General features: G+C 66.5%; 411 protein-coding genes, 4 tRNA genes, 1 pseudogene and 2 riboswitches (1 of these 418 cut by a window edge). Of the genes and pseudogenes, 248 read left to right on the forward strand and 168 right to left on the reverse strand.

The window, feature by feature from the left end; genetic code table 11:
• Positions 1 to 189: 189 nt before the first annotated feature.
• On the reverse strand, positions 190 to 678 hold the full coding sequence (locus AC5P8C_RS05765; protein ID WP_053443681.1) for a hypothetical protein: 489 nt from the start codon (positions 676 to 678) through the stop codon (positions 190 to 192).
• A gap of 159 nt (positions 679 to 837) precedes the next feature.
• Here AC5P8C_RS05765 and AC5P8C_RS05770 point away from each other — a divergent pair, with 159 nt between their 5' ends.
• On the forward strand, positions 838 to 1800 hold the full coding sequence (locus tag AC5P8C_RS05770) for a pyridoxal-phosphate dependent enzyme (protein ID WP_495218428.1): 963 nt from the start codon (positions 838 to 840) through the stop codon (positions 1798 to 1800).
• Positions 1785 to 2429, forward strand: a complete 645-nt coding sequence (locus AC5P8C_RS05775; RefSeq protein WP_026347214.1) for a YdcF family protein — start codon at positions 1785 to 1787, stop codon at positions 2427 to 2429. Before AC5P8C_RS05770 ends, AC5P8C_RS05775 begins: the two co-directional genes overlap by 16 nt.
• A 113-nt stretch (positions 2430 to 2542) precedes the next feature.
• On the opposite strand, the gene bioC is transcribed toward AC5P8C_RS05775, so the two are convergent.
• The 5 genes from bioC to bioB form a co-directional block, all read right to left on the reverse strand.
• On the reverse strand, positions 2543 to 3427 hold the full coding sequence (gene bioC, locus AC5P8C_RS05780; RefSeq protein WP_329846233.1) for a malonyl-ACP O-methyltransferase BioC: 885 nt from the start codon (positions 3425 to 3427) through the stop codon (positions 2543 to 2545).
• Between the two features lie 11 nt (positions 3428 to 3438).
• Positions 3439 to 4218 carry an SDR family oxidoreductase gene (locus AC5P8C_RS05785; protein WP_495218429.1) on the reverse strand — a complete coding sequence of 260 codons (780 nt, stop codon included), beginning with the start codon at positions 4216 to 4218 and terminating at the stop codon, positions 3439 to 3441.
• Positions 4219 to 4247: 29 nt separating this feature from the next.
• Positions 4248 to 5027 carry a pimeloyl-ACP methyl ester esterase BioH gene (gene bioH, locus AC5P8C_RS05790; protein WP_019661643.1) on the reverse strand — a complete coding sequence of 260 codons (780 nt, stop codon included), beginning with the start codon at positions 5025 to 5027 and terminating at the stop codon, positions 4248 to 4250.
• 17 nt (positions 5028 to 5044) lie between these two features.
• Complete coding sequence (gene bioF, locus AC5P8C_RS05795) at positions 5045 to 6268, reverse strand: 8-amino-7-oxononanoate synthase (RefSeq protein ID WP_495218430.1); 1224 nt, start codon at positions 6266 to 6268, stop codon at positions 5045 to 5047.
• Between the two features lie 67 nt (positions 6269 to 6335).
• The gene (gene bioB, locus AC5P8C_RS05800; RefSeq protein ID WP_019661641.1) at positions 6336 to 7379 is read right to left on the reverse strand and encodes a biotin synthase BioB; all 1044 of its coding nucleotides are present in this window, start codon (positions 7377 to 7379) and stop codon (positions 6336 to 6338) included.
• Between the two features lie 160 nt (positions 7380 to 7539).
• Here bioB and AC5P8C_RS05805 point away from each other — a divergent pair, with 160 nt between their 5' ends.
• The 11 genes from AC5P8C_RS05805 to AC5P8C_RS05855 all read left to right on the forward strand — a co-directional run bounded on the left by AC5P8C_RS05805 (position 7540) and on the right by AC5P8C_RS05855 (position 14971).
• Positions 7540 to 7869: a hypothetical protein gene (locus AC5P8C_RS05805; RefSeq protein ID WP_495218431.1), complete on the forward strand. Its 330-nt coding sequence runs from the start codon at positions 7540 to 7542 to the stop codon at positions 7867 to 7869.
• Between the two features lie 168 nt (positions 7870 to 8037).
• Complete coding sequence (locus AC5P8C_RS05810) at positions 8038 to 8412, forward strand: helix-turn-helix domain-containing protein (RefSeq protein ID WP_019661639.1); 375 nt, start codon at positions 8038 to 8040, stop codon at positions 8410 to 8412.
• Between the two features lie 358 nt (positions 8413 to 8770).
• Entirely contained in the window at positions 8771 to 9646 is an 876-nt protein-coding gene (locus AC5P8C_RS05815; protein WP_495218432.1) for a HEAT repeat domain-containing protein, read from the forward strand.
• 15 nt (positions 9647 to 9661) lie between these two features.
• Positions 9662 to 10567, forward strand: a complete 906-nt coding sequence (locus AC5P8C_RS05820; RefSeq protein WP_019661637.1) for a hypothetical protein — start codon at positions 9662 to 9664, stop codon at positions 10565 to 10567.
• Complete coding sequence (locus AC5P8C_RS05825; protein WP_026347213.1) at positions 10564 to 10818, forward strand: hypothetical protein; 255 nt, start codon at positions 10564 to 10566, stop codon at positions 10816 to 10818. Before AC5P8C_RS05820 ends, AC5P8C_RS05825 begins: the two co-directional genes overlap by 4 nt.
• Before the next feature lie 122 nt (positions 10819 to 10940).
• Positions 10941 to 11171 (forward strand): double zinc ribbon domain-containing protein, encoded by a 231-nt coding sequence (locus AC5P8C_RS05830; RefSeq protein ID WP_425423338.1) that lies wholly within the window; start codon positions 10941 to 10943, stop codon positions 11169 to 11171.
• A 132-nt stretch (positions 11172 to 11303) separates the two neighbouring features.
• Positions 11304 to 11621: a hypothetical protein gene (locus tag AC5P8C_RS05835; protein ID WP_019661635.1), complete on the forward strand. Its 318-nt coding sequence runs from the start codon at positions 11304 to 11306 to the stop codon at positions 11619 to 11621.
• Positions 11622 to 11760: 139 nt separating this feature from the next.
• Positions 11761 to 13101, forward strand: coding sequence for a chloride channel protein (locus AC5P8C_RS05840; protein WP_019661634.1), 1341 nt, complete (start codon positions 11761 to 11763; stop codon positions 13099 to 13101).
• A gap of 97 nt (positions 13102 to 13198) precedes the next feature.
• Complete coding sequence (locus AC5P8C_RS05845; protein WP_019661633.1) at positions 13199 to 13894, forward strand: ComF family protein; 696 nt, start codon at positions 13199 to 13201, stop codon at positions 13892 to 13894.
• Between the two features lie 58 nt (positions 13895 to 13952).
• The gene (locus AC5P8C_RS05850) at positions 13953 to 14504 is read left to right on the forward strand and encodes an HdeD family acid-resistance protein (RefSeq protein WP_019661632.1); all 552 of its coding nucleotides are present in this window, start codon (positions 13953 to 13955) and stop codon (positions 14502 to 14504) included.
• On the forward strand, positions 14501 to 14971 hold the full coding sequence (locus AC5P8C_RS05855; protein WP_019661631.1) for a SecDF P1 head subdomain-containing protein: 471 nt from the start codon (positions 14501 to 14503) through the stop codon (positions 14969 to 14971). The genes AC5P8C_RS05850 and AC5P8C_RS05855 overlap by 4 nt, the downstream gene beginning before the upstream one ends.
• A 52-nt stretch (positions 14972 to 15023) precedes the next feature.
• Here the strand turns inward: AC5P8C_RS05855 and AC5P8C_RS05860 are convergent, their stop codons facing one another.
• The 6 genes from AC5P8C_RS05860 to AC5P8C_RS05885 all read right to left on the reverse strand — a co-directional run bounded on the left by AC5P8C_RS05860 (position 15024) and on the right by AC5P8C_RS05885 (position 22440).
• Positions 15024 to 16826, reverse strand: a complete 1803-nt coding sequence (locus AC5P8C_RS05860; protein WP_495218433.1) for an MFS transporter — start codon at positions 16824 to 16826, stop codon at positions 15024 to 15026.
• Positions 16827 to 17068: 242 nt separating this feature from the next.
• Positions 17069 to 18196: an N-acetylglucosamine-6-phosphate deacetylase gene (nagA, locus tag AC5P8C_RS05865; protein WP_495218434.1), complete on the reverse strand. Its 1128-nt coding sequence runs from the start codon at positions 18194 to 18196 to the stop codon at positions 17069 to 17071.
• Positions 18193 to 18969 (reverse strand): DeoR family transcriptional regulator, encoded by a 777-nt coding sequence (locus AC5P8C_RS05870; RefSeq protein ID WP_010482152.1) that lies wholly within the window; start codon positions 18967 to 18969, stop codon positions 18193 to 18195. The genes nagA (AC5P8C_RS05865) and AC5P8C_RS05870 overlap by 4 nt, the downstream gene beginning before the upstream one ends.
• 33 nt (positions 18970 to 19002) lie before the next feature.
• Complete coding sequence (locus AC5P8C_RS05875; RefSeq protein ID WP_019661628.1) at positions 19003 to 20337, reverse strand: D-tagatose-bisphosphate aldolase, class II, non-catalytic subunit; 1335 nt, start codon at positions 20335 to 20337, stop codon at positions 19003 to 19005.
• Between the two features lie 17 nt (positions 20338 to 20354).
• Entirely contained in the window at positions 20355 to 21293 is a 939-nt protein-coding gene (locus AC5P8C_RS05880) for an ROK family protein (protein ID WP_019661627.1), read from the reverse strand.
• Positions 21286 to 22440 (reverse strand): SIS domain-containing protein, encoded by a 1155-nt coding sequence (locus AC5P8C_RS05885; protein WP_019661626.1) that lies wholly within the window; start codon positions 22438 to 22440, stop codon positions 21286 to 21288. The genes AC5P8C_RS05880 and AC5P8C_RS05885 overlap by 8 nt, the downstream gene beginning before the upstream one ends.
• A gap of 322 nt (positions 22441 to 22762) precedes the next feature.
• Here AC5P8C_RS05885 and AC5P8C_RS05890 point away from each other — a divergent pair, with 322 nt between their 5' ends.
• From AC5P8C_RS05890 to AC5P8C_RS05910, 5 genes are all read left to right on the forward strand, one after another.
• Entirely contained in the window at positions 22763 to 26122 is a 3360-nt protein-coding gene (locus AC5P8C_RS05890) for a TIM-barrel domain-containing protein (RefSeq protein ID WP_019661625.1), read from the forward strand.
• Positions 26123 to 26255: 133 nt separating this feature from the next.
• Positions 26256 to 29231 carry a TonB-dependent receptor gene (locus tag AC5P8C_RS05895; RefSeq protein WP_019661624.1) on the forward strand — a complete coding sequence of 992 codons (2976 nt, stop codon included), beginning with the start codon at positions 26256 to 26258 and terminating at the stop codon, positions 29229 to 29231.
• 65 nt (positions 29232 to 29296) lie between these two features.
• Complete coding sequence (locus AC5P8C_RS05900; RefSeq protein ID WP_019661623.1) at positions 29297 to 30652, forward strand: Gfo/Idh/MocA family protein; 1356 nt, start codon at positions 29297 to 29299, stop codon at positions 30650 to 30652.
• A gap of 155 nt (positions 30653 to 30807) precedes the next feature.
• Complete coding sequence (locus AC5P8C_RS05905; RefSeq protein ID WP_495218435.1) at positions 30808 to 31227, forward strand: hypothetical protein; 420 nt, start codon at positions 30808 to 30810, stop codon at positions 31225 to 31227.
• Positions 31224 to 31685, forward strand: a complete 462-nt coding sequence (locus tag AC5P8C_RS05910; RefSeq protein ID WP_019661621.1) for a hypothetical protein — start codon at positions 31224 to 31226, stop codon at positions 31683 to 31685. The genes AC5P8C_RS05905 and AC5P8C_RS05910 overlap by 4 nt, the downstream gene beginning before the upstream one ends.
• Positions 31686 to 31736: 51 nt before the next feature.
• Here AC5P8C_RS05910 and AC5P8C_RS05915 read toward each other — a convergent pair.
• A tRNA-Arg gene (locus AC5P8C_RS05915) sits at positions 31737 to 31813 on the reverse strand.
• Between the two features lie 149 nt (positions 31814 to 31962).
• Between AC5P8C_RS05915 and ubiA the strand changes: the two genes are divergently transcribed.
• From ubiA to AC5P8C_RS05930, 3 genes are all read left to right on the forward strand, one after another.
• On the forward strand, positions 31963 to 32856 hold the full coding sequence (gene ubiA, locus AC5P8C_RS05920; protein ID WP_019336794.1) for a 4-hydroxybenzoate octaprenyltransferase: 894 nt from the start codon (positions 31963 to 31965) through the stop codon (positions 32854 to 32856).
• Positions 32857 to 33042: 186 nt separating this feature from the next.
• Positions 33043 to 34467, forward strand: a complete 1425-nt coding sequence (locus AC5P8C_RS05925; protein WP_495218436.1) for a short-chain fatty acid transporter — start codon at positions 33043 to 33045, stop codon at positions 34465 to 34467.
• A gap of 274 nt (positions 34468 to 34741) precedes the next feature.
• Complete coding sequence (locus tag AC5P8C_RS05930; protein WP_005414774.1) at positions 34742 to 34906, forward strand: hypothetical protein; 165 nt, start codon at positions 34742 to 34744, stop codon at positions 34904 to 34906.
• 55 nt (positions 34907 to 34961) lie between these two features.
• Here AC5P8C_RS05930 and AC5P8C_RS05935 read toward each other — a convergent pair whose 3' ends face one another.
• A complete protein-coding gene (locus AC5P8C_RS05935) occupies positions 34962 to 35588 on the reverse strand; it encodes a YiiX/YebB-like N1pC/P60 family cysteine hydrolase (RefSeq protein WP_019661619.1) in 627 nt (208 codons plus the stop codon).
• Positions 35589 to 35794: 206 nt separating this feature from the next.
• On the opposite strand from AC5P8C_RS05935, the gene AC5P8C_RS05940 reads away from it, so the two are divergent.
• From AC5P8C_RS05940 to AC5P8C_RS05955, 4 genes are all read left to right on the forward strand, one after another.
• On the forward strand, positions 35795 to 36319 hold the full coding sequence (locus tag AC5P8C_RS05940) for a hypothetical protein (RefSeq protein ID WP_495218437.1): 525 nt from the start codon (positions 35795 to 35797) through the stop codon (positions 36317 to 36319).
• Between the two features lie 226 nt (positions 36320 to 36545).
• Entirely contained in the window at positions 36546 to 36947 is a 402-nt protein-coding gene (locus tag AC5P8C_RS05945) for a hypothetical protein (RefSeq protein WP_019661617.1), read from the forward strand.
• A 122-nt stretch (positions 36948 to 37069) separates the two neighbouring features.
• Positions 37070 to 38794, forward strand: a complete 1725-nt coding sequence (locus AC5P8C_RS05950) for a peptidoglycan-binding protein (RefSeq protein ID WP_495218438.1) — start codon at positions 37070 to 37072, stop codon at positions 38792 to 38794.
• Between the two features lie 141 nt (positions 38795 to 38935).
• A complete protein-coding gene (locus AC5P8C_RS05955) occupies positions 38936 to 40348 on the forward strand; it encodes a TPM domain-containing protein (protein ID WP_483017093.1) in 1413 nt (470 codons plus the stop codon).
• A 1-nt stretch (position 40349) separates the two neighbouring features.
• On the opposite strand, the gene AC5P8C_RS05960 is transcribed toward AC5P8C_RS05955, so the two are convergent.
• The 3 genes from AC5P8C_RS05960 to AC5P8C_RS05970 are packed head-to-tail and all read right to left on the reverse strand — an operon-like array spanning position 40350 to position 42996.
• Positions 40350 to 41021 carry a VOC family protein gene (locus AC5P8C_RS05960; RefSeq protein ID WP_495218439.1) on the reverse strand — a complete coding sequence of 224 codons (672 nt, stop codon included), beginning with the start codon at positions 41019 to 41021 and terminating at the stop codon, positions 40350 to 40352.
• Between the two features lie 54 nt (positions 41022 to 41075).
• A complete protein-coding gene (locus AC5P8C_RS05965; protein ID WP_495218622.1) occupies positions 41076 to 42119 on the reverse strand; it encodes an alpha/beta hydrolase family protein in 1044 nt (347 codons plus the stop codon).
• 49 nt (positions 42120 to 42168) lie between these two features.
• Positions 42169 to 42996 carry an AraC family transcriptional regulator gene (locus AC5P8C_RS05970; RefSeq protein ID WP_019661612.1) on the reverse strand — a complete coding sequence of 276 codons (828 nt, stop codon included), beginning with the start codon at positions 42994 to 42996 and terminating at the stop codon, positions 42169 to 42171.
• A 201-nt stretch (positions 42997 to 43197) separates the two neighbouring features.
• On the opposite strand from AC5P8C_RS05970, the gene AC5P8C_RS05975 reads away from it, so the two are divergent.
• Entirely contained in the window at positions 43198 to 45600 is a 2403-nt protein-coding gene (locus AC5P8C_RS05975) for a TonB-dependent receptor plug domain-containing protein (protein WP_495218440.1), read from the forward strand.
• A complete protein-coding gene (locus AC5P8C_RS05980) occupies positions 45600 to 46901 on the forward strand; it encodes an aminotransferase class V-fold PLP-dependent enzyme (protein ID WP_495218441.1) in 1302 nt (433 codons plus the stop codon). Before AC5P8C_RS05975 ends, AC5P8C_RS05980 begins: the two co-directional genes overlap by 1 nt.
• Before the next feature lie 260 nt (positions 46902 to 47161).
• On the opposite strand, the gene AC5P8C_RS05985 is transcribed toward AC5P8C_RS05980, so the two are convergent.
• From AC5P8C_RS05985 to AC5P8C_RS06000, 4 genes are read right to left on the reverse strand one after another with little or no spacing between them, the layout of a single operon-like run.
• On the reverse strand, positions 47162 to 48676 hold the full coding sequence (locus tag AC5P8C_RS05985) for an aminotransferase-like domain-containing protein (protein WP_495218442.1): 1515 nt from the start codon (positions 48674 to 48676) through the stop codon (positions 47162 to 47164).
• 9 nt (positions 48677 to 48685) lie between these two features.
• Complete coding sequence (locus AC5P8C_RS05990; RefSeq protein ID WP_495218443.1) at positions 48686 to 49285, reverse strand: DUF6436 domain-containing protein; 600 nt, start codon at positions 49283 to 49285, stop codon at positions 48686 to 48688.
• Positions 49285 to 49563: a hypothetical protein gene (locus AC5P8C_RS05995; RefSeq protein ID WP_019336318.1), complete on the reverse strand. Its 279-nt coding sequence runs from the start codon at positions 49561 to 49563 to the stop codon at positions 49285 to 49287. The genes AC5P8C_RS05990 and AC5P8C_RS05995 overlap by 1 nt, the downstream gene beginning before the upstream one ends.
• A gap of 55 nt (positions 49564 to 49618) precedes the next feature.
• Positions 49619 to 51034, reverse strand: a complete 1416-nt coding sequence (locus AC5P8C_RS06000; protein WP_019661607.1) for an aminotransferase-like domain-containing protein — start codon at positions 51032 to 51034, stop codon at positions 49619 to 49621.
• Positions 51035 to 51216: 182 nt separating this feature from the next.
• Between AC5P8C_RS06000 and cyoA the strand changes: the two genes are divergently transcribed.
• The 5 genes from cyoA to AC5P8C_RS06025 are packed head-to-tail and all read left to right on the forward strand — an operon-like array spanning position 51217 to position 55762.
• Entirely contained in the window at positions 51217 to 52122 is a 906-nt protein-coding gene (gene cyoA, locus AC5P8C_RS06005) for a ubiquinol oxidase subunit II (RefSeq protein WP_019661606.1), read from the forward strand.
• Between the two features lie 5 nt (positions 52123 to 52127).
• Positions 52128 to 54104 carry a cytochrome o ubiquinol oxidase subunit I gene (cyoB, locus tag AC5P8C_RS06010; protein ID WP_495218444.1) on the forward strand — a complete coding sequence of 659 codons (1977 nt, stop codon included), beginning with the start codon at positions 52128 to 52130 and terminating at the stop codon, positions 54102 to 54104.
• Complete coding sequence (gene cyoC / locus AC5P8C_RS06015; RefSeq protein ID WP_005414759.1) at positions 54101 to 54736, forward strand: cytochrome o ubiquinol oxidase subunit III; 636 nt, start codon at positions 54101 to 54103, stop codon at positions 54734 to 54736. Before cyoB ends, cyoC begins: the two co-directional genes overlap by 4 nt.
• A 1-nt stretch (position 54737) precedes the next feature.
• Positions 54738 to 55070: a cytochrome o ubiquinol oxidase subunit IV gene (gene cyoD / locus AC5P8C_RS06020; RefSeq protein ID WP_019661605.1), complete on the forward strand. Its 333-nt coding sequence runs from the start codon at positions 54738 to 54740 to the stop codon at positions 55068 to 55070.
• Between the two features lie 11 nt (positions 55071 to 55081).
• Positions 55082 to 55762 carry an SCO family protein gene (locus AC5P8C_RS06025; RefSeq protein WP_019661604.1) on the forward strand — a complete coding sequence of 227 codons (681 nt, stop codon included), beginning with the start codon at positions 55082 to 55084 and terminating at the stop codon, positions 55760 to 55762.
• Between the two features lie 106 nt (positions 55763 to 55868).
• On the opposite strand, the gene AC5P8C_RS06030 is transcribed toward AC5P8C_RS06025, so the two are convergent.
• Together AC5P8C_RS06030 and AC5P8C_RS06035 are read right to left on the reverse strand one after the other, a co-directional pair.
• On the reverse strand, positions 55869 to 56447 hold the full coding sequence (locus AC5P8C_RS06030) for a hypothetical protein (protein ID WP_019661603.1): 579 nt from the start codon (positions 56445 to 56447) through the stop codon (positions 55869 to 55871).
• Positions 56447 to 58213, reverse strand: a complete 1767-nt coding sequence (locus AC5P8C_RS06035; protein ID WP_049441989.1) for a S8 family serine peptidase — start codon at positions 58211 to 58213, stop codon at positions 56447 to 56449. Before AC5P8C_RS06035 ends, AC5P8C_RS06030 begins: the two co-directional genes overlap by 1 nt.
• 308 nt (positions 58214 to 58521) lie before the next feature.
• Here AC5P8C_RS06035 and AC5P8C_RS06040 point away from each other — a divergent pair, with 308 nt between their 5' ends.
• Together AC5P8C_RS06040 and AC5P8C_RS06045 are read left to right on the forward strand one after the other, a co-directional pair.
• Complete coding sequence (locus AC5P8C_RS06040; protein WP_019661601.1) at positions 58522 to 58962, forward strand: DUF2231 domain-containing protein; 441 nt, start codon at positions 58522 to 58524, stop codon at positions 58960 to 58962.
• The gene (locus tag AC5P8C_RS06045; RefSeq protein WP_495218445.1) at positions 58955 to 60265 is read left to right on the forward strand and encodes a PQQ-dependent sugar dehydrogenase; all 1311 of its coding nucleotides are present in this window, start codon (positions 58955 to 58957) and stop codon (positions 60263 to 60265) included. The genes AC5P8C_RS06040 and AC5P8C_RS06045 overlap by 8 nt, the downstream gene beginning before the upstream one ends.
• A 90-nt stretch (positions 60266 to 60355) precedes the next feature.
• On the opposite strand, the gene AC5P8C_RS06050 is transcribed toward AC5P8C_RS06045, so the two are convergent.
• Entirely contained in the window at positions 60356 to 61018 is a 663-nt protein-coding gene (locus tag AC5P8C_RS06050) for an exopolysaccharide biosynthesis protein (protein ID WP_053443649.1), read from the reverse strand.
• A gap of 149 nt (positions 61019 to 61167) precedes the next feature.
• Here AC5P8C_RS06050 and yidA point away from each other — a divergent pair, with 149 nt between their 5' ends.
• The 3 genes from yidA to AC5P8C_RS06065 all read left to right on the forward strand — a co-directional run bounded on the left by yidA (position 61168) and on the right by AC5P8C_RS06065 (position 65164).
• Positions 61168 to 62001: a sugar-phosphatase gene (gene yidA, locus AC5P8C_RS06055; protein ID WP_495218446.1), complete on the forward strand. Its 834-nt coding sequence runs from the start codon at positions 61168 to 61170 to the stop codon at positions 61999 to 62001.
• Between the two features lie 362 nt (positions 62002 to 62363).
• Complete coding sequence (locus tag AC5P8C_RS06060; protein ID WP_495218447.1) at positions 62364 to 64682, forward strand: TonB-dependent receptor; 2319 nt, start codon at positions 62364 to 62366, stop codon at positions 64680 to 64682.
• A 95-nt stretch (positions 64683 to 64777) separates the two neighbouring features.
• Positions 64778 to 65164 (forward strand): hypothetical protein, encoded by a 387-nt coding sequence (locus tag AC5P8C_RS06065; protein ID WP_313257094.1) that lies wholly within the window; start codon positions 64778 to 64780, stop codon positions 65162 to 65164.
• A gap of 240 nt (positions 65165 to 65404) precedes the next feature.
• Here the strand turns inward: AC5P8C_RS06065 and AC5P8C_RS06070 are convergent, their stop codons facing one another.
• On the reverse strand, positions 65405 to 66904 hold the full coding sequence (locus AC5P8C_RS06070) for a YifB family Mg chelatase-like AAA ATPase (RefSeq protein WP_495218448.1): 1500 nt from the start codon (positions 66902 to 66904) through the stop codon (positions 65405 to 65407).
• Between the two features lie 445 nt (positions 66905 to 67349).
• Between AC5P8C_RS06070 and AC5P8C_RS06075 the strand changes: the two genes are divergently transcribed.
• Positions 67350 to 68255, forward strand: coding sequence for an Abi family protein (locus tag AC5P8C_RS06075; RefSeq protein WP_495218449.1), 906 nt, complete (start codon positions 67350 to 67352; stop codon positions 68253 to 68255).
• A gap of 61 nt (positions 68256 to 68316) precedes the next feature.
• On the opposite strand, the gene AC5P8C_RS06080 is transcribed toward AC5P8C_RS06075, so the two are convergent.
• Positions 68317 to 68805 (reverse strand): cold-shock protein, encoded by a 489-nt coding sequence (locus AC5P8C_RS06080; protein WP_495218450.1) that lies wholly within the window; start codon positions 68803 to 68805, stop codon positions 68317 to 68319.
• 45 nt (positions 68806 to 68850) lie between these two features.
• A complete protein-coding gene (locus AC5P8C_RS06085; protein WP_021201939.1) occupies positions 68851 to 69207 on the reverse strand; it encodes a hypothetical protein in 357 nt (118 codons plus the stop codon).
• A 649-nt stretch (positions 69208 to 69856) separates the two neighbouring features.
• On the opposite strand from AC5P8C_RS06085, the gene AC5P8C_RS06090 reads away from it, so the two are divergent.
• Together AC5P8C_RS06090 and AC5P8C_RS06095 are read left to right on the forward strand one after the other, a co-directional pair.
• Positions 69857 to 70459 carry a DUF998 domain-containing protein gene (locus AC5P8C_RS06090; protein WP_043401270.1) on the forward strand — a complete coding sequence of 201 codons (603 nt, stop codon included), beginning with the start codon at positions 69857 to 69859 and terminating at the stop codon, positions 70457 to 70459.
• Between the two features lie 55 nt (positions 70460 to 70514).
• Positions 70515 to 70880, forward strand: a complete 366-nt coding sequence (locus tag AC5P8C_RS06095; RefSeq protein WP_049444680.1) for a hypothetical protein — start codon at positions 70515 to 70517, stop codon at positions 70878 to 70880.
• A 151-nt stretch (positions 70881 to 71031) separates the two neighbouring features.
• On the opposite strand, the gene arr is transcribed toward AC5P8C_RS06095, so the two are convergent.
• Both arr and ubiK read right to left on the reverse strand, forming a co-directional pair.
• On the reverse strand, positions 71032 to 71466 hold the full coding sequence (arr, locus tag AC5P8C_RS06100) for an NAD(+)--rifampin ADP-ribosyltransferase (RefSeq protein WP_495218451.1): 435 nt from the start codon (positions 71464 to 71466) through the stop codon (positions 71032 to 71034).
• Positions 71467 to 71590: 124 nt separating this feature from the next.
• Complete coding sequence (ubiK, locus tag AC5P8C_RS06105) at positions 71591 to 71842, reverse strand: ubiquinone biosynthesis accessory factor UbiK (protein WP_012512353.1); 252 nt, start codon at positions 71840 to 71842, stop codon at positions 71591 to 71593.
• Between the two features lie 153 nt (positions 71843 to 71995).
• On the opposite strand from ubiK, the gene AC5P8C_RS06110 reads away from it, so the two are divergent.
• Positions 71996 to 72334, forward strand: a complete 339-nt coding sequence (locus AC5P8C_RS06110) for a P-II family nitrogen regulator (protein WP_005411374.1) — start codon at positions 71996 to 71998, stop codon at positions 72332 to 72334.
• A gap of 125 nt (positions 72335 to 72459) precedes the next feature.
• Here the strand turns inward: AC5P8C_RS06110 and AC5P8C_RS06115 are convergent, their stop codons facing one another.
• A complete protein-coding gene (locus AC5P8C_RS06115) occupies positions 72460 to 73119 on the reverse strand; it encodes an RIO1 family regulatory kinase/ATPase domain-containing protein (protein ID WP_043401280.1) in 660 nt (219 codons plus the stop codon).
• A gap of 435 nt (positions 73120 to 73554) precedes the next feature.
• Between AC5P8C_RS06115 and AC5P8C_RS06120 the strand changes: the two genes are divergently transcribed.
• Positions 73555 to 74460 (forward strand): aspartyl/asparaginyl beta-hydroxylase domain-containing protein, encoded by a 906-nt coding sequence (locus tag AC5P8C_RS06120; RefSeq protein ID WP_049435834.1) that lies wholly within the window; start codon positions 73555 to 73557, stop codon positions 74458 to 74460.
• Between the two features lie 122 nt (positions 74461 to 74582).
• Here the strand turns inward: AC5P8C_RS06120 and speE are convergent, their stop codons facing one another.
• Entirely contained in the window at positions 74583 to 75437 is an 855-nt protein-coding gene (speE, locus tag AC5P8C_RS06125) for a polyamine aminopropyltransferase (RefSeq protein ID WP_010482074.1), read from the reverse strand.
• Positions 75438 to 75628: 191 nt separating this feature from the next.
• Here speE and speA point away from each other — a divergent pair, with 191 nt between their 5' ends.
• Together speA and AC5P8C_RS06135 are read left to right on the forward strand one after the other, a co-directional pair.
• The gene (gene speA / locus AC5P8C_RS06130; RefSeq protein WP_418081633.1) at positions 75629 to 77518 is read left to right on the forward strand and encodes an arginine decarboxylase; all 1890 of its coding nucleotides are present in this window, start codon (positions 75629 to 75631) and stop codon (positions 77516 to 77518) included.
• 36 nt (positions 77519 to 77554) lie between these two features.
• Complete coding sequence (locus AC5P8C_RS06135) at positions 77555 to 77875, forward strand: DUF6122 family protein (protein WP_126560884.1); 321 nt, start codon at positions 77555 to 77557, stop codon at positions 77873 to 77875.
• Between the two features lie 88 nt (positions 77876 to 77963).
• Here the strand turns inward: AC5P8C_RS06135 and AC5P8C_RS06140 are convergent, their stop codons facing one another.
• From AC5P8C_RS06140 to AC5P8C_RS06150, 3 genes are read right to left on the reverse strand one after another with little or no spacing between them, the layout of a single operon-like run.
• Positions 77964 to 79283, reverse strand: coding sequence for a sensor histidine kinase (locus AC5P8C_RS06140; RefSeq protein WP_126560841.1), 1320 nt, complete (start codon positions 79281 to 79283; stop codon positions 77964 to 77966).
• Positions 79280 to 79939, reverse strand: coding sequence for a response regulator transcription factor (locus AC5P8C_RS06145; RefSeq protein ID WP_241872885.1), 660 nt, complete (start codon positions 79937 to 79939; stop codon positions 79280 to 79282). Before AC5P8C_RS06145 ends, AC5P8C_RS06140 begins: the two co-directional genes overlap by 4 nt.
• Positions 79939 to 80229, reverse strand: coding sequence for a PepSY domain-containing protein (locus tag AC5P8C_RS06150; protein WP_010482069.1), 291 nt, complete (start codon positions 80227 to 80229; stop codon positions 79939 to 79941). The genes AC5P8C_RS06145 and AC5P8C_RS06150 overlap by 1 nt, the downstream gene beginning before the upstream one ends.
• Before the next feature lie 151 nt (positions 80230 to 80380).
• On the opposite strand from AC5P8C_RS06150, the gene AC5P8C_RS06155 reads away from it, so the two are divergent.
• A complete protein-coding gene (locus AC5P8C_RS06155) occupies positions 80381 to 80815 on the forward strand; it encodes a PepSY domain-containing protein (protein ID WP_043401290.1) in 435 nt (144 codons plus the stop codon).
• A gap of 83 nt (positions 80816 to 80898) precedes the next feature.
• Here AC5P8C_RS06155 and AC5P8C_RS06160 read toward each other — a convergent pair whose 3' ends face one another.
• The 4 genes from AC5P8C_RS06160 to AC5P8C_RS06175 form a co-directional block, all read right to left on the reverse strand.
• Positions 80899 to 81381 carry a hypothetical protein gene (locus tag AC5P8C_RS06160; protein WP_019661543.1) on the reverse strand — a complete coding sequence of 161 codons (483 nt, stop codon included), beginning with the start codon at positions 81379 to 81381 and terminating at the stop codon, positions 80899 to 80901.
• Positions 81382 to 81507: 126 nt separating this feature from the next.
• A complete protein-coding gene (locus AC5P8C_RS06165) occupies positions 81508 to 82716 on the reverse strand; it encodes an NAD(P)/FAD-dependent oxidoreductase (RefSeq protein WP_019336292.1) in 1209 nt (402 codons plus the stop codon).
• Between the two features lie 3 nt (positions 82717 to 82719).
• Complete coding sequence (locus AC5P8C_RS06170; protein ID WP_019336293.1) at positions 82720 to 83148, reverse strand: SMI1/KNR4 family protein; 429 nt, start codon at positions 83146 to 83148, stop codon at positions 82720 to 82722.
• 121 nt (positions 83149 to 83269) lie between these two features.
• Entirely contained in the window at positions 83270 to 83764 is a 495-nt protein-coding gene (locus AC5P8C_RS06175; protein WP_019336294.1) for a lipocalin family protein, read from the reverse strand.
• Positions 83765 to 83946: 182 nt separating this feature from the next.
• Between AC5P8C_RS06175 and AC5P8C_RS06180 the strand changes: the two genes are divergently transcribed.
• Entirely contained in the window at positions 83947 to 84195 is a 249-nt protein-coding gene (locus tag AC5P8C_RS06180) for a hypothetical protein (protein ID WP_006474562.1), read from the forward strand.
• A gap of 141 nt (positions 84196 to 84336) precedes the next feature.
• On the forward strand, positions 84337 to 86703 hold the full coding sequence (locus AC5P8C_RS06185; protein ID WP_495218452.1) for a DUF3772 domain-containing protein: 2367 nt from the start codon (positions 84337 to 84339) through the stop codon (positions 86701 to 86703).
• 531 nt (positions 86704 to 87234) lie between these two features.
• Here AC5P8C_RS06185 and AC5P8C_RS06190 read toward each other — a convergent pair.
• Both AC5P8C_RS06190 and AC5P8C_RS06195 read right to left on the reverse strand, forming a co-directional pair.
• Positions 87235 to 89340: a phosphoglycerol transferase I gene (locus tag AC5P8C_RS06190; protein ID WP_495218453.1), complete on the reverse strand. Its 2106-nt coding sequence runs from the start codon at positions 89338 to 89340 to the stop codon at positions 87235 to 87237.
• Between the two features lie 244 nt (positions 89341 to 89584).
• Positions 89585 to 91231, reverse strand: a pseudogene (locus AC5P8C_RS06195) (ABC1 kinase family protein); the annotation flags it as partial.
• 207 nt (positions 91232 to 91438) lie between these two features.
• On the opposite strand from AC5P8C_RS06195, the gene AC5P8C_RS06200 reads away from it, so the two are divergent.
• Positions 91439 to 92365 (forward strand): DUF808 domain-containing protein, encoded by a 927-nt coding sequence (locus tag AC5P8C_RS06200; protein WP_126560936.1) that lies wholly within the window; start codon positions 91439 to 91441, stop codon positions 92363 to 92365.
• Positions 92366 to 92460: 95 nt separating this feature from the next.
• On the opposite strand, the gene AC5P8C_RS06205 is transcribed toward AC5P8C_RS06200, so the two are convergent.
• Positions 92461 to 93999: a GGDEF domain-containing protein gene (locus AC5P8C_RS06205; protein ID WP_126560935.1), complete on the reverse strand. Its 1539-nt coding sequence runs from the start codon at positions 93997 to 93999 to the stop codon at positions 92461 to 92463.
• A gap of 107 nt (positions 94000 to 94106) precedes the next feature.
• Between AC5P8C_RS06205 and AC5P8C_RS06210 the strand changes: the two genes are divergently transcribed.
• From AC5P8C_RS06210 to AC5P8C_RS06220, 3 genes are all read left to right on the forward strand, one after another.
• Positions 94107 to 94742, forward strand: coding sequence for a Rossmann-fold NAD(P)-binding domain-containing protein (locus AC5P8C_RS06210; RefSeq protein ID WP_043399430.1), 636 nt, complete (start codon positions 94107 to 94109; stop codon positions 94740 to 94742).
• Complete coding sequence (locus AC5P8C_RS06215; protein ID WP_019661535.1) at positions 94742 to 95449, forward strand: helix-turn-helix transcriptional regulator; 708 nt, start codon at positions 94742 to 94744, stop codon at positions 95447 to 95449. Before AC5P8C_RS06210 ends, AC5P8C_RS06215 begins: the two co-directional genes overlap by 1 nt.
• A gap of 208 nt (positions 95450 to 95657) precedes the next feature.
• Positions 95658 to 96044 (forward strand): VOC family protein, encoded by a 387-nt coding sequence (locus AC5P8C_RS06220; RefSeq protein WP_233653638.1) that lies wholly within the window; start codon positions 95658 to 95660, stop codon positions 96042 to 96044.
• A 136-nt stretch (positions 96045 to 96180) separates the two neighbouring features.
• On the opposite strand, the gene AC5P8C_RS06225 is transcribed toward AC5P8C_RS06220, so the two are convergent.
• The 4 genes from AC5P8C_RS06225 to pdhA are packed head-to-tail and all read right to left on the reverse strand — an operon-like array spanning position 96181 to position 100066.
• Positions 96181 to 97572: a dihydrolipoamide acetyltransferase family protein gene (locus AC5P8C_RS06225; protein WP_019661532.1), complete on the reverse strand. Its 1392-nt coding sequence runs from the start codon at positions 97570 to 97572 to the stop codon at positions 96181 to 96183.
• Positions 97569 to 97922, reverse strand: a complete 354-nt coding sequence (locus AC5P8C_RS06230) for an SH3 domain-containing protein (RefSeq protein WP_005411349.1) — start codon at positions 97920 to 97922, stop codon at positions 97569 to 97571. The genes AC5P8C_RS06225 and AC5P8C_RS06230 overlap by 4 nt, the downstream gene beginning before the upstream one ends.
• Before the next feature lies 1 nt (position 97923).
• Positions 97924 to 98991, reverse strand: a complete 1068-nt coding sequence (locus AC5P8C_RS06235; RefSeq protein WP_495218454.1) for an alpha-ketoacid dehydrogenase subunit beta — start codon at positions 98989 to 98991, stop codon at positions 97924 to 97926.
• Entirely contained in the window at positions 98984 to 100066 is a 1083-nt protein-coding gene (gene pdhA, locus AC5P8C_RS06240) for a pyruvate dehydrogenase (acetyl-transferring) E1 component subunit alpha (RefSeq protein ID WP_019661530.1), read from the reverse strand. Before pdhA ends, AC5P8C_RS06235 begins: the two co-directional genes overlap by 8 nt.
• 335 nt (positions 100067 to 100401) lie before the next feature.
• Between pdhA and AC5P8C_RS06245 the strand changes: the two genes are divergently transcribed.
• The 4 genes from AC5P8C_RS06245 (at position 100402) to AC5P8C_RS06260 (ending at position 105044) form a co-directional block, all read left to right on the forward strand.
• The gene (locus AC5P8C_RS06245; RefSeq protein ID WP_019661529.1) at positions 100402 to 101277 is read left to right on the forward strand and encodes a tryptophan 2,3-dioxygenase; all 876 of its coding nucleotides are present in this window, start codon (positions 100402 to 100404) and stop codon (positions 101275 to 101277) included.
• 181 nt (positions 101278 to 101458) lie between these two features.
• Positions 101459 to 102958: a peptide MFS transporter gene (locus tag AC5P8C_RS06250; RefSeq protein WP_005419890.1), complete on the forward strand. Its 1500-nt coding sequence runs from the start codon at positions 101459 to 101461 to the stop codon at positions 102956 to 102958.
• A 19-nt stretch (positions 102959 to 102977) separates the two neighbouring features.
• Complete coding sequence (locus AC5P8C_RS06255) at positions 102978 to 103583, forward strand: thioredoxin family protein (RefSeq protein WP_019661528.1); 606 nt, start codon at positions 102978 to 102980, stop codon at positions 103581 to 103583.
• A gap of 321 nt (positions 103584 to 103904) precedes the next feature.
• On the forward strand, positions 103905 to 105044 hold the full coding sequence (locus AC5P8C_RS06260) for a hypothetical protein (protein ID WP_495218455.1): 1140 nt from the start codon (positions 103905 to 103907) through the stop codon (positions 105042 to 105044).
• A 95-nt stretch (positions 105045 to 105139) separates the two neighbouring features.
• Here AC5P8C_RS06260 and AC5P8C_RS06265 read toward each other — a convergent pair whose 3' ends face one another.
• Positions 105140 to 105631: a MarR family winged helix-turn-helix transcriptional regulator gene (locus AC5P8C_RS06265; RefSeq protein ID WP_026347199.1), complete on the reverse strand. Its 492-nt coding sequence runs from the start codon at positions 105629 to 105631 to the stop codon at positions 105140 to 105142.
• 129 nt (positions 105632 to 105760) lie between these two features.
• Between AC5P8C_RS06265 and hppD the strand changes: the two genes are divergently transcribed.
• Together hppD and hmgA are read left to right on the forward strand one after the other, a co-directional pair.
• Positions 105761 to 106873 carry a 4-hydroxyphenylpyruvate dioxygenase gene (gene hppD / locus AC5P8C_RS06270; protein ID WP_019661525.1) on the forward strand — a complete coding sequence of 371 codons (1113 nt, stop codon included), beginning with the start codon at positions 105761 to 105763 and terminating at the stop codon, positions 106871 to 106873.
• 85 nt (positions 106874 to 106958) lie between these two features.
• Positions 106959 to 108266 (forward strand): homogentisate 1,2-dioxygenase, encoded by a 1308-nt coding sequence (gene hmgA, locus AC5P8C_RS06275; protein WP_019661524.1) that lies wholly within the window; start codon positions 106959 to 106961, stop codon positions 108264 to 108266.
• A gap of 48 nt (positions 108267 to 108314) precedes the next feature.
• Here hmgA and AC5P8C_RS06280 read toward each other — a convergent pair whose 3' ends face one another.
• Entirely contained in the window at positions 108315 to 108854 is a 540-nt protein-coding gene (locus tag AC5P8C_RS06280; protein WP_019661523.1) for a hypothetical protein, read from the reverse strand.
• A gap of 125 nt (positions 108855 to 108979) precedes the next feature.
• On the opposite strand from AC5P8C_RS06280, the gene AC5P8C_RS06285 reads away from it, so the two are divergent.
• Both AC5P8C_RS06285 and AC5P8C_RS06290 read left to right on the forward strand, forming a co-directional pair.
• Complete coding sequence (locus tag AC5P8C_RS06285) at positions 108980 to 109636, forward strand: hypothetical protein (protein WP_019661522.1); 657 nt, start codon at positions 108980 to 108982, stop codon at positions 109634 to 109636.
• A gap of 72 nt (positions 109637 to 109708) precedes the next feature.
• The gene (locus tag AC5P8C_RS06290; RefSeq protein ID WP_019661521.1) at positions 109709 to 110674 is read left to right on the forward strand and encodes a sodium:calcium antiporter; all 966 of its coding nucleotides are present in this window, start codon (positions 109709 to 109711) and stop codon (positions 110672 to 110674) included.
• Positions 110675 to 110757: 83 nt separating this feature from the next.
• Here AC5P8C_RS06290 and AC5P8C_RS06295 read toward each other — a convergent pair whose 3' ends face one another.
• The 8 genes from AC5P8C_RS06295 to AC5P8C_RS06330 form a co-directional block, all read right to left on the reverse strand.
• Positions 110758 to 111147: a Na+/H+ antiporter subunit G gene (locus AC5P8C_RS06295; protein WP_019661520.1), complete on the reverse strand. Its 390-nt coding sequence runs from the start codon at positions 111145 to 111147 to the stop codon at positions 110758 to 110760.
• Positions 111144 to 111428, reverse strand: coding sequence for a K+/H+ antiporter subunit F (locus tag AC5P8C_RS06300; protein WP_005411334.1), 285 nt, complete (start codon positions 111426 to 111428; stop codon positions 111144 to 111146). Before AC5P8C_RS06300 ends, AC5P8C_RS06295 begins: the two co-directional genes overlap by 4 nt.
• Positions 111425 to 111931 (reverse strand): Na+/H+ antiporter subunit E, encoded by a 507-nt coding sequence (locus AC5P8C_RS06305; protein ID WP_019661519.1) that lies wholly within the window; start codon positions 111929 to 111931, stop codon positions 111425 to 111427. The genes AC5P8C_RS06300 and AC5P8C_RS06305 overlap by 4 nt, the downstream gene beginning before the upstream one ends.
• Positions 111928 to 113463, reverse strand: a complete 1536-nt coding sequence (locus tag AC5P8C_RS06310; RefSeq protein ID WP_233653644.1) for a monovalent cation/H+ antiporter subunit D — start codon at positions 113461 to 113463, stop codon at positions 111928 to 111930. Before AC5P8C_RS06310 ends, AC5P8C_RS06305 begins: the two co-directional genes overlap by 4 nt.
• The gene (locus tag AC5P8C_RS06315; protein WP_019661517.1) at positions 113460 to 113852 is read right to left on the reverse strand and encodes a Na+/H+ antiporter subunit C; all 393 of its coding nucleotides are present in this window, start codon (positions 113850 to 113852) and stop codon (positions 113460 to 113462) included. The genes AC5P8C_RS06310 and AC5P8C_RS06315 overlap by 4 nt, the downstream gene beginning before the upstream one ends.
• On the reverse strand, positions 113852 to 116680 hold the full coding sequence (locus tag AC5P8C_RS06320; RefSeq protein ID WP_495218456.1) for a monovalent cation/H+ antiporter subunit A: 2829 nt from the start codon (positions 116678 to 116680) through the stop codon (positions 113852 to 113854). The genes AC5P8C_RS06315 and AC5P8C_RS06320 overlap by 1 nt, the downstream gene beginning before the upstream one ends.
• Before the next feature lie 333 nt (positions 116681 to 117013).
• The gene (locus AC5P8C_RS06325; RefSeq protein ID WP_010482667.1) at positions 117014 to 117499 is read right to left on the reverse strand and encodes an Mpo1 family 2-hydroxy fatty acid dioxygenase; all 486 of its coding nucleotides are present in this window, start codon (positions 117497 to 117499) and stop codon (positions 117014 to 117016) included.
• A 135-nt stretch (positions 117500 to 117634) separates the two neighbouring features.
• Positions 117635 to 118561: a phosphoribosylaminoimidazolesuccinocarboxamide synthase gene (locus AC5P8C_RS06330; RefSeq protein ID WP_019661515.1), complete on the reverse strand. Its 927-nt coding sequence runs from the start codon at positions 118559 to 118561 to the stop codon at positions 117635 to 117637.
• A 141-nt stretch (positions 118562 to 118702) separates the two neighbouring features.
• Between AC5P8C_RS06330 and AC5P8C_RS06335 the strand changes: the two genes are divergently transcribed.
• The 11 genes from AC5P8C_RS06335 (at position 118703) to AC5P8C_RS06385 (ending at position 129321) form a co-directional block, all read left to right on the forward strand.
• Positions 118703 to 119032: a J domain-containing protein gene (locus AC5P8C_RS06335; RefSeq protein ID WP_008265098.1), complete on the forward strand. Its 330-nt coding sequence runs from the start codon at positions 118703 to 118705 to the stop codon at positions 119030 to 119032.
• 57 nt (positions 119033 to 119089) lie between these two features.
• The gene (gene rpe / locus AC5P8C_RS06340) at positions 119090 to 119767 is read left to right on the forward strand and encodes a ribulose-phosphate 3-epimerase (protein WP_019661514.1); all 678 of its coding nucleotides are present in this window, start codon (positions 119090 to 119092) and stop codon (positions 119765 to 119767) included.
• Between the two features lie 12 nt (positions 119768 to 119779).
• Positions 119780 to 120262, forward strand: a complete 483-nt coding sequence (locus AC5P8C_RS06345) for a GNAT family N-acetyltransferase (protein ID WP_026347198.1) — start codon at positions 119780 to 119782, stop codon at positions 120260 to 120262.
• A gap of 223 nt (positions 120263 to 120485) precedes the next feature.
• Positions 120486 to 121415: a lipid kinase YegS gene (gene yegS / locus AC5P8C_RS06350; RefSeq protein ID WP_019661512.1), complete on the forward strand. Its 930-nt coding sequence runs from the start codon at positions 120486 to 120488 to the stop codon at positions 121413 to 121415.
• Positions 121416 to 121724: 309 nt separating this feature from the next.
• The gene (gene trpE, locus AC5P8C_RS06355; RefSeq protein WP_014648670.1) at positions 121725 to 123200 is read left to right on the forward strand and encodes an anthranilate synthase component I; all 1476 of its coding nucleotides are present in this window, start codon (positions 121725 to 121727) and stop codon (positions 123198 to 123200) included.
• 77 nt (positions 123201 to 123277) lie between these two features.
• Positions 123278 to 125317 carry an acyltransferase family protein gene (locus AC5P8C_RS06360; RefSeq protein ID WP_195670310.1) on the forward strand — a complete coding sequence of 680 codons (2040 nt, stop codon included), beginning with the start codon at positions 123278 to 123280 and terminating at the stop codon, positions 125315 to 125317.
• A 3-nt stretch (positions 125318 to 125320) separates the two neighbouring features.
• Positions 125321 to 126100 carry an SIMPL domain-containing protein gene (locus AC5P8C_RS06365; RefSeq protein ID WP_032955477.1) on the forward strand — a complete coding sequence of 260 codons (780 nt, stop codon included), beginning with the start codon at positions 125321 to 125323 and terminating at the stop codon, positions 126098 to 126100.
• Between the two features lie 2 nt (positions 126101 to 126102).
• Positions 126103 to 126690, forward strand: a complete 588-nt coding sequence (locus AC5P8C_RS06370) for an anthranilate synthase component II (RefSeq protein ID WP_019661509.1) — start codon at positions 126103 to 126105, stop codon at positions 126688 to 126690.
• 16 nt (positions 126691 to 126706) lie between these two features.
• Positions 126707 to 127738 carry an anthranilate phosphoribosyltransferase gene (gene trpD, locus AC5P8C_RS06375; RefSeq protein ID WP_019661508.1) on the forward strand — a complete coding sequence of 344 codons (1032 nt, stop codon included), beginning with the start codon at positions 126707 to 126709 and terminating at the stop codon, positions 127736 to 127738.
• Positions 127739 to 127813: 75 nt separating this feature from the next.
• Complete coding sequence (gene trpC / locus AC5P8C_RS06380) at positions 127814 to 128608, forward strand: indole-3-glycerol phosphate synthase TrpC (protein ID WP_019661507.1); 795 nt, start codon at positions 127814 to 127816, stop codon at positions 128606 to 128608.
• A complete protein-coding gene (locus tag AC5P8C_RS06385; protein WP_419965342.1) occupies positions 128605 to 129321 on the forward strand; it encodes a haloacid dehalogenase-like hydrolase in 717 nt (238 codons plus the stop codon). Before trpC ends, AC5P8C_RS06385 begins: the two co-directional genes overlap by 4 nt.
• A gap of 97 nt (positions 129322 to 129418) precedes the next feature.
• Here AC5P8C_RS06385 and AC5P8C_RS06390 read toward each other — a convergent pair whose 3' ends face one another.
• The gene (locus AC5P8C_RS06390; protein WP_495218457.1) at positions 129419 to 130180 is read right to left on the reverse strand and encodes a sulfite exporter TauE/SafE family protein; all 762 of its coding nucleotides are present in this window, start codon (positions 130178 to 130180) and stop codon (positions 129419 to 129421) included.
• Between the two features lie 62 nt (positions 130181 to 130242).
• Complete coding sequence (crp, locus tag AC5P8C_RS06395) at positions 130243 to 130932, reverse strand: cAMP-activated global transcriptional regulator CRP (RefSeq protein WP_010482649.1); 690 nt, start codon at positions 130930 to 130932, stop codon at positions 130243 to 130245.
• A 149-nt stretch (positions 130933 to 131081) separates the two neighbouring features.
• Here crp and speD point away from each other — a divergent pair, with 149 nt between their 5' ends.
• Positions 131082 to 131876 (forward strand): adenosylmethionine decarboxylase, encoded by a 795-nt coding sequence (gene speD / locus AC5P8C_RS06400; protein WP_019661504.1) that lies wholly within the window; start codon positions 131082 to 131084, stop codon positions 131874 to 131876.
• A gap of 167 nt (positions 131877 to 132043) precedes the next feature.
• Positions 132044 to 132364, forward strand: a complete 321-nt coding sequence (locus tag AC5P8C_RS06405) for a DMT family transporter (RefSeq protein ID WP_005419816.1) — start codon at positions 132044 to 132046, stop codon at positions 132362 to 132364.
• 98 nt (positions 132365 to 132462) lie between these two features.
• Here the strand turns inward: AC5P8C_RS06405 and coq7 are convergent, their stop codons facing one another.
• Positions 132463 to 133107 (reverse strand): 2-polyprenyl-3-methyl-6-methoxy-1,4-benzoquinone monooxygenase, encoded by a 645-nt coding sequence (coq7, locus tag AC5P8C_RS06410; protein WP_233653645.1) that lies wholly within the window; start codon positions 133105 to 133107, stop codon positions 132463 to 132465.
• A gap of 198 nt (positions 133108 to 133305) precedes the next feature.
• Here coq7 and rplM point away from each other — a divergent pair, with 198 nt between their 5' ends.
• Positions 133306 to 133734, forward strand: coding sequence for a 50S ribosomal protein L13 (rplM, locus tag AC5P8C_RS06415; protein WP_005414692.1), 429 nt, complete (start codon positions 133306 to 133308; stop codon positions 133732 to 133734).
• Between the two features lie 2 nt (positions 133735 to 133736).
• Positions 133737 to 134129 (forward strand): 30S ribosomal protein S9, encoded by a 393-nt coding sequence (gene rpsI / locus AC5P8C_RS06420; protein ID WP_019661502.1) that lies wholly within the window; start codon positions 133737 to 133739, stop codon positions 134127 to 134129.
• Positions 134130 to 134411: 282 nt separating this feature from the next.
• Here the strand turns inward: rpsI and AC5P8C_RS06425 are convergent.
• Both AC5P8C_RS06425 and AC5P8C_RS06430 read right to left on the reverse strand, forming a co-directional pair.
• Positions 134412 to 134486 (reverse strand) — tRNA-Gln (locus AC5P8C_RS06425).
• Positions 134487 to 134541: 55 nt separating this feature from the next.
• Positions 134542 to 134618, reverse strand: a tRNA-Met gene (locus AC5P8C_RS06430).
• Between the two features lie 121 nt (positions 134619 to 134739).
• Between AC5P8C_RS06430 and AC5P8C_RS06435 the strand changes: the two genes are divergently transcribed.
• From AC5P8C_RS06435 to bfr, 3 genes are all read left to right on the forward strand, one after another.
• Complete coding sequence (locus AC5P8C_RS06435; RefSeq protein WP_019661501.1) at positions 134740 to 135360, forward strand: RNA pyrophosphohydrolase; 621 nt, start codon at positions 134740 to 134742, stop codon at positions 135358 to 135360.
• A gap of 108 nt (positions 135361 to 135468) precedes the next feature.
• Complete coding sequence (locus AC5P8C_RS06440; protein ID WP_019661500.1) at positions 135469 to 135678, forward strand: (2Fe-2S)-binding protein; 210 nt, start codon at positions 135469 to 135471, stop codon at positions 135676 to 135678.
• Between the two features lie 141 nt (positions 135679 to 135819).
• Complete coding sequence (gene bfr, locus AC5P8C_RS06445) at positions 135820 to 136290, forward strand: bacterioferritin (protein WP_005414691.1); 471 nt, start codon at positions 135820 to 135822, stop codon at positions 136288 to 136290.
• Between the two features lies 1 nt (position 136291).
• On the opposite strand, the gene AC5P8C_RS06450 is transcribed toward bfr, so the two are convergent.
• From AC5P8C_RS06450 to AC5P8C_RS06460, 3 genes are read right to left on the reverse strand one after another with little or no spacing between them, the layout of a single operon-like run.
• Positions 136292 to 138523 carry an ATP-binding protein gene (locus AC5P8C_RS06450; protein ID WP_495218458.1) on the reverse strand — a complete coding sequence of 744 codons (2232 nt, stop codon included), beginning with the start codon at positions 138521 to 138523 and terminating at the stop codon, positions 136292 to 136294.
• A 1-nt stretch (position 138524) separates the two neighbouring features.
• Positions 138525 to 140411 (reverse strand): EAL domain-containing protein, encoded by a 1887-nt coding sequence (locus tag AC5P8C_RS06455; protein ID WP_495218459.1) that lies wholly within the window; start codon positions 140409 to 140411, stop codon positions 138525 to 138527.
• Positions 140412 to 140455: 44 nt separating this feature from the next.
• Positions 140456 to 141073 carry a DUF4126 domain-containing protein gene (locus AC5P8C_RS06460; RefSeq protein ID WP_019661497.1) on the reverse strand — a complete coding sequence of 206 codons (618 nt, stop codon included), beginning with the start codon at positions 141071 to 141073 and terminating at the stop codon, positions 140456 to 140458.
• 179 nt (positions 141074 to 141252) lie between these two features.
• Here AC5P8C_RS06460 and AC5P8C_RS06465 point away from each other — a divergent pair, with 179 nt between their 5' ends.
• From AC5P8C_RS06465 to ampE, 5 genes are all read left to right on the forward strand, one after another.
• Positions 141253 to 141996, forward strand: coding sequence for a DUF6776 family protein (locus AC5P8C_RS06465; RefSeq protein ID WP_019661496.1), 744 nt, complete (start codon positions 141253 to 141255; stop codon positions 141994 to 141996).
• Between the two features lie 4 nt (positions 141997 to 142000).
• The gene (locus AC5P8C_RS06470) at positions 142001 to 142465 is read left to right on the forward strand and encodes a bactofilin family protein (protein WP_006398829.1); all 465 of its coding nucleotides are present in this window, start codon (positions 142001 to 142003) and stop codon (positions 142463 to 142465) included.
• Between the two features lie 31 nt (positions 142466 to 142496).
• Positions 142497 to 142889, forward strand: coding sequence for an iron-sulfur cluster insertion protein ErpA (erpA, locus tag AC5P8C_RS06475; RefSeq protein WP_005419789.1), 393 nt, complete (start codon positions 142497 to 142499; stop codon positions 142887 to 142889).
• A gap of 160 nt (positions 142890 to 143049) precedes the next feature.
• On the forward strand, positions 143050 to 143955 hold the full coding sequence (nudC, locus tag AC5P8C_RS06480) for an NAD(+) diphosphatase (protein WP_019661495.1): 906 nt from the start codon (positions 143050 to 143052) through the stop codon (positions 143953 to 143955).
• Positions 143956 to 144101: 146 nt separating this feature from the next.
• Positions 144102 to 144989 carry a regulatory signaling modulator protein AmpE gene (gene ampE, locus AC5P8C_RS06485; RefSeq protein ID WP_019661494.1) on the forward strand — a complete coding sequence of 296 codons (888 nt, stop codon included), beginning with the start codon at positions 144102 to 144104 and terminating at the stop codon, positions 144987 to 144989.
• 516 nt (positions 144990 to 145505) lie between these two features.
• Here ampE and AC5P8C_RS06490 read toward each other — a convergent pair.
• From AC5P8C_RS06490 to AC5P8C_RS06535, 10 genes are all read right to left on the reverse strand, one after another.
• The gene (locus AC5P8C_RS06490; RefSeq protein WP_019661493.1) at positions 145506 to 145931 is read right to left on the reverse strand and encodes a DUF2752 domain-containing protein; all 426 of its coding nucleotides are present in this window, start codon (positions 145929 to 145931) and stop codon (positions 145506 to 145508) included.
• Between the two features lie 43 nt (positions 145932 to 145974).
• Positions 145975 to 146253 (reverse strand): CD225/dispanin family protein, encoded by a 279-nt coding sequence (locus AC5P8C_RS06495; protein ID WP_019661492.1) that lies wholly within the window; start codon positions 146251 to 146253, stop codon positions 145975 to 145977.
• Between the two features lie 34 nt (positions 146254 to 146287).
• The gene (locus AC5P8C_RS06500; RefSeq protein WP_005419784.1) at positions 146288 to 146575 is read right to left on the reverse strand and encodes a CD225/dispanin family protein; all 288 of its coding nucleotides are present in this window, start codon (positions 146573 to 146575) and stop codon (positions 146288 to 146290) included.
• Between the two features lie 182 nt (positions 146576 to 146757).
• A complete protein-coding gene (locus tag AC5P8C_RS06505) occupies positions 146758 to 148647 on the reverse strand; it encodes an MFS transporter (RefSeq protein WP_495218460.1) in 1890 nt (629 codons plus the stop codon).
• A gap of 97 nt (positions 148648 to 148744) precedes the next feature.
• Positions 148745 to 149539, reverse strand: a complete 795-nt coding sequence (locus AC5P8C_RS06510) for an SDR family NAD(P)-dependent oxidoreductase (protein WP_495218461.1) — start codon at positions 149537 to 149539, stop codon at positions 148745 to 148747.
• Between the two features lie 141 nt (positions 149540 to 149680).
• The gene (gene yccS / locus AC5P8C_RS06515; RefSeq protein WP_021202133.1) at positions 149681 to 151858 is read right to left on the reverse strand and encodes a YccS family putative transporter; all 2178 of its coding nucleotides are present in this window, start codon (positions 151856 to 151858) and stop codon (positions 149681 to 149683) included.
• A gap of 182 nt (positions 151859 to 152040) precedes the next feature.
• A complete protein-coding gene (locus AC5P8C_RS06520; protein WP_495218462.1) occupies positions 152041 to 154098 on the reverse strand; it encodes a TonB-dependent siderophore receptor in 2058 nt (685 codons plus the stop codon).
• 326 nt (positions 154099 to 154424) lie between these two features.
• Positions 154425 to 157547 (reverse strand): efflux RND transporter permease subunit, encoded by a 3123-nt coding sequence (locus AC5P8C_RS06525; RefSeq protein ID WP_495218463.1) that lies wholly within the window; start codon positions 157545 to 157547, stop codon positions 154425 to 154427.
• Between the two features lie 31 nt (positions 157548 to 157578).
• Entirely contained in the window at positions 157579 to 160812 is a 3234-nt protein-coding gene (locus tag AC5P8C_RS06530; protein ID WP_019661486.1) for an efflux RND transporter permease subunit, read from the reverse strand.
• A 74-nt stretch (positions 160813 to 160886) separates the two neighbouring features.
• Positions 160887 to 162131 (reverse strand): efflux RND transporter periplasmic adaptor subunit, encoded by a 1245-nt coding sequence (locus tag AC5P8C_RS06535; RefSeq protein ID WP_233653652.1) that lies wholly within the window; start codon positions 162129 to 162131, stop codon positions 160887 to 160889.
• Between the two features lie 185 nt (positions 162132 to 162316).
• On the opposite strand from AC5P8C_RS06535, the gene AC5P8C_RS06540 reads away from it, so the two are divergent.
• The 11 genes from AC5P8C_RS06540 (at position 162317) to AC5P8C_RS06590 (ending at position 174694) form a co-directional block, all read left to right on the forward strand.
• A complete protein-coding gene (locus tag AC5P8C_RS06540; protein ID WP_495218464.1) occupies positions 162317 to 163636 on the forward strand; it encodes a M20 family metallopeptidase in 1320 nt (439 codons plus the stop codon).
• A 606-nt stretch (positions 163637 to 164242) separates the two neighbouring features.
• Positions 164243 to 165061 carry an NADPH-dependent 7-cyano-7-deazaguanine reductase QueF gene (queF, locus tag AC5P8C_RS06545; protein ID WP_495218465.1) on the forward strand — a complete coding sequence of 273 codons (819 nt, stop codon included), beginning with the start codon at positions 164243 to 164245 and terminating at the stop codon, positions 165059 to 165061.
• A 194-nt stretch (positions 165062 to 165255) separates the two neighbouring features.
• Positions 165256 to 165549, forward strand: coding sequence for a LysM peptidoglycan-binding domain-containing protein (locus AC5P8C_RS06550; RefSeq protein ID WP_005419771.1), 294 nt, complete (start codon positions 165256 to 165258; stop codon positions 165547 to 165549).
• Between the two features lie 43 nt (positions 165550 to 165592).
• Complete coding sequence (locus tag AC5P8C_RS06555; RefSeq protein WP_495218466.1) at positions 165593 to 166105, forward strand: hypothetical protein; 513 nt, start codon at positions 165593 to 165595, stop codon at positions 166103 to 166105.
• A gap of 910 nt (positions 166106 to 167015) precedes the next feature.
• Positions 167016 to 169238 carry an NADP-dependent isocitrate dehydrogenase gene (locus AC5P8C_RS06560; RefSeq protein WP_495218467.1) on the forward strand — a complete coding sequence of 741 codons (2223 nt, stop codon included), beginning with the start codon at positions 167016 to 167018 and terminating at the stop codon, positions 169236 to 169238.
• A gap of 278 nt (positions 169239 to 169516) precedes the next feature.
• Positions 169517 to 170482, forward strand: a complete 966-nt coding sequence (locus AC5P8C_RS06565) for a hypothetical protein (RefSeq protein WP_019660846.1) — start codon at positions 169517 to 169519, stop codon at positions 170480 to 170482.
• Entirely contained in the window at positions 170475 to 171023 is a 549-nt protein-coding gene (locus AC5P8C_RS06570; RefSeq protein WP_019660845.1) for a GTP-binding protein, read from the forward strand. The genes AC5P8C_RS06565 and AC5P8C_RS06570 overlap by 8 nt, the downstream gene beginning before the upstream one ends.
• Positions 171016 to 171432 (forward strand): roadblock/LC7 domain-containing protein, encoded by a 417-nt coding sequence (locus AC5P8C_RS06575; RefSeq protein ID WP_495218468.1) that lies wholly within the window; start codon positions 171016 to 171018, stop codon positions 171430 to 171432. The genes AC5P8C_RS06570 and AC5P8C_RS06575 overlap by 8 nt, the downstream gene beginning before the upstream one ends.
• 53 nt (positions 171433 to 171485) lie before the next feature.
• Positions 171486 to 171845 carry a hypothetical protein gene (locus AC5P8C_RS06580; RefSeq protein ID WP_005419760.1) on the forward strand — a complete coding sequence of 120 codons (360 nt, stop codon included), beginning with the start codon at positions 171486 to 171488 and terminating at the stop codon, positions 171843 to 171845.
• A gap of 166 nt (positions 171846 to 172011) precedes the next feature.
• Positions 172012 to 173742: a bifunctional isocitrate dehydrogenase kinase/phosphatase gene (gene aceK / locus AC5P8C_RS06585; RefSeq protein ID WP_495218469.1), complete on the forward strand. Its 1731-nt coding sequence runs from the start codon at positions 172012 to 172014 to the stop codon at positions 173740 to 173742.
• 61 nt (positions 173743 to 173803) lie between these two features.
• Positions 173804 to 174694, forward strand: coding sequence for an energy transducer TonB (locus AC5P8C_RS06590; RefSeq protein WP_111102232.1), 891 nt, complete (start codon positions 173804 to 173806; stop codon positions 174692 to 174694).
• A 33-nt stretch (positions 174695 to 174727) separates the two neighbouring features.
• Here the strand turns inward: AC5P8C_RS06590 and AC5P8C_RS06595 are convergent, their stop codons facing one another.
• The 3 genes from AC5P8C_RS06595 to trxA all read right to left on the reverse strand — a co-directional run bounded on the left by AC5P8C_RS06595 (position 174728) and on the right by trxA (position 178819).
• On the reverse strand, positions 174728 to 176302 hold the full coding sequence (locus AC5P8C_RS06595; RefSeq protein WP_019660841.1) for a sensor domain-containing diguanylate cyclase: 1575 nt from the start codon (positions 176300 to 176302) through the stop codon (positions 174728 to 174730).
• 207 nt (positions 176303 to 176509) lie between these two features.
• Positions 176510 to 178261 carry a transcription termination factor Rho gene (rho, locus tag AC5P8C_RS06600; protein WP_019660840.1) on the reverse strand — a complete coding sequence of 584 codons (1752 nt, stop codon included), beginning with the start codon at positions 178259 to 178261 and terminating at the stop codon, positions 176510 to 176512.
• Positions 178262 to 178489: 228 nt separating this feature from the next.
• Complete coding sequence (trxA, locus tag AC5P8C_RS06605) at positions 178490 to 178819, reverse strand: thioredoxin (RefSeq protein ID WP_005411275.1); 330 nt, start codon at positions 178817 to 178819, stop codon at positions 178490 to 178492.
• A gap of 509 nt (positions 178820 to 179328) precedes the next feature.
• On the opposite strand from trxA, the gene rhlB reads away from it, so the two are divergent.
• The 8 genes from rhlB (at position 179329) to AC5P8C_RS06645 (ending at position 187359) form a co-directional block, all read left to right on the forward strand.
• Complete coding sequence (gene rhlB / locus AC5P8C_RS06610) at positions 179329 to 181053, forward strand: ATP-dependent RNA helicase RhlB (protein WP_019660839.1); 1725 nt, start codon at positions 179329 to 179331, stop codon at positions 181051 to 181053.
• Between the two features lie 144 nt (positions 181054 to 181197).
• On the forward strand, positions 181198 to 181884 hold the full coding sequence (gene ftsE / locus AC5P8C_RS06615; protein ID WP_005411273.1) for a cell division ATP-binding protein FtsE: 687 nt from the start codon (positions 181198 to 181200) through the stop codon (positions 181882 to 181884).
• 2 nt (positions 181885 to 181886) lie between these two features.
• Positions 181887 to 182834 (forward strand): permease-like cell division protein FtsX, encoded by a 948-nt coding sequence (gene ftsX / locus AC5P8C_RS06620; RefSeq protein ID WP_019660838.1) that lies wholly within the window; start codon positions 181887 to 181889, stop codon positions 182832 to 182834.
• 7 nt (positions 182835 to 182841) lie between these two features.
• Positions 182842 to 183684, forward strand: coding sequence for a response regulator (locus AC5P8C_RS06625; protein WP_019660837.1), 843 nt, complete (start codon positions 182842 to 182844; stop codon positions 183682 to 183684).
• Complete coding sequence (ung, locus tag AC5P8C_RS06630) at positions 183681 to 184394, forward strand: uracil-DNA glycosylase (protein WP_495218470.1); 714 nt, start codon at positions 183681 to 183683, stop codon at positions 184392 to 184394. Before AC5P8C_RS06625 ends, ung begins: the two co-directional genes overlap by 4 nt.
• A 278-nt stretch (positions 184395 to 184672) precedes the next feature.
• Positions 184673 to 185548 (forward strand): RNA polymerase sigma factor RpoH, encoded by an 876-nt coding sequence (gene rpoH / locus AC5P8C_RS06635; RefSeq protein ID WP_099559904.1) that lies wholly within the window; start codon positions 184673 to 184675, stop codon positions 185546 to 185548.
• 348 nt (positions 185549 to 185896) lie between these two features.
• A complete protein-coding gene (locus AC5P8C_RS06640; protein ID WP_239519187.1) occupies positions 185897 to 186868 on the forward strand; it encodes an RHS repeat domain-containing protein in 972 nt (323 codons plus the stop codon).
• 8 nt (positions 186869 to 186876) lie between these two features.
• The gene (locus AC5P8C_RS06645; protein WP_019660834.1) at positions 186877 to 187359 is read left to right on the forward strand and encodes a DUF2247 family protein; all 483 of its coding nucleotides are present in this window, start codon (positions 186877 to 186879) and stop codon (positions 187357 to 187359) included.
• Between the two features lie 149 nt (positions 187360 to 187508).
• Here the strand turns inward: AC5P8C_RS06645 and purD are convergent, their stop codons facing one another.
• Genes purD through purH form a run of 3 tightly spaced genes read right to left on the reverse strand, consistent with a single transcriptional unit; the run spans position 187509 to position 191329 of the window.
• Positions 187509 to 188792 carry a phosphoribosylamine--glycine ligase gene (purD, locus tag AC5P8C_RS06650; protein ID WP_019660833.1) on the reverse strand — a complete coding sequence of 428 codons (1284 nt, stop codon included), beginning with the start codon at positions 188790 to 188792 and terminating at the stop codon, positions 187509 to 187511.
• A gap of 58 nt (positions 188793 to 188850) precedes the next feature.
• Positions 188851 to 189729, reverse strand: coding sequence for a hypothetical protein (locus tag AC5P8C_RS06655; protein WP_010481053.1), 879 nt, complete (start codon positions 189727 to 189729; stop codon positions 188851 to 188853).
• A gap of 16 nt (positions 189730 to 189745) precedes the next feature.
• A complete protein-coding gene (gene purH, locus AC5P8C_RS06660) occupies positions 189746 to 191329 on the reverse strand; it encodes a bifunctional phosphoribosylaminoimidazolecarboxamide formyltransferase/IMP cyclohydrolase (protein ID WP_495218471.1) in 1584 nt (527 codons plus the stop codon).
• A 224-nt stretch (positions 191330 to 191553) separates the two neighbouring features.
• On the opposite strand from purH, the gene AC5P8C_RS06665 reads away from it, so the two are divergent.
• From AC5P8C_RS06665 to AC5P8C_RS06690, 6 genes are read left to right on the forward strand one after another with little or no spacing between them, the layout of a single operon-like run.
• Entirely contained in the window at positions 191554 to 192171 is a 618-nt protein-coding gene (locus tag AC5P8C_RS06665; RefSeq protein ID WP_207049533.1) for a CDP-alcohol phosphatidyltransferase family protein, read from the forward strand.
• Positions 192172 to 192205: 34 nt separating this feature from the next.
• On the forward strand, positions 192206 to 193957 hold the full coding sequence (locus AC5P8C_RS06670) for a bifunctional alpha/beta hydrolase/class I SAM-dependent methyltransferase (protein WP_495218472.1): 1752 nt from the start codon (positions 192206 to 192208) through the stop codon (positions 193955 to 193957).
• The gene (locus AC5P8C_RS06675) at positions 193957 to 195285 is read left to right on the forward strand and encodes a phosphatase PAP2/dual specificity phosphatase family protein (protein ID WP_495218473.1); all 1329 of its coding nucleotides are present in this window, start codon (positions 193957 to 193959) and stop codon (positions 195283 to 195285) included. The genes AC5P8C_RS06670 and AC5P8C_RS06675 overlap by 1 nt, the downstream gene beginning before the upstream one ends.
• Positions 195282 to 195719 carry a hypothetical protein gene (locus AC5P8C_RS06680; protein WP_021203254.1) on the forward strand — a complete coding sequence of 146 codons (438 nt, stop codon included), beginning with the start codon at positions 195282 to 195284 and terminating at the stop codon, positions 195717 to 195719. The genes AC5P8C_RS06675 and AC5P8C_RS06680 overlap by 4 nt, the downstream gene beginning before the upstream one ends.
• Before the next feature lie 13 nt (positions 195720 to 195732).
• Positions 195733 to 196362, forward strand: a complete 630-nt coding sequence (locus AC5P8C_RS06685; RefSeq protein WP_021203255.1) for a lysophospholipid acyltransferase family protein — start codon at positions 195733 to 195735, stop codon at positions 196360 to 196362.
• Positions 196359 to 197354 (forward strand): phosphatidate cytidylyltransferase, encoded by a 996-nt coding sequence (locus tag AC5P8C_RS06690; RefSeq protein WP_021203256.1) that lies wholly within the window; start codon positions 196359 to 196361, stop codon positions 197352 to 197354. Before AC5P8C_RS06685 ends, AC5P8C_RS06690 begins: the two co-directional genes overlap by 4 nt.
• Positions 197355 to 197484: 130 nt before the next feature.
• On the opposite strand, the gene fis is transcribed toward AC5P8C_RS06690, so the two are convergent.
• From fis to prmA, 3 genes are all read right to left on the reverse strand, one after another.
• Entirely contained in the window at positions 197485 to 197760 is a 276-nt protein-coding gene (gene fis / locus AC5P8C_RS06695; RefSeq protein WP_005419706.1) for a DNA-binding transcriptional regulator Fis, read from the reverse strand.
• 114 nt (positions 197761 to 197874) lie between these two features.
• Positions 197875 to 198645, reverse strand: a complete 771-nt coding sequence (locus tag AC5P8C_RS06700; RefSeq protein ID WP_019660828.1) for a DUF3426 domain-containing protein — start codon at positions 198643 to 198645, stop codon at positions 197875 to 197877.
• 42 nt (positions 198646 to 198687) lie between these two features.
• Positions 198688 to 199608, reverse strand: coding sequence for a 50S ribosomal protein L11 methyltransferase (prmA, locus tag AC5P8C_RS06705; protein ID WP_233654082.1), 921 nt, complete (start codon positions 199606 to 199608; stop codon positions 198688 to 198690).
• A gap of 163 nt (positions 199609 to 199771) precedes the next feature.
• On the opposite strand from prmA, the gene AC5P8C_RS06710 reads away from it, so the two are divergent.
• Both AC5P8C_RS06710 and AC5P8C_RS06715 read left to right on the forward strand, forming a co-directional pair.
• Positions 199772 to 200737 (forward strand): hypothetical protein, encoded by a 966-nt coding sequence (locus AC5P8C_RS06710; protein WP_495218625.1) that lies wholly within the window; start codon positions 199772 to 199774, stop codon positions 200735 to 200737.
• The gene (locus tag AC5P8C_RS06715; RefSeq protein WP_010481078.1) at positions 200734 to 201108 is read left to right on the forward strand and encodes a hypothetical protein; all 375 of its coding nucleotides are present in this window, start codon (positions 200734 to 200736) and stop codon (positions 201106 to 201108) included. Before AC5P8C_RS06710 ends, AC5P8C_RS06715 begins: the two co-directional genes overlap by 4 nt.
• A gap of 96 nt (positions 201109 to 201204) precedes the next feature.
• Here AC5P8C_RS06715 and accC read toward each other — a convergent pair whose 3' ends face one another.
• From accC to AC5P8C_RS06735, 4 genes are all read right to left on the reverse strand, one after another.
• Entirely contained in the window at positions 201205 to 202572 is a 1368-nt protein-coding gene (accC, locus tag AC5P8C_RS06720; RefSeq protein ID WP_019660825.1) for an acetyl-CoA carboxylase biotin carboxylase subunit, read from the reverse strand.
• Positions 202573 to 202582: 10 nt separating this feature from the next.
• The gene (gene accB / locus AC5P8C_RS06725; protein ID WP_019660824.1) at positions 202583 to 203062 is read right to left on the reverse strand and encodes an acetyl-CoA carboxylase biotin carboxyl carrier protein; all 480 of its coding nucleotides are present in this window, start codon (positions 203060 to 203062) and stop codon (positions 202583 to 202585) included.
• Between the two features lie 58 nt (positions 203063 to 203120).
• The gene (gene aroQ, locus AC5P8C_RS06730; RefSeq protein WP_019660823.1) at positions 203121 to 203564 is read right to left on the reverse strand and encodes a type II 3-dehydroquinate dehydratase; all 444 of its coding nucleotides are present in this window, start codon (positions 203562 to 203564) and stop codon (positions 203121 to 203123) included.
• Between the two features lie 359 nt (positions 203565 to 203923).
• The gene (locus AC5P8C_RS06735; protein WP_495218474.1) at positions 203924 to 204652 is read right to left on the reverse strand and encodes a DOPA 4,5-dioxygenase family protein; all 729 of its coding nucleotides are present in this window, start codon (positions 204650 to 204652) and stop codon (positions 203924 to 203926) included.
• A 164-nt stretch (positions 204653 to 204816) separates the two neighbouring features.
• On the opposite strand from AC5P8C_RS06735, the gene AC5P8C_RS06740 reads away from it, so the two are divergent.
• Positions 204817 to 205644, forward strand: a complete 828-nt coding sequence (locus AC5P8C_RS06740) for an isocitrate lyase/PEP mutase family protein (RefSeq protein WP_019660821.1) — start codon at positions 204817 to 204819, stop codon at positions 205642 to 205644.
• A 57-nt stretch (positions 205645 to 205701) separates the two neighbouring features.
• Here AC5P8C_RS06740 and AC5P8C_RS06745 read toward each other — a convergent pair whose 3' ends face one another.
• Positions 205702 to 206235, reverse strand: coding sequence for a hypothetical protein (locus tag AC5P8C_RS06745; protein ID WP_049407907.1), 534 nt, complete (start codon positions 206233 to 206235; stop codon positions 205702 to 205704).
• A gap of 125 nt (positions 206236 to 206360) precedes the next feature.
• Between AC5P8C_RS06745 and AC5P8C_RS06750 the strand changes: the two genes are divergently transcribed.
• Both AC5P8C_RS06750 and AC5P8C_RS06755 read left to right on the forward strand, forming a co-directional pair.
• On the forward strand, positions 206361 to 206957 hold the full coding sequence (locus AC5P8C_RS06750; protein WP_019660820.1) for an NAD(P)H-dependent oxidoreductase: 597 nt from the start codon (positions 206361 to 206363) through the stop codon (positions 206955 to 206957).
• A 16-nt stretch (positions 206958 to 206973) separates the two neighbouring features.
• The gene (locus AC5P8C_RS06755) at positions 206974 to 207567 is read left to right on the forward strand and encodes a TetR/AcrR family transcriptional regulator (RefSeq protein ID WP_019660819.1); all 594 of its coding nucleotides are present in this window, start codon (positions 206974 to 206976) and stop codon (positions 207565 to 207567) included.
• Positions 207568 to 207580: 13 nt separating this feature from the next.
• Here AC5P8C_RS06755 and AC5P8C_RS06760 read toward each other — a convergent pair whose 3' ends face one another.
• A complete protein-coding gene (locus AC5P8C_RS06760) occupies positions 207581 to 208363 on the reverse strand; it encodes a D-alanyl-D-alanine carboxypeptidase family protein (protein WP_495218626.1) in 783 nt (260 codons plus the stop codon).
• Positions 208364 to 208492: 129 nt separating this feature from the next.
• Between AC5P8C_RS06760 and AC5P8C_RS06765 the strand changes: the two genes are divergently transcribed.
• Complete coding sequence (locus tag AC5P8C_RS06765; protein ID WP_019660817.1) at positions 208493 to 209059, forward strand: GIY-YIG nuclease family protein; 567 nt, start codon at positions 208493 to 208495, stop codon at positions 209057 to 209059.
• 7 nt (positions 209060 to 209066) lie between these two features.
• On the opposite strand, the gene AC5P8C_RS06770 is transcribed toward AC5P8C_RS06765, so the two are convergent.
• The gene (locus AC5P8C_RS06770; protein WP_495218475.1) at positions 209067 to 209210 is read right to left on the reverse strand and encodes a hypothetical protein; all 144 of its coding nucleotides are present in this window, start codon (positions 209208 to 209210) and stop codon (positions 209067 to 209069) included.
• A gap of 98 nt (positions 209211 to 209308) precedes the next feature.
• Between AC5P8C_RS06770 and AC5P8C_RS06775 the strand changes: the two genes are divergently transcribed.
• Positions 209309 to 210208 carry a LysR substrate-binding domain-containing protein gene (locus tag AC5P8C_RS06775; protein WP_233653670.1) on the forward strand — a complete coding sequence of 300 codons (900 nt, stop codon included), beginning with the start codon at positions 209309 to 209311 and terminating at the stop codon, positions 210206 to 210208.
• A gap of 34 nt (positions 210209 to 210242) precedes the next feature.
• Here the strand turns inward: AC5P8C_RS06775 and AC5P8C_RS06780 are convergent, their stop codons facing one another.
• On the reverse strand, positions 210243 to 210959 hold the full coding sequence (locus AC5P8C_RS06780) for a transporter substrate-binding domain-containing protein (protein WP_233653671.1): 717 nt from the start codon (positions 210957 to 210959) through the stop codon (positions 210243 to 210245).
• Between the two features lie 81 nt (positions 210960 to 211040).
• On the opposite strand from AC5P8C_RS06780, the gene AC5P8C_RS06785 reads away from it, so the two are divergent.
• Complete coding sequence (locus AC5P8C_RS06785) at positions 211041 to 211412, forward strand: VOC family protein (protein ID WP_495218476.1); 372 nt, start codon at positions 211041 to 211043, stop codon at positions 211410 to 211412.
• 65 nt (positions 211413 to 211477) lie between these two features.
• Here AC5P8C_RS06785 and AC5P8C_RS06790 read toward each other — a convergent pair whose 3' ends face one another.
• Positions 211478 to 212317, reverse strand: coding sequence for an arylamine N-acetyltransferase family protein (locus AC5P8C_RS06790; RefSeq protein ID WP_495218477.1), 840 nt, complete (start codon positions 212315 to 212317; stop codon positions 211478 to 211480).
• 203 nt (positions 212318 to 212520) lie between these two features.
• Here AC5P8C_RS06790 and AC5P8C_RS06795 point away from each other — a divergent pair, with 203 nt between their 5' ends.
• Complete coding sequence (locus tag AC5P8C_RS06795; RefSeq protein WP_495218478.1) at positions 212521 to 215058, forward strand: methyl-accepting chemotaxis protein; 2538 nt, start codon at positions 212521 to 212523, stop codon at positions 215056 to 215058.
• A 77-nt stretch (positions 215059 to 215135) separates the two neighbouring features.
• Here AC5P8C_RS06795 and AC5P8C_RS06800 read toward each other — a convergent pair whose 3' ends face one another.
• The 5 genes from AC5P8C_RS06800 to AC5P8C_RS06820 all read right to left on the reverse strand — a co-directional run bounded on the left by AC5P8C_RS06800 (position 215136) and on the right by AC5P8C_RS06820 (position 223425).
• Positions 215136 to 217658 (reverse strand): PepSY domain-containing protein, encoded by a 2523-nt coding sequence (locus tag AC5P8C_RS06800; RefSeq protein WP_495218479.1) that lies wholly within the window; start codon positions 217656 to 217658, stop codon positions 215136 to 215138.
• A 628-nt stretch (positions 217659 to 218286) separates the two neighbouring features.
• On the reverse strand, positions 218287 to 218850 hold the full coding sequence (locus tag AC5P8C_RS06805; RefSeq protein ID WP_019660809.1) for a TlpA family protein disulfide reductase: 564 nt from the start codon (positions 218848 to 218850) through the stop codon (positions 218287 to 218289).
• Entirely contained in the window at positions 218847 to 221231 is a 2385-nt protein-coding gene (locus AC5P8C_RS06810) for a protein-disulfide reductase DsbD family protein (protein ID WP_021203212.1), read from the reverse strand. The genes AC5P8C_RS06805 and AC5P8C_RS06810 overlap by 4 nt, the downstream gene beginning before the upstream one ends.
• The gene (gene cutA / locus AC5P8C_RS06815) at positions 221228 to 221566 is read right to left on the reverse strand and encodes a divalent-cation tolerance protein CutA (RefSeq protein ID WP_495218480.1); all 339 of its coding nucleotides are present in this window, start codon (positions 221564 to 221566) and stop codon (positions 221228 to 221230) included. Before cutA ends, AC5P8C_RS06810 begins: the two co-directional genes overlap by 4 nt.
• A 68-nt stretch (positions 221567 to 221634) precedes the next feature.
• Positions 221635 to 223425, reverse strand: coding sequence for an endonuclease (locus AC5P8C_RS06820; RefSeq protein WP_233653676.1), 1791 nt, complete (start codon positions 223423 to 223425; stop codon positions 221635 to 221637).
• A 312-nt stretch (positions 223426 to 223737) separates the two neighbouring features.
• On the opposite strand from AC5P8C_RS06820, the gene AC5P8C_RS06825 reads away from it, so the two are divergent.
• From AC5P8C_RS06825 to AC5P8C_RS06860, 8 genes are all read left to right on the forward strand, one after another.
• Positions 223738 to 224025 (forward strand): co-chaperone GroES, encoded by a 288-nt coding sequence (locus AC5P8C_RS06825; protein WP_005411227.1) that lies wholly within the window; start codon positions 223738 to 223740, stop codon positions 224023 to 224025.
• A gap of 84 nt (positions 224026 to 224109) precedes the next feature.
• Positions 224110 to 225759, forward strand: a complete 1650-nt coding sequence (groL, locus tag AC5P8C_RS06830; protein WP_005411226.1) for a chaperonin GroEL — start codon at positions 224110 to 224112, stop codon at positions 225757 to 225759.
• 198 nt (positions 225760 to 225957) lie between these two features.
• Positions 225958 to 226458: a MarR family winged helix-turn-helix transcriptional regulator gene (locus AC5P8C_RS06835; protein WP_026347106.1), complete on the forward strand. Its 501-nt coding sequence runs from the start codon at positions 225958 to 225960 to the stop codon at positions 226456 to 226458.
• The gene (locus AC5P8C_RS06840; protein ID WP_233653677.1) at positions 226455 to 227195 is read left to right on the forward strand and encodes a DNA alkylation repair protein; all 741 of its coding nucleotides are present in this window, start codon (positions 226455 to 226457) and stop codon (positions 227193 to 227195) included. Before AC5P8C_RS06835 ends, AC5P8C_RS06840 begins: the two co-directional genes overlap by 4 nt.
• Positions 227196 to 227242: 47 nt before the next feature.
• A complete protein-coding gene (locus AC5P8C_RS06845) occupies positions 227243 to 227581 on the forward strand; it encodes a DUF6616 family protein (protein WP_180877924.1) in 339 nt (112 codons plus the stop codon).
• 105 nt (positions 227582 to 227686) lie between these two features.
• Positions 227687 to 227947, forward strand: coding sequence for a hypothetical protein (locus AC5P8C_RS06850; protein WP_058978775.1), 261 nt, complete (start codon positions 227687 to 227689; stop codon positions 227945 to 227947).
• 258 nt (positions 227948 to 228205) lie between these two features.
• Positions 228206 to 229279 (forward strand): 3-deoxy-7-phosphoheptulonate synthase, encoded by a 1074-nt coding sequence (locus tag AC5P8C_RS06855; protein ID WP_495218481.1) that lies wholly within the window; start codon positions 228206 to 228208, stop codon positions 229277 to 229279.
• Between the two features lie 271 nt (positions 229280 to 229550).
• A complete protein-coding gene (locus AC5P8C_RS06860; protein WP_019660800.1) occupies positions 229551 to 229862 on the forward strand; it encodes a DUF5076 domain-containing protein in 312 nt (103 codons plus the stop codon).
• An 85-nt stretch (positions 229863 to 229947) separates the two neighbouring features.
• On the opposite strand, the gene AC5P8C_RS06865 is transcribed toward AC5P8C_RS06860, so the two are convergent.
• Positions 229948 to 230565, reverse strand: a complete 618-nt coding sequence (locus AC5P8C_RS06865) for a trimeric intracellular cation channel family protein (RefSeq protein ID WP_005411215.1) — start codon at positions 230563 to 230565, stop codon at positions 229948 to 229950.
• A gap of 84 nt (positions 230566 to 230649) precedes the next feature.
• Positions 230650 to 230753: riboswitch (glycine riboswitch) on the reverse strand.
• 13 nt (positions 230754 to 230766) lie between these two features.
• A riboswitch (glycine riboswitch) is annotated at positions 230767 to 230856 on the reverse strand.
• Between the two features lie 40 nt (positions 230857 to 230896).
• On the opposite strand from AC5P8C_RS06865, the gene AC5P8C_RS06870 reads away from it, so the two are divergent.
• Both AC5P8C_RS06870 and AC5P8C_RS06875 read left to right on the forward strand, forming a co-directional pair.
• Positions 230897 to 231172: a GIY-YIG nuclease family protein gene (locus AC5P8C_RS06870; RefSeq protein WP_019660799.1), complete on the forward strand. Its 276-nt coding sequence runs from the start codon at positions 230897 to 230899 to the stop codon at positions 231170 to 231172.
• A 181-nt stretch (positions 231173 to 231353) separates the two neighbouring features.
• Positions 231354 to 231806: a hypothetical protein gene (locus tag AC5P8C_RS06875; protein WP_495218482.1), complete on the forward strand. Its 453-nt coding sequence runs from the start codon at positions 231354 to 231356 to the stop codon at positions 231804 to 231806.
• An 81-nt stretch (positions 231807 to 231887) separates the two neighbouring features.
• On the opposite strand, the gene AC5P8C_RS06880 is transcribed toward AC5P8C_RS06875, so the two are convergent.
• A complete protein-coding gene (locus tag AC5P8C_RS06880) occupies positions 231888 to 233168 on the reverse strand; it encodes an NAD(P)/FAD-dependent oxidoreductase (protein ID WP_233653679.1) in 1281 nt (426 codons plus the stop codon).
• 123 nt (positions 233169 to 233291) lie between these two features.
• On the opposite strand from AC5P8C_RS06880, the gene AC5P8C_RS06885 reads away from it, so the two are divergent.
• Together AC5P8C_RS06885 and AC5P8C_RS06890 are read left to right on the forward strand one after the other, a co-directional pair.
• Positions 233292 to 234071, forward strand: a complete 780-nt coding sequence (locus AC5P8C_RS06885) for an NYN domain-containing protein (protein ID WP_010481148.1) — start codon at positions 233292 to 233294, stop codon at positions 234069 to 234071.
• A gap of 112 nt (positions 234072 to 234183) precedes the next feature.
• Complete coding sequence (locus tag AC5P8C_RS06890; protein WP_019660796.1) at positions 234184 to 234804, forward strand: glutathione S-transferase family protein; 621 nt, start codon at positions 234184 to 234186, stop codon at positions 234802 to 234804.
• Between the two features lie 82 nt (positions 234805 to 234886).
• On the opposite strand, the gene AC5P8C_RS06895 is transcribed toward AC5P8C_RS06890, so the two are convergent.
• Positions 234887 to 237064, reverse strand: coding sequence for a primosomal protein N' (locus AC5P8C_RS06895; protein ID WP_026347105.1), 2178 nt, complete (start codon positions 237062 to 237064; stop codon positions 234887 to 234889).
• Positions 237065 to 237476: 412 nt separating this feature from the next.
• Between AC5P8C_RS06895 and AC5P8C_RS06900 the strand changes: the two genes are divergently transcribed.
• The 4 genes from AC5P8C_RS06900 (at position 237477) to sppA (ending at position 242658) form a co-directional block, all read left to right on the forward strand.
• Positions 237477 to 238481 (forward strand): hypothetical protein, encoded by a 1005-nt coding sequence (locus AC5P8C_RS06900; RefSeq protein ID WP_495218483.1) that lies wholly within the window; start codon positions 237477 to 237479, stop codon positions 238479 to 238481.
• Complete coding sequence (locus tag AC5P8C_RS06905) at positions 238474 to 239049, forward strand: DUF3106 domain-containing protein (RefSeq protein WP_019660793.1); 576 nt, start codon at positions 238474 to 238476, stop codon at positions 239047 to 239049. The genes AC5P8C_RS06900 and AC5P8C_RS06905 overlap by 8 nt, the downstream gene beginning before the upstream one ends.
• Positions 239050 to 239255: 206 nt before the next feature.
• Positions 239256 to 240620, forward strand: coding sequence for an MATE family efflux transporter (locus AC5P8C_RS06910; RefSeq protein ID WP_495218484.1), 1365 nt, complete (start codon positions 239256 to 239258; stop codon positions 240618 to 240620).
• A gap of 115 nt (positions 240621 to 240735) precedes the next feature.
• Entirely contained in the window at positions 240736 to 242658 is a 1923-nt protein-coding gene (gene sppA, locus AC5P8C_RS06915) for a signal peptide peptidase SppA (protein ID WP_134730050.1), read from the forward strand.
• A 112-nt stretch (positions 242659 to 242770) separates the two neighbouring features.
• On the opposite strand, the gene AC5P8C_RS06920 is transcribed toward sppA, so the two are convergent.
• Positions 242771 to 242983: a hypothetical protein gene (locus tag AC5P8C_RS06920; protein WP_058978748.1), complete on the reverse strand. Its 213-nt coding sequence runs from the start codon at positions 242981 to 242983 to the stop codon at positions 242771 to 242773.
• A 111-nt stretch (positions 242984 to 243094) separates the two neighbouring features.
• Here AC5P8C_RS06920 and AC5P8C_RS06925 point away from each other — a divergent pair, with 111 nt between their 5' ends.
• Complete coding sequence (locus AC5P8C_RS06925) at positions 243095 to 243871, forward strand: SDR family oxidoreductase (protein ID WP_019660789.1); 777 nt, start codon at positions 243095 to 243097, stop codon at positions 243869 to 243871.
• A gap of 115 nt (positions 243872 to 243986) precedes the next feature.
• Here AC5P8C_RS06925 and AC5P8C_RS06930 read toward each other — a convergent pair whose 3' ends face one another.
• The 9 genes from AC5P8C_RS06930 to AC5P8C_RS06970 all read right to left on the reverse strand — a co-directional run bounded on the left by AC5P8C_RS06930 (position 243987) and on the right by AC5P8C_RS06970 (position 253572).
• Positions 243987 to 244733 (reverse strand): hypothetical protein, encoded by a 747-nt coding sequence (locus AC5P8C_RS06930; RefSeq protein ID WP_495218485.1) that lies wholly within the window; start codon positions 244731 to 244733, stop codon positions 243987 to 243989.
• 35 nt (positions 244734 to 244768) lie between these two features.
• Positions 244769 to 245446, reverse strand: coding sequence for a DUF4124 domain-containing protein (locus tag AC5P8C_RS06935; protein WP_495218486.1), 678 nt, complete (start codon positions 245444 to 245446; stop codon positions 244769 to 244771).
• A 43-nt stretch (positions 245447 to 245489) separates the two neighbouring features.
• Positions 245490 to 246080, reverse strand: coding sequence for an L-threonylcarbamoyladenylate synthase type 1 TsaC (tsaC, locus tag AC5P8C_RS06940; protein ID WP_019660786.1), 591 nt, complete (start codon positions 246078 to 246080; stop codon positions 245490 to 245492).
• 97 nt (positions 246081 to 246177) lie between these two features.
• Entirely contained in the window at positions 246178 to 248661 is a 2484-nt protein-coding gene (locus tag AC5P8C_RS06945; protein ID WP_495218487.1) for a DNA topoisomerase I, read from the reverse strand.
• Positions 248662 to 248853: 192 nt separating this feature from the next.
• Positions 248854 to 249786, reverse strand: coding sequence for an RDD family protein (locus AC5P8C_RS06950; RefSeq protein WP_495218488.1), 933 nt, complete (start codon positions 249784 to 249786; stop codon positions 248854 to 248856).
• Positions 249787 to 249835: 49 nt separating this feature from the next.
• The gene (locus AC5P8C_RS06955; protein ID WP_021203235.1) at positions 249836 to 250588 is read right to left on the reverse strand and encodes a pilin; all 753 of its coding nucleotides are present in this window, start codon (positions 250586 to 250588) and stop codon (positions 249836 to 249838) included.
• 39 nt (positions 250589 to 250627) lie between these two features.
• A complete protein-coding gene (locus AC5P8C_RS06960; RefSeq protein ID WP_005411195.1) occupies positions 250628 to 251101 on the reverse strand; it encodes a DUF494 family protein in 474 nt (157 codons plus the stop codon).
• A 43-nt stretch (positions 251102 to 251144) separates the two neighbouring features.
• A complete protein-coding gene (gene dprA / locus AC5P8C_RS06965; RefSeq protein ID WP_019660782.1) occupies positions 251145 to 252272 on the reverse strand; it encodes a DNA-processing protein DprA in 1128 nt (375 codons plus the stop codon).
• A 166-nt stretch (positions 252273 to 252438) separates the two neighbouring features.
• Positions 252439 to 253572 (reverse strand): LysM peptidoglycan-binding domain-containing protein, encoded by a 1134-nt coding sequence (locus tag AC5P8C_RS06970; RefSeq protein WP_019660781.1) that lies wholly within the window; start codon positions 253570 to 253572, stop codon positions 252439 to 252441.
• Between the two features lie 126 nt (positions 253573 to 253698).
• On the opposite strand from AC5P8C_RS06970, the gene def reads away from it, so the two are divergent.
• The 5 genes from def to AC5P8C_RS06995 all read left to right on the forward strand — a co-directional run bounded on the left by def (position 253699) and on the right by AC5P8C_RS06995 (position 259732).
• Positions 253699 to 254211, forward strand: a complete 513-nt coding sequence (gene def, locus AC5P8C_RS06975; RefSeq protein ID WP_019660780.1) for a peptide deformylase — start codon at positions 253699 to 253701, stop codon at positions 254209 to 254211.
• A gap of 120 nt (positions 254212 to 254331) precedes the next feature.
• A complete protein-coding gene (gene fmt / locus AC5P8C_RS06980) occupies positions 254332 to 255255 on the forward strand; it encodes a methionyl-tRNA formyltransferase (protein ID WP_495218489.1) in 924 nt (307 codons plus the stop codon).
• 3 nt (positions 255256 to 255258) lie between these two features.
• Positions 255259 to 256590, forward strand: a complete 1332-nt coding sequence (rsmB, locus tag AC5P8C_RS06985) for a 16S rRNA (cytosine(967)-C(5))-methyltransferase RsmB (RefSeq protein WP_019660778.1) — start codon at positions 255259 to 255261, stop codon at positions 256588 to 256590.
• A gap of 23 nt (positions 256591 to 256613) precedes the next feature.
• Positions 256614 to 258323, forward strand: a complete 1710-nt coding sequence (locus AC5P8C_RS06990; protein WP_233653685.1) for an ArnT family glycosyltransferase — start codon at positions 256614 to 256616, stop codon at positions 258321 to 258323.
• Between the two features lie 152 nt (positions 258324 to 258475).
• Positions 258476 to 259732 carry an O-antigen ligase family protein gene (locus AC5P8C_RS06995; protein ID WP_021203240.1) on the forward strand — a complete coding sequence of 419 codons (1257 nt, stop codon included), beginning with the start codon at positions 258476 to 258478 and terminating at the stop codon, positions 259730 to 259732.
• A 30-nt stretch (positions 259733 to 259762) separates the two neighbouring features.
• Here AC5P8C_RS06995 and AC5P8C_RS07000 read toward each other — a convergent pair whose 3' ends face one another.
• Positions 259763 to 260569: a glycosyltransferase family 2 protein gene (locus tag AC5P8C_RS07000; RefSeq protein ID WP_019660775.1), complete on the reverse strand. Its 807-nt coding sequence runs from the start codon at positions 260567 to 260569 to the stop codon at positions 259763 to 259765.
• On the opposite strand from AC5P8C_RS07000, the gene AC5P8C_RS07005 reads away from it, so the two are divergent.
• A complete protein-coding gene (locus tag AC5P8C_RS07005) occupies positions 260568 to 261626 on the forward strand; it encodes a CDP-glycerol glycerophosphotransferase family protein (RefSeq protein ID WP_019660774.1) in 1059 nt (352 codons plus the stop codon). The two genes, AC5P8C_RS07000 and AC5P8C_RS07005, sit on opposite strands and share 2 nt — an antisense overlap.
• 130 nt (positions 261627 to 261756) lie before the next feature.
• Here the strand turns inward: AC5P8C_RS07005 and AC5P8C_RS07010 are convergent, their stop codons facing one another.
• The 4 genes from AC5P8C_RS07010 to AC5P8C_RS07025 form a co-directional block, all read right to left on the reverse strand.
• Positions 261757 to 263295 (reverse strand): PH domain-containing protein, encoded by a 1539-nt coding sequence (locus AC5P8C_RS07010; protein WP_495218490.1) that lies wholly within the window; start codon positions 263293 to 263295, stop codon positions 261757 to 261759.
• On the reverse strand, positions 263292 to 263792 hold the full coding sequence (locus AC5P8C_RS07015) for a PH domain-containing protein (RefSeq protein WP_021203244.1): 501 nt from the start codon (positions 263790 to 263792) through the stop codon (positions 263292 to 263294). Before AC5P8C_RS07015 ends, AC5P8C_RS07010 begins: the two co-directional genes overlap by 4 nt.
• 75 nt (positions 263793 to 263867) lie before the next feature.
• Positions 263868 to 265004, reverse strand: a complete 1137-nt coding sequence (gene ribA / locus AC5P8C_RS07020) for a GTP cyclohydrolase II RibA (RefSeq protein ID WP_019660771.1) — start codon at positions 265002 to 265004, stop codon at positions 263868 to 263870.
• 65 nt (positions 265005 to 265069) lie between these two features.
• On the reverse strand, positions 265070 to 265990 hold the full coding sequence (locus AC5P8C_RS07025) for a lauroyl acyltransferase (RefSeq protein WP_019660770.1): 921 nt from the start codon (positions 265988 to 265990) through the stop codon (positions 265070 to 265072).
• A gap of 60 nt (positions 265991 to 266050) precedes the next feature.
• Between AC5P8C_RS07025 and dtd the strand changes: the two genes are divergently transcribed.
• The 16 genes from dtd (at position 266051) to AC5P8C_RS07105 (ending at position 284008) form a co-directional block, all read left to right on the forward strand.
• Positions 266051 to 266491, forward strand: a complete 441-nt coding sequence (gene dtd / locus AC5P8C_RS07030; protein ID WP_019660769.1) for a D-aminoacyl-tRNA deacylase — start codon at positions 266051 to 266053, stop codon at positions 266489 to 266491.
• A 91-nt stretch (positions 266492 to 266582) separates the two neighbouring features.
• Complete coding sequence (rpoD, locus tag AC5P8C_RS07035; protein WP_019660768.1) at positions 266583 to 268436, forward strand: RNA polymerase sigma factor RpoD; 1854 nt, start codon at positions 266583 to 266585, stop codon at positions 268434 to 268436.
• Between the two features lie 257 nt (positions 268437 to 268693).
• On the forward strand, positions 268694 to 270094 hold the full coding sequence (gene yjjJ, locus AC5P8C_RS07040; protein WP_032955330.1) for a type II toxin-antitoxin system HipA family toxin YjjJ: 1401 nt from the start codon (positions 268694 to 268696) through the stop codon (positions 270092 to 270094).
• Positions 270095 to 270218: 124 nt separating this feature from the next.
• Positions 270219 to 270294: transfer RNA gene (locus tag AC5P8C_RS07045), tRNA-Ile, on the forward strand.
• Positions 270295 to 270471: 177 nt separating this feature from the next.
• Positions 270472 to 271686 carry a tyrosine-type recombinase/integrase gene (locus tag AC5P8C_RS07050; RefSeq protein WP_495218491.1) on the forward strand — a complete coding sequence of 405 codons (1215 nt, stop codon included), beginning with the start codon at positions 270472 to 270474 and terminating at the stop codon, positions 271684 to 271686.
• 843 nt (positions 271687 to 272529) lie between these two features.
• Positions 272530 to 273240, forward strand: coding sequence for a hypothetical protein (locus AC5P8C_RS07055; protein WP_495218492.1), 711 nt, complete (start codon positions 272530 to 272532; stop codon positions 273238 to 273240).
• A 634-nt stretch (positions 273241 to 273874) separates the two neighbouring features.
• Positions 273875 to 274411 carry an HNH endonuclease signature motif containing protein gene (locus tag AC5P8C_RS07060; protein ID WP_495218493.1) on the forward strand — a complete coding sequence of 179 codons (537 nt, stop codon included), beginning with the start codon at positions 273875 to 273877 and terminating at the stop codon, positions 274409 to 274411.
• Between the two features lie 166 nt (positions 274412 to 274577).
• Positions 274578 to 274919 (forward strand): hypothetical protein, encoded by a 342-nt coding sequence (locus AC5P8C_RS07065; RefSeq protein WP_115875266.1) that lies wholly within the window; start codon positions 274578 to 274580, stop codon positions 274917 to 274919.
• A 669-nt stretch (positions 274920 to 275588) separates the two neighbouring features.
• Entirely contained in the window at positions 275589 to 275960 is a 372-nt protein-coding gene (locus tag AC5P8C_RS07070; protein WP_495218494.1) for a hypothetical protein, read from the forward strand.
• Between the two features lie 192 nt (positions 275961 to 276152).
• Positions 276153 to 277868 carry a lytic transglycosylase domain-containing protein gene (locus tag AC5P8C_RS07075; RefSeq protein ID WP_495218495.1) on the forward strand — a complete coding sequence of 572 codons (1716 nt, stop codon included), beginning with the start codon at positions 276153 to 276155 and terminating at the stop codon, positions 277866 to 277868.
• A gap of 3 nt (positions 277869 to 277871) precedes the next feature.
• A complete protein-coding gene (locus AC5P8C_RS07080) occupies positions 277872 to 280247 on the forward strand; it encodes a Sec-independent protein translocase family protein (protein ID WP_495218496.1) in 2376 nt (791 codons plus the stop codon).
• A 255-nt stretch (positions 280248 to 280502) separates the two neighbouring features.
• The gene (locus AC5P8C_RS07085) at positions 280503 to 281186 is read left to right on the forward strand and encodes a hypothetical protein (RefSeq protein WP_495218497.1); all 684 of its coding nucleotides are present in this window, start codon (positions 280503 to 280505) and stop codon (positions 281184 to 281186) included.
• Positions 281187 to 281195: 9 nt separating this feature from the next.
• Positions 281196 to 281411 carry a GAF domain-containing protein gene (locus AC5P8C_RS07090; protein ID WP_207049504.1) on the forward strand — a complete coding sequence of 72 codons (216 nt, stop codon included), beginning with the start codon at positions 281196 to 281198 and terminating at the stop codon, positions 281409 to 281411.
• A gap of 5 nt (positions 281412 to 281416) precedes the next feature.
• Positions 281417 to 281710: a DUF5681 domain-containing protein gene (locus AC5P8C_RS07095; protein ID WP_429621554.1), complete on the forward strand. Its 294-nt coding sequence runs from the start codon at positions 281417 to 281419 to the stop codon at positions 281708 to 281710.
• A 1325-nt stretch (positions 281711 to 283035) separates the two neighbouring features.
• Positions 283036 to 283485: a type II toxin-antitoxin system HicB family antitoxin gene (locus AC5P8C_RS07100; RefSeq protein WP_495218498.1), complete on the forward strand. Its 450-nt coding sequence runs from the start codon at positions 283036 to 283038 to the stop codon at positions 283483 to 283485.
• Positions 283472 to 284008: a hypothetical protein gene (locus tag AC5P8C_RS07105; protein ID WP_495218499.1), complete on the forward strand. Its 537-nt coding sequence runs from the start codon at positions 283472 to 283474 to the stop codon at positions 284006 to 284008. Before AC5P8C_RS07100 ends, AC5P8C_RS07105 begins: the two co-directional genes overlap by 14 nt.
• An 820-nt stretch (positions 284009 to 284828) precedes the next feature.
• On the opposite strand, the gene AC5P8C_RS07110 is transcribed toward AC5P8C_RS07105, so the two are convergent.
• A complete protein-coding gene (locus AC5P8C_RS07110) occupies positions 284829 to 285062 on the reverse strand; it encodes a hypothetical protein (RefSeq protein WP_495218500.1) in 234 nt (77 codons plus the stop codon).
• A 426-nt stretch (positions 285063 to 285488) separates the two neighbouring features.
• Here AC5P8C_RS07110 and AC5P8C_RS07115 point away from each other — a divergent pair, with 426 nt between their 5' ends.
• Positions 285489 to 285992, forward strand: a complete 504-nt coding sequence (locus tag AC5P8C_RS07115; protein ID WP_495218501.1) for a hypothetical protein — start codon at positions 285489 to 285491, stop codon at positions 285990 to 285992.
• Positions 285993 to 286049: 57 nt separating this feature from the next.
• Here the strand turns inward: AC5P8C_RS07115 and AC5P8C_RS07120 are convergent, their stop codons facing one another.
• Complete coding sequence (locus AC5P8C_RS07120) at positions 286050 to 286331, reverse strand: excisionase family DNA-binding protein (RefSeq protein WP_495218628.1); 282 nt, start codon at positions 286329 to 286331, stop codon at positions 286050 to 286052.
• Here AC5P8C_RS07120 and AC5P8C_RS07125 point away from each other — a divergent pair.
• Complete coding sequence (locus AC5P8C_RS07125) at positions 286279 to 286404, forward strand: hypothetical protein (RefSeq protein ID WP_495218633.1); 126 nt, start codon at positions 286279 to 286281, stop codon at positions 286402 to 286404. The two genes, AC5P8C_RS07120 and AC5P8C_RS07125, sit on opposite strands and share 53 nt — an antisense overlap.
• Here AC5P8C_RS07125 and AC5P8C_RS07130 read toward each other — a convergent pair.
• Positions 286401 to 287390, reverse strand: a complete 990-nt coding sequence (locus tag AC5P8C_RS07130; protein WP_495218502.1) for a tyrosine-type recombinase/integrase — start codon at positions 287388 to 287390, stop codon at positions 286401 to 286403. The two genes, AC5P8C_RS07125 and AC5P8C_RS07130, sit on opposite strands and share 4 nt — an antisense overlap.
• A 265-nt stretch (positions 287391 to 287655) precedes the next feature.
• On the opposite strand from AC5P8C_RS07130, the gene AC5P8C_RS07135 reads away from it, so the two are divergent.
• Positions 287656 to 288447 carry a hypothetical protein gene (locus tag AC5P8C_RS07135; RefSeq protein ID WP_495218503.1) on the forward strand — a complete coding sequence of 264 codons (792 nt, stop codon included), beginning with the start codon at positions 287656 to 287658 and terminating at the stop codon, positions 288445 to 288447.
• A gap of 262 nt (positions 288448 to 288709) precedes the next feature.
• On the opposite strand, the gene AC5P8C_RS07140 is transcribed toward AC5P8C_RS07135, so the two are convergent.
• Positions 288710 to 289222, reverse strand: a complete 513-nt coding sequence (locus AC5P8C_RS07140) for a hypothetical protein (RefSeq protein WP_155030172.1) — start codon at positions 289220 to 289222, stop codon at positions 288710 to 288712.
• The gene (locus AC5P8C_RS07145; protein WP_019660765.1) at positions 289219 to 289746 is read right to left on the reverse strand and encodes a hypothetical protein; all 528 of its coding nucleotides are present in this window, start codon (positions 289744 to 289746) and stop codon (positions 289219 to 289221) included. The genes AC5P8C_RS07140 and AC5P8C_RS07145 overlap by 4 nt, the downstream gene beginning before the upstream one ends.
• Positions 289747 to 290487: 741 nt before the next feature.
• Between AC5P8C_RS07145 and AC5P8C_RS07150 the strand changes: the two genes are divergently transcribed.
• On the forward strand, positions 290488 to 292206 hold the full coding sequence (locus tag AC5P8C_RS07150) for a serine hydrolase domain-containing protein (RefSeq protein ID WP_495218504.1): 1719 nt from the start codon (positions 290488 to 290490) through the stop codon (positions 292204 to 292206).
• Positions 292207 to 292224: 18 nt separating this feature from the next.
• On the opposite strand, the gene AC5P8C_RS07155 is transcribed toward AC5P8C_RS07150, so the two are convergent.
• Entirely contained in the window at positions 292225 to 292617 is a 393-nt protein-coding gene (locus AC5P8C_RS07155; protein WP_019660763.1) for a DoxX family protein, read from the reverse strand.
• Between the two features lie 118 nt (positions 292618 to 292735).
• On the opposite strand from AC5P8C_RS07155, the gene AC5P8C_RS07160 reads away from it, so the two are divergent.
• A complete protein-coding gene (locus tag AC5P8C_RS07160) occupies positions 292736 to 293155 on the forward strand; it encodes an H-NS histone family protein (RefSeq protein WP_019660762.1) in 420 nt (139 codons plus the stop codon).
• 49 nt (positions 293156 to 293204) lie between these two features.
• On the forward strand, positions 293205 to 293612 hold the full coding sequence (locus AC5P8C_RS07165) for a hypothetical protein (protein ID WP_019660761.1): 408 nt from the start codon (positions 293205 to 293207) through the stop codon (positions 293610 to 293612).
• A gap of 23 nt (positions 293613 to 293635) precedes the next feature.
• Here the strand turns inward: AC5P8C_RS07165 and AC5P8C_RS07170 are convergent, their stop codons facing one another.
• Positions 293636 to 294277, reverse strand: coding sequence for a glutathione S-transferase family protein (locus tag AC5P8C_RS07170; RefSeq protein WP_233654083.1), 642 nt, complete (start codon positions 294275 to 294277; stop codon positions 293636 to 293638).
• 460 nt (positions 294278 to 294737) lie between these two features.
• Between AC5P8C_RS07170 and AC5P8C_RS07175 the strand changes: the two genes are divergently transcribed.
• Both AC5P8C_RS07175 and cml read left to right on the forward strand, forming a co-directional pair.
• Positions 294738 to 295190: a PA2169 family four-helix-bundle protein gene (locus tag AC5P8C_RS07175; RefSeq protein ID WP_005419568.1), complete on the forward strand. Its 453-nt coding sequence runs from the start codon at positions 294738 to 294740 to the stop codon at positions 295188 to 295190.
• Positions 295191 to 295442: 252 nt separating this feature from the next.
• Complete coding sequence (gene cml, locus AC5P8C_RS07180; RefSeq protein ID WP_233653707.1) at positions 295443 to 296630, forward strand: CmlA/FloR family chloramphenicol efflux MFS transporter; 1188 nt, start codon at positions 295443 to 295445, stop codon at positions 296628 to 296630.
• Positions 296631 to 296692: 62 nt separating this feature from the next.
• Here the strand turns inward: cml and AC5P8C_RS07185 are convergent, their stop codons facing one another.
• A complete protein-coding gene (locus tag AC5P8C_RS07185; protein ID WP_495218505.1) occupies positions 296693 to 300085 on the reverse strand; it encodes an autotransporter domain-containing protein in 3393 nt (1130 codons plus the stop codon).
• Positions 300086 to 300274: 189 nt separating this feature from the next.
• Here AC5P8C_RS07185 and AC5P8C_RS07190 point away from each other — a divergent pair, with 189 nt between their 5' ends.
• Together AC5P8C_RS07190 and AC5P8C_RS07195 are read left to right on the forward strand one after the other, a co-directional pair.
• Positions 300275 to 300475, forward strand: coding sequence for a hypothetical protein (locus tag AC5P8C_RS07190; protein WP_495218506.1), 201 nt, complete (start codon positions 300275 to 300277; stop codon positions 300473 to 300475).
• Positions 300476 to 300579: 104 nt separating this feature from the next.
• Positions 300580 to 300930, forward strand: a complete 351-nt coding sequence (locus tag AC5P8C_RS07195; protein WP_019660756.1) for a VOC family protein — start codon at positions 300580 to 300582, stop codon at positions 300928 to 300930.
• 258 nt (positions 300931 to 301188) lie between these two features.
• Here AC5P8C_RS07195 and AC5P8C_RS07200 read toward each other — a convergent pair whose 3' ends face one another.
• Both AC5P8C_RS07200 and AC5P8C_RS07205 read right to left on the reverse strand, forming a co-directional pair.
• Entirely contained in the window at positions 301189 to 301488 is a 300-nt protein-coding gene (locus tag AC5P8C_RS07200) for a KGG domain-containing protein (RefSeq protein ID WP_134730020.1), read from the reverse strand.
• Positions 301489 to 301684: 196 nt separating this feature from the next.
• The gene (locus AC5P8C_RS07205) at positions 301685 to 302149 is read right to left on the reverse strand and encodes a MarR family winged helix-turn-helix transcriptional regulator (RefSeq protein WP_495218507.1); all 465 of its coding nucleotides are present in this window, start codon (positions 302147 to 302149) and stop codon (positions 301685 to 301687) included.
• A 52-nt stretch (positions 302150 to 302201) separates the two neighbouring features.
• Here AC5P8C_RS07205 and AC5P8C_RS07210 point away from each other — a divergent pair, with 52 nt between their 5' ends.
• The 3 genes from AC5P8C_RS07210 (at position 302202) to AC5P8C_RS07220 (ending at position 306850) form a co-directional block, all read left to right on the forward strand.
• Positions 302202 to 303113 carry a S41 family peptidase gene (locus AC5P8C_RS07210; protein ID WP_495218508.1) on the forward strand — a complete coding sequence of 304 codons (912 nt, stop codon included), beginning with the start codon at positions 302202 to 302204 and terminating at the stop codon, positions 303111 to 303113.
• 98 nt (positions 303114 to 303211) lie between these two features.
• Positions 303212 to 304105: an NAD-dependent epimerase/dehydratase family protein gene (locus AC5P8C_RS07215; protein WP_019660752.1), complete on the forward strand. Its 894-nt coding sequence runs from the start codon at positions 303212 to 303214 to the stop codon at positions 304103 to 304105.
• A gap of 213 nt (positions 304106 to 304318) precedes the next feature.
• The gene (locus tag AC5P8C_RS07220; RefSeq protein WP_495218509.1) at positions 304319 to 306850 is read left to right on the forward strand and encodes a methyl-accepting chemotaxis protein; all 2532 of its coding nucleotides are present in this window, start codon (positions 304319 to 304321) and stop codon (positions 306848 to 306850) included.
• Positions 306851 to 306928: 78 nt separating this feature from the next.
• Here AC5P8C_RS07220 and AC5P8C_RS07225 read toward each other — a convergent pair whose 3' ends face one another.
• Positions 306929 to 307315 (reverse strand): DUF2628 domain-containing protein, encoded by a 387-nt coding sequence (locus AC5P8C_RS07225; protein ID WP_019660750.1) that lies wholly within the window; start codon positions 307313 to 307315, stop codon positions 306929 to 306931.
• Between the two features lie 214 nt (positions 307316 to 307529).
• Between AC5P8C_RS07225 and AC5P8C_RS07230 the strand changes: the two genes are divergently transcribed.
• Positions 307530 to 307700 (forward strand): hypothetical protein, encoded by a 171-nt coding sequence (locus AC5P8C_RS07230; protein WP_021204097.1) that lies wholly within the window; start codon positions 307530 to 307532, stop codon positions 307698 to 307700.
• Positions 307701 to 307757: 57 nt separating this feature from the next.
• On the opposite strand, the gene AC5P8C_RS07235 is transcribed toward AC5P8C_RS07230, so the two are convergent.
• Positions 307758 to 309800, reverse strand: a complete 2043-nt coding sequence (locus AC5P8C_RS07235; protein ID WP_329842486.1) for a TonB-dependent receptor domain-containing protein — start codon at positions 309798 to 309800, stop codon at positions 307758 to 307760.
• Between the two features lie 494 nt (positions 309801 to 310294).
• Between AC5P8C_RS07235 and mdoH the strand changes: the two genes are divergently transcribed.
• The 5 genes from mdoH to hemC all read left to right on the forward strand — a co-directional run bounded on the left by mdoH (position 310295) and on the right by hemC (position 316011).
• Positions 310295 to 312220, forward strand: a complete 1926-nt coding sequence (gene mdoH / locus AC5P8C_RS07240; RefSeq protein WP_019660748.1) for a glucans biosynthesis glucosyltransferase MdoH — start codon at positions 310295 to 310297, stop codon at positions 312218 to 312220.
• A gap of 50 nt (positions 312221 to 312270) precedes the next feature.
• Positions 312271 to 312930, forward strand: a complete 660-nt coding sequence (locus AC5P8C_RS07245; RefSeq protein WP_019660747.1) for an alpha/beta hydrolase — start codon at positions 312271 to 312273, stop codon at positions 312928 to 312930.
• 3 nt (positions 312931 to 312933) lie between these two features.
• Positions 312934 to 313977, forward strand: a complete 1044-nt coding sequence (locus tag AC5P8C_RS07250) for a sensor histidine kinase (RefSeq protein WP_233653711.1) — start codon at positions 312934 to 312936, stop codon at positions 313975 to 313977.
• 10 nt (positions 313978 to 313987) lie between these two features.
• Positions 313988 to 314719, forward strand: a complete 732-nt coding sequence (locus AC5P8C_RS07255) for a LytR/AlgR family response regulator transcription factor (protein WP_019660745.1) — start codon at positions 313988 to 313990, stop codon at positions 314717 to 314719.
• A gap of 380 nt (positions 314720 to 315099) precedes the next feature.
• Positions 315100 to 316011, forward strand: a complete 912-nt coding sequence (gene hemC / locus AC5P8C_RS07260) for a hydroxymethylbilane synthase (RefSeq protein WP_019660744.1) — start codon at positions 315100 to 315102, stop codon at positions 316009 to 316011.
• Positions 316012 to 316139: 128 nt separating this feature from the next.
• On the opposite strand, the gene AC5P8C_RS07265 is transcribed toward hemC, so the two are convergent.
• Both AC5P8C_RS07265 and AC5P8C_RS07270 read right to left on the reverse strand, forming a co-directional pair.
• Positions 316140 to 316916: a DUF481 domain-containing protein gene (locus AC5P8C_RS07265; RefSeq protein WP_019660743.1), complete on the reverse strand. Its 777-nt coding sequence runs from the start codon at positions 316914 to 316916 to the stop codon at positions 316140 to 316142.
• Positions 316917 to 317023: 107 nt separating this feature from the next.
• Positions 317024 to 317626, reverse strand: a complete 603-nt coding sequence (locus AC5P8C_RS07270) for a LolA-like protein (protein ID WP_495218510.1) — start codon at positions 317624 to 317626, stop codon at positions 317024 to 317026.
• Positions 317627 to 317709: 83 nt separating this feature from the next.
• Here AC5P8C_RS07270 and AC5P8C_RS07275 point away from each other — a divergent pair, with 83 nt between their 5' ends.
• A complete protein-coding gene (locus AC5P8C_RS07275) occupies positions 317710 to 318681 on the forward strand; it encodes a helix-turn-helix transcriptional regulator (protein ID WP_019660741.1) in 972 nt (323 codons plus the stop codon).
• 26 nt (positions 318682 to 318707) lie between these two features.
• Positions 318708 to 319502 (forward strand): MetQ/NlpA family ABC transporter substrate-binding protein, encoded by a 795-nt coding sequence (locus AC5P8C_RS07280; protein ID WP_021203869.1) that lies wholly within the window; start codon positions 318708 to 318710, stop codon positions 319500 to 319502.
• 141 nt (positions 319503 to 319643) lie between these two features.
• On the opposite strand, the gene glpK is transcribed toward AC5P8C_RS07280, so the two are convergent.
• The 3 genes from glpK to AC5P8C_RS07295 all read right to left on the reverse strand — a co-directional run bounded on the left by glpK (position 319644) and on the right by AC5P8C_RS07295 (position 323596).
• Entirely contained in the window at positions 319644 to 321143 is a 1500-nt protein-coding gene (gene glpK, locus AC5P8C_RS07285; protein WP_134735038.1) for a glycerol kinase GlpK, read from the reverse strand.
• Positions 321144 to 321246: 103 nt separating this feature from the next.
• On the reverse strand, positions 321247 to 322734 hold the full coding sequence (gene glpD / locus AC5P8C_RS07290) for a glycerol-3-phosphate dehydrogenase (RefSeq protein ID WP_495218511.1): 1488 nt from the start codon (positions 322732 to 322734) through the stop codon (positions 321247 to 321249).
• A 226-nt stretch (positions 322735 to 322960) separates the two neighbouring features.
• Positions 322961 to 323596, reverse strand: a complete 636-nt coding sequence (locus AC5P8C_RS07295) for an OmpW/AlkL family protein (RefSeq protein ID WP_495218512.1) — start codon at positions 323594 to 323596, stop codon at positions 322961 to 322963.
• A gap of 186 nt (positions 323597 to 323782) precedes the next feature.
• Between AC5P8C_RS07295 and AC5P8C_RS07300 the strand changes: the two genes are divergently transcribed.
• The 3 genes from AC5P8C_RS07300 (at position 323783) to lpdA (ending at position 328100) form a co-directional block, all read left to right on the forward strand.
• Positions 323783 to 324298, forward strand: coding sequence for a DNA-deoxyinosine glycosylase (locus AC5P8C_RS07300; RefSeq protein ID WP_495218513.1), 516 nt, complete (start codon positions 323783 to 323785; stop codon positions 324296 to 324298).
• Positions 324299 to 324465: 167 nt separating this feature from the next.
• A complete protein-coding gene (aceF, locus tag AC5P8C_RS07305; protein ID WP_233653713.1) occupies positions 324466 to 326184 on the forward strand; it encodes a dihydrolipoyllysine-residue acetyltransferase in 1719 nt (572 codons plus the stop codon).
• A gap of 107 nt (positions 326185 to 326291) precedes the next feature.
• Positions 326292 to 328100, forward strand: a complete 1809-nt coding sequence (gene lpdA / locus AC5P8C_RS07310; RefSeq protein ID WP_495218514.1) for a dihydrolipoyl dehydrogenase — start codon at positions 326292 to 326294, stop codon at positions 328098 to 328100.
• 456 nt (positions 328101 to 328556) lie between these two features.
• On the opposite strand, the gene AC5P8C_RS07315 is transcribed toward lpdA, so the two are convergent.
• Positions 328557 to 329375, reverse strand: coding sequence for a hypothetical protein (locus tag AC5P8C_RS07315; protein ID WP_495218515.1), 819 nt, complete (start codon positions 329373 to 329375; stop codon positions 328557 to 328559).
• Between the two features lie 458 nt (positions 329376 to 329833).
• Here AC5P8C_RS07315 and AC5P8C_RS07320 point away from each other — a divergent pair, with 458 nt between their 5' ends.
• From AC5P8C_RS07320 to AC5P8C_RS07360, 9 genes are all read left to right on the forward strand, one after another.
• Positions 329834 to 330199: a hypothetical protein gene (locus AC5P8C_RS07320; protein WP_014648497.1), complete on the forward strand. Its 366-nt coding sequence runs from the start codon at positions 329834 to 329836 to the stop codon at positions 330197 to 330199.
• A 31-nt stretch (positions 330200 to 330230) separates the two neighbouring features.
• Complete coding sequence (atpB, locus tag AC5P8C_RS07325) at positions 330231 to 331031, forward strand: F0F1 ATP synthase subunit A (protein WP_005411134.1); 801 nt, start codon at positions 330231 to 330233, stop codon at positions 331029 to 331031.
• A 73-nt stretch (positions 331032 to 331104) separates the two neighbouring features.
• Complete coding sequence (gene atpE / locus AC5P8C_RS07330) at positions 331105 to 331410, forward strand: F0F1 ATP synthase subunit C (protein ID WP_005411133.1); 306 nt, start codon at positions 331105 to 331107, stop codon at positions 331408 to 331410.
• A 106-nt stretch (positions 331411 to 331516) separates the two neighbouring features.
• Positions 331517 to 331987, forward strand: coding sequence for a F0F1 ATP synthase subunit B (locus AC5P8C_RS07335; protein ID WP_005419512.1), 471 nt, complete (start codon positions 331517 to 331519; stop codon positions 331985 to 331987).
• Between the two features lie 2 nt (positions 331988 to 331989).
• The gene (locus tag AC5P8C_RS07340) at positions 331990 to 332517 is read left to right on the forward strand and encodes a F0F1 ATP synthase subunit delta (protein ID WP_019660730.1); all 528 of its coding nucleotides are present in this window, start codon (positions 331990 to 331992) and stop codon (positions 332515 to 332517) included.
• Positions 332518 to 332561: 44 nt separating this feature from the next.
• Positions 332562 to 334109 carry a F0F1 ATP synthase subunit alpha gene (gene atpA / locus AC5P8C_RS07345; protein WP_005419511.1) on the forward strand — a complete coding sequence of 516 codons (1548 nt, stop codon included), beginning with the start codon at positions 332562 to 332564 and terminating at the stop codon, positions 334107 to 334109.
• A gap of 97 nt (positions 334110 to 334206) precedes the next feature.
• Complete coding sequence (gene atpG / locus AC5P8C_RS07350) at positions 334207 to 335070, forward strand: F0F1 ATP synthase subunit gamma (RefSeq protein WP_005411129.1); 864 nt, start codon at positions 334207 to 334209, stop codon at positions 335068 to 335070.
• 37 nt (positions 335071 to 335107) lie between these two features.
• Positions 335108 to 336514, forward strand: a complete 1407-nt coding sequence (gene atpD / locus AC5P8C_RS07355) for a F0F1 ATP synthase subunit beta (protein ID WP_005419510.1) — start codon at positions 335108 to 335110, stop codon at positions 336512 to 336514.
• A gap of 113 nt (positions 336515 to 336627) precedes the next feature.
• Complete coding sequence (locus AC5P8C_RS07360) at positions 336628 to 337050, forward strand: F0F1 ATP synthase subunit epsilon (protein ID WP_005419509.1); 423 nt, start codon at positions 336628 to 336630, stop codon at positions 337048 to 337050.
• Positions 337051 to 337231: 181 nt separating this feature from the next.
• Here AC5P8C_RS07360 and AC5P8C_RS07365 read toward each other — a convergent pair whose 3' ends face one another.
• Positions 337232 to 337615 carry a GtrA family protein gene (locus AC5P8C_RS07365; protein ID WP_495218516.1) on the reverse strand — a complete coding sequence of 128 codons (384 nt, stop codon included), beginning with the start codon at positions 337613 to 337615 and terminating at the stop codon, positions 337232 to 337234.
• 83 nt (positions 337616 to 337698) lie between these two features.
• On the opposite strand from AC5P8C_RS07365, the gene glmU reads away from it, so the two are divergent.
• Entirely contained in the window at positions 337699 to 339066 is a 1368-nt protein-coding gene (glmU, locus tag AC5P8C_RS07370) for a bifunctional UDP-N-acetylglucosamine diphosphorylase/glucosamine-1-phosphate N-acetyltransferase GlmU (protein WP_495218517.1), read from the forward strand.
• Positions 339035 to 339568: a GNAT family N-acetyltransferase gene (locus tag AC5P8C_RS07375; protein ID WP_019660727.1), complete on the forward strand. Its 534-nt coding sequence runs from the start codon at positions 339035 to 339037 to the stop codon at positions 339566 to 339568. Before glmU ends, AC5P8C_RS07375 begins: the two co-directional genes overlap by 32 nt.
• Before the next feature lie 68 nt (positions 339569 to 339636).
• Here the strand turns inward: AC5P8C_RS07375 and AC5P8C_RS07380 are convergent, their stop codons facing one another.
• The 7 genes from AC5P8C_RS07380 to AC5P8C_RS07410 all read right to left on the reverse strand — a co-directional run bounded on the left by AC5P8C_RS07380 (position 339637) and on the right by AC5P8C_RS07410 (position 347426).
• Positions 339637 to 340989 carry a sensor histidine kinase gene (locus tag AC5P8C_RS07380; protein WP_019660726.1) on the reverse strand — a complete coding sequence of 451 codons (1353 nt, stop codon included), beginning with the start codon at positions 340987 to 340989 and terminating at the stop codon, positions 339637 to 339639.
• A complete protein-coding gene (locus AC5P8C_RS07385) occupies positions 340986 to 342332 on the reverse strand; it encodes a sigma-54-dependent transcriptional regulator (RefSeq protein WP_233653717.1) in 1347 nt (448 codons plus the stop codon). The genes AC5P8C_RS07380 and AC5P8C_RS07385 overlap by 4 nt, the downstream gene beginning before the upstream one ends.
• Before the next feature lie 123 nt (positions 342333 to 342455).
• Positions 342456 to 342824, reverse strand: coding sequence for a PDZ domain-containing protein (locus AC5P8C_RS07390; protein ID WP_031270494.1), 369 nt, complete (start codon positions 342822 to 342824; stop codon positions 342456 to 342458).
• 16 nt (positions 342825 to 342840) lie between these two features.
• A complete protein-coding gene (locus tag AC5P8C_RS07395; protein WP_495218518.1) occupies positions 342841 to 344058 on the reverse strand; it encodes an ABC transporter permease in 1218 nt (405 codons plus the stop codon).
• A gap of 20 nt (positions 344059 to 344078) precedes the next feature.
• The gene (locus AC5P8C_RS07400) at positions 344079 to 345377 is read right to left on the reverse strand and encodes an ABC transporter permease (RefSeq protein ID WP_005419489.1); all 1299 of its coding nucleotides are present in this window, start codon (positions 345375 to 345377) and stop codon (positions 344079 to 344081) included.
• 10 nt (positions 345378 to 345387) lie between these two features.
• Positions 345388 to 346113, reverse strand: coding sequence for an ABC transporter ATP-binding protein (locus AC5P8C_RS07405; protein ID WP_014648484.1), 726 nt, complete (start codon positions 346111 to 346113; stop codon positions 345388 to 345390).
• A gap of 35 nt (positions 346114 to 346148) precedes the next feature.
• On the reverse strand, positions 346149 to 347426 hold the full coding sequence (locus AC5P8C_RS07410; protein WP_111102117.1) for an efflux RND transporter periplasmic adaptor subunit: 1278 nt from the start codon (positions 347424 to 347426) through the stop codon (positions 346149 to 346151).
• A 203-nt stretch (positions 347427 to 347629) separates the two neighbouring features.
• Between AC5P8C_RS07410 and glmS the strand changes: the two genes are divergently transcribed.
• Positions 347630 to 349468 (forward strand): glutamine--fructose-6-phosphate transaminase (isomerizing), encoded by a 1839-nt coding sequence (gene glmS, locus AC5P8C_RS07415; RefSeq protein ID WP_019660720.1) that lies wholly within the window; start codon positions 347630 to 347632, stop codon positions 349466 to 349468.
• Between the two features lie 445 nt (positions 349469 to 349913).
• Positions 349914 to 350345, forward strand: coding sequence for a CBS domain-containing protein (locus tag AC5P8C_RS07420; protein WP_014648481.1), 432 nt, complete (start codon positions 349914 to 349916; stop codon positions 350343 to 350345).
• A 67-nt stretch (positions 350346 to 350412) separates the two neighbouring features.
• Here AC5P8C_RS07420 and AC5P8C_RS07425 read toward each other — a convergent pair whose 3' ends face one another.
• The gene (locus AC5P8C_RS07425) at positions 350413 to 350841 is read right to left on the reverse strand and encodes a VOC family protein (RefSeq protein ID WP_019660719.1); all 429 of its coding nucleotides are present in this window, start codon (positions 350839 to 350841) and stop codon (positions 350413 to 350415) included.
• 124 nt (positions 350842 to 350965) lie between these two features.
• A complete protein-coding gene (gene gloA, locus AC5P8C_RS07430) occupies positions 350966 to 351484 on the reverse strand; it encodes a lactoylglutathione lyase (RefSeq protein ID WP_019660718.1) in 519 nt (172 codons plus the stop codon).
• A 126-nt stretch (positions 351485 to 351610) separates the two neighbouring features.
• Between gloA and AC5P8C_RS07435 the strand changes: the two genes are divergently transcribed.
• Positions 351611 to 352723 carry a PLP-dependent cysteine synthase family protein gene (locus tag AC5P8C_RS07435; protein WP_019660717.1) on the forward strand — a complete coding sequence of 371 codons (1113 nt, stop codon included), beginning with the start codon at positions 351611 to 351613 and terminating at the stop codon, positions 352721 to 352723.
• A gap of 47 nt (positions 352724 to 352770) precedes the next feature.
• On the opposite strand, the gene AC5P8C_RS07440 is transcribed toward AC5P8C_RS07435, so the two are convergent.
• Positions 352771 to 353175 (reverse strand): hypothetical protein, encoded by a 405-nt coding sequence (locus AC5P8C_RS07440; protein WP_005419475.1) that lies wholly within the window; start codon positions 353173 to 353175, stop codon positions 352771 to 352773.
• Between the two features lie 165 nt (positions 353176 to 353340).
• On the opposite strand from AC5P8C_RS07440, the gene AC5P8C_RS07445 reads away from it, so the two are divergent.
• On the forward strand, positions 353341 to 355371 hold the full coding sequence (locus tag AC5P8C_RS07445) for a M3 family metallopeptidase (RefSeq protein ID WP_495218519.1): 2031 nt from the start codon (positions 353341 to 353343) through the stop codon (positions 355369 to 355371).
• 102 nt (positions 355372 to 355473) lie between these two features.
• Here AC5P8C_RS07445 and AC5P8C_RS07450 read toward each other — a convergent pair whose 3' ends face one another.
• The 3 genes from AC5P8C_RS07450 to AC5P8C_RS07460 all read right to left on the reverse strand — a co-directional run bounded on the left by AC5P8C_RS07450 (position 355474) and on the right by AC5P8C_RS07460 (position 357423).
• Positions 355474 to 356277 (reverse strand): SDR family oxidoreductase, encoded by an 804-nt coding sequence (locus AC5P8C_RS07450; protein WP_021203886.1) that lies wholly within the window; start codon positions 356275 to 356277, stop codon positions 355474 to 355476.
• On the reverse strand, positions 356274 to 356840 hold the full coding sequence (locus AC5P8C_RS07455) for a DUF1415 domain-containing protein (protein ID WP_026347096.1): 567 nt from the start codon (positions 356838 to 356840) through the stop codon (positions 356274 to 356276). Before AC5P8C_RS07455 ends, AC5P8C_RS07450 begins: the two co-directional genes overlap by 4 nt.
• A 100-nt stretch (positions 356841 to 356940) precedes the next feature.
• Entirely contained in the window at positions 356941 to 357423 is a 483-nt protein-coding gene (locus tag AC5P8C_RS07460) for a YajQ family cyclic di-GMP-binding protein (RefSeq protein WP_019660713.1), read from the reverse strand.
• Between the two features lie 153 nt (positions 357424 to 357576).
• Here AC5P8C_RS07460 and AC5P8C_RS07465 point away from each other — a divergent pair, with 153 nt between their 5' ends.
• The 3 genes from AC5P8C_RS07465 to AC5P8C_RS07475 all read left to right on the forward strand — a co-directional run bounded on the left by AC5P8C_RS07465 (position 357577) and on the right by AC5P8C_RS07475 (position 360366).
• Complete coding sequence (locus tag AC5P8C_RS07465; protein ID WP_019660712.1) at positions 357577 to 358473, forward strand: DMT family transporter; 897 nt, start codon at positions 357577 to 357579, stop codon at positions 358471 to 358473.
• 199 nt (positions 358474 to 358672) lie between these two features.
• A complete protein-coding gene (locus tag AC5P8C_RS07470; RefSeq protein WP_021203891.1) occupies positions 358673 to 359680 on the forward strand; it encodes a methionine ABC transporter ATP-binding protein in 1008 nt (335 codons plus the stop codon).
• Positions 359677 to 360366: a methionine ABC transporter permease gene (locus AC5P8C_RS07475; RefSeq protein WP_021203892.1), complete on the forward strand. Its 690-nt coding sequence runs from the start codon at positions 359677 to 359679 to the stop codon at positions 360364 to 360366. The genes AC5P8C_RS07470 and AC5P8C_RS07475 overlap by 4 nt, the downstream gene beginning before the upstream one ends.
• A gap of 104 nt (positions 360367 to 360470) precedes the next feature.
• Here the strand turns inward: AC5P8C_RS07475 and AC5P8C_RS07480 are convergent, their stop codons facing one another.
• Positions 360471 to 361073, reverse strand: coding sequence for a lipocalin family protein (locus AC5P8C_RS07480; protein ID WP_019660709.1), 603 nt, complete (start codon positions 361071 to 361073; stop codon positions 360471 to 360473).
• A gap of 128 nt (positions 361074 to 361201) precedes the next feature.
• Here AC5P8C_RS07480 and AC5P8C_RS07485 point away from each other — a divergent pair, with 128 nt between their 5' ends.
• Complete coding sequence (locus tag AC5P8C_RS07485; protein WP_233653722.1) at positions 361202 to 361528, forward strand: hypothetical protein; 327 nt, start codon at positions 361202 to 361204, stop codon at positions 361526 to 361528.
• 69 nt (positions 361529 to 361597) lie between these two features.
• Positions 361598 to 363694 (forward strand): prolyl oligopeptidase family serine peptidase, encoded by a 2097-nt coding sequence (locus tag AC5P8C_RS07490; RefSeq protein WP_021203894.1) that lies wholly within the window; start codon positions 361598 to 361600, stop codon positions 363692 to 363694.
• Positions 363695 to 363803: 109 nt separating this feature from the next.
• Here the strand turns inward: AC5P8C_RS07490 and AC5P8C_RS07495 are convergent, their stop codons facing one another.
• Positions 363804 to 364988, reverse strand: a complete 1185-nt coding sequence (locus AC5P8C_RS07495) for a pyridoxal phosphate-dependent aminotransferase (protein ID WP_495218520.1) — start codon at positions 364986 to 364988, stop codon at positions 363804 to 363806.
• A gap of 204 nt (positions 364989 to 365192) precedes the next feature.
• Between AC5P8C_RS07495 and AC5P8C_RS07500 the strand changes: the two genes are divergently transcribed.
• The 8 genes from AC5P8C_RS07500 (at position 365193) to hslU (ending at position 372726) form a co-directional block, all read left to right on the forward strand.
• The gene (locus AC5P8C_RS07500; RefSeq protein ID WP_021203895.1) at positions 365193 to 367304 is read left to right on the forward strand and encodes a S9 family peptidase; all 2112 of its coding nucleotides are present in this window, start codon (positions 365193 to 365195) and stop codon (positions 367302 to 367304) included.
• A gap of 54 nt (positions 367305 to 367358) precedes the next feature.
• On the forward strand, positions 367359 to 367781 hold the full coding sequence (locus tag AC5P8C_RS07505) for a YbaN family protein (RefSeq protein ID WP_021203896.1): 423 nt from the start codon (positions 367359 to 367361) through the stop codon (positions 367779 to 367781).
• Positions 367782 to 367908: 127 nt separating this feature from the next.
• On the forward strand, positions 367909 to 368181 hold the full coding sequence (gene lptM, locus AC5P8C_RS07510; protein WP_031270510.1) for an LPS translocon maturation chaperone LptM: 273 nt from the start codon (positions 367909 to 367911) through the stop codon (positions 368179 to 368181).
• Positions 368174 to 369025 carry a diaminopimelate epimerase gene (dapF, locus tag AC5P8C_RS07515; protein WP_495218521.1) on the forward strand — a complete coding sequence of 284 codons (852 nt, stop codon included), beginning with the start codon at positions 368174 to 368176 and terminating at the stop codon, positions 369023 to 369025. Before lptM ends, dapF begins: the two co-directional genes overlap by 8 nt.
• A complete protein-coding gene (locus tag AC5P8C_RS07520) occupies positions 369022 to 369696 on the forward strand; it encodes a DUF484 family protein (protein WP_019660702.1) in 675 nt (224 codons plus the stop codon). Before dapF ends, AC5P8C_RS07520 begins: the two co-directional genes overlap by 4 nt.
• A gap of 16 nt (positions 369697 to 369712) precedes the next feature.
• Positions 369713 to 370609 carry a tyrosine recombinase XerC gene (xerC, locus tag AC5P8C_RS07525; RefSeq protein ID WP_019660701.1) on the forward strand — a complete coding sequence of 299 codons (897 nt, stop codon included), beginning with the start codon at positions 369713 to 369715 and terminating at the stop codon, positions 370607 to 370609.
• An 85-nt stretch (positions 370610 to 370694) separates the two neighbouring features.
• Positions 370695 to 371246 carry an ATP-dependent protease subunit HslV gene (gene hslV / locus AC5P8C_RS07530; RefSeq protein WP_005411093.1) on the forward strand — a complete coding sequence of 184 codons (552 nt, stop codon included), beginning with the start codon at positions 370695 to 370697 and terminating at the stop codon, positions 371244 to 371246.
• Positions 371247 to 371352: 106 nt separating this feature from the next.
• Complete coding sequence (gene hslU, locus AC5P8C_RS07535; protein ID WP_026347094.1) at positions 371353 to 372726, forward strand: ATP-dependent protease ATPase subunit HslU; 1374 nt, start codon at positions 371353 to 371355, stop codon at positions 372724 to 372726.
• Between the two features lie 96 nt (positions 372727 to 372822).
• Here hslU and AC5P8C_RS07540 read toward each other — a convergent pair whose 3' ends face one another.
• Both AC5P8C_RS07540 and smeT read right to left on the reverse strand, forming a co-directional pair.
• The gene (locus AC5P8C_RS07540) at positions 372823 to 373815 is read right to left on the reverse strand and encodes a Gfo/Idh/MocA family protein (protein ID WP_019660699.1); all 993 of its coding nucleotides are present in this window, start codon (positions 373813 to 373815) and stop codon (positions 372823 to 372825) included.
• 46 nt (positions 373816 to 373861) lie between these two features.
• Complete coding sequence (gene smeT / locus AC5P8C_RS07545) at positions 373862 to 374521, reverse strand: efflux transporter SmeDEF transcriptional repressor SmeT (RefSeq protein ID WP_019660698.1); 660 nt, start codon at positions 374519 to 374521, stop codon at positions 373862 to 373864.
• Positions 374522 to 374728: 207 nt separating this feature from the next.
• Between smeT and smeD the strand changes: the two genes are divergently transcribed.
• The 3 genes from smeD (at position 374729) to smeF (ending at position 380531) form a co-directional block, all read left to right on the forward strand.
• Positions 374729 to 375913: a multidrug efflux RND transporter periplasmic adaptor subunit SmeD gene (gene smeD / locus AC5P8C_RS07550; RefSeq protein ID WP_495218522.1), complete on the forward strand. Its 1185-nt coding sequence runs from the start codon at positions 374729 to 374731 to the stop codon at positions 375911 to 375913.
• 12 nt (positions 375914 to 375925) lie between these two features.
• Positions 375926 to 379048, forward strand: a complete 3123-nt coding sequence (gene smeE / locus AC5P8C_RS07555) for a multidrug efflux RND transporter permease subunit SmeE (RefSeq protein ID WP_495218523.1) — start codon at positions 375926 to 375928, stop codon at positions 379046 to 379048.
• 97 nt (positions 379049 to 379145) lie between these two features.
• Positions 379146 to 380531 (forward strand): multidrug efflux RND transporter outer membrane subunit SmeF, encoded by a 1386-nt coding sequence (gene smeF / locus AC5P8C_RS07560; protein ID WP_026347093.1) that lies wholly within the window; start codon positions 379146 to 379148, stop codon positions 380529 to 380531.
• A gap of 108 nt (positions 380532 to 380639) precedes the next feature.
• Here the strand turns inward: smeF and AC5P8C_RS07565 are convergent, their stop codons facing one another.
• From AC5P8C_RS07565 to AC5P8C_RS07585, 5 genes are all read right to left on the reverse strand, one after another.
• Positions 380640 to 381092, reverse strand: a complete 453-nt coding sequence (locus AC5P8C_RS07565) for an REP-associated tyrosine transposase (RefSeq protein WP_026347092.1) — start codon at positions 381090 to 381092, stop codon at positions 380640 to 380642.
• Between the two features lie 107 nt (positions 381093 to 381199).
• Positions 381200 to 381622, reverse strand: a complete 423-nt coding sequence (locus AC5P8C_RS07570) for a low affinity iron permease family protein (RefSeq protein WP_019660693.1) — start codon at positions 381620 to 381622, stop codon at positions 381200 to 381202.
• A 67-nt stretch (positions 381623 to 381689) separates the two neighbouring features.
• Positions 381690 to 382025 (reverse strand): hypothetical protein, encoded by a 336-nt coding sequence (locus tag AC5P8C_RS07575; protein WP_019660692.1) that lies wholly within the window; start codon positions 382023 to 382025, stop codon positions 381690 to 381692.
• A gap of 75 nt (positions 382026 to 382100) precedes the next feature.
• Positions 382101 to 382361, reverse strand: coding sequence for a hypothetical protein (locus AC5P8C_RS07580; RefSeq protein WP_019660691.1), 261 nt, complete (start codon positions 382359 to 382361; stop codon positions 382101 to 382103).
• Positions 382362 to 382559: 198 nt separating this feature from the next.
• A complete protein-coding gene (locus AC5P8C_RS07585; protein WP_005419409.1) occupies positions 382560 to 383012 on the reverse strand; it encodes a nucleoside deaminase in 453 nt (150 codons plus the stop codon).
• An 80-nt stretch (positions 383013 to 383092) separates the two neighbouring features.
• On the opposite strand from AC5P8C_RS07585, the gene ubiE reads away from it, so the two are divergent.
• From ubiE to AC5P8C_RS07605, 4 genes are all read left to right on the forward strand, one after another.
• Positions 383093 to 383854 carry a bifunctional demethylmenaquinone methyltransferase/2-methoxy-6-polyprenyl-1,4-benzoquinol methylase UbiE gene (gene ubiE / locus AC5P8C_RS07590; RefSeq protein ID WP_019660690.1) on the forward strand — a complete coding sequence of 254 codons (762 nt, stop codon included), beginning with the start codon at positions 383093 to 383095 and terminating at the stop codon, positions 383852 to 383854.
• Between the two features lie 183 nt (positions 383855 to 384037).
• Positions 384038 to 385966 carry a M1 family metallopeptidase gene (locus AC5P8C_RS07595; protein WP_019660689.1) on the forward strand — a complete coding sequence of 643 codons (1929 nt, stop codon included), beginning with the start codon at positions 384038 to 384040 and terminating at the stop codon, positions 385964 to 385966.
• 127 nt (positions 385967 to 386093) lie between these two features.
• Positions 386094 to 386825: a hypothetical protein gene (locus AC5P8C_RS07600; RefSeq protein ID WP_019337678.1), complete on the forward strand. Its 732-nt coding sequence runs from the start codon at positions 386094 to 386096 to the stop codon at positions 386823 to 386825.
• Positions 386813 to 387445, forward strand: a complete 633-nt coding sequence (locus AC5P8C_RS07605) for an HAD family hydrolase (RefSeq protein ID WP_019660688.1) — start codon at positions 386813 to 386815, stop codon at positions 387443 to 387445. The genes AC5P8C_RS07600 and AC5P8C_RS07605 overlap by 13 nt, the downstream gene beginning before the upstream one ends.
• Positions 387446 to 387665: 220 nt before the next feature.
• Here the strand turns inward: AC5P8C_RS07605 and AC5P8C_RS07610 are convergent, their stop codons facing one another.
• Positions 387666 to 388604 carry a carbohydrate kinase family protein gene (locus tag AC5P8C_RS07610; protein ID WP_019660686.1) on the reverse strand — a complete coding sequence of 313 codons (939 nt, stop codon included), beginning with the start codon at positions 388602 to 388604 and terminating at the stop codon, positions 387666 to 387668.
• A 283-nt stretch (positions 388605 to 388887) separates the two neighbouring features.
• Here AC5P8C_RS07610 and AC5P8C_RS07615 point away from each other — a divergent pair, with 283 nt between their 5' ends.
• The 9 genes from AC5P8C_RS07615 to AC5P8C_RS07655 all read left to right on the forward strand — a co-directional run bounded on the left by AC5P8C_RS07615 (position 388888) and on the right by AC5P8C_RS07655 (position 400788).
• On the forward strand, positions 388888 to 389934 hold the full coding sequence (locus AC5P8C_RS07615) for a rod shape-determining protein (protein ID WP_005419402.1): 1047 nt from the start codon (positions 388888 to 388890) through the stop codon (positions 389932 to 389934).
• 121 nt (positions 389935 to 390055) lie between these two features.
• Positions 390056 to 391153, forward strand: coding sequence for a rod shape-determining protein MreC (gene mreC, locus AC5P8C_RS07620; protein WP_049481455.1), 1098 nt, complete (start codon positions 390056 to 390058; stop codon positions 391151 to 391153).
• Positions 391150 to 391635, forward strand: coding sequence for a rod shape-determining protein MreD (mreD, locus tag AC5P8C_RS07625; protein WP_019660684.1), 486 nt, complete (start codon positions 391150 to 391152; stop codon positions 391633 to 391635). Before mreC ends, mreD begins: the two co-directional genes overlap by 4 nt.
• A gap of 3 nt (positions 391636 to 391638) precedes the next feature.
• Positions 391639 to 393711: a penicillin-binding protein 2 gene (gene mrdA, locus AC5P8C_RS07630; RefSeq protein ID WP_021204560.1), complete on the forward strand. Its 2073-nt coding sequence runs from the start codon at positions 391639 to 391641 to the stop codon at positions 393709 to 393711.
• A complete protein-coding gene (rodA, locus tag AC5P8C_RS07635) occupies positions 393708 to 394820 on the forward strand; it encodes a rod shape-determining protein RodA (protein WP_019660682.1) in 1113 nt (370 codons plus the stop codon). The genes mrdA and rodA (AC5P8C_RS07635) overlap by 4 nt, the downstream gene beginning before the upstream one ends.
• A 148-nt stretch (positions 394821 to 394968) precedes the next feature.
• Positions 394969 to 396063 carry a rod shape-determining protein RodA gene (gene rodA / locus AC5P8C_RS07640; protein ID WP_495218524.1) on the forward strand — a complete coding sequence of 365 codons (1095 nt, stop codon included), beginning with the start codon at positions 394969 to 394971 and terminating at the stop codon, positions 396061 to 396063.
• A 990-nt stretch (positions 396064 to 397053) separates the two neighbouring features.
• On the forward strand, positions 397054 to 398199 hold the full coding sequence (gene mltB, locus AC5P8C_RS07645) for a lytic murein transglycosylase B (RefSeq protein ID WP_019660680.1): 1146 nt from the start codon (positions 397054 to 397056) through the stop codon (positions 398197 to 398199).
• Entirely contained in the window at positions 398196 to 399467 is a 1272-nt protein-coding gene (locus AC5P8C_RS07650) for a septal ring lytic transglycosylase RlpA family protein (RefSeq protein WP_019660679.1), read from the forward strand. Before mltB ends, AC5P8C_RS07650 begins: the two co-directional genes overlap by 4 nt.
• 100 nt (positions 399468 to 399567) lie before the next feature.
• Entirely contained in the window at positions 399568 to 400788 is a 1221-nt protein-coding gene (locus tag AC5P8C_RS07655; protein ID WP_019660678.1) for a D-alanyl-D-alanine carboxypeptidase family protein, read from the forward strand.
• A gap of 238 nt (positions 400789 to 401026) precedes the next feature.
• Here AC5P8C_RS07655 and AC5P8C_RS07660 read toward each other — a convergent pair whose 3' ends face one another.
• Entirely contained in the window at positions 401027 to 402100 is a 1074-nt protein-coding gene (locus AC5P8C_RS07660; RefSeq protein ID WP_021203734.1) for a lipid A deacylase LpxR family protein, read from the reverse strand.
• Between the two features lie 263 nt (positions 402101 to 402363).
• Between AC5P8C_RS07660 and AC5P8C_RS07665 the strand changes: the two genes are divergently transcribed.
• The 7 genes from AC5P8C_RS07665 to gnd all read left to right on the forward strand — a co-directional run bounded on the left by AC5P8C_RS07665 (position 402364) and on the right by gnd (position 409752).
• Entirely contained in the window at positions 402364 to 402642 is a 279-nt protein-coding gene (locus AC5P8C_RS07665) for a YbeD family protein (RefSeq protein WP_005411067.1), read from the forward strand.
• Positions 402630 to 403340, forward strand: a complete 711-nt coding sequence (gene lipB / locus AC5P8C_RS07670; RefSeq protein WP_019660675.1) for a lipoyl(octanoyl) transferase LipB — start codon at positions 402630 to 402632, stop codon at positions 403338 to 403340. The genes AC5P8C_RS07665 and lipB overlap by 13 nt, the downstream gene beginning before the upstream one ends.
• 17 nt (positions 403341 to 403357) lie before the next feature.
• Positions 403358 to 404368, forward strand: coding sequence for a lipoyl synthase (gene lipA / locus AC5P8C_RS07675; RefSeq protein WP_019660674.1), 1011 nt, complete (start codon positions 403358 to 403360; stop codon positions 404366 to 404368).
• A gap of 278 nt (positions 404369 to 404646) precedes the next feature.
• Positions 404647 to 406824 carry a carboxy terminal-processing peptidase gene (locus AC5P8C_RS07680; protein WP_495218525.1) on the forward strand — a complete coding sequence of 726 codons (2178 nt, stop codon included), beginning with the start codon at positions 404647 to 404649 and terminating at the stop codon, positions 406822 to 406824.
• Positions 406825 to 406986: 162 nt separating this feature from the next.
• Positions 406987 to 407580, forward strand: a complete 594-nt coding sequence (locus tag AC5P8C_RS07685) for a DUF2242 domain-containing protein (protein WP_495218526.1) — start codon at positions 406987 to 406989, stop codon at positions 407578 to 407580.
• A gap of 17 nt (positions 407581 to 407597) precedes the next feature.
• Entirely contained in the window at positions 407598 to 408836 is a 1239-nt protein-coding gene (locus AC5P8C_RS07690) for a hypothetical protein (protein WP_495218629.1), read from the forward strand.
• Between the two features lie 10 nt (positions 408837 to 408846).
• Positions 408847 to 409752: a phosphogluconate dehydrogenase (NAD(+)-dependent, decarboxylating) gene (gene gnd / locus AC5P8C_RS07695; RefSeq protein WP_111098686.1), complete on the forward strand. Its 906-nt coding sequence runs from the start codon at positions 408847 to 408849 to the stop codon at positions 409750 to 409752.
• A gap of 350 nt (positions 409753 to 410102) precedes the next feature.
• Here the strand turns inward: gnd and AC5P8C_RS07700 are convergent, their stop codons facing one another.
• Positions 410103 to 411146, reverse strand: coding sequence for an oxidoreductase (locus tag AC5P8C_RS07700; RefSeq protein WP_233653731.1), 1044 nt, complete (start codon positions 411144 to 411146; stop codon positions 410103 to 410105).
• Positions 411147 to 411315: 169 nt separating this feature from the next.
• Here AC5P8C_RS07700 and AC5P8C_RS07705 point away from each other — a divergent pair, with 169 nt between their 5' ends.
• The 4 genes from AC5P8C_RS07705 (at position 411316) to AC5P8C_RS07720 (ending at position 415706) form a co-directional block, all read left to right on the forward strand.
• A complete protein-coding gene (locus AC5P8C_RS07705; RefSeq protein ID WP_495218527.1) occupies positions 411316 to 411699 on the forward strand; it encodes a BON domain-containing protein in 384 nt (127 codons plus the stop codon).
• A 236-nt stretch (positions 411700 to 411935) separates the two neighbouring features.
• Positions 411936 to 413753, forward strand: a complete 1818-nt coding sequence (locus tag AC5P8C_RS07710; protein WP_019660667.1) for a sensor histidine kinase — start codon at positions 411936 to 411938, stop codon at positions 413751 to 413753.
• Complete coding sequence (locus AC5P8C_RS07715) at positions 413750 to 414190, forward strand: response regulator (protein ID WP_005411057.1); 441 nt, start codon at positions 413750 to 413752, stop codon at positions 414188 to 414190. The genes AC5P8C_RS07710 and AC5P8C_RS07715 overlap by 4 nt, the downstream gene beginning before the upstream one ends.
• Positions 414191 to 414194: 4 nt before the next feature.
• The gene (locus tag AC5P8C_RS07720) at positions 414195 to 415706 is read left to right on the forward strand and encodes a two-component system sensor histidine kinase NtrB (RefSeq protein WP_495218528.1); all 1512 of its coding nucleotides are present in this window, start codon (positions 414195 to 414197) and stop codon (positions 415704 to 415706) included.
• Between the two features lie 75 nt (positions 415707 to 415781).
• Here the strand turns inward: AC5P8C_RS07720 and AC5P8C_RS07725 are convergent, their stop codons facing one another.
• Positions 415782 to 416525: a proteasome-type protease gene (locus AC5P8C_RS07725; protein ID WP_019660665.1), complete on the reverse strand. Its 744-nt coding sequence runs from the start codon at positions 416523 to 416525 to the stop codon at positions 415782 to 415784.
• An 89-nt stretch (positions 416526 to 416614) separates the two neighbouring features.
• On the opposite strand from AC5P8C_RS07725, the gene folK reads away from it, so the two are divergent.
• Positions 416615 to 417100, forward strand: coding sequence for a 2-amino-4-hydroxy-6-hydroxymethyldihydropteridine diphosphokinase (gene folK / locus AC5P8C_RS07730; protein WP_019660664.1), 486 nt, complete (start codon positions 416615 to 416617; stop codon positions 417098 to 417100).
• 76 nt (positions 417101 to 417176) lie between these two features.
• Here the strand turns inward: folK and AC5P8C_RS07735 are convergent, their stop codons facing one another.
• Positions 417177 to 417914 (reverse strand): pteridine reductase, encoded by a 738-nt coding sequence (locus tag AC5P8C_RS07735; protein ID WP_019660663.1) that lies wholly within the window; start codon positions 417912 to 417914, stop codon positions 417177 to 417179.
• A 58-nt stretch (positions 417915 to 417972) separates the two neighbouring features.
• On the opposite strand from AC5P8C_RS07735, the gene AC5P8C_RS07740 reads away from it, so the two are divergent.
• Together AC5P8C_RS07740 and AC5P8C_RS07745 are read left to right on the forward strand one after the other, a co-directional pair.
• Positions 417973 to 419157 carry a class I SAM-dependent methyltransferase gene (locus tag AC5P8C_RS07740; protein WP_058981625.1) on the forward strand — a complete coding sequence of 395 codons (1185 nt, stop codon included), beginning with the start codon at positions 417973 to 417975 and terminating at the stop codon, positions 419155 to 419157.
• Positions 419154 to 419546, forward strand: a complete 393-nt coding sequence (locus AC5P8C_RS07745) for a VanZ family protein (protein ID WP_495218529.1) — start codon at positions 419154 to 419156, stop codon at positions 419544 to 419546. The genes AC5P8C_RS07740 and AC5P8C_RS07745 overlap by 4 nt, the downstream gene beginning before the upstream one ends.
• A gap of 125 nt (positions 419547 to 419671) precedes the next feature.
• Here AC5P8C_RS07745 and AC5P8C_RS07750 read toward each other — a convergent pair whose 3' ends face one another.
• The 3 genes from AC5P8C_RS07750 to AC5P8C_RS07760 form a co-directional block, all read right to left on the reverse strand.
• Positions 419672 to 422026: a family 20 glycosylhydrolase gene (locus tag AC5P8C_RS07750; RefSeq protein ID WP_495218530.1), complete on the reverse strand. Its 2355-nt coding sequence runs from the start codon at positions 422024 to 422026 to the stop codon at positions 419672 to 419674.
• Between the two features lie 111 nt (positions 422027 to 422137).
• Positions 422138 to 424801 (reverse strand): TonB-dependent receptor, encoded by a 2664-nt coding sequence (locus AC5P8C_RS07755; protein ID WP_134735334.1) that lies wholly within the window; start codon positions 424799 to 424801, stop codon positions 422138 to 422140.
• 143 nt (positions 424802 to 424944) lie between these two features.
• On the reverse strand, positions 424945 to 425961 hold the full coding sequence (locus AC5P8C_RS07760; protein ID WP_111098690.1) for a glucokinase family protein: 1017 nt from the start codon (positions 425959 to 425961) through the stop codon (positions 424945 to 424947).
• A 375-nt stretch (positions 425962 to 426336) separates the two neighbouring features.
• Here AC5P8C_RS07760 and AC5P8C_RS07765 point away from each other — a divergent pair, with 375 nt between their 5' ends.
• The 6 genes from AC5P8C_RS07765 to AC5P8C_RS07790 all read left to right on the forward strand — a co-directional run bounded on the left by AC5P8C_RS07765 (position 426337) and on the right by AC5P8C_RS07790 (position 435240).
• Entirely contained in the window at positions 426337 to 427629 is a 1293-nt protein-coding gene (locus AC5P8C_RS07765; protein WP_495218531.1) for a sugar MFS transporter, read from the forward strand.
• Between the two features lie 39 nt (positions 427630 to 427668).
• Complete coding sequence (locus tag AC5P8C_RS07770) at positions 427669 to 428736, forward strand: LacI family DNA-binding transcriptional regulator (protein ID WP_005411045.1); 1068 nt, start codon at positions 427669 to 427671, stop codon at positions 428734 to 428736.
• Between the two features lie 7 nt (positions 428737 to 428743).
• Entirely contained in the window at positions 428744 to 429772 is a 1029-nt protein-coding gene (locus tag AC5P8C_RS07775; protein ID WP_313412911.1) for an SIS domain-containing protein, read from the forward strand.
• Positions 429772 to 430920 carry an N-acetylglucosamine-6-phosphate deacetylase gene (nagA, locus tag AC5P8C_RS07780; RefSeq protein ID WP_313412910.1) on the forward strand — a complete coding sequence of 383 codons (1149 nt, stop codon included), beginning with the start codon at positions 429772 to 429774 and terminating at the stop codon, positions 430918 to 430920. Before AC5P8C_RS07775 ends, nagA (AC5P8C_RS07780) begins: the two co-directional genes overlap by 1 nt.
• Positions 430920 to 431987, forward strand: a complete 1068-nt coding sequence (locus tag AC5P8C_RS07785; RefSeq protein ID WP_164145073.1) for an acyltransferase family protein — start codon at positions 430920 to 430922, stop codon at positions 431985 to 431987. The genes nagA (AC5P8C_RS07780) and AC5P8C_RS07785 overlap by 1 nt, the downstream gene beginning before the upstream one ends.
• Positions 431988 to 432213: 226 nt before the next feature.
• Positions 432214 to 435240, forward strand: a complete 3027-nt coding sequence (locus tag AC5P8C_RS07790) for an autotransporter family protein (protein ID WP_495218532.1) — start codon at positions 432214 to 432216, stop codon at positions 435238 to 435240.
• Here AC5P8C_RS07790 and AC5P8C_RS07795 read toward each other — a convergent pair.
• Positions 435159 to 435581, reverse strand: a complete 423-nt coding sequence (locus AC5P8C_RS07795) for a hypothetical protein (protein WP_241874793.1) — start codon at positions 435579 to 435581, stop codon at positions 435159 to 435161. The two genes, AC5P8C_RS07790 and AC5P8C_RS07795, sit on opposite strands and share 82 nt — an antisense overlap.
• 31 nt (positions 435582 to 435612) lie before the next feature.
• Complete coding sequence (locus AC5P8C_RS07800; RefSeq protein ID WP_043401720.1) at positions 435613 to 436047, reverse strand: hypothetical protein; 435 nt, start codon at positions 436045 to 436047, stop codon at positions 435613 to 435615.
• 411 nt (positions 436048 to 436458) lie between these two features.
• Between AC5P8C_RS07800 and AC5P8C_RS07805 the strand changes: the two genes are divergently transcribed.
• The 3 genes from AC5P8C_RS07805 to AC5P8C_RS07815 are packed head-to-tail and all read left to right on the forward strand — an operon-like array spanning position 436459 to position 438318.
• Positions 436459 to 437502 carry a S41 family peptidase gene (locus AC5P8C_RS07805; protein ID WP_019660649.1) on the forward strand — a complete coding sequence of 348 codons (1044 nt, stop codon included), beginning with the start codon at positions 436459 to 436461 and terminating at the stop codon, positions 437500 to 437502.
• Complete coding sequence (locus AC5P8C_RS07810; RefSeq protein ID WP_043401685.1) at positions 437499 to 437834, forward strand: hypothetical protein; 336 nt, start codon at positions 437499 to 437501, stop codon at positions 437832 to 437834. The genes AC5P8C_RS07805 and AC5P8C_RS07810 overlap by 4 nt, the downstream gene beginning before the upstream one ends.
• Positions 437835 to 437883: 49 nt before the next feature.
• Positions 437884 to 438318, forward strand: coding sequence for an SseB family protein (locus AC5P8C_RS07815; protein WP_010480925.1), 435 nt, complete (start codon positions 437884 to 437886; stop codon positions 438316 to 438318).
• Positions 438319 to 438660: 342 nt separating this feature from the next.
• Here AC5P8C_RS07815 and AC5P8C_RS07820 read toward each other — a convergent pair whose 3' ends face one another.
• Together AC5P8C_RS07820 and AC5P8C_RS07825 are read right to left on the reverse strand one after the other, a co-directional pair.
• Positions 438661 to 439881 (reverse strand): multifunctional CCA addition/repair protein, encoded by a 1221-nt coding sequence (locus AC5P8C_RS07820; protein ID WP_197618467.1) that lies wholly within the window; start codon positions 439879 to 439881, stop codon positions 438661 to 438663.
• A gap of 93 nt (positions 439882 to 439974) precedes the next feature.
• Positions 439975 to 441960, reverse strand: coding sequence for a transglycosylase SLT domain-containing protein (locus AC5P8C_RS07825; protein ID WP_019660647.1), 1986 nt, complete (start codon positions 441958 to 441960; stop codon positions 439975 to 439977).
• Between the two features lie 151 nt (positions 441961 to 442111).
• Here AC5P8C_RS07825 and AC5P8C_RS07830 point away from each other — a divergent pair, with 151 nt between their 5' ends.
• Positions 442112 to 442519, forward strand: a complete 408-nt coding sequence (locus AC5P8C_RS07830; RefSeq protein ID WP_019660646.1) for an ExbD/TolR family protein — start codon at positions 442112 to 442114, stop codon at positions 442517 to 442519.
• 53 nt (positions 442520 to 442572) lie between these two features.
• On the opposite strand, the gene AC5P8C_RS07835 is transcribed toward AC5P8C_RS07830, so the two are convergent.
• On the reverse strand, positions 442573 to 443460 hold the full coding sequence (locus AC5P8C_RS07835; protein ID WP_152906406.1) for a hypothetical protein: 888 nt from the start codon (positions 443458 to 443460) through the stop codon (positions 442573 to 442575).
• Between the two features lie 259 nt (positions 443461 to 443719).
• On the opposite strand from AC5P8C_RS07835, the gene AC5P8C_RS07840 reads away from it, so the two are divergent.
• A protein-coding gene (locus AC5P8C_RS07840; RefSeq protein ID WP_010480916.1) for a TonB-dependent receptor crosses the window boundary here: on the forward strand, positions 443720 to 445976 show its 5' portion. The gene runs 605 nt beyond the window's last position; only the first 2257 of its 2862 coding nucleotides appear in the window; it begins with the start codon at positions 443720 to 443722; its stop codon lies off the right edge, out of view.

Below are 445976 nucleotides of genomic sequence, written 5' to 3' on the forward strand. Positions count from 1 at the left end.
CATTGCGGGGCCGTCTGCCTTCAGAGGTGCCGACATCCGACAGGGCCGGAACAGGGGGGATCCAGATGTTCCTGTCGGATATCGACGTAGAGCTTTTTGCGGCGGCCCGTGTCGTTTTTGTCACTTTGTGACGCGGGCCGTCACTGTCCGCGTAGAGTGCGGCTTAGACCGTGTGAAATGCAAGACGGTTCAGCGCTCAACTGTGCGCTGCGTCGCACGATCCATGTTGCGCCAGGGGGAACCGTTCATCCTCGGCGCACTCGGTGCCGGGGCCGGGCGGGCCTGCGGCGCGGGCGCCGGCGGCTGTGCGTTCGACTGCGGCGGGCGGCGCATCGAGTCCATGTTCCGCCACGGCGAACCACCGTTGTACGACGGTCGCGACGGCGGCGGCGGACGGTGCTCGCCACCATTGCCCGGGCGCGGCGGCGGGCGATGGTTGTGCGGCGGGCGGTAGATCGGGCGCGAGTAGTACGGGTTGCCATAGCCGCCGTAATAGCCGCCATAGCCACCGTAGTACGGGTAGCCGTAGTTGTAGGGATAGCCGGCCGGGTAGCGGTACTCCACCGACGGCGCACCGTGGTAGTAGCTGCCGCTGCGGCCGCCGCCGACATAGTCGTAGGTGGTGCAGCCGGTCAGGGCCAGCAGCAGGCCACCGGCAAGCATCAGGCGCATTTTCATGGTGGGTCCCCCCAGAGGACGGGTGTGCAGTCAGCTTCGGGCGCCAGCGTTGAATCGGCCCTTAATTCCGCCGGCCAGGATGAATGGAGGCGTAGGGCTGCATGCTGGCATGACCTGTGTCCCGGTCGCCAGCGCGAAGCCATACGTTAATCTTGCGTCATGAGCGATTCACTGTTGCCCCGCGCCGATGACGTCCTGCTTGCTGCGGCGAGGATCGCCCCGCACGCCAGCGTGACGCCGGTGCTGCGCTCGCGCACGCTCGATGCGCTGGCCGGCGCACAGCTGGCGTTCAAGGCCGAGCACCTGCAGCGCGGTGGCGCATTCAAGTTCCGTGGTGCCTGCAATGCGGTGTGGTCGCTTGATGCTGATCGTGCCATCGCTGGCGTGGTGACCCATTCCTCCGGCAACCACGGTGCCGCGCTGGCCCTGGCCGCACGCACCCGGGGCATCCCCTGCCATGTGGTGGTGCCGGAAGGGGCGGTGGCCGCCAAGCTGGCGAACATCGCCCGCCACGGCGCCACGCTCTGGCGCTGTCCGCCGACCATCGCCGACCGCGAGGCCACCTGTGCCAGGGTGCAGGCCGATACCGGCGCGACCCTGGTGCATCCCTATACGGACCCGGCGGTGATGGCCGGGCAGGGCACTGCGGCCCTGGAACTGCTGCACAGCGACGGCCCGTTCGATGTGCTGGTGGTGCCGGTGGGCGGCGGTGGCCTGGCCAGCGGTACTGCGCTGGCGCTGCAGCACGCCAGCCCGCAGACCCGCCTGGTGCTGGCCGAGCCAGCCGGAGCCGACGATACCGCGCGCTCGCTGGCCGCTGGCGAGCGCCAGGGCGCGTTCGCCCCGGACACGATCTGCGATGGACTGCGTACCCTGATCGGCGCGCCGAATTTCGAACTGCTGCGCGCGGCAGGTGCCGAGGTGATCGTGGTTGATGACACCGCGACGATGGCGGCGATGCGCCTGCTGTGGGAGGTGCTCAAGCAGGTGGTCGAGCCGTCGTCGGCCACCGTGCTCGCTGCCGTGCTGGCACAGCCACAGCGCTTCGCCGGCCTGCGCGTGGGCCTGGTGCTGTCTGGTGGCAATGTCGACCTGCCTGCGCTGCGCTGGGGCGCGCCATGAGCCGCGACCGGCACCGGCCCCGCACCGGCCTGCTGGGCTGGCTGTGGCGGCTGTTTGTCCTGCTGGTGATCTGGCTGCTGGGCGTGACCGCCTGGATCGTCTGGGTCGGCGAGCGCGACCAGGCCGCCAAGGCCGATGCCATCATCGTGCTGGGTGCGGCCGCCTATGACGCCAAGCCATCGCCGGTGTTCGAAGAACGTATCCGGCATGGACTAGACCTGTACGAGGCCCAGTACGCGCCGCTGCTGATCTTCACCGGCGGCTATGGCGGCACCGGTGCGCGCTTCTCCGAATCGCAGGTGGCGCGGCGCTATGCGCTGAAGCATGGCGTGCCGGACGATGCGATCCTGATCGAGACCGCGTCGCGCAACACCGTGCAGAACCTGGTGGAAGCCAAGCGACTGATGGACCAGCGCGACCTGCACCGGGTGATCATCGTCAGCGACCCGCTGCACATGGCGCGCGCGCTGCGCCTGAGCAAGGCGCTGGGCATCGATGCGCTGGCCTCGTCCACGCCCAGCACGCGCTTCCGCAGCTTCCACACCAGCTGGCGCTTCCTGGTGCAGGAAATCTACTTCTTCCACCGCGACCTGGTGCGCCCGCCGCTGAGCTCGCCGGCCAATACCTGAGCGGCTGCCGCGCCGCTGCGCTCGCCGGGCATGGCCCGGCGCTACCATTGGTGCACCCGGCGCGGCCCCTATCGCGCGCCCGGTAGCGCCGGGCCATGCCCGGCGGCTTTCGATCAGGTCTGCTTGCGCCGGATTGGAATCGCCGACACCGGCACCGAGGCGACGTCATGCCCGCCTTCGCGGATCGGCGCGCCCGGGTCCGGTGCCCAGGCGTGGGCATAGATCACTTCCCAGCTGCTGGGCAGCTTGCCGTCGGCACGGCGCATCGGCTCGTATGCAGCGGCGGCAGCGGCGAAACGACCACGCCCGGTCAGCGTATGGCGGCGGTCCACCCGCGCATTGGTCGCGCCCATCGCGCGCAGTTCGCGCATCAACGAGGGCAGGTCGTCGTAGGTCAGGGTGAACAGATCGCGGTCCAGCACCGGGTCACGGAAGCCGGCCATCATCAGCGCATCACCGAACTGGGCGATCTGTGCAAAGCGGCTGACGTGCGGGCGGTCATCGGCGGCGGCGAAGGCTTCGTTGAGTTCGATCAGCGTTTCCGGGCCGAAGGTGGAGCACACCAGAAGGCCACCGGGCTTGAGCACACGGCGGAACCCGGCGAACACCGCCGGCAGGTCGTCCACCCACTGCAGGCACAGGTTGCTGAAGATCACGTCCACGCTGTTGTCGGCCAGCGGCAGCGCAGCGGCGTCGCCGCACAGGCGCTGGAACGGCTTCCACCAGCCGGCCTGGCGCTTGGCCTGGTCCAGCATCGGCAGCGCCACGTCCAGCGCGATCACCTGCGCCTTCGGCCAGCGCTTCTTCATCAACGCACTTGCATGGCCGGTGCCGGCGCCGATGTCCAGCACCACCTCGGGCTTGCGTGCCTCAAGGTAGTCCAGCGATTCGATCAGCCGCGACTGCACCTCGCGCTGCAGGGCGGCGGCAGCGTCGTAACTGGTGGCGGCACGCGCGAACGCGCGACGGACATGGTGGGCATCGAAGTGGGACGGCATTGCGAACTCTCTTAGAACGTACCGGGGTAGGCGCCGCCGTCGATCAGCAGATTCTGCCCGGTGAGGTAACCGGCCTGTGCACTGCACAGGAAGGCGCAGGCGGCGCCGAATTCGTCAGGCGTGCCGAAGCGGCCGGCGGGAATCTGCTGGCGGCGGCGTTCGGCGACTTCGCCGGCATCGCCGTCCTTGCCCGCACTGTGGGCGAAGTTGGCGCGCAGGCGGTCGGTGTCGAACTGGCCGGGCAGCAGATTGTTGATGGTGACGTTGTGGGCCACGGTGCGGCGCGCCAGGCCGGCGACGAAACCGGTCAGGCCACTGCGCGCGCCGTTGGACAACGCCAGGATGTCGATCGGGGCTTTCACCGCCGACGAGGTGATGTTGACGATGCGGCCGAAGCCGCGCTCGACCATCGCGTCGACGGTGGCGCGGATCAGCGCGATCGGCGCCAGCATGTTGGCGTCCAGCGCGGCAATCCAGTCGTCGCGTTCGAAATTGCGGAAATCACCGGGCGGCGGACCACCGGCATTGTTGACCAGGATGTCCACCTGCGGGCAGGCGGCCAGCGCCGCAGTGCGGCCGGCCTCGGTGGTGACGTCGGCGGCGACGGCGCGCACCTCAGCGGCACCGGGCAGTGCACGCAGTTCGTCGGCGGCGACCTTCAGTGCAGCCTCGCCACGCGCCACGATCACCACGTTCACGCCCTCGCGTACGAGCGCACGCGCGCAGCCCAGGCCCAGCCCCTTGCTCGCGCCGCAGACCAGTGCCCAGCGGCCGTTGATACCCAGATCCATGCGTCAATCCTGCGGAATTCGGAGGGGGCTCATTGTCCGCCATCGGCCGGCGACAGGCCGGCAACGAAGTGTTGCAGGGCGGCGGCCACTTCGTCGGCATGGCCGAGGAAGGGCGCATGGCCGCCGTGGGCGATGGTCAGCGCCTGCGCACCCGGGGCCAGCGCCGCAGCGGCCTGCATGGCGACCGGTGACACCAGGCGGTCGCGCTGGCCGGCGATCCACAGGCTGGGCTTGCCCAGCGTCGGCAGTGCCCCGCGCAGGTCGGTGCTCTCCAGCAGGCGCAGGCCTTCCAGCAGGGCGCGTTCGGTGGGCGCACCGCGCTCGACCAGGCGCTGCCGCAGGATGCGCAGCTCCTCGCGGGCGTGTGCCGAGCCCATCACGTCCAGCGCGAGGAAGCGTTCCAGGGTGCCGCCGAAGTCGGTGGCCAGCTCGCGCCCGAACTGCTCGAACACCGCCGGTTCCACTGCATGCGGCCAGTCTTCGCCACGCACGAAGCGTGGCGTGGCCGCGATCATCGCCAGCCCGCGCACCTTCGGCAGCGTCGCGGCAGCGTGCAGCGCGAACAGACCGCCCAGCGACCAGCCGCACCACACCGCCGGGGGTGTGGCCGCGGCAATGGCACTGACCACGAACGGCAGGCGCAGCGGCGTGGTGTCGTCGCGGCTGTGGCCATGGCCGGGCAGGTCGACCAGGTGCAGGGTGAACTGGTCTGCCAGGCGCTGCACCAGCGGCGCGAATACACCGCCCTGCAGGGCCCAGCCGTGGATCAGTACCAGGTCCGGCCCACGGCCGGTGACGTCAATATGCATGGGCAATGACACGGAACTCAGGCAAAAGCGGGCAGCGGCGGTGGCGCGGCTTCACGCACGGCCAGGGTCACGCGATCGCGCGCGCTGGCGATGGCCTCCACCAGGCCACGCACCTGTTCCGGCGTATGCAGCGCGGACAGTGTCACGCGCAGGCGTGCCTTGCCTTCCGGCACCGTCGGCGGGCGGATTGCACCGACCAGCCAGCCGGCCTGTTCCAGCGCCGTGGACATCGCCACGGCGGTGCGGTCATCGCCGAACAGCAGCGGCTGGATCGGTGTTTCCGAAGCCATCAGGCCCAGGCCATGGCGACGCGCTTCAGTGCGGAACAGCGCGATCAGGTCGGTCAGCTTTGTGCGACGCCAGTGGTCGCGGCGCGCCAGGCGCACTGCTTCAAGCGCAGCAGCGGCCATCGCCGGTGGCACCGCGGTGGTGTAGATGTACGGGCGCGCGGTTTCGGCCAGATGCTCGATCAGGTCGTCGCGGCCCAGCACCAGCGCACCGGAACCGCCCAGTGCCTTGCCCAGTGTGACCAGCTGCAGCGGTACGTCGTCCACGCCCAGCCCGGCGGCGGCCACGGCACCACGGCCATCACCGACCACGCCGACACCGTGCGCATCATCCACATAGAACAGCGCCTGCTGCAGGCGTGCCACAAGCGACAATGCACGCAGCGGTGCGATGTCGCCATCCATGCTGAAGACACCATCGGTGGCCAGCATGGCCGCGCCATCGGGCGCGTGCTTGAGCTGGCGCATCGCGCCTTCCGCATCCAGGTGCGGGTAGCGGCGCAGGCGCGCACCGGCCAGCCGGGTGGCATCAAGGAGGCTGGCGTGGTTGAGCTTGTCCTGTACGCAGACATCGTTCTCTTCGCTCAGCAGTGCCTGCTGCACCGCCAGATTGGCGGCGAAGCCACTGCCGAACAGCAGCGCACGCGGATAGCCCAGCCACTCGGCCACCTCGCGTTCCAGCGCCTCATGCAGGACATGATGGCCGCAGACCAGGTGCGAGGCACCGGCGCCAGCGCCTTCGCGTGCGGCGGCGTCCTGCAGCGCGTTGACCACGCTGAACTGCTGGGCCAGGCCCAGGTAGTCGTTGCTGCAGAAGCCGGTCAGCCACTGGCCGTCCACTTCCAGGCGCACGCCATCACGTCGGGTGACCGTGCGTCGCGGGCGGCGACGGCCTTGGGCATCGCGCAGGGCGCGCTGGGCGTGGAGGCGGGCGGTCAGGTCGGGGCGGGCCATGGTGGCTGAATGCGTCGACGGGGCGGCTAGGGTAGCGCGTTGCCGCGGCGCCTGCTTGCGGCCCGTCTCAGGCCGCGTGAGCGCAGCCACAGCCGGGCGTATCGGCACTGATATCGGCGTGCACGGTACCGCCGTGGTCGTGGCCTTCGGCATCCACCTGCACCGCCATCGGCTGTAGCCCCAGCCGTGCGAACAGCGCCAGATCGCGCTCGCTTTCCGGGTTGCCGGTGGTCAGCAGCTTGTCGCCGTAGAAGATGGAGTTGGCGCCGGCCAGGAAACACAGCGCCTGCAGTTCGTCACTCATCGCCTCGCGCCCGGCCGACAGCCGCACCATCGAGCGCGGCATGGCGATGCGGGCCACCGCGATCATGCGCACGAACTCGAATGGGTCCAGTTCGGCGCTGCCATGCAGCGGCGTACCCGCCACCTGCACCAGCTTGTTGATCGGCACCGAATCCGGATGCGCCGGCAGCGTGGCCAGCGCCAGCAGCAGGCCGACGCGCTGCGCGCGCGTCTCGCCCATGCCGACGATGCCGCCGCAGCAGGTCTTCAGGCCGGCATCGCGCACGTGTTCCAGCGTATCCAGGCGGTCCTGGTACTGGCGCGTGTGGATGATCGAATCGTAGTAGTCCGGCGCGGTGTCGAGGTTGTGGTTGTAGTAGTCCAGGCCGGCGTCCTTCAGCGCACGCGCCTGTTCGCCGCTGAGCATGCCCAGCGTGGCGCAGGTCTCCAGACCCAGTGCCTTCACCCCGGCGATCATCGCCGCGACCTTCGGAATGTCTCGATCCTTCGGCGAACGCCATGCGGCACCCATGCAGAAGCGCGATGCACCGGCGGCCTTGGCCTGGCGTGCCTTGGCCAGCACCGCGTCGGTCTCCATCAGCTTCTGCGCGTTCACCCCGGTGCTGTAGCGCTGCGCCTGGGGGCAGTACGCGCAGTCTTCCGGGCAGCCGCCGGTCTTCACCGACAGCAGCGTGGAGACCTGCACCTGCGCCGGGTCGAAGTGCTCACGGTGGACCGCCGCGGCGCGGAACAGCAGCTCGGGCAACGGCAGGTCGAACAGGGCCTGCAGTTCGTCGTGTTGCCAGTCGTGGCGGATGGCAGCAGCCATGGCGGGACCTTGGGTACGCGTGGAGCGAGGGCGGCAGTGTGGGTGGCTCGGCGAAGTCTGTCAACCTCAATGTTCTGGCTATGGTTTACATTGATCGATAGCTGGAAGTGTGCGCTGCGGTGTAAGTTCATTGCTGCATACGGACTCGCGAGCACCTGCAATGGACAGCTACCAGCCCCACCCGATCCGCCGCGATGCGGTGCTGTGCAGCCTGGCCGAACTGCCCGACGGCGGCCTGCGCGTGGTGATGGATGATCTGCGCCTGACGGGTGAATCTGGGCATTGGCAGAATCGCTTCTTCGTGACCTTCAAGGACTACGCGGCGGGGCAGCTCGATCCGTCGACGCTGCCGAACGAGGAATTGCAGGCGATCGGTCTGTACGTGCTGGTTCGCCTGCTGGCCATCAATGGCTGCCTGCGCGACACGGAGGAGGAGCCCGACAGCGATGCCCACCTTGCCGAGCAGCGCGACAGAACATCGCCGCGCTGACCGGCAGCGACACCCAGGAATACCCGACGTGCTCTACGCGCAGCGTGTGCCCCTCCTGGTGCAGAACGCGCGGTGCAGGGCGCAATGGCCGACCCGGTGCGGGCACCGCTGTCAGTGCGCGGCGGTTTGACTCGCGCTCCGGGATTGATAGAGTCTCGAAGACCGCGCATGCGGAAGCAGTGGAGAGACTGTTTGGATGGTAAGACGAGTTCCCTGGCAGCGAGGATCCGTGCTGCCAGGATCGGGGTCGGGATGTCCCAGACCGAGCTGGCGCAGAAGCTCGCCGTCAATCGCGCAACAATCGGGCACTGGGAACGCGAGAATGGCTTTGCACCGAGTGTCGACCATCTGCGTGCACTGAGCCAGGTCATGCAGGTGAGCTCAGCCTGGTTGCTGCATGGCGAGGACGTTCCACTGCCGGTGGAGATGGGGGGCGTGCGCGCCGGGTTGGAGGCGAAGCTGCTGTTGCTGTCAAAGCATCTGCCTGTGTCATTCCTTGCCAGTGTCGTCGCCCTTCTTGAAAACGCCGAGACGTACCTGTAGTACACCTTGCATCCACTGCTGTGCGTCGCACAGCAGAACGTTTGCGCCTTGAGTGTGCAAGTAGATGTAATCAGGCCGGGCATGGTTCGCACCGCGACGACGCCCGGTCAATCAACTCTTTACTTCTACTCGCCAAAAGGATGCAGCATGGAACGCAAGTCTGTCGTACTGGAAGATCTGCTGGATGACGTCGCCCCGACCACCAATACGACCACCGAGCTCGGGATCGTGATCACCATCGCAGTCGTCATTCTGTAAGCATGCACCCGCGGGACCCCTCCCCGTTCCGGGGAGGGGTTCTGCGCGGGCACGCGTGGCGTTACGAACGGATGTTGAACGCTTACCCGATGGTGACAAAATGAATGAACACAGACGCTACCTGACCGAGGGGCGCTTCCCCCTGCTCAGTGCCCTGGCCGCCGCCGCCGATGCCTGCGTGGCAGAGGGGAACGCTGCGGACCTGACCGGCCACTGCCGCGAACCATTTGATGGCCTTCTACGGTCGGAGGAGTTGTCGCTGATCGTCGCCGAGACCCTGCATGCCGTTGCCAACGGGGATCTCGTCCACCCTGAGTGGCTGTCCAAGACGGCCGAAGAATGGGTGGTGATGGACACCCGGGACTATTCGCTGCGGCTGGTCGCACGCAAACCCCGCTCGGGGCAACTGCTGCAGAGCCTCAATTTCAACTGCCTGGTCGGCAACATGAGTGGGCCCGAATTCTCGTTGACCCGCTATGGGTTTCCCGCGGGCGCGCAGATGGATGCGTTCAAGGTGGGCCTAAAGGCCGTGGAGCGCGGTACGCTCAGCCTGGGCCGGGGCGAGTCTGCAGAGCTGTTGATGAACCAGGATATTCCGCACGTACAGATGCGTGCGCCGGCATTGACGCTCACGCTGTACCCCAAGGTGTACGCGCCGTTGATCTGGTGCTTCGACAGGCAGTCGCTGCAGTCGGTGATGGCCCTGGCCAGTCATGACAGCCCGGTACGGCGGCAAGCGGGTGCGGCGATGCTGCAGCACATCCACCAGACCGAAGTGCTGCCGGTGGAGGCATCTCTGTCCACGCTGTCAGCGCTCGTTCGCGATGAATCGCATTTTGTCCGCTGGGCGGCGCTCCAGGGGTTGTGCGCGATTGACCTCGAGCATGCCCGTCCCCATCTGCTGGAGGCGGCACGGGATGTCCATCCGGCGGTCGCTGCCGCAGCGCAACGCGCCATCGCGGCGCATCTCAACTGACGCGGAGAAACGTTCATGGCATTCAGCCTGTATCCCGCCGTGCAGGGCACCGCCAGTGTGGAAGACCTTGTTTCCTATTGCCGCAGTCATGTCAGATACGGCGATTACGACAGCATCCTCGGCGCATCGGATCTGCTGGCTGCGCTGGCGAACGACCGCGAACTGCTGGTCAGGGCCATCAACTCGTCGCTGCTGGAGCGTGATGACTACTTCAACGACAACATGGGCGTTTCCAGCCAGTCGATCATTCTGCACTCCGACCCGACGTTCAAGGTGCGCGCCAACGTCTGGAAGAAGCCGGTCGCCCGTGCGGGCAGCATGGACCACGATTCCAATCTCTACTCCTACAACTACGCACACAATCACAACTTCGAGCTGCTGACGGTGGGCTACCTGGGCAGTGGCTACTGGACCGAAATCCATGAGTGCAAGCCTGATCGGATCCAGGGATACATCGGTGAGCCCGTAGCGCTGGACTACCTTGAGAAGACCTCCCTGCCCCGAGGCAAGGTCATTCTTTTCCGTGCCTGCGAGGACGTTCACACCCAGTTGCCGTGCGAAGAGTTGTCGATATCGCTGAACCTTCTGGTCGTACCGCCTTACGAGCAGCTTGCCGACCAGTACAGCTTCGATGTCGCCGCCAAGCGCATTGCCGGGGTCATTACGTCGCCGAATCTGGGGTGCATGTCGCTGCTGACATTCGCTGCGCTGCTTGGCACCACCCAGGCCTACGATTCCATCGAACGGCTGGCCTTCGGCACCGGCCACTGGCGAGTGCGCAATGCTGCCCTGGAAGTGGCAGGGCTGCTTGCGCCCGATGAGCGTGAGCGCCTGTGGCGAAGGGCCGAACAGGATGCCGATCCGGCAATCCGTCGTTCGGCACGGCATTGGCTGGAACAGGGACAGGCAGCGGCCGGATGATGGGCTTCCTCCGCAGCCGCTTCAGCACGCCGTTCGCACGCAAGTGGGGCGCACTCATCGTGTTCGCCACGGTGATCCTGTTCCTGTCGAATCCGGAACTGCTGTCGGTGGTTCTGCTGGTGAACATGATTGGCGTGGACGTGTTCGTCCTGCTCATCGGCATCCAGCTGCGGCAGAACTGGTCGGTCATCAGTACGTTCATCATCATGCCCTGCTATCTCAGGCTCAGGAAGTTGTTCAAGACGCGCTGACGACCGGACACGGGGGCCGGGCGAATCATCCGGCGCCTGTCCGGCAGCCGTGTAGGGGAAACCCCGCCGCCCAACGTCCGCTGCGCCGATGGTGAACGGGGAGGGGTGGCGAAGCTGGACGAATGGGGCTGATATCCACATTCAGGCTGGTACGTTCCGGGCAGGCGCCGCTTCGCCTGCTGCTTCCCTTCCGATGCCTGGTCTGCAACGATCCTGGCCATGACGGCCTGGACCTCTGCCCGGCCTCCCTGGCCGAGTTGCCCTGGTCCGGCCGCGCGTGTCTGCGATCGGGATGTCGCGGCCCTTCGGTGAACGCAGTGTGGAGGTGGCGGGGCGTATGGCCAATCATTTGAGATGGCCTATGGTTTACATTGTTCGCACCTGGAATGAGGCGTCCGTGCCAAGGCTGCCACGAACAAAATGGCGGTGCCGGAGGCGCGCTTGACGTACCTTGAGGCACGCACACCCAGTCGAGCCGCGTTGCGATGATCTATCCGGACAGCTGGCAGCCGATCACCCGGGAAGAATTGGCAATCCTGATCTCGCAGCAACTGCAGGCTTGCTCACCTGTGCAACGAGCCGTCTTCGAGTCCCTGCGTTTGCCATTCCGTGCCGTTCGGCTGCACAGGCTGGGCATGATTGAGTGGGTCTGGGTGGTCGCACAACTGCCCGAGGGGCTGCTTTACTACGAGGACGTTGAGGAAGGATTCGAGGTAGGCACGCCGGGCGAGGATGGTGTCTTGCCGGACCGAGGTTGTTCTCAACTGACGCTGACCCACATTCTCCATCGCATGCTGGTCTGATCAGGTCCCGCAGATCGCCGCATCCGCCCGTGCTCCGGGCGCCCTTCTGGCGGCACCGGTGCATTTCACCGCATCCTGCAAGGGCTGCGGCCAAAGTGGCCGCTGCCCAACGGAAGCGCTGGCGCGCAGACTCTTTCCCATGACCGATCTCCATCGCCTCCGCGGCCGCATCACCGCGCTGGTTCTCAGCGAAGCCTGGCGCCGCCGCGCCGCGCTCTGGGGCGGCGCCGTGGCCGTGGCGCTGGTGGCGATCCTGTTCGCCAAGGCCAGCGACGCGGCGTTCCATCTGTTCCAGCGCATCACGTCGCACTCGCCGTGGTGGGCCCTGCTGCTGACGCCGGGCATCTTCGCGCTGCTGGCCTGGTTGACCGCCGGTGTGCTCAAGCCCACGCGCGGCAGCGGCATTCCGCAGGTCATCGCCGCGTTGGACAAGGCCGATGAGCGGTTCCGGAAGACCAACCTTTCACCCGCGGTTTCGGCCGGCAAGCTGCTGCTGACCTCGCTGTCACTGCTGGGTGGCGCCTCGGTGGGCCGCGAGGGCCCGACTGTGCACGTAGGCGCCAGCTTGATGTACCTGTTCGGCCGCTGGTTCGGTTTCAAGGATCCCCGCGAGCTCTCGCACTTCCTGCTGGCCGGTGGTGCGGCGGGTATCGCGGCGGCGTTCAACACGCCGCTGGCCGGCATCGTCTTCGCCATCGAGGAGCTCAGCGGTCGTTTCGAGCATCGCTTCTCGGGCACCCTGTTGACTGCGGTGATCGTCGGTGGCGTGGTGTCGCTGGGCCTGTTGGGCAACTACACCTATTTCGGCCATGTGAGCGCACGCCTGCCGCTCGGCCAGGGCTGGCTGGCAATCCTGCTGTGCGGCGTGGTGGCGGGCCTGCTGGGCGGCCTGTTCGCGCGTGCGGTGCTGGCCAGTGCGGCGGGCCGCCCGCGCTGGCTCGGGCAACTGCGGCAGCGGCATCCGGTTCTGTTGGCCGCAGGCTGCGGCCTGGTGGTGGTACTGCTCGCCCTGGTCTTCGGTGAAGGCGCGTTCGGCACCGGCTATGAGCAGGCGCGCAGCCTGGTGCAGGGGCAGGCGGTGGTCGGCCACGAGTTCGGGGTGATGAAGCTGCTGGCCAATCTGGCCTCGTACGTGGCGGGCATTCCCGGCGGCCTGTTCTCGCCGGCGTTGGCGGTCGGCGCTGGACTCGGCCACAACCTGGCAGTGCTGATGCCGGGCGTGGACCCGCGCGCGTTCGTGCTGCTGGGCATGTGTGCTTACCTGACCGGCGTTACCCAGGCCCCGCTGACGTCGGCCGTGATCTCGCTGGAGCTGACCGACAGCGGCGACCTGCTGCTGCCGATACTGGCCACGGTGCTGATCGCGCGTGGCGTGTCCGGGCTGGTGTGCAGGGTGCCGATCTATCGCGGGCTGGCGGAGTTGTTGATCGGGCCCGCCGCTACGCCACCGGCGACCGGACAGGGCGAACGCCTTTCCTGACGGGCGGCGGCCCCCGTCGCAGTTGAGGGCAGTTCCGACACTGCAATCGGTGCTTCGCCGATGGCCGCACGCGGCGTGCGCCATCAAGTATTGGGTGATGCGTACTTATCTCCTGCGTTCGGCAACCCGTGTCTCGCGCGCACTGCTTGGTGTGCTGCTACCGCTCCGCTGCCTGGTCTGCGGCGACCCGGGCCACGATGATCTTGATCTGTGCTGGGCTTGCTTGGCCGATCTGCCCTGGGCAGGCCGTGCCTGCCTGCGCTGCGCCTTGCCGTTGCCCGACACCGCGTTGATCGTCTGTGGCACCTGCCGCGAGGAGGTACCGCCACAGGCGGCTACCCACGCCAGCCTGCTGTACCTGCCACCGGTCGACCAGTTGCTGGTCCGCTACAAGTTCCATCAGGATCTCGCCGCTGGACGCCTGCTCGCGCAGCTGATGCAGCGCGCACCGCCGCCGTGGTCGTGCACGCCGCTGGTGCCGGTGCCGCTGCACAGGCGACGCTTGCGCCAGCGCGGCTACAACCAGGCCGGTGAGCTGTGCCGGTTGCTGCCGATGCCGGTCTGGCAGGGGGTGTACCGGCAGCGGCATACCGCACCGCAGTCTGAACGCACGGCCGAACAGCGCAGGGAAAACCTGTTCGATGCATTCGACGTGCGTGGTTCCGTGCCCTCGCGGCTGACCGTGGTCGATGACGTGATGACGACTGGCAGCACGGTGATGGAGGTCGCCGAGACGCTACGCCTGGCCGGAGCAGCGGAGGTGCGCGTGTGGGTCTGTGCGCGGGCGCCGTGATCGCCCTCTTCATCCACAGGGGCTAGGATGAGGCCGGTTCCGGATCGGAGGAGTGGCCATGAATTCCCCCTTGTCTCCCTTGTTGTCGGCGGTTGGGCGCAGCTGGTGGATCCTGCTGCTGTACGGGCTCGTCGCACTGGGCTTCGGCATCATCGCCATCGGTTGGCCGCTGTCCGCAGCGATGGCACTGGCCTGGACACTGGGCGTGATGGCCATCGTTGAAGGCGTCATCAGCCTGTTCGCACTGATCAGCGGCGGCAATGGTGCTCCGCGCGGCTGGCTGGCGCTGTATGCCATCGCCTCGCTGGGCTTCGGCATCCTGGCGGTGATCAATCCGCTGGCCACCGCCAGCGTGCTGGTGCTGTTCCTGGCGGCGTGGCTGCTGGTGGCCGGCATCTATCGCATCGTGTTCGCGATCCGCGTGCGCAAGCAGATCCAGGGCGAGTGGCTGCTGATCCTCAGTGGCGTGCTGGCGGCGGTGCTGGGGCTGCTGTTCGCGGCCAATCCGTATGCAGGCGTGGCGGTGACCACGCTGTGGATCGGCATTGGCAGCCTGCTGTACGGGCTGCTGCAGGTGCTGGTGGCGTTCAAGCTGCGGAAGCTGAAGTGAGGGGCGCGTTTCCGTTCCTGCTGGGCGCAGCGCTGGTGCTGGCCGGATGCATGCCGGGTGCCACGCCCGGTGCGCTGGCAGGCAAGGATCATGCGCCGCGCGCGGGTGTGGATGTACGCCTGAGCGCGGTCGATGCGGACGGCAAGGGCAGGCAGGCGCAGTGGCAGGGCGAAACGCTCGCCCTGCGCGAGCCGCCGATCGCTGGCAGCGCCGACATCGCCGATGTGCGCTACGTGCTGGACGAGGCCAAGCAGCCGGGCCTGCAGATCCGCTATCGGCCCGAAGCGCACCAGCGCATCCACGATGGTACGGAAGCACTGGTGGGCCAGCGCGCGGCGCTCAGCGTGGACGGCCGCGTGCTGATGGTGGCGACGGTGAAAGGCCCGTTCGGTGAATCGATGATGCTGAGCGGGTTGCCCAGCGTTGCCGAGGCGCAGGCGCTGGCCAAGCACATCACGGGCGACTGACGGACGTGCCAACACCCCCACGCTGCGCATGGAGGTCGACCAAGGTCGACCGCTACCGGGCGAACCGCGCTTCGATCTCTTCCAGTGACTTGCCCTTGGTCTCCGGCAGCCAGAACGCGGCCACCAGGAAGAACACGAAAGTGCACGCCGCCCAGAACACGAACATGCTGGCGTAGCCGTAGTGGCCCACCGTGGGCAGGAAGATGGCAGCGATGGTGGTGGACACGAACTGGTTGATCAGCAGCGCGATGCTCATGCCGTTGGAACGGATGCGGTTCGGCATCAGTTCCGACAGTGCCAGCCACACGCAGACGCCGGGGCCGACCGCGAAGAACGCCACGAACACCAGGATGCAGGCGGCCACGGCCCAGCCATGGGCCGGCGGCGGCACCGGGCCGATGCGGGCCTGCTCGATGCGCAATGGCGCCTGGCTGGCACTGGCCGGGTCGGCGAACGGGTTCAGATGCAGCTTGCGGAAGAACGCACCGATCACGCTGTCCGGCTGCACGGTGCCGGCACGCTCGATGCGCAGCTCGCGGTCGGTCAGGTTGTCGCTGCGGAGGGCGCGCACATTGGTGAAGTCGCCGTAGGCATACGACACGGTCAGTTGCAGCGGCCGGCCTTCGCTGTCGATGCCAGCGCCGAGGCGCTGCCACTGCGCATCATCCAGCACCAGCCGCAGGCCGTCGCCGCTGACCGCCGCCTGCAGCTGAGGCTGCACATCGGCGCGTCCGCGCTCGGCCTGGAAGAACAGCGTGGCCGCCGCCAGCAGGGCCACGCAGATGCCACCGCTGCCCAGCATCAGCAGGAACTTGCGGCCCTTGCGGTCGACCAGCAGCAGCGCGACCACGGTCATCACCGCGTTGAGCAGCTTGATCGCCACGTCGGCACCGTTGGCCACCGAACCGGACAGGCCGGCCTGGTTGAGGATGTTGACCGCGTAGGCCAGCACCGAGTTGATGCCGGTGGCCTGGGTGCAGGCCAGCACCACGCACGCGAGCACGAACGGCACCACGTAGCGGCGGCTGAGCAGCGGATCGCGCTTGCCGTCGCTGCTGCTCGATTCCGGCGCCTGGATCTGGGCCAGCGTGGGCTCGACGTCTGCGGCGGGGAGGACGCGCTGAAGGCTGCGGCGGGCTTCATCGATGCGGCCGCGGCGCACCAGCCAGCGTGGTGATTCGGACAGCCAGAAGATACCGGCGCAGAACAGCAGGCCGGGCGCCAGGCAGGTCCAGAAGATGGTGCGCCAGGCGTGGTCCTTCACCGTGAACAGTTCCTGCGCCTGCTGCGCGACCGGCAGCGAGCGCACGGCCTCGGCGGCGGCATCCACGGCATGGGCGTGGTACAGGCCGATCAGGGCTGCCAGCACCAGGCCAACGGTCAGCAGCAGCTGGAACATGGCCGCGCCGCGCCCGCGCCGTTCGGGGCTGAGCACTTCGGCCAGGTACAGCGGAATCACGACGCCGATCAAACCGCCACTGATGCCCTGCAGCAGGCGTCCCAGCAGCAGCGGCGTGTAGCCGGAGGCCAGTGCCATGATCGGAATCGAGGCGGTGAACAGCAGGCCGGCCAGCAGCATCGCGCCGCGGCGGCCAATCAGGTCGGCGATCATGCCGGCGAACAGCGAGGACAGCACGCTGCCCAGCAGTACGGCCGCCACCACGAAGCCGAGCTGCTGGCTGCTGAGCCGCCAGGCGTGACTGGCGGTCGCTTCAAGATAGGGCAGGGCACCGGCGATGATGCCGATGTCGATGCCGTACAGCAGGCCCCCCAGGCCGCCGATGAAGAGCAGGTAGCGTACGGGCCAGCGCGGGGCGGTGGAAGCGGGTACGGCAGGTGCGGCGGCTGCGGTCATCGGCGTATTCCTGGAATAACGGGGATGGTGCGTGGCTGAGGCATTGCGCTTGCGCGCTTTCATGTAGAGCCGAGCCATGCTCGGCTTGCCGCGCGAAGCGCGGCACGGACGTCATCGATGTCTGTACGAAAAGCAGCCGAGCATGGCTATGCCGATCGTCCTGATCGGCACCCTCCGGGCCGTCGCAAGCGACGTTGGCAATGGCTCCTGCCATTGCCTTCGGCTCTACAAAAACGCAGATATCAAGCGTTTGCAGCGTTCAAATCGACGACGCGCCCGCCGATCACCACCTGCTGCAGGCGCAATCCGGCATCCAGTACCACCAGGTCGGCACGGGCGTCGGGCGCAATGCGACCGCGATCATCCAGGCCCAGGTAATCGGCGGGGAAGGTGGACACGCGATGCGAGGCATCGGCCAGTTCCAGTCCCACACGCACCAGGTTGCGCAGCGCCTGGTCCATGGTCAGTGCGCTGCCGGCCAGCGAACCGGTGGCCAGGCGCACGCAGCCGCCGCACTTGTGCACGCGCTGTTCGCCCAGGGCGTACTCGCCATCGGGCATGCCGGTGGCCGCCGTGGCGTCGGTCACCGCGTACAGGCGCGGAATCGCCCGTGTGGCCAGGCGGATCACGCCGGGATGGATGTGCTGCAGGTCGGGAATGATCTCGGCGTACTGCGCATGCGCCAGTGCCGCCGCGGCGATGCCAGGCCGGTAGTGGTCGACGCCGGTCATGCCGTTGAACAGGTGAGTGAAGCCGGAGGCACCCGCCTGCAGGGCAGCAACACCTTCTTCGTAAGTGCCGGCGCTGTGGCCGAGCTGCACGCGAATGCCCATTGCCGCCAGCGCGGGAATCAGCGCGGTGTGCTCGCCGATTTCCGGCGCCAGTGTCATCACCCGGATCGGTGCAAGTGCATGCAGTTGCTGCACCAGCGCCAGCGTCGCCTCGATCGTGCGGTTGGGTTGCGCGCCCAGGCGCTGCGGGCTGATGAACGGCCCTTCCAGATGTACGCCGGCAATGCAGGCGGCGTCGGCATCGGGCGCTGCCATGGTCGCGGCCACGCCGTGCAGCGCGTGCTCGATCTCATCCAGGCCGGCGGTCATGGTGGTCGCCAGCAGTGTGGTGGTACCGAAGCGCAGGTGGGTGCGGGCAATGGTGCGGGCCACGTCGCCGCCCTGCATCAGGTCGACGCCGGCCGCACCATGCACGTGCAGGTCGATGAAGCCGGGCAGGATCACCGGCAGCTGCAGGTCGTCAGCGCCGCTGTGGTCGTCCACCTGCAGCTGGCGGATGTGCGAATCGAAGTGGACGTGGCCACGCCGCCAACCCAGCGGCGTGAGGATGCGGCCATGCAGGGTGCGGGTGTCGGTCATGCAGTGGGCTCGGCGATGATCACCTCGATGCCCAGCCGCTGCAGCCCTTCACGGGTTGCGTCGTCGATGCCGGCGTCGGTGATGATGGCGTGGATCTGATCGAGAAGTGCGATGCGGTGCAGGCTGACGCGGCCGAACTTGGAGGCGTCGGTCAGCACCACGATGCGGCGCGCGCGCTCGACCATGCGGTGGTTGAGGCGGGCTTCGGCTTCATCGTGGGTGGTCAGTCCGAACTGCAGGTCCAGGCCGTCCACGCCCAGGAACAGGGTGTCGAAGCTGTAGGAGTTGAGGCTGGCTTCGGCCTGGCTGCCCTGCAGCGACAACGACTGCTGGCGCAGCAGTCCACCGGTCAGCAGCACGTTGATGCCGGGCGCGTTGGCCAGTTCCCAGGCGATGTTCAACCCATTGGTCATCACCGTCACGTCGCGCTGGGTGCGCAAGTGACGGGCCAGGGTCATCGTGGTCGAGCCGGAGTCGATGATGATGTTGTCACCGGGCCGCACCAGGCGCGCGGCACACGCGCCGATCGATTCCTTCAGCGGCAGGTTCAGTGCGTCCTTTTCGTGGATGTCCTGTTCCTGCGGCGGCGTGCGTACCAGCGTGGCGCCACCGTGGGTACGGTTGGCCAGGCCTTGCGATTCGAAGTGGGTCAGGTCGGCACGGATGGTCACCGCCGACACGCCGAAGCGCTCGACCAGATCGGCCACCTGCACCGAGCCGTGCTCGATCAGCAGCTGCAGGATCTGTTGCCGGCGGGAGCGGGTGTTGCGCATGGCCATTCTCGGTGTCGCGGGGAAAGGTAGAGATTAGCCGTTCGCAGCAACGGCGGCAGCCGCGTCTGCGTGATGCGTGCGGGTTCCGGCCTGGTTGGCGCTGCACGCACGGGCGTACTCGCCCAGGCACAGGCCGACGCGATGCCGTGCCAGCGCGGTAGGCGTATTGGCCAGGGTGCCCTCGCGCACGGCGCGGTACTGCTCCGGCAGGTACTGGCTGAGCAGTACCAGCGGCGGCGCGTGCTGTTCCAGGTTGGCGAACAGGGTCTTCACCGCCTGCACCAGCGCGGGCTCGCCCCAGTAGTAGCGGCAGCGGTCGCTGAAGGAATAGCTGCGCAGCAGGCGCAGCGCTGCCTCATCGCCCTGGTAGTAGGACTGCCAGTACTTCGGCTGCGCCGCCATCACTTCATCCAGCACCTGCGGCAGGCGCGAGCACTGTGCGGCCGGCAGCAGTTCGGCCTCGATCGCGGCCAGCGCGAACAGCGCTTCGCGGTAGGCGAAGGTCGCCGCCGGGCCGACCTTGAGGATGGCGAAGTGGTCGCGCACCAAGGCGTGCAGGCCACTTTCGCGCTGGTAGTCGGTGGAATGCGCTTCGAACACGATGCGCGGCTGCTGTTCGAGGAAGTCGGCCAGCGTGCTGGCGGCGGCTGGGTCGTACTCGTGCACACTGCTGTGGTCGAAGTCCACGCCCGGTTGCACCACCATGGCGATCACGCGCTGCCACGCATCGCGCAGCTGCGGCGTATCGAACGCCTGCTGATGAATCGCCAGGGTCTGCGCGGCAGCAGCGGGCGTGGTCACCTGCAGGCCCTCGGCCAGCGAGGCTTCACCCCCGGGAATCGGCACCTCGGTACCGATCACGTAGACCGGCGGCGGCAGGCCATGTTCGGCGGCGGTGCGCTCGGCGATTTCGGCCAGCTCGGCCGAGCGCGCAGCGACGATGGCATCGGGCAGTGGCACCGGATCATCGGCGCAGGACATGCTGCAATCCAGATGGATCTTGTGGAAACCGGCGGCGACGTAGGCTTCGATCAGCACGCGCGCGTGGGTCATCGCTTCGGCAGCCGGGCGCTTCTGCCAGGCATTCGGGCCGAGGTGGTCGCCACCCAGGATCAGCCGCTCGCGCGGGAAACCCTCTTCATCGGCCAGCGTGCTGACGTAATCGCGGTACTGCGGCGGAGTCATCCCGGTGTAGCCGCCGAACTGGTCGACCTGGTTGGAGGTGGCCTCGATCAGCAGCACGGTGCCGTGCGCCAGCGCCACGTGCATGGCCGCACGCAGCACCTGCTCGTTGCTGCAGCAGACGCTGTACAGGCCGACGTTGGCACCGGCGCGGTGGGAGGCAAGCAGGGTCTGCAACGGGGACATGGTCAGGCTCCGGTCAATCAGGAAAACGAGGGTTGGCAGGCGAGCAGGGCGGCACCACGTGCGCCACCGGCATCGCCGAAGCGCGGCGGCACGATCGGCGGAACCTGCACGCCGTTGAACAGATGCGCGGAAATTGCGGCCGGCAGCTGCTGGTACAGCGGCGCGTACTGCGAGAGGCCACCGCCGAGCACGATCACGTGCGGGTCCAGCGCCAGCACCAGCGCGGCCAGGCTGTGGCCAAGCAGATCGCGGTGGATGTCCAGCGCCTGGCGCGCACGTGCATCGCCGGCTTCGGCCAGGGCGATCACGGCGCTGGCGTCCGCGGCACTGCCACCGAGGTGGCGCTCGATCATTGCCAGCCCGCTGCCGGACACGTAGCGCTCCACGCAGCCCTGCAGGCCACAGGCGCAGTCGATCAGCGGCAGGCCATGGCGCTGCAGCAGGTGGCCGGGCACGCTCCAGTGGCCCCATTCGCCGGCCAGGCCGTTGAAGCCCGACAGCAGCCGGCCGTGCAGGCAGAAGCCGCCGCCGGCACCGGTGCCGAGAATGGCGCCGAACATGCTGGGGTAGCCGTCAGCCGCGCCGCCGTGCGCTTCAGACAGGGCAAAGCACTGCAGATCGTTGCCGAAGTGCAGCGGGCGCTGCAGGCGTGCCTGCAGATCCTGCGCCACGCATTGGCCGGTCAGTGCAGGCACGTTCGCGCTGAGCTGGCGGCCGCTGCGGCGGTCGCGCACGCCGGGCAGGGCGATGCCGATGGCGGCATCACCGCGGCCCAGCGCCGCATCGGCCTCGGCCACCAGCGCCACCACCGCCTTCAGGAAGCCGTCGTAGTCACCCTGTGGGGTGGCCACGCGGCGGCGCCAGGTGACCTGCATCGCCGCATCGCACGCCACCAGCTCGATCTTGGTGCCGCCGATGTCGATGCCGTAGCAGGCGTGGGCGATCAGCTCAGCCATGGTGGATGGTGACGCCCTTGACGACGCGGTTGACGGTGCCGTCCGGGAACGGGTTGTCCGGGGTCAGGCCCAGCGCGGCCGAGCGCTGCAGCGCGAACAGCTGCGCGAAGCCCAGCCACACCGGTGCCAGCCACGGATCGTCCAGTGCCGGCACGGTGAGGGTGTACTCGTCATCGGTGCCGATGTCCGAATGCGGGCCGATCGCCAGTACCTGGCCGGCCACGCCATCGCGGCGCAGTTCTTCCAGCAGGTCCTGTTCGTAGCGGCGCGCCAGCGGCTGCACGCTGCGCAGCACCACCACCAGGGTGTTGCCGTCCAGCGTCGACTTCGGGCCATGGCGGAAGCCCAGCGGTGTGTTGGCCAGCGCCAGCACGCGGCCGGCGGTGAGCTCCAGCACCTTCAGCGCGCACTCGCGCGCCAGCGCTTCCAGCGGGCCGCTGCCGAGGTAGATGATGCGGTTGAACGGGCGGTGCGCCAGCTCCGCCACCGGTGCATCCCACTGCGCCTGGCCTTCGCGGGCCAGCGCGGCGATCTGCTTCAGGCGCGCCACGCGCGCATCCCACGGCGAACGATCGAACACGGTCAGTGCGGCCAGCAGCATGCAGGTCAGGCTGCTGGTCATGGCGAAGGCGCGATCGCAGCTGGCCGACGGCATCAGCAGCGTGCAGGTATCGGCACGGCCGGCACCACGACGGGCGAGTTCGCCATCGGCGTTGCAGGTGATGTCGAGGAAGCGTGCCTCATCCACATCGGCGCGCACGCGGTCCACCGCGGCCACGCTTTCCGGGCTGGAACCGCTGCGGCCGAACGACACCAGCAGGGTGGGGCGGTCGCGCTCCAGGTACAGCGCCGGATGGGTCAGCAGGCTGGTGGTGTGCACCACGCGCACCTCGGCCGGCCACTGCGCATTGATCGCGTCGGCCACCATTTCGGCGATGAAGCCCGAACTGCCCGCGCCGGTGAACAGCACGCGCTGGTTGGGATCGTTGAGGCTGTTGCCAAGAAAGGCCTGCAGGCGGTCGCGGGCATGCGACAGGTCCTGGGCGAGGGCTTCCCACAGCGCTGGCTGCTGGGCGATTTCGGTAGCGGTATCGGCTCCGCCAAGGCGCTGCCAGGCGGACACATCGGAAAGCAGGGTGACGTCCATTCGGAGGTTCCAGTTGGGCCAGCGCACCATCTGCGTTTTCTTTCGAAATGTCAAACATCGAAAGTAAAAAGAAAGAAAATGACGCGATGACTTTTCCCGCTGCCGAGCCCTCGGGAAAACGAAAGAACGGGGCGAATGCCGTATCGCACAATGCTTAACAGGCAGCTGCAATCGGTTACACAAAGTATTGCGACGCAACAACTTTCGTTTCAGTGGAATATATCTTCCTTTTTCCTTTCAATTTGTTGACATCTTTCGAATCGCTGCCCTAGAGTCGGCCCAACCGCTTTCGAAACGCCCGGTAAACGGGTTGGGAGTCCGTGTGGAAATCTGCGTTCGTCGCTCGCCGCTGATGCTGGCCCTGGTGCCGGCCTTGATGCTGGCGTCCATGACGGCCCGCGCCGAGCCGGTCGGCAACCTGCGTTCGGTTGCCGCCAGCGCCAGCCGCGACGGCGTGCAGGGCTGGGACCTGCAGACCGACAAGGGCGCGCGCCTCCGCATCGAACTGCCGGCCACCGACATCGTCCGCGTGCAGGCCGGCCGCAACGGCACGCTGACCGGCGCCGGCGACAAGGCCGCGCCGATCGTACTGCCGCAGCCCAAGGCCAACGTGCAGGCGAAGCTGGAAGAAGACGCGCAGGAAATCCGCGTGCGGACCGAGTCCCTGGTGCTGCATGTACAGCGGCAGCCGCTACGCATGCGCCTGGAACGGCTGGACAACGGCCAGCCCACCGCGCTGTGGCAGGAACTGCAGACGCTGGACCTGGATGCCACGCAGAGCGTGCAGGTGCTGTCCTCGCAGGCCGATGAGGGCTACTTCGGTGGCGGCCAGCAGAACGGCCGCTACCAGTTCAAGGGTCGCGAGCTGGAGGTGTCCTATTCCGGCGGCTGGGAAGAGGGCGACCGCCCCAGCCCTGCACCGATGCTGCTGAGCAGCCGTGGCTGGGGCATGCTGCGCAATACCTGGAGCGATGGCAGCTACGATCTGCGCGAGGCCGACCAGTCCACGCTGCTGCATCGCGAAGACCGCTTCGATGCCTATTACTTCGTCGGCGCCGACCTGCCGAAACTGATCGAGCGCTACACCCAGCTGACTGGCCGCCCGAACATGGTCGCGCGCTGGGCGCTGTCCTACGGCGACGCCGATTGCTACAACGATGGCGACAACAGCAAGAAGCCCGGCACCGTGCCCGAAGGCTGGAGCGACGGCCCGACCGGCACCACCCCCGATGTGATCGACAGCGTGGCCAAGCAGTACCGCGCCCACGACATGCCCGGTGGCTGGATCCTGCCCAACGACGGCTACGGCTGCGGTTACAAGCAGTTGCCGGAAACCGTGAAGGGGCTGGCCGGCTACGGTTTCCGCACCGGACTGTGGACCGAGAACGGCGTCGACAAGATCGCCTGGGAAGTGGGCAAGGCCGGCAGCCGCGTGCAGAAGCTGGACGTGGCCTGGACCGGCAAGGGCTACCAGTTCGCGATGGACGCCAACCGCCAGGCGTTCAACGGCATCCTCGACAATTCCGATTCGCGCCCGTTCCTGTGGACGGTGATGGGCTGGGCCGGCATCCAGCGCTATGCCGTGGCCTGGACCGGCGACCAGAGCAGCAGCTGGGACTACATCCGCTGGCACGTGCCGACCCTGGTCGGTTCCGGCCTGTCCGGCATGGCCTATGCCAGCGGCGACGTCGATGCGATCTTCGGCGGCAGCGCCGAGACCTTCACCCGCGACCTGCAGTGGAAGGCGTTCACGCCGGTACTGATGGGCATGAGCGGCTGGTCGTCGAACGCACGCAAGCATCCGTGGTGGTACGACGAGCCCTACCGCAGCATCAACCGCGATTACCTGAAGTTGAAGATGCGCCTGACCCCGTACATGTACGGCCTGGTGCACGAGGCCGCGCAGACCGGCGCACCACCGGTGCGTGGCCTGATGTGGGACAACCCGCGCGACCCGCACGCGCAGGATGAAACCTACAAGTACCAGTTCCTGCTTGGCCGCGATCTGCTGGTGGCGCCGGTGTACCGCAGCCAGGCGGCCAGCCGTGGCTGGCGCCGCGATATCCACCTGCCGGCCGGCGGCTGGATCGACTACTGGGACGGCCGCCGCGTGCAGGCCGGCGCCGACGGTCGCCAGCTCGACCGCCAGGTGGACCTGGCCACGCTGCCGGTGTTCGTGCGTGCCGGAGCGATCCTGCCGATGTACCCGTCGATGCTGTTCGACGGTGAGAAGCCGCTCGATGAAGTGACCTTCGACCTGTACCCGCAGGGCGAGTCGCACTACACGCTGTACGAAGACGATGGCAACACGCGCCGCTACCAGCAGGGCGAGTCGAGCACGCAGGTGATCCGCGTGCAGGCGCCAGCGCAGGGCAGTGGCCCGGTGCAGGTGCAGATCGATGCGGTGCAGGGCCAGTACAGCGGCCAGCTGCCGCAGCGCCGCTATGGCCTGCGCGTGCTCAGCCGCCAGGCACCGCGTGCGGTGCAGGCCGCTGGCCGCGCGCTGCCGGCGCTGGCTGATGCCGCTGCGTTCAACGCTGCTGCTGAAGGCTGGTACTTCGATGCCGCCGAACGACGCGGCACGCTGCATGTGCGCACCGCCAGCCAGGACATCCGCCAGCCGCTGCAAATACAGCTGGACTTCGCGGTCGCCGCCGCCGCTGCCGACGATGCGTATCCGGCGGCACCGGTACTCGGCCGCGAACTGCCGGCCGACAGCCTGCTGGTGGTCAACCGCCCGGCCGAAGAGCCCGGCCACGCGCTGGAAAACGCCTTCGATGATGACCCGGGTACCTGGTTCCGCAGTGTGCGCAACCAGGCCGTGCGCACCGGTGCGCATGAATGGGTGATCGGGTTCGGCGAGCGCAGGATGATCGATGGCATCGACATCGCGCCGCGCAACGACAAGAACTGGAAGCACGGCCAGGTACGCGACTACGAGGTGTACCTGGGCGACAGCAATGGCGAATGGGGTGAGCCGGTCGCACGTGGCCGCCTGCAGCTGAAGGAAGGCGTGCAGCGCATCGCGTTCCCGGCCCATGCCGGCCGCCTGCTGCGCTTCCGCGTGCTGAGCGTGCAGAACCCGGAAGGCGATGGCGCCAGCAGCACCGATCCGATGGTTACCGCCGCACAGGGCAGTGCCCGCGCCTTCGATGCGCTGCAGCCGCGCGACGTCGGCCCGATCGCACTGTCCACCTTCCACATCCTCGAACACCAGGAACCGGAGCGACCGGCCCGGCAGCGCTATCTCTCCGAGCTGCCGGTGCCGGCCGCGCTGGCCAGCCAGGTGCGCGCCGACCAGTCGTTCCGTGGCGACGCCGGCATGCGCATGAACGGCCTGCAGTTCCGCCGTGGCCTGGGCGTCGGCGCCAACAGCCGCATCGACCTGCGCCTGCAGGGCGGCTGGCACCTGCTGCGTGCCGACCTCGGCATCGACGACGCCTGCCGCAGCGCCGGTGGCCTGCAGTTCCAGGTCTGGGGTGACAACCGCCTGCTGTACGACAGCGGCCTGGTGAAGGCACCCGGCGTGGTCAAGCCGGAGCTGGACATCCGTGGCCTTTCCACCCTGAGCCTGCGCACGCTGGGTGCGCAGGGCAGCCAACCCGCCCAGGTCTGTGCCAACTGGGCCAACGCCGTACTGATCGGCCAGGAGGGCGACTCCGCCAGCATCGTCGCCCCATGACCCCCTCGTAACACCGCTCCTCCCCCCGCCCATTCCGACTACGGCCCTCGTGGCCGTGGCCCGGGAGCGTTTTGCCCGCCGAACGCCCACGCGCTCACTTATTGCGCTGCACCCCTGCCAGGAGAGAACCCCGATGTTGCCCGCCCGCCACCACCGCCCCCCCTGTCGTTCGATCGCTCCGCTGTCGCTGGCCATCGCCGGCGTGCTGCTGTCGGTCGCCGTTCCTGCCTTCGCCCAGGAGAGCAAGGACAAGGCCACCGACCTGGCCCGCATCGAGGTCACCGGCTCCAACATCCGCCGCACCGACGTTGAAACCGCCTCGCCGGTGCAGGTGATCAGCAAGCAGGACATCCAGAACATGGGTGCGCGCACGCTGCTGCAGGTGCTCGACAACCTGCCGGCCGCCCGCCCGGCGCAGCAGGACGCGCGTTCGCTGTTCACCGGTTCCGACGGTGCTTCGCAGGCCAACCTGCGTGGCTTGGGCGCGCAGGGCACCCTGGTGCTGCTGAATGGTCGCCGCCTGTCGTACTACGGTGCCCCGGCCGGCTTCCAGACCCAGTTCGTCAACATCGATGCGATTCCGGCCGCGGCCATCGAGCGCATGGAAGTGCTGACCGACGGCGCGTCGGCCGTGTACGGTACCGACGCGGTGGCCGGCGTGATCAACGTGATCACCAAGCGCAACTTCCAGGGTGCCGAGATCAGCTTCACCAACGACACCTCCTCGCGCATCGATTCCTACGGTGAGCGGCAGGCCAGCATCACCGCCGGCTTCGGTGACCTGGCCGAGAACCGCTTCAATATCTATGGCGCGGTCAACATGTACCGTCGCGACGCGATTCCGCTGAGCGATTTCTACGACAAGCGTCCGGACCAGTACTACGTCAACAACCCGAACTACCTCAACAACCTGCGCCTGGGCGTGGGCAGCAAGCCGGGCGAGTTCAACCCGGGCACCTACTTCGCCTTCGATCCGGTCACCGGCCGCCGCGTGCAGGAAGCCGCGCCGGGCTGCAAGAACGTGCTGACCAGTGAAGCGGCCGGTCCGCGTTGCGTCTGGGAAACCTGGATGAACAACGAGATCGATGCCGGCGCCAAGTCCGAGCGCAATACCGCCTACCTCAACGGCACTTTCCTGGTGGGTGACAGCACCGAGATCTTCGCCGAGGCGACCTACACCGACATCGACCTGCGCGCCAACGGCGGCACGCCGCGCACCTACGGCACCACCACCGGCAACCCGACCAGCTGGTTCTCGCGCAATACCGGCAACACCGTCAACCAGTTCCTGTACCCGTTCCTGGGCCCCAACAACGAATACAACCATGCCAGTCCGCAGTTGAAGGCGATGATGGGCGGGGTGGTCGGCCTGAACTACCTGCTGCAGGATGCCGGCCCGAACTATTTCGGCCAGCGCAATACCGACAAGAGCTACCGCGTGCTGGCCGGTGCGCGTGGCAACCGCGGTGACTGGAACTGGGAGACCGCCTTCGCCAGCGCCGGCACCCACTCCACCACCTACCAGACGATCAACGTCAACACCAAGGGCTTCGAGAAGGCGTTCGGGCCGTACACGATCGATCCGGGTACCGGTCGGGTGATCATCTCCGACCACCCGGCGTACAAGTTCGGCGAGATCAGCGAAGCCAACGCCGCATTGATCCGTGAAGCGTTCCCGACCTTCGACATCCAGTCGTGGACCCGCCTGCATACCCTGGACGGCAAGATCGAAGGACCGCTGTTCCAGCTGCCGGCCGGTGAGATGCGTGCCGCGTTCGGCTTCAACGCCAGCCGCGAGACCTTCTACACCCCGGGTAATGCGGATGCGGCCAACGGCCTGATCACCCAGCAGGGTGGCTCGTGGTTCGATGGCAAGCGCAACACTTACGCGCTGTTCGCCGAGACCGTGGCGCCGATCACCGACAAGCTGGAACTGGATGCGGCGGTGCGCGTGGACAAGTACCCGAACTTCAGTGCCAACGTGGCGCCGAAGATCGGCTTCAAGTACCAGGCCTTCGACCAGCTGATGCTCCGCGGCACCTATTCCACCGGCTTCCGCGCACCGAGCCTGGCCGAGTCCGGCAACGGCGGCGTGTTCGCACAGCTCGGTGGCTTCCGTGACGAGCTGCGCTGCAACGAGACCAACGCCATCGCCAACCTGCTGCTGAAGTCGCAGCGGCCGGGTGACGTCGACCTCGGAAAGAACCTGCTGAACGTCGACTGCAGCCGCACCGTGGCGCGCATGACCCAGCCGAACAAGGACCTGAAGCCGGAAAAGGCCAAGATCGCCACCCTCGGCTTCGTATACGAGCCAGCAACCTGGCTGTCGGTGTCGGCCGACTACTGGTTCATCTACCGTGACAATGAAATCGTCGCGCCGGACTACCGCCGCATGGAAGACATCATCTCGATGTCGCGCTCGCCGATCACCGACAGCGACCGTGCCAATCTTGCCCAGTTGGCGGCGATGTGCGCCGACCCGGCCAGCGGCGTGAGCTGCCCGGCCACCCTGCCGGGCTACTCCGCCGGCAACGTGGCCAGCGTGGTCGGCCAGTACAAGAACCGCGGCAAGACGCTGATCGACGGATTCGACATCGACGCGCGCAGCCGCTTCTCGCTGGGCGACTGGGGCAACCTGAACATCGGCCTGGCCGCCACCATCGCCAACCGCAACCGCTTCTACATGGACGCGGAGAACGGCTGGTACTACGGCGACGTGGTGGGCTACTACAACAACCCGCGCCTGCGTGCCACGCTCAATGCAGACTGGACCTACAAGCAGGTCACCACCAGCATGTTCGTCAACTACGTGGGTGGCACCAAGTGGGCCACCGACCAGATCGACGAAGTGAGCAACAACAAGGAAACCTGCACCGGCGGCTACCTGGCCCTGCAGAAGAGCAAGTGCGATGGTGCACCGTCGTGGTGGACCGCCAACATGAGCGTCACCTGGCGCCCGGATGACGCGTGGAACCTGAGCTTCACCGTCAAGAACCTGTTCAACCGCCTGCCGTTCTACGATCCGAACAGCTTCCTGGGTGACTCCAGTGACTACGCCACCATTTTCGGTCGTGGTTACAGTGTGACCATCGGCTACCGTTTCAAGTAATTCCGTTTGCGTGACCCGGCGGGCCGGCTACGGCCGGCTCGCTGCCAAGAGGAGAGATGTCTGCCATGAAGCGTAGGGAATTCATCGCGGCCAGTGCCGCTGTCGCCGCCAGCAGCCTGCTGCCGCAGACCCCGGCATGGGCACGCGGGCGCAAGGTGCGCCTGGCCATGATCGGCACCGGGATGCGTGGGCTGGTGCTGCTGAAGGAGCTGGTGCGCCGCGACGATGTCGAGGTGGTCGCGTTGTGCGACATCGAGCCGATCATGCTCGGCCGCGCCATGGACATGGTGGTCAAGGCCGGCAAGCCGGCCCCGAAGACCTACGGCCAGGATCGCGACACCAATGCCTGGAAGCGCCTGTTGGATCAGAAGGGCATCGATGGCGTGATCATCGCCACGCCGTGGGAGTACCACGCGCCGATGGCGATTGCCGCGATGCAGGCCGGCGTGGCCGTGGGCTGCGAAGTAGTGGCCGGCATCACCCTGCAGGACCACTGGGACGTGTTGAAGACCCAGCTGAGCACCGGTACCCCGTACATGCTGCTGGAGAACGTCTGCTACCGCCGCGACGTGATGGCGGCGTTGCAGATGGTGCGCCAGGGCCTGTTCGGCGAGCTGGTGCATCTGCAGGCCGGCTACCAGCACGACCTGCGCGGCGTGAAGTTCAATTCCGGCGACCCCAACCAGCCCTACGACAGCGGCGTGGAGTTCGGGCCCAAGGGCTGGAGCGAAGCCCGCTGGCGCACCGAGCATTCGGTGGAGCGCAACGGCGAGCTGTACCCCAGCCACGGCATCGGCCCGTGCGCGATGTACACCGGCATCAACCGTGGCAACCGCTTCACCCACATCAACGCCTTCGCGACCAAGGCACGCGGCCTGCACGAATACACCGTGGCCAAGAGTGGCGGCACCACCCACCCCAGCACCAAGGTGAAGTTCAAGCTCGGCGACATCGTGACCACCACGCTGGCCTGCGAGAACGGCGAGACCATCCTGCTGCAGCACGACACCTCGCTGCCGCGCCCGTACTCGATGGGCTTCCGCGTGCAGGGCACCAAGGGTCTGTGGATGGACGTGAACCATTCGATCCACATCGAAGGCCGCAGCCCGCCGCACCAGTGGGAGGAGTTCAAGAAGTACCAGGACGAGTACGAGCACCCGCTGTGGAAGCAGAATGCCGATACCGCCGCCAGCGCCGGCCACGGTGGCATGGACTGGTTCGTCATCCACGCGTTTGTCGAGGCGCTGAAGGCCAAGGCACCGATGCCGATCGACATCTACGATGCGGTGACCTGGAGTGCGATCACGCCGCTGAGCGAGCAGTCGATCGCCAATAGTTTCCAGACGCTGGAGTTCCCGGACTTCACTGCAGGTGCGTGGAAGCAGCGCAAGCCGATCTTCGCGTTCGATGGCAGGTACTGATCTGCTCTGTGTAGAGTCGAGCCATGCTCGACTGCTTTGAACATAACGCCGGGCATAGCCCGGCGTTGTTGTTTGTGGCGTCCCCCTACCAAGCCCATGCTAGGCTCGGCCTCGTGCCGGACAGTTGATGTCAAACGACAGAGAGGAGCTGCCTGATGCGCCTGCTGACCTTCACCTGTCCACTTTGCGGCGCCGCGGGGCAGCGGTTTCCACTGCTTTCCGCATCGAGACGGCAGGCGAAGACGGCATGCAGGGGATGTGGCGTGGTGCTGCGCTCGGATCCTCGCTTGGGCCTGTATACGCTCTACCTGTTGTATACGCAGATCATCGTAATGCTGGCTGCATTACCCATGATCTGGGCCTATGCCTCGGGCCGATGGTTCTGGCTGGCTGCGATCTGGGCCGTGGTGTTGATGTTGTCCTGGATCCCCGGCGCGATCAGGCACGCACGAAGTCCGATCGTGCGCGCCTGGCGCGATCCCGATTACAGCTATGCGCGCAGGCCGGGCGCTACCACTACGCGCGCCGCTGCAAACCCCGGGCAGGGTAGCGATGTGCCAGGTGCCAGCCAATGATCCGGCCGATCATTCTGCTCCTGACCGCAAGCATGGCCGCGTGTGCATCGCACCCGGCCGATGCCGTGCAGTGTCCCGAGGCCACGATCACCTACATCGGCAGTGAAACTGTGGATACCGTGGTCCTTGGCAGGTTCCAGATCGCTACGGAGGGATCGCAGGCACTACGGCTGCCACTGGCCAGCATGGATCGGCAGGCGCATGCACACGCCGTATCGACCGATATCCGCGACGAACACGGTCTGGCCTGGCGTCCCTTCAGTGTTGTTCTGGAAGAGCTCAAGCCGCCGGCTGCGGACCTGGTGGTTGCACGTGGTGAGATTGAAACCTTCCTGTACGACGGCAAGGGCGCCTTCCTGCCCGGTGCCGTGCAGAAAGGGCAGGCGCTTTCCATCGTCGTGCGCGATCTTCAAGGTTGCACACATCGCTCGATGCCGTTCGCTCCTGAGCCACGTTGACGTGGAAGCGCAAGCGAGAGGCCCGGGGTGACGGGAACGAGCAGGGGAAGATGGCGCGCCCGGAGGGATTCGAACCCCCGACCAATGGCTTCGGAAGCCACTACTCTATCCGGCTGAGCTACGGGCGCGTTGTAGAACCGCCGCGCCACCGGCCAGTGCCGGGGCGGGCATCGCAGCGCCATGAGGCGGTGCGGGACCGGCATTCTATCCAGTTTCGCCGAACAAATCTCCCCCCACGGGCAAAGCCCTGCCAGAGGGGCAGGAGTATCCTATCGCCATGGCTGATACCCCCCTCACTTCGCCGCAGTCGCCGGCGACGCCGCGTTGGCGGCATTACTGGAGTCTGATGCGCGCTGATCGCCCGATCGGCACGCTGCTGCTGCTGTGGCCCACCTGGTGGGCGTTGTGGCTGGCCGCGGGCGGCCTGCCGCCGCTGTGGACGCTGTTCGTGTTCACCGCCGGCGTGTGGCTGACCCGCTCGGCCGGTTGCGTCATCAACGACTACGCCGACCGCTGGCTGGACCCGCACGTGGAGCGCACCAAGGCGCGTCCGCTGGCCACCGGTGCGATCAGCGGCCGCGCCGCGCTGGCGCTGTTTGCGGTGCTGATGCTGGTTGCGTTCGGCCTGGTGCTGACGATGAACGGGCTGACCATCGGCCTGAGCTTCATCGGCGTGTTCCTGGCCGCCAGCTACCCCTACCTGAAGCGCTACACCCATCTGCCGCAGGTCTACCTGGGCATGTCGTTCGGCTGGGGCATCCCGATGGCCTTCGCCGCCGTGCAGGGCGAGGTGCCGATGCTGGGCTGGCTGCTGTATGCCGGCAACATCCTGTGGTCCACCGCCTACGACACCTGGTACGCCATGGTCGACCGCGAGGACGACCTGAAGATGGGCTCGCACTCCACCGCAATCCTGTTCGGTGATCTCGATCTGGTCATCCAGGGCGTGCTCTACGCGCTGTTCCTGGCCACCATGGCGCTGGTTGGCGTGCGTGGCGGGCTGGGTGGGTACTACCTGGCCGGTGTGGCCGTGGCCACGGTGCTGGTGGTGTACGAGTTCTGGATCTGCCGCAACCGCGAACGCGGTCCGTGCTTCAAGGCGTTCCTGCACAACAACTGGGTGGGTGCCGCGCTGTTTGCCGGCATCGCCGTGGACCTGGCGCTGCGCTGAGACGCGCAGCCGAGCATGGGCTCGGCTCTACAGGTGGCCCCCCGAAACCGGATATCCGTAGCGCCCGAGCCCATGCTCGGGCGGCGGCGCACAGCGCCGGGCCTTCCGCCGCCTACGACCAATAGGTGGCTGACAGCCTGCACCCCACCGCCCAGAATCGATCCATCGAACCTGGGAGGGTAGGCGATGGCCTCGACGGCAGCAGTACAGGATGGCTGGATGGCGCGCGCAGCGCTGCGCTCGGCCGCCTGGGCGGAAAAGTGGTTCCCCGACGCGTACGTGTTCGCGGTGCTGGGCGTGGTCATCGTCGCACTGGCCGCGATGGGCTTCGGCTCGACCCCGCAGGCCACCGCCAGCGCCTTCGGTGACGGTTTCTGGAGCCTGATCCCCTTCACCATGCAGATGGCCTTCGTGGTCATCGGTGGCTACGCCGTGGCGACCGCGCCGGTGGTCGCTCGCTTCATCGATTTACTGGCCCGGGTGCCGCGCACCGGCCGTGGCGCGGTGGTGTACGTGGGCCTGGTCAGCATGCTCGCCTCGCTGCTCAGCTGGGGCTTCTCGCTGGTGTTCGGTGGCCTGCTGGTCCGCGCGCTGGCCCGTCGCACCGAACTGCGCATGGACTACCGCGCCGCCGGTGCGTCGGCCTATCTCGGCCTGGGCGCGGTGTGGGCCATGGGGTTGAGTTCCTCGGCCGCACAGCTGCAGGCCAATCCGGCCAGCATGCCGCCGGGCCTGGTCGAGATCACCGGCGTCCTGCCGTTCACCGAAACCATCTTCCTGTGGCAGTCGATCGCGCTGACCGCAGTGCTGATCCTGGTCTCGCTGCTGATCGCTTGGCTGACCGCGCCTGCGGCCGGCAGTGCGCGTACCGCCGAGGATTTCCCGGGCGCCGCGCAGGCCGAGCCGGAGCCGCTGCAGCGGCGCACGCGCCCGGGCGAGTGGCTGGAATACAGCCCGCTGCTGACCGTGCTGCTCTCGTTGCTGGCGTTCGGCTGGCTGTTCAACGAGTTCGCCAACAAACCGGTGGTCACCGCCATCGCCAACCTCAACACCTACAACTTCCTGTTCATTTCGCTGGGCCTGCTGCTGCACTGGCGCCCGCGCAGCTTCCTCAACGCGGTGGCCAAGGCGGTGCCGAGCACCACCGGCGTACTGATCCAGTTCCCGCTGTACGGCGGTATCGCGATGATCCTCACCCACGCCGCCGGCGGTGACGGGCAGACCTTGGCGCACCGGCTGTCGAGCCTGTTCGTGCACGTGGCCAGCACCGATTCGTTCGCGCTGGTGATGGGCGTCTATTCGGCGGTGCTGGGCTTCTTCGTGCCGTCTGGTGGCGGCAAGTGGATCATCGAGGCGCCCTACGTGATGCAGGCCGCCAACGAACTGAAGGCGCACCTGGGCTGGGCCGTGCAGGTCTACAACGCGGCCGAAGCGCTGCCGAACCTGATCAACCCGTTCTGGATGCTGCCGCTGCTGGGCGTGCTGGGCCTGAAGGCACGCGACATCGTGGGCTTCACCTTCATCCAGCTGCTGGTGCATATCCCGCTGGTGCTGGGCCTGCTGTGGCTGCTGGGGATGACGCTGGCGTACGTGCCGCCGGTGATGCCATGAATGCAGCGTTGGCTTCGCTGTGTGAGCCGGGAAAGCCAGCCTCGTTCAGCGCGTGTCTCCGGCTGCGAGCGCCATGAATGCGTGCAACGCCGATGACGGCATGAGCACATGCCGAACCCGCATGAATCCTTCAGGCGCTTGTGCCGCAAGAGGTTCCGCGCGTTCATTCACAGGCGTACACACGAATGTAGCCGGCCACCCACGTGTGATTAACCAATCGCTGCAGACGATGGTCCCGTCCACCGCATTCCGCGCGTGGCTTTGGAGATCGGACATGGCACAGCAGAACCAGAACCCGAACCAGAAGCAGCAGGGCCAGCAGAACCAGCAGGATCAGCAGCAGGGGCGCGGCCGCGACCAGCAGCAGCAACAGCAGCAGGAACAGCAGCAGCGCAACCAGCGCAACCAGCAGCAGGGTGGACAGGACGAGGAAGAGTGACTTCGATGCCCCAGCCTGGGCAACCCGCGAAGCCCCGCCCTGTGCGGGGCTTCGCTTATTCCAGCACGCCGATGCGCTGCAGCACCGGCGCCGCCGACATGTCATTGGGATTGGTGCCGGGTTGGTCCTGCGGCACGTCCATGCCCATGCCGCGGTACAGATCCACCCAGTGCCGGGCGATCTGCCCGGTCTGCGGGTTGCGGAAGTTCATCGGCTGCAACGCGAACACATGGTGCGCACGGAATGCGCGCTCGATGAAGTCCGAGCAGTAGTAGCTGTCCTCGTTCAACACGTATGACGTGTTGTACGGTTTGCCCAGCATCGTGCGTGCGGTCGCGATCGCATCCTTGATGGCGGCCTGCTGCGGTGCCTGCAGGCGATAGACCACGATCTGCCGCTGCCTGGCGCGGGCGTCCTGGCGGAACTCGACCAGGGATTGCCGGCGCGATCCCTTCTCGTCGGCGTGCAGTACCTCCCACCCCTGCGACGCCAAGGCGACAAGGGCCACGTGGTCGAAGCTGGGGCCGTGCTGCTTGCCGGTGGCATCGTCGATGGCCGCGCTGAGGCCGCTGCGGCCGGCGGTGACGAACAGCAGGTCGCCTTCCCGGACCTCCAGTGCGGCCACAACACCAGGCCACAGCGTTGGCGCCAGCAGGGAGAGGGCAAGCAGGAATGCGCGCATGGGGGCCAGGGTCGAAGCGTGTGCGGCGTAGTCTAACGGCTGCTGCGATGACGTTGATTTCAGCCCAAGTGTGATATGAGTCTCAATTCAGCATGTCGGGATATTCCTGACAGCGGATGTTGAAACTGAATCGACAGAGGCATGGCTATCCTTGCCTCCCTACCGCGCCGGAACCGCGCGCGACCGCCCGGAATCAGGAGGATCCCTTGAACCAGCTCCGCCCCGTTGCCCTGCTTGCGCTTGCCCTGGGGCTTGCGCTGTCGGGCTGCAAGCCTGCGCCCCAGGCTGCCATCACTGACGCCGCCGCACCGGCTCCGAGCAGCACGGCCGCCACCACGACGCCGGCCACGCCGGTTGCCGCGGCCCCGGCAGACGCGTCTGCCAGCTGCCCCCATCCGGTCTTCGACGACTTCCTCAAGCATTTCGGCAACGAGATCGCGCTGCAGGAAACGTCCACTGCCGATCCGCTGCTGGACAGCCACATCGATGGCGACGCCGAGCCGGAGCCACGCAAGGTGGAGGAGAAGGTGCCGCTTGCCAAGGTCGAATGGCCGGTGATGCCGGACCCGGCCACGCTGCAACGCCAGGGCCGCGAGATGCAGGTCACCCGCCTGCCCGACGGCCAGGTACAGGTGCAGATGCGCACCCCCGATACCAGCGACCAGCAGATCTACACCTTTGCCCAGAAGCCGTGTTGGCAACTGGTCAAGCGTGAGGACGAATCGATCTGACCCCTGAGCGACCGCCTTCGGGCGGTCGTGTGATTCACCCAAGGAGCACCGCATGCGTCTGTCTCCCGTTGCCCCCTTGCTGGCCCTGATGCTTGCTGCCTGCAGCGGCCCTGAGGCGGCTGCACCGGCGGCGGCCCCCGCTTCTACTGACCCGGCAGCGACGCCGGCCGCACCAGCGGCTGTCGTTGCGGACCTTCCCACCTCTCTTACGCGCGACGAGACCGGCATGCATATCGATTGCCAAGGCACCCGCCTGCACCTGGCGGCCCAGCCCACCCAAGACACGGACGCTTCCCGGCTGACCACGCTGGAAATCGAAAAGGACGGCGCACGCCAGGCCATTGCTGCGCCCAAGGAGATGGACGGCTATACCGCCGTTGGCCTGGCCTGCGTGCAGGACCGCAGCGGTACGCCGTACTTCGTCGTGCAGTACGGTGAACTGCCGTTCGGCTGCAGCTTCTGCGAGTGGTACTACCTGTACGACGCCAGTGGCCGCCAGTTGACCCACAGCACACCCCCGCTGCGCGGCGCGGAAGGTGAGGAGCAGGAGCCCAACAACGACGAGTACGAGACGTTGATCGACTCGCTCGGCATCAAGCACCCGGAGGTGAACTACATCGAAGACTGAGCGCAGCGGCAGGACGTCGCACGCGCGCTGTGAACGCAGCACCGCAGTACCGCAGTACCAGAAGTACCAGGAGCAGTACCCCTTAAGGAAATCCCCTTTTTCATAGAATGGATAGCACAGACATGGCAGACATCTACCAGGACATGGTCCAGCCCCGCGGGGCGGCCTACAGCAGTGACCGCATCAAACCGTGGAGCCACTACCGGGAGCCGATCGACCAGAGCGACGGCCGCCTGCATGGCAATTCCCGCCGGTGGGGCGATGCGACCCCGGAAGTACAGTCACGGGTGATCGACACGATCATCGAGTCGGCGCGCGAGAAGGGCCTGACCCCGCGCGAAACCGCGCACGTGCTGGCCATCGCCCGCGTTGAATCGGGCTTCAACCCCGATGCCGCCGCTGGCACCACCTCGGCCTCGGGCCTGGGCCAGTTCATCGACAAGACCGGCAACCACTACCACCTCAACAGCCGCAACCGCTTCGACGTCGGCGCACAGTCCGACGCACTGGTTGACCATTACATCGATAACCGCACGCTGGCGCACAAGCGCGGCCAGGGTGAGGAGTACATCTACAAGTACCACCACGACGGCCCGACCCGCGATTACGGCGGCCTCACCCTGTCTGAAAAGAAGGTGATGCCGTACGTGGACAAGTACGAGCGGTTCGTGGAGCAGCGCCTGGGCCTGACCCACGGCCAGTCCCATGGCAGCCACGCGGCCCCCTCCGCAGCTGCGGCCACCCACGCGCAGGCCAAGCCGGCAGCGGCGCACGCCGAAGGCCAGACCCGCACTTTCGAGCAGACGATGCAGGTGATGCTGCCCCCGCAGAACGGGGTCAAGCCGCACGTTACCGGTGAGTTCGGCGAACACCGCGCGCACAAGCCGCACGGTGGCACCGACTTCAACTATGTCGGCGGCCAGCACGGTCGTAATCTGCAGCACCCGACCGTCAACGCGCCGATCTCCGGAACGGTGACGTTCGTCGGTGGCGACTACGGCACGGTGAAGATCAGGGATGCACAGGGCAACTCGCACGAGATCCTGCACCTGCACTCGACCCAGGTGAAGGAAGGCCAGCCGATCAAGGCGGGCGAGCCGATCGGCACCATGGGCGGGCGTGGCCCGGGCGGTGCGGGGCAGTATGCCCAGCACGTGCATTACCAGTTGAAGGATCCGCACGGCAAGCTGCTCAGCCCGCAGGACTTCTGGGACCACGGCAAGCTGAAGGAAACCGGCAAGGGTGGCCATTCGCATGACGCCGACCACAACGGTGTGCTGCGCCAGGGGGCCAAGGGCGAGGAAGTGACTGCGCTGCAGAAGGAACTCAACCGCCTGGGCGTGCGCGACGGCCAAGGCAATCCGCTGAGCGAGGATGGCAAGTTCGGTGCCAATACCAGGGACGCACTGATCGCCTACCAGAAGCAGCACGGGCTCACCGCCGATGGCGTGGCGGGTCCGGCGACGCTGGGCAAGCTGGCCGAAGGCCGCAGCCATGCCGAGGCGGCGCCGAAGGGGCCGCAACTGGGCGACAAGGCGCATCCGGATACGCCGCTGCACAATGCGATCCGTGGCCACATGCCGGGCATGATCTGCAACGAGATGAGCGCGCATGTGACCGCCCAGGCCAAGGCCGCCGGCATCGATTCACCGGAGAAGCTGCAGGGCGTCACCGTGCAGGATGGCAAGGCCTTCGTCATCGGCGCCGTTCCCGGCTTCCGTACTGCGGTGGACATGACCCAGACGGCACCGAGCCTGCAGGAGACCAGCGCTGCAATGCTGGCCAAGCATGAGCCTTCGCAGCAACACGTGCAGGACGATCAGCAGCGCGTGGCCATGGGCCGTTGACCGCTGCGTGTGAAGAGGTGTGTGGTAAAGGAGGCCGGCCGGGGTAATCCGGCCGGCTTTTCCGTTCATGGGGCAAGGACATACACGGATGCCGTTTCGCATGATGCACAGCACGCCGCCATTGCAAAGCATGGCGTCCACATGAGCCGGGTGCTGCGGTGGCGCAACGCATGGCAGCGGGTAGGGCTGGCACTGCTGCTCTGCCTGTTGCCGCTGCCAGTGCTGGCGGCGGCCGCGATCCCGGCACTGGATGACCCGGTGGTGGACACCGCCAACGCGCTGTCCGCCAGCACCCGCGCCACGCTGCGCGAGCAGGCATTGCAGCTGCAGGCACGCAAAGGCGCGCAACTGCAGGTGCTGGTGGTGCCCAGTGTTGGCGATGACGGCATCGAAGCCTATGCACAGCGCGTCTTCGAACAGTGGCAGCTGGGCCGCGCCGGTGTCGATGACGGGGTGTTGCTGCTGGTGGCAGTGCAGGACAGGCGCGTACGCATCCAGACCGGCTATGGCCTGGAAGGCACCATTCCCGATGCCTATGCCGCGCGCATCATCGACAAGGCGATCGTGCCGCGCCTGCGTGAGGGAGACCTGGACCAGGGCCTGCTGGACGGCAGCAAGGTGCTGGTGGCGTTGATCGATGGCGAGCCGCTGCCGCCCCAGGAAGATTCATCCGCACGCAACCTGTTGCCAGCGGATTGGCGCACAGGGGATTCGGTCGTTGCCCTGACGTTGCTGGTGGGGTTCCTGGCCGGTCTGTGGCGATCACCGCCGCGCCTGCTGGCCACCAGGACCGAGGCCGAGTTCAGCTTTAAACGCCGTGAGCGGCGGCGCAAGGCATTGGCAGCCAATGCGGCAATGCCCAGGCCGAATTGGCCGACATTGCCTGCCTGGGGTAGACCGCTGCTGGTAACGGCAGTGATGGCCGCTGGGTTGGTTTCGGCGACGCTGCTGCTGCCGCGGCATGTGCTGCCTGCGCTGTTCTTTGTGCTGTTACCTGCTGTACCGGTGGCGGCGCTGCTGGGGTGGTGCTGGCGTCGCAGCCGTGGTGTGCGCATCGTGCTGTGCGGCATGTTGGCCGTCAGTATCGGTTTCTTCGCGGTGATGCTGGTCCGTGGCCAGTTGCCGCCCAGCCTTGCCCTGCACACGTTGCTGAACCTGGCGGTCGCCCTTGCCGCCATGCTGGTGTTCTTCCTGGTGCAGGCCGGCCGCGCGCGCTGGCGCAAGAACCGCAACAGCTTCGCCGTGCGGCTGGTGGTACTGGTGCTGTTGACCGGCGCCTATGCGCTGGGCGCGCTGCTGGCCATCGACCGGGCCAGCGACGAGAACGCACGCGTGTTGGCGATGATCGTGTCCAGCGTAGGCACGCTGTTCCTGTACTTCATCTGGCTGTTCACCCTGCTGCCCGGCGAAAAAGCACGCAGCGGACGAAGGTCGTCCCAAGGCTACCGTTCCTCGTCCAGCACCTCGTCGTCGAGTTCGTCCTCGAGCAGTTCCGGCGGCTGGTCCGGTGGTGGTGGTCGCAGCGGCGGCGGCGGCGCTTCGGGCAGCTGGTAGCTCAGGCCGCCCACACCCGCCAGCCCAGCGCGGCATCGCGCAGTTCGCCGCTACCGTTCACATCACCCACCTGCAGCTGCACGCCCTGCGCATTGGGCAGGTCCGTCTGCTCGGGGAACCAACGACGGTCGGCGGCGACGATGATCAGCAGGCCTTCGTCGTCGCCCATCGGCGCGAACTGCGGCGACGGCGGGCTGATCGGCTGCAGGCCGAAGCGCTGGCTGGACTGTTCGCGCACCGCGTCGACATCATGGCTGGGCAGGCCAACCTCGCTCAGGCAGGTCAGCTCGCTGCCATGGAAGGCGCCTGCGCGCGTGCTGACTGGCAGACGGCGCCGGCCGATCAACTCGAGGATCAGGCCATCAGGACCGGTGAAGTACACCGACTGCGACTGCCAGCTGCTCTCCAGCGCAAAGTAATCCAGGCCCTCAGGATTACGTTGCAGCGGGGCCCGTTCGCGCAACCAGGCCATCGCCTCGCCGAAGCGGTTGTCCGGTACGTTGAAGGCCAGGTGCACGCCACCGACGGGGTAATCACCCGCCGGCTGCAGTTCGATGGTGCTCCAGCCGATGTGCACATGGTTGCCGACCACGCGCTGCTGCAGCACATCATGGAAATACGCGGCCACGGAAGCGACGTCGGATACCGGCAGGGTGAGGTGCAGCAGGCGCATGATCGATTCTCCGTGGACGCGCCCACTGTAGCGCCGGGCCACGCCCGGCGGTCACTAGCGCAGTGAATGGTCGAAGAACCGCACTGCTGCGTCCACTGTCTGCGCGTGGGTCTTTGCCTTTGGCACTGACGTGCTGCAGAGGTCCTGCAGCCGCTGCTGCCCGGTCGGGGTGCATGCGGCGAGGAAATCGTAATGGCCGACACCTGGCAGCAGCTGCAGTGCAGCGCCCGCAATCACTGCACGCGCGGCCGCGCCATTGGTCTGTGGCGGCGCAACCGTGTCAGCCTCGCCAAGCACAATCGACACGGGCAGCCGCAACGAGGACAGCTGCTCGGGCGCGAAGGCCTGGATGATCGCCGGTGCCATCAGGAACACCGCGCGCACGCCGGGAATGGCGCGTGCGTCGTTGGCGTGGGACATCCACGGCGACAGCTCGGCCGAAGCCGCAGCGGCAACACGCGCCTCCATCGTGTGTGTCGCCGCTTCCTGTTGAGGCCGGCAGACGCCGTCATCCGGATGCGCCGTGCAGAACGCCAGCAGTCGCTGCAGGTCCGGCTGCGCCCCAGCCGCCAACAGCGCGGTGTAGCCACCGGCCGAGAAACCGGCAACACCCAGGCGTTCAGGATCGACGTGCGGGCCCAGCACTGGATCGGCCTGCACGGCCGCCAGTGCCGCGCGCAGATCATCCGCGCGCAGCCAGGTCAACATGCTGCCATGGAGGGTCATCTGGTCGGCACCATTGTTGCCGGGATGATCGACCGCGATCACCAGATAACCTTTCCGTGCCAGCGCGGTGCCCAGCCAGCCCATCATGCGCGCGCTGCCGCCGTTGCCATGCGACAGCAGCAGTGTCGGCAGGCGAGCGCCTGCGGGCGGCGCATCCATCGCCGAGCGACCAACATCGAACAGGGGCGTGCCAGGCGGCCCGATGGTCACCTCGACTTCGCTGCTATCGGCCGGTGCCGGATACCACACCGTGTAGCGCAGGGTGTTGCGGTGCTGCGCATCGCGCACGGCGGCACTGGCCACCGTCGTGGTGCCATGGCGCTCGCCGGCTTTCCAGGTGTCGCCTGCGCGGGCGGAGAGCGCCGCTGCCATCAGCAGCAGCCCGACAATTGTGATGTTCACGCGCATCTTCAGCTCCATGTCAGCAGGGACGTTCGTCTACCGGCAGCCAGATCTCCACGCCGCCGTTGCCAGTGTGCTCGTTGAACCGGGCGTCGTAGCGCTCCAGGTCCGGCGCGTCGGCCAGGCTGAGGCCGGCGCTGGGCAGGTAGTGATCCAGCAACCAGAACCAGGTCGAGCGGATGGCCGAGATGTGCCCGCCGTGCCAGGCCACCAAGTAGCGTCGTGCGGGCACATCCACGCGCTGCCAGTGCGCGGGTACAGGGCCAAGTGAACCAATCGGCAGCGCGGCGATATAGTCGAAGCCGCCGTCGTCGTCGTTGTTGCAGCACACCCCAAAACTGACCGGGGCCGGCGCCGGCCATTCCCGGTTGAGCTGGGCCCACTGCCCGGGAATGGCACCGCCGCTGTTGCGGGTATGGCGCATGCCGATGCCGGCCAGCTGGAAGGCCGGGGTGTCGAGCAGCTGTGGCGCCTCAGCGCAGGCAGCCGGCGCCTCGTCCACGCGGATCGCCTGCACCAGCGCCAGCCCATCGGTGCCCTGTTGGCGTACCCGTTCCGGTGTCTGCCCGAACTGTTCGCTGAAGGCACGGGTAAACGCGGCATGAGTGGTGTAGCCCGCGCCAATCGCCACCTGCAGGATGTCGCATGCGCCGTTGGCCAGCCGCTGCGCGGCCGTTGTCAAGCGGCGCCCACGCAGGTAACGGACCACCGACGTGCCGGTGCGGGCCTGGAACAGGCGCGACAGATGGAATGGCGACAGTCCCACCGCAGCGGCGATATCGGCCAAGGCCAGCGGCTGCTCCGCATGGGTTTCGATGTACCACACCGCCTTGCCTGCCGCACTCATCCTGTCGTTCCATGAATCCGATGCTGGACACAGTAGCGGATCGGCAGGCGTGGCGTTTAGCAGTTCTTGCGCCTGCGCGGACTCAAGCTGTCGCACTGACGTCATGCCTCCTTCACAGATCGCGCCGAGACTGCGCGCCTTGTCCAGGCCTGGGATATCCCTGCAGGTGCTGGCCCTGTCGCGTCCTCCCGGAGTCCTGCCGTGCATCGTTCGAAGCTTTCGCGTTCCATCCTCCTCGCCCTTTCCATGGCCAGCGCAGGAGGCGCGATCGCAGCGGAGGCCGATGCGGTCGATGCCGCAGGCGGCAGCCGCGCCGCGCCCACCCAGCTTGATGCAATGCTGGTCACCGGTACCCGTGCCTCCAACCGCACCCAGTTCGAAACACTGGCGCCGGTGGACGTGTTCAGCAAGGAAGACATCAGCTCCGTTGAATCCACCGATCTGAAGGACGTGCTTGCCCAGCTGGTGCCATCATTCGTGGTGCAGCGCCTGCCGATGGCGGACGGCCAGGTGTTCGTGCGTCCGGCTACGCTGCGTGGCTTGTCGCCGGACCAGACCCTGGTGCTGGTCAACGGGCGTCGCTTCCACCGCAGCGCGCTGCTCGGCAACCGTGGTGCACAGGCGGCCGACCTTGCACAGATTCCGACCAGCGCGATCAAGCGCATCGAAGTGCTGCGCGACGGCGCATCGGCGCAGTACGGCTCGGACGCCATCGCCGGTGTCATCAACATCATTCTTGAGGACGGCCCCGGCACCGGGATCACCGCCGGCTATTCGCAGTACGCGCAGGGCGACGGTGCCTCGCGCGACTTCAGTGCGCGCACCGGCTGGTCGCTGGGCGACTATGGCAGCCTGGTGCTGTTCGCCGAGTCGTCCAATTCAGACGCCACCTCGCGTACCCGCCAGCGCCCGGATGCGATCGCCTTCCAGGCTGTACATCCGGAGCTGGAGGTGCCCAACCCGGTGCAGCGCTGGGGCCAGCCGGAACTGGAAAGCCGCCGCGTCGGCTTCAACGTGAAGGCCAACGCCAGCGACGCGCTGGAGCTGTATGCGTTCGGTCTTTACAGCCACAGCGATGGCGTCAGTGATTTCAACTGGCGCAATCCGGACACCACCACCGGCGCCTACCGCACCACCGTCATCTTCCCGGGCTGGAACCTGCGCTCGATCTACCCGGTGGGTTTCAGCCCGCAGTACGGCAACGTCCAGAACGACCTGCAGCTGGTCGGCGGCCTGCGCGGCGAGATCACACCGAAGCTGCGCTGGGACGTGAGCGCCTCGTATGGCCGCAACGCCATCGACTACAGCCTGAAGAACTCGATCAATGCCTCGCTCGGCCCGGCCAGCCCGACCGACTTCGATCTCGGCCGCCTGACCCAGACCGAGAAGAACGCCAACGCCGACTTCAACTATGAGTGGGACGTGGCCGCGCTGACCAGGCCGATCAACGTCGCCTTCGGTGGCGAGTTCCGCCAGGACACCTACCAGGTGCGCGCCGGTGACCCGGCGTCATACGCGGTGGGTCCGGGCGCGGCTGCAGGCCTGGAGGCCAATTCCAATGGTGCGCCCGGTTTCTCGGCCAGCCAGGCCGGGCAGTGGAGCCAGCGCAGCAAGGCCGCCTATGTGGACATGGAAGTGCCGCTGGGCGAGCGTTGGAGCATCGGTGCGGCCAGCCGCTACGAGGACTTCTCCAGCTTCGGCAGCACGCTGGACGGCAAGCTCTCGGCGCGCTTCGCGATCACGCCGGATGTAGCCCTGCGCGGTACCGTGTCCACCGGCTTCCGTGCGCCGACGCCGGCGCAGCTCAACACCACCAGTACCACCCAGGGCCTGGACACGCGCACGCTGCAGATCTTCACCAGCGGCCGCTTGTCGCCGAACGATCCGCTGGCGCAGCTGCTCGGTGCCAGGCCGTTGAAGCCGGAAGAATCACGCACCGCCTCGCTCGGCCTGACCTGGCGCACCGACCTGGGCCTGTCCGGTTCGGTGGATGTCTACCAGATCAAGCTCACCGACCGCTTCAGCCAGTCGGCCAGTTTCGTCATTCCGGCCGGTACGCCCAATCCGCTGGGCTATACCTCGGTGAACTATTTCACCAACGACTTCGATACCACCACCACCGGCGTGGACGTGGTCGGCAACTACCTGCGCGACCTCGGCGCGGGCCGCATGACGCTGACCCTGGCCTACAACTACAACCGCACCCGCGTGGACAACGGCAGCACCTCGGTGGCAACCAATGAGACCCAGCGCGTGCTGTTCGAAGACCGCCTGCCCGAGCACAAGGGCAGCCTGACCGGCAGCTGGGACATCGGCGCCTGGTCGCTGATGGCACGCATGCGCTACTACGGCGCCTGGACCGATTCCAGCGGCAATGCAGTGGGCGATATCTACCAGCGCTTCGGCGCGATGAGCTTCCTCGACCTGGCTGTCGGCTATCGCATCAACGAACATCACAGCCTGCGCGTGGGTGCCGACAACGTGTTCGACCGCTATCCGGACGAAGCCACTTTCCAGGCCAGTCGCGGCCTGGTCTACTCGCGCAACGCGCCGTACGACACCGACGGCGCCAACCTGTACGCGCAGTACCGGCTGAGCTTCTGATGGACCCGACCCGCCGCTTCCTGTTGCGTGCCGGCTCCTTGCTGCCGGCCGCAGCCGCACTTTCTTCACTGCCCGCCATGGCTGCCACGCGTTACGCTGCGTCCATGCAGATTCCCGCAACGACCGTGGCGCCGGACGTGCTGGCCCGCGATGAGAGCTACTGGGCCGCCGTGGCCAGCCACTTCGACATCACCGACGAAGTGAACCACCTGGAGAATGGCTACTGGGGCGCGATGGGCCGCGAAACGCTGGCCAGTTACCAGCGCCATACCGCTGAAGTGAACCGTGGCAACGCCTGGTATGGCCGTCATGCGTTCCCGGCGCAGTACATGGCGGTGCAGCGGCAGGTGGCCGAACTGCTGGGCGTGGGCGTGGATGAGATCGCACTGACCCGAGGCGCCACCGAGGCGATGCTGGCGCTGATCGGTGGCTACAACCGCCTGCGGCCCGGCGACCAGGTGCTGTACGCCGACATCGACTACGACAGCATGATCGGTGCGATGCGTTGGCTGCAGCAGCGCCGTGGCGTGCAGGTCGAGCGCATCGCGCTGCCGGTGGTGCCCGACCATGTGCAGATCCTGCAGGCCTACGAGGCCGCGTTCGCGCGGCTGCCACGCCTGAAGCTGGTGCTGCTGACCCAGGTCAGCCATCGCCATGGGCTGGTGCTGCCGGTGGCCGAAATCGCCGAACGTGCGCGGGCACGCGGCATCGACGTGATCGTTGATGCGGCGCACGGGTTCGGCCAGATCGACTACGCGGTGCCGCAGCTCAAGGCCGACTTCGTCGGCATCAACCTGCACAAGTGGATCGGTGCGCCGGTCGGCGTCGGCGCGATGTATGTGCGCAAGGGCCGCGTTGCGGACCTCGACCCGTACATGGGCGAGACCGACGATGGCCGCGTGGGCAGCCGTGTGCACACCGGCACGGTCAACTTCGCCGCTTACCTGGCGCTGCCAGAAGCGATCGCGCTGCACCAGCGTATCGGCGCGGCCAACAAGCAGGCGCGCCTGCGCTACCTGCGCGAGCGCTGGACGGTGCCGGCGCGGCAGATGGCGCACATCGAAGTGCTGTCTTCACCGGACCCGGCGTTGGCGAGTGCATTGGCCAGTTTCCGCCTGCGCGGGCGCACCAGCGTGGCTGACAACATCGCGCTGCAGAAGCGCCTGTTGGACGAACACCGCGTGTTCACCACGCATCGTGACGGGTTGGACTCCGGCGCCTGCGTGCGGGTGACGCCGTCGGTGTTCACCCGACCGGAGCAGTTGGATGCGCTGGTGCAGGCGCTCGCGGCCCTGGCCTGATCATGAACGGTAGCGCCGGCCGCTGGCCGGCAACCTCATGATCGTCGCCCACGAGCAGCTGCCGGCCAGCGGCCGGCACTACCGATCGGGTGGGTGCCGACCGTTGGCCGGCACATCCCATCGACGATCTACCTCTGATCTGGTGGGTGCCAACCTTGGTTGGCACATTCCGACCGTGCTGGGGAATCTTCTGCCGGCCAGCGGCCGGTACTACCGATCGGGTGGGTGCCGACCGTTGGTCGGCACATCCCATTCCACGCCTACCGCTCGATCGCCGGCAACGCATCGGACAACAACAACCGGTCAATCCGCCGCAACGCACTCTCCAGCTGCCGTCGGTCCGCCGCCAGCCCCAGCGACAACCGCACGCCGTACTGGAGCGAGACCCCCGGCGGACAGAACGCCGATGACGGCGCAATCGCCAGCCCCTGCAGCTGTGCGGTACGCACCAGCGTGGCGTCGGTCCAGGGTGCCGGTATCCGGCACCAGGCATGCAGGCCCTCCGCGCGCTGCAGCAGCGACGGCGCGAGCAGGTAACGTGCCATGCGCATGCGCTCGCGTGCCTCGGCGCGTACCTGGGCCAGCAGTGACTGCGCCGAACCATCCAGCAGCAGTTGGCTGGCCAATGCCGACACCAGCGGATGCCCCATCAGTCGCGTCGCCCGCAACGCCGCCGTCATCGCCTCGGCGTGCACAGCGCTCGGGCATTGCACGAATGCGGTGCGCAGGCCGGGGCTGATCACCTTCGACAGCGTCGCTACATAGAACACATGGCGCGGTGCCAATGCTGCCAGGGGTATCGGTGCCTCTTCGGCGAGGTGCCAGTACGGATCATCTTCAATCGCCAGCAGGCCTTCGCCTTCCAGCACACGTGCCAGCGCCTCGCGCCGCTGCAGCGGCAGGGTCAGCGCGGTCGGGTTCTGGCAGGTGGGGTTGAGATAGACCAGGCGCGCGCCCCTTTCGCGCGCCTGCCGCAGCAGCGCTTCAGGGCACATGCCGTGTTCGTCGCTGTCCACCGGCATCAGCCGACGCCCCAGCGCCGCTGCGGCCTGCAACAGGCCCGGATAGACCAGCGCATCGCACAGGATCGTATCGCCATCGCGGCCCTGGCTGACCAGGATCGCGGCCAATGCCACCTGCGCGCCTTCGGTCAGCAGCAGGCAGTCGTCATCCACGGCGCCCAGCATCGGCTGCAGCCAACGCGCCGCAGCATGGCGATCAGTGGGGTTGCCGCCACCCAGGTGATACGTCATCAGGTTCGGCGCGTTGCTGCGTGCAAGCACGGCGGCGGCACCGCGGCGCAGTGTCTCGGCCAGCGCATCGGCGTCGGGCACCGGCGGCACGTTCATGCTCAGGTCCACTGCCTGGTCGAAGCCGGCTTTGGGCGGTGCGATGAAACTGCCCTGTGGTCCGCGTGCTTCGATCAGGCCGCGCTTGCGTGCTTCATCGAACGCGCGGGTGACCGTGGTCAGGTCGATGCCGAGCTGCTGTGCCAACGCGCGCTGCGAGGGCAGGCGCTGTCCGGGTGCGAGGCCGCCACGGCGCACCGTGCGTTCCAGCGAATTGACGATGCGCAGGTAGATCGGCCCGCTGTGCGCGAGCACGTCCTGCACCCACTCGCGCGCTGCGACATCCGGTCGCGGCATGTACGGAGCATGTCGGGGCGTATCGTTGCTTCCAACGGCGGGAGCCTGTCCATAACCATCGGTCGGTTCGGACAGGTGACCGCCGTTGTTGTTTGCGGCGGTCGCGCCACCTAGAGCCAGTGATGTCATTGCGCGTCCTCAGCGCTTGGCCTGCCACGGGCAGTAGCAGCCCACGGCAAGCAGTCCCTTGGGGCGCACGGTTTCGCCGCGCACCAGTCTGTCCAGCAGCGGTTCGACGAAACTGTTGGCCGAGTTGCAGACCATGCCGATGCTGTACGGGCCGGCGTAGGCCAGATGGCCCTGCCGGTCCCAGATCGCCACCGCAGGGCTGGCCGGGATGTGCTCGATGCCGTCGATGGTCGGCAGGTTGATCACCTTGCTGCGCAGCGGCTCGGGCAGCGCGCCCTGCGTGCCAGGGCGGCGGATCGCGTAGAAGTCGATGCCGGCACGGCGGTACATGCTGATCAGGTAGCTCAGGTGCGCACCGGTCTCGCGGTTGCACACGCCGCAGGCCGGGTCCCAGAAATGCACCACGCGGATGCGGCCAGTGTCGCCGGCCAGATCGGCCGGCAGACGCAGTTGCGAGTCGTCGAAGACGATGGCCTGTTCGGTGAACGTGGACTGCGCGCTGTAGCCGAAGTACTGCCACAGCGCAGCCGCGACGCCGGCCATGAACAGGCAGGCGAGGGCGATCATCGTCGGCAGCAGCAAGCGGCGGCGCGGCGCGGCTGCGCCCATCAGGAGTCTTCCCGGCCGAACTTGTGCACGTACTGCTTGCGCATCTCGCGGCAGGAATCGGCCTGCGCGCGACGCTGGATCTCGCTACGCGACGGATCCTCGCTGCGCTGCAGGCACTGCTCGATGGCATGGCGTTCGGCGGCCTGTACGTCCACGGTCTGTGGCTGCAGGCAGACCCAGGCCAGCGCGGCCAGCATCAGCACCACAAAGCCACCGCACCCGGCCATCACCAGGTGGAACTTCAGTTTCTCGGCGCGCATCGATGCACGTCCCTTCATCCATACATTGCATACAAAATATCATTTTGTATGGATTGGGCGCCATGCGTTCGGTTCAGACAATGGCGTTGTGCCGGGCCTCGGGAACTTCGGACAGGATCTCGTTCAGCTTGGCCAGCGCCCCGGCCAAAGCGCCCTGGTCGACCGCGCCGCCCAGCGACAGGCGGATTGCGTTGCCCGGCGGCGGCTCTTCCACGCTGAAGGCGTCGGAACTGGCGATGCCCAGGCCCTGTTCCTGCGCGGCCTGGATCAGCCGGTACTGGTCAAGCCGAGGCGGCAGCGGCAGCCACACATGCAGGCCGGCCGGATGGGCCTGGGCGCGGGTGGGCAGATACCGGGCGGCAATGGCCTGGCGCTCGCGCAGCTCCTGCTGGAAGCGCTGCACCATGTCCTGGGCCTGGCCACTGCGGATCCACTGCGAGGCCACCGCCACCATCGACTGGGTCGGCATCAGTGCGATCGCGCGCAGGGCGTCCAGCACTGGCTCCATCGGCTCGCCGGCCGGCACCACCAGGTAAGCGGTGCGCAGGCCCGGGGCCAGGCACTTGGACAGGGTGGAGATGTAGTAGACCGGGCAGCCGGCGTCGCGATGGGCGGCCAACGGCGGCGCGGCATCACCAGCCAGCAACCAGTAGGGATCGTCTTCGATCACGGTCAGATCGTGGCGCTTGGCAACCGCCAGCAGGGCCTGCCGGCGCTGCGCCGACATCGTCGCCGTGGTCGGGTTCTGGATGGTCGGCACCAGGTACAGCAGGCGCGGGCGGCGCATCTGGCAGGCTTCTTCCAGTGCCTCGGGCAGCATGCCTTCGGCGTCCATCGCCACCGGCACTACGCCCCGCTGCAGCACGCGCGCGGCGGCCAGCAGGCCCGGGTAGGTCAGCTGCTCGGCGGCGATCAGCTCGCCTGGCTGGGTGCGGGCCAGGATCAGCGCGCACAGCGCGGTCTGCGCACCGGGGCAGATCACTACCTGGTCGGTGCCGACCGTCCCCAGCATCGGTGCCAGCCACTGTACGGCGGCGGCGCGGTCCTCGTGGGTACCGGCGCCGACGTGGTAGCTCATCAGTTCACCCTGGCCCAGCTGCTGGCCCACGTGCTGGAAGCCGGCTTCCATGCCCTGCGCGAACGGCGCGCTGCCCAGCAGCGGCGGGATGTTCATGCTCAGGTCGACCGAGGTGCTGCGGTTGCCGGCCGACAGCGCGATGAAGGTGCCGCCCGCGCCCTGCGCGTCGAGCAGGCCGGCCTGGCGCAGTTCGGCAAAGGCGCGGGTGACCGTGGTCAGGTCCACGCCCACCTGCTGGGCCAGGTCGCGCTGCGGCGGCAGGCGGTCGCCCGGGCGCAGCACGCCGTCATCCACCGCCTCGCGCACCTGCTGGGCAATCTGCAGGTACAGCGGGCCGGCGCCCTCGCGGAAGGGGCGGACCCAGGTGCGATTGGGGTGTTTCAGGCGGCGGCCGGCAGCAGGTGGCGTCATCGGTCAGATTTTCCATACGTGCAGATGCACAAGTCCATACAATGCTGTATCTTGTATGGGCTTGATTGGAGTGGCTCGCCTGCTTGTAGGCGACCTCGTACCCACAGTGTAGCCGCTCCACGCCCGGGCGCTGCGCGCAGGCGAGCCGGTCAAGCGCGCTTCTTCAACAGGGTTGACCTCCAATGAATATCTGCTGGAACCGCATCCGCCTGGCGCTGGTCGCCCTGGCCTGCGTCGGCCTGTCGGGCTGTGACTGGGTGCTGCTGGATTCGAAGGGCATGGTCGGGCTCGCCCAGCGCGACCTGATCCTGATCTGCATCGGCCTGATGCTGATCGTGGTGATACCGGCCATCGTGCTGACCTTCGTGTTCGCGTGGCGCTACCGCGCCGGCAACACCAAAGCGAAATACACGCCGGACTGGTCGCACTCCACCAAGGTGGAGATCGTGGTCTGGGGCGTGCCGCTGATCATCATCGCGGTGCTGGCGGTGATCGTGTGGAAGTCCACCCACGAGCTGGACCCCTACAAGCCGCTGGACGTGGCTGGCGAACCGCTGCAGGTGGACGTGATCGCCACCGACTGGAAGTGGGTGTTCGTGTACCCGGACCTGGGCATCGCCACGGTCAACCAGCTCAACTTCCCGGCCAATCGTCCGCTGGCATTCAACATCACCTCCAACTCGACGATGAATACCTTCTTCATCCCGCAGCTGGGTGGGCAGATCTACGCGATGGCCGGCATGCGCACGCAGCTGCACCTGATCGCCAACGAACCCGGCCAGTTCCGTGGCATGTCCGGCAACTACAGCGGGCATGGCTTCTCGAACATGAAGTTCATCGCCACTGCCAGCAGCAACGAAGACTTCGAGCGCTGGGTGGCCGAAGTGCGCAGCGCGCCCGACGCGCTCAGCTTCACGCAGTTCAAGGCGCTGGCCGCGCCGTCGAAGAACGCACCGGTGCAGCACTTCTCCAGTGTTGAACCGCTGCTGTTCAAGAAGGTCATCGACCAGTTCATCGGCGTCGGTGAGAACACCGCTGCTGCTACCCCGGCGGGCGCTGCCGGCGGTGCTCAGGTTTCCCAGGAGTAACGAACATGTTGGGTAAATTGACGTGGGAGGCCGTGCCGCTGCACGAGCCGATCGTCGTGGTCACATTGGCGGCCATGGTGCTGGGTGGCCTCGCGCTGCTTGGCGCAGTGACGTACTTCAAGCTGTGGGGCCCGCTGTGGCGCGACTGGTTCACCACCGTGGACCACAAGAAGATCGGCATCATGTACGTGGTGGTGGCGCTGGTCATGCTGGTGCGCGGCTTCGCCGACGCGCTGATGATGCGCGCACAGCTGGCCGCGGCCGGGCCAGGCAGTGACGGCTTCCTGCCGCCCGAGCACTACGACCAGATCTTCACCGCGCACGGCGTGATCATGATCTTCTTCGTGGCCACCCCGTTCGTGGTCGGCCTGATGAACATCATCGTGCCGCTGCAGATTGGTGCGCGCGACATGGCGTTCCCGTTCCTCAACGCCTTCAGCTTCTGGATCTTCGTGGTCGGCGCGGCGCTGATGATGATCTCGCTGGGCGTTGGCGAATTCGCCATGACCGGCTGGGTCGCCTATCCGCCGCTGTCGGGCATCGAGTTCAGTCCAGGCGTAGGTGTCGACTACTACATCTGGGCCCTGCAGGCGTCCGGCATCGGTACGTTGCTGACCGGCGTCAACCTGTTCATCACCATCCTGCGCATGCGTGCGCCGGGCATGACCCTGATGAAGATGCCGGTGTTCACCTGGACCGTGCTGGTCACCAGCGTGATCATCATCGCCGCCTTCCCGATCCTGACCGTGGCGCTGGGCGCGCTCACCCTGGATCGCTACCTGGACTTCAACTTCTACACCAACACATTGGGTGGCAACCCGATGATGTACGTGAACCTGGTGTGGGCCTGGGGCCATCCGGAGGTGTACATCCTGGTGCTGCCGGCGTTCGGCATCTTCTCCGAAGTCACTGCCACGTTCGCGCGCAAGAAGCTGTTCGGTTACAAGTCGATGGTGGGCGCCACGCTGGCGATCGGCATCCTGTCGTTCATCGTCTGGCTGCACCACTTCTTCACCATGGGTTCCGGTGCCAGCGTCAATGCCTTCTTCGGCATCATGACGATGATCATCGCCATTCCCACCGGCGTGAAGATCTTCACCTGGCTGTTCACCATGTACGGTGGCCGCGTCGAGTTCAGCGTGCCGATGCTGTGGACCGTCGCCTTCCTGGTCACCTTCACCATCGGTGGCATGACCGGCGTGCTGCTGGCCATCCCGGGCGCGGACTTCCTGCTGCACAACAGCCTGTTCCTGGTCGCGCACTTCCATAACACCATCATCGGCGGCGCGCTGTTCGGCTACCTGGCCGGCTTCGCCTACTGGTTCCCGAAGGTGTTCGGCTTCACCCTCAACGAGCGCCTGGGCAAGTGGTCGTTCGCCTGCTGGGTGATCGGCTTCTACCTGGCCTTCATGCCGCTGTACATGCTCGGCTTCATGGGCATGACCCGCCGCATGAACCAGTACGACAACCCGGCGTGGACGCCGTACCTGATCGCCGCCTTCATCGGTGCGCTGTTCGTGTTCGCGGGCATCATCCTGATGCTGGTGCAGATCTACGTGAGCGTGCGCGACCGCAAGCGCAACCTGGACCTGACCGGCGACCCGTGGAACGCACGCACGCTGGAATGGGCCACGCCGTCGCCGCCGCCGTTCTACAACTTCGCCGTGGTGCCCAAGGCCGATGAGCTGGACGCCTTCCACGAAGCGAAGAAGCGCGGCCTGCCGCCGCCGCCGAAGAAGTACGCACCGATCCACATGCCGAAGAACACCGGCGTGCCGCTGATCCTCAACATCTGGATCCTGGTGCTGTGCTTCGCCCTGGTCTGGCACATCTGGTGGATGGCCGCGGCCAGCTTCATCGCGATGATCGTGACCCTGATCGTGCGGTCCTACGACGAGGACGTGGACTACTACGTCAGTTCCGAAGAGGTGGCGCGCACCGAAGCGGCCAGCCTGGCCAAGTTGAAGGAGGTACGCGCATGAACCTGTTGACCCGCCCCGAGCTGGCCAGCGACACGCAGGCTCATGAGGACCACCACGAGCACGACCACGGCCACGAACAGGGCGGCATGAAGGTGTTCGGCATGTGGGTCTACCTCATGTCCGACCTGGTGCTGTTCGGTTCGCTGTTCGCCTCGTACGCGGTGCTCAGCACCGCCTACGCCGGCGGCCCCACCGGCAAGGAGCTGTTCTCGCTGCCGTTCGTGATGGCCGAGACCTTCCTGCTGCTGGTCTCCAGCATCACCTACGGCCAGGCCGTACTGGCGATGCATCGCCACGACACCTCGGCGGTGCTGCGCTGGCTGGGCGTGACCTTCGTGCTCGGTGCCTCGTTCATCGGCATGGAGATCTACGAGTTCTCGCACCTGATCCACGAAGGCGCGGGCCCCAGCACCAGTGCCTACCTGTCGGCGTTCTTCGCGCTGGTCGCCACCCACGGCCTGCACGTGGCCAGCGGCCTGATCTGGATGGCGGTGGTCATGCACCAGGTCTACCGCCGTGGCCTGACCCCGACCAACATCACCCGTGTTTCGTGCCTGAGCCTGTTCTGGCACTTCCTGGACCTGGTGTGGATCTGCGTCTTCACCTTCGTCTACCTGATCGGAGCCTTCTGACATGGCCCACGTCGAAACCTCGCGCGCCGGCAATGCGCACGGCTCCACCAAGTCCTACCTGATCGGCTTCGTGCTGTGCGCGCTGCTGACCGTGGTGCCGTTCGCACTGGTGATGAACCCGGTGCTGTCGCGGCCGCTCACGCTGTTCCTGCTGGTCGGCTTCGCGGTGGCGCAGATCCTGGTACAGCTGGTCTATTTCCTGCACATGGACCGCAATTCCGAAGGTGGCTGGAACCTGGCCAGCTTCGTGTTCACCCTGGTGATCCTGTTCATCGTCGTCGCGTTGTCGGTCTGGATCATCTGGAGCATGCACTACCACATGATGATCAACTGAGCTGGCGAACCGTGAAAGGCATTGCGTTCTCCCATCGTGGCCTACGCCTGGCCGCAGGCCTGCTGCTCGGCCTGCTGGCCGGCTGCAGCGCGCAGTCGCGCATGGACTTCTATGCGAAGGACATCGCCTGCGAAGAACTTGGCCAGCAGTGGTCGATGCCCGACAGCCACGGCACCGTGCGTGGCCCCAAGGACCTGCAGGGGCAGGTGACCTATCTGTTCTTCGGCTTCACCAGCTGCCCGGACGTATGCCCGACCACGATGGTCGAGCTGAGCCAGGTCAAGCACCTGATGGGCAAGGATGCCGACCAGCTGCAGGTGGTGTTCGTCAGCGTCGACCCGGCCCGCGACACGCCCGAGGTCGCGCGCACCTATGTCGAAGCGTTCGACCCCAAGGCAATCGCGCTGGTCGGCAACGAAGCACAGCTGGCGGCGATGGCCAGCGACTTCAAGGCGTTCTACGAGAAAGAGCCCGGCGAGGTACCGGATACCTACACCATGAGCCACATTGCCGGCGGCTACGTGTTCGACCGCCAGGGTCGACTGCGCCTGTTCGCGCCCTATGGCATGCCGGTGGACAAGCTGTTTTCCGACGTGCAGCGCCTGCTGCTGGAGCCCGCTCATCCCGCCGCCGGCAACGACGCACTGGCCAGCTGCAGTCTCAAGCAAAGCGACACACTCGCCGCGCGCTGACGTCACCTCCACCGCGGTGGGTGCCGACCGTTGGTCGGCACTTCCCCACACACCCATCCCCCGGCCGGCCAGGAGAGCCAACCGGCCAGGGGCACCACTCAACGCCTTACTTGGTCTCTTCCCACTGCACCACGTCCGGCTCGGTCGCGCGGATACCGGCGGTGGACAGCAGCTTGGTGCTCGCATCCAGCGCCGCGTTCACCGACGGGTACTCCACGATGGCCTGGCCTGAAGCCTTGGAGACCTTCACCACGGTACCGCCAGTGGCGGCGGCTGCGCGCTGGGCCGAGGCTTCATCGGCGAAGAACACCTTGACCCGCGAGGTCGCCACCACCGGCGCGCCGTCACGGGACACCGCCGCCGCGAACTTGCCGGCGCCGGCATCAACAGGCGCGGCCGCGGCGCCATCCAGCGAACGCTTGGTACGCGCGCTGGTGGTCGCCGCCGCCTGCGGGGTGATCGTGAACTGGCCGCCGCTGGCCTGCTTTACCGTTGCCGAGGGCGACAGCTGGAAACGCGTGCCGCCCACGTCGAATGTGCGGCCGGTAGCGGATGCCTTCAGTTCCTGCGCATCCACGGTCGACAGGGTCCTGGCCGGAGGGGTCTGCCCCGAGCTCTGTGCCCAGGCAGGGGAGGTCATCACCGCGAAGGTGAGCGTGCTCAACAGAATGGTCGTCTTCATCATCAGTGCCCCAGAACGCGGATCTTGAAGAATTCGAGGTTGCCACGCGATGCAGCGGTCGCGGCCTGCCCCATGTCGGTCACTTCCAGCGTCCAGGTGCCCGTGGCGTTCTCATCCAGGAAGGCATTGCTGGACAGCAGGTCCCAGCTGGTGAAGTTGCTCTGCGCGCCACCCGTGCCCGAACCGATCGCGGTGAACGCCGGCTGCACCACGCTGCGGGTGCCGCTGGGCGACACCAGCACGAACTGCAGCTGGCGCGTGTTGCGGTGGTTGACCCGGAAGCCCAGCTGCACGCTCTCGATGTTGCGCGCGCCGTTGGCCAGCTGGAAGGTCAGGCGTGCGGCGGCGGCCGAGGTGTTGCCGATGGCCACGGTACGCGTGGTGTTGCGCCAGCCGCTATCGACCAGCGCACCGAGCGACTGGAAGTTCTCGGCCACCTGCACCGCGCGTGCAGCGTTGACCACGCCGAAGCCATACCAGTTGCTGTAGGCACGGCCGGCAGCATTCACCGTCCAGCCCGGCACCAGCGTGCGGCCGTCGGCCAGCGTCACCGCCGGCTGGTTCGGGTGGTTGCGGGTGGCGGTGGTGGCCAGGATGTACTTCACATCGCGATAGGACAGGTTCGGGTTGGCTTCCAGCACCAGCGCCGCCACGCCCGAGACCATCGGCGCCGACGCCGAGGTGCCGTTCATCTTGGCGGTGTAGTTGCAGGTGCTGTCGATGGCCGACAGGTTGCTGTCCAGGGTGTTCTGGCGGTTGGTGTTCTTGTTGCTGCCCTGCGCGCACCCGGTCACGTCGGTGGTGACGATGGCCGGGTCGTACGCGCGTGCCACCAGGCCGGGGGCGTACTGGGCCTGCAGGCCGTACTCACCGCCAAAGGCCGAGACCCACAGCGCCGAGCCGGTGGAGGAGTAGGACGAGCGCACGCCATCGGCACGCACCGCGCCTACGGTGATCACGTTGAACAGGTTGTTGCGCGGATCGCGTCCGGCCGGCACGCAGCCGGTGTTGCGGTTCTTGGTGTCGGTGGTGCAGACATCCTGGGTCTGGCTGATCGAGGCATTGTTGAAGTTGTTGCCGGCCGACTTCACGTAGATGCCGCCACGGCCACCGCGGGTGCCCGACAGCGCCTGCTCGTACGAACGGATCGTGTTTTCGCTGTACGCCAGCGGCAGGTTCGGATTGCCCGGGCCGGCACCCCAGCTGTTGTTGAACACCTGCACGTCGGCCGACTCCGCGCCGTCCCACCAGGCGTACTCGATGTTGCTCTGCTGGTTGCCCAGGGCCGAGCGCGAAATCGGGTTGAAGCCCTTCAGCGTCGCCGCCGGCGCCACACCGCGCACGCCCAGGTTGTTGGCGCCCACCGCGCCCGCAATGCCGCCGACCATGGTGCCGTGGTTGTCGACATCCGGGTTGGTCGGGGTGGGGTTGTTCGAGCCATTGGTGAAGTTCTTGCCGGCCACCGCCGCCACGTTGGCGGCCAGGTCCGGGTGCGCGATCTGCAGGCCGTCATCGACGATGGCGATGGTGACGCCCTGGCCACGGATGCCATTGCGGAACAGGCCATCCACGTTCAGGTCGTTGCCGGCCACCGGCAGTGTGTCAGCCGGGACAGTCTGCCCGGTGTTGAGCAGGTGCCACTGTATCCCCGCCAGTGGATCGGCCTGTTGGGCCTGGGCGGTGACGGCCAGGCTGCCCAGCACCAGGGCAGTGGCGAGGGCCAGGCGCGCAGAGCGCGGTGGCGCGGAGCGTTGCGTGTGTCGCTTCATACACGAATCCTTCTGTTGTGAATCGGCATGGCAGGACGGCGGGGCGGATCTGCCCCATCGCAACGAGCCAAACGCGACACAACGAAGACCCCCTACCTCTTCACACACCCAATCTGCAGATGTGCCGATTGCGTCACAAACGCTTATGCCGCGGGGTAATGACGACTGCCGAGCCCCGCATCTGGTGGACGCCAACCTTGGTTGGCCCGCATATCCACGCATGGCGTGGATCTACCATGTGTCATCGCGCGCCCTCACATCGCGCTGTGCTACTACAGCCCGTGCACCCTTCCGCACGGAGCACGATGATGGTCAATCCGCTCGCCCAGGCCCATCGCGGCCTCGGCACCACACTGTTCAGCCTGTTGAACCCGATACCCTTCGGTTTCTTCGTCGGCGCACTGATCTTCGACGCGATCTACCTCAACAGCGCCGAGGTGATGTGGGGCAAGGCAGCCGCCTGGCTGATCACCTTCGGCCTGCTGATCGCCATCGTGCCGCGCCTGATCAACCTGTTCGCGGTCTGGCGCCGCAACGGCACGGCCACCCGCATCGACCGCATCGACTTCTTCCTCAACCTGGTCGCGGTGGTGCTGGCCATCTGGAACGCGTTCGTGCACAGCCGCGATGCGTATGCCGCTGCCGTGCCGGGTACGATCCTGTCGGCGCTGACCGTGGCCCTGATCGCCCTGGGCCTGATCCTGCTGTCACTGCAGCCGCCGGTGCTGCAGGGAGGTCGTCATGGCTAAGCACATCCTGCCCACCGTGGCCGCGCTGGCACTGGCCGTCACCCTGTCGGCCTGCGCGGGCAAGGCCGAATACCACCCCGCTGACCAGTCCGGCGCACAGCCGCCGTTGCCGGCACCGAAGAACTTCCTGATGCCGCCGATGCAGGTGCCCAAGGGCGTCGGCTGGGCCGACGGCCAGTCGCCCTCGGTGGCAGAGGGCCTGAAGATCGAGCGCATCGCCGCCAACCTGCTGCATCCGCGGCGGCTGTTGACCCTGCCCAACGGCGATGTGCTGGTGGTGGAAGGCAACGGCCCCGGCGAAGAACCGGTCACCACGCCCAAGCAGTGGATTGCCGGCAAGGTGAAGGCGCGCTCGGGCAAGGCCGGCAAGGGCGGCAACCGGGTCACCCTGCTGCGCCGCTCGCCGGGAACGAACACCTGGACCCAGCACGTCTACATCGAAGGCCTCCACTCGCCGTTCGGCATCCAGCTGATCGGTGACACGCTGTACGTGGCCAACACCGGCAACATCATGCAGTACCACTACGTGCCCGGCGAAACCCGCATGTCCGACAAGGGCCGCGAGTTCACCGACCTGCCCAGCACCATCAACCACCACTGGACCAAGGAACTGCTGGCCAGCCGCGACGGCCGCAAGCTGTACGTGGGCGTCGGCTCCAACAGCAACATCACCGAAAATGGCCTGGCCGTCGAATACCGCCGCGCGGTGGTGCTGGAAGTGGACGTGGCCACCCGTGGCAGCCGCATCTTCGCCTCGGGCATCCGCAACCCGACCGGCCTGGACTGGGAGCCGAGCACCGGAAAGTTGTGGGCTGTTGCGAACGAACGCGACGAGATCGGTGCCGACTTGGTGCCGGATTACCTGACCTCGGTGAAAGAAGATGGTTTCTACGGTTGGCCCTACAGCTACTACGGCCAGCACGTGGACGAGCGCGTGCAGCCGCAGCGGCCGGACCTGGTGGCCAAGGCGATCACACCGGACTACGCGATCGGCTCGCACGTGGCGCCGCTGGGGTTGCTGTTCTACACCGGCCAGGCACTGCCGGCGCAGTACCACGGCGGTGCCTTCATCGGCGAACACGGCAGCTGGGACCGTTCACCGCTGAGCGGCTACGAAGTGGTGTACGTACCATTCAAGGATGGCAAGCCGACCGGGCGGCCGCAGACCGTGGTCAGCGGCTTCACCTCGAAGGACGAGAAGACGCTGATGGGTGCACCGGTGGGCATGGCGATGGACGCCGAAGGCGCGCTGCTGGTGGCCGACGACGTGGGCGACGTGGTGTGGCGGGTGTCGGCCAAGTAGTTCTGTAGAGCCGAGCCCATGCTCGGCTGCTCTTCGTTCGGTGCACGGAAACCCGCGCGGTGCGCGCGTAAGCCGAGCATGGGCTCGGCTCTACAGTTCCGCAGTACTGCTGCGGAACCCGCTGAACACCGACTCGGCGGCAAACCCCACGCCGCCGAGCAGCACGCCGAAATACACCACCGTTGCCACCACGAAACCATAACCGGCCGCCACCGCCGCGCCATCGCGCTGGATGAAGCCAATCGCAAACGACATCAGCGCCAGTGCCGGCAGCGTGTTGCTGAAAGGAATCGGCCCGGCCGGCGCCATCAGCAGCAGGGTCGCGAACACCAGCATCAGGTTGTTCAGGCGCATCATCTTCTTCGAGCGCACCATCACCGCCAGCCGCATCGGCCGCGACAGCCGCTCCATGCGGTGCACCCACTTCAGCGCACGGCCCAGGTTGGCCTTCAGCTTGTCGGTGGCGATCTCGCGGCGCGCCAGCTTCTGCGGCACCCACAGCGGGCGGTCGCGCACACGGCTCAGGCCGATCAACAGGATCGAGGCGCCAAACACGGTGCTCAGCCCTGGAATCGACACCGGGATGATGAAGATGGCCGAGAGCAGGATCACGATCAGCAGCAGGCCCTCATCGCCCAGCGCGCTGAGCAGGGTGCCGACGCTGACCTGCTCGCCGGGCAGCTCGTCGATCATCTGCTCGATCTGCTGGGCCAGAGGCGCACTGTCGTTGGTTTCGGGGGCACGGTAGGTCATGCGTCGCAAGGTTCTCCAGGGAAGGGCGGTCAGCGGGCCGTCCTGCGGTGGGGGACGCACAGGCTCCCGCAGTATCCCGGCCAACGTGGGCAAAGAGGTGAACCGGGCATGAGGGGGTAAACTGGCGTGCCCCGCACGAGTTGAACGCAATGGACATGGGCCGCCGGCAATCGACCATCGAACTGGTCGCCATCGACATGGATGGCACGCTGCTGGACACGTCGCACCAGCTCACCGCACGCGCTCGGCAGGCCATCGCGCAGGCGCGCGCACTGGGCGTGCACATCGTGCTGACCAGTGGCCGCCCGGTCCCCGGCCTGGCGCCGTACCTGCACGAGCTCGGCATCAACGGCAACGACGACTACTGCATCGCCTGCAATGGCGGCCTGGTGCAGCGCATCGGCACGCGCGAAACCGTGGTCGAGTATCCGCTCAGCTTCGACGACTTCCTGTTCTGCGAGCAGGTCGCCCGCGACCTGGGCGTGCACTTCCAGGCGCTGGACAGCCGGCGCATGTACACGCCCAACCAGGACATCAGCTACTACACCGTGGCCGACTCGCATCTCTCGCGGATGCCGCTGTCGTACCGCCGCGTCGAAGACATGGACCCATCGATGTCCTTCATCAAGCTGATGATGATCGACGCGCCGGACGTGCTGGATGCCGCCATCGCGCGCCTGCCCAGCGAACTGACCGAGCGCTTCGCGGTATTGAAGAGCGCGCCGTACTTCCTGGAAGTGTTCGACCAACGCGCAGGCAAGGGCCCGAGCCTGCAGAAGCTGGCCGAGCATCTGGGCATCGATCGCGCCAACGTGATGGCCATCGGCGACCAGGAAAACGACCTGACCATGCTGCAGTACGCCGGTACCAGCGTGGCGATGGGTAACGCCATTGATGCAGTGAAGGCGGTTGCGCGGTTTGAAACCACCAGCAATGCCGATGACGGCGTGGCGCGGGCGATCGAGCGCTTCGTCCTGCAGTAACCGCGCGGTCAGCTGTCGAGGTAGCTGCCAACCTTGGTTGGCACACGCAGACGGCAAGCGCCGGCCAAGGTCGGCCCCGACCACGCCGGGGCTATACCCACGTATAACCCACCCATCCCTATCGCCATTCGCGCTGTACCACCGCGCAATGGCGAATGCGGCAGCGCGATGCAAGAATTTCGCACGTCGAAATCACGCCATCGAATCCTGCGGCAGAGGATCGTCTTCCTCTGCCACTGACCGGCGCGCACTGCGCCGTCACCCCCAACGCAATCGCATCGCCAGCCAGGGCGCCGACACCGGTGCTGCAACGCGCTGGCCGTGCACGTGCGCCGCTCTCTCCCTACATCCTGGATCTGCCCATGAACACCCCACCCACGACGCGCCTCGCCCTGGCCATCATCGCGGCCACCACCGCACCTGCGTACGCCGCGGAAACGCACGATGCCGCGCACGACACGCCCACTACACTCAACGCCCTGCAGGTCATCGCCACACCGCGCGGTGCGGCCGTGGCACCGACCCAGGTGATCGGCCCCAACCGCTACATCATCAAGGCCGAAGACCTCGACGCGATGGTCACCGGCAACAACGGCCTGGCCATGCTCAAGCAGGTGCCCGGTGCCAGCTACACCGCCACCGATGGGCTGGGCCTGGATATCTCGGCCACCAGCCTGTTCGTGCGCGGCTTCCGCATGAATGAAATGGGCATCACCTTCGAGGGCGTGCCGCTGAACGACAACGGCTTCCTCTCGCTCACCGGCACCAGCGTGGTGAACGTGGGCGTGCCCGATGGCATCGGCGCGATCACGGTCAGCCCTGGCGGCGCACCGGTCAGCGTGTTCTCCAGCAGCGTCAACGGCGGCAGCCTGGAATACCGCCTGCGCGAGCTGCAGGACACGCCCAGCCTGCGCGTGAAGCAGGGCGTGGGCAGCAACAACACGCTGGTCACCACCGTGTCCGGGCAGAGCGGCCAGCTCGGTGAGCATGGCCCGAAAGTGCTGGTCGACCTGCAGCGCGTGTCCGCCGACAAGTACCAGGGCGAGGGCACGCAGAAATTCCTGCGCGGCGACCTGAAGCTGCAGCAGGACGTCGCCTGGGGCGATGTCACCGTGTTCCTGTCCGACAGCAAGGCCAAGGTCTGGGGCTACAACAACATCTCCTTCGACATGATCCGCAAGCTGGGCTGGAAGGCCGACATCTTCTATCCGGATTATGCGTGGGCCTGGTACGTGGCCTCGCCGGAAAACGCGGACAAATCCTGCGGCGCCTACACCTGCGGTGAGCTGTCCGAACTGATTCCGTACGACACCGGCCAGACCACCCGCGACCGCGTGTCATCGATCAACCATCGCTTCCAGATCACCCCGGCGCTGAGTGGCAACGTGCAGCTGTACAACGCCAACAGCCACACCCAGGCCACGCTGACCGACCCGACCGTACCGTCGCCCAACGGCGCACCGTTCTCCGAACAGGTACAGACGCCGCGCCTCAACCGCCTGGGCGGCATGGTCAACCTGCAGTTCGAGACCGGCGCGCACACCTTCACTGCCGGTTTCTGGCAGGAGAAGAGCAAGGCCGCGGCCAAGACCGAGTGGTACCAGCAGCCACTGCTGGGCGAGGGCCCGCCGCTGAAGGCCACCGGCCCGTTCGACGTGTACGGCCCCGCGTTCAAGACCGACAACGCATCGAGCTGGGTGACCCGCTCGCGCCAGTTCTACCTGCAGGACGACATCGTGCTGAACGACACGCTGAAGCTGGGTGTCGGCTTCAAGGCCGTGGACTTCCGCACCCGCGGTGGCGGCCTGGGTGATGCCAAGGACCGGCCGGTGAACGGCACGCTGCGCGCGAAGAGCAACTTCCTGCCGCACGTCTCGCTGTTCTGGAGCCCGACCGAATCCACCGACGCCTTCATCGACCTGGCCAACACCATGAACGGCTACCGCGTGGCCCAGCGCGGCAACATCGGCTACACCGCCTCCGCATGGACCATCACCGACCAGGAAGAGTTCGACCGCGTGGCCGGCACGCTGCGCCCGGAGAGGAACTGGAACCTCACCGTAGGCGCGTCGCATCGCTTCGACCGGCTGACGATCACCGGCGACGTGTTCTACAACGACATCCGCAACCGCCTGCTGTCGGCCGCCATCGGTACCCAGTTCGCGCAGATCAACACCGTGCGGCTGATGCCGAAGATGCACGTGATCGGTGTCGACCTCGGCATCACCGCCGACCTGACCGACCACCTGCAGTTCTATCAGGGCGTGGCCGTGGCCCGTTCGTACTACGACAGCGATTTCGTGGTGGGCGACACGGTGTACCCGATCAAGGGCAATGCCCAGCCGGGCTACCCGCAGATCTCGCTGGTCAGCGACCTGTCCGCGCACTTCGGTGACTGGCGCTTTGGTGCAACCAGCACCTCGTACCTGCGCCAGCCTTTCACCTACGAGAACGACATCCGCGTGCCGACCTTCTGGCAGGTCAACACCTATGCCGCCTACCGCTTCGGTGCAGACAGCGCAGTGCCCGGCCTGGAGCTGCGGCTGGACGTGAGCAACCTGTTCAACCGCCACAACATCGGCACCGCCACCATTGCCGGCTCGTCGTTCTCGGGGGACTACCAGACCCTGCAGCGCAGCGCGCCACGGCAGCTGATGTTCAGTACCTCGATGACCTTCTGAGTAGATCCACGCCATGCGTGGATAGCTGACCCCTGCCAGAGGCACGCCTTGCGCAATCAACAGGGATTTTCTGGCGGCGACGCAAGGTTCCCACAATGTTGCTGGGTCATCCTGTCGGCATGGCTCAGTACAACCCGCGATCACCGTTGTTCGACATCCAAAGCCCGGGACGGCCCAGGCAGGCGCCGTCCGTGACGCCTGTGATCGACCTGCAGGCCGAGTACCAGTTCTGGCACGTCTACGAGCGCGTGGTCCGTCCGTTGCCCGGTGGGGGGCTGCGGCTGGCCTGGCTGGTGTGCCAGAAGGTGTACCGGGACCGGTGGCAGCACCCGGACGACAGCGACGAGGCGGCGTTGTCACGGGTGCTGTTTGGCGGGAACATGACGGCTGACCGCGCGTCGGAGCTGGCGGAGCTGCACGCGCTGGTCAGCCGTCGGGTGGCGTTGCTGGCGAAGCGGGGACGGTTGCATTCGGCAGCCTGATGCCTGCCCTTGGTGGGGTCGACTGTTAGTCGACCGCTCTTCGCACCCAACTGTAGGTAGAAGGCCGTGCGTGGTAGATGCATCTTCCGCATCCACTGCGGCTGATTGCAATGCTTGTCTCCCGTGCGGTAGCGTGGTCAGGTACACCCCGGTACCGTCTCTGTCCTTCTGGGCACGCGGCCGGGGTATTTTTTTGATTGTTGCTGCTCCCGTGCGGACGAGGGCTCCCGGCAATCAGGCTCATGCATTTCCCCGGTCCAGCTGCCGATAGCCAATCGCCTCAGCCAGATGCGCCGTCCGGATCACCTCGCAACCCGCCAGATCCGCAATCGTGCGCGCCACGCGCAGAATCCGGTGCATCGCCCGTGCGGAAAGCTGCAGACGTTCAATCGCCTGCTCAAGTAGATCCTGATCGGCCTCGCTCAGCTTCGTGCACGCCCGCAGCGCCGCCGGCGGCAGATGTGCATTGAGCCCGCCACGTGCCTGCTGCCGGGCATGGGCGGCTTCCACCCGTGCACGTACCGCAGCACTGGGCTCACCCAGTGGCGTGCTCTCCCGCAGCTCCACCGCGTCCATTCGTGTTACGCCGATATGCAGATCGATGCGGTCCAGCAACGGACCGGACACCCGCGCACGGTAGCGGTTGATCCGCTCGTCGCTGCACAGGCAACGGTTGCTGCGGTCACCGGCCCAGCCGCACGGGCAGGGATTCATCGCAGCCACCAGTTGGAACCGCGCGGGGTACTGCACGCTGCGCGCCGCGCGGGCGATGCGGATGTGGCCGGATTCCAGTGGCTCGCGCAGGGTTTCCAGCGCGCTGCGGTTCCATTCTGGGAGCTCATCAAGGAAAAGGACCCCATGGTGGGCCAGTGATATTTCACCGGGGCAGGGCGGGTTGCCCCCACCCACCAGCGCCGCCGCGCTCGCGCTGTGATGGGGCGCTCTAAAGGGCCGCTGCCGCCATCGCCTTGGGTCCAGCCCTTCGCCACTCACCGACGCAATCGCGGCAAGCTGCAGCGCCTCAGTCTCTTCGGTATCCGGCAACAGGCTGGGCAGGCGCGAGGCCAACAGTGTCTTGCCGCAGCCAGGACTACCGATCAACAACAGATGGTGCCCACCGGCAGCGGCCACTTCCAACGCGCGCCGTGCATGCGCCTGCCCGCGCACGTCAGCCAGATCCGGCAGCGGCAACGGCGTCGTGTCCACGCGCTCCACGGGCGGCAACAGGCGCGGGTTGCCCAACCCGGTGCAGCATTCCAGCAGCGTGCGCGCCACACGCACATCCGCGTGCTCGGCCAACGCAGCCTCTGCGGCATTCCCTGGCGGCACCACCAGGATGCGCCCGGCTTCAGCGGCCGCGATCGCAGCCGGTAGTGCACCGGCCACCGGCCGCAGTTCGCCGGTCAGGCCCAGCTCGCCCAGGAACTCGTACTGCAGCAGCGACTGTGGATCGACCTGGCCGCTGGCCGCCAGAATGCCCAGCGCAATGGCCAGGTCGTAGCGGCCCCCCTCCTTGGGCAGGTCGGCGGGCGCGAGATTCAATGTAATGCGCCGTTGCGGGAAGTCGAAACGTGCGCAGAGTAGGGCGGCACGCACGCGCTCGCGTGATTCGCGCACGCTGGTCTCGGCGAGGCCAACGATCTGGGTGACAGGCAGGCCGCCAGAGAGGTGCACTTCCACCCGCACCAGCGGGGCATCGACCCCGGCGCGGGCACGGCTGTGGACCAGCGCCAGGCTCATGTGTGGATTCCTGCAGAAAGACGCTTGATGGTGCGGCAGGTGCTCTGCAGGGACTATCGGGAATTGCCGGTGAAGCGGCTAGGGGGATTCCTGCAGACCGTTGGAGTGCGCCTGCGCGCTTCGTAGCGGCCGGTGTTCGCGATCGAGTGTCGGAACTCAACCGGTATGACGTGGAACAACGCCGGGGAATAGGCCGTTGCCGCTCGCCCGGGCCGGCCTTTCACCTCACTGGATCTGCGCCCGCGAGACTGCGGAAATCCAAGAAAATTCCCTATGAAGTGCTTTTCGTACAGGCATTTACATTTCACCGGAACTACACACATTTACTTGAAGGTGAGCAAAAGGGGCGCTAAAATTCACCCAACACACCCGCCAAGCCTCTGACGCGCTAGTTCGCGACATGCTCAAATTGGCGGGTTTTTTTTGCCTGCTGATTGGAGTCAGGATGACTCACTACCGCAAACCACCCCTGTCGATTCAGGAGCAGTTGGATCTCCTCCAGCAGCGCGGGCTGGCCATCGGCGACGCCGCCAATGCCAAACGCTATCTGCAGCGTGTTGGCTACTACCGCCTCATGGGCTATCTCTACACACAGCGTGTGCCCGGTAGCGACCGCTTCCGAGCTCAAGCGACATTCGAAGAAGCGGTCAGTCTCTATGAATTCGATAGGGCCCTTCGAGACCTGGTAATGGAGGCCGTTGGCCATATCGAGGTCGCAACGCGGACCGTGCTCACGTACCACTTTGCCCATGCCTATGGCGCCTTCGGCCACTTGGAGCCGCGCAATCTGGCATTCACCGGGCAGGAGTATGCGGATTGGCTCGGCGGCGTCGAAAGCGAAGTGACGCGCTCCAGGGAGGCGTTTATTCGGCACTACAAGGACAAGTACGCCTCACCCGCATTCCCCAGAGTACCGATCTGGATGGCGACAGAAGTCATGTCGCTCGGCTCGCTTTCTCGCTTCTACAAAGCGCTGCACTCCAGAGAACAGAAGGCTGTTGCGGGTGAGATGCTGCTGGCCGCGCCGGTCTTCGCAAACTGGCTGCATGTCACCAGCGTGGCGCGAAACGTCGTTGCACACCACAGTAGGTTATGGAACAAGGAGCTCGGTGTTTCGGCAGTTCGTCCACGGTCGGCAGGATGGTCTGAGCGCGAGGCGCCATACGCACCGAATCGTTGCTTCTTTCTGTTGCTCCTGCTTCGCAGACTTCTGGAAGCGACGACCGCTGATTTCAGGGATTGGCGTGAACGTGTCGATACCCACCTCTCGGCTGGCCTGACGACCGAAGTCCGAACGAGAAGCATCGGGGCTGCGACTGGATGGCAGGACCATCGCCTTTGGCGCGGGTAAGTCCCAGGAGGCGCCGCTTCCTCCAGACATTTGTTGCGAATGGGCCGGTTAGGGGGGGCGGTCAATGGCGGCCCAGCACCCCAAACAGACACCGCTGCTCATCCAGCACCAGCCCATTGAAGCGCCCAAACCGCGTCTCAACCCACGAAGGCCCAGCGCTTTCCACCAGCAATCGCCCTTGGCTCTGGTGCAGATCCAGCCAGCGCTCGAAGCTGATGCGCAGACGCTTGATGTCCGGCGCCCGCCAGCGGGCATCGGCGGGCATGCGGATCAGCACGCGCGAGGGCGCGTTCTCCACGTCCATCACCACAACGCCCTTGCACCGGATCTCGAAGGACGTTGCTCTGGCATAGCGTGTATGCAGTTCAAAGCCTTCGTGGGCCTTCGCGCTCACGAAGCCGAGTGCATCACTGTGCAGCAGGCGGTAATCGGCCGGCTGCAGCTTCTGGTAGGCCCACACCTGATCGCCCGCGGGCTCGGGCCACTCCACCCACAAGGCGCCGATCACCGCGATGCACACCACCGCAGCGGCCAAGCCGTGCATCTTCATTCGTCACCCCGCACACAGGCAGAAAACTCCGCGCCGTAAGCGCGCTCAGTCCTTGGGTCGCATCCGCTCGTGGATGAAGGCGGTCAGCGCGAGATCGGCCATCACCAGCCCCTCCATCACCCGGTCGCCCACGTACTGTTCGGGCTCGCCGTTCTGGCGCGTGCGCTCGGCCGCCAGCAGGATTTCCTGCACGATGCGCTGGCCGGTGAGCGCGCAGTCGGCGTCGGACAACGCCATCTGCCGGCTGCGCAGGTGGTGCCGCTCGGGCCAGGGCTGGCCGTCGGCCGCAGCGCCCGCACCGATGGCGTGCAGGATGGCGATGAGGCTGTTGGGGTCCAGCGCGGGCGCGGGTGACGGCGCTTCCTGGATCGGGCGCGGGGGCGGGGAGTGCGGTGTGGTCATGGCGGGCTCCGTGCATGCAGGCGGACGCCGCCACCGATAAAGGTGGCGGGCAGAGCGTGGCTCGAAAACCGGGCTATTAGGAAGAAACCGGCGGGCACAAGGCCCCCACGCCCCGCCCGCCATAGCTGGCAGACGGAATGCCAGCCGACACCACGCAAGGTGATGCCGGCTGGCAAGTGCAAACAACATCCTAATAGCTCGGGTTTTCGAGGCCCGGCCACCCGTTTTCGGTGGCGATACCAGAGTTGCCTGACGTAGTTGGGAATGCCAAGGGGGAGGGGGCAATGCCGCCAAAACCCGAGACGCTTTTGGCATTGTCGCATAGCGAGGAAAGCGGCGAGAGCCTTGGCGTGCTTGGCGCAGCGGCGCTTCTGGAACGGAGTCGTCAGAACCTTCTGCCAGAGATGTAAGGCGCGGCAAATGCGACAGCACTCGCCCATCGGGCATGTGTGATCGCTCATGCAACCGAACCGCTGCGACACCGGCTGGATGGTTTAAATGACTTCCTGCCTATTGAACCTACCGAGTGCCGCGCGCAATCTGACTACCGCTGTAGTCACCCGGAGCTGTCCTGCCCGAAGCAGGAAGGTTCTGCGGCGTTTGAACGGATTCCACCCACTGGTGCAGGCCAAAACAAGGATCACTGTACGTGTTACGCCGCAATCGACTTCTTCTGTCTGCGGGTCTGGTCCCGCTTCCGTGGTTTCTGTTCTGGACCAGCGTTGCCGCCCTGTTCGCGCCGGGCTACAACCCGCTTGCACAGCACGCCAGCGAACTGCTGCAGGCGCCAACGCTTGCAAGCATCTGCGGCAGAATCGCCGCCATCGGCTCCGGTATGGGCTTCGTGGCGTTCTCCATCGGGGTGTGGCGAGAGTCCGGCCGCCGCATTGCCGTGGGCGCGATCTGCTGGATGATCTTTGGCATCTCCATGCTGACCAACGGTCTCTGGCCCATGGGCCATCCGATGCACGGCTTCTATACCATCGGCATCGCAAACATCATTGCACCGGCGATGTCGCACATCGAACTGAGTGCGTGGTCTGCCAACCGAAGGGCGTACGCCGTGACCGCTATGGTGAGCATCGCGAGCATCGTCTATCTCTGGTTGAACGTGGTGGGAGCGGATCCGGATGGGTTCAGGGGGCTGACACAGCGCCTGTTCTCGTCGATCAACTCGCTGTGGCCATTCCTGGTTGCGCTGTATCTGCTGCGAAGGGGTTCAAGCGTGCTGAAGGCGGAGCCGACGTATTGATGGGCGGGCGTGCAGGCACATGGACGACCATTGAGTGTGTGGGGCTGAGAAGGGGATGAGGATTTTTCGCCGTCAGCTGATCTACGTTCGAGTGCACCAGGACCACTTCATTGCGCGCGTGGTGGGTGGAGACAGGACCATCCGTCGTCAGTGTCATGCCCTTGGCAATCGCGCGGGCCCGATCAAGGACTTTTCGAGTATCCGGCCCCTGCTCAAGGCGATCTTCTCGGAACTCCTGCCTGGGTTCTCTCTCGTCAAGCCGTGGGGGATTCTGCACTTTGATCCGGTTGAGTACCCGGTCACTAAGGAAGAACTGGCCGGGTTTCAGAAGGCTGCCATGCGAAGTGGTGTGAGCTTCTGTTTTCTCTCCACGTGGGAGCAGCGGCATGAAGACAAGGATCTGTTGGAGATGTTCAAGTAGTGCCGGCCCGATACTTCGTTCCAGGCCAGGCAAATTCGTGGTTGGGTCTGTTCAAGGTACTGCGAGAGTCCGCTCTTGGCCGGGAGCGGACATCGTTCGACGACCTGCTGCGTTGATCCTCCGTCGGCCAAAGCACGTGTCTCTCCTTCCCTCAATTGATGATCTCCCCACTCCCCGAAGCAACAAACGCCTTCAACTGCCGGACGAACTCCGCGTCATACAGCTCCCACTCCACAATCTCCCCCACAATCCGCAACGGCTGCGCACTCCGATACGACCGCGTCGGGTTCCCGGGAAACTTCTTGTTGGTCACGTTCGGGTTGTCCTCAAACGGCCCGGTCGGCTCCACCACATACACGCGTGGCCGCCCCTCACCTCTAGCCATCTCCGCAGCCAGCCCGGCGCCCTTGGCAATCGTGGTGAAGTAGATGTGGTTCATTATTACACTGTCGCGATAGTTGGAGCGGAAGCCCGCACTCAGCAACTCGCCCACCGCCAGATCGGCGCGGGTGCCGTGATAGAACGGCCCGGCGACCTGGTCGCAGGTGTCATGCGAAACGGGTGTCCATTCGGTGTCCTGCGCCATCGCTGCTGCCCCTCTCTGTGCTGCCGGATCGACAGGCCGGCGAGTCTAGGGCGCCCGGTGGGCCTTGCTGCAAGGCCCCATCCGGGAAATACTCTGTAGTGGGAGGCGCACTGCGCCTCTTTTTTCATTCTGCGGTGCCGCGCCCTTCCAGCTCACGCACGGCGGTTTCCAGCGCATCCAGCTTTTCGCGGGTCTTCAGCAGCACGGCGCGCTGCACTTCGAACTCCTCGCGGGTGACCAGGTCCAGCTTGGCCAGACCCGCCTGCAACGCGCTCTTGAAGGTAGCCTGCAGTTCCTCGCGCGATTCGCGCAGGCCCGGCGGCACCAGGTCGCTGAGGCGACGGGCGAGGTCATCGATTTGGTTCAGGTCGATCATGGGGTGCTCCGTGGGGGGGGCCGTGCATCCGGCGCGGGCAGGCCGTTCGGGCACAAGGATACTGCTGGCAACCACTGCCCGGACAGGCGGCAGCGGCTTCGCACGGGCCGCGTTCAGGCGCTATCCTCCACGCCGGAAGACAGGAGATAGACGATGAAGATGGTCATGGCGGTGATCAAGCCGTTCAAGCTCGACGACGTGCGCGAAGCGCTGGCCGAGCGTGGGGTCACCGGCATCACGGTGACGGAAGTGAAGGGCTTTGGTCGCCAGAAGGGCCATACCGAGCTGTACCGTGGTGCGGAGTATGTGGTCGATTTCCTGCCGAAGGTGAAGCTGGAAGTGGCGGTGACCGATGACCAGGTTGAGGCCGTGGTTGAGGCCATCGTGAAGGCGGCGGGCACCGGCAAGATTGGCGACGGCAAGGTGTTCGTGTACGACCTGGGCAGTGTGGTGCGTATTCGTACCGGTGAGCTGGACGCGGACGCGTTGTAACCCGTTCGGCGGGATGTTGTAGAGCCGAGCCTATGCTCGGCTGCATTTCGCGCGATGCAGGAACAGCAGCCGAGCGCGGGCTCGGCTCTACAAAGAGCGGTAAAGCGGTCGAGCGAGCTCGACCCCTACCGGCGCTTGGCCCACTTGTAGAACCGCTTCCAGCCCTGGCGCACGGCAGCGACCCAGCCGGGGTCGGCCACCAGTGCGGCCTGCGCGGCACTCGGGGCCTGGCCGGTCATGCGCTGGCGGATCTTCAGCAGGTTCTTCATGTCGCTGCGGCGCATCTGCCGGCTGAGCGGGTTGCGGCGCAGCCAGCGCGGGGCGCGCCAGGCGGAGGTGAAGTCCAGCAGCACCGGCACGCCGCCGCTGACCACCACGTTGGTGCCATGCAGGTCGTTGTGGGTGATGCCGGCGGCATGCAAACGGCTGAGCGCGTGCTGCAGCTGCTCGAACACTTCATTGCCCACGGCCTGCGCGGTGCTCAGGGTCTGGCCGGGAATGAACTCCATGCCCAGTGCCAGGCCACCCAGGGTGCCAAGCAGCGCGGGGGCATGCTTCCAGCCGCCCAGGCGCTGCAGCATGCGGGCCTCACGGCGCACCATCAGCCGCGCGATCAGTGAAACGGGGGTGCCGCGGTAGCGGGAGTAGTCCTTGATGACCGCCTCGCGCCCGTCCAGGCAGGTGCGATAGACGTCGGGGGCCAGGAAGCGTTCGCCGCGCTTGAGCAGCAGCGGGGTGGCGGCGTCTTCGCCGCAGGAGGAGGGGGGCAGGGCAGGGAGATGCATGTGGGGTCTCGGTCGACCCGGTGGGTGGCGCAAAGCGTCAAGCGAACCGGTGTTACAGGGAGTTACTAAGTTTTCGTTAATTTTAGTACTCGCCAGTTCGCTATTCCACGATTTGTCGGAGAAATGTCGGGGTCGTGGCTGGAACAGTTCGTCGCACCCGATCGGACAATTCCGTCTCACTTCGTCTTTGGTTCTTTAAAAATCAATAGGTTGGGCGTCGCGTCGCTTCGTTCATCCGCGGCCCGCTGAACGTCACGCACGTCCGGCTTGACCCCGACGCACGGCCTGCCGACCATAAGCTGTTAATTCGCGACATCGGCGGCCGCCCCTTCCTGGCACGTCCCCGTTCCCTGCCGCGGTCCCCACCGGTGCTGGCCGCTTGGCCGTGCATCGCCCTGTTTCCCGTTCCGGCTGCGGCTGGAGGAAAGTGTTTTGATCATCAAAATCGTCATTGCAGCGCTGTTCGTCGCCTGCGTGCTGTACATCCACTTCCGTGGCAAGGTTCGCGCGCGCTGGTCGCGCCAGCTGCTGGACCACTCCAGTTTCATGGCCCCGATCAACGTGGTCATGTACATGTTCTCGAAGGTGCCGACTACGCCGTTCCTGGACCCGGCCAAGGAGTTCCCGCAGCTGGAGCCGCTGCGCCAGAACTGGCAGATGATCCGCGACGAGGCGCTGGCGCTGCGCGATGCACAGAAGATCGCGGCCTCCAGCACGTTCAACGATGCCGGCTTCAATTCGTTCTTCCGCCGTGGCTGGAAGCGCTTCTACCTGAAGTGGTATGGCCCGTCGCACCCGTCGGCGAAGGCGATGTGCCCGAAGACCACGGCGTTGCTGGAGTCGCTGCCGGACGTGCGCGCGGCGATGTTCGCGCAGCTGCCGTCGGGCAGCGAACTGCGTCCGCACCGCGATCCGTTCGCCGGTTCGCTGCGCCTGCACCTGGGCCTGGCCACGCCGAACAACGACGGCTGCTACATCGAAGTGGACGGCATCAAGAAGAGCTGGCGCGATGGCGAGTGGATGATGTTCGACGAGACCTACATCCACCACGCGCACAACGAGACGCCCGATGACCGCGTGATCCTGTTCTGCGACATCGCCCGCCCGCTGCGCTTCGGCCTGCCGAGCCTGTTCAATCGTGCGGTGGCGGCCACGCTGCTGGCCGGCGGTGCCTCGCCGAACCTGCCGGGTGACCCGACCGGTGGCGTCAACAAGGCGTTCGGCAGCGTCTACAAGGTGCGCCTGAAGGCCAAGGCACTGCGCGAGCGCAGTGTGGTGGCCTACCAGGTGATCAAGTGGGGCCTGGTGGTGGCGGTGATTGCGGGTATCTGGGCGCTGTGACTGTAGAGCCGAGCCTATGCTCGGCTTGATTTATCGCAACCTGTCCGAAGAGCAGCCGAGCATGGCTCGGCTCTACAGAAAGCAAAAACCCGCGCTGTCGCCAGCGCGGGTTTTTGTTTGGATCAACCTTTCAGTGCCGCCTGCACGAACGGCGGGGTCACCAGCACGCCGGTGTGCAGCGCGGCGGTGTAGTACAGGGTGTTGAAGGTCTTGGCGGCCGAGTCGGCCTGGCGGAAGTCGAAGCTGCTGTCGCCCTTGCGCGCCATGGTCACGCTCCACCAGCCGGTGGGGTAGCACGGCTGCGGGAACGGCAGGGTCTTGAACGAGCCGAAGCCGGCCTTGCCCATCTCGGTGCGCATTTCGTTGATCAGCTCCAGCTGCATCAGCGGCGACTCGGACTGCTGCACCAGAATGCCGTCGTCCTTCAGGGCCTTGAAGCAGCTCTCGTAGAAGGCCTTGTTGAACAGGCCTTCGCCCGGGCCGACCGGGTCGGTCGAGTCCACGATCACCACGTCCACGCTGCCGGCCGGGCAGTTGGCCATGTAGGCCACGCCGTCGTCGAACAGCAGCTCGGCGCGGGCGTCGTCGTTGGAGTCGCACAGTTCCGGGAAGTGCTTGCGCGCCATCACGGTGACCTGCTCGTCGATATCGCACTGGGTCACGCTCTCCACGCCGGTGTGCTTGAGCACTTCGCGCAGGGTGCCGCAGTCGCCGCCACCGATGATCACCACGCGCTTGGGCGCGGCGTGGGTGAACAGCACCGGGTGGCTGATCATCTCGTGGTAGAAGAAGTTGTCCTTGCTGGTCAGCATGATGGCCCCGTCGATGGTCATCAGGTTGCCCCAGTCGGTGGTCTGGAAGATCTCGATCTTCTGGAACGGCGACTGCACCTCGTCCAGCTTGCCGGTGATGCGGTAGCCGATGGCCGAGCCGGTGCGCTCGAAGTGTTCGATGTACCAGTTGTTGCTGTCAGTCATTGGAAAACAGTCCTGTTCGGAGGGGTGGAGCCGGGCTGGCGGGCGGGGCCGCGTGGCACAGATGCCACATCCGGACGGATCGGCCCGTTCAGGTTGGAACCTGTCACGGGCGCGGGCGCGCATGATAACGAACCTGTGGGCACATAGGCGTTATCATGCCCCCCCTTTTATTGCCAACAAGGCCGACTGAAATGACCGATTGGTCCCTCGACCAAGCCCGCAAGACCTACTCGATCCCGCATTGGGCGGACGGTTACTTCGACGTGGATCAGGCCGGGCACATGGTGGTGAGACCAACCGGGGCGGACGGCCCGGTGGTGTCGCTGCCCAAGGTGGTCGATGCTGCGCGCGCGGCGGGCGCCAAGCTGCCGCTGCTGGTGCGCTTCCCGGACATCCTCGGCCAGCGCTTGGGCAAGCTGCAGGCGGCCTTCGCCCAGGCCCAGCAGGACTGGGAGTACAGCGGCGGCTATACCGCCGTGTACCCGATCAAGGTCAACCAGACCCGCGGCGTGGCCGGCACCCTGGCCAGCCACCACGGCGAGGGCTTCGGCCTGGAAGCGGGCAGCAAGCCCGAGCTGATGGCCGTGCTGGCGCTGTCGCGCCCGGGCGGGCTGATCGTCTGCAACGGCTACAAGGACCGCGAGTACATCCGCCTGGCCCTGATCGGCCGCAAGCTGGGCCTGCAGACCTTCATCGTCATCGAGAAGCCGTCCGAGCTGAAGCTGGTGCTGGAAGAGTCCAAGGCGCTGGACGTGAAGCCGGGCCTGGGCGTGCGCATGCGCCTGGCCTCGCTGGGCGCCGGCAAGTGGCAGAACAGCGGTGGCGACAAGGCCAAGTTCGGCCTGTCGCCACGCCAGTTGCTGGACCTGTGGAAGTCGCTGCGTGACACCGAGTACGCCGACTGCCTGAACCTGCTGCACTTCCACATGGGCTCGCAGATCTCCAACGTGCGCGACATCGCCAACGGCATGCGCGAAGCCACCCGCTACTTCGTGGAGCTGTCGCGCCTGGGCGCGAAGATCACCCACGTCGACGTGGGCGGTGGCCTGGGCGTGGATTATGAAGGCACCCGTTCGCGCAGCTTCTGCTCGATCAACTACGGCCTGCATTCCTACGCCAGCAACATCGTGCAGCCGCTGGCCAATGCCTGCGAAGAGTTCGGCCTGACCCCGCCGCGCATCGTCACCGAGTGCGGCCGTGCGATGACCGCGCACCACGCGGTGCTGATCGCCAACGTCTCGGAAGTGGAAGAAGCGCAGGAAGGCCGCGTGCCGGACCAGCACGACGACGAACCGGCGGCGATCCGCCACCTGCGCGAAATCCACGACGAGCTGGACGTGCGCCCGGCGGTGGAACTGTTCCAGGAAGCGCAGCATTTCCACGCTGAAGGCCTGGCCAGCTACGCGCTGGGTCAGATCGATCTGCCGCAGCGTGCGCGCATCGACGACCTGTTCTACGCCATCGCCCACGGCGTGCGCGCGCGCCTGAGCTACGACGAGAAGAGCCATCGCCCGGTGCTGGACGAACTGAACGAGCGCCTGGTCGACAAGTACTTCGTCAACTTCAGCGTGTTCGAATCGATCCCGGACGTGTGGGCGATCGACCAGGTGTTCCCGATCGTGCCGATCGAGCGCCTGGACGAGGTTCCCGACCGCCGCGGCATCATCGCCGACATGACCTGCGACTCCGACGGCATGGTGGAGACCTATGTCGAGAACGAGAGCCTGGACAGTTCGCTGCCGCTGCACAGGATGAATCCGGGCGAGAGTTACCGCATCGGCTTCTTCATGGTCGGCGCCTACCAGGAAATCCTGGGCGACATCCACAACCTGTTCGGCGATACCGACGCGGTGGAAGTGCTGGCCGACGCCGATGGCTACGCCATCACCCAGCAGCGCCGCGGCGACACCACCGACGTGATGCTGGACTACGTGGGCTACCGCCTGGATGAGCTGCGCGCGACCTACGCGCAGCGCGTGGCGGAGGCCCAGCTGTCGCCGGAACGCGCGCAGGAGCTGTCGGAGGCACTGGAAGCCGGCCTGACCGGTTACACCTACCTGTCCGACGAACCTCTGGTCTGATGGACAGCGCCGGGCTTGCCCGGCGCTACCGTTGCGATGAGCGCGCGCGCGATCTTCCACCTGTTCCTGCATGCCGCCGTGCCAGCCCTGCTGGCATGGCTGTTCTGGCGCAAGCGCTTCGCCTCGGCGTGGTTGCTGATGCTGCTGGGCTGGATCATCGACCTGGACCACCTGCTGGCCGACCCGATCTACGCGCCCAACCGCTGCAGTATCGGTTTTCACCCGCTGCATACGGCCCCGGCCATCGCCGTCTACGCGGGGCTGTGCGTGCCGAAGAAGACCAGGTTGTTCGGCATCGGTTTGATCATCCACATCGTGCTGGACGCGATTGATTGCTGGTGGATGCACCACTGTTGATGCTTGATGCGTGTCGACCAAGGTCGACACCTACCGGGTGCGGGTGAACCGGTAGCGCCGGGCGGCGCCCGGCGAGCGCAGCGGTGCGTCACGCCACGGGCAACCACAACGTCGCGCGCAGGCCCGGCTGCACATTCTCCAGCGCCACGCGCCCGCCATAACTGGCGGCGATATCGCCCACGATTGCCAGGCCCAGCCCGCTGCTGCCCTCGCGCTCATCCAGCCGCACACCGCGCTGGGTGACCTGTGACAGTGACTCCGCGGCCAAGCCCGGGCCGTCGTCGCGTACTTCGATGCGTAGCTGTCCGTCGCTGATGTCCGCAGTGATGTCTACCTGCTGTCGCGCCCACCGCCCGGCGTTGTCCAGCAGGTTGCCCAGCATCTCTTCCAGATCCGCACTGGCACCGGCGAACTGCAACGCTGGATCGATACCTGCGGCCGTGAACGCAATGCCGCGTTCGCCATGCACGCGTGCCATCAACCGGCATAGCGCCTGCGCGACAGTCGCAACGTCGCTGCGCTGGCGATGGTCTGCGGCCAACCCTGCCGCCAGGTAACGGTCAACACTGGCCTGCATGCGGGCGCTCTGCTCGCGCACGGTGGTACGCCAATGCGTGCCGTCGCTGTCAGCCTCGGTGGCCAATACGCTCAGTGGGGTCTTCAGCGCATGCGCCAGATCCTGTGCGCTGGTCCGCGCGCGCGCGACCATGCGTTGCTGGTGGTCCAGCAGCGCATTGAGTTCTTCACCCAGCGGTGCGACTTCGGCGCCCAGTTCCTGCGTCTCGATGCGCTGCGCGTCGCCGCGGCGCACCCGTTCCAGCTGTGCACCGAGGCGATGTAGCGGACGCAATCCGAAGTGCACCTGGCTGGCCAGTACCGCCAGCCACGCCGCGACCAGCACGCCCAGGGCGATGGCGGTGCGCTTTCGGAACGCGGCAACATCGGCATCCAGCGCGCTGCGGTCGGTGGCAACCACCGCCACGAACGGTTCACTGGCGCGCGGCAGGCGCACCTGCTGGACGCGTGCGCGCAGCGATTGCTGCAACGGACCGGTCAGGTTGCGCGTGGCCGGACCGGTGACCGCAGCGGGAAGCGTTTCATCCCACAGCGAACGCGACTGCAGCAGCACGCGGCCATCGGCACCGGCGATCTGCCAGTACGCACCGGAGAACACGCGCTGGAAGCGCGCATCGTTCGGTTCCTGGCGCAGCTGCAGCTGGTGGTCGGGGGTGACTTCCATCTGCGCGACCAGGGTCAGCATGTCCTGCTGCAGTTCGTGGTCCAGCCGATCACGCGCGCTGCGCTTGAACAGTTCGCCCAGCAATGCACTGGCCAGCAGCGAGACCAGCAGCAGGCCAACGCCGCCGGCCAGCAGCAGCCGCCGCCGCAGCGAGGGCTGGCGCGTCACGGTGCTGCCAGCCGCCAACCCTGGCCGCGCACGGTCTGGATCAGATCGATGCCGAGCTTGCGGCGCACGCGCCCCAGCAGCACATCCAGCGCGTTGGAGTCGGGATCCAACCCGCCCTCGAACACCTGTTCGCCCAAGCGGTCGCGGCCGATCACCTGGCCGCTGTGGTGGATGAAGTAACTGAGCAGGCGGAACTCCTGCGGGCTTAGCGCCAGCGGCTGTCCGTCCAGTTCGAAGCGGCCGGCGTTGACGTCCAGCTGCAGCGGCCCGCAGTGCAGGCGCGGGCTGGCATGGCCATGGCTGCGGCGGATCAGGGCGCGCATGCGCAGCACCAGTTCGTCGGCCTGGAACGGTTTGGTCAGGTAGTCGTCGGCACCGGCATCAAAGCCGGCCAGCTTGTCGTGCCAGCGCCCGCGTGCGGTCAGCACCAGCACCGGAAAGCCGCGGCCATTGCCGCGCCAGCGCTCGATCACGCTCAATCCGTCCAGGCCGGGCAGGCCGAGGTCAACGATGGCCGCCTGCAGGTCCTCGATCTGGCCGATCTCCTCGGCCTGACGGCCATCGGCGACCACGTGCACCACGTAGCCGGCCTGTTCCAGCAGGGGCACCAGGCGCTGTGCCAGTGCGGCATCATCTTCGGCCAACAGGATGCGCATCAGTCGTCGAGCTCCGTCTTCAGCAGCTTTCCGCTGCGCGCATCATAGTCCAGCTCCACCACCACGCCGTCGCCGCGCAGGATCTCCACTTCGTAGACACCATCGTCCAGCTCCACTTCCAGCAGCTGCCCCGGAAAGCGCTTGAGTGCATCGCGCACCACGCTTTCCAATGGCACGTAGCGGCCCTGCTGCACGGCACGGCGCGCGACCTGCTGCGCCGGGTCCTGGACGGGCGCGGCGGCGGTAGGAGCGTTGGCCAGGGCCAGCAGCAGGGGCAGGGTGGAGAGCATCGGGGCGCAGGGAGGGCTGTAGGAACAGGCGTGAGTGTGCCGGGGGTGACTAACAGCTGGCTAACAGTGCCGGCTAAGGCGCTGTTAACCACGGGGTGCATTGTGGCGTTGCCGGGATGGTCCGGCCACGAACACGAACAGGAGAACCCCCATGTTGAAGTCGCTCACCCTCGCCACTGTTGCCCTGCTGACCGTCGCGCCGGCCGTACAGGCCGCGCCGCTGGGCATGGCCCAGGTTGAACAGACCCTGCGCAAGGCCGGCTACACCCAGATCCACGAGATCGAGCGCGATGATGGCCTGTGGGAGGCCGACGTGAGCCGCGCCGATGGCCGCTTCAGCGAGGTCTACGTGGACCCGAAGACCGGCGAGATCTTCGACGAGCACAGCGGCCGCGCGCTGCTGACCACCGAGCAGGTGCTGGCACGGGCACAGGCGCATGGCCTGCGCGAGATCCATTCGCTGGAACGCGATGGTGCGACCTGGTCGCTGGAGGCCCGCAATGCACGCAACCAGAAGGTGGACGTGCGCCTGAGCGGTTATGACGGCCGCATCCTGCACAGCGAGCGCGATGGCTGGCTGGATTGACGTTTGCCCATGTAGAGCCGAGCCCATGCTCGGCTTTGCGGCCAACCGTAGCCGAGCATGGGCTCGGCTCTACAGGAGCTGGCTTACCAGCCGTACGGCGGCGGGTAGTCCCAATAGCCCGGGCCGCGGCCGTAATAGCCGCCATACGGACCGAAGAAGCCCGGTCCCTTGCCTTCGCTCACGTGGATGTTGACGTTGACCCCGTGGGTCTTGCCTTCATCGGTGGTGTAGTTCTTGCTCAGGTTCAGCGTGGCGGCGTTGTAGTGGCTGTTGCCACCGTTCTTGGAATAGCCGATGCCGGTGGTGAAGCTGCCGGACACCTTGACCTTGTCGTCGGTGACGTCGGCGATCTTCGCGTCGTCGTGCACGCGCGGGCCGCTCTTGTCGCCGTAGTACGTGCCCGGCGGGTCCTGCTGCAGGGCTGGGTCGTTGAGGTAGCGCATCGGCGCCTGAGGCAGCGTCAGGTCCAGGCCGGCCGCCTGCGGCGCGGTGGCACCTGCGGCGGACTGGGCCAGCACGGTTCCCGGCAGGGCCAGGCACAGCAGCAGGGTCAGGGGGCGGATCATGACGGCGCTCCAGCGGACAGGTGGCCACGCAACACGCGGCGGTACAGGCCGACGCTAGCAGGGGTTGCTTGAATGATGCCTGTCGGCGCCCGCTTACGGTAGAGCCAGGCCATGCCTGGCTGCAGGCTACAACCGGCCGAACCCGAACAGCCCCTCCAGCGCATGCGTGCGCCGCTCGATCCGGGCGCGCAGCAGCTGCGCGCCGATCATCGAATAGGTGATGCCGTTGCCACCGTAGGCCATGGCGAAGTGCACCCGCGGGCCCCATTGTTCGTGCGGGCCGAAGAACGGCAGGCCATCAGCGGTCTCGGCGAAGGTGCCGCCCCAGGAGAACGCCGGCACCGGGTCCAGCCGTGGGAACCAGCGCAGCAGCTGCTTCATCAGCTGGTCGGCCTTGCTCTGAACGCGCCGGTCGCGGCGGGCGGGGATGTCGATGGCGTCGTCCAGCCCGCCGACCAGCAGGCGACAGTCGCCGGTGGCGCGCAGGTACAGGTAGGGGCGGGCGCTCTCCCAGACCATCGTGGTGCGCAGCCGGCCGAGCACGTCCGCATCGATGGGATCGGTGATGAAGGCGTAGCTGCTGCGGTTGCGTGCGACCCGTTGCTTGAGCCAGCGTTGGTTGGCATAGCCCATGGCCAGCACCACGTGGCGTGCGCGGATGGTGGCACCGGCTTCGGTACGGGCGGCCACCCCGCGCGCGGTAGCATCGAGGCTGTGCAGTACGGTGCGGTCATGCACATGGCCGCCGCGCCGACGCAGGCGCTGCAGTAGCGCATAGGTCAGCCGATACGGATCAACCCGGGCCGCCTGCCGGGTCAGCAGGGCGCCGCCGGCCTCAACGTCGAAACGTTCCCGCAGTGCCTCCGGGCCCAGCCAGCGGGCATCCAGGCCGATGCCGCGACGGGCATCGCCCTCGGCCATCAGGCGCGGCACGTCGCGATGGCGGCTGGCCAGGTACAGGCTGTCCATGCGCTGGAAATCCACATCCTTCAACCCGCGCGCCACGTCGCCCAGGGCCGGAATGGCCTCGGCACACGCACGGTAGGCAAGCGCGGCGGCGTCCTGGCCGTAGCGCTGGGCCAGTTCCAGCAGATGGGTATCGATCTCGTACTGCAGCAGCGCGGTGCTCGCGGCCGTGCTGCCCCAGCCGATGTCGCGCTGCTCGATCACCGCCACGTCGTGGCCATGCCGGGACAGTTCGTCGGCAATCAGCGCGCCGGTGATGCCGCCGCCGACCACCAGCACGTCGCAGCGCAGGTCCTGCTGCAGCGGCGGGAAGGCGTGGATCAGGCCATTGCGAACCGCCCACCACGGGTAGCCACTCTTCAGGTCCATGGGTCAGCCTGCCGGATTGATTTCATGCTCGTCCTCAGGCTGATCTGCAAGCAGTCGAGCAAACAGGTCGGGGAGGTCGCGCGCTACCGGGAGGGCGTACTGACGTTCCATGCCAATGAATGGAATCCGCACTACCGGCATTGCTGCGTCCAGTGTGTCGAATCCAAATCCCTCCCCGCCGCCGTCCGACGCGAACAGGAATATGCCCGGCGCGTATGATTCAACTTCATACTCACGATTGAAGTCGACCACCTCTTCCGCTTTCCAGAAGACAATGTAGTTGTCGCCAATAAATCCTTCGCCACCGTTGTGCGCCCTAAGGAATTCAAGGTAACTCTCGGGAAGTGCCACTCCCACGCGGGCTGACAGATCAGCAATGGCCGACATTTCAGCCGGGCCATTGAGCTGTCCCTCTGTCAGGTGATATTCCATGACTGCTCTTCCATGTCTCTCGGGGACTGGTTAAACCAGAAGTTTGCCTGCTGCTGATGAATGTCGCGATGGGGGATAACGTCATGGGCGGAGTCGGTTGGCGTCCACCATTGCCCGTAGATCAGGCCGTGGGCTGGCCGGTATGCGGGGTCTGGATCAGTTCGGACAGATCGAAGCCCTGCAGGCGCGCGGACGCCAGATAATGGTCCTGCACGGTGGCGTCCAGCTGCGGCTCGCGGGCCAGCAGCCACAGGTACTTGCGGTCCGGGCTGCCGACCAGCGCGACGCTGTAGTCCGGGGCGACCTGGATCACCCAGTAGTCGCCCTTGGCGAACGGCAGCCAGCGCAGGCCCTTGGGCAGGAAACTGACCTCCAGGCGCGCGCTGTCGTTGTCGATCGCGCAGGCCTCGCCGGTGGCCTCTTCGATCTCGCCGTCCATGCGGCAGCGGTTGGTGACACCGACGTTGCCGTTGTCGAGCAGGGTGTAGTGCGCCGACACGTCGGTGCAGCCTTCCGGTTCATGGCGCATTGGCAGGCGTGCGATCTCGTACCAGGTGCCCAGGTAGCGGGGCAGCTTGAGGTCGGCAACGGTCTTCAGCGGCGGGTGCTCGGTCATCGGCGGTCGTGGCAGGGGGGGGCCTCCACGATGCCGATGGCCTTGCCATGGGCGGGTGAAGCCGGGGCGATGGCCGTGTCCAGAACGTTCCGTCGCTGCTGCGGCGTGCCCGTTGTCACCGGTGCGGCGGTATGCTGCCGCCAGCGCCGTGTTTTCCTGATCCAACCGAAGTGGAGGTGCCGATGTACCAGGTGATCCTGTTGAAGAGTGAATCCGCGTTCGCACGCGAACAGTGGCCGCAGGTCGATGATCTGGTCGACTACGAAGGCGTGTCCTACAGCCTGCGTGCCGGGCCGCGCCAGCCGCTGCCGACCGACCACGACTGGCATCCGGTGGCGGTGTACGCGCCCGATGAGATCACCGAGGAAGAGTTCCAGGACTGGTACGCGCTGCAGCAGCCGACCGTGGAAGAGCTGCGCCTGAAGTACTGATATTGCTGCGCGTCGCCCATCCGCCCTTTACCGCCTGTGCCGTATAGTCGCGCGCAGGCGCGGTGGTCCGCGCGAACCGGTGTGGCTGGCGTGTCTTCTTTCCTGCGATCGATCCGTGCACGGGGCCCCTGGTGGGTCCTGATGCTGTGCACCGCCCTCCTGCTGTCCGCGCCGGTGCTGGCACAGGATGAAGACCCCACGCCGAAGCAGCAGCTGGCGGATATCGATGCGAAGCTGAAGGAAGTCGACCGCAAGCGTGGTGATGCCGCGGCCATCGAAACATTGGCCATGCTGTCCGAGGACGCTTCGAAGGCCCGGCGTGACGCCGAGGCGCTGGAGAAGTCGCTGCAGCCGCAGCTGGACCGTCTCGACGAACAGCTAGCGCAGCTGGGCACGCCTGCCGAGGGCACCACCGAGCCGCCCGAACTGGCGGCGCAACGGCGCACGATCAACAAGCAGCGCGACGGCCTGGCCGCATCGGTGGCGCAGGCCAAGACCAGTGCCGTGCGTGCCCAGCAGCTGGCAGCCGACATCGACCAGCAGCGCACTGCGCAGCGCGCCGAAGACATGGGGAAGAAGGTCGCCTCGCCGTTGTCTCCGGCACTGTGGAGCAAGGTGGCCGAGCGCCTGCCCATCGATATCGCACGCGTCGCGCCGTTGGCCGAGCAGGGGCGCGATACGTTCGTTGCCGGCGTCCGGGCCAATGGCTGGGGCACGCCGTTGCTGGGCCTGATCGCCGCGCTGGTGATGATGTTCCCGCTGCGGCTGTGGCTGCGCCGCTTGGGGCGGCAGTTCGCCGCGTCCGATCGTGCGCCTGATGGACGCCTGCGCCGTTCCGGCCTGGCCATGTGGTTGTTGCTGGTCGGCACGTTGCTGCCCGGCTATGCCGTGGTGGTGCTGATGGCGGCGCTGGACGCCATCGATGCCATCGCGCCGCGCCTGCAGGTGGTGGCCGACGGCCTGGAGACGGCCACCTTCCGCGCCGCCTTCATCGCTGCACTCAGCGCCTGCATGCTGGTGCCCAAGCGCCCGTCATGGCGGCTGTTGAACCTGGACGACACCGCCGCGCTGAAGCTGCGCAAGTACGCGTGGGGCGCGGCGGCGCTGGCCTGGCTGAGCACGGTGCTGATGGCCCTCGACCAGGCCACGCGCACCAGCGATGTCACCACGGTGGCGCTGGATGGCCTGATTGCCCTGACCTACCTGGGCCTGATCATGGCCATGCTGGTGACCCTGGCACGCCTGCATCGCCGGCAGACCGCCGAGGCCGAGGCCAAGCTGGAGGCACAGGCCGATGGCGTGGGCGCGGCCACGCCGGTGCGCCGCAGCAGCTGGCTGGTATTGGCACGCGTGGCGGGCAACGTCGCGGTGGTGGCCGCCATCGTCGCGACGTTGCTGGGCTACCTGAACTTCGCCAAGTTCGTGAACCAGCAGCTGATCGGCGGCAGCATCGTGGTGCTGGCAGCGACCCTGCTGTTCAAGTTCGTTGATGACCTGAGCACGTGGATGCTCAACGCGGACAGCAAGGTGGGCCAGACCATCCTGCTCAGCACCGGCCTGAGCGTGTCGCGTCTGGAGCAGGCCGGCGTGCTGCTGTCGGCGGCGTTGCGCACCATCGTCGTACTGATCGCGCTGCTGGCGCTGGTGGCACCGTTCGGCAACATCGGCGCGGTGGTGGAGCGCTTCTCCTCGCTGTTCACGTCTGGATTCGACATTGGCGGAACCAAGCTGGAGCCGGTGCGCATCGTGCTGGCGGTGCTGGTGCTGCTGGCTGGCCTGGCCGTTACCCAGCTGGTACAGCGCTGGCTGACCGACACCTACCTGCCCAAGACCGAGCTGGACCTGGGCGCGCGCAATTCGGTGAGTACCGTTGCCCGCTATGTGGGCATCATCATCGCGGTGATCTGGGCGCTGTCGGCGATGGGCCTGCAGCTGAGCAAGCTGGCATTGCTGGTCAGCGCGCTGTCGGTGGGTATCGGTTTCGGCCTGCAGGTGATCACCCAGAACTTCGTCTCCGGCCTGATCCTGCTGGCCGAGCGGCCGGTGAAGATCGGCGACTGGGTGAAGCTGGGTGACCAGGAGGGCGACATCCGCCGCATCAGCCTGCGATCGACCGAGATCCAGGTGGGCGACAAGTCGACGCTGATCGTGCCCAACTCCGAGCTGGTCACCAAGACCGTGCGCAACATGACGATGGGCAACAACCAGGGCCGCATCCAGATCCAGTTCGCGGTGCCGCCCAGCACTGATGTCGGCAACCTGCGGCAGGCGCTGCTGGATGCGTATACCGCGCACACCAACGTGTTGCAGCAGCCGGCACCGACGGTTTACATCGACAGCATTGCCGGTGGCCAGATCACCATCAACAGTTTCGCGTACGTGGCCAGCCCGCGGCAGGTGTATGCAACCCGCAGCGATCTGTACTTCAGCCTGCTGCAGATCCTGGCCGAGCGGAACATTCCGCTGTCGACGCCGACCGACATCCACATCACCCGCGACCCGCAGTAGTAGGGGTTGTTTTGCAGGGCTGCGCCCTGCACCCGCGGTAGTGCCGGCCGCTGGCCGGCAACTTCAACAGCAACAGCAAAGGCTGGTTTCCTGAGGGATGGCGGGGTGGGTCCGGTTGCGGGGGACGCCGTGAATCCGTCCCTGGAGGCTTGGCAGCCGCATCCATGCGGCTGACACCCCCGCAACCGGACCCACCCCGCCTTCGACAGTTTTCCGCGATCTGTCGGAAATGCTCTTGGGGTCAGATCCGTTTTCCTCCGGAAAACGGATCTGACCCCAGATTGATTTCGATATCTGACAGAAGTGTCGACCAAGGTCGACACCTACCGACAGCCGCAGGAATCTGTCAGAGGTGGGGCGGTGTCGGAGTGCGGGGTGTCAGCCGCATGGATGCGGCTGCCAAGCCTCCAGGGACGGATTTACGGCGTCCCCGCACTCCGACACCGCCCCGCCATCCCACGGAATGCACGCTGTTGCCGTTGCTGTTGCCCCGGCTTGTAGCGGGTGCAGGGCGCAGCCCTGCAAAGAACCCTACCCTCGCGGTCGGCTGCGCGACGGCACCAGTGCGAACGTATCCACCGCCAGCTTCTCGGCATGGTTCAACCACGCGCGGATCTCCAGATCATCCACTTCGTGGTCCAGCCCGAACGTCACGTTGATCTTGCCGTCGGCATCGGGCTGCACCCACTGCTGGGCCAGCACCACCTTGCGCTGCGACGACACTGCTTCGATCCAGAAGCCGCGATCCGGGCGCGTGCTCGCCACCAGCTGCAACATGTACTGGCCGGCACGGGTACGGCGGCCCTTCTGGGTGATCATGTGCGCCTGGCGCACGCTCGGTCGCGGTCCCTGGAACGCATCCAGCGGCGCATCCACGGCGATGCCGGCACGCAGGTCGTTGTCGCGGTACAGCTTGATGCCGTTGTCGCGGTTGACCAGCAGCGCACACCAGTCGCCGTCGGCCGAGCCGTCCTCGAACGCGGTGCAGCGATCAACATAGGCCAGCGTGTTGTCCGGATCCGCGTCATCGAACTGGCGCGAGGTGTTCTCCAGGTAGACCGACTTCAAACCCCAGTCCTTGTCGTACTCCAGCAGCACCGGTGGCTGCACGTGCTGCAGGCCGACCACCACCTGGTCGTCGCCGTCGATCTTCAGTTCACGCGTAGGTTCACCCAGCCACAGCGAACGGGCGAACGCCAGATACTGCGGGTAGTCGCGACCCTGGTCGCGTCGCGCGGCCACACTGGCGCTGGGCGCGCGTTGCGGGTCGATCAGTGAACGGCCGAAGCCCATCGTCTTCAGGTTCGGGTCCAGCAGGCTGAGCAGAGTCGCACCCGAATCCAGCGTGGTGCCGGCGTCGGCGCTGAGCTGCTGCGGCGCAATGCCATCGCTCAGGAACAGCAGCAGGTTCTCGCGCTTCTGCCGGGTCAGGATGTGGGTCAGATCGTTGGGCATCGCCAGGTGGTCGGAGGCGATCACGATCAGCGTGTCCTTGCCGTACGGGCTGGCCTGGATGCGTTCGACCAGCTGCGAGATCAGCCGGTCACTGCATTTGAGCGCGTTGAGCATGTTGATGTTGCCGTACTGGCTCTGGTAGCGCTCGCCCTTGCACGACACCGGCAGGTGGCCCGCCGGGTGGTGGGTGTCCATGGTGAGCGTGGTGAGCATGAACGGCGAGCCGGCGCGCGAGAGCTGTTCGAAGCGCTGGTAGGCGGTATCCAGCAGCACGTCGTCGTGCACGCCCCAGGCTGAGTAGTGGATGCGACCGATCTTTTTCTGCTGCTTGAACCAGGCGAGGTCATGCACTTCGTCAAAACCGTGGCTGGCCAGGAACTGGCCCTTGCCGGCGAACTGGCCGTTGGCTCCGCCCAGGTAATGGTTGGTATAGCCCTGCTGCTTCAGGTAGTCGCCCAGGCACACTGCCTTGGGCAGGAAGCTACCCATCCGGTCCATGCTGTTTTCATCGCCCTGCGAGGTGGTCAGCGGCACGCCGCACATCGACGACACCAGACCGGCGATGGTCCAGCCGCCGCCTTCGGCCGAGGCAAGGCCGCGCACGTCCAGCGACTTCGTGGCCAGGCGGTTGAGATTGGGCATCAGGCCCGGGAACACGTTCTCGTCCAGGTAGGTGCGCTCCAGGCTCTCGCCGTAGATCCAGACGATGTTGCGTGGGCGCTGCAAGGGCTGCGTCGGCACTTGATACTCGGGGGCGATGCGGGAGAAGTCGACCGGGCGCAGCTGCTGGTACAGGCGTTGGCCGTCGCGGGCCAGCGGGCTGATCATGATCGTGGCCACCCACACGGCCGCGAAGCCCGCGAACAGCGCGCCACCGTGGCCGGGCCGGCGCCAGCGCTTCACCCGCGTGGCGAACAGCGGCAGTAGCGAGACCAGCGCCAGCACGATGAAGCCGGCGATGTAGCCCTTGAAGTCGGAGACACCGGCGCCTTCCATGTCGGCGCCGAGGTGGTAAAGGGTGGCAGCGTTGAGCCCATCACCGGACAGCTTGTCGATCAGCCACCATGCGCTGAGCATGAGCAGCAGCAGCGAGAACGCACTGGCCTTCCACCACACCCATTTCTCGGACGCGAGGAACAACCAGCACAGCAGCAACAACGACAGCAGCAGTATCCAGAGCATAGGCAGCTTCGGCAGTGACGGGGTGGTGGTGATGGACGTCGTACCGACGCGTGTCCATCCGACCGGCGCTGCCGCAAGCACATGCATGTGACAGGCCGATGACCCGATAGTGCATGCACGAACCTGACTGAAATGTTTGTTGAAATGACGCGCGCGCAATCGCGCTCAGAAGGTAAAACGAGCGTGAAAGGCTTCGTTGGATTACATTAAAAACCGCATGAATGCGTGTTTTTTCCCAGATTCGCTAGCGATGCCCGCGTTCTTCGCGTGCCCGCGCACGACGGTCGAACAGCAATGCACTGGTTACGATGCCAAGGCCGAGCACTACGCCGATGAACAACAGAATCAGGGCGATGAGCGGATAGCCGAACAGGTGCCAGCCGGTGTCGATCTTCATCATCATCGCGGCGGCCATGATCAATGCCGCGCTGATGATGCCGGCCGCCACGCGGTTGGCGATCTTCTGCAGGTTCTCCATCAGCCGCGATTCTTCCAGGCCCGTCACCTTCATCTGCAGACGGTTCTCGGCCAGCAGGGCCATGATGTCCGACAGCTTGCGCGGCCCATCGCGCAGCAGCTGCTGCAGCTCCATCGCCTCGCTGGCGATGTTGGCTGCGGACAGTGATTTTTTCAGGCGCGCACGCATCACATGCTGCAGCTGGCGCTCGACGATGCGGCGCGTGTCCAGCTCTGGCGCCAGCAGCCGGCACACGGTTTCCAGGTTGAGCAGGGCCTTGCCGAGCAGGCTCAGTTCCGGCGGCGTGCGCAGGCCGCAGGCGGTGGCGATGCGCACCATGTCCAGCACCACGCGGCCTTCGGAGAACGTGCCGCTGGCGGCGTAACGCGCGATCAACTGGCCGGTTTCGCGCAGATAACGTTCCTCGTCGAACGCCTCCAGCCGCGTGCTGATGCTGATCAGGTCGTCAGCCACTTCCTCGCCGCGGCCATCGACCGCTGCGAACAGGATCTTCAGCAAGCGCTCGCGCAGGCGCGGCGGCATGTGCGCGACCATGCCCAGGTCGAAGATCGCCAGCCGTCCATCGGGCATCACCCGCAGGTTGCCGGGGTGCGGGTCGGCGTGGATCTCGCCGTGCACGAAGATCTGGTCCAGGTAGCCGCGGATCAGCGCGGCCGCCAGCGGGTCCATCGATTGTTCGGTGCGGCGCACATCGGGAATCGCATCCACGCGCACGCCGGTGGCCAGTTCCATGGTCAGCACGCGCTGGCTGCTGTAGTCCCACAGCGGCTGCGGTATCCACAGGCGGCGGAACGGCTTCAGATGCCGGCCGAAACGGGCCAGGTTCTCGGCCTCGGCGTGGTAGTCCAGCTCCTGCATCAGGGTCTTGGCGAATTCGTTGAGCCAGTCGCGCAGACGCACGCGGCGGCCCACCTGGGTCAGGTGGTCGGCGGCCAGCGCGAAGCTGCGCAGCGCCTCCAGGTCCGAGCGAAGTTGTGCGGCCACTTCAGGCTTCTGCACCTTCACCGCCACCTGGCGTCCGTCGTGCAGCACGGCCCGATGCACCTGCGCGATCGATGCGCAGCCCAGCGGCTCGGGGTCGAACGCGGCAAACAGCTTGTTCACCCCTACGCCCAGCTCCTGCTCGATGATGGCGTGGATGCGCTCGACGGGAATCGGCGCTACCTTTTCCTGCATGCGCTCCAGCGCCGTGGCGAACTCTACCGGCACCATGTCCGGGCGCGTGGACAGCATCTGGCCCAGCTTGACGAAGGTTGGCCCCAGCGCTTCCAGATCACTGACGAACTGTTCCGGGTTGCCATCTGCCGGTACGTCGGCCGGATTGCCCGCGGCATCCAGGTTCATGCCCGAGAACACCCCTGAATGGCGATAGCGCATCAGCAGGCGCAGGATCTGGCTGCGCCGGTTCATGCCTTTGACCAGCGGAGGATTGCCATTGGCGGTGGGCGGATTGCTCAAGCGGAACTCCCATGCGACGAAGACAGGTAGCGCCGGCCACGGGCCGGCAATGTCCGGATTCCGCAGTGTCGCCGGGGGGCGGTGGGCACGCGGTGAATCCGACGTCTTCCGCAGTCCACACCGGATCGGTCAGAATCCGCTCATTCCCTCTCTGGACTTCCCATGGCCGGTGCCAGCCTGTTCGCCCTGCTCGACGATATCGCCACCCTCCTCGACGATGTCTCGGTGCTGACCAAGGTCGCCGCGAAGAAGACCGCCGGTGTGCTGGGCGACGATCTGGCGCTGAACGCGCAGCAGGTGACCGGGGTCAACGCCAACCGCGAGCTGCCAGTGGTGTGGGCGGTGGCCAAGGGCTCGCTGGTCAACAAGGTCATCCTGGTGCCGGCGGCCCTGGCGATCAGTGCGTTGGAAGCGTGGCTGCGCAGCCGCGGCTGGAACGTGCCGCTGATCGTGCCGCTGATGATGATCGGCGGTGCCTTCCTGTGCTTCGAAGGCGTGGAGAAGCTGGCGCACCGCTTCCTGCATTCCTCCGACGACGATGCCGAGCGCCAGGCCGAACGCCGCAAGGCGCTGGCTGACGCGCAGGTGGACATGGTCGCGTGGGAGAAGGACAAGGTGAAGGGCGCGATCCGCACCGACTTCATCCTTTCGGCCGAGATCATCGTGCTCACCCTGGGCGTGGTCGCCACTGCGTCGTTCACCAACCAGATCCTCACGCTGAGCGTGGTCGCACTGGCGATGACCGTGTTCGTCTACGGACTGGTGGCGGGCATCGTCAAGCTCGATGACGTTGGGCTGTACCTGTCGCGCAAGGGCGGTGCCATTGCCGCCTTCGGTCGAGGCCTGGTGGCGTCGGCGCCGTGGCTGATGAAGTTCCTGTCGGTGGCCGGCACCATCGCCATGTTCCTGGTCGGCGGCGGCATCCTGGTGCACAACGTGCCGGCGCTGCACCACGCGGTGCAGGCCCTGGGCGGCGAAGGGCAGTGGGGCTGGCTGATCAGTGCTGCGGCCAACATGGTGGTCGGCATCATCGCCGGCGCCATCGTGCTGGCGGCGGTGACCGGGTTGCAGAAGCTGCGCGGGAAATGATCTGTAGAGCCGAGCCCACGCTCGGCTGCTCTACGGCGCTGAGCGCCGCCGCCCGAGCATGGGCTCGGGCGCTACAGCGTCTGCACGCTGGATCATCAGCCCGCCTGCACCCGGTTCTTGCCCTGCCGCTTGGCCGCATACAGCGCGTCATCGGCGCGCCGCAGCAGGGTTTCGGTATCGTCACCGGGCTGCCACTGCGCCAGCCCGGCGCTGAAATGCACCGGCACGCGTTGGTCCTGCACGGTCAGCACGCGATGGGCCAGCGAACGCTGCAGGCGCTGCACGGTGGCCATGCTGTCGGCGCCCTGGGTTTCCGGCAGCACGAGCACGAACTCGTCGCCGCCCAGCCGTGCGATGCCGTCGGTGGCGCGCAGCAGCAGCTTGCACACGGCCACCAGGTGCTGCAGCAAAGCATCGCCACCAGCGTGACCGTGCGCCTCGTTGGTCAGGTGGAAATCATCCAGATCGATCACCGCCACGCCCAGCGGCGAGTTGTTGCGCATGGCACGCGCCAGTTCACGCTGCAGCAGTTCGTCCAGGCCGCGGCGATTCAGTGCCTGGGTCAGCGGATCGATACGCGCCAGGTCACCGGCAGCACGCAGTTCCTGCTCCAGCTCGGCAATGCGCTGCTCTGCGCGTTCCACTTCCTGCCGCGCGCTGGCCAGGTGATCGCGGGCCTGCGCGGCCTGCTGCTGCACCTTGCCGGTGTCGCGCATCACGTCCTGTAGCAACTGGTTGAGGTCGGCGATGCTACGCGCCTCGCGCAGCTGCAGTGCGTAGCTGCCGATGCGGTCGTGGTATTCGCCGGTGCTGGTGGCCATGCCATCCATGCGCTCGATGAACTCGCCCATCAACCCGCGCATCGCCGCCTTCGAATCGTCGATGCCCTGGCGCAGCAGGCCCTGCTTGTAGATCACTTCGCGCAGTTCGGCGCGGGTGCGCTCGACCGCTTCCGCTTCCAACGGCCCGTCCAGCAGCTGGCGTACTGCCGCGATCTGGCCCTGCAGCCAGCTGCGGTCATCCAGCAGCTCGCTGACGTTCTCCAGCAGCAGCGCGAACAGCTCCAGCAGCAGCGCCTGCTGCTCCTGCCAGCTCTCGGCACGCACACCGACCTGGTGGCCGAGTTCGCGCACTCCTTGTTCGATCGGCTCCAGTGCGGTACCCGGTTGCCACTGGCGGAGGCGCGTGGCCAGGGCCTGCGCCTGTTCGCGCAGGTCCGGGTCGTGCTGCAGCAGGGCCACCACCGCACCGCCCAGCAGCAGCCGCAGCTGCTCGGACAAGCGCAGGCTTTCCGGCTGCCCGTCCGGCGAATGCTGTTCGATGGTGCGGATGTACTTGTCGATCAGTTGCCGCATCGCGCGGCCGTAGCGCGGCCAATCGGCGCTGGCCTGCGCCGACTGCAGGCGGTCGCCCATGTCGCCCAGCTCGCCCGGCAGGGTGGCCATGCCGTTGGCGAACGCCGCCAGCAGCGGTTCCGGCGCGTCGGCGCCTGCGAACAGCTGCTGCAGGGCCACGCCACCGCCGCCCTGCAGCACCACGCGGTCACCCAGCCCATCGTCCACCACCGCGCGCACGCGTGCCGGCGGCCCAAGGGCGGTACCGGGGGCAGGGCGGTGGTCGGGCTGGTCCGTCATGGAGCGAATCCTGGGGGGCTGGCAGGGACTGGTTCCAGCATATCGGCGCGGCCGCCGACGGCTTGAACGGCTAGGATGGGCGACAGGATGCCGCAGTGGAGGTGCTGATGCGCGTGATGTTGCTGGGGGCGACCGGCCTGGTCGGTGGGCTGACCCTGCCCAGGCTGCTGGACGACCCGCGCTGCAGCGCCGTGGTGGCGCCCACTCGCCGCCCGTTGGGCGTAACCCACGGGAAGCTGGAGAACCCGGTGTTGGCCTTCGACGCGTTGCCCACCTCGCCCGAATGGGCGCGCGTAGACGCGGTCATCTGCGCGCTGGGCAGCACCATTGCCCAGGCCGGCAGCCGCGAGGCCTTCCATCGCATCGACCACGACTATCCGCTGGCGTTCGCACGGCTCGCACAGGCACAGGGGGCCAGTACCTATGTGCTGAATTCCGCGGCCGGCGCCAACCCGCAGTCGTCGATCTTCTACAGCCGGGTGAAGGGCGAGCTGGAGCGTGACCTGCGCGCGCTGGGCTTCAACTCGTTGACCCTGGTCCGCCCAGGGCTGATCGGTGGCGAGCGCAACGAGGTGCGTCGCGGCGAGCGTTTCGCACTGACGGTACTCGGCGCGTTGGGGCCGGTACTGCCGCGGGCGTGGCGGATCAACCCGGCCAGCGAGATCGCCAAGGCACTGGTCGAGGCCGCGCTGGCCCCGCAACCGGGCGAGCACGTGGTGGCGTCGCGCGCGCTGGTCGGCTGATGTCGCGAGCGCTGCGCCTGACCCAGCTGCTGCAGCTGCTGCGTCGTCATCGACGGCCGGTCGCGGGGCAGGTGCTGGCCGATGCGCTGGGTATCAGCCTGCGCACGCTGTACCGCGATATCGAGACCCTGCGCGAGCAGGGCGCCGACCTGCGTGGCGAGGCCGGCGTCGGCTACCAGCTGGCGCCGAGCGATACCCTGCCGCCGATGACCCTGCCACCGGCCGAGATCGATGCGCTGGTGCTGGGCCTGCGCTGGGTTGCGGCCCGTACCGAACCCGCGTTGGCCGAAGCCGCACGCGATGCCCTGGCGCGTATCGCGCATGTGTTGCCCGCAGCGCGGCGCGAGGCCTTGCGTGACAGTGGCCTGCGGGTGGGCCCTTCGCGTGCGGCGGCCAAGGTTCCCCCAGCTCGTCTGCAGGCCGTGCGAGAGGCTGTCGGTTCACAGCAGCGCCTGAATTTCGGCTACGAGGACGCGCACGGCCAGCGCAGCGAGCGCATCGTCTGGCCGTTCGCGCTGGGCTACTTCGATGAGGTGCCGATGCTGGCGGCGTGGTGCGAGCGCCGCGAGGATTTCCGCCATTTCCGTCTGGACCGCATCCGCCAGGCGCGTGTGCTGGAGGATCACTACCTCGTGCCACGCGCCACCCTGCTGCGACGCTGGCAGAAGGCGCAGGGCATCGCGCCGGACTGGCTGGATCGCTCATAACCACAGCAACAGCCGGGACCCGGGGCGTGTAGAGTCGACTGTTAGTCGACTATCGCGCGCAGCGCGGAGTTTTAGGCAGGTTGAGGGAAGAGCAGTCGACTAACAGTCGACTCTACCAACAGTCGACTCTACCGGCAGTCGACTCTACTGACAGAATCTGTCAGCAGGGCCGTACCACCATGATCGCTCCCAACAACGGAGCTTCCCCATGTTCAAGCCCAGCACCCTGCTGCAGTACGTGCGCGACGTCGCCGCCAGCGCCACCTTCTACAGCGGCATCCTCGGCAAGCCGCCGGTCGAGCAGTCGCCCGGCTTCGCCCTGTTCCTGCTCGGCGATGGCGCCGCACTTGGCCTGTGGCAGCGCGACGACGTGCAACCGCCGGTGTCCGCGCAGGCAGGCGCCGCCGAACTGGCAATGGTGGTGGCCAACCCCGACGCCGTGCAGCAGATGCACGATGTGTGGCGCGCTCTTGGTGTGGAGATCCTGCAGGCGCCGGTGACGCTGGAGTTCGGCCATACCTTTGTCGGGGCAGATCCTGATGGCCACCGCCTGCGGGTCTACAGCCGTGCCGAGGGCTTGGTCGCGCGCGATTGATCGCCCGCATTGTGTAGATCCACGCCATGCGTGGATGGAGCGCGACGGAGCAGGCACAAAAAACGCCGGGCTGTGCCCGACGTTTTTCCAGTTCATGTGCCAACCAACGGTTGGCACCTACCGGTCAGGTGGCCGATCAGCTGGCCAGTGCCAGGTCGTCCATCATCGCGCGCAGGAAGCGGGCGGCTTCGCCGCCGGTCGCCGCGCGGTGGTCGAAGGTGACCGACAGCGGGATTACCTTGTGCGCTTCCACGCCGCCCATCACCGGGGTCATCTGGTGGCGGGCACGGCCGGCACCGACGATGGCCACGCACGGCGGCACCACGACCGGGGTCGCGTAGCGGCCGGCGAACATGCCGAAGTTGGACAGCGAGATGGTGTAGCCGCTCAGTTCCGAGGCGGCGATCGAACGCGATTCCACCTGCTCGCGCAGGCGATTGACGCCCTCGCGGATGCCACGCGCGTCGAGCATGTCGGCATTGCGCAGGGCCGGCACGAACAGGCCGTCGTCGGTGTCCACGGCGATGCCGATGTCCACTTGGGCGTGCAGGGTGCGGGTCAGCGCTTCACCGTCGAACCAGGCGTTCATGGCCGGCACCTTCTGTGCGGCAACGACGATGGCGCGAACCAGGCGCGCGGTGACGTCGTTGCCCGGCAGCCAGGCGTGGATGTCGGCGTCGTCGTTCAGCGTGGTCGGCACGACCTTGCTGTGCGCGTCGGCCATCACGCGGGCCATGTTGCGGCGCACGCCCTTCAGCGGTTCCGGCTGGCCCTTGGCGACCACGCCCGGCGGCTGGGTGCGCATCGGCTTGCCGGCGGCGGAGAGCGGGGTGCGGGCTTCGCTCTGCACCGGGGCAGACACCTGCGCCGGGGCCGGCGCTGCATACGCCGTGGCAGCGACCGGTGCCGGAGCGGCGCCAAGCTTGGCGGTGCCGTTGGCGGCGGCCTGCTTGACGTCGGCCATCGTCACCGCGCCATCGGTGCCGGTAGCGGCCACGCGGCTCAGGTCCACGCCCAGCTTGCGCGCCATCGCACGCACGGCCGGCACGGCCTTGACGCCGCCGACGGCCAGCGCCTGTTCGGCATGCACGGTGTTGGAGCTCTGCATCGCGCCGACCACGGTACCGGCGTCATCACGCTCGGCAGCGGCGGGCTTGGCTTCTTCCGCAACGACCGGTGCAGCCGGCAGCGGCGGCGGGGTCGGTGCGGCAGCCGGCGCGGCCGGTGCGGCGTGGCCATGGCTGTGGCCGGTGTCCTGGCCATCGGCGCGCTGCGGCAGGTTCGGGTCCAGTTCGAAGCTGGCCAGCACCGAGCCGGTCGGGATGATGTCGCCGGCCCCGCCGGACAGCTTCAGCACCTTGCCGGAGAACGGCGAGGGCACTTCCACCACGGCCTTGGCGGTCTCCATCGAGACCAGCGGCTCGTCCAGCTTGATCACATCGCCTTCCTTGACGAACCACTCGACGATGGTCGCGTCCGGCAGGCCTTCGCCCAGGTCGGGCAGGTTGAAGTTCTTGGTCTGGCTCATTTGCAGTTCTCTTCCAGCAGTTCCAGTTCGCGGGCCGGCAGCCAACCCGTCGCGCCATTGGCGCGCTCGGACCACCACCACCCGCCGTGTTCGTGATGAAGCTTCACCATCTCGCCGCTTTCCACATCCAGCTCGCGGGCGTCGTAGTCGCACAGCGCTTCGGCGCGACCCTCGTCCAGCAGCTGCAACCAGGCGATGGGCGCCCAGCCAGCGCGCCCATCGTTGGTGCGTACCCAGGCAAACGCCGGCCATTCCTCGTCACGCACACCTACTTCGACGATCTGGCCGGTGTGGAACCGGAGCGGGTTGGGATACTGGCTGCGGTAAGCCCCCAGAAGGCGGGCCCGCATGTCAGCCGGCCGCCACCGCGCGCTTGGCCGCAGCCACGATCCGCTCAACGCTCGGCAGGTACTTCATTTCCAGGCGGAACAGCGGAATGTGGGTGTCGTAGCCAGTGACGCGCTCGACCGGGGCCAGCAGGTCGTAGATCGATTCCTCGGCCAGGCGCGCGACGATCTCGGCGCCGAAGCCCGCCGTCTTCGGGGCCTCCTGCACGATCACGCAGCGGCCGGTCTTGGCCACCGATTCGGCGATGGTGGCGAAGTCCAGCGGACGCAGCGTGGCCACGTCGATGACTTCGGCACTGATGCCTTCGCCGGCCAGCTTGTCGGCCGCTTCCAGCGCTTCCTTCACCTGCGCGCCCCAGGTCACCAGGGTCACGTCGGTGCCGTCGCGCAGCACGAAGCAGACGTCCAGCGGCAAGGCTTCGCCGTCGTTGACGACCACTTCCTTGTACTGGCGGTAGATGCGCTTGGGCTCCATGTAGATCACCGGATCCGGCTCGCGGATCGCGGCCAGCAGCAGGCCGTAGGCGCGCTGCGGCGACGACGGCAGCACCACGCGCAGGCCCGGCACGTTGGTGAAGATCGCCTCGTTGGCTTCGCTGTGGTGTTCCGGCGCGCGGATGCCACCGCCCCACGGCACGCGCAGCACCATCGGGCAGTGCAGGCGGCCACGGGTACGGTAACGCAGGCGTGCGGCGTGGCAGACGATATGGTCGACCATCGGGTACATGAAGCCATCGAACTGGGCTTCTGCCACCGGCTTCATACCCTGCGCGGCCAGGCCAATGGTCAGGCCGGCGATGGTGGTTTCATCCAGCGGGGTGTCGAGGATGCGTTCGGAACCGAAGCGCTGCTGCAGGCCGGCGGTGGCGCGGAACACGCCGCCGTTGACGCCCACGTCTTCGCCCAGCACCAGCACCGACGGGTCGTGTTCCAGCTCCCAGGCCAGCGCCTGGGTGATGGCTTCGATGAGGGTGATCGGGGTGGTGGTCATGCTCTCTTCTCCGCGCGCGACCGCAGCGCTGTCGGCGGCGTTGGTGTGCGCGCCGGGCGCGCCGTTCTTGATCTCATCCATGGCGCTTCTCCAAGGCGATCGCCTGGGCACGCTGGGCCAGCAGGTCCGGCGGCGGATCGGCATACAGGAAGTCGAACATCGCCTCGACCGGCTGCACCGGCGTGTTGAGGTACAGGTTCACTTCCTCGTCCACGCGCGTGCCGCACTCGGCGACCCAGGCGGTCTCTTCGTTTTCGCTCCACACACCGGCGTTGATCAGGTACTTGCGCAGGCGCAGCATCGGCTCGCGCTGCCAGGCATCCTTCACTTCGGCGTCGTCGCGGTAGCGGCGCGCGTCATCGGCGGTGGTGTGGTCGGACAGGCGGTAGGTCATCAGTTCCAGCACGGTGCCGCCGTCGCCGGCCAGCGCACGTTCGCGCGCCTGCTCCATGGCCGCCAGCACCGCGATCAGGTCATTGCCATCCACCTGCAGGCAGTGCAGGCCGCCGGCCAGGCCCTTCTGCGCCAGTGTTTCGGCACCGGTCTGGGCCGAACGCGGAACCGAGATGGCCCAGCCGTTGTTGACGATGCACAGGATCAGCGGGAGCTTGTAGGCGCCGGCCGAATTCAGTGCCGCGTAGAAGTCGGTCTTGGAGCTGCCGCCGTCGCCGCACACCGCCACCGCGATCTGCGGTTCCTTGTTGAGCTTGAACTTCAGCGCCGCGCCTGCGGCATGCAGGCACTGGGTGGAGATCGGCACGCAGAACGGGAAGTCCTTGGCCGCGTTGCCGCCGTAATCGTTGCCGCGTTCGTCGCCGCCCCAGTACATCAGCACGTCGTGCGGGCGCACGCCACGCATGAACATCGCGCCATACTCGCGGTACGAAGGCGCGAACACGTCGTCCTTCTGCATCGCCGCGCCGATACCCACGTGCGCGGCTTCATGGCCCAGGCAGGCGGCATAGGTGCCCAGCTTGCCGGTGCGCTGCAGCGCGATGGATTTGCTGTCGAACGTGCGTACGAACAGCATCTGCTTGAACAGCGGTACCAGGACCTTGGGGTCGCGCAGCGACGCGGGCAGGTCGTCACGGACGAGCGTGCCGTCCGTGTCCAGGTACTGCAGGTATTCGATCTTGAATTCAGCGGCAACCGTCATTGCGTACTGCACCTTCGACAGAGAAGTTACAAATGATATGAATCGCCATGTTAAGGAACGCGTACGGAATAGCCTTCCTGCGCCGCAACACGGGGATTCCCCGTTTTACCCCTGCCGGCGGGTGGGGGGCCAATAACAACAACGTATTCAGTCGTTGCTGCAAAGCATCAGAATACGCCTCTGGCTGACCGCCAGTACAACGGCCTGGACGGTTCCACGCGCAGGCCCGGGATCGGCCGATGCTCCACGGCCAACCGCACGCTCCGGTATGGACCCGGCGGCTGCCAGCGCGGCGGCAACGCGCTACCCTTGCCGCCCCCGATCTGGTCCCGCCCATGTCCGTCGACAACAACCAACGCGATCTCGAAGCCGGCATCCACACCGACCTGCAGGGGCGCCTGACCTACGGCGGCTACCTGCGGCTGGACCAGCTGCTCAGCGCGCAGCAGCCGCTGTCCAGCCCGCCGCACCATGACGAGATGCTCTTCATCATCCAGCACCAGACCTCGGAGCTGTGGCTGAAGCTGCTGGGCCATGAGCTGCGTGCCGCAATCGGCTTCCTGCAGCGCGATGAAGTCTGGCAGTGCCGCAAGGTGCTGGCGCGCAGCAAGCAGGTGCTGCGCCAGCTGACCGAGCAGTGGTCGGTGCTGGAAACGCTGACCCCGTCCGAGTACATGGGCTTCCGCGACGTGCTGGGCCCGTCGTCGGGCTTCCAGTCGCTGCAGTACCGCTACATCGAGTTCCTGCTGGGCAACAAGAACGCGCAGATGCTGCAGGTGTTCGAGCATGACCCGGCCGGGCAGGCGCAGCTGCGCACCGTGCTGGAGGCGCCGAGCCTGTACGAGGAGTTCCTGAAGTACCTGGCCCGCTTCGGCCATCCCGTGCCGGCGGTCTACGAGGCCCACGACTGGACCCAGCCGCACGTGGCCGACGACGCATTGCAGCCGGTCTTCGAACGCATCTACCAGGACACCGACCGCTACTGGCGCGAGTACGCGCTGTGCGAGGACCTGGTGGACCTGGAGACCGCCTTCCAGCTGTGGCGCTTCCGCCACATGCGCACGGTGATGCGGGTGATCGGCTTCAAGCGCGGCACCGGTGGCTCGTCCGGCGTGGGCTTCCTGGCCAAGGCACTGGAGCTGACCTTCTTCCCCGAGCTGTTCCAGGTGCGCACCAGCCTGCAGGCCGCGCCCCCGACAGCGCTGGGTTGATCCCCATTCAGCTTGGATCCCAGCCGGCGGCTGGATCGTTTCAGATGCAAGTTCAGGGAGCAGGCTGCCACCTGCCTCAAACGGCGTGTATTTGACGTGAACGCCAGAAGTCGGTGATCCTCGCGCGTTGCTTCAACTGCACAGCGGACGTGCTCGTCATCCACCGAACCAGGAAATCCGCATGAGCGTAAACGCCACTGCGAACACCCCAGAGCCGGCGCTGCCGGACTTCAAGACCACGCTGGGCCACCCGCGCCCGTTGTGGATGCTGTTCATGACCGAGTTCTGGGAACGCTTTGCGTTCTACGGCATCCGCTGGGCCTTGGTGCTGTACATCGTCGCCCAGTTCTACAACGGCAGCGCTGCCGGTGAAGGCGACGCCAGCCGCATCTATGGCGCCTACCTGGCCCTGGTGTACGCCGCGGCGATCTTCGGTGGCTACGTGGCCGACCGGGTACTGGGCTACCAGCGCTCGATCCTGACCGGCGCGATCATCATGGCCGCCGGCCTGTTCATGATCTCGCTGCCGCAGGAGCACATCTTCAAGCTCGGCCTGGCCACGATCATCGTCGGCAACGGCCTGTTCAAGCCCAACATCTCGACCATGGTCGGCAAGCTGTACGGGCTGAAGGACGAGCGCCGCGATTCGGGCTTCACCATCTTCTACATGGGCATCAACATCGGCGCGATGATCGCCCCGGTGCTGACCGAGTACCTGGCCCGCAAGGTGTTCGGTACCGATGCGATGCCGTCCTACAAGGTCGTGTTCATCGCCTCGGGCGTAGGCATGCTGATCTCGCTGGTGTGGTTCTACATCGGTCGTGCCGGCCTGAAGGGCATCGGCGCACCGCCGGCCGGCGCTGAAGGTTTCGGCCGCATCATCATGGTGCTGGCCGGTGCCGTGGTTGCCATCCCGGTCGCGTACTTCCTGCTGGCCACCGGCGCCACCGCGCTGGCCTGGATCCTGGGTGCGATGTTCACCGCGCTGGCCGTCCTGCTGCTGGTCGAGGGCATCCGCGAAGGCAAGGTGCAGCGCGACCGCGTGATCGCCATGCTGATCATCTTCGCCTTCAACGTGATGTTCTGGATGTTCTTCGAGCAGGCCGGCAGCTCGTTCACCTTCCTGGCCGAGAACATCGTCAACCGCCAGTTCGGCAGCTGGACCTTCCCAACCGCGTGGTTCCAGTCGGTCAACTCGGTGGCGATCATCACCCTTGCCCCGGTGATCGCCTGGATCTGGGTCGCCATGGGCCGCGCCAATCCGTCCATCCCGCGCAAGTTCGGCCTGGGCCTGCTGTTCAACGGCGCCGCCTTCGCGCTGCTGATGTTCGCCCTGTCGCAGATGGTGGTGGACGGCAAGATCCCGTTCTGGACCCTGTTCATGGTCTACGTCATCCAGTCGGTGGGTGAGCTGTGCCTGTCGCCGATCGGCCTGTCGATGGTGACCAAGCTGGCCCCGGTGCGCCTGGTCGGCTTCGGCATGGGTGGCTGGTTCCTGTCCACCGGCATCGGCAACAACCTGTCGGGCATCTTCGCTGGCGTGGTCAGTGGTGAAGGCGGCATGACGGTCGAGTCGGCCCTGAAGGGGTATACCTTCGGGTTCTGGGCCCTGATCGGCTCCGGCGTGGTGCTGTTCCTGATCGCCCCGCTGATCAACAAGCTGATGCACGGCGTCAAATGATGATGAGAGGGTAGAAGGCATGCGTAGCAAGCTCGGTACTGCGGTAGTGGTGGTCTGTGCGGCGCTGATCGGCGCCTGTTCCCAACCGCAACCACCTGCGACCGCCGAGCCCACGCAGCCCCTGGATACCCGACCCACCGAGCCGCCGGTCGCTGACCCCAGCGAACCGGTGGCCTCGGGCAACACCCCGGTGGCGGCGGACATCGCCGCCATCGCCGGGCTCGGTGCGCAGTTCGACCCGGCCCGCAACCCCGCCGATGACCTGGCCACCGCCAAGGTGGAAGCCCAGCGGGGCAAGAAGCGCATCCTGCTGGAGATCGGCAACGCCGCCTGTGAGCGCTGCCGGGCGCTGGACGATGTGGTGGAAGGCAACGGCGACCTGCGTCGCTTCCGCGATGCCCACTACGTGTGGGTGAAGGTCAACGCCAGCGACGAGCAGCCCAACACCGCGTTCCTTGCCCAGTTCCCGGTGATGGAACGCGACTATCCGCATCTGCTGGTGCTGGACGCCGATGGTGGCCTGCTGGTGTCGCAGGCGACCGCTGAGCTGCGCAGGGGCGAGGCGTTCCAGCCTGCGCGGGTGAGCGCGTTCCTCAAGCAGTGGGCACCCGACAAACCGGAATAGGGTAGTGCCGGCCGCTGGCCGGCAGGGGGGGGGGGGGGGGTGCCAACCGCTGACCGCCAACCCCGGCGGATGCCAACCGCTGACCGCCATCCCCGGTGGGTGCCGACCGCTGACCGCCATCCCCGGTGGGTGCCGACCGCTGACCGCCAACCCCGGTGGGTGCCGACCGTTGGTCGGCACAGAAGTGCATCCACGCATGGCGTGGATCTACTGTGGTTGCGGTCACATTCCCGGAATCGGCATCTCAATATCGCACCGCGCTCGCCGTTACCGGCAAGGACGTCAGTCGACATCCCGTCGATGCAACCTTCCGGAACGCCCATGCACAGCGACCACGCCGAACGATTGCCCGGACCCGCCAGTGAGCTGGCCGAGGGTGGAGCAGGCGAGGGCGTGACCCTGCCGCCGCAGGAGGCGCTGCTGGATGACGCCGGTACCGGCGAGGCCACCGTCGACCTGGCACCGCCGCGCCATCGCCTGCCGCAGATCGCGCTGCCCGATAACGTGGTGCTGAAGGGTGCGGTGCAGAAACTGGTCGAGCAGAAATCGCGGCTCGATGCACTGGTCGCCGATGGCCAGCTGGCCGGGCTGCTGCCACCGGAGTGGCAGGGCCATGGCGTGCGCGCGATTGAACTGTCCACCTTCATCCAGGGCGTGCTGCCGTTCCTGCAACCCGGCGAACGTGGCGAAACCGCGCCGGCGCGCCTGCCGGTGCGCCATGTGCTGGGTGACGACAGCCGCTGGGGCCTGGACGATGTCGCCGAACCGAAATCGCTGGCCTGGTACCTGGCTAGCGACGAACGCGCCGCCGCCGGCAGCAAGGACGTGGCCGAGGCCTATCTGGTGGGTGCACTCGGCCTGGCGTGGATGCAGGAAGGGCGCAGCCGCCCCGGTTTCCTGCGCGCGATGGGCCAGGACAGCCTGGCGGCACGGGTGACCATGCTCGGCTATCCGCCGGCCAACGAACTGGCGCTGTACAGCGTCACCGCGCACGGCCAGTCGCAGACCTGGTGCGTGCATGGTCGCCGTCGCATGCGCCCGCTGGTGGCGCCGTGGCTGAGCGTGCCGCTGCTGACCGCGTATGGCGTGCCGGCGCCGGTCGCGTGGCCGTCCAGTTTCCCGCCTGTGGAGGCCGTGGCCGAGCTGTTGGCAACCGCACGGCAGGGGCGCGCGCTGCCGGAAGTGGATCTGGGCAAGGCCGTGGCGAAGATCGCCGAAGAGGCCGCATCCGAAGCCTGGCAACCGGTCAGCCTGCTGCAGCTCAACACCTGGTCACCGCGTTGGCATTTCTTCCTGGGCACCTTCGTTGGCCTGCCGTCGCTGCTGCTGGTGGCGGCGGCGCTGGCGCTGCCCGGTGCGGTCGAGGCGGCCACGGTTGCTGCATCACTTGGCTTCGCCGGTGGTGCCATCGCGGCGCTGGCGGTGCCGTGGATCCACGCGCGGCGCAAGCACCTGAGCTGAAAAAAGGGGACGGAAAAAAGGGGACGGAGGGGATTAAGTCGTTTCAGGCACACCTGTACTCATTACGACTTAATCCCCTCCGTCCCCTTTTTCTTTCAGACGCCTTCGCCCATCCGCTCCAGGCCGTCACCGGCCAGGCGCAGGATCAGCTTTTCCAGCAGCTGCTCCTCCTCCTCGCTCAGCACCGACATCAGCTTGCGGGTGATCTCGATCACCATCGGCGCGATGGTTTCGTACACCTCGAAGCCGGCCGCGGACAGCGCCAGCACCGAGCGGCGGCGGTCATCGCCGTGGGTCTCGCGCTTGATGAAGCCGCGCTCCAGCAGGCGGGCCACGGCGCGGCTGACCGCCACCTTGTCCATCGCCGTGCGGTCGGAGACCTCGCTGGCCGAGGAACCCGGGTACAGCGCCAGGATGGTGATGACCCGCCACTCGGGAATCGCCAGACCGTAACGATCACCGTATAGCTTGGCGATGTTGCCGCTGACCCGGTTGGACAGCACGCTCAGCCGGTACGGCAGGAACTGTTCCAGGTCGAGCAGGACGTGCGAGGCACGCAGGCGGGTCGAGGCGGGATCGGGGCTCATGTTGCGGTGCACCTTGCTGGTGGTTTCAAGTGTAACTATAAGGGGTGGGTCCAGACCCTGCATTCTCGCCGGGTCCCTACCTGCCCGCACCTGGTTTGTACCGATGCGGTACCGATTCGGAGCCACGCCATGAATACCGCAGTCCCGACCGCCTCGCACCCCAACCCCGGCATGCAGGTCACCACCTTCGAGAACCCGATGGGCATCGACGGCTTCGAGTTCGTCGAATTCGCCGCCCCGGCCGGCCGTGGCCAGGAGCTGCACGAGTACTTCCGGAAGATGGGCTTCAGCGCGGTGCTCAAGCACAAGCAGCGTCCGATTACCGTCTATCGCCAGGGCGACGTCAACTTCCTGGTCAATGAAGACCCCGATTCGTTCGCCGCCGACTTCGCCGAGAAGCACGGTCCGTGCGCGTGCGGCTTCGCCATCCGCTTCAAGAAGCCGGGCCAGGAGGTCTACCAGACCGCGCTGGGCAACGGCGCCGAAGCCATCGCCTTCAAGCCGGACAGCAAGGCGGTCAGCGCGCCGGTCATCAAGGGCATCGGCGACTGCATGCTGTACCTGGTTGACCGCTATGGCAGCGCCGGCAGCATCTACGATGGCGACTACGAGCCGATCGCAGGGGCCGACCTGCATCCGGTCGGCTTCGGCCTGACCTTCATCGACCACCTGACCCACAACCTGTACTTCGGCAACATGCAGCAGTGGTCGGACTACTACGAGCGCCTGTTCAACTTCCGCGAGATCCGCTACTTCGACATCAAGGGCCTGAAGACCGGCCTGGTGTCCAAGGCGATGACCGCGCCCGATGGCATCGTGCGCATTCCGCTGAACGAATCTTCGGACCCGAAGAGCCAGATCAACGAGTACCTGGACGCGTACAAGGGCGAGGGCATCCAGCACATCGCCTGCTTCACCGAGAACATCTACGAGACCGTCGAAGCAATGCGCGCGCAGGGCGTGGACTTCCTGGATACGCCGGAGACCTACTTCGAGGTGATCGACCAGCGCGTGCCGAACCACGGTGAAGACGTGCCGCGCCTGGCCAAGAACAAGATCCTGATCGATGCCGATCCGGAAACCCACCAGCGCAAGCTGCTGCAGATCTTCACCCAGAACTGCATCGGCCCGATCTTCTTCGAGATCATCCAGCGCAAGGGCAACGAAGGCTTCGGCGAAGGCAACTTCACCGCGCTGTTCGAGAGCATCGAGCGCGACCAGATCCGCCGCGGCGTGCTGTAAGGTCTGCAGGCAATGTCGGCTTCCGGTCGACATTGCCTGTCCGAATGGTAGTGCCGGCCGCTGGCCGGCAATCTCTGGAGTTCCCATGTCCCCCGCCATCACCGCCCGCGGCTACCAGTCCGGCTTCGGCAACGAATTCGCCACCGAGGCAGTCGCCGGCGCGCTGCCGGTCGGACAGAACTCACCGCAGAAGGTGGCCCACGGCCTGTACGCCGAACAGTTGACCGGCACCGCCTTCACTGCGCCGCGCGGCAGCAACCGCCGCAGCTGGCTGTACCGGATCCGCCCGGCGGTGACCCATGGCGAGTTCACTCCGTTCGCGCAGTCGCAGCTGCACTGTGATTTCGGCGCACAGCCGGCCTCGCCGAACCAGCTGCGCTGGAGTCCGCTGCCGCTGCCGGAGCTGCCGACAGATTTTGTCGAAGGCCTGTACACGATGGGTGGCAACGGCTCGCCCGATGCGCATGCCGGCGTGGGCATCCACCTGTACGCTGCCAACCGCGACATGGTCGGCCGCTACTTCTACGACGCCGACGGCGAGCTGCTGATCGTGCCGCAGCTGGGCGCGCTGCGCCTGCTGACCGAGCTGGGCGTGATCGAGATCGAGCCGCAGCAGATCGCGGTGATCCCGCGCGGCGTGCGCTTCCGCGTTGAACTGCCCGATGGCCCGAGCCGTGGCTACATCTGCGAGAACTACGGTGCGCTGCTGAAGCTGCCCGACCTGGGTCCGATCGGTTCCAACGGCCTGGCCAATCCGCGCGACTTCGAGACCCCGCATGCGGCGTTCGAGGATGTGGATGGCGACTTCGAACTGATCGCCAAGTTCGAAGGCCGCCTGTGGCGTGCACCGATCGACCATTCGCCGCTGGACGTGGTGGCCTGGCACGGCAATTACGCGCCGTACCGCTACGACCTGCGTCGCTTCAACACCATCGGTTCGATCAGCTACGACCACCCGGATCCGTCGATCTTCCTGGTGCTGCATTCGCCCAGCGACACCCCGGGCACCAGCAACATGGACTTCGCGATCTTCCCGCCGCGCTGGCTGGTGGCGCAGAACACCTTCCGTCCGCCGTGGTTCCACCGCAACATCGCCAGCGAGTTCATGGGCCTGGTGCATGGCGCCTACGATGCCAAGGCCGAAGGCTTCGTGCCGGGCGGCGCGTCGCTGCACAACTGCATGAGCGGCCACGGCCCGGATGCACCGACCTTCGACAAGGCGTCCAATGCCGACCTTTCCAAGGCCGATGTCATCAAGGACACGATGGCCTTCATGTTCGAGACCCGCGCGGTGATCCGCCCGACCGCACAGGCACTGGCCGCCGGCCACCGCCAGGGCGATTACCAGCAGTGCTGGAACGGCCTGCGCAACAACTTCCGGTCGTCCCGCTAGCGTGGTGGGTGCCGACCGTTGGTCGGCACGATGCGCCGGAACCTGCGCTTACGCCACCTCGGCGAAGGCGTCGCAATGCTCCAGCGGCAACGCCTCCAGCAGGCGCTGGCGCACGCGCTGGCAATAGCCATCCGAAGTCAGCGCGGGCAGCAGCTGCATCGCCGACTGCAGCCGCTGCAGCACCTCATCCTCCGCACGCGCCTGCTGCAGATCGCGGAATAGCGCCGCTGCCTGCGGATGCCGCTGCATTTCCAGGATACCCAGCAGGTAGATGCGCGCTGCCACCAGCGAACGGCGACGTTCGACCGGCGTGGCGCTGGCGTTCGTTGGCACCTTCACCAGCGCCGCATTGGCCGGTTCGGCAGCGGCGTGAGGGGGTGCCGCCGCCGTTGCCGTGCCGGTCGCCAGATAGCCCGCCTGCACCAGCTGGATGACCATCGCCGGCGCATCCTGTCCAAGCAGACCGGTCAGGTCGGCGACGGTACGCTGGCCGTCGCACAGGATCAGCAGCCGGCGCTGGCGCATGTCCAGCGGCGCGCGGTGGGCCTGCAGCGCGGTTCGGGCGAGATCGGTCTTGCGCGGTTGCATGGAAGGGACGGCCAGATCGGTGCTCGCCGAGCCTGAACGAGGGCGATGAAACCGCGATGACAATGCAGCGCCTGCACACCGGATGGGTTAGCGTGCAGCCATCTTCGTGCCAGGGAACCGCACCGATGAAGCACCTCCCGATTGCTGGTCTGTTGCTCCTTTCGCTCGCCGCCTGCAGTGCGGGCCCCGACAAGCAGGGGGCGGCCGGTAGCGGCAGCGACACCCCGGCGGAAACCGCCTCGGCGACCGGGCCTGCGCAGTCGACGGATCCCGACCTGGCCGCCCGTCCAGCCAATGACCGTCGCGAGGACAGTCCCGCGCGCCTGGATGGCTTCGGCGGCGCCGCGCTGGGCGCTGGCATCGCCGAGGTCCGCAGTGGCTTCGGCACGCCGCTGCAGGGTCTGGGCGCCGATGCGGCCGGCAAGCCGCTGCCGGCTGACGACAGCAACGACGGCTGCTACTTCCTGCGCCCGCAGGATGCCGAAGAGCCGCGCCTGATGATCGAAGGCCGCAAGCTGGTGCGCTACGACGTGCGCAGCGCCGCCATCACCGCACCAGGCGGCGGCAAGGTCGGCATGACCCTGGGTGAGCTGCAGGTGCTGTACCCGGAGCGGGCCGATGTCGGCCCTGACAAGTACGACGAGAAGGCCCAGCACCTGCGCGTGCGCCCGGCGCAGGAGGGTGGTGCGGTCATCGACTTCGCGCTCGGCGCTGATGGTCGGGTCAGTGCCTGGCGCGTCGGCAAGACCCCACAGGTCGATTACGCCGAAGGCTGTGGCTGATCCTTGATCCACCGCCGAGCCATGCGCTCGGGCCACGCGTAGAATCGCGGCACCACTGCTGGGGAGTGCTCGATGATCGCCATTGCCATTGCCTGGTTCCTGCTCGGCCTGCTGCTGCTGGCGCTGGGCGGGGACTCCATCGTCAAGGCCGTGTCCGGCCTGGCCCAGCGTTTCGGGGCCAGCCCATTCACTGCCGGGCTGCTGCTGCTCGGGGTGGCCACCTCGTTGCCGGAGCTGGCAGTCAACGCGTGCGCGCTGGCGGTGGGCCAGCCAGAACTGGCGCTGGGCAATGCGGTCGGCAGCAGCATCACCAACCTGGGCCTGACCCTGGCCGTGGCGGCCATGGCTGCGCCCCTGCTGCTGCGCGCGCGCCTGCAGACGGTGCTGTGGTGGTCGCTGCTGGCGGCAGGTGTGCTGCTGATCCTGTTCGGGCTTGATGGCGGCCTGGCACGTTGGGAGGGCGGCATACTGCTGGCCGGCTTCATCGTGGTGCAGGTGCTGCTGCTGCGCCGTGGTCGCAGCGAGAGCGCGGAGGTGCAGGTGGCCATCGCCGAGTCCGCACTGAGCCGCACCAGCCTGCCGTTGAACGTGCTGCGCGTGCTGATTGCCGCGTTGACGCTGTACTGGGGCGCGCGCCTAGTGGTGGGCGCCGCCGCCGACTTTGGCGTCGCCCTGGGTTGGACGCCGCTGCTGGTCGGCCTGCTGCCGGTGGCGATCGGTACCGCACTGCCGGAGGTGGCCACCGCCATCGCCGCCGCGCGTCGCGGGCATGGCGACATGGTGCTGGGCCACGTGCTGGGTTCCAGCGTGGTCAACCTGCTCCTGGTGATCGGTGCGATGGCCGTGCTGCAGCCGCTGGCGCTGCCGGCCTCGTTCGTACGCCTGGAACTGCCGGCGCTGCTGGCGTTCGCGCTGGTGCTGTACCCGATGCTGCGTGGCGACCTGAAGATCAGCCGCGGCGAAGGTGTGATCCTGCTGGTCGCGTTTGTCGGCTGGTTCGTGCTGGAACTGCTGCTGGTCGGCGCACCGGCGCTGTAGAGCCGAGCCCATGCTCGGCTGCTGTTCGTGCCGACCAGCGGTCGGCACCTACCGGGCGTCACATTGCCGGCCAGCGGCCGGTTCTACCGGTTCTGCGTGATTTCTTCTTCCCGCACCGGTTCCGGCGGTGGCAGCTGCTCCTCGGCGGCACGTTCGTTGCCCGGCAGGGTGGGGCGGGTCTCCATCAGCAGCGACAGCGCGGCCTTGGCCATCATGTGCGCGCTGATCGGTGCGGTGATGAACAGGAACACGGTGATCAGCAGCTCGCGCGGCTGCGGGTCCTGGCCGAGGAAGATGTGGTAGCAGACCGAGCACACCAGCACGCAGCCCACGCCCAGCGTGCTGGCCTTGGTCGGCGCGTGCAGGCGCTTGAAGAAGGTCGACAGCTTCACCAGGCCCAGTGCGCCCACCAGGATGAAGAAGCAGCCGAACAGCAGCAGGATCGACAGGCCGATCTGGATGGCAGTGATCATTCGACGATGTCCCGGCGCAGCACGAACTTGCTCAGCACCACGGTGCTGCCGAAGCCGAGCATGGCGATGATCAACGCCGCCTCGAAGTAGATCGGTGAATTGAGGTACATGCCGAACAGCATCAGCTCGGCGATCGCGGTCACCGACAGGGTGTCCAGTGCGAGGATGCGGTCGGGCACGGTCGGCCCGCGCAGCAGGCGCCAGGTGGCCAGCAGCATGGCCAGGCCGACCACGTGCATGCACACCACCAGGGTGGTCTGGATGACTTCAAAACCGGTCATGGGAAGATCTCCATCAACGGCGCCTCGTAACGGCGCTTGATCGTATCGATCAGGTCCTGTGGATCCTCCAGGTGCAGCACATGCACCAGCAGGAACTTGCGGTCGTCGCTGAGCGCGGCCGAGACCGTGCCCGGGGTCAGGGTGATCATGCTGGTCAGCGCGGCGATGCCGTGGATGTTGGCGATGTCCAGCGGCAGCCAGATGAAGCCCGGGTGGATGTTCTTTTCCGGGCCCAGCACCTGCAGGGCGACGCGGATGTTGGACATCAGGATGTCCAACAGGGTCACGCACACCAGTCTGGGCAGCGGCCGCAGGGTGCCGATGCGCGCGAACTCGCGGTCCAGGCGCGCGGCGAACAGCGGAACCACCACGCCCAGCACCAGCCCCAGCACGATCTGGCCGAGGGTGAAGCTGTCGGACATCAGCAGCCAGAACGCCACCACCATGATGCTGAGCATCGGCGAGGGGATCAGGCGACGGAACAGGGAGCGCTGGGCGGTCATGGCTGGCGGATCTCCGGCGTGGTCGCGCGCAGCTGCTGCACGTACTCGCTGGGGTGCAGCAGCTGTGCGGCGGTGGCGTCGGTGTAGCGCATCAACGGTGCCGCGGCCAGGGTCATGCCGATGCCGTAGGCCAGCAGCAGGCAGGCGGCGTAGAGTTCTACCCGGCGCAGGGGAGCCTTGCGCGGCTTCGGTGCTTCTGGATCGACCGGCGGCACGCGCCAGAACAGGCGGATGCCGCCGCGGGTCAGGCCCATGATCACCAGCAGGCTGCTGACCAGCACGGCGGACCACACCGGCCCGGTGTACTGCGCCGGCATGCCGGCCAGCAGCGCGGCCTTGGCCAGGAAGCCGGACAGTGGCGGCAGGCCGGCCACCGACACTGCCCCGATCAGGAACAGCACCGCTGGGGTTTCCTTGCCCGGCATCGGTGCCACCACTTCCTTGCGGTCGCTGGCACCGCCGCGACGACGGCGGATCAGGTCGGCGATCAGGAACAGCGCGGCGGCGACGAAGCTGCTGTGCGGCAGGTAGTACAGGCCCGCCGAGAGTACCTGCGGCGTGCCCACCGAGAAGGCGATGAACAGCGTGGCCGCCGACACGATCACCAGGTACGAGATCAGGACGCGCAGGCGGGTCGCGGCCAGTGCACCCAGGCCACCGAGCACCAGCGTCGCCACGCCGGCCCACAGCAGCCAGTCGCGGCCATAGCCGGCCATCGCGCCTGCGTCATCGCCGAACCACAGCATCTGGATGCGCAGCACCGAGTACAGGCCGACCTTGGTCATGATCGCGAACAGCGCAGCCACCGCTGCTGGCGCACGCGAATAGGCTTCCGGCAGCCACAGGTACAGCGGCATCAGCGCGGCCTTGGCGCAGAACACCAGCAGCAACAGGCCCATCGTCGCCTTCACCAGGGTCAGCTGTGCCGGCGGCACCTGCGCGATGCGCTGCGACAGCTCGGCCATGTTCAGCGAACCCAGCGTGGCGTACAGCAGGCCCAGCGCGATCAGGAACAGGGTCGAGGCGGTGACGTTGAACACCACGTAGTGCAGGCCGATGCGCATGCGCAGGCCGCGGCCACCGCTGAGCAGCAGGCCGTAGGAGGCGATCAGCATCACCTCGAAGAACACGAACAGGTTGAAGATGTCGCCGGTCAGGAACGCACCGTTGAGGCCGACCAGCTGGAACTGGAACAGCGCATGGAAGTGCGGTGCGCGGCGGTCCCAGCCCGAGCAGGCGTGCAGCAGGCAGGGAATGGCCAGCAGCAGGGTGGTCAGCAGCATCCACGCCGACAGCCGGTCGGCCACCAGCGCGATGCCCAGCCGCGACGGCCAGTCGCCCAGCAGGTAGACGTTGATGTCACCGCTGGCCGTGCTGGCAAACAGCAGGCCCACCGCCAGCGCCAGCGCCGACAGCGCGGTCCAGGCCACCGCGCGCTGCACCCTCGGGCCGTAGCGACGGTGTTCGACGAACAGCGACAGCGCAGCGCCCAGCAGGGGAATCAGGATCGGCAGGATCACCAGGTGGTTCATGCGCGGTCCTCGCCCTGGCGCGGCGGCACGCGCTCATCGTGCAGGTCATCGTCGGGCTCGTGGGCGTCCACATGGTCGCTGTGGTTGTCGCTGCGGCTGCGCATGGCCAGCACGATGCTGACTGCGGTCATCGCGAAGGCGATCACGATCGCGGTCAGTACCAGCGCCTGTGGCAGCGGATCGGTGTAGTTGCCGAGGTGGCTGTCCACGCCCTCCTGCAGCACCGGCGCCTTGCCCAGCACCACGCGGCCACCGGCGAAGATCAGCAGGTTGGTGGCGTAGGACAGGAAGGTCATGCCGAGGATCACATCGAAGCTGCGCGCACGCAGCAGCAGGTAGATGCCGATGGCGGTCAGCACGCCGATCGCGGTGGCCAGGGCCAGTTCCATCAGTGCATCTCCCCGGTACGTGCCGAACGGCGTTGCAGGTCGATCTCGCCCTTGCGGGCGGTGCGGGTACGCGACGGCTTGATCGTGCCCATCATCGACAGCATCAGCATGGCGCCGCCGAACACCACCAGGTAGACGCCGATGTCGAAACCGATCGCACTGGCCAGCGGCACGTCGCCGATCAGCGGCAGGTGCAGGTCGAGGTGGCCACTGGTCAGGAACGGCACGCCGAACAGCATCGAGGCGCAGCCGCTGAGCAGGGCGATCAGCAGGCCCATGCCGATGCAGCGGATGTAGTCGAAGCCGAAGCGCGACTCCACCGACGCGGTGCCCTGGATCACGTACTGGATCAGCAGCGGCACCGCCAGCACCAGGCCGGCGATGAAGCCACCGCCCGGCGCGTTGTGGCCGCGCAGGAACAGGAAGATCGATACGGTCAGGGTCAGCGGGAACATGATCTGGGCCAGGTCGGCTGGTACCGGCAGCTTGATCGGAGGGCCGGGCATGATCTGCTCCGGTGCCATCCGCGTGCGCCGCAGCAGGGCATGCACCACCAGCGCGGCGATGCCGAACACGGTGATCTCGCCGAAGGTATCGAAGCCGCGGAAGTCGACCAGGATCACGTTGACCACGTTCTGGCCATAGGCCTCGGGCAACGCACGGGCGAGCAGTTCGCCGGCCATGGTGTTCGGCGGCAGGGTCATCGCCGAATAGGCCAGCGCACCCAGGCCGGCGCCGGCGATGATCGCGATCACCGCATCGCGGCGCTTGCGCCAGCGCGGACGTTCCGGCCCGGACTGCGCCGGCAGGTAGTTCATGCCCAGCAGCATCAGCACCAGGGTGACCATCTCCACCAGCAGCTGGGTCAGGGCCAGGTCGGGTGCGGACAGGAACACGAAGGTCAGCGCCACCATCAGGCCGACGCCGCCGACCAGCAGCACTGCCAGCAGGCGCTGCTTGTAGATGCGCAGGGTGGCAACGGCGCAGGCCATCATCACCAGCCACAGCGCCCAGCCCAGCAGCGGGATCGGCTGCGGCGCGGTCCAGTTCGGCGAGGCCGGGTTGGCGATGTAGGGCGCGGCGGCCACGGTGATGGCCACCAGCACCAGGCCCAGCAGCATGCGCTGCAGGCTGCCATTGGCGATGCCGTTGGTCAGGCGCATGGCCAGCGCGGAGATCGCGTCCAGCTGCGCATGGAACACATTGCGGCCAGTGCTGACGTTGGTCACGGCGTGCAGGTTGATCAGCTTGCGCAGGCCGAAGTACAGCGCCACGCCGCCGATCACGCCGATCGCGCTCATCGCCAGCGGCAGGTTGAAGCCGTGCCATACCGCCAGGCTGTACTCGGGCATGGCGTCGCCGAGGATCGAGGCCGCAGCGGCGTGCAGCACCGGCGCTACGGTCAGTGCCGGTGCCACGCCCACCGCCACGCAGATCACCACCAGCAGTTCCACCGGCACCTTCATCCAGCGCGGCGGTTCATGCGGCACGCGGTCCAGGTCCTGCGGGCCGGGGCCGAAGAAGGTGTCGTGCACGAAGCGCAGGCTGTACGCCACCCCGAATACGCCAGCCAGCAACGCGGCGATCGACACCGCCGTGCGCATGATGCCCGGGCCGCCGGCCGTGATCGCTTCGGCGAACAGCATTTCCTTGGACAGGAAGCCATTGAGCAGGGGGATGCCAGCCATCGCCAGCGAGGCGATGATCGCCAGCGCGCTGGTGAACGGCATCAGCCTGCGCAGGCCTCCGAGCTTGCGCATGTCACGGGTGCCGGTTTCGTGGTCGATGATGCCGGCGGCCATGAACAGCGAGGCCTTGAAGGTGGCGTGGTTGAGGATGTGGAACACGCCGGCCACCACCGCCATCGGCGTGGACAGGCCGAACAGCAGGGTGATCAGGCCCAGGTGGGAAATGGTCGAGTACGCCAGCAGGCCCTTCAGGTCATGCTGGAAGATCGCATTCCAGGCGCCGATCAGCAGGGTCAGTGCGCCGATGCCGCTGACCGTGTAGAAGAACAGGTCGCTGCCGGCCAGTGCCGGATGCAGCCGCGCCAGCAGGAACACGCCGGCCTTTACCATGGTGGCCGAGTGCAGGTACGCCGAGACCGGGGTCGGCGCCGCCATCGCGTGCGGCAGCCAGAAGTGGAACGGGAACTGCGCGCTCTTGGTGAAGATGCCGGCCAGTACCAGGAACAGGGCGTAGGGGTACAGCGCGCTGGCGCGGATCTGCTCGCCAGCGGCCAGCACCACGTCCAGGTCGAAGCTGCCGACGATGCGGCCGATCAGCAGCACGCCACCGAGCAGGGCCAGGCCACCGCCACCGGTGATCACCAGCGCCATGCGTGCGCCTTCGCGGGCGTCCTGGCGGTGCGACCAGAAGCCGATCAGCAGGAACGAACTGATGCTGGTCATTTCCCAGAAGATCATCAGCAACAGCAGGTTGCCCGACAGCACCATGCCCAGCATGGCGCCCATGAACAGCAGCAGGTAGCAGTAGAAGCGGTGCGCGTTGTCCTGCTGGCTCAGGTAGTAGCGCGCGTACAGCACCACCAGCGCGCCGATGCCCAGTACCAGCCCGGCGAACATCCACGCCAGCCCGTCCACGCGCAGGGTGAAGTCCAGGCCGATCTGTGGCAGCCAGGGCACCAGGGTGCGAACCACCTGGCCATCGAGCACCGCCGGGGTCAGCCAGCCGAGGATGGCCAGCCCGCCCAACGGCGCCAGCGCCGCCAGCCAGGCAGCAGTCGAGCGCGAACTACGGGGGAAGGCCGCAACAGCCGCTGCCATCAGGAACGGCAGGGCCAGCAGCAGGGGCAGGCTGGGGAGCATGCAGGGAATCCATGATTCACGAGCAGGTCAGGGAGAATAACAGGCTGCGAAATGTCGCTGAAACCCATCGAACAGCGATCAATTGCATGTAACGTCCGCTGATTCATATTTTCTGCGACGCAACATCGCGTTCCTGCGTGTTCTCCTCGCTTGCCCTCGGGGGACGCCCTACGCCCACGCAGGGAGACCGCAGGCCCTGTCGCACAGGGGCTGCCGTCGACGGGCGGGAAGTGGGGAGCGGATCACCGGCGCAGGCTGGCAGGGCCGTCGTGGAGTGCGGGTGACGGGATCTGCCCGTTCAGGAAACGAGGTGCGCCGTCGGCCCTGGGCAGGTCAGTAGCGCCAGTCGAGCTTGCGGTAGAACTTGGCCATCACCCAGGCCGGGCCGATCAGCAGGTAGGTCAGGTCGGTCAGGAAGCTGGGCTTGCGGCCCTCGAACGTGTGGCCGATGAACTGCGCGATCCAGGCCACCACGAACACGCCCACCGCCAGCCAGCGCAGGGCCTGCAGGCCGATTTCGGCTTCCAGCAGGCGGCACAGGCAGCCGAACACGAAGAACTGGATGAGCATGCCGATGCCCAGCGGGCGCGACAGCTTGTTGTAGAAGCACCAGGCGCTGAACATCGCGAACGCCGACCAGATGCCGTACTGGAACCAGGTGATCAGCGGCGGCAGGCACCACAGCAGGGCCACCACCGACCACAGGATCGCCGGGACCGCCACCACGTGGATGCGCTGGTTGATCACATTGCGGTGGTCGTCGGAGTAGCTGGCGAAATAGCGGTCGATCGGCCGCGCAAGCTCGGTGGATGTCTGCATGCGGCCAGCATACTCCCGCCAGGGCCGACAGTAGAGCCAGGCCATGTCTGGCTGCGGATTCGCCGAGGTTGCCGGCCAGCGGCCGGCACTACCACCAAAATGAAACGCCCCCGGCGGGCCGGGGGCGCAGGCGGATCAGTCGACGCTGATCCCGGCCAGGCGCTGCAGCGCCTCGGCGTACTTGGCGCGGGTGCGCTCGATGATCTCGGCCGGGATGCTCGGGCCCGGGGCGGTCTTGCCCCAGTCCAGCGTCTCCAGGTAATCGCGCACGAACTGCTTGTCGTAGCTCGGCGGGCTGGTGCCCACTTCGTACTCGTCGGCCGGCCAGTAACGCGAGGAATCCGGCGTCAGCATCTCGTCCATGATGTACAGGCGGCCATCGGCGTCGGTACCGAACTCGAACTTGGTGTCGGCCAGGAGGATGCCGCGTTCGCGGGCGTAATCGGCGGCGAACTTGTAGATGCGCAGGGTGGCGTCGCGCACGCGCTCGGCCAGGTCCGCACCGACCTGCTTCACCATCGCGTCGAAATCGATGTTCTCGTCGTGGTCGCCGACGGCGGCCTTGGTCGAGGGGGTGAAGATCGGCTCGGGCAGCTGCTCGGCCTGGCGCAGGCCGTCGGGCAGATCGATGCCGCTGACCTTGCCGGTGCGCTGGTAATCCTTCCAGCCGCTGCCGATCAGGTAGCCGCGGGCGATCGCTTCCACCGGCACCGGCTTCAGCTTGCGGGTGACCACCGCGCGCTTGGCATACAGGGCGGGGTCCACGCCTTCGGGCAGCACGCTGGCCACGTCGATGCCGGTCAGGTGGTTGGGCATCAGGTGCGCGGTCTTGGCGAACCAGAAGTTGGAGACCTGGCAGAGCATCTCGCCCTTGCCCGGGATCGGGTCGGGCAGGACCACGTCGAACGCCGACAGGCGATCGGTGGCCACCATCAGCAGGTAGTCGCCCGGCGGGGTCCCTGCAGGCAGCCGCTCGCGCGGGATATCGAACACATCACGCACCTTGCCGCGATGGCGCAAGGGCAGGCCGGGGAGATCGGATTGCAACAGCGTGGTTGGCACGGGCACTCCTGGGGCGTTGTCGATACGGCTGCCCAGCGGACCCGGCGGGCCCGCTGACCAGCGGGCGGCCTAGTGTAAAGCGGTCCGGGCCCGCTGTGACGTAAAATGAGCATCCATTTCGCCGGTCGACCCTGGGGCGCCATGCGCTGGTACGGAAAACTGCTCGGTTTCATCGCCGGGGCCCTGCTGTTCCGGCCCAATCCGCTGTTTGGCGCGGTAGTCGGCCTGTTGATCGGCCATGCCTTTGATTCGGACTGGTTCCGCCTGAACAAGGAGAACCCGTACCGGGAGCTGGGGCTGACCTCCGAGGCCACCGATGCCGAGATCGAGCGCGCCTACCGAAAGCTGATCTCGCAGTACCACCCCGACAAGCTTGGCGGCGCCGCCCCCGAGCTGCAGCAGCAGGCCGAGCAGAAGTCGCGGCGGATCAATGCCGCCTACGACCGCATCAAGACCCTGCGCAAGCGCTGATCCGACAGTCCCGCCTGCGGGCGGGAGAATCCTTTCCCCGTTCCGAAGGCCCCGGCCATGTCCAACTGCCTCATCGCCCCGTCCATTCTCTCTGCCAACTTCGCCCGTCTCGGCGAGGAAGTCGACAACGTCCTCGCCGCCGGCGCGGACTGGGTCCACTTCGACGTGATGGACAACCACTACGTGCCGAACCTGACCATCGGCCCGATGGTCTGCCAGGCGCTGCGCAAGCACGGCGTGACCGCGCCGATCGACGTGCACCTGATGGTCGAGCCGGTGGACCGCATCATCCCGGACTTCGCCGAGGCCGGTGCCACCTACATCAGCTTCCATCCGGAGGCGAGCCGCCACGTGCACCGCACCATCCAGCTGATCCGCTCGCTGGGCTGCAAGCCGGGCATCGTGCTCAATCCGGCCACCCCGGTGGACATCCTCGACTGGGTGCTGGATGACCTGGACCTGGTGCTGCTGATGTCGGTCAACCCGGGCTTCGGCGGCCAGGCCTTCATCCCCTCGGCGCTGGACAAGCTGAAGGTGGTGCGCAAGATGATCGATGCCAGCGGCAAGGACATCCGCCTGGAGATCGACGGTGGCGTGAAAGCCGACAACATCGGTGAGATCGCCGCCGCCGGCGCTGACACCTTCGTTGCCGGTTCGGCCATCTTCAACGCCAGGACCAGCTACCAGGACGTGATCGCGCAGATGCGCGCGAACGTTGCTGCGGCAAGGGGCTGAGCCATGGGTACGGTGGCCGTGTTGAACATCCGCCCGGCCACCGTGGCCGACGCTGGCCTGATCCTGCGCTTCATCCGCGAACTGGCCATCTACGAGAAGGCCGAGCATTCGGTGCAGACCGATGAGATCGGTATTGCCGAAAGCCTGTTCGGTGCCGATGCGACTGCCCGCGCGTTGATCTGCGAAGCCGACGGTGAGGCCATCGGCTATGCGGTGTATTTCTACAACTACTCCACCTGGCTGGGCCGCAAGGGCATCTACCTGGAAGACCTGTACATCAGCCCGGAGAAGCGCGGCGGCGGCGCCGGCAAGGCACTGCTGAAGTACATCGCCCGCCAGGCCGTGGCCGAAGGCTGCGGTCGTTTCGAATGGTCGGTGCTGGACTGGAACACCCCGGCCATCGAGTTCTACACCGCCGCCGGCGCAAAGCCGCAGGACGAGTGGACCGTGTACCGGCTGCAGGGCCAGGCGCTGCACGATTTCGCCAACGGTTGACGTGAAATGCATCCACGCATGGCGTGGATCTACGGCCGGCAAAAAAAAGCCACGCCAATCACTGGCGTGGCCTCGCTGCATGCGTGGGAGGCTGATCCTGCCTCCATCCGTCGTCCCTGCTATGGCCTTCCATTCTCCAGCAGCTGAATGACATCTGCGTGACATTCACCGCGGGCAAACAGCGCATTGCTAGCCTGTGCCACCGCATCCCTGGAAGCTCTGCATGACCACCCCGCGCTGGCGCCTGATCCTCAACGGCAAATCCGCCGGCAACGATGAGTTGCGCGACGCCGTCGGCCATTGGCGCGGACAGGGCGTGCAGCTGGAAGTGCGGGTGACCTGGGAAGACGGTGACGCCGAACGCTACGTGGCCGAGGCGATCGATCATGGCGTGGACGTGATCGTGGCCGCCGGTGGCGATGGCACGCTCAGTGCGGTGGCCGAGACACTGGCACATCGTGAGGAGCCGGCAGATGCGCTGCCCTCGCTGGCGCTGATTCCGATGGGGACCGCCAACGATTTCGCGACTGCTGCCGGCATTCCCACTGAGCCGAAGGAGGCCTTCGCCTTGATCGGGCAGGCGACGCCGCACGCCATTGACCTGTTGCGCGTGGACGCCGATGGCACGCAATGGTGGTGCGCCAATCTCGCCAGCGGTGGCTTCGGCACGCAGGTGACGGTGGAGACCGATGCCGGCCTGAAGAAGATGCTGGGCGGGCTGGCCTATGTGATCACCGGCATCGCCAAGCTGGGCCGCATCGAGCCGATCACCGCGCGGCTGTCCGGCCCGGATTTCGCGTGGGAAGGCGACTTCATCGCCCTGGGCATCGGCAATGGCCGGCAGGCCGGCGGTGGCCAGCAGTTGTGCCCGCAGGCCGTGATCGACGATGGGCTGCTGGATGTCACCGTGCTTCCGGAACTGGAGGGTGAGGTCACCGCCACGCTCGGCCAGATGCTGAAGTCGGGCACCCAGGCGGCGCTGGAACAGCTGGCCACGCGTGCGCGGCTGCCGTGGCTGCAGGTGGAGTCCGAGCGCCCGTTGACCCTCAACCTGGACGGCGAACCAGTCCAGGCCCGCCAGTTCCGCATCGCGTGCGTGCCGGGCAGGGTGCGCATGCACCTGCCGGTCGGTTGCCCGTTGCTGGCGGGGTAGGCGGGGTAGAGTCGACTGTTAGTCGACTTACGCGTGTAGCGCCGGTTTTACCGTCGGGACGAAGAGCAGTCGACTAACTGTCGACTCTACCGGTTCCCGCGCCGGTCCCCCACCGGTCCCCGCCATGAGCCCTGTGCTTTCCCGTGGTTCAGTTTCCCAGGGTTCCCCTCCCGCCCCGGCTGCGATACAGTCAGGGGGTGTCCAGCCTGACGACCCCGCATACCCTTTCTTCCGCACGCCGTTGGTGGCGATGGTGGCCCGTTGCCGTCGTCCGCCCCCATAACGCTGTGTCCCGGAAGGAAAGTCGTCTTGAACTCGCACGCTCAGTTTCAGCAGCAGGCCGCTGAAGGCCACACCCACATTCCCGTCGTCCGTGAAGTGCTGTCCGACCTGGACACGCCGCTTTCGGTCTATCTGAAGCTCGCCGACGGCCCCAATACCTACCTGTTTGAATCCGTCGAAGGCGGCGAGCGCTTTGGTCGTTACTCGATCATCGGCCTGCCGGCGCGTCGCGTGTACGCCTTCCATGGCCACACGCTGACTGTGCGCGAAGACGGCCAGGTGGTGGACACCCGCGAGGTGGCCGACCCGTTCGCCGAAGTCGAGGCGCTGCGCAGCGCCCACTCGGTGCCGAAGCTGGAAGGCCTGCCGGGCTTCACCGGTGGCCTGGTCGGCTGGTTCGGCTTCGAGTGCATCGGCTACATCGAACCACGCCTGGCCCCGCCGGCCGGCCGCGATGAGCTGGGCACGCCGGACATCCTGCTGCTGGATTCCAACGAGCTGGCGGTGTTCGACAATCTCAAGGGCCGGCTGTACCTGATCGTGCACGCCGACCCACGGGTCGAGGGCGCCTTCGAGCAGGCCCAGGCACGCCTGGATGCGCTGACTGCCAAGCTGCGCGCGCCCGGCGCCGGTTATCCCGCACCGCTCAACAGCGACGTGCTGGACGAGTCCGACTTCGTCTCCGGCTTCACCCGCGAAGGCTTCGTCGATGCGGTCCAGCGCAGCAAGGAATACATCCGCGCCGGTGACATCTTCCAGGTGGTGCTCAGCCAGCGCCTGAGCGTGCCGTTCAAGGCGCGCCCGGTGGATGTGTACCGCGCGCTGCGTGCACTGAACCCGTCGCCGTACATGTACTTCCTGGATGTCGGCGACCTGCAGGTGGTCGGTTCATCGCCGGAAATCCTGGTACGCCTTCAGGACGGCGAAGTCACCGTGCGCCCGATCGCCGGCACCCGCCCGCGTGGCGCCACGCCCGAGCTGGACCTGGCGCTGGAAGCCGAGCTGCTGGCCGATCCGAAGGAACGCGCCGAGCATCTGATGCTGATTGACCTGGGCCGCAACGATGCCGGCCGCGTCTCGAAGGCAGGTACCGTGGAGGTGGGCGAGCAGTTCGTGATCGAACGCTACAGCCACGTGATGCACATCGTCAGCGAAGTGACCGGGCAGCTGCAGCCGGGCCTGAGCTATGCCGACGTGCTGCGTGCCACCTTCCCGGCCGGCACGGTCAGCGGCGCGCCGAAGATCCGCGCGCTGGAAGTGATCCGCGAGCTGGAACCGATCAAGCGCAATGTCTACGCCGGCAGCATCGGCTACATCGGCTGGCACGGCGATGCCGATACCGCGATCGCGATCCGCACCGCGGTGATCAAGGACGGCCGCCTGTACGTGCAGGCCGGCGCCGGCATCGTCTACGACTCGGACCCGGACAAGGAATGGGATGAGACGATGAACAAGGGCCGCGCGCTGTTCCGCGCCGTCGCCCAGGCCGCCAAGGGCCTGTAACCTTCCCATTGTCGAAGGCTGTCCGTCGCGCGGTGCAAGGGATGCGCCGCGCCCACTTGAATGGGTTCTTGCAGATCATGAAAAGCGCCACCTCCCGGTATATGCCGCACATTGATGGACTGCGCTGCGTCGCGGTGCTCGCGGTCCTGCTCTTCCACTTCGGGGTGCCTGGGCTCGGCGGTGGCTATGTCGGCGTCGACATCTTCTTCGTGATCAGCGGCTTTCTGATCACCTCCATCATCCGAGGTGAGCTGGTGGAGACCGGTGGTTTCCGCTTCGCCAACTTCTACACGCGTCGGGTCCGGCGCATCCTGCCCGCACTGATCGCCACCCTGCTGGCTACCACGGTCCTGGCCGTGCTCAGCCTTACGCCAGCCGATCTGGTCGCGTACGGCAAGTCTTTGTTGGCCTCGGCGCTGTCGGTATCCAACCTGCTTTTCTGGTCGGAAAGCGGCTACTTCGATGCGGCCTCGCAGACTAAGCCCCTGCTGCACACCTGGTCGCTGAGCGTGGAGGAGCAGTTCTACCTGGTGTGGCCTGCGTTCCTGTTCCTCTGCTACCGGTTCGGCGGCCGCCGCGGTATCGCCTGGGGCATCGTCGCCGCAGCAGCAGCCAGTTTCCTTGCCAACCACCTGGTGGTGGCCAGGCAGAGCGTGGGTTTTGCTTCGGATCTCTTCTTCCTGCCGCACTTCCGTGTGTTCGAGTTCGCCATCGGCGCAGCCGGCTGCTTCATCGCCGCGCGGCTGCCGGCATCGCGCTGGCTCCACGAAGGCATGTTTGCCGTCGGCGCTGCCCTGATCGTGTATTCGATCGCCACCCTGGTGGAAGGCGACGTATTCCCGTACACCAACGCCATTGCGCCGTGCGTGGGCGCGCTGCTGGTCATCGCATCGAGCCGCTCCCGTGCGACCACGTTGCTGCTGGCCAATCCCCTGGCGGTCTGGTTCGGCAAGATCAGCTACTCGCTGTACCTGACCCATTGGCCGGTAGTGGTATTCGTCACCCAGTTCATGCCGCACTGGTCGTGGGCGGTACAGTTCAGTCTGATGGTGGTGATGTCCCTGGTGACGGCCGTGGCGCTGCATCATTGGGTGGAAGTGCGATTCCGCTATGTCGATCCGGCCGCGCCCAAGGGGGCGCTGGTGGGCCGCACGCTGGCCGCCTCGCTGTTCTGCTGTGCGCTGGGCGTGGCGGTGCTGGCATCCAACGGCATGGTTTGGCGCTACCAGTACTTTACCCCTGGCATGGTCGGGCCGGGCACGGCGGCCAGCGCCCCCGTCCAGCATGCAGCGGCACGCGCCGAAGTGTCGGTGTTCCAGCCGCTGGGGGCCGCCGACATCGAGGCCGGCAAGGGGCGCCGATTCGAAGGCCTTGCCGCAGCCTGCAATGTGCAGTCGCTGCGGGATCCAGCGCGCTGCCCCATGGATCGGCCGGTGCAGGTGCTGCTGTTCGGCAACTCGCATGAGCCCGACGGCTTCAACGCCTTCGCGCAGATCTACGGGCGAGACCGCCGCGTGAACCTGGTCAATTTCGGTACCGTCAACGACTGCAAGGTGGTGCTGGAGCGGGGCCGCATTGCATCGCCCACGCCGGAACTGGCATGCGATACCCGCTTCGCGGCGCTGGACGATGAACGCTTGGTGCAGGCGCTGGACGTGATTGTCTACAACACGCACCAGGGATTTGACCCTGTTGCCGCCGACCTGTGGCGGATCCTCGAGATCTTGAAGACGCGCAACCCGCAGTTGAAGATCATCGCGATCGGCTCCTTCCTGCAAACCACCTCCGACTGCGCGTCGCTGTACAACCGCTACGGAAGCTTCGATGCATGCAAACGCCCGGACCTGGTGAATTACTTCAACCCGGATGAGCGCGCCAAGTCGACCATTCCGCAGGTGAAGTCGCTGCCGTACCTCTACATCAGCAAGTACGAATTGCTGTGCGGCGGCAATGCTATGGAGGGCTGCGTGATGGAGGCCAACGGCGAGCCGGCCTTCTACGACCAGCATCACCTGTCCCTAGGCTACGCGCGCTTCCTGGGCCAGCGGCTGGCCAAGCGGCATGCCGCCGACCTGGTTGCTGCCGGCCTGCCTGAGCCCGTTTCCAGTGAGGAGTAGATGATGAAGCTGCTGAGCGCATTGCTGTGGTCGTCGCTGCTGGCCACGATGGCCCCGTCTGCGTGGGCGCAGGCCAATACCATTCCCTCGCAGCCGCATCTGCTGGTGAAGGGGCAGGGTACCCGCACGGTGATGCCCGATCGGTTCGGCCTGCAGCTGAACATCGAAGAGACCGACATGGATGCCGACGCGGCGCGCCGCCGCGTGCAGGACAACGTGGCGCGCGTGCTGGCACTGTTCAAGCAGCACAAGGCGGTGGAGGGCAGCGTGCGTGCGGACAACCTGCGGATCGGCCCGGCCACGCGCTATGAGCAGAACCGGCAGGTCTTCATCGGTACCCGCGTATCGCGCCAGCTGCGTGCCAGCTTCGCCAGCGTGAAGGCGATGCAGGATGTTCTGGGGGCGTTGAAGGCCAACGAGAACGTACAGGTGAGCAGCCTGGCGCCGACCTATTCGGGCGAAGTGACGCTGCGCCGCGAACTCAAGGGCGAGGCAGCGGCCCAGACCCGCGAGTCCGCGCAGGGCCTGGCCAAGGCCTATGGAACAAGAGTGCGTGGCCTGTACAGCATCTCCGATGTGGCGCCGGACTTCGCCTACGGCATCCGGGCCGGGCAATGGCCGCAGCAGGGCGAGGACGGCGGGGACCTCGACAGGATCTCGGTGACCGGCAGCTACGCGCCCGCCTCCGCGCCCGCGCCCGCTGAGCCCGAATCCATTGAAGCCGGCCCCATCACCTACATCGAAAACGTGTACGCCATTTTCCTGATAAGCGACGGAACCTGACCATGTTGTGGATGATCGACAACTACGACAGCTTCACCTACAACCTCGTGCAGTACCTGCAGACGCTGGGCGCCGAAGTGAAGGTGGTGCGCAACGATGTGATGAGCGTGGACGAGATCGCCGCGCAGAAGCCCGAGCGCATCGTCATTTCGCCCGGCCCGTGCACCCCCAACGAAGCGGGCGTTTCGCTGGAGCTGATCGAACGCCTGGGCCCGACCACGCCGATCCTCGGCGTGTGCCTGGGCCACCAGGGCATCGGCCAGGTCTACGGCGGCACCGTCATCCGCGCCGGCAACATCATGCACGGCAAGACCTCGCCGATCCGCCATGAAGGCAAGGGCGTGTTCGCCGGCCTGCCGGACCGCTACCAGGCCACCCGCTACCACTCGCTGGTGGTGGACAAGAACAGTCTGCCCGACTGCCTGGAAGTGACCGCCTGGACCGAGAACGAGGACGGCTCGATCGAAGAGATCATGGGCCTGCGCCACCGCCAGTTCCCGGTGGAAGGCGTCCAGTTCCATCCCGAATCCATCCTCACCGAACACGGCCACGCGCTGCTGCGCAATTTCCTCCAGCGCCCGGCGGCCTGATCCAAGGAGCATACCCATGAGCTTCTCCCCCCAGGAAGCCCTGCATCGCACCATCGAGCACCGCGAAATCTTCTTCGACGAAATGGTCGACCTGATGCGGCAGATCATGCGCGGCGATGTGTCTCCGATGATGACCGCCGCGATCCTCACCGGCCTGCGCGTGAAGAAGGAGACCGTGGACGAAATCGCCGCGGCGGCCACCGTGATGCGTGAATTCGCCCGGCCAGTGCCGGTGGCCGATACCTCCAACCTGGTTGATATCGTCGGTACCGGTGGCGATGGCTCGCACACCTTCAACATCTCCACCTGCTCGATGTTCGTCGCGGCCGCCGCCGGCGCGCGCGTGGCCAAGCATGGCAACCGCAGCGTGTCGTCCAAGTCCGGCAGTGCCGATGCGCTGGAAGCGCTGGGCGCGGTGATCGAACTGCAGCCGGATCAGGTGGCCGCGGCCATCGAGCGGACCGGCATCGGCTTCATGTTCGCGCCGATCCATCATCCGTCGATGAAGGTGGTCGCGCCGGTACGCCGCGAGATGGGCGTGCGCACCATCTTCAACATCCTCGGCCCGCTGACCAATCCGGCCAGCGCGCCGTCTGTGCTGATGGGCGTGTTCCATCCCGATCTGGTGGGCATCCAGGCCCGCGTGCTGCGCGAACTGGGCACCGAGCGCGCGATGGTGGTCTGGGGCCGCGACAACATGGACGAGATCTCGCTGGGGGCGGGCACCCTGGTGGGCGAGCTGCGCGACGGCAAGGTCCGCGAGTACGAGATCCACCCGGAAGACTTCGGCATCGCCATGTCGGCCAGCCGCAACCTGCGCGTGGACGGCCCGGAACAGTCCATCCAGATGCTGCGCGCGGTGCTGGACAACGAGCCGGGCCCGGCGCTGGACATCGTGGCGCTCAATGCCGGTGCCGCCCTGTACGTTGCCGGCGTGGCCAGCGATATCGGCGATGGCCTGGCCCGTGCCCGTGCCGCCATCGCCAATGGCAGCGCCCGCCAGCGCCTGCAGCAGTACATTGAAACCACCCGCGCGCTGGTTGCCTGAGCGCGCGGTTCAGCCTGACCCCGTCGATGGCCCGATAATGGCCGTCCTCACCGCCCCCGCACCGACCCGAAGACGATGAGCGACATCCTGCAGACGATCCTGGCCCGCAAGGCCGAAGAAGTGGCCCAGCGCCGCGCCCAGCGCCCGCTCGAGGAGCTTCAGGCCGCCGCGGCCAGCGCCCCGCCGGTACGCGGCTTCGTGCGCGCGCTGCAGGCGGCGGTGGCCAATGGCGACCCGGCGGTGATCGCCGAGGTGAAGAAGGCCAGCCCGTCCAAGGGTGTGATCCGCCCGGACTTCCGCCCGGCCGACATCGCCGTCAGCTACGAATTCGGCGGTGCCAGCTGCCTGTCGGTGCTGACCGACGTGGACTTCTTCCAGGGTGCCGACGCCTACCTGCAGCAGGCCCGCGAGGCCTGCACGCTGCCGGTGCTGCGCAAGGACTTCGTGATCGACGCCTACCAGGTGTACGAAGCGCGCGTGCTGGGCGCCGACTGCATCCTGCTGATCGTGGCCGCGCTGGACGACACCCAGCTGGCCACCTTATCCGAACTGGCGCTGTCGCTGGGCATGGACGTGCTGGTGGAAGTGCACGACATCGACGAACTGGAGCGTGCGCTGCAGGTGCCGGCACCGATGATCGGCATCAACAACCGCAACCTGCGCACCTTCGAGGTGTCGCTGCAGACCACGCTGGACATGCAGCAGGCCGTGCCGCGCGACCGCCTGCTGGTCACCGAGAGTGGCATCCTGGGGCCGCAGGACGTGGCGCTGATGCGTGATGCCGGCATCCACGCGTTCCTGGTGGGCGAGGCCTTCATGCGCGTGGAAGAGCCGGGCGAGGGCCTGCGTCAGCTATTCTTCGCGGCATGAAAACGCACTATCCGACGCCGCGCGAGGATGCGCCGCTGGTGGTCTTCGACTTCGACCACACCCTCTACGACGGCGATTCGGGCACCCATCTGTTCGCCTCGCTGATCAAGCGCAACCCGTTGCGCATGCTGGCGGCGCTGCTGGTCACGCCGATCGCCGGGCCGCTGGTGGCGCTGCTGCCGACCCGTCGTGCCGGCATTTCGGTCTACGTGTGGATCGGCAGTTTCGGCCTGCACCGTGCGCGCGATTTCAACAAGGTGATCGACGCCTATGTGCTGCGCAACGAGGCGCAGATGCGCGCCAAGCTGCTGCCGCAGGCGCTGGAGGTGTTCGCCGCGCACCGGGCCAAGGGCGACCGCGTGGTGGTTGCCACAGGTGCGCCGCCGGAGCTTGCACGCGCGATCCTGGCCTTCGTGGCCCATCAGGATGTGCCGGTGATCGGTACCGAGGTCGGCCCACGGCTGGGCGGCGTCGGTCCAACCCGTCACTGCCACAACGAAGAGAAAATGCGCATGCTGCGCGAGCGCGGCTACGGCGATATTGATATCGCCTACTCCGACAGCACCGCCGACCTGCCGCTGCTGCTGGCGGCCAAGGCACCGGTGGTGGTGAACCCGAAGCCGGGCCGGGTGGCGTTCTTCCGCCGCGTGCTGCCCGCCGGCACCCGCATCCTCAACTGGGGCTGCGTGGACCGTGGTGGCGACAAGGCCTGATCCGAGCCTGTTGTAGAGCCGAGCCATGCTCGGCTGCTCTTCGTTGCGGTATCCGTGCGCGATCAGCCGAGCATGGCCCGGCTCTACAGGGAATGCCTCAGCGATACAGGTGCCCGTACACCGCGTGGCCGATCTGGAACAGGCTGATGCCCAGCACCAGCACGCCCACGGCCACCAGCACCCAGCGCTCCTTCACCCGCTTGACCAGGATCGCCGCCACCGGCGCGGCCATCATGCCGCCGATCAGCAGGCCGGCGACGATCTGCAGGTGCTGCACGCCCATCGACAACAGGAAGGTCGCTGACACCGTCAACGTGACCACGAACTCGGCTGCGTTGACTGTTCCGATGGTGGTGCGCGCCTGGCCGCCGCGGGCGAGCAGGGTGGACGTGGCGATGGGCCCCCAGCCACCGCCGCCGCTGGCGTCGAGCAGGCCGGCGAAGAAGCCCAGCACCGGCACCCGGCGGATCTCGCCCTTGGGCATCCAGCGCCCAGCGGCGCGGGCCAGGATGATGATCGCCAGCACCAGCAGGTACAGGTAGATCAGTGGCCGGATGATCTCGCCCGGGAGCTGCGTGAGCACGTACGCGCCCAGGGCGCCGCCCACTGCGCCGGGCAGGGCCAGGCGCAGGAACAGGCGCTTATCGACATTTCCGGCTGCGAGGTGCGACACCCCCGAGGCGCCCGTGGTGAACACTTCAGCGGTGTGGATGCTGGCGCTGACCTGCGCCGGCGGCAGGCCCATGCTCAGCATCACCGACGAGGACACCAGGCCGAACGCCATGCCCAGCGCGCCGTCGACCAGCTGTGCGCCCAGGCCGATGAGGATGAACCACCAGAATTCGCTGCTCAGCTCCATGCACCGAGCCTAGCGCGCCAGGGAGTGCGGACCAAGGTCCGCACCCACCGGGTGCTCAACGGTCAACGGGTGCCGTACAGCACCACGGTCTTGCCGCGGGCATGCAGCAGGCCGTCGGTCTGCAGTTTCTTCAGCACGCGGCCGGCCATCTCGCGCGAGCAGCCGACCAGGCGCGCCAGCTCCTGCCGCGATACACGCAGCTGGCTGCCTTGCGGATGGCTCATCGCCTCCGGTTCCTGCGCCAGGTCGTGCAGGGTGCGCACGATCCGGTCGGTCACGTCCAGGAACGCCAGGCGGCTGGCCTTGCGGCTGGTGTCGAGCAGGCGCTTGGAAATCTGCTGGCCCAGCGCATACAGCAGGCGCGGGGCATCGGCCGACAGCGGGCCGAGGAACAGCTGATGCAGGCGCTCGTAGCTGATTTCAGCCAGCTCGCAGGCGGTACGGGTCCGCAGGATCACCTCGCGGCGGTCCGATTCGACGAACAGGCCCATCTCGCCGACGAATTCGCCGGCACCAAAGTAGCCCAGCACCAGCTCGCGATCGTCATCTTCCTCGGCCATGATCGAAACCGAGCCGCTGATGACGTAATACAGGGTTCCCGCCGGGTCCCCGGGCCGGAAGACGTCGGTACGGGTGGGGTATCGCCGCCTGTGGCTGTGCGCCAGGAAACGATCGATTGTGGCGATATCCAGGGCCAGTGGACTGCTAGCTAGGCGCACGGTTGACACGATAGGAGCGCTCCCTCTGCGCATGAACGGATTCACGGGGTCGATAGCGGAGCTTAACCAGCGCAATTGTTAAGGGCAAACAGTGTGCCAGATGTGAGCGCTCTTCACGTTCCCCCCGGGGGCAGTTTGCCCCATAATTCCCCCTTTCCCTTCTTACACAGGAATCGACCGCCGTGGTCAAGCCGTTGCCTCGCCTGAGGCTGCAGGGTTTCAACAACCTCACCAAGGCGCTGAGCTTCAACATCTATGACGTGTGTTACGCGCGCACCGAAGAGGAGCGTCAGCGTTACATTGAATACATCGATGAAGAGTACAACGCCGACAGGCTGACTCAGATCTTGACCGATGTCGCCGAGATCATCGGCGCCAACATCCTGAACGTGGCCCGCCAGGACTACGACCCGCAGGGTGCCTCGGTGACCATCCTGATCTCCGAAGAACCGGTGATCGACAAGAAGCTGGCCGGCAAGGAGCTGATCTCCGACGCCGTGGTCGCGCACATGGACAAGAGCCACATCACGGTCCATACCTACCCGGAGACCCATCCGCAGGAAGGTATCGCGACGTTCCGCGCGGACATCGACGTGGCCACCTGTGGCGTCATTTCCCCGCTGAAGGCCCTGAACTACCTGATCGAGAGCCTGGAATCGGACATCGTGATCATGGACTACCGCGTCCGTGGCTTCACCCGTGATGTGAAGGGCAAGAAGCACTTCATCGACCACAAGATCAACTCGATCCAGAACTTCCTGGCCAAGAACATCAAGTCGCGTTACGAGATGTTCGACGTCAACGTCTACCAGGAAAACATCTTCCACACGAAGATGCACCTGAAGGACTTCGACCTGGACCAGTACCTGTTCGAGGAAAAGGCCAGGAACCTGTCGTTCAAGGAGCGCATGAAGATCGAGGCGCTGCTCAAGCGCGAGATCGAAGAGTTGTTCCACGGCCGGAACCTGTCCGAGTAAGCACCATGTGCGATGCCCGCAGGCATCGCCACCCAGGCGGGACGACCCGCCCCGTGGAACTGGCGTCGCACGCGCGATTGGCTCCATGGTGATGTACCGACCCACGGCCCGGTGTGAAAACACCGGGCCGTTTCGTTTTTTCCCAAAAAGGTAAGGAGCCCCCACCCATGCCCTGGATCTACCTGCTGCTGGCCGGCCTGTTCGAGATCGGTTTCGCCCTCGGAATGAAGTACTCGGAAGGCTTCAGCAAACCCTTGCCCACCGTTGCTACGGTGGTCTCCGCCCTGATCAGCCTGTACCTGATGAGCCAGGCGATGAAGAGCATCCCGGTCGGCACGGCCTATGCGATCTGGACCGGCATCGGTGCCATGGGTGTGGCGGTGCTGGGCATCTACCTGTTCAACGACAGCGCATCGCCGGCGCGCCTGGCCTGCGTGGGCCTGATCGTGGCCGGCGTGATCGGCCTGAAGCTGGTCTCGCCGAACTGATTGATGGCCCGACCAACGGTCGGGCCCCACCGTCGGCCTCCACCGTCGGCCCCCCCCGCACCTCCTGGTAGGCCCGCACCGTTGGTGCGGGCGACCCTTCAAATGCGGTAGGCGATGGTCTTCATCACCCTGGAGGCCAGTGCCATCGCGCCCGGAATCGGGAACGGAAGGCGGCGTGCGCCGGCCTGCTCGGCGTGCTCGGCATGGCGGGCCTCGTCCACCTTCATCACCTGGATGACCGCGCGGCTGCGCAGATCGCCGGGCGGCAGATTGACCAGGTGCTCGTCCAGATGGGCTTCCACCTGGCGCTCGGTCTCGACCACGAAGCCCAGGTTCCATCCGTCGCCGCGCAGCCCGGCCAGGGTCCCGATCGTGTAGCTGCCGGCGTACCACAGGGGGTTGAACAGGCTGGGACGGCTGTCCAGTTCGGCCAGCCGGGTGGCACACCAGGCCAGATGGTCGGTCTCTTCCTGGGCCGCTTCCAGCAGGTGTTCACGCGTGGCCGGGTCGCGGGCCACGGCGGCCTGGCCGAAATACAGGCCCTGCGCACAGACTTCGCCGACGTGGTTGATCCGCATCAGGCCGGCTGCATGGCGGCGCTCGGCGCTGCCCATGCCGGGCTCGTCGGTCTCCGCAGCCGGGTAGGGGCGGGCCGCCGGTGGGTTGCCGAACACCGTGTCCAGGGCGCGCTGCGCCTCGGTCAGCAGGTGGTCCAGCGGGGTGGTCTGGCGGAGCACGGTCATGGCAGTACGCGGTGGGGCGGAAGTCCCCCCGATTCTCGCCCGGCCCTGCGTCCGTGCCAACCCGGCCTGACGGTCCACTTGCAATTGGCTGGCAAGGCCAGTACAATCCCGCCTCTTGCGCTTCACCTTTTCACAACGCGTGGCAGAGTTCCGGCGAGCCTTTCGCCGCAATGAGCCCGACCTAACCTAGAGTTCTTCATGAGCACTTTCACTGCCAAGAACGAGACCGTCCAGCGCGACTGGTACCTCGTCGACGCCGAGGGCAAGACCCTGGGCCGTCTCGCCACCGAGCTGGCCCGCCGTCTGCGTGGCAAGCACAAGCCGGTCTACACCCCGCACGTTGATACCGGCGACTACCTGGTCGTCATCAATGCAGAAAAGATTGCCGTCACCGGCAAGAAGCTGCAGGACAAGATGTATCACCGTTTCACCGGTTACATCGGCAACCTGAAGACCGAGTCCCTGGCCCAGGCGCTGGAGCGCCACCCGGAGCGCGTGATCGAGATCGCCGTCAAGGGCATGCTGCCGAAGGGCCCGCTGGGTCGCCAGATGTACCGCAAGCTCAAGGTCTACGCCGGCACTGAGCATCCGCACGCCGCACAGCAGCCGCAGGTTCTGGATATCTAATCATGGCTATCACTCAAAACTACGGCACTGGCCGCCGCAAGTCCTCCACCGCTCGCGTGTTCCTGCGCAAGGGTTCGGGCAACATCACCGTCAATGGTCGTCCGCTGGACGAGTTCTTCGGTCGTGAGACCGCGCGCATGATCGTGCGCCAGCCGCTCGAGCTGACCAAGAACACCGAAAGCTTCGACATCCTGGTCACCGCCGCTGGCGGCGGCACCACCGGCCAGGCCGGTGCGATCCGTCTGGGTATCGCCCGTGCGCTGGTCGAGTACGACGAAAGCCTGAAGTCCGAGCTGCGCAAGGCTGGCTTCATGACCCGCGACGCCCGCGAAGTCGAGCGTAAGAAGGTCGGTCTGCACAAGGCCCGCCGCGCCACCCAGTTCTCCAAGCGCTGATCTGCTGCGCCTGGTTGGGCTCCTTCGGGGGCCCGCTGGATGGAAAAGCAAAAGCCCGGCTTCGGCCGGGCTTTTGTCGTTTTGGAGTCAGGCATTTCGTGGTTGCCGGCCAGCGGCCGGCACTACCCGTCTTTTTGCATGTCCGACCCCGGGCCTCTCTCTGGAGAAGAGCCCCCTTGTTGTTCAAGGGGGTGCGCCGACAGGCGCGGGGATAAGGTGGAATGCGCGACCAAATTAAAAGCAAAAGGCCAGATCTTTCGATCTGGCCTTTTGCTTTTAATTTGGCTGCCCCGGATGGATTCGAACCACCGAATGCCTGAGTCAGAGTCAGGTGCCTTACCGCTTGGCGACGGGGCAAAACGTACAACGATTTTCTCACTTTTCACGCTGAAAAACAACTTCATTTTCAGTGTGGTGGCTATGGGTGGACTCGAACCACCGACCCCAGCATTATGAGTGCTGTGCTCTAACCGGCTGAGCTACATAGCCTTGGTGAGCCCGCTATTCTGCGGATGTGTACCGTCCCTGTCAACACTTTTGTGCCGTGCTTGTGGGCCGACAGAGGGCGTGGGATAGTCCCGGGCAGTAGATTTTCTTAGGAGTCCGCATCGTGATCGATCCGGACGGCTATCGACCGAACGTCGGCATTGTGCTGATGCGGCAGGACGGCCAGGTGTTCTGGGCACGACGCGTGCGCCGGGATGGTTGGCAGTTCCCGCAAGGGGGCATGAACACCGATGAGACGCCCGTCGAGGCCATGTATCGTGAACTGCAGGAAGAAACCGGCCTGCTGCCTGAGCATGTGGAAGTGCTCGGGGCCACGCCCGGTTGGCTGCGCTACAAGCTGCCGGCGCGGGCCATCCGCCGCAACGAGCGGCAGGTCTGCATCGGCCAGAAGCAGGTCTGGTTCCTGCTGCGCCTGACCGGCGACGAATCCCATGTGAAGCTGGACCACACTGACTCGCCCGAGTTCGATCATTGGCGCTGGGTCGATTTCTGGTACCCGGTGGAGCATGTGGTGGTGTTCAAGCGCGGCGTCTATGCGCGCGCACTGCGTCATCTGGCGCCTTTGGCGCGCGGGGTCGCCGGGCAGGGCGTAACCGCCATGCCCAAGAGCGCCGCCGAGGCTTGGATGCCCGGCCACACGGCCGGCCACGACCGCCCGCGCAAGCGCCCGCGGACGCGCGGCTACTGGCCGAAGAAGGCCACGGGTGATGGCCCAGCCAGCTGACGGGCTGAACGGTATCGAGAATGGTTCAGGTCTCTGATTGACAACCATTCTCGTTTCCATTGGAATAGCCACCAGGCCGCTCCTGGCCTGTCAGCCCGGTTCCCGCCTGTGTACGTCTGCATCTGCAACGGAGTCACCGACCACCAGATCCGCGAAGCCGCCAGCCATGGTGTCAGCACGGTGGCCGAACTGACCATGCGGACCGGCTGTGGTGCGACCTGCGGTTCCTGCCTGGACATGGCCGCGGACCTCTTGGCCAAGGCGCGTGCGACCCACGATCTGCCGCTGCCGGTATTGGGCCTGGCCCAGGTTGCCTGATCGTTTCTTCGCGGCGCATTGACGCCGCGCTTTCGCATCCTTCACGCGCGGCCGCACAGGCCAATGCGCACGATTCGCGTTCCTTCACGGCCGCAGGCAAGGCGTTAAAGTGCCTGCGTTTTCAGCGTGCAGGAGCATCCCATGAAGGGCGACACCAAGGTCATCGAATTCCTCAACAAGGTCCTCTACAACGAGTTGACCGCGATCAACCAGTACTTCCTGCACGCCAAGATGCTGAAGAACTGGGGCATCAAGGAACTGGCCGAGCACGAGTACAAGGAATCGATCGACGAGATGAAGCATGCCGACATGCTCGCCGACCGCATCCTGTTCCTCGAAGGCCTGCCGAACTTCCAGGCGCTGGGCAAGCTGCGCATCGGCGAGAACCCGACCGAGATCCTGCAGTGCGACCTGTCGCTGGAGCGCGACGGCGTGGTCACCCTGCGCGAGGCCGTCGCCTATGCCGATTCGGTCGGCGACTATGTCAGCCGCCAGCTGTTCGTGAAGATTCTCGATTCGGAAGAAGAACACATCGACTGGCTGGAAACCCAGCTCGACCTGATCGAGCGCATCGGCGAGCCCAAGTACCTGCTGAGCAAGCTGGAAGAGTGAGTCAGCTGTCCTGGCCGGCACGATGTTGCGCCAGGTAGCCCGTCAGCGCCACACGTGCCCGGGCGAATTCGGCAACCAGCAGCGCGACCGCCACCGCGGGGCGCTGCAGGCTGCCACCACGGGCCTCGCGTTCGATGCGCTGCGCGACCGCCGACAGCGACAGGGCTCCCACGTTCGCACTCGACGATTTCAGGCTGTGCGCGACCGCCTGCAGGCGGGGCTCGTCGCCGCTCTGCGCGGCCTGCTGCAGCTGCTGCACCATCGCTGGCGCATCGTCAAGAAAGACCGACACGATCTGGATGGCGGCGTCGCCGATCACCGCGTGCAGTTCGTCCAGCACATCGCGGTCGAGTACCGGTTGTGGCTTGGAGCCCACTCGGCTGTCATCGTCCTGCAGAGCCGAGCCATGCTCGGCTGATGGAGCCCTACTGCTGTTGGCCGTCAGCCGAGCCATGCTCGGCTCTGCAGAAGGCCGTGCAGGTGATGCGGCTTTACCGCTACCCCAGCGCTTCAACAGCGCATGCAGCGTGGCGCGGGCGATCGGCTTGGACAGGTAATCGTCCATGCCAGCCTGCAGGCAGCGCTCGCGGTCGCCGGCCATGGCATTGGCGGTCATCGCGATGATCGGCAGGCGCGCTCGCCCGGTTTCCGCTTCTTCCGCACGCCAGTGGCGCGTGGCGGCGTAGCCGTCCAGCACCGGCATCTGGCAATCCATCAGCACGATGTCCACGCCGCCTTCGCGAAGAGCGGCCAATGCCTGCTCGCCATCGACGGCGTTGCGCACCTCGCACTGGAATACGCGGAGCAGCTGCTCGGCCACCATCCGGTTGACCGTATTGTCTTCCACCAGCAGCACGCGCAGGTGCAGTGGCGGCAGCACCGGCGCGGGTACCCCATCTCCGGCACTGGAAAGCAGGGCGGCAGGACGGGCAGGCGTGACAGGTGCGGCCAGGAGTGCATGCAGTGCGGCATCGTCGAAGTGCGTGGGCAGCTGGCGCTGGCGCGGTTGTTGCGCTGGTGCGTCATCCTGCAGCCAGAGCACCTGCAGTGCGTCGTCGTCACCGCGCTCGGCCAGTGCCTGCTGCAGCATCGCCTCGCCGCTGCGCCGCGCGCGTGCATCGACCAGCAGCCACGCCGGTGCCGGTTGCCCGGGTTGCGGCGCGGTGCGCAGCTGTTCGACCACGGCGTCCAGCTGGCTCAGCATCTGCACCTGCAGCCCATGGTGGGCGGCGATGCGCTCGATGCGTTTCTGCAGCATTGCATCGGCACTGAACAGCAGCAGCGCTGTCGGCGCGCGGGCCATCGCCGGCAGGTCGCCGGGCACCTTCAGCAGTGGAATCTCGAACCAGAACGTAGCACCCTGGCCGGGCGTGGACTGCACGCCGATCTGCCCGTGCATCAGGTCGATGATGCGCCTGCAGATGGCCAGGCCCAGGCCGGTGCCGCCGTAGATGCGCGTGGTCGAGGCATCGGCCTGGCTGAAGGACTGGAACAGGCGTGCCTGCAGTGCCCCATCGATGCCGATGCCGGTGTCGATGATCTCGAAGCGCAGCTGGTGCTGGGCCGCGCCTTCGCCCAGCCGCTGCACGCGCAGTTGTACCTGGCCGCGCGCGGTGAACTTGATGGCATTGGCCAGAAGATTGCTCAGCACCTGGCGCAGGCGTACCGGGTCGCCGCGCACCGGCAGGCGCACCGACGGGTCAAGCTGCAGGGTCAGGGACAGGCCCTTGGCGTCGGCGGCGCGCTGCATCAGCTGCACCACGCCATCGAGCAGGTCGCGCAGGTTGAAGCTGGTGATCTCCAGTTCCAGCGCCTGTGCTTCCAGCCGGGAGTAGTCGAGGATGTCGTCGACGATGCGCAGCAGCTGCTGTGAACTGGCCGAAGCGGTGGCCAGCATCTGCCGCTGGTCCTCGCCCAGCGGCCCGCGCGCGATCAGCTCCAGCATCGGCAGGATGCCGTTGAGCGGGGTGCGGATCTCGTGGCTCATCGTGGCCAGGAACTCGCCCTTGGCCAGCACGGCCGCTTCGGCGGCCTGCTTGGCCTGCAGCAGCTGCTGTTCCAGCTGGCCCTGGCGTTCGGTGGTATGGCGCAGCTGGTCGCGGTCGGCGGCCAGCGCGCTGTGCTCGCGCTGCAGCCGGGCCAGTGCCCGGCTGCGCGTGCGCAGGCGCAGGCCCAACAGCAGCGCCATGGCGGCCGCGGCAAGGGCAACCAGCAGCACGCCCCACAGCGGCACGTCAGAGCACCGCGTTGTGGAAGTCGAAGTTCAGGTCGCTGCCGGCCGACTGCACCATGTTGCCCTGGATGTAATCGACGCCGCCGACCCACATCGCGGCCGCGGCCTGCGGGTCTTCGATCTGCTGGCCGATGATCTGCAGCCCGGCCGCATGCGCCTGTTCGATCGCCTTGCGCAGTTCCTCGCGCGTGGCTGGGTTGGAATGGCTGCTGGAGAAGCGCGCGGCCATGCGCACGAACGACAGCGGCAGCTGGGTCAGCAGTGCATCGGCTTCGCCGCTGGGCTCGAACTGGCTCAGGCAGAAGCGCACGCCGGCGCCGGCCATGCGCTGGCAGAACTGCTGCAGCGGCACGGTGTGGATCAGCGCGTCGGGCAGGCGCACGTCGATCACCAGCGCACTGCCGGGCAGGTCACGCTGCTGCAGTGATTCCAGCAGCCAGTCGCCAAAGGCATCGCGCTGCAGCGTGCGCAGCGACTGCGAGACGAACAGGTTCAGCGGCTGCGTTGCGTGCCGGTACAGGTCCAGCAGGCCCAGCGCATGGTCCATCACCTGCTGGTCGAGGTCGGCGATGCGCCCTGCCGCCTCGGCGGCGGGAATCACCTGGCCGGCCGCCAGCACCGTGCCATCGGCCTGGCGCAGGCGCAGCAGCAGCTGGTACTGCGCGGTGTTGCCACCGGCGACGGCGACGATCGGCTGATAGGCCAGCTCCAGCTGGCCTTCCAGCAGTGCCAGGTGTTCCTGTTCGGTGACGGCCTGGCGGTGCACGTGGCCCGCCACGCCGGCGCTGAGCAGGCGTGCCTGCAGGGTGGTGCGCTCGACCGCTTCCAGTGCAGCGTTGGCATCGTCGAAGCCCGGCGACAGCGGCGCGTAACCCACCACGCCGCGCAGGTGCACCGATTCATCGTCGCGGATCACGAAGGCGCGCGCCGAGAGCTGCTCACGCAGGGTCGCGGCGATGCTTTCCAGGCTGTCTTCATCAGTATTGCGGGCCAGCAGCAGGAAGCTGTTGTCGTTCAGGCGTGCCAGCAGGTGCGGATGGCCGGCCTCGGCCAGGCGCTGCCCGGCCTGCACCATCAGGCGCTCGAAGGCGGCGTAGCCATAGCGTTCGCGCAGGCCCAGCGCGCTGGCCACTTCAACGAAGAACACGCCACCCCGGTCGCGATGGGCGAGGGCGGCATTGAGCTGCTGCAGCACGTGGTGACGCGTCGGCAGGCCGGTTTCCGGATTGCTGGTGGCCGGTGCGCCGGTTGCACCGGGCAGGGTTGCTGCCTGCGCACGTGCGCGACGGATGCGGTTGGCCACGGCGGCGATCAGGTGGCGCGGCCGGATCGGCTTGCTCAGGTAATCGTCGGCGCCGCTGTCGAGCACTTCGAACTGGCGCTCTGGATCCGGATCGCCGCTGAGGAACACGATCGGCAGCAGCTGCAGGCCGGGCTGCTGGCGGATCAGTGCGGTCAGCCGCATGCCATCCAGTCCGGGCAGGTGCAGATCCATCAGGATCAGGTCGGGACGGTGTTCCTTGATCGCCTGCAGCGCGCCATCGGCGTCGCTGTGCACGATCGCCTGCATGCCGGCGCCGTGCAGCACGCTCTGCGCGAACAGGGCCTGGGCGCGGTCGTCCTCGACGATCAGCACGCGGTAGGGCGAATCGGAGGCCAACGGCGCCTGGTCGTTGTTGCCAGCCTCGGCCAGGAAGGCCGGGCCCGGCAGAGGCGGTGGCGCGCTGCCGATCGATGCGGGCATGTCGGAGCTGGTCAGCGGCGGAACCACTGCGGGTACTGCGGCGACCGCGCTCGCCGGCTCCGCGGCCCAGCGTTGCCAATGATCGGCCGGAGGGGATTCAGCGCGTCCCGGGCGGGCGCCCGCGGGGGATTCGTTTGCGGCCATCGGTGCTCCTGGTGTTCGCGTCCATTATGCGACAAGCCCGAGGTTCAACCGGTACCCGGCTGGCGCGGACCGTCCGGCGACGCACTGCGTGCCAGCCAGCGCACGCCCTTCCACAAGGTGCGCCAGACCAGCCACACCAGCAGCGCGCCCGCCAGGCTGCAGGCCAGCACCACGATCAGCGCGATCCACGGGTGTGCCAGGGCCAGGGCCAGGCCCCCGACCACCACGGTGTCCTCGGCGGCGGAGGCCACCCAGTTGCTGGCAGGCTCGGGCGAGGTATTGAGCAGGGCACGGGTGCCGGCTTTCAGGCCATGGCTGGCCAGCGCGACACCGGCACCGGCAGCAAGTGCGCCGGTACCCAGCTGCCCATCCGGCGACAGCGTGGCTGCGGCAAGGAAGGCACCTGCGGGTACACGTGCCAGGGTCTGCACCAGATCCCACGCCGAGTCCACGCCGGGAATCTTGTCGGCGAAGAATTCGGTCACCGCCAGCGCCGCCGAAGTGCCCAGCACCCACCACGATTCAGTAGCCTGCAGGGCCGGTGGCAGGTCGACCCAGCCGAGCAGGCCGGCCAGGCCGACACCGAACACGGTGAGGTAGACGCGGATGCCGGCCAGCCAGGCCAGCAGGATGCCGATCACGAACAGGTGGGCTTCGGTCATGGCGATGCTCCGGCGACGGAACTGTGCAGGGGACCACACTATCGACGATGGCATGCCTGAACGCCACAGAGCGTGGCTCGCTGCTGCGCAGGAAACCCACCCGTCCTGTCATACACTAGCCCGTCGTTTGCCACAGGGGCCGTACCGGTGTCGCCCTTGCGATACCCCGGAAACCACCCATGACCAACCGTCCTCCCATGCGCGTGCAGGTCCGCCTGCCCGGCGCGCCGCAACCGCCTGCCGACCGTCGCCGCCTGCTGGTGATCGGCGGCATCTGGCTGCTCAGCCTGGTGCTGGCCGTGCTCGGTGGCTGCTGGATGGCCACCCCGCGCGATGCCCAGGGCCAGCGCCTGCAGGCCGCCGAGAAGCGTGCCGAGACGCTGCAGGCGCAGCTGACCGAACTGCGCCAGAAGCAGGCCACGCTGGAAGCCTCCGACCGCATCAGCCGCGCTGCCAACACCGAGGTGCAGTCCTCGCTGGCCGAGCGCGATGAGGAAATCGCCGGCCTGCGTGCCGACGTTGCCTTCTATGAGCGCCTGGTGGGTTCGACCAGCCAGCGCAAGGGCCTGAACACCCATTCGATCGAGTTCAGCCCGGAAGCGGCCGGCACCTGGCAATACACCGCTGTGCTGACCCAGAACCTCAACCGCGGCGCCATCAGCCAGGGGCAGATGCGCTTCACCGTGGAAGGCGTCAGGAACGGCAAGCTGGCCACGATCAGCTGGGATGATCTGCACCAGCGCAGCAAGGTACCGGGACAGGATTACTCGTTCCGGTACTTCCAGCAGCTCACCGGCAGCGTGATGCTGCCGGCTGACTTCACCCCGCAACGCGTGCGGGTGACATTGGGGAGTGGTACGGGGGGTACCACCCAGGTATTCGACTGGAAACAGGCCGGTGCGCCGGCCGCCAAAGGGGAGTAGGCAGATGTTCGGAAGCAGCAAATCCAACCGTGAAGGCCAGCTGGTGGTGGATGCCCTGATCGGCAACCAGGTGGTGATCCGCGGTGATGTGGAATTCAGTGGTGGCCTGTACGTGGAAGGCCGCATCCATGGCAAGGTGATCGCCGCCGAAGGCGCCAGTGGCGCGACCCTGACGGTCGCCGAGCACGGCGTGATCGAGGGCGAGATCCGCGCGCAGGTGGTGGTCATCAGCGGCCGCCTGGACGGCGATGTACACGCCACCGAGAAGGTCGAACTGACCCCGAGCGCACGGGTCAATGGCAACGTCCATTACCAGGTGGTGGAGATGAATGCGGGCGCCCAGCTGAACGGCCGCCTGATCCATGCCAGCGCCCCGATGGCGGCCCTGCCGGCGCCGGAAGGCGATGAGGCCAATGGCGGCAAGGGCGACACTGCTGCACGCCGCAAGCTGGCCGAGGCGATGGCTTGAAAGCCATCCCCGGCACCCCCATGCTGGCATCATGAGCACGCTAGTCTCCCTGCCCGGCGCCACTCCGGTTGCCGCGCCCGATTACCAATCGCTGGAGCGCCCGCTGAACTTCACCGAGTCGGCGGCCGCCAAGGTCAAATCCCTGATCCAGGAAGAGGGCAACCCCGACCTGGCCCTGCGCGTGTACATCGAAGGCGGTGGCTGTTCGGGCTTCCAGTACGGGTTCGAGTTCGACGAGAACCGTGCCGAGGACGACCTGGCGGTACAGACCAGCGGGGTGACCCTGCTGGTCGACCCGCTCAGCCTGCAGTACCTGATGGGGGCCGAGGTGGATTACACCGAGAGCCTGACCGGTGCCCAGTTCGTGATACGCAACCCCAACGCAAAGACCACCTGCGGCTGCGGCAGCAGCTTCAGCATGTAAGAGCCCTGTGGCCAGGATGTGCCAACCACGGTTGGCACCCACCAGAGCGGATCAGTAGATCCACGCCGTGCGTGGATGCTCTGTGCCTCCATGCACACAACAGCAGATTGCGCACAGCGCCGACCTTGCCACCCGCATCGATTGGCGGCACGCTTGCCGGATGCCCAATACTTCTTCGCCGCTTTCCGGTTTCGCCTTCGTTGGCGAACCGCTGGAGCGCGCCGATGCCCTGCGCGACGATGCCGATGCACTGGCGCGCCTGTGGCCGGGCGCGCGCATTCTCGTGCTCGATCAGGACGGCAGCGCCTTTACCGGCGATGACGACCAGCCGCTGGCGCTGACCGGCGCCGACATCGGGGGTGGTCCCGGCTCCGCGATCTTCCTCGGCCTGCGCGGGGAACAAGCATGGTTCTCGGTTGAAGCCGCCAGCGTCACCGTCACCGCACCACGTCGCCTCGACCTGCGCCAGGCCGCGCTGCTGTGGTCGATGGCCGATGCGACCGCCTTCAGCTATGCCCGCGGCATGTCTTACTGGCACTCGCGCACCCGCTTCTGCGGTGTGTGCGGCGGCGCCGTGGCGTTTGCCCGAGGCGGCTTCGTCGGCCGTTGCGCGCAGTGTTCCACCGAGCACTACCCGCGTGTCGATCCCGCCGTGATCGTCGCCGTGGAGAACCAGGGCCGGCTGCTGCTGGGCCGGCAGTCGAACTGGGCCCCGCGTCGTTACTCGGTGCTGGCCGGCTTCGTCGAACCCGGCGAGACGTTCGAGCAGACCGTGGTGCGTGAAGTGCACGAGGAGAGCAAGGTGCGGGTGACCGCCTGCCAGTACCTCGGTTCGCAGCCGTGGCCGTTCCCCGGCGCGCTGATGATCGGTTTCCGTGCACAGGCGCAGGATGACCTGCCGACTGTGGATGGCGAACTGGAAGACGCGCGCTGGTTCACTGCCGATGAGGTTGGCGCAGCATTGGCACGCGATGCGGACGACGATGGCCAGGGCATCCGCCTGTCGCCGCCGATCTCGATTTCGCGCGGCCTGATCGAACACTGGTACCGCGAGCAGCAGGGCTGAACCGGGCTGCGGCCGGGCCGGTTGTGGCTGCTGTATTGCCGCCACCTGAACACGGCCCGGGTTACAGTCCGGTTCACCGCTGAGGGGCGCTGCTGCGACAGGTAAGGTAACGGCGCCGAGCGTTCCGTTTCGTAGGGAGACCTGCCATGTTCACCACTCTGGCCGCCGTGCTGGTGGCACTGGCCCTGGGCCATGTTGCCCCGGCCGCTGCCGCCTCGCTGCGCCGTTTCGCCGGCTTCCGGCGCTGGCTGGGCTGGCTGGACGCGCATGGCGGAAAGGCGTGGCAGGGACCGGCCGGTGTTGCATTGGCACTGCTGCCGCCGCTGCTGCTGATGGCGCTGCTGGCATGGCTGCTGCGCGGGGTGCTGTTCGGGCTGCCGTCGCTGATGCTGGGCGTGGCGGTGCTGGCCTGGTGCTGGGGGCCGCGTGATCTGGATCGTGATATCGAAGCGATCATCGATGCGGACGACGCCGCAACGCGTCAGGCCGCCGTGCGCAACCTGCAGGCGGCCGGTGGCAGCCTGCGCGAAGACGTGCCGTCGCTGGTCGAGGCCACCGTGCTCAACGCGCTGCGGCGCTGGTTCGCGGTGCTGTTCTGGTTCCTGCTGCTGGGCCCGGCCGGTGCGCTGGGGTACCGGCTGCTGGCGCTGATGGCGGAAAGCCCGATGCGTGCCCGCGTGCCGGTGGAGCCGCTGGCGCTGGCGCAGCGCCTGCTGGGCTGGATCGAGTGGCCGGTGGCGCAGCTGATGGCGTTTTCGATGGCGCTGGTGGGCAACTTCGATACGGCGTGGAAGGCGTGGCGCCAGGCGCATGGCGAGCGGCTGGCCGGCACCATCGGGTTCCTGGGCGCGGTGGCGCGGGCCAGCGTCAACGCCGAGCTGCGCGAAGATGCGCACGATTACACCGAGGCCGGGCTGTTGCCGGTGTGGCAGCGGCTGCCGGACCTGCGTGATGCGATGAGCCTGGTGTGGCGGATGCTGCTGCTGTGGCTGGCGATCCTCGCGTTGCTGGTGATTGCAGGCTGGGTGACGTAGGTGTTCTGGCAGGGCTTGCAGCCCTGCACCTGCAGAGGCCAACGCCAAAGCCAAAGCGGCTCTGGGTTGCTGAGGGTTGGGCGGGGCGGTGTGGGGCTGCAGGACACGCCGTAAACCCCTCCCTGGGGGCTCGATGGCGCCATCCATGGCGCCAACGGTCCTGCAGCCCCACACCGCCCCACCCCCGACAGTTCCCGGTGACGGTGGGTCAACTGCGACTGCCGGTGGGTGTCGACCTTGGTCGACACGGTAGATCCACGCCATGCGTGGATGCAGAGCGAAGCGATCCGCTTCCGCTTTTGATCTTCTCTTTCTTTTCCGTGGTGGACGCACACGGAAACTGTCCGTGGCCGGGCGGGTGGGCTGCGCAGGGGCGTGAGCCGCATGGATGCGGCGACCGAGCTTACATGGACGTACTTGCAGCGGCCCCTGCGCAGCCCACCCGCCCGGCCAACCCCGGCGCTTTTGCCTTCAGATACCGGCCCACCACGAGGGGCTGCGCCGTTGGCTGGAAACCTAGATCGGCGCCAGCGCGGTAAACGGTGCCCACGGCAGGTTGCGCAGCAGCGCATACCCAGGCAGCACCCAGAGCCAGAACACAGGATTGGCCAGCACCCGCATGAGCGGGTCGAGCAGGCGTGGGCGGATGCCGGCGATGTTCAGCAGCATCAGCAACAGGAACGGCAGGCTGATGACCAGCAGCGGGTTCATCGCCATCGCGCCGGGCAGGTCGAAGTGGACCAGGGAATACAGGCAGCGCGTGCTGCCACAGCCCGGGCAGTACAGGCCGGTCAGGGCGTAGAGCGGGCAGCTCGGCAAGGGATTGCCGGCGACATACGGATTGACGTTGCGCAGGACCACCGTGGCGCCCGCGGCCAGGCCGGCGGAAACCAGCAGCGGCGCCCAGCGGGCGAACCGGGAACGAGCAGGAAGCGCGGACATGCAACAACGGATCCGGCGCAGGCGCCGGATCCGTCCAAGCGTATCAGTAGCCGCTGTTGCTCATCGCGCCCATGCCGCCGAGCACAACGAAGAACAGCACGTACAGCACGACCACGACGGCCCAGGCGATGGCCGACCAGATGGCCCACTTCTTGGCCTTCGCGGCGGAGTCCTGGGCGCCGGCAATGTCGCCAGCGGCCAGCTTGCCGTTGACCTGGGCGGCATAGACGATCGACACGATGCCGGCCGGCAGGCAGCAGAACAGGGTGGTCAGGATCGCCCAGACCAGGTTGTTCGGGACCTGCGGAGTGGCGGTATTCATGGGTTCAAGCTCCTTGATGGGTGGTGGTGGTAGATCATTGGTCGGAAAGAGCGCCCAGCACGGCCAAGCCGCCGAACAGCCCGAACCACAACAGCAACAGGACCGGCAGGGCCACGGCCGAAGCCACCGCCCACCAGCCCGCCTTGCGCGACGCACTGTAGGCCCCCGGCAGGTCGCCGGCCGCGCGGCGGCCATCGACCTGGGAGGCATAGACGATCGACACCACGCCCAACGGCAGGCAGCAGAACAGCGTCGTCAGGATCGCCCAGACCAGATGGTTGGGGATGTAGACCGGACGGCTGAGCGGTGGTGGTTGATTCAAAGCAAGACTCCATTCCTTGGTGGCCAGCCGTGATGTATCGGCCGGACCTCCCCCCTGTGGGTGCGTAATCTACCGCAACCGACGTTGCATGTATGCGTTTACAGTCACGACATGTCGCGTACGCCACTGGACGGTGACGTATGTGGGGGAGGTCGCCGGGCCCGCCTGGCGGGCCGGTTCCGTCAGGCGTGATCGCCGCGCAGTGCCCGCACCTGGGCCTCCAGCACCGGGGCGCTGGTGCTGTGGCCATCCACGGCCGGCGCCGCGACCACTTCGACGGTGGCACGGAAACGGCGCGGCACCCGCATGCGGCCCAGGCGGCTGTCGCGCCGGCTCCACATGCTCGACCACATGCCGCGCAGGGCCATCGGCACCACCGGCACCGGCCGCCGTTGGAGGATCTTCTCAACGCCGGACTTGAACGGGGCCATCGCACCATCCCTGGTCAGCGCACCTTCCGGGAAGATGCAGACCAGCTCACCTTCGGCCAACGCGGCGTCAATCTCGTCGAACGCGCGCTGCATCAGCGCCGGGTCTTCGCGCGCGCCGGCGATCGGGATCGCCTTGGCGGTGCGGAAGATCCAGCGCATCACCGGGATGTTGAAGATCCGGTAGTACATGACGAAGCGCACCGGGCGTGGAATCGTCGCCGACAGGATCAGCGCGTCCATGTAGCTGACATGGTTGCAGACCAGCAGCGCGGCGCCTTCGTCGGGCACGTTGACCTCGATGCCGTGCGGGCGCAGCCGGTACAGCGTGCGCACCATCAGCCAGCTGAGGAAGCGCATCAGGAATTCGGGGACGATGGTGAAGATGTAGATCGCCACCAGCGCGTTGGCGATGGCCAGCGCCAGGAACTGCTGCGGGATGGTCCAGTGCAGCAGCGTGTGCGCGGCCAGCGACAGCAGGGCCGCAGCGACGATGAAGCCGGAATTCTGGATGTTCAGCGCCGCGAACACGCGCGACATCTGCGCCTTCGGCGTGCGGCTCTGGATCAGCGCGAACAGCGGCACCACGAAGATGCCGGTGAACAGGCCGATGCCGACCAGGTCGATGACGATGCGGCTGCTGCCCGGCTGCTGCAGGAACGGCCCGATGGCCAGCCCCTGCACGGTCGCCTCGCCGCTGCGGGCGAAGTACAGGTCGAGCAGGAACGCGGTCATGCCGAACGCGCCCAGCGGCACCAGGCCGATTTCCACCGTGCGCGCCGACAGCTTCTCGCACAGCAGCGAGCCGATGCCGGTGCCAACCGAGAACAGGGCCAGCGCAAAGATGTACAGGGTTGGCTCACCGCCCAGGTTGGTCACCGCATAGGCCGGTAGCTGCGAGGTCAGCACGGTGCCGACGAACCAGAACCAGGACACGCCCAGGATCGAATTGCGCACGGCTTTCTGCTGGCGCGCCATGCGCAGCACCGCCAGTGATTCCGGCAGCGGGTTCCAGTTGATCTTCAGGTTCGGGTCGCCGGCATCGACCTTGGGAATCAGGCGCGCGGCGATGTTGCCGCAGATCGCCAGCGCGATGATCGCGCAGGCCGCCACCACGGTGCCGTGGCTGCCGGCCACGGTGAACACCAGGCCGCCGACGATCATGCCGGACAGGATCGACATCGAGGTGCCCATCTCGACCAGGCCGTTGCCGCCGGTCAGTTCCTCGGGCTTGAGCACCGACGGCAGCACCGAGTACTTCACCGGGCCGAACAGGGTCGACTGCATGCCGGTGCAGAACAGGGCCACCAGCAGCACCGGCAGGCTCTGGGTGAGGAAGCCGGCGGCCGCCAGCGACATGATCACGATCTCCATGGTGGTGGTGATCACGATCAGTCGCGATTTCTCAAGTTTGTCGGCGATCTGCCCGGCCAGTGCCGAGAACAGGAAGTAGGGCAGGATGAAGATGGCCGGTGCCAGCGTGGCGTACAGCCCCAGCTCCTCCTCCGGCACGGCCATGAACAGCAACATGCTGATGATCGCCTGCCGGTACACGTTGTCGTTGAACGCGCCGAGTGCCTGGACCACGAAGAACGGCAGGAAACGGCGCTGGCGCAGCAGGGCGAACTGGTTGTGACCGGACATGGAGCCTCCTTGACCGGCGCAGCCTAGCATTCCTGCCTATCCGCTGTGGGTGCGGACCTGTGGGTGCGGACCGTTGGTCCGCACACTTTGAAAGATCTCAGACGATATCGTCGACCACGCCGCCATCCACGCGCAGTGCCGCACCGGAGGTGGCGGAAGCCTGCGGCGAGGCCAGGTACACCACCATGCTGGCCACTTCCTCGACCGTGGCAGTGCGCTGGATCACCGAGGATGGCCTGTGTGCCATCACGAATTCGCGGCCGATCTGCTCCAGCGGCTTGCCGCTGCGCTGGCGTTCATCCTCGAACATCGCCGCGAAGCCATCGGACAGGGTCGGGCCGGGCAGCACCGCGTTGACGGTGACGCCACTGCCGGCCACGCGCTTGGCCAGGCCGCGCGACAGCGACAGCTGCGCGGTCTTGCTGACCCCGTAGTGGATCATGTCGGCGGGAATGTTGCGTGCCGATTCGGAGGAGATGAACAGCACGCGACCCCAGCCGGCATCGACCATCGCCGGCAGCAGTGCCCGCGACAGGCGCACACCGGACATCACGTTGGTCTGCCAGTAACGCTCCCAGGTGGCATCTTCGGTCTCGAAGAAGTCCTGTGGGCCGAAGATGCCGGCGTTGTTGACCAGGATGTCGATCTTGGGCAGGCCGGCCAGCAGCACATCGACACCGGCTGCATCGGAAAGGTCGGCGGCCACGCCGATCACCTCGGCACCCGGAACGGTAGCGAGCAGGCGCTGGCGGGCGCGTTCGACACTGTCGGTGCTGCGGCCGTTGAGAATGACCCGCGCACCCGCCGCGGCAAGACCCTGGGCGATCGCCAGGCCGATGCCGGCGGTGGAGGCGGTGACCAGCGCGGTGCGGCCGGCGAGTTCGATCTTCATGGGGGATTCCAGTACCAGGGGATCACCCAGTATCCGCGCGGGAACGTGATCGGGATGCATCGCAAGGCGCAACACACGGTTGCACACGGTGCAGTAGATCCACGCCACGCGCGGATGGGATGTCCGACCAGCGACAAGGAATCAGGTCAGGTTGGTCACTGCCTCATTGGCCGCTGCACGCACCTTCGGCAGCATCCGCAGCACCAGCGCCATCTGGGTACGGATCAGCTGCAGTTTCGGCGGCATCGCCTCGTCGATCTGCTCCAGCTCGGCGGCCACCGCGCGGTCTGAGTCGTTGTCATCTTCCGCAACGGGTTGCCGCGCGGTCAGCGCCGTCGCCAGCTGCTGAAGTGCCTTGCGCACGCGATCGCCCGCGGCCAGCGCCAGTGGATCGCCAGCATAGCTGTCCACCTGGTCGCGGTGCGCACCCAGCGCCGACAGATGCCCCAGCAGCGTGTTGGACAGCGCCAGGAAGCGGAAGCCGGCATCCAGATTGCGGCGCACATGGCCGGGTTCGCGCAGCATGTTCGACAATGCGGTGGACAGCGCGGCGTCGGCGTTGTGCATGTCGCGGCGGGCGATGCGGTAGGCCAGGTCATCGCGCATGCCGCTGCGGTACTGGCCCAGCACCGAATCCAGGTAGCGAGCCGCAGTGTCCAGCACGCGTGCCAGGACGAGATGCAGCTGCCGGCCCTGCCAGTCGGGCAGGATCAGGAATGCGGCGACGGCGGCGATCGCGCAGCCCAGCAGCGTATCGACCATGCGCGGCACGATCAGCACGAAGCCGTCGCCGATAAGGTTGAAGCAGGTCAGCGCCATCACCGTGATCGCCGCCGATGCCACCAGGTAGCGATCGGTACGGGTGAAGAAGAACAGCAGCGCCGACAGCAGTGCGATCAGCAGCTGCACGTGCAGCTGTGGGAACAGCTGCAACAGCGCCCAGGTCAGTACCAGGCCGGCCACGGTGCCGACGATGCGTTGCGCCAGGCGCTGGCGGGTGGCACCGAAGTTGGGGCGGCACACGAACACGATGGTCAGCAGCACCCACGAGCCGTTCTGTGCATTGAACAGGCGTATCGCGGCAAAGCCGGCGATCAGCGCCAGCGCCATGCGCAGGCCATGGCGGAACAGCACCGAGCCGGGCGTGAGCTGCTGGCGGATGCGCACGCCCATCTCGCGCAACGTGTGCGGGTTGCTGTCGCGCAGGCGGGTGTCGACGTTGTCCAGACTGGCCTCGGAGCGCTCGGCGTCCAGCAGGCGGCGCTCGATGCTGCGCAGGTTGTGCACCAGCAGGTCCAGAGAACCAAGCAGGCGCTGCCACTGCGGGCGCTGCTGGTCACGCAGGTAGGCCAGCGCATCGGCCAGATCGCGTCCGGCCTGCTGGTTGCTTTCGCCATACACGAACGGACGGCGCAGGCGGATCGCTTCGCCCAGGCGCGCGCAGGCCTGGCCCTGCAGGTCGAGCAGGCGCTGGCAGCGGTACAGCACATCGCTGTGGAAGAAGGCGTCGACCAGCGCGCCATAGGGGTAGTGCGAGGAACTGGCGCGCTCGTGGAAATCCTGTGCCATGTAATAGAGACGCAGGTACAGACCGGAGTTCACGCCCGGCCGCCCGGAACGGCCGAAGCGGGCCAGGATCGCGGTCTTGGCCTCGTTCAACGCACCGACCACACGCCGGTTCTGTTCGGCCAGGTCGAGTTGGCGACGTTGCAGGTCTGCTTCCCTCACCGGCTCGAAAAGCGCGGCCTTCAGCTGCAGGTAGCGGCCCAGTTCCTGATACAGCCGCGCCACGCGTTCGCGCACCGGACGGTTGGCGAACAGCGCGGTCCACAGGATCGACAGCAGGCCATACCAGACCGCACCGGCCAGCAGGTGGCTGACCGCGTCCAGCGCGCTGTGCAGGTCGCCGGCGCCATGCTGCTCCAGGCCGATCATGGTGTAGATCGCCAGCGTCACCGTCGCCTGGGCGATCGACGCATAGCGCTCGCCGAGCGCACCGAGCAGGGTCAGGCCGAAGGTGGACAGCGCCAGCGCGCCAATGAAGATCCACGGCCACGGGAACAGCCAGATCACCGATGCTGCGGCAAGGCAGAAACACAGCAGCGACAGCAGTACCGCCTTGGTGCGGCCCCACCAGTTGTCGTCGGTCTCGGCGATGGCGCTGGCGATGATGCCGAGAAACACGCCGGGCAGGGCGGTGAGCGCGTCCAGCTGCCAGCACACGGCAAGCGCTGCGGCCAGGGCGATGAACACCCGCAGGCCATAGCTGGCCTTCTCGTGGGCCCACAGGCGGCTGAGGCGGGATTGGCGGGCGGACATGCAGGCTCGGTGGAAGGGTCTTCCACCATTATTGCGGGCCACGCGTGAAATGGTAGATCCACGCCACGCGTGGATGATTTTCCGCTCGATACGCGGTAGTGCCGGCCGTTGCCCGGCTCTTCATGCGCCCGGACGAAGGTGCGAGGAGCCGGCCGGCGGCCGGCACTACGGGGTTGCCGGGGTTACATGTCGAACCGAACGCTCACCGCGAACGTACGCGGCAGGCCGGCGCCAGCGTTGGACCAGTACTTCCGGTTGGCCAGGTTCTCGACGCTGGCACGCAGGGTCACCGGGTGGCCCGAGGCAAGCAGCCGGTAGCCGACGCCGGCATTCACCAGCGTGTAGTCGGGCAGCTTCAGGGTGTTGTCGGCGTCGTACCAGACATCGCCGTAGTAGCGCACGGCCGCATACGTTTCCAGGCCGTCCACCCACGGCAGCTGGTAGGTGGCATGCATGACGCCGCTCCAGCGCGCGGCACCGGCGGTACGGTTGCCTTCCTGTGCGGCGCTGGCCGGCGACAGCCTGTCGTAGGTCGGGTCCAGCCAGGTGACGCCACCGCCGACCGTCAGGGCATCGTTGAGGTGCAGGTCGGCACTGGCTTCGATGCCTTCGTACAGCGTGATGCCGTCCTGCACCAGGCGCTTGCCGGCAGGCGTGAGCTCATCGATGTTGGCGCCACGCTCCAGCCGGAACGCCGCCAGGTTCGCATTCCAGCGTGCCCCCTCGACCTTCGCGCCGATCTCGTACTGCTTGCTGATGGTCGGGTCGAGCACGTCGCCGGCGTTGACGTAGCTGTTGCCCACGCGGCTGCCCGCTTCCAGCGATTCGATGTAGCTGGCGTAGAGGGTGACGGCCTCGCGGGGCTTGAGCATCACCGCGTAGGTCGGTGTGACCGGGTAGGTGTGGTAGCGGCCCCTGGTCTCGTAGTCGTTGTAACGCCAGCCTGCCAATACCGACCAGCCACTGCCGAGATCGACGGTATCGCTTGCGAACACCGCTTGCTGCACGGCTTCGTCGCCACGGGTCATCACTCGTGAACCGACGGCATCGTGGCGGATGGCGTGGCGCTGGTACAGGTTGCCGCGGCCGATCAGGTTCCATTCGTAGGGGCGGTCCCAGCCCAGCCCGGTCTGGTGGCTGATGCCCGCCACCACCTGATGCTGCAGCGGGCCAGTGCGGAAGCTGCCCTGCAGCATCGCCTGGGCCAGCTTCCACTCGCTCTTGCCGCCCAGTTCGTAGACGTTGACGTCATAGTCGCCGTTGGGATTGTCGATGTAGGCGAAGATCTTGTTGACGTCGTTCCACGAGGTGGTGACGCCGTAACTCAGGCTGGCTTTCCAGTCGCTGTTGATCTGCCAGTTCAAGCCGGTCGACAGCAGGCTGGATCGGGTGTCGTAGTAGGTGCCGGGCACGCTGTTGTGGGTATCCCCGGCAATCGGTCGCGGCAGCGATGTCAGGCCACGGAAGTAGTACTGCGGCGATTCTTCGCGCAGATCGCGTGACTGGAATACGCCGTCGAAGGTCCAGGTCAGTACATCGCTCAGACGGGCATCCAGCGAGAGTGCGCCAACCTTGCGATCGACGTGCCCACCATTGAAGGTCTCGCCCTTTTCCTGGAAGGCGTTGAAACGGTAGCCGAACATCTGCTCGTTGCCGAAACGTCCGCCAACGTCGATGCCGGCGCTGACGATGCCCTGTTCACGCCAACCCAGCTGGGCGGAGAAGGTGGGCGTGTCCGTCGGCTTCTTGGTGATGTAGTTGACGATGCCGCCGGGTGCACCGAACCCGTACAGGAAGCCGCCCGGGCCTTTCAGCAGATCGACCTGTTCCATCACTTCCAGCGGCCATTCGGTACCCCAGGAAGAGACCTGCAGGCCATTGACGCGATAGCTGTCAAAATTCAGTTCGATACCGCGATTGCGGATGGGTGAGCTCCAGCCGCTGGCGTAGGCGCTGACCTGGGTGGTGACCGAAGGGTCGAGCAGGAAGGCTTCGCCCAGCGAGACCATCTGGCGCTGCTCGATCTGCTCGCGGCCAACAGCGGTGATCGCAAACGGAGTGTCGCGCAGGGCGCGGTCGCCCAGTGCGCCGGCGTCGGTATGGGTGCGTTCGGCGGTGACATTCACCGCATCCAGATCGGTGGCTTTGCGGCTGACGGCCGGCGCTTCGGCATGGGCAGCGCAGGCGGCGGACAGGGCGGAGGCCAGCAGGGCCAGGCGGGGGAGACGGGAAGGCAGCATCGATGGTGGTCCTCGACGGACGGCCACAGGCCATCCGCCCACGGGTGGGGGAAGGGGCAGTGGCTGGGATCACGCAGGCTGGCCGGGGAAGGCAGCGGGGCGCCGCAACGGGGCGCAGGACCGTGGCTGGATGAGAATTGTTCTCTTTTCGTTACGGCACGTCAAACCTGGAGGCGTGCGGACCAACGGTCCGCGCCCACGGTCCGTACCCACCATTCGCATCCACGGTAGTGCCGGCCGCTGGCCGGCAGATTCGCCGTACGGAGAAAGCCGGCCAGTGGCCGGCTCTACCCCCGTAGATCCACGCCATGCGTGGATGGGCCGCTCTACGCCCGCTGCGCGCGCTTGAGCAGCTTCGCTTCGCGCCTGCGCGCGCGACGGGCCCGCCAGCGTTCGGCCAGGCACGAGAAGATCACGTACAGCGCCGGCGTGCTGAGCAGGGTCAGGCTCTGCGAGAACAGCAGGCCGCCGATCATCGCGATACCCAGCGGACGACGCAGTTCGGACCCTTCGCCCAGGCCGATCGCCAGCGGAACCGCTGCCAGGATCGCCACCATCGTGGTCATCATGATCGGACGGAAGCGCACGATGCTGGCCTCGCGTGCCGCCTCGCGCGGCGCCAGCCCATGCTCGCGCTGCGCCACCAGCGCGAAGTCGATCATCATGATCGCGTTCTTCTTGACGATGCCGATCAGCAGCACCAGCGCGATCATCGAGATCACCGACAGTTCGGTGTTGGTGCCGAACAACGCCAGCAGCGCACCGACGCCCGCCGCCGGCAGCGTGGACAGGATGGTGACCGGGTGGATCAGGCTCTCGTAGAGCATGCCCAGCACCAGGTAGACGGTCAGGATCGCGGCAAACACAAGGATCAGCATGTCGCTGGGATCTGAATTGAAGCCGAAGCCCGCGTCGTCGGCCAGGCGGATGTCACCGGGCATGCGCATGCCGGCTACGGTGGCGTCGATGATCGCCTTGGCTTCGCCCATGCTCACGTTCGGAGCAAGGTTGTAGCTGAGGTCCATCGTCGTGTACTGGTTTTCATGGGTGATCTGCGACGGTGCCAGGCCGGGCACCTGGGTGGCCACCGCGGTGATCGGTACCATGTCGCCGTTGCGCGCACGCACGTACACCTCATCCAGCGCCGCCGGGGTGGCGGTCTGCGAGGGCAGGGCATTGACCACCACGCTGTACTGGTTGATGTCCGAATAGATGGTGGAGATCTGGCGCTGGCCGAACGCACCGTACAGCGCGCCGTCGATGGCGCCCACCGTGATGCCCAGGCGCGCGGCCTTTGCGCGGTCGATCTGGATGTTCTGGCGCAGGCCGGCATTGTCCACGTCGGTGCCGACGTCGCGCAGCTTCGGGTTCTTCTTCAGCTCCGCCTGCAGCTTGGGCAGCCACTCCTGCAGTGATGCCAGGTCGTTGCCCTGCAGCGAGATGCGGTACTGCGCGCCCTGGCTTGAGCCGCCGCCATCATTGCTGGGCAGATCCTGGATAGCGCGCAGGCGCAGTTGCAGGTCGGGGTAGCGGTCGGCCTTGGCGCTCAGCCGCGCCAGGGCGTGCGCGGTGGTTTCGCGACGGCCTTCCCTGCGCGATTTCAGCTCGATGTTGAACTGCGCACTCGACCCCTGGCGGCCGCTGCCCAGGCGAACGCCCACGGTCTTCACTGCCGGGTCGGCCATCAGCATGTCGGTGATGCGACGCTGGCGGCTGACCATGTCCTCGAAGGAAACAGTGGCGCTGGAATTGGCCCGGCCCCAGATCAGGCCGGTGTCCTGCGGCGGGAACGCACCCTTCTTCACTGCACCGAACAGGAAGATGGTGGCGGCGATCAGCAGCAACGGCGTCAACGACAGCAGCAGCGCGTGGCGCAGCGAGAAGTCGAGGAACACGGTGTAGATGCGCAGCATCCGCTCGTGGCCGGCATCGAGCCAGCGGCCGAAACGCGACGGCGGCGCGCTGTGGTCGTGCGTACTGAGGAAGCGGCTGCACAGCGCCGGGGTCAGCGTCAGCGAGACGATCATCGAGACCACGATGGCCGCCACCAGGGTGACGGTGAACTCGCGGAAGAACGCGCCCATCATGCCGCTGGCGAACAGCAGCGGAATGAACACCGCCACCAGCGAGGCAGTGATCGAGACGATGGTGAAGCCGATCTCGCGCGCGCCGGTCAGTGCCGCCTGCATGCGCGGCATGCCCTCGTCGAGATGGCGCATGATGTTCTCGATCACCACGATCGCATCGTCCACCACGAAGCCGATCGCGATCACCAGCGCCAGCAGGCTCAGGTTGTTCAGGGTGAAGCCCATCACGTACATCACCAGCGCCGCACCGGCCAGCGACAGCGGCACGGTTACGGCGGCGATCAGCGTCGGCGCCAGCCGGCGCAGGAACAGCGCCATGGTCAGCACCACCATCGCCAGGCTGATCAGCAGGGTAATCTGCACTTCATGCAGCGACGAGCGGATGGTCGGCGTACGGTCGAAGTACGGCGTCATCGTGGTGCCGGGCTGCAGGTAGTCGCGCAGCGCGGGAATCTGCGCCTTGACCCGGTCCACGGTCTCCACGATGTTGGCCCCGGCGCGGGTGAACACGTACATCACCACCGCCGGCTTGTGGTCGAACCAGGCGGCCTGGTAGGCATCCTGCTGGCCGTCATAGACGTTGGCGATGTCCTTCAGGCGGATCACCCGGCCATCGCCCTGGGTCTTCACCACCAGGTCGGCGAAGTCGGCTGCACGCGCGACCGAATCGTTGGCGATGATCGCGGTGGTGGTATTTCCATCGCTGAGGAAGCCGGTGGGCGAGGTGACATTGGCTGCGCGTACGGCGTTGCGCAGATCATCGGCAGTCAGGCCCAGCGCGTTCATCAGGCGCAGGTTGACGTCCACGCGCACGGCCGGCGTCGAGGCACCGGCGATGTCCACCGAGGCCACGCCGCTGATCTGGCGGATGCGCTGTGCCAGCAGCGAATCGGCGACGTTGTAGAGCTCGTCGGCCGACTGCGTCTGCGAGGTCAGCGCAATGGCGATGACCGGGTCGTCGTTCGGGTTTGCCTTCTGGTACATCGGCGAGCCCATGCCCGAGGGCAGGTCGGCCTGCGCCGAGTTGATCGCGGTCTGCACGTCCAGCGCGGCCGAATCGATGTCGTGGCCGCTCTGGAAGATCATGAACACCAGCGAGCTGCCTTCCGAGCTCGACGAGCGCATGCGGTCGATGCCCGGCAGCTGGCCGAGGTGGCGTTCCAGCGGTGCGGTGACCGTGGACGCCATGGTTGCCGCATCGGCGCCGGACTGGCTGGCGTGCACGAAGATCACGGGGATCTCGATGTTCGGCAGCGCCGACACGCCCAGGCGCAGGTAGCAGATCAGGCCGACCATGAACAAGCCGATGGCCAGCAGCGCGGTGCCGATCGGGCGGCGGATGAAAGGGCCGGACAGGTTCATCGTGCGGCCTCCCGCAGCAGCGGGGCGTGGATCATGCCTGCGGCTCCTGCAGCGAACCATTGCGCAGCGCGCGCTGTTCGCGGCGGCGCGCCAGCCACTCGGAGAAGCGCTCCATGTACAGGTAGATCACCGGCGTGGTGTACAGCGTGACCAGCTGCGACAGCAGCAGGCCGCCGACGATGGCGATACCCAGCGGGCGGCGCAGCTCCGAACCGATGCCGGTGCCCAGCGCCAGCGGCAGTGCGCCGAGCATGGCTGCGGCGGTGGTCATCATGATCGGGCGGAAGCGCAGCAGGCAGGCGCGACGGATCGCGTCATGCGCGTTGGCACCGGCGCGGCGCGCCTCGATCGCGAAGTCGACCATCATGATGCCGTTCTTCTTGACGATGCCGATCAGCAGCACGATGCCGACGATGCCATCCACCGACAGGCTCAGCCCGCACAGCATCAGCGCCAGCAGCGCGCCGACACCGGCCGGCGGCAGGGTGGAGATGATCGTGATCGGGTGGATGTAGCTCTCGTAGAGCACGCCCAGCACGATGTAGATCACCACCAGCGAGGCCAGCAGCAGCCACACCACATCGGTCTGGCTGCCGGTGAACTCGGCTGCCTTGCCGATGAATTCGGCATGCAGATGTGCCGGCATGTCCAGGCTGTCCTTGGTCTCCTGGATCGCTCGCACCGCTTCGGACAGCGAATAGCCCGGCGCCACGTTGAACGACACCGTCACCGCCGGCAGCTGCTGCTGGTGGCTGACCACCAGCGGTGCGCTGCTCACCTTGCCTTCGGCCAGCGCCGACAGCGGAATGATGTTGCCGGCGCCGACCGTGATGCCGGTGTTCTGCGCGCCGATGCCGGTGGCGGTGGACGAGTTGGAGGAGGTGACCTGGCCGAAGCTGGTGGCATTGGTGCCGGTCAATGCGCCGGCGCCGTTGGAGGCGACCGCCAGCTGTTCCATCAGCGCGGTGCTGGTGCGGAACTCCGGTGCCACTTCCAGCACCACGCGATACTGGTTGAGCTCGGTGAAGATGGTCGAGATCTGGCGCTGGCCGAACGCATCGTAGAGCGTGTCGTCGATGGTCTGCATCGGCACGCCCAGCACGCTGGCCTTGTCGCGGTCGATGTTCAGCTCCAGGGCGCGGCCCTGGCTGGACAGATTGTTGTCGACGTCGGCCAGTTCCGGGCGCTTGCGCAGCGCTTCGGTCAGGCGCGTGGCCTGGGTCGCCACCGTCGCCGAATCCACGTCCGACAGCGAGTACTGGTACTCGGTGGCGGCCACACGGGTATCCAGGGTTACGTCCTGCACCGGCTTCAGGTACAGCGCCACCCCCGGAATGCCGGCCACTGCCTTCTGCAGGCGCGGCAGGATCTCCTCCAGGCCATCGCGCTCGCCGCGTTCCTTCAGCACGATCGACAGCTGGCCCTGGTTGAGCGTGGGGTTCATGCTGCCGGCGCCGATGAAGGCCGACACGCCGGTCACGTCCGGATCCTGGCGCAGCGCTTCGGCCACCTGCCTGGTGCGCTGCTCCATCTGCGGGAAGGCGATGTTCTGGTCGGCCTGCACCACGCCGGTGATCAGGCCGGTGTCCTGTTCGGGCAGCAGGCCCTTGGGGATCAGCACGTACAGCAGCACGGTCAGCACCAGTGCGCCGCCGGCCACGGCCAGGGTCAGGCGCTGGTGGCCCAGCACCCAGTCCAGGCTGTGCTCGTACAGGCCGACGGTGCGCGTCCACAGGTTCTGCTTGCCGGCCGCCGCCGCGCGCTCATGCGCGTCCTCGCCCTCGGGCAGGGCATCGGGCTTGAGCAGGTAGGCACACATCATCGGGGTGAGCGTCAGCGAGATCAGCATCGACAGCACCACCGCGATGCTCAGCACCCAGGCGAACTCATGGAACAGGCGGCCGGTCACACCGGGCATCAGCAGCAGCGGCAGGAACACCGCCACCAGCGAGATGGTCAGCGACAGCACGGTGAAGCCGATCTGGCGTGCACCGATCTCGGCCGCTTCCTTGCCGCTCTTGCCCTGTTCGATATACCGTACGATGTTCTCGATCATCACAATCGCATCGTCGACCACGAAACCGGTGGCCACCACCAGCGCCATCAGCGAGAGGTTGTCCAGCGACATGCCGGCAAAGGCCATCACCGCGAAAGTGCCGGCCAGCGAGAGCGGTACCGCCACCGAGGGAATGATCGTGGCCCACAACCGGCGCAGAAACACGAAGATCACCGCCACCACCAGGCCGATGGTGAGGATCAGGGTGAACTGCACTTCGTGCACCGAGGCGCGGATGGTCTCGGTACGGTCGTTGAAGATCTCCAGGTGCACGTCGGCTGGCAGCACGCCCTGCAGCTGCGGCAGGATCGCGCGGATGCGCTCGACCGTCTGCACGATGTTGGCACCGGGCTGGCGCCGCACTTCCAGCAGCACCGCCGGCTTGCCATCGGCCCAGGCGGCGAGCTGGTCGTTCTCCACGCCATCGACCACCTCGGCCACGTCCGACAGCCGCACCGGGCGGCCGTTCTTGTAGCTGATGATGGTGTCGCGGTACTCGGCGGCGCTGGCCAGCTGGTCGTTGGTGCCGATGCTGTAGGACTGGGTCTTGCCGTTCAACGAGCCCTTGGGCGCATTGACGTTGGCCTGGGTGAGCGCGCTGCGCAGCTGTTCCAGGGTCAGGCCCATGTTCGACAGCTGCGCCGGATTGACCTGGATGCGCACGGCCGGGCGCACGTTGCCGGCAATCGAGACCAGGCCGACGCCCTGCACCTGCGACAGGCGCTGGGCCAGGATGGAGTCGGCGTAGTTGTTGACATCGCGCAGCGGACGCGTGTCAGACGTCAGTTTCAAGGTAACGATGGCCGCGTCAGCCGGGTTCACCCGGTTGTAGACCGGCTGGTAGGGCAGCGACGAGGGCAGGGTGGCCTGGCGTATCGCCGCCTGTACGTCCTGCGCGGCGATGTCGATGTTCCGGTCCATCGAGAACTGCAGGATGATCGTGGACAACCCGGCCGACGAGTCGGAGGTCATCAGCTCCAGCCCGGAGATCTGCCCGAACTGGCGCTCCAGCGGCGTGGTGACCAGCGAGGCCATGGTGGTGGCGTTGGCGCCGGGGTACTGGGTGGTGACCACCAGGCTGGGCGCATCGATTTCCGGCAGCGCCGACACCGGCAGCTTGCGGTAGCCGAGGATGCCCAGCAGCAACAGGCCCGCCATCAACAGCGAGGTGGCGATCGGGCGGCGGATGAAGATCGTCGAAAAGCCCACGGACTGATCCTTGCTGGCACTTCAATGTCGGCGCCGACGAGCATGCCGGCGCGAGGGAGAACAGTCGCCTGCGCTCAGCGCGGGCCACCACCGCGACGGCCACCGCCGCCACCGTTCTTCTGCTCGGCCGCCTTCAGCTCGGCCTCGGTCGGTGCGGCCGGGGTCTGGCCCGGCTTCAGTGCGGTGACCTTGCTGCCCGGCTTCAGGCGGAACTGGCCTTCACTGACCACCCGCTCGCCGCCCTTCAGGCCTTCGGCAATCTGCACCTGGCTGTCGCCCACTTCCACGCCGCTGCGCACGGTCTGCATCTTCACCGTGTTGTCGCCCTGCACGACATAGACGTATTCGCCATCCGGGCCACGCAGCACCGCCTGGGTCGGGATGACCACGCCACCGGCGATCGTGCGCAGCTGCATGCGCACGTTGACGAACTGGCCCGGCCACAGGCCATTGTCGGTGTTGTCGAAGACCGCACGTGCCTTGAACGTGCCGCTGTCCGCACTGATCAGGTTGTCGACCACGTCCAGCTTGCCGTCGCCGGACAGAACATGCGAGTCGGCGCGGTCCAGCGCGGCCACCGGCACCGTGCCGGCGGCCTGTGCCTGGCGCACATCACCCAGCTGGCGCTCGGGCAGGTTGAACAGCACGTGGATCGGATGGATCTGGGTCAGCGTGACCAGCGCGGTGCCGGCGTTGACCACGTTGCCCGCGTCGACCGCGCGGATGCCGGCGATGCCGGAGATCGGTGCGGTGACCTTGGTGTACTGCAGCTGCACCTGCGCCGAGCGCATGCTGGCCTCGTTGGCGGCCACGGCGCTTTCGTACTGTGCCACTTGGTTTCGCTGTGTATCCAGATCGGTCTTGGCGACGTACTGGCGGTATTCCGGCGCGTTGGAGCGCTGGTAGTTGGAGCGCGCGGTGGCCAGCAGGGCTTCGTTCTGGCGCTTGGCTGCCGCGGCCTGGTCATAGCTGGCCTGGGCAGTGCGCGGATCGATCACCGCCAGCACATCACCCTGCTTCACTTCCTGGCCTTCGCGGAAATTCAGGCTCATCAGCTGGCCGCCGACCTGCGGGCTGACCGTAACGGTATTCATTGCGGTCACCGTGCCCAGCGCGCTGGCGTACACCGGTACGTCCTGGCGGGTGGCATCGACCACGGTCACCGGCACCGGGCCCGCATCCGGATCTTCGCCGCCCTGGCGCGCGCCCGCAGCCGGTTTTCCAGCCTCGTCCTTGCCGCCGCCGATGACCCGCAGGCCGACCACGGCCAGCACCAGCACTGCCACGACCAGCAGCACGATCTTCCAAACACGTGACATTACGAGGACTCCAAAAGGGCTGGACCGGGCGCGACCCGGGGGCAATGCGCAAAGCATACCTGTGCCACATCACGTTTCCTGCATGACGGATGGGACGGGCGCTAAGACCGGATGCCGCGCCGGAGGTTCCCGTGGCGGCAGTGTTGCCCTACATTCAGCTGGAACCCCCTGCCGTGGAGATTGTGATGCGCCGTTCGCTGCTGCTGTCCGCCCTGCTGCTGGCCCTGCCGGCCCTTGCCCACGCCCAGGACGTGCAGCGCCCGGAAGTGACCGCCGCCGCGCAGCGGCTGCAGTCCAAGGTGATCGAGTGGCGTCGTGATTTCCACCAGCACCCGGAGCTGTCCAACCGCGAAGTGCGTACCTCGGCCGAAGTCGCCAAGCGCCTGCGGGCGATGGGCCTGAAGCCGAAGACCGGCATCGCCCACCACGGCGTGGTGGCGATCATCGAAGGCGGCAAGCCGGGCCCGAAGATCGCATTGCGCGCGGACATGGACGCGCTGCCGGTGACCGAGCAGACCGGCCTGCCGTTCGCTTCCAAGGCCACTGACCAGTACCGCGGGCAGACCGTGGGCGTGATGCATGCCTGTGGCCACGACGCGCACACCGCGACGCTGCTCGGCGTGGCCGAAGCACTGGTGTCGATGAAGAAGGACCTGCCGGGCCAGGTGATGCTGATCTTCCAGCCGGCCGAGGAGGGCGCGCCGCCGACGGAAGAGGGCGGTGCCGCACTCATGCTGAAGGAAGGGCTGTTCGCCGATTTCAAGCCGGAGGCGGTGTTTGGCCTGCATGTGTTCTCCAGCGTGCAGGCCGGCCAGATCGCGGTGCGCGGTGGCCCGTTGATGGCCGCCTCGGACCGTTTCGGCATCAAAGTGATCGGGCGCCAGACGCATGGCTCGGCACCGTGGAACGGTGTTGACCCGATCGTCGCCACCGCCGATCTGGTCGGCACCGCGCAGACCATCGTCAGCCGCCGTGCCAACCTGTCCAAGCAACCGGCGGTGCTGACCTTCGGCGCAATCAACGGCGGCATCCGCTACAACATCATTCCCGATGAAGTGGAGATGGTCGGCACCATCCGCACCTTCGACGAAGGGATGCGCCAGCAGATCTTCGCCGACCTGCGCAACGTGGCCGAGCACACGGCCGCCGCGCACGGTGCCAAGGCGGTGACCGACATCTACGAATCGGAGGGCAACCCGGCCACGGTGAACGACCCGGCGCTGACCGCGAAGATGCTGCCGAGCCTGCAGGCGGTGGTGGGCAAGGACAACGTGTACGAGCCACCGCTTCAGATGGGCGCGGAGGATTTCTCGCTGTACGCGAAGGAAGTGCCTGGCATGTTCTTCTTCGTCGGTTCCACCAGCGTGGGCATCGACCCGGCGACGGCGCCGGCCAATCATTCGCCGAAGTTCCTGCTGGATGAGAAGGCGCTGGATGTGGGTCTGCGTGCGCTGCTGCAGGTGAGCCTGGATTACCTGCACGGTGCCGGCACTCCGGCGGGGTGAGGGGTGTTGGCAGGGCTTGCAGCCCTGCACCCGCTGAAGCAACGTCAACGTCAAAAGCGGGCATACCGTGGGATGGCGGGGTGGGTCCGGTTGAGGGGGACGCCGTAAACCCGTCCCTGGGGGCTTGGCCGCGGCATCCATGCCGCGGACACCCCCTCAACCGGACCCACCCCGCCTTCGACAGTTTCTCGCGGCTGTTGGTGCCCGCTGCTGTTTGTGGGTGCCGACCGTTGGTCGGCACGGCGGACGTCATGAACGTCTGAAGGATCGGCTTTTGATTTTGATTTTGATTTTCTGATCTTTCCCGTGGTGGCGCAGGAAACTGTCCGTGGCCGGGAGGGTGGGTTGTCTGGGGGCGTGAGCCGCATGGGCCCGAGGCATGCCTCGGGCGGGTTGGGCAGGACGCCCAACCCCGGTCTTGCCGTGTGCGCAGGACGGCGCACACGAGCAAGCGGCGACCGAGCTTACATGGACGTACTTGCAGCGGCCCCCAGCCAACCCACCCTCCCGGCTGACTCCTAGAACCTGCCCTGAACCACCACGGAGGGGCTCCGCCGTTGGCCGGCCAGGCCGAAGGCCCGCCCTCCGCGCGATACAATGACCTCCATGAACACCCCACAGGATTCCAGCCTCGGTCGCGAGGTCAGTTACCCGTCGCAGTACGATCCCGGCCTGCTGTTTCCCATCCCCCGCAGCGGCGCCCGCGCCGAGATCGGCCTCGATGACGCTGCGCTGCCGTTCGTCGGCCACGACCGCTGGCATGCGTTCGAACTGAGCTGGCTCGACCCGCGCGGCAAGCCGCAGGTGGCCGTGGCCACCGTCCAGGTGCCGTGCACCTCGCCGCGGTTGATCGAATCGAAGTCGTTCAAGCTGTACCTGAACTCCCTCAACAGCACCCGCATCGACAGCGCCGAGGCGCTGCGCGCGCGCATCGTGGCGGATCTGTCGGCCTGCGCCGGTGCGCCGGTCCAGGTGGAGTTCGGCCTGCCGGAGCTGCAAGAGACGCCGCTTGGCGAATCCATCGACGGGCTGGACGTGGAGATCGACTGCTACGGCCCGCCGCAGGCGGACTTCCTCGCCGCCGATGCGGGCGAGGTGGTGGAGGAGACTCTGGTCTCGGCGCTGCTGAAGTCCAACTGCCCGGTCACCGGCCAGCCGGACTGGGCCACGGTCAGCCTGCGTTACCGTGGGCCGAAGATCGACCGCGCCGGCCTGCTGCGCTACTTGGTCAGCTACCGCGAGCATGCCGAGTTCCACGAGCAGTGTGTTGAGCGAATCTTCAGCGAGGTGTCCGCGCGCTGCCAGCCGCACTGGCTGGAAGTGGAGGCCCGCTATACCCGCCGCGGTGGCCTGGACATCAATCCCTGGCGTGCCAGCCCGGGCATCGTCGCCCCGGCCGCGACCTACCGCGAGCTGCGGCAGTAACCGCCGCAGGCGGTTACCGGTAGTGCCGGCCGCTGGCCGGCAATCGGCCAAGGCCGGATCCCGTGGCACTACCGGGTGTCCATTCCCCCGATTGTTCAGCCGCCCCCGGGGGCGGCTTCACATCTGCACCATCCCCATTTAACAACCGCCATGGCACCGTGCCAATCACGTAGTCATGCAGACGGGAGTTGTGGATGAGTACCGAGAAGAAAGCCGATTTCTCCGGCGTCAGTGGCAGTGTCGACAGTACCGCCGAGCAGGTGCCGAAGGCGGACTTCTCCGGCGTCAGCGCTTCGGTGGACAGCACCGCAGACGTTGTCAGCGGCGGCACCTATACCGTGCAGAAGGGTGACTCGCTGTCGAAGATCGCCAAGCAGCATCTGGGCGACGCCAATGCCTGGAAGAAGATCTTCGAAGCCAACCGCGATGTGCTTGATGACCCGGACAAGATCTTCCCGGGCCAGACCCTGAAACTGCCGCCGAAGTAAGCCGGCCAGAACGCCGTCCGACAATCCCTGGGAGGAACCCCGAATGATCAAGACCACCCCGCTCCAGACCGCCCTGATCGCCGCCCTGCTGGGCAGCGTCGCCCTGGTCGGTTGCAAGAAGAAAGAAGAGTCGACCGACAACAATGCCGCTCCGGCAGCGACCGCTCCGGCCGAACCGGCAGCACCGGCCCCGATGACCGGCGCGCCGCCGCCGATGGCCGAAGCCGCTGCTGTCAGCGTCTCGTCGGTCACGGTCGGAAAGACCGCCGCCGCCGACAAGTCGGTTGCGACGACGGCTCTGTTCGCGCCGAAGGACGACATCATCGTCTCGGTCAAGACCGACGGTGCGGCAAACGATGTCAACGTTGGCGCGAAGCTGACCTATCAGGACGGCCAGGTGGCCGGCGAACAGACCGCCACCCTGAACACCAGTGGTGCGGAAACCACCAACGTCACGTTCAAGAATGCAAAGGGCTGGCCGGCCGGCAAGTACCGCGCCGAGGTCACCGTCGATGGCAAGGCGGCCGGAACGCCGCAGGAGTTCGAGGTCAAGTAAGTCCTGCCGACTCTCTCCCGGCAGGGCTCACGATGGACGCAGCCGCGAGGCTGCGTCCTTTTTTATTGGGCGATGTCCGCTTTGGGGCCTAGCGGGATACGCTGAACGGAACACGGACAGGTCGGGGGACAGGATGCTCAGCTGGATTGCGCTCACACTCGCAATGGGACCTGCTAATCTCTGGAGCTACAGTTGCGACCACTTCCTATACGGCGCCTGTGTGCGGGTGCCGACAGGAATGTCTGTGACCTACGAGGCACCTGTTGACTCTGGTCTGCACCTTATCAGGCACGATAGTAAGGAAGTCGCCCTGATCTACGAGGGCGACGCCCCCGAAAAGCCTGCAGGAAGCACGCCGGATCTGCGTTTCACGGACGGCGGATATGCCGTGTCGGGATACGTAAGGTCGGAAGGACCTTCCACCCGGTACGACGTCTACGTTCGGCCCGGATCGTCTGGCGCCGGTTCGCTGCACATCCGAGGTTCTGCAGCGACGGCGGATGAACTCGCCAGCCTGGCCGCCGTCGTCGGGGGATTCCGTGTCTGCAACCTCCAGCAAAGCAAGCGCGCACAGACGTTGACCTGTCCAAGGCGTGCCGAGTGGGGGCAGCGATTGTCGGAGTGGGTCATGCGTGCCTCAACGAGCGGGAAGTCGAACTAGCCATCAAGCCTCAGCTTCCTGACCGGAAGCGAGCCAACGACGAAACACAGCGGTCCAGTACCGCCGCGTATGGCGCGGCTTTGCCCCGCGCGGCTGAAAACGCGACAATGCAGGGGTTTCCCCGCCGCGCGCCCACCCTGACGGCGACGGGGAAAGCGTGGGGCTCCGCCCCGCGCGCGACACGGTTGCACGTGGCCCGGCGCTGGCGCCGGCCTTCCCCTGAGCACTGCTACAGAGTCCAAGTCCCCCATGTCCAAGATTCTCTACACGCTGACCGACGAAGCCCCGTTCCTGGCCACCCAGTCGCTGCTGCCGATCGTTGACGCCTACACCGGTACGGCCGGCATTGTGGTGGAAACCCGTGACATCTCGCTGTCCGGCCGCATCCTGTCGCAGTTCCCGGAACTGCTCAGTGACGCGCAGAAGGTCAGCGACGACCTGGCCGAGCTGGGCCAGCTGGCGACCACCCCGGACGCCAACATCATCAAGCTGCCGAACATTTCCGCCTCGGTGCCGCAGCTGAAGGCGGCCATCAAGGAACTGCAGGACCAGGGCTATCCGCTGCCGGATTACCCGGAAACCCCGGCCGACGACCAGCAGCGCGACTACAAGGCGCGCTACGACAAGGTCAAGGGCAGCGCGGTGAACCCGGTGCTGCGCGAAGGCAACTCCGACCGCCGTGCACCGCTGTCGGTGAAGAACTACGCGCGCAAGCACCCACACCGCATGGGCGCCTGGGCGCCGGATTCGAAGTCGCATGTCGCGCACATGGCCGCCGGTGATTTCTACGGCAGCGAGAAGTCGGCCACCCTGGCCAATGCCGGTTCGCTGAAGATCACCTTCCACGGCAATGACGGCAGCACCGCTGTGCTGAAGGAAAAGACCGCGGTCAAGGCCGGCGAGATCGTCGATGCCGCCGTGATGAGCCGCAAGGCACTGGCCGCGTTCATCGGCGAGCAGATTGCCGATGCCAAGGCCCAGGGCGTGCTGTTCTCGCTGCACCTGAAGGCGACCATGATGAAGGTCTCCGACCCGATCATGTTCGGCGTGGCGGTGAACGAGTTCTACAAGGACGTGCTGGCCAAGCACGCCGACGTGCTGAAGCAGGCCGGTTTCGATGCCAACAACGGCATCGGTGACCTGGCTGCGCGCCTGCCGTCGCTGCCGGAAGCCACCCGTGCTGCGATCGAAGCCGACCTGGCTGCCGAGTACGCACAGCGCCCGGGCGTGGCCATGGTCAACTCGGACAAGGGCATCACCAACCTGCACGTGCCGAGCGACGTGATCGTCGACGCCTCGATGCCGGCGATGATCCGCGACTCCGGCAAGATGTGGAATGCCGAAGGCAAGCTGCAGGACACCAAGGCCGTCATTCCGGACCGCTGCTACGCCGGCGTGTACCAGGCCGTCATCGACGACTGCAAGGCGCACGGTGCCTTCGATCCGGCCACCATGGGTTCGGTGCCGAACGTCGGCCTGATGGCGCAGAAGGCCGAGGAGTACGGCTCGCACGACAAGACCTTCCAGATCGCCGCCGATGGCGTGGTCAAGGTCACCGACGATGCTGGCACCGTGGTGTTCGAGCATGCCGTCGAAGCCGGTGACATCTGGCGCATGTGCCAGACCAAGGACGCGCCGATCCAGGACTGGGTCAAGCTGGCCGTCGAACGCGCCCGCCTGAGCAGCACCCCGGCGGTGTTCTGGCTGGATGCCGCCCGCGCCCACGACGCGCAGGTCATCGCCAAGGTCGAGCAGTACTTGAAGAACCACGACACCAACGGCCTGGACATCCGCATCCTGCCGCCGGTGGAAGCTACGGCCTTCTCACTGGACCGCATCCGCAAGGGCGAGGACACCATCTCGGTGACCGGCAACGTGCTGCGTGACTACCTGACCGACCTGTTCCCGATCATGGAGCTGGGCACCAGCGCCAAGATGCTGTCGATCGTGCCGCTGATGGCCGGTGGCGGCCTGTTCGAGACCGGTGCCGGTGGTTCGGCTCCGAAGCACGTGCAGCAGTTCGTCGAGGAAGACTACCTGCGCTGGGATTCGCTGGGTGAATTCCTGGCCCTGGCCGCGTCGCTGGAACACCTGGGCAACCGCTACGACAACGCCGCTGCCCGTGTGCTGGCCAAGGCGCTGGACGAAGCCAACGGCCAGTTCCTGGACAACGACAAGTCGCCGTCGCGCAAGCTGGGTGGCATCGACAACCGTGGCAGCCACTTCTACATCGCGCTGTACTGGGCCCAGGCCCTGGCCGCGCAGGACGAGGATGCCGCGCTGAAGGCACGCTTCGCCCCGCTGGCCAAGGCGCTGACCGACAACGAGCAGAAGATCGTCGACGAGCTGATCGAGGTGCAGGGCAAGGCCGTGGACATCGGTGGCTACTACCGCCCGGACCTGGCCAAGGCCAGCAAGGCGATGCGCCCGAGCGCGACCTTCAACGCCGCGCTGGAGCAGCTGCGCGGCTGATCCGTCGCCGTTCGGTCGTGACCCCGGAACCCGCGCTTCGGCGCGGGTTTCTTTTTGGGCGGCCCCATTCGACCCGCGTCCAGAACCGTGACATCCGTTGGCTGTCGGAACGCCGTCAAAGGGGCATGAAACTTGCCCGCGATGGCCGTCGCAGAACCGATCAGCACGCCGCTGCAACCCCGCTCAATCTGAGCAGTCGATCACGACGGCTCCCGCTGGCGATGTCCTAGCCTTGGCGACGCGAGGCCACCGGGGAGGTGGCCGCACGGGGAACACGGATGGCACGCGTGCTGGTAGTGGGAACCGACATCCAGGGCGAGCAGGCCCTGCTGCAGCGGCTACGCGTAGCATCGGCGCTGCCGGACGGCCAGATCCGCCGCAGCCAGGATCTGGACGATTGCGACCTGCTGGTCATCCGCGATACGCCGGCGCTGCGCAACGCGGCCCTGCGCATGCGCCAGCAACGCCCGCGACTGCAGTGCTGGATCGAGGATCTGGGGGGCCAGCTGCGCGACGGCGATGGCCCTCAGGACATACTTGATGACGGTGCCATCGGCCGCGCCCTGCGCGGGATGCAGTTGGCAGTGGAGCCCCTGACCATGCACGCACCCGCACCGATCCGCCTGGCTGATGGTGCGCATGCCATCACCCGTCTGCTGCGCGAGCGGCTGCCGCTGCGACAGGGGCAGGCACTGCTGAGTGACGCGGGTGACCCCGTCCTGCTGATGGACCTCGAGCATGACCAGGCCGTGCTGCTGCAGGAGCCCGCGAGCGCGCTGGTGGAGCGTTTGGCCGATGCCTTCGAGCGCCTGCAGCTGGATGCGCTCACGCCGGCTCGCCTGCAGGCCCTGGCCGGTGAGCGGCCGCGCCAGCCACTGCGGCCCCTGCTGTGGCAGTGGGCACAGCGCAGCCGACATTGGCAGGCACTGGACGAACGCCTGCGTGGCGCCTCGGTGAAGGTGCTGCGCTGGCCGGATTTCCGCGTGCTGGGTCACGACCACGATGGCTTCCGCCTGTGTTCGCTGCTGCTCAAGCGCGCGTGCACGGTTGAAGAATGCGCGATGCTGCTCGAGTTGCCGGCTGCGGCGGTGCGTGATTTCATCCATGCCGCCTATCTCTGCGGTTACGCGCAGTTGCAGAGCGCCCCGGCGGCACCGATGACGGCCCTACGCGGCAATGGCACCGACAACGGCCTGCTTGCCCGCCTGTGGCGCCACCTGCGTGGGAGCGAGCGCAATGCGTGAGCACAAGGTGGTCGTGCTCGGTGGCATGGGCAGCGGCAAGTCCACACTCGTGCGCAGCATCGCGGCCGGCGCGGTGATCGACACCGATGTGGCCAACAGTGATCGCCTCGGTGCCGACAAGGCCTCCACCACCGTCGCGCTGGACTACGCAGACATCGACCTGCCCAACGGCGAACGCCTGCGGCTTTACGGGACACCCGGCCAGCAGCGCTTTGATTTCCTGTGGCCGATCCTGCTGCAGGGGGCACGTGGTGCGGTGCTGCTGCTGGACGCGCGCCGTGCCGGGTTGGCCGGCGAGCTGGAGGACTACCTGCAGGTGCTGCAGCCGTTCGCAGCGTCATTGGCGCTGGTGGTGGCGGTCACCCATCTCGACCAGGCGCCGCACGCTGCGCTGGACGACTGGGCTGCACGCGCCAGCCTGGATGATCAACCGCTGCCTTTGCTGGCGGTGGATGCCCGCGACCGCGAACAGGGATTGCTGCTGATGGATGTACTGATGAGCGAAATGGAAGTGCACGCACTGGTGGCCGCGCATGGCTGACGGGCAGATGGTGGTGCTGCCCGATGCCGGCCAGCGTGCGCGCCTGCAGCCGCTGCTGCAGGACCTGCAGCAGCGGGTGGAAGGCGTGCGCACGGTAGTGCTGGCCAGTGTCGATGGCTTTGCCCTGGTCAGCGCTGGTGCCGAAGGGCGCGGCGAACGGCTGGCGGCAATGACCAGCGCGATGCTGGCGCTGGCCGCGGCGGTCGGGCGCGAACTGCTGCTGGGGGATCTGCAGACGCTGATGCTGGAAGCGATGGGCGGGAAGGTGCTGATGCTGGCGATCCAGGCCGAGGGACGTGCACCGCTGCTGCTGATGGCGGCCTGCGACCAGCGCAGCGTGATCGGCCAGGTGCTGTGGCAGAGCAGGGAATGTGGCCAGGCGATCCTGGCCGAACTCGGCGGATCGTGAGCCCGGCCGCAGGGGAACGAGGGGCTCGAACCAACATCGACAAGGGGTGCGACGTGGCTGGATTGAATGAATCGTTGAACGCACTGATGGGCATCGACGGCGCGCAGGCAGTGGCGCTGGTCGACTACGAAAGCGGCATGCTGCTGGGCGAAGCCGGTGCCGGCATGGACATGGAGGTGGCCGCTGCCGGCAACACCGAAGTGATCCGGGCCAAGATGAAGACCGCCGCCTCGTTGAACCTCAATGACAGCATCGAGGATATCCTGATCTCGCTGGGCAAGGCGTACCACATCATGCGACCGGTCGCGAAGAAGAAGGGACTGTTCTTCTACATCGTGCTGGACCGGACCAAGTCCAACCTTGCACTGGCCCGACGCAAGGTGCAGGACGTGGAGGCCGAACTGGCGATCTGAGCCATTGGCTTCGGTAGAGTCGAGCCCGCCCGACTGCTCTTTGCAACTGTAGAGCCGAGCCATGCTCGGCTGCTTCTGCCTGGATCAGCCGAGCATGGGCTCGGCTCTACACAAGCAACCCCACGCCAGCGTATGGTGAAGCCGGTCCTCCCCGGGTTAGCTACGCATGTCCAAGCCTGACATCGCTACCGAGCTGGCGCCGCGTATCGCCGGTGCCATCCGCGATGGTTTCGAGCAGTACCATGCCCGCTTCGCGGCGATCACCGCGCGGGCGCGGCAGCGCTTCGAGCAGCGCGACTGGGCCGGTGCGCGACAGGATGCAGTCGAGCGCATCGCCCTCTACGATCTGTGCATCGCCGAGCAGATGGATGCGTTGCGCCGCCTCGCCGGTGACGCGATCGGCGAGCGCGCGCTGTGGCTGCAGGTGCACGCCGGCTACAGCGCGTTACTGCAGGGCCTGATCGACGCCGAGCTGTACAAGACCTTCTACAACACGCTGTCGCGGCGCCTGTTCGCTACCCGCGGCGTGGACCCGGCGCTGGAATTCATTGCTTTCGACGTCGAGCCGTCCGATGCCATCACCCATCCCGTCGCGCGGCATACCTATGCCGTCTCGCCGACGCGGCCGGTGGAGGCCCTGCAACGCGTGTTGGCCGACTATCGTTTCGACATTCCGTACGCGCACCAGCTGCGCTGCGCGGCGGCCATCGCCGTGCGCCTGCAGGATGATCTGGCCCACTGGGGTGACACGCCGGTGCGCAGCATCGAGCTGCTCGATACCGTGTTCTACCGCGAGCGCCGCGCCTATCTGGTTGGACGTGTATTCGGCGAGCACCGCTTCTCACCCTGCGTGATTGCCCTGGTCAACGATGAGCGCGGGCTGCGAGCCGATGCGGTGCTGACCCGGCGCCGTGATGTTGCCCATCTGTTTGGCGTGTCGCGCAGCTACTTCCAGGCCGATCTGGGTACGGTGGGCGATGCCGTGGTGTTCCTGCGCAGCCTGCTGCCGGGCAAGCCCATCGATGAGATCTACACGGTGCTGGGACGTGCCAAGCAGGGCAAGACCGAGCGCTACCGCACGTTCTTCCGCCACTTCAACGAGCACCCGCAGGAGCGGCTGGTGCATGCCGAAGGCACGCCGGGCATGGTCATGGCGGTGTTCACCCTGCCCAGCTATCCGCTGGTGTTCAAGCTGATCCGCGACCGTTTCGCGTGGCCCAAGGCGATGTCGCGGCAGCAGGTGGAAGAGAAGTACGCGCTGGTGTTCAATCTCGATCGTGTCGGCCGCCTGCTCGATGCGCAGCCCTATCGTCATCTGCGTTTTCCGCGCGCGCGTTTCGCGCCGGCCTTGCTGGACGAACTGCTGCAGCAGTGCGCGCAGAGCGTACGCGTTGATGGCGATGAGGTGGAGATCGCACTGTGCTACGTGCAGCGCCGTTTCCGTCCATTGAACCTGTACCTGCGCGAGCAGGGCGGGGAGGCGGTACGTGCAGCGGTGCTAGACTACGCGCAGGCGATCACCGACATGGCGCGCAACAACATCTTCCCCGGTGACATGCTGCCGAAGAACTTCGGTGTATCACGGCACGGCCGGGCCGTGTTCTACGACTATGACGAGCTGTGCCTGGTCAGCGACTGCGTGTTCCGTGCGTGGCCGCAGCCGCGTACGCCGGAGGAGGCCATGGCCGACGAGCCCTGGTTCCATGTTGGCCCGCGCGATGTGTTTCCCGAGCGCTTCGGTCCGTTCATGGGCCTGCCCGCTGCAGAGCTGGCAGCGGTGCGCGAGCACTACCGGCACCTGTTCGACCCGGGCTGGTGGCAGGGCCTGCAGGAACGCTTCGGCCGAGGTGACTATCCGGACACGCCGCCCTATTCGGGCGCGCACCGGCTGGCCTGAGCCGGCTGTCCTGGGCGCTTGGGCTGAGGTACTCTCGCCGATCATCACCAAGGATCCGGCAATGATGCGTTCTCCACTGTTTCTCGCCCTCGCGCTGGCCGTCGGTGCCGGCGCCCCCCTGCTTGCAGGTGACGCCACTGCGCAGACCGCACGCGCTGTACGTGCGACTGCGGAAATGAGCATGGTGCTGTCCGGTCATATCGAGGTCACGCCGGAGGGCGCGGTCAGTTCGCTGGTGCTGGACCAGAAAGCCATGGTCGCCCCGGGCATCGCCTCCTTCGTCGAAGGCACCATCGGTGGCTGGCGCTTCGAGCCCACGCTGCGCGATGGCCAGGCGGTGGCCACGCGGGCCCCTTTGCGCGTTCGCCTGCGTGGCAAGGCTGCGGCCGACGGCGGTTATGAAATCAGCATGACCAGTGTCGACTTCAGCGAGTACGATCCTGAGGCCACTGGTTCGGTGACCCCGCTGCACATGACACCGCCGCGCTACCCGGAGGCGGCCTACCGTAACGGTGGCCAGGGTGAGGTGCTGCTGCTGGTCAAGGTGGCGCGTGACGGAACAGTGGCCGATGTGGCCGCCGAGCAGGTGAACATGGCTGTGGTCGCGTCCGAGCGGACCCTGGCCAAGATGCGCGACATCCTGGCCAGAGCCAGCGTCAGCACCGCCCGCACCTGGACCTTCAAGCCACCGACCACCGGCGAGGACAGCACCCGGGACAGCTGGACGGTTCGCATCCCGGTGAACTTCGCCCTGAACCATGATCCCAATGCAGAGGCGGAACGCTATGGCCGCTGGCGCGCTTTCATTCCGGGGCCGCGGCAGAGCGTGCCGTGGCACGAGGCCGACCCGGTCGAGCAGGCCGGCAGCGATCTGCTGCCGGAAGGCGGCGTCTACATGGTGGACGGCGCCAAGCGCGGCCTGCGCCTGCTGACCCCGCTGCAACAGAGCTGAGGACCTTGGGGAGCTGGCCAGTCCGGCTCCGCGTCAGTCGGCGTAAGGGTAAATCACCACCCGGTTGCGGCCTTGTTCCTTGGCCATGTACAGCGCCTTGTCGGCCAGCCGCAATGCCTGCTCGGCGTCGACATGGAAGCTGGGGAAGTGAGCCACGCCCAAGGACACTGTGATGGTGCCGACCGGTTCGAATGGGTGATCGGCGATGTGCTGGCGCAGGCGTTCACCGGCCTGGCGGGCCGAGTCGGTACTGATGCCCGGCAGCAGCAGCAGGAATTCCTCGCCGCCGGCGCGGCAGAGGATGTCGCTGTCGCGCGAATAGCGGCGCATCTGGTCGGCGATGTGGACGATGGCGGCGTCGCCGACGTCGTGGCCATGGCTGTCGTTGATCGACTTGAAGCGGTCGATGTCCAGCGCCAGGATCGCGAACGGGATGCCCTGCACCTGCAGCGCGTCCAGCGCCTGCTGCAGGCCGCGGCGGTTGAGCAGGCCGGTCAGCGGGTCGGTACGGCTGGCACGGTTGAGCGTACCGATACGGTCCTGCAGGGCATTGAAGCTGTGCAGCACTGCCTGCTTGAGTTGGGCGACCTCGAAGTACCACGCGCGGATGCCGCTGACGTGGCTGATCGCATTGCCGGTGTCTTCGCCGCCCTGCACGTTGCGTGCGAGCTGCCACAGTGGCAGCGAGATGCGGCGGGCGAACCACCAGGTGACCAGCAGTGACAGCAGGCCGAGCGGGATCGCGTTCCAGATCACCGCGGTCATCAACCGCGACAATGGCTGCAGCGTGGCCTCGGTCGGCCGCTGGGCGACGATGCCCCAGCCGGTGGCCGGTACCGGCGCATAGCCGGCCAGCATCGACACGCCCAGGTTGTTGCGGACCTGCTGCGCACCGCGTTCACCGCGCACGACTGCCTTCACCGCCGGGTTGCCGACCACGTAGTCGCCGACCCGCTTGCCATCGGCGTGGTACAGCAGGCGGCCATTGCGGTCCACCACGTACAGGTACGAGCCGTCGCGGTAGTAGTGCTTGCCCAGCAGCGTGTGCAGCGCACTGCGCTGGCGCAGGTAGAGGGTGCCGCTGACGTAGCCGCGATAGCGGCCCTGGCGGTCGAAGATCGGGTGCGACAGCGAGACCAGCAGCTTGCCGGTGGCCGACTGGTACGGGTCACTGATCATCGGCTGGCGCGCGGCCAGTGCCGCGTTGTTGCCGACGCTGTGCAGGATCTCGCCCTGCAACTGCAGGGTCTGTGGCGAGGTGGCGATCACCAGGCCATCGGCATCGACCACCAGCGAGGAATTGAAGCTGTTGGTCTGCAACTGCAGGCGGCTGGCTTCGTCCTGCGCCTGTGCCGGATCGAGATTGCTCTGGCCCAGGCGGGTGGCCGCATACGCCAACTCCTGCTGCGCGGCCAGCAGGAAGTTCTGGGTGGTCTCGGCCAGCTTGGTGGCATAGACGCGGTTGGCTTCCAGGGTATTGCCGACCAGCTGGTCGCGCTGCACCCGGTAGCTGGCCAGCAGGGTATTGGCCAGGGCGATGATGGCGCTGAGCAGGGCCAGGGCGAGGATCAGCTTGCCCAGGTTGAGGCGGGGAGACAGCGTTCGCATGCGTCGACGGATCCGGCAGGAGGCTGGACCCGACCGGTTCTCCGGAAGGGGCGACAGCGGGAATCGGTGGCCACGCCCTTGGGGCCGGGCAGGGTATAGGGCGAATTATCGCCAAAAGTCGGAGGCGGCAAAGTGAAACAGGTCGCCCTGCAGGCAAAAAAAAACCTGCCGCAGCGAGCGGCAGGCTTCTTCCGATGCAACGCCGGATCAGCGCTTCATCGAACCGAAGAACTCGTCGTTGGACTTGGTGTTCTTCATCTTGTCCAGCAGGAATTCCATCGCGGCCATTTCGTCCATCGGATGCAGCAGCTTGCGCAGGATCCAGATCTTCTGCAGCAGTTCCGGCTCGATCAGCAGGTCTTCGCGGCGGGTGCCGGAACGGTTGATGTCGATGGCCGGGAACACGCGCTTTTCAGCAATACGACGGCTCAGGTGCACTTCGCTGTTGCCGGTGCCCTTGAACTCTTCGTAGATCACCTCGTCCATCTTCGAGCCGGTGTCGACCAGCGCGGTGGCGATGATGGTCAGGCTGCCGCCTTCTTCCACGTTGCGCGCGGCACCGAAGAAGCGCTTCGGGCGGTGCAGGGCGTTGGCGTCCACGCCACCGGTCAGCACCTTGCCCGAGCTCGGCACCACGTTGTTGTAGGCACGGGCCAGGCGGGTGATCGAGTCGAGCAGGATCACTACGTCCTTCTTGTGCTCGACCAGGCGCTTGGCGCGCTCGATGACCATTTCGGCCACCTGCACGTGGCGCGCGGCCGGCTCGTCGAAGGTCGAGCTGATGACCTCGCCGCGCACGGTGCGCTGCATTTCGGTCACTTCTTCCGGGCGCTCGTCGATCAGCAGCACGATCAGGTGCACGTCCGGGTGGTTGGTGGTGATGGCAGTAGCGACCTGCTGCATCATCATGGTCTTGCCGGCCTTCGGCTGCGACACGATGAGCGAGCGCTGGCCCTTGCCCTGCGGGGCCATCAGGTCGAGGATGCGGCCGGTGATGTCTTCCGACGAACCGTTGCCCCGCTCCAGGGTGAAGCGGCGGCGCGGGAACAGGGCGGTCAGGTTCTCGAACAGCACCTTGTTCTTCGACGCTTCGATCGGCTCACCGTTGATGGTGTCGACGATGTTCAGCGCGAAGTAGCGCTCGCCGTCCTTCGGGAAGCGGATGCGGCCGGAGATGTGGTCGCCGGTGCGCAGGTTGAAGCGGCGGATCTGGCTGGGCGAGATGTAGGTGTCGTCCGGGCCGGCCAGGTAGCTGGCTTCAGCCGCGCGCAGGAAGCCAAAGCCATCCGGCAGGATTTCCAGCACACCGTCGGCGGCAACGCCATCGCCGTGGCGGGTCAGCACCTTCAGCAGGGCGAAGATCACATCCTGCTTGCGGGCGCGGGCCACGCCTTCGGAGATCTGCAGCTGCTCGGCGATTTCCAGCAGCTTCTGTGCCGGCATGCGCTTGAGGTCGCTCAGTGAATAGACCGGGAAGCCCTCGGGCACGTTGGCGTGCGGGCGCGGCACGAACGGCTGCTGCTCGCCGCCGTCGTTGGGCATGCCCTCGTCGCGGAAGCGGTTGTTGCGGTCACGGTCGCGGCGGTTGCGGAAGCGGTCGCGGCGGTTGCCCTGCCCCTGGCCCTGCTGGCCATTCTGGTTGTATGGGTTCTGGCCCTGGTTCTGGCCGCCCCCCTGATGGTTGTGCTGCTGGCGCGGCTGGCCGGATTCGCGGCCTTCGCTGCCTTCGCCACCGCCACTGCTGGCAGGGGCCTCGGCGGCGGGCGCGCTCGGTGCAGGTGCTGCGGCAGGCGCCGGCGCGGGAGCTTCGGGCGCGGAGGCCAACGGCAGCGTCGGCTGCGCCGGAGCGGCGCTGGTTTCGGCGGCTGCCGGGGCGGCGGCCTTGCTCACGCGGGGCTTGCGCACACGCTTTTCGGCGGGCGCATCGGCGCTGCCGGTTTCGGAAGTGTTATCGGACAAGAGCGTTATTCCTCGCTTGAAGGTGCGAGCGCCCGGCTGGGGCGGCGAACGTTGGGAATGGGTCTGGAAGAAACTGCGTCCAGAGGGTGCGGCACGCGAACGCGGCCGGATATGCCGACACTATCATCGGCCTGCGGCGCCATGCAAGGGTCGCCGGGAACAGCATTCATCATGGGCGCAGGGGCGCCGCCGGCAGCCGCGTTCGGCGGCTGCCGGAGAACCGCAGGATCAGGCCAGGGCCTTGTCCAGCAGGCCGGCCAGCTGGGCCTTGCCCACCGCACCGATCTGCTCGCCGACCTTCTCGCCGTCCTTGAACACGACCAGGTACGGAATCGAACGCACGTGGTATTTGGCGGCCAGCGCACGGTTGTGGTCAACGTTGACCTTGGCGATCTTGGCGCGGCCCTGGTAGGCATCGGCCAGTTCGTCCAGCGCCGGGGCGATCATCTTGCACGGGCCACACCACTCGGCCCAGAAATCGACCAGCACCGGTTCCTTGGAATTCAGCACTGCGCTATCAAAGTCGGCATCGCCGACATGTACAACCTTGTCGCTCATCTTGGTTTCTCGTCTTGGATTGCACCCGGCCATGCCGGAGGTGGGTGAACTGGGCCATGCCCGGTGGCGCGACCCTCGTCGTTGCCTCGCGGCGCACTGCCGCGGTGCGTTCGGCGGGATGCCTGGACGCTCACGGCCGGCAGTGTACCCCTATCGCAGGGCAGGGACAGGCGCCGGTTGGAACCCAGCGTATCGTGATCGCTTCGATGGCCGGTATGTGTCGGATTTCACTGTCTTCCTGTACATGGGGCTGGCAGTGGGCGACACCAGCGAACCCGGGCAGGCCGTTCAAGTCCGGTGTGGCTGGGTGAAGGTAGCGTCTCTGGATGCCATGAGACGCCGCATTCCGGTTTGCCTGCCCGAGTGCGGTAAACTGGGGCATTGTGCGGCGCGCGGACCAGGTGGTCCCAGCCTGCCAACCCGCCGCAGGGGCCGCAGTTTGCGACGGTGCCCCCAGACGCTGAAGTGCCAGCCGCCCCACGGGCCGGCGGCCATACCAAGACGGACTCATGAGCGACAAACCGCTGACCGATTTGACCTTCTCCTCCTTCGAGCTGCATCCGGCCCTGCAGGCCGGCCTTGAAGGAGCCGGATTCACCCGTTGCACCCCGATCCAGGCGCTGACCCTGCCGGTCGCGCTGCCCGGTGGTGACGTTGCCGGCCAGGCCCAGACCGGCACCGGCAAGACCCTGGCCTTCCTGGTCGCTGTCGTGAACCGCCTGCTGACGCGTCCGGCCCTGGCCGACCGCAAGCCGGAAGATCCGCGCGCGCTGATCCTCGCCCCGACCCGCGAACTGGCCATCCAGATCCACAAGGATGCGGTGAAGTTCGGTTCCGACCTGGGCCTGCGCTTCGCCCTGGTCTACGGCGGCGTGGATTACGACAAGCAGCGCGAACTGCTGCAGCAGGGCGTGGACGTGATCATCGCCACCCCGGGCCGGTTGATCGACTATGTGAAGCAGCACAAGGTGGTGTCGCTGCACGCCTGCGAGATCTGCGTGCTGGACGAAGCCGACCGCATGTTCGACCTGGGCTTCATCAAGGACATCCGCTTCCTGCTCCGCCGCATGCCCGAGCGCACCACCCGCCAGACCCTGCTGTTCAGTGCCACCCTCAGCCATCGCGTGCTGGAGCTGGCCTACGAGCACATGAACGAACCGCAGAAGCTGGTGGTCGAAGCCGAGACCATCACCGCCGCGCGCGTGCGCCAGCGCATCTACTTCCCGGCCGACGACGAAAAGATTCCGCTGCTGCTGGGCCTGCTGTCGCGCAGCGAAGGCGCGCGCACCATGGTCTTCGTCAACACCAAGGTGTTCGTCGAGCGCGTGGCGCGTTCGCTGGAAAAGGCCGGCTACCGTGTCGGCGTGCTGTCCGGTGATGTGCCGCAGAAGAAGCGCGAGAGCCTGCTCAACCGCTTCCAGAAGGGCCAGCTGGAAATCCTGGTGGCCACCGACGTGGCTGCGCGCGGCCTGCACATCGACGGCATCAAGTACGTCTACAACTACGACCTGCCGTTCGACGCCGAAGACTACGTGCATCGCATCGGCCGCACCGCGCGCCTGGGTGAGGAGGGCGACGCGATCAGCTTCGCCTGCGAGCGCTACGCCATGGGCCTGCCGGACATCGAGGCCTATATCGAGCAGAAGATTCCGTCCGAGCCGGTCACCAAGGAACTGCTGACCCCGCTGCCGCGCCCGGAACGCCCGGCTCCGGCGGCAGGCGAGGAAGGCGAGGACAACGAAAGCGTCGGCCAGATCTTCCGCGAAGCGCGCGAAGCCCGCGCCGCCGAGGAAGAGCGTCGGGGCGGTGGCCGCAGCGGCGGCCGCTCAGGCAGTGGTGGTGGCCGCGGTAGTCGCGACGGTGAACGCAGCGGCGAACGCCGTGCGCGTGGCCCGCGCAAGCCGCGCGTGGAAGGCGAGCAGGGCGCTGCCGCCGCGGTTGCCGGTGCCGAAGGCGCCGCCGCCCAGGCCCCGCGTCCGCCGCGCCCGCCGCGTGCCGAAGGCGCACCGGCAGCCACGGTGGACGGTGAGCACAAGCCGCGCAAGCGCCGTCGTCGTCGCCACGGCCGTCCGGTCGAAGGTACCGAGGGTGTACAGGCCAACGCCGGCAACGGCGCCAGCCCGGTGACCCCGGTGCAGGTGGTGGCCAAGCCGGTGCGTACCGCCGCCGATACCGGTGACTCGTTCCTGACCCGCATCGGCCGCAAGATCCGCCGGATGCTGTCGGGCAGCTGATCGGCGCTGCCGATCAGCGGGTAGCACCCGACCGTTGGTCGGGTGGCTTTGAAAGGTGTGCCGACCAACGGTCGGCACCCACCAGGCGGGGCCGGTGGCACCCACCGTCTCCACGACGTCGCGCCGGTCCTGCATAATCGGGGCATGAGTGTCCTGCGCTTCGACAATGTCAGCAAACAGTACGCCGGTGGCCACGAGGCGCTGACCGATGTCAGCTTCGAGGTTGCGCCGGGCGAGATGCTGTTCGTCACCGGCCATTCCGGTGCGGGTAAAAGTACGCTGCTCAAGTTGATCCACCTCGACGAGCGGCCCAGCCGCGGCGCGGTGGTGTTCGACGAGCGCAACCTGCTGAAGGTGCGCGGCGGCGACGTGCCGCGCCACCGACGCGCGGTGGGGGCGGTCTACCAGGACCACCGGCTGCTGATGGACCGCTCGATCGCCGAGAACGTGGCGCTGCCGCTGATCCTGCGCGGCACCCGCCGTGGCGACATCAGCAAGCGCGTGCGCTCGGTGCTGGAGCGGATGGGCCTGGGCCATCGCGAGAAGGCGCTGCCCTCGCAGCTGTCGGCCGGCGAGCAGCAGCGCGTCGGCATCGCCCGCGCGATCGTCGGCGAGCCCAAGCTGCTGGTGGCCGATGAGCCGACCGGCAATCTCGACCCCACCCTGGCAGCGGAGATCATGGCTCTGTTCGCCGAGCTGCCCGCGCGCGGCACCAGCGTGCTGGTGGTCAGTCACGACCTGCCGCTGCTGCGCCGCATGCGCAAGCGCGTGCTGATCCTTGACCACGGCCGGCTGGTGGATGACATCTCGCCGCAGGACCTGGCGGAGTAACCATGGCGAAGAACGAAAACAGCGAAGCCGCCGCCCCCTCGCGCGTGGGCGTCTGGTTCCAGCACCACGTGCACAGCGTGGTGTTCAGCCTCGGCCGCGCCTGCCGCAAGCCGTGGGCGACCCTGCTGACGGTGATGGTCATGGCGCTGGCGCTGGCACTGCCACTGGGCCTGTCGATCGCGCTGGACAACCTCAAGCAGTTCGCCGGCAGCGTGCAGCAATCGCGCGACATCAACGTGTTCCTCAAGGGCAACGTCGATGGCCCCGGCGCGCTGCGCCTGGCCGGCCAGCTGCGCGACCGCGACGACGTGGCCGAAGTGAACGTGCGCACGCCCGAGCAGGGCCTGCAGGAACTGCGCGATGCCGGCCTCGGTGAGGCGATCGATGCGCTCAACGACAATCCGCTGCCCTCGCTGCTGGTGATCACCCCCGGCCAGGGCAAGGACGACGCACGCCTGGCGCGCGCGCTGGAAAGCCTGCCCGAGGCCGACCTGGTGCAGCACGATGCGCTGTGGCGCCAGCGCCTGGATGCCTGGCTGGCGTTCGGCGCGCGGCTGGTGCAGGTGCTGTCGGTGCTGCTCGGCGCGGGTGCCGCGCTGGTGGTCGGCAACACGGTGCGCCTGGACATCCAGGCGCGCCGCGAAGAGATCGGCGTGCTGCAGCTGCTTGGCGCCAGCGATGGCTTCATCCGCCGCCCCTTCCTGTATCTGGGTGCGTGGTATGGCCTGGGCGCAGGCGCGGTTGCACTGGCCCTGATCGGCGCCGCCGGTGCCGCGCTGCGCGTGCCGCTGGCCGAACTCTCGCGCAGCTATGGCAGCCCGTTCGTGCTGCATGGCCTGGACCTGCTGCATGGTGGCCTGGTCCTGCTCGGCACGCTGCTGCTGGGCTGGCTGGGTGCCTGGCTGGTGACCGGCCACTTCCTCCGCCAGACCCGCCCGACCGATACCTGAGACCGGCATGCAACCGCAAGCGCTGAAGCACCTTGAAGGGCCCGCGACGCGGGTGATGGTGGTCGATGGCTCGAAGCTGGTCCGCAAGCTGATCGCCGACGTCCTGCAGCGCGACCTGCCGGGCGTGGAGGTGATTGGCTGCGACAGCATCGAAGACGCGCAGCAGGCGCTGGCGCAGGGCCCGGTGGACCTGGTGACGACCTCGCTGACCTTGCGTGATGGCGACGGCCTGGCGCTGGCGCGCATGGTCCGCGAAGCGGCCGGACAGGCCTATGTGCCGGTGATCGTGGTTTCCGGCGACGCCCAGCAGCACCTGGAGCAGCGCCGCTTCACCGAGTACGTCACCGACTATTTCGACAAATCCCTGGGCCATGAAGCGCTGGCGACCTTCATCCGTGGCTATGTGCAGCCGCAGACCATCCCCGGCGCCACCATCCTCTATATCGAGGACAGCCGCGTAGTGGCCGAGGCCACCAAGCGCATGCTCGAGCGGCAGCAGTTGAACGTGCTGCACGTGGTCAGCGCCGAAGAGGCCTTCACCCTGCTCACCGCCGAGTCGCTGGGCCGCAGCCGCCACCGCATCGACCTGGTGCTGACCGACGTCACCCTGAAGGGCGAGCTGAGCGGCCGCGACGTGGTGCAGCGCGTGCGCGTGGACTTCGGCTACGGCAAGCGCCGCCTGCCCGTGCTGGTGATGACCGGCGACGGCAACCCCCACAACCAGACCGGGCTGCTGCAGTCCGGTGCCAACGACCTGGTGCTCAAGCCGATCGAAGAGCGGCTGCTGGTCACCAAGGTGCTGTTCCAGCTGCGCCTGGCTCGATTGAATGATGGACCTTTGTTGCGATGACCGATGAAGTAACCGACACCCCGACGATCCAGCTGGAACCGAGCTGGAAGCAGCACGTCGGTGAGTACCTGTTGCAGCCGCAGATGCGCGAGCTGTCGGCCTTCCTGCGCCAGCGCAAGGCCAGCGGTGCGGCGGTGTTCCCGCCCGGGCCGCAGATCTTCGCAGCGTTTGACGCCACGCCGTTCGAGCAGGTGAAGGTGGTGATCCTCGGCCAGGACCCGTACCACGGGCGCGGCCAGGCCCACGGCCTGAGTTTCTCGGTACCGCCCGGCGTGCCGGTGCCGCCGTCGCTGCTGAACATCTACAAGGAGATCGAGAGCGATCTCGGTATCCCGCGCCCGGACCACGGCTGCCTGATTCCGTGGGCGCAGCGTGGCGTGCTGCTGCTCAACGCGGTGCTGACGGTGGAAGAGGGCAAGGCCGGTGCGCACCAGGGCCGTGGCTGGGAAGGCTTCACCGATCACGTGGTGGACGTGCTCAACCGCGAACGCGAAGGCCTGGTGTTCATGCTCTGGGGCGCCTATGCGCAGCAGAAGGGCAAGGTGATCGACACCCGACGCCATCGCGTGCTGAAGTCGCCGCACCCGTCGCCGCTGTCGGCCCACCGAGGCTTCCTCGGCTGCCGGCATTTCTCTATGGCCAACGAGTACCTGCAGCGCCGCGGGCAGGCCCCGATCGACTGGTCGCTTCCACCACATTCGGCGCTCTGAGCACGGGCGCCCGGCCCTGGCTGAACGTCGGGCAACGTTTCCGGCCCTGAATGGGCCTTCGTGATGGCCTGTTCAGCTCCGCTTGACCCGATTCGGCCGGTTTCCGGTGGGTAATTGCTTGAATTCCAAGGGATTGTGAATCCCGAAAAGCGTGCTCGCCACTGTCATCAAATCGCGCTACGGTAGGGCTCTGTTTGGGACCAGTGTTGCATCAATAGGATGCTGGAACTTTTTCCTCCTTTAGCAGTCCAAATCCCGGACTGCTAAGATGGGTGCCTATGAGCCAGAACACCTCTACTGCCCTTGTGGCAAACAATCTCCCGATTCCCAGTGCGCTCGGTTCGCTGGACGCCTACATCGGTGCCGTGCACCAGATTCCGGTGCTGTCGGTCGATGACGAACAGGACCTGGCCCGTCGCTTCCGCGACGGCAACGATCTGGACGCCGCCCGCGAGCTGGTGCATTCGCACCTGCGCTTCGTGGTGCACGTGGCCCGCGGCTACAACGGCTACGGCCTCGCCCTGGGCGACCTGATCCAGGAAGGCAACATCGGCCTGATGAAGGCGGTCAAGCGCTTCGACCCGGACATGGGCGTGCGCCTGGTCTCCTTCGCCGTGCACTGGATCCGTGCCGAAATGCACGAGTTCATCCTGAAGAACTGGCGCATCGTGAAGGTCGCCACCACCAAGGCGCAGCGCAAGCTGTTCTTCAACCTGCGCAAGTCGAAGACGCGCCTGGGCTGGATGAACGCGGCGGAAGTCAGCGCGGTGGCCAAGGATCTGAACGTGTCCGAGCGCGAGGTCATGGAAATGGAGTCGCGCCTGTCCGGCCGCGATATCGGTTTCGATGCGCCGTCCGACGAGGACAACGAACACGCACCGCCGTCGCCGGCTGCGTTCCTGGTTGCCGATGATGAAGACCCGTCGATGGCCTACGAGCGCGAGGACAACGAAGACAACCAGATGCAGCTGCTGCGCGAAGGCCTGGCCGAATTGGATGCGCGTTCGCGTGACATCATCCGCCGCCGTTGGCTGGATGCCGACAGCAAGGTGACGCTGCAGGAACTGGCAGACGAGTACGGCGTGTCGGCCGAACGCATCCGCCAGGTCGAGGCGAATGCCCTGAAGAAGATGAAGGCGCTGTTCACCGCGTAAGGCATAGATCTTTGGTTCGGTTCCTGTTTCCGGCCCCCGTTCTGATGAAAAGCCCCGGCGTTGGTCGGGGCTTTTCGTTTGACCGGCATGGCTGTTGGTAATGCGGGCCGCTGATCGGCTGCTTCAGTAGTACCAGCCCATGGCGGGCAGTCATGCGCTTCCGGTAGCCGTTCAATCCCTCGAGAGGTTTATAGCCAAGGGCCTGGTCCAATTCAGAATGGTCCCTCTGGCCTCAGTCCTGGAGTTGGACTCCGATGACTGCCTTCCTGTGCTATGAATGCCAAGCCTTGCTTCAAGGCTCTTTCATGGATTGGAATGATGCGCAGGTTCGGGGGAACTGCAGGCGGTGTGTCGACCCGCCTCGGGGGATTTGAAGATCGAACTCGCAAGCTGGGTGCCATAGGCGTCTGGCTGTGCTGCGTGCTGCTAATGGGCCTTGGCCTGTCACCATCCGCAATCGCCCAGACAACGATCACATACATTCACACTGATGCCCTCGGCTCGGTTGTGGCGGAAAGCGATGCCAACGGCAACGTCATCAAGCGATATGACTACGAGCCCTACGGGGCCGTGGTAGGCGGTCAGGTCACGGATGGACCTGGGTACGCCGGACATGTGAGCGACTCGGCTACAGGGCTGAGCTACATGCAACAGCGCTACATGGATCCACAATTGGGCGTGTTTCTGTCGGTAGACCCAGTCACCGCTCACCAAATGCCAGTTGAGCAGTTCAATCGGTATCGGTACGCGAACGGGAATCCGTACAGGTTCGTCGATGCGGATGGAAGGCAGGCCGCAGAGCGATTCGTTGAGCAGCATCGGAGAGATATTGCTGCCGGAAATGGCGCCGTATACGAGCCGATGAGACCGGCCGCGATCGCCGTTACAGCGGCAATGGCTGCCCCAGTGCTGATCGAAGCTGGCATGGTTGCGATGGCCAATCCAAGTGTCGTATCGGCAGCTACCAGTATCGCTGCTGATATCGCAGGAGTTACAGGTGCCGGTGGAGCAGGTGTTGCGGCATCCAAAGCTCTGAGTGCAGAAGGTCGGGCACTTTTGAATTCCCGGCCTGTTGGAAGTGCACTCAAAGCGGACGCTGGGCACAATTCAGCGACCTTTATGCGAGAGACCGCTGCAGAAGCAGGTGTTCATACTCCATTGACAGGAGGCGACGGCGTGGTTCGCACTCTGACTCAGCTACCCGGTGAACTCAATGGAAAGGCTGGTCGGTTTGAATACATAGTCGACAAGGCTGGCGACTTGACCCATCAAAGATTTGTGGAAGGTGGCAGCATGAACGGAATACCAAACAAGAAGTGAGTGTCTACATGAGAACGTATGACTGTATTCAACCCTATGGGCCCTGGAGTCAGACCGAGGTGGCGTGGGCACTGGGGCGCCATCTGATTGACTTTGAGGTTGCGAAGCACTGCGCGTCGGAGCAGAAGGGACTGGAAGAGAAGTTCAATCTGAACTCCTTGATTGAAAGACTTGAAGGGGCTTTTCCCGATGAGCGTAATAGCGTAGCTGCGCAGTTGGCGGCATTCGACAAGAACTCAAACGAGGATGAGATTTTCAGAAGATGGCTGGTTGCATTTCTCGCGGACGCTTACGCTAAGCGCGATGAGATTGCTGATCCGCTCGGAGAGGTTGAGAGGATCTACGCTGATTTTGATTACCCGGAGTCTCTGGAGAGCTTTGTCAGGTACATGCCAGCTTCTGATGGGTATGATCCGGCTGCGCACTCACATGAGCAGAATGTTGCGCGGCTCTTCGAGAACTGGAAGCGTTATCTTGACTCGGCGAAGTAGCAGATTCACTCAGCGTAATTTCCTTCGCTTGACGTGCGTCGCTTCTTCCCGAAGCGCACCGTCCCGGCTTCCATGCCGAGGACGGTGAAGACTCCCAGAATCCGTGATCTGGTTCCATGCAGGAAGCTGTGTAGTGGATCTACCAGGTCTCACCCCTCGCGTGCGATCGCGCGCCAGCCGATGTCGGTGCGATGGAACTCATTGGCCCAGCTCACCTTCGCCACGCCTGCATAGGCGTTCGCCTGAGCGTCGCGCACGCTGCCACCCAGTGCAGCCACGCACAGCACGCGGCCGCCGGCGCTGAGCACCTGGCCCTGCGCGTCCAGCGTCGTGCCTGCATGGAACACCTTGGCCGTTGCCGGCACCTCATCCAGGCCGGAGATCACGTCACCGGTGATGGGCGCTTCCGGATATGGCTTGGCCGCCAGCACCACGCCCAGTGACGGGCGCGGATCCCACTGCGCGTCGACCTGGTCCAGGCGACCATCGATCGCCGCTTCCACCAGCTCCACCAGGTCCGACTGCAGGCGCAGCATCACCGGCTGGGTTTCCGGGTCGCCGAAACGTACGTTGAACTCGATCACCTTCGGCGCGCCGCTGGCATCGATCATCAGGCCTGCGTAGAGGAAACCGGTGAACGGGATACCGTCGGCGATCATGCCCTGCACGGTCGGGTTCACCACCTCGCGCATCACGCGTGCATGCACCTCCGGCGTCACTACCGGCGCGGGCGAATAGGCGCCCATGCCACCGGTGTTCGGGCCGGTGTCGCCGTCGCCGACGCGCTTGTGGTCCTGCGAGGTGGCCATCGGCAGCGCATGCACGCCGTCCACCATCGAAATGAAGCTGGCTTCCTCACCATCGAGGAACTCTTCGATCACCACGCGCGCACCGGCATCGCCGAACGCGTTGCCCGACAGCATGTCACGCACGGCATCTTCGGCTTCGGCCAGGGTCATCGCCACGATCACGCCCTTGCCGGCAGCCAGACCATCGGCCTTGACCACGATCGGCGCGCCCTTCTCGCGGATGTAGGCCAGGGCGGCATCCACCTCGGTGTGCACGGCATAGAACGCGGTGGGGATGTTGTGGCGGGCCAGGAAGTCCTTGGCGTAGGCCTTGCTGCCTTCCAGCTGCGCGGCGGCGGCAGTCGGCCCGAAGATGCGCAGGCCGGCGGCGCGGAAGCGGTCGACCACGCCGGCCACCAGCGGTACTTCCGGGCCGACCACGGTCAGCGCCACGCCTTCGGCCTGGGCCAGCGCCAGCAGGCCGTCGATGTCGGTCACTTTCACCGCCACGTTGCGGCACTTGTCTTCGCTGGCGGTGCCGGCGTTGCCGGGCGCCACGATCACTTCGGTGACACGGGAGGACTGGGCCAGCTTCCATGCCAGGGCGTGTTCGCGGCCGCCAGAGCCGATGACAAGTACGTTCATCACGAGATTCCAGATTGCGTGGGAAGGGAAGATCGATATCCCCGGCGGCGCGCGTGGCTCACTCGCAGCCTTCGCGTCGCAGTGATTCGGGGAAGGAATAGGCCCAGGTCTTCGGGTCCAGGGTAAAGCGGTGTTCCTGCCGGACCTGCTTGCCACCGCAGGTGGTGCCGGTTTCCTCGATCAGCAGCGGCCAGATGCGCGCGCTGCGATCGCTGTCGTCGAAACGCAGGGCGAAATCGATGCTGAAGCGACGGGTACGGCAGTCCTCGACAGTCTCCGGGTCGCTGCTGGCGCCCAGGTTGTCGCACTCGTACTGGGCGTCATTGTCGATATGGCTGCGCACGCTGCCACTGGACACCAGGCCGTTCGGGCCTGGCAGGATCAGCGACTGCGAGAGCAGCGAGAAGCCCTGCCCGAACCAGCCGTCCTCGACGCGGAAACCATAGAAGTCGCTGCCTGCGCGGATGATGCTGGCGGTGCCGGGCTGGCCGCCGCTGCCAAAGCGTTCGCCAGTCAGTTCACTGGTCACGTCGAAGCCCTCGCCCTTCGGATGCAGCACGAAGAAGTCGATCATGCCTGCGTCGATGTGCGCGCCTTCGGACAAAGCACCGCAGACCGCCAGCAACTGCTGCCAGCTGTCACCGCTCACCACCGGTTGCTCGGCGCAGACGTGCCAGTCCATCGGGCGGGTTTCGCCGTCGTCGTTCCAGCTGCCGTGCCATTCACCGGAGAGCCTGGCGTTCTTGCCGTAGCGCTGGACCAGGAAGGCCTGCAGTCGCGCGGTGCGGCTCACGTGCGCCGTCGGCTCGGCAGGGGCCGACGTGGCGGCCTGCGGCGACGACGCAGGCACCGGGGCGGCCGCAGGCTTGCAGCCGGCCAGCGCGGCCGCGCCCGCGAGGGCGAGCAAGGCCAGCGATTTCAGTGAGACTGCGGACATCCGTGTCGCTCCAGTATCAGTGGCGGAAGTGGCGCACGCCGGTGAACACCATGGCCAGGCCGTGTTCGTCGGCGGCGGCGATCACTTCGGCATCGCGCATCGAACCGCCCGGCTGGATGACCGCCTTGATGCCGGCGGCAGCGGCGGCATCGATGCCGTCGCGGAACGGGAAGAACGCATCGGAAGCCATCACCGAACCCTCGACCACCAGGTTTGCATCGGCGGCCTTGATGCCGGCGATGCGCGCCGAGTACACGCGGCTCATCTGGCCGGCGCCGACACCGATGGTGCGGTTGTCCTTCGCATAGACGATCGCGTTGGACTTCACGAACTTGGCCACCTTCCAGGCAAACAGCAGGTCGGTGAACTGCTTGTCGGTCGGCGCCAGCTTGCTGACCACCTTCAGCTCGTCGCGGGTCATGCCGCGGTTGTCCGAGGACTGCAGCAACAGGCCCGAGCCGACGCGCTTGCTGTCGAAGTTGTTCAGGCCATCACCATGCGGGATGCGCAGCACGCGCACGTTGGCCTTCTTCTGCGCGTATTCCAGCGCGGCCGGCTCGTAATCCGGGGCGATCAGCACTTCCACGAACTGGCGGTCCAGGATGACCTTGGCGGTGGCAGCGTCCAGCGGCGTGTTGAAGGCGATGATGCCGCCGAAGGCGCTGGTCGGGTCGGTGGCGTAGGCCAGCTCGTAGGCATCGCCGTTGCCGGCACCGACGGCCACGCCGCACGGATTGGCGTGCTTGACGATCACGCAGGCCGGCGCATCGAACTGGCGCACGCATTCCCACGCCGCATCGGCGTCGGCCAGGTTGTTGTAGCTCAGTTCCTTGCCCTGCAGCTGCTGGAACGTGGCCAGGGTGCCCGGCACCGGGTACAGGTCGCGGTAGAACGCGCCGCTCTGGTGCGGGTTCTCGCCGTAGCGCAGGTCCATCACCTTGACGAAGGTGGAGTTCATCTGCGCCGGGTACTCGGCACGGGCCGGCACGGCGGCGTCGGTGGCGGTGACCGCCGACAGGTAGTTGCTGATCGCCGCGTCGTACTGGGCGACGCGGTTGAACGCGGCCACCGAGAACGTCAAGCGGGTGGCGGCCGACAGCTGGCCGTCGTTGGCGTCCAGCGAGGCCAGCAGTTCGGCGTACTGCGACGGATCGGTGGCCACCGCCACGCGGGCGAAGTTCTTGGCCGCCGAGCGCAGCATGGCCGGACCGCCGATGTCGATGTTCTCGACCGCGTCGGCCAGGGTGCAGTCGGCCTTGGCGGTGACCGACTCGAACGGATACAGGTTCAGCACCAGCAGGTCGATGGCACCGATGCCATGCTCGGCCATCACCGCATCATCCAGGCCCGAACGGCCCAGCAGGCCACCGTGCACCATCGGGTGCAGGGTCTTGACGCGGCCGTCCATCATTTCCGGGAAACCGGTGACGTCAGCCACGTCCTTCACGGCCAGGCCCGCATCGCGGATCGCCTTGGCGGTGCCGCCGGTGGACAGCAGCTCCACGCCGCGTGCCGCCAGCGCAGTGGCCAGCTCGACCAGACCGGTCTTGTCGGAAACGGAGAGGAGGGCCCGGCGGACGGGCAACAGATCAGCAGTCATGGGACGGAATCGGCAGCGGAGCGGGGCCGATATTGTAGGCGGTGGGGGCCGGTGGCGGGCGCCGCAGGGACAGATTTGCCGTGGCAGTTGACGTAAAGGCGGGTCGGGCACATCGATCCGGCCCGATCCGGGGGCTGGGCTGCGGACCGGAGCAGGGTTGTTGGAATCTGCCAACGATGGGGTAGGCTGTGCCCCGCACTGCCAAGGATCAGCGGGTACGGATCATGTCGATCTACGCATTGAAAGGACGTTTCCAGGACCTGTTGCGTCCAGCCGTACGCGGTCTGTTCCGCATGGGGATCACTGCCAATACGGTGACCGTGGCTGCTGCCGTGGTCTCGCTGCTGGTGGCCGCAGCCGTGTGGTGCTGCGCGCCTGCCCAGCCTCTGCTGTACCTGCTGCTGCCGTTGTGGATGCTGCTGCGCATGGCGCTCAACGCGGTGGACGGCATGCTGGCGCGCGAATTCGGCCAGCAATCGCGGCTGGGCGCCTATCTGAACGAATTGTGCGATGTGATCGCCGATGCGGCGCTGTACCTGAGCCTGCTCAGCGTACCCGGCGTGCGCCCGGAGGCGCTGTGGCTGCTGGCCTGGACGGCGGCGCTGAGCGAGTACGCCGGCGTGCTGGGGCTGATGGTCGGTGCCAGCCGCCGCTATGACGGCCCGATGGGCAAGAGCGACCGCGCCTTCGTGATCGGTGCGCTGGGCTTGCTGCTGGCCTTCGGCTGGGGCGGTGCACTGACGGCCAGCGGCGTGGCTGCAGCCATGGCAGTGTTGTGCGTGCTGACGATGATCAACCGCGTCCGTCGCGGACTGCGGGAAGCGGCGGTTTCGCCGAATTAATCAAGCAGATACAAAAAGACAATCAGGAGATTGCATGCGTCAGGCGCAGGAACGGGAATTCCACAGCTTCGACCAGGTACCGCTGTTCTACCGGTACTGGGCGGACACCACCGCAACCCCGGCCACCAAGGCCATCGTGCTGCTGCACCGCGGTCACGAGCACTCCGGCCGGGTCACCCACCTGGTCGATGAGCTGGACCTGCCCGACACCGCCTTCTTCGCCTGGGATGCGCGCGGCAATGGCCGTTCGCCGGGCGCGCGTGGCGATGCACCGGGCTTCCCGGCGCTGGTGCGCGACCTCGATAGCTTCATTGCCCACATCGGTGCCGAGCACGGCATCGCGGTGGAAAATATCGTGGTGATCGCGCAGAGCGTGGGCGCGGTGGTCGCCGCGACCTGGGTGCACGATTACGCGCCGCGCCTGCGTGCGCTGGTGATGGCTTCGCCGGCGTTCAAGGTGAAGCTGTACGTGCCGTTCGCGCGCCCGGGCCTGGCCTTGATGCAGAAGCTGCGCGGCAACTTCTTCGTCAACAGCTATGTCAAGCCGCAGTGGCTGACCCATGATCCGGCGCGGGTGGAAAGCTACCGTACCGATCCGCTGATCACCCGGCCGATCTCGGTGCGCGTGCTGCTGGGCCTGTACGAAGCGGCTGACCGCATCGTCGCCGATGCGCAGGCCATCAGCGTGCCGGTGCAGCTGCTGGTGTCCGGTTCGGACTTCGTGGTGCACCGTGGCCCGCAGGATCGCTTCTATGAACGCCTGTCCAGCCCGATCAAGGAGCGGGTGCATCTGCCGGGCTTCTTCCACGACACGTTGGGCGAGCGCGATCGGGCGTCGGCACTGGCGCGCATCCGCAGTTTCATCCAGGCGCGCTTCGCCGAACCGCTGCGCGAGTTGTCGCGTCGTGACGCACACCGGCATGGTCCGACCTTCGAGGAATCGGAGATCCTGGCCTGGCCACCGGAACGCAACAGCCTGGCCGACCTGCGCTGGCGCGTGGTGCGTGGCGGCCTGCGTTTCGGTGGCACGTTGTCCGAAGGCATCGCGCTGGGCCTGCAGACCGGTTTCGATTCCGGCAGCACGCTGGACTACATCTATCGCGACCAAGCGCGTGGCAAGGGCCCGCTGGGCCGCATGGTCGACCGCAACTATCTGGATGCAATCGGCTGGCGCGGCATCCGTGTGCGCGGCCAGCACCTGCAGGAACTGCTGCGCGATGCTGCGCAGCGACTGCGCGGGCGGGGCACGCCGGTGCGCGTGCTGGACGTGGCCGCCGGCCATGGCCGCTATGTGCTGGAAGCGCTGGGCCAGGGCGAACAGCGCGCCGACCGCATCGTGCTGCGTGATTTCAGCGATCTGAACGTGACCCAGGGCCAGGCCTTGATCGAGCGCCTCGGCGTAGCCGACATCGCCCACTTCGAGCAGGGCGATGCGTTCGATCCCGCGCAACTGGCGGCGGTGGACCCGGCGCCTACGCTGGCGGTGGTATCGGGCCTGTACGAACTATTCCCCGACAACGACGCCGTGCTGCGCTCGCTGCAGGGCATCGCCGCAACCGTACCGGTGGGCGGCTACCTGGCCTACACCGGCCAGCCCTGGCACCCGCAGCTGGAATTCATCGCCCGCGCGCTGACCAGCCATCGAGGCGGCGCCGCGTGGGTGATGCGCCGCCGTACCCAGCAGGAGATGGATGAGCTGGTGCGCCTGGCCGGGTTCGAGAAGGTGGCGCAGCGCATCGATGACTTCGGCATCTTCACCGTGTCGCTGGCGCGCCGGACCGCGTGATGGCGACGCTGGCCGCAACCCCACTGGCCGCGGAAGGGCGCCCCTGGCGGCGCGCGCTGCTGTGGCTGGCGCTGCTGGGTCCGTTCTTCTTTGCCAGCTACGGCTTCGCCAACTGGATGGCCGGCCGCCACGCTACGCTGCCGGTGATGGCGTTCGCCTGGGAGACGCGCATTCCCTTCGTGCCGTGGACGATCGTTCCGTACTGGTCGATCGACCTGTTCTATGCGGTCTCCTTCTTCCTGTGCCGGCAACGTCTGGAACTGGACCGGCATGCGCTGCGGCTGTTCAGTGCACAGCTGATCGCGGTCACCTGCTTCCTGCTGTGGCCGCTGCGCTTCAGTTTCGAGCGGCCGGAGATCGGCGGCGTGTTCGGTTGGCTGTTCGATGTGCTGCTGGGCTTCGACAAGCCGTTCAACCAGGCGCCATCGCTGCACATCGTGCTGCTGATCGTGCTGTGGGTGAAGTTCGCGCAGTACCTGCACGGCGTGTGGCGTTGGGTGCTGCATGTGTGGGCACTGCTGATCGGTGTCTCGGTGCTGACCACGTTCCAGCATCATTTCATCGATATCCCGACCGGCCTGCTGGCCGGCTGGCTGTGCGTATGGCTGTGGCCGGAGCAGGGTACGCCGCCGCTGCGGGCCTGGCGCACGGCGCGTGATCCAAAGCGCTGGCGCCTGGCCTCGTTCTATCTGCTGGGCGCGGGGGTGCTGCTGGTGCCGGTGGTGGTGCTGGGGGGCACGGCGCTTTGGCTGCTGTGGCCGGTGGTGTCGCTGCTGCTGGTGGCGCTGGCCTATGCCGGGCTGGGTGCGGCGGTGTTCCAGAAACGCGCCGATGGTCGCCTGACCGTGGCCGCGCGCTGGCTGCTGGCGCCGTACCTGGGTGCAGCCTGGATCAATTCGCGGCTATGGACGCGGCGTGTGCCGCAGCCGGTGCCGGTGATGGACGGCGTGTGGCTGGGGCGCATTCCCGACGGCGCGTTGCCGCCGCCACTGTCGGGCGTGGTGGATGCCTGTGCCGAGCTGTCCTGCCGCGCGCCAGGCGCGGCGTACGCCAGTGTGCCGATGCTGGACCTGGTAGTGCCCACGCCGGAGCAGCTGCGCGAGGCAGTCGAGGCCATCGAGCGGCTCCATGCGCACGGACCGTTGCTGGTGTGCTGTGCGCTGGGCTATTCGCGCAGTGCGGCCAGCGTGGCCACCTGGCTGCTGCGCAGCGGTCGTGCGGCCGATGCTGACGCTGCGGTCGCGATCGTGCGTGTGGCACGCCCCGGCATCGTGCTGGGCGCGGCGCATCTGCATGCCATCACCGCTGCAGCAGGAGCGCGCGCATGAGCACCGTTCCCGATCTGGCGACCATGCAGCTGCTGCTGCGGCAGGGGCGTTGGCCGGCATGCCTGTCGCTGGGCCTGTTGCTGGTGGCGTTGCTGCTGCTCGGCATCGAGACGGGGCTGGCGATGATCGCTGCCGGGCTGTTGCTGCTCAGTGTTGCCGCGGGCATCGCACAGGCCTACCACGCGTGGCGTGTGGGGCTGGATGCCGACCTGCTGCAGCTGCTGCGCGATGAGGGCCTGCACGACGAAGCCGCCGCGCGCCGCACCGATCAGCTGCTGCACGACAGTGGCCTGCGCCGTGCCTCGCCCGCTGCACAACTGCGCGGCTGGGATGCGCGTTGGGCCGGCATGCGCCGCCTGCTGCTGCGCCAGTACCTGCTGACCGCAGTGCAGTTCGTACTGCTGGTGGTGGCCGTGTTGTGGCCGCAGACGTGAACGGGAGGGACCGATGCTTGCCGAACTGATTGCCCGCGCCTGCAGTGGCGCGATCCATGTGGTGACCGGCGCCCGCGCGCTGTGGATCGGCTGTGCGCCGTCCAGCGAGCGTCGCGTGTACTACGGCAACCATGCCAGCCATGGTGACTTCGTGCTGATCTGGTCGTCGATGCCACCGGCATTGCGACGGCAGGTGCGCCCGGTGGCCGCGGCCGAATATTGGCAGCGCGACGGCCTGCGCCGCTACCTGATCGACGCGGTGTTCAACGGTGTGCTGGTCGAGCGCGAGGCCGGGCATCGTCAGCAGGATCCGCTGCAGGTACTGCGCGAGGCCGTGGACGAAGACTGCTCGCTGATCCTGTTTCCGGAAGGCACGCGCAATGTGGGCGATGAGCCGCTGCTGCCGTTCAAGAGCGGCATCTACCACCTGGCACGGCAACGACCGGAACTGGAGTTCGTGCCGGTGTGGATCGACAACCTGAAGCGGGTGATGCCCAAGGGCCGGTTCCTGCCGCTGCCGCTGCTGTGCACGGCCACCTTCGGTACGCCGCTGCGGCTGCAGGCTGACGAGGACAAGGCCGCCTTCCTGGCCCGCAGCCGACAGGCGCTGCTGGACCTGGCGCCGAATGGAGGTCGTGCATGAGTTTCGTGCTGGATGTATCTGGCGATCTGGCAACGCAGAGTGTCGGCCAGCAGACCGGCCTGCTGTTTGCCGGTGTGGGGGCGGTGCTGGTGCTGGCCACGCTGGTGGCCGAGACCCTGCGCTGGCGCCAGCGCGGCCAGCCCAGTGCAGTCATCGCCAACCTGGTGTCACGCATCCGCGCCTGGTGGGTGATGGCGATCGTGGTCGGGCTGGCGCTGTTCTTCGGACGTGCCGGGGTGATCGTGCTGTTCGCGATCATCTCGCTGTTCGCGTTGCGCGAGTTCATCACGCTGGCGCCGACCCGCTCGGGCGACTACTACGCGCTGCTGGCCGCGTTCTACATCGTCCTGCCGTGGCAGTACTACCTGGTGTGGATCGACTGGTACGGCATGTACACGCTGCTGATTCCGGTCTATGCGTTCCTGTTCCTGCCGATCCTGTCGACCATCGGCGGTGACACCACGCACTACCTGGAGCGGACCGCGAAGGTGCAGTGGGGCCTGATGATCTGCGTGTTCTGCATCTCGCACGTGCCGCTGCTGCTGAACCTGCACGTGCCGGGCTACGATCCGGCGCGCAACGTATTGCTGTTCGCTTTCCTGGTGATCGTGGTGCAGTCCTCGGACGTGCTGCAGTACATCTGGGGCAAGCTGCTGGGCAAGCATCTGATTGCGCCGAAGCTGTCGCCATCGAAGACGGTGGAGGGCTTCGTCGGTGGCGTGCTGAGTGCCAGCGCGCTGGGCGCAGCGCTGTGGTGGATCACCCCGTTCACGCCGCTGCAGGCGTTCGGCCTGTCGCTGCTGATCAACCTGATGGGGTTCTGGGGCGGCCTGGTGATGTCGGCGATCAAGCGCGACCGTGGCATCAAGGACTGGGGCCACATGATCGAGGGCCATGGTGGCATGCTCGACCGGCTGGATTCGGTGTGCTTTGCCGCGCCGGTGTTCTTCCACGTGGTGCGGTATTACTGGAAGGCGGGCGGCGGCGGTTGATTCTGCCGGCTTCCATCCACGCATGGCGTGGATCTACCGGTAGTGCCGGCCGCTGGCCGGCAACTGCAACATCGTGCCATCGTGCATCATTGGGTTGCCCGCCAGCGGCTGGCGCCACCCAGGCGCGCGCTTACGCGCTGATGCCGTATTCCTTCAGCTTCTTGCGCAGGGTGGCACGGTGGATGCCCAGCATCGCCGCGGCGCGGCTCTGGTTGCCTTCGCAGTGGTTGAGCACTTCCACGAACAGCGGGATCTCCATCTCGCGCAGCACGATCTCGTAGACATCGTCCGCATCGCAGCCATCAAGGTCACGCAGGTAGCGGCGCACGGACTGGGCGACGTGTTCACGCAGCGGTGGCCGGGGAGCGCCACGACTGTTGTCAGGACGAGAAAGGACAGCGTTCAAGGGGGTTCCCGATTCGGTTGGCCCGTGCGCGCGGAGCGCGCGGCCGGACGAGGTGGTGGCGGCCAGTCTAGCGCGAGCGTGCCCGGCCTGCCACGGCTGGTCGCCTGCCCCCGGTCAGAGAAAGTCGAAGGTGAATGCGACGGTGGACGCAGCGGGCTCCTGTACCCGGAACGCGACGCGCGCGCTCTGGCCCGGTTCCAGCAGGGCTGCGCCGGGGTTCTCACCCAGGTATTGCGCGGGCGTGAACACGCCGCTGCCGATCACCCGGCCATCGGCATCGGACAATGACAGCCGCAGGTCCGGCCACGCCTGTGCCCAGCGCGCATCATTGCGGATGCTGGCCTGCACCTGCAGCACGCCGGCCTGGCCTGGCAAGGGGCGGATCTCGCGGCTGGTCATGGTGAACGCAGCGGGCTCGTGCCAGGCGGGCAGGCTGCAGCGCAGCACGCCACACAGTGCCCCCAGCCATACGCGGTTGCCGGCGTCGGCAGCCAGCCGCGCACGGTCGGCCAGCACACTCTGCAGGACCAGCAACAACGCCAGCCCGGCGACGAGCAGCCAGTGCCAGCGGGGGGCTGGCAGCGTGCGCTGGCGTGCGCTGCCGAGGAAGCTGGGGGCATCGCTGGTGACCGCCGTTGCCTGCACCGCGGCCAGCGCCGGTTCGATGGCTGCAGCTTCAGCAACGATGACAGCGTCATCGTCGTGTCGCATTTGTGTGGCCGGTGGTTGCGCCAGATTGCTGGGCTCGGCCTGCACCTGCTCCACAGGCGTTGTCTGCCCGGTTTGATCCTGCATGCGCGGATCGGACGCAGGCGCAACCTCACCTTCCGGGGTCTTGCGCAGGAAGGTGGCCAGGGGGCGGCGGGGTGGGTTCGGCTCGGACATGCTCAGGGCGCGGGCTCGGATCCAGCGGTCATTCAACCACGATCAGGCGCGGCGCACGCCAGTGATGCGCATCCAGTCGCCGTCCTGGGTGGCCTGCAGATCATCGAACCAGGCCGCGTAGCGCTGCAGCAGTTCGCCTTCCTGGCCATGCAGGATGCCGGACAGGGCGATGCGGCCGCCGGCGGCGACGCGTGCGGCCAGCAGTTCGGCCAGCGCATCCAGCGCCGAGGCGAGGATGTTGGCGACCACGATCGGATAGGTCGCGGCCGGTTCGTCCTGCGGCAGGTACACGTGCATGCGGGCCTGTTCTCCGTTGCGCTCGGCATTGTCGGCGGTGGCGACCAGCGCCTGCGGATCGTTGTCCACGCCGATGGCTTCAGCGGCGCCCAGCTTCAGCGCGGCCAGTGCAAGGATGCCCGAGCCGCAACCGAAGTCGAGCACGCGCTGGCCCTGCAGCAGGCCATCCACGGCCAACTGGTCCAGCCAGCGCAGGCACAGTGCGGTGGTCGGGTGGGTACCCGAACCGAACGCCAGGCCCGGGTCCAGCCGTACCACGGCGGCGTCGGCGGCCTGTGCGGCGTCGGGCAGTTCGTGATTCCACGGCACGATCCAGGTACGGCTGCCGAAATCCATCGGCTTGAACTGGTCCAGCCAGGCGCGTTCCCAGTCTTCATCCTCGACCGCGCGGAAGCTGCCGCTGCTCCAGTCCAGTTCCGGATCGAAGGATTCCAGTGCGGCCAGCAGCAACAGCGCGTTGCTGTCGGCGGGGAACAGCGCGCTCAGCACCAGGGTGTCCCACAGCGGGGTCTCGCCCACGCCTGGTTCGAGAATGGCCTGTTCGTTGCTGGTATCGGCCTCGGCATCGAGCAGGGTCACGGCCAGTGCACCCACGTCCTCCAGCGCATTTTCATAGCGGGGCTGGGTGGCTTCGGTGCAGCGCAGGGTCAGTTCCAGGAACGGCATGGTGGTGGGGGCAATCGCGGGAAAGGGGGCCATGCTAGACCATCGGAGCGTCTCCGTATTGCCTGAGATGCTGTGCCTGGATGAACGAAGCCCGTTCAGACAGGCCCGTCGGGCCTTGCTAAACTTCGTGCTTTCCTGTGTGCCGTATCGCCCGCCGCCGCCGATGGCCTTCGCTCCTACCCTGAAAACCTGGTTGCTCGTGCTGCCGGCCGTGGCCGTGCTGGGCGTGGCCGGTTATCGGGCCAGCGGCCATGCTCCGGCTTCTTCGGTAGCCTCGGCGGATCTGGCGGTTGGGGGGGCGGCCACTGACAGTGCGGCACCGCTGCCGGTGATGCCGGAGGCGCTCGCGCGCCGGCTGGCACCCTTCGAGCGTGGCGGTGCATTGCCGTCCGGGCTGCCCCTGGATATCCGCGCTGATCTCGAAGAGGCCACCGACCTCTACGCCTATGCGCAGCGTTTGCGTGCGCAGGCGGACGAAGGCAATCACGAGGCGCGCTGGATGCTCAGCCGTGTCTACGACTATTGCGCGCAGTATGCGGTCGATCCGGGTGGCTACCGCCTGGACAACAACGTGCTGGCCGGATTGGGCCTGACTGCCGCACCGGCGATGGAGAAGGCGCGCGAACGCGTCGCGCAGCGTTGCGGCGGGTTCGTGCCGGGCGACAAGCTGGGCACGGCCCTGGTGCTGTCCGAACGGCGCAAGGCGGCTGCACAGGGCAACCTGGCTGCCGAGGCTGCCCTGTTCGCCGAGGGCGAACCGCTGCAGGACAGTCCCGAGTACCGCCGTGACCTGGTTGAACGGGTGCGCACCTCGCGCGACCCGGAGGCCTTCATGGCCATCGCTCCGGGGATGGGCGTGCGTGCCTCGGGTGACCGCGCGCTCAGCGGGCTGGTGGCGGGCGAGCAGCTGAGTGAACTCGCATGGCGGCTCGCGGCCTGCGAACTCGGTCTACCGTGTGGGGCAGACAGTGTGCTGGTCAACAGTTTTTGTGCGAACGGAGGGATCTGTTCGCAGGATGGTACGCAGGATTTCCGGGATTTCGTGTATGACGCTGCGGTATCGCGGCAGGGCGCTGGGAAGATGAAGGAATGGATCAAGCGATTGGTTGGAAAGAGGAACGAGCAATGAACTACCGCCGATTCCTGCACGGGGCCAAGTTCTGGTTCTGGGTGGCCCTGTTCGTGGCCTACTCGGCCGGCGCCGTTGGCCTGTTGATGATCGATACCTATGAAGATCGCTACCGGCATCTGTCGAAGGTGGAACTGACTACTGTGAAGGCGCAGGAAGACGTGCGCCGTGCCGGTGCCAGCCAGGTGGCCGCGGTCTATCGGGCGCAGAGCGGCATGCCGTTTGCGTCGCTGCCGGCGGGCAGCACCTTCCAGGTGGTGTGGCCGGATGGTTCGACCGAGACCATGGTGATCGTCGACCCGACCTCGCCCAACGGCGTGCGTCCGCTGGCGAACTCGCAGATCCCGGCCGAAGCTGCCGACAAGCGCTGACGCGCCTGCTGTAGCACCGGGCATGGGCTCGGCGCTGCAGCAACGGAAAAGGGCGGGGATATCCCCGCCCTTTTCATGTCCAGCACGCGGCGCCGATCAGGTCAGTGCGATCGGCTTGTTCTTGCGCTCGGCAAGACGCTTTTCCAGGTAGTGGATGTTCTGGCCACCGGCCTGGAAGCCCTTGTCGCGCATGATCCGCTGCTGCAGCGCGACGTTGGTCTTGATGCCATCGACCACCATTTCGCTCAGTGCCACGCGCATGCGGGCAATGGCGGTTTCGCGGTCCGGGCCGTGCACGATCAGCTTGCCGATCATCGAGTCGTAGTTCGACGGCACGCGGTAGCCACTGTAGATGTGGGTGTCCACGCGCACGCCGGGACCGCCCGGCGGATGGAAGCCGGTGATGGTGCCCGGGCTCGGCACGAAGGTTTCTGCATCCTCGGCGTTGATACGGCATTCGATGGCATGGCCGGTCAGCACCACGTCACTCTGCTTGATCGACAGCTTCTGGCCGGCGGCGATCTTCAGCTGCTCGGCCACCAGGTCGATGCCGGTGACCATTTCGGTGACCGGATGCTCCACCTGGATGCGGGTGTTCATCTCGATGAAGTAGAAGCGGCCGTCCTCGTACAGGAACTCGAAGGTGCCGGCGCCGCGGTAGCCGATGCGGATGCAGGCTTCCACGCACACCTTGCCGATCTGCTCGCGCTGCTCGGCGGTGATGCCCGGTGCCGGCGCTTCTTCCACCACCTTCTGGTGGCGGCGCTGCATCGAGCAGTCACGCTCGCCCAGGTGGATGGCGTTGCCCTGGCCGTCGGCCAGCACCTGGATTTCCACGTGGCGCGGATTCTCCAGGAACTTCTCCATGTAGACCTCGCCATTGCCGAACGCGGCCTTGGCTTCGCTCTTGGTGGTTTCGATCGAGGTCTTCAGCGAGGCTTCGGCGTGCACCACGCGCATGCCGCGACCACCGCCACCGCCGGCCGCCTTGATGATGACCGGGTAACCGATCTCGCGGGCGATCTTGGTGTTGGCGACGATGTCCTCACCCAGCGGGCCGCCCGAGCCGGGAACGCACGGCACGCCGGCGGCCTTCATCGCGCGGATGGCCTCGACCTTGTCACCCATCATGCGGATGGTGTCGGCCTTGGGGCCGATGAAGATGAAGCCGGACTCCTCCACGCGTTCGGCGAAGTCGGCGTTCTCCGACAGGAAGCCGTAGCCCGGGTGAATGGCCTGGGCGTCGGTGACTTCAGCGGCGGCGATCAGGGCCGGGATGTTGAGGTAGCTCTGCGGCGACGGCGCCGGACCGATGCAGACCGACTCGTCGGCCATGGCCACGTGCTTGAGGTTGCGGTCGACCGTGGAGTGCACGGCCACCGTGCGAATGCCGAGGGTGTGGCACGCTCGCAGGATGCGCAGCGCGATCTCCCCTCGGTTGGCGATGACGACTTTGTCGAGCATGGCGTGCCCCTCAGCCGATCACGAACAGCGGCTGGTCGAATTCGACCGGCTGGCCGTTCTCGCCGAGGATGGCGACGATGGTGCCGGACGTGTCGGCTTCGATCGGGTTGAACATCTTCATCGCTTCGATGATGGCCAGGGTCTCGCCTTCCTTGACCTGCTGGCCAACGGTGACGAAGGCCGGCTTGTCCGGGGCGGACGAGGCGTAGAAGGTGCCGACCATCGGCGAGCGCAGCACGTGGCCTTCCGGCAGTGCCGGGCCCGGCTTGGCGGTGCCGCCGGTGGAGGCTTCGGTCGGCGACTGCATCGGCATCGCCTGCGCCGCCGGAGCGGCCGGAGCGGCATACACCGGGGCGGCGACCGGGGCGGCGTAGCCGGCCACCGGCGCGCGCGACAGGCGCACCGACTCTTCGCCTTCCTTGATTTCGATCTCAGCCAGGTTCGACTCTTCCAGCAGGTCGATCAGCTTCTTGATTTTGCGCAGATCCATGAGGGCCTCTTTGGTTTCTTCTAGGTGAGGAGAGCGCCGTGGGCGCCCGGGTCGACAATCAGGTGGCGGATACCCGCAGCAGCGCCGCGTCCATCGCGTAGCGGTAGCTGTCGGCACCGAAGCCGCACACCACGCCCATCGCCTTGTCGCTGAAGTAGCTGTGCTGGCGGAACGGTTCGCGGGTATGCGGGTTGGACAGGTGGATTTCGATGAACGGCACCGCCACCGCCGCCAGCGCATCGCGCAAGGCCACTGAGGTGTGGGTGAACGCGGCGGGGTTGATCAGGATGAAGGCAGTGCCGTCGTTGCGTGCGGCCTGCACGCGGTCCACCAGTACATGCTCGGCGTTGGACTGCAGGCTCTCTACGGCGTGCCCGGCGGCCGAGGCCTGGGCAACCAGGGCCTGGTCGATGTCGGCCAGCGTGGTGTGGCCGTAGACCTCCGGCTCGCGGGTGCCGAGCAGGTTGAGGTTGGGGCCGTGCAGGACCAGCAGCTTCGCCATGGGATCCGGAAGACGGGAAAGGGCGGCAGTCTGGCGGAACCGGCGGATGCTGTCCAGTTCGGCGAAGTTTGCAGCGTTTCAATCGAACGTTTGAAATCTGCGGAAGCGCTTGCGGCCCTATGCGGGGCGGCGGATCAAGGCGCGCTGAATGCCTTGCGGGCGGGGGATGGATGCACGTAGGCCGACGATGGCGGCATGGGCCACGCCGGGGGATCCGCGCCAAGCGCGGGCGACGGGCTGCCGGTCAGTAGATCCACGCCATGCGTGGATGAAGGAAGTTCCATGTGCAGCAAGCTACGTACGCACCGAAGGGCAGGCCCAGGTTGCGCAGCAAGCTACGCACCCACCGGAAAGGCGGGTCAGGTCTCCAGCGGCACCGTCGGCACCACGTTCGGGAACACCTCTTCCAGCGGTTCCGGCTGCCCGGGCTTCGGCGCCGGCCAGTTGTAGGCATTGACCGGCTGCGCGCGGTTCACCCACAACGCGTAATACAGATGATCGGCGCGGCCGTCCCCGGTGTTGGGATGGATCAGGATGGTCAGGCCCAGGCTGTTGAGCTGCAGCCAGGGCACCAGCACGGGGAGCAGGTCGTTGGTGAAGCCGAAATAGAACGAGGGCGTGACATGCGGCCCACGCGGCTCAAGGTTCCAGTTGCCCAGCTCCACCGGGAACCGCTCGGCGGCCCAGCGCAGTAGCAGCGCGGCCTTTTCGAAGCTGTCCTCATCGAAGTAGATGTGAGCGTGGTAGCTCTTGATGTCGGTGTAGGCGCGCGGGCGCGTGGGAAGCGTGGCCTCGCCGGGACGCACGCTGGCCGGGCGCGGGGTAGGCTCGCTGGCCGTGGCCTGGCCCCAGGGGCTGCGGCCCTCGGGCGCCGGCGGAACGATGGCGCGGAAGCCGGGTCGCCCGGGTTCGGTGGTGTTCACGGCGTTGTCGCTGCGCGCGGCTGCGGTGGCAGCCGACGCGCTGGCCAGGCCGCCAGCGGCCAGCCCGGCCGACGCGATCAGGCGACGGCGCGCGGGTGAAAGCAGGTCGGCCCAATGGGCGTCATCGTCGCCGGCATCGATCAGGGTCTGCGGGTCCGGGCGCATCTGGGGCTCCGTGGGGCACTGTGTGGCAGGCAAGCACGCTCGGGCAGCGTGCACGGTGGTGTCCAATAAGCAGCCGGCATCACCTCATGCACGTTGGCCCACGCCGTGATTGAGTGCCGCCGCGGGGCGGGCTAGGGTGCAGGTCCGCCGCCCGGGAACCCGCCATGACCTCGCTTGATGCCGACACCCAGCGCAAGCGCGCGCGTTTCCGCCAGCTGCATGCGCGCGGTTGTTTCGTGCTGCCCAATCCGTGGGACGTGGGCAGCGCCCGCTACCTGCAGCGGCAGGGCTTCCAGGCACTGGCCACGACCAGTGCCGGCTGCGCCTGGAGTGAAGGGCGGCCGGATGGGGCGGTTTCGCTGCAGGCCACACTGGAACATCTGCGGCTGATGGCGGCAGCGACCCCATTGCCGTTGAATGCCGACTTCGGTGATGGCTTCGGCGCCACGCCACAGGCAGTGGGCGAGGCGGTGGCGGCGGCCATCGACACCGGTATCGCGGCGCTGTCGATCGAGGACGCCAGCGGCGTGGCCGATGCGCCGCTGCGGCCGATCGGGCAGGCGGTCGAGCGACTGTGTGCAGCACGTGCGGCCATCGACCGCGCGGGGGTCGATGTGCTGCTGGTCGCGCGGGCCGAGAATTTCTTCGTTGGCGTGCCGGATCTGGAGGACACCCTGCAGCGCCTGCGCGCCTATGCCGAGGCCGGCGCCGATGTGCTGTATGCACCGGGCGTCAGCACGCGCGAACAGATCAGCGCGGTGGTTGCCGCTGCGGGGGCGAAGCCGGTGAACCTGCTGGTGGGTGGACCGACACCGCTGAGCCTGCAGGACATCGCCGCACTCGGCGTGCGACGGGTCAGCCTGGGCGGTGCGCTGGCGCGAGCTGCGTGGGGTGGGTTGATGCAGGCGACCCAGCCGATCGTGCAGGACGGACGCTTCGATGGCCTGCAGCAGGCGGCTTCGGGCGCGGCGTTGAACGCGCTGTTCCGCTGACACACACCCAGGCCTGCAATGGATCCAGCCCGGGCGTGGATGGACGCGCGCCTGCGACTACAGCGCTTCCATCCCACCCCTGGGCAGCGTCACGCCCGGCTCCAGCGCCGGCAGCAGTTGCCGCAGCAGTGCCGGGTTGTCCAGCATCGCCGCGCCGTCCAGATAGCGCCATTGCGTTGTACCGACGCGTCGCACAGCAACCATGAATGACGTGCTGCGCATCGGCGCTTCGCGCACGCGCAGCAGTGACTGGCGCGGTACGAAGCAGACTTCCTCGTCACCGGCCGCATAGGTGCGGCCCGGCACGCCTGCCTCGTCGCTGATGATGGTGACGCCGGCCTTGCGCAGCGCCTTCACCGTGTCGCGGGTCGCCCGCGCATAGGCCTCGTCGCCACCGGCCAGCTGCTTCAGGCTGGGATGGGTACGCGCGATGATCAGCTCGGTATCGCCACGGGCGAAGGCGCCCATCATCGCCTGCACCTCCTTGCGCAATGCGGCCGAGTCTTCCGGACTGAGTTCACCGGCCAGCGCGGGCGTAACGTCCATTGCCATCGGCAGGGCCAGCAGAAGGGCAAGCAGATACCGGTGCATCGTCGGGCAGCTCAGCGGGAACCGCCGCACTATACGTTGGACGCGAAAACAGCGTCCCATCGGTGGCGCTGGTTTCCCCGGAATCGATACTTACCATTGGTAGGTATTGATGCCTGGAGATCCCCATGCACAGCCTCATTGTCATCGCCCACCCTGAGCCCGGTTCACTGACCCACGCGATGGCGCGTCGCATCGGTGATGCCATTGCCGCGGCCGACACCGGCAACACCGTGGCCTATGCCGACCTGATGGCCGAAGGCTTCGATCCGCGCTTCAACCCGCAGGACCAGGCGTTGTTCCGCAGCACCGGCGCGGTACCCGCCGATGTCGCTGCCGAGCACGCGAGGCTGGATGCCACCGATACGCTGGTGCTGGTGTTCCCGTTGTACTGGTGGTCGTTCCCGGCGCTGCTGAAAGGCTGGATCGACCGTGTGTTCACCAACGACTGGGCCTACGCGCAGGACGCGCAGGGCAGGCTGGTGAAGAAGCTGCAGCGCCTGAATGTGCATCTGGTGGCGCTGGGCGGCGCCGACGCAGCCATGGTCGAACGTCGTGGCTACGACGCGGCAATGAGGACGCAGATCGACATGGGCATCTTCGACTATTGCGGCGCACGCGTGCTGTCGTCCGACCTGCTGTTGGACGCCGATACCGGTGCCGCTGAAGCGCATCTGCAGACCGCGCTGGCGATCGGCCGTAAAATCGGTGTTCCGATGCGCTGATCGCCGTGCTCCGCCGATGCCCGCCAACGCCACCCCCACGCGCCGCCGAATGACCCGGGAGCAACGCACCCGCCAGTTGCTGGATGTGGCCTGGGCACTGGTTCGCGGAGAAGGTACCGGAGCGTTGACGCTGGGGCGGCTGGCCGAGGCGGCGGGCGTGACCAAGCCTGTGGCCTACGATCACTTCGTGACCCGCAATGGCTTGCTGGCGGCGCTCTACGATGACTATGACGGACGCCAGACCGTGGTCTTCCACGAGCGCATCGGCCGCGCCCGGTCGCAACTGGTCGATCGGGCGGCGGCCATCGCCTCCGGCTACATCGACTGCGTCCTCAGCCAGGGGAGCGAAGTGCAAGGCATCCTCGCCGCGCTGGTGGGGGCGCCGGAACTGTATGAGGTGCGACGGCGCTACCAGCAGGATTTCATCGACAACTGCCAGGTCTGGCTGGGCCCGTTCGCAACCGGCGGCACGGTGTCGCTGGCGGGGCGCTGGGCCATCCTCGGTGCGGCTGAAGCCCTTTCAGAGGGTGTTGTTGCCGGCGCGTTGGACAAGGCCGGTGCCGTGGCCGAGCTGCAGCGGCTAATCGTGGCGACGGTCAAGCGGCGCTGAGCCGCACGAGCGGTCAGCCGCCGGCCAGAGCGGCGAATCCCGCGGCCAGCCGGTCGCGCACCAGTGCGTCGCGCGCGTCGCGGCTTGCAGAGCCCCGCACCACGGTGATCAGCCGTACCGGCTGGTCCCGCCCGGGTACTGGCCGGCACGCGGTGGCGGCTAGGCAGAAGCCTGCGGCCTGGGTGTAGCCGGTCTTCAAGCCGTCCACGCCGTCTTCGCCGAGCAGGGCGTTCTGGTTGCTGCGGTTGAAGCTGCCATGGGCGAACGCGCGCTGCGCGGTGATCGCCAGGATCTGCGGATGATCGTTCAACAGGCGGGCGGCCAGCACCGCCATGTCGCGCGCGCTGGAGGCATGGTGCGGTGTGGTGATGCCCGACACGCTGGCAAAACAGGTGCTGCCCAGCCCGAGCTGGCGTGCGTGCCGGTTCATGCGTTCCAGGAATGCCGCCTGCGATCCGTCCAGGTGGCGCGCGATCGCCAATGCAGCGTCATTGCCGGAAACCACCATCAACCCTTCCAGCAGGCGCGCCAGGGAGATTGTCTCGCCGGGCACCAGGCCCATGCGCGTTTCATCGTCGGCGACCGCATGCACGTCGTCGGCGGCGATGGGGACTTCGTCGTCCCACGAACGCCCGCGCTCTTCCACACATTCGTAAGCCGCATAGGCGGTCATCAGCTTGGTCAGCGAAGCCGGTTGCCTGGCGATGTCCGCGTTGTACTGGTGAATCACCGCAAAGGTGGCCGCTTCCAGAGTGATGGACGAGGCCGGTAGGGGGGCAGGTGCAGCAGAGGGCATGGCGGCGGTGATGACAGCGACAGCCAGCAAGGATAGTCCGCAGCGGCATGAAGCCGCACTGCCCAAGCGCCGCAGTGCACACGGTAACGCCCGGTTGCGCCCGGGCTGTTGACGAGGCAGCCTGCGCACATGCAATCGGATATCCGCATCGACGGTCGTGTCTTTGCCTATGTCTTCCCCTGTGCGTGGGAAGACTACGCGAAGATCGGCTTTTCACGTGATCCGCTCGGACGCATCAGCGCATTGCACCGGCGCTGGTTCGAGTTCTTCGACCTCGACGCCGGTGCACTGGTGGAAGCGGAAAGCGAGCGCGATGCGCGGGATCTGGAGCTGCAGCTGCGTTCGCCGTTCAAGGCGCACCGCGCACCGGCGCCGATGACGGTCCAGGACAAGGCCGGAGGCCACACCGAGTGGGTACGTGGTGCCAACCGGGCGTTGTTGCTCGCGGTTGATGCGTTGGGCGAACAGGGCTATCGCTGTTTCCCGCTGAAGGCATGGCTGCGGGCTGCGCTGCGCGTGCGCATGGACCGGTTGCACGACTGGGCGGCGGTGCAGCTTCCGGAAGAGGAAGGCCTGCGGATGCCGGGCGGCCCCGGCGAGGGTGTGCTGCGGGACACCCTCGACGGTTGTCGGGCATTGGATATCGATCCAATGCCGTGGCTGCCTGAACACGTCCAACGCTGGTATGCAGGTTGAAGAGCGTTCAACGGGTTCGCGGCCGCTGAACCGGCGTGGCCAATTGCGGCGCGCGCGGCGGAGCCGCTGTGGACGGGCCGGCCAGCTGGCGTGCCAGCTCGGCGCTGGCCACGTGGCCGTGCAGGAACAACAAACCGCCGAAGATGTTCATGAGCGCGCCTCCACTTGAGTGGATTGCACGATACGGGCAGCATGAAGCGGCAAGAAGCGACATTTCCGCAAGCGTGACGTGAGAGGATTTCAAGCCTGATGTCCCGTGCTCCGCTCCATGCCCTGCAGGGCTTCGTGGCTGCCGCCCGGCTGGGCAACCTGTCGCGTGCGGCAGCGTCGATGAACCTGACCGTCAGCGCGCTCAGCCATCAGATGCGGCAACTGGAAGAGCGGCTCGGGCAGCCGCTGCTGATCCGCCAGCCGCGTGGTGTCTCGCTCACCCTGGAGGGACAGCGCCTGCTCGACCAGGTGGGGCCGCACCTGGATGCGATCAACGAGGCCTTCCAGCCCTATGCCGCACGCGCCGAGCACGTGCTGACGATCAGCGCGGTACCGTCGATGGCGTCGGCGTGGCTGGTGCCGCGCTTGGGGCACTTCGTTGCTGAGCATCCACAGATCGAGATCAACCTGCAGTCGAGTGAACGCCTGATTGACTTCGAGCGACAGCGCCAGTTCGACGCCGCGCTGCGGCTGGGCAGCGGGCAGTGGCCGGGCCTGGTGGTGGAGCCGCTGTTCGACGAGTGGCTGCTGCCGATGGCCAGCCCGGCGCTGATCGAACGCATGGGAGGGATCGAGCGCGTGCCGCTGAACCAGTGGCCGCTGCTGGGTGATCCGGACGGCGCCTGGGGCGCGTGGTTTGCATTGAGTGGGCAGAGTGCGCCGGCGCGGTTCGTGGCGGTGCTGGATGATTCGGAGGCGCACCATCGCGCCGCTCTGGACGGCGTGGGCGTGGCCCTCGGCCGAGTGACGCGGGCGAGGCTGCTGCTCGACTCCGGCCAGCTGGTCGCACTGTCCAGCCAGCGCCTGAAGACGGCGTGGCCGCATTGGTTGGTGTACCCGCAGCGCTCGGCCAGCCATCGCGGCTTCCTCGCCTTCCGCGACTGGTTGCACGCGCAGGCTGCTGAGCATGTGCGACACATGGCAGACGCGCATTTATAGCGTCGAGCCATGCTCGACTGCGTGTGTCCCGCAGTCACCGTACCAACGTAACCGCCTGCCCGGCACGGGCGAAGGCTTCGCCCAGCAACGAGCCTGCCTTGATCGCCTCCACTTCCTCGAACAGCGCCTGCAATGCATCGGCCGGGCGCGAGGCCGGCGCCGCGACCGCCTGCTGGATCACGGTGAAACGGTCGGCCAGCACGCGGTGGCCGGGATGCGCCTGCGCCCAGGCGGCCAGCGGCTGGCGCACGCCGGCAGCGGCATCCAGGCGCTGCAGATCGAACAGGGTGATGGCAGCGGCCGACGTCTCGGCCCGCTCGATCATGGCGTGGCGCAGTTCACGGCTGAGAAACAGGTCGTAGGCTGCACCGCGGCCCACCGCGATACGCAGCCCCTCGCGGTCGAGGTCGGCCACCTGCTGCGCCAGGCTGTCCTCGCGCACTAGATAAGTGCCTTCGATTTCCACATAGGGCGCGCTGAAGGCGATGCCGTCGGCACGCGCCGGATCGATCGCCAGGAAGGCCAGATCCCAGGCATCTTCGGCGGCCGCGGCAACCACCGAGGCTGCGGCGTCGTGGCAGGTGAAGCGGGCCTGCACGCCCATCCGTTGCGCCAACGCGGTCGCCAGTTCCAGTGATGGACCGCGCGGTGAGCGCGCATCGCCCTGTGCCAGCACAGGGTTGCCCAGGTTGATCGCCACGCGCAGGAAGCCGTGCGGTGCCAGCGTACGTCGATGGTCGGACAGGGACATGCAGGACTCCGCGCTGAGGGCGCTCCCAGCATGCCATTGCTGCCCTGCAAGGGGGTACCAGTGTCCGGTTATGCTGCGGGCATGAACCCCATCCTGCATGTCGAAATACCGGTCAGTGATCTGGGCCGGGCCATCACGTTCTACCAGCGGTGGCTGCAGGTGGCGGTGGACGAACCCATCGTGCTGCACGACTGCCGGATGGCCTACCTGCCGTTTTCCGATGAGGCCGCCGGTGCCAGCATGGCGCTGGTGCGGGGGGCCGACTATCTGCCCTCCGTCCACGGTGCGCGCATCTACATCGGGGTTGATGACCTGGAGGTGAGCCTGGAGCGTGCACTGCAAGCGGGCGCTGCGCTGCGCTTCGGACCGGCCGACGCGGGCGACTGGCGCGTGGCCGAGATCTTCGACAGTGAAGGCAACCGTATCGCGCTGCAGGCGCGCGCGGTTGCGTAGAGCCGAGCCCATGCTCGGCTGCTGTTGACCCAGCAGCCCAAGCTCAGCCGAGCATGGGCTCGGCGCTACAAGGTTGCGGCGCGTGAGCGCTGCAGCCAGTCGTTGATCGCCGGGTCCAGCCGTGGGTCGTCCGGCAACTGCATGCCGAAGCGTTGCTGCAGTACCTCGCGCACGTCGGCAACATCGTGCAGCGGACGCTTGTCCGGTACCTGGCCGGGGCGGTACTCGGTGTAGTTGCCGCTGCCGATCGTGCGGCGCCAGTCCGGCCCGGTCAGCGATGCGCGCAGCTGGCCGGGGAAGCTGGAATCGGGATGGGTGCACACGTACCAGTTGCCCACCACGTTGTCGATTGGTGCCGGCGCCTGCAGGTCGAACCGATACATCGCCCGCCAGCCATCGTGGGACTCGGCCGACAGCACGAAATCACCGTTGCCAGGCAGTCGGCGCAGCAGGTAGCGCTCGTGCGGCGTGGCCTGTGGCTGCGGATCATGCAGGCGCAGCGGCACGGTCGGGGTCAGGCTGCCGAAACCGGCATCCACCAGCCAGTCATCGCCGTCCACCTGCACGCGCAGCAGCAGGTGGGTGCGTGCGGTCAGTTCGCCGTCCTGGGCGGCCAGCAGCACGCGCGCGCTCAACGGCTGTGCATCGAAGCCCAGCGCCTGCAGCAGTGCCAGCAGGCCGCCATTGAGTTCGAAGCAGTAGCCGCCACGACGGTCGTCGAGCAGCTTGCGCTGCACGCTGTCCAGGTCGATCGGTACTGCATCGCGCAGCAGGCAGCTGAGGGTTTCGAACGGCAGCAGTGCGTTGTGGCGCTGCTGCAGCAGGGTCAGGCCCGCCAGCGTCAGCGGTGGCGGTGCATCCAGCTGCAGGCGTTGCAGGTAGCGGGGGACATCGAGCGTCGTCATGCGCGCGCCGGGCGGGGGAGGGAGATCTACTGTGCTCCCCCAACCGGGGTTGAGGTCAAGCATTGCGCGGGTGTCATCCCCCTGTCGCCTGTGCCGGGTACAAAGGCCGCGTCCGCCAGCAATCGGTGGGAGTGGACCAGGAGCGCCCTAAAGTTGTCCTGAGTCAGGCCGATACAGATGCGTCTTTCCGCCTGGAGTCTGTCATGTCGGCCGTTGTCCCCCACCTCCGGTCCCTGCGCACGCGCCTTGCTGCGTTGCACTCGGCGTCCCCCGGGCTGCTGCGCTGGCTGCAGCCACATCGGCTCAGCGTGGCCAACAAGCTCAAGGCCACACTGTGGATCTGCGGCCTGGGCCTGGTGGCGATCGCTGCTGTCTACGCCTGGACTGGCCATGCCAACGCACTGGCTGCGCGCAGCCAGGCCAGCTACCAGCGCGGCAGCGATCTGGCTGCCAGCCTGTCCACGCGGGTGGCCGAAGCGCGTCGCCTGCAGGCCCAGTATGCACGCAGTTTCGATGATGCCGACCGCGCGCAGCTGTTGGCCACGCAGAAGGCGTTGCAGACCGATCTGCAGGCGCTGCGCGCGATGCCGATGGATGCTGGCCGACGCAAGGCTCTGCAGGCGCTGACCGAAGCCGCCGACGCGTTCTCGCAGGGTGTGGCCGCCCTGTTCGAACGGGTCGACGAGATGGGCCGTGGTGATGCCGGCCTCGCTGCGCAGCTGCAGCAGGCCGCCGACACTCTGCAGGCGCAGGTGGATGTGCAGCAACGGCCCGCGCTGGCGCTGTCCCTGCAGAAGATGCGAAGGCAGGAGGCACTGCTGCTGCTCGACGGTGATTCCACCCACGCCGACCGCGCCAGCGAGGAGAAGCTGCCGTTCGACCTCGCGCTGGCGGGCCTGCCTGCGGATGTGCAGGACACCCTGCGCACCGGGATGGAGGCGTATCAGGCCGCATTGCTGGGGTATGCCGCTGCCCGTGTCGGCCTGGATGTGGAAGCGCAGTCGCTGCTGGGTGCCGCTGCGGACGTAGCGCCTGCACTGGCCGCATTCCAGCGGGCGCAGGTGGCGGCGCTGGCCACGGCGCAGGCACGCCAGCAGGCCGGCGCGCGCGCCATGAGCGTGCTGTTCGCACTGACCCTGCTGCTGGTGGCCGGCGTGCTGATCACCAGCCTGGTGCTGGTGCTGCGTGCGGTGCGCCGGCCGATCCAGGACACCCTGCGCTTCGCCAGCGACATCGCCGACGACCGCCTCGACACCACCCTGCGTGTCTACAACGCCAACGACGAGATCGGCCAACTGGCCCAGCGCCTGGTCGACATGCAGCAGCGCCTGCGCGCACGCATCGAGATCGAGCGTGCGGTGGCCCGCGGCAACACCCGCGTGCGCCAGGCATTGGACAGCGCGCAGACCGGCCTGATGGTGATCGATGCGGAAGGGCAGGTCGCCTACGCCAACCCGGCATTGCTGCAGCTGCTTGAACTGACGAACGAAGCGCTGGTGGGCAGCGACGCGGTACGCCTGCATCCGGCGTTGGCCAGCCTGGCCGGCGTACGCCACAGCGAGGAGCGCGAGATCGGCCATGCCGGCGTGCGCTACCAGCTGATCGCCAATGCCATCACCGACGAAGGGCATTTCCTCGGCGTGGCAGTGGAGTGGCGCAGCCGCGCGCTGGAAACGCTGCTGGAAACCGAAGTGGCAGCACTGGTCGACGCCGCCGCACATGGCGACCTGCACGGCCGCATCGCGCTGGAGGGAAAACAGGGCTTCGTGCGTACGTTGTCGACCAGCATCAACCGCCTGCTGGCGACCTTCGAGACCAACCTCGGCGATCTGCAGGCGCTTCTGGCGGCGCTGGCCCGTGGTGACCTCAGCGTGCGCATGGAAGGTGAGCTGCAGGGCGTGTTCGCACGCATGCGTGACGATGCCAACGCCACGGTCGCGCAACTGGGCCGCATCGTCACCCGCATCCAGCAGGCGACGTCCAGCCTCGACACCGGTGTGGGTGAGATCGTTGCCGGTCACCATGATCTGTCGCAGCGTACCGAACAGCAGGCGGCCAACCTGGAAGAGACGGCAGCGTCGATGCACGAGCTGACCGACACCGTTGGCCACAATGCTGATGCCGCGGGCCGTGCCGACGTGCTGGTCAAGGGCGCGGCGGCAGTGGCCCAGCGCGGTGGCGAGGCCGTTGGCCAGGTGGTCGCGACCATGCAGGGCATCAGCGAGGCCTCGCGACGGATCGGCGACATCACCCAGCTGATCGATGGCATCGCTTTCCAGACCAACATCCTCGCGTTGAATGCTGCGGTGGAAGCCGCGCGCGCGGGTGAGCAGGGCCGCAGCTTCGCCGTGGTGGCCGCAGAAGTGCGCCTGCTGGCACAACGCAGCGCGGAGGCGGCCAAACAGATCAAGGGCCTGATCGAGGATTCGGTGGCGCGTGTTGGCCAGGGCAACCAGCAGGCCGAGCAGGCGGGCATCACGATGGGCGAGATCGTTGGCAGCGTGCAGCAGCTGGCCGAACTGCTGGCCGGTATCCGCAGTGCATCGCAGGACCAGCATGCCGGCATCGCGCAGGTGAAGCAGACCATCGTGCAGATGGAAGCCAGTACCCAGCGCAACGCCAGCCTGGTGGAAGAGGCTGGTGCCTCCACCGCGCAGATGCAGGCGCAGGTACACGCGCTGACCGAAGCGGTGGGCGCGTTCCAGTTGCAGTCGATGCCACAGGCGCGCGCTGCGGCCTGATCGTGCTCCGGTAGTGCCGGCCGCTGGCCGGCACGCCCCTGATCATGCCGGCCGGCGGCCGGTACTACCCTTGTGGCTCAATACACGTCGCGACGGTAGCGCCCGGTCTCCAGCAGCGTTTCCACTTCTTCATCACCCAGCGCTTCGCGCAGCACCTGGTCCACGCCTTCGGCCATGCCCAGCAGCGAACCGCAGACGTGGATGACCGCACCACGCTGCATCCAGTCGCGCAGGGCATCGGCTGCTGCACGCAGGCGATCCTGCACATAGCCGCCCTTACCATCGCGCGAGAACGCCAGGTCCACCCGCGCGAGATGGCCATCGCCCTGCCACGCTTCGATCTCATCGGCGAACAGGAAGTCGTTCGCGCGCTGGCGTTCGCCGAACAGCAGCCAGTGCCCGTGCTCACCTGCATGCGCGGCTTCGCGCAGCAGGCTGCGCAGGCCCGCGATGCCGGTGCCATTGCCGATCAGCACCATCGGCGCACCGCCAATGCGATGGAAACCGGGGTTGCGGTGCACGCGGGCCACGATGCTGGCACCGACCGGCACATGCAGCGACAGCCAGCCCGAACCCAGGCCGGTGCGTCCGGTTTCGTCATGGACCAGCCGTACCACCAGTTCGACCGCACCGTCATCCGTACAGGATGCGATGGAGTACTCGCGCCCCGGCAGCAGTGGCAGCCCTGCCAGCCAGAGGCAGGCATCCTGCACCGCCAGCGCAGCATCGGCATCGGGCAGCTCGCGCTCGCTGGCCAGCGCCAACAGCGTGCGCGGCTGGCCGTCAATCAGCAGCGGCTGCTGGGGATCCAGCCCATGTGCCTTCAGCACCGCAACGGCGTGCCGCGCGTTGTGGCGGGGCGCGATGTGCAGGATGTCGCCCGCCTGCCACTGCACATCGGCCGGTGGCGCAAGACGGATGCGCCAGATGGCGCCGCCCACGCTGCCTGGATTGAGGCGGTCACGGCCGAGCAGGCGCCACTCGTGCATCTGCGTGGCCGCCGGCAGCACGCTGTCATCGGTGGCGATGCCGGTCAGCGCGCCTAGATGTTGCTGCCACTGGCGCAGCGCCGGTATCGCAGCGGCATCGACATCGATGCGCTCGAACAGCGCACGTGCCCCGTTGCCCAGCAGCCAGCCATCGAATTGGCGGCCAAAGGCGCAGTAATGCGGGTACTGGCGGTCACCCAGGGCGAGCAGGCCGAACTGCAGGCCCGACAGATCCGGCGCTTGTGCCAGCAGCCGTCGCGCAGCGCCCCGCGCCGCATCCGGAGGTTCGCCATCACCAAAGGTGCTCAGCACGAACAATGCCTGTGCGGTGCGTGCCAGCCGCGCGGCATCGACGCGGGCCAGCGGCAGAACCTGCACTGCATGGCCGGTTGCTTGCAGCTGCGCGGCAGCGCGCCATGCGAGTTGTTCGCCCAGTCCGCTCTGGCTGGCATGCACCACCAGCCACGGCGTGCCATCGCCATCTGCAGGTGTTGCTGGTAGCGACTTGCGCAGCCCGCGCGCATCGCGCTGGCTGCGGCGCCGGTCCAGGTACAGCAGCCAGCCAGTGATGAAGAACAGGCTCATGCCCAGGCTGCTGAGCATCACCACCACCCGCCCGGGCATGCCGAAGTAACTGCCCGAGTGCAATGCGAACACGCTGGTGGCCAGCTGTCCTCCGGTGCCCTGGCGCGCGTAGGGGCGTGAATCGAGGATGGCCCCGCTGGCCGGATCCAGCTGCAGCAGATCGTGCGCGCGGTCATGCCGCCCACCGCGCTGCGACGGGTCACCGGCCATCATGCGCACATTCAGTACCTGCCCCGGTTTCTCCGGCAGACGCAGGTCGATGTAGCCGGTGCGCACGCCGGGCAGCGCATACAGCGTGGCTTCGATGCGCTCCAGGTCCAGGGTGGCGTCGGCGGCGACCTTGTGTTTGGCGGCCGGTGCGACGCCCAGCAGGGTGTTGGCGGCGCTGCGGTACCAGTCGAAGGACCACCACAGGCCGGTCAGCGCACTCATCAGGTAGATCAACAGCACCCAGGTGCCGGCCACGGAGTGCAGGCTCCACAGGAAGCCGCGTCCACTGCGCTTCCACTCCACTGCCAGCCAGCTGCGCCAGTGCCACCAGCGTCGTGGCCAGCGCAGGTAGAGCCCGGACAAGGTGAAGAACACCAGGGCGATGGCGCAGCTGCCGGTGATCCATTTGCCGCGCTCACCGGCGGCAAGATGCCGATGCAGGTCCTCGACGAAGTCAAAGAGCGCCTGCCCGCGCAGGGCGCTGAAGCGCTCACCGCTGTAGGGGTCGAAGTACACCCAGTGTTCCTTGCCGCCAGCAAAGCGCGCCACCGACGGTCGCTGGCCGGTGGCATCCACGCGCAGGCGCTGCAGGGGGCGATCACCGCCGGCCTGCAGCAGCGTTGCCAGTTCGCTGAGTTCGAGCGGAAGCTGGCCATCAGCATGGTGTTCAGCGATCTCGGCGAAGCCGGGGTTGGCCGCTCGCAGCAGCTCATCCTCGAAGGACAGCACGGCGCCGCTGAGGCCCATCACGGCCAGTACGGCGCCGGCGGTGATGCCCAGCAGCCAGTGCAGTTGGAACAGGACGTTCTTGAACATCGAAGGAGGGGGCCCCGAAGGCTGCCGCCCGCATCCTGCGCAACAGCAAATGAGAATTAATCGCGGAATTCTCCGTGGCGGACGGGCTACGGTCAAGGAGGGTTTTGTTGCAGGGCTTTGCAGCCCTGCACCCGCTACAAGCCGGAGCAACGTCAACGTCAAACTGGCTTTCCGTGGGTTGGCGGGGTGGGGCCGGTTGAGGGGGACGCTGCAAGTACGTCCATGTAAGCTCGGTCGCCGCATCCATGCGGCTCACGCCCACTCAACCGGACCCACCCCGCCTTCGACAGATTTCCGCGATCTGTCGGAAATACTCTTGGGGTCAGATCCGTTTTCCGTAGGAAAACGGATCTGACCCCGGAATTTCATTCGATATCTGACAGATGTGTCGACCAAGGTCGACACCTACCAACAGCCGGCGGAATCTGTCGAAGGTGGGGCGGTGTGGCTGTGCAGGACCGTTGGCGCCATGGATGGCGCCATCGAGCCCCCATGGACGGGTTTACGGCGTGTCCTGCACAGCCACACCGCCCCGCCATCCCACGGAAAGCCCGCTTTGGCTTTGGCTCTGGCCGTTGCCGTTGCATTGAGCAGGGTGCAGGGCTGCAAGCCCTGCAAAAAAGCACCCTCACTTCACCCAGCTGTCGATCTCGCCGTGGGCGAACGGCCCCAGCTTCGCCTTCACCAGCCGCCCCTGTGCATCGAACAGCACGCTGTAGGGCAGCAGGCCCTGTGTATTGCCAAGCTGCACGCTGGCATCGCGCGGCCCCGGGGTCTCGATCACGATCGGGTAATCCACCGGTACCCGCTGCAGGAAACGGCGCACGTCCTCCGGCGTATCCAGCGCCAGTCCCAGCACCTGCACACCGTGCTCGCCCTGGACATGTGCGAAACGCGCCAGTTCGGGCATTTCTTCAACGCAGGGCGCGCACCAGCTGGCCCAGACATTGATCAACAGCGGGCGACCGCCAGCGTGCTGGCGCAGGTCCAGCGGCCGGCCTTCAAGATCCGGCAGCGACAGCGCGGGCAGGCTGTCGCCGACCTGCAGGGTGGGTGCGGCAGCCGCCACAGCAGGCGCTCCCGGCACGGCCTCAGGCGCCACCGGCGCCGGTGTCAATCGATGGCCGGCCCACAGGCCAAGGCCGGCGGCCAGCACCGCTGTCCACAGCAGCGCTGGCCGTTGCCACTTCATCGTGCGGTGCGCAGCAGCGCTTCCTCCACCACCGCCTGGGTCAGCAGGGTCGGCAGCACGGTCGGCGGCGCGCCGGGGCCGTACACCACGTACAGTGGCACGCCGACGGCCTTGTGCTCTTCCAGGAACGTGGTGATCTGCGGGTCGACATTGGTGTAGTCGCCGCGCATGTACACCGCGTTGGTGCGCTTGAGCAGTTCCTTGAATTCCGGCCGCGACAGCACCGCGCGCTCGTTGGCCTTGCAGCTTACGCACCAGTCGGCGGTCATGTTGACGAACACCACGCGGTTGTCGGCGCGCAGGCGGTCCAGCAACTGCGGTGAATACTCGACCACGTTGTCGCTGGCGGCCTGTGCGGCCCGCGCCGGCGGTGCGAGCTGGGTCACACCCCAGGCCGGCACCAGCGCGCCGATCGCCAGCAGTACGCCCAGCAGTGTCACCGCACGCGAGCCGGTCCAGCGGTTGCGCTCGAACAGCCACAGGCCGAACGCCAGCAGCAGCAGGCCACCCAGCACCAGCGCCATGCCATCCACGCCACGCTGCTTGCCCAGCACCCACAGCAGCCACAGCGCGGTGGCATACATCGGGAAGGCCAGCACGTGCTTGAGCGTTTCCATCCACGGGCCCGGCTTGGGCAGGCGGCGTGCGAGCGCCGGCACGAAGCCGATCAGCAGGAACGGCAGCGCCAGGCCCAGGCCGAGGAACAGGAACACGGTCATCGCCTTCAGCGGCGGGGCAATGAACGCGTAGGCGATCGCGCCACCCATGAACGGGCCGACGCAGGCACTGCCGACCACGCAGGCCAGCGCACCGGTGAAGAAGTCACCGGCCGGGCCGCTGCGGCTGGCCAGCGACTGGCCCAGATTGCCGATGCCGCCGCCCAGGGTGAACACGCCGGACAGGCTCAGGCCTACCGCGAACATGATGTAGGCCAGCGCCGCCACCACACCCGGGTGCTGCAGCTGGAAGCCGATGCCGACGGCATTGCCGATCGCGCGCAGGCCGACCATCAACGCGCCGATCACGGCGAACGCGACCAGCACGCCCAGCGTGTACCAGAGCGCGTGGCTGCGTGCGCGCTGCGCGCTTTCGCCGCTCTGCGCCAGGCTCAGCACCTTCAGCGAGAGGATCGGCAGCACGCAGGGCATCAGGTTCAGTACCAGGCCACCGGCCAGCGCCAGCAGCAGGACCCAGACGAACGAACGATCAGGATTCGGCGTCGTCACCGGCGGACGCGTGCGCAGCGCATTGTCGCCCTGTGCATCGGTGGCGAATTCACTGCTGGCGGTGGCGCCACCTGCGGCGGCCGGTGCCGCTGCATCCGTGTTGGGCACGGTTGGCAGCAGGCGCAGCGGGGCGCCGTTGGCGGCTTCGCGCGGTGCACCGTTGGCAGCAGGCAGCGGGTTGATCACGTCATTGCGCGCTGGCGCCTGGTCGGCGCTGGCGCTGACCTTGCCGGCCGGAATCGACAGCTTCACCCGGCGGGTCATCGGCGGGTAGCAGATGCCATCGGTCTGGCAGCCCTGGAAGGTCACCACCAGGGTGCTGTCGACGGCATCAGTGACAGCGCGGCGCAGCGGCAGCGGTACTTCCACCTGGTTGAAGTAGACCGAGACATCGCCGAAGTGCTCGTCGCGATGCGATTGCGCGGCTGGCCAGCGCGGCTTGCCGGCCAGCACGCCGGCGCTGCCTTCCAGCTTCAGCGAGGTGCGGTCGCGATACAGGTAATAGCCGGGCGCTGGGCTGAAGCGCAGCAGCAGGGTGTTGCCGTCGCTGGCGATGGCATCGAAGCCGAACGCCTGTTCCGACGGCAGCGGCAGGGCCTGGCTGTTGTTGGCCGCGCCCGGCAGGCGCAGGCCACCGCTGTTGCCGGCACCGGCCAGCGGGTTATTGAACGGGCTGGCCGCACCGGCACGCGCGGCAGGCACCGCCGCCGCCGCACCGGCGCCCGGCAGGGTGACCTGCACCACGCGCTTCTGCGGCGGGTAGCAGACACCGGCATCGGCGCAGCCCTGATAACGCACTTCCAGGCTGATGGTGCCGGCAGCGTCGGTCGGCGTGCCGGGCAGGGTGGCCAGCAGGCGCTCGCGATAGGTCTCGACCTCGCCGAAGAAATCGTCGTGGTGCTTGTCGCCCTTGGGCATCTGCAGCGCGCCGGCATTGAAGGCCGGGTCGGCTTTGACGCTGGTGCGGTGGCGATACAGGTAATAGCCTGGCGCGATCTTGAACTGCAGCTGCACCTGGCCACGTTCGGGGGCAGTGGCGGTCAATGCGAACGCCTGGTCCACCGGCAGCAGGTCTTTCTCATCCAGGGCGAAGGCGGGCAGCGAAAGGCACAACAGGGCGCACAAGGCAGCGCCACGCGCAAACAGAGTCTTCAATCAGTGTCCTCCCGGGTCTGTGCCCGGATCCAATCCAGATACGCCGGCAGGCCGGCCCGGGTTTCGACCGCGATGCACTCCGGGAGTTCATACGGATGCAGTTCGACGATCCGGGCGATTGCGTCATCGACGCAGCTCGCGGTGGTTTTCACCAGCAGCTGCAGCTCCGCGTCGGTGGTCACCTCGCCCTGCCAGCGGTAGGTCGACTGTGCGCCGTCGAGACGGGTCACGCACGCCGCCAAGCGCTCGCCTACCAGCGCGTGCGCGATGCGCTCGGCACTGGCCCGGTCCGGGCAGGTGGTCAACAGCAGCAGGACGGGATCGACGGTCGACATGACCGTCGAGTATAGGGCCGCCGCCGGGTCAGGGCCCGGCGGCGGCAGTGGACCGCAGCGTTGCGCGGTCAGTTGGCCAGCTGGCAGGTGGCTGGCTTGGCCGAGGTGAACAGGGCCGGGGTCGCCCACTCGGGGTGGTCGATGAACGGGTTGCGATTGCCCTGGAAGCTGTAGACCACGTCATTGCGGGCACGCTCGGCATCATCCGGCGGATCGGACAGGTGCCAGTCGATCAGCGTCGACAGCAGGCCCATGTAGGCCGGCGAACTGCTGGTCTTGACGATTTTGCTGCGGTCGTCGGTCAGCTCCAGGTCCGGCTCGGACTGACCGGTGGCCGCATCCTTGCCACCCTCATAGCGGATCGCCATGTACATCACCGCGCGCGCCATGTCGCCCTTGCGCTTGCCCCACACCTCGAACGTGCCGGTGTTGCCGTCCGGCGTGCGCACCCAGTTGGAGTTGCCCGGATAGCCACCACTGCCGCCGCCCTGCCCATTGTTGGCTTCGGTGGCACGCTCACCGCAGCTGGCATCGCACCTGCCGAACGGCTTGTTGCCGCGGTCGGCGTTCCACTGCGCGTCGGTCAGGTACAGCATGTGGGTATCGGTGTACGGCGCGTAGGGCAGGCCCTTGTCGCCGGTGGTGCTGGCAAAGCCCAGCGAGTTCGGCCAGGTGTGCTCGCGGTTGTAGGTCAGGCCGCTGCCGGTGCCCGCACGATCACTGACCTTGGCGTAGCTGCGGTTGCGGTAGGCATCGAGGATGCGGTTCGGGTTGTTCGGATCCTCGTCGGCGATTTCCAGGATGGTCCAGGTATTGGTGCCCGAGCCGCTGTACGGGTAGGCGGTATGGCCCTTGATGGTGGCGTGCAGCGAGCAGCGCAGCTGGCTGGGGCTGCTGGTGTTGACCCTGGAGTAGTAGCCGGCCGGCACGCCCGGGTTGCCCGGGTCCGGATTGCCGCCGGTGCTGGCCACGGTGAAGGCGATGCGGCTGTCGGCGGCCGGGTGCGCGCCCAGCAGGTCGGTGATGCGCGCGGCGCGGATGTCGAAGCGGCAGGCTTCACCGGCCACCAGCGCGGTGTTGGTGGACAGCTTCACGCTGCGGCCGCTGGCCGGGAAGGTCAGCGGCACGCTGCCGGAGGTGCCGCAGCTCAGCGCGAACGCGCCGCTGGCCAGGTTCACGGTTTCGCTGAACACCACTTCCAGATCGGCCGCAGCCGGGAAGGTGCTGCTGCCCTGCGCCGGGGTGGTGGTGGACACCGACGGCGGCGTGTTCGGGCCTGGCGTGCCACCGCCGCTGAAAGTCTGGCCGTTGTTGCAGCTGCCGAAGGTCTGGCCGGCCGATTCGGCCCAGGTGAAGTGGGTGTACTGGCTGCCGCTGCCGGTCAGCTGCAACGAGGTGCCCGGCGCGGTGCTGTTGGTCTCGGCTACCGGGATGTTCTGGCTGGTCATGCCGGCGGCAGGGCCACCGGAGGCGGTGATGGCGCCCTCATAGCTGAGGAACTGGACCACTTTGCCACTGGCATCGACCAGGGCGATGCCGTCGGTCGGGCCGTTCTGGATCCCGTTGGTCGGGTAACTGACCACGGCGATGGTGGCGCTGCCGCAGCCGGCGGCGGTGCCGGCCGGGACCGGGTTGTTGGCATAGACGGTGGCGGCGGACGGATTGCTGCCGTTGTAGAGGTACAGGCGGTAGCCGGACAGGTCCTCACCGGCAGTGGCTACGACCTCGATCGCTTCGCCGACGTCACCGGCGGCGGTGCTGTCGTCGTAGTGCAGTTCGTTGATGAAGACCTCGGCCTGGGCCGGCGCAGCGGCCAGCGCCAGCAGGCAGGCAGCGGCAAGCGGGGACAGCAATCGCATCGACTCCTCCTTGTGATTGGGAATGCCGGACCGAGCCTAAGGCCGATCCAGTGACACTTTGTCGTAAATGAACGTCAGATGTCTGACAGTGCGACGCTTGTCACCGAAATTGATCTGGACCGACGCCCTGGCCGAGGCGCGCGGGTGGAAAAATTTTTTTCATTCGGCCCTTGAAAGGGGGCGGCGGGGCTCCATCTCTGCCCTGCTCCCGACGTTGTCGGGTTTCTTCACGTGCGGTTCTGGCACTCGCCTGGGGCGAGTGCTAACATCGCCGGACTTTTTTAGACCAATCAATCACTTAAGAGGTCTCCTATGAGCATCAAGCCGCTGCACGACCGCGTTGTGGTCAAGCCGATCGAAGCCGACGAAATCTCCGCCGGTGGCATCGTCATCCCCGACTCGGCCAAGGAAAAGTCCACCAAGGGTGAGGTCGTGGCCGTCGGCCCGGGCAAGCCGCTGGACAACGGCAACGTGCGCGCGCCGTCGCTGAAGGTCGGCGACAAGGTCATCTACGGCCAGTACGCCGGCAGCTCGTACAAGAGCGAAGGCGTCGAATACAAGGTCCTGCGCGAAGACGACGTGCTCGCCGTCATCGGCTGAGCCCCGGCGCGACCTGTTCCATCCCCTGATTCCAACACCCAGCCGCCGGGCATGGCCCGGCGCTACCAGATGAGGTAACTGCACATGGCTGCCAAGGATATCCGTTTCGGTGAAGATGCCCGTTCGCGCATGGTGCGCGGCGTCAACGTTCTCGCCAATGCCGTCAAGGCCACCCTGGGCCCGAAGGGCCGCAACGTCGTGCTGGAAAAGAGCTTCGGCGCCCCGACCATCACCAAGGACGGCGTCTCCGTCGCCAAGGAAATCGAACTGGCTGACAAGTTCGAGAACATGGGCGCGCAGATGGTGAAGGAAGTTGCTTCGCGCACCAACGACGACGCCGGCGACGGCACCACCACCGCCACCGTGCTGGCCCAGGCCCTGATCCGCGAAGGTGCCAAGGCCGTGGCCGCCGGCATGAACCCGATGGACCTCAAGCGCGGTATCGACAAGGCCGTGTCGGCCGCCGTCGCCGAGCTGAAGAACATCTCCAAGCCGACCGCCGACGACAAGGCGATTGCCCAGGTCGGTACCATCTCGGCCAACTCGGACGAGTCGATCGGCCAGATCATCGCTGACGCGATGAAGGAAGTCGGCAAGGAAGGCGTCATCACCGTTGAAGAAGGCTCGGGCCTGGACAACGAGCTGGACGTGGTCAAGGGCATGCAGTTCGACCGCGGCTACCTGTCGCCGTACTTCATCAACAACCAGCAGTCGCAGACCGCTGACCTGGATGACCCGTTCATCCTGCTGCACGACAAGAAGATCTCCAACGTCCGTGACCTGCTGCCGGTGCTGGAAGGCGTCGCCAAGGCCGGCAAGCCGCTGCTGATCGTGGCCGAGGAAGTCGAAGGCGAAGCGCTGGCGACCCTGGTGGTCAACACCATCCGTGGCATCGTCAAGGTCGTGGCCGTCAAGGCCCCGGGCTTCGGCGACCGTCGCAAGGCGATGCTGGAAGACATGGCCGTGCTGACCGGCGGCACCGTGATCTCCGAAGAAGTCGGCCTGTCGCTGGAAAAGGCCACCATCAAGGACCTGGGCCGCGCCAAGAAGGTGCAGGTCTCCAAGGAGAACACCACCATCATCGACGGCGTCGGCGACAAGGCCAACGTTGATGCACGCGTGGCGCAGATCAAGACCCAGATCCAGGACACCTCCTCCGATTACGACCGCGAGAAGCTGCAGGAACGCGTGGCCAAGCTGGCCGGCGGTGTTGCCGTGATCAAGGTCGGCGCCTCGACCGAAATCGAGATGAAGGAAAAGAAGGACCGCGTCGACGACGCCCTGCACGCCACCCGTGCAGCCGTTGAAGAAGGCGTGGTCCCGGGCGGCGGTGTTGCCCTGGTCCGCGCGATCACCGCGCTGGCCGGTCTGAAGGGCGCCAACGAAGACCAGAACCACGGCATCCAGATTGCCCTGCGTGCGATGGAAGCCCCGCTGCGCGAGATCGTTGCCAACGCCGGTGACGAGCCGTCGGTCATCATCAACAAGGTCAAGGAAGGCACCGGCAGCTTCGGCTACAACGCGGCCACCGGCGAGTTCGGCGACATGCTGCAGTTCGGCATCCTGGACCCGACCAAGGTGACCCGTTCGGCGCTGCAGAACGCCGCCTCGATCGCTGGCCTGATGATCACCACCGAAGCCATGGTGGCCGAAGCTCCGAAGAAGGACGAGCCGGCCATGGGCGGCGCCGGTGGCATGGGCGGCATGGGTGGCATGGGCGGCATGGACTTCTAAGTCCTCGCCCTGGCATTGGGATGCCGGCCCTGGGTCGGCATACCTTCCCGTTGTAGAGAAGAACCCTGCCGCAAGGCGGGGTTTTTCTTTTTGGGCGATGCGCGGGCTTGGCCGGACCCGGCCCCGCATGCTCCGCACAGCGTGGTTCCATGGGCGAAAATCGATTATGATTAGGCGCCTAATCACATGGTGGCCGGCATGCTGGAAGCAAAACACACCGCTCTGCTCAAGGAAGCTGCGCGCCGCGGCGAGGTAAACCTGGCCCAGCTGCGCCTGTGCTTCCAACTGCTGTCACTGTCTGCCGCCATCGACCACGACTGTGCCGCACGGCTGGCACCGCATGGCCTCAGCGAAGGCCGCTTCATCGTGTTGTTCCTGCTGCACGGGGCCGGTGGCTCGCTGCCGCCGCATGAGCTGGCCGAGCGTGCCGGCGTGACCCGCGCCACCATCAGTGGCCTGCTCGACGGCCTGCAGCGCGAAGGCCTGCTGCAGCGCCACGGCGATGCCGAAGATGGCCGCCGCCTGCGGATCGTGTTGACCGCACAGGGGACACGCCTCGCCGAGGCGCTGTTCGAGCAGCACACGCAGTGGATCGGGGGCCTGTTCAACGGGTTGGAGGCCGACGAACAGCAGCAGCTTTCACGGTTGCTGCACAAGGTCTGGCAGCACACCGATGCCGGGCGGGAATCCGCTGCATGAGCGCGCCCATTGCGGCCGAACGCCTGCGTGCGCTCAGCACCGGTCGCGTCGCCGCCACCCACCTGGCCGAGTGCCTGGCGGTGGATTTCGCCGAACTGCTGCACGTCGTGGCACCTGTGCTCGAACCGGACGCACTGCAACGCATGCGCGACGCCGCAGGCAAGGGCATCACCCAGCGCATGGCATTGGCCGCCCGCCTGCTGCGCGACAGCGGACAGGGCGATCCCGCGCAGTGGCGGGGCCACGCCTCCGATACGGTGCGTGGCTGGGCCTGCTACCTGATCGGCAGTGACGCCGGCACGCCCCTGGCAGGGAAGCTGCAGGCGATACGAACGCTGGCCGATGACCCGCACTTCGGCGTGCGCGAATGGGCCTGGCTGGCACTGCGCGCGGACATCGTTGCTGCACCGCTGCAGGCGCTTGGGTACCTGCAACCGTGGACGCAGGAAGTATCGCCGTACCTGCGCCGTTTCGCCTGCGAGGCGCTGCGTCCCCGGGGCGTCTGGGCTACGCATATCGCGCTGTTCAAGCAGCAGCCCCAACACGCAATGCCGTTGCTGGACGCGCTGGCCGACGACCCCGAGCGCTATGTGCAGGACTCCGTCGGCAATTGGCTCAACGATGCCGGCAAGACGCAGCCGCAATGGCTGCGTGGGCTGTGCGCACGTTGGCAACGCGAGCACCACAGCGATGCCAACGCCTACATCCGCAAACGCGCCATGCGATCACTGCGGTAATGGCGGCCGCTGGCCGGCAATCCCATGAACCTCAAGGAAGAACCGCAATGCCCCACACCTTCATCGAGCTCTACACCGCCACCCCCGCCTGGACGGCGCTCTCGCCCGGACAACGCACCGCCTTCTTCGCCCGCATCGGCGAGGGCATGCAGCGTTTCGACCCGGAAAGCATCAGGCCGCTGGCCATGGGCCGCATTGCTACCGACGTGCCGCATGGCAGCGGCGAGCAGTTCTATGCGGTCTGGCACTGCGCCAGCCGCGAAGCGGCCGACACGCTGGTGGCCGGGATCGCCGCCACCGGCTGGCATGATTACTTCACCACCACCCATGCCATCGGTGAGGTGAACAGCATGGGCCAGCATCTGGCCGACCTGGCCGCGCTCTAGTGGTACGGCGGCGGCCTGCGATCCCCGGCATGGGCGGCACATGCGCCTGTCACCGATACACGGTAAACAGTGCGTTGCCCATGTCCATCCGCAGGGACGTTGATCATGCAGAGCAAGCTCGAGGTCACGCTGTTCGGTCCGCTTGGCGAGTGCCCGGCATTGCAGTTGCCGGGGCAGGAGAACCCGTCGGTGGCCATCCCGGAATCGGCCCTGCGTCGATTGGTCTCCGACCTCTACACCGCACGCTCCCTGCTCAACCCCGAGCAGCTGGACGAGGCCCGGCAGGAGCTGGATCGGGTGCTGGAGCGCTGGGCCGATATCCACGAAGGCCTGCTGCTGGACGTTGAAGTGCATGGCAGCCGATAGCCCGCCGCTGCGCTCGGGCAGCGTCCCAGTTGCGGATGAAACATTTTGCACTGCGAAAAAGCTGTGCTATCAATAGATCCCATGAACGCAGCCGCTACCCGTTTTTACTGGTATTACTTTCCGAAGCCACTGGCGGAGGAAGGACTGCGCTCACCCTGAAGAAAGCTTCAGACGCATTCCCGAAAGCCGCCAGCGAACCTGGCGGCTTTTTTCATGCCGCCACGCTGGGGACCCCCAACGTTCCGGAGATCTCCCGCAATGCCCCCGCACACCGACGACCTGCGTATCCGCACCATCGAACCGCTGACACCGCCTGCCCAGCTGCTGGCGATGCTGCCCTGCGATGACGAAGCCTCCGACACCGTCAGCGCCTCGCGCGCGGCCCTGCACCAGATCCTGCACGGCCGCGACGACCGTCTGGCGGTGGTGGTTGGCCCGTGCTCGATCCACGACCCGAAAGCCGCCATCGAGTACGCGCATCGCCTGAAGCCGTTGCGCGATGCGCTGGCCGGCGAGCTGGAAATCGTCATGCGCGTGTACTTCGAGAAGCCGCGCACCACGGTGGGCTGGAAGGGCCTGATCAACGATCCGGACCTGGACGGCAGCTTCAGGATCGACAAGGGCCTGCGCATCGCACGCGGCCTGCTGCGCGACATCAACAAGCTGGGCCTGCCGGCCGGTGTCGAGTTCCTTGACGTGATCTCGCCGCAGTACATCGCCGACCTGGTGGCATGGGGCGCGATCGGCGCACGCACCACTGAAAGCCAGGTGCATCGCGAGTTGGCCTCGGGGTTGTCGTGCCCGGTCGGCTTCAAGAATGGCACCGATGGCAACGTGAAGATCGCCGCTGACGCGGTGGGTGCTGCGTCCAATCCGCATCACTTCCTGTCGGTCACCAAGCAGGGCGGCACCGCCATCGTGTCGACCACCGGCAACCCCGACTGCCATGTGATCCTGCGCGGCGGCAAGCAGCCGAACTACGACGCAGGCAGTGTTGCCGAGGCCTGCCAGGTGCTGGCCAAGGCCAAGCTGCCAGCGCGCCTGATGATCGACGCCAGCCATGCCAACAGCCTGAAGAATCCGGAGAACCAGCCGAAGGTGATCGACGACATCGCCGTTCAGCTGGAAGACGGCGAACAGCGCATCGTGGGTGTGATGATCGAGAGCCATCTGGTCGGTGGCCGCCAGGAACTGGTGGAAGGCCAGCCGCTGGTCTACGGCCAGAGCATCACCGATGGCTGCATCGACTGGGATACCACGGTGACGGTGCTGGAGCGACTGGCTGCGGCCGTGCGTGCCCGTCGCGACGTAAAGGTGTCCGAAGCCGCTTGAGTGCGGCACGTGTGTGGATGGCGGCCAGCGCCTGCGGGGGTGCGGCCGCGATCAGGGCCGGTCGGAGTTGGAGACCGGCCCATCTGCACCGGCGATGCGCCTGGCGCTGCGCATGAGCGACAGCGCCAGGTACATCGCCGGGGTGGTGAGAACGATGGATGGGGCCTTCATGTAGCGTCGAGCCCGCGAAGCGCGGGGCTTTGTAGAAGATCCGCTCCACGTACGCTCCAGGTCACGTCACAATGCCACTTCCTGTTTGGTGGCCGCAGCCATGAAAGAACTGATCATTCCAGAAGCCGCACAGCGCGATGAGGATTCCATCGAGATGATCCGCGTGTGGATTGCCGAACGGGGATTGCATGCTTCGCTGAACGTTGGCCTGTATGGCGATCGTCCTGGCATTCGAGAGGAGCATGCGTGGGGACGCATCCTGGCAGACGTCGCCCAGCATGTCGCAGATGCTCTGGTCGTGAGTGGCGGGATGGAGCGCGGCGCGGCGATCAACGCGATCAAGGATGCATTCGATGAAGAGCTGCGGGCGCCGTCCAGTGGGCGCTCGGGGGGATTCGTGGTCCGCCACTGAGGGACCAGATGGGCGCCGCGGCGCTGGAGACAGCGTCCCAACGCAACACGGCAACAAGCGCTGGGCGACGTGGAGAACGCGAACTTCAATGCACTTCGTCGTGGTACACGAATTTCGGCATTTCCCAGCGGTAGTGGATCGCCAGCAGGCGCAGCGCGAAGCCGCCGCCGAGGCAGCACAGGATCGCGGTGGCGTCGGCCACGCCCCAGTGCAGCAGCAACAGGTAGGCCGCGCCGGTCAGCAGCGCGATGATCGCGTACAGCTCCTTCTGGAAGATGAGTGGTACCTCGTTGCAGAGGATGTCGCGCAGCACGCCGCCGAACGCGCCGGTCAGCATGCCGGCGATCAGCACGATCGGCATCGCATGGCCGGCTTCGCGCGCGATCGAGCAGCCGATCAGGGTGAAGGCGATCAGGCCCAGGCCGTCGAGTACCAGGAAGGTGCGGCGGAAGTGGTGCATCCAACGTGCCACCCAGGTGGCGATCAGCGCCGCGCATACGGTGAAGCCCAGGTACTCGGGATGCTTCACCCAGCCCAGCGGATAGTGGCCGAGCAGGATGTCGCGCAGTGATCCGCCGCCGAGGGCGGTGACGCAGGCGATCATGACCACGCCGAACAGGTCCATGCGGCGGCGGCCTGCGGACAGTGCGCCAGTCATGGCCTCGGCGGAAATGGCAATCAGGTAGATGATGGACAGCAGCATGGGACAGGCTCCGGGCGCGGTGGGGCCGGCCATGCGCGACTACCGCCACTGCCTGCGCAATGACGGGATGACGATGACCGGTGCCGCTCCCGCTGTCCTTTTGCCTGAGAGTTCAGCGGCGTAGGCCGCGTGCCCCTTCGGCGGATCGTCCCGGGCGTGCCCGGTGACCTCTCTCCAGCTCGGCGAGTCGAATGCATGGTTGGTGGGATTCCAGCCCACCGGCCTGAGCGATCATGGGAGCCTGCGCCTTCGGCGGGCGCCAGCGCGGCGCCTCTCTCCTGCATTCGGGCGCCAGTATATCCGCTGCAGTGCAGCACGGCATAATCCGGGCATGGCCCCGTCCCTCCGCCCCTGGTTCCTGTATCTGCTCGAATGCCGCGACGGGAGCTACTACGCGGGCATCAGCACAGATGTGGATGCGCGTTTCGCCGCCCACCAGGCCGGCAAGGGCGCGCGCTACACCCGGGCCCGCCCGCCGCTGCGCGTGCTGGCCGTGCGCCAGTACCCGGACCGGGCCGCCGCGTCACGGGCCGAATGGCAGCTCAAGCAGCAGCCGCGCGAACGCAAGCTGGCCTGGCTGCAGGCCCCGGATCCTGCGCTTCTGTAGAGCCGAGCCCACGCTCGGCTCCGGGTTCTGTAGATTCACGCCATGCGTGGATGGGCTGCCGGGCCATGCGATGATCGCTCCGCGCCAAGCGCTGGAGACCCGGATGTCCACCTTTGCTTTTCAGCACGACCGTCGGTCATTGTCGTCGCTGTGGTACCCGAAACCGAAGGCGCCGTGAACGATGCGCGCCGCCGGCAAAGCATGGATCTCCGTCGTCGTGCTGGTCGCCGGCATCGCGCTGTTGCCTGGCCTGCTGTACCTGCTCGGGCTGGCATTGGCAGGCGGTCGGCCGAAGCCGGCCGACCGTGTGCCCAGTGGTGTGGCTGCGTGCAGCAGTGAGCCACGGGAGGGATACCACGCGATGAACCCCTGGCGCTTCACCGCCCAGTTCTTCGACAAGGACGTGATGAAGAAGGTGCCTGAAGTTGAGCGTGAGGCCTTCTGGATTGCCCGGCGCCACCTGTGGCGGCAACCGCAGCGCGGCATGCTGCGCTGGCATCTCAGTAGTACCGCATTGACGATCTGGATCACCCGGCATTGGAGTACCGCGCAGATTGCCGACACCGCGAGGAAGGAGGACTTCTGCCGGACCGGGGCGAAACGGTGGGTGTCCGGTGCCCCGATGAACCGGTAGATCCGACGCCATGCGTGGAGGGTGTTGACGGGGTCAGAGTCCTTTCCTGCGGAAAGGGATCCGACCCCGCTGCGTGCAGCCCTACCGCTTCGGCCGCCGGTCGTCGCGGTCATCACCGAAGATGATGCGCGCGCTGCGCTGGTAGCTCCAGTACGCCACGGCCCAGTTCAGCAGCACCACGATGCGGTTGCGGAAGCCGATCAGGAAGAACACGTGCGCGGCCAGCCAGAACCACCACGCCAGCACGCCCGACAGCTGCAGTCGGCCCAGGTGCACGATCGCGGCCATGCGGCCGATGGTGGCCAGGTTGCCGTAGTCCGCGTACTTGAACGGGCCGGGTTCGGGCTTGCCGTGCAGGCGCGCGCGGATCACCTCGGCCACGTACTTGCCCATCTGCTTGGCGGCAGGGGCAACGCCGGGCACCGGCTTGCCATTGGCCTGGTTCAGCGCGGCCAGATCGCCAGCCACGAACAGTTCCGGGTGGCCAGACAGGGTGAGGTCGGGTTGCACCTGCACGCGCCCGGCGCGGTCCAGCGGCACCTCCAGCGTGCGCGCCAGCGGTGAAGCGGCCACACCGGCGGCCCACACCACCGTGCGTGCCGGCACGAACTGGTCACCGAGCGTGAAGCCCTGGCTGTCGATGTCGCTCACCGGGGTGCCGGTCAGCACTTCCACGCCCAGCTTTTCCAGCTGCCGGCGCGCCTTCAGCGAAAGCACTTCCGGGAACGAGGACAGCACGCGCGGCCCGGCCTCGATCAGCCGCACTTTCGCACTGGCCGGATCAATGTGGCGGAACTCGTTGCGCAGCGTGTGGCGCGCGATCTCGGCCAGCGTGCCGGCCAGTTCGACGCCGGTGGGACCACCACCGACGACGGCGAAACTCAGCCACGCCGCCTTCTTTGCCGGGTCCGGTTCGGCCTCGGCACGCTCGAACGCCAGCAGCAGCTTGCGGCGCAGCGCGATGGCATCGTCCAGCGTCTTCAGGCCGGGCGCATCATCGGCCCATTGGTCGTTGCCGAAGTAGGCGTGGGTGGCACCGGTGGCCAGCAGCAGGCTGTCGTAGTCCAGCGTGCTGCCATCGGCCATGCGGATCTGCCGCGCCTGCTTGTCGATGGCCACCACTTCGCCGAGGCGGACTTCCACATTGCGCTGGTGGCCGAGGATGTGGCGCAGCGGTGCGGCGATATCCGGTGCGGACAGGCCGGCGGTGGCCACCTGGTACAGCAGCGGCTGGAACAGGTGATGGTTGCGGCGGTCGACCAGGGTGATGCGTATGCGCTCGCGGGCCAGGGCACGGGTGGCCCAGAGACCGGCAAAACCGCCGCCGACAACGACCAGGTGGGGAACGCGCTCGCGACTCATCGACTCACTCCAGTGGGGGCATCGGGGGAAGCGCCTGGCATCTTCGCACGGCGGCCACCTGTCACGTCAGCGCCTGCCCGGATCGGCGATACTCGGGTTCAGGCAACCGCCCGTGAGGAGCCCATGAGCGAACCGGAAAAGCGCATCGCCCTGTTGATCGACGCCGACAATGCGCCGGCCTCGAAGATCGACGAGGTCCTGGCCGAAGTCGCCCGCTACGGCGTGGCCAACGTGCGCCGTGCCTACGGCAACTGGAAGAGCCCGCGGTTGAAGGGCTGGGAAGCGGTGCTGCACGAATATGCGATCCGCCCGATCCAGCAGTTTGCCTACAGCAAGGGCAAGAATGCCTCGGACATGGCGATGGTGATCGATGCCATGGACCTGCTGTACGCACGCAACCTTGATGGCTTCGCCATCGTCTCCAGCGATGCCGATTTCACTCCGATGGTGATGCGCCTGCTGACCGATGGCGTGAAGGTGTACGGCTTCGGCGAGAAGAAAACGCCCGAGCCGTTCGTCAACGCGTGCTCGAAATTCACCTACCTGGAAGCACTGGGCCAGACCCATGCCAGCGTGCCGGATACCGAACAGGCGTCCAGCGAACAGGCATCGAACGAGCCTGTGGCCAACGACGATGCCCGGCCACGCAAGAGCGGTGCGGAAATGCGCAGCGATACCCGGCTGGTGAAGATGCTGCGCCGCGCGGTGTCCTCGGCCGAGGGCGAGGACGGCTGGTCGCATCTGGGGCCGGTTGGCAGCCAGATCGGCAACCAGGCGTCGTTCGATCCGCGCAACTACGGTTACGGCAAGCTCAGTGATCTGCTGGCAGCGATCGGGCTGTTCGAGCTGAAGAAGGACGGCAAGTCATCCTACGTGCGCGCGCTGCCGAAGAAGAACCGGTAGTGCCGGCCGCTGGCCGGCAACGCTGGATGCAAGATCCCGCATCCGGCACGCACACACCCCACCCGATCAGGCGTATCGTTGCCGCTCGCATTGCCAGCAAGGAAAAACCCGCATGTTGAAGATCTGGGGCCGCCGCAATTCCAGTAACGTCCGCAAGGTGCTGTGGTGCGCCGAGGAGATCGGCCTGCCGTATGAATCCATCGAAGTCGGTGGCAGCCACGGCGGCACGCAGACGCCGGAGTACCAGGCGATGAATCCCAATAGCCTGGTGCCGGTGATCGAAGACCATGGCCTGCCGCTGTGGGAATCGAACGCCATCGTGCGCTATCTGAGCGCACGCTACGCATTGGGCACGCTGTACGCCGAAGACCCGATGGAGCGTGCCCAGGCCGAGAAGTGGATGGACTGGAGCACCTCGCGGATGGCGCCGCTGTACAGCGACCTGATCTGGGGCATCATGCGCACCGCCCCGGCCGACCGGGACGAATCGCGGATCAATGCCGCGATCGTGCGCGCCGGCGATTACCTGGCGATGGCCGATGCCACGCTGGCCAAACAGCCGTGGCTGTCGGGCGACAAGTTCGCGATGGGTGACATTCCGCTGGGCTCGCTGATCTACGCCTGGTACGAGCTGCCGATCCAGCGGCCGGAACTGCCGCACCTGGCCGAGTGGTACGCCCGCCTGCGAGAGCGGCCGGCCTACCAGCGCGGCGTGATGTCGCCGCTGACGTAAGCACTGCCCGGTGCTGAAACGCAGCCGAGCATGGCTCGGCTCTACGGTAGTGCCGAGCCATGCTCGGCAGTGCTCTACGGGATCAATACAGGTCCGTTGGATCCACATCCAGCGACCAGCGCACCTTGCGTGCTTCCGGCAGCGCGTACAGCTGTGGCACCAGCTGCGAAAGCACGCCATGCAGTGGCGGCCGCTGCATGGCAGACAGCAGCAGCTGCGTACGCTGGTAGCCAGCGCGGCGTGGCATCGGTGCTGGCATCGGCCCGTAGGCCTCGACCACGTCCTGCTCGCCCAGCAACTGTCGTGCGGCCAGCAGGAACGCATTGGCATGCTCCACGTGCTGCGCTTCGGCGCGCATCAGCGCCAGGTGCGCGAATGGCGGGAATCCTGCGGCTTCCCGCTGGTTCAACTCCGCCTGTGCGAACGGGTGGTAACCACCGCTGACCAGGGTTTCCAGCAACGGATGCCCGGGGTGATGGGTCTGCAGCCAGACCTCGCCGGGGTCACGTGCGCGCCCGGCGCGACCGGCCACCTGGATCAGCTGTTGCGCGAGTTTCTCGCTGGCGCGGAAGTCAGCGGAGAACAGGCCTTCGTCGATGCCCACCACCACCACCAGGGTCAGCTTCGGCAGGTCGTGGCCCTTGGCCAGTATCTGCGTGCCGACCAGGATGCCGGGCTGGTCGCCCAGTCTCGCCAGCTGCTGTTCCAGTGCATCGCGACGTGACGTGGTGCCGCGGTCGATGCGCACCACAGGGACGTCGGCGAAGGCCGCGGTGAGATGCTCTTCCAGGCGTTCGGTGCCGATGCCCTGCGGTTGCAGCGCCAGGCTGCCGCAGGCCGGGCATGCCAGCGGTGCCGGTTGTCGCGCGCCGCAGTGATGGCACTGCAGGCGGCGGCCGCCGCCATGCACGGTCATCGGTGCATCGCAGCGGTTGCACGGTGCGGTCCAGCCGCAGTCGTGGCACAGCAGTACCGGCGCGTAGCCACGCCGGTTCTTGAACACCAGCACCTGCTGGCCGCGCTGCAGGTGCTCGTCGATGCCGGCCAGCACATCAGCCGAGAGGCCATCGTGCAGCGGCCGCTTGCGCACATCGAGGATGCGCACACGCGGTGGCCGCGCATCACCGGCACGCTGCTTCAGGCGCAGGTGGGTGTAGCGCCCGGCGTAGGCGTTATGCAGCGTTTCCAGCGAAGGCGTGGCACTGCCGAGCAGCACCGGAATGCCGAGCGCCTTGGCCCGGACCAGAGCGAAATCGCGCGCGTGATAGCGGATGCCGTCCTGCTGCTTGTAGCTGCCGTCGTGTTCCTCGTCGATGATCAGCAGCCCGGCCTGCGGCAATGGCGTGAACACCGCCGAGCGGGTGCCGACGATGACCCGTGCCTCGCCGCGCGAAGCCGCAGCCCAGACGCGCGCGCGCTCGTTGTCGTTCAACCCCGAATGCAATGCGTGCACGGCGATGCCAAGGCGGCCGCGGAAGCGTGCCAGGGTCTGCGGGGTCAGACCGATTTCCGGCACCAGCACCAGCGCCTGCCTGCCCTGCGCCAGGCAGTGGATGATGGCCTGCAGGTACACCTCGGTCTTGCCGCTGCCGGTCACGCCATCCAGCAGGAAGGGCTGGAAGCCTTCGGCGGCGTTGATGGCGGCCACCGCTTCGGCCTGGTCCGGGTTGAGGGTGGGGCCGGGCAGCGGCTGCGCATGCTGCGGTGCCACCGTCATCGCCACGCGCTCTGCCAGCGCACGCTTGGCCAGGCTGCGCGCGGCGGTGCGCCAGTCCTCCATGCGTTCGCCCAGTACATCCTCATCCACCACGGCCCCGGCCAGCAGTTCGGCCAACTGCCGCGGGCGGCTGCCGGCGCGCAGCTTCCCGCGCTGGGCATGGCCTTCGGGGGTCAACTGCCAGCCCCAGTGGTGGGTGTCGGGCAGGGCTTCGCCATGACGCAGCGGTCCTGGCAGGGCGGTGCTCAGTACCTCGCCCAGCGGTGCGTGGGTGTAACGCGCCAGCCATTGCAGGCTCTGCCACAGCTCCCCCTGCAGCAGCGGCTGCGGGTCGCACCAGGCCAACGCCTGGCGCAGTCCCTGGCCGTCGTCGGTCTGGCCGTGCCCCACCACCACCCCGACCAGCTCGCGGTTGCCGAACGGCACCTTCAGGCGGCAGCCGACCGCAACCGTGGGGCCATCGCCCTCCGGCGACAGGTAGTCGAACAGACGGGGCAGGGGGACGGGCAGGGCGACCTGCAGGGTCGGAATCGGTGAAAGCATCGGGCCAGTGTACCGGGCCATGCGCGCGCGAATGGCGGGGTGGGAGACGGCGGAGCGGCGCCCGTTGAATCATAAATGTCACCTAAATATCGGTGTCCATTGGAGATTCAGGCTTATCCACATGTTCTGTGGATAACGTTGTGCGTTACCGGTCGACGGGAACGCAGGAGGCCGATGGCGACGAGCTCACGCTTGGGTTGGTCAAAAAATAGCCACACTTAAAAACTATTCAAAATCAACAGTTTAAGTGTGAAACATTGCTGAAACAGAGTGAATTCAGCTGCTTGCCGCAGTTTCCCGCGCCGGGAGCGTGGTGCTGTGCACAACCTGCAGCACGAAGTATCCGTGGGCGCAAGTCCTACGGGCGTCGATTGCCTGCCGCTATCATTCCCCCAGACCTTTGGAGTGACCGATGACGGCTGTGCCCGCCCCTGTTTCCTCGACCGCGGCCGGCGCGCTGTCGGCGTTCCTGCGTGGCGTCGAGCGCCGCGCCCTGGTGGTGGCTGAGCTGCAGTGCGGCGATGCCGCGCGCGCCGAACAGACCCTGGTGGCAGTGATGCGCGCGTTCGCGGCCGTTGCCAGCGACCTGCCGATGGCGCAGTGGCCGACCCGCTTCTGGACCCTGCTGGGCCAGCGCCAGGCCCTGCGCGAGCCGGTGGGTGGCCAATGGGCGCCACCGTTGGCCGCGCTGGCTGCGATGTCGCCGCTGCCGCGCCTGGCGCTGCTGCTGCGGGTAGGCGGCAGCCTGGACGAGAGCATCGCCACGCGCGTGCTCGACCAGGACGAGGCCGGCTACCAGCACCTGCTGGCCGATGCCTGCCCGCGCGATGCCCAGGGCCAGCCCGATGCCGCGGCCTGGCGCCAGTTGGCCGAACAGGTACAGGCGCGTATCCGTGAACTGCCGGCCACGCGCCTGCAGCAGCTTCAGCAGCCGGCGGCACCCGCCGCCCACAATGAAGCGCCGACCTCCAGCTGGCGAGCACCGCAGCGGGACGAGCGCGCGGCCGCCCATGGCAAGCGCCGTCGTACGGGCGCCAAGCCGCGCTGGCGTGGTCCGCTGATCCTGCTGGTAACCGTGGCGGTGCTGCTGGCCGCTGCGCTGGGTTGGCGCTACCTGCAGGGACGTTCCTTCGGCAACGATGCGCCGCTGCCGGAAGGCGTCGTGGGCGAGGCCGGTCCGGTGACGGTGGAAGCCCTGCCACCGAGCAAGGTCGACGCCACGCCGGATGCAACGCATGCCCAAGCCAATGACGACGCAGCGATGCTGGCCGATCGCGACTACCCGCTGGTTGCCCATGCTGACCTGTACGCATGGACCGCCGCGGGCGGTCCGCTGCCGGTGGACGAATCGCAAGCCAAGCCGAGCCGACCGGAGCCGGCCAGTGCCACGCTGGAAACCGCCGCCGCCGATGAATAAGTCCGTGTTCGCCAGCCTGTTGCTGGCCTTGCCGCTGTCCCTGTCTGCGGCGCCGCAATCGTTGAACGTGCCATTGCCGCCGCCATCGCCGGCCACCCCGGCCGTGCCGCCGGCTTCGACCGCGGCACCGGCTGGCTTTGCCCAGCTCGATCCGCAGCAGCAGCGCCAGCGCCGTGCCGACTACGCCGCCTGGCGCGCGTTGCCGGAAGGAGAGCGCGAGCGCATCCGCCAGGCCGCTGCGCGATTCAATGCGCTGCCCGCGGACCAGCAGCAGCGTCTGCGACAGCAGTTCGGCGATCAGGACCAGGCGTTCCGCGACGGGTGGCGGCTGGGCCCGCAACTGGGCCTGGAATTCCCAAAGCTGCATGGCTTGTTCGGCTTCGTGCCTCCGGAGCAGCGCGAGACCGCGCTGGCCGTGCTGCGTCAGCTCAGCCCGGCGCAGCTGGCCCAGCTGGCCCTGGTCGCGCAGCGTACGCCGCCGCAGGAGCGCGACGCCGTGCGCAGCGCCTTCCTTGCGGTGCCGGCCGCCGAACGCGACAGCTGGCTCAAGCGCCAAGCGGGCCAGTAAAAAAGGGGACGGAGGGGATTAAGTCGCATTCGGCACTGACTGGCCAGATACGACTTAATCCCCTCCGTCCCCTTTTTGCTTGGGGCAGCCGGAACCCAGCATTCACCCCATGTCATGGGAATGCGCGCGCCGGGCGCGTAAGATGACCGGCCGCAACCCGGTGCCTGTGCCCTTCGCGCGCAACCGTAGTTCGCGTCAAGCACCTTATGTCTACTGCAACCTCCACGCCGCGCTTCAGCAAGGAAGTCGGCGCTACCGGTCTGCTCGCCCTGCCGCTTGTGCTGGGCCATGTGTCCACCGGTCTGATCTCCTTCGTCGACAACGTGATTGCCGGCCACCACGCCACCGCGACGCTGGCTGCGGTGACCATCGGTACCGCCCTGCTGTGGCTGCCGATGCTGATCCCGATCGGCACCCTGATCTCGCTCACCGCCTCGGTGTCGCAGCTGCACGGCGCTGGCCGCGAGCGCGAGATCGGCCCGCTGTTCCGACAGGCGCTGTGGCTGGCGTTGGGCCTGGGCCTGATCATGTTCACCTTCCTTACGGTGGTGCCGCCGCTGCTGCCGGCCTTCGGCATCGCACCGGACATCGTGCCGGGGGCGACTGCGTTCCTGCATGCGGTGCGCTGGGGCGGCCCGGCGCTGACCCTGTACTTCTGCATGCGCTACCTCAGCGAAGGCATGCACTGGACACTGCCCACCATGCTGCTTGGCTTCGGTGGCCTGCTGGTGCTGGCGCCGCTGGGCTATGTGCTGGCCAATGGCAAGCTCGGTTTCCCGGAACTGGGCGCCGAAGGCCTGGGGATCGCCTCGGCGGTGATGATGTGGCTGCAGGCAACCGCATTCGCCCTGTATCTGCGGCGGACCAGGCGCTTTGCCCATCTGCAGCTGTTCTCGCACTTCGAAGGGCCGCGCTGGAAGGCGATCTGGGACCTGCTGCGCACCGGCCTGCCGATCGGCATCACCGTGCTGATGGAAGGCGGCCTGTTCATCGTCACCGCGCTGCTGATCGGCCGCCTCGGTGCCAATGAAGCGGCTGCGCACCAGATCGCGATCAACGTCGCCCAGCTGTGCTTCATGATTCCGATGGGCGTGGCCGAGGCCACTACCGTGCGTGTCGGCCATGCGGTCGGCCGCGGCGATGGCTTCGGCGTGCGGCGCGCGGCCTGGGCCGGCTACGCGATCATCATGGGTACGCAGACATTGTCGGCGGCGGTACTGCTGTTCGGCCACGATGCCATCGTCGGTGTCTACACCAACGACCTGGCGGTGGCCGGCCTGGCCTCGACGCTGCTGCTGTACGCGGCCACCTTCCAGTTCCCGGATGGCATCCAGGTGCTGTCGGCCGGCGCGCTGCGCGGCCTGAAGGACACCCGTGTGCCGATGTTCATCGCCATGTTCGCGTACTGGGGCCTGGGCATGCCGCTGGGCGCCGGGCTCGGCCTGGGGCTGGGCATGGGCCCGCAGGGCATGTGGATCGGCCTGATCGTCGGACTGACCGCCGCCGCCATCCTGATGGGCTGGCGCCTGCGGCGCAGCAGCCTGCGCATCGGCCAGTCGATGCTGTCCTGAACTTCCGCCCCGCCCCGGCCACCCGTGGCGGGCGATCCCCTGACTTGTGTCCGATGCCGCATCACGCGGCACCGGCTATGCTGGCACCACGGCAAGAAGCCATCCGGAGCGTTCCATGAATCACCCCGTGCCCCCGCTGCCCCCGGCGCGTCGCAACCCCGTCGCCAGTTTCTTCATCGGGCTGTGGGACGTCATGAACTTCACCCGCCGGTTGATCCTCAACCTGGTGTTCTTCGGCCTGCTGTTCCTGCTGCTGGTGATGTTCGTCATCGCCGCAGGCATGGGCGCCGGTGCCAGCAAGTCGCTGCAGGACCGCACCACCCTGGTGATCGCGCCGGAAGGCCGGCTGGTCGAGCAGTTCAGCGCCGATCCGGTCAGCCGCGCGCTGGCCAAGGCGGTGGGCGACAACGGTGCCGAAGAGATCCAGCTGCGCGACCTGCTGCGGGTGATCGAGTCGGCCAAGGAAGACAAGAAGATCGAGCGCGTGGTGCTGGAGCTGGACAAGCTGCAGCCCTCGGGCTTCGCCTCGCTGCGTGAAGTGGCTGCGGCACTGCAGGACCTGCGTGCGTCCGGCAAGCAGCTGGTGGCCTACAGCGAGAGCATGGGCCAGTCGCAGTACCTGCTGGCCGCACAGGCCGACGAGGTCTACCTGGACCCGATGGGTTCGGTGGTGCTTGAGGGCCTGGGCCGCTACCGCCAGTACTTCCGCACCGGCCTGCAGGACAAGCTGGGCGTGGACGTGCACCTGTTCAAGGTGGGTGAGTACAAGTCCGCAGCCGAGCCGTACGTGCTCGACGCGGCGTCGCCGGCCTCCAAGGAAGCCGACCTGTTCTGGATGAACGACGTATGGCAGCGCTACCTGGGCGACATCGCCAAGGCCCGTCGCCTGGATCCGGCACAGCTGGCTGCCGGCATCGATACGCTGCCGGAAGGCATCGCTGCTGCTGGTGGTGATCTGGCCAAGTTCGCCCTGCAGCAGAAGCTGGTGACCGCGCTGAAGACCCGCGAAGAGTTCGAGGACCTGATGATCGAGCGCGGCGTGGCCGACGAAGATGCCGACGGTGGCTTCCGCAACGTCGACTTCGGCACCTACCTGGGCCAGCTTGATGCGCGCCGCAACCCGGTCGACAACCGTCCGCAGGTGGCAGTGGTGGTGGCGTCCGGCGAGATCAGCGGCGGTGACCTGCCGGCCGGCCGCATCGGTGGCGAATCGACGTCGGCGCTGCTGCGTGCCGCGCGCGACGACGACGATGTCAAGGCGGTCGTGCTGCGCGTGGATTCGCCGGGCGGAGAAGTGTTCGCTTCCGAGCAGATCCGCCGTGAAGTGGTCGCCCTGCAGGCCGCCGGCAAGCCGGTGGTGGTATCGATGGGCGACCTGGCCGCCTCCGGTGGCTACTGGATCAGCATGAACGCCGATCGCATCTACGCCGATCCGTCGACGATCACCGGTTCGATCGGCATTTTCGGCATGGTGCCGAACTTCAGCCGCGCGCTGGACAAGATCGGCGTGCACACCGATGGCGTCGGCACCACCCGCTTCGCCGGTGCGTTCGATGTCACCCGGCCGATGGATCCGGCCGTGGGCCAGGTCATCCAGTCGGTGATCAACAAGGGCTACGCCGACTTCACCGGTCGCGTCGCCGACGCCCGCAAGAAGCCTGTCGAGGCCGTCGACGAAGTGGCCCGTGGCCGCGTGTGGAGCGGTGCGCAGGCCAAGGAACGTGGCCTGGTCGATGCCTTCGGTGGGCTGAAGGATGCCGTGGCCGACGCCGCCAGCCGTGCCAAGCTGGGCAAGGCCGACGCTTATCGCGTGCGCTACATCGAGAAGGCGGCCACGCCGTTCGCGCAGTTCGTCAGCGGTTTCGCCGGCAGCCGCGCTGGTGCCTGGATGCTGTCCGATTCGGGCATGGCGCGGATGCTGCTGGCGCGCACGATGCCGGAAGTGGATACGCAGCTGCGCTTTGTCGAGAACGCGGCCCGCGAAAAGGGCAATGGCGCACCGGTGAAGGCGCTGGCGTACTGCTTCTGCGGGTTCTGACCGGAGCACATCCACGCATGGCGTGGATCTACTGTAAACGCCCGGCTTCGGCCGGGCGTTCTCGTTGGTGGGGTCGGATCCCTTTGCCCGCAAAGGGTTCTGACCCCACAGGTCACTGCGTCGCGTCGGCCTCGGCCTTGCGCTCGCCCGCAGCGGCGTCATCGACGGATTTCTGCGCGCCCTTGGCGCGGTCCAGCGGCTCCTGCATCGCGCGCGCCATCGCCTTGGGCACCGGTGGCTTCTCCGGGTTCGGCGTTGGCGGGCGCTGGCAGGCGGACAGCAGCACGGTGGCCAGCAGGGACGTGGACAGGACCAGGATGCGCATGGCGGCACTCCGTGATGGGCGTGCGGGCAGTGTCGCATCCTCGGCAGGGGGCGACCGTGAGCGCGTATCCTTGTTGCATCGAAACACAGCGGGCGCGGCCCCGGAGGACTCATGACCCAGCAACGGTGGCGGCTGGACGGCCAGACTGCCCTGATCACCGGCGCCAGTGCCGGCATCGGCCTGGCCATCGCGCATGAACTGGCCGGGTTCGGTGCCGACCTGATGATCGTCGGCCGCGATATCGACATGCTGGAGACCGCGCGCGACGAGTTGCTGGATGTGTATCCGCAGATGCAGGTGCATGCGCTGGCCGCCGATGTTTCCGACGACGAGGACCGCCGCCAGATCCTGGACTGGGTGGAGGACCACAGCGATGGCCTGCATATCCTGGTAAACAACGCCGGCGGCAACGTCACCAAGGCGGCCACCGAGTACTCCGAAGACGAGTGGCGCAAGATCTTCGAGACCAACCTGTTCTCGGCGTTCGAGCTGTCGCGCTACGCACATCCGCTGCTGGCACGCCACGCGTCGTCGTCCATCGTCAACGTCGGCAGCGTGTCCGGCCTGACCCATGTGCGCAGTGGCGTGGTCTACGGCATGACCAAGGCGGCGATGCACCAGATGACCCGCAACCTGGCCGTCGAGTGGGCCGAAGATGGCATCCGCGTCAACGCAGTGGCACCGTGGTACATCCGTACCCGGCGCACGTCCGGCCCGTTGTCGGACCCGGATTACTACGAGGAAGTCATCAATCGCACGCCGATGCGTCGTATCGGCGAGCCGGAGGAAGTAGCTGCAGCCGTGGGCTTCCTGTGCCTGCCGGCGGCCAGCTATGTCACCGGCGAGTGCATCGCGGTGGATGGTGGATTCCTGCGCTACGGGTTCTGATCGCTCTGCTGTAGAGCCGAGCCCTTGCTCGGCTGCACTCCGCCAACGGCAGCCGAGCATGGCTCGGCTCTACAACAGATCCACCCCATGGGCAGGTGCGGCCATGCCGCCGCTGTCACCCCGGCACCGGGCAGTTGCTGGCCTCCAGCACACCCTGCAACCGCTCGCGCTCCTTGCGCGCGCTGTCGCGGTTCTCGGGCGCGGCGAAGCGCTCCCGGCCGCGGGCATCGCGGAAGCGCTGCTGCCAGGCACCGCAGCGCTGCGCTTCGGGAAGCGCTTCGCACTGATCGCGCACCACTTCACAGCTGGCGGCATTCACCGGCGTCACTCCGCCAAGGCCCTGTACTGTCATCAGCTCGCAGCGACCTGGCGCAGCCTCGTACTCGTACAGGTAGCCGCCGCCCTGGCTGTCGGTGCACTGGAAGATAGGAGGAAGCGGCGGCTTCGGTGAACCGTCACTTCCAGCAGCACGGGCCTCGGCATCGCGACGCAGCGTCGCGCTGTCAAGGATCTGGTCGTCTCCTTCGTGTTCGGCCATGCCTGCTTCCATGATCGTGCGTCCTTCGTCCGCGCGTCGTGCCTTCGCTGGGGCCGCAGGCGCAACACCCGGGTTGGCCGGCAGCGGCGCGGGTGTTTCCACCGGGGTGGGGGCAGGTTCAGCGGCCACAGGGGCAGCGGCGGCCGGCTGCGCGTTGCCCTTGCCGGGTATGCGCAGCACCTGCTGCTTGCTGCCAGTGGGGCATGGCGTGCGCTGCAGGGTAGGGATGTCACTGCTGCTGGAGGTACAGCGGTAGATCACGCCCTCTTCGGCCAATGCGCTTCCAGGCAGCAGCACCAGGAGCAGCCAGATCACTCGGTTCATGCGTACAGCGTACAGGCTGCGGCGGCTTGCTGCGGTCAGCGTTCGCAATCGCGCGACAGGCGCGCATCGATGCCGCGCTGTTCGTTGCTGATGGCGGTGCGTTCACTCTGCAGCGCACTGTTGTACCGGCGATCCAGTTCCCAGCGGCGATCACGCAGTCGCGCACAGACTTCCTGCGGCGGCAACGCATGGCAGCTGTCGCGGACCAGCACGCTGCCGGCCGGAACCTGCACGCCCATGCCGATCGAGGGGGGACGATAACCCGCGCCTTCGCCGATCGGCGTGCCGGTGGCCGGGCGCGGTCCGGGGTAGGCCGGGCCGTGATGGGCGTGTGGCAGCCAGACACTGGTCCACAACGGCACCCAGCGCGGATTGCCTTCGTTGTTGTCGCTGGTATAGCGTCGGCCATCATCGCTCACGCATTCGTACATCGGCTGCGGCGGCTGGATGTAGACGTGGCGGACTTCGCGCTCGCGGATGACCGGGGTTTCGCCGGGCGGCGGAGGCGGGGCATCACTGCGCACCACCCGTGGAGCGGGATCGCGCGGGCGCTGCAGGTCGCGAACCTGCTGGCGGCCGCTGTTGCAGGGCGTGTCCTGCAGGGCCACGGCCCCGTTGCTGGAAACGCAGCGGTACACCCGCACGTCTTCGGCTGCGGACGCCGTCCACGGCAGCAGCAGGCACAGGCTGAAGGTGGCGCGCAGCAGGCTCATGGCGGCAGCGTGCGTGATTGTCCGCGGCAGTGCAATCGGCGGCTCAGGAGCGCAGCACGTTGCCGCTGAGCGCGTCGCGTATGGGGGTGGGTTGGGCCAGGCCACCGGTCTGTCCGTCAAGGATGCCGTCGAGCAGGCGCAGCAGGCGCGGATCCAGCTCTTCGCGGCTGCGCGCCGGTGGTTCGCCGGCCAGATTGGCGCTGGTGGAGACCAGCGGGCCGCCCCAGGCGCGGCAGAGTTCGGCCACCAGCGGGTGCGCGCTGATGCGCACCGCAATGCCGCTGTGTTCGCCGGTGACCCAGGGCTGCGCGCGCGGGCCAGCGGGCAGGATCCAGGTGTTGGCGCCGGGCCAGCTGGCCAGTACCGCGCGCTGGCGGGCGTCGGGCAGCGCCTGCAGGCGCACCCAGCCTTCCAGCTGCGCCAGCTCGGCCGCGACCAGGATCATGCCTTTCTCGATCGGTCGCTGCTTCAGCCGCAGCACCATGTGCACTGCCGCTTCCTGCGAGGGATCACAGCCCAGGCCCCAGACCGCTTCGGTCGGGTAGGCGATCACGCCGCCGGCGCGGAGCGTGGCGACAGCAGAGTCCAGGGTGAGTTCTTTCATGGCGGCGACCGGCCCGGCGTGGGCCTCCATTATCCCCCTGCTGCGTGCAGAAGGGGTGGTCGGCGCGGACGGTAGGTGCGGACCGTTGGTCCGCACACCTTGCCCCTCATCCACGCATGGCGTGGATCTACTTCTTCGCAGCGGCCTTCTTGACGGCTTTCTTCGCCGGGGCCTTCTTTGCGGCGGCCTTCTTCACCGCCTTCTTTGCCGGCGCCTTCTTGGCAGCAGCCTTCTTCGGCGCCGCTTCCTTCTTCACTGCCGCCTTCTTGGCCGGTGCCTTTTTCGCTGCCGCCTTCTTGGCGCCGAAGCCCTTGCGCACCGGCTTGCCGGTTTCTTCCATCAGCTGCTGCACTTCGGCCAGGGTCAGCGATGCCGGCTCGCGGTCCTTGGGGATCTTGCCGTTCATCTTGCCGTCGCTGATATACGGGCCGAAGCGGCCGTTCAGCACCTGGATGTCGCTGCCCTCGAATTCCTTGATGATCCGGTTGCGCGCGATCTCTTCCTTCTCTTCGATCAGGAACACGGCACGGGCCAGGTCGATGGTGTACGGGTCGTCTTCCTTCTTCAGCGAGGCGTAGGTGCTGCCACGCTTGGCGAACGGCCCGAAGCGGCCAATCCCGACGCTGACCGGCTCGCCCTTGTCCTCACCCAGCGCGCGCGGCATCAGGAACAGCTCCAGCGCGTCTTCCAGGGAGATGGTGTGCATCGACTGGCCAGGGCGCAGCGAGGCGAACTTCGGCTTCTCCTCGGCGTCCTCGGCGGTGCTGCCGATGGCGGCATACGGCCCGAAGCGGCCCAGACGCACGCTGACCGGCTTGCCTGTCTTCGGATCGGTGCCAAGCTCGCGCGCGCCACTGGCCTCGGCGCGGTCGACCGATTCCTTCTTGTCTTCCACCAGTTCCTTGAACGGCTCCCAGAAGCGAGCCATCAGCGGAATCCATTCTTCTTCGCCACGCGAAACGGCATCAAGCTCGTCTTCGAGCTTGGCCGTGAAGTCGTAGTCCACGTACTGGGTGAAGTGGCTGGACAGGAACTTGGACACCGCGCGGCCGACGTCGGACGGGCGGAAGCTGCGGCCTTCCATTTCCACGTACTTGCGGAACAGCAGGGTCTGGATGATCGAGGCGTAGGTCGAGGGACGACCGATGCCGTACTCTTCCAGCGCCTTCACCAGCGCCGCTTCGGTGTAGCGCGGCGGCGGCTGGGTGAAATGCTGTTCGGCCTGGATGCGTTCCAGCGGCACGCGGTCGCCAGGCTTCATCGCCGGCAGCTTGCGGCCTTCGTCCTCGTCCTCGGCGCTCTTGTTGTCCTTGCCTTCTTCGTACACGGCCAGGAAGCCGGGCACCACCACGGTGGTACCGCTGGCACGGAACACGTGCTCGCTGCCGGCCGACAGGTCGACGCTGACGGTATTGAGCGTGGCCGGGATCATCTGGCAGGCGACGGCGCGCTTCCAGATCAGTTCGTACAGGCGGCGCTCGTCGTCGGAGAGGAAGCGCGCGACCTGGGCCGGCGTGCGCAGCGCCGAGGTCGGGCGCACCGCTTCGTGCGCTTCCTGGGCGTTCTTGGACTTGGTCTGGTAGGTGTTCGGCTGGTCCGGCAGCGAGGCGATGCCGTAGTCGCGGGCGATCACATCGCGGATCTCGGCCAGTGCGTCCTGCGACAGGTTCACCGAGTCGGTACGCATGTACGAGATCAGGCCGACGGTGCCTTCGTCGCCGATGGCCACGCCTTCATACAACTTCTGCGCCACCTGCATGGTCTTGCGGGTGGTGAAGCCGAGCTTGCGTGAGGCTTCCTGCTGCAGGGTGGAGGTGGTGAACGGCGGCGCCGGGCGGCGCTTGCGCTCCTTGCTGGCCACATCGGTGACATGCAGCGAGCCCTGCGCGGCCTGCTGGATGCGCATGCGCGCCGCTTCAGCGGTGTCGCCGTCGGTGATGGTGAACTGCTCGAACTTCTGCCCGTCCAGCTTGATCAGCTTGGCGTTGAAGTGCTGCGACGGGTGCGCGCACTCGGCGGCGATCGACCAGTATTCGCGGGCGATGAAGGCTTCGATCTCTTCCTCGCGCTCGACGATCATGCGCAGCGCCGGGCTCTGCACGCGGCCGGCGGACAGGCCACGCTGGACCTTGCGCCACAGCACCGGCGACAGGTTGAAGCCGACCAGGTAGTCCAGCGCGCGGCGCGCCTGCTGGGCATCGACCAGGTCGCTGGCAATCGCGCGCGGCTGGCTGATGGCCTCCTTGATGGCGCGCGGGGTGATCTCGGTGAACACCACGCGCTGCATCGGCTTGTCCTTGACCAGCCCGCGTTCCTTCAGGATTTCGGCGATGTGCCAGCTGATCGCCTCACCCTCGCGATCCGGGTCGGTGGCCAGCAGGATGTCGTCGGCACCCTTGGCGGCCTTGGCGATCGCATCGACATGCTTTTCGTTCTTGTCGATCACGTCGTAGTGCATGGCGAACCCGTTGTCCGGGTCGACCGCGCCTTCCTTCGGGATCAGGTCACGCACATGCCCATACGAGGCCAGGACGGTGTAGTCCTTGCCGAGGTATTTGTTGATCGTCTTGGCCTTGGCTGGCGATTCGACGATGAGCAGGTGCTTGGGCATGTCGGGAGAGGTCTGTGGGCGGACCGGGAGAAGGGGCCGCTAGGGTGGAGCAAACGGCCGCATTAGTGAAGCGGCCACGGGCAAATCCATAAACTGAACGCCCGGTAATGTGCCGGGCGTTCAGGTTTCACCTTATTAGAGGAATCACGCCCGGCCGGCCCGTGTCAAGCAGCCAGGCGTGAGGATGGCCGTTCACGAGGCCATCTTGGCGATGAAGCCTACCGCGAACACCAGCAGGGCCAGGCCGACCAGACACAGCAGGCCGGTCAGCACGAGCACCAGTACGGTTACCGTGCCCAGCTCCCGGCGCTGCAGCTGCGGCTGGTCGGTGTAGGCCCAGCGGTCGACCACGAGGGTGTCGCAGACCATGTCGTGCAGGCCCTGCTTGCGTTCGGTGAAGGCGGCCATCAGGAAACCGATGCCGAGCGTGAAGCTGCTCAGCAGCATGGCCCAGTAGCGACCAAATGCGCGGGCCTTGGTCAGGCGTTCGCCGTTGCCGCGCACCACCTTGATACCGACTGCCATCTTGCCCAGCGTGGCGCCGCCCTGCGAGGCATGGAACCAGGTGTAGTAGGCCATGCCGATGCCGAGGTTGATCAGGGCGCTGGCCAGCTGGGCAACGATCTCGACGGCCGATTCGCCGCTGCCCACCGCGCCCATGCTGGCGCCGAGTATCGCACCAAGAATGGCACCGATGATGCTGCCGGGGACGACCAGCACGAAGTAATCGATCATGTAGGCCGCCACACGCTTCCAGAAGCCTGCGTAGACCACTTCACCGCCAACCACCGGCTGCGCGTGGCCACCGCTGCTGGTGGCCGCTGGAGCGCTGTAAGGCGAGCTGCTGAGCGCGCCGGTGCCGGGCAGCGGTGCGGTGCCGCTGTCGATGGCGGCGTAGTCGCTGCGCAGGTCGAACCCGCCGCTGCTGCTGGCAGTGCTGGCATCGGCCAGCGTCTGCAGGCCGAGCTCGTCGACCATCTGCCGCAGCGCAGCCCACTGGGCCATGCCCTCCCGCCAGACCAGGGTGTCCAGGTTGAGCTGGCCGCGCTGGAAGCGCTGGCGGATCTCCTGGACCGGCAGCGGGCCCTGGCGTTGCTGCCCTTCGGCGTAGTACCACTCAGTCATTGCATGTTCCCTGTTGAATCATCCTTGGAGGTGCTGGCGTGCGCGCGGTTCAGCCGCGGCACGACGGCGGCAGGTACTTGTCGTTGCTCTCGCCGCTGCATTCCCAGCGGCCGCTGTCGCGATCGTATTCCAGCCACAGCAGATCGCCATCGAGGCTCTTGCCGGGCAGCGCCAGGGTGGCTTCGATGCCGCAGTGGCCGTTGTTGAAGCGACCGATGTTCACCGCTGACAGCCCTGCATGGGCGAAATCACCCGGGGCCGGGAAGCCGGCGTCGTTGCCACCCGGGCAGCGGCCTTCGTCATCGGCGAAATGCTGCACCTGGTCCTTCAGCGGCTGCAGTGCGGTCACTGCGCCGGCGACCTTGGCGCGAAGGGTGTAGTCGTTGTAGGCGGGCAGCGCGATGGCGGCCAGGATGGCCACGATCGGTACCAGCACCAGCAGCAGGCCGCCGCCGATGATGGCGGTCAGGGCGCAGCCGGACAGCTTCTTCTTCGGCGTCGGCAGGGCGCTGGCCGCTGCGCTGGTGGCGTAGGGCGTGGACGGTGGCAGCACCGGTGGCTGCGGCGGAGGCGGTGCTGCCGGCTCCGGTTCGGGTTCCACGGGCGGTGCAGCGGCGTCCAGCGCCGGCACGATCAGGCCGAGCTCGTCGACCACGGTGCGCAACGGCTGCCATTGCGGCAGGCCGTCGCGCCAGACCAGGGTGTCCAGGGAGATCTGGTTGTTGCGGAACAACTCGACCAACTGTTCCGCCGGCAGCGGGCCTTGCTGCCGGTTGCCTTCTGCATGGAACCACTCGCTCACGGGGACGCTCCTGAATGCGCTATGCCCCCAAGTGTACGGTCAGTGCAGGGGTTCTGGCTCGTCCATGAACATCTGCGTCTCCATCCAGGCATACGCCGCCTCGGAGCCGGGCTGGTTGAACAGCACCATCAGCACGACCCACTTCAGGTCGTCCAGGTCCAGTTCGTCCTGGTCCAGGGCCATTGCCCGGTCCAGCACCAGCTCGCGCTGGTCGGCATCGAGGATGCCGTGCTGTTCCAGGTACAGCAGGAACCCGCGGCATTCCACGTCCAGCTTGTCCAGCTCGGGGCCGTGGTACACGCGCACGGGGCCATCGACCCGAGCCTGGGCCACGCTCGGCCGCTGCGCGGCCAGGGCATCGAGCCAGTCGAACGCCTTGTTGATCTCGGTTGGGCTGAAACCGGCCTGGATCAGGCCGTTCTGGAGCGAATCGCGGTCACGGATCAGGTCCGCATCTTCGCTGAAATAGTGTTCAAACAGGTACAGCAGTACATCCAGGATGCTCTCTTTCATTGCCCCTCGGCCTGCGTCGCGCGACGCTGTGGAGGTGAAGAAACTAGGGAGTTCGACAGTAGCGGCCGTGTACGCACACCACGATTCCCGCCAGTTCCATGGCCAGCAGCATGGAGGACACCTGGGGCGCCGTCAATCCACAGCGTGTGATCAGTGAATCCATACTGCTTGGGTTGTGCTCCAGCGCCCGCCACAAGCACTGGTAGTCAGGGTCGTCGGCCCAGTGCGCCGGCAGGCGTGCAGGCGGTGCCTGTTCAGTGGGGGTGGCCAGCCGTGATTGCAAGCCCGGCAGCTGCTGGCGGAGGGCGGGCGCCAGCAGTTCGAGGACCTCCTCCGGGCGCTCGACCAGTGCGGCACCCTCGCGGATCAGCCTGTGGCAGCCCGCAGCGCGCGGATTGAGCACCGAGCCGGGCAGGGCGCAGACCTCGCGGCCGGCCTCGGCGGCCAGGCGTGCGGTGATCAGGGCACCCGAGCGTTGGGCGGCCTCGACCACCACCGTGGCCAGGGCCAGCCCGGCTACCAGCCGGTTGCGGGCAGGAAAGTGGCCGGGGCGTGCGGGCGTGCCGGGCAGGTACTCGCTGAGCACCACGCCTTCGGCGGCGATGCGCGCCTGCAGCCGGGCGTGGCTGTCCGGATAGGCGCGGTCCGGTCCGGTGCCGATCACCGCCACGGTGCAGCCCCCCGCGTCCAGCGTGGCCTGGTGGGCGGCGGCATCGATGCCCGCCGCCAGGCCGCTGGTCACCGCCAGCCCGGCGTCGACGAAGCAGCCGGCAAACCGGGCTGCCAGCGCGCGTCCGCCCGGCGTTGGCGAGCGGCTGCCGACCAGCGCAACCGATGGGCGCCAGGCCCGGCTGGGGTCGCCGGCGATGAACAGCGCAAGGGGGGGATTGGGGACATCCAGCAGGGGCGGGGGGAAGGCCGGATCGGTGAAGGCCAGCAGGTGCTGGTTGTCGTCTTCCAGCCAGCGCCGTGCTACGGCCAAGGCCCGGGCGTCGGGGCGGTCCAGTGCGGCGCACTGCTCTGGCGTGCAACCGTGCGCGCGCCAGTTCGCGGCACCCTGCGCGATCGCGGTTTCCGCCCTGCCTGCGGCCTGCAGCAGGGCCCGCCGTGGTGCCAGCGCGCCGCCTGCCATCAACAGGCGCAGCAGCGCCTCGTCAGCTTGGTTGGTCATCCCCCCACTATCGAGCGCATGCAACAAAGGCGCCCTAGGGCGCCTTCGCATGTGGCTGTCAGACTTTGCCGGAGACCGCCCCTGTAGAGTCGACTGTCAGTCGACTACCGCGCGCAGCGCGGGCGCTTTCGGGGGGCGGTGAAGAGCAGTCGACTAACAGTCGACTCTACCGCGCATCCGGGTGCAGTGCGTTGTATCCAACGCGCACCGGCTTCACGCCCTGCATCACCAGTGCGTAGCTGACGTTGTCGAAGGTACGGAACACCATGGCGTGTGCGGCGTATTCGTCCGGCAGCGAGACGCGGCCGGCGCCGGTGCTGAGCGAATCATCCATGCGCGAGGAGTTCGGGTACTTCATGCGGTGCGCCACGTGGCGGCCCGGGCGCCACAGCGAGAACACGGTGCCGTTGTCCACGCCCTGCGCGCGGCCTGCGGAGATCGCGATCACGTCGCGCGGCCCACCAGCGGTGAACATGTCGGCAACGGCCAGCACGCGCACGTCGACGCCCTCGACACCGGCGGCCGGGACATGGGGGATGAACTGCAGGTCGTAGGGCCTGGCCTCGACCGGGACCAGGCGGTCGCCCGCACGTACCTCGCGGCCGCCCTCGTTCTTGTCCAGCACCAGGGTGGACGCCTCGACCTTGCCGCCGGCGACGTGGGTGATGGTGCCGGTGGCGACCTGGGCCAGCTCATAGCCAAGCACGCCGCGGCGGTGGTTGGGGGCGTTGTAGGCCCGCCACAGGTTGCCGCTGCCCGGGGTGACGTCGCCGTTGGCGGTCAGGTCCTCGGTGGGCTTGGGCTGGGCGTAGCGCACGGTCGGGCGGACCACGGCCCAGCGCTGGCCCAGCTGGGCGTCGGCCAGGCGCACGTACACCGCGCTGCCGCTGGTGACGCGCAGGCGCTCTTCTTCCAGGCCGGCCACGTAGGGCAGCTGGTCGATGCTGTCGACCACGCTCAGCTGCTTCAGGAACGGCTCGACCTGGGCCAGCGGAATGGCATCGATCGGGGCTTCCTGGCGCGGGCCGGGCTTGGCAGCGACGGTCACCCGGTCCAGGTAGGCCAGGCTGAGCACGTCACCGGGATAGATCAGGTGCGGATTGGCGATCTGTGGATTGGCCTGCCAGATCTCCGGCCACAGCCAGGGCTTCTGCAGGAAACGTGCGGCGATATCCCACAACGTATCCCCTTTTCGGACCACATAGGTGTCCGGGTGCCCGCCATTCACTTCCACGGCGGTAGCATAGGCAGCCACGGTCAGCATCGCCGCGGCGACGACCGTACGAAAACGAAGCAACATAGGTGTGAAGCCCTGATTCCCCAACAGGTCCGCGCACTATAGTCCAGAAACCGGGGCGCAAGGCAAGCGTTGGAGCTAGAATCTGCGACGTATGCCGGCGTGCCGGCCCATTACCCGGAAACAGCCATGGCCCTTCTCCCCATTCTCGAGTTCCCCGATCCGCGCCTGCGTACCAAGGCCGCGTTGATCGACGCCGCTGAAGTCACCACGCCGGCCTTCCAGGAACTGATCGACAACATGTTCCAGACCATGTACGACGCGCCGGGCATCGGCCTGGCTGCCACCCAGGTGGACGTGCACAAGCGCTTCATGGTCATCGATGTCAGCGAAGAAAAGAATGAACCGCAGGTGTTCATCAACCCGGAAATCGTCGCCAGGGAAGGGGGCCGGGTGTACCAGGAAGGTTGCCTGTCGGTTCCGGGCATCTTCGCCGACGTGACCCGTGCCGATACCATCACCGTGAAATACCTGGACCGCAACGGCAAGGAACAGCAGCTGGAGGCTGGCGAAGTGCTGGCCACCTGCATCCAGCACGAGATGGACCACCTGGACGGCAAGCTGTTCATCGATTATCTGTCGCCGCTCAAGCGCGAGATGGTGCGCAAGAAGCTGGCCAAGCAGCGCAAGCACGTGGCGTGATCGCCAATCCGGGCCACCCTTCGGGTGGCCCGTGCCTGCGCGACGCGCGCGGGCTGTACGGCGCCGGCCGACGGCGCCGTTTTCTTTCCTGCACGAATCCATCCTGCAAGTGGGGTAGCCATGAGGATTGTCTTTGCCGGTACGCCGGAATTCGCGGTGTCGTCGCTGCGCGCTGCGGCGCGCCACCACGAGGTCGTGGCCGTCTATACCCAGCCTGACCGCCCGGCCGGCCGTGGCCGTGCCCTGGCGCCGTCGCCGGTCAAGCTCGAAGCCGTGGCCCGTGGCATTCCGGTCTACCAGCCCGAATCTCTGAAGGATGAAGCTGCCCAGCGGCAGCTGCGCGACCTGCAGCCGGACCTGATGGTGGTGGTCGCCTACGGCCTGATCCTGCCCAAGGCGGTGCTGGCCATTCCGACCCATGGCTGCTGGAACGTGCATGCCTCGCTGCTGCCGCGCTGGCGCGGTGCCGCGCCGATCCAGCGTGCGATCCAGGCCGGCGATGCGAAGACCGGCGTCTGCCTCATGCAGATGGAGGCCGGCCTGGATACCGGCCCGGTGCTGCTGCACCAGGAGCTGCCGATCGCGGCCACCGATACCGGCGGCCAGCTGCATGACAAGCTGGCCGAGCTTGGTGCCCAGGTGTTGTCCGATGGCCTGGGCCTGCTGCGCGCGGGCATCAAGCCGATCGCGCGGCCGCAGCCGGAACAGGGCGTGACGTATGCGCACAAGCTGGACAAGGCCGAAGCCAGGCTGGACTGGGCGCAGGACGCCGGCGCGCTGGCGCGTACCGTGCGCGCGTTCAATCCGTGGCCGATCGCCGAGGCAACGCTGGCCGGCGAACGCGTGCGCATCCATGGCGCGGTGGCACTGGAGGCAGACCACGGCCAGGCGCCGGGCACGGTGCTGGCCGCCGGCCGTGATGGCATCGACATCGCCTGTGGCCAGGGCGCACTGCGCCTGCGTGTACTGCAGCGGGAAGGTGGCAAGGCGATTACTGCGGCCGACTACCTCAACGCCCGCCGCGATCTGCGCGTGGGAGCATAAGCGGTGTCGAAGCAGAACGATTTCTCCGTCGCCAAGGCGGCGCCGGGAGCGGCCACGCGCATGCTGGCCGCACGCGTGCTGGCACAGGTGTTCACCCGTGGCCGGTCGCTGAAGGCCGAACTGGCCTGGGCGCTGCCGAAGCTGGCCGACAGCCGCGACCGCGCGCTGCTGGAAGCGCTGTGCTTCGCCGTCCTGCGCCGCCGCAGTACCTATGACGCGGCGCTGCAGTCGTGGATGCAGAAGCCGCTGTCGGCGCGTGATGCCGACCTGCGCACGCTGCTGATGGTCGGGTTCGCCCAACTGGACGTGCTGGCGTTGCCGGCGCACGCGGCGTTGTCGGCCACGGTCGATGCCGCGCGTGCCCTTGGTCGTGAGCGCCAGGCGGGCCTGGTCAATGCGATCCTGCGCCGCGCGCAGCGCGAAGGTTTCCCGGAACAGCCTGCGCGCGATGCCTTCCCGGCGTGGCTGGCCGATGCCGTCGAGCGCGACTGGCCGGCCCAGGCCGAGGCGATCTTTGCCGCCAGCCTGCAGCCGGCGCCGTTGTGGTTGCGCGCCAACCGCCAGCAGGGCGGCCGCGACAAGGCACTGGCGACGCTGGCCGAAGCTGGCATTACCGCGCAAGCCAGTCCGCTCAGCGCCGACGCGTTGCGCCTGGCCTCGCCGGTTGCCGTGAATCAGCTGCCCGGCTTCGCCGAAGGCGCCATCTCGGTGCAGGACCTGTCGGCGCAGTGTGCGGCCGACGCGCTGGCCCCGGCGGCCGGTGCCCGCGTGCTGGACGCCTGTGCGGCCCCCGGTGGCAAGTCGGCGCACCTGCTGGAGCGCGACCCCGGCCTGCGCCTGCTGGCGCTGGATATCGACGTGCGCCGCCTGGCCCGTGCACGTGACACCTACGTTCGCACTGGCGTGGGCGAGCATGCGCAGACCCTGGCTGCCGATGCCAGTGATCCGGGTGCCTGGTGGGATGGCGTGCCGTTCGACGCGATCCTGCTCGATGCCCCGTGCTCGGCCACCGGCGTGATCCGGCGGCAGCCGGATGTGATGTTCCACCGACGTGCCGAGGATATCGATGCGCTGGTCGGTGTGCAGGCCCGCCTGCTGGAGGCCTGCTGGTCGATGCTGCGTCCGGGCGGCGTGCTGCTGTATGCCACCTGCTCGATCCTGCGTGCGGAGAACATCGACCAGGTGCGGGCGTTCCTGAAATGGCACCCGGACGCGGTGGCAGAGCCGCTGGATGACCGATTCGGCCTGGACTGCGAGGGAATCGCGCGCCAGCGACTGCCGGGTGACAGCGATGCTGACGGATTCTTTTACGCGCGTCTGCTAAAAACAGCCTGACCCCCGCTGACGTTCCGAGTCCCATGCTGAATTCCCGCGCGTCGCGCGAGACGTGGTTGTTCGTGGCGATGGCCCTGCTGCTGCTGGGGGCCGGGCTGGGCCTTCGTGATCCGTGGCCATCGGACGAGCCGCGCTTTGCGCTGGTGGCCAAGCAGATGGTCGACAGCGGCCACTGGCTGTTCCCGCACCGCGGTACCGAGTTGTATTCGGACAAGCCGCCGATGCTGATGTGGTGGCAGGCTACGCTGTACGGCCTGGTCGGGCAGTGGCGCGTGGCCTTCCTGCTGCCGTCGCTGCTGGCGGCACTGGGTACGCTGTGGTGCGTGGTCGACCTCGGGCGGCGGCTGTGGACACGGCGGGTGGGGCTTTACGCCGGCTGGGCGCTGCTGTTCGCGCTGCAGTTCACCTTCCAGGCGAAGAAGGCGCAGATCGATCCACTGCTGCTGCTGTTCATCACCCTGGCCAACTACGGCCTGCTGCGCCACCTGTTGCTGGGACCAGGCTGGCGCTGGTGGTGGCTGGGCTGGTTCTTCGCTGGCATCGGCGTGATCACCAAGGGCGTGGGCATGCTGGCGCTGCTGATGATCGTGCCGGCGGTGACCGCTGCGGTACTGCAATGGCCACGGGTGGCACTGCACGCGCGCGATGCCCGCTTCTGGCTGGCGCCGCTGGCCTTCCTGCTGGCGGTGTCGTTGTGGTTGGCGCCGATGCTGCTGGCCGGTTTTGCCACCGGTTCGGACGAATACCGCGCGTACATGGACGACATCCTGTTCCAGCAGACGGCGCGTCGCTATACGCACTCGTGGGACCACCACCAGCCCTGGTGGTACTTCCTGGCGATCATGCCGTCGATGTGGATCCCCGCGTTCCTGCTGCTGCCGTGGGCGCTTCCGGCTTGGTTGCGGCGGCTGCGCCGGCGCGATCCGCGCTATCTGCTGCCGCTGTCCTGGTGGTTGATTGTGGTGCTGTTCTTCTCGATCCCCGACGGCAAGCGCGATGTCTACATCCTGCCGGCGCTGCCGATGTTCTGCCTGGCGCTGGCGCCGTTGCTGCCGGGGCTGCTGAAGCGGCGCGATGTGCAGGCCGTGGTGGGAGTGTTCACCGGCCTGCTGTCACTGGGCCTGGTCCTGGCTGGCGCGATGGCGGTGCTGGGCGACCCGGCCTTCGAGCTGCGCCTGACCCACAGCCGCGGACTGGCGCCCGGCGCCGTCGACGCGCTGGCCTGGACGATCCTGGCGATGGGCGTGTGGGGCGCATTGAGCCTGCTGGCCTGCGGTCGTCGCCGGCATCTGGCGCTGGTGTCGACCCTGGCGATGGTCTGGGTGCTGTACAGCCTGGTCGGCTACCCGCTGCTGAACGATTCCAGTTCCGCCCGCGGCCTGATGCGCACGGTTGGTACACGCCTGGGCCCGGATGCCGAGCTTGGGCTGGTGGCCTGGAAGGAGCAGCATCTGCTGCTGGCCGACCGCCCCGCAGCGACCTTCGGTTTCGAGGCGGACTGGGACGAGCAGCTGATTGCGGCCACGCGCTGGCAGCGGCTTGCGCCCGAACGCCGTTGGTTGCTGGTCCACGAGTACGCAATGCTGTCGTGCGTCGACCGCAGCCGCTCTGAACTGGCCGGCGTAGCCAACCGGCGGCGCTGGTGGCTGGTGCCGGCGACGGCGGTGAAGGTGCCCTGCGTGGTCACCGCAGAGGAGCGGGAACGTGAACGGCGTCTGCAGGAACATGACTAGTCCCCCCCTTCCTGCTTGTCCAGTCTGCCCAAGCGGGACCAAAGGCAGTAAAACAGCAGGCCGGGATGGCCTGCACCGCCCCTTCCCGTTCTTTCCAGCCGATTGCAGCGATACTTCCCGACGTGCCAGCTTCACCGGACAACCTGAACCTCATGGCCGGCGATCCGCTGGGCGTTCCCGCCGGCGGACGTCAGCGGGTGGCGCATGGGCTGGCCCAACTGGGCCTGTTCTGCCTGCCGGCACTGGTGCTGACCGTGCCCATCAACCTGTTGCCGTATGGCCTGCTGCTGCTGCTGAGCACGCTGCTGGCGCCGGAGCTGCTGTGGCGCGCGCGCGGGATGGCCGGCCAGCCGGTGAAAGTGCTGGCCTGGCTGATGCTGGCGGTGCTGGCGCTCGGCCTAATGTCGGTAGTGTTGTTCGAGCAGGGCCTGCGTGACGTCGACAACCGGTCGCGGTTCGTGGTGATCCCGTGGATCGCGCTGTGGGTCTGCGCGCTGCGTCCCGACGTGCGGTGGCTCTGGTACGGATCATTGACCGGCCTGCTCGCCGCCTTCGCGATGTCACTGTGGCAGGTGCTGGGTGGCGCCCCGCGCGCAGAGTTGTTCACCAACGCCATCGTGCTGGCCGACATCGTGATGGTTTTGATGGTGCTGCTGGTGTTCTGTCGCCCGTCGCGGCGCTGGTCGCTGGTGATCCTCGGCATGGCGGCCGGCTGCGGCACCATCGTGCTGACCGGCAGCCGCGGTGTGTTCGCCGCCTTGCTGGCGCTGCTGGTGGTGCTGACGTTGAGCCTGCGCTGGCGTACCGGCGCGGCGCGCCTGTCGGTGCTGGCAGGCATGCTGGCGATCGGTGCGACCCTGCTGCTGTCGGTACCGGAACTGCGCCACCAGGTCCGCCTGAGCGAGCTGCACAGTGACGTGCAGCGGATGGAGTTGGGCGACAGTGATTCTTCCGCCGGTGCCCGCGTGGAACGCCTGCAGGTGGCCTGGGAGACCTTCCTCGACCACCCGCTGGTGGGTGTTGGCATCGGTCATTTCGACAGCGCGATGCTGCGCGTGCCGGTCTGCCGTGAGAACCCGGAAGAGTTGCGTTGCCACCTGGGGCATGCGCACAACGATGTTGCCGAATGGGCAGCGACCCAGGGCGTACCGGGCCTGCTGCTGTTGCTGGCGGTGTATGGCATCCCGCTCTGGTTGTTCGTGCGCCTGCATCGCCGCAGCGGACGGTCGACCTTCCGGGGGCCGGCCGCAGCCGGCATCATGCTGGTGATCACCTACGCACTGTGCGGCTTGACCCAGTCGATGTTCGCGCACCAGATGACAGCCAGTTTCTACGTGACCCTGGTCGGCCTGCTGACCGGCCTGTCGATTGTCGAGGGCGCGCGCCACCGGGCAATCACCGGGGCGTGATCCAGCGGCGCCCCGGACAGGGCCGGGCGATCAGGGGTCCGGCGGGTCAGCCACGGCCTGGCCGTTGCCCAGCATCCACAGCATGATGGTTTTCTGCCGCACGTAGTTGGCGCGTACGTAGGCATAGACCAGTCCATGCCAGCCGTCGCGGAAGCCGCCACGGAACAGGAAGCCGCGCCAGAACCGCCAGGCCGGCGCCAGCACCAGCTTGCCCAGCGTGGCCCGCTTGCCGCGTGCGAACTCGTGCTCGGCCATCATCCGCGCGTATTTCTCGGTCTTGGCCAGCTGCTGCTGCAAGGAGCGGTACGGATAGTGGACCAGGTCGCCACGCAGTGTACCGACGCTGCCGTCGACGCTGGCAGCCTCGTGGATCTCGCGCTTGCCGCGCCAGCCGCCCTGGCGGCGGTCGAACAGGCGCAACACTCGGTCCGGGTAGGCATTGCCATGGCGCAGGAACCTGCCGAAATACTCCGACAGGCGGGCGAAACGGTAGCCGGCATGGCCGCTGAAGCCACTGTCGCGGGCCTGTTCGATGGCCGCGCGCAGTTCCGGACTGATCCGTTCGTCGGCATCCAGGCACAGTACCCAGTCGTGGCGGGCCTGCTCGACGCAGAATGCCTTCTGGCTGCGGAAACCGTCGAACCGGCGCTGCAGAACACGGGCGCCGGCAGCTTCAGCGATGGCGACGGTGGCATCGGTGGAGTACGAGTCCACCACCACGATCTCATCGCAGAACGCCAGCGAGGCCAGGCAGTCGCCGATGCGCCCGGCCTCGTTGAACGCGATAATGCACGCCGAGATGCGAGGCCGTTCGATGGGAGCGGTCGTGGAGGACATGATGGCCGGGTACCTGTTGTTTGCGACGGAGCGCTATGCGCTGCCTATTCTCGCCCCGTTGGCGCAGGCCTTGCACGCATCCGGGCAGGAGGTGGCGGCCTGGTTCGAGGACGGCGCGGCCGGCAGCAGCCTGCCGGGGGTGCCCAACGTGGGCCTGAAGCAGGCCTTGGCCCTGCGTCCGCGGGCGGTGTTCAGCGCGGCCAACTGGGTGCCGACGTTCCTTTCGGGCGCCAAGGTGCAGCTCTTCCATGGCTTCAACGTGGAGAAGCGGGACAGCGCGCGCGGCCACTTCCGGGTGCGCGGCATGTTCGACCTGTACTGCACGCAGGGGCCGGCCACCACCGCGCCGTTTCGTGAGATCGCGGCCCTGCAGGGCCACTTCGCGGTGGCCGAGACGGGCTGGCCGAAGCTGGATCCGCTGTTCCGCGACGATGGTGGCGAGAGCGCCGCGCTGCGCGCCGCCGCTGGAGGACGCCCGGTGATCCTGTTCGGTTCGACCTTCACCGAGCGCCTGAGCGCAGCGCCGCACCTGCACCCGCAGATCGCCGCCGATATCGCCGCCGGTGACCATTACTGGCTTCTCACCCTGCACCCGAAGTGCCCGCAGGACCTGTTCGAACGCTACCGCGCGCTGGCCGGCGCCAATGCCCGCTTCATCGAGCCGGAGCAGGTGATGTCCGCGCAGCGCGCCGCCGACGTGCTGGTGTCGGATACCTCGTCGATCGTTTCGGAGTTCATCGTGCAGCACAAGCCGGTGGTGACCTTCCGCAACCGCGTGCCCAAGCCACACATGATCGACTTCAATGATCCTGCGCAGCTGCAGGCGATGCTGACGCGTGCGCTGCACCCGGACGCGGCGCTGCAGGCGGAGATCGTGCGCTATGCCGACGCCATCCATCCGTACCGCGACGGCCTGTCCAGCGAGCGGGTAATCGCGGCCACCGAGGATTTCCTGTCCGGTGAAATGGGTGCGCTGCGGCGCAAGCCGTTCGGCAGCTGGATGCGTGATCTGCAGATCCGCAGGGACCTGGGCTATTGGGGCCCGTCGCAGCGGTAAGCCGAGCATTGGCTCGGCTCTAGAGTAGATCCATGCCGTGCGTGGATGCGCGCTCCCGCTCGCGGTAGTGCCGGCCGCTGGCCGGCAAGCTCGGGGATGTCTGCGGTTGCCGGCCAGCGGCCGGCACTACCTACCAGCGCAGCTTGCGCCGCGCCAGCGCCGCAGCCAGCTGATCCATCACCTGCTGCGCCTGTGCCTGCGGCAGATGGTGCAGGGTCAATGCCACATCGCCATGCGCGCCGGCAGTATCCAGCTGCAGGCTGCTGGTGCCCAACAGCTTGTCCAGCGGCGAGCGCAGCAGGCGCAGGCCCTGCACCTTGTCCAGTTCGGCCCAGCGCCACCAGCGCTTCCACCAACCGCCACGCACTGCCACGTAGTGCTCGTCCAGGTGCCAGGCCATGCGTGCCATCTGCCGATGAGCGACCAGCAGCGCCACCGGCAGCCACGCCAGCACCAGCAGGCCCCATGGCCCCCAGCGCCAGTACGCGGCTGCGGCCAACAGGGGTACCAGCAGCAGCGTTCCCAGGCACAGCCGCCACCAGCCACGCTGCGGAATGGAGTGCCATTGCGTCGGCGGCCACTGCAGCTGAGGCAACAGGTGCTGCACCAGCTGCTCGCAGCGCGTCGCCTGGGCCAGTGGTGCCAGCTCGCGCAGGGCGCGGTCCTCATCGCGCGAAGGGCCACCGGCAGCGCTGTCGATGCGCAGCTGGCGCAGGCCGAACCAGCGATGCAGGGTGGTTTCGCGCAGCGTCCAGGCCTGGATGCGGCGACGCGCGACACTGCTGCGGGTGCGGCTGAGCAGACCGGCCGAGACGGTCAGGCGGCGATCCTGCTCGCTGAGGGTAAAGCCGTGATACCGCAGCAGGGTCAGTACCACCGACAGCACGCGCAGCGCCAGCCAGCCCAGCAGCAGTGCGGCTGCCAGCAGCAGGAAAGCGCCTGCTACGCCGGGGTGCAGGTGGCTGGCGTAACCGAAAGCCTCGCGGCCACCACGTTGGATGGCTTCGTCCATCACCGGCCGCGGCACGGTCTGGAACAGCACGCCGAAGGCGGCAACCGCCAGTGCCCAGCCCCGATTGGAGAGCAGGCCCATGCGCATCACGTCCCAGCTGGACAGGCGCAGCAGGACGTGTTCGGTGTCGGCCACGGTGACCGCAGGCGCGGGGACAGCGTCGGCGGCCTGTGGTGCCTGCCCGCGCTGGCGCACGAGACGTTCCAGCGCCAGCGCCTGGTCCAGCTTCAGCACTCGCATTTCCGCTTCGGGGCGCACGCCACCGGCCGACTCCAGGCGCAGCTCGGCCACGCCGAACAGCCGGTGCAGCGGATTCTGCCGCACTTCCACGTTGTGGATGCGGGCGAACGGAATCTCGCGCCGGTTGCGCGCAAGCAGACCGCTGCGCACGGTGATCGCATCGCTGCCGATGCGGTAACGGTAGCTGAGGTACTGCAGCACCGAGACCAGGACCAGCGCGGCGATCGCCGACAGTGGGATCAACTGCGCCCACATCGGATCGCGGTCGCCGCGCTGACCGAATACCAGCAGTGCGACCAGCGGCAGGAAGTAGTGGCGCAGCTGCATCAGCAGCACGAACAGCCATGACCACGGGTGCAGGCGGTGGTCCTCGCCACCGGCGCGCAGTGCTGCAGGCAGAGGCGGTGGCAGGCTCACAGGGCGTCAGCGTCCTGGTCGAGCTGGTGCGAAAGGGTGTCGCGCAGACGCTCGGCGTCGGTTTCATCCAGGCCGCTCACGGTTACCGCGCTCATGCGGGTGCCGGCGGTATGCACGATCAGCGTGGCAAGTCCTGCACGGCGTTCCAGCGGGCCCCTGCGCAGGTCCAGGTGTTGTACGCGCGAAATGGGAATACGGGTTTCCAGCTGCCACATCAGGTCTCGCCGCAGGCCCAGGCCCTGTGCGTCCAGCCGCCAACGGGTGCGGACCAGGCGGCGGTGGCTGAGCCATGCGCCACATGCAGCCCCTGCCAGCAGCCCGAGGGCGGCGACCCACGCGCCGCCGGGTAGATCGAAGAACCACCATGCGGCCGCCAGCGGCAGGCCTGGCACAAACAGGCCGCCGAAAGCGCCTTCCAATGCCGCCAGCCGCGCGGCGCGGCGCGGCAGCGACTGCCACGCGTCGGCGGGCGGAGCGGTCAGGGAGATGTCGGTCACGCGGGCTCCGTCAGGTGGCAGGGCGAGCGGTGGCGGCGGTAGCCGCACCGCGCAGACGGTAGCAGGTCGGCTGCGTTACTGGGCAGCCTGGATCAGCGCATCCACGTCCAGCAGATGTCCTGCGCGATCGGCCTTGGTGCGCAGGTAGTGCTCGTTCTCGGCGGTGATCTCGCCGGTGACCGGAATGCAGTCCAGTACCTCGATGCCGGCATTGCGCAGGCGCTGTGCCTTGGTCGGGTTGTTGCTGAGCAGCGCCACGCGCGAAATGCCAAGGCCGTGCAGCATGGCCACCGCACTGCCGTAGCGGCGCTCGTCGGCGCCGAAGCCGAGCTGCGCATCGGCGTCGATGGTGTCCAGGCCGTCGTGCTGGTAGCCGTAGGCACGCATCTTGGCTGCGATGCCGGTGCCACGGCCTTCCTGGTCCAGGTACAGCAACACGCCGCCGCCCAGCTCCTTCAGCTTGCGCAGGCCGCGCCGCAGCTGGTCACCACAGTCGCACTTGAGCGAACCGAACAGGTCGCCGGTCAGGCATGAGGAGTGCACGCGCACCGGCACCACCGCCGACAGGTCGGGTTCGCCGACGATGATCGCGACCTGGTCGCGCTGGGCCACGCCGCCGCGGAACACCGCGAAGGTGGTCATGCCGACGTCGCGCAGCGGCACCGGCGAACGCGCCACCAGTTCGTAGTCGTGGGCCGCATGTGCTGCGCCTTCGGCCAGGTCGCACAGGGCCACCTCGGCGGCGCCCTCGAAGGTGCGGTCATCAACGTCCAGGCGTACCGCCACCATCGCCGGCAGCAACAGGCCCAGGCGGGCCAGCTCCACCGCGCCGGCATCGAAGGCATCGCCCGCCGTCCAGCCGTCGGGCATCGGGCCCGGCTCGCGCAGGTAGCCCAGCGAGGGGAGGGCATCGAAGGCAACGCCGGCCAGCGGCAGGCGTGCGCCTTGCGGGGCCTCCACGCCGAGCACGCGGGCGCGGGTGGCGGTCAGGAACAGGTAATGCCGCTCGCGGGCGGCATTGGCGAAGGCAGCGAAGCTGCTGGCCGTGGCGCTGTCCAGCGCGATCACCGCCAGGCGCTGGCCGTGGCCATCGTGGAGCAGCACCGGGCGACCGGCGCGCAGTTCGGCCACCGCGCGCTCACAGCGGATCGCGGCCGGATCGCCGAACAGGGAAGAAGCAGCAGGCATGGCAGGACCGGGGGAGGCGGACATCGCAGTCTCTATGGGGGCGACGGCGTCGTATTCAACGTGGTGCGGCCAGTGGTCGCAGGCGGCCGTCAGTGGGGGTGTTCCTCAGTTGCGTACGGGTCTTCCTCGCCGCTGCCCGGCGGCCGCAACGTATAGCGCTTGTAGGTCCACTGGTACTGCGCCGGGTCGCGGCGGGCGATGCGCTCGATGCCGGCGTTGAGCGCGGTGGCGGCCACCTGCGGGTCCGGGTCGGCCACGGCCGGGTCGGTCGGTTCGATGTGCAGGGCGAATTGCATGTCCGGCCCGATGCGCTCGCACCAGCCGTACAGCACGGTGGCGCCGGTGCGCTCGGCCAGTCGGTTGACCAGGGTCATGGTCAGCGCCTGCACGCCGAAGAACGGCACGAACACCCCATCGCCGGCCTTGGGCTGCTGGTCGGGCAGGATGCCGGTGGCACCGCCGTCCTTGAGCACCTTGAACAGCTGGCGCACGGCCGGGCCTTCGGCACGCACCTGCTGTACGTTCTGGCCGCCCCGCACCAGCTGCAGGAAGGCATCGCTGGCCTCGTCCTCCGGTGGCTTGTAGACGATGGCGATCTGCCCGCGCGAGGCCAGCCACTGGTTCAGCAGCTCCCAGTTGCCGAAGTGCGGCGCGGCCACGATCACGCCCTTGCCGCTGGCCAGGGCTGCGTCGTACAGGGCCTCGCCGTGGCGCTGCTTCAGATGCAGGCGCAGGTTGTCGGCCGGCCTCTGGCTCCACAGCCGCAGGGTCTCGATGGCCTGCAGCGCGGTCGAGCGCAGCAGATCGCGATGCAGGCGGTCCCGCGCGGCACTGTCCAGGTCGGGGTAGGCCAGTTCGAGGTTGCGCCGGGTGACACGGCTCTCACGGGCATTGAGACGGATCCAGGCCCACGCCAGGGTGCGCGCGAACGCCCGCAGCAGCGGCCAGGGCAGGCGGGCGAACAGGGTGGTGGCGCGGTGGACCAGCCGGGCTTTGCGTTGCGGATTCATTGGCGCCAGTTTAGCCAAGGGCGCTGCTATCGTGGCCGGCCCTGTTCATTGGAAGCCCAGATGCTCGTCCTGATCCAGCGTGTCAGCCAGGCTGCTGTCCATGTAGATGATGAAACCGTGGGCCAGATCGGACCAGGCCTGCTGGCGCTGGTGGGCATGGAGCCGGGCGATACCGAGGCCCAGCTGCGACGGATGGCCGAGCGCCTGCTGGGCTACCGGGTGTTCGCCGACGAGGCCGGGAAAATGAACCGGTCGCTGCGTGACACCGGCGGCGGCCTGTTGCTGGTCAGCCAGTTCACCCTGGCCGCTGACACCCGTTCGGGCATGCGGCCGAGCTTCACCAGCGCCGCAGCGCCGGAGGAGGCTGAACGCGGGTTCAATCAATTTGTCGAGATCTGCCGTGAAAATCACGCGCCAGGGGTGGAAACAGGCCGGTTTGGTGCCCATATGGTCGTCAGCCTGGTCAATGACGGTCCTGTGACCTTCCTTCTCCGGCCCTGAGCCTGCGGGACCACCGCCCGGCAGGCGGGGCCCCGGGCTGGTATAATGCTACGTTCCCTATTTCCTACCCAGCCGGTGGCGCGAGCACTACATGGCCAACGAACGTCCTGCCCAATCCGAAATCAAGCAACTGATCAGCAAGGGCCTGGAACAGGGCTACCTGACCTACGCCGAAGTCAATGACCATCTGCCGGACGACATGGTCGACCCGGAACAGATCGAAGACATCATCGGCATGATCAACGGCATGGGCATCGATGTCCATGAAGTTGCGCCGGATGTGGAAACCCTGCTTCTCAACGACGGCAACACCGGCAACCGCGAAGTCGATGACACCGCGGCCGAAGAAGCTGCCGCCGCGCTGAGCGCGCTCGACACCGAAGGTGGCCGTACCACCGACCCGGTGCGCATGTACATGCGCGAAATGGGCACCGTCGAGCTGCTGACCCGCGAAGGCGAAATCGCCATTGCCAAGCGCATCGAGGAAGGCCTCTCCCAGGTCCAGGCCGCGCTCGGCCAGTTCCCGGTGTCGGTCGAGTCGCTGCTGAACGACTACGAAGCCCACAAGGAAGGCAAGAAGCGCCTGGCCGAAGTGATCGTCGGGTTCAATGATCTGGTCGACGAAGAGCCGGCGCCGCCGGCGGTCGCTGCCGATGACAGCAGCGATGCCGACGCCGAAGGCGACGAGGACGAGGACGATGATGTCGAGGGTGGCGAGGAAGAAGCCGCACCGACCGGTCCGGACCCGGAGGAAGTCGCCGCGCGCATGCAGGCACTGAGCGATGCCTTCAATGCGTTCAAGAAGGCCGCGACCAAGGGCGACAAGAAGAACCTGCCGCGCCTGCGCGAAGAGATGTCGGCGGTGTTCGTCACCCTGAAGCTGCCGCTGCCGCTGACCGACGTGCTGACCAAGCAGCTGCGCGACACCATGGCCGACATCAAGTCGCATGAGCGCCGTGTGCTGAACCTGGCCACCGTCACCGCGCGCATGCCGCGCAAGGACTTCATCCGTTCCTGGGAAGGCAACCAGACCAACCTGGAATGGGTGGAAGACGCACTGAAGCGCAAGCAGAAGTGGTCGTCGGCCCTGCGCGAAGTGAAGGACCAGATCATTGCCGAACAGCAGGCGACGATCGACATCGAGAAGCTGACCCAGCTGGACCTGGAAGAGCTGAAGGAAATCAGCCGTGCCATGGCCTACGGTGAAGCCAAGGCGCGCAAGGCCAAGAAGGAAATGGTCGAGGCCAACCTGCGCCTGGTGATCTCGATTGCCAAGAAGTACACCAACCGCGGCCTGCAGTTCCTGGACCTGATCCAGGAAGGCAACATCGGCCTGATGAAGGCGGTGGACAAGTTCGAATACCGCCGCGGCTACAAGTTCTCGACCTACGCCACCTGGTGGATCCGCCAGGCGATCACCCGCTCGATCGCCGACCAGGCGCGCACCATCCGTATCCCGGTGCACATGATCGAGACGATCAACAAGTTGAACCGCATTTCCCGCCAGATGCTCCAGCAGTACGGCCGCGAGGCCACGCCGGAGGAGCTGGCCAAGGAAATGGACATGCCGGAAGACAAGATCCGCAAGGTGATGAAGATCGCCAAGGAGCCGATCTCGATGGAAACCCCGATCGGTGACGACGAGGATTCCCATCTGGGCGACTTCATCGAGGACACCAACGTGGAGTCCCCGATCGAGAACACCACCAACATCAACTTGTCTGAAACCGTGCGCGACGTGCTGGCCGGCCTCACCCCGAGGGAAGCCAAGGTGCTGCGCATGCGCTTCGGCATCGACATGAACACCGACCACACGCTGGAAGAGGTCGGCAAGCAGTTCGACGTGACCCGCGAGCGCATCCGCCAGATCGAAGCGAAGGCCCTGCGCAAGCTGCGTCACCCGAGCCGCTCGGAGCAGTTGCGCAGCTTCCTGGATATCGATTGATATCCGGCGATGGCTGATGTGTTGAGAGAAACCCCGCTTCGGCGGGGTTTTTCTTTGCCCACCACATCCCTGTAACGCCCCGCCTGTGCTCTGCTGAGCCATATAATTACGTAACAAATAATGTAACAAAGATCCGCGTCGAAGCTGGCTCTTCGTGGATATGTCCATTATTTTCAAGCTCATAGACGCAAGATCGTGCTTGCAGTCCCGTTTTTTTGATGCTAATTACGTAACAAGCTTCGTATTACGTAATGCACATGCCACGCGCTCAACGCCCACAGGTATTGGATCTGATCGCTCAGCTGGCCCCCGGCCAGCCGCTACCAGCCGCGGCGCTGGCCGAGCGTCTGGGGGTGGACCGGATGGCGCTCAGCCGGCTGGTGGCCGCCAGTGGCCCGCAGGTGGTGCGCATGGGCAGAACGCGGGCAACCGCCTATGCGCTGCGGCGGCCCACCCGGGCAGGCAGCGAATGGCCGCTGTACCGGCTGCGCGAAGATGCGACGCTGGAGGAGCTGGGGCGGGTAATTGCGCTGGTAGGAGGCGGCTTCCATGTCGACGCCGGGCCTGACTGCCCGAACCTGCGACGCGCGCCCGAAGGTGGCGTTGCTGCCTTCTTTCCTGACTTACCGTGGTACCTGGATGACCTGCGACCGCAGGGATTTCTTGGTCGCAGCTTCGCCCATGGCCGTGGGCAGGCGCTCGGCCTGCCGAAGGACCTCAAGGGCTGGCAACCGGACGATGTGTTGATGGCCCTGGTAACCGCTGGCGGGACTGAAGCGGGCGATCTGCTGCTCGGTATCGCTGCTGTGGAGGCGGCGATGGAGACGTTGCAGGCGCCGATCGATCGGGTTGCGGCCGACGATCGTCTTGCACAGTATCGCGAGCGTGCGCGTGCTGCGCTGGACGGAGAGGACGTGGGCTCCTCGCCGGGTGGCGAGCAACCCAAGTTCACCGCCACCGTGGAGGTCCACGGCAGGCGCCGCTCGGTGCTGGTCAAGTTCGCGCAGCCCGATGAAGGCGCCGCCGCCCAGCGCTGGAGCGATCTGCTGGTCTGCGAACATCTGGCGCTTGAGGCCCTGCGCCAGTCCGGACAAGCCGCGGCGTCCAGTGAACTGCTGCAGTCGCCCACGCACACCTTCCTGGAAATCGAGCGCTTCGACCGCACGCCCGATCTGCTGGGGCGGCGAGGCCTGGTCTCGCTGCTGTCGCTATCGTCTGCGTTCACCGGCGAGGTCACCCCAGCGTGGCCGGTTGCAGGCGCCGAACTGCGTGATCAAGGCTGGCTGACGGCCGACACCGTGCAGGCGATGGGCCGACGCCACGCGTTCGGGCGGCTGATCGGCAACAGCGACATGCACCACGGCAACATCGCCTTCCACTTCGTTGATCGCGGCCCGCTGCCGTTGGCGCCGGTCTACGACATGCTGCCGATGTCGCTGGCGCCGTCAAAGCTGGGCGTGTTGCGCGCGGACGAGCCGCTGTCGCCGGTCGCACCGCTGGGCAGTGGTGATCTGCAACATCTGCGCTGGGCGGCACCGGTGGCTGAAGCATTCTGGCAGTGCGTGGCTGTTGACGGGCGGATCCAGTCGCCAGCAATGCGGTCATTGGCGGGGGCGAACGCCGAGCGGGTGCGGGAGATGGGCGCGCGGTTTGGGTGAGCCAGCTGTTGCGCAAGCCTGGGCGCGCGGCGTTGCGCAGCGATGGCTGAGGGTTTTTCAGTGTGTCTTGGCGCCGGCGGGTAGCCGGTTGAGCGCAGGCTCCACTACACTGTGGCGCTGCGCCGGGCCTATAGCTCAACGGTTAGAGCAGGGGACTCATAATCCCTTGGTTCCAGGTTCGAATCCTGGTGGGCCCACCACATTGACGTCCAGCGAAGTCCGGGGACGTCCAAGAATGCTAGCGAAATGGGTCTCTTAGGCTGCTTGACCGTCCATCGGCATCCGTTGGCATCCACTTGCATCCGCAAAAAAAGTGAGTCAGGCTGTGAGTCGAGGGTAGGTAATTCCCGACCCTGACTCACTGGCGGATGACTCACATGCTCACCGACACCAAAGTTCGCACACTGAAGCCCAAGTCAGCGGCCTACCGGATCGCTGACTCAAATGGGCTATGCATCGAGGTGCGTCCAACGGGGTCGAAGGCTTGGCGGTACCGCTATAGGTACGCCGGTAGGGCGAGCATCGTCACCCTCGACGAGTACCCCTCAATGTCGCTGCAGGCTGCTCGCGTCGAACGTGACCGTCTTCGTGCGCTGCTGCGCGGCGGAGCAAATCCCGCTCAGGTGGCAAGGGCCGAGAAGGCAGCGCAAGGAGAAAGGGCCGCGAACACCTTCGGTGCCATCGGCCTGGAGTTGCTCGCCAAGCGGACAAAGGAAGGTCTTTCCCCTGGATCCGTTGTGCGCGAGCGTCGGCTGATCGAGAAGGATCTGGCTGGATTGGCGGATCTGCCTGTTGGCGACATCACCGCGCCGGTTCTGCTAGCTGCGCTTAGGAAGCTGGAACAGCGAGGCGTAGTCGAGACTGCACATCGGGCTAGAGCCCACGCCGGCCGAATCTTCCGCTACGCCATCGCTACGGGTCGTGCTGATCGGAATCCCGCTCAGGACCTCACAGGAGCGCTTGAGCAGCCTCAGACCAAGCACTTTGCCAGCGTGACCGACCCCGCCGTTATAGGTAGCCTCCTGCGCGCGCTGTGGGGCTACCAGGGGGCATTGGTCACACAGGCCGCGCTAAAGCTGGCTCCGATGCTATTTGTCCGTCCAGGGGAGTTGAGGCAGGCGAAGTGGGCTGACATCGACCTCGATGCGGCGGAGTGGCGCTACGTCACCAGCAAGACAAAGACTCCGCACATCGTTCCGCTCTCGAGCCAAGCCGTGGAAGTGCTCAGGGACCTGTATCCCTATACCAAGCGCAGCGAGTTCGTGTTTCCGGGGGTCCGTAGCGCCCAAAAACCCATGAGCGAGAACACGCTGAACGCGGCGCTGCGAAATCTTGGATTCGACTCAGACACGATGGTGGGCCATGGCTTCCGAGCGATGGCAAGAACGGTGCTGGATGAAGTGCTTGGCTATCGCCCGGACTACATCGAGCATCAGTTGGCGCACGCCGTGAAGGACCCACTTGGGCGTGCCTACAACCGAGCGACCCACCTGCCGGAGCGCAGGAAGATGATGCAGGCCTGGTCCGACTACCTCGACCAATTGCGGGTTGCAGAACCGAACGTGTTGGCCTTTACAGCCAAGCGCGCCTGACCGCCAGAGAAAGGCCTTTAGGGAGGGCCGGTCAAAGAAGCACAGCCGCATAAACAAAGCGGCCGAGGAAGGGGCGGCAACCCCTGGCTCGGCCTACCACAAACGACTATTGGAGAGTCGATCATGGATAGCGTGAGTATAAGTGCTGTCTCCGGGAGCACGCATAAAGATCCCGTCACGGGTGAGCCGGCCATTCAGGACCGTGACCCGATTGACGAACTCTTGGCAATGGGGGTGGCTCCCCGCTTGCTCATCTCTCACCAACTCGTTTGCATGGACTGGCTGGCCGTGCACCGTCGAGACAGGTTCTGCTTGTGCTACTACGACAGCGCAGGCGCAGTCGTGACGGAAATGGTTGGCGCCGACCAGCTTCTCACTCGTGCGCAGGAGATCGGTTGGCGGCCCGTCGAGGACCCGATGGGACCTGGCGCGGGTTGCCACCTATTCGAAGAGGCTTCGTACAATCTTCGGCGAGGCATTCACTGGTATGCGAGTGCTTACGATGACACTGACGAAATGCTTCCCCTTGGCTTTCCTGAGGTCGCGCTGATAGCGGGCCGAGAGCGGCAGCGACGGCGCGATGCGGCAGCGGATAGACGCTTCAAGCGTACACAGCAGGAGACTGCCAAGCGGGCGCGGGAGAAGGCAAGGCGAAGTCTCGAGAGGCTTGCGGAAGACCTGCTGCGTAATCCACCTGCCGATGGCCCTGAGCTTAGAACAATGGCCCAGGCGAGGCGCGCGGCTCGCGATCTAGTAAACGACACTATCGCCCACCTGAGCGGCCCTAGGTAGGATGTCGGAACCTCGGGAAGTCCCAGGCTGGAGACCACATCGGAGCGGCGTATGAGTACGACCCGATATTTCATGAATCAGGAGGCAGAAGCTGCTTGGCGGAAGCTGACGGCATCTGCGGAGTATGCGTTGTGCTTGGAATCCCTGAAGGGAAAAGATCGCAGGCCCGGGATGTGGGCGGGGACGCTGGAGGATTGGATTGGCGGTGCGGTGATGCACGGTCTCGCAGAACTGGAGCCATTCGAAAAGATGACATCCAAACAGAGGCAGGAAGCCTCAAAGAAGATGGTCGTCCATTGCGAGGCTCTCAGGGAACTGCTCATACCGTTCTACGACGAGAAGAGTGGCCTAGATTGGCCCTTTCAGCCCGATCTGGACCTGGCTGCGCTCAACAGCGCGATCAACTACCAGGCTGCCCATCCGGATGATTTCGAAGCTCTTGACGAAGATGAAAGAGAGGACTCGTTCAACCGAATTCGGTTCGCCATCTATCACGGGATCAAGATGGACCTAGGGCTTGTCTTTGATGCGATCCACAATGGCGCTCTTCGACTGGCTGAATTGGAAAGCGAGGTAAAGAAGCCGAACGACCCCAACGTAAGGAGGCTGCGCTTTATCCGGCGAGTGACTAGCAAGTTCATGAGAGAGTTTGGTACGCCACACAGAGCGCTGGTGCTCGCGCTAACCTCGGTGTTCTTTAGCACTGAGGACTTGGACGAGGCTGCTATTTCCAAGCTGGCTCCTGTCTCGAAGAGAGCGTAGGTCGGCGGCACTGAATCAGAATCGGAATTCCTGATTCTGATTCAGCTGAGCCAAATCCCTAAATTGCAGATTTGACGGCATGTTCCATTAGGCCCCCCATCCATAAATTTCGACTCACCCGCCGCGCACAGCGGCCACACGGTGCAGTCAATGGATACGTATGGACATCGGGACTTCCGGCCCTTCATCCCGGAATGCGCGAAGGTAGGGATTGGTCGCTCCAAGGCATATGAGCTAGCCAAGGCTGGTCTGCTTGAGACGGTCAACATCGGCACACGTCGATTCGTCTACCTCGATAGCCTTTACACACTACCCGCACGGCTCGCTGCGGCCTCCACGGAGGTCGCGGCGTGAACGGGTTCAATTTTTCCTGCCTTAATCGGGAGCAGTCTAGTCTTCTCGATGCCGCTGGGTGGACGGCTGGCTGCGCTCGTCCAGCCCCTACGCGGCGCGCCGTCAGGGAATTGGTAGAGCGTGGGCTCATAGAGGCTTACCCCGCCACGCATGAGGACGACCACGGGTCGTACAAGGTGGTCGAGTACTACGTCCCGCAAGACGTTCAGCGCGCCTGGCAGACCTTGAACGCCCCAAGGGAGCACGAGATTGAGCCAGAGGACCGGGAGGAGGGGCCGCTATGACGGAGCAGGCTATTGGTCAGCTTGTGCCACACGCCTCATCTGGCCTCCTTGTCAGCCTTTCCACCGGACGAATCTTTGACCCGGATGGATTAGAAGTAGGGATCCAGACTTCGGACACCTATGTGAGGGTGATACGGCGCCAGTCAGAGGCCCGTACCCCCGTGACTTGGTACGCGCACCGACTGGTATGGGAAGCCGCGAACGGACCCATCCCTGAAGGCATGCAGATCGATCATCTCGACTCCGACGCAGGTAACAACGCGCTGTCCAACCTAGACTTGGTGACCCCCCAGGAGAACCGCGCTAGGCAGGCTAAGAACAGTCTGGCGCTGTACGGCTGCAGATCACCGTACTGCAAATTGACGCCTGACCAAGTCAGCGCAATACGCGATAGCACGGAGAGCATTCCGTCAAAGGTTTGGGTCAAGCGGCTTGGGATCTCTCTTCGCACGGTGAACCAAGTTCGTACCGGACAGACCTGGGCGCACCTCCCTGGGTCGCGCGCCGCGAAGGCACGTCGCAAGAAGCCCTAGTCGGGCTCATACCTATGCCCTTGGGGGGTGTATGCAGAGCACAAGTGAGGACCGCGCGCAGCGGTCTCCAGAGGGCGGCGCCCGCTATGGGCAGGCGCTACCTAAGAAAAACACTGAAAGGCGACGGCAGAAGCTCGTAGGGCGGTCGAAGGGCGCGCCATTCCTGATGCTCGAGCATAGGATTTCCGACTCACCGGAGTTTGGTCAACTGTCCGGTAATGCCGTCAAGCTGTTGCTGGAGTTGGCCCGCCAATACCGACCAGGCAAGAACGGCGATTTGAGCATCCCGTGGTCGATGCTCTCGGCCCGTGGCTGGAGGAGTAAGGCGACGGTGCACGGCGCCAAGCTGGAGCTTCTTGCCGCAGGTTGGATCATCGAGACGCGCAAAGGCGGCAAGAACATGTGCAGCCTGTACGCGCTGACCTATTACGCCGTCGATGAGTCCGAAAAGCACCTTGAGCCACCAACCGTAACTCCACTGAACCTGTGGAGGAATCGCAATGGGTAGTCGCTATGTAGGCCAACTAGGTTGCTATATAGGCCAATCCCGCTATGAGTTGGCCCGCATAGAGACCTACGAGGTCGCAATGCAGGCCAGTCAGGCGGTTATCCACACCCCTTCGAGGTCGCTATGTGTACACCCTTCTAGATATATACCAAGCGGAGCGCGCTCTTCATTGCTTCCAGTGCTTCTGAAGCTTTGCTCTAGGGAGGGCGCCCCTTGAACGGTCGAGCTCAGTTCAAAGCTAGCCTAAAGCAGGTACGAGCACCGGAAATTTCAGGGCTGTCAAAGCCCTGGCTGGAAGGATCGATTAACGTGGATCGAGCTTCCAAGGCCCTTGCCGCTGCTTTCGGTTGCGGCCCATGCATGTCATTGCCAGTGCAAGCTACTTGGGTGGAAGTTCTGCCTGATGAAAACGGCTCAGTTGATCCGGCGGTGCTAGCCATTCACACCAGGGGGCGAGTAGTTCAGGACGCTCGGGGATATCTGCCCAAAAGTACGCGGGCACGGACAGCCGCTCTACGCTCCTTCAGAGCTGAAGACCGGCAAGCAGCTGAGGACTTCGATCGAGTTGCGAACATGCGTGCGGACGCGTGCGCCACGCGTGTTCGACGCGTGCGGCGCTGGGAGAACCACCGCTTTGCCGGAGCGTTGGTCATCCCAACTGTGAGGCCGGTGAAACCAGTGCTGCTGGCCTTGTCCGACGCTTCGCTTGATGGCCCGCTTGAGGCATGGCTGATGGTCTACGCGGCACAGAGGATGGAGCTATGGCCCAAGGTTGAGCTCTATCTGACCGTAATGGGACATACAGCCGAAGTGGCAAGGGCGGCGGCGGCCAAGCTTCTCGGCGTCGGGCGTAGCTACAAGGACGGCGCGCGTAGTTCTGGAGTGCGAGAGGCTACCTATCGGAATCAAGTGTCGACCGTCGAAGCCATTCTCTGGGACTGGCTTGAACGGGCCAGCTATGCCCTGCTGGAGGAGCTCGGAGAGAGCACAGGATGGGATGTAGGCGTGGGAAGGATCTTGAATGTGACGGCGCATGGGTAACCAGTAAACCCAGCCCTTTCCCCTGGGTTCTTCATCCCAAGCGAATTTGCCCGGGAGCGATTTACACCCGCCAAACGCCATAAGTAATAGGGGCTCTACTACCCAAGGGCGGGCTCCTGGGCGGCGTCATCTATTGGTGGCGCCGCCCACTCCCATCCGGCGTATGAGACGCCCCAGAAGCACAGGAAGCAAATGAACTCCTACATTCACAATTTCTTCGGCAGGGTCACGCCGAGATGGCAGGGCCTGTCCGAGAAGGACCAAGGCGCGGTTGCTCGCCAGAGCCTGCTATCCGCTGGACTTGCCATGCTCCGGCCGACCGGAGGCAACTTTGGCGCCGCATTGGCAAACGGCATTCAAGGTGGGCTTCTCTCAGCCAATCAAGGCGTGAGCGATGCCGAGAACGCCCGCTACAAGGACGAAATCCTCGCTCGGACTCGCCAGGGCATGCTGCGGAACGCGGCTATTGAAGAGGCTCAGCGAGGCGTACTTAACCCTGACGGATCGCTCAATGAGGGCTCATGGAGTCAGTGGGCAAGTGTCGACCCCGTTGGCGCCCAGGAGTTCCGGCAGAAGGTGAGTCCGAAGGCGAAATGGGAGCCGGGCCAGATCGGCTACCGCGACCCGAAGACGGGTAAGGAGGGGTTGCTGGATGTCATCCGCAACACCGAAACCCAAGAGTATCGGGATCTCCAAGGCAACATCATCAGTGAAGGCCTGCTTGGCTCAGGAGCCGCTGCACCGCAGTTGCCGAGTGCAGGCCTTCTGTCGCGGGATGCAGCGCGGCTGCAAATGCCCAGCGGGGGACTGCTGGGTTCCGACCTCATTCCAGGCTTGGAGCAGGCGGTGATGCAGGTTGAGTCGGGCGGCAACCCGGCTGCCGTTTCGAGCAAGGGCGCGGTAGGCACCATGCAGACCATGCCTGGCACGTTGCGCGATCCGGGGTATGGCGTCGTTCCCGCCCGCGATCAGTCCCCAGCAGAGCAGGAGCGTGTGGGAAAGGACTATCTTGGCGCGATGCTGCGCCAGTACGCAGACCCACGTGCTGCGCTCGCTGCGTACAACTGGGGGCCGGGCAATGTCGACAATGCCCTGCGCGCAGCCGGTGGCAACGTGGACGCCATGCTTGCATCTGCTCCGGCAGAAACGCGTGCCTACGTCCCGAAGGTGCTTGCGCAGGCAGGCCAGGCGAGGCCGACGAGAACTGCTGGTCTGGAGGTTGGTTTCAGACCCGATCGTTCGGCTCGTCAGGCGGAGCGTCAAGCTCCGTCCGGCTACCGCTTTAGTGCCGATGGCTCGCAGCTAGAAGCTATCCCTGGCGGACCCGCAGACCGAAAGAACAATCCTGCCCCGGGGGATCTTGCTCAGGCGGAGCAAGCGCTGCGGAAAGAGTTCATCGCTCAGATTAAGGTCCCTCAGACGGTGGTCAACTCTTACGAGCAGATCGCGCAGGCCGCGAAGAATCCGTCTGCACAGAACGATCTAGCTTTGATCTTTTCTTACATGCGCATGCTTGATCCCACCTCGGTGGTTCGTGAGGGCGAGTTCGCGAATGCTCAGAACGCTGCTGGTGTTCCGGACCGCATCCGCAACGAGTACAACAGGCTCCGAGATGGTCAGCGGCTGAACCCTGAGCAGCGAACTGGCTTTGTTAACTCCGCCAAGGGGCTGCACGACCAGGCAAAGTCTCAGATCGACGCCTATCGAGAGCAGTACTCGGGCTTGGCACGGGAATACAACTACGCGCCGGAGCGTGTAGTGGGTAGGTCCACTGCATCTGGTGGTGCATCAAGACGTGGGGCCTCCGCAGTTCCCCCAGCGGCGGTGGATTTCCTTCGGAAGAACCCCAACATGCGTGCCGCCTTCGAGCAGAAGTACGGTGTCAGCGCAGATGACTACCTGAGGTAGCCAATGGAAAGAAATCCATTTGATCAGTTTGATGCCCCATCGGGTGCTTCTTCGACCGGGCAGAACGTCTTTGACCAGTTCGACCAGCCCGATGAGATCGTGACGCTCCCTGCCGTACAGGCCGCCAAACCCGATTTCAGCGAGGTAGCGTCCAGCTGGGATAGCACCGCCGAGTTGCCAGGCAACGCCCTAGGCCGGTGGCTGGGCCAGTATGGCGGGCGCCAAGTCCTTCAAGGCGCTGGCGGCCTTCTCGGTGCCGTTGGCGGCGACGCTTTCAATCACTATGTCGTGGACCCGATTCGGCGCCGCCTGCACCGACCTACGGAAGAGGACATCGCTACGGGGCGGGACAGCTTCGTTCCGACTGCCCCGTATCGCCAGGTCGGCGAGCAGATTGCGGATGAGTTGGGCATGCAGCGGCCCCAGACAAAGGCGCAGCGCATTGTTTCAGACATCGGCGAAGGGCTGACTGGCACCGCACTCACCTTGGGTGCAGGCTCAGCGGCTAGCGGTGGCAGAGGACTTGTCCAGACTGCCGGCGAGTTCTTTGCCGCAAATCCTGTCCTGCAGACCGCTGCCACTGTGGCAGGTACCGGTGCAAGCTCAGCTGTTCGTGAGGCGGGTGGTGGTACTGGTGCACAGGTAGCTGCTGGGCTGGCTGGTGGCTTCGCTCCAGGCGTCGCCTCAGCGCTTCCCGGCATGCGTAGCGGCTTCGTTCCTCAGGCTGTCGCGGATGCTACCCGTGGAGCGCTGAGGGGCCGCAATGCTTCGGGCGAGCGCGTGACCGCTCAGGACGTGGAACGGGCGATTTCCGATTTCGCGGCAGCAGGGACTTCACCGAGTGTGGGCCAGGCAACGGGCGGGCGATTTGCCCAGGCTACAGAGACCATGTTGGGCAACGTTGCTGGCGGCTCTAGTCCGATTGCGCGTCTTGCGCGCAACCAGGCGGATAACGCCAACGCGGCGATTGGTCAGTACGCGGCGGAACTCTCTCCACGTGGCCGAGCCATGAGTCCAGAGCAAGCAGGACGTACCATCCTAGAAGGAATTGGGGGGAAGAGCGCTGCCGCCTTCGTCCCCAAGACGGCAAAAAGGGCGGAGGAGCTTTACGGTCGAGTCTCGAAGCAAATTGCACCGGATGCACGGGTGCCTGTGGAGAACACGCAGAGGGCGCTTGCCGATCTGAACGCCTCCATTGAAGGAGCCCCCAACGTTGCGCGCCTATTCCAGAACGCTCGCATTCGAGGAATCGGCGGTGCATTGGACGAGGACATCAGCGGGATGGAGGCAGCACTGCAGCGCCCGGATGTACAGCGCCAAGCAGAGCAGCTGAAACAGCAGCTTGAAGATCAGGCGCAGCGGGCAGCTGCGGAGAACACGCGCCTTCAGTCACTAGGGATGCGCGGCGTCCTTCCCGTTCTGACGCCTCAGCAGATCGACGAGCAGGTTGTGACCGCCATATCTGGAATGGCCGACAACCAACTGCCGTATCAGGCGCTTACCAAGCTTCGCACGCTGGTTGGGCGGGAGCTTGATAACTACTCCTTGGCTGACAGCGTTCCCAGGGACATGTGGAAGACGCTCTATGGGGCGCTTACGAAGGATATGGAGGCCGCCGCCACGACACCCGAGGCGCGGCAGGCTTGGAGTCGGGCAAATACCTATTACGCGGCGCGTAGCAAACGAATCGACGCCGTGGCGCATGTGGTGGATAAGAGCGGCGGACCGGAGGCTGTTTACAAGGCGGCGTTTGGCAACACCCGAGAGGGTGCGACCACGTTGCGAGCGGTGATGCAGTCGTTGCCAAAGGACGCCCAGCGTGAAGTATCGGCGTCCTTCATTCGCCGGATGGGTCGGGCCACCGGCAGTCAGCAGAATGCGGACAGTGACGTCTTCAGTATGGAGACCTTCCTCACCAACTGGGCGAACATGAGCCCTGAGGCAAAGCGGGTGTTGTTTGACCGGCATGGCCTCGGCTTCCGGCAGGACATGGACAGGATCGCCAGGATGACGGATCGGATTCGGCAGGGAAGTTCGGTGTTCCGCAATCCCTCAGGATCCGCTCGCCTGATCTCCCTGATAACTCAGTCGGCTGGTACTGCGAGCAGTGCCGGTAGCGCATTGGTGGCGGGTAGTCCGCTGCTGGCTGCGGGGATTGTCTCAGGCTCGATGGCGCTGGCTGGTGGCTTGAATGGATTGGCCCACCTTATGACCAGCCCTGGCTTCGTCCGCTGGGTTGCGCAGAACGGCGAGAAGCCAATTGGTGAGCTGATACCGCAAGCGCGTTTGCTGCGGGAAATTGCAGAGCGGGAAGACAACCCGGATCTGGATGCGTTTGCAGATCGGCTTGAGGCTACGAGGCCACAGCGAAGCCCGTAAAGGCGAGCACTACCAAGCCCGCCAGTAGAACGGGGACTGCGATCAGCAAGCTGGCAAAGGCAAGGCCGTATAGGCCGCCCCTCCGCCCATCAGAAACTCGGTCGCTTTCCAGCGGCTGTGGCAGGGGATAGCTCGTCTTTTTCCAGGCGTCCATTTCCCGTCCATCGGAGAGGTGTGGGGTCAGGATACACCTGGCCACGCTACTCAAACACTTAAGAAAATGAATGGGCACAGCAGGTGCCCAAGGGGTATGTGATGACAGGTTCAAGAGTTCCGGCGTTCTTCGTTGGGGCGCGCAATCGCTTCGTTAACGGGGCGGTGCCGGGAAGCGTCTTTGACGCACGGGGCAACTACATGGGCAACGGCGGCAGGGCGGCCATCGCCACCGGCCTCAAGTGGCTCGCAAACGCGTTTGTTCCCGGAACCGGTTTGCTGGTGGACCGAGGGTTATCCGGCTGGGTGAACCGAGGGGCTGACTACGGTATCGGTGGCCCAGTTATGGAGCAGGTTGATATCCCGGGTGCTCCCTCGTCGAGCCGAGCATTCACTGCGCCCACGCCTTCGCAAATGACAACGCAGAACCTGGGCCTGGGCACCCAGCGCCCAGGCGGCAGCTGGTACGGCTACGCAGGTGGAGCTGGCTCTATGGGCAGCTTCGGCAACAACCAGCTGGGCAATGGCATGGCAAGCGTTGGGCACTGGTCTCCACAGAGCGTGTGGGGCCAGTCCATCGCGGCCAATCAAGGGTCGAACCTGAATTTCGGGAACATGTCGCCAGGCGCGATGGCAACCGGGAATGGCGGCACAGGCCGGGGCGGAGCAGTAGCCAACCGAGGGATGCAGACGGGCAGCTTCAGCCCAAGCAGCGGTATGGGCCCTGGCGGAGCGCGCGGCTCGTTCTTGGAAAAGATCAACCGTCGTGGTTTGAACATCAACTGAGGACTCGCCATGACTTCTTCCCTGTCACCCGCAGCGGTAAAGGGCATCGCCGCAGTGATGCTGCGAGCTAACGCGGGTCAACGTGTCTATCTGGGCGAACTGGACATCACCGAGATGGCAGCGGGGTTCCTCGGGCGACATGTCGAGGAGGTGGGCTTGGATGTTGCGAACAAGGCCTTCCGTAGGCATGGACTCACATTGGTAACAACTGAAAACAATAGGTGAAGGCAATGGCATTCAAGCCAGGACAATCGGGCAACCCGAGTGGCCGGCCCAAAGTGGATTTTGAGGTTCGACAACTGGCGCGAGAGTACGGCCGGGAGGCCATTGAGAAGCTGGTGGCGATCATGAGGGGCGATAACGCGGCCCTCGCCAAGGCGGCCAGTGAGGCGCTGCTGGATCGCGGCTATGGCAAGCCAGTCCAGTCGGTAGGGATAGACCCGGATTCGGAGCCGGTCCGAGCCATAACGGTGCAACTTGTACCCATGACAGCTGACAATGAGCCGGAGGGCGCTCGTGGCTGATGACCGAGAGGCAATCTCTACTTTAGAAGCGGACAGCTCCCAAGAGTCCTGGGACGGTGTGACCTATGTTGTCTTCGCTGCCGAAAGGCAATGTCTGCCGGAGGACTTCGAGGGCAGGACGCAGGTAGCTACCGCTGTCATTGGAGCCCCCTGGAGGGCGTACGACCTACACGATGGGCTATGCCCCGTCCTGAGCGGTGGCAACTGCCAATGCGGGCTGGTCAGCTACTTCAGCAATGGACGGTGGATCGCCGGGGTGGACATGTTCCATTCGATCCAGGACATCTTCCCACTGCACTAGCCTTACTTCCGCGTCTCCTTGCAGACGTACATGTCCCACTCCTTCTCGTACCGGCAGCCAACGCCGCATTCATAGCTCCCGAGGTCGTCGGATGGGTTTTCAGCGGCCGATTGCCTGAGTGCGCTAATGGAGGCGCGTTGGCATTGTTCGAATGACTCGTAATGACCGTAGATAGCCTTGGAGGCGTCTTCAGCGGCCAAGGGCATTCCAGGAGGGTAGACGAAGGCGGTCCAAGTCTCTGGCTGTTTGGCGCAGCCCCCAAAGAGGACGAGGGCGGCTACAGCAGCGAATGGCACTCTAAGCATGGCCGGATCCTTGGCGTTCAGGGGGAAGCATATTGGCACCCGCAACGGGGCATTGCTCACGCCTGGACGCAGCGCTCGGGCAGGCGGCCCTGCAGATTGCTCGGTTGCAGCTGCCTCCGCCCAGCCACTGAGCGGGCTTGAAGAGGGGACTTCCCTTCATGTGGAGCTCGCCAGCCGTCCTCTGGTTGGATTGGGGTACCTGCCTTCTAAGTCGGCGTTACAGGGTCGATTGCCTGGTAGGTGCGTCATTTAAATCAATGACTTACCCGAAACTTCTTTGACCACACCACGTGGCTCCGGAAGTGCCTCCGGGCTACTCGCTCCATCTTGCCTCTGGAGCAGAACAGAGGGTGAACGAGTGTTAACATCCTGTGGAAGGCTGAACCTCGATTACCAATCGGTGAATTGCAACTACGGAATAGTTGCAAGTGGGTGGGGGGGGCCATACGATAGGACTCGGCAATGTCAAAGCTTCAGAAGAGGCTGGATCGTCTCAACAGCTGTCCAAGGGACTATGAATGGGATGAACTCTGCGTTCTGCTAAAGGGATTTGGCTTCAAGAAGGTGCCCGGCGCTGGTTCGGGATACAGCTTCACGCATCCTGACAATGCAGCGCACGTAATTTGTCTCCATAAGCCACATGGCCGGAACCCACCGACCATGCTTGAGGTCTATGTGAGGCGCGTCAGGGATCGACTCAAGGAATGGGGATACCTAGAATGAATCTGCTGAAATACAAGACCTATAGCGCAAAGATTGAATACTCGGATGCTGATGAGCTGCTCGTTGGTGAAGTTTGCGATATCGACGCTTTGATCCTCTTCTCCGCTGCTTCGGTTCCGGAGCTCAAGGTCGAGTTTGAGCGCGCTGTCGATCAGTACCTGGCCGATTGCGCGGCTCGAAATGTCGAGGCAGACAAGCCATACAGTGGTACGTTTAACGTGCGGGTAGGTGGAGAATTGCATCGGAAGGCTGCGACGATCGCACGTACTTGGGGAGTGTCGCTGAACCAGGTCATGTGCTCTGCTATCGAGCAGATTGTTGATCGTCATTGCCATCAGCCAGCAGTGACGCAGGCGAAACAAGTCGAGCAGACGTTGGGATTCGCTGGATACAACGAACGGCTCCAGCGCGCGCCGGCTAGCAGGCCCGTTTATGACTACCACTGATCCGTTGCAGGCTTTTGAGAGCTTCTTGATGGTGGGCGCACGATTCTCACGTATCACGGTCGATGAGCGGAAGGTCAGTGGTACTGCGGGGAAGTACCAAATCGCAGTGAGCATCGAGGGACATGAGCCAACTCTGTCCTCGCACACCTACGGAGATCGACCTGTCATAGAGCAAGTTGTTTCCGCCAGCGCAGTTGTAAAGGGCGATGAGCAAAGCCCGGACGCGCCGCATGTGTTCTATGTCGAGTGTACGGCTGGATTTGTGGGTGTTGAGAAGGCGTCAGATGGCAACCTTGTGCTGTTTAAGGCCGCAGAGGCGCAATTCGCGCGAGCGTTGTATTGGCTTGTCCGCGAGCGAATCCAGTCCGTTTTCTCCGTGACCATGCTGCAAGCGCACCGTCAGCTCCCTTGGGATCTCCTTGAGAATCAAATCGCCCCTTCGACCCCTTCGAAGAAGAGTGCAACAAAGAAGGCGGTGAAGAAGGCTATTGGCAAGAAGGCGGTAGCCAGGACAAAGGCTTAGTATTCCTTTGATTGGCTGCGCCTTTGGCTGGGCCCCGCGATTGCGGGGCCTTCCTTATTTGAGATTGCTTCCCGATTCGTCCACTAGCGGCAGCGAATGATCGTAGACGTGTATCATCGCGTCTGTCTTGTGCCCGCTGGCTTCCTCGTTGTCGCCCTTGGTATCGGTCACGCCGCGACGCTTCAGGCTGTGAAGGTGGAAAGCTCGTCCATGCTAGTGAACCCCGCCCGTCACTACACTACCTGTGACGTTAGGGCGAACGCGCCCAATTTATGGCGCCTCGAGCAATGCTCGACTGACTTCCAATGCGTTCGTCATGCTAGGGCGATGCGTTCGCAATGCGTTCGCATGGATTTCGGATGTACCAGGACTGCCTTTAGTCCTGCCACGCCTTAGTTACCAAGACAACAGCAGGCGTAGTGAAAGGGCGCACAAGTTTCCGTCGTCTACGCCGATATTGCTCCAGATATCCAAACAATGGAGCGGAGAACATGGACGATCAGATGATCTGCCCGATGTGCATGGGATACGTGCCGCGCGGTGCGATAGTCTGCCGAGGGTGTAAGGCCCGCATTGAGTACGGCAGTCCCGGATGGGCTTCTTCGTTGGTCTTGATTTGTTCCATTTCCTTCGGAATCTGGTCGGGCGCCGTCCTGGTATGGTGGATTGGCCTAGTCGGCGGCTTGCTCCTGTTCGGACTTGGCTCTGCTGGGCTCACGCACCTGTTTCGCAACCGGGTCGTCTTCCATCTCCGGTACTGAGTACGGTCTGAGGTGCCTGAGAGAAGTCGATCTAGTGACCGATAGGCGCATTGGCCCCGTCAGATGTCATCAGGATCATAGGGCTCAAGATGCGGCGTTGCTCCGGCTAGGCCGAGCGCCTCATTGAGCGCGTCCATAGTCGTCCAGATCCCGCCGCTTCCGTCATATAGGAAGCGGATCCCGCATCCGTTGGCCCATCGGATCACGGTGGCAAGCCTAGGCTTCTTGCCTGGCTGGCAGAGTTCCTGCAGATCGCGGAACTGAAGGATCGCTTGTTCAAAGTGATAGCTCATCTGGCCGGGAACGTGCGCCCTTCCTTCAGGCATTGGGACAGTCTCTTCTCAAGCGCGGAAGAGTCGTTCTGAAGCGCCTCCAGTCCTGTGCAAGCGCGCCGATTGTGGAACTCAAGGTGGAAATGGAGGTACATTCCGCCAACCACCAGGGACAGGAGTATAGACAGGGAAATCGGCAGCCACATTGGCAACTCGATGTCTAGAATGTCCAGCATGGCTCCTCGCAGGCTTGTTTCGTTGTAGCCGTACCGTCTCAGACGCCGCTGATAGCCGCCAGTCAGGACAATCCTGACGTCACTCTTGGGCCGATGGCTGCTCAACCCGGGGGCGCGTGAGCAGCGCCGCGCCGGCACTCAGTCCGAACGGTTCAGATGGTGAACGATTCTTGTCGCAGCCTTTGCGACCGCCGGCCGTATCCTTCAGGCCATGTATTCCTCCCACGGCTTTCGCACCGCCCCGATCCCCTCTGGCTGGGTCCAGACCGGTGAGCGCTGGGCGCTCTGGTACAACGGCCGCGAGACGGCCAGCGTCACACCCGATGGCGGTCTTGGGATCCGGCTATGGATGGAAGGCCAGAAGATGTGGCAGGTGAAGGAAGTACGCGCGGCCAGCGTGCGGCAGGCCAAGCGCTACGCCGAGCGCTGGTGCGCGGCCAGGCTCTATCCCGATCTGCCCCTGCGCCAGGCGGTTGCCCAGCTGACCGACAGCACCCCGATCCAGCCCGAGCCGCCGCTGCCCGGCCTGCCGCCGACCCGTGAGCAGCAGCAACAGACCCGGTGTCTGGCCGAGGCCGGGACTGTGGAACTGGCGCGAATCAAGGAAGCGCTGGAACCACGCCGACCGCCGAAGGAGACCAAGCCCAGGGCGAGGGATCCCATGAAGGCGTGGGTCAGGGCAGGTAGAGAGCAGCTGTCCCGCGCTCGAATCTGATCCCCCGTTCAGGCGGGGCGATTGCCGGACCTCGCTGGCGTTGCAGCCCCTCTTTGCTTAGCGTCGGCGGGGCGCCGTCTTGCCATTAGCACCGATTCCCAGGCTCTTCTCGAGTCTCGCCTCCGCCGTATCGAGTGGTGGCGGGCGAATATCACGTATAGATATTTTTGGAGCTGCTACAGGTCGCAGGCGGCATTGGTTCCACCAAGCCTCCAAGTCTTCTCTATGGATGCGATCCGACCTGGCGCTTTGCCCGAGTCTCACAGCGGCAAGCTGCCCGCCATCAATGGCTCTGCGTAAGGTTCTGGTTGAGCAGGCTGAAAGCTCTGCTGCCTTCATCAAGGTCAGCAGCTTGTTGCTCGATTCCATTGCAGCAGCTCCTTCTGATTCGCTGGACATTCTTGGTGGCTAGAAGCTCAAAGTAGCCACGGCTGCGGCATCTCCATCCGAAGCAAGATGCGCGTAGTATTTTTCTGTCGTGGCGTAATCAGCGTGCCCGGCAAGGATCTGCACTCGGCGCAACGGCACGCCAGCCATGACCATGTGCGCACAGAAGGTGTGCCGTAGGCGATGTAGGTGGCCGCCAATTCCTGCTTTGTCTGCATCGGCCCGGAACCAATCAGAGACTGTGTCCTTGTGGACGCTTACCAGCGGATCGGGAAGGGTGGTTAGAGCTGCAGCGGCATGGGCGTTCAATGGCACCTCTCGCCACTTCCCCGACTTCGTGCGTCCGTCGCCGTCCTCGTCCGGGTCACTCTCGACCAGTAGGCGACCGGCTACCACGTTCTCGTGCCTCAGGTGCATCAGCTCGCCGCGCCGGATCCCGGTGTGGGCCATGAACCGCCACAGATTCGCTCGGGCGGCATTGGCCGCATAGAGCTGCTGCATGGCATCGGCTGTATAAAACCGGACGGCGACGCTCCGCACCCCTCTTGGCGCCTGGATCCCCTCAAACGGGTTCGCATCCAGTTCCTTCCACTGCACCCCGCACCTTAGCGCGGCCTGCAGGCGCCGAACCTCCTTCCCGACTGTCTCCGGCGCCATCTTGTCCTTCACTAGGCGCTGGGTCTTGTACGCCTCCAGCTCAATGGGGCGCAGGGTGTCTATTGGGCGATGGCCCAGACTGTCTAGGATGATTCGCAGCTCGCTTTGGGCCTTGCCATGCGTGGTCGGATGCTCTGCCTTGTACCAGTCCAGCCACACGCCCAGGAAGTCGCGTAGCAGTGGCGCCCGGGAGATGATCCGGACGCCGTGCCTCAGCTCCGCTTCACGCGCTGATCGTATCTCCTCAGCTTCGCGAGGGCTGACAGGACCGATGGATGGGCGGAATCTCTTACCGCCATCGCGCCAGTTGAGGTAGGCGACCCCGTCCCGCCAGTAGATTGTGACCTTGACCATTTCCCGTTCTGTAGCACAACCTGGCAACGATGGACATCTCCCAGGCTTGTTCCCCCCCTGCCCGCGCGGAGCAATCGACGTGTTTCGAGACCAACCGAATGTCCCCCTTGTCGAGTCATGTAATGTGCGGTCTTTGATACGGCGATTTTGGAATGGAGAGCGGACGGTGAGCGAGGATGGGAAGAAGGTCCGGCCGGTTAGGAATTGGCGAATTGGGGCAATTTTAGTCTCTGCCGTAGCGATAACTTCAGTGGTGATCAGGGGCTTGTTCCCCAGCCTCATCAAGTTGGATGCCATATCAGTGGCGCTCATTGTGATCGCTCTATTGCCGTGGATGCGCTCGGTGATCAAGTCGATTGAGCTGCCCGGAATTGGTAAGATTGAGATGCGAGAGATCGATAGGATCGCGCAGGACGCGCGAGCCGCTGGCATGGCGGGCGACACCGAATCCAGCGGTGCGCACAGAGAGGGGGGGACTTCGGGAAAAACTGCTGAATCCGTGCATTCTTACACTCGCAGAGCGTCTGAGCAGGCATCAGCTTGGCAATCGTCAAGCGATGGTGATCACTGGGCTCAGAGTGGGCCTGACGGTATGGCCGCCTCAGTGCCGGCTACTGTCGGAGATTTCCAAAGGTTTCAGAAGATGCACGCTTCAGATGATCCGACTTCACGCGCCTCATTTGTGCTGAAGAGGAGCAGAGTACGAGCAAACGAGCTAGGAGCTTCGGGCCTTAGCGCTGTGCGTATTCAAATGGCAGACATGAGGAGTGCCATCGAAGCGAAGCTCGCAGAGCTTGGTTACTTCCATAAGATCGTCTCTTGGTCGGGCGCTGCTCAGATGGTGTCTGAACTGAGGAGTGAAGGCGCTATCGATAGGATGCAAAGCAATACGTTGCTGTCCGTATTGGATGTAATAGACCGCGTCTTGGAGGGAGAAGAGATGACCATTCCAGCCGCAATGAAAGCAATCGATTTGGCGGGGGACGTCTTAGAGACACTGGATGCAATGATCAAGGCCGAAGTCGACGCCATCGAACCCGAAGACCCGTACGACTAGGTCATGGCGAAGCATTAGGACTTGGCGCACCACGAGCAAGGCATGTAGCCTCACTTTTGTGAGTCAATTTGCGAGTCAGATCCCCACGAGTTATCGATATTATTGTTATTATTCAGTGGCTTGGATTGCAAATTCGGTTGCTGGTGGGCCACCAATTGAACGTCCAGCAAAGTCCAGTGACGACGCCCCGATGGCGTCTGGCTGGTGCGTCAGGGGCGCCAAGGGCAGCACCTTGCGGCGATGCCCTTTCATTGTGGTGCCCTCAGGATCGTGGCAGATTCTCGATAGGACCAACGCGACCGGGCGGCGGCGGCTGACAGTTGCCGAAGCACCCGCCACCACCGGGGAACCAGCCGCCGATCCCGCCACCACCGCCAGTGCTGCCACCACCACCACCGCCAGACGGGGGTGTCGAGGCGAAGCTGTCCTCGGTGCCGCCTGACTCTTCTGCCGACTTCCCGCACGGCTTGCTGACGGTGATCATGCTTGAGCCGGTCATCATCATGATTTTTGTTTTGTACATGACGTTGCCGACGAAGGACGTGTTGCGCCATGCATCCGCACCGAACGTCCTTTCAGCGGTCTCATCCAGCTTCTTCAGGAATGCCCGGTTGGGCGCATCTGCGGATGAGGCACCGGCTTGCTTGGCCGCCGCGATATCCTTCAGGTCGACCGATATCGAGAACGGGAGCATTGGAAGAACGGTGCAGGCCAGAGCAACACCGGTAACGGTGAAAGCAGCGGTGGCCAGGACGAATTTACTTGCAGGTTTCATTGCCATCCTTGCGAGTTGTCAACGGGGAACGGGCGGTAATCGGGAACGAACGGGACGCCGGTTCGTTCCTGGTAGAGCTGGTTGAATGTGGCATTCAGACGAAGCGCTTCGGCCTCCCCCTGCATCCGCTCTTCGATAGTGAGCGGTGCAGAGAACATGATTTCCCTGCCAAGCGCGGCGGAAGGGTCTGCGCGCATCTCCAGGACGCGCGAAACCGCGTATGCGTTGATGTTTCCGGCTCGACCGGTGGATGCGAAATGAGTCGCAAGCAGTTGCAGTGCAAAGTAGTTGCCGTCCACTGCGGACGACATCATCCGGTCCAAGGCGGTTCGATCGGGCAGCTTTCGCGAGTCCAGCATGGTGCGCGCAAGCTTGTCGCCGCCGTGGGCGGCTTGTTCCAGCAACGCATCGGGCGCGCTGGAATAGGAAGCCCACTGCGCGGTATTCGGATAGCCATGTTCATCCAGCCAGCGTTGCTCCTCGCGGCTACGCCCATCAAATGGATCATCGTCCTTGGGTTCCATTCCATCGCGATTCTGCGGAACACCAGGAAACAGCATGCTCGTGCTGTTGGCAGGCCGTAACGCGGGTGACGCAGCCGAGGGTGTCGGCGCAGAAGGATCCTTGCGCTGCCCGCCCGCCTGTTCAACGTTCGGTGCCGTTTGCGAGGACTGTGGCGTGGGGCGAAGGAGGAGAAGGGCCGCCACCGCTCCCGTGGCGAGTACGGCAACGACGAGTGCTGCAGCGAATTTCTGCGATGAACTTCTGTATTCCATGAGGGTGGTGCAGTTTCCTTGCGATTAACACTGGGTCGGGTAGGCGACGCAACAACGTTGGAGCTGCTCGCGCAACTGAAACGGAGTGCATGCAAGTCCCCAGAGATGGACTCGATCGTCTTGTGCACATCTGCATCGCCCGCAGAGAACGGAAAAGTGGTGCAGCCTCCCCCGGTCCGCCTTGGTTCGTATTCAGTCCTTGTTTACGTTCTGGTCCGTCACGCGCTTCGGACCCGGTGCCGGGCGACCCGTTGCACATCACCGACGACTGGTCACGACCAGAGCTCCGGGCACCGCCACAGGCCTATTGGAGCGAGTGCCGCGCCTTTGTTGCGGCGAAGGGAATCCGCCTGCCGCTCTCTCCGGGCTGAGGCCTGCGCAGCCGGCGAAGGTGCAGCACTGTCGATCACCGCACTCTGTGCCGAATGACACATGCCCCGCCATTTCTGCTGGCGGGAAGATGGCGGCATCCCGAAGAGGAGTGATCTGATGCCTGGTACGCTCAGTCGTCGCGCCTTCCTGGCCAACGCTGCTGCCGTTCCGGCGGCCACGCTCATGCCCACCGGCGTTGCTGCGGTGGCGCAGCCAACCGTCACCACCGGGAGCCTGATCGACGCGGAACGCGGCGTGATCCGCTCGGCCATGGACGGCAGCGGCATCGGTGCCGCTGCCGTCTGCCTGGTCGAAGGCGGACAGGTGCGCTGGACTGAAGGCTTCGGTCACGTATCAGGCCAGGGCAGCGCGGCCGTAGACGCCAGCACGATGTTCAGCATCCAGTCCACCTCGAAGAATTTCGCGGCGGTGGCGGTGCTGTTGGCCGTGCAGGACGGCATCCTTGATCTGGACGCGCCCATTACCCGCTATCTGCCGTCGTTCACGGTGCGCAGCCGCTTCGAGCATGCTCCACAGGAGCGCATCAGCCTGCGCCTGCTGCTTGCCAATCGCGCGGGATTCACGCACGAGGCGCCACTGGGCAACAACTACGAACCGGCGTCGCCGGGCTTTGATGCGCACGTCCGCAGCATCTCGCAGACATGGCTGCGCTTTCCAGTGGGTACGCGCTATCGCTACTCCAACCTGGGCTTCGACCTTGCCGGTCATGTCATTGAGCAGGTTGCGGGCATCAGCTATCCGGCCTGGCTGCAGCGCCGGATCTTCGAGCCGCTGGGAATGCACGACAGTACGGCCGATGCCTCGATCTACCTGGCAAGCAAGGGGCGGGCACTGGGAACCCAGGAAGGCCATGCGCAGGTACCGCCGGTGACGCCGCTGGTGGTGTCGGGAGGCGTCTGGACCAGTGCCGCCGACATGGCGAAGTATCTTGGCTTCCTGCTCGGTGGCGGTCGATCCGGTGCGCAGCAACTGCTCGAGCCTCACCTTTGGGACGAGATGCATGGTTTCGGCCTGGGCGGTGACTACGGGCTCGGTGTCATGCGCAGCGAACGCCTCTACGGCAGTACATCGGTGAGGCTGCTGCACCACCGCGGCGGGGGCTTCGGATTCGGGTGCGTGTTCACCTACTGCAGGCAGGCAAACGCTGGATTTGCCGCGATGTTCAATCGCGCGACGTCTGCGGGGTACGGCATTGGCGAGCGTCTGCTCGATCAGCTGTTGTCGGCGCGTTTCGGGCCTCGTCAGCCGCGTGTGCCCCTGTCTTCCCTGGCGCCGATCAGGTTGAACCAGGACCAGGTGCAGCGGATGGCGGGGAGCTGGATCGGGCGCAGCGGCAAGGCGAAGATCGTGGTTGCCGGAAGCGGTGAACTGCAACTGCATCGTGGGGCGCAAGCTGTGGGCGGCCGTTTTGCGGCCATCGACGGCGACCAACTGTTCACCGTGGACACCGATGGAGAAGTTGCGACGTACCGCTACCATGCGGCGACGGACATGCTGCCGGCGCACCTGGAATGCAGCAACGGCGAGGACGGCCTGGACCAGAACGATCCCATCGATGGGCCCACCGGGCCGCAGGCGCCCCATTGGCAACCCTGGCTGGGGCGCTATCGCATCGACCAGTGGGGAAAACCGTCGATGTCCGTTGTGCTGGAGCAGCGACAGGGCTGGCTGTACATCGATGGCATCCGCCTGGTCACTGAAGTGGAGCCAGGCTTGTTGTTCACCAGCGATGGCGAAGCGGTGGATTTCCGCAGCTCCCAGCCGACATGGCGAAACCTGCGTCTGCAGCGCGTCCCGCCCGTGGGCCAGGGGTGATGGCGGCATGCCGCCTGCTTATCCGCGCCGCCCACGCCCATCAATGCTGTAGCGCCCGGCTCCGGTGCAGGCCAGCAGCAGGAAGCCACCGGCCAGGCCCAGGTTCTTCAGGAACATGATCTGCTGGGTCTGATCGGCGAAGTTGTGGTGGAAGATGAAAGCGGTGACCAGGCTGAAACCTGCCAGTACGACCGCCACCAGCCGGGTCTGGAAGCCGAGCAGGATGCACAGGCCGCTGCCGATTTCGAAAGCGATGGTCGGCCAGAGCAGGATGCCGGGAACTCCCATTGCCTCCATGTAGCCCTGGGTACCACTGAGATCACCGAGCTTGCCCAGCCCGGAGACCAGGAACAGGGCCATCAGCAGGATGCGTGCAAGCAGGTAGGCGAGCGAATGCGATGAAGTGCTCACGTCGAGGTCCTCGGAGATGGCCGACGCAGGCGATCGGAGCCCACCGGCGGTGAAGCCCGTGTCTACGCGCCGGGCAGGGCGCCTTGACAGCTGCCGCGCTGCAGTAGACCTTTCCCGCATGACGATCGATATTGAATCGCTCAGCCTTCGCGAGCTGGGTGCCCTGGTGGTTGCCGCTGAACGGCGGAAACAGCTGATTTCCAGCCGCCGTCCGGCCAGTGCGGTGCGCCGGATGCTGAAGGCCGCCGCCGCCGAAGCCGGATACACCATCGAAGAACTCTTTGGCGGCCAAGCCTCGGAAACACCTGCGCCCGCCCGCAAACCCGCCCGCCGTAAATCCGGCAAAGTCGCGCCCAAGTATCGCGACCCGGAATACAAGCGCCTGACCTGGACCGGTCGCGGGCGCATGCCGCGCTGGTTGGCGTCCAAGGTGTCGATGGGCCACAAGGTCACCGATTTCCTGATTCCTGGCTTGGCCAGGCCGACCGCTGGCAAGACCAGCACCATCGGCAAGCGGACCGTCATCAAGAAGGGATGAGGCTGCAGCACTGCTACCCTGCCTAGGTCTTTCAACCAAGGAGCACGGGATGGCACACGAGAGTGGCATGATGATCACGCCGAAAGTCCTGCACGCCGCGGCAGGCGCGGCCGTGCTGGTCAGCCTGCTGGCCTGGGCGGTGGAATGGAGCGGGATGGCCTATGTCTGCCCGTACTGCCGCGTGCAGCGCACGGTCATCGGCGTGCTCGGCCTGCTCACGCTGTTCGCGCGCCCGGGGAGCCTCATCGTGCCCTGGTTGTCGTACACAGCCGGTGGCTTCGCGTTCGTGGTCGCAGCGATGCAGCACTTCAACGGCTGGAAGCGCATTTCCGCCGGTGATTTCAGTTTCAACGCGCAGTGGTACATCGATCCGTGGCTGCTGTCCGGCTGCGCGATGCTGATCCTGGTGGCGCAGCTGATGCTGGTGCAGGCCGCCTGCCGGCGCAGCTTGCGCTGAGTATTTCCACGCATGGCGCGGAACTACCCGTTCTGGAATACCGCCAGCTGCGCAGCAAACGCGCGCTGATAGGCGGGACGCTGCGTTGCCCGTGCCACATAGGCCACCAGCAGCGGATACTCGTCAAGCAGCCCGCTGCTCTTTAGGCGCAGCAGCACCGAAACCATCATCAGGTCGCCCACGCTGAAATCGCCGTCCAGCCACGGCGCGTTGGCCAGCCATGTTGACAGTTGCGCCAATCGCGCCCGAACCCGCTCATCCAGCATCGGCAGCCGCTGTGCGTACCACGGCTGCTCGCGCTCCAGCACCCAGGCCATGGAGCGCTCGACAATCGGCGGCTCTACCGTGTTCAGTGCGGCAAACAGACACATGACCGCGCGCATGCGGGCATCCGGATCAACCGGGAGCAGGCCGGAATGTTGTTCGGCCAGGTGCAGGACGATCGCGCCGGATTCAAACAGGACCTGGTGGCCCTCCTGCCAGGTGGGAATCTGCCCGAACGGATTGCGTGCCAGGTGCGCGGGCTGCTTCAGCTCGGCAAAGCTGAGCAGCTGCACGTCATAGGGCACGTCCAGCTCTTCCAGCGCCCAGCGAACGCGCATGTCACGGGCCAGGCCCTGGCCGCGGTCGGGAGAGGTGGCGAAGGCGGTGAGGATGGCGGTCATGGCAGCAGTCCGCGTGGTGAGGGAAGGGCTTTGATGATCTGACGAGCGGGCGTCCCGGAAATCGACATCGATGGCGGCGCCCTGCACGTCACCTGCACGCGTCCTGCACGCACGTACCGCCGCCGATCCATCAGTCTGCCGGGGTCATCCGCAGAGACAGGTAGCAGGCATGAATACCCCCGGAAAACCGAAGCCCAGTTGGCGCCAGAGAAACGTACTGATGGGAGCGCTCGCCGCGGTCGTGGTGATCGTGCTGATCATCCTGTTCGTTCCCTGGTGAGGCTGGCCAGCACCGCTCGATGTGAGCCACGCGCCACTGTGGCGTGAAGCAGTCAGTGCGTGATGTGCATATCAATCGCTGCTCACCCGCGAACCACACGAGCATGTCCACAGTGGATCCGCAGGCAGCGCAGTCGAGGCTGCTTTTCTCCCCCTGAAACGAAGATACAGGAGCAAGGCCATGAGCACCCAGTCCACCATCGAACACCGCCTCAACGACCTGATCGAGATCGCCCGCGACGGCAAGTCGTTTTACGAAGAGGCCGCAACCAAGGTGAAGGATGCCGAGCTGTCGGCCTTGTTCACCCGTATCGCCGGCGTCAAGGGCCGCATCGTCGCGGCGCTGAGCGGTTCGGTGGCTGCCAGCGGCGGCAAGCCGGCCGAGCATGGCACCGTGGTGGGTTCGATGCAGCAGTTCTACGGCAAGGTCCGCGCCGCGTTCGGAGATACCAACTATGGCTACGTGGCCGAGCTGGAAGAGTCCGAGGATCGCCTGCTGGGCGCGTTCAAGGATGTGCTGAAGGACAATGAACTGCCGCCGGCGGTGCGCCAGGAAGTCACTCAGCTGTTGCCCGAAGTGCAGGAGTGCCACAACGTGATGCGCGCGCGCAAGCATGCGATGAAGGCGGCCTGACGATCAGCGGCGGCCCACTCCCCAGGGTCGCCGCGGCCGGGGCGGCACCGCTGCCCCGGCCACCCTGAACCGGTCGCTGCTACACTTGCACCGGTTCCGCACCGCCAACGATCAACACCATGAGCAACGGGAACGGTCCGCAGACAGTTCGCTGAGCCGCAACAACGATGCAGACGTTGTTGCGGTGATCATCCCTGCGATGCACGCGAAGTGGATGGATCGCCGCCGGATCACTCCGGGCGGAGACTCCCCATGTTCAATCGAAAGGCCCCGCGTTGGGCCCACCCGTTGCCGTCGGCCATTGTGCTGATGGCGCCGTTCGACCTCCTGGCCTCGCTGGCCATGGACATCTATCTTCCTGTGGTGCCGGTGATGCCGCAGGCACTGCAGACATCCCCGACGCTGGTGCAGCTCACGTTGAGCAGTTACCTGCTGGCGCTCGGGCTGGGCCAGTTGCTGTTTGGCCCATTGTCCGACCGCATCGGGCGACGCCCGGTCCTGTTGCTGGGGGCGTTGCTGTTCGCGCTTTCGTCGTTTGCGCTGGCCTTGTCCGGCAGCGGCGCCGCTTTTCTGGCCTGGCGAACCGTACAGGCGGTGGGAGCGTCGGCGGCATTGGTGGCGACCTTCGCCACGGTCCGTGACGTCTATGCCGATACACCCGAAGGCGCCTCGCTGTATGGGTTGTTCGCTTCGATGCTGGCCTTCGTGCCGGCGCTGGGGCCTGTTCTGGGCGCACTGCTGGCTGGTGCCGTCGGCTGGCGCGCGATCTTCGTTCTGCTCGGTGTACTGGGCACGATCGCCGGCCTGCGCGCGGTGCGGCATTGGCACGAAACCCGCCCGCAGTGCCATGACGGGGCGCGACCGGCGGCACGACGCATCCTCGGCAGCGGCGCGTTCTGGGTCTACACGCTGGGCTTCAGCGCGGGCATGGGCACATTCTTCGTGTTCTTCTCAGTCGCGCCCCGGTTGCTGGTCGGGCGCATGCAGTACTCGCCGCTGTCGTTCAGCCTGGCCTTCGCGACGGTGGCACTGGTGATGATCGTCACGGCGCGGATGGCGAACGCGTGCATTGGGCGCTGGAACGTGCGCGGTACCTTCCTGCGCGGCCTGTGGGTGATGGTGGCCGGGGCGCTGCTGATGGCGTCGGCCGCCGCGTGGCGTCCCTCGTTGATCGGCGTGGTGCTGCCCATGTGGGGCATCGCGGTGGGGCTGGTGATGGTGGTTTCAGTGGCTGCCAACGGTGCGCTGCGTGATTTCGCCGATGCGTCGGGTGCGGCGGTGGCCCTGTACTACGCAGTGCAGAGCATTATCGTGGCAGGCATCGGCACGCTGGTGATCCTTGTGCTACCCGGCGATACCGTGTGGCCGCTGGTGGCCTATGGGTTGCTGCTGCCACTTGCCAGCCTGGCAGGTGCCGCCGCCCTGCGCCGTCGCGCATAGCGCTGGGGGGGCAAAAAAGGGGCGGCCGCAAGGCCGCCCCAACCCGTCAAGAGAACACGTGTTTAGAAGCGGATGGACCAGCGAGCACTGGCCCCATGGTCGCGGCTTTCACTGCCGAACTGGCCGCTGTAGCCCAGCTCCAGCTGCTGCCGCGGCGTCAGCCACGCCGACAGGCCCAGCTCGGCCACGACAGCGTTCTCGGCAATCGGTGCGCCTTCGACTGCAAAGGGCGTGCTGCTGTTGGCAAAGGCCAGGTTGGCCACCTGGCTGCGGTCTCCGAAGGCGCGGCGATAGCCCAGACCACCGCGCAGATGCAGCCAGCTGTCCTGCTGGAATGATGCCTTCAGGCCCTTGTCGAAGCGCAGCCCTGCGGTAGCGGTGGTGGTGCCGGTGTCGTCCACCTTGCCGTGCAGCGCCGCCGCGCCACCGCGCTCGTTGATCTGCTTGAGGTCCACTTCCACGCGAGCCACCTGCAGGTAGGGCTCCAACCCGCCTTCCGCGTTGCCGAAGCGATAGCCCGCTTCGATGAACGCTTGGCGCGCATGCGCGTTGTAGCGCGCGCTCAGGCTGTCACTGAAGCCGGCGAAGCCGACATCGCGCGTGCTCTTCACCTTGTGCTTGCTCCATGCCACGCCACCGCGCAGGCCGAAGCCGCCCCAGGCGTGGCTGGCATAGGCGCCGACGTGCGTGTTGTCGATCTTCGACTTGGCACGGCGCTCCAGCTGCTTCACGTCGGTGCGGCCGGTACCGGCCAGCACGCCGACCTGCCAGCCATCGAACTCGCGGTCGATGCCCACCAGCAGGCCATTGCTGTTGGCATCGGTGCGCGCGGTGTTGCTGTTGCCATCCAGCCTGCTGTTGCCGCCCAGTGCCTGCACCCAGGCACCGGTGGCGTCACCCGTATCGGATCCCGGTGCGGTTGCGCCGGCACGGCGTGACAACGCAGCGTCACGGACATGACGGCTGCCTTCCACCAGCGCCAGCGAGGTGGCTGCGTGCAGCTCGCCGCTGAGGCCATCGAGTACGGCACCGACCTGCTGCGGGAACAGCTGTGTCAGCGGCTTGGGCAGGCCCTGGTTGATCGCCAGGCCATCGGCCGCCGCCGCAACCGCATGCTGGTTGGGCGTAGTGGCCGCACTGGCCAGCGATGCACCACGGGCCACGTCGATGCGTGCTCCGTTGGCACCGTACGCCAGGCTGAACTGCAGGAACGGCGAGAACGCGCTGAAGTCGGTCTTCGCGAACTGCCCGTTGAGACCGCCGTCGGCGCGGATGAAATTGAACTGCTCGCCGAGGTAATAGGTGCCCGGCTCCGGCAGCGCGAGCAGGGTACCGCCCAGGGTGGCGGTGCCGGTCACGTGCAACTGGTCACTGCGCCCGCCTGGAGCAAGTTCGGCGGCATAGACGCCGGTTGCGCCCTGCACGTAGTTACCGTTGATGGTCAGCGTGCCGATTGAATTGCCGGGCGCGATGATGCCGTCGACTTGGGTGGTGCCGAGCGTACCGACACCCTTCAGCAGGCCGTTGGCACCGACCGTGGTGGTGCCGCCGGTCTGCGTGCCGTTGAAGGACACCACGCCGCCGTTGACGCTCAGGTTGCTGTCCTTCAGCACGGCGCTGGCGCTGACCGTACTCACGCCACCGGTAGTGGTCAGTGCGGTGGAGAACAGGCTGCCGTTGAGCAGGAACTGGCCGCCCTGCACTTCGACCGCCGCGGTAAGCGCGTTGGCGCCGTTCAGTTCCAGCGTACCGTCCTGCAGTACCGCGCCGTTGAAGCTGTTGTCACCGCTCAGGCGCAACCAGCCGATGCCGGACTTGGTCAGCTTGCCGGGGCCGCCGATGTCATTGGTCCAGTCATCCCAGGCATCGCCTTCCCACACCTTCAGGCCACCGGCCTTCTGGTTCATCACCACGTTGGTGTCCACGCGCAGCGAGCCGTAGCCTTCGATGGCCTTGCGCAGGTCCATCAGTCCCCAGCCGTAGATCTCGTCGATGCCGGGTGCGCCAAGATCACGCGAGGTGGTCAGCAGCACGTCGCGGACCTGCGCGCTGTCCAGATAGGGGAAGCGTTCGAACAACAGGCCCAGCGCACCGGTGACGTGCGGTGCGGCCATCGACGTGCCGCTGAGCAGCCCGTAGCTGTAGGTTGGCACGCGCTGGGTGACGTCGAGCGACAGGTTGCCGTTGGCATCAACGCCCAACGACGCCGCAACGGCGGAGTCATCGCCGTAGACCGTGGAGTTGATGTTGGAACCCGGGGCCGCCAGGCACCAGTTGGCGCTGAGCCCGCACTTGTTGGAGGTCAGGCTGAGGGTGAAATCCTGTCCAACGTTGACGACGCTGAGCCAGTATTTTTCGATGTCGGCGAAGGCACGCGGCAGGGTGGCGTACATGCCGGCGATCGGGCTGGCCGATACAGGAGCCGCAGCACCGCGCGCCGGCGAATTGCCTGCCGCCCAGACCTGGATCATTCCCCTGGCGCGTGATCCGTCTGCATAAGTGGCAAGGTAGTCGCGATAATCGGGATCGTTGTAGATCCGGTCCATCAGCACCGCATCGGGTTCCTTGCTCAGGCCCCAGCTGTGGTTGACCGCGCGCACGCCCTGGGCATTCATCTGCGCATACATGTCGACCACGGCGGACGAATCCGGCCCGACGCTGCCCAGCGAGACTACCGAATACCCGGTCGCCGTACGCTGCCATTCGCTGGCGCTGTTGAAGAACAGGCGGGCCACACTGAGATCGGCGCCGAAGGCCACGCCATGCATGCCGTTGCCATCACGGTTGGCAGCGATGGTGCCGGCAACATGGGTGCCGTGCACTTCGTAGCCGATACCGGGCTGTACATAGGGCCCCGCCAGGATCAGATCGCGGATGTTCTGCGGGACGTTTGCGTTGAACCCGACGTAGCTGACCTGCACGTCGTCGCCGTCACTTGAGAAGCAGGCGCCGGGGCCAGTGAGCTGTGCAGTGTTGGTGCAGCGCGTGCCATCGGCGAGCACGTCGGCGATGTGGATGCTGCGATGGTTCTTGCCAGCGAATTCCGGATGGTCCAGGCCGGTGCCACTGTCGAACACGCCAAGGCGGATGCCGGTGCCCGTCAGGCCACGCGCATAGGCGTCGTCGGCGTGGGTCGCCGCCAGGCCCCAGTCGGCGTTGAATTCCTCCGTGTGCCAACTGGCCGGATCACCTGCGTTACCGACGAGCGACGTGCTGCTGGCTGCTGCCGTGGGTGTTGCGGCCGCTGCATTGGCGCCGGCCGACGCGCTCGCCATCGACGTGGGCTGCGCCCATGCGGCCTGCAGTTGGCGCTGCTGCTGCCAAGCGTCGAGTGACTCGCTGGCCATGGCGGGAAGCGCTGCAGCCAGCAACAGCGAACTGGCCACGGCCAACGCCAGGCGGCTGTGCAGCGGGAAGCGGGAGTGGGACGAACAGCCGTGCTGCGGGTGATTCATCGGACAACATTCCTTGGTTGACGGACAACAACGCCGTTAACCCCGCAGCGCGCCAATCACCCCCAGTAGTGTGAAGGAATTTTTATGAACGCGTTAAGGTGGCGTGACGCCGGTGTTCACGTTGCCTCGCGGCTCCCCCGCTACCGTGAGCCGGCCTGGGCTCACCAGGCTTATCAGGGAGTGATGGTGATGCGTACTGTCAGGAAAGTGATCGTGGCGGCGCTGTTCGCGCTGGTGTGTACCGGTTCGGTGGCGGTGGCGGGCCCTGTCGAGCCTTGCGACGCGCCCTGCTGGCGGGCCTACCAGATGTGCCTGGCCAGTTGGGCCGACGCTGGGGAATGCCAGCAGGCGTACAATACCTGCGTGGTCGATCTGTGCATGGGCGTGTGAGTCGCGCCGATTGAGCCGTGTGGGAGCCCCGTCACTGACGGGGCTCTTCTGTTTCCGTGGAAGGTCGGGCAGTCTGGATGGGCCCTGTCCAACGGAAGCATGCCATGGCCGTCAAACGCGTCGTCGCCAACATCGCCACGGCTGAGCCGGAACGGGCCGCTGCCTTCTATGGCGAGCTGCTTGGCATGCCCGTGGTGATGGACCATGGCTGGATCGTCACCCATGGCGGGCAGGGCAGTGCGCTGGCGCAGGTCAGCTTTGCCAGTGAAGGCGGTTCCGGCACTGCGGTGCCGGACCTGTCGATCGAGGTGGACGACCTGCAGCAGGTGCTGGAGCGCATGCGTAAGGCCGGCATCGCGCTAGAGTATGGGCCGGTCGATGAACCCTGGGGCGTGCGCCGCTTCTTTGTCCGCGATCCATTCGGGCGGCTGTTGAACATCCTCGTGCACACCTGAGCAGGACGGTTCCAACGCCGCCTGCTACCCCGTGACAGGCCGACCCTGCGTGGCAATCGACATCACAGGGGCTGGCAGGACACGCGCGTGCGCTCATCGCGCAACCGGGCGCAATGCACGCCGCGCCGCGGATGCTTACGTGGTACCGCAGTGGCACGGCCGTCGGCGTCGGCTGGGCGATGGCATCGGCCGGTACCCTGGCCCAGCTTGTGGCTGCAGGTGGCACCGCCGACGGGAAACGGCCTGGCCGCGTGATGATCACTTCTGCTGGCGGTGCGGAGCCTCTCCACCATGCTCGATCTGCTGCTGCTGCTGCTGCTGGCGCGCGTTGGCGTGGCGCGCGTGCCCACCCTCGCGCCCGATCGCGGCCATGTGCTGCCGATCACGGCTGATCGCCTCGCCGCCCTTGCGGCCTGCCGCACGTGCCTCATCGCGGCTGAACTCATGCGCATTGCCGGAGGCATGCGCCGCACGTCCGCCTTTGGCAGCGATCGCGCGCTGCTTGGCCTGGTCCATCGAGGCGAAGCCCCGGTTGGAGCGGTGATTCTGCTCAGTCATGGGAAGTATCCTTCTGCATGGGCGGCGCCGTGGTCGGCGACAGCGCCAATGCTTGGCCAGTGCGTGCTAAGCCGAGGTCGCCATCCCCGCCGTGGTCTTCACCCGGCATGCGCACGTGGTTGATGAGTCCGCCATTCAGGCGAATGCCAGGACCACCACCACCGGCGAACACGCGGGGTGTCGCCGACGCACTGCATCAGCGCAGGCGGGCGTCGCGCAGGCGTTGCGCGAACGGTCGTTGCTCCAGCAGCTTCAATGCCTCACGCAGCACCTGTTCCAACGACTGTCCAAGTTCGGCGTCGAGACTGCGGGCCGCTAGCGCCGTAGCCTGCCACTGCGCCTGCAGCGCCGGCAATGCCTGCAGGGCGTGCGGGCTCAACTGCAGGATGCGTTCGCGGCTGTCCTCGCCCACCGCAGCGTGCAGCCAGCCGTCGCGCACCATCGCTGAAACCGTCTGGCTGAGCGCGGAGTGGCTGAGCCCGCAGGCCAGTGCCAGATCCTTGATGCGGCAGGGGCCCTGCACCATCAGCGTGCGCAGCACCGGGGTGTAGCGCGGCCGGTAGTCCAGTTGCAGATCCCGGTAGGCCTGCTCGACCGCCGGGTCGAGCTGGTCGAGCAGGGCACGCAGCAGCGTTCCCAGAGTTGCACGTTGGAGATCCATGATGACAATGATATATAAGCACTTATATATCATCAAGGCGACGGAGGCGATCATGACGGTTTCGTGGATGCTTGGCGCGTTGCTGGCGGCCGCCTGCCCGGCGCAGGACGCCGTGCTGCAGGCAGCGGCCACGGCGATAGAGGCGCAGTACCTGGATGCGGCCGAAGGCGCACGCATTGCCGAAGCCGTGCGCGGCTGGTCCACCCAGCAGCACTATGTGGACAGCTGCTCGGATCCGAAGGCTTTCAGCGCACGCCTGAACCAGGACCTGGACACGTTCGATGGCCACTTCCATGTAGAGCGCGTGGACGCAACGGCCGGCCAGGACGACTGGCTGATGGCATGGCGCGCGGATGCGCGCAGCAATGGCGCTGGCGTGCGCGAGGTACGGGTGCTGGAGGGCAACATCGGTTACCTGCGGCTGAGTACATTCTATCCGCTGGATCTGGCCCGGCCGAAACTCGCCGCCGCCCTCGAGCTGCTGGCCGACACCGATGGCCTGGTGCTGGATCTGCGCCAGAACGGCGGCGGGGATGACGGCAGTGCCGACCTGCTGGTGCGCACGCTGTTGGACGCGAAGATCGACGCGGTGCAGCAGTTGGACCAGCGCGGGCGGCGCACGCTGGTACCACTGCCGCCGGCAAGTCTGCCCACTTACCTGAAGCCGCTGGTCGTGCTGATCGATCGCCGCACCGCGTCGGCTGCCGAGTTCGTCGCCTACTCGCTGCAGGCGCTGGGCCGTGCACGCATTGTCGGCACGCGCAGCGGCGGCGCTGCACACATGGTCGATGATCCTGTGCTGCTGCCGGACGGCTATCAGATCAGCATTCCCGATCGGCAGCCGATCAATCTAAATACCGGAACCAACTGGGAACGCACCGGTGTCACGCCCGACGCGGCAGGCGGTGACGATCCGCTGTTCGTCGCGCGGCAGCTGCTGGCCCGATCGGCCTCGCGGGAATGAACGCACAATTGCAATTGCGCCCTATCGCAGACGACATGCAGCGTGCCTAGAATCGAAGCATCCCGGTAGTTCCCGGGCGCTTCGAGTGAATGGACTCAATGAAGATTCTGCTGACCGGCAGTTCCGGGCGGATCGGGCGCGCGATCTTCGGCGCATTGGCGGCCTCCCACGAAGTGGTGGGGCTGGATCGCAGCCCATTCGCCACCACCCGCATCATTGCCGATGTCACCGATCACCAGGCCGTCGCACGGGCGGTGCAGGGCGTTGACGCGGTGATCCATACCGCCGCCCTGCACGCACCCCACGTCGGCCTGGTGCCGGACGGGGTGTTCCACCAGATCAACGTGGAGGCGACCGCGCACCTGCTGCAGGCCGCACGCGAAGCCGGGGCGCGGCGATTCGTGCTGACCAGTACAACCGCGCTGTATGGCCACGCCGTGGTCGCCGGTGGCTGCCGTTGGATCGATGAAGACACCGAGCCGTTGCCGCGCACGATCTACCACCGCACCAAGCTGCAGGCCGAAGCACTGGCCGAAGCCGCTGCGGCGCCGGCCTTCAGCGTGCGCGTGCTGCGCATGGCCCGCTGCTTCCCCGAGCCGCCCGAGCGCATGGCGATGTTCCGCCTGCACCGCGGTATCGACGCACGTGATGTAGCCAGCGCGCATGCTGCACTGCTGCTGGACGAAGGCGCCGCTTTCGCGCGTTACATCGCGTGCGCTCCGACGCCGTTCCGGCGTGAGGATTGCCTGGAGCTGGCCACCCACCCGCGCAGCGTGCTGGCACGCCGCGCGCCACAGCTGCTGGCCGAGTTCGAACGACGGGGCTGGCCGCTGCCGTTGAGCATCGATCGCGTCTACGACAGTGCCCGCCTGCGCAGCGTGCTGGGCTGGCAGCCGCGCTTCGGCCCGGACGACGTGCTGCAGCAGTACGCCGCCGGCAGCATTGAGGTGCTGCCAAGGGCGGAGTGGATCAAGGATCGGGTCGCCGAATGAGATGGTCGCAGGGGGCGGGGCACCGAGCCCACTCTGAGCAGGTTCAGGAATGTGCAGGCCGCTGGCCTCAATCTCGATGGCGGCCGGCCGCTAAACCCGGTGTGCCTCGTGCACCGGGCGCGGCCCGGCGGCCGGTGGCCTGCGCGACGGATCGCGCGCCTGCGCGGTGTCCTCGTGACGCCGGTCGTCCTGAATTGCCTTGCGGACCCTCCCATGCCTTCTTCCCGCTCCGCCACTGCCCAACGCCCGGGCAGCATCGCCCACAAGCTGATGCTGGGCACCGCTGTGATCGCGCTGCTGTGCTTCGGCCTGACCGCGTTCCTGATCTACCGGCAGGCCAGCGCCAGTCTGATCAGCGCCTCGCGCCAGACCATGACCAGCGAGGCCAACGCCGAGGCGCGCCAGGTGGCGGCTGACCTGGGCACCGCCTTTGCCAGCAACGATGCCATGGTTGAAAGCGTGCTGGCCCAGCGTGCCCGTGGCGACGTGCCCGACCGCGCCAGCCTGGCGGCGGTGCTCGGCGAACAGCTGCGTGCTCATCCGCAATGGCTCGGCAAGAGCACCATGTGGGAGGCCGATGCCTTCGACGGCAAGGATGCGGAGTTCGTCAATAGCGAAGCACACGATGCCACCGGCCGTTACATGAGCTACTGGGCCTGGCAGGACGGCAAGCCGCAGCAGTCGGTGATGACCGATTACACCGAGACCGCCAGCGGATCGGGCGACTGGTACATGGGGCCCAGCCGTGACAAGCTGCCCAAGGTCAGCGAACCCTACGCCTATGACATCGCCGGCCAGAAGGTGCTCATGAGCACCCTGAGCACGCCGATCATCGAGAACGGCAGATTCCTGGGCGTGTTCACCGTGGACTTCTCGCTGGCGGCGTTGCAGAAGCACCTGGCCACGCTGAAGCCGATGGGGGCCGGTCGTGTCGAACTGCTGTCGCCGAAGGGTGTGGTGCTGGCCTCGGCCAATGCCGCCGAGATCGGCAAGCCGCGCAGCGACGCGCAGACCCGCAGCATGCTGGCCGACATTGCCGCCGACCGTCCGTTCGAGGCCTTCACTCCGGATGCGGCCGGCAATGTGCGGGTGTATGTACCGCTGCGGGTCGGCGATGCGCCGCAGCGTTTTGCCCTGGGCGTGGTGATGCCGCACGCGGTGATCGTGGCTGAGGCACGCCAGCTGCTGTGGCTGACCCTGCTGGTCGGCGTGATCGCCGCGCTGAGCCTCAGCGCCGGTGTCCATGTACTGCTGCGCCGCCTGGCGATCCGCCCGTTGGCCGAAGCGGTGCGCGTGGCCGGTGATGTCACCGCCGGCAAGCTGGACAGCACGCTGCCGGCGCGCAGCAACGACGAAGTGGGGCGCCTGCTGGACGCGATGCAGGGCATGCGTGGGCAGTTGCAGTCAGTGATGGCTGCGCAGGCCGAAATGGCGCGCCGCCACGATGCCGGGGAACTCAGCTACCGCATGGATGCTGCGGCGTTCCCGGGCGAGTACGGCCGCATGGTGGCCGACAGCAACCAGCTGGTGGCCTCCAGCAATGCGGTCACCCAGCGCCTGGTCGAGGTGATGCAGCGCTACGCCGTGGGCGACCTCAGCGTGGACATGGAAGCGCTGCCGGGCGAGAAGGCGGCATTCACCGCCGCGATGGCAACCACCAAGGGCAACCTAGCCGCGATCAACGAGCAGATCCAGCAGCTGGCCGCCGCCGCCGCTGCCGGTGATTTCGCCGTGCGCGGTGATGCGCTGCGCTTCGAGCATGATTTCCGCCGCATGGTGGAGACCTTGAACACAATGATGCAGGTCAGCGACCACAACCTGGCTGCACTGTCTACGCTGCTGCGCGCGATCGCCGCCGGCGACCTCACTGCGCGCATGCAGGGTGAGTTCCACGGGGTGTTCGCGGTGATGCGCGACGATGCCAACAGCACCGTGCAGCAGCTGACTCAGATCGTCGGACAGATCCAGCAGTCGGCGGCCAGCATCCGCCTGGCCGCTGGCGAGATCGCGGCCGGCAACAGCGACCTGTCGCGCCGCACCGAACAGCAGGCCGCCAATCTGGAAGAAACCGCCGCGTCGATGGAGGAACTGACCTCCACCGTGCGCCAGAATGCCGACCACGCGCTGCAGGCCAACATGCTGGCCGGTTCCGCAGCGGGCGTGGCCAGCGAAGGGGGCGAGGTGGTCAGCCAGGTGGTGCAGACGATGCAGCAGATCGAAGCCTCGTCGCAGCGCATCGCCGAGATCATCTCGGTGATCGATGGCATTGCGTTCCAGACCAACATCCTGGCATTGAACGCGGCGGTGGAAGCCGCGCGCGCCGGCGAGCAGGGCCGTGGCTTCGCCGTGGTCGCCAGCGAAGTCCGTGCGCTGGCGCAGCGCTCAGCGGGTGCCGCCAAGGAGATCAAGGAGCTGATCGACGCTTCGGTGGCACAGGTCGGAGCCGGTGCGCAGCTGGTGCACGGTGCCGGACGCACCATGCAGGACATCGTCGGTCAGGTCGGCCGCGTGAATGAGATCATGGCCGAGATCTCGGCCGCCTCGCGCGAACAGTCGGCCGGCATCGAGCAGGTCAACCAGACCGTGGTGCAGATGGACGAAACCACCCAGCAGAATGCTGCACTGGTGGAGGAAGCCAGTGCAGCAGCCCGCGCGATGGAGGAGCAGGCCGAGCAGCTGGCGGTGGCGGTGTCGCGCTTCCGCCTGCAGGCCGGGCCGATGGCCACGGCACGCCGCGCGGCCTGAGCCAGAAAACGAAGACGCCCGGCGGAGGCCGGGCGTCGCTTGCATCCTTGCCGCGCATCCCTGCGCAGGTCTGATGGCTCAGAACATGCCTTCAAACGGGTTCCAGCTGGTGCGCCCTTCCACCTTCTCCAGGTAGTAGCTGTAGTTGGTGCTGGAGGCGACCAGCAGGTTCATGGCGATGAACAGCATGCGCCCGACAACGTCGGGAAGGAACATGGTGATGATGGCGAGTACGATGTTGATGCCGATCACCACCAGTGCCTTGCGCCACATGCCAAGGATCAGCAGGTAGATGGCGCCGAAGAACAGCGCGAAGAAGTTCAGGTTGATCTTCAGGCGGTCACCAAAGGACAGCGCCTTCCAGGCCTGCTTGAAGCCGGGGTTCTTGGGGGCGCCGTGCTGGCGGAAGAAGTTGAAGCGGAACTGCCACTTCGGGCTGAACTGGGACAGGTCAGTGGTATTCATTGGGGAAACATCCCTGTGAGAAAACGTTTTCATGATAGGACAAGTCCTATTCAGGATCCAAGCGCTGCCGTCAAAAATGTGACGCCTGCCTTGTTCCGACGGCTGCGGCCCGGCGCCGCACCGTCACCCGCCCGCCTTGTTTTTAGGTTAGGGTGCGCAGTTCCGCTGCCGCCGCGGTTGACCCCGGCGGCGGCGGGATGTCCATGGAGGTTGCATGACTACAGCTGCTACACCGGAAAACGCACCGGGGCCGGTGCTCCTGCCGACACCTGAAGTGGTGCAGGCACAACAACTGCTCGCGCGCCAGCAACTGGCGGTGGCGATGGACCGTGCGCGCACGGCCGCCACGCGGGACGCGGCGCCGGCCGCGCTGGAAAGCGAGTAATCCGCCACCGTTGATCGCGCTGGCATCACGCCAGCGCGATCACGGCGCGCGCGGGGCTCAGAACCGTGCGGTCATGCTGAGGAAGTAGCTGCGCCCAGCGACGAAGTAGTCGGTGGAGCCTTCGGCATACAGCGTCTTGTCGGCCAGGTTGCTGATGCCACCGCGCAGGGTCAGCACCTCGTTGACGTTAAGCGCTGCGGTCAGGTCATACAGCGTGTAGGCCTTGAGGAAGGTCGTCGCCGTGCCGGTCTGCCTGCCGGTGTACTGCGCCGACAGGCTGCTGGAAAACACCGTGTTGGGCGTCCAGTCCAGCGACGAATAGCCGGAGAATTCCGGCGTATCGATCAGGTTGCGGCCGGTAGTCAGGTTCCTGGCTTCCTTCATCCAGGTTGCCGAGGTGCGCCAGCGCCAGTGCTCGCCGAAGCGGAAATTGAGGTTGCCTTCCATGCCGCTGGTGCGTGCGCGCTGCACGTTGCTCATCCGTGTCCACCAGATGCCGTTGAACCTGCCCAGCGGTGCGTACTCGATCTTGTTCCTGAAGTCGGTGTGGAAGTAGGTCAGGCCGGCATCGACCAGGTCGTTGTCGAAGCTGATGCCGATCTCGCGGTTGGTGCTGGTTTCCGGGTCCAGGTCCGGGTTTCCGGCCATGTAGCAGCCGCCGCGGGTATAGCCCAGCGGGATCAGCGAGGTGCAGCCACGGCCCCCGGACTGGGTGGCGGCGCTGGGCGAGTTCTCGGTCAGGCTGGGCGCGCGGAAGCCCTTGGAAACGCCACCGCGGATGGTCCATTGCTCGGCCGGATGCCAGACCAGGTAGGCGCGCGGGCTGACGTGGCCACCGAACTTCTCATGGTGGTCCAGGCGCGCGCCCAGGGTCAGTGCCAGGGTGCGGTGCAGCTTCAGTTCGTCTTCTACGAACAGGGCCCAGGTATCCACTTCCAGATCGGAACCGCTGACGGCATTGCCGGCATAGTCGATCGGCGCGCGGCCGATGGTATCGGTGTTGGTCAGTTCCTGGCGCTTCCACTGGCCGCCCACGGCAAACTGGTGTTCAACGCCGAGGGTGAACGGCGTGGTCAGGTTGCCCTCGATGATCGTATCTGTTGCTTCGGAACGGCCGGTAGCACCGATGTTGTTCCTGTACTCGGTCCAGTACGCACTGATCTTCGAATTGCCGAAGCTCCACTTGCCATCGTGGTTGAGCGCCAGCGAGCTGCGCTTGAGCTCACTGGCACCCCACGCGCTTTCATCCTGCTTTTCCAGCGACGCATCGATGAAGGCCTGCTGCACGCCATGGCCGGCTTCCAGCGACAGCGCCTGCGCGTCGCTCAGGTTCCACTGCAGCAGCGCGTCGACATTGCGGTCCTTCTCGCCCGCATAGGCATTGCCGTAGACACCGCCGTTGGAGCGGTCCGAATCGCGGCGCATGCTGTTGGCGCCGATGCGCAGGCCAAAGCGCTCGCCGAGCGGGCCGGAGAACGTTGCGCCGATCTGCTGGGTATCGCCGCGCTTGCCGTCAGCGGGGCGGGTGTAGCTGTGGGTGGCGCTGCCGCTCCAGTCATCACCGATGCGCTTGGTGATGATGTTGATCACCCCGCCCATGGCATCGGAGCCATACAGCGACGACATCGGCCCGCGCACCACTTCGATGCGTTCGATCTGCTCCGGCGAGATCCAGTTCAGATCCTGACGGCCGAGGTCGGGGCGGTAGTTGGTCGACGCCGAGCTGCCCATGCGCTTGCCGTCCACCAGCACCAGCGTGTAGTTCGACGGCATGCCGCGCAGCTTGATCTTGGACTGCTCGCCGACCGCGCTGAGGCCACCGGTCACGCCCGGCACACGGCTGAGCAGGGTGGCCAGGTCGTGCACCGGCTGACGTTCGATGTCCTCGCGGCTGATTACGCTGATGCTGGCCGGGGCATCCTTGATCCATTGCTGGTTGCCCGAGGCGGTAACCACCACGGTATCCAGATTCGTGGTGGAGGCATCGGCGCTGGCCTCTGCGGCAGCCATGCCGGGCAGGCCAAGCAGGCAGGCGGCGGCCAGGGCGCTGGCCAAGCGGGTGCGCGGCGGGCGCGCGGGACGGGAACGGGACAGGGGCATGATGGCTTCCATCGGAGGAGGGAGACCCGATGGAGGCAGCAGGCGCACGCAGACAGCGGGCAGCTCCCTTCCATGGGTCATACGGCGCCGGGGCTGGAACCGGCGCAGCTGGGTGGGTTTTGACCGTGCGGACGACGGCAACCTGCCTGGTTCATGAAATGATAACCGTTCGCATTTGTTACGATCCAGCACAGGAGGCGACGAGGTGACATCCGATACCTGGCTGCCAGACTCGCCTGCTGTTTGCTGAATGGGGATAAATCCCGGCGTAGGCCTTCGCACCCGGCTTACATCCGGCGCCCTAGACTGGGCCGCATTTTCGATTCCGCCCTGTTGGAGATCGTGTGGGTTCCGGTAGTGACAGACAGCGACTGCGCGGCGTGAGGCCGACGCAGCCAGGACAAGTGCGGGCGCCGGGAAAGCGCGCCGGGAACCTTGGTGCATGCAGCCCGGCCGGGATGGCCGGCCGTGCCGACCGCGCGGAGTAGGCGGCAATGGGGGTGCAGACCATCCATGCGGAAGCGGATACGCCCCGGCTTGATGCCGGCTGGGCGCTGCTGCCGGTGGAATCGCCGTTGCAGATGCCCGAGCAGACCCTGCGCGAGGGCCATCTGAAGGTTCGACGCCACCGCACCTCGCCGCGGCTGATCGGCCTGCGCCGGTTCTACATCTTCGGCGGCACGCTGGCGATGACCGCCATCGCTACCCGGATGATGTGGCGGGTGCTGTCGGCCAACGGCATCAGCGTGCTTGAAGCCTGCCTGCTGGTGCTGTTCGTCGGCCTGTTCGCCTGGATTGCGCTGTCGTTCGCCAGTGCCGTGGCCGGCTTCCTGACGGCGGTGTTCGACCGGGGTTACCGGCTGGGCATCGATCCGGACAAGCCGCTGCCTACGGTACACAGCCGCACCGCGCTGCTGATGCCAACCTACAACGAAGACCCGCGCCGCCTGCTGGCGGGCCTGCAGGCGATCTACGAGTCGGTGGCGGCCACCGGCCAGCTCGACCGCTTCGACTTCTTCGTGCTCAGCGACACCCGCCGCGAGGACATCGCCGGTGCCGAGGAACAGGTGTTTGCCGAACTGCGCGAGCGTGTACCTGATGGCCGGGTGCGGCTGTTCTACCGCCGCCGTGGCGACAACAGCGGGCGCAAGGCCGGCAACATCGCCGACTGGGTGCGCCGCTTCGGCGGCGCCTACCCGCAGATGCTGATCCTGGACGCCGACAGCCTGATGACCGGCGACAGCATCGTGCGCCTGGTGGCCGGCATGGAACACAACGCCGACGTCGGCCTGATCCAGACCCTGCCGTCGGTGATCGGTGGCCGTACCCTGTTCGCGCGCATGCAGCAGTTCGGTGGCCGCGTGTACGGGCCGGTGATTGCGCGTGGCGTGGCCTGGTGGCATGGCGCCGAGAGCAACTATTGGGGCCACAATGCCATCATCCGCACCCGCGCCTTCGCAGACCACGCCGGCCTGCCAGCGCTACCAGGACGCAAGCCGTTCGGCGGCCATGTGCTCAGCCATGACTTCGTCGAAGCGGCGCTGATGCGGCGTGGTGGCTGGGCCGCGCACATGGTGCCCTACCTGGGTGGCAGCTACGAAGAAGGCCCTCCGACACTGACTGACCTGCTGGTGCGCGACCGCCGCTGGTGCCAGGGCAACCTGCAACACGGCAAGGTGGTCGGCAGCCGTGGCCTGCACTGGATCAGCCGCACGCACATGCTGATCGGCATCGGCCATTACTTCACCGCGCCGATGTGGGCGATGCTGATGCTGATCGGCATCGCCATTCCATTGTTCCAGGAAGGCATTGATTTCAACGCCCTGCTGCACCTGTCGCCCAGCGTTTACTGGCGCGCACAGGACGAAGAACAGGTGGTTCGCCTGTTCGCTGCCACCATGGCCGTGCTGCTGCTGCCCAAGGTGCTGGGGTACCTGGCAATGCTTCTGGAGCCGGTCGACCGTCGTGGCTGTGGTGGCGCGATCCGCGCGTTCGTTTCGATGCTGGTGGAAACCGTGCTGGCCGCGCTGATGGCGCCGGTGGTGATGTACGTGCAGTCGCGCGGCGTCGCCGAAGTGCTGTCCGGGCGCGATTCCGGCTGGGACGCGCAGCAGCGTGACGACGGTGGTATCTCGTGGCTGGCGCTGATCCGCGGCTATGGCGGCCTCGGCGTATTCGGTGCCTTCATGGGCGTGCTGGCCTGGGCCGTATCGCCGTCGCTGGCCGCGTGGATGGCGCCGGTGGTGATCGGCATGGTGCTGGCGGTCCCGGTGGTGGCGCTGACGTCATCGCGTGGGCCGGGTACCTTCCTGCATCGGCTTGGCCTGCTCGATATCCCCGAAGAGAACATCCCGCCGCCGGTGCTGGTACGCGCTGCACAGCTGCGCCGGGAAGCGGCCGAACAACCGCCGCTGTACTGATCGCCCTGCGGCAGCGGCATAATGCGGCTCGAACTTGAAGGAGCCACATCATGCTGCAAACGGTGGAACAGGAAACCGGCGCCTCGCCGCAGTGGTCGGTGATCTGGCTGCACGGCCTTGGCGCCGACGGTCACGACTTCGCGCCGATCGTGCCGGAGCTGGTGCGTCCGCACTGGCCAGCGCTGCGCTTCGTGTTCCCGCATGCGCCGGTGCGGCCGATCACGATCAACAACGGCGTGCCGATGCGCGGCTGGTACGACATCGTCGGCATGGATTTCCGCTCGCGCGCCGACATGGCCGGCGTGCAGGACTCGGTACTGCAGCTGGATGCGCTGATCGCGCGTGAGATCGAGCGCGGCATCGCTCCGGAGAAGATCTTCCTGGCCGGTTTCTCGCAGGGGGGCGCGATCATCCTGACCGCCGCACTGTCACGCACGGCGCCACTGGCCGGCCTGATTGCACTGTCCACCTACCTGCCCGAGGCCGAGAGCGCCAAGCGCGCTGACGGTGCGGTGCAGGTGCCGGTGTTCATGGCCCATGGCAGCAGCGACCCGGTGATTCCGCAGGCGGTGGCCGTACACAGCGCGCAGGCCCTGCAGGCGATGGGCCTGGAGGTGGAGTGGCACAGCTATCCGATGGCCCACCAGGTCTGCGCCGAAGAAATCCAGGCGCTGGGTGACTGGTTGCAGGAACGCCTGGGCGCTGCCTGAGCCATGTCACCGGCCAGCGCCCCGCCGTGGATGCCGGAACTGTGCCGCCTGCCGCGGCTGGCGGCGATGCTCGGCCTGGCCGAGCTGGTGGTGGTGGTACTGGCGCTGGCGCCCGACGGTAGCCGTCACTGGACCTTCGGCGAACTGCTGTCGGCCAGCGGCTTCGCGTTGTGGCTTGCGCTGGCGGTGACCGCCAGCCTGTGCCTGCTGCGGCAGGCGCTGTCGAGGCTGCCGCAGGTGCTGGGGGCTGTGGCGGCCATCGCACTGGCGACACTGATCGCGGTGATCTGCGCCGGCATCGTGCATGCGCTGTACGCGGTGCTGGGCGACAACTTCGCCCGCGGCATCAGCTTCTGGCGCTTCACGCTGGGCAGCGCGGCCACCACCGCGCTGATCACCGCGCTGGCCCTGCGCTATTTCTACGTGAGTGACCGCTGGGCCGCGCAGGTGCAGGCCAACGCACGCGCACAGGCCGATGCGCTGCAGGCGCGGATCCGCCCCCATTTCCTGTTCAACAGCATGAACCTGATCGCCAGCCTGCTGCATCGCGATCCGGCGGTGGCCGAGCGTGCGGTGCTGGACCTGTCCGATCTGTTCCGTGCGGCGCTGGGAGCGGGCGAGGGCGATTCCACCCTGCGTGACGAATGCGAGCTGGCCGAGCGCTATCTGTCGATAGAGTCGCTGCGCCTCGGCGAGCGCCTGCAGGTGCGCTGGCAGCGCGATGAGCCGCTGCCGTGGGACCTGCCACTGCCGAGGCTGGTACTGCAGCCGCTGGTGGAAAACGCAGTGCTGCATGGCATTTCGCGCTTGCCCGAGGGCGGCACCATCGAATTGCAGCTGGTGCGCGAGGGCAACGAGCTGCAGATCCGCGTGCGCAACCCGGCGCCCGACCCGCAGGCGCCCGGACTGGCCCTGGCGCGCGGTGCCGGCCATGCCCAGCACAGCATCGGCCATCGGCTGGCCTGGCGTTTCGGCAGCGCCGCGCGGATGACGGCTGGCTGGAGCGAGGGCTACTATGCCTGCCAGGTGACAGTGCCGATCCAGTGAGGGAGCGATCGTGAGGGTAGTCATCGCCGATGACGAACCGCTGGCGCGCGAGCGCCTGCGCAGCCTGTTGTCCGCGCAGGACGGCGTGGTCGTGGTGGCCGAGGCCGGTAACGGCGAGCAGGCCCTGCACGCGTGCGCGGAGCTGCAGCCGGACCTGGTCCTGCTGGATATCGCCATGCCCGGGCTGGATGGCCTGGAAGCGGCCCGTCATCTGGCCAGCTTCGAACCCCGGCCGGCGGTGGTGTTCTGCACCGCCTACGATGCGCATGCGCTGTCGGCGTTCGAGGCTGCGGCGATCGACTATCTGATGAAACCAGTGCGCGCCGAACGCCTGGCGGCGGCGATTGCACGCGCACGCACGTTCCTGGCCGGCCGTGATGGCCAGCCGCAGGACCATCGTGGGCAACAGGCACGGAGCATGCTGTGCGCACGCCTGCGCGGCAGCCTGCGGCTGATCCCGCTGGACGACATCCACTACCTGCAGGCCGAAGAGAAGTACGTGGTGGTGCACCACGCACGTGGAGAAGACTTGATCGAAGAGTCACTGAAGTCGCTGGAAGAGGAGTTCGCCAGCCGCTTCATCCGCATCCATCGCAACTGCCTGGTGGCACGCCATGAGCTGGTGGAGCTGCGTCGTGGCACGGGCGGCCAGGTGCAGGCGATGCTGCGCCATGGCAAGCAACCGCTGGAAGTCAGCCGCCGCTGCGTGGCGACGCTGAAGCAGGAACTGCGGCATCTGTGAGGTTTCCGCGCGGCCTGCGGCCGCGACTGCTTTCAGATCAACAGCAACAGCAACAGCAACAGCAACAGCAACGGCGGGTTGGTCGGCTCGTTGGTGCTACGTACTGGGTCGGGCCGAGGTGGGGTGGCGGGACACGCTGCAAGTACATCCCTGTAAGCTCGATGGCGCCTTGCTCGTGTGCGCTGTCCTGCGCACACGGCAAGACCGGGGTTGGGCGTCCTGCCCAACCCGCCCGAGGCATGCCTCGGGCCCATGGCGCCAACGGTCCCGCCACCCCACCCCGCCCGGCCAAGCGCGGCTGTTGCTTTCACGACCCCTCCGCCAGCCACGAGGGGCTCCGCCGTTGGCCGTATCCGCGCCGGAGGCGCGATAATGACCGGATGGAAACCGTCCGCATCGCCACCCGCAAGAGCCCGCTCGCCCTCTGGCAGAGCGAACACGTCGCTGACCGCCTGCGCCAGGCCCATCCCGGCCTGCATGTGGAACTGGTGCCGATGAGCACCCGCGGTGACGAGGTGCTCGACCGCTCGCTGGCCGCGATCGGTGGCAAGGGCTTGTTCCTGAAGGAACTGGAGCTGGCCATGCTGCGCGGTGAGGCCGACTGCGCCGTGCATTCTTTGAAGGACGTGCCGATGGAACTGGACGAGCCGTTCGCGCTGCCGGCAATCCTGCCCCGACACGATCCGGCCGATGGCTTCGTCTCCAACCTGTACGCCTCGCTGGACGCGCTGCCGATCGGTGCGCGGGTCGGTACCTCGTCGCTGCGTCGCCAGGCGCAGCTGCGCGCGCTGCGCCCGGACCTGGAACTGCTCGACCTGCGCGGTAACGTCAACACCAGGCTGGCCAAACTCGACAACGGTGGCTACGACGCCATCGTGCTGGCCGTGGCCGGCCTGGAGCGCCTGGGCCTGGGTGAGCGCATCGTCGCGCGCCTGCAACCGCCGCAGTGGTTGCCGGCCCCGGCGCAGGGCGCGGTGGCGGTGGAGTGCGATGGCGGCAATGCGCACCTGAGGGCGCTGTTCGGCCAGCTTGATGACGCGGCTACCCGTGCCTGCGTGGAAGCCGAGCGGGCAATGAACCGTGCGCTGCATGGCAGCTGCCATGTGCCGGTGGCGGCCATCGCGCAGTGGCAGGGCGACGACCTGCACCTGCAGGGGCTGGTTGGCAGCGCCAGCGATGGCCGTGCGGTGCGTGCCGAGGCGGTGGGCCCGGCCAATGCCCCGGAAGCGCTGGGCCAGCGCGTGGCGAACATGCTGCTGGACGATGGCGCCGGCGAACTGCTGAACGTCTGAGCCCCGATGTCTGTAGAGCCGAGCCATGCTCGGCTGCTCTTCGCCGGGAAAATCCCGGGCTTCGCGCTCAAGTCGAGCATGGCTCGACTCTACAAAAACGAAACGGGCGCCCTCGGCGCCCGTTCTGCTTATTTGAACTTGTAGACCACGTTCATCGTGGTCAGCGTATCGGTCTTGCGCTTGTCGACAGCGACGTCGCTGTTGTAACGCGCCTGCCAGCCGGCCTTCAGCGCCAAGTGCTCGTTCATGCTCACCGACACGCCGAAGTCGTTCTGGCCGAAGGTGTTGTACGAACCGGATTCGACCAGCAGGGTGTTGACCAGGTCGGTGTTGTCGGTCAGCGAGTACTTCATGTCGAACAGGCCGCGGCCGATCATGCCGGTGCGGGTGCGGTCGTCCTCGGTGCTGTGGGTGCGGCGCACACCGGGACCGATCTGCGCGTCGAACGAGAAGCGCTCGGTGTTCCACAGGCGGGTGCCGTAACCCAGGCCGAACGAGCTCTGGCGGTCGTAGGTGGCGAAGTCGTCGCGCTCGGTACGCACCGTGGCCGTCAGCTGGCGGTGCTCGCCCAGCTGCAGCGCGCTGCCGGCACTGCCGGTGTAGCGATTGGCCGTGGTGTTGTTGCGGCGGGTGGTGGTGCCGTCATCGCGGGTCTCGGTCACCTTGGAGCTGGAGCGCAGGCCGGCCAGGTCCATGCTGTGAACCCAGTCGCCGTCGGTGTAGCGAAGGCGCAGGCGGCCGTTGAAGCTCTCGGTGCTGCTGTTGCCGCGTGCCGAAGCGAAGCCGAGCTCGCCGCCACTGCCGCTCCACGGCGAGGACATCGCCGCCAGTTCGGAGGCATCCTGTGCGTACGCGAGCGGCGCGCACAGCAGCAGGGGGATCAGCAGGGACACGCGCAGGAACATCGGGACTACTCCGAAGCGGTTGACAGCCGGTGATGATACTGGAAGCGTGATGGCGGTCCGAATCGATCCAAACGCCCGCTTCAGCAGACGTTGCCGCGACCGCCCATTCAGGGCAGATCGACGCGCACCGCCGGGTCGTTGAAGCGCGAATAGCGCAGCCGCAGCTGGAAACTGCGGCCATTGCTGCGGCCGCTGCGCACGATCTGGCGTGGCAGGCCCTGGGCATCCACCCAGTACTCCAGGCGTTCACCGGGCTGGCTGCCGCGCAGCCGGTAGTGACGGGTCTCGACCCCGTCCAGCGCCTGGCTGCCGAGGTCCTCGGCCTGCAGGTCGGCGGGCAGGGCGTCGGCCGGCAGCGGGTTGCGCCACTGCTCGAGCAGGCCGGGCGGGGCCGGCACCTGGCGGATCGCACCGTCGGCCTGCAGGAACAGGGTGTCGCCGATGATGGTCTGCGGACCGGCCGGCGTCTCCACCCGGAAGCGGTCGGGGGCGACGAAGTCCATGGCGCTGCGTACCCGCTGCGGCGCGCCCAGCACCTCCAGTTCGGCGTGGAAGCTGCGCAGGGCGGCGAAACGCTGGCTGGCGGCCAGCACCGCCTGTGCCGGATCGGCGGCGGGTACCGGCGCCTCGGTGCCCGCCGGCGCCGGCGCGCGATCACAGGCGGCCAGCAGCAGGCAGGCCAGCAGGGACAGGGCAGGCAACCGGCGCATCGGGCATTCCATGGGTGGGTGGGGGCGACCACGATAGCCCAAACGTCCCACACAAGACCCGCGACTCGGACATAATCGGGGGCATGGACCGATACGAACGCATCACCGCCCTGCATCGTCTGCTCAAGTCCGCGCGCTATCCGGTGACGGTGGCGACCCTGCAGGACAAGCTCGGTTGTTCCCGTGCCACCGTCTACCGCGACCTGGCCTTCCTGCGCGATGCGCTGATGGCACCGATCGAGGGCGACGGCGAGGCAGGCTTCCGTTACCAGGCCGACGAGAGCGACCGCTTCGAACTGCCTGGCCTATGGCTCAGCTCGGAGGAGCTGCATGCCCTGCTGGCTTCGCAACACCTGCTGGCGCGCACCGGCGGTGGCGTGCTGTCGTCGGTGCTGGCGCCGCTGCAGCAGCGCATCGAGAGCCTGCTGGCGGCCCAGGCGGGCGTGTCCAGCTGGCCGGTGGACCGCGTGCGGGTGATTCCGCACCGTGGCCGCAAGTTCGACGAGGGCAGCTTCCGCAGCGTTGCCTCGGCCGTGCTGGAGCGTCGCCAGCTGGCGTTCGAGTACCGTGCCCGTTCCACCGACGAGCCGACCAAGCGTACCGTCTCGCCGCAGCGCCTGACCCATTATCGCGACAACTGGTACCTGGATGCCTGGGACCATGACCGCGAGGCGCTGCGCAGTTTCGCCGTGGACCGCATCCACAAGGCACGGGTGATCGACAGCACCGCCCGCGATGTCGCCGACAGCGAGCTGGACGAGCAGCTCGGCGCCAGCTATGGCATTTTTTCTGGTGCGCCGAAGGGCTGGGCGACCATCCTGTTCAGCGCCAAGGCCGCGCGCTGGGTGGCCGACGAGCACTGGCATTCCAAGCAGCAGGGCCGCTTCCTGGCCGATGGCCGCTACGAACTGAAGGTGCCGTACAGCGTCTCGCGCGAGCTGCTGATGGACGTGCTGCACTATGGTTCGGATGCCGAGATCATCGAGCCGGTGATGCTGCGCGAGCAGGCCAAGGCGCTGCTCGAGCTGGCCCTGAGCAACTACGAAAAATCCTGACACTCCCCCCGAGAACCCTTCCGCCCATGAAGAAGACCCTGTTGCTGCCCCTGCTCGCCGCTGCGCTGGCCCTGACCGCCTGCGGCACGTCCGGCGAGCCCTCGCAGAAGCTGGTGGTGGCCGCCACGGCCGTGCCGCATGCCGAGATCCTTGAAGTGGTCAAGCCGATCCTCAAGCAGGAAGGCGTGGACCTGGACGTGCGCGTGTTCAACGACTACGTGCAGCCCAACGACCAGCTGGTGCAGAAGCAGGTGGACGCCAACTACTTCCAGACCGAGCCGTACCTAGATGCCTACAACCGCGATCGCAAGACCGATCTGGTGAAGGTGATCGGCGTGCATATCGAGCCGTTCGGTGCCTATTCGCGCAAGGTCAAGTCGCTGGCCGAGCTGCGCGACGGTGCCGACGTGGTGATCCCGAACGACCCGAGCAACAACAGCCGCGCGCTGATCCTGCTGCACAAGGCCGGCGTGATCGAGCTGAAGGATCCGGCCAACGCGCTGTCGACCCTGCGTGACATCACCGCCAACCCGAAGAACCTGAAGTTCCGCGAACTCGACTCGGCGATGCTGCCGCGCGTGCTGGGCCAGGTGGACCTGGCACTGATCAACACCAACTACGCGCTGGATGCCGGCCTCAACCCGACCAAGGACGCTCTGGCGATCGAGAGCAAGGATTCGCCTTACGTGAACTTCCTGGTCGCGCGCCCGGACAACAAGGACGACGCCCGTGTGCAGAAACTGGCCAAGGCCCTGACCAGTCCGCAGGTGAAGGCCTTCATCGAGACCAAGTACAAGGGCGCGGTGCTGCCGGCGTTCTGATTGCCGGCGCCAATGTCCCTGTAGAGCCGAGCCCATGCTCGGCTCTGCGTTTTTTGCGGCGCCCCACCAACGGCAGCCGAGCATGGCTCGGCTCTACAGTGTCACTCCACGTGTGCCGCAGCAGGGCAGGGCATTGCAGTTTCAATCCACGTGGAAGGCGAGGGTGGCGGCAACCGCCTGCTGCCATCCTGCATACAGCTTCTCGCGCCGGGACACCTCCATCTGTGGCTCGAAGCGCCGGTCCAGGCCCCATTGCGCGGTGATCTGTTCGCGGCTGGACCAGAACCCGACGGCCAGGCCGGCCAGATAGGCCGCACCGAGCGCGGTGGTTTCGGTCAACCGCGGCCGCAGCAGCGGCACACCGAGGATGTCTGCCTGGAAGCTGGCCAGGAAGTCGTTGCCGATCGCACCGCCATCGGCGCGCAGTTCGGTCAGCGCGATACCGGCATCGGACTGCATTGCATCGAGCACGTCGCGGGTCTGGTAGGCCATCGCTTCCAGCGCGGCGCGCACGAAATGCGCCTTGCGGGTACCGCGGGTCAGGCCGAACATCGCGCCGCGCACATCGCTGCGCCAATAGGGCGCGCCGAGGCCGACAAACGCCGGCACCAGGTAGGCGCCGCCACTGTCGGGTACCTGTGCGGCCAGCGCCTGGCTGTCGCTGGCGCGTTCGATCATGCGCAGTCCGTCGCGCAGCCACTGCACCACCGAGCCGGCGATGAAGATCGACCCCTCCAGCGCATACTCCACGCGCCCGTCCAGGCCCCAGGCGATGGTGGTCAGCAGGCCGTTGCGCGAGCGTACCGCCTGCGTGCCGGTGTGCATCAGCATGAAGCAACCGGTGCCGTAGGTGTTCTTGACCATGCCCGGCTGGAAGCAGGCCTGGCCGAACAGCGCCGCCTGCTGGTCACCGGCGATGCCGGCGATCGGGATCGGGTGGTCGAAGAAGAACTGCGGCCGGGTGTGTGCGTACACCGCACTGGAGTCGCGCACCTGCGGCAGCATCGCGCGCGGGATGTCCAGCAGCGCCAGCAGGTCTTCATCCCAGTCCAGCGTGTGGATGTTGAACAGCAGGGTGCGCGCGGCATTGCTGTAATCGGTCACGTGCGCCTGGCCACCGCTGAGGTTCCACACCAGCCAGCTGTCGATGGTGCCGAACAGGAGCTCGCCACGCTCGGCGCGCTGCTGCGCACCTTCCACGTGGTCGAGGATCCAGCGCACCTTGGTCGCGGAGAAATAGGCGTCGATCAGCAGGCCGGTCCGCTCGCGGACCAGCGCTTCATGCCCGTCGGACTTCAGCCGCTCGCAGATGGCGTGGCTCTGCCGCGATTGCCAGACGATCGCGTTATGGATGGGCTGGCCGCTGGCGCGGTCCCAGACCACGGTGGTTTCGCGCTGGTTGGTGATGCCCAGCGCAGCGATATGGCGCGGATCGATCTGTTCGCGGCTGAGCAGTTCGGTCAGCGTGGCGTAGACGCTGGTAAGGATCTCGCGCGGGTCATGCTCGACCCAGCCGGGCTGGGGGAAGATCTGTGCGAATTCGCGCTGTGCACTGCCGACGATGTCGCCGGCACGGTCGAACAGGATCGCGCGCGAACTGGTGGTGCCCTGGTCGATGGCCAGCACGTAGCGGGGCGTCATGCAGCGTCTCCGGTAGAGCGGTCGGGGTAAGGTACCTCAGCTTCCTGCAGAGCCGGGCCATGCTCGGCTGCGTTGTGCGGATGCAACCGAGCATGGCCCGGCTCTACACGCTGGCTTGCCCCATCCACGCCTGCAGCCGTGCCACCTGCGCCGCGTCCAGCCGCAACCCCAGCTTGCTCCGCCGCCACAGCACGTCCTCGGCATTCGAGGCCCATTCGTGCTCACGCAGGAAAGCGACTTCCCGCGCGTGCAGGCCGCCGCCAAAGTCTTCGCCAAGATCGTTCACACCCTGCAGGCCATGCAGCAGCTCCGCGCTGCGGCTGCCGTAGGCGTCGGCCCAGCGGCGTGCGATTTCCTCGGGCAACCACGGTGCCAGCAACTGCAGGCGCGAGTACGCCTGCGTGGCGTCGCCCCAGTCGCTGCCAGGCAGCGGGTCTCCGCCTGCCGTCCACGCCGGGCCCATCTGCGGCAGCGCCGGCCGCAGCAGCTCCAGCGCTTCCTCGGCCAGCACCCGGTAGGTGGTGAGCTTGCCTCCCAGCACGTGCAGCGCCGGTGCCGGGTGGGACTGCAACTGCAGGCGGTAATCACGGCTGAGTCGTGCCGCACGCGGATCGGGATCGGCCAGCAACGGGCGTACGCCAGCGAACCGCCAGGCCACCTCCTCCGCTGCGATGGGATCACGCAGGTAGCGATTGGCCGCATCACACAGGTACGTCACCTCCGCAGGGAGCACGCTGCAGCGCGCCGGGTCACCGCGATAGTCGGTGTCGGTGGTGCCGACCAGCAGGTGGTCGTGGGCGAAGGGCAGAAGGAACACCACGCGCCCATCGGGCTGCTGCAGCAGGCAGGCGCTGTCGCTGGGCCAGGGGCGGCGCAGCACGATGTGGCTGCCCTGCACCAGGCGCAGCGCGGGGCCATCGCCGCGCCCCTGCATCTGTTCCAGCAGGCCGCCGGCCCACGGACCAGCCGCATTGGCAACGGCGCGCGCAGTCACCGGGTGCGGCTGGCCATCGGCGGATTCCAGAACGGCCTGCCATCGGCCGTGAACGGGGCGCAGGTCGATGCAGCGGCTGCGGACCCGCACCTGTGCGCCGCGCTGCGCGGCATCCAGGGCGTTGAGCAGCACCAGCCGCGCGTCATCGACCTGCGCATCGGCGTAGCTGAAGCCGATGCGCAGCGAGGGGGAGAGCCAGCGACCCAGCGGATCGCGTTGCAGGTCCAGTGCGTGCGATGCGGGAAACGCAGGGCTGCGCCGGCCCAGATGGTCGTACAGCCACAGTCCCGCGCGCAGCATCCAGCGCGGGCGCAGGTGCGGTTCCCAGGGCAGGACGAAACGCAGAGGATGGACCAGGTGAGGGGCTTGCCGGCGTACCGTCTCACGCTCACCCAGCGCTTTGCGCACCAGGCCGAATTCGCCCTGTTCGAGGTAGCGAAGGCCGCCGTGGACCAGCTTGCTGCTGGCACTGGAGGTATGCGCGGCCAGGTCATGCTGTTCGCACAGCAGGACGCGCAGTCCGCGTCCGCTGGCATCACGGGCGATGCCGGCGCCGTTGATGCCGCCACCGATCACCAGCAGGTCGACTTCCTCCATCGCGCCTTCGCACCCTGTTTGTCTAGAGCCGAGCCCATGCTCGGCTGCTTTCCCGATAGTCGAGCATGGGCTCGACTCTACAAAAAGGCAGTCGAGCATGGGCTCGACTCTACATAAAAGCAGCCGAGCATGGGCTCGGCTCTACAGGTGGAACGCGGGTGACGGAAACGACGACGGGCCCCGAAGGGCCCGTCGCGTTACATCAGTGAAGCAGGTGCAGCCTGGATCAGAAGCGGGCGCCGATGCCGAAGCCGACGGTCCACGGATCCATCTTGGCTTCGCCGATCTTTTCGCCGCCAACCTTCACGTCCGGGCGGGCGCGCATGTAGCGGGCGTCGGCACGGGCGAACCAGGTGGAGTTGATGTTCATGTCCACGCCGACGGTACCGATCACGCCCTTGGCATCCTTGAAGCGGATGTCGGTGTCAGCGCCGTTGCCCAGCTTCTCGTTGCTGAAGCTCGACTGGTAGTAGCCCACGCCCACGAACGGGCGGAACACGTTGTCAGCCTGGCCGAAGTGGTACTGGCCGCTCAGCGCGACCGGCTGCTGCTCGACCGAGCCCAGGCGGGCGTTGCCCGGGCCCTTGAACTTGTTTTCGAACTTGTCGGCAGCGCCCCACAGTTCAACGGCCCAGTTGTCGTTGATGTAGTAGCTGAAGCTGACGGTCGGCGCCGGGCCGCCATCGGTCTTCTTCACGCCGGTGATCGGGTCGTTCTTCGGTTCCAGCAGCGAGATGCCGCCAACCACGGCAAAATGCTTGCCCGAGGCAGTGTCGGTGCTGCTGCTGTCCTGGGCGAAAGCGGCCGGTGCAAAGGCGGCGGAGGTCAGCAGGGCGAGACTGAGGATACGGATGGAGCGCATGGGGGTATCTCCTAATGTTTCTTGTTTTGGGCCCCCGGTTGCGGGGCGAGCACACCGTAGTCGCCCCAACATGAATCGAATCCGACGCACGTTAAAGAATAGTTTTCCTTGTTCAGCGACGGGTGCGGAATGCCTGTATTCATGGGGTTTTCGGCCCTCGCTGACATTCATGCAGTTGGAGAAGATGTGAGCGAAGCAACGCTGTGCATTGGCCTGCAAGCGCAGGTGAACGTGCAGTGCCGCGTGCTGCTGCTGGGCTCGATGCCAGGCGTGGCGTCGCTGCAGGAGCAGCGTTACTACGCGCATCCGCGCAACCGCTTCTGGCCGTTGATGGCCGATATCTGTGGCTTCAGTGCGGATCTGCCCTATGCAGCGCGGCTGCAGGCGTTGAACGCCGCAGGCATCGGCCTGTGGGATGTGATCGGCCGCTGTGAGCGCCGGGGCAGTCTGGATGCGGACATCGTGCGTGGCACGGAAGTGCCCAATGCACTGCCGGCATTGATCGCTTCGCTTCCTGAGCTGGAGCTGATCGGCTGCAACGGTGCCGCTTCGCTGAAGGCACTCCAGCGTTGGGTGCTGCCCTGCCTGGAGACTCCGCCAAGGCTGCTGGCACTGCCGTCCACCAGCCCGGCCAACGCGGCCTGGTCGCTGCCGCGGCTGCGCCAGGCCTGGCAGCCGGTAGCCGACGCACTGGCGACATGAAGCGGACATCGTCCGGACAATACGCTACCGACTGGTCGCGGCCGCAACCCATGAGCAACAGCGTGTCCCGGCTGCGTGAGTACTGAAAACACCTGTAACGGTTGGCGCTGGCCCCCGCTGGCCGCACAATAGACGTTTCCCTACACCAGATTGCCGGAGTTATCCCCATGGCCGAAATCAAGGAAGCACTTGTCCCCGATATCGGTGACTACAGCGATATCCCGGTAATCGAGGTGCTTGTCGCCGTCGGCGACACGGTCAAGAAGGACCAGGGGCTGGTGACGCTGGAAAGCGACAAGGCGACCATGGAAGTGCCGTCCTCGGTGGCTGGCGTGGTCAAGGAGCTGAAGGTCAAGGTGGGCGACAGCCTGTCCGAAGGCAAGGTCGTGGCCCTGATCGAAGTGGCTGAAGGCGAAGCGGAAGCCGCCAAGCCGGCGGCTGCCGCGCCGGCGCCGGCCAAGGCCGCTGCCCCGGCTGCCGCTACCCAGAGCGCGCCGGCCCCGGCCGCAGCTGCCCCGGCTGCTCCGGCTGCCAGCGGTGGTGCCGTTGAAGCGCTGGTGCCGGACATCGGCGACTACGCCGGCATTCCGGTCATCGAAGTCCTGGTCGCCGTTGGCGACACGGTCAAGAAGGACCAGGGCCTGGTCACGCTGGAAAGCGACAAGGCCACCATGGAAGTGCCGTCCTCGGTGGCCGGTGTGGTCAAGGAGATCAAGGTCAAGGTCGGCGACAACCTGTCGCAGGGCGATGTGGTTGCGATCATCGAGGCCGAGGGCGCTGCCGCGCCGGCACCGACCAAGGCCGCCGCTGCCGCCGCGCCTGCAGCCGCTGAGACAGCCACCAAGGTCGAGCCGGTCGCCGTGCCGGCGCAGCCGGACAAGCTGGCGGCCCGCGAGATCGCCTCGGCCGGTACCCCGTCCAGCCCGCCGGTGCAGTTCAACGCTGATGGCGTGCTGCCGGCCAAGGTGCCGTATGCCACCCCGGCGGTGCGTGTGTTCGCCCGCGAACTGGGCGTGGACCTGCTGCAGATCAACGGCACCGAGAAGGGCGGCCGCATCACCAAGGCTGACGTGCAGAAGTTCGTCAAGGCCGCGCTCAGCGGTGGCGTGCCGGCTGCCGGCGGTGCTGCCGTCGCTGCCGGTGGTGGCCTGAACCTGCTGCCGTGGCCGAAGGTCGACTTCAGCAAGTTCGGCGAGACCGAAGTCCAGCCGCTGTCGCGCATCAAGAAGATCTCCGGCGCGAACCTGGCCCGCAACTGGGCGATGATCCCGCACGTCACCCAGTTCGACCAGGCCGACATCACCGACCTGGAAGCGCTGCGCGTGGCGCTGAACAAGGAGAACGAGAAGGCCGGCATCAAGCTGACCATGCTTGCTTTCCTGATCAAGGCCAGCGCCGCAGCGCTGAAGAAGTTCCCGGAATTCAACGCCTCGCTCGATGCCAGCGGCGAAAACCTGACCCTGAAGAAATACTTCCACATCGGGTTTGCCGCCGACACGCCGAACGGCCTGGTCGTGCCGGTGATCCGCGACGTGGACAAGAAGGGCGTGGTGCAGATCGCGCAGGAAACCGGCGAACTGGCCAAGAAGGCGCGCGACGGCAAGCTCGGCCCGGCCGACATGAGCGGCGGCTGCTTCTCGATCAGCTCGCTGGGCGGCATCGGCGGCACCGCGTTCACCCCGATCGTCAATGCACCGGAAGTGGCCATCCTCGGTGTCTCCAAGTCGTCCATCCAGCCGGTCTGGAACGGCAAGGAGTTCGCGCCGAAGCTGATGCTGCCGCTGTCGCTGAGCTACGACCACCGCGTCATCGACGGCGCCCTGGCCGCACGCTTCACCACGTACCTGTCGCAGGTACTGGCCGACATGCGCCGCGTGCTGCTGTAAAGCACCGCTTCGCCCCCACCGTGCGGCCGCAGCCCCTGGCGCGGCCGCGTGAACAGATGCAGTGACAGCCCACCGGCCATGCCGGTCGGGCACGAGGAAAACCCACCATGGCCACGATTGAAGTCAAGGTTCCCGACATCGGCGATTACAGCGATGTGCCGGTGATCGAAGTGTTGGTCGCCGTCGGCGACACGGTGAAGAAGGATCAGGGTCTGGTGACCCTGGAATCGGACAAGGCCACCCTGGAAGTGCCGTCCTCGGCTGCCGGCGTGGTCAAGGAAATCAAGGTCAAGCTGGGCGACACCCTGTCCGAAGGCGCCGTGGTCGTGGTGCTGGACGCTGAAGGCGCCGCCGAAGCCCCGGCCAAGGCCGCTGCGCCGACTCCGGCTGCGGCCGCTCCGGCCAGCAAGCCGCCGGTGACCCCATCGCACCGCGCCCCGGCTGAACCGGCTGCGCCGAAGCCGGCGCTGTCCAGCGGCAAGCCGGCCGACATCGAATGCGAAATGGTCGTGCTGGGCTCCGGCCCGGGCGGCTACACCGCCGCCTTCCGCGCCGCCGACGTCGGCCTGGATACGGTGCTGGTCGAGCGCTACGCCAGCCTCGGCGGCGTCTGCCTCAACGTCGGTTGCATTCCGTCCAAGGCGCTGCTGCACGCCGCCGCGGTAATCGACGAAGTGGCCCATGCCGGTGATTTCGGCGTCGAGTTCGGCAAGCCGACCATCACCCTGGACAAGCTGCGCCAGTACAAGGAAAAGGTCGTCAACCAGCTGACCAAGGGCCTGGCCGGCATGGCCAAGCAGCGCAAGGTCCGCAACGTGCAGGGCGTCGGCAGGTTCACCTCGGCCAACGAGATGGAGATCACCGCCGCTGACGGCAGCACCCAGCTGCTGCGCTTCCAGAAGTGCATCATCGCTGCCGGTTCGCAGGCGGTGAAGCTGCCGAACTTCCCGTGGGACGACGCGCGCGTGATGGACTCCACCGATGCGCTGGAGCTGGCCGAAGTGCCGGGCTCGCTGCTGGTCGTCGGCGGCGGCATCATCGGCCTGGAAATGGCCACCGTGTACAGCGCGCTGGGCAGCAAGGTCACTGTGGTCGAGTTCATGGACCAGCTGATGCCGGGCGCCGACAAGGACCTGGTCAAGCCGCTGGCCGATCGCCTGAAGAAGCAGGGCATCGAAGTCCACCTGAAGACCAAGGCCTCGGGCGTCACCGCCGATGCCAAGGGCATCACCGTGACCTTTGAAGCTGCCGAGGAAGGCCAGGCGCCTGCGCTGGCGCAGGGCACCTTCGACCGCGTGCTGGTGGCCGTCGGGCGTTCGCCGAACGGCAAGAAGATCGATGCCGAGAAGGCCGGCGTGCAGGTCACCGAGCGTGGCTTCATCCCGGTGGATCGCCAGATGCGCACCAACGTGCCGCACATCTTTGCCATCGGCGACATCGTCGGCAACCCGATGCTGGCCCACAAGGCCACGCACGAAGGCAAGCTGGCCGCCGAAGTGGCTGCCGGCCACAAGAAGGAGTGGGTGGCCCGTGTGATTCCGTCGGTGGCCTACACCAACCCGGAAATCGCCTGGGTCGGCGTGACCGAGACCGAAGCCAAGGCCAAGGGCCTGAAGGTCGGCGTGGCCAAGTTCCCGTGGGCTGCCAGTGGCCGCGCGATCGGCATCGGCCGTACCGAGGGCTTCACCAAGCTGATCTTCGACGAAGAGACCCACCGCATCATCGGTGGTGCGATCGTTGGCGTGCATGCCGGTGACCTGCTGGCCGAGATCGGCCTGGCCATCGAGATGGGTGCGGAAGCCGAAGATATCGGCCACACCATCCACGCGCACCCGACGCTTAGCGAGTCGGTGGCGATGGCCTCGGAAATCTACGACGGCACGATCACCGATCTGTACATGCCGAAGAAGAAGTAAGGGGTCCGCGCCGTTCCAAATGAAAAGCCCCGGCATTTGCCGGGGTTTTTTTGTTGAGCCTCGATCACTCTCATTGCGAGCGTTCGGGCCGCCGCGCGGGTGGCAGGCATTTGGACAAATGTCCCCCGTCACCCGCCTGCGGCGGTCGCCTCCTCCTTTACTTTGTCCAAACGCCTGCCACCCGCACAGCGGCTCGGCTTGCGGATAGTCGAGAGCCGGTGCTCAGGCCGCCGGGATGCCTGACACGCGGAGGGAGCGGGGGCTGTGTGCGAAGTAAAGGAGGAGGTGACGGCCTCAGGCCGGCACCGGGGGACATTCGCACGCGGCCCCCGCTCCCTCCAGTGCTCGACCCAGCTGCTCTTGCTGCTGCACGCAGGGAAAAACAGCACAAAAGAGCGCGGCCCCGATGTTCCGGAGGCCGCGCCAGGAGAGAGAGTGCCGTGGAAGGGGCGGGTGTCAGAACACGAAGCTGATACCGGCCACCGGGCCCTTGAATTCCTGCTTCAGGCCGATGGTGCCATCGCTGCCCTTCTTGTCCGCATCAAGCTTGAACCAGTCGTAGCCGGCGAACACGCCGAAGTTCCTGGTGAAGCGGTAGTCGACGATGGCGTTGGCGCGGCTCAGGTCGCCCTTGTAGTCATCGAAGCTGCCCCAGCGCGTGTTGAGGTACTGGCCCTGCAGGGTGATCATCCACTTCTCGGATGGGGTGAAGCTCAAGCGTGCACCGACCACCGGCGCCACGCCGTCGGTTTTCTCGTTGAGGAACTGGCCTTCATAGACAGTGCCCAGATCGGCGTAGGCCTTGGTGCTGACCTTGGCGTACTCGGCACCCAGCTGCAGGCCGAGGTCGAAGGTGTCGGTGTCCACCACCGAGTAGTCATAGACCAGGCTGGCCACCTGGTACTTCAGTTCGCCCTTGACGAAGCTGCCGGACGGCACGCTGACGTCACCGAAGGAGATGTCCTGGCCGAGGGTCTCGCGGCGGTCCTTGTCGTACTTGAAGTAGTTGAACAGCAGGCGCTGGCGGTTGCTGATGCGGAACATGCCGTCAATGCGCGGCTCCCACTCCTTGCCACCCAGCTTGAAGTCCTCGGAGAAACCGATGTCCTGGCCGGCCACGTTGGTGTTGCCGCGGAGGGTGTTGTCCGAGTCGATGTTCATCGCACCCAGGCGCAGGGCAAAACGGTCGTCGCCTTCGGCGGCGTGGGCGGCAGTGGCGAACGAGGCGCCGGCAGCGAGCAGGGAGAGGGCGAGCAGGGTGGGTACGGGGCGCATCGAAGAGTCCTTGCAGTGGTTCATCAGAATGAAGACCACTGTGCGGGACAGGCCCGTCCACCATCCGTGAACGTATGGTCCACGGCGTGTGCACGGTTCAGCGCTGTCACGACGATGCAAAAAGATGGCCCCGGAGACGGGCTTCGGGGCCATCGTGGGACCTGCGGGGTGGAGCCGACGAGGATGCTGCAGGCAGGTCGAGTAATCGGACCGGCGCATCCGGTGAAAGTTCCGTCGACTGCGACCAAAGTTCAATACTGCGGTGCAACATCGTGCGGACGTCATTGTCCCCCCGGTGGTACGCAAAATTGTAACCGTTACCGCAACTTGCGCCTTCCCGGGATGAACAGGCAGCGGTTGTCTCGCAAATTGTCCCATTGCTATAATTTGGCGGCTCGATGAGGCCCCCCCTGCTGTAGCCGCCTCAACCCTCCACATGCAACCACGCGGGACGTCCTGTGCTGAACTCCGTTGACGCGGGTCGGCGACTGATGCTGCGCGCCGCGGTCTACCCGCTGGCCGCGGTCGCTGTCCTGGCCCTGGCCTTCCTGCTGGTGGGTCCGAAATATGCCCTCGGCGCGCTGGCGTCTGGTGTGGCCATTTCGGCCGGTGGCTGGGTTGCAGCACGGATGGCGCTGGGCGGAGGTGCGGTGGCCGCAGGATCGGCGATGGCTCGCCTGATCATTGCGATCGTGGCCAAGTGGGTCGTGGTTTTCGGCGTCCTGCTGGTGGGGTTCCTGGTCTTCAAGCTGCCTGCGTTGGCGCTGTTGGCCGGTATCGCCGTCGGCTTGATGTTCCAGGTCCTGGCCATGGCCAGGCGTTGACAGAATTCAATTAACTGAAGGTTCCGGACACATGGCGGGCGAGGCTCTAACCCCTACCAGCTACATCCAGCATCACCTGCACAACCTGACCGCGCCGGTCGGCAAGGGTGAGGGTATGTTCTGGCATATCCACGTCGATACCTTCCTCACCGCCGTCCTGATGGGCCTGGTGATCGTGGTCGCGTTCTGGCTGGGGACCCGCAAGGCCACCGCCGGCGTGCCGGGCAAGTGGCAGGCCTTCGTCGAGATCTGCCTGGAGTTCGTCGACCGCCAGGCCAAGGACACCTACCACGGCAAGAGCAAGCTGGTCACGCCGATCGCCATCACGATCTTCTTCTGGATTCTGCTGATGAATCTGCTGAAGATGATCCCGGCCGATTTCATCGCCAAGCCGCTGGAATGGGCGGGCGTGCACTACTGGAAGCCGGTCCCGACCGCTGACGTCAACGCCACCCTGGGCATGGCCATCAGCGTGTTCTTCCTGATGCTGTTCTTCGCGCTCAAGTCCAAGGGCCTGGGCGGCTTCATCAAGGAATTCCTGACGGCGCCGTTCGGCAAGTGGATGATGCCGTTCAACCTGATCCTCAACATCGTCGAGTGGCTGAGCAAGCCGATCTCGCTGGCGATGCGACTGTTCGGCAACATGTTCGGCGGCGAAATCGTGTTCCTGCTGATCTGGGTGCTGGGTGGTGCCGGTTTCTTCGGTGCCATTGCCGGTGGTGTGTTCGGCCTCGGCTGGATGCTGTTCCACCTGCTGGTGATCCCGCTGCAGGCCTTCATCTTCATGATGCTGTCGATCGTGTACCTGAGCCTGTCGGAAGACGCTCACTGAGTTTCAAGCTTCAACGCGTTTCAACCTTCATCCGTTTCATCACCCTTAGCAACTTAAGTTCCTGGAGATAACCATGTACTTCGCCGTCCTGACCAACTTCGCGCAGATTCAGAGCTCCACCGCCCTTGCCGTCGGCATCATGATCGGCCTGGCCGCGCTGGGCGCCGGTCTGGGTCTGGCCATCATGGCTGGTAAGTTCCTGGAGTCGGCCGCCCGCCAGCCGGAACTGATCCCGGTCCTGCAGGTCCGCATGTTCATCACCGCCGGCCTGATCGACGCCGCGTTCATCATCTCGGTCGCCGTTGGCCTGCTGCTGGCCTTCGCCAACCCGCTGTCGGCTGCCTTCGCTGGCGCCGTCACCAAGGCTCTGGCCGGCTGATACAGCGGTTTGAGACGACCGGGTGCTGATGCACCCGGTTTCGGATGAAGGCCGGATGTGCCGCTTCGGCGGCGCGTCCACCCTGAAACCAGCGATCGAGCTAACCATGAATATCAATTTCACCCTTCTTGCGCAGGCGCTGGCCTTCGCTGGTCTGATCTGGATCATCGCGACCAAGATCTGGCCGCCGCTGATGAACGCGATCGAGGAGCGCCAGCAGAAGATTGCTGAGGGCCTCGCTGCTGCCGACCGCAGCCAGAAAGATCTGGCCCAGGCGCAGGAGAAGGTCAACGAAGCGCTGAAGGAAGCCCGCACCAAGGCCAACGAGATCATCGATCAGGCCCACGCGCGTGCCAACCAGATCGTTGATGCTGCCCGTAACGAAGCGATCACCGAAGCCACCCGTCAGAAGGAACTGGCCCAGGCTGAAATCGACGCCGCCGCCAACCGTGCCCGTGAAGACCTGCGCAAGCAGGTGTCCGCGCTGGCCGTGACCGGTGCCGAAAAGCTGCTCAAGCGCGAAATCGACGCCAACGCCCACAAGGCGCTGCTCGACGAGCTGGCCTCGGAGATCTAAGGATGAGCCAGGCCCTCACGCTTGCCCGCCCGTACGCCCGCGCCGCGTTCGCGACCGCGCGCGACGAAGGCGCGTTCGCGCCGTGGTCGGACGCCCTGGCGTTCTCCGCCCACGTCGCCGCCGACCCGCGCGTGGCGGCCCTGCTCGCCAACCCGGAGCTGGGTCGTGACGACGCCGTCGCCCTGCTGGCGCCGGTGTCGCACGGCGAGACCTACTCGCGCTTCCTGGCCGTCCTGGCCGAGTCGCACCGTCTGCCGCTGCTGCCGGAAATCGCCGGCATGTTCGACGCCCTGCGCGCCGAAGCCGAGCACGTGGTCAAGGCCACCGTCACCTCGGCCGCCGAACTGTCGGCCGCTGAGCTGGATGCGATCAAGGTCGCGCTGCGCAAGCGCTTCAACCGCGAGGTCGACGTGACCACCGCGGTCGATGCCTCGCTGATCGGCGGCGCCGTGATCGACGCCGGCGACGTGGTCATCGATGGTTCGTTGAAGGGCAAGCTGGCCCGTCTGCAGACCGCGCTCGCTAACTGAATTCATTTAACGTCCGGCCCCGCTGCCGGCACTAGGACTTGACGATGGCAACCACGCTCAACCCCTCCGAAATCAGCGAACTGATCAAGAACCGCATCGAGAAGGTCAAGCTGGCCGCGGAATCGCGCAACGAAGGCACCGTGACCAGCGTGTCCGACGGCATCGTGCGCATCTTCGGTCTGGCCGACGTGATGCAGGGCGAAATGATCGAACTGCCGAACAACACCTTCGCACTGGCCCTGAACCTGGAGCGCGACTCGGTCGGCGCCGTGGTCCTGGGTGACTACGAGCACCTGCGCGAAGGCGACGTCGCCAAGACCACCGGTCGCATCCTGGAAGTGCCGGTCGGTCCGGAACTGCTGGGCCGCGTCGTGAACGCGCTGGGCGAGCCGATCGACGGCAAGGGCCCGCTGGGCACCGACCTGACCGCTCCGGTGGAGCGCGTTGCTCCGGGCGTGATCTGGCGCAAGTCGGTCGACCAGCCGGTGCAGACCGGTTACAAGTCGGTCGACTCGATGATCCCGATCGGCCGTGGCCAGCGCGAGCTGATCATCGGTGACCGCCAGACCGGCAAGACCGCCATGGCGATCGATGCGGTGATCAACCAGAAGGGCACCGGCATCAAGTGCGTGTACGTTGCGATCGGCCAGAAGGCGTCGACCATCGCCAACATCGTGCGCAAGCTGGAAGAGAACGGCGCGCTGGCCCACACCATCGTGGTGGCCGCGACCGCTTCCGAATCGGCTGCCATGCAGTACATCAGCGCCTACTCGGGCTGCACCATGGGTGAGTACTTCATGGACCGCGGTGAAGACGCGCTGATCGTGTACGACGATCTGTCCAAGCAGGCCGTCGCCTACCGCCAGATCTCGCTGCTGCTGAAGCGTCCGCCGGGCCGTGAAGCCTACCCGGGTGACGTGTTCTACCTGCACTCCCGTCTGCTCGAGCGCGCTGCCCGCGTGTCCGAGGAGTACGTCGAGAAGTTCACCGAAGGCAAGGTCACCGGCAAGACCGGTTCGCTGACCGCGCTGCCGATCATCGAAACCCAGGCCGGCGACGTGTCCGCGTTCGTTCCGACCAACGTGATCTCGATCACCGACGGCCAGATCTTCCTGGAAACCGACCTGTTCAACGCCGGCATCCGCCCGGCCGTGAACGCCGGTATCTCGGTGTCGCGCGTCGGTGGCTCGGCCCAGACCAAGATCATCAAGAAGCTGTCGGGCGGTATCCGTATCTCGCTGGCCCAGTACCGTGAGCTGGCTGCCTTCGCGCAGTTCGCCTCGGACCTGGACGAAGCGACCCGCAAGCAGCTGGAGCGTGGCCAGCGCGTCACCGAGCTGATGAAGCAGAAGCAGTACGCGCCGATGTCGATCGCCAACCAGGCGCTGTCGATCTACGCCGTCAACGAGGGTTACCTGGACGACGTGCCGGTCAACAAGCTGCTGGCGTTCGAAGAAGGCCTGCACGCCCACTTCGCCAACACCCAGGGCGAGCTGATCAGCAAGGTCAACGCCACCGGCGGTTGGGACAACGACATCGAAGGTGCCTTTAAGAAGGGCATCGCCGAGTTCAAGACCACCGGCAGCTGGTAATCGCGGTCCTGTAGAGCGGAGCCTCCGGCTCCGCTGGACCAGATGACAAACGGTTGAACAACGCGGGGCATCAGCCCCGCGCCACGGGAAACAAGAGATGGCAAGCGGACGCGAAATCAAAACCAAGATCAAGAGCGTGCAGAACACCCGCAAGGTGACGCGCGCCCTGGAAATGGTCTCGGCCTCCAAGATCCGCAAGGCGCAGGATCGGATGAAGACCTCGCGTCCGTACGCGCAGGCGATGAAGCAGGTGATCGGTCATCTGGCCCAGGCCAGCACCGACTACCAGCATCCGTTCCTGGTCGAGCGCGAGCAGGTCAAGCGGGTCGGTTTCATCGTGATCTCCTCCGATCGCGGCCTGGCCGGCGGCCTGAACAACAACCTGTTCCGCAAGATGCTGGGCGAAGCCAAAGCATGGCAGGACAAGGGTGCCGAAGTGGACCTGGTGACCATCGGCCAGAAGGCTTCGACCTTCTTCCGCCGCGTGAAGGTCAACATGGTCGGCAGCGTGACCCACATCGGCGACGTGCCGAAGCTGGAATCGCTGATCGGTGTGATCAAGGTCATGCTCGACGCCTTCACCGAAGGCAAGATCGACCGCGTGTACCTGGTGTACAACCGCTTCGTGAACACCATGGTGCAGAAGGCCAGCTTCGATCAGCTGCTGCCGCTGCCGCCGGCTGAGAAGCAGGTCGCTCACCACGACTGGGATTACCTGTACGAACCCGATGCCGCGACCGTGCTGGAGCACGTGATGACGCGTTACATCGAGTCGCTGGTGTACCAGGCACTGCTGGAAAACGTCGCCTCCGAGCATGCCGCACGCATGGTTGCGATGAAGGCGGCGAGCGACAACGCCAACAAGCTGATCGGCACCCTGCAGCTCGTCTACAACAAGGCGCGCCAGGCAGCGATCACCCAGGAAATCTCCGAAATCGTCGGCGGCGCGGCAGCAGTCTGACCGCGTTCGTTCAAAGCACACATTAGAGGATGCAGCAATGAGTCAGGGCAAGATCGTTCAGATCATCGGCGCGGTCGTCGACGTCGAATTCCCGCGTGAATCGGTGCCGAAGGTGTACGACGCACTGAAGGTGGAAAACACCGAGATCACCCTCGAAGTCCAGCAGCAGCTGGGCGACGGCGTGGTGCGTACCATCGCCCTCGGTTCCACCGACGGCCTGAAGCGCAACCTGGTTGCCGTCAACACCGGCCGCGGCATCTCGGTGCCGGTCGGCGCGGGCACCCTGGGCCGCATCATGGACGTGCTGGGCCGTCCGATCGACGAAGCCGGCCCGGTCGCTGCCAGCGACAACTGGGAAATCCACCGCGCTGCGCCGTCGTATGAAGACCAGTCCCCGGCCACCGAGCTGCTGGAAACCGGCATCAAGGTCATCGACCTGATGTGCCCGTTCGCCAAGGGCGGCAAGGTCGGCCTGTTCGGCGGCGCCGGCGTCGGCAAGACCGTCAATATGATGGAGCTGATCAACAACATCGCCAAGGCGCACAGCGGCCTGTCCGTGTTCGCCGGCGTGGGTGAGCGTACCCGTGAGGGCAACGACTTCTACCACGAAATGAAGGACTCCAACGTCCTGGACAAGGTGGCGATGGTGTACGGCCAGATGAACGAGCCGCCGGGCAACCGCCTGCGCGTCGCGCTGACCGGCCTGACCATGGCCGAGTACTTCCGCGACGAGAAGGACGAAAACGGCAAGGGCAAGGACGTCCTGTTGTTCGTCGACAACATCTACCGCTACACCCTGGCCGGTACCGAAGTGTCGGCACTGCTGGGCCGTATGCCGTCCGCGGTGGGTTACCAGCCGACCCTGGCGGAGGAAATGGGCGTCCTGCAGGAGCGCATCACCTCGACCAAGAACGGTTCGATCACCTCGATCCAGGCCGTCTACGTTCCCGCGGACGACCTGACCGACCCGTCGCCGGCGACCACCTTCGCCCACCTGGACTCGACCGTCACCCTGTCGCGTTCGATCGCCTCGCTGGGTATCTACCCGGCCGTCGATCCGCTGGACTCCACCAGCCGCCAGATGGATCCGCTGGTCATCGGCCACGAGCACTACGACACCGCCCAGCGTGTCCAGCAGACCCTGCAGAAGTACAAGGAACTGAAGGACATCATCGCGATCCTGGGCATGGACGAACTGTCCGAAGAGGACAAGCAGGCCGTGTCGCGCGCCCGTAAGATCGAGCGCTTCTTCAGCCAGCCGTTCCACGTGGCCGAAGTGTTCACCGGTTCGCCGGGCAAGTACGTGCCGCTGAAGGACACCATCCGTGGCTTCAAGGCCATCGTCGATGGCGAGTACGACCACCTGCCGGAGCAGGCGTTCTACATGGTCGGCGGCATCGAAGAAGCGGTCGAGAAGGCCAAGAAGATGGCCGAGAAGGCCTGATCCGGGACGGGCGGGAGCGATCCTGCCCGACCTGACGCCGGCGCCGGGCAACCGCCCGCGCCGGTGGACCCCCACGGTGGCATTGCGCCGCCGCGAACAGCGAAGAGATTTGCATGAGCACGATCCGTTGCGACATCGTCAGCGCCGAGCAGGAAATCTTCCGTGGCGAAGCGACCCTGGTCGTGGCCACCGGTGAGCTGGGCGAACTGGGCATCGCGCCCAAGCACGCGCCGCTGATCACCCGCCTGAAGCCGGGCAAGGTGGTGGTGACCACGCCGAATGGCGAGCAGCTGGATTTCGCCATTTCCGGCGGCATCCTGGAAGTGCAGCCGCAGGTGGTGACCGTGCTGGCCGACACCGCGATCCGCGCGCAGGACATCGACGAAGCCTCGGTCCGCAAGGCCAAGGAAGAAGCCGAACGCATCCTGGCCAACCGCGGCGAAGCGATGGAAGTGGCTGAAGCCCAGCAGAAGCTGGCCGAGGCCGTCGTCCAGCTGCAGGCACTGGAACGCCTGCGCAAGAATCTCAAGCACTGAGGTTCGCGCTGCACCCACGAGAACGCCGGCCCTGTGCCGGCGTTCTTGTTTGTGCTGGCGGGGCAGCGCCGACTGGGTAGAGTCGACTCTACCGATGCCGATGCCGATGCCGATCCCGATCCCGATCCCGATCCCGATCCCGATCCCGATCCCGATCCGGCATCCCGGATCCCGCCCCGTCTCAGCGATACACCACGTAGCGCATCAACAGGAACGACACGCAGGCCAGCCCGCCTTCCACCAGCGGCTTGGCCAGCCACGTGTACTGCAGGCCCAACGCCTGGTCGACCAGGCTGACCAGCAGCGTGCTCGCTGCCGTCAGCATCAGCCACAGCCCGAAGAAGCGTGCGAATCGCTTCCATCCCAGCTTGCGGGCACCGGCCTCGGCAAAGGTGTAGCGGCCGTTGAGCCAGAAGCCCAGCAGCATGCCGGCCAAGCGGCCGGTGATATTGGCCGGCGCGACCGGCATGCCCAGCGCACTGGCGGCCACGAACACCAGCCAATCGACCAGCAGCTGCACGAGCCCGATGACGAGATAGGTGCTTCCCTGGCGGACGAGGCCCATCAGCGTGGTGAAGGAGGCGGGATGCCCATGTTAACGGCCCACGCTCTAGAATCATCTGCAACGAACCACGGACCGCCTTTTCCATGACCCAACCCCTGCACGTCATCATCCTCGCCGCTGGCGCGGGCAAGCGCATGAAGTCGGTGCTGCCGAAAGTGCTGCAGCCGATCGCCGGCCAGCCGATGCTGGCGCATGTGATCGATGTGGCCCGCGAGTTGCAGCCTACGGCGATCCACGTGGTCCATGGCCATGGTGGCGAGGCGGTGCGGCAGTATTTCGCCGACCAGCCCGACCTGCAGTGGGCCGAACAGGCGCAGCAGCTCGGCACCGGCCACGCCGTGGCGCAGGCGATGCCGCAGGTGCCCGATGCGGCGCAGGTGCTGGTGTTGTACGGCGACGTGCCGCTGATCCGCGCGGACACGTTGCGCCACCTGCTGGCCCAGCCAGGCCGCTTGTCCGTGCTGGTGGCCGAGCTCGATGACCCGACCGGTTACGGCCGCGTGCTGCGCGATGCGGAGGGCAAGGTCGGCTCCATCGTCGAGCAGAAGGACGCCACTGACGACCAGCTGCGCGTGCGCACGATCAATACCGGCATCATCGCCGCCGAGTCGACCGCGCTGCGCCGCTGGCTGTCGCAGCTGTCCAACAGCAACGCCCAGGGCGAGTATTACCTCACTGACGTGTTCGCGTTCGCCGCGAACGAGTACACCCCGGCCGAGATGGCGCTGGTCGCCGATGTGCAGGAGGCCGAGGGGGCAAATGATCCCTGGCAGCTGTCGCAGCTGGAGCGCGCCTGGCAGCGCCGTGCGGTGCGTGCACTGTGCGCACAGGGCGCGCGCGTGCGCGACCCGGCACGCCTGGATATCCGTGGCACCGTCACCGTGGGCAGCGATGTGCTGATCGATGTCGACGTTGTCCTTGAAGGCAACATCGTGCTCGGTGACGGCGTCACCGTAGGCCCGTTCAACAGGCTGAAGGACGTCAACCTGGGGCCAGGCACCGAAGTGCGTGCGCACTGTGATCTGGACGGCGTGGTCACCGAACGCGCTGCGCAGATTGGCCCGTTCGCACGGCTGCGCCCGGGCACCGTGCTGGCCGATGGCGTGCACGTCGGCAACTTCGTCGAGACCAAGAAGGTCACCCTCGGTGTGGGCAGCAAGGCCAACCACCTCACCTATCTGGGCGACGCGGTGATCGGCAGCAAGGTCAACATCGGTGCAGGAACCATCACCTGCAACTATGACGGCGTAAACAAGTCGACCACCACCATCGGCGACAACGCATTCATTGGCTCCAACAGTTCGCTGGTCGCGCCGGTACTGATCGGCGAAGGCGCGACCATCGCCGCCGGCTCGGTCATTACCCGCAACGCGCCTGATGGCAAGTTGACACTGGCACGTGCACGGCAGGAAACCATCGATGGCTGGAAGCGCCCGCTCAAGAAGGCCTGAGGCACGCATTCCGCACGCCGACGAGCTCGGCCTGCTGCCGGGCATTGAACAGCGCGCTGGCGAACTGCTCAGGGACCACGAAGCCTATCGGGTGTTCACCGGCCACGGCCTGGACCTGGCGACACTGCAGTACGGCCTTGAGCGCGGGCAGTTGTGGGTGGTGGATGCGGCCGGCGGCGGCATTGCCGGCTACGTGCTGGCGGGAGAATTGGCAGGCGAGTTCCATGTGCTGCAGATGGATGTGGATCCTGCACACGGGCGGCAAGGCCATGGCCGCGCGTTGTTGCGCCATGCGTTGGCACAGGCCAGGGCCGACGGCTACGCGTCAGCGGTGCTGACAACGTTGATCGACGTACCGTGGAATGCGCCTTTCTATGCCAGCGAAGGATTCGTTGAAGTGCCGGAGGCGGAGTGGGATGCCGGGCTGCAGTCGGTTATGGCCGAAGAGGCTGCGCTCGGGTTTCCGATGCACCTGCGGGTGGCGATGCGGCGGGTCTGGTAGGTGCCGACCCTGGTCGGCACATCCACGCATGGCGTGGATCTACTGGCAGACCGAGCCAAGTCGGCAACTCACCCCACCGGCAGCAGGATCGAGACGCACAACCCGCCATCGCCACGATTCTGCAGTGACACACGCCCGCCGTGCGCCTCCACGATCTCGCGGGTCAACGCCAGCCCCAGCCCGGTGCCGTTGCGCTTGGTGGAATAGAACGGCATCAGCGCGTTCTGCAGCACCTGCTCGTTCATGCCCTTGCCACGGTCCAGCACATCCAGGCGCAGCCATTGTGGCAACCGCGTCAGCTGCACCTGCACGTCATCATTGGGCGGATCGGCTTCGGCGCCGGCCTCATGCGCGTTCTTCAACAGGTTCAACAACGCCTGCCCGAACTGCGCGATGTCGATGCGGCTGCTCAGTTCCTCGTCCGGCTCGCGCTCCATGGTGAACGGAATCTGCTGGCGCAGGCTGGACAGGAAGGGGGCCCAGTGCACGGTCTGCAACTGCGGCTGCGGCAGCTTGGCAAAACGCGCATAGCCGCGAATGAAACCTTCCAGATGGCGCGCCCGGTCTTCGATGGTGGTGAAGATCTCCGGCAGCCGATCGAAGCGCTCGCGCTGCACCAGCACTCCGCCGGAGTGTGCCAGCGAAGCGATCGGTGCCAGCGAGTTGTTCAGCTCATGGCTGATCACCCGGATCACCTTCTTCCACGTCTGCACTTCCTGGCGGCGCAGCTCGGCGGTGAGCAGGCGTACCAGCAACAGGTCGTGCGGACGGCCATTGAGGTGGAAAGAACGACGTGAGAGGTGATAGACCTGTTCGTCATCCTCGTCGCTGTCTTCGCCTTCCGCATGCACCGCGAACAGGCTGTCGCCGCCGCGGGCGATGGCATCGCGCAGTTCCACCGGCACCTGTTCCAGCACGTCCTCCAGGCGCTGTCCTTCCAGCTTCCAGCCGCCATGCAGCAACTTGCGCGCGGCCAAGTTGGAGAACACCACGCGGGCGATGCCATCGCCGCCGGAGGCGATCAGCAGCATCGCCACCGGCGTGTTCTGCACCATTGTGTCCAGCAGCAGCTCGCGTTGCACCAGGCCCTGCCGCTGTGCACGCAGTACATCACCCAGTTCGCGGTGTGCCTGCACCAGGTCGCCGAGCTCGTCATTGCCGGGCCAGTGCACGCCGAAGTTGTATTCGCCGTCGCGATAGCTGCTGGTGGTGCCCGCCAGGGCCCGCATCAGTGACCGCACGGGGGCGGTGGCACGGCGCAGCGTCCACCACATCAGCGACAGCAGGATCAGTGCCGACACGGTGGTCACAACCCAGCCGTGGTCCATCCAGTACGCCAGCAGCCACGGCAACGCGGCGGCCAGCGCCAGCACCGGCAGCAGGCGCAGGAACAGACGGAAGGTGAACGAACGCCGCTTCATTCGCGTGGGATGCCGTGCCGGTCCATGCGCCGGTACAGCGCCTGGCGGCTCAGGCCAAGTTCGGCGGCGGCCTGGGCGATGACGCCGTGGTTGCGCGCCAGCACATCCTCGATGCGAGCACGGTCAGGATCATTGCCGGCACTGGGCGCCGGTCGCGAAGCAGGTGCGGCACGCGGCAGGTTCAGGTCGGCCACTTCGATGCGGTTGCCGGTCGCCAGCAGCTCGGCGCGCTGGATAACGTTGCGCAGTTCGCGCACGTTGCCGGGCCAGGGGTGCCGTTGCAGGGCCGCGGTGGCGGCGCTGGACAGCGGCTTGCCGGCGGTCAGGAAGCGCTCGGCCAGCGGCACGATGTCGCCCGGGCGTTCGGCCAATGGTGGCAGTACCAGTTCCACCGTATTGAGGCGGTAGTACAGGTCTTCGCGGAAGGTGCCGTCGCGGATCATCGCCGGCAGGTCGGCATTGGTCGCACTGACCACGCGGACTTTGACCTGGCGCTCGCGATTGGAGCCAAGACGCTCGAAGCGGCCGGTTTCCAGCACACGCAGCAGCTTCATCTGCCCGCCCAGCGACAGGTTGCCGATCTCATCCAGGAACAGGGTGCCACCATCGGCGGCCTCGAACTTGCCTTCGCGTGCCTTGTTGGCGCCGGTGTACGCACCGGCCTCGGCACCGAACAGTTCGGCTTCGATCAGTTCCGACGGCAATGCGCCGCAGTTGACCGTGATGAACGGGCCCTTGGCCACCAGCGAGTTGGCCTGGATGATCTGCGCGATCTTCTCCTTGCCAGCGCCGTTGGGACCGGTGATCAGCACCGGCAGTTCGGAGCGCGCGACCTGGCAGGCGAGCGCGATGACGCGCTCGCTGGCCGGATCTGCAAAGACCGCGCCACAGAGCTTGTACTTCTCTTCCAGCGCGTTGCGCTGCCGCAGCTCACGCGCGCGCCGCCGGTCCAGCTCGCGGCGTGCCTCGGACAGCTCGAGCAGGTTGTTGACCGTGGTCAGCAGCTTGCGGTCGTCCCAGGGCTTGGCCAGGTAGTCGGCGGCACCGGCCTTGACCAGGTCCACCGCGCTGCTCAGGTGGGTCCAGGCGGTGAGCAGGATCACCGGCAGGTCCGGGTGGCGCGCGCGGATCTGTGCGAACAGCGCTTCGCCCTCCTCGCCGGAGGTGGTGTCCTCGCTGAAATTCATGTCCTGGATCACCAGATCAACCGGCTGCGACTCGAGCAGGGCCAGCCCTTCGGCCGGGCTCTGCGCCTGCAGGGTGTCGATGTCATGCAGGGAGAACAGCACGTCCAGCGCGGTGCTCACGCTGGCGTTGTCGTCGATGATCAGGATCGAAGGCATCAAGCAGTTCTGCAGAAAGGGATGGGCGGCGCCGATGGAGCCGTGTTCGTATCCATACGCCGGGAGAGCCCGGCGCCACCCATCAAGCATAGCCAAAGCCGCGGCGACGAGGGCGGGCTGGTTTCAGCGCCGCGCTGGTGGCGGCGGTGGCGGCGGTGGCGGAGCGACCAGCGCCAGCCGCCACGAGGTGGCGTCCACCGGGACGGTGAGCTCGCGTTTGTCGCGGCGCAGCAACAGGTACGCAGTCGGGGCACTGGAATGCCGCAGCGCATCGGCAAGATGCTCGATGCGCCGCACAGCCGTATCGTCCAGGCGCAGGATGCGGTCGCCGCTGCGCACGCCGAAGCGGGCTTCCGGACGCGCGGCTTCCACCCGTACCTGGCCCTCGGTCGAGCGCAGCGCCAGGCGGGCATCATCCTGGCGCCATTCCAGCGTCTGCGAGCTGCCACCGCCGGCCAGCGCCGGCAGTGGCAGCAGTGCCATCAACAGCATCCGGCAGGCACGCATCTCACGCGCCCCGCGTGGCAACTGCGGGCGGGACCGCTGCCGCGCGCCGGGCCGGCCCGAACACCGCGACCTGGCCCAGCACCCACAGCAGCAGCGCGCCCAGCGGCAGGTAGTACAGGGGCATGCGTGGCAGCTCGTACAGGTTCATCAGTGCCAGATTGATCGCGTAGGCCGCCAGCATGCCCAGCACGATGCCCAGCGAGGCCAGCAGGAAGTTCTCGGTCTGGAAGTAGCGCAGGATCTGCCCGCGGGTGGCACCGAGTGCGCGGCGAATGCCGATCTGCTTGCTGCGCTGCTGCACCCAGAAGCTGGCCAGGCCGATGATGCCCAGTGCGGTGACCACCAGCAGCGAGACGCTGACGGTGATCAGCAGGCCAACCATCGCGCGGTCGTTCTTGAAGAAGTCGTTGCGCTGGTCTTCATAGGTCAGCTTGTCGCGCATCAGCCGGTTGGGGTCGTTGCGCTCCAGTACAGCAGCCCCCGCATCAAGCACCTCCTGGCGGCGTTCCGGCGAAGTGCGCAGCACATAGGTGCCACCCTCGTCGAAGGTGCGCCGCATGGGCAGCAGCATGGAGTTCGTCCAGTTGTCATTCCAGCCGTTGGGCGTGCTGAGCGTGTCGACGATGCCGACCACGTGCAGCGGCTGCTTGCCCATGTAGTAGGTCTTGCCCAGCGCGCTGCCGTTGGGTTCCATCTTGGCGGCGGTGGCCTGGGTGAGGATGACCGGGATGGCGTTTTCCTTGGCGCCCCCCTTGCTGGCGTCTTCGAAGTTCTGGTACTCGCCGGGCAGGAAATCGCGGCCGGCGATCAGGTTGATGCCCATCGTGGCCAGCCCGTTCTCGGACAGGGTGTACATCGAAGCGTTGGTGGTCGGCCGTTCCTGGTCGATCTCCCGCGAGATGCTGCTGCTGGACGAGCCGTTGCGGAAAGGCACCTGGTTGATGATGGTGACGTTGCTGACGCCGGGAAGCGCACGCAATGACGCCAGGTCCTCACGGGTGCGGGCCATGGCATCGGTCTGCTTGCCGATGCCGCTGACGCGGAGCATCACCAGTTCGTTCTCGGCGATGCCGCTGGGCATGCTGATCTTCTCCACGCGCTGGCTGACCAGGAACAGCGCGTTGCAGACGATGGCGCAGGTCAGTGCGACTTCCAGCACGATCAGGGCAGCGGCAGTCTTGTGCCGGCGCAGCGTGCTGAGGATGGGGCGGATGTCCATGGGAGTCCTCGTTCGATTGCTTACTGCGACTTGAGCTGGATGGCCGGAGTGACCTGCATGGCGCGCCAGGCAGGCAGGAAACCGGCGGCAAGGCTGGCGAACAGGGTCAGGCCCAGCGCGAGCAGCAGCATGTTGCCGTCCAAGTGGGCCAGCTTTGCGTACTCCACCGGTTGCTGGCGCACCGCGAACAGGCCGAGCAGGGCCAGGCCGATGCCCAGCACGCCCCCGACCACGCCGACCGCGCCGGCTTCCACCAGGCACTGCAGGAAAATCTGGCCACGGCTGGCACCGAGTGCGCGGCGCACGCCGATCTCTCCACTGCGGCGCAGGAACTTGGCCAGCAGCAGGCCCACCGTGTTGACCAGGCAGACACCCAGGAAACCCAGTGCCAGCCACAGCTGCAGGCGCACGTCGCTGGGCACCGCGCCGTTGAAGTCCAGCCATTCCATCACGGTGCGCAGGCGCACGTTCGGCGGGTGCTTGAAGCGGCCGGCCTGGCGCTGCTGGCTCGAATAGTTCTCCAGGTAGCGGCGGTAGTCGGCGGCCTTGGCCGGGTCCATCTCCACCCAGTACTGCAGCCACGCGCAGGGTGCGTTGAGCGAGTAGCTGTTGCCATCGGGATTCTCGCCGAAGCAGTTCATGTTGCCGTTGCTGCCCAGCTTCAGGTCGAACGAGGTGGAGATCGGCAGCAGCAGGTCTTCGTTCTTGCCGTAGCTGCCGGTGGTCAGGTCGTAGAAGTGCGGCTCCGGGCTCCATTCCTTCATCACGCCGACGATGCGGTAACTCTGGCCTTCCATGCGCAGGTCGCGGCCCACGCTGTTGGCGCCCTGGTACAGCTTGTCGTTGAGCGCCTTGGAGATGACCACCACGCGTGCGCGGCCTTCATCGTCCTCGCGCGTCCAGGGTCGGCCGTACTGCATCGGCACCTCGAACATCGGGAAGAAATCGGCCGAGGTCCAGCGGGTGTCGATGCTGAAGGGCTTGAGGGTGCTGTTGTCCGGTTCGATGGTGCCGCCACCGCCGCTCATCAGTGCCTGGCGCTCGCCCTTGGCTTCGCGCAGCAGGGCTTCACCGTCGAAGCGGGTCAGCTGGGTTTCCGGTTCCTCGCCCGCGACATAGGCGCCGGTCGCGGCATCGAGCTGCACGTAGAACAGCCGGTCGCTCTTGCCGGGAATCGGGTCACCGGACAGCACATGGAACACGGTCAGGGTGGTCATCGAGGCACCGATGCCGAGGGCGATGGCCACCACCATCAGCGCGGTCAGGACCTTGTTGCGGCGGAAGCTGCGCACCGCCAGTCGGGCGTAGTAGGCGAACATGGCCGGCCCCTCACTCGTTGACGGCGACGATGTGGCGCGGCGGGGTGGCCAGCACCGGCTCGCGCACCAGGTCGGTGACCTGGCCATCGACGATGTGCACGTTGCGCTGCGCACGCGCGGCCAGTTCCGGATCATGGGTGACCATCACGATGGTGGTGCCGGCGGCGTTGATCTCCTCCAGCAGTTCCATCACACCGCGCGCCATCTGCGTATCCAGGTTGCCGGTCGGTTCGTCGGCCAGCAGCAGGCGAGGGCTGCCGGCCAGGGCGCGTGCGATGGCCGCGCGCTGCTGCTGGCCGCCGGACAGCTCATTCGGGTAGTGCTTCATGCGCGAACCCAGGCCGACCTGGGTCAGCGCCTTCTCGATGCGCTCGCGGCGCTCGTTGGCGCTCATCTTCCGATAGCGCAACGGTACGTCGACGTTGTCGAACAGATTCAGATCGGGAATCAGGTTGAAGCCCTGGAAGATGAAGCCGATCTTCTGGTTGCGCAGGCGGCTGCGTGCGTCGTCGCCCAGCGTGCTCACATCCTGCCCGTCCAGCAGGTAGGTACCGCTGGTGAAGGTTTCCAGCAGGCCGGCGATGTTGAGGAACGTGGTCTTGCCGGAACCGGACGGGCCGGTGACGGCGACGAACTCGCCTTCCTTGACCTGCAGTTCCAGCGAGCGCAGAGCGTGGGTCTCCACCTGTTCGGTACGGAAGACCTTGGCGACCGAACGCATTTCGAGCATGTACATGGGGTGTCCTCTCTCCAGGATTCAGGTATCAGGTGTCAGTTGACGGAGACGCGTTCGGCGTCCTTGAACAGGTCGCTGCCGGAGACCACGATGCGGTCGCCTGGCTGCACACCGGACTTGATTTCCACTTCGCCCAGGCTGCTGACGCCCAGTTCCACCGGACGGCGCACGGCGGTGCGGCCATCCATCACGTAGGCCATGCCGTTGCCCTGTTCGACGAACGGGCCGCGCTCGACCTTCAGCACGTCCTTGCGGGTATCGAGCAGCACGCGCACCGACATCCGCTGGCTCTGGCGCAGGCCTTCCGGCTGCGCGCTGGCAAAGCGCACGCGGGCGTTGACCTCGCCGTTGACCACTTCCGGCGATACTGCGCTGATCTCGCCCGGGAACGGCTGGCCGTTGCCACCGGTCAGCTGGGCCGGCATGCCGATCGCCAGGTCGCGGGCGAAGCTCTCCGGCACCTTGATCTCGACCTCGAACTTGGACAGGTCGACTACGCCCAGCACCGGCGCGTTGGCGGCCAGGTTGGTGGACTGCACGGCCTGCACCTGGCCAACCTGGCCATCGAAGGGCGCGCGCAGCGTCAGCGCATCGACCTGGCGCTGCACTTCGGCCACCACCGCTTTCTGGCGGTCGGCCAGCAGGCGCTTGTTGCGGGCATCCAGGTCGGCGCCCTGGCTCTGCAGGCGCGCATCGGTGGTGGCGTTGGCCAGGGCGATGTCGGCTTTCTTCAGCGAATCCTTGGCCTTGGCCAGGTCGATCTGCGGTACCGCGCCGCCGTCGTAGCCGCGCTGGTAGCGCTGCAGGTCACGGTCGGCGGCCTGACGCTCGATGGTGGCCTGGTCGGTTTCCTTGCGGGACTTGGCGCGGGCCAGGGTCGCGTCCAGCGCGGCGCGGCTGGCCTCGGCTTCCAGCCCGGCCAGCGTTGCCTGTTCCTGGGCCAGCTTGCTGCGCAGTTCCGGGCTGTCGATGATCGCCAGCTCCTGGCCCTTCTTGACCACGTCACCGGCGACCACCTTCAGGTCCACGGTACCGGCCGAGATGGCATACAGGATCGGGCTGTTGGCGGCGATCACGCGGCCGTCGGCGGCGATGTCGCGCACCAGGTCGCCGCGCTTCACTTCGGCGATGCGCACGCGGCTGCTGTCGAAGGAGCGGCTGGCATTGGACCAGGCATGTACCGCCCAGCCGATGCCGGCCAGCAGCGCGATGGCACCCAGCGCCGGCCAGCGATAGCGGTGCCAGGCCACGCGGGAGGTGCCGGCCGGGGCGGTGGAAACGATCTGGTCCTGTGCGGAGGTGTCGCGGATCATCGGATGCGTGCCTGACGGTGGTAACCAGTACCAAGCAGGTTGCGTGCCAACCTTATTTCCTTTTGGTTCAACAGGTTGGATGAGGAGGCGAAGTGTCCGGGTGTCCGCGGACACCTTTCCGGACACTTTCATTAAGCGGACAGGAGGGCGACGCCGGACGCGCGGGCTAGAATGCGCCGATCGTCTTCAAGGAAACGCGTGACATGTGTGGAATCGTGGGTGCGATCGCTGATCGCGACGTGGTGCCGGTACTGATCGAGGGGCTGAAGCGTCTTGAATACCGTGGTTACGATTCCTCGGGTATTGCGGTAGTCGACCAGGGTGAGCGCCGCGATGTACGCCGCGTGCGTCGTACCGGTCGTGTGTCGGAAATGGCCACCGCGGCCGAGGCAGAGGGCTTCAATGCGGTGCTGGGCATCGGCCACACCCGCTGGGCCACCCACGGTGGTGTCACCGAGGCCAACGCGCATCCGCATATCAGCCATGGCGTGGCGCTGGTGCACAACGGCATCATCGAGAACCATGAGGAGCAGCGCGAGAAGCTGCGTGCGCTGGGCTACACCTTCGAGTCGCAGACCGATACCGAAGTCATCGCCCACCTCATCCACCACCACCTGAAGGACGGCGATGACCTGCTGGTGGCGCTGCAGCACACGGTGAAAGAGCTGACCGGTGCCTATGCGCTGGCCGTGGTCAGCCGCGCCGAGCCGGAGCGCTTCGTCTGCGCGCGCATGGGCTGCCCGCTGCTGATCGGCCTGGGCGAGGGCGAGAATTTCGTCGCCTCCGACGTCTCGGCGGTGATCTCGGCCACCCGCAAGGTGATCTTCCTGGAAGAGGGCGACACCGCCGAGATCCGTCGCGATGGCGTGCGCATCTTCGACGAGCATGACCAGCCGGTCGAGCGCGACGTGCATCTGTCCGATGTGTCGCTGGCCTCGCTGGAGCTGGGTCCGTACCGCCATTTCATGCAGAAGGAAATCCACGAACAGCCGCGTGCGCTGGGCGACACCATCGAAGCGGCGATCGACGCCGGTGGCTTCCCGGCCGAGCTGTTCGGCAAGAACGCCGAGGCGGTGCTGTCGGGCATCGAGGGCGTGCAGATCATTGCCTGCGGCACCAGCTACTACGCAGGCCTGACCGCGCGCTACTGGATCGAGGCCATCGCCGGCCTGCCGTGCAGCGTGGAGATCGCCAGCGAGTACCGCTACCGCGCCGCTTATGCGAACCCGAAGCATCTGGTCGTGACCATTTCCCAGTCCGGCGAAACGCTGGATACGATGGAGGCACTGAAGTACGCCAAGGCGCTTGGCCACAAGCACACGCTGTCGATCTGCAACGTGCCGGAAAGCGCGATTCCGCGCGCCAGCGAGCTGGTCTGCTACACCCGTGCCGGCGCCGAGATCGGCGTGGCTTCGACCAAGGCCTTCACCACCCAGCTGGCCGCGCTGTTCCAGTTGACCGTGGTGCTGGGCAAGCTGCATGGCCGCATCGACGCGGCGCAGGAAGCGGATTACCTGGAGCAGCTGCGCTTCCTGCCGGGCAGCGTGCAGCACGCGCTGAACCTGGAACCGCAGATCGCGGCGTGGGCCGAACGCTTTGCGCGCAAGTCCAATGCGCTGTTCCTGGGCCGTGGCCTGCATTACCCGATCGCGCTGGAGGGCGCGCTCAAGCTCAAGGAGATTTCCTACATCCACGCCGAGGCCTACCCGGCAGGTGAGCTGAAGCATGGTCCGCTGGCGCTGGTGGACGAGGATATGCCGGTGGTGGTGATCGCCCCCAACGACAGCCTGCTGGAAAAGGTGAAGTCGAACATGCAGGAAGTGCGCGCGCGTGGCGGCGAGCTGTTCGTGTTCGCCGACCAGGACAGCAACTTCAACGCGTCCGAAGGCGTGCACGTGATTCGCACCCCGCGCCACGCCGGCGTGCTCAGCCCGATCGTGCACACCATCCCGGTGCAGCTGCTGGCCTACCACACTGCGCTGGCACGCGGCACCGACGTGGACAAGCCGCGCAACCTGGCCAAGAGCGTGACGGTGGAGTAATACCCATCGCTCCGGTTGGATGCTGCAAGCGAAGGGGCCCCGCGTGGGCCCTTTCGTTTGGCCGGACAGTGCGAAGTGGGATTGCCGCCGGGTGTTCTGTCCGCTGTCGGCAGCGGGCAATCAATCTTTAATGCGCAACTGCGCTTGTATTCAGCGGCGGTTTCAGCCGCGGTGCCATTCTCTGGATCGTCAGCTGGTTCCCACGACGAACTGTCCTATCGATGCCGGTAGTGACCGATGGTCGCAGTCGTAGAATCGATTTGACCGAGGTCCGGGTTGAGCGGTTGAACCCACACCTCGTTCGCGTTGCAGCACGTCGTCTGCCGATGCCTCCCATGCGGCAGACGGGTGCGCCAGACGTGCGCTGAAAGGTCTGTTCCCGGGGAGGGGGCGTATCGGAAGAGCACACTTTTTTGACTTCAGTGACCTGCACCAGGAAACAAGAATGAACGTCCGCGAACTCCTGCAATCCAAGAAAGAAGCTGTCATCACCATCGATGCCGAAGACACCATCGGTGCCGCCGCCCACAAGATGAGCGCGAACAGGATCGCTGCGCTGGTGGTGATGAAGGACGATGCCCCGGTCGGCATCATCTCCGAGAAGGACATCGTGCGCACCCTGGCCGACGATGGCCCGCAGGCCGGCCGCCGGGTGATTTCCAGCCTGCCGTCCACGGGCCTGGAGGGCATTGCGCCGGACGCCACGCTGAAGCAGGCCATGTCGCTGATGACGTACTCGCGTCGCCGTCACCTGATGGTGACCGACGGCAACCAGCTGGTCGGCATCCTCAGCCTGGGCGATATCGTGAAGAACCTGCTGGGCGAGCTGGAACTGGAAAAGGCCGTGCTGCAGGACATCTACATGGCCGCCCACTGAGGGCTGCAGCGCTGGAAACAGAGAAGCCGGGCATTGCCCGGCTTCTTCGTTCACGGCGTCGGTGAAGTCAGAACGTCACCTTCACCGAGTCGGCACTGTAGTTCGCCGGGCCGTGGTAGACCACTTCGATGTTGTTGCCATCGGGGTCGAGCACGAAGGCGCCGTAGTAGCCCGGGTGGTAGGGGCGCTCGCCCGGTGCGCCGTTGTCTGTGCCACCGGCGGCGATGGCAGCGGTGTGGAAGGCATCGACCGTGGCGCTGTCGCGGGCCTGGAAGGCTAGATGATGGCGGCCGGTCAGCTGGCCGGCGGCGGCACGGCTGCTGGCGCTGGAAATGAACAGCTCGTCGGCCCAGAAGAAGTCCGGCCCTTCGCCGCCGAGTGGGATGCCGATCGTATCGAACACTGCCTGGTAGAAGCGGCGGCTGGCGGCCAGGTCGCGCACCACCAGCTGGATGTGGTCGATCAGGCGGCCACGGTGCAGTTCCATCGTTTCCATACGAACCTCTTCAAAAAGGGGACGGAGTCGGTAGCGCCGGGCCGTGCCCGGCGAGCGCGCAGCGCGGCCTGCTCAAGGCCGCCGGGCATGGCCCGGCGCTACCGGAATTGTGCCCCTTTCCGGGTCAGACGTTGGCGATGATCTCGACCCAGTAGCCGTCCGGGTCCTTGATGAAGGCCAGGTTCTTCATGCGGCCGTCGGTCAGCCGCTTCTGGAAGGTTACCCCGAGGTCCTCGAAGCGCTGGCAGGCCGCCTCGATGTCCGGCACCGACACGCAGATGTGGCCGAAGCCGCGCGGGTCGCTGTTGCCGTCGTGGTAGACCGCGCCGTCCTGGGTTTCGGTGCCGTGGTTGTGGGTCAGTTCCAGCACGCCCGGCAGGCCGGCCATCCACAGGCGGCGCTGGCTGTCGTCTTCCGGTACCACCACGCCGGCCGGGAGGTAGGCCAGGAAGTACAGGCTGAACTGGGCCTCCGGGAAGTCGCGCTTGTCGATCAGCTGGTAGCCGAGCACGCGGGTGTAGAAGTCCAGCGAGGCGGTGATGTCCTTCACCCGCAGCATGGTGTGGTTGAACACGAAGCCGGTGGTTTCGGCCGGGGCCTGGGCGGCGACGCCGGGGACATCGCGCAGGGCGGGAATGGTCATGGGGGGAGGTCCTTCAGACAGGGCCGTTGCCGGCCGGATGGGGGCATTCTACCGGCCAGCACCTGACGGTACCGCGACGTACAATGGCCGGATCGCACCGTTCCGTCCTGACAACGATTGCCCGCCATGTCGCAGCGTGAATGGGTGGCCGCCGCCATCCGCAAGATTGAAGCCGATTTCAACCGCTCCGCCGATACCCACCTGATCCCGCTGGCGCTGCCCGGGTTCGAGGGCATCGATGTGTACCTGAAGGATGAGTCGAGCCATCCCACCGGCAGCCTCAAGCACCGGCTGGCGCGCTCGCTGTTCCTGTATGCGCTGGCCAATGGCTGGCTGCGCGAAGGGCGACCGGTGATCGAAGCGTCCAGCGGCTCGACGGCGGTGTCCGAAGCCTATTTCGCGCGCCTGCTCGGCCTGCCGTTCATTGCGGTGATCCCGGCCACCACCTCGCCTGAAAAGATCGCCGCGATCGAGTTCCAAGGCGGCCGCTGCCACCTGGTCGAACGCGCCTGCGACCTCAACTGTGATTCGGAAAAGCTGGCCCGTGAAACCGGTGGCCACTTCATGGACCAGTTCACATACGCTGAGCGCGCGACCGACTGGCGTGCCAACAACAACATCGCCGAGTCCATCTTCAAGCAGATGGCCGAAGAGCCCAGCCCGGTTCCGGAATGGATCGTGTGCAGCCCCGGCACCGGCGGCACCGCCGCCACCCTGGGCCGCTATGTCAGCTACCGCCGCCACGACACCCGCATCCTGTGCGCGGACCCGGAAGTGTCGGTGTTCTTCGACGGCTACCGGGCCGCCGTGGCCGGTGAACAGGACTGGCGCGACCTGACCTGCAGTGGTGGTTCGCGCGTGGAAGGCATCGGCCGGCCAAGGGTGGAGCCGAGCTTCATCCCGACCAGCGTCGATGCGATGGTCAAGGTACCCGACGCGCTGAGCCTGGCTGCGATGCGCCATGTCAGCCGCCAGCTCGGCCGACGCGTCGGTGGCTCCACCGGCACCAACTTCATCGGCGTGCTGCAGGCGGCGCAGTGGATGCGCGAGGCGGGCCACCAGGGCAGCATCGTCAGCATCCTGTGCGACAGCGGCGAGCGCTATGCGCAGAGCTACTACGATCCGGCGTGGTACGCGCGCCAGGGCATTGATGTCGACGGCGCCGACGCACAGCTGGCCGCTGCGGTGGCCGGGCAGGGACTGCCCGAATTGCCGTGGTGCAGCCTGGAAGCGTTGTAGGACGGCCGACGTTGTCGCCGGGCCATGTCGGCGTCCGCGACGGTGTCTCAGTAACCCGCTGCGGTGAAGGCGTCGAGCACCGCGTCGCGCAGTGCATCGGGCAAGGCCTCGATGTCCATCGCGCGGTCATCCAGGTGCAGGGTGGGATCCAGGATGCTGGCGCGGCCCTGGGCCAATGCCTGCAACCACAGCAGCACGCAGATCACGAACTCGCGCTCATGGCCCAGCTGCAGCTGGCTGGCGCCGCGCTCGACCACTTCGAACGGGTACCACTCCTGGCTTTCATTGAACGTGCCGCCCTGCTGCAGCACCGCCTGCAACTGCTGCAGGTGGCGCGGGGCGTCGTCGCCGGCATCGCACAGCGCGGCGATCCAGGCCAGTTCGGCCGCGCTGGCAGACAGTGCCAGCGACCGCGCCGGTGAGGCGGATGCAACTGCAGCCAGACCTTCCATGTGGGGCCTCGTTCGGTACGTGCCGCTGCGGACTCCCCCGCATCCAGAGCTTCGGGGGGCGCGCGTAAGGCCGATGTGAATGCCGTGCCCCCTTGTCAGCCGCGCCCGGCAGCGCCATATCTGGAGGGCTGCCCGGGTGCCGGGCCCGTATCCTGGAGATCTGCCGTGACCGTTGCCAACCCCCTGCTCGATTTTTCCGGCCTGCCGCGCTTCGAGGCGATCCGCCCCGAGCACGTCGCGCCGGCGCTGGATGTGCTGCTGGCCGAGGCCGAAGCCGCCGTCAGCGCGGCCGAGCAGGTGCAGCCGGTGCGTTGGGAGACCTTCGTCACCCCGTTGGACGACGCGACCGAGCGACTGTGGCGCGCCTGGGGCCTGGTCGGCCACCTGCAGGGCGTGGTCAACACCCCGGAACTGCGCGAGGCCTACAACAGCAACCTGCCGCGGATGACCCGCTTCGCCAGTGCGCTGGGGCAGAACCTGGCGCTGTATCGGCAGTACCAGGCGCTGGCCGCCAGCCCGGAGGCGGCGCATTTCGATGAAGCCCAGCGCAAGGTGCTGGACAACACCCTGCGCGACTTCCGCCTGGGCGGCGCCGAGCTGGCGCCCGAGGCCCAGCAGCGTTTTGCTGCGATCAAGGAAGAACTGTCGGCGCTGTCGGCGAAGTTCTCGCAGAACGTGCTCGACGCTACCGATGCCTGGTCGCTGATCATCGAAGACGAAGCGCGGCTGAAGGGCCTGCCGGAAGACGTGAAGGCCACCGCGCATGCCGCAGCACAGAAGGACGGCAAGGCCGGCTGGAAACTGACCCTGCAGATGCCGTGCTACCTGCCAGTGCAGACCTGGGGCGAGGACCGCGACCTGCGCGAGATCCTGTACCGCGCCAGCGCCCAGCGTGCGTCCGAATTCGGCGATGACGCATTGGACAACAGCGGCAACATCGACCGCATCCTGGCCCTGCGCGCCGAACTGGCTGCGTTGCTCGGCTTCGATTCGTACGGCCATTACTCGGTGGCGACCAAGATGGCGCAGGACCCGGCCGAAGTGCTCGGTTTCCTGCGTGACTTGGCCTCGCGCGCCAAGCCGTTCGCCGCCAGGGACCGCGCCGAGCTGGAGCAGTTCGCGCGCGAGCAGCTGGGCATCGATGCCCTGCAGGCCTGGGACCTGGCGTTCGCCGCCGACCGCCTGAAGCAGGCGCGTTACAGCTATTCCGAGCAGGAAGTGAAGCAGTATTTCACCGAACCGAAGGTACTGGGCGGCCTGTTCTCGGTGATCGAGCAGCTGTACGGCCTGCGCGTGCAGGAGGACAGCGCGCCGGTCTGGCACGAAGACGTGCGCTTCTTCCGCCTGGTCGATGCGCAGGGCGCGCTGGTCGGCCAGTTCTACCTGGACCTGTACGCACGCGAGGGCAAGCGCGGCGGGGCGTGGATGGATGATTGCCGCAACCGTCGCGTGCGCGCCGACGGCAGCGTGCAGACGCCGCTGGTCTACCTGGTGTGCAACTTCGGCCGGGGTGCCAACGGCAAGCCGGCCACCTTCAGCCACAACGAAGTGACCACGCTGTTCCATGAGATGGGCCACGGACTGCACCAGCTGCTGACCCGCATCGGCGAACTGGGCGTGGCCGGCATCAACGGCGTGGAATGGGATGCGGTTGAGCTGCCCAGCCAGTTCATGGAGAACTTCTGCTGGGAATGGGACCACCTGCAGGCGATGACCGCGCACGTGGACAGTGGCGAGCCGCTGCCGCGCACGCTGTACGAGCGCATGCTGGCCGCGCGCAACTTCCACAGCGGCATGGCCACCGTCCGCCAGCTGGAGTTCGGCCTGTTCGACATGCTGCTGCACAGCCAGTTCGAGCCAGCGCAGGACAGCGTGCTGGCGCTGCTCGACCGCGTGCGCGCGGAAGTGGCGGTGAACCACCCGCCGGCCTGGAACCGCTTCCCGCACCAGTTCAGCCACATCTTTGCGGGCGGTTACGCCGCGGGCTACTACAGCTACAAGTGGGCCGAGGTGCTCAGCGCCGACGCCTACGCCGCGTTCGAGGAAGCGCCGCAGGCACTGGCGGAAACCGGTGCACGCTTCCGTGATGAGATCCTGTCGCGCGGTGGCAGCCGCCCGGCGGCGGAGAACTTCAGGGCTTTCCGCGGCCGTGCACCGCAGATCGACGCGCTGCTGCGTCACTCGGGCATGGCGTAAGGCGTCGGGTAGGTGCCAACCTTGGTTGGCACTTCACCGCCCTCCACGCATGGCGTGGATCTACCGGAACGCCGGCCAACGGCCGGCACTACCGGTGGCGGGTCATTCGGCGTAGATCATCTTCCGGGTCATGCCGCCGTCGACGATGAAATCCTGGCCGGTGCTGAAGCCGGACAGCGACGACAGCAGGTATACCGCGAGCGCGCCGATGTCCTCGGGGTGGCCGACCCGGCCGACCGGATGCTGTGCGTGGTCGATGGCCGAGTACTCCGGCGCGTGTCGCCGTGAGGGTGCCTGCCACTCGCTGGTGCCGATCCAGCCCGGGCTGATGCTGTTCACCCGCACCGCCGGGCCGGCGCTGATCGCCAGCGCATGGGTGAAGGCCACCAGGCCACCCTTGGCCGCCGCATAGGCCTCGCTGTGCGCTTCGGATTGCCAGGCGCGGGTCGAGGCGATGTTGATGATGGCGCCGGCGGCGCTGGCTGTCAGCGCCGGCAACGCGTGCTTGCTGCACAGGAAAGCGCCGTGCAGCGACGACAGGCGGCGCTGCCATTCATCCCAGTCCATGTCCTGCAGCCGCGAGCCGTGCGCACCGGCGATGCCCGCGTTGTTGACCAGCCCGTCGATGCGACCAAAACGCTGCAGGGCCGTAGCAATGAAGTCGCGCACACTGGCTTCGTCGGTAATGTCCAGGTGCTGGAATGCGGCGTCCTCACCGCGTTGCCACTCGCGCAGGCAGGCTTGGCCGGCTTCCACGTCCAGGTCGCCGATCAACACGCGGCCACCTGCACCGAGCACGCACTGGGCGATGCCACGGCCGATGCCGTTGGCGCCGCCGGTGACCAGCACCACCTTGCCCGACAGCGGCGCGGCCGGCCAAGCGGCAATCGGCGGCACCGTGCTCACGACAGGTCTTCGCCACGCAGGCGGCGATGCCAGCCGTCCACGCCGATACGGTCCAAGGTCTGGATGTTGCGCTCGACGATCACGTCCGGATCAGGGAACGCGTCCACCGCGCGCGCCACGCTGTCTTCGCGCAGCAGGTGCAGGGTGGGGAAGGGCGCACGGTTGGTGTAGTTGCTGGCATCGCCCGGCGCCACGCCTTCGAACTGGTAGTCCGGATGGAAGCTGGCCACCTGCAGGATGCCCTGCAAGTCCAGTGCCTCGATCGCCGCATCGGCGTTGTCGAGGAAGTCGTTGTAGTCGAGGAAATCGGTCAGCACCTGCGGATGCACGATCAGCGTGGTATCGATCTGCTCGGCCGGCGTATCGCGCAGCAGGACCAGTTCCTCGGCCAGCTGCTCAACCAGGGCTTCCGTCGTGGTCGCATCGCTGAGCACGATGCGGACCTGGTCCTTCACATACACCGCCTTGGCGAACGGGCACAGGTTCAGGCCGATGACGATGCGTTCCAGCCACAGGCGGGTGGCGGCGATCGGGTCCTCGGTGGGCAGTTGGGCGTCGGTCATGGCGGGCACGTCGGCTGGCGGGGCGGACATTGTAGGCGCGTCGCTTGCAACGCGCCGTCGCACCGCAGGTGCCGGCGCCGGGCCATGCCCGGCGGCCAGATCAATCGCGGAAATTGTTGAACTGCAGCGGCAGCTCGAACTTGCCGGCCTTGAGCACGGAGATGGCGTCCTGCAGGTCATCGCGCTTCTTGCCCTGCACGCGCAGCTTGTCGCCATTGATCTGGCTTTCAACCTTCAGCTTGGCCTCCTTCAGCGCAGCGGCGATCTTCTTGGCGACCTTCTGCTCGATGCCCTGCTTGACGGTGATCTTCTGCCGGGCCTGGGCCAGGTTGGTCTCGATGTCGCCGAATTCGAGGCTGAGCACATCGATGCCGCGCGCGGCCAGGCGTGCACGCAGGATGTCGTTCATCTGCTTGAGCTGGAACTCGGTCGGCGCGAACTGGTTGATCACATCGCCATCGCGCTCGAACTTGGCATCCACGCCCTTGAAATCGAAGCGGGTGGCCAGTTCGCGGTTGGCCTGGTCGATGGCGTTGGTCAGTTCGTGGGTGTCGACTTCGGACACGACGTCGAAGGAAGGCATGGCGATGCTCCGCAGGATTCAGTGGCAGCCATTCTATCGCGAGGGCCCTATGCCCGCCCTTTGTAGCGCCGAGCCCACGTTCGGCTGCTTTGTGAAGAGCAGCCGAGCGTGGGCTCGGCTCTACAGAAAGCGACGACCGGGCGATAATGGGCCATGAACGTGCAACGCTCCCCTTCGCGCGCAGTGGCCTGGATGGTCGCTGCGGTCGCCTGCTTCTCGCTGATGGACGCCGGCATGAAGCAGCTGTCGGCCAGCTACCCCACCCTGGAAGTGACCTTCCTGCGCGGCGCGGCCTCGTTGCCGTTCGTGCTGGTCTGGGTGCTGGCCAGCGCCGGGCCGCGTTCACTGGTGCCGCGCCGCTGGGGGCTGCACCTGCTGCGTGGTGCGCTGGGCATGGCGATGATCGGCTGCTTCGTGTTCGCCCTGCGTGACCTGCCGCTGTCCACTGCCTACACCATCTATTTCGTCGCCCCGCTGCTGATCGCTGCGCTGTCGGTGCCGCTGCTGGGCGAACGGGTCGGGCCGCGGCGCTGGGTGGCCATCGGCATCGGCCTGGTCGGCGTGCTGGTCGTGCTGCGGCCGGGCGTGGACGGCTTCATTTCGGTGCCTGGGCTGATGGTGCTGGCCGCGGCCACCGCCTATGCCGTAGCCGCGATCACGGTCAGCCTGCTGACCCGCACCGATACCTCGCAGTCGATGGTGGTCTGGTTCCTGGTGATCATGGCCATCGGTGCCGGCCTGCTGGCCCTTCCCGGCTGGGTGCCACTGCAACTGGCACATGCGCCGCTGATCGGCGGCATGGGCCTGGCCGGAGCGCTGGGCCAGATCGCCCTGACCAGGGCCTTCCAGCTGGGCGAGGCCTCGATGATCGCGCCGCTGGAGTACAGCGGGCTGGTCTGGGTGATCGGCTGGGACCTGGCGTTCTGGGGCCAGCTGCCCGATGGCTATACCTGGGTGGGGGCGGCGATCATCGTTGCGTCCGGCCTGTACCTGCTGCATCGCGAGCGGGTGAACCGGCAGGAGCCGCCGAAGCCGTTGGACCACCCCTGAGCCGGGGTAGGGCCGGCCGGCGGCCGGCAACCCCTCGCGCCGGAGGGACCGCTGCAGGTGCCGGCCAGCGGCCGGCGCTACCGTGGGCAGCGGCTTAGAACCAAAAGGAATAACATTCTGGCCCATGGCGCGGGCGCGCGACCGCCTGCGCTGGTAGGCTGCACGCCCCCTTCCGTCACCCAGCCGGTGAGCCACGCCCGTGATCGAGTTCCAGCGCCTGCACAAATCCTATGCCGTTGCCGGCCGCGCAGTGAGCGCGCTGCAGCCGCTGGACCTGACCATCGAGGCCGGTGAGGTATTCGGCATCATCGGCCATTCCGGCGCCGGCAAGTCGACGCTGATCCGCATGATCAACCGCCTGGAAGAACCCAGTGGTGGGCGTCTGCTGATCGGTGGCGAGGATGTCACCGCACTGGACGCGGACGGCCTGCGCGCGCTGCGCCGGCGCATCGGCATGATCTTCCAGCACTTCAACCTGCTGTCGTCGCGCACGGTGGCCGGCAACGTCGCCTTCCCGCTGGAGCTGGCCGGCACGCCGAAGGCGGAGATCGACGCACGCGTGGTCGAGCTGCTGCAGACCGTTGGCCTGGAAGCGCATGCGCAGAAGTATCCGGCGCAGCTGTCCGGTGGCCAGAAGCAGCGCGTCGGCATTGCCCGCGCACTTGCAACGCGTCCGCAGATCCTGTTGTGCGACGAGGCCACCAGTGCGCTCGATCCGCAGACCACGGCATCGGTGCTGTCGCTGCTGTCGAAGATCAATCGCGAGCTGGGCCTGACCATCGTGCTGATCACCCACGAGATGGACGTGATCCGCCGCGTCTGCGACCGCGTCGCCGTGCTCGACGCCGGCCAGATGGTCGAGACCGGGCCGGTCACCCGGGTATTCCTGCATCCACAGCATCCGACCACGCGCCGTTTCGTCAGCGAATCGGAGCACATGGACGAAGGTGCGCTGCATCGCGATTTCGATGCCGTCGGTGGCCGCATCGTGCGGCTGACGTTCCTCGGTGGCGACACCTACGAACCCCTGCTCGGCAGCGTCGCGCGGCAGACCGGGGTCGACTACAACATCCTGTCCGGCCGTATCGACCGGATCAAGGACACCCCGTATGGCCAGCTGGTCGTCGCCCTGGTGGGCGGTGACCAGTCCGCCGCGCAGGCCGCGTTCGTGGCCGCCGGCGTGCACGTTGAGGAACTGCGTCGATGATCATCGCTACTGCCGGCGGCTTCTTCCGCCACCTGGATGCGGACAAGTGGGTGGATATCGGCAAGGCCACCCTCGAGACGCTGCTGATGATGGCCGGCTCGCTGCCGCTTACCCTGGCCATCGGCCTGCCGATGGGCGTGCTGCTGTACGTGTTCGGCGCGCCGCAGATGAAACGCCGGCCACTGGCCTATGGCGCGCTGGCGATCGTGGTGAACCTGCTGCGTTCGGTACCCTTCATCATCCTGATGGTGGTGTTGATCCCGGTGTCGCTGTGGTTGATGGGCCAGTCGATCGGCGTGCTCGGCACGTTGCCGGCGCTGGTCATCGGTGCGGCGCCGTTCTACGCGCGCCTGGTGGAAACCGCGCTGCGCGAAGTGGACCGCGGCGTGGTCGAGGCCGCGCAGTCGATGGGTGCCACCACCTGGCAACTGGTCACCCGGGTGCTGCTTCCCGAGGCGCGGCCGGGCCTGATTGCCGCCGCCACGGTCACTACCGTTGCTCTGGTTGGCTTCACTGCCATGGGCGGCGCGATCGGTTCCGGCGGCCTGGGCGACCTGGCGCTGCGCGAAGGCTACCAGCGCAACCGCACCGACGTGGCCCTGGTTACCGTGGTGGTGCTGCTGATCCTGGTGCAGCTGCTGCAGATGCTCGGCGACCGCCTGGTCGCGCACTACACCCGCAAGTAGCCCGCCTCAGATAGTGCCGGCCGCTGGCCGGCAACGATGCGCTGCTCCAGGTGTGCCGGAGCTGCCGGCCAGCGGCCGGCACTACATCTGCGCCCGGCGCTCTCTCAACGCACGTTGGGTACTTCGTAACCCAGCTTGCCGACCTGCTCCGGGCGCTGTGGCACACGCTTGAGCTTGTCGGTGTTCACCCCGTATTCGTCACGCAGGCGCTCGGCCAGTTCCTTGTAGAGGCCCTTGTCCATGTCCGGTGTGCGCGAGAAGATCCAGGCCATCTCGCGGCCCGGGTAGCCGATCAGTGCCCAGGAATAATCCGGTGCTACTTCCAGCACCCGTGAATGGGTGGGCACCACGCGATAGAACCAGGTGCGCCAGCCGTGATTGCCGCTGTCCGGGTCGACACTGGCGCGTGCGCGGATCTCCTGCAGGGGTTCGCCGAAGCCATCACGATAGCGGTAGGTGATGCCGACCTTGTGCGCGTCGCGCAGTTCGTACTCGTTGACGCTGGCCACATGGCCGCGCTCGACGAAGTTCGGCACGCGGCCAATCACGTACCAGGTACCCATGAAGCGCTTCAGGTCGATCGGCGCATCCGGGTCGGCGACGCGTGGGGCGCTGGCACGGGGCGATGGCGGCTCGCTGGCGGCCACGGCGGGGCCCGCCAGGGACAGGGCCAAGAGCATGGCGCAGAGCGGGCGGATCGAAGTCATGCGGGAGCGGGCTCAGGAGGGCTTTGCGTGAGCATGGTCGACTGAGCGTGCGCGATCCGTCAATGGTGTCGCAGCCTTTGAGAAGGGCATTGACCAAGCTGTGTTGCACTGTCTACCGGAGAAGCCCCATGAACGCACGTTCCGTCCGTCGCCCTGCAGCTGAACGCGTCAGCCTTGAACGTGCCGACCCGCGCCTGCTGCGCAGCGTGCGGCAGTTGGCCCTGGCCGGTGTGGCACTGGTCCTGGTCTGGCCGGCCGCGCGTGGTAGCAGCGCATGGCTGGGCTGGTTGCCGATGTGGCTGGTGGGCATGCCGGTGGTGGCCTGGTGGGCGCTGCTGCGCTTCCCGTTGCCTCGCCTGTCGTGGCTGCGGCGGGCGCGTCACACCGGTGGACAGGCGGACCGACGCGGTGGCGGTGCGGCCCGCCGCCGTCGGGGCGCCACCGCCGCGGCCTGACCTTCGACACGGGGGCGACAGCGGTGATCCATGCTAGCGTTCCAGGGCTTATGACTGCCTGGAGCTGCAATGTCACGATTCGCTTCCGCCTGCCTGTTGGCTGGCATGATGACCGCTGCCTCGGTGGGGACCGCCGTGGCCGCTGAAGACACCGACCGTTACGCCTGGCTCGAAGACGTAACCGGCGACAAGCCGCTGGCCTGGGTCAAGGAACAGAACGCCAAGTCCGAGGCGCGCCTTGCGCAGACCCCGGCATTCAAGCAGATGGAAGCCAGCATCCGCGAGGTGCTCGACTCCGATGCCAAGATTCCCGCCGTGCAGAAGATCGGCGACTACTACTACAACTTCTGGAAGGACCAGCAGCACGAGCGTGGCCTGTGGCGACGCACCACCCTGGCCGAATACCGCAAGGCCTCGCCGCAGTGGGAAACCGTGCTCGACCTGGATGCACTGAACAAGGCCGAGGGTGAGAACTGGGTCTGGCACGGCGCCGATTGCCTGCGCCCGGACTACAGCCGTTGCCTGATCGCGTTGTCGCGCGGCGGCGCCGATGCCGACGTCACCCGCGAATTCGACCTGGCCAACAAGACCTGGATCAAGGATGGCTTCTTCCGTCCGGAGTCGAAGGGTGGCCTCAACTGGATCGACCGCGATACCGTGTTCGTCTACACCGACTTCGGTGCCGGCTCGATGACCACCTCCGGCTACCCGCGCGTGGCCAAGCTGTGGAAGCGTGGCACTCCGATGGCCTCGGCCACGACGGTGTACGAAGGCAAGCCGGAAGACATGTACATCGCGGCGACGCACGATGACACTCCGGGCTTCGAACGCAATCTGGTCAGCCGCACGCTCGCCTTCTACAACAACGAGATCTACCTGCGCGGTGACGATGGCACGCTGACCAAGATCGACGCGCCGAATTCGGCCGAGAAGGGCCTGCACAAGCAATGGCTGACCCTGGAGCTGCGTGATCCGTGGACTGTCGGGGGCAAGACCTATGCGTCCGGTTCGTTGCTGGCCACCAAGCTGGATGACTTCCTGGCCGGCAAGCGCGAGTTCGACGTGCTGTTCACCCCGACCGCGACCACCTCGCTGGCCAGCGCCACCTGGACCAGGAACCATCTGGTGCTGAACGTGCTGGACGACGTCAAGAACCGCCTGTCGGTGCTGACGCCGGGCGCCAATGGCTGGCAGACCAGCCGCTTCGTTGGTGCACCGGCTTTCGGCACGCTGGGCGTGGCTGCGGTCGACAGCAATGACAGCGACGCGGTGTGGCTGACGGCCACCGACTATCTGACCCCGACCACGCTGGCGCTGGCCGAGATCGGCCAGGCTCCGGAAACGCTGAAGACCATGCCGGCCTTCTTCGATGCCAAGGGCAAGGTGATCGAGCAGCACTTCGCCACCAGCAAGGATGGCACCCGCGTGCCGTACTTCGTTGTGCACGATCGGGCGATGAAGCTGGACGGTTCCAATCCGACCCTGCTGTACGGCTACGGTGGCTTCGAGATCTCGCTGACCCCGAGCTATTCCGGTGGCATGGGCCGCGCCTGGCTGGAAAAGGGCGGCGTGTACGTGGTCGCCAACATCCGTGGCGGTGGCGAGTATGGGCCGCGCTGGCACCAGGCGGCACTGAAGCAGAACCGCCACAAGGCCTATGAAGACATGGCCGCGGTGGCGCGCGATCTGGTCAAGCGCAAGATCACCAGCGCCAGGCACCTGGGCGTGCAGGGCGGCAGCAATGGTGGCCTGCTGACCGGCAACATGCTGACCCAGTACCCGGAGCTGTTCGGTGCGGTGGTGGTGCAGGTGCCGCTGCTGGACATGAAGCGCTACAACCACCTGCTGGCAGGCGCATCGTGGATGGCCGAGTACGGCAACCCGGATACCAGCGACTGGGAGTTCATCAAGACCTTCTCGCCGTACCACCTGTTCGATGCGAAGAAGAAGTACCCGCCGGTGCTGTTCACCACCTCCACCCGCGATGACCGCGTGCATCCGGGCCATGCCCGCAAGATGGCGGCGAAGATGATCGACGCCGGCAAGGACGTGACCTACTACGAGAACATCGAAGGTGGCCACGGCGGCGCCGCCAACAACGCGCAGGCCGCACACATGTCGGCGCTGGCCTACAGCTTCCTGTGGGAGCGGTTGGGCGGCAAGTAAGCAGAACGGAAAACGCCGCCCCAGGGCGGCGTTTTCCGTTATCGGGTAGCGCCGGGCCATGCCCGGCGCGCGCGTAGCGCGGCAGGATGCGGCCGGGCATGGCCCGGCGCTACCGGAAATGCTTCAACCCACGCGCGATCCGCTCCACCGCCTCCTGCAATCGCGGCACTTCCTGGGTATAGGCCAGGCGCACGTGCTGGTTGGCACGATGGAAGCCGAAATCCAGCCCGGGCGTGAATGCCACATGCTCGGTTTCCAGGAAGTGGGCGCAGAACGCCTGCGCATCGTCGGTGAACGCGCTGACGTCTGCGTACAGGTAGAACGCGCCCTGCGGCTCGACCTCGATACGGAAGCCCAGCTCACGCAGTGCGGGCAGCAGGAAGTCGCGACGCTGGCGGAACGCTTCGCGGCGCTGTTCGAAGATCGCCATCGATTCCTCGCTGAAACAGGCGAGGGCGGCATGCTGGGCGATGCTCGAGGCGCTGATGTACAGGTTCTGCGCCAGCTTCTCCAGGTCCGGTACCGCGGCCGGCGGTGCCACCAGCCAGCCCAGCCGCCAGCCGGTCATGCCGAAATACTTGGAGAAGCTGTTCAGCACGAACGCGCTGTCATCCACCTGCAGCACGCTGGGCGCATCCAGGCCATAGGTGAGGCCGTGGTAGATCTCGTCCACCACCAGGTGGCCGCCCCGCGCGTGCAGGGCCTGCGACAGTGCGGCCAGATCGCCGGCGGAAAGCACGGTGCCGGTCGGGTTGGCCGGTGAGGCGACCAGCGCGCCGACGCTGTCGGCATCCCAGTGCCGTTCCACCAGTGACGGGGTCAGCTGGTAGGCGGTCTCCGGCCCGACCGGTACCAGTTGCGCACCGCCTTCCACCAGGCGCAGGAAGTGGCGGTTGCACGGATAGCCGGGGTCCGCCAGCAGCCAGTGGCGGCCGGGATCGACCAGCAGGCTGCTGGCCAGCAGCAGCGCACCGGACCCACCCGGTGTGACCAGGATGCGTTCAGGGTCGATATCCAGCCCGTAATGGCTGCGATAGAAGCCGCTGATGGCCTCACGCAGAGCCGGCAGGCCACGTGCGGCGGTGTAGCGGGTATGACCGGCGGCCAATGCGGCCTGGCCGGCGCGCACGACAGGTTCGGCGGTGGTGAAGTCCGGTTCGCCGATTTCCAGGTGGATCACATCGTGGCCGGCCTGCTCCAGCGCCTGTGCGCGGGCCAGCAGGGACATCACGTGGAATGGAGCGATTTCATGGCTGCGCCGGCTGTAGCCCGGCGTGTGGGGCAGGGTGCTCATGTGCCCATGGTACGCCGCGCGTCTGGGTCATGCGTTCTGGTAGTGCCGGCCGCCGGCCGGCATTCCGACCGTCTCCGGGTTCGTGAGGTTGCTGGCCAGCGGCGGCACTCCCCATGACGATCCGCAGGGTTGCCCGCAGCCCTCCTGCAACCCAGACTCGGGCACAAGGACGCCATTGCATTGCAGTTCAAGGAACCCCACTACATGAAATCCACTCTCTGCCTGTTGCTCGCCAGCCTGATGACCACTACTGCCACCGCCGCCACTCCGCCTGTTCCGCCGGATGCCGCCAAGCATCCGCATGTGGTCAAGGCGCCGTTCGGCGCGACCCGCAACGATGACTATTACTGGCTGCGCGACGACAAGCGCGAGAACAAGGACATGCTGGCCTACCTGCAGGCCGAGAATGCCTACGCGGACCAGGTGCTGGCGCCGCTCAAGCCGCTCGAAGACACCCTGTACAAGGAGATCGTCGGCCGCATCAAGCAGGATGATTCCAGCGTGCCGGCGCGTGAGCGCGGCTATTGGTACTACAGCCGCTTCGAGACCGGCCAGGACTATCCGATCCACGCGCGCCGCAAGGGCAGCATGGAGGCCGCCGAGGAGATCCTGCTGGACGTCAACGCCATGGCCGCCGGCAAGGGCTATTTCAGCGTCGGCTCGATGGAAGTGAGCCAGGACAACCAGCTGCTGGCCTGGGCCGAGGATGATGTGGGCCGCCGCCAGTACACGATCCGCTTCAAGGATCTGGCCACCGGCAAGGTGCTGCCCGATGTGATCACCGGCAGCTCCGGCGACCTGGTCTGGGCCGACGACAACCGCACCGTGCTGTATGTCGAGAACGATCCGGAAACGCTGCTGACCGTGCGCGTGAAGAAGCACGTGCTGGGCACTCCAGCCAGCGCCGACACCGTCGTCTACGAAGAGAAGGACGACAGCTTCTACATGGGCATCGGCCGCACCCGCGATGATCGCTTCATCACCATCGGCGTGCACAGCACCGTGTCCTCGGAAGAGCGCTACGCACCGGCCAGCGACCCGACCACGTTCACCGTGCTGGCCCCTCGCCAGCGTGACGTCGAGTACGATGCCGACCACTACGACGGCCGCTGGGTGATCCGCACCAACGACGGCGCGAAGAACTTCAAGCTGGTCACCGCACCGACCGATGCGACCTCGCGTGCGCAGTGGAAGGACTGGATCGCGCACGACGATGCGGTGTTCATCGAAGGCTTCGAACTGTTCGATGGCTACACCGCCATCGCCGAACGCTCCGAGGGCCTGGAACGCATCCGCCTGCTGTTCAAGGATGGCCGCAGCGACTACGTGAAGGCTGATGAGCCAGCGTACTCGATGGGCCTGGGCGACAACACCGAGGCCGATACGCCCTGGCTGCGCTACGTATACACCTCGATGACCACCCCGACCACCGTGTTCGAGCTGAACACCGCCACCGGCGAACGCCGCCAGCTGAAGGTGCAGCCGGTGATCGGCTATGACGCGTCGAAGTACGAAACCGACCGCGTCTGGATCACCGCGCGCGATGGCGTGAAGGTGCCGGTGTCGCTGGTCTACCGCAAGGGCTACCAGAAGGATGGCAAGGGCGCGCTGTTCCAGTACGCCTATGGCAGCTATGGCATGTCGATGGATCCGTACTTCAACCAGACCGCGGTGAGCCTGCTCGACCGCGGCGTGGTCTATGCCATCGCCCACATCCGCGGCGGCCAGGAAATGGGCCGCGACTGGTACGAGAACGGCAAGCTGCTGCACAAGCAGAACACCTTCAACGACTTCATCGACGTCACCCGCGGCCTGGTCGCACAGGGCTGGGCGGCGAAGGATCGCGTCGCTGCGTCCGGTGGCAGCGCCGGCGGCCTGCTGATGGGCGCGGTGGCCAACCAGGCCCCGCAGGATTACCGGGTGATGGTGGCGCAGGTCCCGTTCGTCGACGTGGTCACCACCATGCTCGACCCGACCATTCCGCTGACCACCAATGAGTACGACGAGTGGGGCAACCCGGAACAGAAACAGTATTACGACTACATGCTGTCCTACTCGCCCTACGACAACGTGAAGCGGCAGGCGTACCCGGCGCTGTTCGTGGGTACCGGCCTGTGGGATTCGCAGGTGCAGTACTGGGAGCCGGCCAAGTGGGTGGCCAAGCTGCGTGACGACAACACCGGCCACTACCCGATCCTGTTCCGCACCAACATGGAAGCCGGCCACGGCGGCAAGTCGGGGCGCTTCCAGCGCTACCGCGAGCTGTCCGAGTCGTACGCGTTCGTGCTGCAGCAGCTGGGCATCGCCCAGCCGTGATCGCGACAGGGTGCCGGGCGCTGCCTGGCACCCTGAACCGGTATCCTTGCGGCCATGAGCGCGCCAGATCCTTCCGCCCCTCGCGATGCCGCCACGCCTCCGCGCGTGGTGCGTTTCCGCTGGGCGTGGTGGCTGCTGGCGTATGTCAGCCTCGGCACCGGCATCGTCGGCATCTTCGTGCCGGGCCTGCCGACCACCGTATTCATCCTGATTTCGGCCTGGGCCGCCTCGCGTGGCTCCGAGCGCCTGCACAACTGGCTGCTGCAGCATCCACGCTTCGGCCCGGCCATCGCCAACTGGCAGGCACACGGGGCGGTCAGCCGCTACGGCAAGTGGATGGCCACGATCACCATGGCGGTATGCGCCGCCATCATGCTGTGGTGCGTACCGATTGCCTGGGTGAAGTGGTTCTCGATCGGCAGCATGACCGTGGTGGCGATCTGGCTGTGGACGCGGCCGCTGCCGCCAAAGCAATGATTGCCCGCCGGGCATGGCCCGGCGCTACCTGCGGCGCCCGGTTACGGTAGCGCCGGGCCATGCCCGGCGGATGCGTGGCGTGCCGCCCTGCACCAACCGCTCAGCCGCCAATGGCTATACTCGGGGCATGAAGATCCCCCATCGAAACGCCATCCTGATTCCGCTGGCAGCGGCCTCGCTGCTGCTCCTCGCCGCCTGCGGCAACAAGGGCCCGCTGGTACTGCCGCAGAAGCCGGTGCCGGTGGAAGAAACCGTCGAACCCGCTGCCGAGCCCGCCACCGAGGCGACCCCGGCGGAGGCCCAGGGCGCCGTTGCCCCCGCCACGACCGTCGACCCGGCTGCAACGACCACTCAGCCGGCACCCGCGCCAGCGAAGAAGGCGGGCAGCGGGGATGAGTAAGGCCAGTTCCACGGCGCTGCGCTTCAGCAAGATGCACGGCGCGGGCAATGATTTTGTAGTGATCGACCTGCGTGACGGCACCGCGCCGCCTACGCCCGAACTGGCCGCGCGCCTTGCCGACCGCCACACCGGCGTCGGCTGCGACCAGATCCTGACCATCGAAGCGCCGCGTGCGGAAGGCTCGGTGGCCTCGTACCGCATCTGGAATGCCGACGGTTCCAATTCCGAGCAGTGCGGCAATGGCGCGCGCTGCATCGCGGCCTGGCTGGTGCGCCAAGGGAGTGCGCAGGGCGATGCGTTCGTCATCGACAGCCCGCTGGCCAGCCATGAAGTGAAGGTGCTCGGTGGCGGACAGTTCGCCGTAACCATGGGCGTGCCTGCCTTTGAGCCGGCCAACGTGCCGCTGATGGGCTTCGCCCATCCGCGCGAGGAATACCTGCTGCCGCTGCAGGGCGAAAGCGTGCGCTTCGCCGCAGTGTCGATGGGCAACCCGCATGCGGTGATCGAAGTCGGCCTGATCGATGCTGCGCCGGTCGAGCGCGTCGGTGCGCTGCTGCAGCAGCATGCCTCGTTCCCGCGCTCGGTGAACGTGGGCTTCGCCCAGGTGATGGGCCCGGCGCACGCCCGCCTGCGCGTGTTCGAGCGCGGCGTCGGCGAAACCTTGGCCTGTGGCAGTGGCGCCTGCGCCGCTGCGGTGACCCTGATGCAGCGCGGCCGCCTGCAGCGCGATGCCCGCATCAGCCTGCCCGGTGGTGACCTGCGCATCCAGTGGCCGGGGGATGGCCAGCCTGTGGTGATGGCCGGCCCGACCGCATTCGTCTTCGAAGGGGAGTGGATGGCATGAGCGAAACCGTCGACAAGCTCGGGGCCCACGAAGTCGCTGCCTGGTTGCGGCGTCATCCCGGCTTCCTCAAGCAGTTCCCGGACCTGGCCCTGACCCTGGTGGTGCCGCGCGATGACGGCCCGACCGCATCGCTGGCCAGCTACCAGCTGGAAGTGCTGCGCGAGAAGAACCGCGAGCTGGCGCGACGGTTGGCCGACCTGGGCGCGACCGCCCAGGTCAACGAGCGGCTGGCGGTGCGCACGCATCAGCTGACCCTGGCACTGATGAAGCAGGACAATGCGGCCGACACTCTGCGTGCGATGGCCGCTTCGTTGCAGGAAGACTTCGCCGGCGACCTGGTGCGGCTGGTGGTGCATGCGCCGGTGGCCGGGCTGGAACAGGCCGACTGGCTGCAGGTGATCGCCGCCGATGATCCGCAACTGGGCCCGTTCCGCGACTGCCTGAAGGACGGCGAGCCGATCTGCGGCCGCCTGCAGCCGGAGAAGAACGCCGTGCTGTACGGCGCGCGCAGCGAGGAGGTGCAGACCACCGCGCTGCTGCCGCTGCCGGGGGTTGGCCTGATCGCGGTCGGCAGCCATGATCCGAACCGTTTCTACCCGGGCATGGGCACGTTGTTCCTGCGCATGATGGGCGACGCCCTGGCCACTGGCCTGAAGCGCTTCCCGAGCTGAGCAGGGCACGACGGCGATGAGCGCGGTACAGGCGTTCCTGCAGCATCTGCAGGTGGAGCGGCGGATGTCGGCGCACACACTCGACGCCTACCGCCGCGACCTGGACGCGCTGTCGGCCTGGGCCGAGCCGCGTGGCGTAGCCGTGGAGGCACTCGATGCCGAAGCGTTGCGCCAGTTCGTGGCCGATGAGCATCGCCGCGGCCTGTCGGCCAAGAGCCTGCAGCGCCGCCTGTCGGCCTGCCGAAGCTTCTACGCCTGGCTGCTCAAGCACGGACGCATCGAGGCCAGCCCGGCAGCGACGTTGAAGGCCCCGCGCGCGCCGCGCCGCTTGCCGCAGGTTCTCGATGCCGATGAGGCCGTGCAGCTGGTCGAGCTGGAGCCGGACGGCGACCTCGGCCGGCGTGACCGCGCGCTGCTGGAGCTGTTCTATTCCTCGGGCCTGCGCCTGAGCGAAGTCTGCGCGCTGACTTGGCGCGATCTGGATTTCGACAGCGGCTTGGTCAACGTGCTGGGCAAGGGCAACCGCCAGCGCAGGGTGCCGTTCGGCCGGCCGGCGCGCGAAGCGCTGCAGGCGTGGCGCGCGGAAAGTGGTGGCGGCCCGTCTTCGCCGGTATTCCCCGGCCGCAACGGGCCGATCAGCCCGCGTGCGGTACAGATCCGCATCCGCCAGCTGGCGCAGCGCCAGGGCCTGTTCAAGCAGGTGCACCCGCACATGCTGCGGCACAGTTTTGCCAGCCACATCCTGGAGTCGTCCGGTGACCTGCGCGGCGTGCAGGAACTGCTCGGCCACGCCGACATCGCTACCACGCAGATCTACACCCACCTCGATTTCCAGCACCTGGCCAAGGTCTACGACGCCGCGCACCCGCGCGCGAAGCGCCGACGCAGCAACGACGGCAGCGGAGAAAGCTGAACGTTGCCCCTGCGGCGGCCGGTCGCGGGTGGCTTGAAGGGCGCAGCGCAGTCCCCACCTCTGGTTCTGTCACCCCGGAGGCATCATGGACCCCAGTCAGAACCCCAACGTTTTCCACGCCACCACCATCGTCTGCGTCCGTCGCGGCGAGCACGTGGCCATTGCCGGCGACGGCCAGGTCACGCTGGGCCACACCGTGATGAAGGGCAACGCGCGCAAGGTGCGCCGCCTTGGCCGCGACGGCCAGGTGCTGGCCGGATTCGCCGGCGCCGCGGCCGATGCCTTCACCCTGTTCGAGCTGTTCGAGGCCAAGCTGGAAAAGCACGGCCAGCTGCAACGCGCCGCGGTCGAGCTGGCCAAGGATTGGCGCACCGAGCGCCGCCTCGGAAAGCTTGAAGCCCTGTTGGCCGTGGCTGACAAGGAAACCTCGCTGATCATCAGCGGCACCGGCGATGTGATCGAACCGGAGGACGGCATCATCGCCATCGGCTCCGGTGGCTCGTATGCACTGTCGGCTGCGCGCGCGCTGATGGCACATACCGAACTGGATGCGCGCACGATTGCCAGTGAAGCGATCGGCATCGCCGGCGACATCTGCATCTACACCAACCGCAACGTGGTGGTCGAGGAGCTGTGACGGGGAACCCGTCACAGACATTCCAGATTCGCCGGGCATGGCCCGGCGCTACCGTCCGGGGCCGTTCGGTTCCGGCATCGTAGACAACGAATTCGTGAGCACATCCATGTCGAAGATCGAAGTATCCTCCGCCACCATGACCCCGCGCGAGATCGTGCAGGAACTGGACCGGCATATCGTGGGCCAGCACGACGCCAAGCGTGCCGTGGCCATCGCCCTGCGCAACCGCTGGCGCCGCATGCAGCTGGCGCCGGAGCTTCGCAATGAAGTGATGCCCAAGAACATCCTGATGATCGGCCCGACCGGCGTCGGCAAGACCGAGATCGCGCGCCGCCTGGCTACGTTGGCCAACGCGCCGTTCGTGAAGGTCGAAGCCACGCGCTTCACCGAAGTGGGCTACGTCGGCAAGGACGTCGAGCAGATCATCCGCGACCTGGCCGACACCGCGGTCAAGCTCTATCGCGAACAGGCCAAGGTGCGCGTGCGTACCCAGGCCGAAGAACGCGCCGAAGACCGCATCCTCGATGCGCTGCTGCCGCGTCGTAGCGGCGGCATCGGTTTCGATCCTGAAGTCGCCCGCAACGAACCGTCGGCGCAGGACAACGAGACCCGCATCAAGTTCCGCAAGATGCTGCGCAACGGTGAGCTGGACGAGCGTGAGATCGAGCTCGACCTGGCGGCCAATGTCAGCATGGACATCATGACCCCGCCGGGCATGGAGGAAATGGGCCAGCAGCTGAAGTCGATGTTCGCCAACCTGGGTGGCGGCGCGAAGGCGCACAAGCGCACGCTGACCATCAAGGCCGCGCGTCCGCTGCTGATCGAGGAAGAGGCCGGCAAGCTGGTCAACGAGGACGATATCCGCACTGCGGCAATCGAGGCCTGCGAGCAGCACGGCATCGTCTTCATCGACGAGATCGACAAGGTTGCCAAGCGCGGCGACAACGTGGGCGGTGGCGATGTCTCCCGCGAAGGCGTGCAGCGCGACCTGCTGCCGCTGGTGGAAGGCTCCAACGTGTCCACCAAGTACGGCACGATCAAGACCGACCACATCCTGTTCATCGCGTCGGGCGCGTTCCACCTGGCCAAGCCCAGCGACCTGATTCCGGAGCTGCAGGGCCGTTTCCCGATCCGCGTTGAGCTGGGCGCGTTGAGCAAGGGCGACTTCGTGCGCATCCTGACCGAACCGAAGGCGGCGCTGACCAAGCAGTACGAAGCACTGCTGGCCACCGAAGGCGTCAAGGTCAGTTTCACTGCCGATGCCATCGAGCGCCTGGCCGAGATCGCGTTCCAGGTGAACGAGCGCCAGGAAAACATCGGCGCGCGCCGCCTGCATACGGTGCTGGAGCGCCTGCTGGATTCGCTCAGCTACGAGGCACCGGACCGCGATGGAGAAACCCTGGCCATCGACAGCGCCTACGTCGATGCACACCTGGGTGAGCTGGTGCAGGACCCGGACCTGAGCCGCTACATCCTGTAGTGCGCATCGAGGTCGGATCCTTCGCCGTGGCGAGGGCCCTGACTCCATCCGCTGCAACAGAAAAGGCCGCCGCAGGGCGGCCTTTTGCGTTGGCGCTCAGCGCGATTGCCGGGCGCGGTAGGCCTGCAGTACCTGGTCGATCACTGCACTGGTGCGGGCGGCGCTGATGCCGTTCGAGGGCGAGTGCCCGTGGCCGCGCAGTTCGTCCACGACGGAGGCGATCAACGGCTGCTGGACCGATGGCGGGTTCGGGATATCGAATACCTGCACGCCCGCTTCGGTCTCCAGCACCACCGGAACGTCCTCGAAGGTGGCAAAGCGCAGCTGCCCCAGGTCGCCGGTGATCTCGACCTCGTCCTGTCGGCGGAACGCGCAGAAGCTCCATTGCGCGATGCCGTGCGCCCCCACCCCGGTGCGGAAGCACATCGAGACGCTGTCTTCGGCGGCGTAGGCGCCGGTCAACGAACTGGCCAGGCCGCGCACGTCGCTAAGGGGCCCCAGCAGATGGTCGAGCAGGTCCAGCGTGTGTGAGCCCAGGTCGACGAACAGCCCGCCGCCGGCGATGGCGGGGTTGGTTCGCCAGAAGCCCGGCGATGCGGCAGCCGCCGAATGTGGCCGATGCAGGGTGGCGCGCACGCTGCGCGGCGTACCGATCGCGCCGCTGTCCAGCAGCTGCTTCACCTGTGCGAAGCGGGGCAGGGCACGGCGGTAGTAGGCCACGAACACGGGCACGCCGCTGCGGGCGCTGGCCGCGATGATGCGCTGGCACTCGTCGTGGTTCATGGCCATCGGCTTTTCGATGTAGACCGGCTTGCCTGCAGCAATCGCCTGCAATGCGTAGTGCATGTGCGTGGAGGGCGGTGTTGCAACGTAGACCGCGTTCACCTCCGGATCGGCGATGAGTGCATCGGCGTCCGCGTACCAGCGCGGAATCGCGTGGCGGCGTGCATAGTCTTCGGCCAATGCGGCATTGCGGCGCATGACCGCCACTACCCGTGAGCCCGGCGTGTTGGCCAGGGCCGGCCCGCTCTTCTTCTCGGTGACGCTGCCACACCCGATGAAGCCCCACACCACGTTGTCCAGGATCATCGATCTGCCCTTGCAGGGGGTGCCGCAGTGATGGGAGCAGCCTCGTTCACGCCTCGGGTAGCGGCTCGGGGACGGTGCCGGGAACGAACACACCATCCTTCACGTAGGCGGCCAGGGTCATGTCCAGCGCGAGCATGCCATCGCGCTTGAGGTCCATCAGTTCCGGTTCGACCATCGCGCCGTGCAGCACGCCCAGCACGGTGGCGTGCAGCATGCGTGCGGCGATCTTCGGGTCGGCGCCCTCGCGCAGCTGGCCCAGGTCCTTGGCGCGGCGCAGGGCGCGCTCCATCCGGTCCAGCGCATCGCGGAAGCCGGCCTGCTGCATTTCGGTCAGGACCCTGGTGTCGGCCGACGCATCGCTGCGCAGCATGATTTCCATGGTCTTGCGCAGGCGTTCGTCCTCGGACAGCTCGATGAACGAGTGGATCATCACCGCGCGCAGGTCGTGCACCGGGGTGTCGCGCTGGTCGGTGGAGGTGCGCTCCAGTTCCTGCATGAAGGGCAGGTGCACCCGCTCGACGATCGCGGCCAGCACCTCGCTCTTGTTCTTGAAGTGCCAGTACACCGCGCCACGGGTATAGCCGGCGCGGGCGCCGATCATCTCCAGCGTGGTACGGGCCACGCCGTGTTCATGGAAGCAGGCTTCGGCGGCGTCAAGGATGCCTTCCCGGGTTGCCTGGGTGTCCTCTTTGGTCTTGCGGGCCATGGGTAGGTACGAGTGCGGGTGAAACGTGGCTGAATTGTACCGGTTTACAAACAAACAAGCATGTATGTATATTTCGCTCCCATCATTCCCGTCGTGTGCGTGGCAGGCCGGTCCGGCTCCCACTCCCCGCTGGTGCGCGTTGCCTGCTGGCGCTTTCGGCCTGTATCAGCGCGATTTGAGATTCCTTGCCCTAAGAGCCTTTCCGTCATGTTGCTGAGCCGAATCCGACCCTTTGCACTGTCGCTGGCCATCGCCGCAGCCGTGGCTGCCTGCGGCGGCCAACCCCAGGCCCCCGAGCAGGGCCCGGGTGACGTCACCGTGGTCACGCTGAAGTCCGAAACCGTGGGCCTGACCCGCGAACTGCCGGGCCGTACCAACGCCTTCCTGGTCGCCGAAGTGCGCCCGCAGGTCAACGGCATCGTTGCCAAGCGCCTGTTCACCGAAGGCGGCATGGTCAAGGCCGGCGAGCCGCTGTACCAGATCGAGGACGCCAGCTACCGCGCCCAGGCCAACAGCGCCCGCGCCCAGCTGGCCCGCGCCGAAGCCACGGCCAACGCCGCGCGCCTGAGCGCCAAGCGCATCACCGAGCTGGCCAAGGTCGACGCGGTCAGCCAGCAGGACCTGGAAAACGCCGTGGCCGCGCAGAAGCAGGCCGAGGCCGATGTCGGTGCCGCCAGGGCCTCGCTGGACGCGGCCAACGTCACCCTCGGCTATGCCCGCATCACCGCGCCGATCAGCGGCCGCATCGGCAAGTCCAGCGTTACCCAGGGTGCGCTGGTCAACGCCGGCCAGGCCAATGCACTGGCGACCGTGCAGCAGCTGGATCCGATCTATGTCGACCTGACCCAGTCCTCCGCCGAACTGCTGCAGCTGCGCCGCGAACTGGCTGCCGGCCGCCTGCAGGACAACCAGACCCTGCCGGTCAGCATCCTGATGGAAGACGGCAGCACCTTCGAGCACAAGGGTACGCTGGAGTTCTCCGAAGTCAGCGTCGATCCGACCACCGGCAGCTTCGGCCTGCGCGTGAAGGTGGACAACCCGGACGGCCTGCTGATGCCGGGCATGTACGTGCGTGCGGTGATCGGCGGCGGCGTGCGCAGCGATGCGGTGCTGGTGCCGATGCAGGGCATCGCGCGCGATCCGAAGGGCGACACCACCGCGATGGTGGTCGGCAAGGACAACAAGGTCGAAGTGCGCCCGGTCAAGGTCAGCCGCACGGTCGGCGACAAGTGGCTGGTCGAGGACGGCCTGAAGGCCGGTGACAAGGTCATCGTCGAAGGCCTGCAGAAGATCGGCCCCGGCATGCCGGTCAAGGCCACCGAAAAGGGCGACGCACCGGCCAAGCCGGCGGCAGCCGCCCAGCCTGCCGCCCCGGCCGGCGACGCGAAGTAAGCGGAGAACTCCATGGCACGCTTTTTCATCGATCGACCCATCTTTGCGTGGGTGATCGCCATCATCATCATGCTCGCCGGCGGCCTGGCCCTGTTCAAGCTGCCGGTCTCGATGTACCCCAACGTCGCGCCGCCAGCGGTGGAAATCAGCGCCACCTACCCGGGTGCATCGGCCAAGGTGGTCGAGGACTCGGTGACGCAGATCATCGAGCAGAACATGAAGGGCCTCGATGGCCTGATCTACTTCTCCTCCAACAGCTCGTCCAACGGCCAAGCCACCATCACCCTGACCTTCGAAAGCGGCACCAACCCGGATATCGCCCAGGTGCAGGTGCAGAACAAGCTGCAGCTGGCCATGCCGCTGCTGCCGCAGGAAGTGCAGCGGCAGGGCATCAACGTGGCCAAGTCCAGCTCGGGCTTCCTGAACGTCATCGCGTTCGTGTCCGAGAACGGCAGCATGGACGCCAACGACATCGCCGACTACGTCGGTTCCAATGTCGTCGATCGCCTGAGCCGCGTGCCAGGCGTGGGCAACATCCAGGTATTCGGTGGCAAGTACGCCATGCGCATCTGGCTGGACCCGAACAAGCTGCATACCTATGGCCTGTCCGTCGCGGAAGTGACTGCGGCAATCAAGGCACAGAATGCCCAGGTGGCGATCGGCCAGCTCGGCGGTGCGCCGTCGGTGAAGGGCCAGCAGCTCAACGCCACCATCAACGCGCAGTCGCGCCTGCAGACCCCGGAACAGTTCCGCAACATCATCGTGCGCGGCGCGCAGGACGGTGCCGAGCTGCGCCTGGGTGATGTCGCCCGCGTCGAACTGGGGGCTGAGTCCTACGACTTCGTCACCCGCTACAACGGCCAGCCGGCCAGCGGCCTGGCGGTCACCCTGGCCACCGGCGCCAACGCGCTGGATACTGCGGCCGGCGTGGACGCTGCGCTGGAAGACATGAAGAGCTTCTTCCCGGCAGGGCTGAAGGCCGAGATCCCGTACGACACCACCCCGTTCGTGCGCGTGTCGATCAAGGGCGTGCTGCAGACCCTGCTCGAAGCGATCGTGCTGGTGTTCGTGGTGATGTACCTGTTCCTGCAGAACTTCCGCGCCACCCTGATCCCGACCATCGCCGTGCCGGTGGTGCTGCTGGGTACCTTCGGCGTGCTGGCGATGCTGGGCTTCTCGGTGAACATGCTGACCATGTTCGCGATGGTGCTGGCGATCGGTCTGCTGGTGGACGATGCCATCGTGGTGGTGGAGAACGTCGAGCGCATCATGTCCGAGGAAGGACTGTCGCCGCTTGAAGCGACCCGCAAGTCGATGGGCCAGATCACCGGTGCGCTGGTGGGTATCGGCCTGGTGCTGTCGGCGGTGTTCGTGCCGATGGCCTTCATGAGCGGATCCACCGGCGTGATCTACCGGCAGTTCTCGGCCACGATTGTCTCTGCAATGGCGTTGTCGGTGCTGGTGGCGATCGTGCTGACGCCGGCACTGTGCGCGACCATGCTCAAGCCGCTGAAGAAGGGCGAGCATCATGTTGCCCACCGCGGCCTGGCCGGTCGCTTCTTCAACGGTTTCAATCGTGGCTTCGACCGCACCAGCGAAAGTTACCAGCGTGGTGTGCGCGGCATCATCCATCGTCCGTGGCGCTTCATGGGCATCGTGGCGGCGCTGTTCGTGCTGATGGGCGTGCTGTTCGTGCGCCTGCCCAGCTCGTTCCTGCCCAACGAAGACCAGGGCGTGCTGATGGCGCTGGTGCAGGCCCCGGTCGGCGCCACCCAGGAGCGCACGCTGGAATCGATCGCGGCATTGGAGAACCACTTCCTGCAGAACGAGAAGGATGCGGTGGATTCGGTGTTCTCCGTGCAGGGCTTCAGCTTCGCCGGCATGGGCCAGAACGCCGGCATGGCGTTCGTCAAGCTGAAGGACTGGAGCGAGCGTGACGCCAACAATGGCGTGATGCCGATCACCGGCCGTGCGATGGCGGCCCTGGGCCAGATCAAGGATGCCTTCATCTTTGCCTTCCCGCCGCCGGCCATTCCGGAGCTGGGGACCGCCTCAGGCTACACCTTCTTCCTGAAGGACAACAGCGGCCAGGGCCACGAGGCACTGGTGGCCGCGCGCAACCAGCTGCTCGGTCTGGCCGCCGGCAGCAAGAAGCTGGCCAATGTGCGCCCGAACGGCCAGGAGGACACGCCGCAGTTCCGCATCGACATCGACGCGGCCAAGGCGACCTCGCTGGGGCTGTCGATCGACCAGATCAACGGCACGCTGGCCGCTGCGTGGGGCAGCTCGTACATCGATGACTTCGTCGATCGTGGCCGCGTCAAGCGCGTGTTCGTGCAGGCCGACCAGCCGTTCCGCATGGTCCCGGAGGACTTCGACCTCTGGTCCGTGAAGAACGACAAGGGCGAGATGGTGCCGTTCAGTGCATTCGCCACCAAGCACTGGGATTACGGTTCGCCGCGCCTGGAGCGCTACAACGGTGTGTCGGCGATGGAGATCCAGGGCGAACCGGCCCCGGGTGTCGCCTCCGGCGATGCCATGGCCGAGATCGAGCAGCTGGCCAAGCAGCTGCCCGCGGGCTTCGGCATCGAGTGGACGGCGATGTCCTACCAGGAACGCCAGGCCGGCTCGCAGACGCCGTTGCTGTACACGCTGTCGCTGATGATCGTGTTCCTGTGCCTGGCCGCGATGTACGAAAGCTGGAGCGTGCCGACCGCGGTGCTGCTGGCGGCCCCGCTGGGTATCCTCGGCGCGGTGCTGGCCAACACCTTCAAGGGCCTGGAACGCGACATCTATTTCCAGGTGGCGATGCTGACCACGGTGGGCCTGACCAGCAAGAACGCGATCCTGATCGTCGAGTTCGCCAAGGAAAACCTGGAAAAGGGCGCCAGCCTGATCGAGTCGATCATGCACGCCGTGCGCGACCGCCTGCGCCCGATCGTGATGACCTCGCTCGCCTTCGGCATGGGCGTGGTACCGCTGGCGATCTCCACCGGCGCCGGCTCCGGTGCCAAGCAGGCGATCGGCACCGGCGTGCTCGGCGGCATGATCGTCGGCACCGTGCTCGGCGTGTTCTTCGTGCCGCTGTTCTTCGTGGTGGTGCAGCGCGTGTTCAAGCGCAAGACCGCCGAGTGATGAAATCCGGTAGCGCCGGACCATGCCCGGCGGATGCCTCACCGCGTAGCCGCCGGGCATGGCCCGGCGCTACCACCGTGACCCCCAAGGTGTCGCCATGAAATTCTCTTCTCTTGCTGTATCCCTGGCCGCCGCGCTCGCGCTGGCAGGTTGCTCCACCCTGGTGCCGAAGAACACCGCTGTCGCCCCGGCGATCCCGGCGCAGTGGCCGGCCGAGGCCGCGCAGGGCGAGGTGGCCGATGCCGCCGCCGTCGGCTGGCGCGACTTCTTCACCGATGCGCGCCTGCAGCAGGTGATCGAGCAGTCGCTGCAGAACAATCGCGATCTGCGCGTGGCCGTGCTCAACGTTGAACGCGCGCGCGGCCAGTACCGCGTGCAGCGCGCTGATCGCGTGCCTGGCGTGGCCGTCACCGGCCAGATGGACCGTCGCGGTACCGATGCCGGTGTCAGCGAGCAGTTCACCGCCGGCGTTGGCGTGGCCGAGTTCGAGCTGGACCTGTTCGGCCGCGTGCGCAATCTCAGTGAAGCCGCGCTGCAGCAGTACTTCGCGGTGGCCGCCAACCGCCGCAACGCGCAGTTGAGCCTGGTTGCCGAGACCGCAACTGCGTGGCTGACGTATGGTGCCGACGCGCAGCGCCTGGAGATCGCCGAGGCCACGCTGAAGACCTACGAAGATTCGTTGCGCCTGGCCGAGGCCCGCCACGAGCGTGGCGGCAGTTCGGCACTGGAACTGACCCAGACCCGCACGCTGGTCGAGACCGCGCGCACCGATGCTGCGCGCCTGCGTGGCCAGCTGGCCCAGGACCGCAACGCGCTGGCGCTGCTGGCCGGTGGCCAGCTCGATCCGGCACTGCTGCCGGACGGCATCGAACCGCAGCTGCTGGCACTGGCACCGCCGCCGGCAGGCCTGCCCAGCGACGTGCTGCTGCAGCGCCCGGACATCATGGCCGCCGAACACCAGCTGCTGGCGGCCAACGCCAATATCGGTGCGGCACGCGCGGCGTTCTTCCCGAGCATCTCGCTGACCGGCAGCATCGGCAGTGGTTCGAGCGAACTGTCCAACCTGTTCGACAGCGGTACGCGCGTGTGGAGCTTCCTGCCGAAGATCACGCTGCCGATCTTCCAGGGCGGCAAGCTGCGCGCCAACCTGGCCATCGCCAACGCCGATCGTGATATCGCTCTGGCGCAGTACGAGAAGTCGATCCAGGTGGGCTTCCGCGAAACCGCCGATGCGCTGGCGTTGAATGTCAGCCTGGACGAGCAGGTGCGTTCACAGCAGCGCCTGGTGGAAGCGGCCGAACAGGCCAACCGCCTGTCGCAGGCGCGCTACGACGCGGGCCTGGACAGCTTCGTGACCCTGCTGGATGCGCGACGTACCGCCTACAACGCACAACAGACCCAGCTGCAGGCGCAGCTGGCGCAGCAGGTCAACCGCATCACGCTGTACAAGGTGCTGGGCGGTGGCTGGCACGAGCGCAGCTGAGCAGCAATTCGATACCGGTAGCGCCGGGCCACGCCCGGCGGCTTTTCGTTCCTGCATGCCTGACGTCTGGGCGGACCGCACTTCGTGCTCGCCGGGCATGGCCGGGCGCTACCGCATGGGCCAACGGCACCATGCAAACGGATATTCATCGAGATGCAGGGTCAACCCTGCTCGGATGGGGTTGCCCAGGATGTACAACGCATGGCGCCTCAAGGCTTCCTCGCTGCGTACCGCGTGATCGAAATAGCTCGGCTGCCACAAAGGCGTCTGTATGCCGAACTGCTGCCCCAGCAACCGGCTGCTGCGGGATTTCACCGTTCCCATCATGCGCGCCAGTGATCCGTCGCGCAGCTGCATCAGCCAGTGCAGATGGTCAGGCATGACGACCCAAGCAAAGGACCGACTGAGGCCCATGCGTTCAACATACCTCAATGCATCCACAAGACACGTTGCACAACGTGGATCTTCAAAGACCGGACGCCGGTGGCGTACGACCGTGGTGAGGACGTAGTAGCCCCCGATACGGGAGTGGAGGCTGCGTTCCAGGTGACGGCTGGACATGGCGCCAGTCTGCACTGATGGGATGTCCGCCGTTATCAGCCGAGGGCGATGGCCCGTGTGGGATTCTTCCGGGTATCGCGCTCGCCGGGCATGGCCCGGCGCTACCGTCAGATCGCTTCATCGTCGCGCCGCGCTGCATGGCAGGCGCGCACCCGCGCGAGCGCATCGCCGGCTTCGCGCGCCATCTGCTCGTACTCGGCGCGGATCTCTTCCAGGCGTGCCTCGTCCAGTTCTTCCAGATCGAGCAGCTCGTTGTTGGCCTCGGCGGTTGCCCGGATCAGCTCGTCCAGCTTGATCTGCATCGCGGCGGTGTCCGCGTTCTGCGTGTGCTGGATCAGGAACACCATCAGGAAGGTGATGATGGTGGTGCCGGTGTTGATCACCAGCTGCCAGGTGTCGTTGAAGCCGAACACCGGGCCACTGATGCCCCAGATCACCACGATCGCCACTGCAGCCAGGAAGGTCCACGGCGAGCCCGTGGCGGCCGCGGCCTTCTTGGCGATCGTATTGAACAGGTTTCGTGCTTTCATCGTCGTCGTCCCACTCAGGTGACGAGGATGATCGGCAGTGGCGCGTGGAGGCGCCGTGCAGCGGCCGTCAGGCGCGCATGCGTTGCAGTCGTGGCGCCTGCAGGCTGCGCACCGGGCTGCTCTGATAGACGTGCTGCCAGCAGAGGTCGACGAACTCGCGGGCCTGTGCTTCGCTCAGCCGCGGCATGATCTGCAGGGCGTACTGGGTCTGGAACATTTCGTCACGTTCGGCCTCGCTGGCGCGCGGCTGGGTGATCAGCGAATCACAGGCGAACTTGATCCACGGCACGTAGGAGCCGAACGAGTTGTGCGGCAGTGCGCCCTCGGCATGCTGGCGGCGCCAGTGGTCAAGCTCGGCGTCTACGTTGATGACCGGAGGAATGGTGGGGAATTCAGCGTGCATGACAATCCAGTTCGGTTGAGTGGAAAGGGAGTGGGGGTTCATCGGAGTGTGGCGTATCTGCCGGTGCATGCCGCGTCAGCGGGATGTGGAGCCGGTGTGGCGATTGCTGATCAGTTGCGCGTGCTCGACCGCCCCCATCTGCTCGGCCATGGTGGCCATCGCGTTGCACAGTCGCTCGTGATCGCGTGGCTGGCCGCGCACCAGTTCCAGCTGCAGGCCCTGGTAGGCACTCCAGAACGACGCACTGCGCCGGTGCAGCGCGAAGTGCTGCTGCAGGCGTTCGCGGATGGATTCGAGGATCGGGTCGGGCGTAAGTCGTACGGCGTGCGCGCACATGGCTGGCTCCGCCGGGGAAACGAGCCCCGGTAACCCCACCCTAGGCGTGTCAGCCGGGTGGGGTGTTACCGCAGTGTGTGCACGCAGTCCAGCTGACTGTGCGCGCGGTCACTTCAATGGCCGCAAACGCTATCCGCACTAAGAGGTGGCGGCACTGAAGCGTTCATTAAACGGGTTCAACGGATGACGGTGTGTGGCTCATTCACCGATGTCTTCGTTCCAGATGTCCGGATGGCGGCTGATGAAATCGCCGAGCAGGTCGACGCATTCCTGGTTGTCGAGGTCGATCACGTTGACGCCGTTTTCCCGCAACCAGTCGATGCCGCCCTGGAAGGTGCGCGATTCGCCCACCACCACGGTGCCGATGTTGAACTGGCGCACCAGGCCAGAGCAGTACCAGCACGGTGCCAGGGTGGTGACCATGATCGTGTCCTGGTAACGGCGCTGGCGGCCGGCCTTGCGGAACGCATCGGTCTCGCCGTGCACCGACGGGTCGCCTTCCTGCACGCGGCGGTTGTGGCCGCAGCCAAGCAGGCGGCCGTCGTTGTGGTACAGGGCCGCGCCGATCGGCACGCCGCCCTCGGCCAGGCCTTGGCGGGCTTCGGCGATGGCGGTCTGCAGCAGGGCCTGGTAGTCGGGCGTGGTGATCATGCGGGGCTCCGGTAAGTCGTGGCCCGCCATGATACGGGCAGGGGGTGCCGCTGGCCCCCGGCGGTGCGATAATCGGGGCCATGAGCGAATCCCCCTACAAAGCCGGTACCACCCATTTCGGGTTCCGCGACGTCGCCGCCAAGGACAAGCAGAAGCTGGTCGGCCAGGTGTTCACCTCGGTCGCGCGCAACTACGACCTGATGAACGACCTGATGAGCCTGGGCGTGCACCGGGCGTGGAAGCGCTACTACGTGGCGACCGCGCAGGTGAAGCCGGGCGACCGCGTGCTCGACCTGGCCGGCGGCACCGGCGACATCGCCGCCCTGCTGAAGGAGCGCGTCGGCGCCGAGGGCTCGGTGGTGCTGGGCGACATCAACGCCGGCATGCTGTCGGTCGGCCGTGACCGCCTGACCAACCGCGGCCTGGTGCTCGGCCTGGACTACGTGCAGTGCAACGCCGAAGCCCTGCCGTTCCCGGACAACAGCTTCGATCTGGTCACCATTGCCTTCGGCCTGCGCAACGTGACCGACAAGGACGCTGGCCTGCGCGAGATGTACCGCGTGCTGAAGGTGGGCGGCCAGGCCCGCGTGCTGGAGTTCTCCGAAGTCACCGCGGACTGGTTCAAGCCCATCTACGACTTCCACTCGTTCAAGATCCTGCCGAAGCTGGGCAAGCTGTTCGCCAACGATTCGGACAGCTACCAGTACTTGGCCGAGAGCATCCGCAAGCACCCGCCGCAGGACGAACTGAAGGCGATGATGGCGCAGGCCGGCTTCGAGCGCTGCCACTACAAGAACCTGACCGGCGGCATCGTCTCGATCCACTCGGGCTACAAGCTGTAAGCCCGGTGTCCGGGTAGTGCCGGCCGCTGGCCGGCATCCCCGTGCCCGGTCATCGTCCGTGCGGATGCCGGCCAGCGGCCGGCACTACCGGTGCTGTGGGCCGCCATTACCCCGCACCGCGCAACGCCTGCGCGGCCGGAGGGAGTTACCATTGGGGTTTGATCCCCGTAACGGTCCCGATTCATGCGTAATCCGCTGATGCTCCTTCCGCTGGCCGTGGCCCTGGCCGCCGGCTGCTCCCAGGAGGCGGCCGCGCCCGCCGCCGCCCCGACTGCCGCAAAGGCCCCTGCCGCCCCCGTGAACGCCGAGAACCGCAGCCACGACGAAAGCTCGTACGCCGAGCCGGACAAGGTCGTCATCAAGGACATCGCGCTGGATCTGAAGCTGGACTTCGACCAGAAGCAGATCGGCGGTACCGCCACCTACACCCTGGAATGGAAACAGAAGGACGCCAGGCAACTGGTGCTCGACACCCGCGAGCTGACCGTGTCCAAGGTCGAGGCCGTTGCCGCCGACGGCGCGCGCAGCCCGCTGAAGTTCGAACTGGCCCCGGCCGACAAGGTGTTCGGCAGCAAGCTGACCATCGAGGCCCCGGAACAGCCGGCCAAGGTGGAAGTGACCTACCACACCGCACCGACCGCCTCGGGCCTGCAGTGGCTGGCACCGTCGATGACCGAGGGCAAGAAGCTGCCCTTCATGTTCAGCCAGTCGCAGGCCATCCACGCCCGTTCGTGGGTGCCGCTGCAGGACACCCCGAGCGTGCGTTTCACCTACAGCGCGCACGTGGTCTCGCGCCCGGACGTGATGGTGCTGATGAGCGCCGACAACGATCCGAAGGCCGCGCGTGACGGTGACTACACCTTCAAGATGCCGCAGCCGATTCCGTCCTACCTGCTGGCCATCGCGGCCGGCGACCTGGTGTTCGAGCCGATCTCCGGCCGCTCCGGCGTCTGGGCCGAGCCGACCATGGTCAACAAGGCCGCCAAGGAATTCGAGGACACCGAGAAGATGATCGGTGCCGCCGAGAAGCTGTACGGCGAATACCGCTGGGGCCGCTACGACATGCTGGTGCTGCCGCCGTCGTTCCCGTTCGGCGGCATGGAGAACCCGCGCCTGACCTTCGCCACCCCGACCGTGATCGTCGGCGACAAGTCGCTGGTCTCGCTGGTCGCCCATGAACTGGCGCACAGCTGGTCGGGCAACCTGGTGACCAACGCCAGCTGGAAGGACATCTGGCTCAATGAAGGCTTCACTACCTACGTCCAGGGCCGCATCACCGAAGCCCTGTACGGCAAGGAGATGGCCGAGATGGAGAAGCAGATCGACCAGACCGACCTGCTGGCCGAAGTGAAGGACATGAGCCCGGCCGACCAGGCGCTGGCGCTGCCGCCGCTGAACGAGCGCGACCCCGACGAAGCGCTCAGCCAGGTCGCCTACGTCAAGGGTGCATGGTTCCTGGAGTTCCTGGAGCAGCGCTTCGGCCGCGAGACCTTCGATCCGTTCCTGCGCGGCTGGTTCGATGACCATGCTTTCCAGAGCGCGAACACCGACCAGTTCGTCGACTACATGAAGAAGAACCTGCTGCCGAAGAATCCGTCGGCAGTGACCGAGGCCGAACTGAAGGCATGGCTGGACGAGCCGGGTATCCCGGCGTTTGCGGCCAAGGCGCAGTCGCGCAACTTCAGCAGCGTCGATACCGCACGCATCGCCTTTGCCAGCGCCGGCACCGTGCCCAGCAGCCAGGTCATCGCCGACTGGAGCACCCAGGAATGGGTGCGCTTCATCGACGGCCTGGGCGCGACCCAGCCGCTGGACAAGCTGGCCACGCTGGACAAGGCCTTCCACTTCACCGGCACCCCGAATGGCGAAATCGCCATGCGCTGGTACCCGCTGGCGATCCGCAGCGGCTACGAGCAGGCCAATGAAGGCGCGGCGGCATTCATCGAGCGCGTCGGCCGTCGCAAGCTGATCCTGCCGATCTACGCCGAACTGGTGAAGACCCCGAAGGGGCTGGAGCTGGCCAAGCAGGCCTTCGAAAGGGCCAAGCCGGGCTACCACCCGATCACCACCGCCTCGGTCCAGGACATGCTGGCCAAGGCTGAAGCCAAGTAAGCGGTAGTGCCGGCCGCTGGCCGGCAACCGGTCACTGCTTCACCACCAACGGCGGGGAAACCCGCCGTTGGTGTATCCGCTTTTCGCTGCCGATAGAATCGGGATGCACTCGCAAAGGACCTCCGCCATGAAACGACTGATCCTGCTCACCGCCTGCACGCTGGCGCTGGCCGCCTGCAGCAACCCCGAGGAAGAACGCAAGGCGCAGGAAGCCGCCGCAGCCGCCGTGCAGGCGCAGAAGGAGGCCAAGGCCGAAGACGTGGCCAAGCAGTACGACATGGCCGTGGCCGCGCAGGACTGGGAGCGCGCGCGCCTGCACGGCGCCTCGCTGCTGGACCAGTACAAGGACACCGCGGCCGCCGAGCGCATCGCCGCAGGCTTCGACGAGGTCAAGGCCAAGGGCGATGCCGCGCGCGACCTGCGCCGCATGCAGGCGCTGTGGCAGTACAACCAGATCCCGGTGGGCAACAAGGGCAACCAGGTTTCGGCGCAGATCTACAGCAAGGAACGGGTGGACGTGGATGGCAGCGGCGCCAAGCCGGTGCAGCTGGTGTTCCGCGATCATCCGGAGTGGAAGCGGCATGCGTACCTGGTGCTGCAGGCCGGCGATTTCCGTTGCCCGCAGTGCACGGTGAAAGTGACCGTGGACGACGGCAAGCCGATTTCCATGGCCGCGTGGCGCCCGAAGACCGATGAAGCCATCGCCCTGTTCATCACCGATCAGAAGGCGCTGTGGAAGCTGGCGCGCAAGGGCAAATCGATCAGCATCGAGTTCCCGGTCAAGGCCGGTGGCACCCGCACCGCTGTGTTCGAAACCGGTGGCGTCGACGCCAGCCGCATGCCGCAGTGGTGGCAGTAAGGGTTGCGGCGGGCAGCGCAGTGCACGCGTTGTCCGCGATCCGGCACTGGGTGTTCGACCTGGATGGCACGCTGACCGTCGCCGTGCATGATTTCGCCGCGATCCGCCGCGCGCTGCAGATTGCCGCCGAGGAAGACATCCTTGACCATATTGCGGCCTTGCCGGACGCACCGGCGCAGGCCAAGCGCGCGTGGCTGCTGGATCATGAGCGCGCGCTGGCCCAGGATGCACTGCCGGCACCGGGTGCGGTGAAGCTGCTGCGCGCACTGTCGGCGGCGGGCTGCCGGCTGGGCATCCTGACCCGCAACGATCATGCATTGGCGAAGCTGACGCTGGAGGCGATCGGGGTCGGGGCGTTGTTCGATGACGCCGACATCATCGGCCGCGATGAGGCGGTGCCCAAGCCCTCGCCGGATGGACTGCGGCAGCATCTGCGGCGCTGGGGGACCGGGGCTGAGGAGGCGGTGATGGTCGGCGACCACGCCTATGACCTGGAGTGCGGCCGTGCCGCAGGCACGCACACCGTGCTGGTCAATCTGCCGGAAAATCCGTGGCCGGGCCGTGCCGACTGGCATTTCGCCGATTGCCGCGCCTTGTTGGCTGCCTGGCAGGGCGCCTGATGATGTAGAGCCGAGCCCACGCTCGGCTGCTCTCCGGTCAGATCGCGCTGGCGCGCGCAAGCCGAGCATGGCTCGGCTCTACAGGAATCAAACAGTGTGTCGACCAAGGTCGACACCTACCAACAGCATTCCCAGCAGCGCATCGGCTGGAAAGCCCCCTTGTTGTTCAAGGGGGCGCGCCGAAGGCGCGGGGATAAGGTGGAATGCGCGAGCAATTTGGTTACGCGCTAAGCGCGTAGCCAAATTGCTGCTTGAACTGCTCGTTGAACTCATCGAAGGTGAAGCGCTGGTTCTGCGTGCCCGGGTGTTCGACCTTCAGCGCGCCCATCAGGTTGCCCATGCGGCCGATGGTCAGCCAGTCGTAGCCCTTCTGGATGCCGTAGATCAGGCCGGCGCGGAAGGCGTCGCCACAGCCGGTCGGGTCGACCACGCGGCGCTCGTGCGCCGGCGGGATGTCGTAGCTCTTTTCCGGGGTGTGGATGACCGCACCCTTCGGGCCACGGGTGGTGATGTAGGCCTTGACCCGGCTGACGATCTCCTTTTCGTCCCAGCCGGTGCGCTCCTGCAGCAGGTTCGACTCGTAGTCGTTGACCACCACGTAGTCGGCCTGATCGATGAACGCGCGCAGCTCCGGGCCGTTGAACAGCGGCATGGCCTGGCCCGGGTCGAAGATGAACGGGATGCCGTCCTCGTGGAATTCCTGCGCGTTCTGGATCATGCCTTCGCGGCCGTCCGGGCCGACCAGGCCCAGGGTCACGCCCGGCACGCCACGCACGTGGTTCTCGTAGGAACGCATCATCGCGCCCGGGTGGAAGGCGGTGATCTGGTTGTTGTCGTGATCGGTGGTGATGAACGCCTGCGGGGTGAACAGCTCATCGATCACGCGCACGCGCGACAGGTCGATGCCCAGGCCTTCGAAGTACTCGCGGTACGGGCCGAAGTCCGATCCCACCGTGCCCATCGGGATCGGCTGGCCACCCAGCAGGTGCAGGTTGTAGGCGATGTTGCCGGCGCAGCCGCCGAACTCGCGGCGCATGCGTGGGACCAGGAACGACACGTTCAGGATGTGCACCTTGTCCGGCAGGATGTGATTCTTGAACTGGTCCGGGAACACCATGATGGTGTCGAAGGCAAGAGAACCACAGATCAGAGCGGACATCGATGTAAGCCTATGCGGTGAATTTTGGGGTGGGCCGGCCCGGTTCAGCGGGCAAGCAAACGGCGCCCTTGGGCGCCCGACGGCGCAAAGGTTACCCGCTGGTGCCGCTCAGGGCCAGAACCGGGTGAGACCTGATCAGGCCGAAAGCCTGTGAAGACGCGGGTTCAGCTAGTTTTTTCCTTGCTCGGCGGCAGGCGGGTTGCTAGGCTTGTCGGCCTCGATTTCTGCCCATTTTTTCGCCATCCCGCGGCGGGCACGACACCCCTCAGGACTCCTTCCTCAGATGTTCAAGAAACTCCGTGGCATGTTCTCCAACGACCTGTCCATCGACCTGGGCACGGCCAACACCCTCATCTACGTGCGCGGGCAGGGGATCGTACTGAACGAGCCATCGGTCGTGGCCGTGCGCCAGGACCGTGCCATCGGTGGCACCCGCTCGGTGGCAGCCGTAGGCGCCGAAGCCAAGCAGATGCTGGGCCGTACCCCGGGCCACATCACCACCATCCGCCCGATGAAGGACGGCGTCATCGCCGACTTCACCTACACCGAGGCGATGCTCAAGCACTTCATCAAGAAGGTGCACAAGTCGCGCGTGCTGCGCCCGAGCCCGCGCGTGCTGGTCTGCGTGCCGGCCGGTTCGACCCAGGTCGAGCGCCGCGCGATCAAGGAATCGGCCGAGGAAGCCGGTGCCCGTGACGTGTTCCTGATCGAAGAGCCGATGGCCGCCGCGATCGGCGCCGGCATGCCGGTCACCGAAGCCCGTGGCTCGATGGTCATCGACATCGGGGGCGGCACCACCGAAGTGGCGGTGATCTCGCTCAACGGCATCGTCTATTCGGCCTCGGTCCGCATCGGCGGCGACCGCTTCGACGAGTCCATCACCAACTACGTGCGCCGCAACCACGGCATGCTGATCGGTGAAGCCACCGCCGAGCGCATCAAGGTCGAGCTGGGCTGCGCCTACCCGCAGGCGGAAGTGATCGAGATGGAAATCTCCGGCCGCAACCTCGCCGAGGGCGTGCCGAAGATGATCAAGATCAGCTCCAACGAGGTGCTCGAGGCCCTGCACGAACCGCTGTCGGGCATCGTCAGCGCGGTGAAGCTGGCGCTGGAGCAGACCCCGCCGGAACTGTGCGCCGACGTCGCCGAGCGCGGCATCGTGCTGACCGGTGGCGGCGCCCTGCTGCGCGACCTGGACCGCCTGATCTCCGAGGAAACCGGCCTGCACGTGCAGGTGGCCGACGATCCGCTGACCTGCGTGGCCCGCGGCGGCGGTCGTGCGCTGGAGCTGGTGGACATGCACGGCAACGAGTTCTTTGCGCCGGAATAAGCCGTCCCGGCCGTTCCTGCCCGCCGCGCCCTTCCGGGGTGCGGCCCGCCGTGATGGCGGGCCGGCACCGGCGGGGCGCCCGCGTGTTTCCCTTCCGCCTTCTGCCAGTTGAATCGTTGCCGTGCCGCCCTACGCCGGTCCTCCCGTCGCCTCCCGATCCGGTGATGCCGCCAGCCCCCTGCGGTTGCTGGCCTATCTCGCGTTGGCCATCACGCTGATCGTGCTCGATGACCAGGCCGGCTGGCTGGCGCGCCTGCGCGAGCAGGCCAACAGCCTGGTGCAGCCGGTCTGGGCACTGGCCGGCCTGCCCGGCAAGCTCGGCAACCAGGTCAAGGATTCTGCCGCCAGCCACAGCCAGCTGGTCGCCGAGAACCGCGAACTGCGCAACCAGCTGCTGCTGGCCAACGCGCGCCTGACCCGCCTGCAGACCGCCGCACTGGACAATGCCCAGCTGCGCGAACTGCTGAACGTGGCCGAGCGCAGTGGCCTGGACGTGCAGCTGGCGCCGATCCTGGACATCGACCTGGACCCGGTCAAACAGCGCCTGGTACTCGATGCCGGCAGCCGCGAGGGCGTGCATGTCGGCCAGGCGGTGATCGACGCCGGCGGCCTGATGGGCCAGGTGATCAGCGTCACCGGCGGCACCTCTACCGTGCTGCTGCTGACCGACCCTGACCATGCCGTGCCGGTTACCGTGGCCCGCAACGGCGTTCGCCTGATCGTCTATGGCCGCGGCGACACGCTGGAACTGCGCGATATTCCGCTCAGCGCCGGGGTGGAAGTGGGCGATGAGATCGTCACCTCCGGTCTTGGCGGTCGTTTCCCGGCCGGCTTCCCGGTCGGCACCATCACCGGCCTGCGACCGGACGACACCCATGCGTTCCTGGTCGGCGAACTGAAGCCGGCGGCGCAGCTCGACCGCGGCCGCGACGTGCTGCTGCTGCGCCCGGGCGCGGCGATCCGCATTCCGCCGGAGCTGCGCCTGCAGCTGGAAGAAACCGCCCCGGGTGGCCCGGCCACCGGCGCCACCGTGCCCGTGGGAACCGCGCCAGCGGCAACGACGCCAGCTCCGGTCAGCGCCCCGGTAGTGCCGGCCGCTGGCCGGCAACAGCCCTCGTCGCAAACGAGGTCTGTTGCCCCCGCATCCTCCCCTGATCCTGCTGCTCCGGTAGTGCCGGCCGCTGGCCGGCAACCGACCACGCCGGAGGCGCAGCGATGAGCCGCCTGCGCGACAAGCCATGGGTGCTGCCGGCCAGCCTGGTGGTGGCGCTGCTGCTGGGCCTGCTGCCGTTGCCGGCGCTGCTGCAGCCGCTGCGCCCGTACTGGCTGGCGCTGGTGCTGGCGTACTGGGTCATCGAAGCGCCCGAGCGCGTCGGCCTGGGCATCGCCTTCGCCAGCGGCGTCATCGCCGACCTGCTGTACGGCGGTGTCCTCGGCGAACAGGCACTGCGGCTGGTGATGCTGGCTTTCATCCTGCAGCGCTTCCGCGCGCGCATCCGCTTCTTCCCGATGTCGCAGCAGATGCTGGCCATCGGCGGCCTGCTGTTCAACGACCGCATCGTCAGCGCACTGGTGCACATCCTAGTGGGCGAACCGACCCTGCCGTGGTCGTACTGGTGGGCCCCGCTGCTGGGCATGGGCCTGTGGCCGCTGGTGTTCGTGCTGCTGGACGCGGTGCGCTTCGGCAAGCGCGGGCGCTGAGCCATGATTCCGCGACGCCAGGTCAAGAATCCACACGCCGAAGCCGAGCAGTTCCGCCGTCGCGCGGCGCTCGGTTTCCTGGGCGTGCTGGTCTGCCTGCTGGGGCTGGGCGGCTGGTACTTCAAGCTGCAGGTGCTTGACCACGACGTCTATGCCACGCGCTCGGAAGCCAACCGCATCAAGCCGCGGCCGGTGGTGCCCGGGCGCGGCATGATCTACGACCGCAATGGCCGCCTGCTGGCCGAGAACGTGCCGGCGTTCCGCCTGGACGTGACCCCGGACAAGGTCAAGGACATGGACGCCACCCTGGAAGGGCTGGCGAAGATCATCAGCATCAGCCCGGAAGAGCTGGAAGCGTTCAACAAGTCGCGCAAGGCGCGCCGCAAGTTCCTGCCGGTCACGCTGAAGCTGCGCATGAGCGACGAGGAGATGGCGCGCTTTGCCGTCGACCGCTGGCGTTTCCCGGGGGTCGAGCTGGAACCCTACCTGACCCGGCGCTACCCGTATGGCGATCTGTTCGCGCACATCATCGGCTACGTCGGTCGCGTCGATGACAAGGATCTGGAAATCCTCGGCGAAGGTAATGCCGCGCTGACCCACATCGGCAAATCCGGCCTGGAGCGCTATTACGAGCAGCAGCTGCGTGGCCGGGTCGGCTATGAACAGGTCGAGACCAACGTGCAGGGCCGCGCGATCCGCACCATCGGCCGGGTGGCCGCGCAGTCCGGTGCGGACCTGCGGCTGTCGATCGACGCCGACCTGCAGCGCGCGATGGTGGCTGCCTTCGGCGACCAGGAAGGCTCGGCGGTGGCGATGGACCCGCGTACCGGCGAAGTGCTGGCGATGGTCAGCCTGCCGTCCTACGACCCCAACCTGTTCGTCAACGGCATTTCCCATGCCGACTTCAAGGCATTGAACGAAAACCCGTCGCGGCCGCAGTTCAACCGCCTGGTGCTCGGTGGCGTCGCCCCCGGTTCCACGCTGAAACCCCTGATCGGCCTGGCCGGCCTGGATTCGGGCGTGCGCCGCCCGGAAGACAAGGTGCTGTCCACCGGCATGTTCTACCTGCCCGGCACTTCACGTGGCTGGGGTGATGCGCATCGCGGCGGCCACGGCTGGACCGACCTGCGCAAGTCGATCGCCGAATCGGTCAATACCTATTACTACAAGCTGGCGCTGGACCTGGGCATCGAGCGCTTCGACCATTACATGGAGTACTACGGCTTCGGCCAGCCGACCGGCATCGACCTCACCGGCGAAATCGGCGGCATCCTGCCGTCGCCGGCCTACAAGCGGAAGACCCGCAAGGAAGCCTGGTTCCCGGGCGACACGGTCAACATCAGCATCGGCCAGGGCGACTGGAAGGTCACCCCGCTGCAGCTGGCGCGCGGCGTCAGCGCGCTGGCCGACGGCCAGCTGCGCACCCCGCACCTGGTGATCCAGCAGCGCGAAGGATTCGACAGCGACTGGACGGCAATGCCGGCCGGCGAAAGCAAGCCGATCAGCCCCAACCCCAACAACGTGCAGGCCGTGCGCGAGGGCATGATGGCGACCATGCGGCCCGGCGGCAGCGGCTGGCGCGTGGCGGTGGGTGCGCCGTACGTGATGGCCGGCAAGACCGGTACCGCACAGGTCATCAGCCGCAAGGGCACTGCTGCAGTGAACCCGAAGAGCCTGCCGATGCACCTGCGCCACCGCGCGCTGTTCGTTGGCTTCGCGCCGGTCGAAAACCCGGTGATCGCGATTGCGGTGGCGGTGGAAGGCGGTGGCTACGGTGGTTCAGCCGCGGCGCCGATCGCCCGCAAGGTGTTCGATGCCTACCTGCTGGGCAAGATGCCCGAAGGCATGCAGCCGCTGGACAGCGAGCGCGGCACCACTGCCATCGGTGCCACCGCGTTCGACAACGAAGACGCGAGCGCGCGCCAGGCCGGCGACCTTGCCGCTGCACAGGTGGGAGAACATCCGGTGCTGATCGGCGTGCCTGCACCGGCGCCTGCACCCGCGCCGCAGCCGGATGCGCAGGCCGCCGCGTTGCCGGCCACGCCACGGCCGACCCCTGCGGAGCCCGCCCGATGAGAGTGTTCCTGCGGTGGGCCGGCGACATGCTGCGCCGCTTCTTCAGTACGCTGGACTGGGTGCTGTGCCTGGCCCTCGGCGCGCTGATGGTGATCGGCCTGGCGACCCTGAAGAGTGCCGGAGGCGACAGCCTGGTGATGGCCCAGGGCGCGCGCTTCGCGGTGGGCATGGCGGCGCTGTGGGGCATCTCGCGCGTGCCTATCCTGCGCATCCGCTCGGCCACGCCGATGATCTATGCGATCTCGATGATTCCGTTGCTGGCGGTGTTCGTGCTCGGCACCGGCAAGTACGGCCGGCAGTGGCTGGACCTGAAGTTCTTCTACCTGCAGCCGGCCGAGCTGCTGAAGGTGAGCCTGCCGATGATGGTGGCCTGGTACCTGCACAGGATGCCGCTGCCACCGCGCTTCAATACCGTGCTCGTGGCCTTGGTCATCATCGGCGTACCGACCGGCCTGGTGATGCTGCAGCCGGACTTCGGCACCGGTGTGCTGATCGCCGCCAGTGGCGTGTTCGTGCTGCTGCTGGCAGGCCTGCCGTGGTGGTGGGTCGGGCTGGGCGTAGGCGGCGTGGCCGCGGTCGCGCCGGTGGCCTGGTTCTGGCTGCTGCGGCCGTACCAGAAGGACCGCATCATGATGTTCCTGGACCCGGAAATGGACGCGCTTGGCGCCGGCTGGAACATCATCCAGTCGAAGATCGCGATCGGTTCCGGGGGCTTCGATGGCAAGGGCTGGGGCGAGGGCTCGCAGTCGCACCTGAACTTCATTCCCGAGCAGACCACCGACTTCGCGTTCTCGGTGCTGAGCGAGGAATTCGGCTGGATCGGCGTGGCCACCGTGCTGGCGCTGTACCTGCTGGTGATCGGGCGTTGCCTGTGGATTGCCAGCCAATCGCGCGATTCCTATTCGCGCCTGCTTGCCGGGGCCACCGGACTGGCGTTCTTCGTCTACGTACTGGTCAACGGCGGGATGATTTCCGGCCTGCTGCCGGTGGTGGGCGTGCCGATGCCGCTGATCAGTTACGGCGGTACCTCGGCGGTGTCACTGCTGGCCGGCTTCGGCCTGGTGATGGCGGTGCGCAGCCACAACCCGGTGCACGGCGGCTACGGCTAGCCGCCGCGCTTCCTGCTCCTGATTCGTGTAGAGCCGAGCCATGCTCGGCTGCTTCTGCTGTATGAAAGGCAGTCGGGCATGGCTCGACTCTACAAATGCGGCGCCGCGCTGACAGCTTCATGCAAGCACGCATTGCTACCGTGGCCGTGTGGAATGGAAACGACTGCTTGGCGGCTGCCGTGAGGCGGTGCGCACGATCGATCTGCCGTTGCTGGTTGCGTTGTTGATCCTGATGGGCGTCGGCCTGGCGGTGCTCCACAGCGTGTCCGGCCCCGTGGCCGGGCAGGCGGCGCGCTTTGCCGGTGGCCTGGTGGCGATGTGGCTGCTGTCGCGTGTTTCGCTGCTGCGCCTGCGGGCGTGGACACCAGCGTTGTATGCGTTGTCGATGCTGCCGCTGATGGCGGTCTACGTGGTCGGCACCGGCAAATACGGGCAGCGCTGGCTCAACCTCGGCGTGTTCTACCTGCAACCGTCCGAACTGCTCAAGCTCAGCCTGCCGCTGATGATGGCCTGGTACCTGCATCGCCAACCGCTGCCGCCGTCGCCACGCACGGTACTGACGGCTGCGGTGCTGATCGGCATGCCTGCAGTACTGATCCTGATGCAGCCCAACCTCGGTACCGCAACGCTGGTCACCGCCAGCGGCGTGTTCGCCTTGTTGCTGGCGGGCCTGCACTGGGGATGGGTGGCGACCGGGGCAACAGGGCTTGCGGTGGTCGCACCCCTGGCATGGTTCGGTCTGTTGCGTCAGTACCAGAAGGATCGCGTGCTGACCTTCCTCGATCCGGCGGCAGACCCGCTCGGCACCGGCTGGAACATCCTGCAGTCACGCATCGCGATCGGTTCCGGTGGCTGGCAGGGGCGTGGCTGGGGGCAGGGCACGCAGGCCACGCTGGATTTCCTGCCCGAGTACACCACCGACTTCGCGTTCTCGGTGCTGGCCGAGGAATTCGGCTGGATCGGTGTGGCGACGCTGTTCGCGCTGTACCTGTTCGTGGTCGGACGCTGCCTGTGGATCGCAGTGCACGCACGCGACACGCATGCACGGTTGCTGGCCGGCAGCCTGGGGTTGGCGTTCTTCGTCTACGTGCTGGTGAACGGCGGAATGATTTCCGGCCTGCTGCCGGTGGTAGGCATCCCGATGCCGTTGATCAGCTATGGCGGGACATCGGCGGTCTCGTTGCTGGCCGGCATCGGACTGGTGATGGCGGTGCGTGGGCACCGGCCCGTGCACGGGGGATAGGGTTTCCAGCCAACGGCGCAGCCCCTCGTGGATGACCGCGCAAAGCAGTTCATGGGTGGAGCCGGGTAGATGGGCCGCGCAGGGGACGCTGCAAGTACATCCATGTAAGCTCGGTCGCCGCATCCATGCGGCTCACGCCCCTGCGCAGCCCATCTACCCGGCCACGGACAGGTTCCGTGCGCGTCTACCCACGGAGAAGAAAGAGAAGATCAAAAGCAAAGGCGGCCTGGCGGGTCGCTTCATTGCCTTGTGTAGAGCCGATCCATGCTCGGCTCACGAGCAAGCGCAGCGTCGCGATCCGCTTTTGATCTTCTTTTTCTTCTCCGTGGGTGGCAGACCTCCGAAATCTGTCAGAGGCCGGTCGGGTTGGGTACGCGGGGGTGTCAGCCGCATGGATGCGGCTGCCAAGCCTCCAGGGACGGATTCACGGCGTCCCCCGCGCACCCAACCCGACCGCCCCACCCGCGGCTTCTCCTTTCCGCGACCACCCAGACACCACCCACGAGGGGCTGAGCCGACGGCTGGAAACTTCCTGACTCTGCGCAACGCCGGTTATGGAAGCGTTCTCACAACGCTGCACGACAGCACACCCGCTGACCAAAGTCCGCAAAAAACGTTAGCTGGTTCACATTTTTACGCCGCGTTGATCTTGATCAATGGACTTGTCGTAATCGGCCTGCACAATGGCGGCCCGTTCGGCACGGCGCGCCGTCAATCGATGCAGCGCGAGGGGGCGTCGGGCGGGAGCAGTACTGATCCAACGGGTACAGGGAGCGCGGGGAACTGTCACTGGGGAGCGGCAGCCGCGCAGGTACCGACCGGATCCGGTCGCCGGTTGCGTCTGCGGGGATGGGGACGCAACCGGCCACCTCTATCTGAATGGGGAAGCCCGATCACGACGTCTTCACATTTCCCGCTGAACGGGGGCAAATCGTTGTGATTCATGGTGTTAGGGGTTTTAATTCATCCATGACCTGCTAACCTGCGACGATGATTCGACGCACTCTGGCCTGCATGCTCACCCTCGGCCTGGTCGCCTGCGCGACCCAGCCGAAGTCCCCACCGTCTTCGCCGCAGGCCAGCAGCACGCCGCGCCAGCCGTCCGCCAAGGCCCATGGTCCGGCCGAGGCCGCGCCTGAAGCCGCTGCCGCCACCGCACCGCCGGTCGATCTCACCCCGGTGCCGTTCGAGGTTGCACGGGCCCGCTTCATTGCCGATACCGCCAAGCGCTATGGCCTGAGGCCGGAGCAGATCAGCAGCGTGCTCGACCAGGCGCAGGTGCGCCAGCCGATCATCGCCGCCATGTCGCGTCCGGCCGAACGGGTCAAACCGTGGAACGAATACCGGCCGATGTTCATCAGCAAGGCACGCATCGATGGCGGCCGCGCGTTCCTGGCCCAGCATCGTGTCGAACTGGATCGCGTGCAGCAGCGCACCGGCGTGCCGGCCGAGGTGATCGTGGCGATCATCGGCGTGGAGACCAGTTACGGGAAAAATGCCGGCAACCACCGCGTGCTCGATGCGCTGTACACGCTGGCGTTCTACTACCCGCGCAGTGGCGACCCGGCCAAGCTGGAACGCGAAGTGCGCCGCGAGCTGTTCTTCCGCGATGAGCTGGCCAAGCTGTTCGAGCTGGGCCGTGAGGAAAAGCTGGACATCACCACGCTCAAGGGCAGCTATGCCGGTGCGATGGGCATGGGCCAGTTCATGCCGTCCAGCTATCTCGATTACGCCGTGGACGGTAATGGCGATGGCCGTCGCGACCTGTTCACCAGCTACGACGATGTGTTCTCGTCCATCGCCAATTATTTCGTGAAGAAGGGCGGCTGGGTCCGTGGTGGCCAGGTGGCCGTACCGGCCACGCTGGCGCCGGGTCGCGAGGAGTTCAACCCGACCGAATGGATGCCGACCTGGTCGCTGGCCGACCTGGCCCAGCGCGGCTACCAGCCCAGCGCTGCGGTGCAGCCGGGCGCCACCGCAACGCCGATCACGCTTGAGGGCAGCACCGGCAAGCAGTACTGGCTGGGCTTCCAGAACTACTACGCGATCACCCGCTACAACCTCTCGAAGATGTACGCGATGGCCGTGTTCCAGTTGTCGCAGGCCATCGCCGGACAGGAGCTGCCCCCGGCATGAACATCAGATGGCTGGTCCCGAGCTTGATCGTCCTCGCGCTGGCTGCCTGCAGCAGTGCGCCGAAGAAGCCGGCCACGGCCGGCCACGGTGGCAAGCCCAGCGGCACGGTGGTGCAGGGTCGGGGCTCGCGCCCGGCGCATTGCCCGGAAGGCTCGCCCTATGCCGCGGCCAAGGAAGACCCGAACACGCGCGGCAACTACACCGCCGGGGGGCTGTACAAGCCAGGCGTGCGCGACAGCACCCCGGACTACATTCCCAACGTCGCCTGCATTCCCGAGCCGGAAGTGACCGCCGAAGAGCGTTCGGCCATCGGCAACAAGTCGCCGTACGTGGTGCTGGGCAAGTCGTACAAGGTGCTCGACGACACCCGCAACTATGTCGAGCGCGGTACCGCGTCGTACTACGGCGCCAAGTTCCACGGCCGCCTGACCTCCAACCGCGAGGTCTACGACATGTACCAGTTCACCGCCGCGCACAAGACGCTGCCGCTGCCCAGCTTCGCCCGTGTGACCAACCTGGACAACGGCGAGTCGGTGATTGTGCGCGTCAACGACCGTGGCCCGTTCCATGATGGCCGTGTGGTCGACCTCAGTTATGCCGCCGCAGTGCGGCTGGGCATCACCCAGCGCGGTACCGGCAATGTGGAGGTGCGCGCGTTGCAGCCGGGCGAGGGCAACCTGCTGGCGCAGAAGCCGTCGCGCCGCGAGCGCCGTGCCGCCGAAACGGCTGTCGCGGCGGCCAGTACGCGCCCGGTAACGGCTGCGCGTGCCACCGCCGACAGCGACATCGATCGCCTGGTCAAGCGCCTTCCGGCCGACGCCACGCCTGCGCGTGGCCAGCCGGCCACCACACAGGGCGTGGCCAGCGCGGTGCCGGACGTGGCGGTCAGCAGCCTGCCGCCGAGCGCACCGCCGGTGCGCAGCCCCACAATGGCGCCGGTTGCAGTCGCCAGCGCCGCGCCGCGCACGGTCGCGCCGGCCGCAGTGCGTACGGTGCCCGCCACCGCAGCAGCCCCCAGCCTGTCGCAGCAGGTGGTCGGCGCGGTGATGGTGCAGGTCGCCAGCTTCTCCAGCCGCGACAATGCCAACCGCGCGATGGGCCAGCTCAACGCGGCCGGCATTGTCGGCGCGACCATCAGCGACATCGCCGCCGGTGGCCGCACCCTGTTCCGGCTGCGCGTTCCCGCCAGCGACCATGCCAGTGCCGCGGAACTTGTCGGCCGCATCGCCGGTCTGGGCTTGGGTTCGCCGCAGATCGTCAAGGATTGACCCGCCTGGGCTGGTGCTGCCGGCCCAGGCTCGCCCGGCCTTACAATGGCCGCTTCGTTCCACCCTCCATTCCTGGCCGTCCCCTGGAGCCTGCTGTCCAATGAATTTCCGTTCCGCCGCCACCGCCCTGGCCGCCACCCTGGTGGTGGGCCTGGCTTCCGCCCAGACGCCGCTTCCGACCCCGGCTACGCCTGCGCCTGCCGCCGCCGCTGCCGCCCCGGCCACCGTCGCCACCCCCCCGGCGCCGGTGCCGAGCGTATCCAAGGCCTGGGTGCTGATGGACTACGCCACCGGCCAGGTGCTGGCTGGCGAAAACATCCACGAGCAGCTGGCCCCGGCCAGCATCACCAAGGTGATGACGTCCTACGTGGTTGCCGCCGAGGTCAAGAACGGCAAGGTCCGTGCGGATGACCAGGTGATGATGAGCGAGCGCGCCTGGCGCGAAGGCGGCGCCGGCACCGATGGCAGCTACAGCGGCTTCCCGGTCAACCAGACCGCACGCCTGGAAGACATGGAAAAGGGCATGGCGATCCAGTCCGGCAATGACGCCGCGATCGCCCTGGCCGAGCATGTGGCCGGCAGCGAAGAAGCCTTCGCGTCGCTGATGAACAGCTACGCCGCCAAGATCGGCATGAAGAACTCGCACTTCGTCAACGCCCACGGCCTGACCGCCGAAGGCCACCACAGCACCGCCTATGACCTGGCACTGCTGGGCCGCGCGATGGTGCGTGATTACCCGGAAACCTACGCGTACAACAAGATCAAGGAATTCCAGGTCGGCAACATCAAGCAGCCGAACCGCAACCTGCTGCTGTGGCGAGATGGCAGCGTCGACGGCATCAAGACCGGCCACACCTCCGAAGCCGGTTACTGCCTGATGAGTTCGGCGCAGCGCGGCGACCAGCGCCTGATCGCCGTGGTATTGGGTGGTGCGTCGGAAAAGCAGCGCGCTGATGACAGCCTGGCCCTGCTGAACTGGGGTTTCCGCTTCTTCGAGACCCACCGCCTGTACGAGCCGGGCAAGCCCGTGGCCGAGCACAAGGTCTGGAAGGGCACCGCCGACAAGGTGCAGCTGGGCGTGGCGCAGCCGATGCTGGTCAGCGTGCCGCGCGGCCGCTACAACGACCTGAAGCCGAGCATCGACGTGCCCAAGACCCTGGAGGCACCGTTCACTGCCGGCCAGCAGATCGGCACCGTGAAGGTCACGCTGGACGGCAAGGTCGTCGCCGAAGCGCCGCTGGTCGCCGTGACTGCCGTCGAACAGGCCGGCTTCTTCAAGCGCCTGTGGGACAGCTTCTGGATGTGGTGGGAATCGGAATGATCCACGCCCCGGCGTGGTGAATGAAAAGGCCGGCGTATGCCGGCCTTTTCGTTCCGGGATGTCGGATGCGGATGGGGGGAGTGCCGGCCGCTGGCCGGCTCCCCATGAATCCATCCGGAAATGCGAGAGCCGGCCAGCGGCCGGCACTACCGGCAGCGCCTCACTTGCAGCGAGCGATGCAGTAACCGGTGTGCCGACCAACGGTCGGCACCTACCCGCTTCACCCTCAGCCCCTCGCCTACAGCGAGCGGCTGATGGTGAAGCTGCCGAACACCGGCGATTGGCGCTGGCCGTTGAATTCGCGCGTGCTGTGGTAGCGCGCGGCAGCGAACTTCCAGCGGCCGTACATCACCGCCACGCCGTACCCGCCGTAGGCCACCACATGGCGCTTGTCCACGCTGTGGCTGTTGCGGAAGGTGTTGCCATCTAGCGTGATGTCGCGGATCACCCAGGCAGCGTCGGAGGTCGCGAACAGGTGCCAGGACCACCCGCTTGGGCGGCCGCCGCGGGTCGGCGCCGTGTTCTCACCTGCCGGGCGCAACGGCGTGCTGCCGAAGTCATCCGGCAGCTTCCAGCCGAAGCGCACTTCACCGCCCAAATTGGCCTTGGTTTCCAGGTTGCCGATCGACCCGCCGTAGTGGCTGATCGCGTCCCAACCCCAACCGTCGGCATTGACGCTGGCATCGCCCGGCCAGCGGCGCATGCGCTCATGGGTCAGCATGAACAGTGGTTCGTTGTGCAGCTGGTTGTCCCAACCCTTGAATTTCTCGTCGCCCAACACTTCATGCACGGCATTCTGCACCTGCTTGCCCTGCGCCCACGGGCCGACCACGCCCAGTGTCAGCTGGGTGGTCTGCAGGCGGTCGCCGCTGCGCGCATTGAAACCGAAGTTTGCGATCAGCACGCCGGCGTAAGGGCGGTCGTCCTCGATCAGGTCCCTGCGGCTGAAATCGGTTGGGGTGAAAATCCCCTGGCCGATGCTGAAGATCATGTTCTGCTGTTCGAACCTGCCCGGATGCAGCCCTTCCAGGTACCGGTTCACCCAGCGCGCCATGCGTGGCAGGCAGGGGTCGTCGGTGTAATCGACCAGATTGGGGGAGACCAGGGTCAACAGCGCACCGTTGGTATAGCCCTGATCCTGGTGGCGGCCGCCGAACAGGTCGTTGTCGACGCGGAAATTGACCTGCGGCGGATGGTCGCGCATCGCGTCCGGGCCACATTGTTCGGCCGCCTGGGCGGCAAGCGGGAGGGCAGCAGCCAGCAGGCCGTACAGGCCGAGGGCCGCAAGGCGGCGGTGGGAAGGGGGACTCATTGGGAGGGCTTTGTTCTGTCTGTCGTTATATGCCGCGACACGGTACTCGCGGGGACGTGACGGAACGAGCGCGTTCGAATCACTTGTCTGTTCCGAAAACGACATTGTCTCGTGAGGACAATTCTGAACCCTCCTGTAGCGGGCTTCGGGGCAATGACCAATGCTGAACGTCTGTTCAGCTGCAACGCAGCGACTCACCAGTGCGCCCTTTGACGTTGATGAATACTCTTGGGTTTGTTGCCCTGCGGCCCGATAATGGCTCCATGGAAATCAAGTCCGACAACCCCGACCACGGCTTCCAGTTCCCCGGCCAGTTCGAGCTCAGCGCCATGGGCCCGGCCAACCGCGGCCTGGAACATGAGCTCCCCCGCCTGCTGCTGGCTGCCGGCATCGATGTGGTCAACGAACGCATCAGCTGGAAGCACTCCTCCAACGGCAAGTACGTCTCCGTCCGCATCGTGTTCAAGGCCGAAAGCCGCGAGCAGTACGACCTGGCGCACCAGGCGCTGCGCGACCACCCGGAAGTGAAGTGGACGCTGTAGCCGACAGCTGCCCGGCCGAAGCCGCCCCGGAACACCGCGCGCCGCGTCCGGCGGTGGTCCGTGACCTCGGCCGCCAGGCCTACGAGCCGGTATGGCGCGCCATGCAGCGCTTCACCGACCAGCGCAGCGACAACGATGCCGACGAGCTGTGGGTGGTCGAGCACGACCCGGTGTTCACCCTGGGCCAGGCCGGCAAGGACGAGCACGTGCTGGCACCGGGTGAGATCCCGGTGCTGCACGTGGACCGAGGTGGCCAGGTGACCTACCACGGTCCCGGCCAGATCGTGGTCTATCCGCTGCTGCGCCTGCCGCGGCTGGGGATCGGGGTCCGCGACTACGTGTGCCGCATCGAGCAGGCCCTCATCGATACGCTGGCCGAGTGGAACATCGGTGCCGAACGCCGCGAGGGCGCCCCGGGCGTCTACGTCGGTGGTGCCAAGATCGCTGCGCTCGGCATCCGTGTGCGGCGCGGCTGCACCTTCCATGGACTGGCCTTCAACGTGGCCATGGACCTGGAACCCTTCCACCGCATCAATCCCTGTGGCTATCAGGGGTTGCAGGTGACCTCGGTAGTAGACTTGGGCGGGCCCTCCGGCATGGAGGCCGTCAAGCCGGTACTGCTGGAGCACCTGGCCCGCCAGTTCGGCCTGCTGCTCCAGCCCACGCACGAACTGCCCGATCTTTCTGCGGCCGCCTGACCGCTCCCGGAACTGCCATGACTGAAACCACCGCCCGTTCCATTCCCCTGCAGATCGTGCAGGGCGACTCCCCATCCGCCGCGCCGTTGCAGGCCGGGGTCAAGCAGCTGGGCGGTGACAAGATCAACCGCTCGCCGGTGCAGTTCGCCGACGCGCCGGTGCTGCGCAAGCCGTCATGGATCCGCGTGCGCATTCCCTCGGGAAATGCCGTGCAGAACCTGAAGGCCAAGCTGCGCGAAAACCGCCTGGTGACCGTATGCGAGGAAGCCAGCTGCCCGAACATCCACGAATGCTTCGGCCATGGCACCGCCACCTTCATGATCCTCGGCGAGGTCTGCACCCGCCGCTGCTCGTTCTGCGACGTGGCCCATGGCCGCCCGAAGCCGCCGGATGCCAACGAACCGGCCAGCCTCGGCCAGACCGTGGCCGACATGGGCCTGAAGTACGTGGTGGTGACCAGCGTCGACCGCGATGACCTGCGTGACGGCGGTGCCCAGCACTTCGTCGACTGCATCACCGCCATCCGCGAAAAGTCGCCGGGTACCCGCATCGAAGTGCTGACGCCGGACTTCCGTGGCAAGGGCCGCATGGAGCGCGCGCTGGAGATCCTGGCGCAGAACCCGCCGGATGTGTTCAACCACAACATCGAAACCGTACCGGACCTGTACCGCAATGTGCGCCCGGGTGCGGACTACCAGTGGTCGCTGAACCTGCTGAAGAACTTCAAGGCGCAGCACCCGGGCGTGCCGACCAAGAGCGGCATCATGCTGGGTCTGGGCGAAGACTTCGAACAGATCAAGGCCACCATGCGCGACCTGCGCGCGCACGATGTGGACATGATCACCATCGGCCAGTACCTGCAGCCGACCGCGCATCACCACCCGGTACTGAAGTACTGGACTCCCGAGGACTACAAGGCGCTGGAGGACTACGGCTACGAGCTGGGATTCAGCCACGTGGCCTCCGGCCCGATGGTGCGCTCGTCGTACCACGCCGACGTCCAGGCCAAGGGCGCCGGCATTTCCTGACACCCTGCCGGTGGGTGGGAGCTACTTCTCCTGTGGGTGCGGACCCTTGATCCGCACACCTCTGCCTGCCGTGGAGCCGAGCCCATGCTCGGCTGCTTGCTGCCGGCCAGCCGAGCATGGGCTCGGCTCTACATGCATTCACAATTTGCTACACCGGCCCGGCTAGGCTGGTTTTCCACCGAGCGCGGCCGGGTGACAAACCCGGCAACTTTCGGCACTGTCGTGGTGTCTTAACACCCCGCAGTCTCCCCCTTGGCAAGGCGCCTTCGAGCACGTCAATGAAATTCAAAGCCCCCGCATTCCTGATGGCCCTGGCGCTGGTGGCGCCGCTGGCGCTGGCGGCCAAGGCCGACTCGCCGGCATTGCCCGCTGCGGTAACCGCCGATCAGGTGACCACCTCCAAGCTGGTGTACGGCCTGCTGTCCGACAGCCGTTATGCCTACCGCCCGCGCGAGCTGGACGAGGCCACGTCCAAGGACGTGTTCAAGCGCTACCTGGAGACGCTTGACGGCGGCAAGCAGTACTTCACCCAGGCCGACGTGGCGCGCTTTGCGCCGTTCGAAGCCAACATTTCCTCGGCCATTCGCGGCGGCGAGCTGGAGCCGGCATTCCAGGTCTTTGCGGTCTACAAGCAGCGCGTCGGCGAGCGCGTGGCCTACGCGCGCAAGCTGCTCAAGCAGGAACCGGACTTCACCACCGACGAGCGCTTCGAGTACGACCGCAAGAAGGTGCCGTGGGCCGCCAGCAGCGCCGAGCTGGATGAGCTGTGGCGCAAGTCGGTGAAGAATGACTGGCTGCGCCTTAAGCTGGCCGGCAAGAAGCCCGATGACATCCGCAAGACGCTGGACAAGCGCTATGCCACGCTTGAAAAGTCGGTCAACGAGCTGAAGGGCGAGGATGTCTTCCAGTTCTTCATGAACGCCTACACCAGCGCTGTCGATCCGCACACCGACTACTTCACCCCGCGCACCGCCGAGAACTTCAACCAGGCGATGTCGCTTTCGCTGGAAGGCATCGGTGCGCAGCTGCAGCGGCAGGACGACATGGTGGTGATCCGCGAGATCATCGCCGGTGGCCCGGCTGCAGTGGATGGCACGCTGAAGCCGGGTGACCGCATCGTCGGCGTCGGCCAGGGCAAGTCCGGCCTGGTCGAGGACGTGATCGGCTGGCGCATCGACGACGTCGTGGCCAAGATCCGCGGTGCCAAGGATACCCAGGTGAAGCTGGAATTCATTCCGGCCGCCGAGGGTGCCGACGGCAAGCACCACACCCTGGTGCTGACCCGCCAGAAGGTGCGCCTGGCCGAACAGGCCGCGAAGGGAGAGACCATGACCATCCCGGCCGCCAATGGCGAGCCGGCACGCAGGATCGGCGTGATCAAGCTGCCGACCTTCTACCAGGACTTCGAAGGCCGTCGCCGCAATGCGGCCGACTACGCCTCGGCCACCCGCGACGTGGCCAAGCTGCTGGCCGGCTTCAAGAACGACAAGCTGGACGGCGTGGTGCTGGACCTGCGCAACAACGGCGGCGGTTCGCTGGATGAAGCCATCGAACTGACCGGCCTGTTCATCGAGCAGGGCCCGGTGGTGCAGGTGCGCGAGTCTGGTGGCCGCGTCACCGTCAACAGCGACCGCAACCAGGGCGTGGCGTGGGATGGCCCGCTGGCGGTGCTGATCAACCGCGGTTCGGCCTCGGCCTCGGAAATTTTTGCTGGTGCCATCCAGGACTACGGTCGTGGCTTGGTGATCGGTGAAACCAGCTTCGGCAAGGGCACCGTTCAGAACATCGTCGACCTCGACCGTTGGCCGAGCGGCGAGACCCAGCGCTTTGGCCAGGTCAAGCTGACCATCGCCCAGTTCTTCCGCATCAGCGGCAGCAGCACCCAGCACAAGGGCGTGGTGCCCGACCTGGCCTTCCCGGCCAGTGTCGACGCCACCGAGTTCGGCGAGAGCACCTACGACAACGCCCTGCCGTGGACCCGCATCGCCGCCGTGCCGCACACCCAGTACGGCAACTTCGCGCCGCTGCTGCCGAAGCTGGAAACCCGCCACGACGCACGCATCGCCACCGACAAGGAGTTCCAGTGGTGGAACGAGGACGTGGAACAGTTCCGCACCGAGGCGGCCAAGAAGTACATCTCGCTCAACGAGGCCACGCGCCGCGCCGAGCGTGAGCGCCAGGATGCCCAGCGCAAGGAACGCCAGCTGCAGCGCAAGGAGCTGGGCCTGGCCCTGGACCCGCTGGCCGATGACAGCAGCGATGACGGCCTGACGGGCAACGAGCGCGACATCGTCAAGGACGCCGCGCGCGAGAAGGCGGCCGAGAAGCGCCCGGACCCGCTGCTGCGCGAGTCGGCGTCCATCCTGGCCGATGCGGTGAACCTGCTGGCCAACGACCGCCCGCTGTCGGCACAGGTGCTGCCGCAGTCGACCGGCGCCGGTCGCTGGGCGGACTGAGCCGGACACGGTATGTGATACCCGAGGGCCGGCATTGCCGGCCCTTCTGCTTTTTTCGTGCATGAACCGGCTGCAAACGGGGCCGCCTGACGCGGGTGCTTTCGACCTGCCGCACACAGCAACGGGGCTACCCTTGCCGGTACCGTCCTCGCAGGAGCACCCATGCGGTCCTCCCTCGTTTCCAGTGCTGTTGTGGCGCTTGGCAGCGTCCTGATCCTGTCGGCCTGTGGTGGCCGTGCCGCAGACAGCACGCTGCTGCGCGAATCCTTCGATTCCGGCGACACGTTCTCGCGTACCGTCGATGGCCGCCCCGGCGATGCCTGTGAAGCGGCGCGGCGCACCCTGCTCAGCCAGGGGTACGCCATCGCCCGTGCCGATGACGCACAGGTGGAAGGCAACAAGAACTTCCAGCCGCGCGAAGACGACCATGAGCAGCTGGTGCTGCGCATCTCCTGTGCGCCCCGGGGCGATCAGGCGTTGGTGTTCGTAAGCGCCGTGCAGGACCGTTATGCGTTGAAGAAGAGCCCGACGTCCGCCAGTGTCGGCGTCGGTGCACTGGGCTCGGTATCACTGCCGTTCGGCAGCAATGACGATTCGCTGGTGAAAGTGGCGAGCAGCACGGTCACCGACGCCGATTTCTATCGCCGTTTCTTCCAGCGCCTGCAGCAGTACCTGCCACAGGCTGCGGGCACGCCACCGCCGCCACCACCCGCAGCAGTTCCTGAGCCCGCGCCGGTCCGCACGGACCAAGGGTGAACGTGCACGGCTGGCTGATGGGCGCGGCCCTGTTGCTCGCGCCTGTGATGGGCGTGGCGGCCACAGCCGGCGACTGCGCCCAGGGGCTGCTGCTGCGGCTGGGCTGGCGCTTCGACGAGGCCGCGCTGAAGGAGCCGCAGGTGCATGGTGGCGCGGTGTGCACCCGTGCGTCGCTGGCCGAGGCGCAGGCAGCAGGCGATCTGCACGTGCGCTGGCCCACGCACATGCGCGCTGCTGCACGCCAGGCGCTGCTGCAGCAGTTGCTGGACGATCCGGCCACGATCTGCGCCTATGCGTTCCAGCTGGGGGCGGCCACGCAACGCGCCGCCTCGGCCTTGCAGGCCAACACCCGCTTCCGCTTCTCCGGCCTGCAGATGGGCTGGATCGGTTTCGGCCTGCAGGGCCCGCGCGCTCAAGGCTGGCAGCGCACGCACAATCTTGGCCGCGGTTTCGTTCCCAGCGCAGGCAACAGCAAGGCGCTGCAGGCGTTCTACAGCGGTGCCGTGCGTGCCGAATGCGGTGTCGGCCGCCAGGTCGCGCAGCTGGCCACCCAGCGCGAGCTGTATGGCGATGCTGCCTTCGATACCGAGTTCTCTGCGGATGAGCTGTCGATCGGCACCTTTCTCGCCCTGCATGGGACCGACAGCATCCTGCTTGGCGCGCATGCCGGCGATTTCTTCGCCGATGGCAAGGCAGTGCGTACCTCGGCGATGGGGCGCCAGGCGTTCGTCGGTGTGCCTGGTTTCATCGAGCATGCATACGACAAGGGCACGCTGGATGACCTGAGCAACCAGGCCGAGAACTTCGTGGTGGTCGAGGTGGGCGAGGACGCTGCGCGGGCGCTGGCCACGCATGGCGGCCTGGCCTGGTACGACCAGCGCAACGTCGAACTATGGAAACTCGCGCAGGACATCCCGCGCACCGGCCAGCGCTACTTCGAACGACTGCTGTTCGAGCGCGACCCTGAGGTGCGCGCGGCGCTTGCGCCGCGCTACCACGCCACGCTGGCACGCATGGACCGCCTGCTGGACGATCCGTTCTACCAGCAGTTCGTGATCTATGTGCATCCGCGCGGTATACGTCCCATCGGCTACCACATCGCCCGCCTGCTTGACCGCAACCCGCGAACCCCCTTTTCGATCGACCTGGCGGTGCACAATCTGCATACCACGCTCTACCGGCGTTGGCGCGAGGCGCAGCTGCGCCACTGCGCGGCTACCGGCAGGCCAGGCAGCCTGACCCTAGACCCCAACTGAAGGTGAAACAATGGATATTGCAATGATCGGCCTCGGCCGCATGGGCGCCAACATGGCCCAGCGCCTGCATCGCGGCGGCCACCGCGTGGTCGGCTACGACCCGGGCGAAGGCGCCCGCCAGCGCGCCGCCGAGGCCGGCCTGGAGGTGGTTGATTCGCTGGCCGCCGCGGTGGCCGCGCTGCCGGTGCCGCGCGTGGTGTGGCTGATGGTACCGGCCGGCGAAACCGTCGACCAGACGCTGGGCCAGCTGACCCCGCACCTGGCCGAGGGTGACATCGTCATCGACGGCGGCAACTCCAACTACCAGGACTCGATCCGCCGCGCCAAGGCGCTGGCCGAGGACGGCCTGGGCTACGTCGACTGCGGCACCAGCGGAGGCGTGTGGGGCCTGCAGGAAGGCTACAGCCTGATGGTCGGTGGCGAAGCGCCGGTGGTGGAGCAGATCGCGCCGCTGCTGCGTACGCTGGCACCGGCTGAAGATCGCGGCTGGGCACGTGTCGGTCCATCCGGCGCTGGCCACTTCACCAAAATGGTGCACAACGGTATCGAGTACGGAATGATGCAGGCTTACGCCGAAGGCTTCGCGCTGATGGAGCGCAAGCAGGAGATGGAGCTGGACCTTGCCCAGGTGGCCGAAGTCTGGCGGCACGGCAGCGTGGTGCGTTCGTGGCTGCTGGACCTGAGTACCGAAGCACTCAAGCGCAATCCGTCGCTGGATGGCATCGCGCCGTATGTGGAGGATTCCGGTGAAGGCCGCTGGACCGTCGCCGAAGCCATCGCGCTGGACGTGCCGGCCCCGGTGATCACCTTGTCGCTGCTGGAACGCCTGCGTTCGCGCGAATCCAACTCGTTCACCGACCGCCTGCTGTCGGCGATGCGCAACGAGTTCGGTGGGCACGCCATCAAGAAGTCGTAAGCAATCGGGGTCGGACCCCTTTCCGCAGGAAAGGGCGCTGACCCCCATGGCGCCAGGGGCAGTCGAGCATGGCTCGACTCTGCAAAAGCATTTTCCGATTGTTTGCACGTCATCCACGCATGGCGTGGATCTACTGGCAGATCGCGGGAAAGTGCCGAAGGCCAGGTGGGGGCGGTTGCGGGGGTGTCTGCGGCATGGATGCCGCGGCCAAGCCTCCAGGGACGGATTTACGGCGTCCCCCGCAACCCGACCCACCCCGCCATCCCACGGATAGCCGGCTTTTGCTGTTGAGGTTGCCGGCCAGCGGCCGGCACTACCGCTTCTGCGGGTGCAGGGCGCAGCCCTGCCGATCACCCCAACGCGATTCGCCGCCCTTCGCGCGCACTGTCCATGCCCGCCTGCAGCAACCGCATCAACTGCAGTGCCTGCACCGGGCTGACCGTAGCTTCGCCGTCGCCGTGCATCGCCGCGGCGAACTGCGCATACAGCCGCCGGTAGTCGCCAGGCAGGTTGTCCACCGTCGTGCGCTGCACGTTGTCTTCGGCATCGCAGCGCACCAGCTCACCATGCCGCGGATCGATACCCCAGCCTGGCGCACCGGGTGCCACACCGCGGCGCAGCTGCGCCTCCTGCACGTCCAGGCCGTGCTTGATCCAGCTTGCCTTGCTGCCATGCACGCTGAAGTGCGGGGTCTGTGCCGCGACCAATGAACCGGAATGGAGGATCGCGCGATGCCGCGGGTAGTGCAGCACGGCGTGGAAGTAATCGATGCCGCTGCCGCCTTGGCGCAGCACGGCAAGATCCGCATCGATCGCCTCGGGCCAGCCGAACAGCACCAGCATCTGGTCCAGCACATGCGGACCCAGGTCGTACCACAGGCCACTACCGGGCCCGTCCTGCTCGCGCCAGCGATCGCGCACCTGCGGCCGGTAACGGTCGAAATGCGCATGGCACTCGACCACGTCGCCCAGTGCGCCTTCGGCCAGCAGTGCCTGCAGGGTGAGGAAATCCGCATCGAAGCGCCGGTTCTGGAACACGGTGGCGATGCGGCCGGCGCTGCGTGCCGCAGCCAGTACCGCTTCGGCTTCAGCGACATCCAGTGCAAACGGCTTGTCGACCAGCACGTGCTTGCCGGCGGCCAGCGCCGCGATTGCAAGCGCCGCGTGCTGCGCGTTCGGTGTGGCAATCACCACTGCGTCCACGGCCGGATCGTCGAACACGTCCTGCGGCATCGCACGCACGTGCACGTCGCTGAACGCGCGCAGCAATGTGTCGCGCTGCGAACTGACGATGCTGTGCAGCGCCAGCCCGGGTGTGTGCTGGATCAGCGGCGCATGGAAGACGCGGCCGGCGACGCCGTAGCCGATCAGGGCCAGTTGCAGGTCGGGGCGCATGGCAGAGCTCCGGCTGTGGGAAGGGCAGGGTATACGACGGGTGGTGGCAGGCCAAACTGAACCGTTGCCCCAGGGAACAGTCCGATTCACGGCGGCATGACCGCAGCGCCACGCCTGCTCTACGGCGGCTTGTCCAGACTGGCAGCACATCCCGAAGGAGTACGACACGATGAGCAATACCTCCCGCACACTGATTGCTTCTGCCTTGACGCTGGGCCTGGCGCTGTCCTCCTCGGCTGCATTTGCCAAGGATCCCGCTGCCAAGAGCCCGCCGACCAGCAGCCATCCGGCCACGCATGCTGATCGCCATGACTCCAATGAGCCTGTGACCGATACCTGGATCACCACCAAGGTGAAGGCCGACCTGCTGGCCAGCAGCAACGTTCCGGGCACGGAGATCAAGGTGGAAACCGTGAACGGCGTTGTCAGCCTGAGCGGCGCGGTGGCCTCCCAGGCCGAGAAGGACAAGGCGGTTGCCACTGCCAAGGGCATCAAGGGCGTGACCCGCGTCGATGCCGCTGCACTGAAGGTCAGCACTGCTGCCAGGCGCTGACCTGGCGGAGTGGGCGCCCCGGTATGGGGCGCCCACTCCCGCGTGAAGCCGAGCCGTGCTCGGCTGCCGTTGGGTTCCAGTCGACCGTGGGCTCGGCCGTACAGCGCCGAAGTACCAGCCGTTCAGCCAGCGGCGCTGGAAACTCCAGAGTTTTGACCCGCCTGCGCTATATTGCCGGTTCCGCCGCACTGGGGCCGGGTACGGCCCATGCTTTGCGGCCGTGTTGATGAGGAACTATGGCGCTGGTTTTCAGTGATGACATCTGGGACCGCTGGCGGATGCCCGCCCTGGCGCTGGCCGCCGCAGCGATCATCGTGGTGCCGTGGTTGACACTGCGCCACCTGCAGCAGGACAGCGAAGATGCGATGGCCTGGGTCAATCATACCCAGGCTGTCGGCGTGGCCTTGCAGCAGCTGCAGGCCGATGTACGCGATGTCGAATCGGCCGCGCTGACCCTGTCCAAGGGCGTGGACGCGCCTGGCCTGCGCGAGCGCATGGCCAAAGCCAATGAACTTCCCGGTCGCCTGGCTGAACTGGGCCGGATGACCCGCGACAATCCTGAGCAGCTGATCCGCATCGGCCGCATCGAGTCGATGCTGGAAGGGCGCATGGCGCTTGCCCGCGAACTGGCAAAGTCAGAGCCCAACAGTGACCAGCGCGAGCTGGTGCAGGACCTGAGCACGCGTTATCCGATCCGCGGGCTGGTGGAGGAACTGCAGGCCAGCGAGCAGAAGCTGCTGGCACAGCGCGCCGAGCAGGCCGCCCGCCAGCGCAAGCAGACCGAGTTGGTGTCGTGGAGTTCGCTGGTGGTCCAGCTGGCGTTGCTCGGCCTGGTGCTGTGGCTGCTGCAGCGGCAGATCGGCCGCCGCCTGCACGCCGAGCGGCAGTCATTGCGTTCGGCCGCGCGTGCAGCGTCGGTGCTGCAGACGGTGCGCGAGCCGATCGTGCTGCTCGACCGCGATCTGCGCGTGCAGCTGCACAATCCTGCTTTCGCCGAGCTGTATGGTCTGCAGGATGAGCGCGCCGAGGGCCTGGTGCTGGATAACGTCGGCAACGGTGCGTGGCAAGACCCGGTGATGCGCCAGCGACTGTCCGATGTGCTGCTGCGCGGCCGGGAACTCTGGGACTTCGAGCATGAACAGCGCACCGCCGATGGCTTGGTGCGCTACATGCTGCTCAACGCGCGGCGCATGCCGCTGCCGGACACCGATGACGAAGTGGTGTTGCTCACGGTCAGCGACGTCACCGTGCAGCGTGCGGTGCAGCTGCGTGTGGAGGAACTGAACCGCCAGCTGGAAGGCAAGGTTGCACAGGTGTCCGAGGTCAACAGGGAACTGGAAGCCTTCAGTTACTCGGTCTCGCACGATCTGCGGGCGCCGCTGCGCCACGTGGCTGGATTCTCCGACAAGCTGTCGCGCCATCTCGGCGATGCGGCCGATGACAAGAGCCGCCATTACCTGGAAGTGATCTCCAGTTCGGCGCGGCGCATGGCCGCGCTGATCGACGACCTGCTGGTCTATTCGCGGCTGGGCCGTGCGGCAATGCGGCACCAGGCGGTGGACATGCAGTCGCTGGTGGCCGATACCCGCGCCATGCTCGATTCCAATCTGCAGGCCGAGGCTGAGGCCAGCGGCCACGTGCACCAGGTGGAGTGGAACATCGCGCCGCTGCCGATCGTGGTGGGTGACGAGAACATGATCCGCCAGGTCTGGCTGAACCTGCTTGGCAACGCGGTGAAGTACTCGGGCAACCGCGAACCGGCGAAGATCCGCGTGGATTACCAGCCCCAGCCCGACGGCGGCCATCAGTTCACGGTCAGCGACAATGGTGCAGGCTTTGACATGGCCTATGCCGGAAAGCTGTTCGGTGTGTTCCAGCGCCTGCACAAGGCCAGCGACTACCCCGGAACCGGTATCGGCCTGGCCAGCGTCCGTCGCGTGCTCACCCGCCATGGCGGCCGTATCTGGGCCGAGGCCGAACCGGACGTCGGCGCCACCTTCCACTTCTACCTGCCCCCCGCGACCGACGCGGACAAACAAGGTCCCTCTGCATGACGACTCTGCGCACCATTCTTCTCGCCGAAGACAGCCCGGCCGATGCCGAAATGGCGATCGACGCCCTGGAAGAGGCGCGTCTGGCCAATCCCATCGTGCACGTCGAGGATGGCGTGGAAGTGATGGACTACCTGCTGCGCCGCGGCGCCTTCGCCAACCGCGAGGAAGGCCTGCCGGCGGTGCTGCTGCTGGACATCAAGATGCCGCGCATGGACGGCCTGGAAGTGCTGCGGCAGATCCGCGAGCACGAAGAACTCAAGCGCCTGCCGGTGGTGATCCTGTCGTCCTCGCGCGAGGAAAGTGATTTGGCCCGCAGCTGGGACATGGGGGTCAATGCCTACGTGGTCAAGCCGGTGGACGTGGACCAGTTCTTCGGTGCGGTGCAGACCCTGGGCAAGTTCTGGGCGTTGATCAACCAGGCACCGGAACTCGAGTGAGCCCATGCCCCTGACCGGTCCTGCCCTGGGGGCGCTGCGCATCCTGCTGGTGGAGGACTCACCGGAAGATGCCGAGCTGATGTCCGAACAGATGCTCGATGCGGGCCTGGACGCTCGTTTCGAGCGCGTCGAGAGCGAGGCGGAGCTGCACCAGGCACTGGCCGCGTTCCAGCCGGACATCGTGCTGTCCGACCTGAGCATGCCGGGGTTTTCCGGTGATGATGCGCTGCGCATCGTGCGCGAGACGGCGCCGGAAGTCCCTTTCATCTTCGTCTCCGGCACCATGGGTGAGGAGAACGCGGTGGCGGCGCTGCAGAAAGGCGCCAACGATTACATCATCAAGCACCAGCCGGCGCGCCTGCCGTCGGCGGTGGCGCGTGCGATCCGCGATGCCCGCAGCGCCGTAGAGCGCGCACGGGTGGAGACCGAACTGATGCGCGCGCAGCGCCTGGAAAGCCTGTCGCTGCTCGCCGCCGGCCTCAGCCATGACCTGCGCAACATCCTGCAGCCGCTGCTGATCATGCCGGACCTGTTGAAGGCGCGTACCGACGATCCGCAGTTGCACCACCTGGCCGACGTAATCGCCGAGTGTGGCCGCCGCGGCCACGAGATGGCCGAATCGATGCTGTCGTTCGTGCGCGGTTCGCGCAAGCCGAGCGAGCGTATCGAGATCAAGGGCCTGTTCGATGCGGTGGCCCTGCTGTTGCGCAGCAACGTGCCCGATGCCGTGCGCCTGGAACTGCAGGTGCAGGACGAAGGCCTGGTAGTGGATGCGAACTACACCGAACTGCAGCAGGTCATGCTGAACCTGGCACTCAATGCGATCCAGGCGATGCCCAACGGCGGCCGACTGAGCCTGACCGCCAGCCATGCCGGCCAGCGCGATGGCGTGGACTGGATGCGTATCTGCGTTGCCGATGAAGGCATTGGCATGGATGCGGACACGCTGTCGCACCTGTTCAATCCATTCTTCACCACCAAGGCAGATGGCACTGGCCTGGGCCTGATCTCCTGCAAGCGCATTGTTGAGGGCGCTGGTGGCAGCATCCATGTCAGCAGCCAGCCGGGACAGGGCACCTGCTTCGAACTGCGCCTGCCGATGCACGAGATCATCGACGGCAGCGAGCCGATCGAACAGCTGGTGGCCTTGGGTAGCGGCCAGTCGATCCTGGTGGTCGATGGGGAAGCCACGCGCCTGTCGCTGCTCGGCAACGCGCTGTCCAGCCAGGGCTACCAGCTGCAGTTGGCCTCCGATGGCCCGGCGGCGCTGCGCTGGATGCAGCAGGAGGCAATGCCGGCGCTGGTGATTGCCGATGCCGGCTCCAAGCTGCTGCCGGCCAGCCAGCTGCTGGGCGAGATGGCTGCGCTCGGTTACCGCGGCCCGGCGCTGGTGCTGGAAGACCCTGCGGTGCCGGTCTCGGCCGACGCCTTCCCGGCCGGAGTGGAGGTGCATGTACTGCACAAGCCGCTGCAGATGCAGCAGGTATTCCGCGCCGTGGCAGAAGCGCTGGGCTGATGCCCCGGTAGCGCCGGCCGCTGGCCGGCATCCCTGTGTGCTGGTATCAACGCGGTCGCCGGCCAGCGGCCGGCACTACCGTTCGTCGGTTTCCCAGGGGAACCGCGGCAGGGCGTCCACCGCCTGTTCCAGGCGCCGTGACCAGTTCTGGTGGATATCGGCATACAGCGCTGAATCCGCGCCCAGCCGCAGTTGCCGACCGATACGCAGTTCACCGTCGCGCAGCAGCGCCAGGTCGATCGGCAGGCCCACCGACAGGTTGGACCGGATGGTGGAGTCCAGCGAGACGATGGCCGTGCGCGCGGCGTCCTCCAGCCGCGTGGTCGGGCTGAGGATGCGATCCAGGATCGGCTTGCCGTACTTGGATTCACCGATCTGCAGGTAGGGCGTCTCCGGCGAGGCGGCAATGGCGTTGCCGAGCGGGTAGATCATGTACAGCCCGGGCCGCTCGCCGGCGATCTGGCCGCCGAAGATCAGCGTGGCCTGGGTGTTGACCCCGTCATGGCCGTGTTCGCTGTGGCTGCTGTGCACCTGGCTGTCCACCAGCAGCTGACCCACATACGCGGCGGCTTCGAACAGGTGAGTCATGTCGCGCAGGTTGGGCACGCGCCGCTCTGCGGCGTCGCGGCCCAGGCGCGACACCAGCAGCTGGGTGGTGGCCAGGTTGCCAGCCGCCATCAGCACGTAGGCTGCCTGGCCGGGATATTCGAACACGTGCAGCTTGCGATGCACGCGCACATCGTCCAGCGAGGCATTGGTCCGGGTGTCGGCAGCGAAGACCAGGCCCTCGTCCACCTCGATTCCAACGCAATAGGTCATGTCGGTGCCCTATCATGTGCGTCCCGGATTGTAGGCAGGCCGCCGTGACGACGGCATGTCCACGCCCCCATCGCTGCCACCTGAACCGCATGACGACCGTGCTCCTGAGCCTGGGCAGCAACGTCCAGCCCCGCCGCTACCTCCACGCCGCGGTGACGGCCCTGCGCGAGCGCTTCGGCGCGCTGCAGGTCTCGCCGGCCTACCGTACTGCCGCGGTCGGCTTCGATGGCCCGGCCTTCCTCAACAATGCGGCGGCGATCGAGACCGATCTGCCGCTGCAGGAACTGGACGACTGGCTGCATGCGCTGGAAGACGCGCACGGCCGCGATCGCAGCGGGCCGCGCTTCTCCGACCGGACCCTGGACATCGACGTGGTGTTCTACGGCGACCTGGTGGTGGAAGGCCCCGGCCACCTGCGCATTCCGCGCCCGGAACTGAAGCATGCCTTCGTGCTGAAGCCGCTGGCGGACATCGCGCCGGGCTTCATCGACCCGGTCAGCGGGCAGGACCTGGCCACGCTGTGGCGGGCGCACGCGCAGTTTGGCGAGGCGTTCGAGGTGGTGGACCTGGAATGATCGGTTGTTGTTGCCGCTGCGCTCGCCGGGCATGGCCCGGCGCTACCGGTGGTGCCGGCCGCTGGCCGGCAACATTTCAGCTGACGGTGCGCCCACCATCCACGCGCAGGGTGTGGCCGGTGACGAAGCTGGCTTCGGCCACCAGCCAGTACACCGCTTCGGCGATCTCCTCGACCGTGCCGATCCGCGCCAGCGGCGTGCGCGCCAGCAGCGCCTCGCGCGCGAAATCGTCCTTGCCCTGTTCCGGCCACAGGATCGCACCCGGCGCCACCGCGTTGACCCGCACCTTCGGCGCCAGCTCCAGTGCCAGTGCGCGGGTGGCCATCTCCAGCGCGGCCTTGGCCATGGTGTAGGCGATGTGGTCGCGCATCGGATCGGTGCCGTGCAGGTCGGTCAGGTTGACGATGCAGCCCTGCTGGCGGCGCAGGTAGGGCGCCGCCGCTTGTGACAGCAGCAGCGGCGCACGTGCATTGACTGCATACAGTGCGTCCATCGCCTCGGCGGTGACCTGGCCGAGCGGGGTGGGGAAGAAGTTGGAGGCGTTGTTGACCAGCGCGTCCAGGCGGCCGAAGTGGGTGACGGCCTGTTCCACCAGGTCGGGCAGGGCGTCGGCGTCACGCAGGTCGGCCTGCAGGGCCAGCACGCTGCCCGGCCGCACATTGTCGAAATCGAACGCGGCCTGCTGCAGTTCGGCGCTGGAGGTGTTGGCATGCAGTACCACCGACCAGCCACAGGCGTGGAACTGGCGGGCGATGGCCGCGCCGATCCGGCGCGCGCTGCCGGTGATCAGGACCACGGGGTGGGTATCGCTCATCGAGGGTCCTCCAAGGCTCAGCTATCCTGTGCACATTGTCACCGCATTCGAACACGCCATGCAGCCCACCTTCCCCCTGCCCGAAGCCGATGCCCTGGCCCACAGCGACCAGCTGGCGGCCGCCCTGCGTGCTGAAATCCTCGCGCAGGGCGGGGCCATGCCCTTCTCGCGCTTCATGGAGCTGTGCCTGTACACCCCGGGCTGGGGCTATTACAGCGCCGGCGCCAGCAAGTTCGGTGGCAGCGGTGACTTCACCACCGCGCCCGAGCTCGGCAGCCTGTTTGCCGGCAGCGTGGCCAATGCGCTGGCACCGGTGTTCGCCCAGCTCGGCGCGCAGGCGCGGATGCTGGAGCTGGGCGGCGGCACCGGCGCCTTCGCCGAGGCAGTGCTGCTGCGCCTGGCCGAGCTGGATGCGCTGCCGTCGCGCTACGCCATCCTCGAACCCAGTGCCGATCTGCGCGAGCGCCAGCAGCAGCGTCTGCAGCAGAACCTGCCGGCCGAGCTGGCCGCGCGCGTGGACTGGGTCGACCGCCCGTTCGACGAGGACTGGGAAGGCGTGGTGTTCGCCAACGAGGTGATCGACGCGCTGCCGACCCCGCGCTTCCTGATCCGCGATGGCGAGGTCTACGAGGAAACCGTCGAGCTGGACGCCGAAGGCAATTTCATCCGTGGCGCGCAGCCGGCCGACATCCTGCTCAACGGTGCGGTGCGCCATATCGAGCGCTACCTGGAAAAGCCTTTCGCCGAGGGCTACCGTTCCGAAGTGTTGCCGCAGCTGCCGTACTGGCTGCAGGCGGTGGCTGGTGGCATGCAGCGTGGTGCGATGCTGTTCGTCGACTACGGCTACAGTCGCAGCGAGTTCTACCAGCACGACCGCGACGAGGGCACCGTGCGTGCGTTCTACCGCCATCACGTGCACAACGACGTGCACCGCTGGCCGGGCCTGCAGGACATCACCGCGTCGGTGGATTTCACCGCGATGGCCGAGGCCGGCATGCACGGCGGTTTCGAGCTGGCGGGCTACTGCAGCCAGGCCAGCTTCCTGCTCGGCAACGGCCTGGACCAGGTGCTGCTGCTGGCCGAGGAGCGCACCGATGAAGTCGGCCGCATCCAGCTGCGCGACCAGGTAAAGAAGCTGACCCTGCCGACCGAGATGGGCGAGCGCTTCCAGGCCATCGGCCTGCAGCGTGGCGTCGACTTCGAACCGGCCTTCGAGCTGGGTGATCTGAGCTGGCGCCTGTGAGCGAGGCGTTGCCGGCGATCAAGCCGCTGCGGCGGCCGCGGTTGTGGGCCGGGCTGTGGGCGACGGCAGTACTGCTGGTGATCGTGGTCTGCCTGATTCCACCGCCGCCGATTCCGTTGCCGGAAAACAGCGACAAGGGCGAGCACTTCGTCGCCTACTTCATCCTGGCCGGCAGCGCTGTGCAGCTGTTCCGCCGCGGCAGGCCGCTGCTGTGGGTGGGCGTGGCCCTGGTGTTGATGGGCATCGGCATCGAGTTCGCGCAGGGCGCACTGACCAGCAACCGCATGGCCGACCCGATGGACGTCATCGCCAACACGGTGGGCGTGCTGGTCGGCATGGTCACGGCCCTGACCCCGCTGCGCGACCTGCTGCTGCGCTGGCGAGGGTGAGGTTCCTGTAGAGCCGAGCCCATGCTCGGCTGCCTTTCAACCGGAAAGCCGAGCATGGGCTCGGCTCTACAGTAGATCCACGCCATGCGTGGATCCGGCCGCAAAGCGCCAACCAAGGTTGGCACCTACCTGAGCGTGACCTCATCCAGCACCCACATCGCCGGGCGCGTATCGCCGGTGAAGTTGATGCACAGGTCACCGGTGCCCTGCGTCCCCTTCGGCAGCGCCGCACGCAGCGTCACGAAGCCATCGGCATCGGGCGTGGCCGGCAGCGGTACTTCGGCCAGCACCTTGCCGCTGCAATCTCCGCGACGCACCTGCATCTCGCCATGCGCGCGCCTCGCTTTTTCGAAGCGACGCTTCGGCTCGTCGTGGGCCAGCTGGAAGTAATAGGGGATGCGCCCGGCACGGACTTCCACGCTGCCGACGCCGTCCAGCTGCGCCTGCGGCCAGCGCCAGCAGGGCTGGAAGATATCCACGTTGAACACCGCGCGGTTTCCTTCGCGCGGGCCATCGTCCTCCAGGCGCAGCACCAGCCCCTTCTTGCCCACGCAGCTGAGCAGCTCATCGCTGCGGCGGCTGAGCAGCGATTGTGCGCTGAACGCCGCGACCGTCGGCTTCGCCGCCAGCATCTGGCCCTGGTAGAACGCGGCGGCCTGCACGGTAGCGGGCAGCTGCGCGGTCAGCGGCTGCTGGTACAGCGGCGACTGCGCCGTCACCGGCTGGCCATCGGTGCTGTAGCGCACTTCATAGCCCAGCGGATTGGCCAGCGACACGGTCACCGTGTTGGCCGCGCGGTTGTTGGTGTAGTCCACGCCCACTTCGAACGGGGTCTGCGCGTAGGCCAGGCCCCAGGCGCGGTAGCGCTGCAGCTGCGCGGGCAGGCGCGCGAGGAAATCGCGGAAGTCGCGATGTTCCGGCGTGCTCCAGCCGGTCTCGGCCACTGCCGCCAGGCGCGGGAACAGGTTGTGCTGCAGGCGTGCGTAGGTGCGCGTGTGCTCGGTGAACATGTTGGCCTGCAGACCGAGAATGTGCTGGCGCTTGTCGGCCGCCAGCTCGGCCGGCACCGGCTCGTAGTTGTACAACTTGCCGAGGTTGACCTGGGCCGGGCGGCCCGGCGGTTCGTTCGGCGAGGCCGTCTGCAGGTAATCCAGATAGAGGTAGCCCACCGGCGACATGACCACGTCATGGCCAGCACTGGCCGCGGCCAGGCCACCTTCGGTGCCCTGCCACGACATCACCGTGGCCTGCGGTGGTAGGCCGCCTTCGAGGATTTCGTCCCACCCGATCAGGCGCCGGTCGTGCTTCTCCAGGAAGGTCTCCAGGCGCTTGATGATGTGGCTCTGCATGGCCATTTCATCCTTGATGCCCAGTGCACGCATGCGCTGCTGCACCTGCTTCGAGGCTTCCCACTGGTCCTTGACTGCCTCGTCGCCGCCCACGTGCACGTACTTCGCAGGGAACAGTTCGATCACTTCTTCCAGCACGTTCTCGAGGAAGGTGACGGTGCTGTCTTCCACGTTGAACAGGTTCGGGAACACGCCCCATTCACTGATCGGCTTCAGCGGGGTGTCGATCGAACCCAGTTCCGGGTACGCGGCAATCGCGGCGGTGGCATGGCCGGGCACGTCGATTTCCGGAATCACCTGGATATGCAGCTTGGCGGCATAGGCGATCACTTCGCGGATCTGCTCCTGCGTGTAGAAGCCGCAGTACGGATGCTCCTGGCCATTGGCCGGATCGACGCCGCCATCACCCGCCGGCAGGCGGCAGCTTCCCACCTCGGTCAGCTTGGGGTAGCGCTTGATCTCCATGCGCCAGCCCTGGTCATCGGTCAGGTGCCAGTGGAAGGTATTGAGCTTGTGCGCGGCCATCGCATCGAGCACGCGCTTGATCTCGTCCAGGCTCTGGAAATGCCGTGCCGAGTCGAGCATGAAACCGCGCCAGCTGAAGCGCGGCGCGTCCTGGATCTGCACTGCGGGAAGCACGCAGTTGCTTCCGCCCGTGGCCAGCTGGGCAAGCGTGGTTGCGCCGTAGAACAGGCCGGTTTCGTTGCCGGCCTGGATCACCACGCCCTGCGCGGTGCTTTCCAGCGTGTAGCTCTCGCCGCTGTCACGGAAGGTGGGCACGATCTGGAAGCGGATGCCGCCCGGGGCGGCTGCCGTCTTGCCCTTGGCCGGCGTAAGGCGCGGACCGCCACTGCGCTCCAGCAGGTCGGTGAACTGGGTGGCGACGCGCTGCGCGGCTTCGCCTTCGGCATGCAGCGCGGTATCGGCGCGTACGGTGATGCCGCTGCCGTGGCCGCGCTGCACGGTGGCTGGCGCGGGAATCAGCATCAGGCTGCCGGTGCGTAGCTGCGGGCCGGGTGCTTCAGCGGCAGGCGTGGGGTCGGCGGCAAGTGCCGGCAGCGCCGGCAACAGGGCGAGCAGGCTGCCCAGTAGCAGCGCGCTGCGCATTCGGGCGCGGGAAGGCTTGACCATCGGAACGACTCCTTGGAACGGTGCGATGAACGCTATACATGAAAAACGCCGGGCCCGGAATGACCCAGGCCCGGCGTGCGTGCACGACTCGGCGATGTTGCCGCCGCTGGATCAGTACTTGAAGCGGAAGTTGAGGTAGTACTGGCGACCGTTGCTGTAGAACGAGGTCGGGATGGCCGCGGTCTGGTAGTACTTGTAGGTCGGGTTGTTGAGGTTCAGGCCATCCAGGCTGATGCTCAGCCAATCAGTGGCCTTGAAGCTGAGCGATGCCGACAGCGTGCCGAAGTCATCCTGGTAGTACGGATTGGTACCGGACAGGCTGATCAGGAACGAGGAACGGCGGGTGTAGCTGACGCGGGCACCGAAGCGCTCGTTCTCGAAGTAGGCACCCACGTTGTAGGTGTTCTTCGAGGTGCCCAGCAGGTTGTGCGAGCCATCCGACCAGGTATGCGAGGTGGTGCCGTTGGCGTAGGTGTAGTTGGCATTGATGCCGAAGTACTCGCCGATCGGCTGCTCGTACGCCACTTCCACGCCGGTGACCTTGCCGTCGGCATTGATCGGGGTGGAGATCTGGTAGGTCTCGAGCTGGTTGGTCAGTTCGCTGTACAGCTGGCGCGAGACCACGTCGAAGGCGATGTAGTCCTTCAGGTCCATGTGATACGCGCCCACCGACAGCAGGCCGCGCGGCATGAAGTACCACTCCAGGTTGGCGTCCAGGTTGGTCGACAGGGTCGGCTTGAGGTTCGGATTGCCACCGCCGCCGGTGCGGTTCAGGTCCGAACCGTACGAAGAGGCACCCAGTGCCGAGTAATCCGGCAGGGTCTGGGTCTGCGAGGCTGCGACACGCAGCACCAGCGAGTCGTCCAGGTCGAACTTGATGTTGGCGCTGGGCAGCACACGGTTGCGCTTGTTCTGGAAGGCCAGGCGCTCCCACATGCCGAACAGGCTGCTGACATCGGCATCAGCGGCCTTGCTGACGGCGTTGTAGGTGTCGATGTCCTGCTTGATGTTGACGTAGCGAAGGCCGACGTTGCCGCTCCACCAGTCGCCGCGGAAGTTGGCCTGCACGTAGCCGGCGAAGTTCTTTTCGGCCACCTTCCATTCGGCGCCGTAGTTGTGGCGACCGGTCGGGCCATCATTGCCGGCCAGCCAGGTGGAGTTGTTGGTCACCGCATCCTTCAGCGCGCCCGGGGTGAAGTACCACAGGTTGCGCGGGAAGGTGCCGCCGATGTCACCGGCAAAGCCGCTGGGATAGTTGGCCGTCGCGCCGTTCTTCAGTGCGCTCCAGATGTCACCCGGCGTTGCGCCTTCCGGCGACAGTGCTTCGCGCTTGTGGTCGGCGAAACGCAGGCCGAAGTCGATCGAGCTCAGCACGCCGCCATCGTTGAAGTACTGGTTGAAGTCGAGCGTGGCCCACTTCTCCTTGTCTTCGGCGGTGACCTGCTGGTTGCCCCAGGTGCCGAAGCTGGTCACGCCGTTGGGCGAGATGTCGCCGCCGACGTTCCAGTCGATCGGCGAGCCATTGCCGTGGGTGGCCCAGCTGGCGCCGCCGCCGTTGGCCAGGGTGACTTCGGCGATGTACTGGCGCGGCGTTTCGCCGGTGCCCTTGGTGCTGCCGGCCTGGAATTTTGCCGTCAGGCTGTCGTTGATCTGCCAGTCGGCATCGAAGGTGACATAGCTCGACTTGGCCTTCGACTCACGATAGATCATGTCGTACACCGCGTAGTCGGTGCCCGGCACGCCCCGGTAGGTGGCATTGGTCAGCACGCCATCCTTGACCACATAGCCCGGATCCGGCGCCTGCGATTTGGCGAAGCTGTTGCCGAACATCATGAAGTTGCGGTTGTAGTTGTTCGCCTTCAGCTCGGAACTGAAACCATTCAGGCCGAGGGTGAGGCTGTCACTCGGCTTGAACTGCAGCGAGACCAGGCCGCCCTTGCGCTCGCGGGTCTGTTCGAACAGGGTCGAACCCAGCAGGCCCGGAACGTTGACGCCGATCAGGTCCGGATTGGTCCTGGCGACCGGATCGTTTGCGCCGATCTTGAAGAAGCCACCCGGGATTTCCTGCGCTTCACGGCGCAGTTCGCGCTTCTGGCTGAAGCCCTGCACCATCACGCCGAAGGTGCCTTCGTCGTTCTTGTAGTTGAACAGTGCCGAGTACTGCGGGTCGTTCGACTTGGCCTGGTCCGAGCGCACCAGGCCGATCGAGCCTTCCGCGGTGAACGGCTTGGAGAACTCCAGCGGCTTGCGCGTGATGATGTTGACGGTGCCGGTGGTGCCACCGTCCTGCAGCTTGGCCTGCGAGGACTTGTTCACTTCCACCGAGCTGACCAGTTCGGACGGCAGCAGCGAGTAGCTGACGCTGCGGCCGACGTTGTTGCCCTGGCTGAGCACGAACCAGTCGGCGGAGCCGACGGTGTGGCCGTTGATCAGGGTCTGGGTCAGGCTCGGGCTGGTGCCGCGCAGGCTGACACGGTCGGCTTCATCGAAGCCACCTTCGTCGGCGCTGGACGAGCTGATGTTCACGCCCGGCAGGCGCTGCAGGGTATCGGCAACATTGTGCGCGGGCAGCTTGCCCACGTCTTCGGCGGTGACCACTTCCACGCGCGCATTGGCTTCGCGCTTGGTGTCCAGCGACTTTTCCATCGAGCCACGGATGCCGGTAACGGTCACGGTGTCCAGATCGGTGGCGGTCGGGGCCGCCTGCTGCGCGTGCGCACTGAAGGCGATGCAGCTGACGATGGCGGCCGAAAGCAGGGTCTTGCGGGTGTTCATGATGTCTCTCCTCATCACTCGATTGGGTGCCGGCGGCGGTGTTCGGTTACGGTTGCGATGACATGCGCGGGGCGGCGGCGAAGTCCCGTGCGTTGGCGTGCCACGTACTGCGTGCTGCGATTGCGTTGAAGCCTGTTGCGGTGTCAGGCGGCCGATTGCTGCAGGTACCAGCTGGCAGCGCCGACCACGCCCAGCTGGCCGTGTTCGACGACCTTCACCGGGATGCGTGCCAGCGCTTCGCCCATCGGCCCCTTCTGCAGGTAGCGTTCGACGAAGGTGCTGGCGTGCAGGTATTCGCGGATCTGCGGCAGGATGCCGCCGGCCAGGTAGACGCCACCGTGGGCGCCGTAGAACAGCGCCATGTCGCCGATGGTGCTGCCGAGCAGGCCACAGAACACGTCCAGCGCCTGGCGCGCATGCGCATCGGTATCGGCCATGGCGGCGGCGGTGACTGCGTCGGGGCTTGCCAGGGTCGGCGCCTGCCCCTGCAGTGCACACACGGCTCGGTACAGGTTCATCAGGCCGGGGCCGGAGATCGCATGCTCGATCGACACGTGCGCGCGGTCGCGCTGCATGTGGCGGACGATGGCCATTTCCAGTTCGGTGCTGGCCGCCAGAGTCGGCTGGCCGGCCTCGGTGGGCAGAACCACTGGGCCGTGCGCGGTGGGGATCCACAGCGCGGCGCCCAGACCGGTACCGGGGCCGACCACCAGGGTCGGACCGCGTGCGGCGCTTTCCGGCCCGCACAGGTGCAGCACGCCACTGGCGTCCACCTGCGCGGCGGCGTAGGCCACTGCTTCGAAGTCGTTGACGATGTAGACCCGCTGCAGGCCGACGTCGGCTTCCACCTGGCGCGCCGACAGCGGCCACGGCAGGTTGGCGGTGATCACGGTGCCGTCCTCGCGGGCGTAGCCGGCGCTGGCGACCACGCAGTGCGTGGGCCGCGGGCCTTCGCCCAGGAAGTCGGACAGGATCGCGCTGAGACCGGCATGGTCGGCGTTGCGGTACTTGCGGTACTCCAGCACCTGCACCGGGTGGGCGGCATCGCCGCTGGCCTGGACCCGGGCCACGCGCACATGGGTGCCACCGACGTCGGCGGCCAGGAACGAGGGCGCAACGCGGGACAGGACATGGGCCGGGGCGGGGTGGCTGGCGGTCACGCGGGCTCCTGCTGTCAGGTGGGGCCGGCCCGGAACCGGGGCGGCGATTGTGCCGGAGTCTGTAACCGCGCTGACAACGATGTCAACGAGTTCGTGACACTTTCGTTGCTGCGTTGCAACGAACGCGGCGTGCAGTAAACGTTTACATGGTGTGAGTGTGGGTTTCACGTGGGAACCATTGCCGCACGTGGCTCTAGGACTGCCGCGCATTCAGCGGGGCGTACCGCGGTGGACTTGCGCAGTGCAGCACGAGGTTCACAGGGCTGCGCGTGGAAGTTGACAAACCGCGGCTGTCCATCGAAAGAATGTGACAACGTTGTTCCCAGCCACTCTCCGACGCCGCGTTCTGCGGCCGTCGCCGCAGGAGCCCTCCTGATGTCCGCCGTCCCCGCTGCAAGCGCGCGCCCGAACGTGGTCACCTCCATCGCCATCGTTGGCGTGTTGTTCTTCCTGATCGGCTTCTTCACCTGGCTCAACGGCCCGCTGATCACCTTTGTCAAGTTGGCCTTCGAACTCAGCGAGGTCGGCGCCTTCCTGGTGCTGATGGTGTTCTACCTGTCCTATTTCTTCCTGGCCCTGCCGGCGTCCTGGATCCTGCGCCGCACCGGCATGAAGAAGGGCCTGAGCCTGAGCCTGCTGGTGATGGCCGGGGGGGCCGCGCTGTTCGGTGAATTCGCCACCCAGCGCTGGTACCCGGGTGCGCTCGGCGGGCTGTTCGTGATCGGCAGCGGGCTGGCCCTGCTGCAGACGGCGATCAATCCCTACATCTCCATCCTCGGCCCGATCGAGACGGCGGCACGCCGCATCGCACTGATGGGCATCTGCAACAAGATCGCCGGCATGCTCGCCCCGGTGCTGATCGGCACCCTGGTGCTGCATGGCATCGGCGACCTGGACAAGCAGGTGCAGGCCGCCGACGCGGTCACCAAGGTCGCGCTGCTCAACGAATTCGCCGCCAAGATCCATGCGCCGTACCTTGCGATGGCCGCGCTGCTGGTGGTGCTGGCGGTGGCCGTGCTGTTCTCGCCTCTGCCGGAGATCAAGTCCTCCGAAGCCAATGCAACGCCGTCAAGGGCACCGGGAACGGCCGAGCGCCGCAGCATCTTCCAGTTCCCGCATCTGTGGCTGGGCGTGCTGTGCCTGTTCGTGTACGTAGGCGTGGAAGTCATGGCCGGTGATGCGATCGGCACCTACGGCCACGGTTTCGGCTTGCCGCTGGACCAGACCAAGATGTTCACCTCGCTGACGCTGGGTGCGATGTTGGCCGGCTACGTGGTCGGCCTGCTGGCGATCCCTGGCCTGGTCTCGCAGTCGCGCTACCTGACCATTTCGGCAGTGATGGGCGTGGTGTTCTGCCTGGGCGCCTGGGCTACGCACGGCTACGTCTCGGTGGCCTTCGTGGCCCTGCTGGGCTTCGCCAATGCCATGATGTGGCCGGCGATCTTCCCGCTGGCGATCCGCGGCCTGGGCCGCTTCACCGAGACCGGCTCGGCCCTGCTGGTGATGGGTATCGCCGGCGGCGCGATCATTCCGCAGCTGTTCGCCGTGCTCAAGCAGCACATCGACTTCCAGCTGGTGTTCGTGCTGCTGATGGTGCCGTGCTACCTGTACATCCTGTTCTATTCGGTGATCGGCCATCGCGCCGGCCTGCCGCAGGACAAGGCCTGATCGGCGATGATGGACGGCAGCCAACCCCAGGGAAAACCCATGCGCAGAGCGACCATCAAGGACGTTGCGGAGAAGGCCAAGGTCTCGCTGAAGACGGTCTCGCGCGTGATCAACAACGAGCCCTCGGTGATGCAGGCCACCCGCGCGCGGGTGCTGCGTGCCATTGCCGAGCTCGACTATGAACCCGATCCGTCCGCGCGCAACCTGCGCAGCGGCACTACCTTCGTAATCGGGCTGGTCTACGACAACCCGAACCCGTACCACATCATCGGCGTGCAGAATGGCGTGCTCGCCGCCTGCCGCGAGACCGGGTTCGGGCTGCAGATCCATCCCTGCGATTCCAGCTCGCCGCTGCTCGCCGATGAACTGGCCGACTGGGTGCAGCGTTCGCGCCTGGCCGGGCTGGTGCTGACCGCACCGATGTCCGAGCGCCGCGACCTGATCCAGGCGCTGACCGCGCGCGGCATCAAGCTGGTGCGCATCATCGCCGCCACCGAAGACCCGGCCGATGGCGCCTGTGTGTTCGTGGACGACCGCGAGGCCGCCTACGAGATCACCGAGCACCTGATCCAGCTGGGCCACCAGCGCATCGGCTTCCTCTGGGGCGGCAGCTCGCACCGGTCTTCGGGCGAGCGCTACGCCGGTTACGAAGCCGCGCTGAAGGACTACGGCATGACCGTGGACAAGCACCTGGTGGTGCAGGGCGACTACACCTTCGATGACGGTTTCCGCGGCGCGCGCCGCCTGCTGGCGCTGCGCGAGCCGCCCACCGCCATCTTCGGTTCCAACGACGAAATCGCTGCCGGCGTGCTGGCCGCCGCCAAGTCGGCCGGCATGAACGTGCCCTACGACCTGTCCATTGCCGGCTTCGAGGACAGCCCGTTCTCGCGCCAGTCCTGGCCGCCGCTGACCACCGCCAAGCAGGCCACCGAGGACATCGCCCGCCATGCCGCGCGCCTGCTGATCGCCCAGCTGCGCAGCGATGCCTACGACGACGCGCCGGCGCCGCTGCACAACCAGGGCTTCGTGCCGCAGCTGGTGGTGCGTGGTTCGACCGCGCCGATGCGCCCCGCCGGCGCACGCCCCCTTCCTTCCGATCCTGCCTGAGCCTGCCATGTCGCTGTCAGACCCCACGTCCACCCTGATGTTCGCCGAGGCCGCTGAAGCGGCCGACGTGGTCGCGCGCCAGTTCTCGCGCAACCACGCCACCATGGAAACCCTGGCCGCCAGCCTGCGTGCTGCACCGCCGCCGTTCGTGGTCACCTGTGCACGCGGCAGCTCCGACCACGCCGCCACCTATGGCAAGTATCTGCTGGAAACCCAGCTGGGCCTGGTGGTCGCGTCGGCCTCGCCATCGGTGGGGTCGGTCTACGCCGCACCATTGCAGCTGCGCGGCGCACTGTTCATCGTCATCTCGCAGTCGGGCAAGAGCCCGGACCTGCTGCGCAACGCCGAGGCCGCCAAGGCGGCCGGTGCGCGCGTGATCGCGCTGGTCAACGTCGAGGATTCACCTCTGGCGCAGCTGGCCGACACGGTCATTCCGCTGCACGCGGGTGCCGAAAAGAGCGTGGCGGCGACCAAGAGCTACCTGGCGTCGCTGGCCGCGCTGCTGCAGCTGGCCGCGTACTGGAAGCAGGACAGCAGCCTGCGTGCGGCGCTGGACCTGCTGCCCGACGCGCTGCGTGAGGCGTGGCAGTGCGACTGGAGCGCGGTGACCGAAGGCCTGGTCGAGGCCACCAACCTGTTCGTGCTCGGCCGTGGCCTGGGCTTGGGGGCGGCCCAGGAAGCGGCGCTGAAGTTCAAGGAAACCTGCAGCCTGCATGCCGAAGCCTACAGCTCGGCCGAGGTCAAGCACGGCCCGATGGCGCTGGTTGACCGTGGATTCCCGGTGCTGGCCTTCGCGCAGCCCGATGAAACTGGCGCCGGCACCCGCGCGGTGGTCGAGGAATTTTCTGCCCGGGGCGCGCAGGTGTGGCTGGCCGGGGCCGGCGGCAACCTGCCGGTGGCTGCAGCGCCGCATCCGTTGTGCGCACCGTTGTTGACCGTGCAGAGCTTCTATCGCGCGATCAACGCGCTGGCGCTGAGCCGTGGTTTCAACCCGGATCTGCCGCCGCATCTGAACAAGGTTACGGAGACGGTGTGATGGCCACGGTCCTGCGCAACGCCCGCATCCTGGCTGGCGAGGAGTTCCGCGACGATCTGGCGGTGGTGATCGAGGACGGTCGCATCAGCGCGCTGCTGCCTGACGCTGCACCGCAGCTGGGCCAGGCGGCCGAGCAGATCGATCTGGACGGCGGCTGGCTGCTGCCCGGCTTCATCGATGTGCAGGTCAATGGCGGCGGCGGCGCGCTGTTCAACAACACGCCCGATGTCGCCTCGCTGCGCACCATCGCGCGTGCGCACCGGCGCTTCGGCACCACCGCGATGCTGCCGACGCTGATCAGCGACGATGTGGACGTGATGCGCGAAGCAATCGCTGCGATGCGCGAAGCAATCGCTCAGGGCGTGCCCGGCGTGATCGGCATCCACCTGGAAGGCCCGTACATCGCGCCGGCGCGCAAGGGCACCCACGATGCCAGCAAGTTCCGCGTGCCGGATGAAGACGAGATCGCGCTGGCGGCATCGCTCGACAACGGCGTGACCCTGCTGACGCTGGCGCCGGAACGCGTGCCGCTGGAGACGATCCGCGCGCTGGTCGAGCGTGGCGTGATCGTTGCCGCTGGCCACACTGCAGGCACCTACGAGGAGATCCGCGCCGGCCTGGATGCTGGGGTGCGTGGCTTCACCCATCTGTACAACGCGATGTCGCCGCTGCAGGGCCGCGAGCCTGGCGCGGTGGGCGCTGCGCTGGAAGACCGCGACAGCTGGATCGGCATCATCGTCGATGGCGTGCATGTGCATCCGGCCAGCCTGCGGGTGGCGCTGGCGGCCAAGCCGCGCGGTCGCCTGCTGCTGGTGACCGATGCGATGCCGCCGGTCGGTACCGACGATCCCAGCTACGTGCTGTACGGCGAAACCATCACCGCCATCGACGGCGTGGTGCGCAATGCCGCCGGTTCGCTGGCGGGCTCGGCGCTGGACATGGCCACGGCGGTGCGCAACACCGTGCAGCTGCTCGGCCAGCCGCTGGCCGAAGCCGCGCGCATGGCCTCGACCTACCCGGCGCAGTTCCTCAACGTCGATGATCGCCTGGGCCACATCGCCGAGGGCTACCAGGCCGACCTGGTGCTGCTGGATGACGCCCTGCAGGTACGTGGCACCTGGATTGCCGGACAGTACGAGGCCGCCTGATGAACAGTACGCCGCCACGCCGGCTGGGCTCGATCGATGCCCTGCGCGGCATCACCGTGGCGGCGATGCTGCTGGTCAACAATCCAGGCGACTGGAGTGCAGTGTTCGCGCCGCTGCGTCATTCGGAATGGCATGGCTGCACGCCCACCGATCTGGTGTTTCCGTTCTTCCTGTTCCTGGTGGGCGTGTCGATGGCCTTCAGCGTGGCACCGCGCGCGCTGGATGCCGCTGCGCGTCCTGCACTGGCGCGCGGTGTGCTGGAGCGCGCGCTGCGCATCCTGGTGGCCGGTGCGCTGCTGCATCTGCTGATCTGGTGGGCGCTGGATACACACCACTTCCGCATCTGGGGCGTGCTGCAACGCATCGCGGTGTGTGCGGCGTTGGTGGGCGTGCTGGCGGTCTACGCGCGGCCGCGCGTGCAGGTGGGCGCTCTGATCGCGCTGCTGGTGGGGTACACCGTGTTGCTGCTGGGCATCGGTGACCTGGCGCCATGGACCAACCCGGCCAGCCGCCTGGATACCGCGTTGTTCGCGCCGTGGATCTATCAATGGCACGCCGATGCCGGGCTGGGCCATGACCCGGAAGGATTGCTGAGCACGCTGGGCGCGCTGGCCAGTACCGTGCTCGGGCTGTTGGCCGGAGGCCTGCTGCGCAGCGGACGTGCCGCGGCGCTGGCCGGGCTGGGTGTGGCGACTGCGGTATTGGGCCTGCTGCTGGCGGTGGTGCTGCCGTTGAACAAACAGCTGTGGACGCCCAGCTACGTGCTGTGGACCGGTGGCCTGGCGGCGCTGGCGCTATGGCTGGGCCACCTGTTGATCGACCAGAAGGGCTGGCCGGCGCTGGGCCGGCGCTTCGGCGTCAATGCGATCACGGCGTATCTGGGCGCATCGGTGATGTCGGTGGTGCTGATGGCTACCGGAGTTTGGGGGTGGGTCTGGCAGCAGCTGGCCACCGCAATGCCGCAGGCGCTGGAGCTGGCGTCCATGCTGCAGGCGCTGGTGTTTGTCGCGCTGTGGTGGGGCGTGGCATGGTGGCTGGACCGGCGGAAGATCTATCTGAAGATCTGATGGCACCTCATCCACGCCATGCGTGGATGCTCTCCTCGCGGCCTGTGACCGCTGCAAAGATGAATAATTTCAGCCACGTAGAGGTGGCGTGATGGCCGATCAAGTTCGCAACTGAACTGTGATGGCCGCCACGCAATTTCACCTATCGAAACCGTTCACCACACGGCAGACTGCCTGCGCAGTGCCGCATATCCGCAGTTCCTGATCCCTTTTCCAGGAGTGCTGTATGTCCCGTGCCGTTCCACACGCTTTTCGTCCGCGCCGCCTCACCGTTTCCGTGCTGCAGGCCCTGGCTGTCCCGTCCGTCATGCTGCTGAGTGCCAGCGTCGCCTGGGCCGGCTGTGACAGCGCCGCCCCCGTCGCCGGCCAGACGGTCACCTGCGACGCCAATGCGCCGAACCCGCAGACTGTTCCCATCACCGCCAATGGCGCGGCCGGCATCACCGTCACTGTCGCCAGCGGCGCACAGCTGCAACAGAGCGGCGGCGTAAGCGCAATCTCGCTGGTCGGCGCAGGCGGGCACCTGTTGTCCAACCTGGGCACGATCAGTTCGGTGGGCGGTGTGGCGGTCCAGCTCGGTGGCGGCAGCCGTGTCGAAAATGCGGGCAGCATCAGCACCGGCAACAACACCGCCCTGCAGTTCGTCGGTGCGGGCGACAGCGTGCTGGTCAACCGCGGTACGATCAGCGGGCGCACCGGCGTACAGTTCGATTCAGGCAACGACCGCCTGGACATGCAGGCCGGCAGCATCAGCGGCGGCGTCCTGCAAGGGGATGGCAACGATGTGCTGCTGCTGGGCAATGGCACCATCGACAGCGTCGACCAGGGCAACGGCGATGACCAGATGACCGTCACCGGCGGCACCGTCACCGGCCTGGTAGCGCAGGGCAGTGGCCGCGATGATTTCGTCATGAGTGGCGGCACGGTCGGCGCGCTGCAGCAGGGCGACAACATCGATACCTTCCGCATGAGCGGTGGCCGCATCATCGGCGCGTTCGAGGATGGCGACCAGGCGTGGATGACCGGTGGCCGCATCGGCCGCGTCAACATGAAGCTGGACAAGAACCTGTGGGACCAGTCCGGCGGCACCGTGGATGGCAATGTGGTGACCGGTTTCGACACCGATACCATCATCATCTCGGGTACCGCCTACATCGGCGGCAACATAAGCGTCAGCGGCGGCAACGACAGCGTGACCATTACCGACGGCACCGTGCGCGGGCAGGTACTGCTCAGTACCGGCGATGACACCTTCAACTGGAATGGCGGCGGCATCGTCTACGGCGCGATCGACATGGGCCCGGACAACGACGTGGCCAACCTCAGCAACCTCAACCAGGGCAACCTCGGTGCGGTGCCGCTGTTCGACGGCGGCAGTGGCATCGACCAGCTCAACCTCAGCAACGTCAAGACCACGGGCGTGGGCCGCTTCCAGAACTGGGAGACGATCAGCCTGACCAACAGCACCGAGCTGAGCTTCGATGGCGACCTGGTGCTGGGCGACAGCGCAACCGGCACCGGCACGCTCACCGTGGATGACACCAGTACCGTGTATGCGGGCAGTGGCGGCCATGCCATCCGTCCGTTCAACAGTGGCGCACTGGTGGAGATGGTCAATGCCGGGCGCATCGACCTGACCGGTACCGGCGCGGGCGACGTGTTCACCGTGCGTGGCAACTACCGCGGAGACGGTGGTGGCCTGTACCTGCGTACCGTGCTGGGCTCGGACAACTCCACCAGCGACCGTCTGGTGATCGACGGCGGTACTGCCACCGGGACCACCGGCATCGGCGTGCTCAATGCCGGCGGCAGCGGCGCCGCCACGCTGGCCGATGGCATCCTGGTGGTGCAGGCCTTGAATGGCGCCCGCACTGCGCCGGGCGCGTTCTCGCTGTTCGCACCGGTTGCGGCCGGTGCCTACGAGTACTTCCTGTTCAAGGGCGGTGTCAGTGCCGGTACCGCCGAGAACTGGTACCTGCGTTCGACGCTGGTGACCGGGCCGACGCCGGCACCCAACGGTGGCGGCAGCGCGACACCGCCACCGCTGACGCCTCCAGTGGCACCACCGCCGCCGATCACCCCGGCACCGCCGCCGCCGCCCGAAGGCGCCACCGATCCGGATCTGACCGCGGGCGAGACCGCGCCGCCACCGCCGCCACCGGAACCGGCGCCGGTGGCGCCGCCCAGCGATCCGGCCGTGCCGGACGTGCCGGTGGCCGGCGGTGCGCTGCCCGGAACCGGTGCCCCGCCGACGCCGGGTGCACGCCCCGCCGAGGGCGCAGTGGTGCCGCTGTACCGCGTGGAGACTGCCACCTATGCCGTGGTGCCGCCGCTGCTGCGCGAGACCTCGCTGGCCAGCCTGGGTACCTTCCACGAGCGCCAGGGCGAGCAGCGCCTGCTGTACAACCAGGGCGCATTCCGCACCGCCTGGGGCCGGTTGGTGGGGCAGAGCAGCGAGATCCACTGGAAGGGGGATGCGCAGCCCGGCTTCGATGGCGATGTGATGGGCCTGCAGGCCGGCCTCGACGTGTGGGCTGCGGCGCCTGACAACCACCGCAACCAGATCGGCGTATTCGTTGGCCGCACCCGCGCGCAGGGCAAGACCACCGGCCTGGCACTGGGCTGGGAGAACGTGCAGGTGGGCCAGAACCGCCTGGACGACAAGCACGTGGGCTTGTACTGGACCTTCACCGACAGCAGCGGTGGCTACATCGACGCCGTGGCGATGCAGAGCCGTTACGACGGCCGCGTGCGTTCCTCGCGCGGGCTTGGCTTCGGCTTGAGCGGTGATGGCACCAGCGTGTCGGTGGAGGCCGGCAAGCCGCTGCTGCGGTTTGGGCAGTCGGCGTGGTGGTTGGAGCCACAGGTACAGGTGATCTGGCAGCGCACCTCGCTGGACGACCGCCGCGATGAGGTATCGAGCGTGCGCTTCGACAACGACAACGCCTGGACCGGCCGCATCGGCCTGCGTCTGGCCGGCGACTACCAGCTGGCCGACAACGGCTGGCAGCCGTATTTCAAGCTGAATTACTGGCATGGTCGTTCCGGCGAGGACCGCATCCGCTTCGACGACGACACGATCATCAATTCGCAGCGCTCACGCGCGCTCGAAGCCGGTGTCGGCGTGGTAGGGCGCTTCAACCGCACCATCAGCGCGTACGCGGTGGCCGACTACACGCGCGAGCTGGGCGGTGACCGCAATGAGAAGCGCCGCATCATCGAAGGCAACATCGGCCTGCGCGCGGACTGGTAGCGCGCGGTACGGATGTCATGACTCGTTCTGGTGGGTGTCGACCTTGGTCGACACGACTCTCTCCGCTGCCATGACCTGCTCTGGTAGGTGCCGACCTTGGTCGGCACGAATCCCGCCGACGCCATGACGTTGCTCTGGTAGGTGCCGACCTTGGTCGGCACGAATCCCACCGACGCCATGACGTTGCTCTGGTAGGTGCCGACCTTGGTCGGCACGAATCCCACCGACGCCATGACGTTGCTCTGGTAGGTGCCGACCTTGGTCGGCACGAATCCCACCGACACCACGACGTTGCTCTGGTAGGTGCCGACCTTGGTCGGCACGAATCCCACCGACGCCATGACCTCCGCGCAGCCGAGCATAGGCGCGGTTCTACAACAGTGGTGCGCACGCATCCGGTTCCACCAGCGCCCCGGCATGATCGGCCAGCACCACCACCGCATGCAGCAACCCTTCCTCCACCTGTGGCGGACACTGCGCCTGCAAATCATCCATCTCGCGCGCCGACTGCGCCGCCAGCAACACGCCCCCACACGCAGACACTGCCGCCAGGCAGCGCGTCGCTTCGGCCAGTTCCCGACCGCGCGCCCCGCTGAGTTGCCGTTCGCGCCACACCTGATCATCGGCTGCGTGGCCACGCGCCATGCCGCGCAACCGCGCGAAGAACGCGGAGGGCGGCGCCTGTTCGTGGGCTTCGGTGAGCGCATCTTCCAGCGCTTCGGCTGCCGTAGTGGACAGCTGCAGGCCGGGCAGTGCAGCACCGAGCAGTGCATGCAGGCGTGGATAGGTGGGGAAGGGTTTGTTCATGGCGGCAACCTCACGGAGCAAGGCCACCTGCGGCATGCAAGGTGGCGGGCGGTGCGGGTTGGCGTGCCGGTCAAAATCAAAGAGAAAAAAAGCCGACGGATCACGAGGATCCCCACGCACCGCCCGCCATAGGCGAGCCGGTGCATTGTCGTGATTGCCGCAACGACGGCAACCCGTTCTCTTTGATGTTTGATTCAGGACGCCAATCCCGGCCAGCGCAGGAGGCGCCGACGGAGGCAACCTTCTCGCGTTCTACATGGCAATGACATGGGCAAAGTTGCAATTTACTGATCGCGTGCACGCTGTCTTGCTGCAACCCGCGGCGGGGCCAGATACGACAGTTCGCGCATGGCGAAAGCCATCACCTGCGGGCTATGCTGTGCGCCTGCCTCAACGACAAGGAAACGTCACATGCAGGTTCGCAAGGGAGTGCGTCGCATTGGTGCGCTGGTGATCGCGCTGGTGGCTGCCAACGCCATGGCCGATACGCCCAAGGCAATCGAAGTGCCCTCACCGGAGGCGGAGGCCGAGATCCTCGACCTGCTTGAACGGCAGGCGCTGTATCGCGACCGGGTGGACTGGCCTGGAACCCGCACACGACTGCAATCGGTGCAGGGCGACCCCGTGAAGCGGCTGGCGTTACTGCGCGAAGCCATTGCGGTCAGCACGGGCAATCATGGCGTATGGACGACGACCCAGCGCCAGAGCGAATCCCTTGCGCGCGCGCAGCAGGTCGGCGCCGCCGCCGTGGAAAGGGCCAAGGCCGCCGATGCGGTGGATGCGCGCATCGGCTGGCTGGTCATCGAGGGATATGCCTCCACGCCCGGCGCGACGCCACAGGAAGCGTTCCGCCAGAACATCCAGCGCGCCGCGCGGTGGCAGCAGGTCATCCGTAGCAAGGACGACGGCATGCGCTGTGGCTGGATCGTCGACCTGCGTGACAACAGCGGTGGCAACATGTGGCCGATGCTGCTGGGCATGGCACCGCTGCTGCGCACCTCGGTGGTGAACAACGAAGATGTGGGGGCGTTCGAAACCGCACAGGGGCCGGAGCGCTGGACGTTGACCGCGACCGCCGTGCAGCGTGCAGGCAAGTCGGTGCTGGACTTCGGCCAGTCCGGGTATGTGCTGCGGCAGCCCGGCGCGCCGGTGGCAGTGCTGTTCGGACCGCGCACCGGCAGTTCGGGCGAGGCCTCGGCGCTGGCGTGGCGTGGTCGTCCGCAGACGCGGAGTTTCGGTCAGCCCACTGCGGGTGTCTCCACTGGCAATGTCGTGCACACGCTTGCCGATGGCAGCCGCCTGCTGCTGACCACCAGCGTGATGCGGGACCGCAATGATCGTGGCGACGGCTTGAAGATCGAGCCCGACCAGCGCGTCGAGGGTGACGCCGCCACCGTGGCCGCCGCCCAAGCCTGGCTGCTGGCCCAGCCCGCCTGCCAGGGCACCCGGTCATGATCCTGATCGGCCAACAGGAACGGGTGCTGATCGTCGGCCCCACCGAAGCCCACCACTGCCTGCGCTGCCAGACGGAAACCGAATTCGCCCCGCAGCTGCGCTACAAAATGGCGCGCATCGATCTGCTGTTCGGCTTCACCTACCAGCGCCGCTACGAGCTGGCCTGCACCCGGTGCGGGCACGGCTGGGTGCTGGACACCGACACCATGGACCAGCAGCTGGGTGGGGTGCCGATCCCGTGGCGGCACCGCTTCGGCCTGCCACTGATGCTGGTGGTGGTGGCCGGTCTGGCGGCGTTGGGCTGGCTGTGGCGGCACGGATTCCTCGGTTGAGGACAGGGCCTGTTAAAGTCTGCCCTGCAATCACGTACCGGAACCGACCATGGACCACGACACCCCGTTCGAACCCCTCAACGACCTCGAGGAGCGCCTGCTGCAGGCCCAGGACGGCACGCTGACCGCGTCGCAGTTCCTCGACGGCCTGCTGACCTCGACGGCGTTCGTGCTGCTGGACAAGGCCATTGGCGAAGATGGCGCCTGGGACGAGAGCATCTCGCCGCTGGTGCTGACCAGCGAGGGCGGCGAGCCGATGTTCGCGGTGTTCACCGCCCCCGAGCGCGCGGGCCTGTGGCACGAGCAGCTGCCGCAGTTTGCGCATGCCATGCCGATCGCGGTGCACGCGCTGCTGGCCGGTATCGGCGACGGCGTCGGCCTGGTGCTGAACCCGGGCCTGGACGTGGGCATGGAGATGATTCCCGATGCGGTGGCGCAGCTGAAGCAGCGGGCTGCGGCGATCACCCGTGGGATGGCGCACTGATCCCGCGAGTGTCTGGTTGCCGGCCAGCGGCCGGCACTACCCGTGGTGCCGGACGGCGGCGATGGCTTGCAAGTGCGTCCTGTTCAATGGAGAGGAGCATCGTGGGCAGGCGTTCTAACCGATCGCTGTGGGTCTATGAGGTCGGCCTTGTTGCGGGTTTGGCACTGGTAGCTGCGTTCATCACCCGGTTCAATCCGGTGGAGACACTCCGGCTGGGTGGATGGCTGTTCCTCTTGATGCAACCCATCTTGTTGGGTGCTCATGCTGTCGACCACTTCTCGCGTAAGCGTCGTCGATAGACGGGCGATCGGTGCCGGCCAGCAGCCGGCATCACCAGGTGCTTCAGCGGGCGGCGGCGATGGCTTTCACCCGCGCCTTGGCCAGCGCTTCGCCGATGGCCGGCCCCTTCAGGTGTGTCGTATCCAGATCCCGTGCCTGCACTGACAGCGCCGCCTGGTGCAGGCGCTTGAGCGTTTCGCCCTGTGGGTAGTCGGCGTCCTCGAAGCCGAGCCGGCCGCGCTTGTCGGCCTCGCAGCACAGTGCGATGCGGGCCACGCGTTCCGGCCGGCGCAGCGCATCACAGCGGCCCAGCAGTTCCAGCACGGTGGCATCGCGCAGTTCATCGATGCGGTGCACGTTCAAGTGCTCGCGGCACACCGCTTCGGCCAGCTGCTGGTGTTCGGTGGGAATCTTCAACCGCGCACACAGTGCCTTCAACGGCTTGATGCCGCGCTGCTCGTGCATGATGTGGCGCGGCCATTCCTCCGGCGGGGTCAGGCCCTTGCCGAGATCGTGGGTGAGGGCAGCGAAGCCGACCAGGTCATCGCCGGGGGCGAGCTTCGCGGCCATGTCGCTGACCATTTCCTGGTGGATGCCGGTGTCGACTTCCGGGTGGAATTCAGCACGCTGCGGTACGCCGTACAGTGCTTCCAGTTCGGGCAGGATTGGGCCCAGTGCCTGCGCATCGTGCAGCGTGCGCAGGAAGGCGGAGGGCCGTTCACTGACCAGCGCCTTGCGCAGTTCCTGCCAGACGCGTTCCGGCACCAGCGCGTCCAGTTCACCGCTGGCGGCGACCTCGCGCATCAGTGCCATGGTCTCTTCGGCGACGCTGAAGCCCAGTGGTGCAAAACGGGCCATGAAGCGCGCCGCGCGCAGCACGCGCAGCGGATCCTCGACGAAGGCCGGCCCGACATGGCGCAGCACGCGCTGTTCCAGGTCGCGGACACCGCCATAGGGATCGACCAGCGTGCCGGTGTCTTCGTCGCAGGCAATCGCATTGATGGTGAAGTCGCGGCGCTGCAGGTCTTCTTCCAGCGTCACCGCCGGATCGGCATCGACCACGAAGCCGCGATAGCCGCGGCCGGATTTGCGCTCGGTGCGCGCCAGCGCGTATTCCTCACCCGTCTTCGGATGCAGGAACACCGGGAAATCGCGGCCGACGGCGGTGTAGCCCTGCGCTTCCATCTGCGCGGGCGTGGCGCCAACCACCACCCAGTCGCGGTCGCCGGCAGGGCGCTGCAGCAGGCGGTCGCGCACGGCGCCGCCGACAAGATAGATCTTCATGGGGGGATGATCGCACGGTAGTGCCGGCCGCTGGCCGGCGGGACACATCATGGCGTCCGCCGGGCATGGCCCGGCGCTACCGTCATCGGGTGATCAATCGCCGCCCTGCTCGGCGTTGGCCGCGCAGCTGAAGCTCTTGCGCTTGTCCACCAGGCGGCCCATCAGGCGGTCGCTCAGCGGCAGCGCATCACCATTGAGGCGCCAGTCGTAGATCACGCTGAAGGCCAGCACGCGGGCCACGTACTCGCGGGTTTCCTTGTAGCTGATGGTCTCGATCCACAGGTCCGGATCAAAGCCCGGGCGCTGGCCCTGCCATCGTGCGGTCGGGGTCGGGCCGGCGTTGTAGGCGGCGATGGTCACGTACGGCAGGCCGTCGTACTTGTTCATCAGCTGGCGCAGGTAGGCGGTGCCGATGGCGATGTTGGTGTCCGGGTCGTACAGGCTGTCGGCGCCGCCGTAGCCGGTCAGGCCGATCGACTTGGCCACACCGGCACCGGTGGCCGGCAGCACCTGCATCAGGCCCATGGCGTTGGCAGGCGAGCGCGCACGCGGAGTGAAGGTGCTTTCGGCTCGGATCTCCGCAGCCACCCAGGCCGGGTCGATGGCATTGCGTGCCGACTCGCGGCGTATGGTGGCGTCGTGGTGCAGCGGGAAACGCAGGTCGTACAGGCGCTGTTCCTGCGGCTGCTTGCCGAGCGCGAACACGGCGCGGTCGAACCAGCCGTTGTCCTGCGCAACGCGTACCGCCAGGCGGCGCTGGGTGTCATCGAAGCGCGACAGCGCGCTGTTCCATTCGGCCACGGCCCAGCCGGCACGGTCGATCTGGTACAGCGCCATCGCGCGCTGGATGGCCGGATCGCGCGCGACCGCTGCCTGTGCCTGCGCGCTGTCATTCGGCTTCCACGGGCACAGCGTGTAGCCCTGCTGCAGCTTGTCGGCGGCCAGGAAACCGTGGAAGGTCGGTGCGCGTGCGGCCTCGCGGAACAACGGCTGCGCCTGCTGGGCCTGGCCGGTCTTCTCCAGCATGCGGCCTTCGAAGTAGCGCCAACGCGGGTCGCTGCGCTGCTTGCTGGCCATCTTGCGGATCGCTGTCAGTGCCGCTGGCCAATCGCCGCGCGACATCGCTTCGCGCACGCGCCATTCGTGCAGGCGTTCGTCATACGCCGATTCCGGCACCGCATTGAGGCGGCGCGCCGAATCGGGCAGGTAGGAAGCCACCGTCCACAGTGCGATCTGGTACAGCACCTGGCCCTGCTGCTCGGCACTCAGGCCCAGCGCCTGGGCGTACTGCGGCAGCTGCTGTTCGGTGGCGGCCGGGTCGGCCTTGGCCAGCTTGGCCAGGCCATCGGTGGCGATGCGCCGGCTGCGTTCGTTGCGCGGCCAGTTCAACGCGCTGGCATTGGGCTTGTCGACAAAGGCAGCGTAATTGTTCGCCAGCGCCAGGTCGGTGGCAGGCAGGCCACGTGCGGCACTGCGCATCACGGCCGGCTGCTGGGCGTCGGCGGCGGCATCGATGCGTTCCCAGCGCAGGGCGTCGCTCAGGCCACCCTGCGCCTGCAGCACGGCGAAAACGGCATCACAGCTGTCCGGCAGCGACTTGCCGTTCTTGCGCCACAGGTCCTGCGCCTCGCTGATCCACTGCGGATCGACCTTGCCGGTCACCTGACGCGCGGTCAGCTGCGCACAGCGCAGGCCGGCGTTGTCGGTGGGCACCCAGTTGGCGAGCAGGGTGGGCCAGTCCTGGCGGCGTGCGACCGAGGGCAGCCACACGCTGCGGAACGTGTTGGCCACGGCCTGGCCGTCATAGCGCTTGAGGAAGGCCTGTGCCTGCGCGGTATCGACGGTGTCGATGTTGCGGCGCAGGTTGGCGTACTCCAGCCATCCGTAAGCCGGATGGCGGCTGAGTGCAGCGGCCTGGCCGGGATCGAACTGGCCGCGTTCGGCGGCAGCGATCGCAGCCTTCAGCTGCGCGTTCTGGGCGTCGAGGGACTGGGCGTTGGCGCAGCCGATCAGCAGCGTGGTGGCCAAGGGCAGCAGGGACAGGGCAGTTGAAGTGCGTCGGGTCATGGCGACCAGCATAGCGGGCGATGGCTGAATTCAGTTTCGCATTGCGTGCACGCCGAGCGTCGGCAACGACAGCTGAATGACCCCGCGCAGGCCACTGCCGCAGCGGATGGGAGGCGTCGTAACGTCGGCCTTGGGCGAACGGCCCGGCTGCAGGGAGCGGCACATGGCGTTCAGTAGCGCAGGAAGAAGCGGCCCGCTGGCGGACATCAATGTCACGCCACTGGTGGATGTGATGCTGGTGCTGTTGATCATCTTCATCGTGACCGCGCCGATCGTGGCCCGGCCGATTGCCGTGCAATTGCCGCAGGCCACCGATCGGGTGGTCGACCGTCCCGAACCGCCACCGCCGATCGAGCTGCGCCTGGACGCTGCCAACCAGCTCAGCTGGAACGGCCAGCCGATGGCGATCGGCGAACTGCAGGCGCGCCTGCAGGCACAGGCGGGCGAACATGCCGGCAACCGGCCGGAGCTGCGCATCGCCACCGATCCGGCGGCCGAGTACGAAGGCATGGCGCGGATATTGGCTGCGGCCGAGGCGACCGGCATGGAGCGGATTGCTTTCGTGCGGTGAGATGGGTGGGGCGCTGTTGGGGGGCGGTGTGCCTCAACAGCGTCCACCTTTAGTCAGTATTGCTGGCAATAGACTGTGCGGCCGTCCCAGCTGCAGGAAATTCGACTGCTGGACCCGCGTTGGACCGGCACACCATACATCTGAGCAGAGCGGGCCCATTTATCGACATCGCCGTCGTGGCGGAAGTAATACTGTCCAGCGTAAGAAGGAGCCGTGACAGGATCTGCAATGGTCTCATCTGGGACTTTGTTTCCAGTGCCGTCCCGGCTCTCACCTTTCTGGTATTTGGCCTCTGCTACGTTATCAGGGGTGATTCGATAGAGGGTTTTTGATCCGTCTCTCCAAGTAATTACTATATTGACTGATCCGCCCCCTTTTATGCTTGCCCAGTTGAGCGAAAATTGCTGTATGGAAAGCGCGAAGCTGTTCCACGCTGGGTTGCTTGTATTGGCTCCTGCGATTTCTAGGGCCAAATACTGGCCTAGTCGCGTCCTCATGGTCGCAGAGCTGACGATCTCGAACGCGTCGGACGATTTGTACGACTCTGGAAATCGCATCCCATTGGAATTCCCCGGATTGTCGGGGTGGAGGGGAACCATTGCGCCTCCCCCCGCATTTGGAAAAGCGCGGCTCGGCTGATCACTAACGCCAGATACACTTTCCACAATCCGGAGAAATGCCATTTGGATCTGGCTGGGTACAGGGGTCGGAAGGGCTCTCCATTTTCTCATTTCCCGGTCATATTCAACATCGAATGCGGTCAGTTGTGCTTTTTCGAAGTCAATTATCACTGTGAGGCCAGATCCAGACTGTAGAGCGACGGATTTGGGCGATACGCAATTGTTGCACTCGATGAGGCCGCCTGCTTCGGATTCACCTGCAAATGAAAAGAAGACAAGTGCGATGATCGCTGCTTGCAGTCTGGCAGTAGTTGCTTTCACGATTGAACCTCGCTTTGAGCGTCGGAGGTCTGAGTCTCTGCCGGATTCGTGGTTCAAGCTGGCAAAATTCTGGAATTTAAAATAATTCCTAGATACTGAACTAATTGCGGATGCCGACGGTTCATTCGTCAGGATTGCGTGAAAAGGTGTCGCCGGTCACGCCGCGATTTTTACCACTTGTTTACAAAGGAGACGGCGCCGCCATGCAGGGAGGGAGTGCGGCAGCCTATGTCCCGACATTCCTTTGGAGAGAGAGCGAATGAATCACCTGCACCACCGCCCTTTGGCGGTTGCCGTCGCGCTGTGCGTGATGACCCTGGCACCGTTGGGTGCCGCTGCACAATCCACCACCAACCTGGATGCGGTGGAAGTCACCGGTACCCGCATCAAGCGCGCTGAGGTGGAAGGCCAGGTGCCGATCCAGACGCTGACGCGCGGCGATATCGAACGCACCGGCCTGACCTCGATCGGCGAAGTGCTGCAGCAGCTCACCGGTTCCGGTTCGGCGCTCAACGCCAAGTTCAACTCGTCCGGCAACTTCGGCTTCCCGCCCGATGGCAGTGGTGTAGGTGCCGGTTCGGCGCAGGTGGACCTGCGCCACCTGGGCGCCAAGCGCGTGCTGGTGCTGGTCGACGGCATCCGCTGGGTCAATGAGTCATCCGCATCCGGCGTCGGCTCGGCCACCGATCTCAATACCATTCCGCTGGCCATCGTCGAGCGCATCGAAGTGCTGGAAGATGGCGCGTCGTCGCTGTACGGTTCCGACGCCATTGCCGGCGTGGTCAACATCATCACCCGCCGTGACTTCGATGGCGGCCAGGTGACCCTGAATTATGGCGAGTACAGCAAGGGCGATGGCACGCAGAAGGGCGTGGACCTGGCCTGGGGCAAGAGCGGCGACCGCTTCAGCCTGTTCCTGGGCGCCAGCTGGACCAAGCAGGATCCGGTGTTTGCCAAGGACCGCGAGCAGTCGCGCTTCCCGATTCCCGGCACCGGGCTGGCGTTCGGCAGCGGTGGCATTCCGCAGGGTCGTTTCATGTTCACCGACCCGAACACCGGCGCGGTGCAGAACATCGTGCCCAATACCGGCGTGAGCAACCCGCGCTACGACGGCAGCGCCGGCTGCGCGCGCACCGATGACTATCACTGCTTCACCAGCGCCGACCGGTTCAATTTCGCCGAGTACAACATGGTGCTGACGCCCTCGGAGCGTAAGGGCCTGTTCGGTCAGTTCCGCTTCGACATCACCGACAACGTGCAGTGGTACGTCAAGGCACTGGGCAACCGTCGTGAGTCGACCAACCAGGCCGGCCCGGAGCCGCTGTTCTTCGGCCCCGATGGCGCCACCGGCAATCCGCTGGCCGACAACATCACCGTGTCCGCGCTCAATCCGTACAACCCGTTCGGCTTCGACCTGGTCTCGGGTGACAACCTGAGCCTGATCGGCCGCCGCCCGGTGGAAGGCGGCGCGCGCGTGTTCAAGCAGGAAGTGGACACCACCTATTTCGCCACCGGCTTCGTCGGCAACTTCCAGGCGGCTGACCGCAGCTGGTACTGGGACGTCAACGGCATGTACAGCAAGAACAAGGCCGAACAGACCAACTACGGCAGCTACAACATCTACAACGTCAACATGGCGTTGGGCGATCCGTCGGTCTGTGCGGCGACGCCGGGCTGCGTGCCGCTGAACATCTTCGGCGGTGTCGGTTCGATCACCCCGGACATGCTGAAGTGGATCCAGCCGGTGGTGCGTGACCGCAGCCAGAACGAACTGAGCCTGTTCACCGCCAACCTGTCCAGCGACCTGTTCACGCTGCCGGCCGGCCCGGTGTCGTTCGCTACCGGCTTCGAGTATCGCAAGTACGAGGGTTCGTACCAGCCCGATCCGCTGACGGTGGCCGGCCACTACAACGGCGTGCCGTCGCAGCCGACCTCGGGCTCCTATGACGTCAACGAGGCGTATCTGGAGTTGAGCGTGCCGATCTTCGCCGATTCGACCTTCGGCAAGAAGCTGGACCTGAGCCTGGCCGGGCGCTACTCGGACTACTCCACCTTCGGTGGTGAATTCACGCCCAAGTACGGCCTGCGCTGGCAGGTGACCGATGACTTCGTGCTGCGCACGACCTATGCCGAAGGCTTCCGTGCACCATCGATCGGTGAGCTGTACGGCTCGGCCGCGCGTGCCGACCTGCAGCTGTTCGATCCGTGCTCGGTGGGCCTGGGCGGTACGCCGCCGCGTGGCAGCGCGGCCAACTGTGCTGCGCTGGGCGTACCGGCCGGGTTCCAGCAGGCCAACTCGCAGATCTCGGTGACCACTGGCGGCAACCGCGAGCTGGATCCGGAACGCTCGCGCAGCTTCAGCGCAGGCTTCGTGTGGAGCCCATGGTTTGGCAGCAACAGTTCGTGGTCGGAACGCTTCGATGTGGAAGTGACCTTCTACCGCCATGCCATCGACGGCGCGATCCAGGCAATCAACGCGCAGACCCAGCTGGACCTGTGCGTGGACACGCTGGACC

The sequence above is a fragment of the Stenotrophomonas sp. YJH_SMC_46 genome (assembly GCF_059370315.1).

What these genes read in the sequence shown, in the direction of transcription:
- AC5P8C_RS06280 (WP_019661523.1), bottom strand. Translation starts at nt 108,854, where the DNA reads ATGCAACCGCGCAAGACCGATCTCGCCCGAACCGCGCTGCAGGCCCAC.
- rpoD (WP_019660768.1), top strand. Translation starts at nt 266,583, where the DNA reads ATGGCCAACGAACGTCCTGCCCAATCCGAAATCAAGCAACTGATCAGC.
- AC5P8C_RS07100 (WP_495218498.1), top strand. Translation starts at nt 283,036, where the DNA reads ATGAATCTGCTGAAATACAAGACCTATAGCGCAAAGATTGAATACTCG.
- AC5P8C_RS07405 (WP_014648484.1), bottom strand. Translation starts at nt 346,113, where the DNA reads ATGTACATGCTCGAAATGCGTTCGGTCGCCAAGGTCTTCCGTACCGAA.
- AC5P8C_RS07740 (WP_058981625.1), top strand. Translation starts at nt 417,973, where the DNA reads ATGCAGCCCACCTTCCCCCTGCCCGAAGCCGATGCCCTGGCCCACAGC.
- AC5P8C_RS06095 (WP_049444680.1), top strand. Translation starts at nt 70,515, where the DNA reads ATGAGGATTTTTCGCCGTCAGCTGATCTACGTTCGAGTGCACCAGGAC.
- AC5P8C_RS06800 (WP_495218479.1), bottom strand. Translation starts at nt 217,658, where the DNA reads ATGTTCAAGAACGTCCTGTTCCAACTGCACTGGCTGCTGGGCATCACC.
- purH (WP_495218471.1), bottom strand. Translation starts at nt 191,329, where the DNA reads ATGACTGCTGATCTGTTGCCCGTCCGCCGGGCCCTCCTCTCCGTTTCC.
- AC5P8C_RS06625 (WP_019660837.1), top strand. Translation starts at nt 182,842, where the DNA reads ATGCAACCGCAAGCGCTGAAGCACCTTGAAGGGCCCGCGACGCGGGTG.
- AC5P8C_RS07460 (WP_019660713.1), bottom strand. Translation starts at nt 357,423, where the DNA reads ATGCCTTCCTTCGACGTCGTGTCCGAAGTCGACACCCACGAACTGACC.
- AC5P8C_RS06795 (WP_495218478.1), top strand. Translation starts at nt 212,521, where the DNA reads ATGTCGGCCGTTGTCCCCCACCTCCGGTCCCTGCGCACGCGCCTTGCT.
- AC5P8C_RS06910 (WP_495218484.1), top strand. Translation starts at nt 239,256, where the DNA reads ATGTCTACTGCAACCTCCACGCCGCGCTTCAGCAAGGAAGTCGGCGCT.
- AC5P8C_RS05895 (WP_019661624.1), top strand. Translation starts at nt 26,256, where the DNA reads ATGTTGCCCGCCCGCCACCACCGCCCCCCCTGTCGTTCGATCGCTCCG.
- AC5P8C_RS07490 (WP_021203894.1), top strand. Translation starts at nt 361,598, where the DNA reads ATGTCACGATTCGCTTCCGCCTGCCTGTTGGCTGGCATGATGACCGCT.
- AC5P8C_RS07375 (WP_019660727.1), top strand. Translation starts at nt 339,035, where the DNA reads ATGGCTGGAAGCGCCCGCTCAAGAAGGCCTGAGGCACGCATTCCGCAC.
- AC5P8C_RS07280 (WP_021203869.1), top strand. Translation starts at nt 318,708, where the DNA reads ATGAAGAAGACCCTGTTGCTGCCCCTGCTCGCCGCTGCGCTGGCCCTG.
- AC5P8C_RS06200 (WP_126560936.1), top strand. Translation starts at nt 91,439, where the DNA reads ATGGCCGGTGCCAGCCTGTTCGCCCTGCTCGACGATATCGCCACCCTC.
- gloA (WP_019660718.1), bottom strand. Translation starts at nt 351,484, where the DNA reads ATGACCATTCCCGCCCTGCGCGATGTCCCCGGCGTCGCCGCCCAGGCC.
- AC5P8C_RS06035 (WP_049441989.1), bottom strand. Translation starts at nt 58,213, where the DNA reads ATGAAGCGACACACGCAACGCTCCGCGCCACCGCGCTCTGCGCGCCTG.
- hslU (WP_026347094.1), top strand. Translation starts at nt 371,353, where the DNA reads ATGTCGAAGATCGAAGTATCCTCCGCCACCATGACCCCGCGCGAGATC.
- yccS (WP_021202133.1), bottom strand. Translation starts at nt 151,858, where the DNA reads ATGTCCGCCCGCCAATCCCGCCTCAGCCGCCTGTGGGCCCACGAGAAG.
- aroQ (WP_019660823.1), bottom strand. Translation starts at nt 203,564, where the DNA reads ATGGCGAAGCTGCTGGTCCTGCACGGCCCCAACCTCAACCTGCTCGGC.
- glmU (WP_495218517.1), top strand. Translation starts at nt 337,699, where the DNA reads ATGACCCAACCCCTGCACGTCATCATCCTCGCCGCTGGCGCGGGCAAG.
- AC5P8C_RS06675 (WP_495218473.1), top strand. Translation starts at nt 193,957, where the DNA reads ATGGCGACGCTGGCCGCAACCCCACTGGCCGCGGAAGGGCGCCCCTGG.
- rodA (WP_019660682.1), top strand. Translation starts at nt 393,708, where the DNA reads ATGAGAGTGTTCCTGCGGTGGGCCGGCGACATGCTGCGCCGCTTCTTC.
- AC5P8C_RS06220 (WP_233653638.1), top strand. Translation starts at nt 95,658, where the DNA reads ATGTTCAAGCCCAGCACCCTGCTGCAGTACGTGCGCGACGTCGCCGCC.
- AC5P8C_RS06825 (WP_005411227.1), top strand. Translation starts at nt 223,738, where the DNA reads ATGAGCATCAAGCCGCTGCACGACCGCGTTGTGGTCAAGCCGATCGAA.
- hppD (WP_019661525.1), top strand. Translation starts at nt 105,761, where the DNA reads ATGAATACCGCAGTCCCGACCGCCTCGCACCCCAACCCCGGCATGCAG.
- AC5P8C_RS06645 (WP_019660834.1), top strand. Translation starts at nt 186,877, where the DNA reads ATGAGAACGTATGACTGTATTCAACCCTATGGGCCCTGGAGTCAGACC.
- nudC (WP_019661495.1), top strand. Translation starts at nt 143,050, where the DNA reads ATGCCCAATACTTCTTCGCCGCTTTCCGGTTTCGCCTTCGTTGGCGAA.
- AC5P8C_RS05765 (WP_053443681.1), bottom strand. Translation starts at nt 678, where the DNA reads ATGAAAATGCGCCTGATGCTTGCCGGTGGCCTGCTGCTGGCCCTGACC.
- lptM (WP_031270510.1), top strand. Translation starts at nt 367,909, where the DNA reads ATGAAGATCCCCCATCGAAACGCCATCCTGATTCCGCTGGCAGCGGCC.
- AC5P8C_RS07080 (WP_495218496.1), top strand. Translation starts at nt 277,872, where the DNA reads ATGGAAAGAAATCCATTTGATCAGTTTGATGCCCCATCGGGTGCTTCT.
- smeE (WP_495218523.1), top strand. Translation starts at nt 375,926, where the DNA reads ATGGCACGCTTTTTCATCGATCGACCCATCTTTGCGTGGGTGATCGCC.
- dprA (WP_019660782.1), bottom strand. Translation starts at nt 252,272, where the DNA reads ATGACCAACCAAGCTGACGAGGCGCTGCTGCGCCTGTTGATGGCAGGC.
- AC5P8C_RS07195 (WP_019660756.1), top strand. Translation starts at nt 300,580, where the DNA reads ATGGCCGTCAAACGCGTCGTCGCCAACATCGCCACGGCTGAGCCGGAA.
- AC5P8C_RS05815 (WP_495218432.1), top strand. Translation starts at nt 8,771, where the DNA reads ATGAATGAACACAGACGCTACCTGACCGAGGGGCGCTTCCCCCTGCTC.
- accC (WP_019660825.1), bottom strand. Translation starts at nt 202,572, where the DNA reads ATGCTCGACAAAGTCGTCATCGCCAACCGAGGGGAGATCGCGCTGCGC.
- AC5P8C_RS06960 (WP_005411195.1), bottom strand. Translation starts at nt 251,101, where the DNA reads ATGAAAGAGAGCATCCTGGATGTACTGCTGTACCTGTTTGAACACTAT.
- AC5P8C_RS07215 (WP_019660752.1), top strand. Translation starts at nt 303,212, where the DNA reads ATGAAGATTCTGCTGACCGGCAGTTCCGGGCGGATCGGGCGCGCGATC.
- AC5P8C_RS06760 (WP_495218626.1), bottom strand. Translation starts at nt 208,363, where the DNA reads ATGCCCTCTGCTGCACCTGCCCCCCTACCGGCCTCGTCCATCACTCTG.
- AC5P8C_RS05930 (WP_005414774.1), top strand. Translation starts at nt 34,742, where the DNA reads ATGGCACAGCAGAACCAGAACCCGAACCAGAAGCAGCAGGGCCAGCAG.
- AC5P8C_RS06655 (WP_010481053.1), bottom strand. Translation starts at nt 189,729, where the DNA reads ATGTCCGCAGTCTCACTGAAATCGCTGGCCTTGCTCGCCCTCGCGGGC.
- rhlB (WP_019660839.1), top strand. Translation starts at nt 179,329, where the DNA reads ATGAGCGACAAACCGCTGACCGATTTGACCTTCTCCTCCTTCGAGCTG.
- AC5P8C_RS06575 (WP_495218468.1), top strand. Translation starts at nt 171,016, where the DNA reads ATGGCTGACGGGCAGATGGTGGTGCTGCCCGATGCCGGCCAGCGTGCG.
- AC5P8C_RS06895 (WP_026347105.1), bottom strand. Translation starts at nt 237,064, where the DNA reads ATGCTTTCACCGATTCCGACCCTGCAGGTCGCCCTGCCCGTCCCCCTG.
- AC5P8C_RS06405 (WP_005419816.1), top strand. Translation starts at nt 132,044, where the DNA reads ATGCCCTGGATCTACCTGCTGCTGGCCGGCCTGTTCGAGATCGGTTTC.
- AC5P8C_RS05875 (WP_019661628.1), bottom strand. Translation starts at nt 20,337, where the DNA reads ATGTCCCCGTTGCAGACCCTGCTTGCCTCCCACCGCGCCGGTGCCAAC.
- tsaC (WP_019660786.1), bottom strand. Translation starts at nt 246,080, where the DNA reads ATGGAGGCCCACGCCGGGCCGGTCGCCGCCATGAAAGAACTCACCCTG.
- AC5P8C_RS06175 (WP_019336294.1), bottom strand. Translation starts at nt 83,764, where the DNA reads ATGACCGAGCACCCGCCGCTGAAGACCGTTGCCGACCTCAAGCTGCCC.
- AC5P8C_RS07505 (WP_021203896.1), top strand. Translation starts at nt 367,359, where the DNA reads ATGAGCGCGCCAGATCCTTCCGCCCCTCGCGATGCCGCCACGCCTCCG.
- AC5P8C_RS07520 (WP_019660702.1), top strand. Translation starts at nt 369,022, where the DNA reads ATGAGCGAAACCGTCGACAAGCTCGGGGCCCACGAAGTCGCTGCCTGG.
- AC5P8C_RS06565 (WP_019660846.1), top strand. Translation starts at nt 169,517, where the DNA reads ATGGCACGCGTGCTGGTAGTGGGAACCGACATCCAGGGCGAGCAGGCC.
- AC5P8C_RS06465 (WP_019661496.1), top strand. Translation starts at nt 141,253, where the DNA reads ATGACCAACCGTCCTCCCATGCGCGTGCAGGTCCGCCTGCCCGGCGCG.
- mreD (WP_019660684.1), top strand. Translation starts at nt 391,150, where the DNA reads ATGAGCCGCCTGCGCGACAAGCCATGGGTGCTGCCGGCCAGCCTGGTG.
- AC5P8C_RS06850 (WP_058978775.1), top strand. Translation starts at nt 227,687, where the DNA reads ATGCAGAGCAAGCTCGAGGTCACGCTGTTCGGTCCGCTTGGCGAGTGC.
- AC5P8C_RS07825 (WP_019660647.1), bottom strand. Translation starts at nt 441,960, where the DNA reads ATGCTGGTCGCCATGACCCGACGCACTTCAACTGCCCTGTCCCTGCTG.
- AC5P8C_RS07220 (WP_495218509.1), top strand. Translation starts at nt 304,319, where the DNA reads ATGCCTTCTTCCCGCTCCGCCACTGCCCAACGCCCGGGCAGCATCGCC.
- lpdA (WP_495218514.1), top strand. Translation starts at nt 326,292, where the DNA reads ATGGCCACGATTGAAGTCAAGGTTCCCGACATCGGCGATTACAGCGAT.
- AC5P8C_RS07055 (WP_495218492.1), top strand. Translation starts at nt 272,530, where the DNA reads ATGAGTACGACCCGATATTTCATGAATCAGGAGGCAGAAGCTGCTTGG.
- ubiE (WP_019660690.1), top strand. Translation starts at nt 383,093, where the DNA reads ATGAGCGAATCCCCCTACAAAGCCGGTACCACCCATTTCGGGTTCCGC.
- AC5P8C_RS05925 (WP_495218436.1), top strand. Translation starts at nt 33,043, where the DNA reads ATGGCCTCGACGGCAGCAGTACAGGATGGCTGGATGGCGCGCGCAGCG.
- AC5P8C_RS07750 (WP_495218530.1), bottom strand. Translation starts at nt 422,026, where the DNA reads ATGGTCAAGCCTTCCCGCGCCCGAATGCGCAGCGCGCTGCTACTGGGC.
- AC5P8C_RS07425 (WP_019660719.1), bottom strand. Translation starts at nt 350,841, where the DNA reads ATGGAAACGATGGAACTGCACCGTGGCCGCCTGATCGACCACATCCAG.
- AC5P8C_RS07600 (WP_019337678.1), top strand. Translation starts at nt 386,094, where the DNA reads ATGAAACGACTGATCCTGCTCACCGCCTGCACGCTGGCGCTGGCCGCC.
- prmA (WP_233654082.1), bottom strand. Translation starts at nt 199,608, where the DNA reads ATGCCGTTCCTGGAACTGACCCTGCGCTGCACCGAAGCCACCCAGCCC.
- AC5P8C_RS07400 (WP_005419489.1), bottom strand. Translation starts at nt 345,377, where the DNA reads ATGTTCGCCTACTACGCCCGACTGGCGGTGCGCAGCTTCCGCCGCAAC.
- AC5P8C_RS06885 (WP_010481148.1), top strand. Translation starts at nt 233,292, where the DNA reads ATGAGCGAACCGGAAAAGCGCATCGCCCTGTTGATCGACGCCGACAAT.
- AC5P8C_RS06135 (WP_126560884.1), top strand. Translation starts at nt 77,555, where the DNA reads ATGAGCGCGCGCGCGATCTTCCACCTGTTCCTGCATGCCGCCGTGCCA.
- AC5P8C_RS06710 (WP_495218625.1), top strand. Translation starts at nt 199,772, where the DNA reads ATGGCCTTCGCTCCTACCCTGAAAACCTGGTTGCTCGTGCTGCCGGCC.
- AC5P8C_RS07785 (WP_164145073.1), top strand. Translation starts at nt 430,920, where the DNA reads ATGAACAGTACGCCGCCACGCCGGCTGGGCTCGATCGATGCCCTGCGC.
- AC5P8C_RS06950 (WP_495218488.1), bottom strand. Translation starts at nt 249,786, where the DNA reads ATGACTGAGTGGTACTACGCCGAAGGGCAGCAACGCCAGGGCCCGCTG.
- AC5P8C_RS07580 (WP_019660691.1), bottom strand. Translation starts at nt 382,361, where the DNA reads ATGTGCGCGCACGCCGTACGACTTACGCCCGACCCGATCCTCGAATCC.
- AC5P8C_RS07075 (WP_495218495.1), top strand. Translation starts at nt 276,153, where the DNA reads ATGAACTCCTACATTCACAATTTCTTCGGCAGGGTCACGCCGAGATGG.
- atpA (WP_005419511.1), top strand. Translation starts at nt 332,562, where the DNA reads ATGGCAACCACGCTCAACCCCTCCGAAATCAGCGAACTGATCAAGAAC.
- glpD (WP_495218511.1), bottom strand. Translation starts at nt 322,734, where the DNA reads ATGGAGGAAGTCGACCTGCTGGTGATCGGTGGCGGCATCAACGGCGCC.
- cyoD (WP_019661605.1), top strand. Translation starts at nt 54,738, where the DNA reads ATGGCCCACGTCGAAACCTCGCGCGCCGGCAATGCGCACGGCTCCACC.
- hslV (WP_005411093.1), top strand. Translation starts at nt 370,695, where the DNA reads ATGGACCCCAGTCAGAACCCCAACGTTTTCCACGCCACCACCATCGTC.
- AC5P8C_RS07395 (WP_495218518.1), bottom strand. Translation starts at nt 344,058, where the DNA reads ATGGACATCCGCCCCATCCTCAGCACGCTGCGCCGGCACAAGACTGCC.
- AC5P8C_RS06665 (WP_207049533.1), top strand. Translation starts at nt 191,554, where the DNA reads ATGTCGATCTACGCATTGAAAGGACGTTTCCAGGACCTGTTGCGTCCA.
- AC5P8C_RS06335 (WP_008265098.1), top strand. Translation starts at nt 118,703, where the DNA reads ATGCGCTGGTACGGAAAACTGCTCGGTTTCATCGCCGGGGCCCTGCTG.
- accB (WP_019660824.1), bottom strand. Translation starts at nt 203,062, where the DNA reads ATGGATCTGCGCAAAATCAAGAAGCTGATCGACCTGCTGGAAGAGTCG.
- AC5P8C_RS06835 (WP_026347106.1), top strand. Translation starts at nt 225,958, where the DNA reads ATGCTGGAAGCAAAACACACCGCTCTGCTCAAGGAAGCTGCGCGCCGC.
- smeD (WP_495218522.1), top strand. Translation starts at nt 374,729, where the DNA reads ATGTTGCTGAGCCGAATCCGACCCTTTGCACTGTCGCTGGCCATCGCC.
- AC5P8C_RS05785 (WP_495218429.1), bottom strand. Translation starts at nt 4,218, where the DNA reads ATGGATCTGGGTATCAACGGCCGCTGGGCACTGGTCTGCGGCGCGAGC.
- AC5P8C_RS06065 (WP_313257094.1), top strand. Translation starts at nt 64,778, where the DNA reads ATGTTGCTGGGTCATCCTGTCGGCATGGCTCAGTACAACCCGCGATCA.
- AC5P8C_RS06030 (WP_019661603.1), bottom strand. Translation starts at nt 56,447, where the DNA reads ATGATGAAGACGACCATTCTGTTGAGCACGCTCACCTTCGCGGTGATG.
- AC5P8C_RS06945 (WP_495218487.1), bottom strand. Translation starts at nt 248,661, where the DNA reads ATGCCCAAGCACCTGCTCATCGTCGAATCGCCAGCCAAGGCCAAGACG.
- purD (WP_019660833.1), bottom strand. Translation starts at nt 188,792, where the DNA reads ATGAACGTACTTGTCATCGGCTCTGGCGGCCGCGAACACGCCCTGGCA.
- AC5P8C_RS07575 (WP_019660692.1), bottom strand. Translation starts at nt 382,025, where the DNA reads ATGCACGCTGAATTCCCCACCATTCCTCCGGTCATCAACGTAGACGCC.
- cml (WP_233653707.1), top strand. Translation starts at nt 295,443, where the DNA reads ATGTTCAATCGAAAGGCCCCGCGTTGGGCCCACCCGTTGCCGTCGGCC.
- AC5P8C_RS06990 (WP_233653685.1), top strand. Translation starts at nt 256,614, where the DNA reads ATGCTGAATTCCCGCGCGTCGCGCGAGACGTGGTTGTTCGTGGCGATG.
- xerC (WP_019660701.1), top strand. Translation starts at nt 369,713, where the DNA reads ATGAGCGCGGTACAGGCGTTCCTGCAGCATCTGCAGGTGGAGCGGCGG.
- AC5P8C_RS06805 (WP_019660809.1), bottom strand. Translation starts at nt 218,850, where the DNA reads ATGAAGTGGCAACGGCCAGCGCTGCTGTGGACAGCGGTGCTGGCCGCC.
- AC5P8C_RS07125 (WP_495218633.1), top strand. Translation starts at nt 286,279, where the DNA reads ATGGCTCTGCGTAAGGTTCTGGTTGAGCAGGCTGAAAGCTCTGCTGCC.
- AC5P8C_RS06845 (WP_180877924.1), top strand. Translation starts at nt 227,243, where the DNA reads ATGCCCCACACCTTCATCGAGCTCTACACCGCCACCCCCGCCTGGACG.
- AC5P8C_RS07420 (WP_014648481.1), top strand. Translation starts at nt 349,914, where the DNA reads ATGAACGTCCGCGAACTCCTGCAATCCAAGAAAGAAGCTGTCATCACC.
- AC5P8C_RS07650 (WP_019660679.1), top strand. Translation starts at nt 398,196, where the DNA reads ATGAACATCAGATGGCTGGTCCCGAGCTTGATCGTCCTCGCGCTGGCT.
- AC5P8C_RS06250 (WP_005419890.1), top strand. Translation starts at nt 101,459, where the DNA reads ATGAGCGTAAACGCCACTGCGAACACCCCAGAGCCGGCGCTGCCGGAC.
- AC5P8C_RS06455 (WP_495218459.1), bottom strand. Translation starts at nt 140,411, where the DNA reads ATGGCCGCAAACGAATCCCCCGCGGGCGCCCGCCCGGGACGCGCTGAA.
- AC5P8C_RS07175 (WP_005419568.1), top strand. Translation starts at nt 294,738, where the DNA reads ATGAGCACCCAGTCCACCATCGAACACCGCCTCAACGACCTGATCGAG.
- AC5P8C_RS06935 (WP_495218486.1), bottom strand. Translation starts at nt 245,446, where the DNA reads ATGAGCCTGCTGCGCGCCACCTTCAGCCTGTGCCTGCTGCTGCCGTGG.
- AC5P8C_RS05950 (WP_495218438.1), top strand. Translation starts at nt 37,070, where the DNA reads ATGGCAGACATCTACCAGGACATGGTCCAGCCCCGCGGGGCGGCCTAC.
- dtd (WP_019660769.1), top strand. Translation starts at nt 266,051, where the DNA reads ATGCTCGTCCTGATCCAGCGTGTCAGCCAGGCTGCTGTCCATGTAGAT.
- AC5P8C_RS07485 (WP_233653722.1), top strand. Translation starts at nt 361,202, where the DNA reads ATGAACGCACGTTCCGTCCGTCGCCCTGCAGCTGAACGCGTCAGCCTT.
- AC5P8C_RS06700 (WP_019660828.1), bottom strand. Translation starts at nt 198,645, where the DNA reads ATGTCCGAGCCGAACCCACCCCGCCGCCCCCTGGCCACCTTCCTGCGC.
- AC5P8C_RS06110 (WP_005411374.1), top strand. Translation starts at nt 71,996, where the DNA reads ATGAAGATGGTCATGGCGGTGATCAAGCCGTTCAAGCTCGACGACGTG.
- AC5P8C_RS07105 (WP_495218499.1), top strand. Translation starts at nt 283,472, where the DNA reads ATGACTACCACTGATCCGTTGCAGGCTTTTGAGAGCTTCTTGATGGTG.
- bioH (WP_019661643.1), bottom strand. Translation starts at nt 5,027, where the DNA reads ATGCATATTGACGTCACCGGCCGTGGGCCGGACCTGGTACTGATCCAC.
- AC5P8C_RS07830 (WP_019660646.1), top strand. Translation starts at nt 442,112, where the DNA reads ATGGCGTTCAGTAGCGCAGGAAGAAGCGGCCCGCTGGCGGACATCAAT.
- mltB (WP_019660680.1), top strand. Translation starts at nt 397,054, where the DNA reads ATGATTCGACGCACTCTGGCCTGCATGCTCACCCTCGGCCTGGTCGCC.
- groL (WP_005411226.1), top strand. Translation starts at nt 224,110, where the DNA reads ATGGCTGCCAAGGATATCCGTTTCGGTGAAGATGCCCGTTCGCGCATG.
- atpE (WP_005411133.1), top strand. Translation starts at nt 331,105, where the DNA reads ATGTACTTCGCCGTCCTGACCAACTTCGCGCAGATTCAGAGCTCCACC.
- AC5P8C_RS05770 (WP_495218428.1), top strand. Translation starts at nt 838, where the DNA reads ATGAGCGATTCACTGTTGCCCCGCGCCGATGACGTCCTGCTTGCTGCG.
- AC5P8C_RS07765 (WP_495218531.1), top strand. Translation starts at nt 426,337, where the DNA reads ATGTCCGCCGTCCCCGCTGCAAGCGCGCGCCCGAACGTGGTCACCTCC.
- coq7 (WP_233653645.1), bottom strand. Translation starts at nt 133,107, where the DNA reads ATGACCGTGCTCCGCCAGACCACCCCGCTGGACCACCTGCTGACCGAG.
- AC5P8C_RS06535 (WP_233653652.1), bottom strand. Translation starts at nt 162,131, where the DNA reads ATGTCACGTGTTTGGAAGATCGTGCTGCTGGTCGTGGCAGTGCTGGTG.
- AC5P8C_RS06075 (WP_495218449.1), top strand. Translation starts at nt 67,350, where the DNA reads ATGACTCACTACCGCAAACCACCCCTGTCGATTCAGGAGCAGTTGGAT.
- AC5P8C_RS06070 (WP_495218448.1), bottom strand. Translation starts at nt 66,904, where the DNA reads ATGAGCCTGGCGCTGGTCCACAGCCGTGCCCGCGCCGGGGTCGATGCC.
- erpA (WP_005419789.1), top strand. Translation starts at nt 142,497, where the DNA reads ATGAGCACGCTAGTCTCCCTGCCCGGCGCCACTCCGGTTGCCGCGCCC.
- AC5P8C_RS07000 (WP_019660775.1), bottom strand. Translation starts at nt 260,569, where the DNA reads ATGTCCTCCACGACCGCTCCCATCGAACGGCCTCGCATCTCGGCGTGC.
- AC5P8C_RS06365 (WP_032955477.1), top strand. Translation starts at nt 125,321, where the DNA reads ATGAAGCTGCTGAGCGCATTGCTGTGGTCGTCGCTGCTGGCCACGATG.
- trpD (WP_019661508.1), top strand. Translation starts at nt 126,707, where the DNA reads ATGAGCTTCTCCCCCCAGGAAGCCCTGCATCGCACCATCGAGCACCGC.
- AC5P8C_RS07335 (WP_005419512.1), top strand. Translation starts at nt 331,517, where the DNA reads ATGAATATCAATTTCACCCTTCTTGCGCAGGCGCTGGCCTTCGCTGGT.
- AC5P8C_RS07130 (WP_495218502.1), bottom strand. Translation starts at nt 287,390, where the DNA reads ATGGTCAAGGTCACAATCTACTGGCGGGACGGGGTCGCCTACCTCAAC.
- AC5P8C_RS06080 (WP_495218450.1), bottom strand. Translation starts at nt 68,805, where the DNA reads ATGAAGATGCACGGCTTGGCCGCTGCGGTGGTGTGCATCGCGGTGATC.
- AC5P8C_RS05980 (WP_495218441.1), top strand. Translation starts at nt 45,600, where the DNA reads ATGGACCCGACCCGCCGCTTCCTGTTGCGTGCCGGCTCCTTGCTGCCG.
- AC5P8C_RS07770 (WP_005411045.1), top strand. Translation starts at nt 427,669, where the DNA reads ATGCGCAGAGCGACCATCAAGGACGTTGCGGAGAAGGCCAAGGTCTCG.
- AC5P8C_RS07185 (WP_495218505.1), bottom strand. Translation starts at nt 300,085, where the DNA reads ATGAATCACCCGCAGCACGGCTGTTCGTCCCACTCCCGCTTCCCGCTG.
- AC5P8C_RS06085 (WP_021201939.1), bottom strand. Translation starts at nt 69,207, where the DNA reads ATGACCACACCGCACTCCCCGCCCCCGCGCCCGATCCAGGAAGCGCCG.
- AC5P8C_RS07480 (WP_019660709.1), bottom strand. Translation starts at nt 361,073, where the DNA reads ATGACTTCGATCCGCCCGCTCTGCGCCATGCTCTTGGCCCTGTCCCTG.
- trpC (WP_019661507.1), top strand. Translation starts at nt 127,814, where the DNA reads ATGAGCGACATCCTGCAGACGATCCTGGCCCGCAAGGCCGAAGAAGTG.
- AC5P8C_RS07815 (WP_010480925.1), top strand. Translation starts at nt 437,884, where the DNA reads ATGGACCACGACACCCCGTTCGAACCCCTCAACGACCTCGAGGAGCGC.
- AC5P8C_RS07615 (WP_005419402.1), top strand. Translation starts at nt 388,888, where the DNA reads ATGTTCAAGAAACTCCGTGGCATGTTCTCCAACGACCTGTCCATCGAC.
- AC5P8C_RS07190 (WP_495218506.1), top strand. Translation starts at nt 300,275, where the DNA reads ATGCGTACTGTCAGGAAAGTGATCGTGGCGGCGCTGTTCGCGCTGGTG.
- AC5P8C_RS06840 (WP_233653677.1), top strand. Translation starts at nt 226,455, where the DNA reads ATGAGCGCGCCCATTGCGGCCGAACGCCTGCGTGCGCTCAGCACCGGT.
- AC5P8C_RS07455 (WP_026347096.1), bottom strand. Translation starts at nt 356,840, where the DNA reads ATGACCGACGCCCAACTGCCCACCGAGGACCCGATCGCCGCCACCCGC.
- AC5P8C_RS07570 (WP_019660693.1), bottom strand. Translation starts at nt 381,622, where the DNA reads ATGAAAGCACGAAACCTGTTCAATACGATCGCCAAGAAGGCCGCGGCC.
- AC5P8C_RS06295 (WP_019661520.1), bottom strand. Translation starts at nt 111,147, where the DNA reads ATGATCACTGCCATCCAGATCGGCCTGTCGATCCTGCTGCTGTTCGGC.
- AC5P8C_RS06690 (WP_021203256.1), top strand. Translation starts at nt 196,359, where the DNA reads ATGAGTTTCGTGCTGGATGTATCTGGCGATCTGGCAACGCAGAGTGTC.
- ribA (WP_019660771.1), bottom strand. Translation starts at nt 265,004, where the DNA reads ATGTCCGCCTCCCCCGGTCCTGCCATGCCTGCTGCTTCTTCCCTGTTC.
- AC5P8C_RS07720 (WP_495218528.1), top strand. Translation starts at nt 414,195, where the DNA reads ATGCCCCTGACCGGTCCTGCCCTGGGGGCGCTGCGCATCCTGCTGGTG.
- AC5P8C_RS07435 (WP_019660717.1), top strand. Translation starts at nt 351,611, where the DNA reads ATGTCGCAGCGTGAATGGGTGGCCGCCGCCATCCGCAAGATTGAAGCC.
- AC5P8C_RS06230 (WP_005411349.1), bottom strand. Translation starts at nt 97,922, where the DNA reads ATGCGGGCCCGCCTTCTGGGGGCTTACCGCAGCCAGTATCCCAACCCG.
- cyoC (WP_005414759.1), top strand. Translation starts at nt 54,101, where the DNA reads ATGAACCTGTTGACCCGCCCCGAGCTGGCCAGCGACACGCAGGCTCAT.
- AC5P8C_RS07475 (WP_021203892.1), top strand. Translation starts at nt 359,677, where the DNA reads ATGATCATCGCTACTGCCGGCGGCTTCTTCCGCCACCTGGATGCGGAC.
- nagA (WP_313412910.1), top strand. Translation starts at nt 429,772, where the DNA reads ATGGCCACGGTCCTGCGCAACGCCCGCATCCTGGCTGGCGAGGAGTTC.
- AC5P8C_RS06525 (WP_495218463.1), bottom strand. Translation starts at nt 157,547, where the DNA reads ATGAACCTGTCCGGCCCTTTCATCCGCCGCCCGATCGGCACCGCGCTG.
- AC5P8C_RS06735 (WP_495218474.1), bottom strand. Translation starts at nt 204,652, where the DNA reads ATGCGCCCGGACCCGCAGACCCTGATCGATGCCGGCGACGATGACGCC.
- ung (WP_495218470.1), top strand. Translation starts at nt 183,681, where the DNA reads ATGACCGATGAAGTAACCGACACCCCGACGATCCAGCTGGAACCGAGC.
- AC5P8C_RS07050 (WP_495218491.1), top strand. Translation starts at nt 270,472, where the DNA reads ATGCTCACCGACACCAAAGTTCGCACACTGAAGCCCAAGTCAGCGGCC.
- AC5P8C_RS06300 (WP_005411334.1), bottom strand. Translation starts at nt 111,428, where the DNA reads ATGACCGGTTTTGAAGTCATCCAGACCACCCTGGTGGTGTGCATGCAC.
- AC5P8C_RS07165 (WP_019660761.1), top strand. Translation starts at nt 293,205, where the DNA reads ATGGCACACGAGAGTGGCATGATGATCACGCCGAAAGTCCTGCACGCC.
- AC5P8C_RS07065 (WP_115875266.1), top strand. Translation starts at nt 274,578, where the DNA reads ATGCTCGAGCATAGGATTTCCGACTCACCGGAGTTTGGTCAACTGTCC.
- AC5P8C_RS07230 (WP_021204097.1), top strand. Translation starts at nt 307,530, where the DNA reads ATGACTACAGCTGCTACACCGGAAAACGCACCGGGGCCGGTGCTCCTG.
- def (WP_019660780.1), top strand. Translation starts at nt 253,699, where the DNA reads ATGGCCCTTCTCCCCATTCTCGAGTTCCCCGATCCGCGCCTGCGTACC.
- AC5P8C_RS06190 (WP_495218453.1), bottom strand. Translation starts at nt 89,340, where the DNA reads ATGCTCTGGATACTGCTGCTGTCGTTGTTGCTGCTGTGCTGGTTGTTC.
- AC5P8C_RS06150 (WP_010482069.1), bottom strand. Translation starts at nt 80,229, where the DNA reads ATGCTCTCCACCCTGCCCCTGCTGCTGGCCCTGGCCAACGCTCCTACC.
- AC5P8C_RS06000 (WP_019661607.1), bottom strand. Translation starts at nt 51,034, where the DNA reads ATGACGCCACCTGCTGCCGGCCGCCGCCTGAAACACCCCAATCGCACC.
- AC5P8C_RS05845 (WP_019661633.1), top strand. Translation starts at nt 13,199, where the DNA reads ATGCGTACTTATCTCCTGCGTTCGGCAACCCGTGTCTCGCGCGCACTG.
- AC5P8C_RS06470 (WP_006398829.1), top strand. Translation starts at nt 142,001, where the DNA reads ATGTTCGGAAGCAGCAAATCCAACCGTGAAGGCCAGCTGGTGGTGGAT.
- AC5P8C_RS06560 (WP_495218467.1), top strand. Translation starts at nt 167,016, where the DNA reads ATGTCCAAGATTCTCTACACGCTGACCGACGAAGCCCCGTTCCTGGCC.
- AC5P8C_RS06160 (WP_019661543.1), bottom strand. Translation starts at nt 81,381, where the DNA reads ATGATCCGCCCCCTGACCCTGCTGCTGTGCCTGGCCCTGCCGGGAACC.
- AC5P8C_RS07235 (WP_329842486.1), bottom strand. Translation starts at nt 309,800, where the DNA reads ATGCCCCTGTCCCGTTCCCGTCCCGCGCGCCCGCCGCGCACCCGCTTG.
- AC5P8C_RS05955 (WP_483017093.1), top strand. Translation starts at nt 38,936, where the DNA reads ATGAGCCGGGTGCTGCGGTGGCGCAACGCATGGCAGCGGGTAGGGCTG.
- AC5P8C_RS07705 (WP_495218527.1), top strand. Translation starts at nt 411,316, where the DNA reads ATGAGCAATACCTCCCGCACACTGATTGCTTCTGCCTTGACGCTGGGC.
- AC5P8C_RS06320 (WP_495218456.1), bottom strand. Translation starts at nt 116,680, where the DNA reads ATGCTCCCCAGCCTGCCCCTGCTGCTGGCCCTGCCGTTCCTGATGGCA.
- AC5P8C_RS06050 (WP_053443649.1), bottom strand. Translation starts at nt 61,018, where the DNA reads ATGACCTACCGTGCCCCCGAAACCAACGACAGTGCGCCTCTGGCCCAG.
- AC5P8C_RS05960 (WP_495218439.1), bottom strand. Translation starts at nt 41,021, where the DNA reads ATGCGCCTGCTGCACCTCACCCTGCCGGTATCCGACGTCGCTTCCGTG.
- AC5P8C_RS06165 (WP_019336292.1), bottom strand. Translation starts at nt 82,716, where the DNA reads ATGGACCTGAAGAGTGGCTACCCGTGGTGGGCGGTTCGCAATGGCCTG.
- AC5P8C_RS06155 (WP_043401290.1), top strand. Translation starts at nt 80,381, where the DNA reads ATGTTGAAGTCGCTCACCCTCGCCACTGTTGCCCTGCTGACCGTCGCG.
- AC5P8C_RS05805 (WP_495218431.1), top strand. Translation starts at nt 7,540, where the DNA reads ATGGACAGCTACCAGCCCCACCCGATCCGCCGCGATGCGGTGCTGTGC.
- AC5P8C_RS07585 (WP_005419409.1), bottom strand. Translation starts at nt 383,012, where the DNA reads ATGATCACCACGCCCGACTACCAGGCCCTGCTGCAGACCGCCATCGCC.
- rplM (WP_005414692.1), top strand. Translation starts at nt 133,306, where the DNA reads ATGAGCACTTTCACTGCCAAGAACGAGACCGTCCAGCGCGACTGGTAC.
- AC5P8C_RS07380 (WP_019660726.1), bottom strand. Translation starts at nt 340,989, where the DNA reads ATGAAGCGGCGTTCGTTCACCTTCCGTCTGTTCCTGCGCCTGCTGCCG.
- AC5P8C_RS06785 (WP_495218476.1), top strand. Translation starts at nt 211,041, where the DNA reads ATGAACCCCATCCTGCATGTCGAAATACCGGTCAGTGATCTGGGCCGG.
- AC5P8C_RS07200 (WP_134730020.1), bottom strand. Translation starts at nt 301,488, where the DNA reads ATGACTGAGCAGAATCACCGCTCCAACCGGGGCTTCGCCTCGATGGAC.
- atpD (WP_005419510.1), top strand. Translation starts at nt 335,108, where the DNA reads ATGAGTCAGGGCAAGATCGTTCAGATCATCGGCGCGGTCGTCGACGTC.
- AC5P8C_RS07595 (WP_019660689.1), top strand. Translation starts at nt 384,038, where the DNA reads ATGCGTAATCCGCTGATGCTCCTTCCGCTGGCCGTGGCCCTGGCCGCC.
- AC5P8C_RS06490 (WP_019661493.1), bottom strand. Translation starts at nt 145,931, where the DNA reads ATGTCCGCGCTTCCTGCTCGTTCCCGGTTCGCCCGCTGGGCGCCGCTG.
- nagA (WP_495218434.1), bottom strand. Translation starts at nt 18,196, where the DNA reads ATGACCGACACCCGCACCCTGCATGGCCGCATCCTCACGCCGCTGGGT.
- ftsX (WP_019660838.1), top strand. Translation starts at nt 181,887, where the DNA reads ATGGCGAAGAACGAAAACAGCGAAGCCGCCGCCCCCTCGCGCGTGGGC.
- AC5P8C_RS07205 (WP_495218507.1), bottom strand. Translation starts at nt 302,149, where the DNA reads ATGGATCTCCAACGTGCAACTCTGGGAACGCTGCTGCGTGCCCTGCTC.
- hmgA (WP_019661524.1), top strand. Translation starts at nt 106,959, where the DNA reads ATGTCCCCCGCCATCACCGCCCGCGGCTACCAGTCCGGCTTCGGCAAC.
- atpB (WP_005411134.1), top strand. Translation starts at nt 330,231, where the DNA reads ATGGCGGGCGAGGCTCTAACCCCTACCAGCTACATCCAGCATCACCTG.
- AC5P8C_RS06225 (WP_019661532.1), bottom strand. Translation starts at nt 97,572, where the DNA reads ATGAGCCAGACCAAGAACTTCAACCTGCCCGACCTGGGCGAAGGCCTG.
- AC5P8C_RS07025 (WP_019660770.1), bottom strand. Translation starts at nt 265,990, where the DNA reads ATGAATCCGCAACGCAAAGCCCGGCTGGTCCACCGCGCCACCACCCTG.
- yjjJ (WP_032955330.1), top strand. Translation starts at nt 268,694, where the DNA reads ATGCCACGCGCTCAACGCCCACAGGTATTGGATCTGATCGCTCAGCTG.
- cyoB (WP_495218444.1), top strand. Translation starts at nt 52,128, where the DNA reads ATGTTGGGTAAATTGACGTGGGAGGCCGTGCCGCTGCACGAGCCGATC.
- AC5P8C_RS07060 (WP_495218493.1), top strand. Translation starts at nt 273,875, where the DNA reads ATGACGGAGCAGGCTATTGGTCAGCTTGTGCCACACGCCTCATCTGGC.
- AC5P8C_RS07565 (WP_026347092.1), bottom strand. Translation starts at nt 381,092, where the DNA reads ATGTCCAGCCGTCACCTGGAACGCAGCCTCCACTCCCGTATCGGGGGC.
- AC5P8C_RS05850 (WP_019661632.1), top strand. Translation starts at nt 13,953, where the DNA reads ATGAATTCCCCCTTGTCTCCCTTGTTGTCGGCGGTTGGGCGCAGCTGG.
- AC5P8C_RS07820 (WP_197618467.1), bottom strand. Translation starts at nt 439,881, where the DNA reads ATGAAGATCTATCTTGTCGGCGGCGCCGTGCGCGACCGCCTGCTGCAG.
- AC5P8C_RS06235 (WP_495218454.1), bottom strand. Translation starts at nt 98,991, where the DNA reads ATGGATGAGATCAAGAACGGCGCGCCCGGCGCGCACACCAACGCCGCC.
- AC5P8C_RS06930 (WP_495218485.1), bottom strand. Translation starts at nt 244,733, where the DNA reads ATGAACCGAGTGATCTGGCTGCTCCTGGTGCTGCTGCCTGGAAGCGCA.
- AC5P8C_RS06865 (WP_005411215.1), bottom strand. Translation starts at nt 230,565, where the DNA reads ATGCTGCTGTCCATCATCTACCTGATTGCCATTTCCGCCGAGGCCATG.
- glpK (WP_134735038.1), bottom strand. Translation starts at nt 321,143, where the DNA reads ATGACGCCCCGCTACGTGCTGGCCATCGACCAGGGCACCACCAGTTCG.
- mdoH (WP_019660748.1), top strand. Translation starts at nt 310,295, where the DNA reads ATGGGGGTGCAGACCATCCATGCGGAAGCGGATACGCCCCGGCTTGAT.
- rpsI (WP_019661502.1), top strand. Translation starts at nt 133,737, where the DNA reads ATGGCTATCACTCAAAACTACGGCACTGGCCGCCGCAAGTCCTCCACC.
- AC5P8C_RS06360 (WP_195670310.1), top strand. Translation starts at nt 123,278, where the DNA reads ATGAAAAGCGCCACCTCCCGGTATATGCCGCACATTGATGGACTGCGC.
- AC5P8C_RS07090 (WP_207049504.1), top strand. Translation starts at nt 281,196, where the DNA reads ATGACTTCTTCCCTGTCACCCGCAGCGGTAAAGGGCATCGCCGCAGTG.
- AC5P8C_RS06510 (WP_495218461.1), bottom strand. Translation starts at nt 149,539, where the DNA reads ATGAAGATCGAACTCGCCGGCCGCACCGCGCTGGTCACCGCCTCCACC.
- AC5P8C_RS06685 (WP_021203255.1), top strand. Translation starts at nt 195,733, where the DNA reads ATGCTTGCCGAACTGATTGCCCGCGCCTGCAGTGGCGCGATCCATGTG.
- AC5P8C_RS05870 (WP_010482152.1), bottom strand. Translation starts at nt 18,969, where the DNA reads ATGCGCAACACCCGCTCCCGCCGGCAACAGATCCTGCAGCTGCTGATC.
- AC5P8C_RS06385 (WP_419965342.1), top strand. Translation starts at nt 128,605, where the DNA reads ATGAAAACGCACTATCCGACGCCGCGCGAGGATGCGCCGCTGGTGGTC.
- AC5P8C_RS06325 (WP_010482667.1), bottom strand. Translation starts at nt 117,499, where the DNA reads ATGCAGACATCCACCGAGCTTGCGCGGCCGATCGACCGCTATTTCGCC.
- bioF (WP_495218430.1), bottom strand. Translation starts at nt 6,268, where the DNA reads ATGGCCCGCCCCGACCTGACCGCCCGCCTCCACGCCCAGCGCGCCCTG.
- AC5P8C_RS06820 (WP_233653676.1), bottom strand. Translation starts at nt 223,425, where the DNA reads ATGCGATTGCTGTCCCCGCTTGCCGCTGCCTGCCTGCTGGCGCTGGCC.
- AC5P8C_RS05900 (WP_019661623.1), top strand. Translation starts at nt 29,297, where the DNA reads ATGAAGCGTAGGGAATTCATCGCGGCCAGTGCCGCTGTCGCCGCCAGC.
- AC5P8C_RS05970 (WP_019661612.1), bottom strand. Translation starts at nt 42,996, where the DNA reads ATGAGTGCGGCAGGCAAGGCGGTGTGGTACATCGAAACCCATGCGGAG.
- bioC (WP_329846233.1), bottom strand. Translation starts at nt 3,427, where the DNA reads ATGCCGTCCCACTTCGATGCCCACCATGTCCGTCGCGCGTTCGCGCGT.
- AC5P8C_RS07700 (WP_233653731.1), bottom strand. Translation starts at nt 411,146, where the DNA reads ATGCGCCCCGACCTGCAACTGGCCCTGATCGGCTACGGCGTCGCCGGC.
- AC5P8C_RS06570 (WP_019660845.1), top strand. Translation starts at nt 170,475, where the DNA reads ATGCGTGAGCACAAGGTGGTCGTGCTCGGTGGCATGGGCAGCGGCAAG.
- AC5P8C_RS05885 (WP_019661626.1), bottom strand. Translation starts at nt 22,440, where the DNA reads ATGGACGTCACCCTGCTTTCCGATGTGTCCGCCTGGCAGCGCCTTGGC.
- AC5P8C_RS06215 (WP_019661535.1), top strand. Translation starts at nt 94,742, where the DNA reads ATGTCGCGAGCGCTGCGCCTGACCCAGCTGCTGCAGCTGCTGCGTCGT.
- AC5P8C_RS07110 (WP_495218500.1), bottom strand. Translation starts at nt 285,062, where the DNA reads ATGAGCTATCACTTTGAACAAGCGATCCTTCAGTTCCGCGATCTGCAG.
- AC5P8C_RS06870 (WP_019660799.1), top strand. Translation starts at nt 230,897, where the DNA reads ATGGCCCCGTCCCTCCGCCCCTGGTTCCTGTATCTGCTCGAATGCCGC.
- AC5P8C_RS06285 (WP_019661522.1), top strand. Translation starts at nt 108,980, where the DNA reads ATGAAGCACCTCCCGATTGCTGGTCTGTTGCTCCTTTCGCTCGCCGCC.
- AC5P8C_RS05860 (WP_495218433.1), bottom strand. Translation starts at nt 16,826, where the DNA reads ATGACCGCAGCCGCCGCACCTGCCGTACCCGCTTCCACCGCCCCGCGC.
- AC5P8C_RS06860 (WP_019660800.1), top strand. Translation starts at nt 229,551, where the DNA reads ATGAAAGAACTGATCATTCCAGAAGCCGCACAGCGCGATGAGGATTCC.
- AC5P8C_RS07465 (WP_019660712.1), top strand. Translation starts at nt 357,577, where the DNA reads ATGAACGTGCAACGCTCCCCTTCGCGCGCAGTGGCCTGGATGGTCGCT.
- queF (WP_495218465.1), top strand. Translation starts at nt 164,243, where the DNA reads ATGAACACCCCACAGGATTCCAGCCTCGGTCGCGAGGTCAGTTACCCG.
- yegS (WP_019661512.1), top strand. Translation starts at nt 120,486, where the DNA reads ATGACCACCCCGCGCTGGCGCCTGATCCTCAACGGCAAATCCGCCGGC.
- AC5P8C_RS05825 (WP_026347213.1), top strand. Translation starts at nt 10,564, where the DNA reads ATGATGGGCTTCCTCCGCAGCCGCTTCAGCACGCCGTTCGCACGCAAG.
- AC5P8C_RS07275 (WP_019660741.1), top strand. Translation starts at nt 317,710, where the DNA reads ATGGACCGATACGAACGCATCACCGCCCTGCATCGTCTGCTCAAGTCC.
- AC5P8C_RS06245 (WP_019661529.1), top strand. Translation starts at nt 100,402, where the DNA reads ATGTCCGTCGACAACAACCAACGCGATCTCGAAGCCGGCATCCACACC.
- AC5P8C_RS07775 (WP_313412911.1), top strand. Translation starts at nt 428,744, where the DNA reads ATGTCGCTGTCAGACCCCACGTCCACCCTGATGTTCGCCGAGGCCGCT.
- AC5P8C_RS07500 (WP_021203895.1), top strand. Translation starts at nt 365,193, where the DNA reads ATGAAATCCACTCTCTGCCTGTTGCTCGCCAGCCTGATGACCACTACT.
- trxA (WP_005411275.1), bottom strand. Translation starts at nt 178,819, where the DNA reads ATGAGCGACAAGGTTGTACATGTCGGCGATGCCGACTTTGATAGCGCA.
- AC5P8C_RS07725 (WP_019660665.1), bottom strand. Translation starts at nt 416,525, where the DNA reads ATGACCTATTGCGTTGGAATCGAGGTGGACGAGGGCCTGGTCTTCGCT.
- AC5P8C_RS06505 (WP_495218460.1), bottom strand. Translation starts at nt 148,647, where the DNA reads ATGTCCGGTCACAACCAGTTCGCCCTGCTGCGCCAGCGCCGTTTCCTG.
- AC5P8C_RS07715 (WP_005411057.1), top strand. Translation starts at nt 413,750, where the DNA reads ATGACGACTCTGCGCACCATTCTTCTCGCCGAAGACAGCCCGGCCGAT.
- AC5P8C_RS05820 (WP_019661637.1), top strand. Translation starts at nt 9,662, where the DNA reads ATGGCATTCAGCCTGTATCCCGCCGTGCAGGGCACCGCCAGTGTGGAA.
- AC5P8C_RS07315 (WP_495218515.1), bottom strand. Translation starts at nt 329,375, where the DNA reads ATGCGCCCCGTACCCACCCTGCTCGCCCTCTCCCTGCTCGCTGCCGGC.
- yidA (WP_495218446.1), top strand. Translation starts at nt 61,168, where the DNA reads ATGGACATGGGCCGCCGGCAATCGACCATCGAACTGGTCGCCATCGAC.
- AC5P8C_RS07690 (WP_495218629.1), top strand. Translation starts at nt 407,598, where the DNA reads ATGGGCGCGGCCCTGTTGCTCGCGCCTGTGATGGGCGTGGCGGCCACA.
- dapF (WP_495218521.1), top strand. Translation starts at nt 368,174, where the DNA reads ATGAGTAAGGCCAGTTCCACGGCGCTGCGCTTCAGCAAGATGCACGGC.
- AC5P8C_RS05880 (WP_019661627.1), bottom strand. Translation starts at nt 21,293, where the DNA reads ATGGCTGAGCTGATCGCCCACGCCTGCTACGGCATCGACATCGGCGGC.
- AC5P8C_RS06260 (WP_495218455.1), top strand. Translation starts at nt 103,905, where the DNA reads ATGCACAGCGACCACGCCGAACGATTGCCCGGACCCGCCAGTGAGCTG.
- AC5P8C_RS06855 (WP_495218481.1), top strand. Translation starts at nt 228,206, where the DNA reads ATGCCCCCGCACACCGACGACCTGCGTATCCGCACCATCGAACCGCTG.
- AC5P8C_RS07365 (WP_495218516.1), bottom strand. Translation starts at nt 337,615, where the DNA reads ATGGGCCTCGTCCGCCAGGGAAGCACCTATCTCGTCATCGGGCTCGTG.
- AC5P8C_RS06680 (WP_021203254.1), top strand. Translation starts at nt 195,282, where the DNA reads ATGAGCACCGTTCCCGATCTGGCGACCATGCAGCTGCTGCTGCGGCAG.
- ampE (WP_019661494.1), top strand. Translation starts at nt 144,102, where the DNA reads ATGTTCACCACTCTGGCCGCCGTGCTGGTGGCACTGGCCCTGGGCCAT.
- bioB (WP_019661641.1), bottom strand. Translation starts at nt 7,379, where the DNA reads ATGGCTGCTGCCATCCGCCACGACTGGCAACACGACGAACTGCAGGCC.
- AC5P8C_RS06040 (WP_019661601.1), top strand. Translation starts at nt 58,522, where the DNA reads ATGGTCAATCCGCTCGCCCAGGCCCATCGCGGCCTCGGCACCACACTG.
- AC5P8C_RS07360 (WP_005419509.1), top strand. Translation starts at nt 336,628, where the DNA reads ATGAGCACGATCCGTTGCGACATCGTCAGCGCCGAGCAGGAAATCTTC.
- AC5P8C_RS06520 (WP_495218462.1), bottom strand. Translation starts at nt 154,098, where the DNA reads ATGCTGCCTTCCCGTCTCCCCCGCCTGGCCCTGCTGGCCTCCGCCCTG.
- AC5P8C_RS06770 (WP_495218475.1), bottom strand. Translation starts at nt 209,210, where the DNA reads ATGAACATCTTCGGCGGTTTGTTGTTCCTGCACGGCCACGTGGCCAGC.
- AC5P8C_RS05935 (WP_019661619.1), bottom strand. Translation starts at nt 35,588, where the DNA reads ATGCGCGCATTCCTGCTTGCCCTCTCCCTGCTGGCGCCAACGCTGTGG.
- AC5P8C_RS07685 (WP_495218526.1), top strand. Translation starts at nt 406,987, where the DNA reads ATGCGGTCCTCCCTCGTTTCCAGTGCTGTTGTGGCGCTTGGCAGCGTC.
- crp (WP_010482649.1), bottom strand. Translation starts at nt 130,932, where the DNA reads ATGCGCAGAGGGAGCGCTCCTATCGTGTCAACCGTGCGCCTAGCTAGC.
- AC5P8C_RS06390 (WP_495218457.1), bottom strand. Translation starts at nt 130,180, where the DNA reads ATGGAGCTGAGCAGCGAATTCTGGTGGTTCATCCTCATCGGCCTGGGC.
- AC5P8C_RS07665 (WP_005411067.1), top strand. Translation starts at nt 402,364, where the DNA reads ATGGAAATCAAGTCCGACAACCCCGACCACGGCTTCCAGTTCCCCGGC.
- AC5P8C_RS06180 (WP_006474562.1), top strand. Translation starts at nt 83,947, where the DNA reads ATGTACCAGGTGATCCTGTTGAAGAGTGAATCCGCGTTCGCACGCGAA.
- aceK (WP_495218469.1), top strand. Translation starts at nt 172,012, where the DNA reads ATGTCCAAGCCTGACATCGCTACCGAGCTGGCGCCGCGTATCGCCGGT.
- AC5P8C_RS06495 (WP_019661492.1), bottom strand. Translation starts at nt 146,253, where the DNA reads ATGAATACCGCCACTCCGCAGGTCCCGAACAACCTGGTCTGGGCGATC.
- hemC (WP_019660744.1), top strand. Translation starts at nt 315,100, where the DNA reads ATGGAAACCGTCCGCATCGCCACCCGCAAGAGCCCGCTCGCCCTCTGG.
- rpoH (WP_099559904.1), top strand. Translation starts at nt 184,673, where the DNA reads ATGAGCCAGAACACCTCTACTGCCCTTGTGGCAAACAATCTCCCGATT.
- AC5P8C_RS05905 (WP_495218435.1), top strand. Translation starts at nt 30,808, where the DNA reads ATGCGCCTGCTGACCTTCACCTGTCCACTTTGCGGCGCCGCGGGGCAG.
- AC5P8C_RS06255 (WP_019661528.1), top strand. Translation starts at nt 102,978, where the DNA reads ATGCGTAGCAAGCTCGGTACTGCGGTAGTGGTGGTCTGTGCGGCGCTG.
- AC5P8C_RS07145 (WP_019660765.1), bottom strand. Translation starts at nt 289,746, where the DNA reads ATGGAACCCAAGGACGATGATCCATTTGATGGGCGTAGCCGCGAGGAG.
- AC5P8C_RS05990 (WP_495218443.1), bottom strand. Translation starts at nt 49,285, where the DNA reads ATGGGCGCAGCCGCGCCGCGCCGCCGCTTGCTGCTGCCGACGATGATC.
- AC5P8C_RS07810 (WP_043401685.1), top strand. Translation starts at nt 437,499, where the DNA reads ATGATCCTGATCGGCCAACAGGAACGGGTGCTGATCGTCGGCCCCACC.
- rpe (WP_019661514.1), top strand. Translation starts at nt 119,090, where the DNA reads ATGTCCAACTGCCTCATCGCCCCGTCCATTCTCTCTGCCAACTTCGCC.
- AC5P8C_RS05985 (WP_495218442.1), bottom strand. Translation starts at nt 48,676, where the DNA reads ATGACATCACTGGCTCTAGGTGGCGCGACCGCCGCAAACAACAACGGC.
- aceF (WP_233653713.1), top strand. Translation starts at nt 324,466, where the DNA reads ATGGCCGAAATCAAGGAAGCACTTGTCCCCGATATCGGTGACTACAGC.
- AC5P8C_RS07755 (WP_134735334.1), bottom strand. Translation starts at nt 424,801, where the DNA reads ATGAACACCCGCAAGACCCTGCTTTCGGCCGCCATCGTCAGCTGCATC.
- AC5P8C_RS07805 (WP_019660649.1), top strand. Translation starts at nt 436,459, where the DNA reads ATGCAGGTTCGCAAGGGAGTGCGTCGCATTGGTGCGCTGGTGATCGCG.
- AC5P8C_RS06775 (WP_233653670.1), top strand. Translation starts at nt 209,309, where the DNA reads ATGTCCCGTGCTCCGCTCCATGCCCTGCAGGGCTTCGTGGCTGCCGCC.
- AC5P8C_RS06750 (WP_019660820.1), top strand. Translation starts at nt 206,361, where the DNA reads ATGCACAGCCTCATTGTCATCGCCCACCCTGAGCCCGGTTCACTGACC.
- folK (WP_019660664.1), top strand. Translation starts at nt 416,615, where the DNA reads ATGACGACCGTGCTCCTGAGCCTGGGCAGCAACGTCCAGCCCCGCCGC.
- AC5P8C_RS05995 (WP_019336318.1), bottom strand. Translation starts at nt 49,563, where the DNA reads ATGAAGGGACGTGCATCGATGCGCGCCGAGAAACTGAAGTTCCACCTG.
- AC5P8C_RS07540 (WP_019660699.1), bottom strand. Translation starts at nt 373,815, where the DNA reads ATGATCCTGGACAACGTGGTGTGGGGCTTCATCGGGTGTGGCAGCGTC.
- AC5P8C_RS06595 (WP_019660841.1), bottom strand. Translation starts at nt 176,302, where the DNA reads ATGCGAACGCTGTCTCCCCGCCTCAACCTGGGCAAGCTGATCCTCGCC.
- AC5P8C_RS06765 (WP_019660817.1), top strand. Translation starts at nt 208,493, where the DNA reads ATGCAATCGGATATCCGCATCGACGGTCGTGTCTTTGCCTATGTCTTC.
- AC5P8C_RS07170 (WP_233654083.1), bottom strand. Translation starts at nt 294,277, where the DNA reads ATGACCGCCATCCTCACCGCCTTCGCCACCTCTCCCGACCGCGGCCAG.
- AC5P8C_RS05945 (WP_019661617.1), top strand. Translation starts at nt 36,546, where the DNA reads ATGCATATCGATTGCCAAGGCACCCGCCTGCACCTGGCGGCCCAGCCC.
- pdhA (WP_019661530.1), bottom strand. Translation starts at nt 100,066, where the DNA reads ATGACGGTTGCCGCTGAATTCAAGATCGAATACCTGCAGTACCTGGAC.
- AC5P8C_RS07295 (WP_495218512.1), bottom strand. Translation starts at nt 323,596, where the DNA reads ATGCGCTCCATCCGTATCCTCAGTCTCGCCCTGCTGACCTCCGCCGCC.
- sppA (WP_134730050.1), top strand. Translation starts at nt 240,736, where the DNA reads ATGAATCACCCCGTGCCCCCGCTGCCCCCGGCGCGTCGCAACCCCGTC.
- gnd (WP_111098686.1), top strand. Translation starts at nt 408,847, where the DNA reads ATGGATATTGCAATGATCGGCCTCGGCCGCATGGGCGCCAACATGGCC.
- AC5P8C_RS07390 (WP_031270494.1), bottom strand. Translation starts at nt 342,824, where the DNA reads ATGCTGTTGATGGCACTGCTGCCACTGCCGGCGCTGGCCGGCGGTGGC.
- fmt (WP_495218489.1), top strand. Translation starts at nt 254,332, where the DNA reads ATGAGGATTGTCTTTGCCGGTACGCCGGAATTCGCGGTGTCGTCGCTG.
- AC5P8C_RS07410 (WP_111102117.1), bottom strand. Translation starts at nt 347,426, where the DNA reads ATGATCCGCGACACCTCCGCACAGGACCAGATCGTTTCCACCGCCCCG.
- AC5P8C_RS06550 (WP_005419771.1), top strand. Translation starts at nt 165,256, where the DNA reads ATGAGTACCGAGAAGAAAGCCGATTTCTCCGGCGTCAGTGGCAGTGTC.
- arr (WP_495218451.1), bottom strand. Translation starts at nt 71,466, where the DNA reads ATGGCGCAGGACACCGAATGGACACCCGTTTCGCATGACACCTGCGAC.
- AC5P8C_RS06265 (WP_026347199.1), bottom strand. Translation starts at nt 105,631, where the DNA reads ATGAGCCCCGATCCCGCCTCGACCCGCCTGCGTGCCTCGCACGTCCTG.
- AC5P8C_RS06995 (WP_021203240.1), top strand. Translation starts at nt 258,476, where the DNA reads ATGGCCGGCGATCCGCTGGGCGTTCCCGCCGGCGGACGTCAGCGGGTG.
- AC5P8C_RS06880 (WP_233653679.1), bottom strand. Translation starts at nt 233,168, where the DNA reads ATGAGTCGCGAGCGCGTTCCCCACCTGGTCGTTGTCGGCGGCGGTTTT.
- ubiA (WP_019336794.1), top strand. Translation starts at nt 31,963, where the DNA reads ATGGCTGATACCCCCCTCACTTCGCCGCAGTCGCCGGCGACGCCGCGT.
- AC5P8C_RS07265 (WP_019660743.1), bottom strand. Translation starts at nt 316,916, where the DNA reads ATGTTCCTGCGCGTGTCCCTGCTGATCCCCCTGCTGCTGTGCGCGCCG.
- AC5P8C_RS07140 (WP_155030172.1), bottom strand. Translation starts at nt 289,222, where the DNA reads ATGAAACCTGCAAGTAAATTCGTCCTGGCCACCGCTGCTTTCACCGTT.
- smeT (WP_019660698.1), bottom strand. Translation starts at nt 374,521, where the DNA reads ATGGCCCGCAAGACCAAAGAGGACACCCAGGCAACCCGGGAAGGCATC.
- AC5P8C_RS05810 (WP_019661639.1), top strand. Translation starts at nt 8,038, where the DNA reads ATGCGGAAGCAGTGGAGAGACTGTTTGGATGGTAAGACGAGTTCCCTG.
- AC5P8C_RS07210 (WP_495218508.1), top strand. Translation starts at nt 302,202, where the DNA reads ATGACGGTTTCGTGGATGCTTGGCGCGTTGCTGGCGGCCGCCTGCCCG.
- glmS (WP_019660720.1), top strand. Translation starts at nt 347,630, where the DNA reads ATGTGTGGAATCGTGGGTGCGATCGCTGATCGCGACGTGGTGCCGGTA.
- AC5P8C_RS06890 (WP_019660796.1), top strand. Translation starts at nt 234,184, where the DNA reads ATGTTGAAGATCTGGGGCCGCCGCAATTCCAGTAACGTCCGCAAGGTG.
- AC5P8C_RS06790 (WP_495218477.1), bottom strand. Translation starts at nt 212,317, where the DNA reads ATGACGACGCTCGATGTCCCCCGCTACCTGCAACGCCTGCAGCTGGAT.
- AC5P8C_RS06970 (WP_019660781.1), bottom strand. Translation starts at nt 253,572, where the DNA reads ATGTTGCTTCGTTTTCGTACGGTCGTCGCCGCGGCGATGCTGACCGTG.
- AC5P8C_RS06045 (WP_495218445.1), top strand. Translation starts at nt 58,955, where the DNA reads ATGGCTAAGCACATCCTGCCCACCGTGGCCGCGCTGGCACTGGCCGTC.
- AC5P8C_RS07680 (WP_495218525.1), top strand. Translation starts at nt 404,647, where the DNA reads ATGAAATTCAAAGCCCCCGCATTCCTGATGGCCCTGGCGCTGGTGGCG.
- AC5P8C_RS06670 (WP_495218472.1), top strand. Translation starts at nt 192,206, where the DNA reads ATGCGTCAGGCGCAGGAACGGGAATTCCACAGCTTCGACCAGGTACCG.
- AC5P8C_RS07660 (WP_021203734.1), bottom strand. Translation starts at nt 402,100, where the DNA reads ATGAGTCCCCCTTCCCACCGCCGCCTTGCGGCCCTCGGCCTGTACGGC.
- AC5P8C_RS06185 (WP_495218452.1), top strand. Translation starts at nt 84,337, where the DNA reads ATGCTGTGCACCGCCCTCCTGCTGTCCGCGCCGGTGCTGGCACAGGAT.
- AC5P8C_RS07495 (WP_495218520.1), bottom strand. Translation starts at nt 364,988, where the DNA reads ATGAGCACCCTGCCCCACACGCCGGGCTACAGCCGGCGCAGCCATGAA.
- AC5P8C_RS06205 (WP_126560935.1), bottom strand. Translation starts at nt 93,999, where the DNA reads ATGACGGACCAGCCCGACCACCGCCCTGCCCCCGGTACCGCCCTTGGG.
- AC5P8C_RS07610 (WP_019660686.1), bottom strand. Translation starts at nt 388,604, where the DNA reads ATGTCCGCTCTGATCTGTGGTTCTCTTGCCTTCGACACCATCATGGTG.
- lipA (WP_019660674.1), top strand. Translation starts at nt 403,358, where the DNA reads ATGACTGAAACCACCGCCCGTTCCATTCCCCTGCAGATCGTGCAGGGC.
- atpG (WP_005411129.1), top strand. Translation starts at nt 334,207, where the DNA reads ATGGCAAGCGGACGCGAAATCAAAACCAAGATCAAGAGCGTGCAGAAC.
- AC5P8C_RS06755 (WP_019660819.1), top strand. Translation starts at nt 206,974, where the DNA reads ATGCCCGCCAACGCCACCCCCACGCGCCGCCGAATGACCCGGGAGCAA.
- cutA (WP_495218480.1), bottom strand. Translation starts at nt 221,566, where the DNA reads ATGTCGACCGTCGATCCCGTCCTGCTGCTGTTGACCACCTGCCCGGAC.
- mrdA (WP_021204560.1), top strand. Translation starts at nt 391,639, where the DNA reads ATGATTCCGCGACGCCAGGTCAAGAATCCACACGCCGAAGCCGAGCAG.
- AC5P8C_RS07160 (WP_019660762.1), top strand. Translation starts at nt 292,736, where the DNA reads ATGACGATCGATATTGAATCGCTCAGCCTTCGCGAGCTGGGTGCCCTG.
- AC5P8C_RS06305 (WP_019661519.1), bottom strand. Translation starts at nt 111,931, where the DNA reads ATGACCGCCCAGCGCTCCCTGTTCCGTCGCCTGATCCCCTCGCCGATG.
- AC5P8C_RS06900 (WP_495218483.1), top strand. Translation starts at nt 237,477, where the DNA reads ATGACGGCTGTGCCCGCCCCTGTTTCCTCGACCGCGGCCGGCGCGCTG.
- AC5P8C_RS06555 (WP_495218466.1), top strand. Translation starts at nt 165,593, where the DNA reads ATGATCAAGACCACCCCGCTCCAGACCGCCCTGATCGCCGCCCTGCTG.
- AC5P8C_RS07800 (WP_043401720.1), bottom strand. Translation starts at nt 436,047, where the DNA reads ATGAACAAACCCTTCCCCACCTATCCACGCCTGCATGCACTGCTCGGT.
- AC5P8C_RS07270 (WP_495218510.1), bottom strand. Translation starts at nt 317,626, where the DNA reads ATGCGCCGGTTGCCTGCCCTGTCCCTGCTGGCCTGCCTGCTGCTGGCC.
- AC5P8C_RS06905 (WP_019660793.1), top strand. Translation starts at nt 238,474, where the DNA reads ATGAATAAGTCCGTGTTCGCCAGCCTGTTGCTGGCCTTGCCGCTGTCC.
- AC5P8C_RS06460 (WP_019661497.1), bottom strand. Translation starts at nt 141,073, where the DNA reads ATGACCGAAGCCCACCTGTTCGTGATCGGCATCCTGCTGGCCTGGCTG.
- AC5P8C_RS07655 (WP_019660678.1), top strand. Translation starts at nt 399,568, where the DNA reads ATGAATTTCCGTTCCGCCGCCACCGCCCTGGCCGCCACCCTGGTGGTG.
- AC5P8C_RS06145 (WP_241872885.1), bottom strand. Translation starts at nt 79,939, where the DNA reads ATGCGCATCCTGTTGGCCGAAGATGATGCCGCACTGGCACAGCGCCTG.
- AC5P8C_RS07735 (WP_019660663.1), bottom strand. Translation starts at nt 417,914, where the DNA reads ATGAGCGATACCCACCCCGTGGTCCTGATCACCGGCAGCGCGCGCCGG.
- AC5P8C_RS07115 (WP_495218501.1), top strand. Translation starts at nt 285,489, where the DNA reads ATGTATTCCTCCCACGGCTTTCGCACCGCCCCGATCCCCTCTGGCTGG.
- cyoA (WP_019661606.1), top strand. Translation starts at nt 51,217, where the DNA reads ATGAATATCTGCTGGAACCGCATCCGCCTGGCGCTGGTCGCCCTGGCC.
- AC5P8C_RS07095 (WP_429621554.1), top strand. Translation starts at nt 281,417, where the DNA reads ATGGCATTCAAGCCAGGACAATCGGGCAACCCGAGTGGCCGGCCCAAA.
- AC5P8C_RS06315 (WP_019661517.1), bottom strand. Translation starts at nt 113,852, where the DNA reads ATGGAACTGGCCCTGGCCACCGCGATCGGCGTGCTGACCGCCATCGGC.
- AC5P8C_RS05910 (WP_019661621.1), top strand. Translation starts at nt 31,224, where the DNA reads ATGATCCGGCCGATCATTCTGCTCCTGACCGCAAGCATGGCCGCGTGT.
- ftsE (WP_005411273.1), top strand. Translation starts at nt 181,198, where the DNA reads ATGAGTGTCCTGCGCTTCGACAATGTCAGCAAACAGTACGCCGGTGGC.
- AC5P8C_RS05965 (WP_495218622.1), bottom strand. Translation starts at nt 42,119, where the DNA reads ATGGCAGCGGCGCTCTCCGCCCGCGCAGGCGACACCTGGAAAGCCGGC.
- AC5P8C_RS07710 (WP_019660667.1), top strand. Translation starts at nt 411,936, where the DNA reads ATGGCGCTGGTTTTCAGTGATGACATCTGGGACCGCTGGCGGATGCCC.
- AC5P8C_RS06115 (WP_043401280.1), bottom strand. Translation starts at nt 73,119, where the DNA reads ATGCATCTCCCTGCCCTGCCCCCCTCCTCCTGCGGCGAAGACGCCGCC.
- AC5P8C_RS06170 (WP_019336293.1), bottom strand. Translation starts at nt 83,148, where the DNA reads ATGGAATATCACCTGACAGAGGGACAGCTCAATGGCCCGGCTGAAATG.
- AC5P8C_RS07150 (WP_495218504.1), top strand. Translation starts at nt 290,488, where the DNA reads ATGCCTGGTACGCTCAGTCGTCGCGCCTTCCTGGCCAACGCTGCTGCC.
- AC5P8C_RS07245 (WP_019660747.1), top strand. Translation starts at nt 312,271, where the DNA reads ATGCTGCAAACGGTGGAACAGGAAACCGGCGCCTCGCCGCAGTGGTCG.
- AC5P8C_RS07225 (WP_019660750.1), bottom strand. Translation starts at nt 307,315, where the DNA reads ATGAATACCACTGACCTGTCCCAGTTCAGCCCGAAGTGGCAGTTCCGC.
- AC5P8C_RS06590 (WP_111102232.1), top strand. Translation starts at nt 173,804, where the DNA reads ATGATGCGTTCTCCACTGTTTCTCGCCCTCGCGCTGGCCGTCGGTGCC.
- AC5P8C_RS06745 (WP_049407907.1), bottom strand. Translation starts at nt 206,235, where the DNA reads ATGCACCGGTATCTGCTTGCCCTTCTGCTGGCCCTGCCGATGGCAATG.
- AC5P8C_RS05830 (WP_425423338.1), top strand. Translation starts at nt 10,941, where the DNA reads ATGGGGCTGATATCCACATTCAGGCTGGTACGTTCCGGGCAGGCGCCG.
- AC5P8C_RS05835 (WP_019661635.1), top strand. Translation starts at nt 11,304, where the DNA reads ATGATCTATCCGGACAGCTGGCAGCCGATCACCCGGGAAGAATTGGCA.
- AC5P8C_RS06780 (WP_233653671.1), bottom strand. Translation starts at nt 210,959, where the DNA reads ATGTCCCTGTCCGACCATCGACGTACGCTGGCACCGCACGGCTTCCTG.
- bfr (WP_005414691.1), top strand. Translation starts at nt 135,820, where the DNA reads ATGAAGGGCGACACCAAGGTCATCGAATTCCTCAACAAGGTCCTCTAC.
- AC5P8C_RS06290 (WP_019661521.1), top strand. Translation starts at nt 109,709, where the DNA reads ATGATCGCCATTGCCATTGCCTGGTTCCTGCTCGGCCTGCTGCTGCTG.
- AC5P8C_RS07440 (WP_005419475.1), bottom strand. Translation starts at nt 353,175, where the DNA reads ATGGAAGGTCTGGCTGCAGTTGCATCCGCCTCACCGGCGCGGTCGCTG.
- ubiK (WP_012512353.1), bottom strand. Translation starts at nt 71,842, where the DNA reads ATGATCGACCTGAACCAAATCGATGACCTCGCCCGTCGCCTCAGCGAC.
- AC5P8C_RS07795 (WP_241874793.1), bottom strand. Translation starts at nt 435,581, where the DNA reads ATGGCGTCGGTGGGATTCGTGCCGACCAAGGTCGGCACCTACCAGAGC.
- AC5P8C_RS05840 (WP_019661634.1), top strand. Translation starts at nt 11,761, where the DNA reads ATGACCGATCTCCATCGCCTCCGCGGCCGCATCACCGCGCTGGTTCTC.
- AC5P8C_RS06540 (WP_495218464.1), top strand. Translation starts at nt 162,317, where the DNA reads ATGCGCCGTTCGCTGCTGCTGTCCGCCCTGCTGCTGGCCCTGCCGGCC.
- AC5P8C_RS06370 (WP_019661509.1), top strand. Translation starts at nt 126,103, where the DNA reads ATGTTGTGGATGATCGACAACTACGACAGCTTCACCTACAACCTCGTG.
- AC5P8C_RS07005 (WP_019660774.1), top strand. Translation starts at nt 260,568, where the DNA reads ATGATGGCCGGGTACCTGTTGTTTGCGACGGAGCGCTATGCGCTGCCT.
- AC5P8C_RS07385 (WP_233653717.1), bottom strand. Translation starts at nt 342,332, where the DNA reads ATGCCTTCGATCCTGATCATCGACGACAACGCCAGCGTGAGCACCGCG.
- AC5P8C_RS06875 (WP_495218482.1), top strand. Translation starts at nt 231,354, where the DNA reads ATGCGCGCCGCCGGCAAAGCATGGATCTCCGTCGTCGTGCTGGTCGCC.
- AC5P8C_RS06925 (WP_019660789.1), top strand. Translation starts at nt 243,095, where the DNA reads ATGACCCAGCAACGGTGGCGGCTGGACGGCCAGACTGCCCTGATCACC.
- smeF (WP_026347093.1), top strand. Translation starts at nt 379,146, where the DNA reads ATGAAATTCTCTTCTCTTGCTGTATCCCTGGCCGCCGCGCTCGCGCTG.
- AC5P8C_RS06060 (WP_495218447.1), top strand. Translation starts at nt 62,364, where the DNA reads ATGAACACCCCACCCACGACGCGCCTCGCCCTGGCCATCATCGCGGCC.
- AC5P8C_RS06920 (WP_058978748.1), bottom strand. Translation starts at nt 242,983, where the DNA reads ATGCGCATCCTGGTCCTGTCCACGTCCCTGCTGGCCACCGTGCTGCTG.
- AC5P8C_RS06740 (WP_019660821.1), top strand. Translation starts at nt 204,817, where the DNA reads ATGACCTCGCTTGATGCCGACACCCAGCGCAAGCGCGCGCGTTTCCGC.
- AC5P8C_RS06210 (WP_043399430.1), top strand. Translation starts at nt 94,107, where the DNA reads ATGCGCGTGATGTTGCTGGGGGCGACCGGCCTGGTCGGTGGGCTGACC.
- AC5P8C_RS07790 (WP_495218532.1), top strand. Translation starts at nt 432,214, where the DNA reads ATGTCCCGTGCCGTTCCACACGCTTTTCGTCCGCGCCGCCTCACCGTT.
- speA (WP_418081633.1), top strand. Translation starts at nt 75,629, where the DNA reads ATGACCGATTGGTCCCTCGACCAAGCCCGCAAGACCTACTCGATCCCG.
- speE (WP_010482074.1), bottom strand. Translation starts at nt 75,437, where the DNA reads ATGACTGACAGCAACAACTGGTACATCGAACACTTCGAGCGCACCGGC.
- AC5P8C_RS06715 (WP_010481078.1), top strand. Translation starts at nt 200,734, where the DNA reads ATGAACTACCGCCGATTCCTGCACGGGGCCAAGTTCTGGTTCTGGGTG.
- AC5P8C_RS07250 (WP_233653711.1), top strand. Translation starts at nt 312,934, where the DNA reads ATGTCACCGGCCAGCGCCCCGCCGTGGATGCCGGAACTGTGCCGCCTG.
- AC5P8C_RS07340 (WP_019660730.1), top strand. Translation starts at nt 331,990, where the DNA reads ATGAGCCAGGCCCTCACGCTTGCCCGCCCGTACGCCCGCGCCGCGTTC.
- AC5P8C_RS07085 (WP_495218497.1), top strand. Translation starts at nt 280,503, where the DNA reads ATGACAGGTTCAAGAGTTCCGGCGTTCTTCGTTGGGGCGCGCAATCGC.
- AC5P8C_RS07120 (WP_495218628.1), bottom strand. Translation starts at nt 286,331, where the DNA reads ATGAAGGCAGCAGAGCTTTCAGCCTGCTCAACCAGAACCTTACGCAGA.
- AC5P8C_RS06310 (WP_233653644.1), bottom strand. Translation starts at nt 113,463, where the DNA reads ATGAACCACCTGGTGATCCTGCCGATCCTGATTCCCCTGCTGGGCGCT.